Source organism: Bosea sp. 124 (assembly GCF_003046175.1).
Taxonomy (GTDB): Bacteria; Pseudomonadota; Alphaproteobacteria; order Rhizobiales; family Beijerinckiaceae; genus Allobosea.
Map to the genome: position 1 here is coordinate 1375880 of NZ_PZZM01000001.1, position 455714 is coordinate 1831593.

Here is a 455714-nt window from a genome sequence, read left to right on the forward strand (position 1 = left end):
GCAAGGTCGTCGACGGTGCCTTCACGGCGGCCGTGCCAGCGCTCGACTGGAAGTTCAACGAGGTCACGCCCTATGCGCTGATGCTGAACCTGACGCTGGCGCACCAGATCGTGGCGGTGAACCAGGCGGCGCTCGACAAGCTGCCGGCCGATCTCAAGCAGCTCCTGCAGGCCAAGTCGCAGGAATGGGCCGGCCGCTACCGCACGGAGCTGATCCAGGCCGACAAGGATGCGCGCAAGACCCTGGCCGAGAAGGGCGTGAAGCTGCGCGAGGTCACCGCGGCGGAAAACACCCAGCTCCAGCAGACGGTCAAGCCGATCTGGCAGGAATGGACCGACAAGAACGGCGCGCCGGCCAAGGCGATGCTCGACGTCGCCGTGGCTGCCTGCAACTGAGGGGAGCGCTGCCTCGGCGGCGAGCAACGGTCATGCTGACCCGGTTTTTCGACCAGCTTGACCGCTGGCTCATCGCCGTGGCCGCGATCATTCTGATCGGGCTCGGCACCCTGATGAATCTCGAAGTCGGGGCGCGCACGCTGCTGTCGCGCTCGACCCAGGTATCCGACGAATTCTCCGGATACGGGCTTTGCGCGATCACCATGCTCTGCCTGGTTCCCGCGATGCGGCGCGAGCGCTTCCTGCGCGTCGACGGCATCGTCGAACGGTTGAGTCTGCCGCTCCAGCGCGCCGCCGAAACCTTTGGTGCGCTGATCGGGCTCGCGGTCAGCGCGGTGCTGTGCTGGGCGACCGGGAAACTGGCCTGGACGAGCTTTCAGTTCGACTCGCGCTCGATCGAGATGTCGCAAACGCCGCTCGCCTGGCCCCAGGCCTTGATGCCGCTCGGCTTCGCGCTGCTGGCGCTGGCCTTCGCCGAAACCGCCTGGCGCAAGTTGCGCGGCACAGCGGCCAGCCGCGCCGAGGAGCGGTCATGAACTGGACTGATCTGCTGCTGATCTACCTGGCTCTGCTCGGGGGCTGCCTCGTCGGCGGCGCCAGCATCGGCGCGGCAATGGGCTTCGTCGGCATCGTCGGCGTCTCGCTGGCGTCAGGCACCATGCTCTGGCCGAGCTTCGGCGACATCATCTGGAACACTGCGACGAATTTCACGCTGGTCTCGATCCCGCTCTTCATTCTGATGGGCGAACTCATCCTTCAGGGCGGCATCGCGACGCGCTTCTACACCGGCATCGCGCCGCTGTTTCGGCGCATTCCAGGCGGGCTTGCCCAGACCAACATCTTCGGCTGCGCGATTTTCTCGGCGATCGCCGGCTCGTCGGTGGCGACGGCGCTGACAGTCGGCACGGTGGCCGTCGGCGAAATGCGCGCGCGCGGCTACGATGATCGGCTCACGCTCGGCACTCTGACGGCCGGCGGCTGCCTCGGCATCCTGATCCCGCCCAGCATTCCGCTGATCGTCTACGGCTCGATCACACAGGCCTCGATCGTCGACCTGTTCATGGCCGGCGTCGTACCCGGCATCCTGCTGGCACTGATCTTCTCGGTCTATGTCGCGATCCGCGTGACCCTGTCGCCGCAACTGATGCCGAGCCGGGAAGTCGTGGCGGCCGAGGTGGCGGGCCAGCCGATCCGCGATGTGCTGCCGGTGGTGCTGCTGATCTCGGCCGTCATCGGGGGCATGTATTTCGGCATCGTCACTCCGACCGAGGCCTCGGCTTTCGGCTGCCTAATCGCGCTCGTCATGTCGCTGCTCTATCGCGAACTCAGCGCGGCCCGCTTCCGCAAGGCCGTGGTCAACGCGCTCCTGACCAGTGCCGTCGTGATGTTCATCACGCTCAACGCGCAACTGCTCAATTTCGCCATCGTATCGTCCGGCGTGGGGCGCGGTCTCGCCGGCTGGCTGGCTGCGCTGGACGTCCCGGCCTTCGCATTCTTCTGCATTCTGCTGCTGATCTATCTCGTGGTCGGCATGTTCATCGACGGCCTCTCCATCGTGCTGCTGACGGTGCCGCTGCTCTACCCGGCGCTGCCCGCGCTCGGATACGATATCGTCTGGTTCGGCATCATTCTGGTTGTGTTCATCGAACTCGGCGCCCTGACGCCACCGATGGGGCTGAATCTGTTTGCGGTGCAGTCGATCGTGCCGGACCGCAAGCTCTCGGATGTGGCCTGGGCGTCGTTGCCCTATTGCTTCCTGATCATCGGTTTCGCCTTCCTGCTCTATTTCTTTCCCGGCATAGCCTTGTGGCTGCCGCAGACGCTGAAGTGAGATGATATGTTCGCCCCGCCAGCCATTGTGACGACACGGCTCATCGCCAGACTGCCCGACCAGTTCCGCAAGCCTGCGGCAACCTCGGAATGGCACCAGAGCCAGCCGGGCAATCTCTGGGGCCATTCGCTGCTCGAAGGTCCCGTTCTGGACGGCACAGGCGGGTTGTACTGCGTCGATATTCCATGGGGCCGCGTCTTCCACGTCGCGGCCGGTGGCGAGTTCAGCCTTGTCGCGGAATACGATGGCGAGCCCAACGGCATGAAGCTTCTGCCGACCGGCGAATTGCTCATCGCGGACTACAAGAACGGGCTGGTGCGTCTCGACCCAAAGACGGGCGAGATCATTCCCCACCTCAGTCGGGTCAGGTTGGAACGGCTGAAGGCGCTCAACGATCTGACCATCTCCCGCAAGGGCGAGGTCTTCTTTACCGACCAGGGTTTGACCGGCCTGCACGATCCGACCGGGCGCGTCTTCCGCCAGCGGGCGGATGGCCATGTCGACTGCCTGATCGACAACGGGCCAAGCCCAAACGGCCTGGTGCTCTCGCCGGATGAGAGCGTGCTCTATGTCGCGATGACGCGCGCGAACGCCGTCTGGCGTGTGCCCCTGATGGCCGACGGTACCGTCGCGAAAGTCGGGGTCTACGTCCAGCTCTCCGGTGGAGGCGGCCCCGATGGCCTCGCGATCGACAGCAAGGGCCGGCTCGCCATCGCGCATATCGGGCTGGGTGTCGTCTGGCTCATGAGCGCGCGCGGCGAACCGCTCTATCGCATCGAGTCCTGCGTCGGGACCCATACGACCAACATGGTCTTCTCGGCGGACGAGAAGCAGCTCTTCATCACCGAATCCGAGACAGGCTCGATCCTCGTGGCGGATATTCCTGACTGAGCGATGCTCGGGCCGCATTGCTATAGGCGCGGGTGTCGGGTGGGATCCCGGTCGGAGCGCTGCGTGGCAAGGACCTGCTTCCCTCATTTGTCTCCGGCGACTGGAACGCGAGCTGCGGGTTGAACCGAACTTGCGCCAGAATGCTCATCTCGATGGAATTCCATCTCTGATCCTGCCGGAATCGGCCAGCGCCTGGAGCTTCTGGAACGAGGTGCACTTTGCGGAATCCGTACTCATCGAGGCCGACGGCGGGGACGCCCTCGTGTCCGCCGTCAGCGCTCGCGAGACCATTTAGGGGTTTTCGGGAAGGGAGGATTTCTGGATCATCGCAGCCATTCAGGAGCGCAGATGAGACAGAAATCCGGGCCGGAGAAAGCACCGGCAGAGCAGGTCGTGAAGGATATCCGGCGAGCGACGCGCCGGCAGTTCTCGGCCGAAGAGAAGATCCGCATCGTGCTGGAAGGCGTACGCGGCGAGGAGAGCATCGCCGAGCTGTGCCGGCGCGAGGGGATCGCCTCGTCGATGTATTACGGCTGGTCGAAGGAGTTCCTCGACGCCGGCAAGCGCCGTCTCGCCGGTGACACGGCCCGCTCGGCGACGTCGGACGAGGTGAAGGAACTGCGTCGCGAGGCGCAGGCACTGAAGGAGGCCGTGGCCGATCTGACCCTGGAAAACCGCCTGCTCAAAAAAAGCATGCTGGCGGATGGGGAAGACGACACATGAGATACCCCGCATCCGAGAAGGCCGAGACCATTCGCCTGGTCGAGGCCTCGCATCTGCCGGCGCGACGCACGCTGGACAAGCTTGGCATTCCCCGCGCCACGTTCTATCGCTGGTACGATCGCTATCTCACCGGTGGGATCGAGGCGCTCGCCGATCATCGCTCTCGGCCCGACCGTGTCTGGAACCGGATTCCTGACCCAATCCGGGCCGAGATCGTCGAACTGGCGCTACGCGAGACGGAACTCAGCCCGCGCGAGCTGGCAGTGCGCTTCACCGACGAGAAGAGGTACTTCGTCTCGGAGGCGTCGGTGTATCGGCTGCTGAAGGCGCGTGATCTGCTCACCAGCCCGGCTTACATCGTCATCAAGGCGGCTTCCGAGTTCAAGGACAAGACGACGGCGCCGAACCAACTCTGGCAGACCGACTTCACCTATCTGAAGATCACCGGATGGGGCTGGTACTATCTCTCGACCGTACTGGACGACTTCTCCCGCTTCATCGTCGCCTGGAAGCTCTGCGCCACGATGCGGGCAGACGACGCCACCGCCACGCTTGATCTCGCGCTGGCCGCATCGGGGCTCGACCAGATCACGGTCGCCCACCGGCCGAGGCTGTTGAACGACAACGGCTCGTCCTACATCTCGGCCGACCTCGCCGCCTGGCTCGACGGCAAGGGCATGCAGCACATTCGCGGCGCGCCCTACCATCCCCAGACGCAGGGCAAGATCGAGCGCTGGCACCAGACCCTGAAGAACCGCATCCTGCTGGAAAACTACTATCTGCCCGGCGACCTCGAACGGCAGGTCGCCGCCTTCATCGAGCACTACAATCACGGCCGCTATCACGAAAGCATCGAGAATCTCACCCCGGCCGACGTCTACTTCGGCCGCGACCAGGCCATCCTCCTCGAACGCGAAAGGATCAAACGCCAGACCCTGCAGCAGCGCCGCTTGCAGCACCACGCCAAGGCCGCCTAACCTCAAACCAAGATGAGCCAGAACCTCCGTTCCTGAGAAACCCAAACGGTCTCAAACCATCTGACGACGAACAGTCTGCCAGAGGGCATCAATCGCATCCGAAACAGGCATTGAGTAATCGGGATCAAGATCCCTCGCCTCTTCGAGCTTCTCAGTCATTTTCAAGCGCAATAGGTTGGCGGGTGTGAAATGAAACAGGTCGAATCCCAAGAGAGCTGGCTCGGTTTGTCTGAACATTTTGCGGGCTGTTGCTAAGTGGATTTCGGCCTTGGTCATGCTGCCACCGGGATTGTCTGCAGCGCGTTGAAGTAGGCTTGGTCGGGCGTCTGCCGTCCCAGACTCTGGTGAGGCCTCCTGCCGTTGTAAAAGGCGAGATATCGTCCGATCGAGGCGCGCGCGTCGGACACGCTGGTGTAGGCGCGCAGGTAGACCTCCTCGTATTTGACGGATTTCCAGATGCGCTCGACGAAGACGTTGTCGCGCCAGGCACCCTTGCCATCCATGCTGATCTGAATGCCCGCGCCGATCAGCAGGCCGGTGAACTCACGGCTGGTGAACTGCGAGCCCTGGTCCGTATTGAAGATATCCGGCTTGCCGAAGCGGGCCATCGCCTCCTCGACGGCCTCGATGCAGAAGGCGACGTCCATCGTGATCGAGAGCCGCCAGGCCAGAACCTTGCGGCTGAACCAGTCTACGACGGCCGTCAGATAGACGAAGCCCCGCGCCATTGGGATGTAGGTGAGGTCCATCGTCCAGACCTGATTGGGACGCGTCACCGGCAGCTTGCGCAGCAGGTAGGGGAAGATCTTGTGCCCCGGCGCCGGCTTCGAGGTGTTCGGCCGGCGGTAAAGCGCCTCGATCCCCATGCGCTTCATCAGCGTCGCGACGTGAAGACGTCCAGCCTAATGACCATCGGCCCCGAGAAGCCCCTGCAGCATGCGGCTGCCGGCGAAGGGATATTCCAGATGCAGCGCGTCGATCGCACGCATCAACGCCAGGTCGGCGGCAGGAACCGCGCGGGGCAGATAATAGACGCTGCCCCGGCTGATCCCGAGCACCTTCGCCTGCCGGTTGAGCGGCAGATCGTGCAAGCGGTCGATCATCGCTTTGCGCTCAGAAGGCCGGCCTTCGCCCAAGCGCGCCGGACAAAAAATCATTCTCCAGCGCCAGCTCCCCGATCTTCGCATGCAGCGTCTTCACGTCGATCACGGGCGTGGTGGCTTCCGACTTCCCATCGGACCCGAAGACGCCGGCAGCCCCGTCAAGAAGTTGGCTGCGCCACTGCGTAATCTGGTTCGGGTGGACGTCGAACTTGTGCAGGGCGGTGACAAAACCATCCAATGAAGCGCCGTCGTTTGTGCTGGCGCGGGCGGCGTAAAAGCCATCCATTTGGATAGGCTGATCCCTTTTGGGGTTGGCGGGGATGTTCGCGGTGGAGGTCTACGCGGCGGTTCGGCAGTTCGTGTTCAATCAGGGGAAGAGCCGCCGGGAGGCGGCGCGTGTTTTTGGTCTGAGCCGCGAGACGATTGCGAAGATGTGCCGGTTCTCGCTGCCGCCGGGGTACACGCGAACGAAGCCTGCCGGGAAGCCGAAGTTGGGTCCGTTGCTGCCGGTGATCGACGCAATCCTGGAGGCTGACCGGAGCGCGCCGGTGAAGCAGCGCCATACGGCCAAGCGGATCTTCGAGCGCCTGCGCGACGAGCATGGTTTCGCTGGCGGCTACACGGTGGTGAAGGATTACGTGCGGATCGGCCGGGCGCGTGGGCGCGAGACCTTCGTGCCGCTGGCGCATCCGCCGGGACACGCCCAGGTGGATTTCGGCGAGGCGATCGCGGTGATTGGCGGGGTTCGGCAGAAGATCCATTTCTTCTGCATGGACCTGCCGCAGTCGGACGCCTGCTTCGTGAAGGCCTATCCCCGCGAGACGACGGAAGCGTTCCTGGACGGCCATGTCTCGGCCTTCGGCTTCTTCGAAGGGGTGCCGCTGTCGATCCTGTACGACAACACGCGCATCGCGGTGGCGAAGATCTGCGGCGACGGCAAGCGCGAGCGAACCCGCGCCTTCACCGAGCTGGTCAGCCATTATCTGTTCCGGGATCGCTTCGGCCGTCCAGGCAAGGGCAACGACAAGGGCAAGGTCGAGGGCCTGGTGAAGTACGCCCGCTCCAACTTCATGACGCCGATCCCGGTGGTGGCAAGCTTTGAGGCGCTGAACGCCAGGCTGGCTGAGCGTTGCCGTCTCCGGCAGGGGGAACGAGCCGGGCGGCATGCCGGGACGATCGGAGAACGGCTTGTCGCCGATCTGGCGGCGTTGCGCGACCTGCCGGCCGTGCCGCTGGAGCCGTGCGAGAAGCGCAGCGCGCGGGTCTCCTCGACCGCATTGGTGCGCTACCGCTCAAACGATTACTCCGTGCCCACAGCTTACGGCTTTCAGGATGTCGTGGTGAAGGGCTTCGTCGATGCGGTCGTGATCCTGTGCGGTGGCGCCGAGATTGCCCGTCACCCGCGCTGCTATGGCGAAGGCGTGTTCGTCTCCAACCCACTGCATTATCTCGCCCTGATCGAGACCAAGCCCAATGCGCTCGACCAGGCGGCGGCGCTCCAGGGCTGGGATCTGCCCGAGGCCTTCCAGCACCTGCGCCATCTGCTGGAGGCGCGCATGGGCAACCGTGGCAAGCGCGAGTTCATCCAGGTGCTGCGGCTGATGGAGGCGATGCCGCGAGATATGGTGACCTTCGCGGTGACCGAGGCGATCCGCCTCGGTGCCATCGGCTTCGACGCGGTCAAGCTGATCGCGCTGGCGCGGATCGAGCGCAGGCCCGCCCGTCTCGACCTGTCGGCCTATCCCCATCTGCCGAGGACGACGGTCAGGACAACCGCGGCCGCCGACTATGCCGTGCTCCTGCCGGAGGAAGCGGCATGACCAGTAACACCAGCGACGCGATGCCGGCGGGAACGACCAGCGGCACGCCGCAGGTCCTGCTGGCGCATCATCTCAAGCAGCTGAAGCTGCCGACGGTGCTGCGCGAGTACGACAAGGTCGCCCGCGAATGCGCGCGCGATGGCGTCGATCATCCGCGCTATCTGCTGCGCCTGATCGAGCTCGAACTGATCGACCGCGAGCGCCGCACGGTCGAGCGGCGCATCCGGGCGGCGCGCTTCCCGGCGGTGAAGAGCTTCGACACCTTCGACTTCGCCGCCATCCCCGACCTCAACAAGATGCTCGTCCTGGAGCTGGCACGCTGCGGTTATCTCCTGCGCCGGGAGAACATCATCGCGCTCGGCAATAGCGGCACCGGCAAGACCCATGTCGCGCTCGCACTTGGCCTGGCGGCTTGCCAGAAAGGCTTCTCCGTCACGTTCACGACGGCGGCTTCTCTGGTCAACCAGTTGCTGGAGGCCCGCGACGAGCGCCGCCTGCTCAAGCTTCAGCGCGATCTGCAGGCGGTCAAGCTGCTCATCGTCGACGAACTTGGCTACGTGCCGTTGTCGCCGACCGGAGCCGAGCTCTTGTTCGAGACCTTCTCGCAACGCTACGAGCGCGGCTCGACCATCGTCACCTCGAACCTGCCCTTCGAGGACTGGACCTCGGTCCTGGGATCGGAGCGTCTCACCGGCGCACTGCTCGACCGGCTCACCCACCACGTCAGCATCCTGGCCATGAACGGCGACAGCTACCGGCTCAAACAATCCGCCGGCCGACGCCGCGCTATCGCCGCGGCGGAGCAAAACCAGGCCACCGTCGAGCACATCGATCCAAACACCGGCGAGATCACCGAAAGCTGATCAGAAACGAACGCGACGATAAGCCAAGGGCCCCGATCGGGGCCCTTGGCTTATCGTCCTCCGGCGCCATCGCTGGCCTGGTTTTGCTCCGCCACGCTGGCCTGGAAACCGACCGCCGTTGACACTACAAGATCCAACGTCAACCCGCCGGCATAGCCGGCCTCGGCCAGCAGTCGTTTGGCGGCCGCCGGATCATAGGCGATCTGCGAAACGTCCTGGCTGCAGCCGAATTGCGTGCGAAAGCACGGCGCCTTCACCAGGCTCGACCCCTCGCCAATGATGTGCTTGACGATCGTTTCGCGGTCGATGGCATGTGCGATCGCCCGCCGCACCCTGATATCCTTGACCGGATTGTTGCCAGCCATGTCACGCATGTTGAACGACAGGAAGCTGATGCGCATCGTCTCGTCGGCGCGCACGGTCAGCCGGCGCAATGCCTTCAGCCGGACAGCCTGATCGGGCGGCACATACCAGATCCAGTCCAATCCACCGCTGAGCAGCTCCGCCATCTGGGTGGATGGATCCGGGATCGTGCGGTAGCGAATTTTCTGGATGGCGGGTTGCCCTTTCGGGCCGCCGCCAAAGTAGCCGTCGAAGCGCTCGACGTCGATCGATGCGCCCGGTGCAAAGGCGGTCAATCGGTAAGGTCCTGTGCCGACAAGGCGACCATTGCCCCCGGCGACCCCACCTGCACCATAGAAATCCTTTGGCAAGATCGCCAGCAGGCTGGCGAAGTATTCCAGCGCCGGCGGGAATGGCGCTTTGAGATGCACGATAAACGAATATGGACCGGTCTTCTCGGCGCTCTTGATCCAGTTAACGTTGCTCTGGACGTTTATCTTGTTGTCTGGATTGGAAATATAATTGAACGTATAGACCGCGTCGTCGGCGGTAAGTCCGATTCCGTCATGGAATTTCACATCGTCTCGCAGTACGAATTCGATCGTGACATTGTCCTTCCATTGCCACGACTTGGCAAGGAGCGGCACGTAGTCGGCGCTTTCGGGATCGCGATAGACGAGCGTGTCCCAGACAAGCTGACCGTTGAGGATGATCGCCTCCCGGTGCGCGTTGTAATAAGGGTCGACCGCGGTGATCGACTGAATACTGGCGCAGCGCAGCATGTTTTGGCTCTTCTGCGCCCATGCAGGGGCAGCCATCATGGTTGCGCCCATCGCCGCTAACCCCAGGAATTCCCTCTTCAACATTGCGGTCGTCCCTTCTCTGCCTTGAAGCGCTATCCGTGACGTTCAATTTGATCTTGTCGCGCCGGGAACCGACGCGCTTGCGCCAGTCTCCGATGCCAGAGCCGAGTCTTTCGCCGTTCCGACGCCATCGCCCTGTCGTGAATTCCGCAGCAATGCAGTGCCCAATCCTGGCCTGTCTCAAGCTCACCCTTGCCTCCCCGATGGCTCCAGCCCCTAGCCTCAAGGGGTCGACGCAGCCGGCGGGACGTGCAAGAGCAGTCGCTGTCAACACAGTCTCGATCACTCGCCGCTTGAGATTGATGCAGGGAGCGAGACGCTGACAATATCCCCAAGGGGCTATGGAATCGGTGCTTGGTGACGCCGGCGGGCACACCTACGCATGTGCGTTTTCGCAAGGCTTCAGGACGGAAGGCAGGTGGCATGACGCATGGTTCCCGGCCCGATGGCCTGCCTGACATGGAGCGCCTGGCGACATGGCATGAGGATGCAGCCGACATCATGGCTCACCTCGATTCCCCCGAACTTACCGGAGTCCTCGATAGCGCGCTGCAACGCCTGGTCCCTTTCGATCTCAGCGTCATCTTCGCCTATCCTGCCGAAGCCCGTCCTCTCTATCTGTTCAACGGTTTTCGCAGCCACAACCCTGGCGATGCGCTCGACAACTATCTGAACGGTGCATATCTACTTGATCCATTCTACACCGCCTGTGCCGACAGAATCCGGCCAGATCTCTATCGGATGCGGGATTTGGCACCCGACGAGTTCTTTACCAGCGACTACGTTGACAGCTGGGAAGTGCACCCATGCATCTCGATGCAATCGGGTTCGCTCGCCGAGGAAATTGGCTATCTTCTTGAATTGCCAGGCGGATTAATGGCGATTTACTCACTCATGAGGAGCAATGGCCGCTCGCCTTTCTCGGACGCCGAACTTGCGCGACTGCGGCTGGTCCAGCCTATCGTCCGTCAAGCTTTGCGTCATCATTGGCGCCAGTTGCAGACACCGGCAACCAGCCGGTCCGCCCCCGCTCCCGCTCCCCAGGAGCCAGACGGCGATGTCATGGAGCGGGCATTCCGGCGCTTTGGCAGCGACGTCTTGTCTCTGCGTGAACGCATGGTCGCCCAATTAATCTTGCGTGGCCATTCAGCCGGGTCGATCGCGTCAAAATTAGATATAACAGAAGGGACCGTCAAGAACCACCGCAAGAGTATTTATGCAAAACTCTCGATATCGAGTCAACAGGAATTATTTTCAATGTTTATATCTATAATAATAGGATATAAGTAGAATAATATTACGTACATATACGTATTTTATTAATATTTATCTAAATATCTTGTTTATTTATGAATATAAATATTGCATTAATTTTACATCGAACAGACTCGATCTACAGATAATCGCGAACATAATATCAAGCTCAAAGCTATCTCATTGCCGAGTCCGCGCAGAGACCGGCCGCAAAATGATGGCAGGGCGGCCGATCCTCTGCCCCCCTCGCAACCCGTCAAACCGGGCGATTGCGCCGCGTTGCTTGGACTTCCAAGCTCTCGCCTTAGCCGGGTTTCCCGCACGTTTGGGCCTCGGCGACCGCCAGCCAGAATGCACGAGCGCAGCACGTGGGCCTCTCCAACGAGTCAATCCAAAAATTAAATCGCGATTTCAATGCAGTACGTGTTCGCAGTTTTGTCCTGAATGGCGCGCCAATTTCTCAATAAAACAATAAGTTGAACGTGTCTGGCCGATACCCTGACGCGACAATGCGGTGTTGGTTCGCTTCATCTTGGCCGCGTCAATCGCTGCCAAGACTTGTGGCCTCTTCCGTAGTTGCGCACCCTGTTCATTCGCAGTGTGACCGCGGCATCCCGCGCGCAATTCCGCCTTGGCCGCGTTCAGATCAACGAGATATTCGCTGACAAAGCCATGCTGTTTCGGCGTGAGCATTGAATGATGTGGCCATTTTTACGCGAAACCGAATTTCGCGAAGTCACGGCCGCAATGGTTGCTGGCCCCACCACATCGGAAAATGGACGCACGCAGACATTCAGAGCTTTGCTCTACCTGCCATGGCCCGGCAGATGACGCAGAGACGCGGAAGCGCTTGCTAGGACCGCTTAATCAACCCCTGTGCTACCTCAGCGTTCGCGTGAGATAGTTCTAGTCAAATATCAATTTCGGTGCTGATATCAGCAAACAGACAGGAAATTAAATCCATGAAAAGACTGAGTTTGATTTTTTTGATATGGACACTCGCGGCAGATACCGGGCTCGCTTCTACAGTTTGCAACACTAGCGGCGTCGGGGCCGAGCGTTCGAAATTCAGTCTGCCAAACTGTGAAGGTTCTCTCGAAACTCAGGAAGCTATAGACTGCGTAAATCGCATGGCTACGGAGGTAACAAAACAACGCCAGCGAGCGGCGAGAGCATTGGTTCAGGCGGAATGCCTCTGCAAAGCGCTCAATGAGGCTGCAGGAGGCCTCGGCCGTTATGATCGGGTCAACGGAAGGTGTTCTGTCGAGAAATAGGCGCGAGCATGGGGCTGATGACGCCAGCAGGAGAATTGCGCCATCCGGTTCGTGCAGACGACCTGCTTGGACATGGACGACGACAAGCGCCTCCTTATCGCGCTGATCAGCGACACCGGGCTACGGCTGGCCGAAGCTCTGGAACTGGCGAAGACAGACATGACGCTGCTCGCGACCGTTCCACACATCGACTTGAAGCCGCGTCCATGGCGGTTGCTCAAGACTGCTTCGAGCACTCGGACCGTGCCGCTGGCCGGAGCGTCCTTGTTGGGAGCACAGCGCCTTGACCCATTCGTCGTCTTGCTCGTCATAGCCCCATCCTCTCAGCAGCTGGAGCTGCCGACAAAACCGGAGCGGTTCAAGGCCGAACCTCGCCGGTCGGATACGCCACGTCCAGACATTCCGCTCGGCTCCGAAAGCGGAGGCCGCGCTGCCGTGACGAACACAATTCGCCCGTCATCTACGAAACGGGCAGATGCGCAAACTATGGCGTGTTCATGCGGAGCATTTGCCCGTGCGCGTCTTGCGCGCTTTATTTCGGGCGCCCTAGGATCGGTCGGCTGACATCGCGGCGACGCTGGGGCACCCCGCGACCATTCCATCTGCTCGAACGGAAGGTCTCAAGGCATGAAGCGTCGTACATTTCTGGGCGTTGCGGCTGGCGCCGCCGCATCCGCGATCGCCAGGCCCAGCCTCGCGCAGCCCGCAAAGGTCCTGAAATTCGTTCCCGAGGCGGATGTCGCGATCGTCGATCCGGTCTGGACGACGGCGACGGTGACCCGCAATCATGGCTATCTCGTCTTCGATACGCTCTACGGACAAAACGCCGACTATGGCTTCGAGCCGCAGATGGTGGCCGGCCATACCATTGAGGATGACAGCAAGACCTGGCGGCTGACGCTGCGCGAGGGCCTGCGTTTCCACGATGGCGAGCCGGTGCGGGCGCAGGATGTCGTGCCGAGCATTCGTCGCTTTTCCGCCCGCGATGCCTTCGGCCGCGCGCTGATGGATGCGACGGACGAATTGTCGGCCGAATCCGACCGTGTCGTGAAATTCCGCCTGAAGCGGCCCTTCCCGCTGCTGCCGGCGGCGCTCGGCAAGACCGGAACCTCGATGCCCTGCATCATGCCGGAACGTCTGGCTGTCACCGATCCCAACAAGCAGGTGACGGAGATGGTCGGCTCGGGTCCGTTCCGCTTCAAGACCGACGAGCGGGTGCCCGGCGCATTGACGGTCTATGAGAAGTTCGCGGGCTATGTTCCGCGGCCGGATGGCTCCGCGACCTTTACCGCCGGCCCCAAGAACGTTTTCTTCGACCGTATCGAATGGCGCATCATGCCCGACCCTTCGACGGCGGCCAACGCGCTCAGTGCCGGCGAGGTCGACTGGTGGCAGAGCCCGACACCGGATCTGCAGGGTATCCTGAAGGCCAAGGCGGGACTGAAGGTCGAAGGGCTCGATCCCGCCGGCGGCATCGGCTGCCTTCGCTTCAACAGCCTCCACCCCCCCTTCGACAATCCCGCGATCCGGCGTGCTCTGCTCGGCGCCATCGACCAGATCGAGTTCATGACTGCGGTCGCCGGCGACGAACGCTCGCTGTGGAAAGACCATGTCGGCGTGTTCAGCCCGGACACACCGCTGGCGACGATGGCCGGAACCGAGGTTCTGGTCGGCAAGCGCGATTTCGCGGCGGTGAAGCGAGAGCTCGCGGCAGCCGGCTACAAGGGCGAGCGCATCGTGCTGCTCGATCCGACCGATTACCCCTCGACGCATGCGCTGGCGATGGTCGCGGCGGATGCGCTGCAGAAATGCGGGATGAACGTGGATCTCGTCTCGACCGACTGGGGCACCGTCGTCCAGCGTCGCGCGAGCAAGCAGCCCAACGACAAGGGCGGCTGGAACATCTTCTTCACCTATCTGAACGGCACCAACAATTTCGATCCCGCAAGCCAGCTCGGTATCCGCGGCAATGGCGATCAGGCCTGGTTCGGCTGGCCGAAATCGCCGCGCCTGGAAGAGCTGCGCCTCGACTGGTTCTCGGCCAAGGACATCGCCGCGCAGAAGGCGATCTGTGCCGAAATCCAGAAGCAGTTCTTCGTCGACGTGCCCTATATCCCGCTCGGTGCCTATTACGAGAAGACGGCCTATCGCGGCTTGACCGGCATGCGCATCGGCTTCTCGCAGTTCTACGATGTGAAGCGAGCGTAATGAGCCAGACGATCCGTATCGCCGTCCTTCAGTTCGCTCATGAGACGGTGACCTTCCTGCCCAACGACACCACGCGGCGGGACTTCATCTATCCGGGTTCGCCTGCCAGCGGCGAGGCCCTGCTCGCGACCGACCCGAAGGGCTATATGGGCGGCTTCGTTCAGGTCGCGCGCGAATATGACGATGTCGAGTTGATCGGCATCACCTCTCCGCTTTGGCCGCTCACCGGCACGGGGTCCGGCTGGATCACGCAGGATGCCTACGAGCACTTCCTCGGCATCATGATCGCGGAACTGAGGGCGCAGCCAAGGCTCGACGGCGTCTATCTGGCGCTTCACGGCGCGCTGGCGGTGCGCGGCGTGCCGCGCCCCGAGGCCGACATCGCGCGGCGCGTCCGCGAGATCGTGGGCAGCAACGTCTTCATCTCGTCGACCTTCGATCCGCATGGCAACGAGGACGAGGCCTTTCTCCAGCAGGCCGACATGGCCTTCTGCGTCAAGTACTTCCCCCATTACGACATGCACCTGCAGGGCGAGCGCGCGGCGCGCATGCTGGTCAGGGCGATCCGCGGCAGCTTTCGGCCCGTGCATCGGACGCTGCGGATTCCGATCATCGCTCCGACGGTCGTGATGTGGACCGGCGCCTCGCCCTGGTCCGACCTGATCCAGCGCGCACTGATCTGGGAGGCGCGCGAGCCGGATGTCTTCGTCAATGTCTTCTTTGGCTTTCCCTGGTCGGACGTTCCCGATGCCGGGATGGGATTGCAGGTCCTGACCCATGACGACCCGGAACTGGCCGAGCGCGTGATCCGCGACATGGCCGAGTGGATCTGGCGGCGGCGCGAGGCGCTCCTCAACACCGTCAGGATCCACCCGATGCAGCAGGGCGTCGCGCTGGCACGTGAGGCGGTGGAGGCCGGCGCGTCGCCGGTCCTGCTCGCCGACTACAGCGATCGCTCGGGCTACGCCACCTGGCTGCTGCAGGAGATCGTCGCGCAGAAGCTCGAACGCACCCTGATCGCCACCATCGCCTCGCCCGACGCCATCCGTGCCGTGTCGGCGGCCGGGGCGCGGCCGGGCGATGCGTTCGACGCTGAGGTCGGCGGGCTGTTCGATGAATCGGCCGGGGAGGCCGTGCGCATCGTCGGCACGATCCGCGATATCGGTGCGGCCACGACCGCACGCGGCCAAGGCAACGAGTGGATTTGCGTCAACTTCGGCAGCGGCAATGTGCTGGTGCTCAGCCCCTATCTGGTCCAGATCATCGAGCCATCGGAACTCTGGCAGCTCGGCCTCAAGCCCGAGGAGTTCGACGTGATCGCGATCAAGTCTCGCGCCCATTTCCGCCGAGGCTTCGACGACAGTGGCTTTGCGCCGACGATCCTCCTGGTCGAGCCGCCGCAGCCGTTCATGGGCACGGTGCATCTCGAAGCGCTGCCCTACGCCAATCTCACGCTGACGGACTACTATCCGTACGGCAGCCCGCGCTTTCAGCCGGAGACGAGCGGACATCTCTGAGCGTCATCTCGGAGTCCATGCCGGATCGATGACCGCCGGCGGGCACGGACGTCCTGGACGCTCCGCGCCGGACGCCGGCCCTGGCTGACCACCGACAGACGAATAAGCCGGCGGATTCTCGAACCCGCCCGCATGGCAAGGCTTGGCGCATCGTCGTCACACTGCCCGCCGTCAGCACAGCCGGTTCAATTTCGACGAATCCGGACGCAAGTCCCTGAACCCATCTTCCGCCGTAGGTCACCGGCACCGGCGCGCTTGACATCAGTGTAACGTTTTAGTGTAAGGTTTCACTAGCCGCATCAAAGACGGTCGCTGATAAAATTCGGGAAGGAACGTCCATGATCATTTCACGCCGCGCCCTGTTGGGTGGCGCCGTCGGCGGCGTCGCCACGGCTATCGCCAGCCCCTCGATCCTGCGGGCCCAGGCCCCCGTCGCCTTTCGCGTCTCGTCGTCGATGCCGGCCGACAGGAACGCGGCCCATTTTGTCTGGTTCGAACGCTTCCAGGCGCTGGTGAAGGAGCGTGTCGGCGACAAGGTGAAGCTCGACTATTTCGCCAACAGCCAGCTCGGCCGCGAGGCCGATGTGGTGCAGCAGGTCGTGCTCGGCTCGACCGACATCATGATCACCGGCTCGTCGATCTGGGCGACCTCGGTGGCCGAATGGGGCATGCTCGATCTCGGCTATGTCTTCGACAGCCAGGACCATGCCGTGAAGGCGATCGATGCCGGGCTCGGCGATGCGCTGGGCAAATTGCTGCTCGAGCGTCGCGGCGCCGAGGTGCTGGGCTGGGGTTTCCATTTCGGCGCCCGCAACGTCTACACCAAGGCCAATGTGAAGAGCCTGGCAGATCTGAAGGGCGTCAAGCTGCGGGTGCTGCCGGCGCCGGCCTTCATCGAAACCTTCAAGATCATGGGCGCCGTGCCGGTGCCGATCCCGTTCAACGAGCTTTACACCGCGCTGCAGACCGGCGTAGTCGACGGCTTCGAGCATGACGCCGCCAGCGTCATCGCCAACCGGCTCTACGAAGTCACCAAGCATTGCTACCAGACCGACCATCTGTTCAGCCCGATGGTCGCCGTGATCGGCAAGCGCGGCATGAGCAAGGTCCCCGCCGAGGTCAAGGCCGCCTTCCTCGCCTGCGCGCAGGAGGCGACGACGTTCCAACGCGCCGAGGCCGCGTCGAGGGGCGCCGGCGCGATCCAGGAATTGAAGGGGCTGGGCATCTCCTTCACGCCGATGCCGAAGGAAGAGCGGGCCGCCATCCTGCAGCCGATGTCGGAGAAGCTCTATGCCGACTTCGCCAAGCAGTATCCGCCGACCAAGGCGCTGTTCGACATGGTCGCCAAGGCACGCGGCTGAGGTCTGACACTGCACTCGGGCAGCCGGCCGCCGCGCGCGGCGCCGGCTGCAGGCCCTCCTGCTCGCGGTCACAATCAATGCATGCTTCAAATGCGGGCGTCGCGCCCATGCTCTACCCCGGCTTCGGCTCGACCGGCCGGACCTTGCGCGGAATGCTCCACATCATGGAGGCGCTTGCCGCCTTCGCGCTGGCTGTCAACGTGCTCGTGGTCTTCGTCTCGGTGATCTTCCGCTATGCGCTGCACGAGCCGCTGGAATGGGCCGAGGAGATCGCGCGCGCCATCATGGTGCTGCTGGTCTTCTTCGGTGCCGGCACGGTGCTCGGCCGGGGGCGGCATGCCGGCGTCGACGTCGTGCGCGGGCTGCTGCCCGTGCATTGGCGGCCGGCTCTGGTGCAGATGTGCTGCTGGGTCATCGTCACTGTGGCGCTGGCCTTGTGCTTCACCTCGGTCGGCCTGACGATCGAGACCAGTGACCAGACCACGCCACTGGGCCTGCCGCAGGCGATCTATCTCTGGCCCGTGGTCGCGGGCAGCCTGTTCATCGCGATCTTCGGCGTCGCGAATGCCTTGGAGGGGCCGCCCCGCCTGGTCTGGGGCACGCTTGCTGCGGGGCTCGCCATCGTCGCGGCGGTCTATGCCTGGAACCATCTGCTGATGCCGGGGCTGGCGTTGACGCCGCTCTGGCTCCTGATGCTGTCCTTCGTCGGCAGCGTCGTGATCGGCGTGCCGATCGCCTTTGCACTGGCCTTCGCGGCACTGATCTACTTCCTCAACGATCCCTCGCTGCCGCTGGTGATCTATGCCCAGCAGATGGCGTCGGGCGCCGACCATTTCGTGCTGCTCGCGATCCCGTTCTTCGTCGTCGCGGGGCTGGCGATGGAGGCCAATGGCATGTCCGTGCGGCTGATCGAACTGCTGCTGCGCATGATGGGGCGGCTGAAGGGCGGCCTCAACCTGATCAGCATCGTCGCGACCGCGCTGTTTTCCGGCATCTCCGGCTCGAAACTCGCCGATATCGCAGCGGTCAGCGGGATCATCATGCCGGCCGTGCGCAAGACCAAGCAGGACCCCAACGAGGCAGCGGGGCTGCTCGCCTGCACGGCGGTGATGTCCGAAACCATCCCGCCCTGCGTCAACATGATCATCTTCGCCTTCGTCGCGAACATATCCGTCGGGGGGCTGTTCATGGCCGGCCTCGTCCCGGCCGGCGTGCTGGCGCTCTGCCTCGCGGCCGTGGCGATCTGGTTCGGCAACAGGATCGACCCCTCGGATGTGACCAGCGGGCGGACCCTGGCGCAGCTCATCGGCGGTTCGCTGATCGCGCTCGTGATGGTCTTCATGATCGGACGCGGCGTGACCTCCGGCGTCGCGACCTCGACCGAGATCTCGGCCTTCGCCGTGGTCTATGCGATCGTCATCGGCGGGCTCGCCTTCCGCGAATTGACGCTGCGCTCCGTCGTCGCGCTGTTCGTGCAGTCGGCCTCGATGGCGGGCGGCATCCTGTTCATCGTCGCCGCCGCCTCGAACTTCGCCTTTGCCCTGACCATCGAGCAGATTCCCGCCGCGCTGTCGCATTCGCTGGTCGCGTTCGGGCAGGCCTATGGCAGCGTGATGTTCATCGCGCTGGCGGCCGTATTGATGGTGTTCTTCGGCGCCGTGCTCGAAGGCGCGCCGGCGCTGATCATCTTCGGGCCGCTGCTGACGCCGATCGCCCTGCAGCTCGGGGTCAACCCGCTGCATTTCGGCACGATCATGGTGATCGCAATGGGGCTCGGCCTGTTCGCGCCGCCAGTCGGGCTCGGCCTCTTTGCGACCTGCGCCATGACAGGTACCAGGATGGAAGATGTCGCGCGCCCGATGGCGAAATATCTGGCGGTGCTGGTGCTTGGCCTTATCCTGCTGATCCTGTTCCCGTCGCTATCGCTGTGGCTGCCGACGCGCCTCGGCCTGAATTGAGTTCAAGAGAGATCGTGTCGACCATCATCGACGTCGCAAGGCTGGCCGGAGTTTCGATCACGACCGTGTCGAACGTGCTGAACGGGCGCGCCGACCGGATGAAGAAAGATACCCTGTCGCGCGTCGAGCGGGCCATGGCGGAGCTCGGCTTCCAGCCCAACCGCGCGGCACGCCAGCTCAAGACGGGGCAGGCCGAACTCTTCGGCCTGCTCGTGCCCTCGCTGGCCAATCCGAGCTACGGCATGCTGGCGCGCGAGATCGAGGCCGCGGCGCGCGCGACCTATGGCTATCGCGTCATCGTCGCCAACACCTATCGCGACCCGGAGCAGGAGCGTGCCTTCCTCGACGATCTCTGGTCGCATGGCGCGAGGGGTGCGATCGTGGTCTCCTCGCTGGCCGATGAACGCCATTTCGAGGAGCCGATCGCGCGCGGCATGGTCGTGGTCAGCTATGACAGCCATGCCAAGCGCGGCGCGCTGCCGATCCTCGACTATGTCTCGGTCGACAACGCCGCCGCCGCCGATCTTGCCACCGAGCACCTGATCGCGCTCGGGCATCGTACCATCGCCTTCGTCACGCCCTCCGGCTGGACCTTCAGCCGCGCCGCCAAGCGTCAGGGCTTTCTCGACGCCGCCGCAAAGCACGGCGTCGAGACCGTCATCATCGAAGGCGCGACGGCCTCGATCTATTCCGACGCGGAGATGGCCGAGCTTGGTCAGGCGCTGGCTGGCGAGATCATCCAGCATCCGGCCAAGCCGACGGCCGCAGTCACGATCAACGACATGATGGCGATCGGGTTGATCGCGGGGTTGCGCGAGGCCGGTCTCGCCGCGCCTGACGACATGTCGGTCGTCGGCTTCGACGCCCTGACGCTGGGCGCCTATATCGCACCGGCCCTTACCACGATTCGCACCCCGCTGACCGCCATGGCCCAGACGATGGTGAACCGCATCGTCACTCGGCTCGAAGTGCCCGGCACGCCGCTGGGCGAATTCCGCTTCGCCCCCGAACTTCTCATCCGCGGTTCGACATCCGCAGCCCCTCGCGACCACGGCGCCGCGCAAGCGCGGGTACAGCAGCAGATATGACGATGCGCGTATTCCTGACGCACACTCCGCATATGCGCGCGAACTATTACGGCGAGGCGGCGCTCGCGGGCCTGCGCGAATTGGCCGAGGTCCGGCTCTACCAGAGCGAGACGCCGCTCGACACCGCCGCCCTGATCGCGCAGGCCAAAGGCTGCGACATCATCATCTCCGACCGCCAGACAGCCGGTGAGGCGGCGCTGTTCGAGGCGTTGCCGGATCTCGTCGCCTTCCTGCGCTGCGCGATGGACATCCGCTCCGTCGATGTGCCTGCGGCGAGCCGTGCCGGCGTTCTCGTCACCCGCGCGACAGCGGGCTTCGTCGACGCCGTCGCCGAACTCGCCGTCGGCTTCATGGTCGACCTGTCGCGCGGGGTTGGTCGTGCTGCCGCGTCCTACCGGGCAGGCGTGTCGCCCGCGATCGAGATGGGCGTGCAATTATCGACAGCGACCGTCGGCATCATCGGTTTCGGCGCAATCGGCCGGCGTGTCGGGATCGTTTCCGCTGCGCTGGGTATGCGCGTACTCGCCAGCGATCCCGCACCGATCGCGCAGCCGGGCGTCGAGCAGGTCGGCATGACCGAGCTGCTGGGCCACTCCGATTTCGTGATCTGCCTCGCACCGGCCACGCCCGTCACCGAAAACCTGATGAACGCGCAGACTTTTGCCGCGATGCGCAAAGGCAGCTTCTTCATCAACCTGGCCCGCGGCGAACTTGTCGACGAGGCGAGCCTGATTGCGGCGCTCGACAGCGGCCATCTGCGCGGCGCAGCGCTCGATGTCGGCCGAGCGCCGGACCAGATGCCGTCACCCCTGCTGGCCGGGAGACCCGACGTGATCGCGACGCCGCATATCGGCGGGCTGACGCCGCAGGCGACCCAGCATCAGGCCTTCGACACGGTCGAGCAGGTCGCGGCGCTGGTGCAGGGCCGTCTCCCGCCCGGCACCGTCAACGCGGACCATGGCGCAAGGTTCGAGCGCCTGCTGAAGAGGGCTTCATGATGCATAGTCTCGTGCCGCGCGGCGCCTGCGACTGCCATGTCCACATCTTCGATCCCGCTCACCCCTTGCCGGGCCGCCCGCCTCGGGAGACGCCTGATGCCACTCTGGCGGCGTATCGCGCTGTCCAGCACGCGACCGGGCTCGAGCGTGTCATCCTTGTCCAGGCCAACGGCTATGGCAGCGATAATCGCTGCATGCTGGAGGCGCTCGCCGCGCTCGGGAAAAGCACGGCGCGAGGCGTCGCGGTGGTGGCGCCCGATGCGCCGCGCGAGCTCCTCGTCGAACTCGACGCGCAAGGCGTCTGCGGCATTCGCTTCCATCTGCTGCCCGGCGGCCTGCTCGGCCGGGAGGCATTGCCGCGATTGTCGCGGCTCGCTGCCGATCTGGGCTGGCATGTCCAGGTCCAATGCGACGGCCGTTTGCTGGCGGAGCATGCGGAACTGCTGGCCGGGCTGCCCTGCCCCATCGTGATCGACCATATCGGCAAATTTCTGGAGCCGGTGCCGGTCTCGCATACGGGTTTCGTCAGCCTGCTCAGTCTGCTGGAGCGCGGCGATGTCTGGGTGAAATTGTCGGCGCCCTACGAAGTTTCCCGCTCGGGTCCGCCCGATTATGCCGATGTCAGCGTCCTGGCGCGCGCTTTAGCCGATGCCGCTCCCGAGCGCATGGTCTGGGCGAGCAACTGGCCTCACCCATGGTTCGCTTCGCCGCCAAGCGAAGCCGCACTGATCGCGTTGCTGGCGGCATGGGTGCCCGACGAGAGCCGCCGGCGGGCGATCCTCGTCGACAATCCGGCCCGTCTTTACGGCTTTGACGCGGGCTGAGCACAGCACATGTTCGCGATGATGAAGCGGCGCGCAGCTTGACCCGTCCAATCCGGCGGCGATCGAGCACCTGATGGCCGCATCGAACGACTGCACTGCTTTGGGCAGTCACAATGCGAGTGCGGGGAACCACATCAGGAGAATGACCGCGAGAAGATAGACCAAGACGAACGGCATGGGTTCATCCTCCCGGGCACAGCCGTGGTTTGGCGGCGCGGCTGTCGTCGTGGACAGGCGGCCGTCAGGGCAGGTTTTCCCGCAGCACGATCTCCGTTCGCGGTCGCTCGACCCCTTGCGATGCGGGTCGGCCAGCGCGCAGATTGGCGAAGATCGAGACGCAATCCATCATCGCGGCCTGGGGGTTCTGGGTGATCACCGCATCCATCGCGCCCTCGACCAGCAGGCTGCGCGTATCGGGCGTCAGGCCATGGCCGACGAAGACGACGTCGTGCTGGCGCCCGGCCTCCTTCAGCGCCCGCGCGATGCCTTCCGGACCGCCGCCGATATTATAGATGCCGGCGAGGTCGGGATGCTGCGCCAGCAGCGTCTTGGTCTGGCGGTAGTTCCGCGCTTCCTCGTCATGACCTTCGCGCAGGCCCACCACCTGGATCGCCGGAAACAGGTCCTCGAACAGATGCAGGAAACCCATCTCGCGCTCTTCATGGGCGCGGTAGCTCAGGCTGCCGGCGATCATCGCGACCTTGGCGGGCTTCGGACCGATGAACCGCGCCAGCAGATAGCCGGCCGTACGCCCCGCCGAACGATTGTCGAGCCCGACATAGGCGACGCGTTTCGTGTTCGCGATGTCGGAGATCAGGGTCACCGCCGGCACGCCCCGCTCGGCAAGCCAGTCCACGGCCTCGCGCACCGTTGGATGTTCCAGCGCCATGAAGGCGATGCCGTCGATATCCCGCCCGGCCTTCTTGAGGTGCTGCGCGAGGAGCTCCGGCTTGAAGCTTTCGATGGTGTCGACCCGCGCCCGCATGTTGAACGAGGCGAGCTGCGCCTGCGAGCCGCCGATCAACCGCCCCAGCATGCCGAGAAAGCGGTTTCCGCCCGCCGGCAGCAGGAAGGCCAGACGCAGGGGCCGAAGCGCGCTTGCAGGCTGCGTGTCGTCGATCACATAGCCGATCTCGCTGGCCGCCTTCAGCACGCGCTGGACCGTGACCGCGCGCACACCGGGCCGCCCGTTCAGCACGCGGTCCACGGTTGCGGTTGAGACGCCGGCGCGCTCGGCGACATCGTCGATCCGTGTCGAGCGGCGGCGGGCGGGGCGGCTCTCAGGCTTGTCCAGCATCAATCGAAAACCATCAATAAATGAGTTTGACGCCCATCATGCCTGCTTCCTATCGTCAAGGGAAGAACACCACAATCAATCAGATCGCATAGCGATCCAGGGAGGTAGAGATGACCGTTCTAACCCGCCGCACGGTGCTGCGCACCCTTGCCGCCACGCCTGCCATTTCGCTGATCGGCATGCCGCATATCGCCCGCGCGGCCGAGTTCGAGCTGAAATACGGCAACAACCTGCCACTCAGCCACCCGCTCAACGTGCGCGCCCAGGAGGCGGCCGAGCGCGTCGCCAAGGAAAGCAACGGCCGGGTCGAGATCAAGATCTTCCCGAACAACCAGCTCGGCGGCGACACCGACATGCTGAGCCAGGTCCGCAATGGCGGCATCACCTTCTTCACCCCCTCGGCGCTGGTCATCGCGACGCTGGTGCCGGTCGCCGCGATCAACGCCGTGGGCTTTGCCTTCGCCGATTACGATCAGGTCTGGAAGGCGATGGACGGCAAGCTCGGCGCCCATGTCCGCGAGGCGATCTCCAAGGTGAACCTCTTCGCCTTCGAAAAGATGTGGGACAACGGCTTCCGCCAGATGACGACCTCGGGCAAGCCGATCGAGCAGGCCAAGGACATGGCCGGCCTCAAGATCCGCGTGCCGGTCAGCCCGCTCTCGATCTCGATGTTCAAGGCGCTCGACGCCGCCCCGGCCAGCCTGCAGTTCTCGGAAGTCTATTCCGCGCTGCAGACCCGGGTCGTCGACGCGCAGGAGAATCCGCTGCCGATCATCCAGGTCGCCAAGCTGTTCGAGGTGCAGAAGAACTGCGCCATCTCGAACCACATCTGGGACGGCTTCTGGTTCATCGCCAACGGCCGCGCCTGGCGCGGCCTGCCGGCCGACATCCAGAAGATCGTCGGCGACGCCATCAACGACGCCGGCGTCAAGCAGCGCGGCGACATCAAGGCGCTGAACGAGACCGTCCAGGCCGACCTGCAGTCCAAGGGGCTCGCCTTCAACAAGACCAACCCCGAGACCTTCCGCGCCAAGCTCCGCGACGCCGGTTTCTACAAGGAGTGGCAGGAGCGTTTTGGCGCCGAGGCCTGGGGCCTGCTCGAAGGGGCGGTCGGCAAGCTCGCCTGAGCGGCCTTTCGAGCCTACACGGCGCAAAGACCCATCACGAGAAAGCGCCGTAGCCATGGACGCCCACACCGCGACACTGGATGCCACCCCGCCGGTTCCGACAACCGGGATCGGCCGGATGGCGAACCGTCTCGACCACGTCGTCGGCACCGGCGTCGAGGCCATTGCGGCGGCGCTCGTGCTCGTCGAAATCTGCATCCTCGCGGCGGGCGTCACCGCTCGCTACGTCTTCCACGCCCCGCTGGTCTGGTCGGACGAACTGGCCTCGATCCTGTTCCTCTGGCTCTCGATGCTGGGGGCGGTCGTCGCGCTCCGGCGTGGCGAGCACATGCGCATGACCGGCCTCGTCAGCCGCGTCTCGCCGGCCACGCGCGCCCTGCTGGAGGCGCTGGCGATCACCGCCGCCATCGCCTTCCTGCTGCTCATCCTGCCGCACGCCTTCGAATATGCCGAGGAAGAGAGCTTCATCGTCACCCCGGCGCTCGAGATCACCAATGCCTGGCGCGCGGCGGCGATTCCCGTCGGCATGGGACTGATGCTGCTGGCCGCGAGCTTCCGGCTGCTGCGCTTCGGCTCGCTCAAGCCCGTCCTGCTCGCCATCGGCATCACAGCGGCGCTCGTCCTGCTGTTCTGGCTCGCAGGCCCCGCGCTCAAGCCGCTCGGCAAGCTCAACCTGATCGTCTTCTTCGTCGGCGTCGTCGCACTCAACGTCTTCTCCGGGGTGCCGATCGCGTTTTCCTTCGCGCTCGCGACCTTCGGCTATCTCGCCTGCACGACGACGACGCCGATGATCGTGATGGTCGGCCGGCTCGACGAGGGCATGAGCCATCTCATCCTGCTCGCCGTGCCGCTGTTCATCTTCCTCGGCGCGCTGATCGAGATGACCGGCATGGCCAAGGCGATGATCCAGTTCCTCGCCTCGCTGCTCGGCCATGTCCGCGGCGGCCTGTCCTATGTGCTGGTCGGCGCGATGTATCTGGTCTCGGGCATTTCCGGCTCGAAGATCGCCGACATGGCCGCCATCGCCCCGGTGCTGTTTCCCGAGATGAAGAAGCGCGGCGCCAAGCCGGGCGATCTCGTCGCCCTGCTTGCGGCCACCGGCGCGCAGACCGAAACGATCCCTCCCTCGATCGTGCTGATCACCATCGGCTCGGTCACGGGCGTCTCGATCGCGGCGCTGTTCACCGGCGGCATGGTGCCGGCACTCGTGCTCGGCATCGCGCTCTGCTTCGTCATCTGGTGGCGCAATCGCGGCGAAGATCTTGGCCATGTCATCAGGCAGTCCTGGCGCGATATCGGCAAGCTCAGCCTGATCGCGCTGCCGGCCATCGCCCTGCCCTTCGTCATCCGGGCCGCCGTCGTCGAGGGTATCGCCACGGCGACCGAGGTCTCGACCATCGGCATCGCCTATTCCGTGCTGGCGGGCCTCTTGCTCTACCGTCAGTTCGACTGGCGCCGCCTGCCTCGGATGCTGGCCGACACCGCCTCGCTGACCGGCGCGATCATCTTCATCGTCGGCTGCGCCACGGCCATGGCCTGGGGCCTGACGCAATCGGGCTTCTCGCAGGATCTCGCCCGCGCCATGGCGGCCGTGCCCGGCGGCACCTGGGGCTTCCTGGCGATCTCGATCGTCGCCTTCGTCATCCTCGGCAGCGTGCTCGAAGGCATCCCGGCCATCGTTCTGTTCGGCCCGCTGCTGTTCCCGATCGCCAAGCAGATCGGCGTGCACGAGGTCCACTACGCCATGGTCGTGGTCTTCGCGATGGGCATTGGCCTCTTCGCTCCGCCCTTCGGCGTCGGCTATTACGGCGCCTGCGCGATCAGCAAGGTCAATCCCGACGAGGGCCTGAAATACATCGGCGGCTACATGCTGGCGCTGTTCCTGGGGCTGCTCGTCGTCGCCGCCGTGCCGTGGTTCTCCACCGGCTTCCTGAAATTCTGACCTCCCAGCAACCGACCATCACAAGGGTATTCCCATGAGCCGCTTCTTCGGCCAGATCCGCCAGGCGGGCTATGTCGTCCCCGACATCGAGGCGGCGATGGATTACTGGAGCCGCGTGCTCGGCGTCGGGCCGTTCTTCTACAATCCGAGGGTCCCGATCAAAAACTACCGCTACAGGGGCGAAGCCTACGAGCCGCATAATTCGGTGGCGCTGGCCAATTCGGGCCCGCTCCAGATCGAGCTGATCCAGTGCCGCAACGCGGTGCCGTCGATGTACAAGGACTTCACCGACGCCGGCCATAGCGGCCTGCAGCACGTCGCCTACTGGACCTCGGACTATGACGCCGATCTCGAGCGGCTGACGAAGCAGGGCTTCAAGGCGGTGATGTCGGGCGAGGTCGGCGAGCGCGGCCGCTTCGTCTATTTCGATACGCATTATCATCCCGGCACCGTGATCGAGCTGTCCGAGGTCGCCGGCCCCAAGGGCGAGATGTTCCGCCTGATCCGCGAGGCGTCCGAGACCTGGGACGGCAGCGACCCGGTGCGACCCTTCCCGGATCTCAGCAAGCTGTGATCTTGTTCTAGGCGCGTCATGGTCGGGCTTGGCCCGACCATTTTTGACATCAGCGCCTTACGGTCATGAGATTCTCGGGACGAGCCCGGGAATGACGCCGCACACGCGGCCAGGACGAAGACAGATGACCCCAGACCGCTTCGAGGCCACCTATCTGATCGAGACCCCGCTCGCTCCGGCGAAGGTGGCGGAGGTCATGGCGGGCGAACAATCGAGCGGCACCTTCACCCGCGTCGCGGGCGAGACCGACGAGTTGCGCAGCCGCACACGCGCGGTCGTGACCGCCGTCGAAGAACTGGAGGCCGTTGCCGCGCCCAGCCTGCCCAATGCTTGGCTGGCGAAGAAGGGCGTCTCCGGTCCATGGCGCCGGGCCCGCATCGCCATCTCCTTCCCCGTCGACAATGTCGGCGCCAACCTCGCGACGCTGGCCTCGATCGTCGCCGGCAACCTTTACGATCTCGGCGAGGTCACGGGCCTGCGACTGGACACGATCACCCTGCCCGCTGCATTCCGCAGCCGGTTCCAGATGCCGCGCCAGGGCATCGCCGGAACGCGCGCGCTGACCGGCGTGACGGAAGGCCCGATGGTCGGCTCGATCATCAAGCCCAATGTCGGCCTGAGCCCGCAGGAAACAGCAGCACTGGTCACCACGCTCTGCGAAGCTGGGCTCGACTTCATCAAGGATGACGAGATTTCCGCCGATCCGGTGCACGCGCCGCTCGCGCAGCGCGTGCCGGCCGTGATGGCGGCGGTGCGGCGTCATCAGGATCGCACCGGCAAGGCAGTGATGATCGCCTTCAACATCACCGACGAGACCGATGCCATGAAGCGTCACGCCGATCTGGTGGCGCGCGAAGGCGGGACCTGCGTGATGGCGAGCCTGAACTGGTGCGGCTTTTCCGCCGTCGAGACGCTGCGGCGCTCGACCGATCTCGCCTTGCACGGCCACCGCAACGGATTCGGGGCGCTTTCGCGCCATCCGATGCTCGGCATTTCCTTCCAAGCCTATCAGACCCTCTGGCGCCTTGCCGGCGTCGACCACATGCATGTGCACGGCTTGCAGGGGAAGTTCGCGCAGGAGGACGCGGAGGTCGTCTCTTCGGCCAAGGATTGCGTCACGCCGCTGAGCCAAGGCCTCGTCGAGGAAGGCATCGACGACCGGGTTCTGCCGGCCTTCTCGTCCGGCCAATGGGCCGGCACCGCCCAGCCGACCTGGGACGCCATTGGACATGCGGACCTGCTGTTCATGGCCGGCGGCGGCATCCTCGCCCATCCCGGCGGCCCGGCCGCCGGTGTCGCCAGCATCCGCCAGGCCTGGGCGGCCGTCGCCGCCGGCCAATCGCTGACGAATGCAGCAACGACGCATCTTGAACTGCGCCAGGCGCTCGATTTCTTCGGCAAGGTCGCGGGATGACCCCGGCCATGGCGGCGACCAGCCCCTTCTATGGCTGGTATGGCGACGACTTCACCGGCGCGACCGATACCCTCGCCTCGCTGGCGGAGCGTGACATCCCGGCGCTGCTCTTCCTGCGCATCCCGACGCCAGAGCAACTTGCGGCCGCCGGCCCGCTCGACGCGATCGGGATCGCTGGCGCGACCCGCTCGATGGCGCCGGACGCCATGACGAGGGAACTGGCCGTCATCGGTCGCTTCTTCGCCGAGACCGGCGTCGACATCCTCCACTACAAATGCTGTTCGACCTTCGACAGCGCACCGCATGTCGGCAGCATCGGCGCGGCCCTGCAGGCACTGCGTCCGGATTTCCCGAATCCGTTCCTGCCTATCGTCGGTGGGCAGCCCAATCTCGGGCGCTACTGCCTGTTCGGCCATCTCTTCGCTGCGGCCGGCAGCGGCGGCCCGGTCCACCGCATCGACCGCCATCCCACCATGAGCGTCCATCCGGTGACGCCGATGGCCGAGTCCGATCTGCGCCGGCATCTGGCCGCTCAGGGACTGGAGCGCATCGATCTGGTCGATTACCGCAGCTATGAAGGCGCGGAGACGCAAGATGCTCTCGCTGCCCGTCTCGAATCCGATCCGGGCGTGGTTCTTCTCGATGTGGCGCGAACCGACGACCTCGCCGTCATCGGCCGATTGATGCGGCGGCAGATGGAGAATGGCGCCATGCTCGCCATCGGCCCGAGCAGCGTGGCCCAGGCGCTGGCGACGTCATGGCCGGTCGCACACCGAGCGCCCGCCATCCCGGCACCGGCCACGCCGCGTCGCGGCCCGGTCCTCGCCCTCGTCGGCAGCCTCTCGCCCGTGACGCGGGCGCAGGTCGAGGCGTCATCGGGCTATGAGCGCATCGGCATCGACACGGCGAGCCTCCTCTCCGAGCCGGCCTATGGCGTCGCGCTCGAACAGGATGCCAACATCAGGCTCGCGGCGGGCCGGCACGTCATGCTCGTCACCGACCGGCCCTCGCAGGCACCGGGCAATGCCGAGAACGTCGCGCTGGCGACCGGCCGGCTGCTGCGCGGCATCATGGGCGCAGCTCCGGTCCGGCGCCTCGTGGTCGCGGGTGGAGACACTTCGAGCCTCGCGGTCAGGTCACTCGATATCTGGGGGCTGTCCTATCGCGCTGCGCTGGGTCCCGGTGCCCCGCTCTGCCGCGCGCATAGCGACGACCCGCGCCTCGACGGGCTCGATCTCGTCCTGAAGGGCGGGCAGATGGGCCCGATTGGCTTCTTCGACGCGGTTTCTGACAGTCCCTGACGCGTGACGGCGAGCCCGTCAGCACCGCGCCGGATGCGGGCAGCGGGCCGTTGCCCCAAGAGCGGACAGGCTCAAAGGGGCTGGCGCGAGGCCGTCACCTTGCCCGCCTGCATCACCAGACGGACATCGCGCAGTGCGGCGAGGTCGGCGAGCGGGTCGGCGCTGACCACGAGCACATCCGCCGCCAGGCCGGGCTTCAGGGTGCCGGTCTCGTCCGCGAGGCCGATGACCCTGGCTGCATAGCCGGTGGCGGCAACCAGCGCCTCCATCGTGCTCATGCCACCTTCATGCATCATCGCGATCTCGAGCGGCAGGTCGTCGATGCGGGTGAAGCGCCAGCCGGCATCGGTGCCGGCGACGAAGCTGACACCCGCCGCGCGAAGCTTGCGGAACTGGGCCATGTTGTCGGCCGCCATCTTCTCCCAGCGAGCGAGGAAGGCCTGGTCTGCCGGCGTCAGCACGGTGCGGGCGCGCATCTCGCGCAGCACCGCCCCGCCGACAGCCAGCGTCGAGGTGACGGGGATGCCGGATTTCGCCAGCCGCTCGGCCACGGCAGGGTCGTAGACCTGGTTGCCCTTGCGGTCAGCGATGAACCCGGCATGCTCGATCTGGTCGAAGCCGGCGGCAATGACGTCGTCGATCGACTGGGCGCAGAGGCAGTGCGCGGTGGCGAGCCGGTCGAAGCGATGCGCCTCGTCGGCCAGAGCATGCAGCTCGCCCGGCGTGAAGGACGGCTTCCAGGACTGGGTGCCGACCGTGCCGCCGCCGCTTGCCATCACCTTGATGAAGTCCGCGCCGAGCTTGACCATCTCGCGGACCTTGCGCCGGACTCCGTCCTCCCCGTCGGCCTCGCCGCCGAAATACCAGGTGTGACCGCCGGTAACGGTGATCGGCTGGCCGCAGGCGAGCACGCGCGCACCTTCGCCATGGCCGAGCTGGAGCGCGCGGCGCAGGTCGATCGCTGTGCGTTCATGGGCGCCGACATCGCGCACCGTGGTGATGCCCGCCGCCAGCGCCTTGCCGACCGCAAAGGTCGAGGTCGCCATCAGCACGCCCGGCGTCTCGCGCATCGCCTCTTCGAGGAGCGTGCCGTCGCCGGGCAGGTTGAGATGGACATGGGTGTCGATCAGCCCGGGCAGGATCGTCGCGCCGGGGCAGTCATGGATCTCGGCGTCTGCAAATTCGGCAGGCACCGTGCCGGACAGGATGGCTTCGACCTTGCCGCCGGCGATGACCAGGATCGGGTCCTTGACCGGGGCTGCGCCCGTTCCATCGATCAGTCGGGCGGCTTTGATCAGCGTCTTCACGGCATGGCTCCCGCAGCATCGTATCGAATCTGGAAGGAAATCCGGAGGGAAGCGGAGCCGCCCGGGCGGCTCCGCCGGGTCGTCAGTCGGCGAGCGAGGCCGCGCCGAGATATTCGAAGCCGCCACCGGAATAGGTCACGCCGGTCAGCTTCTTCGAGGTCATCACGAGATCGATGTTCTGGCGGATCGGCAGCATGACCGCCTCATCCATCAGGAGCTTCTGGATCTCGTGATAGATCGGCAGACGCTTGGCCGCGTCGGTCTCCTCGCGGCCCTGCTTGAAGAGCGCGTCGAGCTTCGGGTTCGAATAGTGGCTCCAGTTGAAGTACTGGCCCGCGGTGAACCAGCCCGAGAGCGCGTCGGCATCGACACCGATGTACTGCAGCGGTGTCAGCGACATGTCGCCATTGATGTTGGCGGCAAGCCAGGCCGGCGAGGCGAGCTGCTGGACATTCACCTCCATGCCGATCTTCTGGAGGTAGTTCTGCATCGCCTGGGCGAGCAGCGGATAGGAGGTCGAGGTCGAGATCGCGGTGATCGTCAGGGTGAGGCGCTTGCCGTCCTTCTCCCAGAAGCCGTCTTTCTTGGTCCAGCCGCCGTCCTTGAGCGTCGCCTCGGCCTTGGCCGGATCATAGGGGTACATCGCCTCGAGCGACTTGTCGTAGGCCGTCATCGACGGCTGCAGCGGCGTCAGGCTGGGCGGAATCGCGCCGGCCTCGGCCAGTTGCACCACGCCCTTCTTGTCGACGGCGTACTGGATCGCGCGACGCACGGCGATGTCGTCGGTCGGGAATTTCTTGGCGTTGACCGGCGCGAAGATGCCGAGCCCGGTGATCGGCACGGGAAGCGCGGTGAAGCGATCCATCTTCTGCATCGCGTTCCAGTGCACGCCCGGAGTCTGCTGCATCATCTGCGACTGGCCGCTCTGGAACTGGCTGACCCGAGCCTGCGCATTCGGGACGATCTGGAACTTGATCTCGGCAATGTTCGGCGGGCCCTTATGGCCGACGGATGCCGGGTTCCAGGCATAAGCCTCGTTGCGCTTGACCACGAGGCTCTGGTTCGGCTCGTAGCTGACGAAGGCATAAGGGCCGGTGCCGGTCGGATGCAGGCCGAGATCCTTGCCGTATTCGGCGATGGCCTTGGGCGACTGGATGCCGAGATAAGGCACCCCGAGCTGGGTCAGCAGCGGCGCGTAAGGCGTCGCGCATTTGAGATCGACCGTGTACTTGCCCGTCGCCACGGCCTCCTTGCAGGGGCCGAGCAGCGCGATCGAGACCTTGGCCGGGGTCTCCTTGTCGGTGATGTACTTGACGTTGGCGACGACGGCCTCGGCATCGAAATCGGTGCCGTCGTGGAACTTCACATCATCGCGCAGGACGAAGCTGTAGGTCTTGCCGTCCGGAGCGACGCTCCAGGACTTCGCCAGAAGGGGCTCGACCTTGAAGTCCGGCGTCAGCCAGACCAGCGTGTCGAAGATGTTGACCAGCAGCGGGCCCTGGTTGCGCGCGCCGGTTGTGGCGGGGTTGAGCGTGTCGATCGGCTCGGCCCAGCCGACCGTCAGCTTGGCCTGCTTGTTGGGCGCCTGCGCCTGTGCGCCCGCGATCGCGAGGGCCGAGAGGGCCGTCGCTGCCAGCAATCCACGAAAGGTTACGTTCATCGCCTTGTCCCTCTGTTCTGAGCGGCTTCAGCCGCGGTTGAGTGTCGGATCGAGCTCGTCCCGCAAGCCATCGCCGACCAGATTCACGCCGACGACGAAGAGGGAGAGGAAGAGGCCCGGGAACACGGTGATCCACCAGGCGAGCGTGATGTAGTTCTGGCCGTCGTTCAGGATCGCGCCGAGTTCCGGCGTCGGCGGCTGCACGCCGAGCCCGATGAAGCCGAGTGCCGTGATCCAGAGCGCGGCGATGCCGAGCCAGGTCGTGGTCAGGACGATGATGCCGGACATCACATTCGGCAGGATGTAACGCAGGATGATCCGCGCCTGCGAGGCGCCGGCGCAGCGGGCTGCCTCGACATAAGGCAGGTTGCGCACCTCGACGGTCGCGCCTTCCACCAGCCGTGCGAAGACCGGCACCAGGATCGCGGCGATGGCGAAGACGCCGTTGACGAGACCGGGGCCGAGGATCGCGGTGACGGTGAGCGCCAGCAGGATGCCGGGGAAGGCGAGCAGCAGGTCGATCAGGCGCATGATGCCGAAGCCGAGAGCGCCGCCGAAATAGCCGGCGACCAGCCCGACGGCCGTGCCGACGACCGCGCCGAGCACGACCACGGACAGGCTGGCCAATATCGTGGTGCGCGCGCCGATCAGGACGCGGGCCAGCAGGTCCCGCCCGAAGGCGTCCGTGCCCATGAGATGCGTGGCGGTCGGCGGCGAGAAGGTCGCCATCGGATCCTGCGCGATCGGATCGACCGGCATGACAAGTGGCAGGACGAAGGCGAGCAGCGCCAGTACGAGGCAAATGACAAGGCCGAGCGAGAGGCTGCGATGGCGGAGCGCGCGCAGCAGGGCGCGACGGCGCGACCACTGCCGCGACGCGACGACGGCAGGGTCGGGCTCGACTGCGAAGACAGCCGGAAGGGGGGCGTTCGCCGTCATCGTGCGATCCGGGGGTCGAGCACGGGGTAGAGGATGTCGACGATGAAGTTCGACAGCGCATAGATCAGCGCGATCATCATGATCAGCGCCTGCACCGTCATGTAGTCCTTGGCGAGGATCGCCTGGATCAGCAGGCGCCCGATGCCCGGCCGCGAGAACACCGTCTCGACGATGACCGAGCCGGAGAGGAGCTGGCCAATCTGGAGGCCGGCGATGGTCAGGATCGGCAGCAGCGCGTTGCGCATGACATGCCAGGCGAAGAGCCTGACCTCAGGCACGCCCTTGGCGCGCGCGGTGACGACATGCTGCTGCGTCAGGGCGGCGATGACACTCGAACGGATGAAGCGGGCATTGAAGCCCATCGTGCCCAGCGCCAGCGTGACGGCCGGCAGGACGAGACCCTTCAGCCCGGTTCCACCGACGACGTCGAAGATCGGCCAGGTCACCGCGAATGCAAGGATCAGGAGCAGGCCGAGCCAGAAGCTCGGGATCGACATGCAGATCAGCGCGAAGCCCATCCCGAGCGTGTCGGCCGCCCGGTTGCGGCGGAGCGCCGCGACGATGCCGATGGCCGAGCCGAGGACCAGCGAGATCGCCAGCGCCGCCAGTGTCAACTGGGCGGTGGCGGGAAAGCTCGACGCGATCAGCGAGCTGACCGGCTGCTGGTTGGCATAGGAATAGCCGAAGTCGCCGCGCAGCACATGGCCGATCCAGACGAAATACTGCTCATGCAGCGGCCGCATCAGGCCGAGCTGCTCGCGCAGCCGCGCGATCATCTCCTTGTCGCCCGCCCCGGTGCCGAGCATTGCGATGACCGGATCGCCGGGGATCAGGCGGATGATCAGAAAGGCGACGACGGTGATGCCGAAGGTCAGGGCTATGATCGCGACCAGGCGCTTGAGGACATAGCCGCCCATGGTCAGGCCACCCCGGACGCGCGGCGGGAGGCCGCCGCGACACAGGTCAAGCTTGAGGCTGCGATCTCGAAGTGTACCATAGCGCTATAACAGTCTCACGCGTTGCGGCCAGCGTCAATCGGTTCCATACGGGACGACTTCCCAGCCTGGACGGATGGCGAGCATCGCATGGGCAGGTTGGGGCGATAGGACGGTCTTTTCGAGGACGCATGGCATGGACTTCACGATCGACAGGGCCCTGCCCGTCCCGATCCGGCGGCAGCTCAAGGGCCTGATCGAGTACGCCGTGGCCTGCGGCGACCTTGCCCCCGGAGAGGCCCTGCCCTCGGTGCGCGATCTCGCGCTGGCGCTCGGCGTGGCGCCGATGACCGTGAGCCAGGTCTATGCCGACCTGAAAGGTCTCGGGCTGATCGAGACCCGCGCCGGCTCCGGCACCTTCGTCGCGGAAAACAGCGCCGATCACGCGCGCTCGCAACAGGATTTTTCCGCCCTTCACGACCGGATCGACGCTCTGATCGACGAAGGCTTGTCGCTTGGCCTGCGCACCTCGGACCTGGCTTCGCTGATCCATGCGCGCCTGGCATCGCGGGCTCGGCATGGTCGCCGGAAGAGCGTCGCCATCGTGGGGCTGTTCCAGCGTACCACCGCCCGCTACGCCCGCCTGATCGCGGAGCAGATCGGGCGGGGGGCCACCGTCGAACCGGCAACGATCGACGCCATCCAGCGCGACGCTGCCGTCAGGGCCAGGATCGCTTCAGCGGACCTCGTCGTGACCTTCGTGAACCGGCAGCGCGAGGTTGCAAGTCTGCTGCCAGGGGCCCGGGTGACCTCGATCCGCTTCGTTCCGGCGGAGGAGACGCGGCATGCGCTCGGGGCGGTCGAACCGGGAGCCCGGCTGCTGCTGGTCGCTCGCGTGCCGGAGTTCCTGCCGATCATGAAGGCAGGCGTCGCGCGTTTCGCGGCCCATGCGGGCCCGCTCCACTCCACGGCGGGGAATCCGCGCGAAATCGCCGATCTCGCGGCGGAGTCCGATGCGGTGGTCTACGCGTCGGGCACAGAAGACAGCCTCATCGACATTCCCCCGACGCTGCCGATGATCGAATACACCCATATCCCCGATCCCGCCGATATCCAGCGCAGGATTGCGCCCCTGCTCAAGAAGGGAAGCTAGAACCGGCCTTCGCTGGATCGGATCAGGCCCTGAAGCGTCCGGTTGCAGGCCCATGCCGCTGGTCGTCGCCCGGAGATCAGCCAAGCCCCAGCATCCGGCGCGCCAAGGGCGGATCGCCCCCACCGGCGAAATCGTCGAAGGCGTGATCGGCGACGCGGCGCGAGGAACATGCTCCAGGGCACGGCAGCGGCAGAGGTAAATTCTAAAAAGCGATTGGCATAGCTGAATATTGTTCTCTTTACTTCATGATGCCCGGTTTTAGGTTGTACTCAGGGGCCAAGCCCCATCAAGTAGTCGGCTCAGACCGACGTTTACTGGGGATCGAAACGCCATGATCGTGAATCGCCGGACGCTGCTGGCTGGTGCCGCGGCATCGCTTACCCTTCCCGCACCCGCCGTTTGGGCCCAAACCAAACCGATCACTTTTGCGATCCAATATGGCCTCCCATACCTGAATTTTATCGTTGCGGAGCGCCTCGGCCTGTTCACCAAGGCGGCCGAAAAAGCCGGCGTACGCGACCCCAAGATCAACATCGTGCGCCTGAGCGGGCCCACCGCGATCTCCGAAGGCCTGATCAGCGGCAATGTGCAGATCGGCGCGCTCGGCACGCTGGGCCTGCTGATCGCCCATGAGAAGACACGGCGCGCCTATGATCTCGGCGGCCTCAGCGCCTACTGGAAGGGCGTCTATACGCTCTATGCCAACGATCCCGCGATCAAGTCGCTCAAGGACATCCGGCCCACAGACAAGATCGCGACGCCGGGGCCGACAAGCTCGCAGGCGATGATCCTGCGCCGCGCGGCCGAACAGATCTTCGGACCGGGCCAGGCCCTTCGTTTCGACAAGCAGATCGTCTCCCTGCCCCATCCCGACGCGGTCGCCGCGCTCACGACCGGCAACATCGTGCAAGTCTACTTCGCGCTGTCGCCCTTCTCCGAGTATCTCGCACGGCAGCCGAACGTGCATGTGATCGGCACGACGACCGAGTACAACCCGCCCAACATGACCAACGGCGTGGTCGGCGTGCTCAGGAAGTTCGTCGAGGAGAACAAGGAGCTCTCCGCTGCGGTGGTCGCGGCGCTCGACGAGGCCGGACGCTTCATCCAGAGCGAGATCAAGGAAACCGCCAAGATCTACACGGCGGCAGAGCCGAGCAAGCTCTCGGACGAGGAGATGATCAAGGTCATCGAGAACAACCGCCTCCAATACACGACCGAGCCGAACGGCATCATCGATACCGCCAACTTCATGGTCAAGCTGGGCCAACTGAAGGCCGCGCCGGCCCGCTGGCAGGATGTGTTCTTCCCGCCCGTGAACCAGGGCGCCGGCAGCTAGCGCCATGGCTCTGGCAATGGCGCGCGAGGTGATGGACGCGGAGCTGCAACAGGTCGTCACCCCCCTGCTGAGCGTCCGTGACGTCACGCTGCAGTATCAGACGCGGCGGCAGATCGTCACGGCGACCTACCGGGTCTCCTTCGACGTCAGGCGGCACGATCGTTTCGTGCTGCTCGGACCATCGGGTTGCGGAAAGTCGACGCTGCTCAAGGGCATCGGCGGGTTCATTACTCCGGTCGAGGGCGAGATCAACCTCGGCAGCCGGCAGATCACCGGCCCCGGCGCCGATCGGATGATGGTTTTCCAGGAGTTCGACCAGCTCCTGCCCTGGCAGACCGTGCTCGGCAACGTCATGTTCCCGATGCGCAAGACCGGTCGTTTCCCGCGCTCGGAATGGAAGGACCGTGCGATGCGCGCGGTCGAGAAGGTTGGGCTCGCGAAGTTCGCCGACAGCCATCCCCATACCCTGTCGGGCGGCATGAAGCAGCGCGTCGCCATCGCACGCGCGCTCGCCATGGAGCCGGACATCCTGCTGATGGACGAGCCCTTCGCGGCACTCGACGCGCTGACCCGCCGGCGCATGCAAGACGAGCTGCTCGAGCTCTGGAACGACATCCGCTTCACTCTCGTCTTCGTGACGCACTCGATCCAGGAAGCGATCATCATCGGCAGCCGGATCGTGGTGATGACCCCCCATCCCGGCCAGATCCGCGCCGAACTCGATGCCACGCCGTTCAAGCAGGAGAATGCCGGCAGCGAGGACTTCATGGCGTTCAACCGCAAGATCAACGGCATGCTCTTCGGCGAGGAGAAGATCGCACATGGGTAGTCAGATCGATGGCTGACGCGATGCACCCCACGCGAGCCCGCACCCGCTTCACCGAATTGCCGGGGCGCCCGAGCATCGAGCACAAGACGCTCGACGCCGCCTCCATCGGCGAAATCGTGCGCGATGTCGGGCTCTGGCAACGCGCCCTGGCGCATACGCCGCTGCGCCGCGGGCTGGTGCTGATCGCGCTCGGCATCCTATGGGAAGTCTACGCCCGCTTTGCCGACAATCCGCTGATGTTTCCCTCGCTCAGCGAGACGCTCACGGCCTGGGCCACCGACATGTCGAGCGGCGTCCTGCTCTCGGCCGTCGGAAATTCAGTGCGCGTGCTGCTGATCGGCTACGGCACAGCCGTGCTGCTAGCCGCCGTGCTGACCACGCTTGCGATCTCGACACGGATCGGGACGGACCTGCTGGCGACTCTGACGGCGATGTTCAACCCATTGCCGGCGATCGCGATCCTGCCGCTGGCGCTGCTGTGGTTCGGCCTCGGGATCGAGAGCCTGATCTTCGTGATCGTCCATTCGGTGCTGTGGGCGGTCTCGCTCAACGCCTTCACGGGCTTCCTCTCGGTGAGCCAGACGCAGCGCATGGTCGGCCGCAATTACGGGCTGGGCGGCGTGCGCATGGTGATCGCGATCCTGATACCGGCGGCGTTTCCCTCGATTCTCGCCGGGCTGAAGATCGGCTGGGCCTTCGCGTGGCGCACGCTGATCGCGGCCGAACTCGTCTTCGGCGTATCCGGCAGCTCGGCCGGTCTCGGCTGGTACATCTTCCAGAACCGCAACGCGCTGGAAACCGCGCATGTCTTCGCCGGCCTCTTCACGGTGATCGTTATCGGACTGATCGTCGAGGGGGTGGTTTTCCGGAGCATTGAGGCGGCCACGATCCGGCGCTGGGGCATGCAGGCCTAGGCGATGACGGAGCTTCCCGCCAAATCCCGCCAAGAGTCAGAAAGGACCGATATTTTGGACAGGCGAACCTTCCTCGGCGGCATGACCACCGCATGCGCGGTGCTGAGCCACGGGCTCGCGCAGGCGCAGGACTATCCCGCTCGCCCGGTCACCATCCTCGTTCCGTTCGCAGCGGGCGGCGGCCAGGACATCTTCATGCGCCTGATCTCCCAGGGCGTCAGCGACGCGCTCAAGCAGCCGCTCGTCATCGATAACCGCGTCGGCGGGGCCGGCAACATCGCGGCAGGCGCCGTCGCGCGCGCCGCGCCGGACGGATACACCCTCCTGCTGGGCACCGCCGCAACCCACGGCATGAACCAGGCGCTCTACAAGACGCTCAATTTCGACGCGCAGACGAGTTTCGAACCCGTCGCCATGCTGGCGGAGGTGCCTCTCGTCCTCGTCGTCAACCGCGATGTTCCCGCCAAGGCGGTCGCCGAGCTCGTCGCCTATCTCAAAGCCAATCCAGGCAAGATCAACTACGGCTCCTCCGGCGTCGGCGGGCCGCTGCATCTCGCCGGCGAGCTGTTCAAGACGGCGGCCGGGGTCGAGGCCGTGCATGTGCCGTTCCGCGGGTCGGCGCCGGCGATTACGGAGCTGCTCGCCGGACGCCTGACCTTCATGTTTGATACCTTCGCTGCCACCGAACCCTATATCCCGGACGGCAGCCTGCGGCGCCTGGCGGTCGCGTCCGGAACGCGCGCCTCCAACGCGCCGGACCTGCCGACCATGGCCGAGGCCGGCACTCCGGTGGAGGCCTATTCCTGGAGCGGCGTCTTTGCGCCGGCAGCAACCCCGAAGCCGATCGTCGAGCAACTTCGCAAGGCCTTCAGCGACGCCGTGGCGAATCCGGCGCTGAGGTCGCGCCTGTTCGAGATCGGCTTCCTGCCCACGCCCGGCAATCCCGACAGCCTGCGCGCACGGGTCGGCACCGAACTCGTCAAATGGAAGCACGCGGCCGAGACGGCCGGGCTCAAGCCCCAGTAGCGCGAGAGCCAGGCCTCCCCCGAGGACTGCTCTTCAAACGCAATGCGAAAATCCGGACCAGCATCGGCCGGACCATGATGCCCAGGAGATAGCGATGTCGTCATCCCATCCAGCGCTCGATCCCGAGCTCGTCCCGTTCGAACACCACCAGGTCTCGACGCTGTCGGACGCGATGTTCGCGCTCGGCCTCAAGGACACCGCACTCGGGCCGACCGTGCGCCTGCTCGTCGGCAAGCGCATTCTAGGCCGGGCGCGGACGATCGGTCGTGTGCCCCTGCCCTCGAATGGCGGCCAGCAGGAGATCAAGCCCGAGTTCTCGCTGGCGATCCAGGAGGTAATCGACGGTTGCGGGCCGGGCTCAATCATGGTGATCGCGACCCAGGGCATCGCCACGCATGCGAACTGGGGCGGCAACATGGCGACGCGGGCGAAAGCCGTCGGGGCGCTCGGACTCATCACCGACGGTGCGATCCGCGACCTCGAGGAGATGGAGCCGCTGGGCATGACGATCTTCGCCCAGGGTACCTCCCCGCGCGCCGGTCATTTCCGCTTCGCCACCGCGATCAGCAACGAGCCGGTGATCTGCGCGGGTGTGCTGATCCGCCCCGGCGACATCATCGTCGGCGACGCGGACGGCGTCATCGTCATCGATCCGGCCCAGGCCAGCGCGATCGCGGCAAAGGCCGGCGAACTCGTCAAGATCGAGGAGGAAATGCAGGCCTTCATGCGCACGGGCGCCCAGCTTCAGGAAGCTGTGCGCCGGTACAAGGTGCGCTGAAAATGACCCTTCAGCGCGCGCGGGGCGGGGACGGCGCGGGCTCATCCTGCCGGCGCCAGCGGGGAAGCCCGAAGTCGCAGGCTTCGCGCGCCAGTTCGGCGATCCGGCGGCTGACGGCATCATTGCGATGAACGGCAAGATACGCGAGCGGTGGCAGAACGAGGTTGGTCCGGACCGGCCTCAGATAGCCCTCCTCCTGATAGGAGGAGAAATAGGCCGTCGGCAGGTAGGTGATGCCGAGCCCGGCGCTGGCCATCTCCGCAAGGGCGATCATGCTGTTGCAGGTGATGGTGTTAGCCGGCTTGATTCCGATCGCGGCCAGCGCCTGCAGCAAGTTGAGGTGCAGCAAGGAGCCCTCGGCATAGGTGAGCAGCGGCAGTTCCATCAGGCGCTCGATCGACACGATCTCTCGCGACGATCTGATCAGCGCGGGATTGCACATCCACTCCGACTCCAGGAAGTCGAGCTGAACCGTCGGGAAGGCGTTGTCGCTCTTCGGAGCGGGGCAGATCACCATGTCGAGGCGATGGGTGACCATCTGCTGGCGCAGATTGATCGTGAGGTCGATCTTCGGCTCGAGGATGATGTCCGGGTAGAGGTGCTTGATCTCGGCGATCAGCGCCGGCAGCCAGGTCAGCGCAACCATCTCCGTCACGCCGAAACGGAAGCGGCCGGCGTAGGAAACGTCGCTGCCGACGCGGCGCACCACGTTCTGCTGCAGATCGAGCATCTGGACGAAATCGTCGATCAGCTCCCGCCCCTTGATGGTAAGCTGGGTCGTCTTGTTGCTCCGGTCGAAGATCTCGATCGACAGATACTTCTCGAGCTCGGCGATCCGCTTGGAGACCGTCGACTGGGTCGTGTTGAGCCGCTTCGCCGCAGCGTGGAAGCTGCCCAGCTTGCTGATCCAGTAGGCGGCTTCGATCTGCTTGAAGGTCAACATGGCCAGTCCCTTTTTACCCCGCGCCGGTCGAATAGAAAAAGCAATCGATCAAGTCAATTTCGTTTGCGTTTTCGAGCGCGCTTCGTGGGCCACATGGCTTCGTTTTATCGATTTATGAGCCAGATTACAGAGCCAAGGACCAAGAATCCGCAAGCGCTTTCATCATGCAAATTTGCGATCGATAATCCTGAATTAAATTCCCTTTATGACATGCAACCGGCATGTCATAGACCGGTCCACCCAATCAAGGCGTTCCTGGCGGCATGACATCCACGATCGAGACGGAACTCGCCGCCTATGAGGGGCGGCTCCTGGGGACGATCCCCGTCGATCGCATCCACGCGATCGCGTTCGAGCGGCCCTCGGCGGATCTGGTGGCGCGCTTCCGGAGTCTGCCCGACCTGACCTCCGCAATCGCCGACATTCTCGATGAATACGGCGTCGATTCGGCGATCCCGACAACGGCTCTGCCGCCGATCGCGGCCGGTCAGCGCATGGTCGGCCCTGCCGTCACCGTCAAGCATGGCGCGGCCAGGCTGACGAGCGGCTACAATATCGCGAACAAGACCTCCCCCCGCCTCGGTGCGCTGGATGCCGTGACGCTGTCGCAGCCCGGGGACGTCATGGTGATCGACGGCAGTGCGTGCCCTGCCGCCTCGAACATCGGTGGCATCATGGCGACCGCTGTGGCCGCGAACGGTTTTGCCGGCGTCGTCGTCGACGGCTGCGTCCGCGACACCGACACCATGCGCCGCATGGGCCTTCCGGTGTGGGCCCGCGGCGCGACGCCGCGCACCGGCAAGCACCGCTTCGAACTGCTTGCCTTCAACGGCGTCGTCGAGATCGCCGGCGTCCAGATCCGTCCCGGCGACCTGATGCTCGGCGATTCAGACGGCGTCATCGTCGTGCCGCTCGCGATCGCCGCCGATGTCCTGGCGCGGGCGGAAGAGGTTGCGGCGAAGGAGAAATCGCTGATCGACGCGCTCAGCACCGGCGCCTCGGCCGCAGAGACGGCCGCCATCGTGGCGCCAGAGAAATGGTGAGCGCGGCAGGCTCCGGTTACCGGCTCGGCTTCGTCGGCTTCGGCGAGGCGGCCTTCTCGATCGCGAGCGGGCTGCGCGAGGCGGGCCTCGACGGCATGGCGGCCTTCGATGTGGCAGCAGACCGCGAGCCTTTCCGGACGCGCATACACCAGCGCGCGAACGAGGCCGGGGTCACGCTTCTCGATGGACCCGAGGGCCTCGCCAGGGCCGAGACGGTGTTCGTGCTAGTGCAGCCCTCGGCTGCGATGGCGGTGGCGCGAAGCTGCGCAGCCCATGTCGGGCCGGAAGCGCTCTATGTCGATCTGACCTCGCTTGGGCCGACCGACAAAGCGGCCGTCGGCGCGCATGTGACCGCTGCCGGCCGCCGCTTCGTCGATGCCGCCATCCTCGGCTCGGCACCGGCCTCGCGCCACCGCGTGCCGATCGTCGCGGCCGGGCCGCAGGCGGAGGAATTCGCCCGCCGCTTTGCTCCCTACGGCATGGATATCTCGCCGGTCGGCGAGCGCTTCGGCGCTGCCGCCGGGATCAAGATCGTCCGCAGCGTGCTCGCGAAGGGGCTCGAGGCTCTCTATGTCGAAGCGCTGATCGCCGCCCGGCGCATGGGTGTCGAAACCGAAGTCCTGCAGAGCTTCTGCGCCTTTCTCGATGCCCGTCCCGCGCTCGACACCGCCGCGATGCTGGTTCGCTCGCATGTCCCCCATGCCGGCCGCCGTGCCGACGAGATGCGCATGTCGCGCGCTGCCGTCATCGAGGCGGGGCTCGACCCGCTGATGACCGACGCCATCGTCCGGCTGATGGAGCGGACGGCCGCTACCGGTGTCGTCGAGAGCAGCGGCGGGAACCAGCCGCCGACCCTCGACGCCGCGCTCGACATTCTCGACGCGGCCCTCGTTTCCGCGACCAAGCCTTCCGTTTCCTGACGCCACTGCGAGAGCCACTCATGTCCACATCCGCTCCCCTCCCTCGCCGCGTCTCCCAGGAGACCTGCCAGGCGTTGCTCGCCTATGGCTCCGCCACCGTTTTCGAGGCTCAGGGGCGCCGCGGCGCCTTCGCCTCGGGGATCAAGCCGGTCGACGACGCCATGACGATCGCCGGAACCGCCTTCACCTGCGAGTGCCCGCCGAACGACAACCTCACCCTGCACGCCGCCCTCAAGATGGCGCAGCCTGGCGACGTGCTCGTCTGCGATGCGCATGGCTGCACCGAGCAAGGCATGTTCGGCGACGTGATGGGGAGTTGCGCCGTGGGCGCCAAGCTCGCCGGCCTCGTCACCGACGGCGGCGTGCGCGACTCGGCCACGATCTGCGAGGTCGGCTTTCCGGTCTTCGCCGGCGGCATCTGCATCAAGGGCACGATCAAGGAGACGCTCGGCACGCTCAGCCAGCCGATCGTGCTTGGCGGCGTGCTGGTCCGGCCGGGCGACGTGATCATCGGCGATGGCGACGGACTGGTGGTGGTGCCGTTCGAGACGGTCGATGCCGTGCTCGTGGCCTGCAAGGCGCGGGCCGACAAGGAAGCCGCGATGAAGCAGCGCTTCGCCTCGGGCGAGACGCCCTGGGATGTCTACGCCCTTGGTGACCTGGTGACGCGCAAGGGGCTCTCCTCCCCGGTCTGACCGCCCCTCAGAGCCGCCGTCCGGCGCTGCCGGCGGCGATAGATCCGAAACGAATGAAGGACTGGACATGAGCGGGGCCATCATCCTGCGGCAGCACGGCGGACCGGAGGTGCTCGAATGGGTCGCACTCGACCCCGGCCGGCCCGGCGAAGGCCAGGTTCTGCTTCGCCATACCGCGATCGGTCTGAACTTCATCGACATCTATGTGCGCACGGGTCTCTACAAGATGGGCACGATGCCCTGCTCGCCGGGCATGGAAGCGGCCGGTGTGGTCGAGGCAGTCGGGCCGGGCGTCACCGGCCTGGGCGTCGGCGACAGGGTGGCCTATGTCACCGGAGCGCCGGGCGCCTATGTCGAGCGCCGGGTGATGAGCGCGGCCGCGCTGGTGAAATTACCCGACGACATCTCGGAGGACCAGGCTGCCGCTCTGATGCTCAAGGGCATGACGGCCGAGATGCTCCTGTTCCGGATGACGCAGGCCAAAGCGGGCGATGCCGTTCTGATCCACGCTGTCGCCGGCGGGGTCGGTCTTCTGCTCGCCGCCTGGGCGAAGTCGCTCGGCTGCCAGGTGATAGGCGCAGCGTCGAGCGACGAGAAGGCGGCCAAGGCACGTGCCGCCGGCGCCGACCATGTCATCGTCACCAGCCGGGAAGATGTCGCGACCCGCGTGCAGGAGCTGACTGGCGGCCGCGGCTGCCGCTGTGTCTATGACGGCGTCGGCAAGGACACGTTCGAGACCTCGCTCGCAGCAGTCGCGGAATTCGGCCATGTCGTCAGCTACGGCAATGCATCGGGGCCGGTCCCGCCATTCGCCATCGCCGGACTTGCGCCGAAATGCGCGACGCTGTCACGGCCCTCGATCTTTCCCTTCATCAAGGACCGGGCGCGGCTCGACGCTATGTCCGGCAATCTTTTCCAGGCGATGCGGCAAGGCGTGATCAAGGCGGAGATCGACCAGGTCTTCGCCCTGAAGGACGCCGCCGCCGCCCAGTCGGCACTCGAAAGCCGGCAGACCACCGGTCAGACGATCCTGCGACCCTGATACCCAATACGGAGCTGGCGATGAAGATCGCGCGTATCGAAACCTTCTTCTTCCATCCAGGCAGCGGCAAGAACCTGCTGTTCTGCCGCATCGAGACCGATGACGGGCTCTATGGCTGGGGCGAATCCTATGTCGGCGTCAAGAAGGAGAAGGTCGTCGACGACTATATCCGTGCCATGGCGCCCTACTTGATCGGGCGCAGCCCGCATAATATCCGCCATGCCGCGCAGGTGATGTTCGACGACTTCGCCATCCGGCGTTCCTCGGTCGACTTCTTCTGCGCCTGGAGCGCGATCGAACTGGCGATGTGGGACATCGTCGGCAAGAAGGCCGGGCTGCCTCTCTACAACCTGCTCGGCGGCGCCTCGCGCGAAAAGGTCCGCGTCTACGCCAATGGCTGGTGGTACGGCGTGACCAATATCGAAACGACGGTGGAGCGGGCGCTCCAGGTCAAGGAGATGGGCTACACCGCGCTGAAATGGGACCCGTTCCCCGGGCCGTGGCGCACCTTCATCACCCGCGAGGAAGAAGATTACGCGGTCGCCAACGTCAAGGCGATGCGCGAGGCGCTCGGCCCCGACATGGACCTGCTGATCGACGCCCATCGCCGCGTCGCTCCGCATCACTCCATCCGGGTCGCAAAGCGGCTCGAGGAGTACGGCATCTTCTGCTATGAGGAGCCCTGCCTCTCCGACAATCTCGACCTCGTCGCGGAAGTCCGCCGCTCGATTTCAACACCCGTCGTCACCGGCGAAACCCTCTACACCAAGGAGGATTTCGCACGGGTCTTCGAGAAGCGCGCGGCCGATATCCTCAATCCGGACATTTGCGCCGTCGGCGGCCTCCAGCAGATGCTCGACATCGCGGCGATGGCGCAGCCGCATGCGATCGCAATCAGCCCGCACAACTACAACAGCACCATCGTCGGGCTGGCTGCGACGGTGCATCTCTCGGCGATCATCCCGAACTTTCTCATCGCCGAGTGCTTCATCAACCTGACCGAGGCCTGCGACGAGATCGGCTCGCCCGGCCTGACCGTGAAGGACGGCTGGGTCGACCTGCCGACAGCCCCCGGGCTGGGGGTCGACATCGATGTCGAGCGCCTGCGCAAGCGACCCTACAAGGATTTCCCGCACAAGGACATGCGCCAGTACTGGGAAGAATTCCCGCGCAAGAACTACGTCTGGGGCACCGCCAACGTCACCCGATGAACCTTCTCTTACCGGACAATGACCATGACAAATCTCAGCTATCTTGAAGATTACGCCTCCGTGGCTTCCGCCACCGCCCATGAGGCCATGGAGCGCCGCGGTGCGCTCGATTCCGCCATCAAGCCCGTCCGGCGCGGCATGAGGGTGCTGGGACCGGCCTTCACCTGCGTCTGCCCGCCGGGCGACAACCTGACCTTGCACGCCGCGCTGAAGATGGCGAAGGCGGGCGACGTCATCGTCTGCGCCTCGGCAGGCTTCACCGAGCAGGGCCTGTTCGGCGACGTGATGGCGAGCTGCGCCAAGGGCAAGCAGATCGCCGGCCTGGTGGTGGACGGCGGCGTGCGCGACGGCGCGACCATCGCCGAGATCGGCTTTCCGGTCTTCGCGCGCGCGCTCTCGATCAAGGGCTCGGTCAAGGAAACGCTGGGCGCGCTGAACAAGCCGATCGTTGCCGGCGGGATGCTCGTGGAACCGGGCGATCTCGTCATCGGCGACGACGACGGCGTCGTGATCGTGCCGCAGGCGGAGATCGCGGCCATCGCCGTGGCATCCAAGACGCGCGAGGAGAAGGAGGCCCGTTTCCGCCGCGAACTGCTGCAGGGCAAGACCACCTGGGACATGCTCAACCTGAGCGAGCTGCTCCGCAAGAAGGGCATCCAGCTCGACATCTGACGCGGCCCAGCGCCGCCCGACCTTGCCGCGACTGCACCGGAGACAAGCCATGAGCCGACTGAAGCCGATCGAATACGCCGATGCCTCGGCGGCCGTCCGCGCGGTCTATGACGACATCAAGACCTCGCGGAACCTCAAGGACGTGAACAATTTCTGGAAATACCTGGCGCATGATCCGGCCACGTTGCGCCGGACCTGGGAGAGCGTGAAGGAGGTGATGGCTCCGGGCGCGCTCGACCCGCTGGTCAAGGAAATGATCTATGTCGCGGTCAGCACGACCAATAGCTGCGCCTATTGCATCGCCAGCCATACCGCCGCCGCCCGCAACGCCGGAATGACGGACGCGATGTTCGGCGAGGTCATGGCGGTGGTCGGCATGGCCAACGAGACCAATCGCCTCGTCAACGGCTACCGTGTGCCGATCGACGCGTCACTCGAGTGAACGGCTTCGCGCGAGTGAAGGCATTTTCGACCGCCGTCCCCGTCGCGCGAGCGCCCGGGGCGGCAATGCCGGCGGATGGATTGCGATCATGAGCTATGGCGACACCGCGACCGTCGTCCAGGATCTCCGCGCGCATTTCGGCGAGCGGATCTCGACGGCGGAAGCGATCCGCCGGCATCATGGCGAGGATCTCTCCTATCTGCCGACGATGCTTCCGGATGCCGTCGTCTTCGTGGAATCGACCGCAGAGGTGCAGCGCGTCGTCGCTGCCTGCGCCAAGGCGCGGGTGCCGATCGTGCCCTACGGCGTCGGCAGCTCGATGGAAGGGCAAATCCTCGCCGCTGCCGGTGGCGTCAGCCTCGACATGTCGCGGATGACCCGGATCGTCGCCGTGCACGAGAGCGATTTCGACGTGGTGGTCGAGCCCGGCGTGACGCGCAAGAGCCTCAACGAACATCTGCGGCATACCGGCCTGACCTTCCCGGTCGACCCCGGCGCCGACGCCTCGATCGGCGGCATGGCATCGACGCGCGCCAGCGGAACCAATGCGGTGCGCTACGGGACGATGCGCGAGAACGTGCTGGCGCTGGAAGTGGTGCTCGCCAATGGCGAGATCCTGCGCACCGGCAGCCGCGCGCGCAAATCCTCGATGGGCTACGACCTCACCAAGCTCTTCGTCGGCGCCGAGGGTACGCTGGGCGTGCTGACCGAAATCACCCTCCGGCTCCACCCGGTGCCGGCGGCCATTTCCGCAGCGGTCTGCCCGTTCGACAGCCTCAACGGCGCCGTCGATACCTGCATCGCCACGATCCAGAGTGGCGTGCCGATCGCCCGGATCGAATTCCTCGACGACATCGCGATCCAGGCCTCGAACAGCTATTCGAAGATGAACCTCGTCGTCGCGCCGACCCTGTTCCTGGAGTTCCACGGCACGGAAGCCGGCATCCGCGAGCAGGCCGAGATCGTCGAGGCCATCGCGGCGGAAAACGGCGGGCGCGGCTTCCAGTGGGCGACGCAGCGCGAGGAGCGCGAGCGCCTGTGGAAGGCGCGCCACGACTCGAACCCGGCGACGCGCGCGATGCGTCCAGGCGCAGCCATGTTCGTGACCGATGCCTGCGTCCCGATCTCGGCGCTGGCGGACAATATGGCCGCGGCGCGCGCCGATGCCGACGCCTCGTTCCTGAAATTCAAGATCAACGGCCATGTCGGGGACGGGAACTTCCACGTCGCCTATCTCGTGATGCCCGATGCGCAGGACGAGATTGCCGAAGCGAAACGCCTGGCCGAGAATGTCGTGATGCGGGCTCTGGAATCGGGTGGAACCGCGAGCGGGGAACATGGCGTCGGGCTGGGCAAACTCAAATACATGCGCCGCGAACATGGCTATGGTGTCGAGGTCATGCGCAGCTTGAAACAGGCGCTCGACCCCCACGCCATTATGAACCCGGGCAAACTCGGCATGAGCGCCGAGGCTGCCTGACGGAAACGAGACCATCATGCTGATCACGCCCGAGCAGCCGACCGTCACCACGCATTGGGGCGTCTATCGCGCCCGGATGAAGGATGGATCGGCGGTCGCGCTCGAGCCCTATGAGCACGATCCCGACCCCTCTCCACTGGGCGGCGCGATGATCGGCGCGCTCGACGATGGCTGCCGGATTAGGCGACCTTCGGTCCGGGCCTCCTTTCTTGCAAAGGGCGCGGCGGCCGGCGGCGCCGGGCGGGGCGGTGAAGCCTTTGTCGAGATCGACTGGCCGCAGGCGCTCGACCTTGTCGCGCGCGAGGTCGCACGCGTTCGCTCGACCCATGGCAATGGCGCGATCTTCGGTGGCTCCTATGGCTGGTCGAGCGCCGGCCGCTTCCACCATGCGCAGAGCCAGGTTCATCGCTTCCTGAACACTGTCGGCGGCTATGTTCGTTCGATCTCCAATTACAGCTTCGCCGCCGCCGACGCGATCCTGCCGCATGTGCTCGGCGACAAGCGGGGCCTGGACGCCGGGCACACCACCTGGCGCATGCTCGCCGGCCATGCCGAGCTGATCGTCATGTTCGGCGGGACGCCGCATAAGAACGCCCAGGTCGGCTCGGGCGGCATCAGCCGCCATCTGCTGCGCGAGGGCATGACCGCCTGTCGGGACAAGGGGGCCTCCTTCGTCTGCATCAGCCCGATCCGCGACGATGCCATGGCGGAACTCGAGGCGCGCTGGATCGCGCCGCGCCCCAACTCGGACGTCGCGCTGATGCTGGCCCTGGCGCATACCATGATCGCGGAAGGCCTGCAGGACAGTAAATTCCTGGCGCGGTACACGACGGGCTTCGAGCGATTTGCCGGCTATGTAACCGGCGCTACCGACGGCTTGCCGAAGACGGCCGAATGGGCGGAGGCCATCTCGGGCATCCCCGCACAGACGATCCGCTCGCTGGCGCGCGAGATGGCGAAGCGACGCACGATGATCATGATGTCATGGTCGCTGCAGCGGGCGGAGCATGGCGAGCAGCCTTACTGGATGGCGATCGCTCTGGCGGCGATGATCGGCCAGATCGGCCTGCCCGGAGGCGGCTTCGGGTTCGGCTATGCTTCGGCCAACGGTGTCGGCAATGCCGTCTATCCGTTGTCCTGGCCAACCCTGCCGCAAGGCAGCAACGCCATCGCCGACTCGATCCCGGTCGCACGGATCGCGGACGCGCTGCTGCATCCAGGCGCGCCCTACGACTTCAACGGCGAGACGCGGCGCTACCCCGACATCAAGCTGGTCTACTGGGCCGGCGGCAATCCGTTCCACCACCATCAGGACATCAACCGGCTGATCGGGGCCTGGCGACGGCCCGAGACCGTGATCGTCCACGAATCCTGGTGGAACGCCACGGCGCGGCATGCCGACATCGTCCTGCCCGCCAGCACCGCCATGGAGCGCAACGACATCGCAAGCTCGGCGCGCGACCGCATGATCGCGGCCTGCCATCCGATCAGCGCGCCGATCGGCGAGTCACGCAGCGACTACGACATCTTCGCCGACCTCGCCGACCGGCTGGGCAAGCGCGAAATCTTCACCGAAGGCCGCGACGAGGAGGGCTGGATCCGCCATTTCTACACGGTCGCGCGCCAGCGCGTTGCCGAGTACGGCATGGAACTGCCGGATTTCGAGAGCTTCTGGAAAGCCGGCATCGTCACGCTGCCGGAACCGCCGGAGCAGCAGCCGCTCCTCGCCGACTTCATCGCCGATCCGCAGGCCCACCCGCTGAAGACGCCGTCCGGCCGGATCGAGCTCTTCTCGCAGACGATCGCCGATTTCGGCTATGATGACTGCCCCGGCCATCCGAGCTGGCTTGAGCCGCGAGAATGGCTCGGGGCGCCGCTCGCCAACCGCTTTCCGCTGCATCTGATTTCCAACCAGCCGGCAAGCAAGCTGCACAGCCAGTACGATAATGGCGCGCTGTCCCGCTCGACCAAGATCGAGGGTCGCGAGCCGCTGCGCATCCATCCTGACGACGCCCGGGCGCGAGGCCTGCGCGACGGCGACATCGTCCGGGTGTTCAACACGCGCGGCGCCTGCCTCGCCGGAGTGATCGTGTCGGATGCGATGATGTGCGGCGTGGTGCAGATGGCCACGGGCGCCTGGTACGACCCGCTGGAGCCGGGCCTCGTCGGCTCGCTCGACAAGCACGGCAATCCCAATGTGCTGACTCAGGACCGAGGCTCGTCGCGGCTCGGCCAGGCGACGATTGCGCATTCCTGCCTCGTCGAGGTCGCCAAATACGACGCAGAACTGCCGCCGATCACCTGCTACGCGCAACCGCCACTGCTGCCGACCCCTGTGAAGCCAGGCGTCATCGCCAAGACCGGCCTCGAATGAACCGCTGACGGGCTCTGGAGAGCCGGCTCGGGAAAACACGGCAGCTCGGATACGCATATGCGTCCGAGGCATCCGGCCCGGAGCTAGATCGCGCGCGTTGATCGGCCAAGGCCTGCCGGACGCGGCCGTCAACGCAGACCGGCCAGGACGCTCGCCAGCAACGCGACGCCGCGCCGCAAGGTATCGCTGTCGAGCGCGGCGTAGCCGAGGATGAAGCCTGCCGTCTCTGGCTTGGGAGCCTCCGGATCATAGAGCGGCGACACGGGGTGGAGACCGAGCCCGGCCGACCGTGCCGCCTCGACGATCTCGATCTCGCGGTCCGCCGCGACGCCGTTGATCCAGACGACGACATGCAGGCCGGTGTCGGCTCCCTCGACGGACACGGACGCACCGCACCGCGCCGACAGGGCCTGAAGCAACACCCCGCGGCGCTCCGCGTTCTTCCGGCGAATGCTACGGACGTGGCGCTCATAGGCGCCGCTGGCCAGCAGATCGGCCAGCGCCTCCTGCTCCAGCAGCGGCGCATGCCGATCCGTGACGCGCTTCGCCTCGGCGAACACCCGGGCGAGGCCAGCGGGCAGGACGAGATAGCCCAGCCGCAGCGTCGGCGACAGCGTCTTCGAGACCGTACCGACATAGATCACGGATTGCGGGCCAAGCGTCTGCAAGGGTGGGATCGGGGCAATGTCGTGCCGATACTCGCCATCATAATCGTCCTCGACGACATGGGCCCCGGAGGCCACCGCCCAGGCCAGAAGCGCGCGCCGCCGCGTGGCGGAAAGGACGCCGCCGAGCGGAAACTGGTGGGACGGCGTGACGTAGACGAGGCGGCCCGGGGGCATGGCGTCGGTGCACAGACCGTCGGCGTCGACGGGAATGGGCACAGCCCTCCCACCGGCCGCGACGAAAGCGTGCCGCGCCAGCGTGTATCCCGGGTTCTCCATCAGGAACGGATCGCCGGGATCGAGCAGCAGCCGCGCGCAGAGGTCGAGCCCCTGCTGGGAGCCGTTGACGATGACGATGTCCTCCGGCGAGCACAGGATGCCACGTGCCCGCCAGAGATAGCCCTGCAGGGCCGCGCGGAGGTCGAGAGCCCCTTGCGGATCGCCATAGCGCAGCCGCTCCCTTCGGCTGAGCGTGACCCTGGTCAGGGCGCGCCGCCAGGGCTGAACAGGAAAGTCGGCGCCGGCGAGGTCGCCATAGCGTAAGTCGGCGACCTTGAACGAGCGTAACGGCGCCGGTGGCGGCAGATCGAGCAGACGCCGCGCGAAACCGGAGAGCCGATGGACCGCTGCGACCGGCGCCGGCGTCGATGTTCCCCTAACCGACAGACCATGCGCCACGACCGGACGGGCCCCGGCCCGCGTGACCAGATAGCCCTCGGCGATGAGCTGGCCATAAGCGGCTGTGACGGTCGTGCGGGACGCGCCCCATTCCGCCGCGAAGGCACGGGTCGATGGCAGGCGATCCCCCGGCTGATAGGCGCCGCTGTGGATCTGCTCCTTGATCGCCGCGATAATCCGGCGTCCGACGCCTTCCAACTGGACCACATCAATCTCGTAAAACTGGCTATTCCCTGCAAGCCAGATTGCCGGCATTGATCCCGCAAACGCAAGGAGATCCGCGATGTACACGCCGCCCGCCTTCCGCGACGACGACAGGGACAGCGTCCTGGCGACGATCCGTGCAGCGCGTCTCGCCCATTTCGTCACGACCACTCAAGACGGCGTGCTGGCCACGCCGCTACCGCTCTACATCGACGCGAACGAGGGCGAGCATGGCGTGCTTTACGGCCATCTCGCCAAGGCCAACCCGCAATGGCGGACGCCCGCCATTGCGGACGGGCTGGCGATCTTCATGGGGCCGGACGCCTATATCACGCCGTCCTGGTACCAGACCAAGCAGGAGACCGGGAAGGTCGTGCCAACCTGGAACTATGTCGCGGTGCATGCCTATGGCCCGGTCGAGTTCTTCGACGACGCCGCCCGGCTGCTGGAGGCAGTGGCGCGGCTGACCGGCATCCATGAGGGCGAGCGCGCAGCGCCCTGGGCGGTGTCCGATGCGCCTGCCGATTTCATTCAGGCCCAGCTTCGCGGCATCGTCGGGCTGCGCATGCCGATCAAGCGGCTGGAGGGCAAGCGCAAGATGAGCCAGAACCGGCCCGCCGGCGACCGCGCCAATGTCGCCGCCGGCCTCGCTGGGAGTTCGCGGCCGACGGAGCGGGATGCCGCGTCACTCATCCCGATCGACTGATCCACTCGTCGGTATCCATTCCCTTCCCCGGTCAGGTCCCATGCCCGATTTCGCCCAGCTCGCCTTGTATATCGCCGCGGCCCTCCTCCTCGCGGTCACGCCCGGCCCCGGCATCTTCTACGTCGCGGCCCGCACGCTTGCCGGCGGTCGCGGCGAGGGCATCGCCTCCAGCTTCGGCACCGGGCTGGGCGGCATGGTCCATGTCCTTGCCGGCAGCCTCGGCGTCTCCGCAATCGTGCTGGCGAGCGCGGAGCTCTTCACCGCGCTCAAGCTGGTCGGGGCCGCCTATCTGGTCTGGCTCGGGTTCCGCACCTTGCAGGCGGCCCGGCGCGATGCGGCGAACACCTTGAGCGACGGCATGGTCGAGCCACCCATCGGACCCCGGAAGGCGTTTCGCGAAGGCGGCGTCGTCGAGGCGCTGAACCCGAAGACCGCGGCCTTCTTCCTTGCCTTCATTCCCCAGTTCGTCGACCCCACGGGCAGCGTGGCGTTGCAGTTCGTGGTGCTTGGCTTCATCTCCGTCCTGCTCAACACCCTGGCCGATGTCGTGGTCGCCATCGCGGCGAGCAGCATCCGCGATGGTGCGTCCGCCCGCCCCGGCCTCGTCAAGCGCCTGCGCGAGGCCTCGGGCGGCGCGATGATCGCGCTGGGCGTCGGCCTGGCCCTGGCAAAGCGGCCCGGCGCCTAAGCGCGAAGACCGCCCGCACGCCCCCACCCGTGTTACTGCGAGCCCAAGCCGTTTGCGCGACTTCCATCGTCTATGAGACTTCCATCGTCTGTGAGACTTGCGGCGAGGCGTCGATCACATGATCGTTCGCTCTCACTCGTGAAGGATTCGCCCTCACGAGGGGTTCGCGGTTGCGGGCCGGCGTCGCGGCGCCGGCAGGAGGCGCCGGAGACGAGATGAGACCGCACGCCGCTCTCGACGCCATCCCCGTCCCGATCCGCCGGGCCGCCTGTGCCTTTCACGAGGCCGGCCACATTCTCGTCGGCTGGCATCACAGGCGATACATCACGCATGCCTGGCTGCGGCCACCTTACGGCTTCAGCGGCGAGACCTGTTTTGTGCCCTATCACAGGGGGTTCGCGACAGAACGGAAGGACGATCTCGCCCGCGCCGAGGTGGAGGTCACGATCCTCTCTGCCGGATATTGCGGGGAGATGATCTACTGGAACGAAGGCGAAGGCCTGAAATGGTATCCGGGCGAGATCAACTCCCATGATGACGACCTGCAGCAGATGCTGCCCTATATCCGCTTCCTGCGCCCGCAGGACGAAGCAGCTTTTCGCCAGCGCTGCGCCCGGGCCGCGACTGCGATCCTGTACGATTCCCGCATGATCGCGGCACAGAAGGCCATCGCCGGGGTGCTGTGCGAAAGACGGCGCATCGAGCCCGACGACGTCGACGACATCATCGGGCGCGGGAGCGCGGGCTGAAGGCCGACCGCGCGGACGCGATGCGGCGCTGGTTCACGCTCACGGCAAGCCCGTATCCAGCTCGCCCGAAAAGGCTCTAGAACGGATGCGAATCGACAGGACCGAGGAACACGACATGACCAGGAAAGTGGCGATCGTCACGGCCGGCGGCAGCGGCATGGGAGCGGCGACGGCGCGCCGCCTCGCGAAGGACGGCTACGAGGTCGCGATCCTGTCCTCCTCGGGCAAGGGCGAGGCGCTGGCGAAGGAACTCGGCGGCATCGGCTTGACCGGCTCGAATCTGTCGCAGGACGACGTCATGCGCCTGGTCGAGCTGACGGTCGCGCGCTGGGGCCGCGTCGATGCGCTTGTCAACAGCGCCGGTCATGGGCCGAGGGCGCCGATCCTCGACATCACCGACGAGGACTGGCATCGCGGCCTCGACGTCTATTTCCTGAGCGCCGTGCGCGCGATCCGGCTGGTGACGCCGATCATGCAGGCGCAGAAATCAGGCGCGATCGTCAACATCTCGACCGCCTGGGCCTTCGAGCCTGATGCAATGTTTCCAACCTCGGCGATGGCACGGGCGGGGCTCGCGGCCTTCACCAAGATCTTCGTCGACAAATATGCGCCCGACAACATCCGGATGAACAATGTCCAGCCGGGCTGGATCGACAGCCTGCCGGCGACCGACGAACGGCGCCAGCGCGTGCCGATGCAGCGCTACGGCACCAGCGACGAGATCGCCGGCACGATCGCCTTCCTGCTCTCGCCCGACGCCGGCTACATCACCGGGCAGAACATCCGCGTCGATGGCGGCATCACGCGCTCGATCTGAGCGGACGATTCCTCGCCAGCGGCCATGACAGGCCGTTGGCATGGCTTTGGCTTGTCACGAGCGGAGCAGAACCGGAGCGCAGGCCTTGGCGACGATCTCTCGACGTTACTCGCATGTGGTCTTCGGCGTCATCCAGGCCGGCCTGACCTCCGCCATCGCATCGGGCGTGGCCGTCATGTCCGGCCCGGAATCGAATGCCTCGCTGCTGCGCTGGGCCTCGTCATGGCTGCTGTCCTGGGGACTGATGCTGCCTGTCGTCATCTTCGCGGCTCCGTTCATCCGGCGCGCGGTTGTAGCCATGACCGGCGAATGAGCGGCCGCTCTGCCCAGCGTCCCGACAGCGCGCGGCACGCTCAGCCCGGCTTGCGGGCCGAGACGATGAAGCGGTCCTGACTCGCCCGCTCGAGCCGCTGGTAGAGCGGCATGAAGCGGCCCTGGGCCCGGTGGATGGCGCCGAGATCGCGATCGATCACCACGTCGACGAAGCCGGCTTCGGTCAGCAGCCGCGCGATCTCCTCCGGCCGGCAGCCTTGCGAGAAATAGACGCGCGAGACGATCTCCTCATGGGCGGCGGCATAGGCGGGCGCAGGCTTCGGCGTCGACAGGCGCCTGACGAGCTTCGCCAGAAGGCGCAGCGCCCGGCCGTTGCCGGGGCGCGGATTGGTCATGTCGACATCGACGATGCCGACGCGGCCGCCGGGCTTCAGCACCCGGTGCCACTCGCGAAAGGCGGCCGGCGGATCGGGCAGCGTCCAGACCAGATGGCGCGTCGCCACGACATCGTAGCTGCCCGCCTCCTCCAGCGTGTCCTCGGCATCGCCGGCATAGAGCCTGATCGGCTTGCCCGCCGTCTTGGCGCGGGCGCGGGCGAGCATCGCCTCCGAGAGATCGAGCCCGGTGACACCATAGCCGAGTTCGGCCAGCAGGAGCGAGATCACGCCGGTGCCGCTGGCGAGATCGAGGGCCTTTGCACCGGGAGCCGCGGCGCCGAGATGGCGGGCGAACAGCGCCAGCCAGCCCTGCCGCTCCTCGGGAGAGAAGATTTCGTGCCCGGGCTGGGTGTCGAAGGTTTCCGAGCGCATCGACCAGAAGTCGCGGATCTCGTCCTTGAGGCTGAGATTGTGGTGCAGGGCTGTCATGGCTGGGGAACACCTTGGCCGGGCGGCTTCTGGTTGGGGTGAGGCGGAGTCGAGAACCACGGAATCCGAACGGAAAGCAAGAGGCGCCACGCATCAACGGACGCCACGAAGGCAAGATGATGGCGAGGCATGTCCTTGTTTTTGTTTACAATAATTCCAGAACATAAACCTTGACCACCCACGGGGCCGGACCTACGAGCCAGCGACTTCGTCCGGAGGTCCATCATGCAGTTCCTGCGCGCCATCCTCGGCACGGCCATGCTCGCGGCGTCGCTCCTTGCAGCGTCGCTCCCCGCTTTTGCCGAAAAAGTCTCGGTCACCGATGTGCTCGGCCGCAATGTCGAGGTCGAGGCACCGGTCCAGCGCGTCATCCTCGGAGAAGGCCGGCAGATGTATTTTGTCGCCGCGCTCGACAAGGACGATCCCTTCAAACGCGTCGTCGGCTGGCGCGACGATCTGCCCAAGGCCGACCCCGACAGCTACAAGCAATATCTCGCCCGCTATCCGCAGATCGCCAAGCTGCCGAGCTTCGGCGGCATGAAGGAAGGCGCCTTCGACATCGAGCAGGCGATCGCGCTGAAGCCTGACGTGCTCTTTCTCAATGTCGAGGCGAAGGTCGCCAGCGACGAGGCGAGCCTGGTCGAGAAGCTCGCAAGCGTCGGCATCCCGGTCGTCTATGTCGATTTCCGTGAGAAGCCGTTCCAGAATACCGAGCCGTCGATGCGGCTGATCGGCAAGCTCTTCGGCAAGGAGAAGCTCGCCGAGGACTTCATCACCTTCCGCGCCAACGAGATCGCCCGCGTCACCGACCGGCTCGCCAAGGTCCCGAATCTGAAGCGCCCGCTCGTCATGCTGGAGCGCGCCGGCGGCTATTCCGACGATTGCTGCATGTCCTTCGGCAACGAGAATTTCGGCAAGATGGTCGAGATCGCCGGCGGCAAGAACTTCGCGTCGGACCTGATCCCCGGCACCTTCGGCACGGTCAATCCCGAAGCCATCGTCGCCGCCAATCCCGATGTCGTCATCATCACCGGCGGCAACTGGGGTGCCTATGTCCCCGGCGGTGCCTGGGTCGGGCTCGGGCCCGGAACCGACATGGTCGAAGCGCGCCGCAAGCTGACCGGGCTCGCCGCGCGGCCAGCCTTCAGCCAGACGCAGGCCGTCAGGAACGGCCGCGTCCATGCGATCTGGCATCAGTTCTACAACAGCCCCTATCAGTTCGTGGCGATCCAGGAGATCGCGAAATGGCTGCATCCGGAGCTGTTTGCCGATCTCGACGCCGACGCCACGCTGAAGACGCTGCATGAGCGGTTCCTGCCACTGCCCTACGAGCCCGGCTATTGGGTCACGGTCGCGCGCAAGTGACTCAGCAAGAGCATGTGAGCCGGCAATGACCGCCACGGCGACCCGCGAGGCACTGCCAGGCCGTCTGGCCTATCGCTCGCTGACACTGCGGCGGCGGCTGATTCTGCTCGGCATGTTCGGCCTGCTGCTCGCCAGCCTCGTCGTCGACATGATGCTGGGGCCGGCGCGCTACGATGTCGGCCAGGTGCTGCGGACACTGCTGAATCCGTCGGAGGCGCCGGCCGCGCTGCGCGTCGTGATCTGGGACATCCGCCTGCCCATCGCGCTGATGGCGGTCGTCACCGGCGCCTCGCTCGCGGTCGCGGGCGCGCAGATGCAGACGATCCTGAACAACCCGCTGGCCAGCCCGTTCACGCTCGGCATCTCGGCGGCGGCGAGCTTCGGGGCGGCGCTGGCGCTGGTCTTCGGCGTCGGTCTCCTGCCGGTCGCCGCCGACTATATCGTCCCGATCAACGCCTTCATCATGGCGATGGGCGCGGCCATGCTGATCCATCTGCTCAGCCAGTCGCGCGGCGTCACCACCGAGACGGTGATCCTGCTCGGCATCGCGTTGGTCTTCACCTTCAACGCGCTGCTGGCGCTGCTGCAGTTCTTCGCTTCCGAACAGGCGCTGGGCGCCGTGGTATTCTGGACGATGGGCTCGCTGACCAAGGCAAGCTGGCAGAAGCTCGCGATCACCACCGCCGTGCTCGCCTTCACCCTGCCCTTCTTCCTGCGCCGGGCCTGGGCGCTGACGACGCTGCGGCTGGGCGACGACAAGGCGGCGAGCTTCGGCATCAACGTCAGGAAGCTGCGGCTCGAGATCATGCTGCTGGTCAGCCTGCTCGCGGCCGTGCCGGTCTCCTTCGTCGGCACGATCGGCTTCATCGGCCTCGTCGGCCCGCATATCGCGCGCATGGTCATCGGCGAGGACCAGCGCTTCTTCGTGCCGGCCTCGGCGCTGGCGGGCGCCGCGATCCTCTCGGCCTCCTCGGTGGTCTCGAAGTCGCTGATCCCCGGCCTGATCTTCCCGATCAGCATCGTCACCGCGCTGATCGGCGTGCCCTTCTTCTTCAGCCTGATCATGACGAGCCGGAAGCGCTCATGGTGAAGCTCGGCTTGGCCGGCGTCGGCGTCGCCTATGGCCGGCGACGCGTGCTTGAAGACGTCAATGCCGCAGAGCTTCGCGGCGGCGAGGTCGTGGCCGTGATCGGCGCGAATGCAGCCGGCAAGTCGAGCCTGTTTCGCCGCATCGCGGGGCTCGCCTCCGGCGACGGCCAGATCACCATGACCGGGGAGAGCCGGATCGCCGGCCGGGCCACACCGCGCTGCTGCTACCTGCCGCAGGACACGGCGGTGAATGCCGTGCTGACCGTCTATGAATCGATCCTGCTCGCGCTCAAGCAGGGCGGTTCCTGGTCGGTCAGCGACGACGAACTCCACCGTATCGACCTCGTCCTGCGCGATCTCGAAATCGAGGATCTCGCTTTCCGAGGTCTCGGCGAACTCTCGGGCGGACAGCGGCAGCTCGTCTCGATCGCGCAGACGCTGGCCCGCGAGCCCGACATCCTGCTGCTCGACGAGCCGACCAGCGCGCTCGACCTGCACCGCCAATTCGAGGTGCTCTCGCTCGTCCGCCGGCTGGCGCGCGAGCGCGGCATGCTGGTGCTGATCTCGATCCACGACCTCAACCAGGCGCTGCGCTTCGCCGACCGGGTGATGGTGCTGGCGCATGCGCGCCTCGTCGCGCTCGGCGATCCGCGCCTGATCGTGACGCCCGCCCTGCTCGACGAGGTCTATGGCGTCCGCGCCCGCGTCGAGACGCTGGCGGGTGGAGAGCCTTTCGTCCTCGTCGAAGGATCGAGCCGGCAGATCGTCTGAGCGGCGGTTCAGGCGGCGAGGCTGCGCATTTCCTTGATCAGGTCGGACTTGCCCTCGAAGCCGATACCGGCCAAGTCCGGCATGACGATATGGCCGGCTTCGACCCTGACGCCGTCGGGGAAGCCGCCATAGGGCTGGAACAGGTCGGGATAGGATTCGTTGCCGCCGAGCCCGAGCCCTGCCGCAATGTTCAGCGACATCTGGTGGCCGCCATGCGGGATGCAGCGGCGCCAGGACCAGCCGTTTTCCTTCAGCATTTCCAGCGTCCGGAGATACTCGACGAGGCCATAGCTCAGCGCGCAATCGAATTGCAGCCAGTCGCGGTCCGGGCGCATGCCGCCATAGCGGATCAGATTTCGGGCATCCTGCATCGAGAACAGGTTCTCGCCGGTCGCCATCGGGCCGGGATAATGCTCGGCAAGCCTCGCCTGGAGGTCGTAGTCGAGTGGATCGCCCGCCTCCTCGTACCAGAACAGATCATATTGCCGCAGCGCCTTGGCGTAGGCGATCGCGGTCTCCAGATCGAAGCGGCCATTGGCGTCGACCGCGAGCTGGCAGCCGGCCGGCAGCAGCTTCAGCACCGTCTCGATGCGCTTGCAGTCGTCTGTGAGCGGGGCGCCACCGATCTTCATCTTCACGACCGTGTAGCCGCGATCGAGATAGCCCTGCATCTCGGCGGCCAGCCCTTCGAGCCCCTTGCCGGGATAGTAGTAGCCGCCGGCGGCGTAGACGAAGACCTTCGGATCGGCCGTGACGCCAGCGCGCTCCGCCAGCAGGCGGAAGAGCGGCTTGCCGGCGATCTTGGCGACGGCGTCCCAGACCGCCATGTCGATGGTGCCCATGGCGACGGAGCGCTCGCCGTGGCCGCCCGGCTTCTCATTGGTGAACATCGCGGCCCAGACCTTGGCCGGGTCGATATTGCCGCCCTGCGCATCGAGCAGGCTCTCGGGCGCGGCCTGGAGCACGCGCGGGGCAAAACGCTCGCGGATCAGCCCGCCCTGGCCGTAGCGACCGTTCGAGTTGAAGCCGTAGCCGATCACCGGCTTGCCGTCGCGGATCACGTCCGTGACGACCGCGACGAGACTGAGCGTCATCTTCGAGAAATCGATGAAGGCGTTGGCGATGGGCGAGGCGATCGGGGCGGTGCGCTCCCTGATGTCGACGATACGCATGAGTCGAATGATGTCCTGTGGGTCGGGCTTCTTGTCGCGCCGGATCATAGAAAAATCGGCCGCCTTGTCAGCCATCTCTGGACTGGTCTTTTTTCACGCTAGCCATTCCGATATGAGATGGTTGAGCGGCCCCCTCGGGAGAATCCATGCGCAGCTTCGATCCGGTCTCGCTGCGGCTCTTCATCGCCGTCTGCGAGGAGCGCAACATCGCCGCCGCCGCGAGACGCGAGGCGATCGTGCCCTCGGCCGTCAGCAAGCGCATCAGCCAGATGGAAGACGAGGCCGGCGTCGCCCTGCTGGAGCGCGGCCGGCGCGGCGTCGCCCTGACGCCGGCCGGCGAAACGCTCTGCCGCTATGCGCGCGACATGCTGCACCTACTCGACCGGATGCGGGCGGAACTCGGCGCCTTCGCCGAGGGCGTGCAGGGGCATGTGCGCGTCTTCGGCAGCAAATCCGCGGTGGCGCAGTTCCTGCCGCAGGATATCGGCGTCTTCGCGCAGCGCTATCGCGAGGTGCGCGTCAGTCTCGAGGAGCGCGAGATCTGGGAGGTCGTGCGCGGCGTCGAGGAGGGCCGTGCCGATATCGGCGTCTGCTGGGATGCAGTCGATCTGCGCGGCCTCGACGCCCTGCCCTACCATCGCGATCGTCTCGCCGTGATCGTGCATCCGGACCATCCCCTGGCAGGGCTCGATCAGCTCGCCTTCGAGGACACGCTGGATTACGAGCATGTCGATATCGTCGGCCGCAGCATCATGACGACGACGCAGCGCAATGCGGCCGCAACCGCGGGCAAGCCGTTGCGGCATCGCATCCAGGTCTCGACCGTCGATGCCGCCTGCCGCATCGTTGCAGCCCAGCTCGCCCTGGCGATCGTGCCGCGCGAGGAGGCCGGCGCGATCCAGGAGGCCCTCGGCCTCAGGATCGTTCCGCTCCGCAACGGCTGGGCGAAACGTCAATTCGTCATCGCCACGCGAAGCGCCGGGCTGAGCCTGCCGGCGCAACTGCTCGTGCAGAGCCTGCGTGACTCAGCTCTGGCGGTGCCGGACGGCGCGCCCGTGCCCTAGCCGGTGAGCTCGACGCCGCGCTGTGCCGCCGCCCCGGCCGAGGCATAGGCTTGAAGCGTGTCGAAGAGCTTCTGCGGGATGGTGATGCCCTGTGCCGCCATGCGCTGACGGGCCGAAGTCCGCCGGCTGCCCGGCAGGCGCGCGCCCTCCTGGCCAGTGATCGCACCGAAAAGCCGTTCCAGCCGCTCAGTCGAGCCATCGCCGGCGAGCGCGCCGGTGTCGATCGCGATGAAGAACTGGCCGGTGCGGGGCGAGCCGCCGAGATTGTCGGCGAAGGAGGAGGCGTCGATCGAGAGATTGGCGCCGGTGAGCCAGGCCGCGAAGATCTCGACGATCAGCGCGAGTCCGGCGCCCTTGTAGCCGCCCGCCGGGACCATGGTGCCGCCTGCCAGCGCAGCTTTGGGGTCGGTCGTCGGCTCGCCGTCCCGGTCGAGCGCCCAGCCGAGCGGGATCGGCTCGCCGCGCTGCTGGTGGACGACGATCTCGCTCTTGGCGACGACGCTCGACGACTGGTCGAGCACGAGCGGATCGAGGCCTGCGCGCGGCACGGCGAGCGCGATCGGGTTCGTGCCGAAGACGGGCTTCGTGCCGCCCATCGGCGCGATCGAGGCCGGGGCGTTGACGAAGGCCAGCGCAAGGAGGCCGTGCTGCGCGATGCGCTCGACATGATAGCCAACGACGCCGCAATTGTACGAGTTGCTGACCGCGAGCGCGGCGATGCCCTGCGCCTTTGCCGCCTCGCACAAAGCCGGCAAACCAAAATCGATGGCCGGGTGGGCGAAGCCACCTTTGGCATCGACGCGGACGAGGCCCGGCCTCGGGCTGTCGAGCACCGGGCGCGCCTTGCCGTCGATCTTGCCGACCCGCGCATGCTCGCAATAGGTCGGCAGGCGGGCGAGGCCATGACTGTGGATGCCGTCCGCCTCGGCGGCGACGACGGAGGCCGTGATCGCGCCCTCGTTGCGCGGATCGACGCCGCAGGCGAGCAGGGCCCGGCGCGTCAGTTCCTCGACCTCGGCGAGGCTGAGCCGGACGCCGCCGGCTGGCTGATGGTCGCTCATGCCGCCACTCCCGTTTGCGCCGATGCGCCGTAAAGCGAGACCGCCTTTTCGGGGCTGACCATGCCGTCGGCGAGATCCTTGGCAACGCGCTGCGGGTCGCGCTTCAGCGGATCGCCGAAGCCGCCGCCGCCCGAGGTCTCGATGGTGACGACATCGCCGCACTTCAGCGGGATGCCGGAGATCTTCGAGCGCAGCGGCGTCCGCGAGCCGTCGGGATGGGTGATCGTCATGCTGCTCAGCGAGCCGGGCTGGCCGCCCTGGACGCCGTGCGGCGGAAAGCGGAAGCGCTCGAAATGGGCGCCGAGCTTGCCCGCATCCGCCTCCAGCCGCCATTCGCGGACGAGACCGAGACCGCCGCGGAACTCACCCGCGCCGCCCGAATCCGGGATCAGCCCATAGCGTGTGAAGGTGACGGGGTATTTCGCCTCGACCATCTCGATCGGAGCGTTGGTGTTGTTGTGCAGGCCGCAGGATAGCGCGCTGGCGCCATCGCCGCCGGCATGGCCGCCCCAACCGCCGACCTCGATGTCGAAATAGACCTGGCGCTTGCCTTGCCGGCCGACGGTCTGGAGGGCGTAGACATAGGAAATGGCGTAGTAGGCCGCCGGGATGCGCTGCGGCGCGATCTGGGCGAGGGCTCCGAAGACCGCGATCGCGATGCGATGGTTGATGACCATGCGGCCGGCGACAGGAGCCGGAAAGACGGCATCGACGACGCTGCCCTCGGGAAGGGTGACGCTGACCGGCCTGTAGCAGCCGGAATTCGCCGGGATGTCACCGCCGAGTGCGGCGAGCAGCGCGTAGTAGACGGCCGAGCAGGTCATCGCGCGGGTGTTGTTGATCGGCCCGCTGACCTGGGGGCTGGAGCCCGCGAAATCGAGCGCGATGCCGTCGCCCGTCTTGACGATCCTGACCGCCAGCCGGATCGGCTCGTCGGATTGGCCGTCATCGTCGACGAGCTCGACGAAGGAGGCCTCGCCGTCCGGCAACGCGGCAAGCCCGGCGCGCATCATCGCCTCGGAGCCGTCGAGGATTGCCGCCATGGCAGCGGCCAGCGAATCCGCGCCATATTTGCGGGCCATGCGCGCGACGGCGCGCTCGCCGATGCCGAGCGCCGCGATCTGCGCGTTGAGGTCGCCGCGCGTCTCGTCGGGCTGGCGGACATTGTGCAGCAGCATTTCGAAGACGCCGCGATTGAGGACGCCCCTGTCGACGAGGCGCAGCGGCGGGATGCGGATGCCTTCTTGGAAGACCTCGGTCGCAGCCGCATAGTAGCTGCCGGCCGCCGCGCCGCCGACATCGACATGGTGGCAGAGCGTGCCGACGATGCCGACGCGCTTGCCGTCCACGAAGACCGGCCGGAAGGTCTGGATATCCGACAGGTGTTGGCCGCCGGAATAGGGATCGTTGGTGACGATCACGTCGCCATCGTTCCACTCCTGCAGCGGGATGAAGCGGTCGAGGATGGTGCGCAGGCAATCCGACATCGAGTTGAGATGGACCGGGATGCGCGCCGACTGGGCGATGTTGTTGCCAGCGGCGTCGAAGACGGCGGTCGAGAAGTCCAGGATCTCGCGCACCACCGTGGAACGGCTGGTGCGCCAGATCGTGATGCTCATCTCCTCGGACGCGGCGACGAGCGCATTGCGGATGACTTCGAGGCGGATCGGGTCGATGCCCGTCTGAAGATCGGTCATGGCTGATGGCCTCAATGGCTGGCGCTGCGGTCGGCGATCAGGGCACCCGACGCATGGGTCAGGACCGTCCAGCCGGCGGGGAGATAGATCGAGGTGTAGGGCTCCTCGACGATGGCGGGGCCGGCGAGCGGATCCGTACGGCTGATCGCGTCGCGGTCCCGGACGGGCGTTGCGACCGCCCCATGCCGGCCATGGACCGGCCGGTCGCGGCGGGCGGTGCCGGGGCCGGCGTCAATGCCTTGCGCCGGGACCGGCTTGGCCAGCCCGCCGACGGCCTTGAGCCGGAGCGCCACGATCTCGACGGGAACGTCCGGCTCGTCATAGGAGAAGCGCTGGCGGTGCAGGGCGTGGAAGGCGGCCGTGGCCCTGGCGACGCCGCCGGCCGAGAAATCCGTCCCGTCGAGCGCGACGCGCAGGTCGAAGGCCTGCCCCGCATAGCGCAGATCGACCGCCCATTCGACGCGCCGCGCCGCCTCCGGCACGCCGTCCTCGTCGAGCAGCGTCCAGGCTTCCGCGACGAGCCGTTCGGCCGTCTCGGCAAGGCCTGGAGCGAGATCGGCGAAGAGGCCGATCTGGGTCGCGCCGAGGTCATGGGCGATGTCGGACCAGAGGATGCCCCAGGCCGAGAGCGTCGAGGCGTGGGCCGGAAAGATCACGCGGCGGATGCCGAGTTCCTCGGCGACCTCGCAGGCATGGACGCCGCCCGCGCCGCCGAACGACAGCAGCGCGAAATCCTCGGGGTCCATGCCCTTCTCGAAGAGCGAGAGCCGCGTCGCGGTCGCCAGCGCGGAATTCGCCACATCGATGACGCCCGCCGCGACCTGATCGACCGTGAGCCCGAGCCGGTCGGCGATCTCACGGGCTGCCCTGTGCGCGGCGTCACGGTCGAGCGGCATGGCCCCGCCCATGAAGCTCGCCCCGTCGAGACGGCCGAGCAGGAGGTTCGCGTCGGTGACGGTCAACTTCGCGCCGCCCTTGCCGTAGCAGGCCGGTCCGGGATCGGCACCCGCCGAGTGCGGGCCGATGCGCAGGCGCCCGCCCTCGTCGACCCAGGCGATCGAGCCGCCGCCGGCACCGATCGTCCGCATCTCGACCATCGGCAGGCGCACGGGCAGGCCGTCGACCTCGCCCTCATTGACCATCGAGACCTCGCCGTCATGGACGACGGAGACATCGAAGGAGGTACCGCCCATGTCGACGGCGACGAGATTGGGCTCGGCTAGTTCGGCCGAGAGCCGCCGGGCCGCAGCAGCGCCGCCGCTCGGCCCCGACAGCAGCAGGCGCGCCGGCTCGCGCCCGGCCTTGGCGAGGCCGGAGACGCCGCCATTCGACTGCACCAGATAGACCTGCGCCTCGGGCAGTTCCTCCTTGAGGCGACCGGCGAGCCGGTCGGTGTAGCGCTGCACGATCGGCACCAGCATGGCGTTGAGCGCCGTCGTCGACATGCGCTCATATTCGCGAATCTCGGGCGAAATGTCGGAGGCGAGTGTGATCGCGACACCCGGCAGCAGATCGGCGAGGATCGCGCCGATGCGGCGCTCATGAGCCGGGTTGGCATAGGCGTGGAGCAGGCAGACGGCGACCGACTTCACGCCGGCCCTGGCTAACTCGGCCGCGACCTTGCGCACGCCGTCCTCGTCCAGCGGCACGGTGATCTCGCCTGCGGCATTGATCCGTTCGCGCACGCCGAAGCAGAAACGCCGCGCCACCAGCGGCTCGGGCTGGGCGAGTGTGATGGCATAGACATCGGTGCGGCCATGCCGGCCGATCTGCATCACATCCTCGAAACCGGCCGTGGTGACGACCGCGCCGAGCGGCAGCTTGCGCTCAAGCACGGCATTGGTCGCGATGGTGGTGCCATGCAGCAGGTACTGCACCGCAGCCATGGGGAAGCCGAAGCGCTCCGACGCCTGCCTGATGCCGGTCAAAAGCCCGATCGACGGATCGGCCGGCGTGCTCGGCGTCTTGATCTGGTGGATCGCGCCGGAGGCCGCATCGAGAATCTCGATGTCGGTGAAGGTGCCGCCGATATCGACGGCGATGCGGATGTCCTGATCCATCAGGCAATACTCCAGGGTTCCTGCTCGCGAGCGGCGAGCGGGTCGGGACGATCGAAAGTCTGCGGTCTCGGGTCGGCTAGATCGGCTTCAGTGTCACGGGCTGGAACCACGCCGTCATCCTGGGCGAAGCGAAGCTTCGTTCCGGGATCCATCGTAGAGCGCTGGTGCCCTCCGATGAATCCCGGGCCTGCGTCGCTGCGCGGCCGGTCCAGAATGACGCGTTGGTTCCGAGGAAAGTCTTCATGGGCATCATTTCACGAAGGTCCTGGCGAGGCCCGATGTCCGGTCCACCACGAGCACGACGAGAAGGGTGAGCACGACGAGCAGCACGGAGAGCGCCGCCACCAGCGGGTCCGCCTGCTGCTCGACATGGTGATACATTGCGACCGGCAGCGTCTGGATGCGCGGGCCGGTCATGAAGAGCGAGAGCACGACCTCGTCGAAGGAGACCAGGAAGCACAGGGCCGTCGTGCCGATCAGCCCGGATTTCATCATCGGCAGGGTGATGCGACGAAAGACCGTGAAGGGCGAGGCGCCCAGCGTCGCAGCGGCCTCCTCGACCGGGATCGGCAGGGTCGCCAGCGCGGTCGCCAGTATCCGCAGCGCATAGGGCAGCGTCACCACGAGATGCGCCGCGACGAGGCCCGGGAAGGTCGCAAGCAGGCCATAGCGGGCGAAGACGATCAGGATAGCGAGGCCAAGCACGATCGTCGGCAACAGCAGCGGCGCGGTGAAGAGGCTCGACAAGGCCTCGGCGCCGCGCGGCTTCAGCCGGACCAGCGCATAGGCGGCCGGCAGCGCGATCACCAGGCTCAGGGCCGTGACGACGCAGGCGAGCAGCAGGCTGGTCCAGAAGGCGGACGTCATCTTGCCGTCGGCGAAGATCGCCGGATACCATTTCAGGCTCCAGCTCGTCGGCGGGAACATCATGTAACTGTCGCCCGAGAACGAGATCGGCACGACGACGATCAGCGGCGCCAGCAAAAAGGCGAACATCGCCAGCGCGACGAGCTTAAGGGTGAGCGAGACGGGACGTTCATCCATGATCTGCATCCATGACGGCCCCCCTCACATGATCGCGCGCAGCGCGCGGGTGTAGAGCACCAGCGCGGCGCCGAAGATCACGAGCACGAGGATCGACAGCGTCGCGGCCAGCGGCCAGTTCAGCGTGACGATCGCCTGGTCGTAGATTTCGGTAGCGAGCAGGAAGACGCGGCCGCCGCCGAGCAGCTTCGGCGTGATGAAGGACGAGACCGCGAGCACGAAGCAGAGCAGGCAGCCGAGCGCGATGCCGGGCAAGGTCAGCGGCAGGATGATGCGGCGGAACACCGTCAGGGGCGGCGCGCCCAGCGTCGATGCGGCCTCCTCGATCTGGCGGTCGAGCCGCCCGAAGCCGGCGAGCAGCGCCAGGATCATATAGGGCATCAGGATCTCGGTCAGGCCGATGACGACGCCGGTCTCGTTGAACATCAACCGCATCCGCTCCAGGCCAAGCGCCGCCAGCGCATTGTTGACCAGGCCGTTCTCGGACAGGATCGCGATCCAGCCATAGGTCCGCACCACCGCCGAGGTCAGCAGCGGCGAGATCACCAGCACGAGCAGGATCGTCTTCCAGGTGCCGCTGGAGCGGTGGAGATAGAGCGCGATCGGATAAGAGCAGACCAGCGTCAGCAGTGTGATGCCGAGGCTGACCGTGACGCTGTTGAAGATGAGCTCGGCATAGAAGCTGTCGGCCACGACCTTGGCCCAGGTCGCGAGCGAGAAGGCCTCGCGCATCGCACCCGTCGGCTCGACCTCGTAGAACGACATCCGCGCGAGATTGAGAACCGGCACAAGGAAGCCGAAGGCATTGACCAGCGCGATCGGCGCGATCAGCGCGACGACGAGCGCAAGCCTGCGATTGCGGACCTCCGCCACCGACGCGGGCGCGGCCATGGCAGCTACCGCGCTCACGCCGCAGCCCCATAGACGAAGATGTCCTGCGGGCGCCAGGCGAGGGCGACCATCGTTCCCGGCGCCAATACGGTCTCGCCGCCGCGCGTCGCGAGTTCGACCGAGACCGTCTGGCCTGCAACGTCGACGTCGTATTGCAGGATGTCGCCGGCGAAGATCGCTCGCATAACGGTGCCAGTGACGCCCTCTCCGCCGACGGAAGGCGCCAGCGTCACGCGATGCGGCCTGACCATCACCTCGACCGGGCCGGAAAGCCCGGCGGGCGCGGCGATCCGCAGCCCCGCGAATTCGGCGACGCCGTCCTTCGCGACCGCCTTGAGACGGTTGGTGCGGCCGACGAAACTCGCGACGAAAGGCGTCCTTGGCCGCTCGTAGAGATCGACCGGCGTGCCGATCTGCTCGAGCCGGCCCTGGTTCATCACCACGACCTTGTCGCACATGGTGAGCGCCTCGCTTTGATCATGCGTCACGAAGATCGCGGTGATGCCGAGGCGCTGCTGGATGTCGCGGATCTCGTTGCGCATCTCGTCGCGCAGCTTGGCATCGAGATTGGAGAGCGGCTCGTCGAAAAGCAGGATCGAGGGCCGGATCACCAGCGCGCGCGCCAATGCGACGCGCTGCTGCTGGCCGCCCGAGAGCTGGGCCGGCCGATGCTCCTCCTTGCCGGAGAGATGCACCAGCGCGATCGCCTCCCTGACGCGTTTGGCGATCTCGTCCTTGGGAACCTTCCGCATCTCAAGGCCGAAGGCGACGTTCTTCGCCACGCTCATATGGGGAAAGAGCGCGTAGCTCTGGAAGACCAGCCCCATGTCGCGGCGATGCGTCTGGACGGCGGTGAGGTCCTGCCCGCCGACGACGATCTGGCCGGCGGTCGCCGGCACGAGGCCGGCGATCATCCGCAGCGAGGTCGTCTTGCCGCAGCCCGAAGGTCCAAGAAACGCGACGAGCTCGCCCCTGGGAACCTCGAGGTCGAGGTTGTCGACCGCCGTGAACCCGGCATAGCGCTTGGTCAGCCCCCGGAGGGAGAGAAAGCCCTGGCCTTGTGCCATGCTGGGATCGGTCATGACGCTTGTGTCCTTCCGGCTCAACGGCTCAGCGGGATCACCTTGCGGCGCCACTGCTCCATGATCGGCTCGCGGACCTTGGCGAGCGCGATCCAGTCGATCGGGATGACCTTGTCCATCGACTTGACGGCGGTGCGGGCGATCGCCGCGTCCGAGATCTGCGCCTTGGCGTTGGTCGGGGCGTAGAACATGCTCTCGGTGAAGGCCTTCTGGGCCTCGGGGCTCAGGGCGTAGTCGATGAACCTGGCGCCGGCATCCTTGCCCGGGCCGTTAGCGACGTAGTTGATCGTGTTGATCTGGAAGGCCGAGCCCTCCGTCGGCAGCACGGCCTGGAGCTTGCCGTTCGAGGTGTCGGTGTTGACCTGGGCGCGGGCGTTCCAGCCGGCGCCGACCGTCGCCTGACCGGAAATGATGGTGACGTAGACCTCGGGCTTGGGCTCCCAGGTCTGGACGTTGGGGGCGATCTCGCCCAGCGCCGCGATGCCCTTGTCGACGCTCTTGAGATAATCGGTGCCGCCGCGGGCCCTGTCCATGATCAGGACGAGCGAGAGGCCCTGGATGTCGGGCATGCCGGGGATCGCGACCTTGCCTTTGAATTCCGGCTTGGCGAGATCCATCCAGCTCTTGGGAGCCTCCTTCACCGCATCGGTGTTGTAGAGCATGACGAGGTTGTCAAAGGTCACCGCGACGCCGTCGACATCGGGGATGCGGGCGTTCGGATAGAGATCGGCGACGTTCTTCGAGACCTTGTCGTCGATCTTGTTGAGCAGCTTCTCGTCGGTTGCGGCCTTGGAGACAGAGACGTCCATGATCACGACATCGGCCTGCGGCGCGGCCTTCTGGGCGCGCAGATTGCCGAGCATCTGGGCCGAGTTCGGCATCGGGAAATATTCGACCTTGATGCCGGGATTGGCTTTCATGAAGGGCTCGACCACGGCCTTGGTGTAGCGCTCCTGGAACAGGCCGGAATAGGCCATGACCGTGACCGTCTGCTGCTGGGCGAGAGCGCCTTCTGCGGACAGGCCGCTGGCCAGTGCGACGGCAATGGCGAGCTTGGTGGATGTCTGCATGTTCAATCCCCTCTGTTGTTGCGCGGGCGGTGATCCGTCCGTCGTCAGGCCTAGTCGCGATTCCGTCACGTACGAGTCGATGGCGTCACTCAGGATCTGGCGAGCTTGGCCTCGACCAGCGCGGTTGCGCCGGAGATGTCGGGCAGTTTCTCGCCCTTGCGCAGGCGCTCGAGCAGGACGATCTCGCGCTCCTGCATCTCGATGGCGCGGCGCGCATAGGCTTCGGCAGTGGCAGCCTTCAGCACCACCACGCCGCTCTCGTCGCACAGCACCGCGTCACCGGGTTCGATCGTCTGGCCGCCGACACTGACGGGCACGTTGATCGCACCTTCCGTGCCAAGGATCTTGGTCGTGATCGGCGAGGGGCCGCGGCACCACATCGGCATGTCGGTCTTGACGATCTCGGAGAAGTCGGTGGCCGGGCCGTCGATGACGCCAGCGGCGACGCCGGCATTCTTCATCGCATGGGTGACGACGCCGCCCCAGCAGGCGTGCTTGGTGTCGCCGCAGCGGTCGATCACCACGACATCGCCGGGGCGGACCAGCTTGGTCAGGTAATGCAGCGCAGTCGAATCCGCGTGCGGGATGCGGATCGTCACCGCCGTGCCGGCGATGCGCTTGGTGGGCAGAACCGCCCTGATCTCACGGTCGACGAAGCCCGAATGCAGGACATGGCCGATGGTCGCCACCTCGCATTGCTGCAGCAGGGAGACCAGTTCGCCGGAGATCTGCGCCGGCATGGGATTGACGATGAACATGGGGGTGCTTTCCGCTCAGGCAATGACGTGGTGGTTGGCGACCGGCACGGCCGCGCGGACCTTCGCCGTGTAGTCGAAATCGAGCCGGCCACTGGTCGTGCCGACGCCGTCCGAAGCCTGCGCGGTGACATGGCCCCAGGGGTTGATCACCATCGAATGGCCGTAGCAGGCGTTCTTGCCCTGGGCATGGGCTCCGGTCTGGCCGGTGGCGAGAAACCATGTCTGGGTCTCGCAGGCGCGCGCCCTCGCCAGCAGTTCCCAATGGTCCTTGCCGGTCATCAGGGTGAAGGCGGCGGGCAGGACAATAACGTCGGCGCCGGCATCGCGCAGCTTGCGGAACAGCTCGGGGAAGCGGATGTCGTAGCAGATCGCGCAGCCGACGGTCGCCTCGCCGACCTGGTAGGTGACGACCTCCTGCCCACGCGAAACCATGTTGGACTCGCGGTAGCTGACGCCGCCGGGCGCATCGACGTCGAAGAGATGGATCTTGCGGTAATGCGCGATCTGCCGGCCGTCGGGACCGAAGACGATGGTCGCATTGAAGTAGTCGTCGCCATCGCGCTCGGCGACGCTGCCGGCATGAATGGTGACGCCGTGCTTTTCCGCCAGCCCCGACATCAGGCGATAGCTCTCGCCGTTCGGAAAGGTCTCGGCGCTCTCGCGCATCGCGGCCGCGCTGCCGTCGAGGAAGGCGTAGTATTCAGGCAGGACGATGAGATCGGGCCGGTCCTCGGCGACGACCTTCTCGACCATGGCGCGCGCCGTCTTCAGGTTCGCGGACTTGTCGTCCTGCGAATTCATCTGGATGAGCGAGACCTTCACCGGCGTTCTCCCTGCTGACTGCCTCGCAGGAGATCAAACCAGGGCCAGCCCGGCAAACGCGAAATTCTTGTTCGCTCCGACAAGAATTGCTTATGACAGCGCCGTGACCAGCCCCTGCCTCTTGTGAGGGCAGTCAGTCGGAGCGGGCCGGCAGGCTCAGGACGCCGCGATTTCAGCCGCCATGTCGGCGATCAGGGCCGGCAGGGCATTTCCGGGGTTGTCGTTGAAGACGGCGTGGAAATGCAGCGCCGGCAGCGTTGCCTCGACATCGAGCACGTGCAGCTCGCCGGTATCGAGGAATTCCTGCACCACCGCCCGCGGCAGGGTTGCCACGCCGACGCCATCGCGGATCAGCCGCGTAATGGTGGCAAGCGAGTTCGAGTTGAACACCCGCACCGTCTCGATGTCGATGCCCGAGAGTTCGATCGCCCGCAGCACCGAATGATGCGGCTGCGAGCCCTTCGAATAGGCGAAGATCGGATAGTCGGTGAGATCGGCGATGGCGAGCCGGCCGGGTTTCAACGGCAGCTTCGGCGACGCGATCCAGAGACAGTCGAAGACGCAGAGTTCGATGTTGCGGATATGCGGTGCCACGACCGGCCCCATGATCAAGCCGAGATCGATCTGGCCATCCTGGACCTGCCGGGCGAGGTTGAGGCTGGTGTCAACGTTCAGATCGATCGCGACGTTGGGATAGGTCTCCTTCACCCGCTCGATCAGGCGCGGCAGCCAGGCGTAGACGACGGAATCGACGGTGCCGATCATCACCGTCCCGCGCATCTGGCCGGCATCGCTGATCGAGCGCTCGAACTCCGCCACCATGCGCATGATCGCCTCCGCCTGCGGCAGAGCGCGCTGGCCATGCGGCGTCAGGCCGACATTGCGCAGGTCGCGCTCGAACAGGCGCACGCCAAGCTCGCGCTCCAGCGTCGCGATGCGGTTCGAGACCGCGGCCTGCGTGGTGCAGAGCTTCTCCGCCGCGACCGAGAAATTCCGCAGCCGCGCGACCCAGACGAAGGTTTCGAGGAATTTGAGGTTCAATGTGGCCGCAAGCTTCGCTGGATGCGCTTCTGGCGCGGGATGTGCCGACCCTACCCCCGTTTCGCCTGCCGCGTGAAGCCGTTACGATACTCGGCCTCCGCGACAGCGCCGGCCCCGGCTAGCGGCACCTCGCGGAACGGCGGAGCCCCCTTGCCGGCCTCCGCGATCCGGACAATATAGCCCGGCGTATGGCAGCAGCGGCGGAGCTTTCTGGAATGGCGCAGGACGAGCCCGTCGCGCGCTGGATCGACCCGCTCGATCCCGCTGCCGGTCCGCGCTACCTCCAGATCGCGGACCGCATCACCGCAGCCGTCGCGACCGGCGCGCTGCGGCCCGGCGACCGGCTGCCGCCGCAGCGCAGGCTGGCCGAGTTGCTCGATGTCGACCTGACCACGGTGACCCGCGCCTATGCGGAGGCGCGCCAGCGCAACTTGCTCGACGCCGTGACCGGGCGCGGCTCCTTCATCGCGGCGCGGCCGGAAGCCTTGGGACCACCGGTCGATCTCAGCATGAACATCCCGCCGGCGCCGAAGGGGGTGCGGCTCGCCGAGCTGATGCAGCGGGGCATCGCCGAGGTGCTGGCGCGCTCCAGCGCCGATCTGCTGATGACCTATCATGTCGGCGCGGGCTCGCTGGCCGACCGGGCGGCAGGCTGTGCCTGGCTCGAACCGATGCTCGGGCGGATCGAGCCGCAGCGGGTGGTCGTCGCACCCGGCGCACAGCCGGCGCTCGTCGCGCTCCTGACCGTGCTGGCGCGCCCGGGCGAGACGCTGCTGTGCGAGCCGCTGACCTATCCGGGGCTGCTGGCGGCGGCCCGGCTGCGGGGATTGAGGCCGGCGCCTGTCCCGAGCGACGATGAGGGCTTGCGGCCCGACGCGCTGGAGACCACCATTCACGCGTATGGCGCGAAGCTGCTCTGCCTGACCCCGACGATCCAGAATCCGACGGCCATCACCATGCCGGAGCGGCGCCGGCGCGAGATCGTCGCGCTCGCACGGGCGCATGACCTCACCCTGATCGAGGACGACCCCTACAGCCTGCTCGCGGGCGACGCGCCGCCGGCCATCGCCACATTCGCGCCAGAGCGGACCTATCATGTCGCGACGCTGTCGAAGGCGCTGACGCCGGGCCTGCGGACCGCTTTCGTCGTGGTTCCCGACGGCACGGCGCCCGATGCACTGGCACGCGCCCTGCGCGCGATCACGCTGATGCCGGCGCCGCTGATGACGGCGCTGGCGACGCACTGGATCAGGGTTGGCGCGGCAGGCGATCTGCTCGACGGCGTGCGCAGGGAGGCTGCCGCGCGGCAGGCGCTGGCGCGCGCGATCCTGCCGCTCTCGGGCCGGAGCCATCCGAACGGGCTGCATATCTGGCAGCCGCTGCCGGCGCATTGGGACCGCCACCGCCTGATCGAGGCCGCGCGTCGCGAGGGGCTGGGGGTGACGCCGTCCGATGCGTTCAGCGTCGAGGGACGAGCGCCGGATGCCGTGCGCATCTCGCTCGGCGGCGTGCCCGACAGGGCGCGTCTCGGCGAGGCGCTCGCAACGCTGGCCGCGATCATCGGCCATGAACGCGTGGCGGATCACTCGGTGGTGTGAGGGCAGGCCCGGCGGGCCGCGCCTCCGCTCAGCCTTCCGGCTTTTCCCGGGCGATCGGCTTGGCCAGACGCCCCTCCTCTGCCTTGTGGAAGAACTGCGCGGCGACGAGCCAGCCCTTCAGCGGCTGGAGCGGCGGGATGCAGGTCAGCAGGATCAGCGGCAGCGTCGTGACGAAATGCACCCAGGTCGGCGGCTGATAGGCGAGTTCGAGCCAAAGCGGAAAGGCGGCGGCCGGCACGCAGACGAACATCATCACGAAGAAGGCCGGGCCGTCCGCCGGATCGGCGAAGGAATAGTCGAGCCCGCAGACCTCGCAGGACGGACGCAGCTTCAGGAAACCCTGGAACAGATGGCCCTTGCCGCAGCGCGGGCAGCGGCCGCGCAGACCCGTCTGCAGCGGCGACAGAGGCGGCCATTGCTCGCCGGACATGACGGTCTCCCGAAAGCGCGCCGCGTCATCGGCGCGGTCTTCACATGGGAGCAGATGAAGACAATGTCAATATTGTATGCATGCGACATAGAAGCCACCAGACGCGCCTGGAAGCAACAGCCCCATGCTGAGGCGCCGCGCGATCGCGATCAAATATGGATCGCATGCCCGAGCGCCTTGAGCGCCGCCTCCTGGAAACCCTCGCCTTGTGTCGGATGGGCGTGGATCGTGCCGGCGATATCCTCCAGCGTTGCACCCATCTCGATGGCGAGCCCGAAGGCGGTCGAGAGTTCGGAGACGCCCGAGCCCACCGCCTGGATGCCGAGGACGAGCTGCGTCTGCGCCTGGGCGACGATGCGGACGAAGCCCTGCTCGCCGTCGCGCGTCATCGCCCGGCCATTGGCCGCGAAGGGAAACTGGCCGATCCTGACATCGAGTCCGGCGCGCTTCGCTTCGTCCGGCGACAGGCCGGCCGAGACGATCTCGGGATCGGTGAAGCAGATCGCCGGGATGCAGCGCTTGTCCCAGGCACGCGAGAGGCCCGCCGCGATCTCGGCGACCATCTCGCCCTGCGCCATGGCGCGATGGGCCAGCATCGGCTCGCCTGTGACGTCGCCGATGGCATGGATGCCGCGCATCGAGGTCTCGCACTGGTCGCCGATGCGGATAAAGCGGCCATCCATGTCGAGCACCAGTTCGTCGAGACCGAGACCAGCGGTAGCCGGCGCCCGGCCAACGGTGACGAGGATTTTGTCGGCAGCGATGCGGCGCTCCTGGCCGTCCGCTGTCTCGACCAGCAAGGCGTCGCCCTTCGGCGCTGCGCCCCGCGCCTTGGCGCCAAGCAGGACTTCGATGCCGAGCAAAGTCAGCCGCTTCGCGACCGGCCCGGTCATATCGGCATCATAGAGCGGCAGGATGCGACCTTGAGCCTCGACGATCGTGACCTGGCTGCCGAGCTTGGCGAAGGCAATGCCGAGTTCCAGCCCGATATAACCGCCGCCGACGACGGCTAGGCGCCTGGGCACCTCGGCCAGCGCCAGCGCCTCCGTCGAGGAGATCACCGGGCCACCGAAGGGCAGAAAGGGCAATTCGACCGGGATCGAGCCGGTCGCGATGACGATCCTCTCGGCGCGGATCACCTTCGGGCCGGTCTCGGTCTCGACCACCACCGTCTTGCCGTCGCGGAAGCGAGCGCGGCCATGGACGATCTTGACCTTGGCCTTGCGCAGAAGCGCCGCGACGCCGTTGTTGAGGCGCGCGACGATGCCGTCCTTCCAGGCGACGGCCTTGCCGAAATCGAGCGCCGGTGCGCCCGCCGTCAGTCCAAAGGGCGTCTTGCCAGCGGCGGCATGGGCCACCTTCTCGAACTCCTCGGCGACGTGGATCATCGCCTTGGAGGGGATGCAGCCGACATTCAGGCAGGTGCCGCCGAGCTTGCCACTCTCGACGATGACGGTGTCGAGGCCGAGCTGGCCGGCCCGGATGGCGCAGACATAGCCGCCGGGACCGGCGCCGATGACGAGCAGCTTGCAGATGATCTCGGTCATGACTGAACTCCGCCCCAAACGGGGAAGGCTTTCCTTTTGAAACGCGCCATCGTCCCGGGCGACCGGAGGGAGACCCAGGACCCATTCCGGAACGGCTCAGGAATGGATCCCGGATCTCCGCTTCGCTGCGTCCGAGATGACCCGGTAAAGGTGATGAGGACAGACACCATCGCCTCAGACATCGATGAACAGCGTGGCCGGGTTCTCAAGCAACTCCTTGAGCCGCTGCACGAAGACGGCCGCGTCCCAACCGTCGACGACGCGATGGTCGAAGCTGGAGGACAGGTTCATCATCTTACGCGGGACGAAGGTGGTACCGTCCCAGACCGGACGCACCATCATCTTGTTGACGCCGACGATGGCGACCTCGGGATGGTTGATGACCGGCGTCGTTGCAATGCCGCCCATCGCGCCAAGCGAGGTGATGGTGATGGTCGAGCCGGTGAGTTCGTCGCGGGTCGCGGTGCCGTCGCGGGCGCGATCGGCAATGCGGTTGAGTTCAACGGCGCAGCCCCAGATGTCACGCGCCTCGGCATGTTTGACCACCGGCACCATCAGCCCGCCCGGCGTCTGCGTCGCGATACCGAGATGAATGCCGGCATGCTGGCGCACGATGCCGGCCTCGTCGTCATAGAGCGCGTTCAGGTTGGGCTGCTCGGCCAGCGCCTTGACCATGGCGCGCATCAGGAACGGCAGCAGCGTCAGCTTCGGCCGCTCGGGCGTCGGCTTCCGGTTCAACGTCGCGCGCAAATCCTCGAGCGGGTTGACATTCACCTCCTCGACGATGGTGATGTGCGGGATACGCGCTTTCGACAGCGCCATCTTCTCGGCGATCTTGCGCCTGAGACCGACGATCTTGACCTCGGTGACACCGCTCTTCTCGGCAAGGCCGGGCGTGTGGCCCGGCTCCGGGCCGCGAAGCAGGAAGGCGTCGATGTCCTCGTGCAGGATGCGGCTCGCGGGCCCCGTGCCCGTGACCTGGCGCAGATCGATGCCGGCTTCGCGCGCCTTGAGACGCACCGCCGGCGAGGCCAGCGGCTTGTCGCCAGGCGCACGGCGCGGGGCAGCCGGTGCCTGAGGCGCCGCCGTCGCGATCGCCCGCGTGGGCTTAGGGACTGTCATGGCGCGGGGCGGCTCGGGGGAAGCCGCGGCCTTGGCCGATTCCGGCACGGCGGATTTCGGCGTCTCGGATTTCGACTCGGCCTGCTCTGGCTCCGGCTCGGCCGTATCAGCCGGCGGTTCTTCGGCTCCGGCCTCGCCGGCGATCTTGAGCTTCACGATCGCCGAACCGATCGCAACCGTGTCGCCAACCTCGGCGCCGATCCAGGTGACCTCGCCGTCGACGGGCGCCGGAATCTCGACCGTCGCCTTGTCGGTCATCACGGCGGCAAGCAGGTCATCCTCGCGGATGATGTCGCCGACCTTGACGTGCCACTCGACCAGTTCGGCCTCGGCGATGCCTTCGCCGACATCGGGAAGCTTGATGATGCGCTCGGCCATCAGCGGCTCTCCATGATCTCGGCAAGCGCCTGGCCGACGCGGGCCGGGCCGGGGAAATAGGCCCACTCCTGGGCATGGGGATAAGGCGTATCCCAGCCTGCGACACGCCGGACCGGCGCCTCGAGATGATAGAAGCAGGTCTCCTGAACGAGCGCGGCCAGCTCGGCGCCAAAACCCGACGTCAGCGTCGCCTCGTGCAGCACCATGCAGCGCCCGGTCTTGGCGACGGAGGCGGTGATCGTGTCGAGGTCGAGCGGAACGAGGCTGCGCAGATCGATCACTTCGGCGTCAATGCCGGTCTCCTGCGCCACGGCCTCGGCGACATGCACCATGGTGCCATAGGTGACGATGGTGCAGGCCGAACCCTCGCGTCGGATCGCGGCCTTGCCGAGCGGCAGCGCGAAATGGCCATCGGGCACCTCGCCGAGCTCATGCTTCGACCAGGGCGTCACCGGCCGGTCGTGATGGCCGTCGAAGGGACCATTATAGAGGCGCTTGGGCTCCAGGAAGATCACAGGGTCCGGATCCTCGATCGCGGCGATCAGCAGCCCCTTGGCGTCGTAGGGGTTGGAGGGCACCACGGTCTTCAGCCCCGAGACGTGGGTGAAGAGGGCCTCGGGGCTCTGGCTGTGGGTCTGGCCGCCGAAGATGCCGCCGCCGGTCGGCATGCGGATCACGATCGGGCAGGTGAAGTCGCCATTCGAGCGATAGCGCAGCCGGGCGGCCTCGGAGACGATCTGGTCATAGGCCGGATACATGTAGTCGGCGAACTGGATCTCGATGCAGGGCCGCAGGCCATAGGCAGCCATGCCGATCGCCGTGCCGACGATGCCGGCCTCGCTGATCGGTGCGTCGAAACAGCGGTTGACGCCGTATTTCTGCTGCAGCCCATGGGTGCAGCGGAAGACGCCGCCGAAAAAGCCCACATCCTCGCCATAGACCACGACATTCTCGTCGCGCCCCATCGAGACGTCCATGGCGGAGCGGATCGCCTCGATCATCGTCATGCGTGGCATGGTCAGCGGCCTCCGAAAAAGAGAGGGGCGGACCACATCGTCATGGTCGGGCTTGTCCCGACCATCCACGTCTTCCTCTGGCGAGGGCCGTGTTCAAGACATGGGTGCTCGCCACAAGGGCGAGCATGACGGCGGAGGTTCATGTGCCAGGAAGCCATGCGTCTCACACCCCCAATTGCTGGCGCTGGCGGCGCAGATGCGGCGGCAGCTCGGCATAGACGCCCTCGAACATGTCGCGCGCCGAGGGCTTGCCGCCGGAATGCAGCGTGCCAAAGCTCTCGGCCTCCTTCTGGGCGGCAATCACCGTCTCCAGGATCTCGGCCTCGGCCTGCTTGTGGCGCTCCTCGCTCCAGGCGCCGACCGCGATCAGGTGCTCCTTCAGCCGCATCAGCGGGTCGCCCAGCGGCCAGCCATCCGATTCATGCTTGGGCCGATAGGCGGAGGGGTCGTCCGAAGTGGAATGGGCGCCGGCGCGGTAGGTGACGTATTCGACCAGCGTGGGACCCAGATTGCGGCGCGCCCGCTCGATCGCCCATTGCGCCACCGCATAGGTCGCGAGGTAATCGTTGCCGTCGACCCGCAGCGCCGGGATGCCGAAGCCGAGTCCCCTCGCCGCGAAGGTGCCCGAGCCGCCGCGCGCGATGCCCTGGAAGGTCGAGATCGCCCATTGGTTGTTGACGACGTTGAGGACGACGGGGGCCTTGTAGGTCGAGGCGAAGACGAGCGCAGCGTGGAAATCCGATTCCGCCGTCGAGCCGTCGCCGACCCAGGCTGCCGCTATCTTCGTGTCGCCCTTGATCGCCGAAGCCATAGCCCAGCCGACCGCCTGCACGAACTGCGTCGCCAGATTGCCGGAGATCGAGAAGAAGCCATGCTGCTTCGACGAATACATCACCGGCAATTGCCGGCCTTTCAGCGGGTCGCGCTCGTTGGAATAGATCTGGCACATCATGTCGACGAGCGGATACTCGTCGGCGATCAGCAGCCCGGCCTGGCGATAGGTCGGGAAGTTCATGTCGCCGGGCGCGAGCGCGATGCGGAAGGCGCAGCTCACCGCCTCCTCGCCGGTGTGCTGCATGTAAAACGAGGTCTTACCCTGGCGCTGGGCCATCTGCATGCGGGCGTCGAAGGTGCGCAGCGTCATCATGTGGCGCAGGCCGCGGATCAGGTCTTCCTTGGAGAGGTCCGGCACCCAGGGGCCAACCGCTTCGCCCTCGCGGTTGAGGACGCGGATGATCGAATAGGCGAGATCCCTGATCTCCTTGGGATCGACGTCGACGGGCGGACGCTCGACCGTACCAGCCTTCGGGATCACGACATGGGAGAAGTCGGGCTTCTCGCCCGGCCGGCTCGCCGGCTGCGGCACATGAAAGCGAAGGGGAGTGTCAGACGTCATGGCCGCGCTCCAGTCTTCCTACAGGCATCGCCCTGGCTCCCCAGCATTCCGCCGTCCGCCCCGGACAGCAAGCCGTATCGTCGTCACGGGGCCCGGTTCCGCGCCATGCCGAGCGGCAGGGCCGGCCCGTCCCTCTTGCCGTCAGGCTAGCCCGACCCTGAAAAAGAGTTCTCTCGAAATTGGTTGCGGAAGGAACCGACAACGGAAATAATTTCTGCCCCATGACAATTTAACAGGATGATTTGCCGTGATATCGCGAAGCAGACGAGGAGACGAGCCCGATCAGACCGATCTGCGGATTCTCTCCGCCCTGCAGGAAGACGGCCGGCTGACCACCAATGCGCTGGCGGAGAAGGTCGGGCTGTCACCCTCGCCGTGCTGGACGCGGGTGAAGCGGCTGGAGGAAAGCGGCGCGATCGAAAAATATGTCGCCGTGCTCGACCAGAAGGTGCTCGGCTTCAACAATGTCGTCTTCGTCGAGATCACCCTCGACAAGCATGACGACAAGATCCTCGACCATTTCGGCGAGGCGCTGACGCGCATCCCCGAGGTGGTCGAGGCCTATCTGGTCACCGGCGAATACGACTATCTCGTCAAGGTCGTGGTCAGCGGCACCGACCATTACGAGCGCTTCCTGCGCGAGATGCTCTACCGCATCCCCGGCATCCGCCAGACCCGCACGACCTTCGGCCTCAGGACGCTGAAACGGGCGATCTCGATCGACCCGCTGAAGATGCCGAAGCCTTGAGGGTTTTGTCGCAGTGACGAAGCGCGCCGTCGTCCCGGGCGTAGCGTAGCGAAGACCCGGGACCCATTCCGGAACCTCTATCGGAAAGCCTCCGGCATGGCTCCCGTATCAGCGCCGCTGACGCGGCTTGTCCGGGACGACCGGTCCCTTTGATTGCTCAGTCGAGCAACGCGGCCTCGCCAGCCAGCACAAAACCATCGTCCTGCGCCGCCATCGCGACAGCCGCCTCGAGCTCCGGCCCGGCCGAGGCGTGGATGATGAAGAGCGCCTCGCCTGCCGTCACGTCGTCGCCAACGCGGCGCAGCAGGTCGATGCCGGCGCCCTTGTCGAAGGGCGCCCCGGCGCGTCGCGCGATACCGGCGATGCACCAGCCGTCGATCTCGCCGATGCGGCCGGGCCGAAGCGCCTTCACCGTATGGGTCAGAGCGGCCGGCTTCGGCACGATCTCCCGCCGCCCCTGCGCGGCGACGATTGCGTCCAACGCCATGCGCGCCGCGCCCGAATCCAGGAGTTCGGCAGCGCGCGCCCGGCCGCGTTCTGGCGTCGCGACGGCGGGGTCCCAGGACAGGATGCGCCCGGCAAAGGCAAGCGCCTTCTCACGCAGGTCGGCGGGGGCCTCAGGCTGGCCTTCCAGCACCCAGAGCACGTCGCGGACCTCGAGCGCCGGGCCGATGCCGCGCCCGATCGGACCGGCGCCGCAGGTCGCGACGGCCTCGACATGCAGGCCGACCGAGCTCCCGACCGTCTCGAACAGGCGGCCCAACTCTTCGGCTTCGGCCTGGCTGCGCAGCTTCGCCCGCCGGCCGTAGGGCAGATCGACGGCGACATGGGTCGAGCCCGCCGTCAGCTTCTTCGAGATGATCGAAGCCACCGACCAGCGATTGGAATCGATGCCCAGCGGGCGCGTGATCGCGTTCATCACATCGTCCACGGCGGAGTGGTTGAGACGCCCGTTCCAGGCGATGCAAGCGCGGGCCTCTGCAACCGTGCGGCGGACATCGTCGACCGTGAGATCGACCTTCGCCAGAACCTCCATCGCATCGGCAGTGCCGGCGGCCGAGGTGATCGCACGCGACGAGGTCTTGGGCATGGCGAGGCCATGGGCCGCGACGATCGGCGCCACGATCAGCGTGATCCGGCTGCCGGGAATGCCGCCCATCGAATGCTTGTCGACGACGATCGGCTCGTTCCAGCGCAGGGGCGTCGAGAAGGAAGCGCGGACGCTGGCCAACGCGCCAACCTCGGCATCGCTCAGCGAACGCGTGGCGGCAACGAGAAACGCCGAGATTTCGCCTTCGGGGTAGCGCCCCTCGACGATGTCGCGCAGCAGCATGGCGTATTCGGACGCGCCGAGCTCATGGCCTTGAATCTTGGCGCGAAGCGCATCGCGGCTGTGCTGCGGCGGGGTGCGCGTCAGCGTGATCTCGCTGTTTTCCGGCAGGCCGAGTTGCGCGAAGGCCTCGCGCGACAGGCCGATCTCGTCCGGCGCCAGCAGCCAGCCCGGCTCGACGACATTGACGCGGGCGCGGATGCTGCGGCGCTGCCCGCTCGCATCGGCCTGTCCGGCCACGTCGACCTTGCCCGGCCCGTCGAAGTCCTCGACGCCGAGCATGCTGTCGCGCGGCAGATAGGCGATGTTGTCGCGCCAGGCGTCGATCGACACGGGCTTCAGCGCGAGCCGGCGCGTGGCGGCGTCGATCGCAGCGAGGAAATGCTCGATGCCCTCCTCGATCGCGCCGTTGTTCTCGACGACCAGCGTCTCGATCCCGGCCGGCAGTTGCGGCGGCCGGCGCGCCAACCTTGCCGCGATGTCGTCCGCCGTCTCGCGACCGCGCGAGGCCAGCCGGGCGGCAAGGATTTCGGGCGAGGCGGTCACGTTGATGATGATCAGGCGCGGGACCGCGCCGGCCAGCGTCTCCAGCACGCCGCGCGAGCCATTGGCGACGATGTGCCGGCCCGCCACCAGTTCATCGCGCAGCGAGGCCCGCAGGCCGTAATGCAGGCCATGGGCGTTCCAGGAGACGAGCAGCCCGCCGGAGGCGGCGAGCGCTGCGAAACCCTGATCGTCGATCGCCTCGTGATCCTCGCCACCGGCATCGGCCGGCCTGGTGATCAGGCGCCGGGCAAAGCCGAAGCGACCGCCATCGGCCAGCGCCTTGCGGGCGCCGTCCATCAGCGTGTCCTTGCCGGCGCCGCTCGGGCCGACGACGACGAAGAGGATGCCTGGCCGCATGGTTCCGGTGTTGCCTCAGGCCTCGTCGAGCCCGATGTCGACGGCGGGCGCCGACTGGGTGATCTTGCTGGTCGAGATATAGTCGACGCCGGTCTCGGCGATGGCGCGGATGGTCTCGTAGCGAATACCGCCCGAGGCCTCGACCTTGGCGCGGCCCGCGACATAGGCCACCGCCTCCTTCATCTCCGGCACCGGCATGTTGTCGAGCATGATGACGTCGGCGCCGGCCGCGACCGCATCGCGGACCTGCTCCATCCGGTCGCATTCGACCTCGATTTTGGTCAGCACCGGCAGCCTTTTGCGGGCGCGCTCGACTGCCTGGGCGATGCCGCCGCAGACCGCGATGTGGTTGTCCTTGATCATCACGCCGTTATCGAGGCCGAGGCGGTGGTTGAGGCCGCCACCGCAGGCGACCGCATGCTTCTCCAGCATGCGCAGGCCGGGCGTGGTCTTGCGGGTGTCGATCAGACGCGCCGAGGTGCCCTTGATAATGTCGACATAGCGCGCCGTCTCGGTCGCGATGCCGGACAGGCGCTGCACGATGTTCAGTGCCGTGCGCTCGGCGGTCAGAATGCCCTGCGCCGGCCCCTCGACCAGGATCAGGGTCGCGCCCTTCTCGACGCGGTCGCCATCGGCAGCCTCGACCTTGACCGACAGCGCCGGCTCGTAGCGCCGGAACACGGCGGCGGCGACATCGATCCCCGCCAGCACCATCGGCTCGCGGGCATTCATCCGGAAGCAGCCCGTCTCGGTCGGCTCGATCATGAGCTGGACGGTCAGGTCGCAGGAGCCGATGTCCTCCCTCAGCCAGAGGTCGATCAGCCGCTCGGTCGCGAAACGATCATACATGCTTCAGCCCCTGACACGCGCTCCCGCAGCCTTGGCGCGGGCTTCGCCAGGGAGAGCGAATAGCATGGACGGCCCGATTTGATTACCGTTTGTGTACCAACGATGCGGAGAGCGCTGCAGACTGTCAAGCAAGGAATAGATCAGGGGGCCGCCGTTTTCGGGCTGACAGTGCAACCATGCCTAAATCCGGGCCAAACCCATGGTTGCAGCGCTTATTTCGCAAGCAATTGCTGCACTGCAAGCGGTCAGATTGAGCGAAGACCAGCATTGACAAGCCATATGCATACCAACAAACTTCGCCTCGTGCTGCGCAGGGCTTTGCCTGACAAACAAGACATGCACGCGACGAAGCGGCTTGAAGCCGCCGGGGATAGACAGCTACGGCAGATCGTCGGGCGCAGGTTGCGACCGACGAAGTATGGGTTTGCGGCCCGTCATGCGGGCCATCTCTCGACACAGGCCTGGGAGGGCAATCATGAAGAGACTGGCTATCGCGTCCATCGTGGCGGCATCGCTCGGACTCTGCGCAGGCCTCAGCCTGGCGCAGACCGCTCCGACCAAGAAGATCACCCTGACCGGCGGCTCGGTCGGCGGCGCCTGGAGCGCCATCGGCAATGCGATCGGCGAGACGATCCGGCGTGAATCGCCCGGCGCCGCCTTCGGCTACGAGCCCGGCCGCGAGGCCGCCAATATCCAGCTCGTCTCGACCGGCAAGGTCGAACTCGGCATCGCCCATGCCCAGCTCATCAAGCGGGCGCAGGCGGGCGAAGATCCGTTCAAGGCGCCCGTCACCAACCTCAAGGCCATCGCGCTGATCGATCCGCAGGCCGCGGTGCAGATCCTCGTCCGCGAGGATTCCGGCATCGACAGCTTCGAGAGCATCCTGGCCGCCAAGAAGCCGGTGCGCATCGCGCTCAACCAGCGTGGCACGCTGATGGCGGTGACCGGCGAGGAGGTCTTCAAGGTCTATGGCATCACCGCCAAGGACATCGAGGGCTGGGGCGGGCGCATCCAACATGTCGACTACAATGCCGGCCTGGAGATGATGAAGAACGGCCAGGTCGACATCATCATCAACATGCTCGCCTTTCCCTCCGGCCAGATCAACAGCGCGACCCGCGAGATGAAGGTCAAGATGCTGGGCATCAGCCCGGAGGCGACCGCCAAGCTCGGCGCCCAGCTCGGCACCGCGGCGATCACGGTTCCAGCCGGCACCTATCCGTTCCAGCCGCAGGCGATCCCAACCGTCACCGGCAGCGTCGTGCTATTCGCGGCCAGCGAGATGAAGAACGAGGATGCGGCGGCGATCGTCGAGGGGATGCTGAAGAACTTCGACTATCTCAAGCAGGCCCATGCCACGATGGCGCGCCTCGAGCCCGTCAACCTCACCCAGACCGCGCCGCTAGCGCTCCATCCGGGCGCGGAGATGGCCTATCGGAAGGCCGGCCTGATCAAGTGAAAGGTGCCGTGCGGAGCTGATCGATGCCGATTTCGCGAGGTGCCCCGATGCCGCTCCTGCTGAAGCTCCTCGCGCCGGGACAGTCGCGCCGGCTCGACGCCCCCGAGCAGTGGACCGTCCACATCGTCGGCGTCGCGGCCGGCCTGCTGCTACTGGCGATGTCCTTCGGCTGGTATGTCAACCGCGAGATCGCGCTGTTCCTCTTCCTCGGAGCAGTCCTGTCGCTGGCCTTCCTGACCACGACCGCCAATCCGCTGCGACAGACCGGCCGCTCCTGGCCGGCCTGGGGTTTGGTCGCACTGTCGGTCGCCTCCTGCGGCTATTTCATCGCGATGCATCCGGTGCACGAGTTGCGCCTGCCGATGATCGACGAGCTCTCGACCCTCGACATCGCCGCCTCGATGGTCCTGATCGCGCTGGTGATGGAAGCGACGCGACGCTGCATCGGGATGATCCTCGTCGTCCTCGTCTCGACGTTCCTCGCTTATGCGATCTTCGGCAACAGGCTGACGGGCTCCTTCGCCCATCGCGGTTTCAGCACGCAGGAGATCGTCGACCATCTCGTCTTTTCGACCAACGGCCTGTTCGGCCCGGCGCTGGAGGTGGCGGCCTTCCTCGTCGTCGTCTTCGTCATCTTCGGCGCGCTGCTGGACCGGATCGGCGGCGCCGACTTCTTCTATGACGTCGCCAACAGCCTCGTCGGCAAGCAGGTCGGCGGGGCGAGCAAGGTCGCGGTCGTCTCGTCGGGCCTCTACGGCTCGATCTCGGGATCGCCGACGGCCGACGTCGTCACCACCGGCTCCTTCAGCATCCCGCTGATGATCCGGACCGGCGTCAGCCGCACCTATGCCGGCGCCATCGAATCCGCGGCATCGACGGGCGGTGCGCTGCTGCCGCCGGTGATGGGCTCGGCGGCCTTCCTGATGACCGACTTCACCGGCATTCCCTATGCGACGATCGCCCTGTCGGCGCTGGTGCCTGCCCTGCTCTACTACCAGTCGGTCTTCCTTGCCGCGCATTTCCGGGCGCATCGGGATGGCCTCCAGCCGATGTCGCATGGCGAGGCTCCCTCGATCCTGACCGTGCTGCGGCGCGACTGGCTGTATCTGGTTCCGATCGGCCTTCTGGTCTGGGGCGTGCTCAGTCTCAACCGGCCGTCCTTCGCCGGTGCCATCGCCTGCGCCGCGCTGCTGCCCGTCGCCCTGCTGCGGCAGAAGAACCCGGTTCAGCTCGTCAAGACGCTGTTCTTCGGTCTCAGCGACGGCATGCGCGGCATGATCGGCGTCGGTGTCGCCTGCGCCATCGCCGGGCTCGTCGTCGGCACGCTCTCGATGACCGACCTCACCGGCAAGATCAGCTCGGGCCTGTTCCACATGGCCGGCGGCAGCCCGATCCTGACGATCATCGTGGCTGCCTTCGTCATCATCGTGCTCGGCATGGGCATGCCGACGCCGGCGGTCTATGCGCTCTCGGCCGTGCTGGCGGCCCCGGCGCTGATCGCGCTCGGCATCGCGGTGCTGCCGGCGCATCTCTTCATCGTCTATATCGCCTCGATGTCGGCGATCACGCCGCCGGTCGCCGTTGCGGCCTTCGCGGCGGCCTCGATCGCCAAGGCCAATCCGGTGATGATCGCGCTCGTCGCCTGCCGGATCGCGATGGTCGCCTTCATCCTGCCCTTCGTCTTCATGTACCAGCCCGCGCTGCTCATGATCGGTTCGCTCTGGCAGATCATCGCGGCCGTCGGAGCGGTGGCGCTCGGGGTGCTGGCGCTCAATGCCGCGTTCGAGGGCTACTACATCGTCATGCTCGACCTGACGAAGCGCGCCCTGCTCTTTGCAGCCGGCATCGGCCTGTTCCTGCCGTTCCAGAATTCACAGATCGCGGGAGCCGTCCTGCTGGCTGCGGTGACGGCATGGCTCTGGACCGGCCGCCGGGCCGCGCAGACGGCGCCCCGAATCGCGTAGAGTCGGCGCGCTCAGTTCCCGAGATCGCGGGCGACGCGGAAGCCTGCAACCTGATCGCGGATGCCGGGATCGCTGACGATCCGGGCATCGAGCGTGCGCATCGCCGGCGGATCGGCCCAGGAACCGCCCCTGAGGATGCGGCCCTCGACCTCGTTGCAGACAGGTGGCGGAAAGGGTTGACCGGGAACCGACGGATCGGGCGGACAGGTATCCACCCACTCCCAAAGATTGCCGCTGAGATCGGAGATGCCCCAGGCGGTCGCGGCGAAGCTGCCGGCCGGTGCGGTGTTGCGGAAGCCGTCCCGGCAGGGTGCGACCGTCCAGCCCGGATTGCCCTGCTTCGCGCTCTCGTCGGCGCCGTTGCCGATGGCGCAGAGCCGCGCGGGATCGGCCATCTCCTTCGCCGAACCGGCCGCGACATGGTGCCATTCCGGGTCCGAGAGCAAACGGTAGCGCTGGCCGCTGCGCTTCGACAGCCAGGCGAGATAGGCCCTGGCGTCGCCATGACTGACGCAGGCGACGGGGTCGCTTTCCGTCTGAGGGTAGCCCGGATCCTGCCAGGACAGGGTCGGATCGAGCTTCCAGACCGGCGCGCGGACGTGGCAACCGATCTCGACGACATGGCCCGACTGCGCGACGAAGGCCCGATACTGCGCCCGCGTAACCTCGAAACGGCCAACGGCGAAGGGTTGCGGCAGGCTGGCCTCGACGATCCGCGGCGTGGCGCCGGTCGAGAGCTGGATGCGGACATCGCCCTCGGGCACGAGGACGAGTTCCGGGCAGTCGGCGCAGTCGCGGAAGGTCTCGCCCGAGCCCGGCTTGAGCCAGAGCCGCGTGCTGCCGGCGGCGAGATCGACATAGCCCAGAGCCGTCAGCCGCGCCGCGATCCTGGCCTTGTCCACCCCGGCGGCCATGAGTTCGAGCAGCGCCGCGCGGTTGGTGGTGGCGGCGATGCGCTCGGCCAGTTCGACGGCCGGATCCTTCGGCGGAGCCAGCGGGATCAGCTTCAGCGTGGGAGCTACAGCACCTGCCTGGGGCGGCTTCGGCTGGGCCAGGGAGTGGGACGCCGTCATCAGCAGGGCGATTCCGGCCGCGATGGCCGGGAATGCGGTTAGCAGCAGGGGCGATTTCGGCTGCCGGTTTGCTCCCGACAGGCAGCGACGCAGCCGGCCCGGAGCAATGCGAGACCAGGTCATGCGCAGGGCGCCGTCTTGAATTCGACGCGGCGATCGACCGCCGTGCTGGCGTCGTCGCGCGGCAGCCCGACCAGCGCCTCGCGATAGCCGACACCGGAAGGGCGCAAGCGTTGGGAGATGCCCGGCGCCTGCCCGGCCATCAGCGAGGCGATGCGCTCGGCACGGTCGCGGGAGAGCCGGTCGTTCAGATCCTCCGGGCCGGTGCGGCTGGCATGGCCGACGACCTCGAGGCAGACACCGGCCCTGGTGGCGCGCGATGCGATCTCGCGCAACCAGGCGGGATAGCTCGCCGACAGCTTGCGATCGGCGTTGAAGGCCGTCGAGTTCGGCTCGAACAGGAACTTCACGCCGAGCTGGCCGAGCGAGAAGCCGCGTTCGACCATCTGGCCAAAGGTCTGGTCGGCCTCGCCGGTCTCGCCCAGCGCGGTATAGGACAGATAGAGCCCGTTCAGGACGCGGAGCTGGTCGCCGCCTGGTTGATCCTTGGCCTCGCGGTAAAGATCGCGCGCCTTGCGGTGATCGCCAGCCTCATAGGCAGCAGTCGCCTCGCGGATGCGGGCGGCGGCCCCGAGCTGATCGAGATAGGCCGGTGCTACGGGCGTGCCCGGCTGCGACTTCTGGCAGGCCTCGATATAGGCCTTCGTCGCAGCGTCCATGCCCCAGACCGGGCTGTCGGAATAGGAAGCGGCCGGAGCGATGTCGACATTGCCGATGAGGGCGCGCGAGACGCTGCGGGCATAGACGGTCCTGGCCTCGCGCTCGACCAAAGCGAAGCAGATCCAGAAGGCATCCTTCTCAGCCCCCGGCTGGCCGGCATTGTTGATCGTGTTGAAGGTGCCGATGAAGACGAAGCGCGCCCTGGCGACGTTCTCTGGCGTGAAGGCCAGGACCTTCACATGCGGATAGCGCTCGGCGACGAGTTCGGCGATGCGCCTGTCGAAACCGCGTGTCGCGGCCGACTGGATGCCGGTGACGCCGTCGATCAGCGGATCGATCACGATGGTGACGTCGCCGGCGCCGACTGGCACCTTTGCAAAGAGGTCGGTCGCAGCCTTCATGAAGGCCTGTTCGAGCGGCACCAGCGCCGGCGCCATGACCGCCGCGGCGGGCTGGGCGATCGCGGCAGGCGCGCTGCCGACGGCAGCGAGAGCCAGCATGACGGTGGTGGTCAGCACGCGCAGTGTCACGCGGCGGCGGCAAACACCGTCACGGCCGGGCCCGGCATCCCGATGCTGACGAACGAGGATTGAAGCCTGGACCATAACGTCATCTCCCTTTGAGCGATCCGTGCACCGGGCCAACCGGAGCAGCGCGTGCCGTAAGAATGTACGAAAATGGCTAACCTGCCTGTCCCGCAGGGAACAGCCGCATCACGCGGCCTCCAGCGCGGTGAAAACCTCGACCTCGCCCAGGCCACGCAGTTCGACGCGAGCGAGTGGGCGAACGCGCTGCGGCCCACACCGCTCCGCCGCCACCGGCCCGATGCAGATCGAGGAGTCGAGCTCCTTGTTGAGCGCTTCGAGCCTCGCCGCCATATTCACCGCATCGCCATGGGCGGTGTAGTCGAGCTTCGCGCCGACACCGACATCGCCGACGATGGCAATGCCGGCCTCGATGCCCTGGCGGGTGCGACCGAGCCTGACCGTCGCGGCGAGGCCACGGGCACGATAATCTTCCGTCCAGGCCAGGATCGCGACTGCGCAGGCGACGGCACGCTGCGGGTGGTCAGCGAGGTCGAGCGGCGCGTTGAAGAAGGCGTGCACCGCGTCGCCAACGAGCTTGTCGACCATGCCGCCATGCTCGCCGACGATGCGCGTCACGCCCTCGAAATAGCCGTCCAGCACGCTGACCAGTTGCTCGGGACCAATGTCGCGCGTCATCTGGGTGAAACCCTCGATGTCGGTGAACAGGGCGGTGATCTCGCGTCTCTCGCCGGAGAGCCTGAGGCTGGCAGGGTTGGCGATGATGCGCTCGACCACCCCCGGCGCAAGGTGCTGCTCGAAGCGACGGCGCAGACGCGCCTCGCGCAGACGTGTTTCCGAGAAGCCCGCCAGCGAGGTCGCGAGGAAGGCGGCCGCGCCCGAGGCCGCCGGCGTCAGCGGATCGAGCAGCAGGTCCGCCGCGGCGAGCCCGAGGGCGCCGAGGATGAGGCAGAGCAGAAGCGTCGCTAGCACGGGTGCGGCCGATGCCGGCCGCAGATGGCGTCCGACCGCGGTTGCGGTCAGGACCACCAGGAGCGCAGCCGCGATCTCCCAGGCCCAGCCCTGGACGGGCCGGCCCGGCATCACACCGGCCGCAATCTGGCGGACGGCATCGGCCTGAAGCAGCGACGACGCGGTAAGCGGATCGCGCGCGCTCGCCCGCAACGCGCCGAGTTCGGGCGCGAAACCGCCGATAAAGACGATCGCTCCGGCAAGCGGCGCGAGATCGGCGCCGCCATTCAAGATATCGGAGGCGCGCAGCGTCGAGACGGCTGCCGTGCCGGGCACCAGACGCAGCAGACCGTCCGATGGCAACGGGCGCGACAGCGGTCCGAGACTGAAACGGGCCGGATCGGCCGAGAGCAGGTAGCCCGAGGCGCCGACGGCGAGGCGCAGCGCCTCGAGCGCCAGGCCGGGGCGGATGCCGTCGCCGACCGCGACGAAGAGCGGGACGCGGCGGACCATGCCGTCCTCGTCGCCCGGAAGGGACAAGGTGCCGGCGCCTGCAGCCTCGGAGGCCAGCACGGCCGGCGGTCCGGTCGCGCCGTTCTCGCGCCAGAGGGAGCCGAACCGCACGCCTTCACGCATCAGGACCGGAATCTCGGCGACCTCGTCGCGCCCACGCGGATCGAGGACCCAGCCGAGCGCGACGGAGCCCGCAGCGACGGCCTCGGCCAACGCCTTGTCGCCATCGACGAGCGTCTGCGCCAACACACGGAACTCGGCGCGACCCGTCTGTGCGGCGAGCTGGCGGGCGAGTGCGGCCGGGGAGCGCGTATCCTCCCCCGCCAGCAGCATGTCGAGCGCGACGGCCGCCGGTTTGGCGGCATTCACCGTGGCAATCAGGCGGGCGAGCGTCTCGCGCGGCCACGGCCAGGGGCCGATGGCTTCGAGGCTGGCGGTGTCGATGGCGACGATGGCGAGCCTGGTGTCGGGCGCGGCTCCGCGCCAGCCGGCGACACCGCGCAGCATTGCGTCGAAGACGCGTTCGCGCAGTGTCTCGCGCCAGGCCGCCGGCGCGGCGAGCGACAGCACCAACACGCAGAAACCGGCGAGCAGGCCGGCAAGCACGGGCCGCGACAGCCACCGCCATCGTTCAGACATCGCCGATTCCGGCGCATTTCGCCAAGGCATCGGGATCGCAGAAGATGCGGTCGGAGGTGCGGCGGATAGCGCCGGCCTGTTCGAGCGCGCCGAGCGCCGCATTGACCTTGGGGCGGCTGGCGCCAAGCAGTTGCGCCAGCTCGCCCTGGGAGAACGCCATGTCGAGCGGCAGGCGTTTGCCGGGCGACGGCCGGCGCCCACCCAGCCCGACGAGCAGGAAGCGCGCCAGCCTGACCTCTATCGAATAGAGCGCGATGCCTTCGAGCTGGTCGGTGGTCTGGCGCAAGCGCCGGCAGAGGAAGGCGATGATGCCTGCGGACATCTCGGGATAGCGGCCGGCAAGCTGATCGAGCTGTGCCCGTCTCAGCCCATAGGCAACGACAGCCGTCAGTGCGACAGCATCGGCGCTGCGTTCGCCGCCATCGAGCACCGCGATCTCGCCAAGGAGCTCGCCCCGGACGGCATGGCGGACGCTCAGTTCGCGGCCATCCTCCGTCGTCACCGCCAGCCTGACGCGGCCCTCCCCGACGAGAATGAGCTGGTCGCCGCGGTCCCCGCGAGAGAACAGCATCTGGCCCTGCTCGAAGCGCTGCTCGCGGAATTCCCCGGCACAGGCCGACAGAGCCTCGGGCGCGAGCCGCGCGAAGAACGCGGCCTCGCCCAGCATCGCGGCGATGGCGGCATGGTCCATCGAGGCCCCTCCGGCTTGCATCAGGAGCGCTTCGTCACTCGACCTGCGCCAGCGCCGCGCGAATGCGCGCCTCGCCCCAGGCGCGGGCCGGCGTCGGCATGGCGCCCCGCCGTGCGATATCGGTGCCCTCGCCCGCCGCGAGCACGACCTCGCGGCCGGCGGCACGCACGGCGACCTCGCCGCGCAAGACCAGCACGCCGAAGACGCCATTGCTCGGCCCGGCGAAGAAACGCGTGCCCCGCACCGCGATCAGACCATATGAGGAGCGAACGCGAATCCGGCCGGCCTCGCTGCCGGGCGCCTTATCGACCAGTAGCGCGCCGGCACCGAGCGTGATGGTGCCGCCGGCATCGACGATGAAACGATCGATCGTGATCCGTGCCTTTTCGCCGAGGCGAAGCTCGGTCGCGCGGCCGAGCCGGAAACCGGCCCGGGCGCCGTCGCCGGTCTCGACCCGGTCCCCGACGAAGACCGGGCCCTCGGCGGCAAGCATGCGCCGCGCCTCCCTGAGCTCCGCGACTGCGTCGCCGCGCACATCCGTCACCAGACCCGCCGGAATCTGCCCAGCCGCCGGGGCCTGTGCACCCGCCGAGGCCTGTGCGAAGGCCGCGGCGGGCAGGCCAGCCACGCCGAACAGCGACGCCGCCCCGAGCAGGCGGCGCCGGTCGATGGCCCAGCTCTCATCGCAACTCATTCATGCCTCCGCTGCCCCATCTTTTCCGTGGCCTCCGCTTCGGCGCACATCCCGGTGGCTCGTACCGTAGGGTCAATTCATGCCCGCATGAAGGGGGCACGCGATCTGTCACAGCGGAAACAGCGTCGGATCGCCGACCGGCCGCCATTGGCCGCGCTTCTCCTGGCGGACGTCATCGCCCTGCGCCGCTTGCGTCTCGCCCCCGCCATTGCGGGCATGGCGGCGACGCGCCGCCTGCGTCATCCTTCGCCATTCCAGCCGGCATGCCCGACGGGACCGACAAAGAGCGCCGCATGCGCCGTACAGGGAGGGATTTCATGACCCAGGACGAAAGCGACCTTCCCGGTCCCATCGACTTCACGGTTCCGACCGCTGACGGCGCGACCCTGCAAGCCTTCGCCGAAGGCCAGGGGCGGGTTCTGCTGCTGGTCAGCGGTCTCGGCGGCACGGCCGCGTTCTGGACCAGCATCTCGGCGACGCTGGCCCGCTCCTTTCGCGTCATCCGCTTCGACCAGCGCGGCATCGCGGCGAGCACGCGCGGCAAGGCCGCCTGCAGCATCGACGAGCTGGCACGGGACTGCCTTGCCCTGCTCGATCAGGCCGGGGTCGAACGCGCGATGGTGCTGGGTCATTCGACCGGAGGCTGCATCGCCCAGGCGCTGGCGCGACAGGCTCCAGAGCGCATCGACGGGCTGATCCTGAGCGGGGGCTGGCTGAAACCGAGCCGCTACATGGCCGGATATTTCGGGGCGCGCCGTGCCATCCTCGAAAGCAATCCCGAAGCCTATGCCGCCAGTTCGGTGCTCTGCGCCTATCCGCCGGCCTGGATCGAGGCGAACTGGCATGTCTTCGAGGCGGCGCTGGCCGCGGCGCCGGCCACCGCGCAGGCGCAGGCCGCGATGCGCGAGCGCATCGACGCGCTGCTGTCCTTCGACGGCTCCGCCGAGGCCGCAGCGCTCGCCATGCCGATCCTCGTGCTCGGCGCGCGCGACGACATGGTGGTTCCGGCTTTCCTGCAGGAGGAGCTCGCGGCCGCCCTTCCCGGTTGCAGCAAGACCATGCTCGACACCGGCGGCCATCTCTTCCCGGTCTCGCGACCGGACGCCTTCACCGCCACCGTCGCCGACTGGATCGGCCGTCTCGGCTGATCGTGCGGGCGAGGCCGCCCGCGTCGAATTGGCTCATAGGCGCCGCGCTGCGTTGCATTATTCCAGTTCAAGGACCTGATGCCATGCCACCGGGTCCGGTCCCCGAACTGGACCAATGCCGCAGCAAGGATATCCCATGCACGCCATCGCCCGCATCGCGCTTTTCGTTGCCCTCGCCGCCCCGGCCCTCGCCACCCCGCTGCCCGCCTTCGCACAGGACATCGCCGCGGGCGAGCGCTCCTGGAACAAGTGCCGCGCCTGCCACCAGATCGGCGAGACGGCGAAGAACCTCGTCGGCCCCCAGTTGAACGGGCTGATCGGGCGCCATTCCGGAGCGGTGGAGGGCTACAGCTATTCCGCGGCCAACAAGAACTCGGGCATCACCTGGGATGAGGCCGTCTTCGCCGAGTACATCAAGGATCCCAAGGCGAAGATTCCAGGCACCAAGATGATCTTTCCGGGAATCAAGAACGAGCAGGAAATCAAGGACCTGACCGCCTTCCTCAAGCAGTACGACAAGGACGGCAAGAAGCTGTAACCGGCGCCGCACCTCACCCGCTGCCCACAGCCTATCCGAGGCATAGATACAGCCTATTGGACCGCGCGCGGCCTTCCTTCCTATCGTCGCCCTGGCATAGCTCTCCCGCCTCGGCCGAGGCGGGAGACGACCAGAGGCCGAATGGCCCGGATTTTGCCGGACAGAATGGCGCGCTTCGCAGGACAGCAATGGCTGTGCGGCGGCGCCGGGCTGTGATCTATTCGAGCCGGACGGTGCCTGAGGGGGCCCGCCGATGATGCGACTGTTCCAGGTTAACGGGAGAACCACGATGACTTCAGCGATCCGCCGACAGCTTGCCCTCAAGGCGACCTTGGCCCTGACGACGGCGCTCGCCTTGGCACCGCTGACCGCGCTGGCGCAGACGCCGAAGTCCGGCGGCACGGTGCATGTCGTCGTCCAGCCCGAGCCACCGATGCTGATGCAGGGCCTCAACCAGAACGGCCCGACCAACATGGTCGCGGGCAACATCTACGAGTCGCTGCTGCGCTATGACGAGAAGCTGACGCCGATCCCCTCGCTCGCCAAGAGCTGGGAGATCTCGGCGGATTCCAAAGTCTATACGTTCAAGCTCCAGGAAGGCGTGACCTGGCATGACGGCAAGCCGTTCAGCGCCGACGACGTGGTGTTCTCGCTCGACAAGTTCCTGCGCGAGGTTCACCCGCGCTGGCGCCCGGTCGCCAACGGCCAGATCGAGAAGATCGAGAAGGTCGACGACCTGACCGTGAAGATCACGCTGAAGCAGCCCTTCGGTCCGCTGCTGCTGGCGATGGAAGCCGCCGGCGCGCCGATGATCCCGAAGCACATCTATGACGGCACCGACTACCGCGCCAATCCGGCCAACAACACCCCGATCGGCACCGGCCCGTTCAAGCTCAAGGAGTGGAAGAAGGGTTCCTACATCCACCTCGTGAAGAACGAGAGCTACTGGCAGAAGGGCAAGCCCCATCTCGACGAGGTCTACTGGCAGATCATTCCCGACGCCGCTGCCCGCGCCGTCGCCTACGAAACCGGCAAGATCGACGTGCTGACCGGCGGCTCGGTCGATGTCTACGACGTCGCCCGGCTCTCGAAGCTGCCCAACACCTGCGTCACCACCAAGGGCTGGGAGATGTTCGCTCCGCATGCCTGGCTGACGCCGAACATCGCCCGCGGCGGGCCGCTCGCCAACAAGCAGTTCCGCCAGGGCATGATGTATGCGATCGACCGCGAATTCGGGAAGGACGTGGTCTGGGGCGGCCTCGGCAAGCTGCCGACCGGGCCGATCTCGTCCAAGACGAAGTTTTACTCCGCCGACGTGCCGAAATACGGCTACGACGTCGCCAAGGCGAAAGAACTGGTCAAGGCCTCGGGCTACAAGGGCGAGCCGATCAAGCTTCTGGCGCTGCCTTATGGCGAAGTCTGGAGCCGCTGGGCCGAGGCCATCAAGCAGAACCTGACCGATGCCGGCATCAACGTCTCGATCGAGACCACCGATGTGCCGGGCTGGACGCAGAAGGCCAGCAACGGCGACTTCGACATGACCTTCAACTATCTCTACCAGCTCGGCGACCCGGCGACGGGCGTGGCGCGCAACTACGTCTCGACCAACATCATCAAGGGCAACCCGTTCGGCAACCAGGGCGCCTATATCAACCCCGAGGTCGACAAGCTCTTCGCCGATGCCGCGATCGCGCCGACCAACGAGGCCCGGCAGGAGCTCTACACCAAGGTGCAGAAGATCATGGCGGAAGAGGTGCCGGTGCTCTGGCAGCTCGAGATGGATTTCCCGACGATCTATCGCTGCAACGTCAAGAACCTCGTCACGACCGCGATCGGCGTGAATGACGGGTTCAGGGATGCGTGGAAGGACTGATCAGCGAGAACACGTCATGCTCGGGCGAAGCGAAGCGCAGACCCGAGCATCTCTCCCAGGAGATTCCCGGCTCTCCGCTTCGCTCTAACCGGGAATGACGGGCTGCACCGAATGAACCTCCTGCATTTCCTCTCCGGCCGGCTGGTGAAGGGCATTCTCGTGCTCTTCGCCATCGCCGTGCTGAACTTCTTCCTGATCCGTGCTGCGCCGGGCGATCCGGCGCAGGTGCTCGCCGGCGAGGCCGGGGCGGCGGATGCGCAGCTGCTTGAACAGCTGCGGGCGCGTTTCGGGCTCGACCAGCCGCTCACGACGCAGCTCTGGATCTACATCAAGGGCTACATGACCTTCGATCTCGGTTTCAGCTACCGGCAACAGCAGCCGGTGCTGACGCTGGTGCTCGACCGGCTGCCGGCGACTCTGCTGCTGACCGGGGCCGCCTTCGTCATCTCGCTCGGGCTCGGCGTGATCATGGGCGCGCTCGCGGCGCGCCGCGCCGGGCGCTGGTCCGACAGCCTGATCACCACGCTGTCACTGGTCTTCTACGCGACGCCGCTGTTCTGGATCGCGCTGATGAGCCAGATCGTGTTCTCGCTGAAATTCGGGCTCGTTCCGAATGTCGGCTACGAGACCATCGGGGCGAACTACACCGGGCTGGCCCGGGCGCTCGACATCGGCCACCACCTGATCCTGCCGGCGATGACGCTGGGCCTGTTCTTCACAGCCCTGTACGCCCGGATGATGCGCGCCTCGATGCTCGAGGTCGCAGGCGCCGATTTCGTCAAGACGGCGCGTGCCAAGGGTCTGTCTCCGGGAATCGTCTCGCGGCGGCATGTGGCGCGGAACGCGATCCTGCCCGTGGTGACGTTGGCCGGTTTGCAAGCCGGCCAGCTCGTCGGCGGCGCGGTACTGACCGAGACGGTCTTCGCCTGGCCCGGCATCGGCCGGCTGATGTTCGATGCGTTGGTGCAGCGCGATTATTCGGTGCTGCTCGGCGTGTTCTTCATGTCCTCGGCCATGGTCGTCGGCTTCAACATCATCACCGATCTGGTCTATCGGATCGCCGATCCGCGCATCGAGGCGACGTCGTGAGTTTCCCGGCATGAACTTCCTCAAGCGCTTCTGCCGCAATCGCGGCGCCGTGCTCGGCCTCGTCATCCTGCTGGCGGTCGTGGCCTTCGCGCTGCTGGCGCCGACGCTCTATCCGCAATCGCCGTGGCGGCCGGTGGCGCGGCCCTTCCTGGCGCCCTTCACCATGGAGCGCTTCCCGCTCGGCACCGATACGCTTGGCCGCAATCTGGCGGCCGGCCTCGTCCATGGCGCGCGGGTCTCGCTGATGATCGGGGTGGTCTCCACGCTGGTAGCGCTCTTGATCGGTGTGCCGCTCGGTGCCGCGGCCGGCTATGCGGGCGGCTTCGTCGATGACGCGCTGATGCGCTTCACCGAATTCTTCCAGACGATTCCTTCCTTCGCGCTGGCGATCGTGATGGTCGCGATCCTGCAGCCGGCGCTGGGCTCGATCGTGCTCGCCATCGGCGTGGTGTCGTGGCCGCCCGTGGCGCGGCTGGTGCGCGGCGAGGTGCTCTCGCTGAAGACGCGCGAATATGTCCAGGCAGCGATCACCATCGGGCAATCGACGCCGCGCATCATCTTCAGCCAGGTGCTGCCCAACACGATCGCGCCGATCATCGTGATGGGCTCGCTGATGATCGGCTCGGCGATCCTGCTCGAATCCTCGCTGTCCTTCCTCGGGCTTGGCGACCCGAACCTGATGAGCTGGGGCTATATGGTGGGCGCCGGGCGTACGCGCCTGCTCGACGCCTGGTGGATCAGCTTCTTCCCGGGGCTGGCGATCTTCCTGACCGTGCTTGCCCTCAACCTCGCGGGCGAAGGCCTGAACGACGCGCTCAATCCGCGCCTGGCGAGGGGCCGCGAATGAGCCAAATCTCGCCTCAAGTCGCGCCTCCGGCCTCGCCCGTCCTCTCGATCGAGACGCTGACGCTCGCCCTGCCCGCGCTCGCGGACCGGGCCCATGCAGTGGAAAACATCACGCTCGCCATCGCGCCCGGCGAAACACTCTGCGTCGTCGGCGAATCCGGCTCGGGCAAGTCGATGATCGCCCATGCCGTGATGGGCCTGCTGCCGAAGGCGGTGAAGCCGGTCGGAGGGGCGATCCGGCTCGCCGGGCGCGACCTGCTCGGGCTCTACGAGGCGGCGATGCAGGATGTGCGCGGCCGCGAGGTCGGCATGATCTTCCAGGAGCCGATGACCTCGCTCAACCCGGTCATGCGGGTGGCAGACCAGATCGTCGAGACCTTCGAGGCGCATGGGCTGTTCGGCCGCTCGGAACGCTACAGGCGGGCCGTCGATCTGCTGGCCGAGGTCGGATTGCCCGATCCACCGCGCCTGGCACGCGCCTATCCGCATGAACTCTCCGGCGGCCAGCGCCAGCGCGTGATGATCGCGATGGCGCTCGCGCTCGAACCGAAGCTGCTGATCGCCGACGAGCCGACGACAGCGCTCGACGTGACGACGCAGGCGCAGATCCTCAAGCTCATCGACAATCTCCGCCACAAGCACGGCACCGCCGTGCTGTTCATCACCCATGACATGGGCGTCGTCGCCGAGATCGCGGACCGTATCGCCGTGCTCGAAAAGGGCGTCCTGGTCGAGGAAGGCACGGCCGACCAAGTGCTGGGCGCACCCCGCCACGCCTATACGCAGAAGCTGCTCGCCGCCGTACCCTCGCTGATCCCGCCGAAGCGGCCGCCGCTGCCGGCGACAGCGCCTGTTCTCAGCGTCGAGAAGCTCGGCAAGGTCTATCGCAAGCGCGCCTTCTTCGGTGCGACGCGCGAGGTCAGGGCGGCGGACGAGATCTCGTTCTCGCTGGTCAGGGGGGAGACGCTCGGCCTCGTCGGCGAATCCGGCTCCGGCAAGTCGACGGTCGGGCGCTGCTGCCTGCGGCTGATCGAGCCCGATACCGGGCGGATCACGCTGAGCAGCGAGAGTGCCGGCGACCTCGTCCTCAGCGACCTGAAGCCGTCGGCGCTGCGCGAGCAGCGCAAGCGTATCCAGATGGTGTTCCAGGACCCGTTCGCTTCGCTCAATCCGCGCCAGACGGTTGGCCGGATCATCTCGGACGGGCCGGTGGCGCATGGCACCTCGCGCAAGGACGCACTGGCGAAGGCGCGCGAACTGCTCGAACTGGTCGGCCTGTCAGCCAATGCGATCGACCGTTACCCGCACGAGTTTTCGGGCGGGCAGCGCCAGCGCATCGGCATCGCGCGGGCGCTTGCGCTCGAACCCGACGTGCTGGTCGCGGACGAGGCGGTCTCGGCGCTCGACGTCTCGGTACAGGCGCAGATCCTGACGCTGATCAAGGAGATCCAGCAAAGGCTCGGCCTCGCCATCCTGTTCGTGACGCATGATTTGCGCGTCGCGGCCCAGATCTGCGACCGCATCGCGGTGATGCAGCGCGGCCGGATCGTCGAGACGGGACCGACGGCGGCGCTCTTCGCCAACCCGCAGCACGCCTATACGCAAGCCTTGCTGGCGGCTGTCCCGGGCGGCGGCCGGTTCGGGCATTGATGGCGGTTTTCCCAGCCGTTCGTCATGGTCGGGCTTGTCCCGGCCATCCACGTCTTCCTTCATCCGCGTCGCAAGGCGTGGATGCTCGGCACAAGGCCGAGCATGACGGCATCGCATCCGGAGACTGAGTCCATGCCCCTCGACCCCGCCCTTCGCGACAAGATCCTCGCCTCCGTCGAGGCCGGGTTCGCCGAGCAGACCGCCTTCACGCAGGAGCTGATCCGCTTCCCGTCGCTGCGGGGCGAGGAGCATGCCTGCCAGGACTTCGTCTTCCGGGCGCTGAAGGACCGCGGCTTCACCATGGACCGCTTCAAGATGGACGAGGCCGCGATCAAGGCCCATCCTGGCGGCGCGCCCTTCTCCGAGTTCCATTCCGACGCGCCGATCGTGGTCGGCATCCATCATCCGCGCGCGGAGACCGGCCGCTCTCTGATCCTGCAGGCGCATGTCGACGTGGTTCCGACGGGCCCGGCCGATCAGTGGACGCATGCGCCCTTCGACCCCGTCATCAAGGGCGACTGGCTGTATGGCCGCGGCAGCGCCGACATGAAAGCGGGCGCCGCCGCCAATGTGTATTGCCTCGACGCCCTCAAGCGCATCGGCCTGCAGCCGGCCGCGACGCTCTATCTGGAATCGGTGGTCGAAGAGGAGTCGACCGGCAATGGCGCGCTGATGACCCATTTGCGCGGCTACCGCGCCGGGGCCGCGCTGATCCCGGAGCCCGAATACGAGATGCTGGCGCGGGCCAATGCCGGCGTGATCTGGTTCCGGTTCGAGGTGCGCGGCGTGCCGGTGCATGTCCGCGAGATGGGTGCCGGCGCGAACGCGATCGACGCCGCCTATCGGGTGATCGCGGCGTTGCGCAAGCTCGAAGAGGAGTTCAACGCCGAGAAGGCCGGCCGCGAGCATTTCGAGGACCAGGCCCATCCCATCAACCTCAATATCGGCAAGATCGAGGGGGGCGACTGGGCCTCCTCCGTGCCGTGCTGGTGCAAGGTCGATTGTCGCGTGGGGCTTTATCCGGGCGTGCCCGCGCAGGAGATCGCGCGCCGAATCGAGGATTGCATCCGGGCGGCGTCGCGCAGCGATGCCTTCCTCGCCAACAACCCGCCCAAGGTCACCTTCAACGGCTTCTGGGCCGAGGGCTACGTGCTGCAGCCGGGCAGCGAAGCGGAAGCCGTGCTCGGCCGCGCGCATCAGGCGGCGCTCGGCAACCCGCTCAAATCCTTCATGACTGCGGCCTATCTCGATGCCCGCGTGCATGCGCTCTACGACAAGATCCCGGCGCTCTGCTACGGCCCGATGGGTGAGAACATCCATGCATTCGACGAGCGCGTCAGCCTGGCCTCGGTGAAGAAGATCACCGGGGCGATGGCGCTGTTCGTCGCCGAGTGGTGCGGCGTGGAAAGCCTGTCCGGCTGAAGGCGGCGCGGCGGCCGTCCACCGCGCTCGCCATTTCATCGGCAGCAGCCCTTAATTGCGACACCGTGTTGTGTGGAATGCTCTTTCCATATCGTCGTATCGGCGCAATATTTGAATCGCTGGAAGGTCGAGCGAATCGGCCTAGGCGGCAGCCGCTGGAGGCAAGGGCACCACCCATTGATGAAGAAGACGAAGCGCGCCCCCGGCGAGATTCGGGCACAGATCGCGGCTATGCCGATCCGGCGCCTGGCGGACGGCTTGACGGAAATCCTGCTCGTGACGTCGCGCACGACACAGCGCTGGATCGTGCCCAAAGGCTGGCCGATCAAGGGATTGACGGCGCCAGAGGCAGCGGCGCGCGAAGCCTTCGAGGAAGCTGGCGTCGTCGGCCGGATCGTATCCGAGCCGGCCGGCCGCTACACCTACTGGAAGCGGATGTCGGACCATTTCACCCTGTGCGAGGTGACGCTCTATCTGCTGGAGGTCGAACGCCAGCTCTCGACCTGGGCGGAGCAGGGCCAGCGCCGCAGCCAATGGTTCAAGCTCGAGGATGCGGCAGACCTCGTCGACGAGCCCGAACTCGCGACCGCGATCCGCAGCTTACCGGTCGCCCTCGCCGTCTGAGGGCACAGCGCTTGGCTCAGTGGCCCGTCTGCGGCGTGGGCAGGAGCATTTCGCGTTCCTGACGCGCTCTCGCCTCCTTGGTCTCCATCAGCCGACTCTCGCGCAAGGCATTGGCGCTTTCGAGAATCGGATAGCCGATCGAGGCGATATGGCCGTGGATGCGCTTGAGATCGCGGATGATGTCGAGATGGATCGCGCTGGTCTCGATCGATTCCGGCCGGCCGCTACGCAGCCGCTGGAAATGGCTTTCGGTGGCGCGCCGCTCGGCATCACGCATCGTTGCCTTCTCGGCGAAGAGCTGGCGTGCCAGCGCTAGGTCCCGCGTCGCGAAAACGTTGAGCGCCAGGACGAGTCCCGACGAGACGCGCTGGTGGAACTCGCGGATCTCCGCCAGGCCCTCGGGCGAGAAGGCATAGCGCTTGCGGATCTTCTTCTCGGCGAGTTCGCGCAGGTTCTTGTCGATGATGTCGCCGATATGCTCGAGATTGGTGATCAGCGTGATGATCTCGAGCAGGCGGCGGCCTTCCTCGTCGCTCAGTTCGTTGCGCGAAACGCGGACGAGATAGAGCTTGATCGATTCATGGATCGTGTCGACGCCGTCATCCGCCTCGGCGATGACGCGCGAGAGCTTCAGCTCGTCTTTCTCCAGCAGCGTCATCGTGTCCCGCAGCATTCCCTCGACGCGATCTCCGAGATGCAGCGCCTCGCGCATGGCGCAGGCGAGCGCCTCGGTCGGGCTGTCGAGGATGTTGGGGTCGAGATAACGCGGCGTGACCTCAGTCCCGGCCGACTCCTTGCCGGGCATAAGCCGCGCGACGAGCGTCGAGACGGGCGTGACGAAGGGCAGAAAGAGCAGCGCGCCGGCGAAGTTCAGCGCGACATGGAATTCGATCGCCAGGCGCGCATCGACGGAGGGCAGCGCGAGCATCCAGCCCGACAGCGGGCCGACGAAGGGCAGCACCACAAGCGCGAGGACGACCCGCGTCACGAGATTGCCGACGGCGGCGCGGCGCTGGGCGGCGGGCGCGCCGATCTGGTCGAGCACTGGGATCAGGGCATTGCCGAGATTGGCGCCGATCACCAGCGTCAGCGCGGTCGCGGGCGGAAACAGCCCGGAGGCGGCGAAGGTCGCGATCAACAGAATGACCGCGATGCTGGAATGGGTCAGCCAGGTCGCGGCGATCGCGACGAGCGCCGCCAGCAAGGGTTCGCTCGCCAGCGCCCCAAGCAGGGTCCGGAAGGTCGGCGACTGGGCGAGCGGGGCGGCCGCAGCGTTGAGTTCGATCAGGGAGAGCAGGATCAGGCCGATGCCGACGAGGACGCGGCCGATATTGCGGGCGCGGTCCATCGCCTCGTGGCCGAGATAGAGCGCGACGCCGAGCGCCATGCAGACGCCCCAGAGCCAGCCCAGATCCATCGAGATGACGAAAGCCGCCAGAGCCGTGCCGAAATTGGCGCCGAGCAGCACGGCCAGCGCCATCGCCGGCGCGATCAGGTTGCGACCGGCGAAGGAGGAGACCAGCAGCGTCGTCGCAGTCGAGCTCTGCAGCACCATCGTCACCGCGGCGCCGCTGCCGAACGCGGCAAAGCGGTTCTGGGTGAAGGTCTGCAGCGCCTGGCGCAGCGAGGAGCCGAAGGCGCGCATCGCCCCCGTCCGCACCAGCCTGACCGACCAGATCAGCAGCGCGACGCCGCCGGCCAGGTGAATCAGGATCGTGGTCGCGCTGTCGCTCGTCGTCATCGCCGCTGCATCTCTCTCCGTCTCACCAGGCCAAGCTAACGCCGAATCGTCGCTTTTTCATTAGCCAACTTATTACTCATGCGCGCAAAACATGCTGATTTTGCGGCAGGACGGTCGGTTTTTACGCAGATCCAGCACGTCGCCGGGTCAGGCCGGCGGAATCAGCGTCACACCCGAGCCGGCAAAGGTCAGCCGCACGGGCGTGCCCGGCTCAAGCATGGCGTGATGGCCGTACTGGACGACGAAAAGCTCGCCGACCGGGGTCTCGACCATGATATCGAGGTGATTGCCGAGATAGGCGCATTTGGCGACCGTCCCCGGCAGCGAAGGCGAGCCGGTCTCGCCCGACAGCAGCAGGCTTTCCGGGCGGATCGCGACCTTGGCTGGGCCGGGGCCGAGCCCCCGCGCCGGCAGGGAGACGGTGGCGGGCCCGACCGCGACCTCGGCCCGGCCGTCGGCCACGGCCTTGACGGTGACGTCGATCAGGTTGGCGTCGCCGATGAAATCGGCGACGAAGGCATTGGCGGGCTCCTCATAGAGCGCGCGCGGGGCGCCTTGCTGGGCGATCTTAGCATTCGACATGACGATGATCTTGTCGGAGACGGCGAGCGCCTCCTCCTGGTCATGGGTGACATAGGCGACGGTCAGGTTGAGGTTCTGCTGCAGTTCGCGGATTTCCTCGCGGACCCGGCGGCGCAGCTTGGCGTCCAGATTGGAGAGCGGCTCGTCGAAGAGCAGGACCTGCGGCTCCAGCACGAGCGCACGCGCCACGGCGACGCGCTGTTGCTGGCCGCCGGAGAGCTCGGACGGGTAGCGGTTCTCGAAGCCCTTCAGGCCGACCAGCGCGAGCTTGTCCAGCGCCATCTCGCGGGACTTCTCCTTGCCCAGGCCCTTCACCGTCGGGCCATAGGCGGCATTCTCCAGCACGCTCATATGCGGGAACAGCGCATAGGACTGGAACACCATGCTGACGTCGCGATCGGCGGCCGAGAGCTTCGTCACGTCCTGTCCGCCGATCAGGATCTGTCCGTCGCTGGCGATCTCGAGGCCGGCGATCATGCGCAAGGTCGTCGTCTTGCCGCAGCCGGAGGGGCCGAGCAGCGTCACCAGCTTGCCCGCCTCGACGGTGAAGCTGACATTGTCGACCGCCGTGACGGCGCCGTAGCGCATGGAGACGTTACGGAATTCGACGGATGCGGGCCCGGCCTTCGTCAACTTGCTGCTCCCTGGCTGATGGGGTCGGACACCGAACTGGAGAGCGCCACGGCTTTGCCCCGGCCGGCCTGGCGCCGGCCAAGCTTGCGCTCGCCGACACCGAGCTGGATCAGGCCGATGCCAAACGCCATGAAGACGATGAGGACGGAGGAATAGGCGATGGCGAGGCCGAACTCGCCCGCCTCGACGCGCCCGACGATATAGGCCGTGGCGAGGTTGTATTCGGCCGAGACCAAGAAGATCACGGCGCTGACCGCCGTCATCGAGCGGACGAAGGAGTAGACCAGCGCCGAAACCAGCGCCGGCCGCAGCAGCGGCAGCACCACCCGCCAGAGCGTCGTGAAGCTGCGCGCCCGCAGCGTGGTCGAGGCCTCGTCCAGGCTCTTGTCGATCTGCGACAGGCCGGCGATGCCCGAGCGCACGCCGACCGGCATGTTGCGGAAGACGAAGGCGATGATCAGGATCAGGCCCGTGCCGGTGATCTCGATCGGCGGGACGTTGAAGGCGAGGATATAGGCGACGCCAAGCACCGTGCCGGGAATGGCGAAGGAGAGCATCGTCGCGAATTCGAGCATGCCGCGCCCGGCGAATTTCTGCCGCGTCAGCAGATAGGCAGTAAGCAAGCCGATCACCGCCGTCAGCGGCGCAGAGATCGCCGCGACCTTGATCGTGGTGAAGAAGGAATTCCAGGCCGAGCCCTGGAAATAGATGCCATTGCTGAAATCGATCGCGAAGCCCGTCGCGTAGTGCTCCAGCGTCGGGGTGTGATTGCGGCCCATCGATTTGACGAAGCCGCCGACCAGAATGACGAGATAGATCACGAAGGTCAGCGCGACCCAGGGCACGATCGCCGCCGCAGCCAGCCAGGTGATGCGGCGCGGCAGCGGCGTCGGCAGGCCGGAATCGCCCTTGCCGGTGACGGTCGTGTAGGATTTTCCGCCAAGCCAGCGCTGCTGCACCCAGAAGGCGCCGAGCGTGAAGGCGAGCAGGATGATGGCGAGCACCGCCGCCTGGCCCTGATTGTAGGCGGCGCCGACCACCGCGAAGAAGATCTTGGTCGAGAGCACCTCGAAATTGCCACCGAGCACCAGCGGATTGCCGAAATCGGCCATGCTCTCGACAAAGCCGAGCAGGAAGGCATTGGCGATGCCGGGCTTGAGCAGCGGCCAGGTCACGGTGCGGAAGGTCTGCCAGCGCTTAGCGCCGAGCGTCTGCGAGGCCTCCTCGAGGCTCGGGCTGATGCCCTGTACGACGCCGATCAGCACGAGGAAGGCGATCGGCGCGAAGGCCAGCACCTGCGCCAGCAGCACGCCGGGCAGGCCATAGAGCCAGCGCGAACGCGGCACGTCGAACCATTCGTAGAGGAAGGTCGAGATCACGCCGGCGCGGCCGAAAAGCAGGATCAGCGCCAGGCCGATGACGAAGGGCGGGGTGATGATCGGCAGCACCGTCAGCGCCCGCATGACGCGCTTGCCAGGCATGCCAGTGCGCAGGATCAGCAAGGCGCAGGCGAGGCCGAGCAGCGTCGTGATGACGCCGCAGAGCACGGCGAGGACCAGCGTGTTCCAGGCCACGCCGCAATTGACGTTGGCGCTGAGGCAGCCCAGCCCCCAGATCGAGGAATCGAAGAAGCGGGCGACGAAGGCGGACGGTGCGAAGGCGCCGCTCTGGTCGACCAATGCGCTCTTCAGGATCGTCGAGACGGGATAGAAGATGAACAGCCCGATCAGCAGGATGACGATGCCGATCGAGGAGGTGGTGAACACATCGCCCCGGCAGATTCCGCGATAGGCGAGGCCGTGGCAGAGCAGGAGCAGCAGCGAAACCACGACGAGAAAGGCACCGCCGCCCATGCCGCGCTGGACCGCGCCGCCGCCGCCGAGCAACGCTGCGAGCCAGGGGATGCCTTGGCCCTCGAGCGCGATGGCGAAGCCCTGGGCGAAAAGCAGCGCGAGGCCGGCCGCCCCCGCCCAGATCAGCACCCGCGCCGTCTTCGCCGCATCGCGGCTGGCGACAAACGCCGTCGCCGCCAGCAATGCCGCGCCGATGGACAAAAGCCAGGGCGCCTGCCCGGACAGGCCCAGCGCCAGCGCGCTGCCGGCCTTGCCGAAGGGATAGCCGACGGCCCAGTCCAGGCGCGTCAGGCTCATGCCCTCGACGAAGTACCAGGGCAGCACGGCATAGCCGAGCCAGCCAAGCAGCAGCACGAGCTTCGTGGCGGCGCGCATCGTTGCGTTTCCCTGGCCTGAGCTGCGGCTTACTTCGGCAGCGCCTTCACTTCCTTGTCCCATTTGGCGAGCAGGCGGGTGCGCTCGGCCGAGGAGCCGTATTTCACGAAGTCGTAGTTGATGAGCTTCATCTCGCTCATCTTGGGCGACTGCGGCGGCACGGAGGAGCTCTTGTTCGACGGCACCTGATAGGACTTGGCCGGGGCGGCGAGCGCCTGGGCGGCCGGGGTCAGGGCCCAATCGTAGAACTTCTTGGCGTTGTCGAGATTGCGCGCGCCCTTGACGATCGACATCGAGCCGATCTCGTAGCCCGTGCCCTCGCAGGGCGCGACCGGCTTGATCGGGTCGCCCTGCACGGCGAAGACGACCGCGTCATGGATGAAGACGATGCCGACCGCGGTTTCACCGAGGCTTGCGGCCTTGGCGGGCGCGGCGCCCGACTTGGTGTACTGGCTGACGTTCTTGTGCAGAGCCTTGAGATATTCGAAGCCCTTGTCCTCACCCATCAGCTGGATGACGGTGGCGAGCAGGTTGTAGGACGTGCCGGAAGAATTCGGGTCGGCGACCTGAACGTCGTCCTTGAGCTTGGCGTTGAGCAGGTCGGCCCAGCATTTCGGCTCGGGGATACCCTTCGACTTGATCTGCTCGGTATTGAAGCCGAAGCCGAGCGCGCCGGCATAGATGCCGATCGAGCGCTGCTTGGCGGCGTTCCACTGGTTCAGCGCCCAGTCATGCAGGTCCTTGTTGACGGGCGAGGTGTACTCTTGGGTGAGCCCCTCCTCTGCCGCCTGGAGATGCGGATCGCCGGTGCCACCCCACCAGATGTCGCCGCGCGGGTTGGAGGACTCGGCCTTGAGCTGGGCATAGATTTCGCCAGCGGATTTCCGCGTCATCGCGACCTTGATGCCGGTCTCCTTCTCGAAGGCCCCGGACATCGCCCGGCACCACTCCTCCTGGACGCCGCAATACATCACCAGCGAACCCTGGGCGCTGGCGGGGGCCGTGGAGAAGGCGGTGGCGGCGGCAGCCGCTACGGCGAAGAGGCTCGCCTTGAGCCTGGAACTGGTGTGCATCGTAACCTCCCTGATGAGAACGTTCGTTCTTCTGTGATTGCTATGAAACTGAGACGACTTTCGCCGAAAGATCAACGCATATCGCGCTGGCTAACGATGCCGGTGATCGTCGCGAGATCCTTCGCCAGCCCCGGCGTGCAGCACAGCACGGGATTGCCTTTCGCAATGCCTTCGCCGGCAAAGAAATCATTGACCGCCGCACCCGCTTCCCGGGCGATGACGAGGCCCGCCGCAACGTCCCAGGCGTTGATATGGAGCTCGGCATAGGCTTCGCTGCGGCCGATGGCGACGTGGCAGATGCCGAGCGCCCCGGAGCCCGAGCGCTTCATCGAGGCGCCGGCGGTGTAGCCGCGCTCGATCACCGCGAGATAATTGGCCGCCGGGACCCGGGTCGACCAGCCCAGCTCGACATAGGCACGGGTGATGTCGGTCGCGCCCGAGACCTTGATCGGCCGGCCGTTCATGGTCGCGCCCTGCCCGCGCCGCGCGCAGTAGACTTCTTCCATAGCCGGCGCGGCGATGATGCCGATCTCGGGCACTCGGTTCACGAGGAAGCCGATCGAGATGCACCAGTTGCGGTCACCGCGCGCGAAATTCGAGGTGCCGTCGATAGGGTCGATGATCCACACCGCGTCCGAGGCCTCTCCCCCGCCCTCCTCGCCGATGATCGCGTCGGAGGGAAACAGCACGGCGAGGCGCTGGCGCAGGAAATCCTCGACCGCGCCGTCGGCAACGGTCAGCCAGTCCTGCGCACCCTTCATGGTGATGCCGAGGCTGTCGCTCCGGTTGAAATAGTCGAGCGCCATGCGGCTGGCCTCGCTGACCAGGCCGAGCACCGCGTAATGGCGCAGTTCGAGTTCCGCGGATGTCATCGCTGCCTGCGTCATGCTCAAGCCTCCGTCAGCGAAACGGCGACCGGCTTGCCGGTCCTGGCCGATTCCGTCGCGGCGTCCGCGAGGATTTGCGCCCTGAGCCCGTCAAGGCCCGACGGTGCCGGCGCCTTGCCGCCCTTGCAGGCGGTGAAGAAGGCGTCGAGTTCGGCACGATAGGCAGCGGCGTAGCGTTCGAGGAAGAAGTTCTGCACGGGATCGGCCCGGAAGCCCTGCCCTGTCGCACTCTCGACCGTGGTCTCGTGGATATTGCCGGCGCGCAGCATGCCCCTGGAGCCGTGAACCTCGATGCGCTGGTCGTAGCCATAGGTGGCGCGGCGGGAATTGGAGATCTGCGCGATCTTGCCCGAGGCCGTCTTCATCAACACGGCGGCGGTGTCGACGTCGCCGGCCTGCCCGATCGCGGGATCGACCAGGGCCGAGCCGAGCGCGAAGACCTCGACCGGCTCCTCGGCGAGGAGGAAGCGGGCCATGTCGAAGTCGTGGATCATCATGTCGCGGAAGAGCCCGCCGGAGCGTTTCACATAGTCGACCGGCGGCGGCGACGGATCGCGCGAGATCACGCTGACGATCTCGATGGCCCCGGCCTCACCGGCGCGCAGCCGGCTTTCGAGCGCCGCGAAATTCGGATCGAAGCGGCGATTGAAGCCGATCATCAGCGGCTTACCGGACTTTTCCACCGTCTCAAGGCAGCGGCGAATGCGGGCCGCGTCGAGATCGACCGGCTTTTCGCAGAAGACGGCCTTGCCGGCCGAAACCGCGGCCTCGATCAGATCGGCATGGGTGTCTGTCGGCGTGCAGATCAGCACGGCATCGATGCTGGTATCCGACAGGATGGCCTCGGGGCTCGTCGCCTTCGCGCCGCTGGCCGCAGCGAGCGAGGCGGCGGCGTCCTGCATCGCATCGGCGACCGCGACGAGTTGCGCATCGGCGCGCGCCACGACGTTCAGCCCATGAATGCGGCCGATCCGCCCCGCCCCCAGCAATCCCACCCGCATTCTCGTCTGTCCCGTCGTCATCTCGTGGATCGTCCTCTGGGCCGCAGTCTCGCAGGCCGTCGTGTCAGTCGTGCGCGCCCAGAATCGTCTGGTCGAAATCGATGTTGGAGCCGGTCATAAGCCCGGATTCGGCCGACGCCAGATAGGCGACGGCGCGCGCGACCTCGCGCGGATCGAGCAGGCGCCCGAAGGGCTGCGAGGCGGCAGCCGCGTCGAGCCAGCCATCCTGGGCGCCATGGCGCTTGCGCATGATCGCATCCTCGCCCGGCGTCGACATCCAGCCGATGTTGAGGCCGTTGACGCGAATCCTGTGCGCCAGCAGGCCATAGGCGGCATTGCGGGTCAGCGTCGCCAGCGCTCCCTTGGAGACACTGTAGGCCGAAAGGAAGGGCTGCCCGCCATGGGCCGACATCGACTGGATATTGACGATGGCGCCGGCTATCCCCTTGCGGCGCATCAGCTCGGCCGCATCCTGGATGAGGAAGAAGGGCGCGCGCAGATTGACCGCCATGATGCGCTCGTAGAGCTCCGGCGTGGTGTCGAAGACGGTGCCACGATCGGTGTCGCCAGCCGCATTGACGAGGATATCAAGGCGGCCGAAGGCGCGCTCGGCCGCAGGCACCACCGTCCTGACGGCGGTAAGATCGGACAGATCGACGGCGTGGAAGCGGGCATCGCAGCCCTCGCCCTTCAGACTCGCGGCAACTGCCTCGCCGCGCTCGCGGCTGCGCCCGGTCAGCAGCAAGCCGGCGACGCCGCGCGCCGCAAGCTCGCGCGCCACGGCCTCTCCGAGCCCCTGGCCCGCGCCGGTGACGATGGCGATCTGGCCGGCAAGAGCCCGGCTGGCGGATGTAGGTTCAGACACCTGACGCGCTTCTCCCAGAGCGTAAACGGCATGTTTCTTTGATTTTTATTCTTTATGGAACAACCATTCCATTTTTCGAGTCAGCAAGTCAAGGCGGACCACGGCCTTCGACGGGGAATGCCCACCGGCCCGGCGGCGGCTCCAAGCTGCTTCAGCGCACGGGTTTCTCGCGTTCGGCGCGGGGAGGATGCCCGAAGCGGCGGCGATAGCCGCGCGAGAAATGGCTGGCGCTGGCAAAGCCGCAGGCAAGCGCGGTCTCCAGCACCGAAAGCGAGGTCTGGCGCAGCAGGTCGCGGGCCCTGTCGAGCCGCAAGCCGAGATAGTGTTCGCCGAGCGAGCGGCCGAGATGGTGACGGAACAGGCGCTCCAGCTGGCGCAGCGAGACATTGGCCGTGCGCGCCAGCTCCTCGCGCGAGATCGGGTTCTCCAGGCTCTGCTCCATGCGGCCGACGACGCGCAGCAGGGGCGCATGGCTGATGCCCAGCCGTTCGCGCAGCGGCATGCGCTGCGGCCCCGCCCCCTCGCGGACGTGGGTCTGCAGGAACCATTCGCTGACCGCGAGGGCGAGTTCGCTGCCGTGCTCGCGGGCGATGACCGCATGCATCATGTCGAGCGGCGCCGTGCCGCCGCTCGAGGTCAGGCGGTCCCGGTCGATCTCGTAGAGCGAGCGCCGCAGGTCGAGATCCGGATAATCCTCCAGGAAAGCCGGCGCATGCTCCCAGTGGATCGTGAAGCGGTAACCGTCGAGCACATTGGCCCGCGCGAGGATATAGGGCCCGCCGGAGACGCCGCCGAGCCTGACCCGGTGCCGCGCCAGATGCCTGAGCCAGGCGAAGGTCTGGGGATGCTGGAAGATCGCCGGATTGCCGCCCGCGCAGACGATGACGTAGTCGAGGCGGGTCTCGGTCCCGACCGCGTGATCGGCGCGGATGCTGACCCCGTTCGAGGCGGTCGCCGGCCCACCGTCGATCGAGACATGGCTCCAGTGATAGAGATCGCGGCCGGAGAGCCGGTTGGCGGCGCGCAGCGGCTCGACCGCGGAGGCATAGGCCAGGAGCGCGAAGTCAGGAATCAGCAGGAAGCCGACATGGGCCGGCCTTCCTTCGCCATCCTTGTCGCCAGCAGGCAAGCTCTTGTCGCGCAAGGTCATGTCCGGCAGCCTATGTCGGCCAATCTGCCGGTGACAAGGCCGTTGACGCTTTCCCGATCCGGAACCGGACCCCCGATGCGCTACTCCGTCTTCTCGCTGCTCGCCCAGACGCTCAAGGGCCACAAGGGCTGGCAGCCGACCTGGCGCGACGCCGCGCCGAAACCCGAATACGACGTGCTGGTGATCGGCGGCGGCGGGCACGGGCTGGCGACCGCCTATTACCTCGCGAGCCGGCACGGCATCCGCAACATCGCGGTGATCGAGAAGGGCCATATCGGCTCGGGCAATGTCGGGCGGAACACCACGATCATTCGCTCGAACTATCTGCTGCCGGGCAATACGCCGTTCTACGAGCTCTCGATGAAGCTCTGGGAGGGGCTGGAGCAGGACCTCAACTACAACGCCATGGTCAGCCAGCGCGGTGTCCTGAATCTCTACCATTCCGACGCGCAGCGCGACGCCTATGCCAGGCGCGGCAACGCCATGCGACTCGCCGGCGTCGATGCCGATCTGCTCGAGCGCGAGCAGGTGCGCGCTATGGTGCCCTTCCTGGACTACGACAATGCGCGCTTCCCGATCCAGGGCGGCCTGCTCCAGAAGCGCGGCGGCACGGCGCGGCACGATGCCGTCGCCTGGGGCTACGCCCATGCCGGCGACCGCAACGGCGTCGACATCGTCCAGAACTGCGAGGTCACGGGCCTGACGCTCGATAACGGCCGGGTCACCGGGGTCGAGACCACGCGCGGGCCGATCCGGGCGAAGAAGGTGGCGCTCGCGGTCGCCGGAAACTCCTCGCGGGTCGCGTCGATGGCGGGGTTGCGGCTGCCGATCGAGACCCATGTGCTGCAGGCCTTCGTCTCGGAAGGCGTGAAGCCCTTGATCGACACCGTCGTCACCTATGGCGCCGGCCATTTCTATGTCAGCCAGTCGGACAAGGGCGGGCTGGTCTTCGGCGGCGATATCGACGGCTACAATTCCTACGCCCAGCGCGGCAACCTGCCGGTGATCGAGGATGTGATGGAATCGGCGATGGCGCTGTGGCCGGGCGTCGGCCGCATCCGCATGCTGCGGCACTGGGGCGGCGTCATGGACATGTCGATGGACGGTTCGCCGATCATCGACCACACGCCGGTGCAGGGCCTCTATCTCAATGCCGGCTGGTGCTATGGCGGCTTCAAGGCGACACCGGCGTCCGGCTTCTGCTTCGCGCATCTGATCGCGAAGGACGAACCGCACCCGGTCGCCGCCGCCTACCGGCTCGACCGCTTCGCGAGCGGCCGTGTGATCGACGAAAAGGGCGCCGGCGCCCAGCCGAACCTGCACTGAGGCGGATGATGCCTACGCTTCCTCTCCCGTCATGGTCGGGCTTGCCCCGGCCATCCACGTCTTCCTTCGGCGAGACCTGTGTTCAAAACGTGGATGCTCGCCACAAGGGCGAGCATGACGTGGTTGGCACACGCTGCTTTCAACGCAGGGGCAACTGAACCATGCGCATCACCTGCCCCCATTGCGGCGCCCGCGACGCCCAGGAATTCAGCTATCTCGGTGACGCCAATCCGAAGCGTCCCGACGGGCTCGACGCAACGGAAGCCGCCATGCACGACTATGTCTACCAGCGCGACAATCCGGCTGGGCGGCATCGCGAGCTCTGGTATCACGGCGCCGGCTGCCACGCCTGGCTGGTGGTGACGCGCGACACGCGCAGCCACGCGATCGAGGCCGTCGAGGTCGCCAGCACCGTCAGGTCAGGAGCGGCGGCATGAGCACGCAACCCTTCCGCACCCCCGCCGGTGGCCTGATCGACCGGACCCAGGCCCAGACCTTCCGTTTCGACGGCAAGCGCTTCGAAGGCTATGCCGGCGACACGCTCGCCTCGGCGCTGCTCGCCAATGGCGTCAGGCTGGTCGGGCGATCGTTCAAATATCACCGCCCGCGCGGTATCCTCTCGGCCGGGCCGGAGGAACCGAATGCGCTGGTCGAACTCAGGGCCGGCGCGAGGCGCGAGCCGAACACCCGCGCGACGGTTGCCGAGCTCTATCATGGCCTCGAAGCGCGCAGCCAGAACCGCTGGCCCTCGCTCGCCTTCGACCTGCTCTCGGTCAATGGGCTGGTCGCGCCGACGCTGGTCGCCGGCTTCTACTACAAGACCTTCATGTGGCCAGCGGCATTCTGGGAAAAGCTCTACGAGCCGCTGATCCGCCGCGCCGCAGGCCTCGGCCGCGCAGCCGGGCATGAGGACCCCGACCATTACGAGAAGGCCTTCGCCTTCTGCGACCTGCTGGTGATCGGCGGCGGCCCGGCCGGGCTGTCGGCTGCGCTCGCGGCGGGCCGGGCTGGCGCCCGCGTCATCCTCTGCGACGAGGATTTCCGCTTCGGCGGCAAGCTGCTGGCCGAAAAACGCGAGATCGATGCGCGTGCCGCCAGCGAATGGATCGCGGATGCGCTGGCCGAGCTTGCCGGCATGCCCGATGTCACGATCATGCCGCGCAGCACGGTCTATGGCGTCTACGACCATGGCATCTACGGCGTGATCGAGCGCGTCGCCGACCATCTGCCGGTGCCGCCACCGCATCAGCCGCGCCAGCGCGCCTGGCGGATCAACGCGAAGCGCGCGATCCTTGCCGCCGGCGCGATCGAGCGGCCGATCGTCTTCGCCGGCAACGATACGCCCGGCGTGATGCTGGCCGGCGCGGCGCGGACCTATCTCAACCGCTATGGCGTCCAGCCCGGGCGCGAGGCCGTGGTGTTCACGACCGGCGACGATGGCTGGGCAACGGCACGCGACCTCGCGGCGGCCGGCGTAACCGTCGCCGCGATCGTCGACCCACGCCCGGGGGTCGATACCGCACTTACCCTGCTCGCAGGCAAGATCGGCGCGCGGGTGCTGACCGGCGTGGTCGCCAGTGCCTCGGGCGGCCGGGCGCTGAGATCCGTCACGGTCCGGGACGCCGCGGGGCGCGAACAGAGCATCGCCTGCGACCTGCTCGCCGTCTCGAACGGCTGGAACCCGACGCTGCACCTGACCTCGCATCAGAACACGCGGCCGGTCTGGGATGCCGGCATCCACGCCTTCGTGCCGGACGCGCTGCCGGCCGGGCTTTTGGTCGCGGGCAGTGCCGCCGGGCGACTGACGCTGCGGCAGGCGCTGGAGGATGGCGCGCGGCTCGGCGCCGAGGCCGCGACGGATTGCGGCTTTGCGCCAAGACCCGCGCCGCAGCCGCCGAAGACAGATCCGGAGGGCGTCGCGCTCTCGCCGGTCTGGCGCGTCAGCGGCGGGAAGGGCAAGGCCTTCGTCGATTTCCAGAACGACGTGACCGATATGGATATCGAACTCGCGGCGCGCGAGGGCTTCAAGCCGGTCGAGCATCTCAAGCGCTACACCACGCTCGGCATGGCGACCGACCAGGGCAAGACCTCGAACCTCAGCGGTCTCGCCATCATGGCCGAGCAGACGGGGAAGACGATCCCGCAGACCGGCACGACGATCTTCCGGCCGCCCTATACGCCGGTCGCGATCGGCGCGCTGGCGGGCCATCATCGCGCCAAGGATTTCCGACCGGTGCGGCTCAGCCCCACGCATGAATGGTCGAAGCAGCAGGGCGCCGTCTTCGTCGAGGCCGGGCAATGGCTACGGGCGCAGTATTATCCCAGGCTCGGCGAGAGCGACTGGCTGACGACAGTCAACCGCGAGGTCCTGGCGGTGCGCGGCGGCGTTGGCGTCTGCGACGTCTCGACGCTCGGCAAGATCGACATCCAAGGGGCCGATGCGGCCGAGTTCCTCGAGCGCGTCTACACCAATCGCTGGAAGGCGCTGCCAGTGGGCAAGGCCCGCTACGGGCTGATGTTGCGCGAGGACGGCTTCGTGATGGACGATGGCAGCACCTCGCGGCTCGGCGAGACGCATTTCATGATGACCACCACCACGGCCAATGCCGGCAAGGTGATGCAGCATCTCGAATTCTGCCACCAGGTGCTCTGGCCCGATCTCGACGTGGCGATGGTCTCGGTCTCCGAGCAGTGGGCGCAGGCCTCGATTGCCGGGCCGAAGGCGCGCGTGGTCCTGCAAGGCGTGGTCGATCCGCAGCATGATCTCTCGAACGACGCCTTTCCCTATCTGGCGGCGCGCACCGTCACGGTCGGCGGCGGCCTTCCGGCACGGCTGTTCCGGATCTCGTTTTCCGGCGAGCTCGCCTATGAGCTCGCCGTCCCGGCCGATCATGGCGACGCCATGATGCGGGCGCTGATGGCGGCCGGGGCAGCGCACGGCATCACCCCTTATGGGACCGAGGCGCTCGGCGTGATGCGGATCGAGAAGGGGCATGTCGCCGGCAACGAACTCAACGGCCAGACCACGGCGCGCGATCTGGGATTAAGCAAGATGGCATCCTCCAAGAAGGACTATGTCGGCCGGCTGATGGCGAAACGCGCGGCGCTGGTGGAGCCGGAGAGGCCGATCTTCGTCGGCTTCCGCCCGGTCAACCGCGGCGAGCGGCTGCGTGCCGGGGCGCATTTCATCGCGATCGGCAAGGCGGCCGTGATGGAGAATGACGAGGGCTACATGACCTCCGTCGCCTATTCGCCGAATCTGAAGCACTGGATGGGGCTCGGCCTGCTAAAGAACGGCTCAGCCCGCATCGGCGAGCGCATCCGCGCCGTCGATCCGGTCCGCAATGGCGATATCGAGGTCGAGATTTGCCATCCGGTCTTCCTCGATCCGGAAGGAGCACGCCTCCATGGCTGACGCCGCGACACCAGCGAACTGGACACCCCGCGGCGCCTGGGCCGGCATCCTGCAGGACGGTCATCTCGGCGTGGCCGGCACGCCCGGCGTGCGGATCGCAGCGCGCGACGGGCTCGGTATCGCCAGCCTGATCGCGCCCGGGACCGGCGCGGCCGCACTGACCGCGGCCGTGAAAGCCCGTTTCGGGCTCGACCTGCCGACGAAGCCGGCGATTTCGCACAGCGCGACGCATGCGGCCGTGTGGGCCGGACCCGGCCAATGGCTGCTGCTGGCCGAAAACCGCGATGGTTTCGATGACGCGCTGCAGGCGGTGGTGGGTCTCGGCGCCGTCGCCGAGCAGAGTTCCGGACGCGCCGTGCTGCGCCTCTCCGGACCGAAAGCGAGAGAGGCGCTGGCCAAGGGCTGCATGCTCGATCTCCACCCGGCCGCCTTCCCGGTCGGCATGGCGGCCTTGACAAGCATCGGCCATATCGGCGTGCATCTCTGGCGGGCCGAGGATGGCCCAGAGGGCGCAGTCTTCGAGATGATGGTGGCACGCAGCATGGCCGGCAGCTTCTGGTCCTGGTTGTCCGGCGCGGTGGCGGAGTTCGGCTGCCAGGTCGTCGCGACCGAGGGTTCGACCGGACGAGGTTGAAAGCGGCGCGGCGCGCGCACGCCTCTCCCTTGCCGTCCGTCTTCCACCCGTTTCAAGCGAAGGGCCGCCCGATCCGGCGGCGTCAGCCATGTCCGACCGCAGCGCCATCCTGACCCTGTCCTGCCCCGATCGTCCGGGGATCGTTGCCGCCGTCTCGACGCTGCTGTTCGAGGCCGGCTGCAACATCCTCGACGCGCAGCAGTTCGACGACATCGAAACCGGCCGCTTCTTCATGCGCGTCGTCTTCGCCCGGCTCGACGACGCCCGGTCGCATGACGCCATCGCGGCCTCGATCGGCGATCTCGCCCAGCGCTTCGGAATGGCCTTCACGCTGCGCGAGCGCGCGACAAAAAAGCGCGTCATGCTGCTGGTCTCGAAATTCGACCACTGCCTGACCGACCTTCTCTATCGCTGGCGCATCGGCGAATTGCCGATGGAGGTGACGGCGATCGTCTCCAACCATGGCCGCGAGCATATCGCCTCGACCGATCTCGGCGACCTGCCGTTCCACCATATTCCGGTGACGCGGCAGACCAAGATGGAGCAGGAGGCGGAAATCTGGCGGCTGGTGCAGGAGACCAAGACCGATCTCGTCGTGCTGGCGCGCTACATGCAAATCCTGTCAGACGGCTTTTCGGCCAAGCTGCTCGGGCGCTGCATCAATATTCATCACTCCTTCCTGCCGGGGTTCAAGGGCGCCAAGCCCTATCACCAGGCCCATGAGCGCGGCGTGAAGCTGATCGGCGCCACGGCGCATTACGTCACGCCCGATCTCGACGAGGGCCCGATCATCGAACAGGACGTCGAGCGCATCTCGCATCGCGACATGCCCGACGATCTCGTGCGCAAGGGCCGCGATATCGAGCGGCGGGTACTGGCGCGCGCCGTGCTGCACCATCTCGAGGATCGCGTTGTCCTCAACGGAAAGAAAACGGTCGTCTTTCCGGATTGACCCGCATAAAATTGCGAACTCTCGACCGTCGAAGACAAATTCATTCATTTGCCCCAGACGCCGGGCCGCCCGCCCTGCGATGGGCGCACATTTGCTCTGCGCTGCACAGTTGACGCTTTCGTTGGCACATGGCTTGCTGAGGGCGACCGAGAGGGAAAACGGCGCAGCAAGCGCCGGACGACCGGCATTGAGCTTATGAGTGGAGACATCCCCATGAAAGACCAGGAACTGGGCCATCTGATCGCCCGCGTGAAGGAAGGCGCCCTGTCGCGGCGCTCCTTCATCAAGAAGGCGGCGGCCATCGGCCTGGCTGCACCATTCGCCAATCAGCTTCTGGCCTTCAACGGCGTCGCGATGGCGCAGAGCAAGTATGAGTACAAGCCGACCAAGGCCGGCGGTGGCGGCCCGCTGAAGGTGCTGCTCTGGCAGGCGCCGACCCTGCTGAACCCGCATTTCGCCAGCGGCACCAAGGACCAGATCGCCTCGCGCATCTTCTTCGAGCCGCTCGCCGGCTGGGACAAGGAAGGCGTGCTCACGCCGTGCCTGGCGGCCGAGATTCCCTCCAAGGCCAATGGCGGTCTCTCCGCCGACGGCAAGGAAGTGATCTGGAAGATCAAGCCGGGCGTCAAATGGCATGACGGCAAGCCCCTCACCGCCGACGACGCCGTCTTCACCTGGGAATACGCCGCCGATCCGGCGACGGCTGCCTACACGACGGGCGCCTACAAGGACATCAAGGTCGAGAAGGTCGACGAACTCACCATCAAGGTGATCTTCCCACAGCCGACGCCGTTCTGGGCCGACGCCTTCGTCGGCGTCACCGGCCAGATCCTGCCGAAGCATCATTTCGGCGAATACAAGGGCGCCAAGTCCCGCGAAGCTCCGGCCAACCTGAAACCGGTGGGAACCGGGCCCTACAAGTTCGTCGACTTCAAGCCGGGCGACATCCTGACCGGCGAGCGCAATGCCGACTATCACATCAAGAACCAGCCCTTCTTCGACACGATCGAGTGCAAGGGCGGCGGTGACGCGGTGTCGGCAGCGCGCGCCGTGTTGCAGACCGGCGAATACGACTATGCCTGGAACCTTCAGGTCGAGGACGAAGTCCTCAAGCGCATGGAGACCGGCGGCCGCGGCAAGATCAGCGCCGTGGTGTCAGGCGACATCGAGTTCATCATCCTCAACACGACCGATCCGTGGACCGAGGTCGATGGCGAGCGCTCGAGCGCCAAGACCAAGCATCCGACGCTGTCGGATCCGAAGGTCCGCGAGGCGATCAACCTGCTGATCGACCGTGACTCGGTGCAGAAGTTCATCTACGGCCGCGGCGGCATCGCGACCGCGAGCTTCGTCAACGAGCCCAAGCAATTCAAGTCGCCGAAGTTGAAATACGAGTTCAACATCGACAAGGCGAACAAGATCCTCGACGACGCCGGCTACAAGAAGGGCGCTGACGGCATCCGCGAGAAGGACGGCAAGAAGCTGAAATACGTCTTCCAGACCTCGATCAATGCCCCGCGCCAGAAGACCCAGGCGATCATCAAGCAGGCCTGCCAGCGCGCCGGCATCGACCTTGAGCTGAAGTCGGTCACCGCCTCGGTGTTCTTCTCCTCGGACGTGGCGAACCCCGACACCTACACCAAGCTCTATGTCGACATGGAGATGTATACGACGACGCAACCGCAGCCCGATCCGGAGCGCTTCCTGAACCAGTTCACGTCCTGGGAGGTCGCCAACAAGGAGAACAAGTGGCTTGGCCGCAACGTCTCGCGCTACACCGACAAGGCCGCCGACGAAGCCTATCAGGCGGCCCAGAAGGAACTCGACCCTGCCAAGCGGGCCGCGCTGCTGATCAAGGTCAACGAGATCTTCTGCGAAGCCAATGTGATCCTGCCGCTGCTGTCGCGGACACGCGTCGCCGCGTCCCTCAACAACATCACGCATGATCACAGCGGCTGGGACGTCGATACCTGGAACATCGCTGGCTGGTATCGCAGCTAAGATCCGGGGGAGCGGGCGGCTCCGCGTGGCCCAGCGCCGCGCGGGGCGGCACCGCTCCCTCTTCGTTTTGACGACGCAAAACCCGCCGCCGTTCCGGTGGCGGTGTTCTGCGGCTTGTGGCGGTTAGAGTCCGCGTTCGAAAGAAGTCTGTTTGATGGGCGCTTACCTGCTGAGGCGACTGCTGATCGCTATTCCGAGTCTGCTCGGTATCAGCCTGATCCTGTTCACCGTGCTCGCCATGGCGCCGGGCGATCCGTTTTCGGAGATGGCGACCAATCCCAACGTCCCGCCGGAGGTCCGCGAGGCGCTGCGTGCCAGCTTCGGCCTGAATGATCCGATCATGGTGCGCTATCTGCGCTGGCTCGCCGCCATGGTGCAGGGTGACTGGGGCTTTTCCTTCGCGAGCCGCATCGATGTCGACAAGCTGATCCTGCAGCGCGTCCCGACGACGCTGTTCGTCGTCGGCTCCTCGCAGATCCTGGCGCTCTGCATCGCCCTGCCGGTCGGCATCTTCGCCGCGACGCGGCCTTATTCCATCTTCGACCAGGTCGCCAACACGCTGGCCTTCGTCGGCTTCTCGCTGCCGACCTTCTTCACCGGCCTGCTGCTGATCCTGATCTTCTCGGTCGGGCTCGACTGGTTCCCCTTCGTCTATCGCTCCGACATCGCGGCGACCGGCTGGCGCTGGTACTGGGAGATGTTCCGCCAGGCGATCATGCCGATCACGGTGCTCGGCCTGTTCCAGGCGGCATCCTACACGCGCTATGTGCGCTCGGCGGTGCTCGACGTCATTCGCCTCGACTACGTCACCACGGCGCGCGCCAAGGGCCTTGGCGAAAAGACCGTGACGCTACGCCACATCACGCGCAACGCGTTGATCCCGGTCGTTACCCTGGTCGCCCTGCAGATGCCGGCGGTGTTCGGCGGTGCCATCGTCACCGAGCAGATTTTCCGGATTCCCGGGATCGGCTCGCTCCTCATCGACGCGATCCTGGCCAACGACACCCCGGTCATCATGGCGGTGACCTTCGTCTTCGCCTGCCTCGTCGTCCTGTTCAATCTCATTGCGGATCTGCTTTATGGCTGGCTCGACCCTCGCATCTCCTTCGGCTGAGCCCGTGACGGGTCCTGCCCAGACGAGCGCTGCGACCTCGCCCGGACGCGAGACGTGGAAGCGTTTCCGCCGGCACAAGCTGGCGATGGCGAGCAGCTTCGTGCTCGCCTTGCTGATCCTCGGCGTCGTCGTCGGGCCCTGGCTCTGGCCGGTCGCGATCAACGACATCGACTTCTCGGCGCAGCTCCAGACCCCGTCCTGGAACCATCCCTTCGGCACCGACGATCTCGGTCAGGACCTGCTGGCGCGGATGATCTATGGCGGGCGGATCTCGCTCGCCGTCGGCCTCGCGGCGATGTTCGTCGCGACCTTCTTCGGCATCGTCATCGGCGCGATCGCCGGTATGTCGCGCGGCTATATCGATAACTTCCTGATGTGGGTGACGGACCTGTTCCTGTCGCTGCCGCAGCTGCCCCTGCTGCTGCTGGTGATCTATTTCTTCCGGGAACAGCTGAAGGCCGCCTTTGGTGTCGAAGGCGGCGTCTTCGTGCTGATCGTCATCGTCATCGGCGGGTTGAAATGGATGCCGGTGGCCAGGCTGGTCAGGGCGCAGTTCTTCTCGCTGCGCGAGAAGGAGTTCGTCGAGGCGGCCAAGGCGTCGGGCGCGACGAAATTCCGCCAGATGGTGCATCACATCCTGCCGAACGCGATCGGCCCCGTGATCGTCGCGGCGACGATCGAGGTCTCCTCGGCCATCATCGCCGAATCGACGCTCTCCTTCCTCGGCCTCGGCTTCCCGCCCGACATCCCGACCTGGGGCCGGCTGCTGTTCGACGCCAAGGACCATCTCGACTCCGCGCCGCACTGGGCCCTCTTCCCGGGCGCCGCGATCTTCCTCACCGTGCTCTCGATCAATTTCATCGGCGACGGACTGCGCGACGCGCTCGATCCGCGCCGTGTGATCTGACGCAAGAAGTCATCTGACCCAAACCCTCGGAAGGCAATCGCATGACCACACCCATCCTGTCCGTCAGCAACCTCACCACCTCCTTCCGGGTCGAGGGGGCGTGGAAGCAGGTCGTCCGCAATGTCTCCTTCGACATCGCGCCGAAGGAGACAGTCGCGGTCGTCGGTGAGTCCGGTTCGGGCAAGAGCGTGACCGCGCTGTCGATCATGCGCCTGACACCGCCCGGCTCGAGCAAGATCGAGGGCTCGATCAAGCTCAACGGGCAGGAGTTGCTGACACTGCCCGAGCCGCAGATGCGCAAGATTCGCGGCAACGACGTCGCGATGATCTTCCAGGAGCCGATGACCTCGCTGAACCCGGTGCTGACCATCGGCTTCCAGATTGCGGAAGCGCTGATCCTGCATCGCAACATGTCGCGTTCGGAGGCCGAGGCCGAGACCGTCCGCCTGCTGGAAAAGGTCCGCATCCCGGCGGCGAAGTCGCGCTTCCACGAATATCCGCACCGCTTCTCGGGCGGCATGCGCCAGCGCGTGATGATCGCGATGGCGCTGGCCTGCAAGCCCAAGCTCCTGATCGCCGACGAGCCGACGACGGCGCTCGACGTGACGATCCAGGCGCAGATCCTGCAGCTTATCAAGCTGCTGCAGGAGGAAGAGGGCATGTCGGTGCTCTTTATCACTCACGACATGGGTGTCGTCGCCGAGATCGCCGACCGCACGGTCGTGATGTATAACGGCCAGGCTGTGGAAACGGGCGCGACGGAGGACATCTTCGCCCGCGCCCAGCACCCCTATACGCGCTCGCTGCTCTCGGCCGTGCCGAAGCTCGGCTCGATGGAAGGCCGCAAGCGGCCGATGCGCTTCCCGGTCGTCGACCGCGCGACGGGCGAGTCCGACGTGCCGACCGAGACGCCCGACACCGTCAAGGCGGCCGAGCGGCCGGTGCTCGAGGTCTCCAACCTGACCACCCGCTTCGAGATCCGCTCGGGCCTGCTCGGCTCGGTGCAGGGCCGCGTCCATGCGGTCGAGAACGTCTCCTTCAGCGTCCAGGCCGGCGAGACGCTGGCGCTGGTCGGCGAATCCGGCTGCGGCAAGTCGACGACCGGCCGCTCGGTGATGCGCCTGATCGAGCCGCTGTCCGGCTCGGTGCTGCTCGACGGCGTCGATGTGCTCAAGCTCAACCAGAACGACCTGCGCGAGCAGCGCAAGCGCATGCAGATGATCTTCCAGGACCCCTTCGCCTCGCTGAACCCGCGCATGAATGTCGGTGCGGCCATCGCCGAGCCGCTGCTGATCAACAAGCTCGCGACGCGCTCCCAGGCGCGCGACCAGATCGCCGAACTGTTGCGCCGCGTCGGCCTGCAGCCCGACATGGCGAGTCGCTTCCCGCACGAGTTCTCGGGCGGCCAGCGCCAGCGCATCTGCATTGCGCGCGCACTCGCCGTCGAGCCCCGGCTGATCGTGGCGGACGAAGCCGTCTCGGCGCTCGACGTCTCGGTCAAGGCGCAGGTCGTCAACCTGATGCTGGAACTGCAGGCCCGCATGGGGCTCGCCTATCTCTTCATCTCGCATGACATGGCGGTGGTGGAGCGCGTCAGCCACCGCGTCGCGGTGATGTATCTCGGCGAAATCGTCGAAATCGGTCCGCGCGAGGCGATCTTCGGCAATCCGCAGCACCCCTACACCAAGCGCCTGCTGGCCGCGGTGCCGATCGCCGATCCGACGCGCCGCCACGAGAAGACCCCGCCCTCCAACGACGAGATCAAGAGCCCGGTGCGCGCACCGGACTTCGTCCCGCCGATCCGCCAGTTCCGCGAGGTCTCGCCTGGCCATGCCGTGATGATCTGGGGCGAGGAGTGGGAGAAGCCGGTGATCGAGGCCGTCGCCGCCTGATCCGTCGACAGCGCATGCCGGCTCTCGTCACGAGGGCCGGCAGGGGCACTTGCAAACGCACCATCACCGCTCGCTTGCGGGTCCCGGATCGACACCGCCAGAGGCGGCTTGTCCGGGACGACAGCGCCTCATGATATCCCCGATGTCGGCCGGGCCGACCGGCTCAGATGGGACGACGTCTCACGGCTTCGGCAGATCCGGCACGCGATAGGCCGTCGTCGACTTGATCCGCTCCATCGCGAAGCGTGAGGTGACGTTCTTGAGCGGGATCGTCTCGATCAGCTTCTTGTAGAACGTGTCATAGGCCGCCATGTCGGCGACGACGACGCGCAGCATGTAGTCGACATCGCCGGCCATGCGGTAGAACTCCATCACCTCCGGCATCGACGAGACCATCTGCGCGAACTTATCGAGCCAGGGCCCGGAATGGTCGGCCGTCTCGATCTGCACGAAGACCGTCAGCCCCAGTCCGATCTTCTCCGGCGCCACCAGCGCGACGCGCTTCAGGATGACGCCCGACTGCTCGAGCTTCTGGATCCGCTTCCAGCACGGCGTCTGCGACAGCCCGACACGATCGGCCAGTTCGGCGATCGAGATATTGGCATCCGCCTGCAGCACCGTAAGGATTTTCCGGTCGATCGCGTCCATTCTCTGACATCCGCCTTGAAGAGAAGATTGATGCTGCTCATGCAGCATTTGAAGAATAATTATCTTTTTAACCGTCGCTACTTGCTTTCAGATAGAAAATCCTTTTCTCAATCTGTCAAGGGCGCCCTCTCCGGCGCCGTCGTGACACAGGATTTGACCGATGGATCGCCGCCAGTTCCTGCTTGCCGGGTCTTCGCTGCTCGCCGCCGCGCCCTTCGCACCGGCCCTGGCCCAGGCGCCCGTTGCCGCCCGCATCGGCTATATTCCGATCATCGGCACGGCTCCGGTCTTCGTCGCGCATGGCGAGGGCTGGCTGAAGGAGGCCGGCATCGCTCCGACCTTCACCGTCTTCGAGTCGGGCCCCAACATGATCCAGGCCTTCGCCTCGGGCACGATCGACTTCTACGTCGCCGGCATCGCGCCGCTGGCGGTGGCGCGCTCGCGCGGCGTCGATGTCCGCGTCGTCGCCGCAACCGCCATCGCCGAGAACGTCTTCGTCGCGGCGCCGGCGCTCGCCAAGTTCTTCACGCCGGGCACAGCACCGGCTGCCGCCTTCAAGGCGCACAAGGCGGCGACGGGCAAGGCCGCGCGGCTGGCGACGCAGCCCGCCGGCTCGGTGCCCAACACCGTGCTGCAATACTGGCTCTGGGAGGTCGCAAAGGCCGACAAGGGCGATATCGAAGTGGTGCCGATGGGCATCGACGCGACCCAGCAGGCCGTGCTCGCGGGAGCCGTCGAGGGCGGCATCGTGCGAGAGCCGGCGCTGACCATCGTCCAGACGCGCAATCCCGGCATCAAGCTGATTGCCGGCGGGCAGGAGCTCTTCCCCGGCCAGCCGGGCACCGTCGTCGCCGGTTCGGGAGCCTTCGTCACCAGGAATCCCGAGGCCGTGCAGAAGCTGGTCAACAGCCTGGTGCGGGCCGCCGACCTGATCGCGAAGAATCCGGACAAGGCCGCGCCCCATGTCGGCGCCGCGCTCGGCAAGGGCATCGTCGACCCCGAGCTGATCCGCAAGGCGCTGGTCTCGCCGGCCTCGACCTTCGAGATCGACCCGCGCAAGATCATCGAGCCGTCCCGCGCGATGCAGGCCTATCAGGTCAAGCTCGGCTCGCTGGAGAAGGAGCTGCCCTTCGACGGCCTGTTCGAGACGCAGTTCTACGAGCGTGCGGCCAAGGCTGCAGGCTGAAATCCGTCGATCTCCGATCCACAGCCCTCATCCTGAGGAGCGGCCCGCAGGGCCGCGTCTCGAAGGATGTTCCAGCTTGGCTCCTCCCGCGCGTCCTGAACCATCCTTCGAGACGCCGCTTTGCGGCTCCTCAGGATGAGGGCTGATTGACTTGACCTTGACCTCGCTCCGGGCTCCTGCCCTCGCCTTTCTCGGCCTCGTCGTCTTCCTGCTGCTGTGGGAGGCGATCCCGTTCTTCGGCATCGTCAACCCGGCTTTCCTGCCCGGACCGAGCGCGCTGCCGCGCGCCTTCGCCGCCGAGGTCAGGTCGGGGGCCTGGCTCTCGGCGATCCTCGGCTCGCTCGGGCATTATTTCACCGGGCTGATCCTCGGCTCGCTCCTCGGCGCGGCGCTCGGCGTCCTCGTCGGCATGTCGCGGACGGCCGAGGAGGCGACGGCCTGGGTCGTGCGCGTGCTGCGGCCGATCCCCGGCCTCGCCTGGGTTCCCTTTGCGATCATCTGGTTCGGCGTGAACCCGTCGGCGGCGGTGTTCATCATCGCCATCGGCGTGTTCTGGATCGTCTTCTTCGCGGCGCAGGGCGCGATCCGCGGCGTCGACCGCGACCTGATCGAGGTGGCGGACGCCTTCGGTTTCCGCTCGCCCTGGCAGCGACTGAGCAAGATCCTGCTGCCGGCGGCGATGCCCGGCATCCTCGTCGGCGTCAGAACGGCACTGGGACAGGCCTGGATGGCGGTGGTGGCGGCCGAGATCTTCGGCGTGGCCGGCGTCGGTCAGCGCATGATGCAGGCTTCCAGCCTGCTCGCGACCGATATCGTGGTGATCTACATGCTGACCATGGCGGGGCTCTACGGCTTCCTCGACACGCTGTTCGTCGCCTTCCAGAAATGGGTGCTGCGATGGAAAGCGTGATCGACATCAGGGGCTTGTCGCTGACCTTCACCCGAGACGGCGAAGCGACGGAGGTTCTGCGCAAGCTGGACCTTTCGGTGGCGCGCGGCGAGTTCCTCGCCATCGTCGGCCCCTCCGGCGTCGGCAAGTCGACGCTGCTGCGCGTCATCGCCGGGCTCGCCAGCCCGAGCGGCGGCGAGGTCACGATCCATGCCGCCGACACGACGCGGCGCCCCGTAGCGCTGGTCTTCCAGGATTCGCGGCTGCTGCCCTGGCGCAAGGTCGCCTCCAATGTCGGCTTCGGCCTCGAGGGCCAGGCGCCGCGTGCCGCCCGGCAGGCGAAAGCGCAGGAGATGCTCGATCTCGTCGGCCTCGCAGCGCAAGCACAGCGCTGGCCGCACCAGCTCTCCGGCGGCCAGCGGCAGCGCGTCTCGCTGGCGCGCGCGCTCGCGGTCGATCCCGAGATCCTGCTGATGGACGAGCCGTTCTCGGCGCTCGACGCGCTGACGCGCGAGAATCTCCAGGACGAGCTGATCCGGGTCTGGCAGCGCACCGGCAAGACCGTGCTGTTCGTCACCCACGATATCGACGAGGCGGCCTATCTCGCCGACCGGGTGGTGATCCTGTCGGGGGCACCGGGTCAGATCATCGCCGAGCATCGCATCACGGCGCCACGCCCGCGCCGGCGCGGCGCGGCGGCCGAGGCCGAGATCGTGCGGGCGGTGAGACTGGGGCTCGGTGCCGATACGGTGAGCGACGGCGCAGCGATCTGAGCGGCGCCGGACGGCCCGTCACGGCCGCCCGGCCGGGACGCCCTCGCGAATCTTCGCGGAGAAATCAGGGTCGTCGAGCGACACGGCCCTGGCCCTCTCGCCGATCCGGGCCCGGCGCACCAGCTCGTCGAGCGGAATGTCGGTCCTGACGGCGCCGATGCGCTGGAGATAGCCCGGCAGGAGACCCGAGAGCAGCACCCGCGGATCGAGCGGCAGCGAGAACTTCCAGGCCGGCGCGACCGAGCCGACCAGCGTGTAGACCACGGTGGTGCAGTTGGTCGTGAGCGTGTTGTACCAGCGCGGCCGGGCCGCCAGCTCGTTGACGTCGGCGACATAGGCGAGCAGCACGTCGCGCGCCTGGGCCGGCGTCGCCGCGATCCGGAAAAGCCGCACATCCTCCTTGCGCGCATGGCTGCGCAGGCCGACGAGGTCGCGCTCGGGTGCGGCGACATAGGCCATCTCGTAGCTGCGAAAGAAGCCCGCGAGCGCCGACCATTCCTCGCCCTGCTCGCGGCGTACCTCGATCGAGAAGGTCAAAGGCGGCTGATCGGCGAAGGGGAAGCTGACGAGCAGATGGGCGATGGCCTCGCCCGACCAGTAGGAGAGGAAGAGGTCTATGCCCTCGATCTTCGTCAGATCGTAGCGCCGCGTCTCCCAGCGCTCGTCATAGTCGCTCTCGGTGCGCCAGTTGAAATTGCGCAGGTTCGAGACGGTCAACATCTCGCCCTCGCGGGCGATCGAGGGCAGGCGGGCGAGTTCGGGAATCCATGCGCGCTGGTGCGAGGGCATCAGGCCACTCCACCAGCCAAGCAAACCGATGAAGACCACGGCGAAGGAGAGGGGCAGTCGCGCCGCGCCGGTCCACAGCCCGATCACGCCGGCGAGCCCGGCGACGCCGAAGCCGACCGCGGCGACCTGCGCCGTCATGCCAGTCAGGCGAAACAGCAGCAGGCCGGAGCCCCAGGCCGTCGCGCCGAGGAGGACGAGCGTGGCGACAAAACGGAAGGCGAAGATCAGGATTGCCACGCTGTCAGCATCCTGTCGTTCGAAGAGTTGGCGCGGGGAACCCTCTCCGGAAGGGAGAGAGCAAGGTGAGGGGCCGAAGGTCTGAGTTCCAGCCGTGACCTTATCGGTGCCTTGGGCCGGAGGCGAGACCCAATTGGTCGAACGGCCGACACCTCTCCCCTGCCCCCTCACAAGAGAGGGGTTGCCCGCGCCTCGATCTGAAGACGCCGAAAGCCGATCACGCCGCCAGCGAATTGACCGGCGCCGCCGCCTTCACCGCATCATCGACATGGTCCTCGAAGCGCTTGAAGTTCTTGGCGAACATGCCGACCAGGTTCTTGGCGGTCTCGGCGAAGGCCGCCTTGTCCTGCCAGGTCTTGACCGGATAGAGGATGTGCGGCTCGACGCCTGGCACCGAGGTCGGCACCGCAAAGCCGAAATAGGGGTCGCGGCGGAAATCGGCGCGGTTGAGCGAACCGTCGAGGGCGGCCGTCAGCAGGCGGCGCGTGACGCGGATCGGCATGCGCCGGCCGGTGCCATACTGGCCGCCGGTCCAGCCGGTGTTCACCAGCCAGCAATCGACATGGTGTTTGGCGATGAAATCACGCAGCAGGTTGGCGTATTCAGACGGATGCCGCGGCAGGAAGGGCGAGCCGAAGCAGGTCGAGAATTCGGGCTCGACGCCGACGAGGCCGCGCTCGGTGCCGGCGACCTTCGCGGTGTAACCCGAGAGGAAGTGATACATCGCCTCGGCCGGGGTCAACTTGGCGATCGGCGGCATCACGCCGAAGGCGTCGGCCGTCAGCATCACGATGTTCTTGGGGGTGCCGGCGCGGCCGGTGCGCGAGGCGTTGGGGATGAAATCGAGCGGATAGGCCGAGCGCGTGTTCTCGGTCTTGCTGCCGTCGTCGAAATCGACCTCGCGCGAGATCGGATCCATCACGATGTTCTCGAGCACCGTGCCGAAGCGCAACGAGGCGGCATGAATCTGCGGCTCGGCCTCAGCCGAGAGCTTGATCGTCTTGGCGTAGCAGCCGCCCTCGAAATTGAAGATGCCGTCCTTCGACCAGCCATGCTCGTCGTCGCCGATCAGGGTGCGGTCGGGATCGGCCGAGAGTGTGGTCTTGCCGGTGCCGGAGAGGCCGAAGAAGATCGCGGAATCGTCGCGCGAGCCGACATTGGCCGAGCAGTGCATCGGCACGACGCCCTTCGTCGGCAGGACGAAGTTGAGATAGGTGAAGACGGACTTCTTCATCTCGCCGGCATAGGCAGAGCCGCCGATCAGCACGATCTTGCGGGTGAAGTCGATCGCGATCACGGTCTCGCTGCGGCAGCCATGGCGGGCCGGATCGGCCTTGAAGCTCGGCAGGTCGACGATCGTCATCTCGGGCGCATAGCCGGCGATCTCCTCGACGGCCGGGCGGATCAGCAGGTTGCGGATGAAGAGGGAATGCCAGGCCATCTCGGTGTAGACGCGCGCCTTGACGCGATGAGCCGGATCGGCGCCGCCATAGAGGTCCTGCGCGAAAAGGTCCTTGCCCTCGGCATGAGCGATGAAATCGGCCAGCAGCGTCTCGAACTGCGCCGGCGTCATCGCGTTGTTGTTTTCCCACCAGACCGAGGTCTCGGTCAGCGCATCGCGGACAGTGAACTTGTCCTTGGGCGAACGGCCGGTGTGGGTGCCGGTGTCGGCCGTGATCGCGCCGCCCCGCGAGAGTTGAGATTCGCCGCGCCCCAACGATTCCTCGTAGAGCCGCGCCGCCTCAAGGTTCCAATAGACGGTCTTCAGATTGCGAAAGCCGAACGTCTCCGCCCCGTGGGCGGCGTTGAACTGACCGATGGTTTTCACAGGAACCTCCCGAGGCGGTGTGGGATGTCGCAACCGCCTGATCTGCAAGATGCGCGCGAGCCGGGGCCGCGCGGATGAACCAAGTATCGTCGATAACCGTCCCTTAAGGCCATGATGGCGCCGGCTCAAGGCATCGGGAAGACCCCGGCACGAACAATCTCGCCTAAATCGATTGAATCGAATCAACTTGGTAAATCAGTGGGCTAGCCCGTCTTGCGTGCCGCGGCCGCGAGTTCGACCAGAATGCTCCGGAGTTCGCCTGGCGTTGCGACGGGCGCGGGGAAGGGCAGTCGCAGCGCCTGGTCGCCCCTGGCGAGGTCGGCGCCGTCGGGGTCGAGCCCGGTCAGGCGCCAGGCGCCGTCGACCGCCCCCAGCAGCGCCGTGGCATAGTGCCTGACGGCATCGGCATGGTCCTCGTTCATATGGGCGACCGCGCCCTCCTCCATCCCGGCGAGAGCGCTTGCGGCGACAGTGTCGCTGAGCAGATCGGAGGGCGTCAGCTCATAGGCGCGACCGAAGCCGCCATTCAGGCTCGCCGCCTCGAGATCCAGCGCGAAAAAACAGAAATCGCCGAAGTCGGCATAGAGCGCGGCCTTGGGCTGGCGCGCCAGGAAGCGGCGGCGGATGCGGGCGCCGGCCTCGCTCGCGCGCTCGATCTGGCGGGCGCGCAGCTTGAGCGTGATCCGCGCATGGGCCAGCGGATCGCCCTTGCCGCCCGGCGCCAGCAGGAGCGAGCAGCGCGGATCGGCCTTCAGGTTGCCGGTATGCGACGACAGTGCCGAAACGAGGATCAGCGGGGTCCCGTCGATATCGGTGGCAAGGCTGACCAGACTGGCCGAAGGATGGCCGTCCGGCCCCAGGGTCGCGAGCGAGCCGAAGCGGGCGCCGCGCAGGAGTTGTTTGCCCAGCGCACGCGCCTGATCGTCGGTCGGCCGGATCGGATCCGTGCGCCGGTCTGCCGGGGGCGGCGTCTGCATTGGGGGGGTCGTCATGGAACCTGCGGCCTCTTCGGGTCTTTCTGTGACGGGGACATAGGCAAACCGCCATGGCGCAGCTAGATTGCGGCCACGGTTTGGCCTCTCTCTCGCGAGAGTGACCCAGTTATTGCAACGCGGCCAAGAGACAAAGAGCTGATGCCAACCATTGCGCTGGTCGATGACGACCGCAACATCCTCACCTCGGTTTCCATTGCGCTCGAAGCCGAGGGCTATCGCATCATGACCTATACCGACGGCGCCTCGGCGCTGGACGGGCTGAAGCAGAATCCGCCGGACCTCGCGATCTTCGACATCAAGATGCCGCGCATGGACGGCATGGAGCTGCTGCGGCGGCTGCGCCAGAAGTCGGACCTGCCGGTGATCTTCCTGACCTCGAAGGACGAGGAAATCGACGAGCTCTTCGGCCTGAAGATGGGCGCCGACGATTTCATCCGGAAGCCGTTCTCGCAGCGCCTGCTGGTCGAGCGCGTCAAGGCGATCCTGCGCCGCGCCGGCGCCAAGGACCCCGCCGCCGCCCCGCGCAGCGAGGACGCCAAGGCCCTGGAGCGCGGGCTGCTCCGCATGGACCCCGAGCGCCACACCTGCACCTGGAAGGGCGAGCCGGTGACGCTGACCGTCACCGAGTTCCTGATCCTGCAATCGCTGGCACAGCGGCCGGGCGTGGTGAAGAGCCGCAACGCCCTGATGGACGCGGCCTATGACGACGAGGTCTATGTCGACGACCGCACCATCGACAGCCACATCAAGCGCCTGCGCAAGAAGTTCAACCAGGTCGATGTCGATTTCGACATGATCGAGACCTTGTACGGCGTCGGCTACCGGTTCAAGGAAGGCTGACGCAGTCGTCTCTTCGCAGCCCTCATCCTGAGGCGCCGCGGAACGCGGCGTCTCGAAAGATGCTCCAGCGATGTCCGTAGCCTCCTGAAGCATCCTTCGAGACGCGGGCTGAAGCCCGCTCCTCAGGATGAGGCTGCGGGAAAGCTAACGAGGCAGGCGTTCCAGGCTGATGGCAACGATCGACGACGAGCGCGGGACGGAGGTCCGCAGGAGAGAGAGCGGGCCGACGCTGCGCCAGCGTCTCCGCGCCCTCACCCGCCGCACCCTGCGCGCGATCTCGTCACGTGCAGCGTCGAGCCTGACGCGGCGCATCGTCGTCCTCAACCTCGGCGGCCTCGTCGCATTGCTGGTCGGCTTCCTCTATCTCAACCAGTTCCGCGAGGGGCTGATCGAGTCCCGCGTGCAGAGCCTGCTGACGCAGGGCGAGATCATCGCGGGCGCGATCGCTGCGTCCGCGACCGTCGAGACCGATGCGATCACCATCGACCCGGACAAGCTGCTCCAGCTCCAGGCGGGCGAGAGCGCCGGGATCGCCGAGGATCCGCTCGATTTCTCGATCAATCCGGAAAAGGTCGCGCCGCTGCTGCGCCGGCTGGTGACACCGACCAAGACGCGGGCCCGCATCTACGACCGCGACGGGCTGCTGACGCTGGATTCGCGCAGCCTGTATTCGCGCGGCGATGTGCTGAGGCTCGACCTGCCGCGCGTCGGGGAGCCGGACGAGGCGCCGCTGCTCGAGCGCACCTGGAACCTGCTGCGCAACCGGCTCGGGCGGGCCGACATGCCCACCTATGACGATTTCGAGAACGCCAACGGCAAGTCCTATCCCGAGGTGGCGCGCGCGCTGAACGGGATGCCGGCCAGCGTCGTGCGGGTCAACACACGCGGCCAGACCATCGTCTCGGTGGCCGTGCCCGTGCAGCGTTTCCGGGCCGTGAAAGGCGCGCTGCTGCTCTCGACGCAAGGCGGCGACATCGACACCGTCATCGCGTCGGAGCGCTATGCGATCCTCCAGGTCTTCGCGATCTCGGCGGTGGTGATGATCCTGCTCTCGGTGCTGCTCGCCGGCACCATCGCCGAGCCGATCCGCAAGCTCGCCGACGCCGCCCAGCGCGTGCGCAGGGGCGTGAAATCGCGCGAGCAGATCCCGGATTTTGCCAGCCGGCATGACGAGATCGGGCATCTCTCCGGCTCGTTGCGCGAAATGACCAAGGCACTCTACAGCCGCATCGAGGCGATCGAGAGCTTCGCCGCCGACGTCGCCCATGAGCTGAAGAACCCGCTGACCTCGCTGCGCAGCGCGGTCGAGACCCTGCCGCGGGCAAAGTCCGACGAGTCGCGCGGGCGCCTGCTTGCCGTGATCCAGCACGATGTGCGCCGGCTCGACCGGCTGATCTCCGACATCTCCGACGCCTCGCGGCTCGACGCCGAACTCGCCCGCAACGATTCCGCGCCGGTCGATCTGGCGCAGGTGCTGGAAGCCGTGGTCTCCGTGCAGAACGAGACCCGCCGCGAGGGCCAGCCGCGGATCGAACTCATCACCGAGCGGCGCAGCCAGCGGCCCGGCGGGCGCGACGGCTTCCTGGTGATCGGCCATGATTCCCGGCTCGGACAGGTCCTGGTCAACCTGATCGACAATGCCCGCTCCTTCTCGGCGCCCGACAAGCCGGTCCGCGTCACGCTGTCGCGCGTGGCCAATGATGTGCTGATCACCGTCGAGGATGACGGGCCGGGCATCGAACCGCATGCGCTGGAGCGGGTCTTCGAGCGCTTCTACACCGACCGGCCGAATGAGGGCTTCGGCCAGAATTCGGGGCTCGGCCTGTCGATCTCGCGCCAGATCATCGAGGCGCATCGCGGCACGATCCGTGCGGAAAATCGCCTCGGTCCGCCGGGGCCCGATGGCGAACAGCCGCGACTGGGCGCGCGCTTCATCGTCTGCCTGCCGGCCGCGACGCCGGTGGCCTGAGCGCAGATCATGAGCGACAGTGCCATTCATGCGACGACCGTCGCGATCGGCGAAGCCGGTGTGCTGATCCGGGGCGCTTCAGGCGCCGGAAAGTCGGTTCTGGCGCTGGCGCTGATCGCCGAGGCGCGACGGGCCGGACAGTTCGCGCGGCTCGTCGCCGACGATCGCACCGCGCTCGGCGCACGTGGCGGGCGGCTGCTGGCGCGGCCCGTGCCGCCGCTGGAGGGGCTGATCGAGCGCCGCGGGCTCGGCCTGACGCCGGAACCCTATCTGCACGCCGTGGTCGTGCGGCTGATCGTCGATCTCAGCGGGACGGAGCCCGAGCGCATGCCGGAACCCGAGAACCTGGTCGAACGGCTCGCCGGAATCGACCTGCCGCGCCTGACGGTGATGGGGCGAGCGGGCGACGAAAGGCTCGTCCTGGCCGCGCTGACGCTGTTTATGGACGCGAATTAATCTTACATTTTAACAAGTTTCTGTCGAGCCGGCTTGCCTATCCTTCGCACCTGCCGCATAAACCGCGACCTTGTCCGGGCGCTTTCAGGCGCTCTCCGGTGCCATAGTGAATGATCGGACTGGTCCTCGTGACGCATGGGCATCTGGCCACGGAATTCCGTGCCGCGCTCGAACACGTCGTCGGCCCTCAGCAGAATCTCGCCACCATCGCCATCGCCCCCGATGACGACATGGAAGGCCGTCGCCGTGACATCATCGCGGCGGTCGAGCAGGTCGAGACCGGCAAGGGCGTCATCGTCCTGACCGACATGTTCGGCGGGACGCCCTCCAATCTCGCCATTTCGGTGATGGAGCCCGGCCGCATCGACGTCGTCGCCGGCATCAACCTGCCGATGCTGATCAAGCTCGCCAGCGTGCGCGAGGAAAAGACCCTCGACGAGGCGGTGACCAGCGCGCAGGATGCCGGGCGCAAATACATCACCGTCGCCAGCCGCGTGCTGGCCGGCAAGTGAATGCGGACGCGTTGAGCGCAGGCGGCGGGGCGGTGGGCTTCCAGATGGGCGAGAGCGAGGACGACTGCGACTGCCCCGAGGTCGAGATTCCGGCCGGCGCGCTTTATGGCGAGTTCCAGATCGTCAACAAGAAGGGCCTGCACGCCCGCGCCACAGCGAAATTCGTGCAATGCGCCTCGGGCTTCGACGCCGACGTGACCGTCACCCGCTGCGGCGAGACGGTCGGGGCGACCTCGATCATGGGCATCCTGACGCTCGGCGCCGGCATCGGCTCGACGATCACCGTCGTCGCCAAGGGCCGCGAAGCGAAGGACGCACTGCAGGCACTGCAGACGCTGGTGGCGGATCGGTTTGGCGAGGGCGAGTAGCCCCTACTCCACGCCCGCGACCCCCGACAGCACATTCGCCAGCACCCGCGTCGCCTGCATGAAATCGGCGATCTCCATGGCCTCGTCCGGGTTGTGGCTGCCCTTGTCATTGCGCACGAAGATCATCGCGGCGGGGATACCGGCATCGGCGAAGTCCTGCGCGTCATGACCGCCGCCGCTGGCCATGGTCAGGACCGGGATGCCGAGACCTTCCGCCCCGGCCTGCAGCGCCGAGACCAGTTCGGGCGCCATCAGCGACGGCATCGAGCGGTCGAAAGGGTCGAGGGTGAAGACAACGCCGCGCTGCGCCTCGATCCTGCGGGCCTGATCCCGCAGGAAGGCTTCCATTCCGTCCAGCGTTGCGCGGCTTTGGCTGCGGATGTCGAGCGCAAAATCGACCTGGCCCGGCACCTTGGTCAGGGAATGCCGGTCGGCCTCGGTCGCGAATTTGCCGACCGTGACGACCAGATCTTCGCCGCCGGCGCGGCGGCGAGCCCACTCGCCGTCGAGCGCCATGACGAGGTCGGCCATCGCGAAAACGGCATCCTGACGATATTCGTGCGGCACGGCGCCGGAGTGCGACCAGGCACCGAGCGCGCGGGCATTGCGGGCGCGATAGGCGCCGCGGATGCCGGTGACGATACCGACGGGAATCGCGCGGTGCTCCAGGATCGGCCCCTGCTCGATATGAAGTTCGACATAGCCTGCGTAATCGGCGGGACTCAGGATCGGCGGACCGGCCTCGATGCGGGCCGGGTCGAAGCCGGCCTCGCTCATCATCGCACGCAAGGGTCGGCCGGTCGCGACGTGGATGGCGCTGTCGAGTTCACCCTCCCAAAGCAGGCCGAGGGCGGCGCGGCTACCGAGATGACCGCCATGGCACCCGACGAACCAGGTGCTGCTCTCCTCGGCCCGAAAGGCCATCAGGACGATGTCGCGCTCGGGGCGGATGCCGGCGTCGATCATCGCCGCAATGACAGTGAGCCCGGCGATGACGCCGGCAGCACCATCGAAATTGCCGCCGATATGCACCGAGTCGAGATGCGATCCGACGATCCAGGCCGGCAGGTCTGGGCGGCCACCGGCGAAGCGGGCCGCGAGATTGCCCGCCGCATCGACGGACACGGCAAGGCCGAGATCCCGGGCGAGCGCGGCGATCCTGTCATGGGCGCGTTGTTCGCCCGCCATATAGGAGGTGCGCGTCACGCCGCGCCCGTCGGCGCTGTCTGCGCGCAGGGTCTCGAAGACGGAAGCGGCGAAGGCCTCGCGGGCGATGACGGCCACGTCGAGCGCCGGAGAGGGCCGGAAGGCAGCGGCAGAATGTGGCAAGGGAGATCTCCGGAGCGGACATGCCGCGACGAAGGCCGTGGCTCTCTTCCTCTGCCATCGGGCAAGATCGCGGCCAAGGGGCCGCGCCCGCCCGCATCGCTCGCGGCGAGAGCGGACATAAAGACATCTTTATATCTTTGATTGCACTTCGGCGCCGGCGCTGCTAAAGACCCGCCCGTCATTCAAGACCGACCCTTTGCCAGAACGAGCAGTGGAGCAGCCCCCGTGTCGAAATCCGATTACGTCGTCAAGGACATCAGCCTCGCGGATTACGGCCGCAAGGAAATCAACATGGCCCAGGACGAGATGCCGGGCCTGATGGCGATCCGCGCCGAGCACAAGGGCAAGTTCCCGCTCAAGGGCGCTCGCGTCGCCGGCTGCCTGCACATGACCATCCAGACCGCCGTGCTGATCGAGACGCTGACTGAGCTGGGCGCCGATGTGCGCTGGTCGTCGTGCAACATCTTCTCGACCCAGGACCATGCCGCCGCCGCGATCGCCGCGACCGGCGTGCCGGTCTTCGCCATCAAGGGCGAGACGCTGGAAGAGTATTGGGAGTACGTCCTGCGCACCGCGACCTGGGGCGATGGCGGCACGCCCAACATGATCCTCGACGATGGCGGCGACCTGACCATGCTGATCATCCTCGGCGCCGAGGCGGAAGCCGGCAAGGCCGAATTCCTCGACAAGCCGGGCAATGAGGAGGAGACGATCTTCTTCAAGCTGATCAAGCGCGAGCTCAAGGCCAATCCGGGCTGGTTCACCAAGACGCGCGCCGCGATCAAAGGCGTCTCGGAAGAGACCACCACCGGCGTGCATCGCCTCTACGAGCTGGCCAAGGCCGGTCGGATGCCGTTCCCGGCGATCAACGTCAACGACTCCGTCACCAAGTCGAAGTTCGACAACCTCTATGGCTGCCGTGAATCGCTGGTCGATGCCATCCGCCGCGGCACCGACGTCATGATGTCGGGCAAGGTCGCCTGCGTCGCCGGCTATGGCGACGTCGGCAAGGGCTCGGCCGCCTCGTTGCGCCAGGCCGGCTGCCGCGTCATGGTCACCGAAATCGACCCGATCTGCGCGCTGCAGGCGGCGATGGAGGGCTATGAGGTCGTCACCATGGAGGACGCCGCTCCCCGTGCGGACATCTTCGTGACCGCCACCGGCAACCTCGACGTCATCACCGTCGACCACATGCGCGCGATGAAGCACCGCGCCATCGTCTGCAATATCGGCCACTTCGATTCGGAGATTCAGGTCGCCGGCCTGAAGAACTTCAAGTGGGACAACGTCAAGCCGCAGGTCGACGAGGTCGAGTTCCCCGACGGCAAGCGCATCATCCTGCTCTCGGAAGGCCGACTGGTGAACCTCGGCAACGCCACCGGCCACCCGTCCTTCGTGATGTCCTGCTCGTTCTCGAACCAGACGCTGGCCCAGGTCGAACTCTGGAACCACCACGCCAAGTACGAGAACAAGGTCTACACCCTGCCCAAGCATCTCGACGAAAAGGTCGCGGCGCTTCACCTCGCCAAGGTCGGCGCCAAGCTGACCGTGCTCAACGATGCGCAGGCCAAGTATCTCGGCCTAGCCGCAACCGGCCCGTTCAAGCCCGAGCTGTACCGCTACTGACATCCGCGCCCACCGGATTTCGGAAAGGCCCGGCGTTCGCGCCGGGCCTTTTTCTTTGCCGGGACGCTGAGTCTTTTGAGCACCAGCCCCTACTAATAGAGCAACGACGCATGGCAACCGCTATCTCTTGATCGCAAAGGGCGTGGACCGGGGGCGGCGAAAAATCCGCCAAATTTACCAGCGATTAAGCACTTCCTGCCGGACTCGGCGGATGATTAGAGTGAAGCTGATTCGGCCCTCGGCGCCTTGCGCGAACCGGATCGACACACAGTGATCGGTGTCGTGGCAAGCGTGCGTCGGGTGCCCCCAGGGCGGCGTCCCAAGGCGGTGCCGTGCCATTCGACGCCCGGCCCAGAGTGCACGGGAACACCCGGCGGCCCTATGCCGCCCTCGAGGAAGACGGACGCGGGATGAGACGGTCGAGCCGACAGGAACGGGGCAGCGATGGCTGGCGCCGGCACGCGCTTCTCCCGGGGCTCGTGGCCAGCCAGGTTCCCTCCGTGGCGCTGGCACAGGGCGAGCTGCTCACCAGGCTGCGCCCCGAGCTGCTCGGCACCAGCGCGCTGTCCCTGATCTTCGCGGGCCTCACCGTCTTCGCCGCCACGACCTCGCTGGTCTATGTCCGCGAGCGGGCGCGCTGGCAGCGCCGCGAAACCGCGCTCGCGCGCGAACTCGAGGCCGCACGCGGGCAGCAGGACCGGCTGTCCGCGCTGCTCGCGGCCGATCCCCAGGTCGTCGTCAGCTGGAACGGCCGCAATGCCGAGCCGGTCTTCGAGGGCGACAGCGGGTTCCTCGGCGCGCCCGGCGCGACGCTGGCCCTGGCCTACGGCGCCTGGGCTCCGCCGGTCGAAGCCAAGAAGCTGGAGCTGGCGACCGACGCATTGAAGGAGCGGGGCGAGGCTTTCGGCTTCACCCTGCGCAGCAAGACCGGGCCGTTCATCGATGTCGAGGGCCGGCCCGTCGCCGGCCAGGCTGTGATCCGGTTTCGCGAGGTCACCGGCGAGCGGGCCCAGGTGCTGGCGCTGCGCGGCGAGCTGGAGCGGGTCAGCGGCGACCACAAGGCGCTGGCCGGCCTGCTCGCTGGCCTGCCGCAGCCGGCCTGGACGCGCAATCCCGAGGGCCGCCTGAGCTGGTGCAACGCCGCCTATGCCCGCGCGGTCGAGGCCGCCGACGGCAGCGAGGCGGTCAAGAACGGGCTCGAACTGCTGGACCGCAGCGAGCGCGAGGGCGCAGCCCGGGCGCGGCGCGAAGGACAGCCCTTCTCGGCGCGTGCACCGGCCGTGGTCGCCGGGCAGCGGCGTACGCTGGATATCCTCGAATTGCCGACGCCGACCGGCTTTGCCGGCATCGCCACCGATATGAGCGAACTGGAAGCGGTGCGGGCCGATCTGCAGCGCCAAATGGACGCTCATGTCCGCACGCTCGACCGGCTCAAGACGGCCGTCGCCGTCTTCGACGCCTCGCAGCGGCTGGTCTATCACAATTCCGGATTCGAGACGCTGTGGTCGCTCGATCCCAGCTTCCTCGACGGTCATCCGAGCGATGGCGAAATCCTCGACCGGCTGCGCTCGGAACGGCGCCTGCCCGAGCTCGGCGACTACCGGAGCTGGAAGGCCGGCGTCCAGGCTGCCTATACCTCGACGCGCGCCAATGAGGACTGGTGGTATCTGCCGGACGGGCGGACCATCCATGTGGTGGCGAGCCCCAATCCGCAGGGCGGCGTGACCTATCTGTTCGACGACGTGACCGAGCGGTTCACGCTGGAGTCGCGTTTCAACGCCCTGTCGCGGACCCAGCGCGAAACGCTCGACTCACTGCGCGAAGGCGTCGCCGTGTTCGGTTCGGATGGGCGGCTCAAGCTCTCCAACCCGGCCTTCGCCCAGTCCTGGAAGATCGAGGCCGATCTCGCCAGCGCAGCCCCGCATATCGACGAGGTGGTGCGGCTGTGCCGCCCGCTCTTCCCGCAGGACGAGATCTGGAGCGAGCTGCACAGCGTCGTCACCGGCGTTCGCGACGCGCGCGAGGACTATGGCTGCCGGATGGAGCGGCGCGACGGCACGGTGCTCGACTGCGCAGCCGCGCCGCTGCCGGATGGGGCGACGCTGATCAGCTTTGCCGATGTGACGGCGAGCGTGAATGTCGAACGCGCCCTGACCGAGAAGAACGACGCGCTGGAAAAGGTCTCGCGGCTGCGCGAGGACTTCGTCCACCACGTCTCCTACGAGCTGCGCTCGCCGCTGACCAACATCATCGGCTTCGCCCAGCTCCTTGGCACCGAGGCGATCGGCGCCCTGAACGAGAAGCAACGCGATTACACCTCGCACATCGTGCGCTCGTCCGGCGCCCTGCTCGCCATCATCAACGACATCCTCGACCTCGCCACGATCGACAACGGCGCGCTCACGCTGGAGCTGGAGGAGGTCGACGTGGCCGAGACCATCGCCCAGGCGGCGGCAGGACTGCATGACCGGCTGACCGGCAGCAAGCTCGATCTCAAGGTCGAGATCGCGGCGCAGACCGGCCTGCTGCGCGCCGACGGCAAGCGGCTGCGCCAGGTGCTGTTCAACCTGATCTCGAACGCGATCGGCTTCTCCTCGCCAGGCCAGACGATCACCGTCAGCGCCGCGCGCGATGGCGGCGATATCCGCATCACCGTCGCCGACCAGGGGCGCGGCATCCCGGCCGAGGTCAAGGAGAAGGTGTTCGACCGCTTCGAGAGCCATTCGCTCGGCTCCAGTCATCGTGGCGTGGGGTTGGGCCTGTCGATCGTGCGCTCGATCGTGGAGCTGCATGGCGGGCGCGTCGAACTCGATTCGGCGCCCGGGCGCGGCACCCGCGTGACGGCGGTGTTCCCGTCCGAAGGCGTGTCGATGTCGGACGCGGCGGAATGACCGAGGACGCCCGCAGGTCCGGCACGCATCGGCTGGTGCTGGCGGACGAGGCGGCGACGCTGCGCCTCGCCGCCGATCTCGCCGCGATCCTCAAGCCTGGCGACATCGTCGCTCTGTCGGGCCATCTCGGAGCCGGCAAGTCGATGCTGGCGCGCGCGATCCTGCGCGAACTCGCCGACGATCCGGTACTGGAGGCGCCGAGCCCGACTTTCACCCTCGTTCAGAGCTACGAGACGCCGCGCGGCGGCGTCCTCCATGCCGATCTCTACCGCGTGCGCTCACCCGACGAGCTCGACGATATCGGCCTTGTCGAGGATCTCGACCGGCTGATCGTACTGGTCGAGTGGCCGGACCGGGCCGGGACGCGCCTGCCGGGCGGACGCAGGCTCGACATCGTGCTCGACGTCGATCCGCAGAATCCAGAGACCGGGCGCATCGCCGATCTGTCGGGAGGCGTGCTCTGGCGCCAGCGGCTTGCAATCGCCATCGCGACGCGCCGGCTGATCGACGAGGCCGGCTGGGGCGAGGCGAGGCGCGACTACATGCAGGGCGATGCCTCGAGCCGCGCCTATGAGCGGCTGACGCGTGCCGACGGTCTCAGCGCCGTGCTGATGATCTCACCGCCACGGCCGGACGGTCCGGCCATCCGGCTCGGCAAGCCCTATAGCGCCATCGCGCATCTGGCTGAGACCGTCGATGCCTTCGTCGCCATGGATCGCGGCCTGCACTCGCTCGGCTATTCGGCGCCCGAAATCTATGCGCAGGACCTGTCGACCGGGCTGCTTCTTATCGAGGATCTCGGCAGCGAGGGCGTGATCGATAACGATGGCCCGATCCCGGAGCGCTACGAGGCGGCGGCGCGGTTGCTCGCCGACCTGCACCGCCATGCGCTGCCGACGATCCTGCCGGTCACCGAAGGGCGCGACCATGTCGTGCCGGATTACGACCGCGGCGCGCTGGCGATCGAGACCGAGTTGATCCTCGAATGGTATGCGCCCCATATCGCCGGCGTGACCCTGCCGGCGGTGACGCAAGCCGAATTCACGCGCATCTGGAACCGGCTTTTCGATGAAATCCTCGAAGCGCCTGGCACCTGGACATTGCGCGATTTCCACTCGCCCAACCTGATCTGGCTGCCCGCCCGCCAGGGCCATGCCACGCTCGGGCTGATCGACTTCCAGGACGCGGTGATCGGCCATCCGGCCTATGATCTCGCCTCGCTCGGGCAGGATGCGCGCATCGATGTACCGGCGGCGCTGGAGCTGCGGCTGCTCGCCGCCTACGGCAAGGCGCGGCGCGGCGACGACCCGGGCTTCGACCTCGCCGGCTTCGCCCGCGCCTATGCGATCCTCGGCACGCAGCGCAACACCAAGATCGCCGGCATCTTCGCCAGGCTCGACAAGCGCGACGGCAAGCCGGCCTATCTCAAGCATCTGCCGCGCATCGAAGCCTATCTGCGCCGCAACCTGGAGCACCCCGCGCTCGAAGAGCTGAAGGGCTGGTATCAGGCGCATCTGCCGAAGCTGTTCGAGGTCGGGTGAGTCTTCCGGCTTCGCCGTCACATCCTCCACCGTCATCCCGGACAAGCGGCGAAGCCGCGCCGATCAGGGATCCATTCCGGAGCGCTTGCCGGTGAGGTTCCGGCATGGGTCCCGGGTCTCCCTGCGGTCGCCCGGGACGACCGGCGCAGATGTCTGATAGGTTTGCCCAACCGAGGGAGATTCGCGTGACGCAGGCCAGCCCGACACCGATCCGCCGCGCCATGGTCCTGGCGGCCGGTCTCGGACAGCGCATGCGCCCGATCACCGATACGCTGCCGAAGCCGCTGGTCGCGATCGGCGGCAAGCCGATGCTCGACCATGCGCTCGACCGCCTCGCCGAGGCGGGCGTCGAGGAGGCGGTGGTCAATGTCCACCACCTCGCCGCGCAGATCGAGGCGCATCTGGCCTCGCGCGAACAGCCGCGCGTGACGATCTCCGACGAGCGGGCGCAGCTTCTGGAAACCGGAGGCGGCGTGAAGAAAGCGCTGCCGCTGCTGGGCAGCGAGCCATTCTTCCACGTCAATTCGGATTCGCTCTGGAGCGAGACGCAGCGCTCCAACATGAGCGCGATGGCGCAGGCCTGGGACGCCGACGGGATGGACATGCTGCTGCTGCTGGCCCGGCGCGAGGGCAGCGTCGGCTTCGACGGGCGCGGCGATTTTTTCCTCGGCGATGACGGGCTGCTGACGCGGCGCGGCACGGCAGCCAGCGCACCTTATGTCTATGCCGGCGTCGCCATCATGAAGCCCGAACTGTTTGCGGACACGCCCGGGGGCCCGTTCTCACTCAACCTGCTGTTCGACCGGGCAATCGCGGCCGGCCGCCTGCATGGCCTCGTCCTCGATGGCCAGTGGCTGCATGTCGGCACACCAGAGGCGATCGCGCCGGCAGAGGCAGCCTTTGCCGCCGTGACGGGGGTCCATGCCTGAGCTGAACCTCTTCAACATCCCGCCCGGCGCCCCGTTCCTGGAGGTGCTGGCGCAGGCGATGCTGGAGGGGCGCTTCGGCACCATCCACGACCCCGCCGACCCGTCGGCGATGGCGCGGGTCACGCTCTATCTGCCGACACGGAGAGCCGCGCGCGCCTTCGCCGCCTGCCTGTCGGAGAAGCTCGGCGGCAAGCCGCTGCTGCTGCCGCGCATCATGCCACTCGGCGATGTCGACGAGGCGGAGACGACGCTGATCGGCGCGGGTGCCTGGGCGCAGGAGCGTCTCGGACCGATCGACCCGCTGGCACGGCGCATGATCCTGACGCGGCTGGTCGATGCCTGGGGGCGAAGCGCCAATCGCAGTCATCTCAGGCTCGACCCATCCGAGCCCGCATTGGTGCCCGCGACGCTGGCGGAGGCTTATGGGCTCGCCGGCGACCTTGCCGCACTGCTCGACCAGATGCAGACCGAAGGCGTCGCCGTCGAAAGGCTGGGACGGCTCGACGCCACGCGCTTCGACCGGATCTGGCAGCTCAATGCGAGCTTCCTTGCCATCCTCGGTGAAGCCTGGCCGGCGATCCTGGCGGAGCGCGGCACCTGCGACCCGGCCGATTTCCGCAACCGCACGCTCAGTGCCGAACGCGAGCGGCTGCTGACGGGCGGTTCCCAGAGCCCGATCATCGCCGCCGGTTCGACCGGGACCGTGCCGGCCACGGCGCGGCTGCTGGCGGCCATCGCGCGCCTGCCGAACGGCGCCGTGGTGCTGCCCGGCCTCGATCTCGCCCTGCCCGAAGCGGCCTGGGACGCCATTGCCGACGAGCCCGCGCCGTCGCATCCGCAGGCGGCGCTGCACCATCTGATGGCAGAACTGCACGCGACCCGCGACGATGTCCGGGGACTGGCCGAACCGGATGCGGCCCGTACCGCCCGCTCGCGGCTGCTGCGCGAAGCGCTTTTGCCGGCCTCGGTCACCCAGAGCTGGGCCGATCTGCGCCAGCGCCTCGATGCCGACGAGGCCGGACTCGGCTTCCAGGGGTTGCGGCTGGTCGAGGCGGCCGACGAACGCCAGGAGGCCTTGGCCGTCGCCGTGGCGCTACGCGAGACGCTGGAAGAGCCCGGCCGTCAGGCAGCGCTGATCACGCCCGATCGCGGACTCGCCGAGCGCGTCACGGTCGAGCTGCGGCGCTGGGGCATCGAGGTCGACGATTCCGCCGGGTTGCCGCTGGCGCGCTGGCCAGCCGGCTCGCTGCTGCGGCTGATCCTCGAAGCCGCGCTGGCCGAGATGACGCCGGCTGCGCTCGTGCCGCTGCTGGCGCATCCGCTCTGCCGGCTCGGGCTGGCGCGCGGGCAGGTCGAGCACGGTGCCTCGGCGCTGGAGATCGGGCTGTGGCGCGGCGAGGCTGTCGGCCGGGGGCTGGCGGGGCTGCACGACAATCTCGGAAATTGGGCCAAACTGCACAATGCCCGGCATGCGCCAGGCCCGCGACGCCGGCTTGACGAGACCGACGAAGCGGCGGCGACCGCCGTGCTGAATGCTATCGGCGAAGCGCTTTCGCCGCTGCTGGAGGCACTTTTCCTGGAAGAACCTTCGCTCGCCCGGGTGACGCAGGCTGCAAGGGCCGCGCTCGATGCGGTCAGCCGCGACGAGGACGGCCATGCCCGTGCCTTCACCGGGCATGACGGCGAAACGCTGGCCGGCCTGTTCGACGATCTCGGCGCGGCCGAGCCCGAGATGCCGGCAGGCGGCCGCGCGCCGGATTTCATCGCCATCCTCGACGGCCTGCTCGCCGAGCGGGTCGTCCGCCGGACGGGCGGCGGCCATCCGCGCGTCAAGATCTGGGGCCTGCTCGAAGCCCGCCTGCTCGAGGCCGACCATGTCGTGCTCGGCGGGCTGAACGAGACGGTCTGGCCACCCGAGACGAAGACGGATTCCTTCCTCAACCGGCCGATGCGGACCGAACTCGGGCTTTCGCCACCGGAACGGCGCATCGGCCAGACCGCGCATGACTTCGTGCAGGCGCTGGGCGCCGAACGCGTGACGCTGACGCGCGCCCGCAAGGCCGGCGAGGCCGAGACCATCGCCTCGCGCTTCTGGCAGCGGCTGAAGGCGGTGACGCCTGCGCCGGTCTGGGCGGAGGCCCTCGCCCGAGGCACGCGGCTGACCGGGTTTGCGTCCGCGCTCTCGGTGCCGGCCGCGACCTTCCCGGTTTCGCGGCCCGCGCCGAAGCCGGCACGCGCGCTGCAGCCGCTTTCGCTCAGCGTCACCGATGTCGAGACGCTCTACCGCGACCCCTACCAGATCCATGCCCGCAAGATTCTGAAGCTCGACGTGCTTGCCCCGCTGATCGAGGATCCCACCGCGCAGGATCGCGGCAATCTGCTGCACGACATCGTTGCCCAGTTCGCCGAGACCTATCCCGATCAGCTGCCGGCCGATGCGCTTGGCCGGCTGATCGAGATCGGCGCATTGAAGTTCCGGCAATTCGACGATGCGCCGGAGGTTCGGGCCTTCTGGTGGCCACGCTTCCTGATCACGGCCGGGCATTTCATCGCCTGGGAAGGGCGACGCCGCGGCGACCTCGCGCGGATCGGCGTCGAACTCGGCACCGGCACAACCTTCACGCTCGCCGATGGTGCACAGTTCCGGCTCAGTGGCCGGGCCGACCGGATCGAGCTGACCCGCGAGCCGGCCTTGCGCATCATCGACTTCAAGACCGGGGCGCCGCCGAGCAAGGCGCAGGTCGAGAAGGGTTTTGCGCCGCAACTGACGCTGGAAGCAGAGCTCGCGGCGCGGGCGGGCTTTCCGCCGCTGGCCGGCCCGACCCCAGTCGAGGCACTGCTCTATCTCAAGCTCCACCATGACCCGAAGGGCTGGGCGAAGGACAAGCCGCTGGATTTCGGCGATGAAACGCTGACGGATGTCGCCGCCCGCCATCTGGACAGGCTGCTCGCGCATCTCGATGCGCTGCGCAGCGGGCGCGAGGCCTATCTCTCGCGCCGCGCGCCGGACTACATCAAATATGCCTCCGCTTACGACCATCTCGCGCGGGTCAAGGAATGGTCGGCCGCCTCCGAGAGCGACGAGGGGGGCGAGGCATGAAACCGGGCTGGATCGTCCCGCCGCTGACCGACCAGAACCAGGCCCTGGCCGCTCATCCGCGCCTCAGCGCCTGGGTCTCCGCCAATGCCGGCTCCGGCAAGACCCATGTTCTGGTCAACCGCGTGCTGCGGCTGCTGCTCGATGGCGTCGCGCCCGGCCGGCTGCTCTGCATCACCTATACCAAGGCCGCCGCCGCCAATATGGCGAACCGGGTCTTCGCGGCCCTCAGCTCCTGGGCGACCCTGCCCGAGGCCGATCTCGTCGCCACGCTGACGAAGCTGACCGGGGAGGCGCCGTCGCTTCTGCAACGCGCGGCGGCACGGCGGCTGTTCGCGCAGGCGCTGGAGACGCCGGGAGGCCTCAAGATCGAGACCATCCACGCCTTCTGCACGCGCGTGCTGCAATCGGCGCCGTTCGAGGCCAATGTGCCGCCGCGCTTCGAGGTGGCGGACGATCTCGCCCAGGCCGAGATGCTGCGGCAGGCGCGACGCGACCTGCTGACGAGGGTGGCGGCCGATCCGCAGGGCGCCGAGGCGCGGGCGCTCGACCTGCTCGCCCGCCAGGCGGCGCAGGACACCTTCGACGCCATGATGCAGGAGGCGCTGCGCCAGCGCGCGCTGTTCAACGACGCGGACGGACGCGCCCGCGATGCCGGCGAGATGCTGGGCGGGATCGCGGCCGTGCTGGGGATCGTTCCAGAGCTCTCTGCTGCGACCGTGAAGGCCGATTTCCGCAGCGCGCTCGCGCGGATCGCGGGATTGGGGGCGCTGATCGAGGCGCTCGCCGCCGGCAGCCAGACCCGGCAGACTTTCGCCGCGACGCTGCGTTCCCTGCTCGCGGGCGTCGACGACGGCGACCCGGTCGTCTTTTGCCGGCGCGGCTTCATCACCGATGCCGGGACGATCAACGTCAATATCCGCGGCAAGGGCAAGTCGGAGTTCGAGCCCGCTTTGCTGGCGGTGCTCGACGAGCTCGCTGCACTTCTGCTCGCAGCCACGGACCAGCTCAACGCCATCGCGATCCGCGACCGCAGTCACGCGCTGGCGCTCCTGGTGACGCGCATGCTCGCCTCCTATCAGCGCCAGAAGAGCGAGCGCTCGCTGCTCGACTACGACGATCTGATCGCGAAGACACGCTCGCTGCTGACGCGGGTCGAGGCGGCTTGGGTGCTCTACAAGCTCGATGCCGGCATCGACCACATCCTGCTCGACGAGGCACAGGATACCAGCGAGGCGCAATGGGCGATCCTGCGCAAGCTCGCCGAGGAGTTCAGTGCGGGCGCGGGCGGGCGCGACGAGAGCCCGAAGCCGCGCACCGTCTTCGTCGTCGGCGACGAGAAGCAGTCGATCTACGGCTTCCAGGGTGCGGCGCCGGCAGCCTTCAACGAACAGAGGCGGCAGCTCGGGCGGCGCATCACGGAAGCCGAGCAGCGCTTCGCGTCGATCAGCCTCAACACCTCCTTCCGCTCGGCGCCCGACATCATGCAGGCGGTCGATGCGGTCTTTGCCTTGCCCGAGCATGCGCGCGGGCTCGTCTTCGACGGCTCGGAGCGACCGGAGACCCATGACACGGTGCGCCGCGCCGCCGCCGGCTGCGTCGACCTCTGGCCGCTCTGTGCCAACGACACGGCCGAACCGCCCGATGCCTGGACGACGCCGGTCGACGCTCCGGAGCGGCGCAGCGGCACCGCCAAGCTGGCGCAGCGCATCGCGGCGACGCTCGGGGAGTGGAGGCGCCGGGGGAGCGACGATCTCGGCAACCGCTTCGCGCCGGGCGACGTCATGATCCTGCTGCGCCAGCGCGGCGCCCTGTTCGAGAACATCGTCAAGGCGCTCAAGGATGCCGGCGTGCCAGTGACGGGCCGCGACCGGCTGACGCTGGCCGAACATCCTGCGGTGGAGGACCTCGTCGTGCTCGGGCGGACCCTGCTCCTGCCGGAGGACGACCTGACGCTGGCGACGGCGCTGAAGACGCCGCTGATCGGGCTCGACGACGACGACCTGTTGCGGCTCGCGCCCGGACGGAGAGGCTCGCTGCGTTTGGCGCTACGGGAGGCCGGAGCGACGGAGCCGCGCTATGGCGCGGTCGAAGAGCGGCTCACTGAACTCGCCGCCGAGGCCGGACGCTGCGGGCCCTTCCGCTTCTTCGCCGGACTGCTTGGACCGGGCGGCGGGCGCAATCTCGCTTTGGCCCGGCTCGGCGCCGAAGCAGGAGACGCGCTCGACGCCTTCCTCTCCGCCGCACTCAACCATGAACGCCGCTACGGACCCTCGCTCGCCGGCTTCCTGCAGCATGTCAGCGAGGCCGCGACCGATGTGAAGCGCGACCTGTCGGCGAGTGCCGGCGAGGTGCGCGTCATGACCGTGCACGGCGCCAAGGGGCTGGAGGCGAAGACCGTGATCCTTGCCGATCTGGCGCCGGCGCCCGGTGCCAAGCGTCTGCCCAAGATCCTGGCGATCGCGCCGCCGCGCCGGCAGGCCGTCCCGATCTGGCCGCCCGGCAGCGCCGAGGATGCCAGCGCCACGGCGGCGGCCAAGGCGCAGGTCATCGGCCAGATGGTCGAGGAGCATCACCGGCTGCTTTATGTCGCGATGACGCGAGCCGAGGACCGGCTGATCGTCTGCGGGGCGCAAGCCAAGGGCGAAGCGCCGGAGGGGAGCTGGTACGCCATGATCGAGGCGGGCCTCGGCGCCTCTGCGACCGGGCTTGCCGAGATCGGCGCGGGCGAGAGCGCGGTCCGGCGTTTCATGACCTCGCCGCCGCAGCCGCAGGAAACGCCCCCGGACGCGGATGCCCATCCGACCGAAGCCGTGCCCCGCTGGCTGCGGGAGCCTCCGCCGCGCGAAACCGAGCCGGCGCCGCCGCTGAAGCCCTCCAGCGCTCTCGCGGCAGCCGATGCGCCCGACCGGCCGGTGGACGGGCCGTTTCTGGCGGAGGCCGCCGCGGCCGGGCGCTTCGCCCATCTGCTGCTACAGATGCTGCCGGAGATCGCACCGGACCAGCGCGAGCCGGTGGCCCGGGCGCTCGGCCTGGCACGGGCCGGCGCGGTCACGCCTGCCCGGCGCGAGGCCATCATCGCCGACGCGCTCGCGCTGCTGGCCGATCCGGCGCTTGCCGGGCTCTTCGGACGGGGTTCGCTGGCGGAGGTGCCGATCACCGGCATGGTCAGGTTGAGCCAGGACGAAAGGCGCCCCGTTTCGGGCCAGATCGACCGGCTCGCGATCTCGGCCGCCGAGGTCGTCATCGCCGATTTCAAGACCGCTGCGCGGCCCCCTCGGGACGAAAGCGCCATTCCCGAGACGACGCTGGCCCAGCTCGCGGTCTATCGCGCCCTGATCGGGCAAATCTATCCGGGCCGGCGGGTGCGGGCACTGCTCGTCTATACGGCGACACTGACGCGTCTGGAGCCCGATCCGGCCCGGCTCGATGCGGTGCTCGCCCGCCTCGGTGGCTGACCGAGGCTCACCAACATGTGCCGGGGACAGACCCGACTCCGCATTCCGCGCGCCTTGACCCGGACCCTGGGCGTTCATAGCTTGCGCGACGAAGGCGGCGCTGCCGCCACACATGCATGAAAGGCGACACGCCATGGCGACGAGCAAGGTGACCGATGCGAGCTTCGAGGCCGATGTCCTCAACTCAGCTGAGCCGGTCGTGGTCGATTTCTGGGCCGAATGGTGCGGCCCCTGCCGCATGATCGGACCGGCGCTCGAGGAGATTGCCGGCGAGATGAACGGCAAGGTCAAGATCGTGAAGATGAATGTCGACGAGAACCAGGCGATTCCGGCCCAGTTCGGCATCCGCTCGATCCCGACCCTGATGCTGTTCAAGGACGGCAAGCTGGCCTCGCAGAAGGTCGGCGCTGCGCCCAAGAGTGACCTGTCGCGCTGGATCGCCGGCTCCGTCTGAGATCACGCACCCGATAAAAGAAAGGCCCGCCATCCCCTCGGATGGCGGGCCTTTCTCGTTGTTGCAGCCGTCAGACGGCGGAAGCGCAGGCGCCTTTGACTCAGGCGCGCTTGCGGTTGTCGATGCTGAAGGCGCCGGCGCCCGCAAAGACGAGATAGAGGAAGATGAAGCAGTAAAGGATTGCCGCATCGCCACCATTCAGCAGCGGATAAAGGCTGCGCGGCGCATGGAACATCCAATAGGCATAGGCCATTTCGCCGGCGAGGATGAAGGCAACCGGACGGGTGAAGACACCGAGCAGGATCGCAAGGCCGCCGAAGGCCTCAAGGACCGCGCCGAACCAGAACAGGCTGAACATCGGCGGCAGGCCACTGGCCGGCGCGGCCGGGAAGCCGAACAGCTTCTGCGTGCCATGGGCGATGAAGATCAACGCCGCGACGATACGCAGGATACCCAGCGCGTAGGGAGAATAGCGATCGAGGAAGTTGAAAGTCGGCATCAGGTCTCTCTTTTCGGTGGAATTGCAGGGCAAGGTCTTCATTCGGCCCGCAGGCCGGGATGTCACGGCGTTTCCCGTCACCATGGGCCTTCGCGGCATCGGCTTTCCAAGCCTGATGACGGATTGTCGCAGGCTTCGCAACACGAACAGGCGGCAGAGCGCATCTTGCAGGATTGCAACATCTTCACGTTGCCGCGACCGAATCCTCCGCAACGGGCCCGCCAGGCTTAACCACCCCTTAAAAGCGCCATGTTTCACTCCTGTCTGGAGCCTTGGCCGCGTGTTCCGGAACATGGTGGCAATCGGCGCGACGGGGCAGGATGAACGACCGGACGAGACGGGCTGAGCGGCGCGAGCCCTCCTTCGAACCAGGACGAGGCGAAAGCCGCGACGATTTCGACATGCGCCTCTCCGACGAAGACCGTCCCGCCCGCGGCCAGCGCGCTCCGCAGCGCCCGGAACCGCGCAACCAGCCCCGGCGCGACAAGCGCAGCGGTGGTGGCGGCGGCGGTCGACGGCGCGGTCGCAAGGGCCGCTCCTTCCTCGGCGGGCTGTTCTACTGGACGCTCGTGCTCGGCCTGTGGTGCGCGATCGGGCTCGGCGGGCTCGTCGCCTATCATGCCGCGCAACTGCCGCCGATCAACCAGCTCACCGTGCCGAAACGGCCGCCGAACATCGCGATTCTCGCCGCCGACGGCTCGCTTTTGGCCAATCGCGGCGAGACGGGAGGGCGCACCATCACCATCGGCGAGGTGCCGCCCTACCTGCCCAAGGCCTTCGTCGCGATCGAGGACCGCCGCTTCTACGACCATTTCGGCATCGACCCGGTCGGTCTGGCGCGCGCCATGGTCAACAACCTGCGCCGCAGCGGTGGCGTCCAGGGTGGCTCGACGCTGACCCAGCAGCTCGCCAAGAACCTGTTCCTGACGCAGGAGCGCACCGCCGCACGCAAGATCCAGGAGGCGATCCTGGCGCTCTGGCTGGAGCGGACCTATTCCAAGGACCAGATCCTCGAGCTTTATCTCAACCGGGTCTATTTCGGCTCCGGCGCCTATGGCGTCGAGGCGGCGGCCCAGCGCTACTTCAACAAATCGGCGCGCTCGGTCACGATCGCCGAGGCGGCGATGCTGGCCGGTCTCGTGCAAGCGCCCTCGCGCCTCGCACCGAACCGCAACCCGGAAGCGGCCGAGAAGCGCGCGCAGCTCGTGATCGCGGCGATGGCCGATCAGGGGCTGATCTCGCAGGCTTCAGCCAAGACGGCGCTGGTCGCCCCGGCCGAGGCGGCCGAGCGCATCGGAGCCGGCTCGGTGAACTATGCAGCCGACTATGTGATGGATGTGCTCGACGACTTCATCGGCGCGGTCGAGGGCGACGTCACCGTGCTGACCACGATCGACCCCAAGCTGCAGTCCTCGGCCGAGACGATCCTGGTCGAGGCGCTGAACGCGCAGGGCGCCAAGCAGGGCGTCGGACAGGGCGCGGTGGTCTCGATGGCGCCTGATGGCGCTCTGCGCGCGCTGATCGGCGGGCGCGACTACACCAAGAGCCAGTTCAACCGCGCGACCGCGGCAAAGCGCCAGCCGGGCTCATCCTTCAAGCCCTTCATCTACCTCGCCGCGCTGGAGCACGGGCTGACGCCGGACACGATCCGCGAGGATTCGCCGGTCACCATCAAGGGCTGGACCCCGGAGAACAACAGCCGGACCTATCGCGGCCCGGTGACGCTGCAGACCGCCTTCGCCCATTCGCTCAACACCATCGCGGTGAAGCTGAACCAGGAGGTGACGCCGCGCGAGGCGGTGCGCACGGCGCAGCGGCTCGGCATCTCCTCGGCGTTGCAGGCCAACCCCTCGCTCGCGCTCGGCACCTCCGAGGTGACGCCGGTCGAATTGACCACGGCCTATGCGACCTTCGCCAATGGCGGGCAGGCGGTGCTGCCCTATGTCATCCGCGAGGTGAAGTCGCTCTCCGGCAAGGTGATCTATGCGCGCAAGGGCACCGGCTTCGGCCCCGTGGTGCAACCGCAGACTCTGGCGATGATCAACTCCATGTTCCACGAGGTCATGGTCAGCGGCACTGGCAACAAGGCGAACATCGCGGGCTGGGAGGTCGGCGGCAAATCCGGCACGACGCAGGATTTCCGCGACGCGTGGTTCGTCGGCTTCACCGCCCGGCTGGTGACGGCCGTCTGGCTCGGAAACGACGACAACAGCGCGATGAAACGGGTCTTCGGCAGTGGCCTGCCGGCCGATATCTGGGCGAAATACATGCGCGCGGCCCATGCCGGCATGCAACCGGCCGCACTGCCGGGCGGGCTCTGGCACGGCACGCCGAAGTCGATCTTCGACGGCGGCGCGCCGGTCGCCGGCACAAGATCGCCCAACACCCAGACCGCCGACGGCGACCGGGCCTGGATTCCGCCGGCGCCGCAGGAAAAGAACTTCCTGGAACGGCTGTTCGGCGGCTAGAGCCTCGGCCCGAAAAGTGGAATGCGGTTTACGGGAAAAGTCGATCCCGTAGGCGCCAGCTTCAGGCCTTCGCCGCCCGCACCGCCGCGCTCACCTTGAACAGCACGAGCGCCGCGACACCGATCGCCGACATCACCAATGGCAATGGCAGCGCCCCGTTCTTCAGGGCATGGCCGACGAGCAGGCCGACGCAGGCCGAGAACAGCATCTGGCAGAGCCCGGTGAAGGACGAGGCGGCGCCGGCACGGTCCGGAAAGGGCATCATCGCCGAGGCCTGGGACTGCGGCATGGTCAGGCCGACGCCGCAGGCATAGAGCGCCATCGGCACGACGACGCCGAAGGGGCCGGCGAAGCCGGTGAGCACACAGAGCAGCATGATCAGACCCCCGCCGGCCAGGCAGCGCACGCCGAGTCCGATGACGCCGTCCATGCCGCGTCGTGTGACGAGACGCTGGGCGATGACCGTGCCGAGGATGAAGCCGAGCACCATGAAGCCGAAGGCCAGACCGTACTCGACCGGCGTCATGCCATGGATGCCGATCAGCACGAAGGACGAGCCGGAGATGAAGGCGAAGAGCCCGCCATAGGCCAGCGCCGTCAGCCCGACATAGACGCGGAAGGCACGGTTCTCGAGCAGCGTGCCGAAGCCGCGGATGATCGTCAGCAGAGAGAGCGGCTCGCGCGAGCGGGTCCGGACCGTCTCGGGCAGAAGGAGCACGACCACCGCCACCAGCGCCGCGGCAAAGGCCAGCGACGCCACGAAGGTCGAGCGCCAGCCGAAGGCCTGCTGAAGCACTCCGCCCAGCACCGGCGCGACCGCCGGCACCAGCCCCATGATCATGCCCATGCGAGCGAGTTCGCGCCCGGCGCGCGGCCCCTCGTAGAGATCACGCACCATGGCGCGACCGAGCACGATCGGCCCCGAGGCGCCCAGCGCCTGCACGGCGCGGGCGGCGGTCAGTGCGCCGATCGAGGGCGCGAAGGCGCAGGCCAGCGTCGCCACGATGAAGATGCCGAGCCCGACCAGCAGTACCGGCCGGCGGCCGAGCCGGTCCGAGAGCGGGCCCCACAGGATCTGGCCGGCAGCGAAGCCGAACAGGAAGGCTGACAGGGTCGCCTGCGCGCCGGCGACATCCGTCTGCATCACCCTGACGATGTCCGGCAGCGACGGCAGGTAGAAATCGGTCGAGAGCGGGCCGAGCGCCGTCAGCATGGCGAGGACGGCGGTCATCGCCAGCGTATCGGGGCGGAGCTTCATGGACAGGCGGCCTTGCGTGAACGGCTGGCGGCTGTCTAGGCCCGAGCCGTCGGGCTGTCGAGGCCGCGGCTCAACCGTAGGCGTGCAAGCTCGCGCCATGGCGCTTGAGCCAGGCCTCGGCCTCCTCCGTGCGCGGGCAGAGCCTGTGGGTCAGCGCCCAGAAGCGATGCGAATGGTTCATCTCCTTGAGATGGGCGACCTCATGGGCGGCGAGATAGTCCAGCACCAGCGGCGGAGCCAGGATCAGCCGCCAGGAGAAGTTGAGGTGTCCCTGCGATGAGCAGGAACCCCAGCGGCTGGTGGTGTCGCGGATCGTGATCTTGCGGGCGGGCATGCCGAGCGCGGCCGTGTGCCGGCGCACCGCCTCCTCGAGATCCTCCAGCGCGGCACGGCGCAGGAAATCCTTGATCCGGCGCGCGACATGGGCACTCTCGCCGGCGACCGCGAGGATCGGCGCGCCGTCCTGATCCTGCGTGGCATGGGTCAGGCCGCGCGCCTTCGACCAGTGCACGATGCGGTGCGGCTTGCCCCGGAACGGCACCGTTTCGCCGGCCTCGAACGGCACCGAAAGCGGGCGCTTCGCCACGCGCGCGGCGATCCAGCCGCCATGGTTCTCGGCGAAAAGCCGGCCTGCGCTGAAATCGGCGCGCTCCGGCAGGGTCAGGGTGATCTCGCCCGTGGCCTGCGAGACACGCAGCGTCATCCGGCGCGCGCTCGCCCGCCGCTTGACCGCCACGGGGTAGAGCATGCCGCCATGGGGCACCTCGATCCGCTCGGGATCGGGCTTGCGCTTGAACAGGGAGAGCCGCATCGGCGGCGATTGTGCGGGATTCGCGGCCGATGCGGAAGAGCCTTGTCGCCGGCCTGCGTCGGGTTCAGCCAATCCGGGCCTGCAGCGTCGCCGCGTCGAGGTTCGCCAGCGCATCGACGAGATGCATCGCGAAGCTGCCCGGGCCATTGCTGCGCTCGGCCGCGATCTCGCCAGCGATGCCATAGGCCGTCAGCGCCGCTCCCGCTGCCAGCAGCGGATTGTCCTCGACGGCGCAGCAGGCGGCGACGAGTGCGCTGGAGGCGCAACCCAGTCCGGTGACCTTCGCCATCAGCGCATGGCCATGACCGATCTCCAGCGACCCGCCCGGCGCCTCGATCCGGTCGATCGCGCCGGTGGTGACGCGGGTCGCGCCGGGAGCCGCGGCGAGCAGCGGTGCCAGCGCCTGCATCTCGGTGATGTTGCCGCGCACGACGATGCCGGGCAGGCGCAGGGCTTCCTCGGCCAGCCTCAGGCGCAGCGGCGAGAGTTCGACGAAGACGGGGTCGAGCACCAGCGGCTTGGCCTGCGCGCGCGCAACCTCCAGCAGCTTCGGCACGGCGCGCTCGCCCTCCAGGTTGATCGTGCCGAGATTGATCAGGATTGCGCCGGCGCCGGCCGCGACGGCTGCGACCTCGTCGGGATGGCTCGCCATCGAGGGAACGGCCCCGAAGGCGAGCAGCATATTGGCGGTGACGTTCTGCGCCACCGTGTTGGTGAGGCAGTGGATGCGCGGGCGGCGCTCTGCCACCCGCGCGAGGATCGACGCCACCATGGCGGCGTCGAGCTGGTCATTCATAATGCTCATTGCGCGGCAGGTAGATAGAGGCTGCCGCCCTTGTCGAGGAATTCCTGCGACTTGGCCGCCATGCCTTCGGATGCCATCGCTTCGAGACTGGCGCGCTCGTTGTCGCTCATCGCCAATACCTCGGCCCGCAGATCCTGCGTGATCTTCATCGAGCAGAATTTCGGCCCGCACATCGAGCAGAAATGCGCGACCTTATGGGCGTCCTTCGGGAGGGTTTCGTCGTGGTAGCTGCGCGCCGTGTCGGGGTCGAGCGCCAGGTTGAACTGGTCCTCCCAACGGAAATCGAAGCGCGCGCGGGAGACCGCGTCGTCCCTGATCTTCGCCGCCGGATGGCCCTTGGCGAGGTCGGCGGCATGCGCCGCGATGCGGTAGGTGATGACGCCGGTCTTGACGTCGTCGCGGTTCGGCAGGCCGAGATGCTCCTTCGGCGTGACGTAGCAGAGCATGGCGCAGCCATACCAGCCGATCATCGCCGCCCCGATGCCGGAGGTGATGTGGTCGTAGCCCGGCGCGATGTCGGTCGTCAGCGGTCCGAGCGTGTAGAACGGCGCCTCGCCGCATTCGCGGAGCTGCTTGTCCATGTTCTCCTTGATCTTGTGCATCGGCACATGGCCGGGGCCCTCGATCATGACCTGGCAGCCTTTTTCCCAGGCGATGGTGGTGAGCTCCCCCAAGGTCTCCAGCTCGGCGAACTGGGCGCGATCATTGGCATCGGCGATCGAGCCCGGACGCAGACCGTCGCCGAGCGAGAACGAGACGTCGTATTTCCGCATGATCTCGCAGATCTCGTCGAAGCGCTCGTAGAGGAAGCTCTCCTTGTGATGAGCCAGGCACCAGCGCGCCATGATCGAGCCGCCGCGCGAGACGATGCCGGTCACGCGCGAAGCGGTGAGCGGAACGTAAGGCAGCCTGACGCCGGCATGGATGGTGAAATAGTCGACGCCCTGCTCGGCCTGTTCGATCAGCGTGTCCTTGAACACCTCCCAGTCGAGCTTCACAGGATCGCCACCGACCTTTTCCAGCGCCTGATAGATCGGCACGGTGCCGATCGGCACCGGCGAGTTGCGCAGAATCCAGGAGCGGATGTTGTGGATGTTGCGGCCGGTCGAGAGGTCCATGACGGTGTCGGCGCCCCAGCGGATCGCCCAGACCAGCTTCTCGACCTCTTCGGCCGCGCCCGATGTCACGGCCGAATTGCCGATATTGGCGTTGATCTTGACCAGGAAGTTGCGGCCGATCGCCATCGGCTCCAGCTCGGGATGGTTGATGTTGGCCGGGATGATGGCCCGCCCGCGCGCGATCTCCGAGCGGACGAATTCGGGTGTCACGAAGTCCGGCACGCTGGCACCGAAGCTCTCGCCGTCGGCATGGCGCTCGCGGGCACCCTCCAGCATCGCGGCGCGACCAAGGTTCTCGCGATGCGCGACATAGATCATCTCGGGCGTGACGATGCCGGCCCTGGCGAATTCGTACTGCGTCGCCATCTGGCCATTGCGCGCGGTCAGCACCGGGCGCTCAGCCGGGCATGCCGGGACCATCTGGTCCGGCGAGATGTTGCCGTTGTCGGCCGCCGTCACCGCGCGGCCCGGCACGGTCTCGAAGCCTCGACGGCTGAGCCAGTCGCGCCTGATCTGGGGCAGGCCGGCATTCAGGTCGACCGCCGCATCCGTCTCGGTGAAGGGACCCGAGGGATCGTAGATGCGCACGGCCGGTTCGGTGTCGGTGGTGAGCTGCACCTCGCGAAACGGCACCTGGATCGAGGCGTCCTCGGGTGTCGGCACGTAGATTTTGCGCGAGCCGATGATTGGCCCGGTGGTAACGCCGGTCGGCGCGCCGAACTTGCGGGCGGCTTCGGCACTGCGTTTCGGTGGGGTGATATGGGTGTTCATGGGGATCTCCGCCTTGGTCAAAGGGTCAGGAGATCCGGCGTCGAAGCGGTTCAAGCGCTGTGATGCGGGCATGGTTGTGACCATGCCGCGTTCCAGTCCCTCCGCCGGTATGACCCGGATCAGGTTCGATGGGTTCGGCCTTGCGGCCATCTCAGCTCTTGCGAGCACCCCTCGGAACGATCGCGAGGTTAGGCGGGCGGACGGATTCGCGCAACCGTCTCAGGCGCTGATATCGACGGACTGTCCCTGCCCGGCCGGGAGGGTGGCCTGCATCTGGTCAACACCCTGCTGAAGCAAGGTGACGACGGCCTGGTCCGATGCAGCCTGCTGGCGCAGCATTTCCGTCTGCAGGGCCTGCTGCGTGGAGCTGGCCTGCATCGCTGCGAAGCTTTGCGCGATGGCAAGGGAATCACTCATGGATATGCGCCTCCTGCCCCAGCCATAGACGCCGAAGCTTGAGCGATGGTGAATCAAGACCGGCAAAACCTGCCTTGCCCAAGCCTGCCTTGTCCCTGCGTCTGCCGGAGCCGCAGATCAGGGCGCGATGATCGAACGCACCGGGCGCGGCATGGGCAGATCGCGATCCGCGCGCGGCGCGACCTGGGCCTGCTGGCGGTGACCGGAGCGCCCGGGATCGGCCGCGCGTTCCCGCGCGACGATGTCGGCATCGACCACCGACGGCTGCGGCGCCAGCGGGACGCCCGGGGCCCGCTGACGGGCACCCGGCTGCGACGACGCCTCCGGCTGGGCCGGCTGCGCCATGACTGAAGGGACGAAAACCGCGACCATCAGAAGGCCGCCGATCAGAGTGATCCGAGCGCGCATCGCAATGCTCCCTGTGCCCCCGCCCCTGGCCCTGGCCCTGAAGGAGCCTGTTTTACGCCAAACGGCGAGCATGGCGTTCGGGTTCCCACATGCGCATCAAAAAGGCCGCCTTCCGGCGGCCTTTTTCCGATGTCTTCGGGATTCTCCGCGATCAGCCGCCCTGCCCTGCCAGCAGCGGCGTGATGCGACGGAGCGTGACGCGGCGGTTCTGACGCTCCGCCTCCTGCGTCGCGACCTTGAGATACTGCTCGCCATAGCCCTGCGTCGTCAGGTTCTCCGGCGGCACGCCGAAATCCTTGGTCAGAATCTCGGCGACCGACTGGGCCCGGCGGTCAGACAGCGACAGGTTGTCGATGTCGGGGCCGACGGCGTCGGTGTGGCCCTCGACGAGGAAGACCTCGTTAGGCGAGCGCTGCAGCGCCTTGCGGATCGACTCCGCGATCACCGAGAGCCGCTGGGCCTGACCGGGCGCCACATCCCAGGAGGCGGTCTCGAAGGTCACCGTGTCGATGTCGACGCTGCGCATCCGCGCCCGCAGATCCGGCGAATAACGCACCTCGTCCAGCGTGTAGCGACGCGGGATCGGCGCCACCGGCGGCGCGATGATCGTCTCGTAGATCAGGTTTTCATCGGCCTGATCGGCATCGACGATGTAGCGCTCGCGCGGGATGCGCAGCGCCGGCCGCTCCAGCACGACGATCTCGTCGGAGAAGCGCTCGCGCGGCCGGTCGCGACGGGTGTTGTCGATGATGACGATCTCGCGCCCGTCACGGTCGAGCCTGGTGCGCCGGATCAGGCGGCCGTCCTCGTCGGTGACGGTGACGATCCGCGTGCCGTCGGCGCGCTCGAAGACGGTGCGGTTCTCGTCGCCGCGCCGCTCGGTGCGCCCCTCAAGGCCGAGATCGCGGAAGCGCTGCGTCTCGTCGCGCCGGATGATCGTGCGGTCATCGTCGCGGATGATGGTCCGGCCGGGCTCGCGGATGATGGTGACATCGCCCTCGCGACGCTCTTCGCGGCGACCACGCACATCCTCGAGGCGACCGGCCCCCTGCGTCGCCATGATGCCGCCGATGACACCGGCACCGAGCCCGATCGCAGCGGCGCCGCCGAGCCCGATGCCGCTGCGACGGCCCTGACGCTGATCAGGAGCCGGAATTTGGCCAGGTGCGGGCGGCTGGCCAGGCGCCGCGCCAGCAGGCAGCGGCGGGGCCGCCTGCGTTTGTCCGGGACGCTGCTGACCGTCACGCTGCGGGGGCGGTGCGCCGGGTGTCCGGCCGGCCGGCGGAGCCACGGGCGCGGCCTGCGGAACCGGGGCGGACGGAACCGCGGGTTGAGCCGGCGCGACGGGGACCGCCTGAGAAGGCGCCGACGGCGCGGGGGCCGATTGCGTCTGGGGTGCGGTACGGGGCGCAGCAGGAGCGCCCGGTTGCGCCGGCACCGGCTGCGGAACCGTTGTCGGCGCCGCGGGGGCCGACGGAGCGGGGGCGGGCGTCGGCGCACGCTGGGCCGGCGCCGGAGCCGGCGGTGCCGGACGCACAGGTTCGGCGCCCGGCGGACGCGGCGGCATCGGACGGACGGCCGGTTCGCCCGTCGCGGGCGGCATGGGGACCGGGCGGGCCGCGGGCTGGCCGGGTGCCGGAGCGGCCGGGGCTGCGGGTGGCGCCGCGCGCGGCATCGGCGGTTCGCGCCGGGGCTCGGGCGCCGCGGGAGGCGCAGCCTGTGCCGGCGCGGGAGGGCGCGGGGCTATCGGGGGAGCCGCAGAGGGAGCCGACGGCGCGGCCGGGCGCTGAAGCGCGGGCGGCGGACTGGCTGGCGACGGGGCCGTGGGGGCGGCGGCGCCGGGCGCGACAGGCGCTCCGGGGGCGCGCGGCACGCCAGGCGCGCGCTCGCGGCGCGGCTGGCCGGGCTCGTCGGCGGCGGGGGCCGGTGGTGCCTGAGCGAGTTCGAAGGAAGGGGGGAGCGCGGTCGCGGGAGCGGCGAAGCCGCCCTGCGACAGGACCACGGCGGGGAGGATGGTACCGACCAGAAGCCAGTTCTTGGTACGCGTCATGAGATCCGTTTTCCAGTTCAACTGTGGATGAGAACACGCCCGATGCGGTGAACCCGTCCTGAACCAAAAACGGCGGAAATCGGGCTCGGTTCCTCGCCTGATGCCATTTTCCGGGCCGCGCGCGGTCCCGCCCGGCGGCGCGAGGGACCGTCCCCAAGCGGTTTTGCGGCTGTCCCGCACGGAACAGTCAGGCGGTTCGCGGAGCCGTAAATCCTCGTTTCGACCGCGACGCCTCATTCCGGGGCGCGGGTCGTTCGAGGACCACGATCATGTATGCGTTCAGACAAGACGATTGCACGGGCTGCACCGGGCCGGCGCGGCAACAGTGCGAAGTCCGGCCCGCTACCGAGACCCTGTCCACCACGCTGCCGGCCGCGACAACCGACGCTTCAACGCTGCCCGGCGATCAGCTTCACGTCGAGGTCAACCGGCCTTTCGTCGCCGATAGCGGCGAGCCGGCACGCCCGGGCTGGATCGCCCGCCTCAAGGCCGGCTTCAGCGCATTCCGCGAGAGATCGATGCAGCGCCGGCGCAACCGCCAGATCGCGCTCGAGCTGTCGCGGCTCGACGACCGCACGCTCCGGGACATCGGCATCAGCCGGCCGGAGATCGAAGCCGCCATTGCTTACGCCCGGCGCAACGGGCGCTGAGGCGGCTCGCCGCTGCAGGCTTTCCAGACATTCACAAGGTATCCAGAACATGTTGTCCCAAGACCATCACGGCAATGCGCTTTCCGGCGCGAGCCACAGCTCCGCCGAGGCCTTCGCGCAGGCGGTTTCCCAGTTCGCGATCTTCTCGGGCGATCCGGTCGGCGCGGCCGAGACCCTGATGCGCGACGAGCCCGGCTTCGTCATGGCGCATGCGCTCCAGGCCTGGCTCTATCTGCTCGGCACCGAGCCGGCCGGCATTCCGGTCGCGCGACAGACGATCGAGCGCGCCCTGACGCTGCCGGCAACGGCGCGCGAGCGCGGCCATCTCGCGGCTCTCGCCCATCTCTGCGAAGGGCGTTGGCACGAGGCCTCGCGCGTCATCGAGGATGTCGCGATCGAGAACCCGCGCGACCTGCTCGCCCTGATCGCCGGCCACCAGCTCGACTTCTTCACCGGCCATGCGCGGCTGCTGAAGAACCGCATCGCGCGGGCGCTGCCGGCCTGGTCGCCCGACATGGCCTCGCACCACGCCATGCTCGGCATGCACGCCTTCGGGCTGGAGGAGAACGGCGAATACGCGCTGGCCGAGAGCCAGGGCCGTGCCGCGCTCGCAGCCGCACCGGCCGATGGCTGGGCCCGCCATGCCGTCGCGCATGTGCTGGAGATGCAGGGGCGTCACGACGAGGGCATCGCCTTCATGCGCAACGACATGGCGAGCTGGACGGAAGGCAGCTTCCTCGCCGTCCACAACTGGTGGCATCTGGCGCTGTATCATCTCGAACTCGGCCAGATCGACGAGGTTCTGGCGCTGGTCGACGGACCGATCTGCGGCGGCCTGCCGGTGCAGATGCTCGAGCTGATCGACGCCTCGGCCATGCTCTGGCGGCTGCATCTGCGCGGCATCGATGTCGGCGAGCGCTGGAACCGGCTGGCGGAACACTACCAGGCACGCTGGACGGCGGGGCTCTACGCCTTCAACGACCTGCATGCGCTGATGGCGTTCATCGGCGCCGGTCGGGGCGACCTGATCGAGGCCGTGCTGGCGCAGCAGCCGATCGCGATGCTGTCCGCCAGCGACAATGCCGGCTTCAGCCAGGATGTCGGCTATCCCCTGATGAAGGCGTTCGCTGCCTTCGGCGAAGGCCGCTATGCCGAGGCGGTCAAGCTGATCCGGCCGGTGCGGCACATCGCGGCGCGCTTCGGCGGCAGCAACGCCCAGCGCGACGTGATCGAGCTGACGCTGATCGAGGCCGCGCTGCGCGCCGGGGACGAACCGCTGTCGCGCGCGCTCGCCGGGGAACGTCTGGCCGCCAAGCATGAAAGCCCGCTGGCGCGGCTTTTCGCGAAGCGTGCGGGGCTGACCCTCGCGTAAGCGGCGCAGGCGGCTTAAGCCGTCCCGATCAGCTTATACGCGCCGTCATCCCGGACGCAGCGAAGCGGAGATCCGTGATCCATCGCAGGGAACTGCGCTCTGCGATGGATCACGGGTCAAGCCCGGGATGACGGCGTGGTTTCGAGCCAGAACAACCGGCCTCAGATTCCGGACTGCTCCTTCACGAAACCGGCGATCTCGGCATGGCTGGCGAACCAGACATCCGGCATCTCCTTGATATGCGCGATCAGCTTTTCGAGGATCCAGATGCGCGAGCGGTAGGTGATGACATGCGGGTGCATGGTCAAAAGGAACAACCCGCCCTCCTCATAGGCACGGTCGAATTCACGCCTGAAGATGTCGAACACGGCTTCGGGCGCGGTATAGGGCCGCAGCGCCTGGAAGCGGTTCATGTTGAAATAGACCGCATCGTCGCGAATCCATTCGACCGGCAGCTCGACCATGCCGGTCGGCTCGCCCTTCTCGACAATCTCGTAGGGATCGTCATCGGCGAAGAGGGAGGAGTCATAGAGCAGCCCGAGCTCGCGCTCGATGGCGAGGGTCACCTCCGAAAAGTCCCAGGAAGGCGTGCGCATGCCGACCGGCCGAACGCCGGTGATCTTTTCGAGCGTATCGGCAGAGCGCAGATGCAGTTCGCGCTCGGCATCGGGCGGAACCGCCGTGTTGACCTCGTGAATCCAGCCATGGAGGCCAATCTCGTGACCTTCCGCGATGACGCGACGCTGCTCGTCTGGATAGAGCAGCGCGGTCACGGCCGGGACGAAGAAGGTCGCCTGGATGTCCTCCTTCTTCATCAGGTCGAGGATGCGCGGCATGCCGACGCGGTTGCCGTACTGGCCCCATGACAGCCTGCCAACCGACTTGCCGCCGTCGCGCAACTCGTTGGTCTCATGGTCGACGTCGAAGGAGAGCGCCACCGCACAGCGCGCGCCGTTCTTCCATTTCGCCGGCTTCAAGTTGCGGCCGGCGCGAACGCGATCGACCTTGGCGCGCCAGGTCTCTTCCGGCCACTGCCAGGGGAGGAGTTCGGGTTCGGTCATGGTCGTCTCCTTGATTGAGCTCGTCATGCTCGGGCTCCACCCGAGCATTTGTGGCAGGAGATTCTCGGGTCTGCGCTTCGCTTCGCCCGAGAATGACGCAGCGCTACGACGCAGCCACCGGCAGCACCGGCACCGCTGCCAGCAGCCGCTTGGTGTAGGCGTCGCGGGGGTTGTCGTAGACCTCGCCGGCAAGTCCGCTCTCGACGATGCGGCCGCGATGCATGATCGCGACGCGGTCGCAAAGATGGCGCACCACCGAGAGGTCGTGGGAGATGAAGAGCAGCGTCAGGCCAAGCTCCTGCCGCAGACGGATCAGCAGGTTGATGATCTGGGCCTGGATCGAGACGTCGAGCGAGGCGACCGGCTCGTCGCAGACCACGACATCGGGCTGCATGGCGAGCGCGCGGGCAATCGCGACGCGCTGGCGCTGGCCACCGGAGAACTGGTGCGGGTAGCGCCCGGCGAAGGCCGGATCGAGCCCGACCGCAGCAAGCCATTGCGCGACGTAGCCGCCTGCCTCGGCGCGGCTGACGAGGCCATGGGCGAGCGGGCCTTCGGCGATGCTGTCGCCGATGCGCATGCGCGGGTTGAGCGACGCGAAGGGGTCCTGGAAGATCGTCTGGATGCGCGTGGTGATCTTTCGGGGGCGATCGTCCTCGCTCATGACGCGTTCGCCATCGAGCAGGACCTTACCGCTGTCGGGCGCGTAGATGCCGGCGACCATGCGACCGAGCGTCGACTTGCCGCTGCCGGATTCGCCGACCAGCCCAAGCGCCTCGCCGCGCGACAGGGACAAGCTGACCGCATCGACCGCCTGCACCAGCGGCGACGGCCGGGCCAGCCCAAGTTTCTGAGCCAGCAGATGCAGCACGCCCGACTTGCGCTGGAAGCGCTTGCCGACGCCATCGATAACGACATAGGGCGTGTCGGCGCTGCGCCGGCCCGATTCCGCCTGACGCGGCAGGCGCGGCGGCGGCGCGGCATCGGTGCCAGCGCCGCGCGCCAGCAAGGCGCCGGGTTTCGCCCGCGAGGGCAACGCATCGAGCAGTCCCTGGGTGTAGGGATGCTGCGGCTTCGTCAGCACGTCGAGCACCGGGCCGGCCTCGACGATCTTGCCGTAGCGCATGACGCAGACATGATCGGCAATCGAGGCGACGGTGGCGAGGTCGTGGCTGATCCAGATCAGGGCCGTGCCGAGTTCGGCCACGAGTTCCTTCATCTCGGCCAGGATCTCGGCCTGGATTGAGACGTCGAGGGCCGTGGTTGGCTCGTCGCAGATGATCAGCTTGGGCCGGTGCAGCAGCGCGATGGCGATGGCGACGCGCTGGCGCATGCCGCCGGAAAACTGGTGCGGGTAGAAATCGATCTTGGTCTCGGGCTCGGGGATGCGGACCTGTGCCAGCGCCGCGATCGCCCGCTGCCGCCGCTCGGCGCTCGTGACACTCTCATGAGCTTCCAGCGCCAGGCCGATCTGCGCGCCGATGGTCAGCATCGGGTTCAGCGTCATCATCGGGTCCTGGAAGACCATCGAGATGCTTTTGCCCCGAATGGCACGCAGCTCGGCCGGCGGCAGGCCAACGAGTTCGCGGCCTTCCAGCTTCACAGTGCCGGATTCGATCCGGCCGGGCGGGTCGATCAAGCCGATGATCGAAAAGCCGGTGATGCTCTTGCCCGAGCCGGATTCGCCGACGAGACCCATGACCTCGCCGCGCTTGAGGCTGAAGGAGACGCCGTCAACCGCCTTCACCACGCCGGCACGGGCATGGAAATGCGTCGCGAGGTCGGTGACTTCAAGGAGGGGGGCGTCGGTCATGATCGGTCGCCCCCGCCGTCATGCCCGGCCTTGTCCCGAGCATCCACGTCTTGACCACCGCCCTCGCCGAAGGAAGGCGTGGATGGCCGGGACAAGCCCGACCATGACGGGAAGGGTCCGCGCCCGGCGCTCATCGCTTCAGCCTCGGATTGACCTGATCGCGGATGCGGTCGCCGACGAGGTTGATCGCGACGATCAGCATAATCAGCGCAAGGCCGGGATAGATCGAGATCCAGTAGCGGCCCGAGAGCATGTACTGGAAGCCGTTGGCGATCAGCATGCCGAGCGAGGGCTCCGTGACGGGTAGCCCGACGCCGAGGAAGGACAGGGTCGCCTCGAGCGCAATGGCGCTCGCCACCTGCACCGTCGCGACCACGATCAGCGGCGGCAGGCAGTTCGGGAAGATGTGCTTCAGAACCACGCGCCAGGCCGGCAGCGGCGTCGAAAGCACGGCCTCGACATAGTCCTTGCCGCGCTCGGCCGAGGCCGCGCCATGGGCTGTGCGGGCGAAATAGGCGTATTGGGCGGCTGCCAGCGCGGCGATCAACTGGACCTTGCCCTGACCGAGCAAGGCCGAGAGCACGAGCGCGAGCAGGATCGCCGGAAAGGCAAGCTGAAGATCGATGACGCGCATGATGAAGGCTTCCCAGCGACCGCCGATATAGGCCGCGCCGACCCCGAGCGTCACGCCGACGATGAAGGCGAGCGAACCGGCGATCAGCCCCATCTGGAGCGAGATGCGCAAGCCGTAGAGGATCGCCGAGAACAGGTCCCGCCCCTGCGCGTCGGTGCCGAGGATATGGGTGTAACCGGCCGTGCCGACATAACCCGGCGGGCGGCGGGCATCCATCAGGACGAGGTTGGCAAGATCATAGGGGTTCTGCGGCGCGACCAGCGGCGCGAAGATGGCGACGCCGAGCATCAGCACGACGACGGCGAGCGCAGCGACCGCGACTTTGCTTTCGCGGAATTCGGCCCAGAAGCGCGCGGCGGGCGAAATTTCTCTGACGGAGGATGGCTGGCTCATCGCGAGCCCGCCCGGCGCAAGCGTGGATCGAGCCCGACATAGGCGAGATCGACGAGGAAATTGATCGTGATGAAGACGAAGGAGACCAGCATCAGATAGGCCACCATCACCGGCCGGTCGAGCGAGGTGATCGAGTCGATGATCAGCTTGCCGATGCCAGGCCAGGAGAAGATCGTCTCGGTGACGACGGCGAAGGCGAGCGTCGAGGCGAATTCGAGCCCGAAGACCGTGACGAGCGGGATCGCGATCAGCCGCAGCACATGCCGGCGCAGCACCGTCCACTCGGAGAGGCCGGCGGCGCGGGCAAATTTCACAGTGTCCGACAGCATCGCCTCCCGGGTGCCGGCCCGTGCTAGCCGCGTCATCAAGGCCAGCTTGAAGAAGGCGAGGTTCGCCGCCGGCAGCAGCAGGTGGCTGAGGCCGTTGGCGGTGAGAAAGCTCCATTCGACGCCGAAGATCGCGACCGTCGCGCCACGCCCGCCGGCCGGCAGCCATTGCAGCTCGACGGCGAAGGCGATGATCAGCACGAGGCCGATCCAGAAGGTCGGCACCGAGAAGCCGAGGATTGAGATCGTCATGATCGCCTTGGCGGCAAGGCCGTCCGGCCGGTAGCCGGCATAGATGCCGGCGGGGATGCCGATCAGCGCCGCGCCGCAGACCGCAGCCAGCGTCAGCTCCAGCGTCGCCGGCAGCCGCGACAGGATCAGGTCCAGCACCGGCATGCCGAAAACGAAGGAACGGCCGAAATCGCCGTGAAGGATACGGCCGAGAAAGGTGAAATACTGGCGCCAGAGCGGCTGGTCGAGCCCGTAGCGCGCGATCGTATCGAGCCGGATGTCCTGGCTGACATCCGGGCCGATCAGCACGTCGATCGGGTTGCCGATGGCGTAGACGCCGACAAAGACCAGCGCCGACATGACCAGCATGACGACGAGCGCCTGCCCCAGCCTGCCGAGGATGTGGCCTAGCATCGCGGCCGCCCCGGCACCCTCACGGCCAGTTCTCCGTCATCGCGGCGCGCGTTTCCTCGACGCCGACCTGCCAGAGGCTGAGCATCTCGTTGTCGGAGCGCTCGTAACGGCCGTGAAAATTGCCGTCGCCGAGGATTTCGCGCCGTTTGGCCGGAGGCGAGGCCTGGTAAAGCGGCGCGTTGAAGGGCGGTTTGGCCGCGTCGGGCATCGTGATGCCCTCCAGCCGCGTCCAGGGGAAATTCTCCATCCAGGAGGCATGGGAGGCCGCCGGATCGACCGCCTGAACTGCCGCCTGGAAGCCGGGCCCGGCCCACCAATTGTGCAGCCGAACGCTGGCATCGCTGCGCCTGCCCATCCATTCGGTCGCGAGTGTCATGACCGGCGAATTGCCACCATGACCGTTGACCAGCACGATGCGGCGGAAGCCCGAGCGATAGAACGCCTCGAGCATATCCTCCATCACGGCGACGTAGGTGCTCATGCGGAGCGAGATCGTGCCGGGATAAGCCGCGAAGCTCGGCGTCATGCCATAGGCCAGCACCGGAAAGACCGGCAAGCCGAGCGGCCCGGCCGCATCGTTCGCGACCTTCTCGGCCAGGATCGCATCGGTCGCGAGGCTGAGATAGGCGTGCTGCTCGACGCAGCCCAGCGGCAGGACGCAGCGGTCGTCGCGCTTCGCCTGCGCCTCGATCTGCATCCAGTTCATCTCGGCGACGCGCACGGCCTGATCCTTGCTTGAAATAATTCGGCTTTCGGGACGGACGGCATCACGGGCTCCGCCTCGCCGATGCGGCGCCCGCTCAATCGCGGCGCCATCGGCAGAAACGGTTTGCGGGACCGCCAAGGCTCCATCATCCTCAACCCCTGCATCCTTGACTCTGGCCTTGGACAGCGTCAAGTTCCATTTGGAACTAAATGATGAGCAGGGAGGGCTTGGGCATGCGGCGCGCGCCGACCGCCCTTTCGAAGGTCGACCGCAAGCGCGAGCTCGCGCTGCGCGACCTCGACCCGCTGACCGTCACCAAGCTGTGGGATAATCCCTGCTGGTTGTCCTTCCGGCTGAATTTCATCGCCTTCCGGTTCAACGACCCGGTCTATCGCTGGATCGAGACGCGCTATGGGCTGGTCCGCCCCGAATTCGTCGCGCTCTATGCCGTCGGCCTGAAAGACGGGGTCGCCGCGAAGAACATCGTCGCCTCGTCCGGGCTGCCGAAGAACACGCTCAGCCGCTCGATCCAGAGGCTGCTGCAGCGGCGGCTGCTGCGGCGCGAGACCGACCGCGACGATCTGCGCAGCTTCGTCTTGTACCTGACGGCGCCCGGCCGCGCGATCTTCGAGGAAACCATGCCGCTGATGGTGCAGCAGCAGACGGCTCTGCTGTCGGCCCTCAGCGACGCCGAACAGCGCCAGCTCTGCGAACTGATGGACAAGCTGGTCATCGCATCTCCGACCTGGCCGACCGATCTCGAAAAAGAGGGAACTGCATCATGACAACCACCCGGATCGCCCGCATCGCCAGCCTGGCCCTGCTGCTGGGAGCCTCCGTCTCGACGGCGGCGCTCGCCCAGAACCTGACCATCGGCGTGCGCGCCGGGCCGGATTCGATCGACCCGCATTTCACCGCGACCGGCACCCATGCCGAGGCGCTGAAGCATGTCTTCGACACGCTGACCTGGTCGGGCGACAAGCTGCAGATCGAGCCGCGCCTCGCCACGAGCTGGAAGGCGATCGCCCCCGATGTCTGGGAGTTCAAGCTGCGCTCCGGCGTCAAGTTCCATGACGGCTCGGACTTCACCGCCGAGGACGTCAAGTTCTCGATCGAGCGCATCCCGGTCGTCTCCGGCCCCAACCCGACGACGATCTATGTCCGCCGCGTCAAGGAGGTGAAGATCGTCGATCCGCTGACGGTCCATATCGTCACCGACGGCCCGGCTCCGAACCTGCCGAACGACTTCATCCGCCTGTTCATCGTCTCGGCCAAGGCCGCCGCCGGCCTGACCAAGGACAATGCCAACGAGACCTTCAATTCGGGCAAGGCCGCGATCGGCACCGGCCCCTACAAGTTCGTCTCCTGGACGCCGAAGGACCAGCTCGTGCTCGACCGCTTCGACGGCTATTGGGGCCCCAAGGAGCCCTGGGCCAAGGTCGTCCGCAAGGAACTGCCGAACGACGCCGCCCGCGTCGCGCAGCTCAAGGCCGGCCAGGTCGACATCATCGTGCGCGCGCCGTCCTCCGACGTCGCGACGCTGAAGCGCGACCCGAAGCTGACGGTCGCGACGATCGACACTGTCTACGTCTTCAACATGGAGATCGACATGCGGGACAAGTCCCCGCAGGTCAGCGCCAAGGACGGCTCTCCCTTGGCCAAGAACCCGCTGCAGGACCCGAAGGTGCGCGAGGCGATCGACCTCGCCATCGACCGCCCCGCGCTGGTCGAGATCGCGATGGAAGGCCTCGGCGCGCCAGTCAACCAGCTCGTTACCTCGAGCATCGCCGGCTTCAACACGAGCCTGCCGCCGCTCAAGGTCGATATCGCCCGGGCCAAGAAGCTGCTCGAGGAGGCCGGCTACCCCAACGGCTTCAAGACGACCTTCTCCTTCACCAATGACCGCCTGCCCGGCGACCGCCAGGTCGGCACCTCCGTCGCACAGATGCTGGCGCGGATCGGCCTCGACGTGACCGCCAACGCCCAGACTGCAGCCGTATTCTTCCCGGCCCGCACCCGTGCCGAATATTCGCTCGCGATGTCGGGCTGGGGCACGCTGACGGGCGAGGCCAACTACACGCTGTCCTCGGTTGTCCACTCCAACGATCCAGCCAAGAAGCTCGGCGCCTTCAACGTGCTCGGCTACAAGAACGCCGAACTCGACAAGCTGATCGAGGACGCGGCGATCGAACTCGACGAAACCAAGCGCAACAAATTCCTCTCCGACGCCAACGCGATCGTCGCCAAGGATCGCCCGCGCCTGCCGATCGTCGCAGTCGGCTCGGCCTGGGCGATGCAGAAGGACAAGGTCACGATCGCGCCGCGCGTCGACGAGGATACGCTGGCAATGGACATCAAGCCCGCGAAGAAGTGAGGCGACCTAGCCTTCTTCCTTCTCTCCTCGGGGGAGAAGGTGGCAGCGCGAAGCGCTGACGGATGAGGGACGTCTTGCGCCGTCCCGCTTCCTTCCCTCATCCGTCTGCTCCGCAGACACCTTCTCCCCCGAGGGGAGAAGGGACAACGCCAAGGCTCTACCGATGACCATCGCTCTCGCCATCCATGGTGGCTGCGGCACATTGCCCAAATCCGAGATGACCGAGGCCGAATGGGCCGGAGCCCGGGCCGATCTCGCCGCTTCGCTCCGTGCGGGCTGGGCGATCCTCGCCAAGGGCGGGGCGGCCGTCGATGCGGTCGAGGCCGCGGTGCGGGTGATGGAGGATTCAGCCCATTTCAACGCCGGCCATGGCGCCGCCTTCAATGCCGAGGGCGAGCACGAACTCGACGCCTCGATCATGGACGGCGCGACCCTGGCGGCCGGCGCTCTCGCCGGCGTCAAGCGCATCCGCAATCCCGTGAGCGCCGCCAAGGCCCTGATGCTGCGCGGCGATCCGCTGCTGCTGGCGGGCCCGGCCGGCGACACCTTCGCCGCCCATGAAGGGCTCGACATCGTCGAGAATTCGTATTTCTCGACGGAGCGTCGGCGAGCGAACCTGTCTGCGATGAAGATCCGGGAACTGGTCGGCACCGCCTCTCAGGCAAGCGAGGCGGAAAAGCACGGCACGGTGGGTGCGGTCGCCCTCGATGCGCAGGGCCATCTCGCAGCCGCGACCTCGACCGGCGGCTACACCAACAAGCCGGTCGGGCGCGTCGGCGATTCCCCGATCATCGGCGCCGGCACCTATGCCCGCGACGGGCGCTGCGCCGTGTCCGGCACCGGCAAGGGCGAGTACTTCATCCGCTACTGCGTCGGCCACGAACTGGCATCGCTCATCGCCTATAAGGGCCTCGCACTGGCCGAGGCGAGCTGCACGGTTCTGGGCGAGCTCACCGCCCACAAGATCGGCGCCGGACTGGTCGCGATCGATGCCGACGGCACCATCGTCGCGCCCTACAACACCGATGGCATGTATCGCGGCTGGGTGACGCCGGACGGGCTCATCCATGTCGCGACTCATGGCGAGATCGAGATCGCGGGGCAGGCATGATGCGGCGCAGCTATTGGCGCAAGCTTTCTCCCTCCCCCCGTTTGCGGTGGGGAGGGCCGGGGTGGGGGGCCGCAAAGACAGAGCTACACCTTGCATCGTCTCGCCAAGCGGGACTGCCCCCCATCCCTGACCCTTCCCTACCGCAAGCGGGGGGAAGGGAACCCGTCGACGCTTCCGGAGCCAATCCATGACCGACGAACCCATCCTGATCTGGGGCGCCGGCGCGATCGGCGGTACGCTCGGCGCCTATTGGGCGCGGGCGGGCATCCCCGTGCTGCTCGTCGACATCGTGCCCGAGCATGTCGCGGCCTGCCGCACGACCGGCCTTGCGATCACCGGGCCGATCGAGAACTTCAGGCAAATCATTCCGGCAGTGACGCCAGACGAACTGACCGGGACCTACAACTGCATCGTGCTGGCGGTGAAGGCCGGCGCGACCGACGCCGCGACGGCGGCTCTCGCGCCCCATCTCGCCCCCGACGGATTCGTGCTCTCGGCCCAGAACGGTCTCAACGAGATCGCCATCGCCGCGCAGATCGGCGCGGAACGGACGATGGGCAGCTTCGTCAATTTCGGCGCCGACTGGCATGGGCCGGGCGAAATCCTCTACGGCAATGCCGGGGCCGTCGTCGTCGGCGAGATCGACGGCCAGATCACCCCGCGCGCGATCGCGATGCACAAGCTGCTGCTCACCTTCGAGCCGGCCTCGATCCTGACGACCAATATCTGGGGCTATCTCTGGGGCAAGCTTTCCTATGGCGCGATGCTGTTTGGCACTGCGCTGACGGGCGATTCGATGTCGGCCAATTTCGCCGATCCGGAGCGGCTCGTGGTCTGGCTGGCGCTCGGGCAGGAGGTCGCGGCCGTGGCGGCAGCGCGCGGCGTCTCGACACTGGGTTTCGGCGAGTTCGACCCGATGGTGTTCGCGCCGGACCAGCCGGAATATCCGCAGATCGAGACCATCGCCTGGCTTGCCGACTACACCTCGAAGACCGCCAAGACGCATTCCGGCATCTGGCGCGACCTCGCCGTGCGCAAGCGCAAGACCGAGGTCGATCAGCAGATCGGCATCATCGCCGCGCTAGGCCGCGAGGCGGGCGTCCCGACACCCGCGATCGAGACGCTGGTCACCCTGATCCACGACATCGAGGACGGCCGGCGGCCACAATCCTTCGACACCCTGAAAGTGCTGATCGACCGATGCAGATCCGTTTTGACAACCGCGTAGCCCTCGTCACCGGCGCGGCGCAGGGCATCGGCCGCGCCATTGCGACCGCCCTGGTCGAGGCCGGTGCCACCGTCCATCTCGCCGATATCGACGCGGACGGCGTCGCGGCGACCGCTGTCGAGATCGGGGCGACCCCTCATGTCGTCGATCTCGGCTCGGCCGAGGCCGCATCCACGCTGATCGACACGATCGTCGCGCAGAGCGGCGCGCTGGAGCTTCTCGTCCATGCGGCCGGCGGCGTGCGCGGGCAGGTCGGGCGGCCGATCGAGGCGATCTCGGAGGCCGACTGGCGCGTGATTTTCGCCGCCAATGTCGATGCCGCCTTCTTCCTGGCGCAGGCGGCCGCACCGGCGATGAAACGCACGGGGCATGGCCGGATCGTCACGATCTCGTCGGGCGCCGGCCTGCGCCCCAGCCTGACCGGCATTCAGGCCTATTCGTCGGCGAAACACGCACTGGTCGGGCTGACCAAACAGCTCGCCTGGGAGTTCGGGCCGCATGGCATCACCGTGAATTCGGTGGCGCCCGGCTTCGTGCGCTCCAACCCCGCGACGGAACGGCAGTGGGAGAGCTACGGCCCGGACGGCCAGAAGCGGCTCGTCGAGAGCATCCACACCCGCAGGCTCGGCACACCAGCCGACATCGCAACCGCTGCACTGTTCTTCCTCAGCGAGCAGGCCGGCTGGATCACCGGGCAGGTGCTGTCGGTGGATGGCGGACGGTCCTAGTCGCGTCCATCAATCTGGAATGCGATCGAGATCGGCGAGCCAGGCGGTAGCCGATGCATCGCTCGGCGCGCGCCAGTCGCCGCGCGGCGAGAGCGAGCCGCCGGACGAGACCTTCGGGCCGTTGGGCACGGCCGAGCGCTTGAACTGGCTCGTCTCGAAGAAGCGCCGGACGAAGACGCGCAGCCATTTCTTGATCGTGGCCAGATCGTAGGCGACCTGCTTGGCAGCTTCCATATGCGGTGGCCAGTCGCCGCGCGCCGCATCCACCCAGGCATGCCGGGAGAGGAAGGCCACCTTGCTCGGCTTGAAGCCATAGCGCGTGACGTAGAACAGGTTGAAGTCCTGCAGCGCATAGGGGCCGACGAAATCCTCGGTCTTCTGGCTTGGCCCCTCGCCATCCCCCGGCACCAGCTCGGGCGAGATTTCGGTCGCCAGGATGTCCTCCATCGCCGCCGAGGCGTCCGGCCCGAAGCGGTCCGACTGCGCGACCCAGCGGATCAGGTGCTGGATCAGCGTCTTCGAGACCGAGCCGTTGACGTTGTAATGGGACATGTGGTCGCCGACGCCATAGGTGCACCAGCCGAGCGCCAGCTCCGAGAGGTCGCCCGTGCCGAGGACGAGACCGTTATGCCGGTTGGCGAGACGGAACAGCAGCGAGGTGCGCGCACCGGCCTGCACGTTCTCGAAGGTGATGTCGTAGACCGGCTTCCCCTCGGCAAAGGGGTGGCCGATGTCGACGAGCATCTGCCGGCAGGCCGGCGTCATGTCGATCTCGGCCGCCGTGACGCCCAGCGCCCGCATCAGCCGCCAGGCATTGGTCTTGGTTCCGGCGCTGGTGGCGAAGGCCGGCAATGTGTAGGCGAGGATGTTCTCGCGGGGCAGGCCGAGCGCATCGACCGTATCGGCCGCGACCAGCAAGGCTTGCGTCGAATCGAGCCCGCCCGAAACGCCGATGACGATCTTGTCGACGCGAGTGCTCTCCAGGCGCTTGCGCAGGCCGTGCGACTGGATGTTGTAGGCCTCGAAGCACAGCTCGTTCAGCCTTGCATCGTCGCTCGGCACGAAGGGGAAACGCTCGACCTCGCGCATCAGGCCGAGATCGTTGTCGCGATCAGGCTCGAGCGCGAAGGAAATCCGGCGGAAATCGAGCCTGTCGCGCAAGGCATCGGCATTGTCGCCGAAGGTGTTCATGCGGATCCGGTCGAGTGCCAGCCGCTCCAGATCGATATCGGCGAGGATGAGTTGCGGCTCTGGCGCAAAGCGCTCGGCCTCCGCCAGCAAGGCACCGTTCTCGTAGATCATCGCCTGCCCGTCCCAGGCGAGATCGGTGGTCGATTCCCCCGTTCCGGCCGCCGAATAGGCATAGGCCGCGATGCAGCGGCCGGAATGGGCCTTGCACAGCGTATGGCGCCAGTCCGATTTGCCGATGGTGACGTTGCTGGCGGAGAGGTTCAGCAGGACCGTCGCGCCGGCCAGCGCCGCAAACGAACTCGGCGGCACCGGCATCCAGACGTCCTCGCAGATCTCCATATGGATGGTGAGATCGGGAACGTCGGAAGCAGTCAGCAGGATGTCGGTGCCGAAGGGTACGTCCTGCCCGCAGAGGCTGATCGACGCGATGCCGGCGCGCTCGCCGGAGGCGAACTGGCGTCGCTCGTAGAACTCGCGGTAATTCGGCAGATAGGTCTTGGGGACGACGGCCAGGATGCGGCCGCGATGGATCGCAACGGCGCAATTGAACAGCCGTCCCTCGATGCGCACCGGCGCACCGACCACGGCGACGGCGCGCAGGCTGCGGCTCTCCTCGACCAGCACCCCAAGCGCAGCCAGCACGGCATCGAGCAGAGCGCCCTGCAGCAGCAGGTCGTCGATCGCATAGGCCGAGAGGCCGAGTTCGGGAAACAGCACGATCGAGGCACCGCCTTCGTCCGCACGGCGCAGCAGCGGGATCGTCTCCGCAACGTTGAAGGCGGGATCGGCCACCTTGAGCCGTGGCGCGGCGCACGCCAGGCGAACGAAGCCGTGAGTATGGATGTTGGAGAAGGTCATCGCCGATCCGTATCGTCACGCACAAAGCGCGGCCCAGCGCTTATCGCGCGGAAAACGCAGGGCGGGCAAGGATTGAGCTCGGCCGACCTGGCCCGGCCCAACCGCCGGCCACCACCTCTGCCTCGTCTTGCTCTGCCTTAGTCCGCCCTGGCTTGCTCTGCCTGGCTTGCTCTGCCCGCGCCTGCCTCGTCAGCGCTCAGCGGAAGCAGCCCAGATGTTCACTCCGCCCTCGCCGGCGTGCTTGTCGATGAACTCCAGCTCCTCGACGCTGAAATCGGGCCGCTTCAGCGCGGCGACGCAGTCCTCGACCTGCTCGGGCCGGCTCGCCCCGATCAGCGCCGTGGTGACCCGGCCACCACGCAGGACCCAGGCAATCGCCATCTGGGCGAGGCTCTGGCCGCGTCCGGCCGCGATCTCGTTGAGGGCAGCGATGCGGCGGAGATTATCGTCGGAGAGGAAGCCGTCGCGGAAGGAGGGCGCCTTGCGAGCCGCGCGGCTGCCGTCCGGGACGCCACCGAGATATTTCGAGGTCAGCATGCCCTGGGCCAGCGGCGAGAACACGATCGAGCCGATGCCTTCCTGATCGAGCGTATCGAGCAGGCCATCCTCCTCGATCCAGCGGTTGATCATCGAATAGCTCGGCTGATGGATCAGGCAGGGCGTGCCGAGGCTGCGCAGGATCGCCGCCGCCTCGCGGGTGCGCTTCGAATTGTAGGAGGACAGCCCGACATAGAGCGCCTTGCCCTGACGAACGGCGGAATCGAGCGCGCCCATCGTCTCTTCCAGCGGCGTGCCGGGGTCGAAGCGGTGTGAATAGAAGATGTCGACATAGTCGAGCTTCATCCGCTTCAGGCTCTGGTCCAGGCTGGAGAGCAGATATTTGCGGCTGCCCCATTCGCCATAAGGACCCGGCCACATCCGGTAGCCGGCCTTGGTCGAGATCACCAGTTCGTCGCGATGCGCCGCGAAATCCTGGCGCAAAATCGTCCCGAACGCCGTCTCGGCCGAACCGGGCGGCGGGCCGTAATTGTTTGCCAGATCGAAATGGGTGATGCCGAGGTCGAAGGCAGTCCGGCAGATGCGGCGACCGACATCGGGAGCGGTCGTCTCGCCGAAATTATGCCAGAGGCCGAGCGAGACGGCCGGAAGCTTGAGCCCGCTGCGGCCGCAGCGGTTATAGGTCATCTGGTCGTATCTGGTTTCGCTGGCCATCGGCTCGTTCCGCTCCCTCGGATCATTGTCCGTGGGCGATCCTAGCCTGCAGCCATGCCCGCCGCACCCGTCATCGCGCGATGCCCGCATCGCGAAAGCGCGCTTGCGTGACTGACGCAACCGTGCCGATCAGACGCAGCGCGTGCCGGCAGCATCTCGGCCTGCTGCGGAGCGCCCATGCCGCCCGCCGGGAGGGCGAGGGCCGGCGTTTCGATCTCGATTTTCGAGTGGCTCTCAAACCCGCTCATTCGACGACGGCGATGCCGCGAAGACAGGACTCCCAGGACGCCGGCGCAGGTATTCTTCAGCGCGCGATGGTTCGCGCCGCCTGCAATTTATCCATCGCTTCCGATACGCACATCTGCTGCTTGATGCGATCCAGACCAACGCGATCGGGGGTCACGATAAGACAATTCCCCCGAGCGTCCCTGAGACACCATTCGGAACCGAGGCGTTCGATTATAATATTTTTGGACATTTTGAAAATTTCCTTCGATCTTATGAAGGATAAACTTTGGCCGATCTCAAATGTTCCGCTCCGCAATACAATGATTCCGGGATCGGATATTATCGCTGTATCGCAGCACCCAATTTGTGAAGCTCAACGCGCAAGTCGATCGGTTCGACGAAATGCACGGCCTTCATGCCGACACCGCGCGCCGCCTCGATATTCTTGGCGCTGTCGTCGACGAAGATGCAGTCGGCCGCCGCCAGGCCGTAGCGCCGCAGCAGGATATGGTAGATTTCCGGATCGGGCTTGATGACGCCTTCATGGGCCGAGACGACGACCCCGTCGAAGCTCTGCAGGAAGGGGAAGCGGATCAGGCATTCGGCCCATTTCTCGCGCGAGAAATTGGTGATGGCGTAGACCTGCTCGCCGCGCGCCTTGAGTTCGGCCAGCACCGCGACGCTGTCCTCAATGATGCCGGGCACCGCCTCGTGCCAACGCTCGTCATAGGCCCTGATCTGGCTTTCCCATTCCGGGTGGCTGGCGACGAGCAGGGCGACCCCTTCTTCCCAGCTTCGGCCGCGATCCTGTTCGATGTTCCAAGCCGCCGTGCAGACGTTCTGCATGAACCAGGCGCGCTTCTCGTCGTCGGGGATCATCTCGCGATACACCCGCTGCGGGTCCCAGCGGATCAGGACATTGCCGACATCGAAGACGACGGTGGGCGGCGTGGCAGGCATGGCTCGTTTCCATCGGCTGAAGGACAGCGGGGCGGCAGGCGCTCACGGCCTTGTGTGTGAGCCCGCGAGACAGAGGCGCGAACTCTCGCGTATCCGGTTGGGGGAATGCAATGATGGAGATCGGCATGCGCCAGTGGTTGAGGAGCCCGTGGTGGCCTTGGCTGGACCGGCAGGGGCGCGTCTCGGGCCTGCGCGCGGCCGCCTTCGGGCTCGTCCTGGTGCCGGCGCTGATGCTCGCCGCCGAGGCCTGGCTGGGGCAGCTCGGCTCGAAGCCCTGGACGCAGGCCGTGCACGACACCGGCACCTGGGCCGTGCGGCTGCTGCTGGTCACGCTCGCCGTCTCGCCGCTGCGGCGCATCCTCGACTGGGGCAAGCTCCTTGGAATCCGGCGGATGCTCGGCCTCTCGGTGCTTGCCTATGCCACCGGACATCTGGTGCTCTACTGCATCGATCTCGCCTTCGACTGGGGGCTGATCCTCTCCGAGGTCGTCAAGCGCTTCTATCTGATCGTCGGCATCACGGCGCTGGCGGGGCTCGTCGCGCTCGGCATGACCTCGACCGACGGCATGATCCGCCGCATGGGCGCGAAGAACTGGCAGCGCCTGCACAACCTCGTCTATCCGATCACGATGCTCGCCCTGCTGCATTTCGCCCTGCAGTCGAAGATCGATGTCACCCAGCCCGTGCTGATGAGCGGGCTCTTCGCATTGCTGATGGCCTATCGCGGGCTCGACCGCTTCAGGATCGCCCCGACGACGCCGGTTCTGGCCGCCACCGCGCTGGCGACGGGGCTCGCCACGGCGCTCTGCGAGACGGCCTGGTATGCCTTCGCGACCGGCGCCTCGGCCTGGCTGGTGTTCCAGGCCAATGCCGACATCGTGGTCTATCAGGACGTCGCATCGCTGCGCCCGGGTCACTGGGTCGCGCTCGTCGGGCTAGGCGTCGCGCTCGGCCGGGCGCTTCGCCGGCCGAAGCCACGACAGGGGCGCCGGATGCAGAGCAGCGCCACGGCGAGCGCCACGCCCTGACACCGACCGGCCCGCGCGGCTATCGCGGTCGGCATGCCTGAGCGCAGGCTCCCTGTATTCGACCCGAATACAACATTCGGGCCGAAGCGATATCGCCTTGTTTTTGCACTGGCTTTCTCGGAAATCAGGTTTCCCCTTTTCCGACCGATGCTCTAACCCTATGGCATGCCTGACGATCCGAATGCCCAGCCGACCGCCGACGTAGCCCAGGCCGAGCTCGCCTCGGAAGGCGTCGCGGCCGCTTCGGATCGCAATTCTCCCTTTGTGCCGCTGCGCCAACCGATTTTCCGTGCCGTCTGGTTCGCCAGCCTGGCCTCGAATTTCGGCGGCCTCGTCCAGATGGTCGGCGCCTCCTGGATGATGACCTCGATCGCAGATTCGCCGGACATGGTCGCGCTGGTCCAGGCGTCGACGACGCTGCCGGTGATGCTATTTTCGCTGGCCGCCGGGGCGATCTCTGACAATTACGACCGGCGGCGCATCATGCTGACGGCGCAGGGCTTCATGCTGGTCGTCTCGATCCTGCTCGCGGTCTCGGCCGGGCTCGACGTGATGACGCCCTGGCTGCTGCTCGCCTTCACCTTCCTGATCGGCTGCGGCACGGCACTGAACAATCCGGCCTGGCAGTCCTCCGTCGGCGACATGGTGCCGCGCCGGGACGTGCCGGCGGCTGTGACGCTGAACAGCGTCGCCTTCAACATCGCCCGCAGCGTCGGACCGGCCATCGGCGGCGCGATCGTCGCGGCGGCGGGCGCGGTCGCCGCCTTCGTCATCAACGCCTTCAGCTATATCGCGCTGATCACGGTGCTGGCACGCTGGCAGCCGCCACGTGTCGAGCGCCTGCTGCCGCGCGAGACTCTGCTGATCGCGATGAGTGCCGGAGTGCGCTATGTCGCGATGTCGCCCAATATCCGCAGCGTCATCCTGCGCTCCTTCGCCTTCGGCTTCGGCGGCATCGTCGCGCTGGCGCTCCTGCCCCTGATCGCGCGCGATCTGGTCAAGGGCGGACCGCTGGTCTTCGGCGTCCTGCTCGGCGCGTTCGGGGCGGGTGCGGTCGTCGGCGCCTTCATGAGCGCGAGGCTGCGCCGGATGCTGACGACCGAGGCGCTGGTGCGCGCGACCTTCGCGGCCTATGCGACCTCGGCCGCGCTCATGGGTGCCAGCACGACGATGTGGCTGACCATGCCGGCTCTCGCGGTCGCCGGAGCCTGCTGGGTGCTGACGCTCTCGACCTTCAACGCGACCGTGCAGCTCTCGGCCCCGCGCTGGGTCGTCGGCCGGGCCCTCGCGATCTACCAGATGGCGGCGTTCGGTGGCATGGCGTCGGGGAGCTGGGCCTGGGGGCAGGCGACGCTGCATTGGGGCGCCGAGCAAGCCCTCATGATCTCCGCCTTCGCCCTGCTGGCGGGCGCGGCGCTTGGGCTGCGCTACGAATTGCCGCCGCTGGAGGCGCTCAACCTCGATCCGCTCAGCCGCTGGCGCGAGCCCAAGGTCGCGGTCGACATCGAGCCACGCAGCGGGCCGGTGATCGTCACGATCGAATGGCTGATCCGCGAGGAGGACGTCGTCGAGTTCCTCAAGGCCATGGCGGAACGCCGGCGTATCCGCCGCCGCGACGGCGCCCGCCACTGGACCCTGCTGCGCGACCTGACCGACCCGGAACTCTGGGTGGAGCGCTATGACAGCCCCACCTGGGTCGAATATGTCCGGCAGGCGCAGCGCGTGACCCAGGCCGACGCCGAAATCAGCGACCGGGTGCGCGCGCTTCACAAAGGCCCGAACCCGCCGGTCGTCCACCGCATGATCGAACGCGAGACCGCGACCCTGCCGCGCGGCCTGCCGATGCAGCACCCGCACCCGCCGGAGCCGACGGGGCACAACGGCTGAGCCGGTCCCTAAGCCGGAGGCAGCAGGTCGTCTGGCAGACGGTCGGGCTCATAGGAGCCCGGCCTGGTTCAGAACGCGGCCTTGAGAAAGCCCGCGGCGAGCAATCCGCCCGCGAAGAGCGGCCATTCCTCCAGCCTCAGCCGTAGATCCACAGCCCCGCCAGGCCGAACAGCCCGACCACGATCCGCCACCAGGCGAAAACGGCAAAGCCGCGCTTCGAGACGAAATCGAGGAAGCTGCGGACCACGATCAGCGCCGAGAAGAAGGCGGCGACGAAGCCGATGGCGACCAGCGTCACGTCGTCGAAGGTCAGGGTCTTGTAGCTCTTGAGCAGATCGTAAGCGAAGGCACCCGCCATGGTCGGCATGGCGAGGAAGAACGAGAATTCGGCCGCGGCGCGTTTGCTAGCCCCCAGCAGCATGGCGCCCACAATGGTCGAGCCGGAACGCGACACGCCCGGAATCATCGCCAGGCACTGGAACAGGCCGATCTTGAAATACATCGGCAGCGGGAAGGTCGTGGCGTCCTGGTGCTTCTCCTCGAGTTCGAGATCATCGATCACGAGCAGGACGAGTCCGCCCGCGATCAGCGCGCAGCAGACGATGAAGGGGTTGAACAGCACGCCCTTGATGAAGCCGTGCAGCAGCGCGCCGATCAGCGCCGCCGGCAGGAAGGCCACCAGCACGCCGATGACGAAGCGCCGCGCCGCCGGATCGCTCGGCACGCGCCGCGCGATGTCGAGCAGGCGGCGGAAATAGACCAGCGTGATCGCCAGGATCGCTCCGAGCTGGACCAGGATCTCGAAGGACTTGCCGTTCGATTCAAAGCCGAGGAAATGCCCGAGCAGCAGCAGATGCCCCGTCGAGGATACCGGCAGGAACTCGGTCAGACCCTCGACGATGCCGAGGACGAGCGCTTCGACGAAATTTTCCATGGACGGCAGTTCCTCGTGAGGCCCGGGGCGTCGGCGCCGCATCCCTTAAGCCGCGCCCATCGATAACCCCAGCCCTTTGCAAATTGGTTACCAAAATCCCAACCGGATCGCGCGGAATCCCGCGCAATTCCGTGAGGCGGGTTGTGACGCCTCACGGGCAGCCTTATAGCGGGCGCCCAGCGCATATCGGGATGCGTTTCATCCTGTGGCCCCGCTTCGGCCGCACCTGCCTGCTTCATGAGTGCCATGGCGACCCTTCATCACTATCCGCTGTGCCCGCATTCGCGCTTCATCCGTCTCGTGCTCGGCGAATATGGGCTGGAGGCAGCGCTGGTCGAGGAGCGCGTCTGGGAGCGCAGGCGCGAGTTCCTCGAACTCAACCCGGCCGGCACGACCCCTGTCTTTCGCGAGGAGAACGGGCTCGCCGTCCCGGGCGCAGGGCCGATCGCCGAATATCTCGACGAGACGCGGGGGCTCGCTTTGGCCGAGCGACGCCTCCTGCCCGAGGGGCCGGGAGAGCGCGTCGAGGTCCGACGACTGCTCGACTGGTTCGGCCTGAAATTCAACGAGGAGATCACCTCCCCGCTCGTGCTGGAGAAGGTGATGAAGCGCTTCATGGGGCGCGACGAGGGCGGCGGTCCGCCGGAGATGAGCGCAATCCGTGCCGCGCGCGCCAATGTGCGCTATCATCTGCGCTACATCGCCTGGCTGACCGCCAAGCGGAACTGGCTGGCAGGCCCGGAACTGAGTTATGCCGATCTCGCCGCGGCGGCGCATCTCTCCTGCGTCGACTATCTCGGCGACGTGCCTTGGGAAGAGGACGAGGCGGCGCGCGCATGGTATGCGAGGATCAAGTCGAGGCCGAGCTTCCGGCCGCTGCTGAGCGACCGGGTGCCGGGCATGGCGCCGAGCGCCCATTACGACAACCTGGATTTTTGAAGACCGCTCGCCTTCCAAAGACCGAGCAGCTGAAGCGCGCCGTCGTTGCGCGCGCCCGTGCCGAGGGGTTTTCCGTCGCGCGCATCGCCTCCGTCGAGGCTATTCCCGAAGCGCCTGCCCGACTCGCCGCCTGGCTCGCCGAGGGCCATCATGGCGAGATGGGCTGGATGGAGGAGCGCACCGCCGAGCGCGCTACGCCGCGTCAGCTCTGGGGCGAAGCGAAGTCGGTCGTGATGCTCGGCATGAGTTACGCGCCCGACGGCGATCCGCTGGCGATCCTCGGCCAGCCCGACAAGGCGGCGATCTCGCTCTATGCCCGCAGGCGCGACTATCACGACGTCATCAAGGGCAAGCTGAAGAGCGTGGCCGGGCTGCTCGCAGCGCAGGGCGGCGTCGATGTGAAGGTCTTCGTCGACACCGCCCCGGTCATGGAAAAACCGCTGGCGCAGGCGGCCGGGCTCGGCTGGCAGGGCAAGCACACCGTTCTCGTCTCGCGCGAGCACGGCTCCTGGCTCTTCCTCGGCGCGATCTACACGACGGCCGAACTGCCGGCGGACGCGCCGGAGAGCGACCATTGCGGCTCGTGCCGGCGCTGCCTCGACATCTGTCCGACGGATGCCTTCCCGGCCCCCTACCAGCTCGATTCCCGGCGCTGCATCGCCTATCTCACGATCGAGCATCCGGGTCATATCGACGAAAGCCTGCGCGCCGGCATCGGCAACCGCGTCTTCGGCTGCGACGACTGCCTGGCCGTCTGCCCCTGGAACAAGTTCGCGGCAGCGGCGCAGGAAACGCGCCTGTCCCTGCGCGATGGGCTCGATGCGCTGCCGCTGGCCGAGCTCGCCCGGCTCGACGACCCCGCCTTCCGCGCGCTCTTCGCCGGCACGCCGGTCAAGCGCACGGGGCGCGACCGTTTCGTCCGCAACGTGTTGATCGCGATCGGCAACAGCAAACGGCCCGAACTGGCCGACAGCGCCGCCGCCCTCGTCGCCGACGCCTCGCCGCTGGTGCGCGCGATGGCCGCCTGGGCTTTGACCCGGCTCGCGCCGACACGAGCCCTCACGCTCGCTCCGGGCGCGCTGACCGTCGAGAACGACGCGGACGTCCGCCGCGAATGGCGGGCGCCCATGCCCGAACCGGAATCCGCCTCATGAAGCTCCTCGTCCTCGGCGTCGGTTATTCAGCCGGCTTTTTCGCCCGCGCCGCGCTCGCCCGGGGCTGGGAGGTCACGGGCACGGTGCGCTCGGCCGAGAAGGCCTCGCGCCTGAGCCGCGAGGGCATCCGCACGCTGGTCTTCGACGGCTTTGCGGTGTCCTCCTTCCTCGCGGCGGCGATCACCGAGGCGGAGGCCGTGCTGGTTTCGGTGCAGCCAGGCGAGGCCGGCGACCCGGTGCTCGGCCGCCTCGCGAAGGACCTAGCGACCGCGCCCGCGCTACGCTGGATCGGTTATCTCTCGACCATCGGCGTCTATGGCGACCATGGCGGCGCCTGGATCGACGAGACCACCGCGCCGCGCCCGAGCTTTCGCTCGCAGGTCAGGCTGGCGATCGAGCAGGACTGGCTGGCCCTGGGAGAGCGCAGCGGCAAGGCGGTGCAGATCTTCCGTCTGTCGGGCATCTATGGGCCGGGACGCAATCCGCTGGTCAAGCTCCGGCAGGGCAAGGCGACGCGGCTGGTCAAGCCCGGCCAGGTCTTCAACCGGATCCATGTCGACGACATCGCCGGCGTATTGATGGCCTCGCTGCAGCGGCCGCGCCATGGAGCGATCTACAACGTCACCGACGATGAGCCGGCACCGCCGCAGGATGTGGTGAGCTTCGCCGCCGATCTTGCAGGCATGGCGCCGCCACCCGAGACGCCGTTCGACCCCGCCAAGCTGTCGCCGATGGCGGCGAGCTTCTATGGCGAGAACAAGCGCGTGTCCAACGCAGTGGTGAAGCGCGAACTCGGCTACGCGTTCCGCTATCCGAGTTATCGCGAGGCCATGCCCGTGCTGCTGGCGGACGGGGATTGATGAAGCCGCCGGGCGGCATTCACGCCGCGTAGCGCTGCCCTTCATCGCCATAATAGGCGACGTAACGCTGGTCGATGGCGGCGACCGGGAGGATCACCAGAACGTCGGTGGTGCCGAACTGTCGATCGACCACCGCGCCGGTTCCGAAGCGGGCGCCGAGCCGGAGATAGCCCTTGAGCAGAGGCGGCATCTGCTTCAGCGCAAGCTTGGCGTCGATCATCTCCGCCGGCAAACGATCCATCGTAACGCGACGCTCCCGCCGCGCCTCGGCGCCCCATTCGCCGGCCGAGCGGGCATGGTGATGCAGGAAGCTCAGCGGCAAGGCGAGCGCATCGGGATCGGTGCCGTCGAAGCTGGCGCAGCCGAACATGGCGTCGATGCGGTGATGACGGATATAGGCCCAGATGCCGTGCCAGAGCAGCTCGACCGTCTTCTTGCTGCGATAAGGCTCAAGCACGCAGGAGCGACCGAGTTCGAGGAAGCGGCTGCCGGGATGGCGTTCGATCATCGGCGCAAGGTCGAACTCGCCTTGGGTGTAGAACCCGCCGAGCCGCGTCGCCGCGCCCTGGCGCATCAGCCGGTAGGTGCCGACGATCCTGGACTTCACGCCACCGAAACGCCCGCGCGCGGCATGGTCGATGACGAGCAGATGGTCGCAGGCAGCGTCGAAACGGTCGGCATCGCGGCGGAACATGCGCGACACCACGTCAGGCCTCGCCGACATTTCCTGATAGAAGACGCGGTAGCGCAAGCGCTGCGCGCGCCAGATCTCGCGCGGTCCCCGTGCCAGCCTGACCTCGAGCGAGCCGCTGCGGCCAAGCGTTCCGGCCAGAGGATCGGTCGCGCCCGACGGGCGGCCGAAGCGGCGGATGGTGTCGCCCGTGATCAACCTGAGCGGCGACAGCCGCGAGAACAGAAGGCTCCCCGCTGGCCGATGCCGAGCCGGCTCAACCGGAGATCCGTGGAGGTCAGGTGCCATGGCTCGTCTTGTCCCCCAGCCGGTCTTCTCTGGCAATCGGGAACGTGTGCGCGCAGCATTTTACAGGATCGCGACAAAACTGCGTCGGAGCGGTGACGGAGCGTTCAGGCGGAAAGCGCCCGGCAAGGCGACACGGTCAAGCCAACGCTGCAGCGCGGCACGGTCGAGAGGCTTAGCCAGGCAATCATTCATGCCCGCGGCCAGCGCGGCGGCCCTGTCGCCTTCTGCGACATTGGCACTGACCGCGACGAGCGGCAGCGGAACCTGGTCGGGGCCGACCCTGTCCCTTTCCATCGTCCTGACCGCGCGCGCGACCGCAAGGCCATCGAGCTCCGGCATGCGGATGTCGAGCAGGACAAGGTCGAAGGAGGGGCCGGCTCCGTTCAGCCCGGCCTCGATCGCAGCCAGCGCCTCGCGGCCATCGCGGGCCCAGACCGGAGCGCAGTTGAAGCGCTCAAGGGTGCGCGTCGCGAGCAGGGCGTTGATCTCGTTGTCCTCCGCCACCAGTACGCTGAGCCGTTGGCGCGACGCACGTTGGGGATGGACGCTCGACGCCTCGACGACCGGAGCCACGGGCGCGGGGCGGGGCGACAGCCGCTCATAAAGCGAGCGGGCGCGCACCGGCTTGACGAGGAACCCGGTGAAGCCGGCCTCACGCGGGGAGCCGAATTGCCGGCGCTCCAGCGGCGACAGCATGATCAGGCAATCGACAAGGCCGGCAGCGCGGATTTCTCCGGCAAGGGCGATGGCCGCGTCGCGGCCGATCGCCTGGTCGACCAGGGCGGCATCATAGGATACGCCGCCGCGCAGCCGCGCCATGGCCTCTTCGGCATCCGCAGCGAGCGTGGCGATGCCACCGGCCGCCGCGATCGTCTCGCGCAGGAAGCCCGGCCCGAAGGGCGCATCCGAGACGACCAGCACATGCTTGCTGCACCAGTCCGGCAAGGCAGGGACGGCAGCTTCCACAGCAACGGGCAGTGGCAGGCTGACGCGGAAGAGCGAGCCTCCGCCCTGCCGGGCCTCAACCCCGACCGAGCCGCCCATCAGGACGGCGAGGCGACGCACGATGGCGAGGCCGAGCCCGGTGCCTTCATGGCGGCGCGCGGCAGAATTGTCGGCCTGCTCGAACTCCTCGAAGATCGCCTGGCGGCGGTCCTCGGGAATGCCCGGCCCGGTATCGGCGACCTCGATCGCGATCAGGCCGGCGTCACGGCCGATGCGGATGCCGACGCCGCCATCGTCCGTGAACTTGATCGCGTTGCCGACCAGATTGAGCAGGATCTGACGGAGCCTGTCGCGGTCGCCGACCAGATGCGTCGGCAGGCCGGGCGCGAGATGGGCGGCGAGTTCGATGCCCTTGGCCTGGGCACGCGGGGCCATCAGTTCAGAAACCGTTTCGACGAGCAGTCCGAGGTCGAAGCGCTCGTTGGCGAGTTCGAGCTTGCCCGCCTCGACCTTGGCGAAATCGAGGATGTCGTCGACGAGGCCGAGAAGGGCCTCGCCCGAGGTCCGCAAGGCACGGACATAGGTCGCCTGCTCCGGATCGAGCCCGGTGTCGCCGAGGAGATCGGCCATGCCGAGGATACCATTGAGCGGCGTGCGGAACTCGTGGCTGACGGTGGCGAGGAAACGCGACTTCGCCTCGTTGGCGCCTTCGGCGCGCGCACGGGCCTCGACCAGCTCCTGCTCGCCGGCGATGCGGGCGGTGATGTCGCGGCCGACGCGCTGCAGCACCGTCCGGCCGAGCGTGACGGGCACCACGGTCTCGACCCAGGAAATCCAGCGCTCGCCTTCTGGCGTGGCAAGGCATTCGTCGAAGACGCGGGCGCCGCCATCGAGCGCCAAGGCGGGACGGCAGGCCACGAGGCGCGGCTGGGCGAGCGAGCCGACGATCTCCGCCTCGCCGAGCCCGAGCAGCGCGGCATAGGCGCCGTTGGCGTAGACGATGCGGGCGCCGTCGCGCCGCACGATGAGATCGCCCTGCGCCTCGATCAGGCTGCGGTAGTGTTCCTCGCTGTCGGCCAGCGCCCAGAGCCGGTCATTCAGCGTCTCGACATCGCCGGCCAGTTCGGCCGCCTGCCGGACGATGCGGTCGCGCTGGCGCAGCAGCGTCAGCGCCGCGATGCCCGCAAACAGCGCGAGCACCACAACCGAAACCGCAGCCCAGGGCGACGAGAGAGGATCCATGAAGCCACTCTAACAGCGGCCTGTTGAAGAAAGGTTGGTCGAAACGGCGAATGCGCCGGATCGCTTGGGGTGGTTCGTTAACCAGCCGGCGCGTCGGCCGGCACGACTTCAGGCGGCCTGCGCCATCTGGTCACCGCGCAAACGGTAGGACAGCGCCTCCGCCAGATGGATGCGGCCAACCTTCGGCTCGCCGTCGAGATCGGCCAGCGTGCGCGCCACCTTGAGCACGCGGTGATAGGCGCGCGCGGTCAGGCGCATGGCATCGGCCGCGTCGCGCAGGAGGGACAGGCCGGCATTGTCCGGCCGCGCAATCTCGTCGAGCACCGGCGCCGGGCAGGCGGCGTTGGTCGCGATAGTGGGCAGGCCCAAAGCCTCGAAGCGCGCGATCTGGAGGCGCCGCGCTGCGGCGACGCGGGCTGCGACCTCCGCCGAGCCCTCGCTCGCCGCCGGCAGGATCAGATCCGATGCCGTCACGGCGGGGACGTCGATGGTGATGTCGATGCGATCCAGCATCGGGCCGGAAATACGGCCCTGATACTGCGCCATGCAGCGCTCGTTCTGCTGGCGGCGGCAGGCGAAGCCGGGTTCGGTCGCCTTGCCGCAGCGGCACGGATTCATCGCCGCGACGAGCTGGAAGCGGGCCGGATAGACGGCACGGTGATTGGCGCGCGAGATCAGCACGTCGCCGGTTTCCATCGGCTGGCGCAGCGCATCGAGCGCCTGGGCCTGGAACTCGGGCAGTTCGTCGAGGAAGAGCACGCCGTGATGGGCGAGCGAGACCTCGCCGGGCCTGGCCTGCAGGCCGCCGCCGACGAGCGCAGCCATCGAGGCCGAATGATGCGGGGCGCGAAAGGGCCGCCTGTCGGTCAGCGCGCCCTCGGCAAGCTGGCCTGCGACAGACAGCACCATCGAGACCTCGAGCAGTTCGCGGGGGCTGAGCGGCGGCAGGATCGACGGCAGACGGCTCGCCAGCATCGATTTTCCGGCGCCCGGCGGCCCGCTCATCAGGAGGTTGTGCCCGCCGGCCGCCGCGATCTCGAGCACCCGCTTGGCGCTCTCCTGACCCTTGATATCGGCGAGATCGGGCAAAGGCCCCGACTGGCGCGTCACTGCCGGCTCCGGCCGTGCCATCACCTGCGTGCCCTTGAAATGATTGGCGAGCTGGATCAGCGAGCGGGGCGCGAGGATGTCGATGTCGGCTGCGGCCCAGGCAGCCTCAGGCCCGGAGGCGTGCGGGCAGATCAGCCCCTGCCCCCGGCCATAGGCCGCAATCGCCGCCGGCAGCACGCCCGCGACGGCAGTGATCGAGCCGTCGAGCGCAAGCTCCCCCAGCACGGTGTAGCCCGCCAGCGCATCGGCCGGGATCGCGCCGATCGCCGCCATGACGGCGAGCGCGATCGGCAGGTCGTAATGGCTGCCTTCCTTGGGCAGGTCAGCCGGCGCGAGGTTCACCGTGATGCGCTTGGCCGGCAGGGCGAGACCAGAGGCGATCAGCGCGGCACGCACCCGCTCCTTGCTCTCGCCCACCGCCTTGTCGGGCAAACCGACCAGGATGAAGGCGACACCGCCCGGCGTGACCTGGACTTGAACATCGACGGCGCGCGCCTCGATCCCCTCGAACGCCACCGTCGCGACCCGTGTCACCATTGCCCGCTGCCCCATGCCCCGGCGAAACCTAGACGAGCACGGGCGATCTGGCAAGAACATAGCATGAACTCGATACGAGCTTGCGTGCCACCTGGGCGCGGAGCTTCAGTCGCGCACTACAAGGGAAACGCACACAAATCAAATATATAAATTCATTCTCATTTGCTTCAAACGATCTCGATCTTGCGTTTTACAGTCACTTCCTTCAATTCAAGGCAAAACAACTTGTCATGAGAGCAGCTTCGTATTAGACGATTTCCATCTTGATTCAGCGATGTCAGCAAGTGCCGAGAATAATATTCTCTGCACTACCGCTAACTCATTGCCGTGAAAGGAGTCCGGCGACCTTTCTTTCTTGCAAGAGCGTCGATGCCATGGGCCCCGGGGGGCAAATCTCTCACATCAGCGGCGCGTCACGCGCCCACACGACAGGAGATTTCCATGCCTGACACTAAAAACTTGCCTGACACCGACACGTTGCCGCCCGTCACCAAGGCAGGCACGAGCCTACCCGTCACTTTGCTCAAGGCGGCAACGGCCAAAGCCAATGCCGTCAAGGTGACGCCGGGCCACGGCGTCGCCGGCCGCCACGCCACACGCGAGGTGCTCGATGCGCTCTCGGGGCACAAGGACCCCGGCATGTTCGGCCGGATGTTCCCGAAGCTCCCACCGCTCCAGGTTTCGGATGCCAAGCTCGATGCACTGGCCGTAGCGATGCTCGACGCCGACCCTGCCGACAAGGCCAAAGACAACCCCAATATTCCGGCTGGCTTCACCTATCTCGGACAATTCGTCGACCATGACATCACGCTCGATCTGACCTCGCTCGGCGACAAGCAGAAGGACCCGCTCGGCGTCGAGAATTTTCGGACGCCGAGCCTCGATCTCGATGCTCTCTACGGGCTGGGACCGGACGGCTCGCCGCATCTTTATCAGCGCAGCGGCCCGAATTTCTCAAAGCACGGGCCGAAATTCGTCATCGGCAAGAACATCACCGTCGGATTCGGCGGCATCACCGGCGATTTTGCGAACGACCTGCCGCGCTCGCCCGAAGGGATGGCGCTGATTGGCGACCATCGCAACGACGAGAACCTGCTGGTGGCGCAGACCCATCTCGCCTTCCTGAAATTCCACAACAAGGTTTGCGATATCCTCGCCGGAGGGGCCAATCCGCCGGCGGATCTCTTCGCCGAGGCGCGCCGGCTGGTGACCTGGCACTACCAATGGATCGTGCTGCATGACTTCGTCGAGCGCCTGACCGAGCCCGGCATCGTCGCGAAGATACTGCATGACGGGCGCAAGTTCTACCGTTTCAAGCGCACGCCCTATATGCCGGTCGAGTTCTCCGCCGCCGCCTATCGGCTCGGCCACAGTATGGTCCGGCAGCGTTACAGCCATAACCGCGTCTTTACGGACATCGGCTTCGACCTGCTCTTCGGCTTCACTGGCCTGTCCGGCCAGATCATCGGCGATTTGATGCCGAACCCGCCGCCTGGCGGTCCCTTGCCGGTCGCGAAGCTGCCGAGCAACTGGATCATCGACTGGCGGCGCTTCTACGATCTGGGCACGGCGGCGGGCACGCCGAATTTCACCTTCAACCCGACGCGTCGGCTCGATCCGCTGCTGGTCAAGGAACTGCACAATCTGCCGGGCGGCGGCGGCAATCTCGCCTTCCGCAACCTGAAGCGGGGCGTCATGCTCGGCCTGCCCTCAGGGCAGGACGTCGCGGCCCATCTCAGGATCAAGAACCCGCTGACCGCGGCCGAGATCGCGACCGGGCCGGACGGGCTGGCCGCCAAGCAGCAGGGCCTCGATAGAGCAACCCCGCTCTGGTACTATATTTTGAAGGAGGCGCAGGTTCGCAAAAACGGCGAACGGCTTGGCCCCGTCGGTGCGACGATCATCTCCGAGGTCTTCGTCGGTCTCGTTCATGGCGACCCGCAATCCTATATCTGGCGCGAGAAGGACTGGAAGCCGACCTTGCCATCGACCAAAGCCGGAACCTTCACTATGGTCGATCTGCTGAAGCTGGTCGACGACATCGACCCGATCGGCTGATCCTCTGCCCGGAAAGGGCGGCCTGGCCGCCCTTTCTCCCGATTACATTCAAGCGGTGGCAGAGGCTGCCTTTCGCGCCATGATCTGCCGCAGCAGGACTGGCGAGGCGATCACCAGGCCAACCAGCACGCTGGTCGGCGTCGCCAGAATCATTGGCAGCGCGGCCAGCGCGATCACCAGCCGCTCCCACATCGCCAGCGGCGCCAGGAACCAGCCGGCAAATGCCGCCGAGAGGAAGGTGATGCTGGCGATGCAGGAGGCTGTCGAGCCGACCAGTTCCGTCCAGGAGAAGCCCGGCGCCATGATCAGCATCGAGGGCGAGAACACGAAGACGAAGGGCACCAGAACCTTGCCGAGCGCCAGCCGGAAGGCGGTGTTTCCCGTCTTGAACGGATCGGCGCCGGCCATGCTCGCCCCGGCATAGGCCGCGATCGCGACCGGCGGGGTGATGTCGGCGAGCACCCCGTAATAGAACACGAAGAAGTGCGCCACGAGCGGGTTGACCCCGAGCATGCCGAGCGCCGGCGCCGCCACCGTGACCATGATGATGTAGTTCGCCGTAGTCGGCACGCCGCAGCCGAGCAGGATGCAGACCACGCCCGTCAGCAGGAGCGTGAAGAACAGCGTCGCGCTCTTCAGCTCGAAGGGGAAGAACGGGATCAGGTCGGACACGCCCCTCGCCCACTGGTCGGCGAGCGAGGTGACGATCCAGGAGATCTTGAAGCCGACGCCGGTCAGCGTCACCACGCCGACGATGATGCCGACGGTCGCCGCCGCAGCCCCGACGCCGATGGCGTATTTCGCCCCGAGAATGAAGGCGTCGATCATGTCGTCGACACGCTTGCGCCCTTCAGCAGAGCGCATCAGCACCCCATGGGCCATGACGGCGAAGGCACTCAGCGTGAAGGCGAGGTTGACGCCCGGCACACGCAGGAACTCGCTCGGCGCGGCGATGCCGATCGCCAGCGCGAAGGCCAGCGCAGAGGCGGCACGATATTGCGCAAGGCCGACCAGCATGCAGCCGGTGATGCCCCAGAAGGCGGCGAGATACGGCGTATAGCCGGTGAACAGCACGAGGATCAGCGCAAACAGCGGGGCGATCGTCGGCCAGTCGCGGGCGAAGACCTCGCGCAGCGTCGGCGCGTCGGCATCGGACATGCCTCCCATGCCGGTCCGCTTCGCCTCGAAATGGACCTGCATCAGCACGCCGAAGAAATGCATGAAGGCCGGGATGATCGCGGCGATGATGATGGTCGCGTAGGGCAGGTTGAGGAACTCGACCATCAGGAAGGCGGCCGCGCCCATGATCGGCGGGGTGATCTGGCCGCCCGTCGCGGCGGTCGACTCGACCGCGGCCGCGAAATGGCGCCGGTAGCCGAGCCGGATCATCATCGGGATCGTCAGCGAGCCGACCGTCACAGTGTTGGCGACGGACGAGCCCGAGATCATGCCGAACAGGGCCGAGCCGAAGATCGAGACCTTGGCCGGGCCGCCGGCATAGCGCCCGGCGACCGCCGCTGCGACACCGAGGAAGAGTCGGCCGAGCCCGATGCGGGTCGCGAGCACGCCGAACAGCACGAAATGAAAGACATAGGTCGCGACGACGCCGAGCGCGACGCCGTAGACGCCCTGGCTGGTGAGATAGAGATGGTTGATCAGGTTCGACCAGGTCGAGCCCGGATGCAGGAAAATGCCCGGAAACCAGTTGCCGAAGATGGCATAGACCATCGCGAAGATGGCGATCAGCGGCAGGCCCCAGCCGATGGCGCGCCGCGTCGCCTCGATCATCAGGATGATGGTGATCGAGCCCATCACCACGTCGAGCGTCGAGGGATTGCCGACCCGGAAGACCATGTCCTCGAAGATCCAGGGGACATAGAGGCTGGAGACCGCCACCGCGACGGCGAAGATCCAGTCGTAGAGCGGCACCCCGCCAGGCCGCAGCAGCGTCGAGGGATGAACCGTGCGCGCCTCGCTCTTGCGGGCCGAGAAGACCAGGAAAATCAGGCCGAGCACGAAGGCGAGATGGACGCCGCGATGCGTCGTCTCGCGCAGCAGGCCGAAGCCGGCGGTGTAGTAATGGAAGGCCGAGAGCGCGAGCAGCAGGCCACCGACGATCAGCGCCGTGCCATGCGGCACCTTGCGGAACTGCATCTCGGGATCGAGTTCTTCCTCGAGCTTCGCGAGTTCGGCGGCGGAGGGCGTGGCGGTCATGACGGGGGCTCCGGGGCCGGGCGCGAACCGTGCGAAGTACGGAATCAGCCCAAAATCAAGCGCACCGTCATCCTGGCCGCAGCGAAGCGGAGCGCCGGGATCCATCGTAGGGCGCGATCTACGATGGATCCCGGGTCGACCTACGGTCGCCCAGGATGACGGTGGAGGTTTGCGTATGGTCTCAAGGCAGGCGTGAGATGCCCGGGCAAGCCCGGGCATGACGCTGTCGCCTTACTTCAGCAGGCCGGCTTCCTTGTAGAAGCGCTCGGCGCCGGGGTGGAGCGGCACGCCGAGCAGGCCCGATAGCGCGGTCGCCTTCTGGATCGCCTTGCCCTTGGCATGGCCGGAATCGAGCGCCGCGCGAGCCTTGTCGCTCCAGAGCGCCTTGGTGACCGCATAGACCGTGTCGGCCGAGACCTTGGACGACGTCACCCAATGGGCGCCGACGGCGACGGTCTTGACCGCGCCGACATCCTTGTAGGTGCCGGCCGGAATCTCGTCCACCGCGAAGAAGGGGAAGTCCTTGGCCAGCTTCTCGGCGGGAGCGCCGGTGATCGGCAGAATGTCGATGCCGGAGCCGGTCGAGGCCAGTTCCGAGATCGCAGCCGCCGGGAAGCCGCCGGTGAAGAAGAAGGCATCGACCGAGCCGTCCTTCATCTTCTCGGCAGCCTGGTTGGGCTTGAGATATTCGGCCGTGATGTCCTTCTCGCCGACACCGAAGGCAGCAAGGATCGCCTTGGCGTTGAGCAGCGTGCCGGAACCGGGCTCATCGAGCGAAACCTTCTTGCCCTTGAGGTCGGCAACGCTCTTCACGTTCGACGCCTTGCGCACGACGAGATGGACGCTTTCGGGATAGAGATTGGCGATCGAGCGCAGTTCCTCGACCTTCGGCTTGCCCTCGAAGACGCCCGTACCGGAATAGGCCCAATAGGCCACGTCAGCCTGGACGAAACCGGATTCGGCGGCGCCGCCGACGATCGCGTTGACATTGGCGACCGAGCCGTTGCTGGCGACGGCGGTCGAGACCAGTTGCGGCGGTGCCGAGATCGCGTTCGCGATCAGGCCACCGATCGGATAATAAGTGCCAGCCGTGCCGCCCGTCCCGATGCGGAAGAAGGCGGGTGCCTGCGCGAAGGCGAGGCCGGCAGCGAGCGCCGCAGCGCCGAGCGCGAGGCCGGCAGCGGCGAGTTTCAGTCGAAAATGCAAGGACATCGGCGTCAGTCTCCCATGAAGGGAGCTACTGTCTTGAGCTTTCCTGCGACGATCAACCGAAAAATTGTGCCGCGCCTCCGCGATCCCGCATGCTCCACAGCTCCCGCTGTCATACGAAAGGCCCCGCCGTGGAACCGGCGGGGCCTCGTTTCAGATGCGCCAGACCATGGCTTCAGGCCGCGACGCCGGTTCCGATCGGGCAGCTCACGCCGGTGCCGCCGAGTCCGCAATAGCCCGCCGGGTTTCTGGCGAGATATTGCTGGTGGTAGTCCTCGGCGAAGTAGAAGTCCGGCGCATCGAGGATCTCGGTCGTGATCGGGCCATAGCCGCGCTGCTGCAGCGCCTGCTGGTATTCGGCCTTGGAGCGCTCGGCAACGGCGCGCTGGGCTTCGTCCTGGACATAGATGCCTGAGCGGTACTGCGTGCCGACATCGTTGCCCTGGCGCATGCCCTGCGTAGGGTCGTGGTTCTCCCAGAAGGCCTTGAGCAGCATCTCATAAGGCAGCAGGGCAGGGTCGAAGACGACCTTCACGACCTCGTTGTGGCCGGTCTGGCCGGAGCAGACCTCTTCATAGGTCGGGTTCGGCGTGAAGCCGCCAGTGTAGCCGACAGCGGTGATCCAGATACCCTCTCCCATCTGCCAGAACTTGCGCTCCGCGCCCCAGAAGCAGCCGAGCCCGAAGATCGCCGTCTGCAGGCCCTCGGGATAGGGGCCGGCGAGCGACCGCTTGTTGAGAAAATGCCGCTCGGCGGTCGGGATCGGGTTCGCCCGGCCGGACAGGGCCTCGGCGGCCTCGGGCAGGGCGGTCTTCTTGCGCAGGAAGAACATGTCGGACTCCGTTGCTGGTTTCGATCGCGGATATAGGCATTCCTCGCCCGTTTTGACAGGTATGAGCCGGCCTGCCGCGCTTCACCGTCTCGTGACGATGCCGATCTTCGGTTCCGGCGGCGCGCCCAGCCTGAGCAACAGGAAGCCGAGCAGAAACGCGATCAGCGCCGCTGGCGCCAGCATGAGAGAGAGTATCACCGGGTCCCACAGCAGCGGATGGATGCCGCGTTCGATCATCGGCTGGAGCCCCTTGATGCGTTCGCCGACCAATGTCGAGAGCGCCAGCTCCAGCGGCGTGTACTGCAGGGCGGAATTGGCGATCGAGCGCGCGCCATCGATGACGAGCGAGACGAATCCGGCCGCGACGAGCAGATAGCCGAGCAGCCGCAGCAGGAACCGCACCATCCGTTCTCCTTCATCGACCCTTCGGCCTCGCCCCGATGTGCCCATTCGGCTGTGGCTTTGCAACCGCGCCCACAGCCGATTTCGCGCGATCTGACGAAGCGCACCAGATCGCCCTTGAAAGAAGCCGGCTCGGCGGTCATAAGCAGCGCGCCGGACAGGTGGCCGAGTGGTTGAAGGCGCACGCCTGGAAAGTGTGTATACGGGAAACCGTATCGAGGGTTCGAATCCCTCCCTGTCCGCCATTTCTATTCAAATAAGCGATTGATTTCTATGTGTTTTTCATGATGCCATGGATTTGGCACCCCAACGGCCTCGTCTGATTGATCATCGGCGGTCGAGTTGCGCCAATAGCAGAGGTTGGTCTGCCTCCCGAAAGCGGACATCTGTCGGTCGGCGGCTATGCGGCATCTCTGATCACGTTAGAGCTTTCATGACGATGGACCGGGCGCACTAGCGCCAGCATTGTGAGCCGCTAGACGTCAGCAACGATCACGTGTCCGATGACACTCGAAAGAGCCGTCAGCGCTGGCAAGGCTTTCGCCTTGTCGTCCGTCACGAGAGCCGAAACCCGATCGAGCTCACAGAAGCGAACACGACTGGTCACGCCGATCTTCGAATGATCGGCGATGAGCACGACGCTGGCCGAATTGACCACCATTGCTCGCGCAATCTCCGCGGTGTGTTCAAAGAAATTGGTGGCAGCACCGTTGATATCGACGCCAAAGGGTGAGAGCAGGGCCAGGTCCGCCTTGAACCGATAGATGTCATTGATGGTCGATGCACCGCCAGTCTCCGGGGGTTCATGGACGATCTCCCCGCCGAGCAGAAACACTCGGCTCCCTGTCCTTTGCTGCGTCGATGCCATCGTCGTCGCGACCTGCAGGGAGTTCGTCAGGATCCTCAAATCGGGCACGGCCTTCAATTCCTCGGCCAAGGCCGCCGTGGTTGTCCCGCCGTCCAGAAACAGGCACTGGCCGCTCTTGATCAGGGACATCGCAGCAAGAGCGATCGCACGCTTCTCCTTCAGGCGGACGGTGGAGCGGGCCCCGTAAGACGCGTCCTGCTCGGCAGACACGCTGACCGCCCCGCCATGGACCCGCCGCAGGAGACCGCCCTGCTCCATCGCAAGCAGATCCCGGCGGATCGACTCGTTCGAAACGCCGAATTCGTGAACAAGCCTGTCGACCGAAACGCTGCCGAACGTTTCGACCAGCTCACGGATACGCTGCTTTCTCTCGCCCCGCCACATGCGCCGCGCCCTCCCCCGAACCGTTTAACTGCACCACATGCGATAGCGGTTCAATTGCCATGCTCGCATAAACGGTCATTAATCCACATTGCCACAAATACACACAAGTGCTAAGCCGGCTTTATCGAGCTCGTGAGGAGGGTCGGATGCGTACCGACGAGGATCAAGCGGAATGGCTGGATTTCGCCCTCCAAATGGCCGCGGAAAGCGGCGCCATTCTCCGAGAGGCAGAAGCCGTTCGCCCGGACCTCGAGGTCAAGCCTGACAAAAGCTTCGTCACCGCGCTCGACGCACGCATCGAGCGCCGGCTCCGTGGAATGATCGCGGATCGCTTTCCCGCGCATGGCGTCATCGGCGAAGAGGAAGTCCCTTCCGATATCGATGCGGATCTCGTCTGGGTGCTTGACCCTATCGACGGCACCGCCGCCTTCATCGCCGGCATGCCGGTGTACGGGACGCTGATCGCGCTGATGCGCGAGGGCGAGCCGATCCTCGGCATCATCGATCATCCCATCACCGGCGAGCGCTGGCTCGGCATCAAGGGACGCCAGACACTCTACAATGGCGAACCCTGCCGCACGCGGTCCTGCGGCGGCCTCGGCGAGGCCATCATGTCGGCGAGCAATCCGGATTTCTTCGACGACGAGGAGCAGCCGGCGCTCGGCGCCATGCGCGACGCCACGGCCTGGCGCATCTGGGGCGGCGCCTGCATGAGCTATGGCCGCATCGCATCGGGTCGCATCGACGTGGCGCTCGATACGCGTCTCAAACTGTGGGATTTCGCGCCCTTCCGTCCGATCATCGAAGGCGCCGGCGGCGTCATCACCGACTGGCAGGGCGCGCCGATCACCCAGGCGACCGGCCAGCGCATCCTGGTCGCAGGCGATCCGGCACGGCATCGCGAAGCATTGGCCCTGGTCGAAAGCGTCATGAAAAGCTGACCGCATTCCGCTCCGAGACGGCGACGATACGCCGGGGCTCCATCACCGAGGGGGTGTCATGGGTATCACGATCAAGGATCTGGCCGTCGCCTATGGCGGCACCCGCGTGATCGACGGACTAGCTCTGACGATCGAGCCTGGCTCGTTCTTCACGCTTCTGGGGCCGAGCGGCTGCGGCAAGACGACCTTGCTGCGCACCATCGCCGGCTTCGTGCCGGCCGAGCGCGGGCATCTGCGTTTCGGCAATACGGAGGTGACGCATCTGCCGCCGCACCGGCGCGACATCGGCATGGTCTTTCAGGACTATGCGCTGTTTCCCGACAAGACGGTCTTCGACAACGTCGCTTACGGATTGCGCGCCCGCAAGCAGCCCGACAGCGTGGTCAGAAGCAAGGTCGGCGCGGCGCTGGAGCGGGTCGGGCTCGGCCATCTCGGCGCCCGCCACCCGGCCGCCCTCTCCGGTGGCCAGCGCCAGCGCGTCGCCCTGGCGCGCGCCCTCGTCATCCAGCCGCAGGTGCTGCTGATGGACGAGCCTCTCTCCAATCTCGATGCGAAGCTGCGCGTCCAGGTTCGCGAAACCATCGTCGAACTCCAGCGCGAGGCGAAGATCACGACCGTCTTCGTCACTCATGATCGCGAGGAGGCGCTCGCCATGTCGGATCGCATCGGCGTGATGAACAAGGGGCGGCTGGAGCAGGTCGGTTCGCCGGCGGCGATCTATCGCGAGCCGGCAACCGGCTATGTCGCCGATTTCGTCGGCGGCGCCAATCTGGTCGAGGTCGAAACCGGCGCAAGGCAGGCCGGCGAGATCGGGCCGATCGGCTTCGACGGCGTCGCGATCGCGGCCCGGACGCCGGCTGCGCTCGGGCCTGGCCGCGCCATTCTCGTCGCGCGGCCGGAAGATATCGCCATCGCGGAACCGGAGGCGCAAGGCGCGCTCCCCGCGACCATCGCGCACCGGCAGTATCTCGGCGGCAAGACAAGCTATAAGCTCACCCTGGCCAGCGGCCGCGTGCTTGCGGTCGACCTGCAGAGCGGCGCGCATGACCGTTTCGAGCCGGGCGCCAGCGTCGGGCTGGTCTTCGATCCGGCCAAAACCCTGGTCCTGGCGTCATGAGCGCACAACTCCGCTCGGTCTGGTTCTGGTTCTCGGCGGCGGCGCTGGTGATGCTCGCCGTCTTCCTGCTCTATCCGCTGTTCAACGTGCTGACCGGCAGCTTCGGCGGCGCCAGCGGCCGCTCCGGCTGGATGGTCCTCGCAGGCGACCCGAAATACGCGGCCGCCATCACCAACACGATCATGCTCGGCCTCGCCGTGACGCTGACGACAACGCTGATCGGTGTGCCGCTGGCCTATTTCACCGCGCGTTTCGAATTCCCCGGCAAGGGTATCGTCGCGGTACTCCCGCTCGTCACCCTCGTCATTCCGGAGGTGATCGCCGCCCAGACCTGGCTGATGATGCTCGGCAATAACGGCTTCATCACCCGCTGGCTTGGCGCGCGCGGGATCGACATCCCGAGCTTCTACGGTTGGCCCGGCCTGATCACGGTGATGACCTTCACCTACTACACCTACGTCTACATCGGCACGCTGGCGGCGATCCGCGGTTTCGACGTGCAACTCGAGGAGGCGGCGCAAAGCCTCGGCACCTCGCCTTCCCGCTCGCGTCTGAACGTCATGCTGCCGGTGGTTCTGCCCGCGGTGCTGGCCAGCGCCCTTCTCGTCTTCACCCTCGTCGTCGGCAATTTCGCGACCGCGACCATCCTCGGCAGCCGCGTGCCCCTGCTCTCGGTTCTGACCTACCAGGCGGCCGTCGCCGAAGGCGGCTCCGATCCGGTGATGCAGTCGACGCTCGCCTCCGTCTCGATCGCGCTCGTCATGATCGTGCTGTTCGTCCAGCGCTGGATCGTCTCGCGCGGCCGCCACGAGGTCACGCAAGGGCGCGGCGCGCGCGCGCAGAAGTTGCGTGGCGTTCCCGGCCTCGTCACCGGACTGCTCGCGGGACTTCTGGTCATCGTCTCGCTGCTGCCGCTCGGTTCGATCGTCATCGGCGCCTTCACGGTCTCGCGCGGCCCGGTCATGCGTTGGGGCGAATGGACGACCGTCCATATCGAGCGGCTCTTCCGCATAGCGCCCGACCCGGTGCTGAACACCCTGGCCTACTCGGCGGTGGCAACCGTGATCGGCATCACCTTCAGCGCGATCGTCAGCTACCTGATCGTCAAGAAGCGCAACATTCTGACGCCCGCGCTCGACTATCTGACGGCGCTGCCGCTGGCGCTGTCGGGCACCATCATCGGCATCGGCCTGCTGATGTCCTTCAACACCGGTTTCCTGCCCCTGACGGGCACGGCAAGCATCATCGTGCTGGCCTATATCGTGCGCCGGCTGCCTTTCGGCATTCGCAACGCCTCCTCGACGCTCTACAACATCCCGAACTCGATCGAGGAGGCCTCGATCAGCCTCGGCGTCCCGCCGGTCGCGACCTTCTTCAAGGTCGTGCTGCCGCTGATGGTGCCGGCGATCGCCGCCGCCGCCGTGCTCACCTGGACAACCACCGTGGCCGAGCTTTCGGCCTCGATCATCGTCTATTCCGGCGGTCGCGAGACCATGCCGATCCAGATCTACAAGCTGATCGACTCGAATCTGATGGCACCCGCCTCGGCCTATGGGCTGGTGCTGGTCGCGGTGATCCTGATCCCGATCATCGTCGCGACCCGCATCTTCAAGGTCGATCTGTTCTCGTCGAAAAGCTGAGCCCACGCATCACCAACCGGCTGCGCGGCATCTCACGCGGCGCAACGAGAAACAGGGGAAGACGATGAAAGGACCGACCATGACCAAGACGATCGACCGTCGCACGCTGCTTGCCGGACTTGCGGGCCTTGCCGCAGTGCCTGCCACCGGCCCTGCATTGGCACAGGGCGCATCGGGCAATGTAGTGCTCTACACCTCCAACAACGCCCAGTCCGTCGACGCGATCCTCGGCGTCGCAAAGGACAAGCTGCCGAACCTCAAGATCAGCACGATCACCGGTGGCTCCGGACAGTTGCTGCGACGTCTCGAAGCAGAGGCCGCCAAGCCGCAGGGCGATCTGTTCTGGAGTTCCAGCGCCAACACGCTCGGCGCCTTCACCCAGCTTTTCGAGCCCTATGCCTCGCCGGAGGCCGCCAGCATTCCGGCAGCCCTGCGACACCCGCAGAACCTCTGGACGGCGTCCAACGTCCACCTCGTCGTGGCGATGATCAACAAGAACCAGCTCGGCGGCGCGGAGGCGCCCAAGACCTGGAAAGATTTGCTCGCCCCCGCCTTCAAGGGCAAGATCATCATCGCCGACCCGGCCAACAGCTCGACCGCCTATACGATCCTCTGGGGCATCGACAAGCTGCTGGGCCCCGACGCTCTGAAGACCCTGGCCAGCAACCTGACCGTCTCCAGCGCGGCCTCAACGGTGCTGCGCAGCGTCGCGCAGGGGGAATATGCGGTCGGGCTGACGTTCGAATCCAACGCCTATGCCTATGTCGCCGGCGGCCAGCGCGAGATTTCTCTGCTCTATCCCGCGGAGGGCACCTTCTCGACGCCCGAATTCCAGGTGCTGGTGAAGGGTGCCCCCGCCGGCGCGACGGCCAAGGCGGCCTATGACCTGCTGCTCTCCAAGGAGGTCCAGATCGCACTGCTCGAGAATGCCTTCCGCCGCCCGAGCCGCTCGGACATCGACGTCTCCAAGCATGCCGACTTGCCGGCAATCGGCAGCGTCAAGGTCTTCGACATCGACGAGACCGAGGCCGCCGCCAAGCGCGACGAGTTCCTGAAGCGCTGGCAGTCCTACGCCGGCGCCGCGAAGTAAGCATGTAAACAGGCGTGTGCCGGCCGTCAGGCCGGGCACACGTTTCCGAACAGCCCATTGCTAGATCACGCGCGACCTGATGGTCGTGGTAACGATCTCCGTGATGACGACGACCACGAAGATCACGAGCAGCACCAACCCGACCTGATCCCAGTAGAGATTGTCCATCGAGGCCTGAAGCGCGACACCGAGCCCGCCCGCGCCGACTAGACCGAGCACGGCGCTTTCACGAACGTTGATGTCCCAGCGGAACAGGCTGACGGCGAGGAAGGCCGGCTTGACCTGCGGCCAGAAGCCTTTCAGCAGGATGGCACGGCGCGACGCACCGGCGGCGCGAAGCGCCTCGATCGGACCGGCTTTCGCCTCCTCGATCGCCTCGGACAGGAACTTGCCGGTGAACCCGATCGAGTGCACGGCAACCGCCATGACGCCGGCCAGCGCGCCCGGCCCAAACACGGCCACGAAAAGCAGCGCCCAGACCAGCGTATGGATCGAACGGGTCGCCACAAGGATGAAGCGACCGAGTGCATTGGCCCAGGGCGACGGCGAGACGTTGCGGGCGCAGAGCAGCGCCACCGGCGTCGCCAGCCCGATGGCGAGGATCGTGCCCAGTGTCGCGGTGTGCAGCGTTTCGACCAATGCCTCGCCGACGGTCTTGCCGAAATAGCTCCAGTCGATCGGCCACATCCGCTGAAACAGGTCGGCGGTCTGCTGCGGGGCATCGTAGAGGAATTCAGGGATGACCTCGATGGTCTGCAGGGACCAGCCGAGCGCCAGCGCCGCAAGCCCCCAGAAAGCAAGGCGCAAGCCGCGCTCCATCGGCGTGAACCGGCGCCAGAGCCTGCCGGCGGGCTTCTCGACCACCACGCCTGATGGCGCCTCGTCCTGATAGATTCGGCGCATGAAGGCGGAGAGCACCTCGCCTGCCATCACCGTCACGATGATCGCGATGATGATCGTCAGGACGAAGTCGTAGTCGAAGCGCTGGAAGGCGGTGAACAGCGTCGCCCCGATACCGCCGCCGCCGACCAGACCGACCAGCGCCGAATTCCGGAGGTTGGAATCGAGCTGGTAGGCGGCAAAGCCGATGAAGCGCGGCAGCACCTGCGGGACGACGCCCATCGTGACGACCGAGAGAAAGGGTGAGCCGGCGGCACGCAGCGCCTCGATCGGCTTCATCGACATCTCTTCGATCGCCTCGGCGATCAGCTTGGCGATGAAACCCAGCGTCGCGACCACCAGCGCCATCACGCCGGCGAGCGCACCGAAACCGACCGCTTTCACGAACAGGATCGCGACGATGACCGGGTGAAAGGTGCGGCACAGAGCGATCACGCCGCGCGCCGCGATCGTGACCGGCAGCGGCATCAGGTTGCGCGCGGCAAACAGTCCCAGCGGCAGCGCCAGCAGCACGCCCGCGCCTGTCGCAATGATGGCGATCTGCAGCGATTCCAGCATGCCGGAGAGCAGCAACTGCATCTTGTCGGCCGCGACATTGGGCGGAAACATCCGGCCCAGGAATTTGGCGCCGTTGTCGAGCCCCTGGACGAAGCGTTCCCAGCGGATGTCGAGAATCCGCGCGGCATAGCCGACATAGATCAGGAACAGCGCCGCGCCGATGCGCAGCGGCCAGTTCGGCGGAAAAGCCCGGGCGCGCAGGCTTCCGGCGACGATGGGAAGAGCGCTCATTCCATCCAGCCTTCGCCGCCATAGATCTCGGCGAGATGGCTGTCCTGCAGGCCGCCGGGCGGCCCGTCATACACCACGAGCCCCTTCGACATGCCGATGATGCGCAGCGCGTAGCGCCTTGCCAGCGCGACATTGTGGATGTTGACCAGCACGGGGATGTCGCGGTCGCGCCCGACCTTGGCGAGCAGCTCCATGATCTCGACCGAGGTCTTGGGATCGAGCGAGGAGGTCGGCTCGTCGGCGAGTACGAGGTCGGGGTCCTGCATCACGGCGCGTGCGATGCCGACGCGCTGGCGCTGGCCGCCGGAAAGCTGGTCGGCGCGACGGGTCGCGAACTCGGTCAGGCCCACCGAATCGAGCAGGGAGAAGGCGCGCGCGATGTCGGCCTCGGGAAAGCGACGCGTCCAGGCGCGCCAGACCGGGACATAGCCGAGCCGGCCGCAGAGCACGTTCTCGATCACGGTGAGCCGCTCGACCAGATTGTATTCCTGGAAGACCATGCCCAGCCGGCGGCGCGCCTGCCGTAGCGCCTCGCCCTGGAGTTTCGCGAGATCAGTGCCGCCGAGCACGATCGAACCCGACGTCGGATCGACCAGACGGTTGATGCAGCGGATCAGCGTCGATTTGCCGGTGCCGGACGGACCGATGATGGCTACGATGCCTGGCTCCGAGACGGTCAGGGATATGTCGCGCAGCACCGGCTGTCCTGGCCGGTATTCCTTGACGAGATTGCGAATGACGAGCGCCCGGCCCTGGCCGGACGCCGCAGGCAGGGCGCTCATGATCGATAAACCTCGTATGGTCGGTGCGTCTTGTCGTCAGGGCGCCTTGGCAGGTGCCGCCTTCTTCTTGGCGAGTTCGTCCGCCTCCCGCTTGGCCTCGGTGTCATAGGCCGACTTGTTGTAGGGCGTTCCGGATTTCTCGGCGACATCGCGCACCACCGCCCAGTCCTTCTGGTAGGTGATCGGCAGGAAGCGATCGTCTCCGTTGAACTCCTTGGTCATCTCGGGCGTGAAGCGGAAGGAGAAGAAGCAGTCGGTCAGCTTCTTGGCGAGCTCGGGCTTGAGGTCGTGGGCGTAGGCAAAGGACGAGGTCGGGAAGATCGCGCTGCGATAGATCTCGCGCACATCCTCCTTCTTGATGGTGCCGCGCACGATCATGCGCTCATAGACGTCGCCGGCGACTGCGCCCATGTCGTAGTCGCCTGAGACGACGCCAAGGATCGACTTGTCGTGCCCGCCCGACATCAACGGCTTGTAGTCGGTATCGGCGGTCAGGCCGTGTTCAGGGAACAGCACGCGCGGCGCGAGATTGCCCGAGTTCGACGAGGGCGAGGTATGGGCGACCTTCTTGCCCTTGAGATCGGCGAGCTTCTGATAGGGGCTCGAAGCCTTGACCACGGCAACGAGGTTGTAGCCTCGCACGCCATCGGCCGAGCCCTTGGCAGCGAATGGCACCGCACCGGCGAGATTGACGGCGAAGCCGGTCGGCCCGGTCGAGAATCCGGCGAAATGCAGGCGGCCGGAGCGCATCGCCTCGATCTCGGCCGAGTTCGACTGGACCGGATAATAGACGATCCGCTTGCCCGTGCATGTCGCGAGGTGGTCGGTCAGCGGCTTGAAGATATTGGCGTAGACGGCAGGGTCCTCGACCGGGGTATAGGCCCAGACCAGCGCCGACGGGTCCTTCCACTTCTTCGGATCCGCGGGCGCGTCGGCAACCAGGTCCTTGTTGCCGTCGCAATACATCGTGTCCAGCTGCCCCGAATGCGGACAGGCGTCCTGTGCGACCGCGGGACCGGCCCAGCCGGCAGACAGGCCGACCAGCAACGACGCCGTCGCAGCAAGTGAGTGCAGTTTCAGGCTCATCGAACGCTTCTCCCTGAGTGCCGCTTAGCCGGCTTGCTTATGGTATGCGACACATAACTGTCATATTCTACCCGGGGCGACCCCACCGTTCTAAGACTTAAGTGGTACGCGCCAGAGCGCGCGGCGCGCCGCATCGCGACCTCAGGGACATCTCCGCCGATCCATGCCCGCACTGCCAACGCCCGGCCATCGCCGCACCGCCACAACCTTCATCGACGGGCTCTCGGCCGTGGCTGAGCGGTATCGGGGCTTCCTCGTCGACCAGTGGGGCGTGCTGCATGACGGCGTGCGACCGTACCCGGACGCGCTGGAATGCCTGATCGGGCTGCGGGAGTGCGGCAAGCCCGTGATCATCCTGTCGAACTCCGGGCGCAGTGGCGCGGCGAACGAACGCATTCTCGCGAGCCTGGGCTTCCCGCGCGATCTCTACGAGTGCGTGGTGTCCGCCGGCGACGATGCCCGCGAGGCGATTGCCGCGGCTGAAGAACCATTTTATCGCGATCTCGGCCGGCGCTGCCTGTTGCTGGCGCGGGAGAGCGATCGCGATCTCGGCGACGGCCTCGGGCTCGATCTGGTCGATCGGCCCCGCGACGCCGATTTCCTGCTGCTGATGAGTATGGAACCGCCGCATCAGTCGCTGACGGGATGGCTGCCCCTGCTGGAGGCGTCGCTTGCCGCCGGACTGCCGATGATCTGCGGCAACCCGGATGTGCAGCGGACACGCGGCGACGGCACGCTGCAGAAAGCGCCCGGTTTCGTCGCGAAAGCCTATGCCGGCATGGGCGGCGTGGTGCGCTATCATGGCAAGCCGGAGCCGCGCATCTACCAATCATGCCTTTCCAGGCTCGGGTTGGCTCCATCGGAGGTCCTGTGCATCGGAGATTCGCTCGCGCATGACGTCGCCGGGAGCCAGGGCGTCGGCCTGCAAAGCGCCTTCATCGCGGGCGGAATCCATCAGCACGATCTGGCGTGGCAGACCACGGACAAGGTCGATCCGCATTCCTGCCTCGCCCTTTTCGACCGCCATCAGATGCATCCGGAGTTCGCGCTCGGGCATCTGCGCTGGTAGCCCGGGCACAGCTGCCCGCTACCATGGTGCAATGCACCGATAGTGCGGGGTGACAGCGCACCGCCGAATATGACAAATTCGTGACATACGTGGCCGATCAGTCCGCCATGCGATGCACGTCCGACCTCGATGTCGGGCGGCCAATCAACTCGGGAGAACATCATGACGATATGCAGGCTCGCTCTGGCGTTGGGCTTTGCCCTGACGACATCGATGGTTCAGGCGCAGGCGCCCACGGGCAAGGTCACGGTGGTGACCTCGTTCTCGAAGGATGTGACGGATCCGATCAAGAAGGCTTTCGAAAAGGCCACGCCGGGTGTCACCCTCGAAGTCCAGAACCGCAACACCAATGCCGGCGTGAAGTATCTCGACGAGACCCGGGCGAATAACCAGGTCGACCTGTTCTGGGCGTCCGCGCCAGACGCCTTCGAGGTACTGAAGGGCAAGACGCTACTCAGCGCCTACAAGCCCAAAGCCACAGGTATCCCCGACAAGATCGGCTCCTATCCGATCAACGATCCGCAGGGTTTCTATACAGGCTTCGCCGCCTCGGGCTACGGCATCATGTGGAATGAGCGCTATGCCAAGGCGAAGAAGCTGCCCGAGCCCAAGGACTGGCAGGACCTCGCCGGCCCGGCCTTTTACGACCATGTCTCGATCGCGTCGCCGGCCCGCTCCGGCACGACGCATCTGACGGTCGAAACCATCCTCCAGGGCGAGGGCTGGGAGAAGGGCTGGGCCACCATCAAGGCGATGGCGGGCAACTTCAACGCGATCACGGACCGCTCCTTCGGCGTTCCAGAGGCGGTCAATTCCGGCCAGGTCGGCGTCGGCATCGTGATCGATTTCTTCGCCTTCTCGGCGCAGGCCTCCGGCTTCCCGGTGAAGTTCGTCTATCCGACGGTGACAACGGTCGTGCCGGCCAATGTCGGCATCGTCTCCAACCCGCCCAACAAGGCCGCCGCCGAAGCCTTCGTCGAATTCCTGCTTTCGCCCGCCGGTCAGGAGGTGCTCCTGGAGCCCGGCATCCGCCGCCTGCCCGTCAACCCGGCTGTCTATGCCAAGGCCGGGCCTGACTATCCGAACCCCTTCACCGATCCGCGCTTCCAGAAGATGATCGGCTTCGATGTCGACAAGTCGGAGGCCCGCACAGCCGTCGTCGATACGCTGTTCGACCAGTTGATCTCCTTCCAGCTCGATGCGCTGAAGGGCGTGACCAAGACGCTGCACGAGGTCGATGCGGCGCTGGCGAAGAAGCCCAACCCACAGGCCAAGGCGCTGGCTGACGAGGCGCGCGGCCTGATTGCCGCCATGCCCGTGACGGAGGCGCAAGCCGCGAGCCCCGAACTGCGCGCCGCCTTCACCGGCGGCAAGGAGAAGGGCGCGCGGCAGGCGGAGGTCGAGGCGCAATGGGCGAGCCTCGCCCGCGACAACTACGGCAAGGCGAAGGCCAAGGCGGAAGAGGCGCTGAAGGCGGCCAAGTAGCGCCCTTCGACCGCCGTCGTCATTCTCGGGCGGCGCTCTGCGCCGACCCGGGAATCCCCTGCCGGAACAGACTCCGCACAGGAGCACGGATTGTCCGGAGATGCCCGGGTCGAGCCCGGGCATGACGCGCTTTGCAAAGGCCATTGATGACCGCTATTCCCGCTGCCACCCTGCCACGCGCCCGCCGCCTCTCCGCCACGCCCGGCCAGATCGCGCTGGCGTTGGCGATTGCGGCCTTCCTGCTGCTGTTCCTGGGGTTGCCCGTGGCGACGGTGCTCTATGTCGCCTTCACCGAAAAGGGCACCGGCAGCTTCACACTCGTGAATTTCTATGATTTCGTCCGCACCGAGCTGTTCATGCGCTCCCTGTGGAACTCGTTCTACGTTTCGGCGATGTCGGTGGTCTGGGCCTCGGTCTTCGCGCTGCCCTTGGCCTATCTTACCACCCGCTTCGTCTTTCGGGGCGCAGCCCTGGTCCAGACGCTCGGCTTCCTGCCGCTGATCATGCCGCCTTTCGTCGGCGCCGTGGCGATGCAGCTCTTCTTTGGCCGCAATGGCTCGATCAACCTGCTTCTCGATGACTGGTTCGGCTTCAAGATCGGCTTCATGGAGGGTTTGAACGGCGTCATCTTCGTCCAGTCCGTCCACTATTTCCCCTTCATCCTGATCAATCTCTCGGCGGCGCTGCGCAACATCGACCGGGCGATGGAGGAGGCCGCGCAGAACCTCGGCTCCTCGGGCTTCCGCCTGTTCCGGCGCATCGTCTTTCCGCTCGCCTTGCCAGGCTACCTCGCCGGCGCCTCGCTCGTCTTCGTCAAGGTCTTCGATGATCTGGCGACGCCACTCCTGCTCAACGTCAAGGACATGCTGGCGCCGCAGGCCTATCTGCGCATCACCTCGATCGGCATTGCCGACCCGATGGGCTACGTCATCTCCGTCGTGCTGATCGCCGCCTCGGTCGCCGCCATGTGGCTCTCGGCGCTGGCGCTGAAGGGCCGTGACTACGCCACGACGCAGCGCGGCGGAGGCGGCCTCGCCCGGCGGAAGATGACGCGCTGGGAGGCCGTGTTCGGCTATGGCGTCGTCATCCTGATCCTGGCGCTCGTGCTGGCGCCGCATCTGGGCCTGCTGCTGCTCTCCTTCGCCACGATCTGGTCGTTCTCGCCCCTCCCCGACGGTTTCACTACGGCGCATTATGCCCGCGTCTTCGGCGAGAGCTCGCTCTACATCAAGAACACGCTGATCTACGCCACGCTGGCCGGCGGCATCGACATCGTACTCGGCGTCGCCATCGCCTATCTCGTGCTACGCACCAAACTGATCGGCCGCGAATGGCTCGATTGGGCGGCCTCCGCCGCGCTCGCCATTCCCGGCGTCGTGCTCGGCATTGGCTATCTCAGGACGTTCTACGGCGTCACGCTGCCCGACGGCACACCGCTCGCCTCGCTTTGGCTCACCATCGTACTGGCTCTCGCCATACGCCGTCTGCCCTATGCATTGCGCGCCTGCTACGCCGCGCTCCAGCAGATCTCGGTTTCGCTGGAGGAGGCTGCCGAAAACCTCGGCGCCACCAAGAGCCGGACCGTCCGGCGCGTCGTCGTGCCGCTGATGGCGGGCGGCATTCTCGCCGGCTTCGTCACGAGCTTCTCGACTGCCGCGGTCGAACTCTCCGCGACGCTGATGCTGGTCCAGTCGAACTCCGACGCCCCGCTCGCCTATGGGCTCTACGTCTTCATGCAGTCGGCTGCGGGACGCGGGCCAGGCGCGGCGCTCGGCGTCGTCGCCGTCCTGCTGGTCGCGCTCTGCACCTTCCTCTCGCATGTCATCGTCGAACGCAGCCAGAAGGCCAAGGGCATGGGGCACTGAACCGGCATGGGACACTGACTGAACATGAACATGACCGCTTCCCTCGCGACGCCGGCCGTCTCCGTCGACATCGAAGGCGTCAACCTGTCCTATGGCGACAACCACGTCCTCAAGACCGTCGATCTCGCGATCCGACCGGGCGAATTCTTCGCCTTCCTCGGCCCGTCGGGCTGCGGCAAGACCACGCTGCTGCGCCTGATCGCCGGCTTCAACCAGGCTGATAGCGGCCGGGTCCTGATCGGCGGCAAGGACATCTCGGCGCTGCCGCCCTGGAAGCGCGATGTCGGCATGGTCTTCCAATCCTATGCGCTCTGGCCGCACATGACCGTCGCGCGCAATGTCGCCTTCGGTCTCGAGGAGCGTGGTGTTGCGCGCGCCGAGGTCAACCGGCGGGTTGCGCTCGCGCTCGATCTCGTCGGCCTCGGCCATCTCGCCGAGCGGCGCCCGTCGCAACTCTCCGGCGGCCAGCAGCAGCGCGTCGCGGTTGCCCGCACCGTCGCAGTCGAACCCAAGGTGCTGCTGCTCGACGAGCCGCTGTCAAATCTCGATGCCAAGATGCGCGTGCAGGTCCGCCGCGAGCTGCGTGATCTGCAGCAGCGCCTCGGCCTGACCACGATCTTCGTGACGCACGACCAGGAGGAGGCCAACACGATCTGCGACCGTATCGCCGTGATGAACGACGGCGTCATTCAGCAGGTCGGCACGCCGATCGAGCTCTATGAGCGGCCGGCCAATCTGTTCGTCGCGAACTTTCTCGGCGCAGCCAACATCCTGAGCGGGCAGATCGGGGGCAGCGGTGGAGATCGCCATTTTGAGATCGACGGCGGGATGAAGATCCCCATCGCGGATACCGACACCATTCCGGAACGCGCCAAGCTGGTCTTCCGCCCGCAGCATGCCCGGCTATCTCCCGTCGGCGCGCCGGAGCAAGGCATGTTTGCACTGGCCTGCGACATCGTAGGCCGCGAATTTCTCGGTTCGAGCATTCGCTATTTCGCCAGGGTCGGCACAACCGAAGTGGCCGTGGACGTACCGTTCCACTCGAGCCGCGATCTTCTCGAGCCCGGCGCCGCCGCCATGTTGAACCTCGATGGCGGCTCCGTGCTCTGGCTGCCATATTAGCGGGAAGGTTTTAGTGATACCGCGGAGCGGACGTTTGAATAGCCCCTAGCTTCGTGGACGCCTTCTTCCCTAATTTTGAGGCAAGGAGGCGACGATGGCGACTGGCAGTTTCAGTGAGGATTTCAAGCGCGATGCGGTGGCGCAGATCACCGAGCGGGGTTACCCGGTCGCGGAGGTTTCGCAGCGGCTTGGGGTGAGCCCTCACTCGCTTTATGCGTGGAAGAAGAAGTTCGCGAAGCCTGCGGGCTCGAGCGATGCGGATCAGGCTGGAGAGATCCGGCGGCTGAAGAAGGAGCTGGCGCGCGTCACCGAGGAGCGCGACATCCTAAAAAAAGCCACCGCGTATTTCGCCAGGGATGCAAAGTGAGATACGCGTTCGTCGCCGAGCATCGTCCGTTGTTTTCGATCCGGGCGATGTGTCGCTGCCTGCGCATCCAAGCCAGCGGCTTCTATGCCTGGCTCAAGGCTCCGTTGAGCCCACGGGCGCGAGAGGATGCGCGTCAGACCGAACTCCTGCGGAAGGCGTGGACAGACAGCGGCAAGGTCTACGGCTATCGCAAGCTGCATGATGATCTTCTGGATCAGGGCGAGACCAGTTGCCCGAACCGGATCGCTCGCCTTTCAAGGCTTTGCCGGCATCAAGGCCCAGATCGGCTACAAGCGCCGGCCCGGCAGCTACAGCGGCAAACCGTCTGTCGTGGTCGATAATACGCTGGCCCGGCAGTTCGATGTCGCGGCGCAGGACAAGGCGTGGGTGACCGACATCACCTATATCCGGACCATGGAGGGCTTTGCCTATCTGGCCGTCGTGATCGACCTGTTTTCACGGCGCGTCATCGGCTGGTCGCTGCAGAGCCGCCAGACGACAGACGTCGTGCTGCAGGCGTTGCTCATGGCAGTTTGGCGACGGAAGCCACAGGCGAAGGTCTTGATTCATTCCGACCAGGGCTCGCAGTTCACCAGCATGGAGTGGGCCGCGTTCCTGCGGCACCACAATCTTGAGCACTCGATGAGCCGGCGTGGAAACTGCCGCGACAATGCGGTGGCAGAGAGCTTCTTCAATCTGCTCAAACGCGAGCGGATACGCCGAAGAACCTACAGAATCCGCGATGAAGCGCGCCAGGATGTGTTCGAATACATCGAGATGTTCTACAACTCAAAGCGCAAGCACGTCCGAAACGGGATGCTGTCGCCCGTCGAGTTCGAAAGGCAGCAGAAAAACTGAGCCGAGGGCGTCTACAAAACTCGGGGCTATTCATCGAGACCTGGATCAAGATCAACATGGCGCCACTCTATGGTTGGGGGCAGAAGGCGAGCGCCTGAGAGGCCTCGCGCCTCATGGCCACTGGCGCTCGGCCTGGAACCCCGTTCCAGCATGGTCCGACGCCAGGGCTCGTCCGCCAGCAGCATCTCGGCGATCGATCCAACACGATCGGAGATGGCGGAAGCCGAATCCACGAGAAATCTTCACCGTCGTTGTCCATCTCCGATCTGGAGGCTGCCGCTAGTGGCGCCGATTTCCAGCAGGACGACCTCGCAGACCTGATCGAGCGCTGTCGGGCAACGCTCGACGCCATGCGGCACGACGATGAACTCCCCTTCGCCGATGACCTCGTCGCGGTCACGGAACTTCATCAGCAGCCGACCCTTGTGAACGAAGAAGACCTCGTCCTCGCCGAGGTTGAAATGCCAGCCGGCCTCGCCCTCGAATTTCGCGAGCTTGATCTGCAGATTGTTGACGGATGCGGCGAGCCGAGGCGGCCAGGTGTCGGAGAACCGCCCGAAGGCGCTCTCCAGGTTCTCCTTGCGGAACGGCGAGATGTGCCTGTTCAGCAGCGCGACGTCACGGATGATCGTCTTGAGCTGGCTTGGCACATCCCTGCCATCGGCCGGATAATTTCCATCGAGCGCAGCCGTACCAATGGTGAAACCAGCCGCCCCCGCGTCCTTCAAGGCTGCGATGCGGCCCGGCGTGTCGATCGATCCGGCCACATAGACGGGCTTCGAGACAGCGGAGCAGACCGCCTCGATCAGCGCCGGGACGTTCTCGTGCGAGCGATAGGCCAGCAGGTCCAGGCCGTGCACGCCGTCGCGTGCGGCCAATGTCTCCGCGCTGGCGACGATCTCGTCGATGCTGCCCTCCAGAACGCTCGGATGACCGGAGATCGTGCCCGGGAAGGGGCAGTACTGGATCATCGTGCCGGCAATGATCGGCAGCACGTCATCGACCCTCGTCCCGCCGAGCAGAATGTCGATGCCGATCTCGACCGCAGCTTTCGCAGATGCGATCTCGCTGTCGCGATCGAGAGAGACGACCTCCAGATAGGAGGTTGCACCGCCCGCCTTGATCGCCGCGTCGAGCGCTTTCAGCTTGTCCAGCGGCAGGCCAATGTCCTTGAAGCCGATATGCCGAACTCCCAGAGCCAGAGCGGTCCGAAGTTGCTCCATCGCATCGCCGACCGTCCGGTCGTTGCGGGTGAGCATGAAGATGAAGCGAAGACCCATCAGGACACCTGTTCCATTCGTTCGACCGGTCTGCGCGGCGACGAACCGCCATGCGCAGGCCGCTATGCTGGCTCCGTCAGCGGGTTTCGCAACCGCTGGGCGCTGGGCGGGCCTGCAGTCGGCGCTCTTTCAGCGGATCGATCAGCCGCCCTATCAAGGAGATCATGATTTCCCTCTCCTGTTTCGCGGCGGCCGGTGCTCGATGAACTCTCGCGTTTCCCGTGACAGCGATACCATGGCCTCGGTTGGGATCGGTCAACCCGTGCCGCGCCAAGAGGACGCGATCCTCGTGCAGGGGCAGGGGCACTACACAGACGATCTGAGCGTCGAGCGGCAGCTCTTCGCGGCCTTCGTCCGCAGCCCCCATGCGCATGGACATCTGCGTGCCGTCGATGCGGCCGAGGCCCGGGCGATGAAGGGGGTCGTCGCGATCTACACAGCGGCGGATCTGGACGGCCAGGGATACAGCGCGATCCTGACACCCATCGATGTGCCGGGCCGCAATGGCGCATCGATGAGAAAGCCCCAGCGGGCAGCGCTGGCAGCCGACAAGGTCCGCTTCGTCGGCGACCCTGTCGCGATGGTGGTCGCCCGCACCGCCGATCAGGCGCGCAACGCCGCGGAGGCGGTCAGGCTCGATATCGATGTCCTGCCTGCCGTCACCGATGCCGAGCAGGCGCTCGGGGCCGACGCCCCGCAAATCTATGACGACGTCGCCGGCAATCTGATCGTCGATTTCCAGTTCGGCGACAGCGAGAAGGTCGCCGGGGCTTTCGCCGAAGCCGCGCATATCGCGAGACTTCGGATCGTCAACAACCGCGTCATCGTCAACCCGATCGAGCCGCGCACGGCGATTGCGAGCTTCGATGGCAAGTCGAAGCGCTACACGCTGCACGCGCCGAGCCAAGGCGCCTTCGGCATGCGCAACAATCTGGCGGCGGCCATGGGCGTGAAGCCTGCTGCGATGCGACTGGTCACCGGCCATGTCGGCGGCTCGTTCGGCATGAAGGCCTCCGTGTTTCCCGAGTACATCGTTCTCCTCCATGCGGCTCGCATGTTGAAGCGCCCGGTCAAATGGACCGATCAACGATCCGAGAGCTTCGTCTCGGACCACCATGGGCGCGACATGGTCTTCGAGGCCGAGCTGGCCCTGGACGCTCGCGGTCGTTTCCTCGCCACGCGATTCAAGGGCATCGCGAATATGGGCGCCTACGTCACTCCCGTCGGGGCGGTGATGCCGACGATGAATGTGGGGAAGAATTCGGTCGGCATGTACCGGACGCCGCTCGTCGAGATCCAGACGCGGTGCGCGGTGACGAATACGCCGCCGATCGGCGCCTATCGCGGCGCGGGTCGCCCGGAAGGCAATTATTTCATGGAGCGACTGATCGATACGGCGGCCCGCAACATGGGCATCGACAGCGCGAGCCTGAGGCGGCGCAACCTGATCCCGCCCGCGAAGTTGCCTTGGGCGACACCGATGGGGACGGTCTACGACAGTGGTGATTTCCCGGCTCTGTTTGAACGAGCCCTCGCGGCGTCGGACTGGATGGGATATGCTGGACGACTGAAGACGAGCCGGAAGGCGGGCTTGCTGCGCGGGCGCGGTATCGGCTGCTATCTCGAGGTGACAGCGCCTCCGACAAATGAAATGGGCGGGATCCATTTCGAGCCGGACGGGAGCGTGAACATCGTCACCGGCACGCTCGACTACGGGCAGGGACATTGGACGCCGTTCGCCCAGCTCCTCACCAGCCAGCTCGGCGTTCCCTTCGAACGAATCAAGCTCGTACAGGGCGACAGCGATCGCCTGATCGCCGGCGGAGGCACGGGCGGCTCGAAATCGCTGATGGCGAGCGGCTCGGCGATCATCGAGGCGAGCGAACTGGTCATCGAGAAGGGCAAGCTGCTCGCCGGTCACTTCCTCGAGGCCGATGTCGCCGACATCGGGTTTGCTGCCGGCCGGTTCACCGTCATCGGAACCGACCGCTCGATCGAGATCATGCAGATGGCGGCAAGGCTGCATGGCGGCGCCGCGGTCGCGCCGGACCTGCCCCAGTCGCTCGACGTCGACCATGTCTTCAAGGCAGCCCCCTCGGCCTATCCCAATGGCTGTCACGTCGCCGAGGTCGAGATCGATCCGGAGACGGGACATGTCGAGGTCGTGCGCTATGTCATGGTCAACGACTTCGGAACCGTCGTGAACCCGATGATCGTCGAAGGGCAGCTCCATGGCGGCGTCGTTCAAGGCATCGGCCAGGCGCTGTTCGAGAGGACGGTGTATGACGACAGCGGCCAGCCCATGACGGGGTCCTATATGGACTACGCCTTGCCTCGGGCGGCGGATGTCCCCTTCTTCTCATTCGTGAGCCAGGGCGTGCCGACCCTGAACAATCGTGTGGGTGCCAAAGGTTGCGGCGAAGCGGGTTGTGCCGGCTCTCTGCCTTCGGTCATGAACGCAGTCGTCGATGCTCTGGCGCCGTATGGCATCAATCATCTGGACATGCCGGCGACGCCTCAGGCGGTCTGGCGGGCGGTTCGGTCCGGACGGAGCGGAGCCGTCACCGGCGAGCCGCTGGTGGCGCTTTCCTGACCGGGCGATCGCCTGCTCGACGGCGTTATGATCGAAGATCTGTCGGCAGGACGGCGCCGATCCAGGCACCGCAACCTGTCTTTGTTTTTCGTCACGCTTCGCGAGTTCGCAGCACGCGAACGAGAATGTCCGGTTGCGGGCGCCGCGCCAGAGTCCGCATCGACAACATCTGAATTGAACGCTACGTCATCAAGAGGGCGTGGTTGGGAATAGCGATGCGTGGGGCGGGGATAAGCTTAGCTGGCACGCTCATCGTGTTGTTCGCCCGCTTCCTGACCGCCGTCCGCGGACGCTGGGACGGGGTTGCGCCGGTCGACGAGCAGCGGATCTACTACGCCAATCACGCCAGCCACGGCGATTTCGTCCTGATCTGGACGGTGCTGCCGCGTCGCACGCGATTTGCGACCCGGCCGGTCGCAGGGAGTGACTACTGGCTGAAAAGCCGCCTCCGGCGCTTCATCGGCTGCGATGTCTTCAACGCCGTCCTGATCGATCGCGAACGCGCCAGCCGGGCAAACGATCCGATCGGCCAGATGACGGACGCGCTGGATGCCGGCTCGTCGCTCATCGTCTTCCCCGAAGGTACGCGCAACACGACCGAGGCACCGCTGCTGCCGTTCAAGAGCGGACTGTTCCATCTCGCGCGGGCGCGCCCGGACATCGCGCTCGTGCCGGTCTGGATCGACAATCTCAATCGCGTCATGCCGAAGGGCGAGTTCGTGCCGATCCCGCTGATCTGCACCGTCACCTTCGGCGCCGCGGTGCGGATCTCCGACGCGGAAGCGAAGCGGGACTTCCTGGCCCGGGCGGAAGCAGCGCTGCTCGGGCTGTCGCCGAAGGCGAGTTCGTCATGACGATGCCCCATCCCGATCTGGTGGCCGTGCTGGCCGGCCTGCTCGTCGTTCTGATCCTGGCTTCGGCGATCGGCTACGGGCTGCAGCGCAGATTGTCGCCCGACGGCTCGAATGCCGTGGTCGAGAACCTGAACGACCGCATCCGCGCCTGGTGGGTCATGGTCGTGCTGATGGGGCTGGCGCTGCTCGGCGGCAAGACCGGCGTGACGCTGCTCTTCGCCTTCTGCTCCTTCGCGGCCTTGCGCGAATTCATCACGCTGACCGACACGCGGCGCGCCGACCATTGGGCGCTGGCCGCCGGCTTCTTCGTCGTCCTGCCGCTGCAGTATTACCTGATCTGGATCGACTGGTACGGTCTCTACTCGATCTTCATCCCGGTCTACGGCTTCCTGCTGCTGCCGATCATCGCAGCGCTGCGCGGCGACACCGACCGCTATCTCGTGCGCATCGCCGAGGTGCAGTGGGCTTTGATGATCTGCGTCTTCTGCACCTCGCATGTGCCGGCGCTGCTCACCCTGGACATTCCCGGCTTTCAGGGGCGCAACGTGCTCCTGATCGCCTTCCTCGTCATCGTCGTGCAGATCAGCGATGTCCTGCAATATGTCTGGGGCAAGTTTCTGGGCCGCACCAAGATCGCGCCCCGGCTCTCGCCCTCCAAGACGGTCGAGGGTTTCGTCGGCGGCGCGCTCAGTGCCACGGCCATCGGCGCCGCATTGTCCTGGATGACGCCGTTCACGCCGCTCCAGGCCGCCTTCCTGTCGCTGGTCATCGTCCTGATGGGTTTCTTCGGCGGGCTCGTGATGTCGGCGATCAAACGCGACCGCGGCGTCAAGGATTGGGGACACCTCATCGCGGGCCATGGCGGCTTCATCGATCGGCTCGATTCCGTGGTCTTCTCCGCCCCGATCTTCTTCCACCTGGTCCGCTACGGCTGGTCAGCCACATGAGCCTCCGGCTTGAGCGCCTGATGGCAAGCAGCGTCGTGCATGTCGCCTTCGCCTTCCTCGCCATGGGGAGCTGGGCGGCTTTCGCCAACCGCACCCATCCGATGCCGGCACCGCTCCAGGCCGGGTTGATCCAGGGCGCGCTCTCCGCGACCATCACCCTGCTCCTGAAACGCGGCATCGAGGCGCTGGCCAGACGCTTCTCCGGCTTGACGGCCCTGCTGGTGCCGCCGCTCATCGCCGGGCTCGTCTCTGCCGGGTTGCTCACGGCCATCCACACCATCGGCGGCACGCCCGAGATCTTCAGGACGATCGCCGTCCCGTGGACCGTCGCGACCAGCTATGCGGCGCTCTACAATCTTTCGCTCTGGCGGAGCAGAAAGGCCTGAAACGTGGCGCAGGACGACAATCGACGCCCGCTGGCGAGCCGCGATTCCGGCTGGGCCCGCGCCATCGCGCGCCGTCTGAGCGCGGCCGACATCACGCCGAACCAGATATCAATGGCGAGCATGGCGATGGCGGCCATTGCCGGCGCCGCCTTCTGGCTCGCCGGGAGCGCTCATTCCGGATCGCGCGCCGCCCTGCTCCTGGCCGCGGCGCTGTTCTGCCAGTTCAGGCTGCTCTGCAACCTGTTCGACGGCATGGTGGCGATCGAGGGTGGCAAGCAAGCGCCCGACGGGCCATTCTGGAACGAGTTCCCCGACCGCATCGCTGACATCCTCATTCTCGTCGGCGCCGGCTATGGAGCCAACGCGCCGGCCTTGGGCTGGGCCGCAGCCGCCTTTGCCGTGCTCACCGCCTACACGCGCGAGCTTGGCCGCGCCTGCGGGCTGCCGGCCGACTTCTCCGGCCCGATGGCCAAGCAGCACCGCATGGCGACGATCACCGCCGCAGCGCTGCTGTCCCTGCTGGAGCCGCTCTGGCGCGGCCAGGGCGAGACCCTTGTTGTCGCTCTTTGGATCATCGCGGCAGGGGCCGCCGCGACCGCTCTCAGGCGGGCAGCCAATGCCGTGCGCGGATTGCGTGAGCGCTGAATGCCGTCACGTTTCCGCCGGGGCGGTGGCCTGCGGGAATACTCGGAGACATACCCATAGTCGGGTTTCCCTGCGTCGCAGAGTTCTGATTCATTGGTCTCAGCCCTTGGAGGTTGAGATGGCTTGCTTCAGCCGCTCCCGGATCTCCACCTCGTTGGATCGCCGCGATGCATAGCGGTAGGTCTTCGGATCAAGCTCTTCTTAATCTCCGTCTCCTTCCGACGGAGGCCAATTCAAACCAACGGCGCTCAGGGGGCAACGTCAACCACCTCGCGCCGACGCACCGCCGGCCTCAAACGACGCGCCTTGGCTCGGCAGGCCGCATCCGCTCACGCAAAGCCTTTCTCGACATCCGGTGATCGTCCTAAGGTCTGCCGGTGCGAAGCGGCGCCGGATTCGGGGCTGGCTCCAGGGGAAGGCTGCATGACGACGATCGATCTCAATGCCGATCTCGCCGAGGGTTTCGGCGCCTATCGCTGCGGCGACGACGAGGCGATGCTCTCGATCGTCACCTCGGCGAATGTCGCCTGCGGCCTGCATGCCGGCGATCCGGAGATCATGGCCCATGCCTTCTCGGTCGCGCGCGAGCGTAGCGTCGCGGTCGGTGCCCATCCGGGCTTCCCCGATCTCTGGGGCTTCGGCCGCAGGCGGATTCCGTTCTCGACCGGCGAGATCGAGCGCCTCGTCGCCTATCAGCTCGGCGCGGCGATGGCGCTGGCGGCCTATGCCGGCCACCGCATCTCCTACGTCAAACCACATGGCGCACTCGGCAACATCGCCTGCGAGGAACGCCCCGTCGCGGATGCGATCGCGCGCGCCGTCAAGGCGGTCGATCCAGGCCTGTCGCTGCTGGCGACGGCGCTGACCGCGCAGGTCGCGGCCGGCGAGGCGGCGGGGCTGCGGGTTTATCAGGAGATCTTCGCCGATCGCGGCTATACGGAGGAAGGCCTGCTCGTCGCGCGCAACCTGCCAGGCGCGATGATCACCGACCCGCAGGAGGCGGCGGACCGCGTCGTCGCCATGGTCTCCGAAGGCGCCATCATCACGTTGTCGGGACGGCGCCTGCCGACGCCGATCCGCTCGATCTGCGTGCATGGCGATTCGAGCCACGCCGTGGCCACAGCCCGGCTGGTGCGGACGGCGCTGGAGAGCGCCGGCGTGACGCTCGCCGCCTTCGAATGAGCCGCGATCAGGGCGCTCGCCCGCTTTTCCTCGATGCCGGCGAGGCGGCGCTGGTCGTCGAGTTCGGCCGGAGCGTCGATCCCGCGATCAGCGACCGCGTGCTGGCGCTCGATGCCGCACTGGCTGCGGCGCCGCCGGAGGGCTTGCGCGAACTGGTGCCGACCTATCGCTCGCTGATGATCCATTACGACCCGCTCCGGCTCGACAGGGCGAGGCTGGTCGCGCTGGTCGAGGAACGCCTGGCAGAACCCGCGACGCCCGGCCGGACGGCGGCGCTGTGGATGCTGCCGTGCTGCTACGAGGCGCCTCATGGCGAGGACCTCGCCGAGTTGGCCGGGCTGATGGGTCTCGCCGCCTCCGAGGCCGCAGCCATCCATGCCGCCGCGAGCTACCGGGTCTACATGTACGGCTTCTCACCCGGCTTCACCTATCTCGGCGGTCTGCCCGAGGCGATCGCGATCTCGCGCCGGACCCGGCCACGCCCGCCGCATGAGAGCAAGGCCGTGCTGGTCGGCGGCGGCTTGAGCGCGATCGCGAGCTTTTCCATGCCCACGGGCTGGTATGTCGTCGGTCGCACGCCGGAGCGGCTCTATGCACCCGAGCGGGCGAACGCCTTCCTGTTCGAGCCCGGCGACAGCCTGCGCTTCGAGCCGATCGACGCAACGACCTTTGCGATGCTCGATGCGCGTGCGGAGGCCGGCGAGATCGTGGCCCGCAGGCAGGCGCCATGACGGCGGCTTTGCGTCTGCTCTCGGCCGGCCCTGGCGTCACCGTTCAGGATGGCGGCCGGCACGGCTTCCTGCGCTACGGCGTCACCGGCGCCGGCCCGATGGACCCGTTCGCCCATGCCATCGCCAATCGCGCGCTCGGCAATCGCGCCGACGCCGCCGCGATCGAAGTTTCGCTCGGGGGGCTGGAACTCACCGTCGAAGGCGCGCCCGTGACCATCGCCGTCGCAGGCGGCGATTTTCAGATCGTGCTGGACGGCCAGGCGCTGCCACCGGCGGTCGTCGCACGGCTGGAACCGGGGGCGCGCCTGAAGCTGCGGGCGGGGCCTGCCGGTGTCTGGTGCTATCTCGCCGTGGCGGGCGGCCTCGCGCTGCCGCAGGTGCTGGGGTCCGGCGCGACGCATGCGCGCACCGGCATGGGCGGGCTCGAAGGACGCATGCTGCAGGCGGGCGACCGGCTGCCGGTCGGCATGGCAACGACAGGCGACACTCCGGCCGGCGTCATCGTCGCGCCGCCGCTCGAGCGGCCCGCCGGGACGATCCGCGTCCTGCTCGGCCCGCAGGACGATTATTTCGCCGCGGACCAGATCACCGCGTTCCTGGCGGGACCCTGGACGGTCTCGGCGCGCGGCGACCGCATGGCCTGTTTCCTCGAAGGCGAGCGCCTCAGCCACAAGCTGGGCTTCAACATCCCCTCCGACGGCGTCGCGATGGGCGCGATCCAGGTGCCCGGCGAAGGCCAACCGATCGTGCTGATGGCCGACCGGCAGTCGACCGGCGGCTATCCCAAGATCGCGACGGTCATCGGTGCCGATCTCGGGCGCCTCGCCCAGGCGCGGCCCGGGACACAGCTGGCGTTCCGGGCTGTCTCGCATGCGCAAGCCGTACAGGCCCGGGCGGAGGAGCACGCCTTCCTCACCTCGCCGATCGCCATCGAACCGCTGACGCGCAGCCTGTTCAGTTCGGAATTCCTGCTCGGCCTCAATCTGGTCGATGGCTGGGTCGATGCGCGCAGGCGGAGCTGATCGCGCGACGCCGTCTCAGACCATCTCCTCGACGAAGGTCGCGACGAAGCGGACCAGCTCGCTCTGGCGGGCGGTGCCCGTCTTGGCGAAGAGGCGCTGCAGATGCGTGCGCGCCGTGGTGCGGGCGATGCCGAGCTTCTTGGCCGCGACGACCGTATCGAGCCCCTTCACGATCAGGCCGAGCATGCGGGCTTCCGTCGGCGTCAGACCGCAGGCCTCCGCGACCTCATCGACATTGCGGTCGATCATGCGCTCGGGATCGTCGATCGTCAGCACGAAGAGATCCATGCCGGCCCCGCCGAGATGAACCGCGTCGACCGCGACCTGGCGGCCGCAGCGCATCGACACCGGCAGGCGCAGCTCTTCCGGCGCGGAGCCCGCGCAGCGGCGCTTGAGCCAGGTCTGGAGCCGCGCCGCGAAGAGTTTGTCGGCGCAAACGAAGCGGCCTCCCGCGCCGAGGCCTTCGTGTGCCAGGGCAGCAGCGCCCTGGTTGCTGAAATGGACGTGGAGATCCGCGTCGATGATGAACAGCGGCTTGGCACCGCGCCCGGCCTCCTCCGCCTCAACCGGGCGGGGCGGAAGGGGGGCGAAGCCCGTCGAAGGGGCGAGGGGGAAGATCATGGTCATGCGAGGAGTTTCCCGGAGCTCGAGCATCTTCGCTGTGCCTCACGTAACAGTGCGCCGGACCCGGCCGTGACAGGCTGAAGAGTCGGCCGTCTCCCTTTGGTCGCGCCACGACCGCGAACGGTTCAACGGCAGCGTAGGCGATGATTGGCGGGGAAGCCTCGGCCCTCGTGGGCTCAGATGCGCAGCGACAGCTTGTAGGTGTAGGCATCGCCGCGAAACAGGCCCTCGACATATTCGAGCATGTCGCTGTCGCGGCCAAAGCTGCGGCGCTTGATCAGCAGGCAGGGCAAGGGCTCGGCGAAGCCGAAGATGGCGCATTCGTCCGGGGTGGGCGCCGCCGCCTCGATGGTCTGCTCGCAGCGCTCCAGCGGGGTTCCGAGCCGCGCCAGCTCGGCATAGACGGACCGGCTCAGGTCGGCGTGCTCGAGTTCGGGCGCGCGTTCGAGATTGTACCAGGCGACCTCGCGCGACATCGGCGTGCCGTCGCCGCTGCGCACGCGGACGAGCTTGAGAAAGCGGGCATGGGAGGAGCGGCCGAAGATCGAGGCGATCGAGCGGTCGGACACCACCACCCGCTCAAGGATGCGCGAGGTCGGAACGCGGCCGAGGTCCCGCATCTCCTCCGTGAAGCCCTTGAGCCGGTCCATGCCCGAATGGAGGCGCGAGCCCGGCCCCTGCACAATCGACCCCAGCCGCCCCTGGGCGCTGAGCAATTTGCGCTCGCGCAGGGCGTTGTAGGCGCGCTGCACCGTGGCGCGGCTGATCTGCAGCCGTTCGGCGAGCTGGCGCTCGGCCGGCAGCGTGGTACCCGGAGGCAACGTCCCGTCGCCGATCAGCCGCGTCAGCTGATCTTCAAGCTGCTGGTATAGGGGCTTGGCGGTGTCGTCGCGCAGCTCCAGCAGGTCCTGGAACGGCGGCTTCGACGGGACGTTCGATAAGGGCGTCGGTGGGTGCATGAATGTGCGCAGTGGCGATGACTATGCCGGAAACATGTGAGGGATCGAACGCAATGGCCGACGAATCGATTTTCGTCCTAGGTAGCTTCGTGGTGTCGTGTTCGGCAAAGGTCTCGCGCTTCCCCCGCCCCGGAGAGTCGCTCGCCGCCGATATTGTGACAATCGAGCCCGGAGGCAAGGGATTGAACCTCGCTGTAGCGGCAAGACGCCTCGGCGCCGGGGTCGACGGGCTGCTCGCCGTCGGCGACGACATCGCTTCCGCCTTCGCGGCACCGGCGCTGGCGAAGGCCAGCCTGCCTGCGACAATGCTGATCCGGCTGCCCGGCAAGACCGGAAGCGGCGTCGGCTTCACCGATGCGCAGGGCGAAACCTGCCTGGCCGTCGATGCCGGCGTCAATCGCGCGCTCTCGGCCGGCCATGTCCGCGAGGCGGCCGCGCGGATCGCCGCCGCGGCGATGGTGATGGCGCAGTTCGAGATCGCCGACGAGCCGATCCGCGCGGCCTTCGCCCTGGCGCGGCAGGCCGGCGTCCCGACCCTGCTCAACCCCTCGCCGTTCCGCGCTATCCCGGCGGAGATGCTGGCGGACACCCATGTGCTGGTGCTGAACCAGACCGAGGCCGAGGCGCTTGCGGCCGAGATCCTGCCCGGCGCAAGTGCGCCTGCCGAGCCCGGCCGTTTCGTCGCGGAACTCGGGCCGGCGCTGCTGGCGCTGGGGCCAGAGCTCGTCGTGCTGACGCTGGGAGCGGCCGGCGCCGTCGCGGTGACTGCCGAAGGCGCCATCGGGCAAGCGGCGCTGCAGGTCGAGGCCGTCGATTCGCTGGGTGCCGGCGACGCCTTCGCCGCGACGCTCGGCGTTGCGCTGTCGCGGGGACTCGCGACCGCCGATGCGCTGCGCCAGGCGGCAGCCGCCGGCGCGATCGCGACCCGGCGGGCCGGGGTTTTCGAGGCGCTGGGGACCCAAGCCGATATCGACCAGTTGCTCGGAATGCAGCCCTGAAATTCGCTTCTTTTTATGGATTGCTTTTGGACTTTCCGGAAGCAGTCCATATTGCTACCTTCACCGTCGCGAGCGTGCCGTGGCAGGCTCCACGAAGGTGAGGAACGGTCATGTCGGGTCCAAGCGTCGAAGCGGTCATGTCCACCGTCGACAGCCTTCTCGCCGGGGCGTTCGACGCCGAGCAGATGCCGTCGGCGGTCGAGCAGTTGCGCCAGCTCTTCAATGGCTCGAAAGCGTGCCTCGCCCGTGTCGGACCCGGCATGTCGGCCGCCGATGCGGTCAGTACGAACAGCGACGAGGCCATGCAGCGCCGCTGCTACGAGGACCTCGCCGAGGATTTCATCAGGCTGGGCGAGACCCTGCGCAGCGTCCCGGTCGGCGCGGTCTATCGCGACAGCGAATTGTTCGGCGAAGAGGTGCTCCGGTCCAGCCGGGCCTGGCGCGAATGGATGGCGCCGCAGGACATGTATGGCGGGATCGCCTGCCGCCTCGCCGAGACCAGCGCCTCCTACTGGTTCTTCGACGTGCAACGCGGACAACGCCAGGAACCCTTCGGCGCGGACGACACCGCCCTGCTCGCGCGGTTCTCGCCGCTGCTGCGGAAAGTCGCGGAGCTCAGCCGGCAGGTCGGGCACCTGAAGTTGCAGCGGGACGAGGCGCGTGGCGCGCTCGACGCCCTGGCGATGGCAATCGTCATCGTCGATCGAGACCTGCAGGTCTCCTATGCGAATGAAGGCGCAGACGAGATCCTGTCCGACCCCGACAGCGCCGTCGGACTCCGTCAGGGCCGCCTGTTCGCGCGCCAGCCCGCCGACCAGCGCCAGTTGAAGCGCCTCGTCGAAGCCGCGCTGCGGAGCGTTGTCGACCCTCTGGAGGAGCACCGCAGCAGCATGATCATCCAGGGGGCCGGCGACGATGCCCCTGCCCTTTCGGCCTGCGTGCTGCCTGCCGCCGCTGCTCAGGCCGGCACGCCTCCGTCGGCGAAAGCGATGATCGCGCTGCGTCCACTCGGCATGGCGACCGATCTCGTGGCCAGCAGCCGGCAGCTCTTCAACCTGACCGAAAGCGAGGCGCGCTTCGCCTCGGCGCTCGCGAGCGGGCTGTCGCTGACGCAGGCTGCGGAGGCTCAGGGCGTGCGCATCTCGACCGCGCGGACGCATCTCGCCCGCATCTTCCAGAAGACCCAGACACGGCAGCAAAGCCAGCTCGTCTCGCTGCTGCGCGGCGCCGTCCTGCCGCTGCGCCCGCGCGTCTAGAGACCGGGCGGCCAGCGCAGACCGGCAAACTCCGCGGGTCGGCTCTGGCGAGCCGTCGCAAGCGCTTGCGATTTTGGCCGCGCCTTGACAGGCAGCCATTGATCTTCTCCCCCAAGCCGATCGTTCACAGCCTAGCGCCGTTGCTGCCGGTGCTTCGTCATCCAAATGACGGAGAGCGGTCCTCCCGCCGGTGGGGCGCAGGAGTTGGCTGGCGAGCCCGCATGCGCTGCGTGGCGCACGCCCGTGCGTCGGGCTCCGGCGCAGGCCGGCGGCGTTTCAGCTAGCCTGCGGCTCGATACGAACGGGCCGCCCTAAGGCCGCATCGAGGGAGCATCCCATGGATCTGAAACTGAGCGGACGCCGCGTCCTGATTACCGGCGGCTCGAAGGGCATCGGCGAGGCCTGCGCCCGCGTCTTCCTGGCGGAAGGCTGCTCGATTGTCCTCATCGCCCGCGACGCCGCGCGGCTCTCCGCCACGGCAGCGGCGCTCGGCGAGGGCAACCGCGTCATGACTCACGCCGCCGATCTTTCGGCCGACAGCGAGCGCGAGCGCCTCGCCGCCGCCTTCCCCGACATCGACATCCTGGTCAACAATGCCGGGGCCATTCCCGCCGGCGGGCTGCTCGACCTGTCGATGGAGACCTGGGATCAGGCCTGGGCACTCAAGGTGATGGGCTATATCCACCTGACCAAGCTCTATCTGGCCGGCATGAAGGAGCGCGGCAGCGGCGTCATCGTCAACATCATCGGCGGGGCCGGGCGCAGCCCGCGCTACGACTATGTCTGCGGTGGAACCGGCAATGCGGCGCTGATGGCGTTCACGGGCGCGGTCGGCGGCAGGTCGGTGGAATGGGGCGTGCGCGTCTTCGGGGTCAACCCGGCGCAGACGCGGACGGACCGCATCATCTCGCTCAGCAAGACGCGGGCGAAGATCAAGTTCGGCGACGAGGCACGCTGGGAGGAGATGCTGACCGGCCTGCCGCTGAACCGGCTGATCGAACCCGACGAGATCGCCAATGCCGCGGCCTTCCTGGCCTCGCCGGCCTGCGGCTATGTCAGCGGCACGGTGCTCGATGTCGACGGCGGCGGGGCGTTCCGGGGATAGGCGGCGCAGGCCGAGCCCGACCCGGACGCCGGCTCAGGCGTTGGCTGCCATCCAGTCGGCGATCGCGGGCCAGGTTTCGGCATGGGCGCGGCGCCCGGCGAGAATCGCCAGATGCTGCAGCCCGATCCCGATTTCGGCCGGGTGCTCGATGATTCTCGTGTTCCCCGTCGCCATCCTCGCAAAGAAGGGCTCCACCGCCGCGCGCGGGCCGATCTCGTCTGCGGGATTGACGACGGCCAGCATCGGGATGCGGAGATCGTCGGGTCCGAGCGTCCTGCCCGCGACGGTGAGCGTGCCGCGGCGGAAGCGGTCCTCGCGATAGAGCCATTCGACGATCTGGTGGACGAGCCGACCCGGAAGCGGCACCTCCTCCAGCCCCCAGCGCACGACGCGGATATGGGTGTTCAGCGCGGCGGGATCGGCGAGGCTGAAGGCTGCGTCCATCAATCGGGGCCAGACGAAGGTCTCGGGCGCCAGAAGCGCGCAGGACTGCGAGAGCAGCGAGCCCGCCACCGTATCGTCCTCCGGGATGTCGCCATCCTGGGCGACGACGAGGTCGCGGAAATGGCTAGAGCGCGGCTCGAAGCTGATCGGCGCACCGAGCAGAACCAGGCCGCGGGCGAGAACGGGCTGCAGCGCGCAGGCGATGGCGGCGAGCGTACCGCCGAGCGAATGGCCCAGGACGAAGGGCGGAAGGCCTGAATGGCGTGCCGCAATGGCGTTGCCGGCCGCGACGAGCGCTCCCGCGTAGTCATCGATGCCGGCATGGCCGTCGCCTTCCTCAGGCGGGAGCCATTCCATGAGATGGACGCCGAACTGGCGTTCGAGGCAGAAGCGGACCGCGCTGACGCCGGGAGCGAGATCCCAGATAAAAGATCGCTTGATCGGCGCCGGAACCAGCAGGACCGAGGCGCCGGTCTGCGGCCCTGGATAATGCCGCAGCCGCCAGTGCGGGCCGGAAGCGATCACCTCATACGGGCATTCCTGCGCGCCGAAGCCGAGGAGATCGAGCGTGCCGGTCTGCAGGCTGCGCAGCCCGTCCATCGCCACTCGCTGCGCCAGGCGCAGGTCTGGAAAGAGGCCGAATGCCGGGGCCTTTGGGCGCTCCATCGTCAGCACGTCCCGTAGCGCCGCCGCAACCGGGCCGGCGGCGCCGCAGCATGATGGCAGCCTTGCACGCGAGAGGACTTGATTCAGATCAGTTCCCGGCGCGCACCAGGGCCGGCGACCGCAGGACTGGCGAGATCAGGCCGGGCTCGCGGCGACATCGGGCGGCGCGAGCTTGTCCGCGAAGATCGTCCGGCCGCGCTCGCCTTCGAAATACGCCTTCACCCAGGGATGCTCGCAGGAGAGCAGGTCTTGAAGCGTCCCGATCGCCACGATCTTGCCGCCGGCGATCGCCGCGATCCTGTCGCAGGCCGCATGGAGGGTGCTGAGGTCATGCGTGATCATCATCACGGTGAGGTTGAGGCTCGCCTTCAGCGTCACGATGAGCTGGTCGAAGGCGTCGGCGGAGATCGGATCGAGGCCCGAGGTCGGCTCGTCCAGGAACAGGATATCCGGGTCCAGCGCGAGCGCGCGCGCCAGGGCGGCGCGTTTCGTCATGCCGCCGGACAGCTCGGCCGGATATTTATCGGCCGCGTCCGGTGGCAGCCCGACCATGTCGAGCTTCAACGCCGCCATCTCGGCGAGGAGGGCCGGCGACAGCGAGAGGCATTCGCGCATCGGAACCTGGACATTCTCGGCGAGCGTCAGCGAGGAGAAGAGTGCGCCTTGCTGGAACATCACGCCGCAGCGCTGCTCGATCTGGCGTCTCTCGTCGTCCGAGACGCGGTCCAGATCCTGTCCAAAGAGCGAGATTTCGCCGCTGCGCTTGGGGAGGAGGCCGAGGATGGTGCGCGTCAGAACCGATTTTCCGGAGCCGGAAGCTCCGATGATGCCGAGGATCTCCCCGCGCATCACATCGAGGTCGAGATGGTCGAGAACGGTCTTGTCGCCGAAGGCGACGTCGAGGCCACGCACGCTGATGACGGCATCCCCGGTCGCAGGCGCGGTCTCGGCCATCCGATCGGCTCCCGCGCCTGCCTTCATGCCGGAGGCAGGCGGGAGGAGCCCGGCTCGGCGGAGGTGAAATCGGACGGCATGATCACGGTGCCCGACATCGGCTCGATCCATGCGAGCTGGTCGGATATCGACGTCACACCATCGACGTTCTCCACGACGACATGAGCGGCCTGGCGCTCGCGTTCGTCGAAGATCGCGCCGCTCAGCTCGACCGCGCCGTGGTCGACATGGACATGGATCATCCGGCCGCCCCAGCTCTGCCTTGCAAGTTCTCTGACGATGTCCGCGCGGATGCGTTCATCGTCCGCGACCGCGGCATCGGCCGCCGGCAGCGCATCGGCCATGGCACGCAGCAGGTCGGAGCGCGCGACGATCCCGACCAACTTGCCGTTCTCGACGACCGGCAGGCGCTTGATGCGGCGTCGGCTCATCGTCTCGACGACATTGTCGAGCGTCGCGTCCCGGCGCGTCGTGACGATATCGGTCGCCATAACCTCCTCGACCCTGCGGCCATGGGCATGCACATATTCGTCGGCGGCCTTGCCGGGCCCAACGAGGAATTCCAGCCACCAGGATCGCTTCCGCTCGGTGCCGAGTTCACCGCGCCGCAGAAAATCGCCCTCGCTGACCATGCCGACGAGCGTGCCGTCGCTGCGCACCACCGGCAGGCCGCTGATGCGATGGCCCAGCATCAGGCGGGCGGCGGCGCTGATCGAGGCCGAGGGTTCGACACTGATCACAGGGGTGGTCATGATGGATTCGACGAACATGGCGGCATTCTCCCGCGCCGACCCGGCGCGCGGGGTCCGCGAGCCATCGGCGTCTTCGATCTCGTTAAATTGCCACGCAGACGGTGACCGCGATTTGATCGGCGTCAAGTCAGCCGAGCGATCGCGCGTCCGCGGCGCAGGGCCTCAATGCGCCATCAGGATCGGCAGGTCCGAACTCTGGAGCAGATCATAGGTCGCCCCGCCCAGGACCCATTCGCGCAGCCTCGTATGGCCATAGGCGCCCGCGACGATCACGTCGGCGGAGATGCGGTGAGCCTCGGCGAGGAGCATCATGGCCGGCGCGTCGCTGTCGGGCAGCAGGCCGACCGTCGCCCGGATGCCGTGCCGATCCAGATGGGCGGCGATATCGGCCAGCACTTCGGCTCCGCCGAGCCGGCCCTTGCCGGATTCGCGGACCGTCGCGAGATGGACCTGTTTCGCCGCCCCGAGCAGCGGCAGCGCCTCGGCGACGGCGCGCGCAGCCTCCCGGGTATCGACCCAGCCGACCAGAATCGTGCGCAGGTCCTGGCGCGGCTTGACTCCTCGCGGCACGAGATAAAGCCCGTGACCACCGTCGAACAGCACCCTTTCGACCAGAGGAGCCCAGCGCTCCAGCTCGGCCGCGCCATAGGGGCAAGAGCCAACGAACAGGTCGGCCCAGCGGGCCTCGGTCGCGGCCTCCCCTTCGAGCAACGCCGGGAAATTCTCCAATCGGCGGATCTCGCCGGTGACGCCAAGGCGTGCGAAGCGCTGCGTCAACCTCGCCTGGACCTGATCGCCTTCCCTGCGAACCGCATCCGAGATATCGCCGACGGCGGCGCCGCCGAACTCACCGGCATAGAGCCCGATATCGGGAAGAATATTGGTGTGGAGGCCGGTCAGACGAGCCTCGAACCGGACCGCGATCGCCTCGGCATGGGCGATCCGGATCTCATCCTCGGCGGTGCCGTCGAGATGCACCAGCACGTCCTTGTAACCGCGCGCCATCGCCAGCCCGGCGGCCGCTGACGCAACTGCAACATGATCCATGATGGTCTCTCCGTTCGACCGCGGCTCAACGCCGCGAGGCGGCCGTTCCGCCTCGCTTCCGCCGCGAAACCCGGACGGGCATGACCCCGTCGCGCATATCCGGGCGCGGCTCATCACAGCCCCGAAACGGCTGTGCGACATTGATGCGGATCAACCGGGAAAAGCTGCCGCGCCGGATCGGCCACGGCCGACGTCGGCAGCGTCTCCCTCGCCGGCAGAACCGGCGGGGCGTCGTCGACGTATATGAGCTTGCAGCCTGTGGAAGGCCGTCACGTGGAGGTCGTCATGCGCTTTGTCGCCGGTTACGTCGCTTTTCTCCTCGCCTTCGGTCTCTGCGATGCGATCTGGCTGAGCACCATGGCGTCGCGGCTCTACCGGCCGGCGCTCGGAGACATGCTGCTCGACGAGATTCGCTATCTTCCCGCCGTGCTCTTCTATTTCGGCTTTTCGCTGGGCGTGGTGCATTTCGCGCTGATGCCGGCGCTGCGCGAGGGCTCCGGAGGCAGCGCTCTCCTCAATGGCGCGCTGGTCGGCCTCCTCGCATACGCCACCTATGACCTGACCAATTACGCGACGCTGCGGGCCTGGACGCTGACCATCACCTTGGCGGACATGGCCTATGGCGCGATCGTCGTCGGCCTCTGCAGCTGGGTCGCTTATGCGGCGGTACGCCAGATGGAAGGTTGGGGCTGGATTTGACAGGCAGCTCGCAGCGGCGAGCCGGTTTCGGCGCTAGCTCGGCTTCAGGCGATAGTGGCTGACACCCCAGACGGCACCGTTCGCATGGCCGAACAGACCGCTGGTCGCCAGGAAGAACAATCGCCAGCGCCGACGCCAAATCGTTGCATCCCGGCCGTAGACCGCCTGTAGGATCGGATCGATCACCGGGAGGTTGCGATCGAAATTGGCCAGCCAATCATCGGCGGTGCGCCGATAATGCTCGCCGCTCCAGCGCCACTCCTCTTCGACCGTGAAGAGATCGGGAAACTGATGGGCGAGCGTCGCGCTCGGCATCAGACCGCCGGTGAAGAAATGCTGCGCGATCCAGTCGGCCCTGTCGGCGACATCGAAACGATAGCACCCGCTGGCATGAGCGAAGACGTGGATGAAGAGTCTGCCGTCGGGCTTGAGCCAGCCACGCACGCGCTCGAGCAGCGCCGGCCAGTTCGCCATGTGCTCGAACATCTCGACGGAGACGATCCGGTCGAAGCGGTCCGGGATGGCGAAATCGTTCATATCGGCGGTGACGACCTGCAGGTTGCGGAGGCCGCGCGCCCTCGCCTGCGCTTCGATGTAATCGCGCTGCGATGCCGAATTCGAGACCGAGACGATACGTGACAAAGGCAGGTTCTCGGCCATCCACAAAGAAAGCGAGCCCCAGCCGCAGCCGAGTTCGAGGATGCTCTGCCCGTCGACGAGGCCGGCATGCTCGGCGGTCAGAGCGAGCGCCGTCTCTTCGGCGGTGGCGAGATCGTCTTCGGGGCTGCGATAGTAGCAGCAGGAATACTTGCGGCGCGGGCCGAGCACCTGCCCGAAAAAGCTCTCGGGCACCTCGTAATGCTGCGCATTCGCGGCGTCGGTGTGCTGGGCGATCGGAAAACGCACCATCTCGCGGGCAAAGCTGGCGGCATCGCCGGGCCCGGAGGCGAGCGCGCGGTCGGTCCGGGCGACGAGAGAGGCGATCACCGCGCGGCTGACGAGATCGGGAACCGGCAGCGCCTCGCCCCAGCTGGAAAGCTTCTGCATGACGGTCACGGCATCACCCCCTCGGTGGCAGCGGGACCAGCGCGCTGGTCCTCTCCTGATAAGCGCGATAGGCCGCGCCGTGCTTGGCGAGCATATGCTCCTCCAGTGGCGGAATGCCGGAAATGCGGGCGAGCAGCAGCGTGATGCACACCGGCGCCAGCAGGGCCAGCCAGCCCCAGGGATAGGCGGCGGCCGGCGCGATCACCGCATAGGCGCACCAGAGCAGGCACTCGAAGAAATAATTGGGATGGCGCGACCAGGCCCAGAGACCGCGATCACAGACGCCGCCCCGGCCCGACCGGACGAAGGCGCGCAACTGGCCGTCGGCAATGGCGCCCCCGGTGAGACCGACGGCGAAAACGAGGCCGCCCGCGGCATCCCGCCAACCCGGAACGGGCGACGGGCTGTGAGCGGCGAGCAGGATGCCGAGCGCGAGCGGGATGCTCGCCAGGGCCTGCATCTGGAGCAGGCGCGCCATCCGCGTATCGGCCTGCGCTCCCCAATCCCGTCTCAGCCTTGCATAGCGCGGATCGGCGACGATACGGCGCGTGCGACCGGCGATGTGCAGGCCGAGCCGCAGCGCCCAGCCCAACGCCAGAGCCGCCACGAACAGCCGGCGCTCGAAAGGGGCATCGCCGAAAGGCAGGAGCGCGCCGAGCATCCCGGTCGTGCCCAGGCCGAAGCTCCAGACCACGTCGATCCATCCGGAATTCCCGGTCCGGCGTTCGATCCGCGTCGCCAACGCCATGGCCGCCGCCATCATGACGGCGGCAAAGACGAGCGCCGCGGCAAACGAAACCGCGCTCACAGCCGCACCAGCGGTTGCAGCAGCCGCCCGAGCCAGCCCTGAAACAACACATGGCCGGTCACGGCGGCGATGCAGATGCAGCCCTCGACGGCGTCGACGCGGGGCGTGTGAACATGCTCGGCATCGGCCTCGTCGAAGTCGCCGGCGGCATAGCGACCATATTCATGCTCATAAGCGCCCGAGAGGATCGTCGTCCATTCGAGGCCGCTGTGCTTGTGATGCGGCAGGGCGACGCCCGGCCCGGCGCGCAAGAGGAAAACACGCGCCTCGGCACCGGGCACCTCGACGCGCCGCATCGCGATCCGGATACCGATCGGTCGCCACGGCCCGAGCGCATAGGGCCGCAGCACCCGCGGCAACCCCGCTTCGGGCGCCGCCGCGGCCGGGAGAGGTTCGCCGATGCCATGGGTCAGCACGTCGCCCGCCAGCAGATCGCTGGCCCGGACCTGCATCGCGACAGGGGCACTCGCATCGAGCAAGGCTCCCTGCACCGACTGGAGGTCGCGCAGGCGCCGCCTGCTTTCGGCATCGACCTCGAGATGCGTAGCGACGACGAGCGCGAGACCTTCGTCCAGTTGGCCTGTGGCGAAGGCGGCGAGCGCTTCGTCCGAGGGGCGATGCGCGACACTCATCGCAGATCCTCCAGTTTACCGCGCAGATGCGACATCGCCAGCCGCAGGCGGGACTTGACGGTGCCGAGGGGAATGGCGAGGCGCCGGGCCACATCCTGGTGGCTGAGGCCTTCGAGAAAGGCCAACTCGACAACGCGATACTGATCCGGCGAGAGTTCGGTCATCGCGGCCCTTATGCGCACATCGCGCTCGGCGCCCGAAACGGCAGCATCGGGCTGCTCCGGCCCATCCTCGTCGAGAATCTCGTAGACTTGCGACAGCCGGGAGCGAGTCTCGCGCCGGGCGATATCGATGCGCAGGTTGCGCGCTATGGTCGCGATCCAGGTCCCCGCGCTGGCCTTGGCGGGGTCGAACATCGCCGCCTTGCGCCAGACCGCCAGCAGGGTCTCCTGCGCGACCTCCTCCGCCAGTTCCGCGGAGGTTCCAGCCTTCATCAGCAGACCCTTCACGCGCGGCGCGAAATGGTCGAACAGCCTGGCGAAGGCCTCGCGATCGGCCGAGCGCGCAATCGCAACGATCAGGGCGTTGTGGTCGAACAAGGGGACGAACGGGCCTCTCTGCACCGCCATTCTCGTGTGGCGCATCTCATCGACTGTCAGGGCGAGCGCGGCAACCATAGTCCATTTACGGCGGGCGCAGCGTCGCGGATCACCCGGTGCGGATCACTCGGCGGCCTTCCAGTTCACATCGCGGCAGAGCAGTCCGCCCAGCAGGCAGCCCCGCGTGGTCAACGCCCCCTCCGTTGCCCGGATCGTCATCGAATAACGCCAGTCGCGCTTCGCATCCCATGCTGTGCCGGAGAAACTGCCGTCGGCTTCGCGTGATAGTGTCATGACCAGCTTGTCGCCGACCGCCTCGCCCTTGCTGGCGTCGCCGATCCAGAGATTTGTCGCGCAGACCTTGTCGCCGCAGGGCGCTATCCGCACCCGCGCATTGCCGTCGTCGCGCAGCCAGACACCGTCGAGTTCGGCGGCGTCGGCGGTCGATGCCGTGATCGCACCGGCGACGACCAGGATGTTTCGAAAGCTCGTCATCGCAACTCCCTTCGAATACCCCCGACCCTCTTACGTTTCGGGCGGCGTTTCGGTTTCAGACGGACGGCGGGTTCCGTTCTCGAGAATGTTGGCGAACAGCAATCCGATCAGGGCGGTCAGGGTCGCGGCGCTGATGAAGTTCAGGCGCTGCAGCGCCTCGTATTCGCCGGCGGCGTAGAGATGGCCGTCAACACCCGGCAGCGCTGCCGGGCCAAGGTAGACGGCGCCCGCGATCGCAGCGAAGCCCAGGCCCACCGCCCGCTCGCTCCGCCGGAACAGCAGAAGGGCGAGGACCAGGCAGGGAAACAGAAAGACGTCGACGCCGGAGACGCCTCCCAGCGCGGCGCGGCAAAGCGCGGTGTTGCCGATGCCGGCGAACAGCAGCGTCGCCCGGCCGAGCAGGGTGCTGCGGCGCATAAGTGCCGGCACAGCCAGGAAGAGCGGCGTCGACAGGAAGCTCACATAGCTCGGCCAGATCGTAGGCGAGACCGTCCAGTAGATGTAAAGCGGATAGAAGGGCTGGTTCGAGGCGACGACCAGCGCGACGGCATTGGCGAGCGCAGCGCGCGGATCGGGATGTGCCGCATAGTCGCGCAATGCTGCGACGATTCGCCTGAAACCGCCTGCGGGCATGATCGAGTTCTCCGGACCCTGGCCTCATGCAGATACGTCGGCCGGGTCGATCCGGTTCGCCGATGCGGATCATTGGCGCTGCCGGCACCCGGCAAATCCAGAGCGCGCCCCCCGGCGTATACCGCTGGTCACAAGCGGAGACGCAGCATGCGCGAGCGCCAGAAACGACGGATGAGGACTGCCGTGATCGGAGGCGGGATCTCGGGCCTCTCGGCTGCCTGGCTGCTCGGCCAGGCGCATGACGTCGTGCTGTTCGAGGCGGCGCCGCGACTGGGCGGGCATGCCAATACCGTAGTCATGCGCGATCCAGAGGGCCACGAGACCCCCGTCGATACCGGCTTCATCGTCTACAACGAGGCGACCTATCCGAATTTCGTCGCTCTGCTGCAGCATCTCGGCGTGGCGACACAACCAACGGAAATGTCCTTCGCGGTCTCGCTCGACGGCGGCCGTCTCGAGTATAGCGGGACCGGCCTGAGCGGGCTCTTCGCGCAGCCGCGCAACCTTCTCAGCCCGCGCTTCTGGTCCATGCTGCAGGGCATTCGCCGCTTCTATCGGGAGGGGACAGAGGATTCGCAGGCAACGCCGATGAGCGCGCTCTCCCTCGGCGACTACCTCGCGGCCGGGCGCTATGGCACAGCATTCCGCGACGACCACCTCCTGCCCATGGCCGCCGCGATCTGGTCGGCGCCCTGCGCCGAGATCCTGTCCTATCCCGCCGCAGCCTTCCTGCGTTTCCATCACAATCACGGCCTGCTGCGACTGACGGACCGGCCAGTCTGGCGCACGGTTTCGGGCGCGAGCGCGGTCTATGTCGCGAAGCTGCGCGAGGCCTTCATCGGCGAGATACGGACCGGTACGCCGGTGCGCCAAGTCCGGCGACAGCCGAACGATGTGACGCTGATCGGCGAGGGCTGGAGCGAGCGCTTCGACGAGGTCGTCTTCGCCTGTCACGCCGATCAGGCGCTGGCCCTGCTCGGCGATCCGAGCGCGTCCGAGACGGCCCTGCTCGGCGCCTTCCGCTACAGCCGCAACCGCGCGGTGCTGCATGGCGACGCCGCCCTCATGCCGAAGCGGCGCCGGGCCTGGGCGAGCTGGAACCATCTCGGCGATCGCAGCCGGCCCGACGAGGCCTGCGCCGTCACCTACTGGATGAACCGGCTGCAGGCTCTGCCGACGGCGCGCCCGCTGTTCCTGACGCTGAACCCGCCGGCCGCATTGCGCGGCGACGCCATCCTGCATGAGGAAACCTACGAGCACCCGCTGTTCGACGCCGCCGCGCTCGGCGCGCAGGCACGGCTCTGGTCGCTGCAGGGCGTTCGCCGGAGCTGGTTCTGCGGGGCCCATTTCGGGGCAGGCTTCCATGAAGATGGCCTCCAGGCCGGCCTCGCCGTCGCTGAAGCCCTGGGCGGCGTCCGCCGGCCCTGGGACGTGGCCGATGAATCGGGGCGCATCCCGCTCGTCGCTGGGCGGGAGCAGGCGGCGTGATCCCGCGATCCACGCTCTATGTCGGCCGTGTCCGGCATCACCGCTTCCGGCCGAAGCGTCATGCCCTGTCCTACCGGGTGTTCTGGATGCTGCTCGATCTCGACGACATCGAGGGACTGGCGGCGCGGCTTCGCTTCTTCTCGCGCAACCGCTTCAACCTCTATTCCTTCAGGGATGCCGACTATGGCGACCGCAGCGGACGACCGCTGCGAGAGCAGGTCGAGGAGACGCTGGCCGGCGCCGGAATCTCCTGCGCCGGCGGGTCGGTCCGGCTGCTGACGATGCCGCGCATCCTGGGCTACGGCTTCAATCCGATCAGCACCTATTTCTGCTACCAGCCCGACGGCAACCTCTGCGCGACGATCTATGAGGTGCACAACACCTTCGGCGAGGTCCACAGCTATGTCGCGCCCGCAGGCTCGGCCGCAACTCCCTTGCGCCAGGAGGCCCGGAAGGCCTTTCACGTCTCGCCCTTCATGGGGCTTTCGATGCGCTACACCTTCCAGGTCGTGCCGCCGGGCGAGCGCGTCTCGGTCGCCATCGACGGCCATGACGCCGAGGGGCGCCTGATCGCCACGACGCTGTCCGGACAGCGGCGCGATCTCGGCGACGGCCAGCTCCTGCGCCTGCTCGCCAGCCATCCGCTGCTGACCCTGAAGGTGACCGCCGCGATCCACTGGCACGCGTTGCGCCTGCTGGCGAAGCGCATTCCCTGGTGGGCGCATCCGGCGCCTCCGGACGCGCCGGTCAGCCTCGGCACCGCACTGCCCCGCGATGCGAGCGGGCCGGCGCAATCATGAGCGGGGAACCACCGACATGCCGTCGCGCCGGTGAGCTCCAAGCCAGACAAGCGGCAACTGCGACCGTACGATGATCTGACGCCAGCCAGCCGCCGATCCGACCATGGGCGGCCAAGGGCAACGGCCCGGTGACCGGGCACGCACCGCCCGCGTCACAGCTCCCACACCGCCATGCGCGCATTGGCACGGACGCCGCCGAGATGGCGCCGCAGCGCGTTCTTGGCGTTCTCGGCGTTGCGGTCGAACAGGGCGGCGACAATGACCTCGTGCTCGCGGTGATAGACTGCCCATTTTTCGAGCGAGAAGCTGCCCTCCTTGAGGCGCAGCCAGCTGCGGCTCTCGCGCGCCTCGCTCAAACGCCGGCCGAGCTCGCTGAAGAGGCGGTTCCCGGTCGCGTCGAACAGGGCCTGGTGAAAAGCCCGGTCCGCCGCCTCGGCCTCCTGCCACCGGCTCGCCACCCCGCCCTGCGCGACGATCGCGGCCAGCTCCTCCAGCCTTGCATCCGTCGCCGTCAGCACGACGAGTTCGACCAGCGAAGGTTCCGTCACCAGGCGAAACTCCATGAGCTCCGCCGGGGTCAGTTCCGCCGGTGCCAGCTCGGCCGATGCCGGCCGCACGGCGTCGCTGCCATCGGCAACATAGGTGCCGCGGCCGACCTGCCGGATGATCCGGCCGTCGCGCTCCAGCGTGTCCAGCACCGCACGCACCGTCGAACGCGACAGACCGCTGGTTTCCGCGAGGCTGCGCTCGTTCGGCAAGCGCTGGCCCACACGGAGATCGCCGCTGTCCAGCGCCGCGAGGCAGCGCTGCAGGAGCTCGTCGCGCGAGGAGGCGCGGCCCGCCTGCCAATCCTTTACCGCCTGATCCATGGAGATCACCTCATTGGTACGGAGACATACCAATCATACCATTCAATGCAATGCAAGCCGGCATAAGCTGGCTATCATTTCCTCTTTACAGTCGAAAAATCGGTAACTAGGTTCGTTTGGTATGAATTGGTTCAACCAATGTGCCGCACCGGGTCGACCGGGCGGCCAGCATCGAGGAGTGCAGCCATGAGTTCGACCCGCATCCGGACGACCCGCCTGCTCCACGGCGCCAGCCGCCGCGACCTCCTCAAGCTCTCGGCCGCCGCGATCGCGACCGTTGCGGCGCCATCGGTCCTGCGCGCGCAGGCTGGCGAGATCGTCTTCGCGAGCTGGGGCGGCTCCTGGGAAGCAGCGATGCGGGAAGCCTGGTTCAAGCCCTTCACCCAGAAGACCGGCATCGGCGTCCGCACCGTCTCGGGCAACGCCTATGGTCGCATCCAGGCGATGGTCGAGGCCGGCAAGACCGAATGGGACGTCGTCGAGGTGCTGCCCGATTTCCAGTGGATCGGCGCCGAGAAGAAGCTGCTCGAGCCGATCGACTTCAACCTGGTCGACAAGACGCCGATCATGGCGGGCGCCGACCTGGTGACGCCCTATTCGGTGCCGCAGGTGCTGTTCTCGCGGCTGATCGCCTACAACAAGAAGCTCTCGCCCGCCCCGAAGAGCTTCGCCGACATCTTCGACACCAAAAAATTCCCCGGCAAGCGCGCCTTCTATTCGAAGGCGAACGGCGCCTTCCTCGAAGCCGCGCTGCTCGCCGACGGCGTCGCCCCGTCGGCGCTCTACCCGCTCGACATCGAACGGGCGCTGAAGAAGCTCTCGACGATCCGCGACGACATCCTGTTCTACGAGACCAATGCCCAGGCCGAGCAGTTCGTCACCGACGGGCAGGCCGTGATCGGGCTGATTCCGGACGGCCGCGCCCTCAGCGCCCAGAAGAACGGCGCGCCGATCGAGATCGCCTATGATCTGAGCTTCCTGACTTGGTCGGCGATGGTGGTGCCGAAGGGCGCGCCGCGCGCCAAGCAGGCGATGGAGTTCCTCGCCTATACGCTGACGCCGGACGCGCAGGCCGCGATCGCCAAGGCCTACACCTATGGCCCGGTCGTGCCCAAGGCCTTCGACATGATCCCGGCCGAGCGCGCCGCCATCCTCTCGGGTGGACCACAGATGAAGAACGCCGTGATCATGGGCGAGAAGTGGTGGGGGGCCAATCTCGCCGCCGCAACCGAGAAGGTGAACGCCTGGAAGCTCTCCTGAGCAGGCCCGGCTGACGGAAGCGGCCATGCCCGCCAGATTGCGCAGCGCCGGCCCGGCGATCCTGATTCTGCCGGGCTTCCTGCTCGTCGCGGGCCTGTTCGTCTGGCCGGTCGCGCAGCTCGTCGCGACCAGTTTCGGCGACAAGGCCGGGGCTCTGGTGCATTACAGCAAGATCTTCACTGAGACGACCTATCTGCGGGTCGTCTCGCGGACGCTGCTGCTCAGCGCCCAGACCGCGCTGCTCTGCGTGCTGCTCGGCTATCCGCTGGCCTATCAGCTCAACCGCGCCGGACGGATCGGCAAGGCGCTGATCCTGGTCTGCATCCTGATCCCGTTCTGGACCAATCTGCTGGTCAGGACCTATGGCTGGATCATCCTGCTGAACCCGCAAGGCGTCATCAACGGCCTGCTGCGGCAGGTCGGCCTGATCGAGGGCTCGCTGCCGCTGGTCTACAACAGCACGGGCGTGCTGGTCGGCATGACGCAGATCATGCTGCCCTACATGGTGCTGCCGCTCGCTGCCGTGATGAGCCGGCTCGACCCGGCGGTGATGCGGGCGGCCCGATCGCTCGGCGCCTCGCCCCTGGCCGCTTTCCTGAAGGTGTATGTGCCCCTCACCCTGCCGGGCGTGCTCGGGGGCTCGCTGCTCGTGTTCATGCTCAGCCTCGGCTTCTTCGTGGTGCCGGCGATCCTCGGCGGCCCGCGCGACCTGCTGCTGGCGCAGTTGATCGAATTCAACATCAACCAGACCCTGAACTGGCCCTTCGCCGCCGCGCTCTCAACCGTGCTGCTGGTCGCCACGGTGACGCTCTACTGGATCGGCGACCGCTTCTTCGGCCTCGGCCGGCTCTGGGGCGCGCGATGACCAGAGGCCTCGGCAACGGCATCCTCTCGGCCATCGCGGGCCTGCTCTGCCTGTTCCTGATCATGCCCACGCTGATCGTGGCGCCGATCTCGTTCACGCAGACCGATTTCATCACCTTCCCGCCGCGCGGCTTCTCGACGCGCTGGTACGAGGCCTTCTTCGAGCGGCCGGAATGGTACGGCTCGCTGGTCACGAGCACGATCGTGGCAATCGCGACGACCCTGCTTGCGACGCTGCTCGGCAGCATGATCGCGCTCGGGCTTGTGCGCCTCTCGCGCCGGGCCAACCGGCTGGTCAGCTTCTTCTTCCTGCTGCCGATGATCGTGCCGACGATCATCACGGCCGCCGCGCTCTATTCGCCCTTCGCGAAACTGGGGCTGGTCGCGACAGTGCCCGGCCTCGTCCTCGCCCACACCATCCTCGCCTTGCCCTTCGTCGTCATCAACGTCTCGGCGGTGGCCCAGTCGATGGACTGGCGCATGGTCAATGCGGCGCGCAGCCTTGGCGCCTCGCCGCTCACCGCATTCCGGCGCGTCACCCTGCCGGTGCTGGCGCCGGGGATCGCGGCCGGCGCCATCTTCGCCTTCCTGACCAGCTTCGATGAGGTCGTCGTCGCACTGTTCGTCAGCGGGTCGGGCGCGACGACACTGCCGGTGCAGATGTGGAGTGGCATCCGCTTCGAGATCAGCCCGATCGTCGCGGCCGCCTCCTGCCTGCTGCTCCTGGTCTCGTGCCTGCTGCTCGCCCTGTTCTGGTTTCTCAAGCGGAAGTGACGTCATGACTGCAGCGATCCCGAAGCCGATCGTTCCCGCCGCGGAATTCGGCCAGCGCCGCCAGCGCGCCGTCGCGGCCGCGAAGGCGCGCAAGCTCGACAGCCTGCTCGTCTGCTCGCGCGGCGGCGGCACGCTCGACCGCTATGCCGACGTGCTCTACCTGACGAATTTCTACACCCACTTTCCCTTCATCCCGGACTTCGAGGGCAACTGGTCGGCGCGGGCCCACACCTTCCTGGTGCTGCCGGTGGATGCCACGCCCGAACTCGTCATCGACGTGCCCGACGACGGCCGCATCCGCCTCGATGACGGCTGCGTCACCTATTCGGATTTCGTACTGGACGATGCGGTCAAGGCCCTGACGAGAGCGGGTCTCGGCAAGGCCCGAATCGGGCTCGTCGGCGGCGATGTCCTGACCTTCACCATGCTGAACAAGCTGCGCGCCGCCCTGCCCGACCTCGTGATCGAGCCTGCCGACGACGTGCTGATGACCCTGCGCTCGATCAAGTCTCCGGCCGAGATCGCCATGCTGCGCCGCGCCTCGGCCATTGGCTCGCGGATGATCGAGGCGATGATGGCGGCGGCCGTCACCGGCGCCTCGCATGGCGATGTCGTCGCGGCCGGGCTGAACTATCTCGTTCCGGCCGGCGGCATGCTCTACAACTCCTTCATGGCCTCGGGGCGCGGAGGCGATCCTTCGCGCTTCGCCAAGAGCAATTTCCCGACCTGGGGCTCGGACAAAAGACTGGCCGATGGCGACTGGATCCGCCTCGGCATTTCCGGTGCCGTCGACGGCTATGTCTTCGACCTCGCGCGCTCCAAGGCCGTCGGCCCCGTCACCAACCGGCAGGTCGAGCTGTTCGAATCCGCGATCGCCAGCATCGAGGCGACGCTGGCCGCGATCCGCCCCGGCGCGACCGCGGGAGATCTCGGCGCCGCGGGCCTCGACAAGCAGCAATCCATGGGCTTCGCGGTGGATGGCGTGTTTTCCGCCATGGGCCACGGCATCGGCCTCGGCTGGGACGATCCCTGGCTGGCGCGCGGCGTCGCGACGCCGATCGTGCCCGACATGGTGCTTTCGATCGAACGGACCATCACCCAGGACGGCTATCTCGGCGATTACGAGGAATCCGTGCTCATCACGCCGGACGGCTACGAGCGCCTGACAGACGCGACGGCGCGGTTCTGGTGAGCGGCAGGACCCCATCATGACCGGCGCAGCCGTCCAGATCAGCCAGCTCAGCAAGCGCTACACCGATTTCGTCGCGGTCGACGACGTCTCGCTGGATGTCGCACCGGGCGAATTCGTCACCCTGCTCGGGCTCAGCGGCTCGGGCAAGACCACGACCTTGATGGCGGTGGCGGGCTTCGTCGAGCTCGATGCCGGGCGGATCGCGATCGACGGCCGCGACATCGTCGATCTGCCTCCGGAGAAGCGCGATCTCGGCGTGGTCTTCCAGAACTACGCGCTCTTTCCGCATCTCAACGTCTTCGAGAACATCGCTTTCCCGCTGCGCATGCGCAAATGGAGCGAGGCGGCGATCGCAAAGGCCGTCGGCCGCGTGCTGGAGATCGTCTCGCTCGGCAGCTTCGCGAGCCGCAAGATCGCCGCGCTCTCGGGGGGCCAGCAGCAGCGCGTGGCGCTGGCGCGGGCGCTCGTCTTCGAGCCGCCGGTGCTGCTGATGGACGAGCCGCTCGGCGCGCTCGACCGCAGCCTGCGCGACCAGCTCCAGACCGAAATCAAGCGCATCCAGCGTGATCTCGGCGTCACCGTGATCTATGTCACCCATGACCAGGAGGAGGCGCTGGCGCTCTCCGACCGGATCGCCGTGATGGCCGAGGGCAAGATCTGCCAGCTCGCCACGCCCGACGAGATCTATGAGCGGCCGGCCTCGGCCTTCGTCGCCGGCTTCGTCGGCGAATCGAACTTCATCGAAGTCGAATTGCGCGGGCAGGACGGGCAGGTCGTCCGGGTCTCGCCGAAGGGGATGCCGGACGCGCTTTACGCGGCCACGGCGGCGGCGCCGACCACGCAAGGCGCAGCCCTGATGGCGATCCGCCCGGAGGCGCTGCAGCTCGATGCTGCGGAGGTCGCCGGCCCGGGCAACGCGCTCGCCGGCCGCGTCGCCCTGCGGGAATTCATGGGTGCGACCGTTCGCCTGACCATCGACACCGCGCTCGGCCCCCTGACCGTCCGCGACGGGCGCGTCAGCGAGGCTGCGCGCTTCCGGGCAGGTGACACCGTCCGGCTGTCCTGGAACGAGCGGGACGCGCTGCTCTTTCCACCACGTTGACCTCCCCCGTGGCGGCTTCGCCGCGCCGACCATGCCTCAAGGACAAGCCCGCGCCATGCCGACGATCATCGATTTCAAGGATGCGAATGCCGAGCCGCGCGAGGGCGCGCCGGAGCCTGAGCGCGTCCTCCATGGCGACCCGCGCTGGCGCAGCTGGCTCTATCTTTCGGAGAACGGCATGACGAGCGGCCGCTGGGAATCCACGCCGGGCTGCTGGACCATCGCCTATGACAAATGGGAGTTCATGACGATCCTCGAGGGCCGCGGCGTGGTGCGGAGCGAGGACGGCTCCGCGACCGAACTCGTTCCGGGCGCGACGCTCGTCATCAATCCCGGCTTCAAGGGAACATGGGAGGTGCTGGAGACCATGACCAAGCACTTCTTCGTGCGCCTGCGCTGACCATGATGCGCAAGCCTGCCGTCCTGCCCCAGCCTGAGACCCTGTGGTCGGCGACCGCTTCGGCGCCGCCGGTACACAGCGAACCGCTGCAGGGTGAACGCACGGTCGAGATCGCCATCATCGGCGGTGGCTTCACGGGGCTGTCGGCGGCGCTGCACGCCGCCGAAGCCGGCGCCTCGGTCGCGGTGCTGGAAGCCGGACCGATCGGCTACGGCGCCAGCGGCCGCAATGGCGGGCAGGTCAATCCCGGCGTCAAGCTAGACGAAGCCGGGCTCGTCGCACGCTTCGGCGAAGCCGGCCGCGGGCTCTACCGAATGGGGCAGGAAGCGCCTGATTTCCTGGCCGGACTGGTCGAGCGCAAGGGCCTTCGCTGCAGCTTCGCCCGCCCAGGCCTCCTGCGCCTCGCCCATCATCCCGCCGCGCTCGCGGTCGTCCGGGAGGCTTCCGCCGGACTGCGCAAGACGGGCGTCGCGGCCGAGGATCTGAGCGTGGACGATGTCGCGCAGCGCGTCGGCACGCGGCGCTATCTCGGCGGCCTCTACGATCCGCGCGGCGCCAGCGTCCATCCGCTCGACCTTGCCCGCGAACTGGCCCGCGTCGCGCGCGAGGCGGGCGCCGCGCTGTTTCCCGGCTCGCCCGCGCTGTCGCTCGGCCGGGAGGCGGGGCTGTGGCGCATCGCGACCCCGGAGGGGGGGCTCCTTGCTCGCAAGGTTCTGGTCGCCACGAATGCCTATACGGATACGCTCGTGCCGGGGCTGGCGCAGAGCCTCTTGCCGGTGAACAGCTTCCAGATCGCGACGGCCCCGCTCGGCCCTGAGCATGACGGCATCCTGCCCGGCGGCGAGACCGTCTATGACAGCCGCCGGCTGGTGCTCTATTTCCGCAGGAGCCCCGATAACCGGCTGATGCTGGGCGGGCGGGCTTCGTTCCGGTCGTCACGCGAAACATCGGCCGGCGTCGCCGACTATTCCGTGCTGGAAAAGGTGCTGCACGACATCTTTCCGGCTCTGCGGCAGGTGCCGATCCAGCATCGCTGGACCGGCCTTGTCGGCATCACCTTCGACTATCTGCCGCACTATCACGCGCTCGGCAACGACCTGCACGTCATGGTCGGCTACAATGGCCGCGGTGTCGCACTGGCCAACCGCAGCGGCGCCTGGCTCGGCCGCAAGCTCGCGGGCAAACCGGAGATGCTCGACCTCCCAAGCTCGCCGGTGACGCCCTTCCCCTTCCATTTCGCCCGCAGCGCCGTGCTCGATCTCGGCATGAGATGGAACCGGCTGCTCGACCTGGTGGGGCGCTGACCGGCGATGAGGTCATCGCCGCAGGCAGGCAGGCCGGAGCGGCAGCGCCTAGCCGCCGCTCGCCATCGGTCTCAGAAGCGGTAGAGCACACCCGCCACGGCATTGAACTGATTTTCCGAGCCCTCCCGTTTGACGATGGGGGATTTGGCGGCATCGCCGAGCAGCCGGGCGTAGCCGACACGGGCGTTGATCCCCCAGTTCGGAGAGAACAGGTACCGGGCGTTCAGGCCGATCTCGGCCTTCGTAATCCCCGCCGAGGCAGTATAGACGGGCAATCCGGTCGCAGCGGCACCGACCGGCCCGATGCCGAAATAGGCGTTCGAATAGTTCTTGTCGGCGAAGGTCGCCTTGGCGTCGACCGACATGAAGAAGGGCCTGGCGGTCTGGATACCGTAGCTCGTCTGCAGGCTGGCGGTGTAGCCCTCATGGCCCTCGGAGGCCTTGGCGAACTCCACGCCGAAGGAGAGCTGATCGTTGTGGATCAGAACCTGCTTCAGGTTCAGTTTCGCGAAGCCGCCGAACTCGATCGCGCTGTCCACCTTGGGGAGAAGCTTGATCCGGCGATTCTTCACATCGTCATCGCGCCCGCCATCATATCCCACGAGCGGGCCGGCCTCGAACATGCCTCCGGGAATCACGTTGATCTTTGCCCGTGGGCCGACGACTTCGATGTAGTAGTCGCCATACGCCAGACGACCGAGCGGCACAGGCACGAATTTGTAGTCCTTTGAACCCGGAAACTCCGGCAGCATCGCGCCACCGACCGCAATGTACCCGCTCCAGGGGGAGCGGGGCGCAGGCGGCTCTGGTTGCGGCTGTCGCGCAGCGGACCTGGACACGTCAGCCGCCAGCGCGGCGGCCGGCGCGGCAATGGTCGCCAGAAAAATGGCAAGTCCCGGAAGGCGCATTCGGTATCTCCGTCAACGAGAGGCACGTGCCTCGCCCCGCGCTGATCGGCCGCCAACCTTACGGGCCGCTTACCGTGACCATCGTGCCGCCACAGGCTGTCTGAAAGGTTGCTGTAAGCTGGCTGTGCCAGATGCGGCGCTGGCCGGACAGTGGGGTATCGGACATGCGTGTTCTGTTCGCGGAAGATGACGAGGCCGTCGGGCGGGCGACCGCCGCGTCCCTGACGGCGGCCGGTTTCGTCGTCGATCTCGTCGAAAGCCGCGGCGACGCATTGCACGCTCTGAAATCGCATCGCTACGACGCGGCCATCTTCGACATCATGCTGGTGGACGGCAGCGGGCTCGATGTGCTCGCCGAAGGGCGGCGGATCGGCTTCGACCTTCCGATTCTTCTCCTGACGGCCCTCAGCTCCGTCGACGATCGCGTCAGCGGCCTCAATGCCGGAGCCGACGACTATCTGGTGAAGCCCTTCGCGGTCGACGAGTTGATCGCACGGCTGCGGGCCCTGCAGCGTCGGCTAAGTACAACTTTGTCGATGGCGCTGACGGTCGAGAACACGAGCTTCGATCCGCTCTCCCGCATGATGTCGGTCAATGGCGGCAACGTCTCGCTCTCGCGCGCCGAGGGCATCATCGTCGAGCGTTTCATGCGCAGCTTCGGGCGCGTCGTCACGAAGGAACAGCTGGCGGAGAGCATCTACTCCTTCAACGAAGAGTATACCGAGAACGCGGTCGAGGTGCATGTCCACCGCGTCCGGCGCAAGCTGGAGAGCAGTGGCGCAAGCCCGTCGATCAAGACCGTCCGTGGGCTGGGCTACATCATGGTCGCGGACAAGACGTCATAGGTGACGAGATTTTGAAATCGCTCAGCTTTCGCATCGTCGTTGCTACCTCGATCGTCTTCATAACGGCCCTGACCTGCACCTTCTTGGTCCTTGTTCAGGAAGCCAAATACGGGCTCTTCCGCGTCCAGCGGAACAGCCTCACGGTCCAGGTCGACACGCTGGCGGAACATGTCCGCCTCGTGGACGGCAAGCCGACGCTCGAACTCGGCAACCTCGCCGAAGGGGCCGGCAAGACGGTTTCCTACGCGCTGCTCAATTCGACGGGACATGTCATCCAGTCTTACGGTCAGGGCGGGGTCGACGTTTCGCCGGCCACTCTGAAGCGCTACGACACGGATGATCCGTTCGGCTTCTCCATCGAGAGATGGCTTGATCCGAACCGCGGCGATCCCGTCATGCTGATCCTGCCCGACACCCGCGGTGTGCAACGGATCGTCGTGACGGTCCCTGCGCCCGGCGGTCTGCTGGTGCAGGCCTCTATGCCTCTGCTCGACAGCAATATCGCGATCGCGGACGTGCTCTACACCTTTACCGAAGGAACGGTCGTTGCGGTGTTCCTGCCGCTGCTTCTGGCCATGATCGCGATTCCGATCATCGTCAGACTCACCCTGAGACCGATCCGCCGCGTCTCTGGCCAGGCAGCCGAGATCGAGGCTTCGACGCTCAATCGCCGTTTTTCCCTCGAACGCGTACCGTCCGAGATGCGCCGTCTGGTCCTGACCTTCAACGATCTCCTCGCCCGGCTCGACGCGGCGTGGCGCCTCCAGCGCGAGTTCACCGCCAACGCCGCGCATGAATTGCGGACGCCGATCGCCGCGCTGAGGGCCGAGGTCGAGGCCATCGTTCCCGCGCAGGCCCGTTCGATCCTCTCCATTCATTTCGACAAGGTCGCCCGCCTGCTGGCGCAATTGCTCGCGCTGGCCGAAGCCGACAGCAGGCTGATCGACGCGGCGGGCCGCTTCGATCCGATGGCGCTGGCGCGCGAGGTGGTCGCAGACATGGCGCCGGCCGCCATCGCCTCCGGACGGGAGATCGCGCTCGAACGCGGCAGCGGCAAGCCTGCTTCCGTACATGGCGATGTCGGGCTGGCGGAAATCGCCCTGCGCAATCTGATCGACAATGCCGTGCGCCATTCCAGGGCTGGAAGCGCGATACGCGTCATCGTCGACGAGACCCGCATCTCGGTCGCCAATACCGGCAGCTCCATTCCGGAGGCGCTGCAGGCGACGATGTTCGAGCGGTTCTGGAAGCAGGATCGCCGCAGCAGTGGCAGCGGTCTCGGCCTCTCGATCGTCGACACCATCATGAAGCGCCTCGGCGGCGCCGTCGCTGTCGCCTCCGGCGAGGGGGCGGTGACATTCACGCTGGCATTCCGCCCCGGCGACGGAGCCTGACCGACGGCGCCGTCAGATCGCGGATCGATCGACGAGCCTCGCCATCTGGAGAAAAAGCCCGCCGGCGGAGGTCTGCAGGGCGGCCTTGAACGGCTGTGTCGGCAGGCAAGCAGCAAGACCGGCAGCGGCCCGCGACGCCGCAGCGGCGCTGATCCATGCCGGATCATGCGCAGCAAGCCGGGCGGCGTCATAGGCCGCGGCCCAGGCGGAGGCCCAGCAATCGTCCGACGCCTTGATCCAGCCCGCCTCACCGACGCCGAGCGCTTCCGCATTGGCCTCGTGACTGACCCTGGCCAGCACCGTCCTCATGTCGAAAGCCTGGGCGAGTTCGGTAATCGGGGGCAAGGCGTAAAGCAGGCGGGCCTGCTCCCGCAGGCCTGCGAGATTCAACCAGACCGGCGTGTAGGTTCGCACCAGCCGATCGGCCGCCATGAGCGCTCGTTTCCGCTCGACAGGAGGGGTGGCGCGCGTGTGGAGGGTCCTTGCCACCAGCGGGACGAGGATGAAACGCTCGTCTTGGGGCAGGCCCTCGTTCCAGGCTCGCATGAAGACGCCGATCACCGGGCAGACGCGGTTCGTCCGATCAGACCACGGCTCGGCCCCGACCCGTGAGAATGCCGCTGCTCCGCGCAGGGAGACGACGGCTGCACCAACATCGCCGGTCCTCGCCTTGTCGCGCCACAGAGACCGTCTCGGTCCTGACGTTTGATCCCTCTCGAGCATGCGAATCATCTCCCATCCGACTGGATGACGTCGTCTGGGCGGCGTAGCTTTCGCTTTGCTGACAAGCTGCGGCATCCGGCGCGCCTTGCGCTCGCGGAGGTGGGTCGCAAGGCCTTGGGGGGCTGCGATCGCGCGCGACCCGTCATGGGGACCGTCAGGAACGAAGGGCAGGCGCAGACGCTGTCTTCCGGAGAGGATGGCGGCTTCGAGGCCCCGTCATCGCGATCCGGTTACGCGCGCGGCGCTACGCGACCGGCCGGCATTTTCGCGTCTCCGGGGTAGAACGACGAAACGCCCGGAGCGTAAACTCTCGGGCGTCCTCACCTCCCGAGAAAGCCTTGCCTTCGCCTTCGCAAACAGCGGCCTACTCCGGCTCCTCGCATCACGAAACGAGATTTTTCCCGGTCACGCCTGCTGAACTGGAGGTCGGCGCCTGGTCTCGCCCGGCATACCAGAATGCGTAGCCGAGCCACCCAAAGGCGAGAATTCCAACCAGGGAGAGAACATCGATCATGTTTTAGAACTCGCGTTGATCTTCACGAGCTATTGCCTGCCGGTGCTAAAATTCCGCCATTTGCATGTATCAAATTCTATGGATCTGCGTTTCCGACAAAACTGGCGCCCAACCGCGATCGACAGCCCAAAATGGCGACTGGCCTGCCTGCCAACTCCGGAACCCGGCAAGCTCCGCTCCCATGTGACCTCTCCATTCGGAATGACCGCTTCCGCCGGTCCTGCGCCATGGCCTCAGTATCTGTTCCGCTGCGTGATATCGCGGATCGCGCTCAATCCGGAGAGCGCCTGCGGCGACGCATTGACCCGGTACAGCGCCGTAAACACCTTGCTGGCGTCATCGTAGCGGCCGAGATTGAAGTAGGACCAGCCGCGCATCAACATCAGATCGGAGGTTTCGGGTGCATGCCGCGCACGCTCCGACAGCGTCACGAGCGCCCCGGTGAAGTCCTTCGCGTCGTATTGGGCAAAGAACCTCTCGGACAGCAGCAGGGCGGAGAGTTCGCCGCGCCGCGCAGGAGGCAGGTTCGTGCCGGCCGCCGCGGCGCTGGCCTCCGCTGTCAGCCCCTGCTGAAGTTTTGCATAGGTTTTGCCTGCCGCGGCGTCGGCCACGACCTGTGCGCTGCCGCTGCGCATGGCCGCATCGAAGGCCTCGGCCGCAGCGGCCGGGCGCTTCAGATTGAGCAGACACCAGCCACGCTGCAGGGCGGCAGCGCCGGACATGCCGTTGCCGCAGCCGCCGGACGGGCGGGCCTGCGCGCCGCGGCGACGTTGCGCGGGCGCGGCATCGACATCCTCCTGAACGAATTGTCTAACCGTATCGGCACGGGCCGTGCGGCTTGGCACCAGATCGGCAGGCCTGTGGGCCGGCGGAAGCGCCGTGGCTTCCGCGGCCCTGTCTTGTCGACCCAGGTCTTGGCGGCCCAGGTCTTGTCGACCCAAGTCTTGCGGGGCCAGATCTGGCCGAGGCGCCTCCTGCCTGTTCGTCGCAAGGTTGCGTCGCGGATCGAGAAGGGTCGCAATCCGCTCGGAGCGGCGCCCCCATTCCGTCATGAGCGCACGCAGGCCAGCCTGGTCTCGCAGGCGCTGTCGCGTCAAAGCCAATCCATAGGCGGCGGGCTCATAGGCACGATCCCAGTTGCGGGCGGTCTCGAACCAGGTGGCGGCTGGCGAAATCTGGCCGGAGTTGTAGGCATACCAGCCAAGGCCTGCGGCGCCAGGCGCGTAGCGATCCGTGCCGACGGTCTTCGCGATCCGATCGAGGACCGCACGGTCGAGCCGGGGGGGCGGCTCCTGGGTGGTCAGGGTCATCGCGACATCGAGATAGGCCTTGCGGTTGGCAGCACCGGCCTCGAGCCATTGCGCACCCAGCGCCTCGGCCTCCTGGTATTTCCGGTTGGCTCCGAGCGCGAGAACGGCGCCTTCGGCTGCCTTGGCTCCGCCATTGCGCGACAGCGCCGTCTTGAACCAGGTCTCAGCCTTGACCGGATCGTTGCGGCGCAGCGCATGAAAGCCAAGCAGAATGGCATCGTCGGGCGTCGTCGCGGCATTTGCGAGCATTTCCACACGCCGAAGATCGTCCGGTGACACGACGAGCGTGGAATCCTCTGCTGCCCGTCCGATCCGCCGCCGGGCAATTTCGTCGCGGATGCTCGAGAACTCGGTCTGCCTCTCCTGCGCCAGCAATTGTTCCGTCAGCGGGTCGGACAGCGTGGCGAGGGCCTTCTGCATGGTGCCGACCCGCTCGGCCGGCGTGTTGCAGTTGCCGAGGACATAGGCATAGGCGTCCCGGGCGCGCTCGGGCTTGCCGGTATTCACGAACGCCTCGGCTACGCGCCAAAGCGCATCGACATTCGCGCAGGTCAGCAACGCCGGCGTCTCGGTGCCGAGTCTGATGACCTGCTCCCACTGCCTCGCATTCGAAGCGTTCACCAGTCGCTGCGCTGCCTCGGCGGCATCGAGCCGGGCGACGAGATCATCCGGTGCTCGCCAGGCCGTATCCACCGTGCTGCGCTGTGCGATGGCAGCCCGTGCCTCGGCGATCTTGCCCTCCGAGAAAAGCTTCCACATCCGCTCCAGCTCGGCGTCTCCGGTCGGAAACGGGGACGTCAGATCAGCGGGTGGCTTCCATTCCGGATAGAGCGCCCGCAGCCGGGCGAGTTCGGCCTCCAGGCGGCGCGTGTCGCCCTGAGCCGCAAAATAACGCAGCGCGCTTTCGTCGACCGCGGGTGGGCGCTGCGGCTGCTGGCCGGCCTGGGCCGATGGAAGCGGCGCAACCGGGGTCGCAGTCGACGGGGCCTGGACGATCTCCGTCGTGGCAGGCGGCGCATCGGGAGTGGAGCTTCCTGCCGCCATTGCGGACTGGATCGTCGACGGGGCGCCCAGCGAAAGATCGGCCTTCTGACTGTTGCGACCGACGGCGTAAAAGGCGGCGCTCGAGGCGGCGATCGCCAGAACAAAATGCTTCACATGCATTGCGGATACCTCTCCCGGAGCATCGAGAGGGACAGGAGATGCAGCGTCGAGGGATAATAGGCCGTCGGTTGGAACGTCCTCAGATCGGCCGGGATCGCCGTCTTGTCCACGACGCAGGCCATGGCTGCGGCGAGAATGCGGTAGCCGGGGTCAGGCAGCGGCTCGACAGGCTTGCCGGTCCTGACATCGATCACCGCCGTGCCGCCAGCCCATGCCTGCCGGAACGGCTCGATGCGTGCCTTGTCGGCCAGTCCCGCACGCATCAGGTAAAGCGGGATGCGGATCGCGTTGTAGCCGAATTGAGCGGGAAACCCTTCCGCCGGTTTGGGCGGGCCCCTTACCGATACCCACTCCGGCGGCAGCATTTTCGCCTTTGCGAGAGTGTCGAGCAGCCGCAGGCCGCTCGCGTGCACCTGCATCCAGTTCTGGTCACCGGTGAGCTGGACCAAGGCAGGAAATACCTCGAAGACCCAATAGGAAGGGTTGACCACCGGACCGTCCGGCCTGTCCTTCTCCGCGAAGCCGGCCGCGCCGGGCATCAGCCATGTCTCGCTGCCGCGCCTGAGCAACGCGACCTTCGCCAGCGACCGGGCAATCTGGCGCGCCGCCGTCGTATAGGCAGGCATGTTCCAGCGCGTGCCCGCACAACCGAGCGCTTCCGCGATCAGAAGATCGCCGTCGCTGGCGTTGTTGATGTCGGTGACGTGGGGGCTGGCCTTTGGGTCCCAACGCCAGGCCGCCAGCCCGTCGTCGCGGATCAGCAGCTCCGTTCGCGTGAAGCCAAAAATCCGCGCGAAGCTGCTGCGGTCGCCGGCCAGACAGGCCAGCAACAGGCCATAGCCCTGGCTCTCGCTGTGGCTGATCCCGCCATTGGCATCGTCGATGACCCGTCCTTCAGGCGTGACGAATTTCTGCCGGTAGAGTTCCCAGGCGCCATCGGGAAATGCGGCCTGGGCGCCGGATGTCAGCATCATCATGGCCGCAGCAAAGGTGGCAAGCAACCTCGTCACGATCGCCTCCCCAGCCGTCCAAGCATCAGCGACGTGCCGATCCCGAGGGCGATACAGGCAGCCAGAAGTGCCAAGGCATAGACGCCAATATTGCTCGACATCCAGTTGGCGAGGACGAGACGCATATTCGCCAGGCTGAAGGGGCGCGTCATCACGAAGGAGGTGCTGTCGGCGGAGAGGACATGGGTCTCCTCGGCGCCGCGGAAGGCCGTGATCTTGCCGGCCATGCTCGCCCAGTTGCCCGGCGAGACGATGCGGGCGACGCTGCTTTCGAGCGTTTCCTCGCGCCGGGCGATGAAGGCCGTCCAGACCTGCCGTGTCTCCGGATCGGCGGCCTGCGCCGCGATCAGGTCGGTTCCCTCGGCCGGCTCATAGAGGGAGCGAGCCCGCGATGGTGCTCGCAACTGGGCGAAGGACAGATCGAAGGTCCGTTGGAGCCAGCCGTCGAACGCGACGAAATAGCGTGCGAGCGGGCCACCGAGCGATGTCCGCCAGCGGTCACGGATCTCGTTTGTGGAGGGTGCGACGCCGCCCGAATCCTCCGGCGTCGTCTGTCGGCCCTGAAAGCGATTCAGAACGGCATCGAACACGGCGCCACCTTCGGCATCGGGCGTGACCACCACCGCGTCGGCGCGCAGCGGCCAGGTGGTGCGGATGCTGTCGGCCACGCCCACGCGCGGCAGAATTCCGCTCGGCAGCTGGCCGACGGCGCCCACGATCAGGACAGGCCGATCTCCCACGGCCGCCGCGTTCGCCAGCGTGTCGACCGCGAGGGGGCGGCTGGCGCGCTGGGCCAGCCGCCCCAGAAGCGTCGCCGCAGCGCCGAAATTGGCGGTGTCGAGCCGCCCCATGATCAGCGCCACGCGTGGAGCCACCGAATACGGAAATCCCGTGCCGGCTGTCGCGGCAAGGTTCGGTTTGACGCCGATCTTCGCGAAATCCGGAATCGAGAGGGACGTCGTGTCGAAAAGCGCAAAGCGATTCCTGCCCGGCAAGGTGGCGCCCGGTCCGCAAGTGAGATCGGTCTTCGCGAGCGTGACGGCTTCCAGCCAGACCTCGTTGATGCCCGGCCGGAAATGGCGCAACGGCACGGTGATCGGGAACTGCTGGAAAAGGCCGCCGGTCGTGGTGTTGAGTGGCACCGTCGCGGCGACGTTCCCGTTGACGAAGATTTCGATGTGGCTGACGCCGGGAAGAACGTCTTTGGAATAGGCGCCGTCAAGGTAAAGCGTCGCCTCGCCATAGGCGTTGGCGTAGAAGTCCCCGGGCAGAGCGATGACGGAGCGCACGCGCATGCGCCGGCCAGTCGATTCCTGCGTGGAAACGCCGAGGTCGGCGAAGCGCAGGACCTGGCTGTTCGAGATGAAGGGCGCATCCGGCATGTGCCAGCTGGCCGTGTCCATCCGTGTCCGGTTCATGTTGGTCGGGCGGGACACCGGCTCGGTCAGGATCTTGGCGACGATCGCCTCGATCTCGGGCCACCCCTGGCCGGTGACGAGGAGCGTGGCGGGGCCCAGCTTCTGGCTGGCAACGAAGCCCAGGAAGCTACGCGTGGCGGCCTCCTCGGGAACCGCTCCGAGCACCTCGCCCAGTTCGTTCGCCGTTCCGATGACGACTGTCAGCGAACCGGGGCGCGAGCGCTCGGGCGCCCGCTCCGAGACACGCATCACGGCCTGGGCATAACGCCCGCGCACGGCTACGGCCTGGGCGACCGCCAGGATGGTATTGCCGGCGATCGCGCGTGACGCGCTGGGCGCGACAATGTTGATCGTCGTCTGACCGCTCTCGTCGCCGCCCACCGCCGGCAGATCGTCGATGGTCAGAGGACGGAACTGGCGGACATCGCTGCCGCGGAAGCTCAGCTTCGTGCCGGCGCCGTCGATGCGCGTCCAGAGTTCATAGGTGGAAGCCACGGTGCAGTCGGTCCGATGACGGTGCACTGCCTCGAACCGGATCGTATTCTGACCCGGTCGCAAGAGGCCCTTGCGGATGGCCACCGACAACCGTGCCAGGCGGTCGGAGGAGGCGATCGGCTGCTCGATGACGCGCTCGCCATTGACCCTGACGGTCAATCGCGAGGCTTCCGGCATCACGACGAGGGCGTTCTGGAACGCCACCTCGAGGTTCAGCTCGGCGCCGGCTTCGTCCTGCGTCAGGTGGAAAGCCCAACTGCGCGAGTCACTCTCGCCCTCGAGCGTAACGCGGGCTGCCGGCAGCAAGGGCTTGTAGGCGAAGGCGGCCTGCCCGGCCGTGGCCGCGGGGCGCGGCGGTTGGGCCACAGGAGGAGGAGCCGGCTCGGCCGGAACGGGTCTTGCCGCCGGTTGCTGCTCGGGCGGCACGATCTGAAAGGGGGCAGGACCAGGCGGCACCGACTGCGCGCGAACGCCCTGGGTGAACCCAAAGCCGCACAGGAACGGAACGGCCAAGACGGCCAGCAGGGGCAGCGGAACCCGCCTCATTTCGGCGCCTCCGCTTTCACGGTGGGCGAGCGCTGCAAACGATAGAGGCCAAAGAAATACGACAGGCCGCGGCTTGTCTGGAAAAGCGCGATGCGCAGGAAACGCACGGTTCCGTAGATCACGCCCATATTCTGGCGCCGGGCCTTCTGAAAGAGCGACCACCTCTCTGCGTCGGAAAAGGCAAGATCGGCGATCATGCGGCTGTGCAGAGGTTCGCTGGCGAGGTAGCGGCAGCCCAGCAGTACCCCCTTCTCGTCGGGCGTGAGGCGCATCACGCGGACCGGCAGTGTGCCGCGTGGCATATCGATCGTGGTTTCGAAAGAGATCTGCGCCTCGCTGCCAACAGGCAGCTTGTCCAGCGTCGACGAGATGATGCGCAGCGCGATGCCATCGACCGAGGCATTCTCCGTCACGATCGGCGCCGTCTCTCCGTTGAACGTGATCTCCCCCCGACGCCTGACCGCGAAGCGCCTGGCGGCACGCCCCTCCGGTCGCTCCGAAACGACGCCGAGCGCGCAACCCGCCATCAACAGGTTGAGGAAGTTCCAGAGGCCCACCACCAGCGTCGTGTCGGCATTGTAGGGCTCGGTGATGGTGCGCCAATACGTGGCGACGACGCCCAGCGCCAGCACGGCGAAGATGATGAAGAAGGGCTTGCCCAGTTCCGAGACGTGGCGCGTTTCCAGCGACTCGTTCTTCGCGGTGACCTTGAAGGTCGGCTTGCTCGGATTGAGCATGACCGAGATCACGGCGGGCAGCAGATAGACGGACTGGATGAATTCGTAGAGCTCCGAGATCCATGGCCAGCGATAGCGACCATAGAGGTAGTTCTGCATCATCAGGTTCACGACCATATAGCTCAGAATATAGGCGAAGAACTCGCCGCCCGATGCCGTGAAGATCTGCAACCCGAAAAAGAGATAGAACAGTGGCGAGACCAAAAAGATCAGCCGCGCGAAGGGGAACAGCCAGAACAGCGCCGAGGAGCAGTAGCAGAGCCGTTGCGGCAGCGAGAGCCCGCTTTTGAACAATGGCCGGTGATAGATCAGGATCTGCATCATTCCCTGGGCCCAGCGCGAACGCTGCCCGATGAAGCTCGCGAAGGTCGCCGGCTGCAGCCCGGCGATCAGCGGCTTGTCGACATAGACGCTGTGCCAGCCCGTGGCGTGCAGCGTGATCGCCGTCTCGGCATCCTCCGTGATGCTGCGTCCCTGGAAGCCGTTGGTCGTCTCGAGCGCGGTGCGGCGGAGCACGGCGGCCGAACCGCAGAAGAACGAGGCATCCCATTTGTCGAGGCCGCGCTGGATGATGCCGTAGAACATCTCATTCTCCGACGGCATGTCCTTGAAGGTCCTGAGATTTCGCTCCAGCGGATCCGGGTTGATGAAGAAGTGCGGCGTCTGCACCAGGAAGAGCTTCGGATCCAGCCCGAAATAGCCGACCGTTTCGGTGAGGAAGGACCGGGCGGGTGCGTGATCGGCATCGAAGACCACGATCAGCTCGCCCTGCGAATGAGCGATCCCGTTATTGAGATTGCCGGCCTTGGCGCTGAGATTGCGTTCGCGCGTCAGGTAGGTGACGCCGAGGCCCGCACAGAGAGCCTGGAGGGTGGCGCGGCGTTCCCTGGCGGCGCTGGCTGCGACGAAGTTGTCCGCGTTGCATTTCTCGTCGGTGCCGCCATCGTCGAGCAGAAAGACCTTCAGTCGATCCGCCGGATAATCCATCGCGAGCGCCGCCGAGAGCGTCGTCGCCAGCAGCTCGGGGTCTTCATTGTAGGTCGGCACGAAGACGTCGACCGTCGGCGCGGTCTGCGGATCGATGGGCGGCGTCTTGCGCCGCGGCAAGGGCATCGCCACCACGAACAGGCTGAGGAACAGCATGCCGATGTTGTAGAGTTCGGCCAGATAGAGGGTCATCGCAGGGATGAAGTCCTCGATCTGGTTCACCGCCGGCAACGTGCTGGTGGTACGCCAATAGATGTAACGCAGCACGATGGCGGTCCCGAGCCCCAACGCAATCAGCCGCCAGACACCGCGAGGGCGCAGGAATTTCAGCACGATCATGGCACTGACCACGATCGCGCCCGCGATCAGATGAGCCTGCAAGCTGATCGGCAGGGTGATCATCAGGACGACCACGGCGGCGATCACGGCCCAGACGATGACGTAGCTTGCTGTTCGCATCGGGCTTCGTGCCATCATGCTCGGGGTCAGGTGCCTAAGTTCAGAGTGCTTGTATTGAGAACGCTTCGGTTCCGAGTGCCTGGGTTCCGAGTGCCTGGGTTCAGGGGGCGGGTGGCGGCGGGACGATCGGATATCCTTCCAGGGGTCGGTCCGGGATGGGCTCCACGGCTTCGCTACGAACAGGCCGCGGCCGATGGCTGCGCGCAGCTCGCGGGCCTGCGGCCTGCTTCTGTCCCTCGGCCGTATCGGGCCAGGCAGTTTGGGCCACGGGATAGATCGGCACGCCGGCTTCGCCGAGCCCCGCCTGCGGCTGCGGCTGCGGCGCATCGCCGATCGGATTCCAGCCGGACCGCCTGAGCGAGCCGTTGATCGAATAGCCATAGGCCAATCGCAGCAGGCTCGCTTCCGAGGCGCCGGGCTCGCAGACACGCAGCCGGACGGAGATCAGGCCCGATTTGGGGCGGAAGACGCTGTCGCCGCTCGCGATCCGTTGCCAGGTGTAGAGGCAGCCATCGCCCGCCGCGCCGCGGCCGAAGGCATAGCCGAAGGGGCCATAGCGATTCTGGACGTAGATGGCGGCTGGCGCCATGGCGACGCCCGGCAGCCGTTCCTCCATCTCGCGCGCGATGGCGAAATCCTCGATGCTGGGATTCGGCAGGAGCCTGCCTTCGACGCCGGTGTCGTCTGGAACATCGGCCGCCGTCAGGAAGGCGACGTCGATCCCGTTCTCGCCCGGCGTGCGACCGCGCGTCGTCAGGCTGATGGCCTGGGAAATGGCGTTGTCGTAGTTGCGCTGCGTGACGCTCACCACCGGGGGAGCGCCTGGAGGCAGGATCACCAAAGCGCGGCTCGGCTCGACGGCGGTGGCGCGTGTCGCGAACGACAGTTCATCATCCGTCAGCCTCTGCCCGCCGCAGCCCGCAACCGCCACGCCCAGCCAGGTGACCGTCGCAACAATCGCCAGGCTCCGCCGCGTTCCGTTGCGAGCAGATGCGAGAGCTGGGGGGCAGGATGGGCTCATCCGCATGAGGGCCAGCGGGGGGGAAACGTCATCATGCATTGACCCTTGATTAACAAAGGTTAACGCGGCCCTACCGCGCATTACCTCAATGAGATCAGGTCCCCCAACCGAATCAGCGAGGTCACTACAGACCATTCGCGCGTCCGGACCAACCCTTGATCACGCAGGCGGACCCGACACCGGCTCGCGCCGAGATGGCCGCCCGGTTCCCAAACCGCCGCATGGTCGGCAGTGGTCGCAGCGTCGCGTAGTGATGGAAAAAGTACGGTTGGTAAGCCGGGTATGGATGTCACACATGAGCGGCGCGCCATCGTCAAGCTGTCGACCAAGACCCGCGTCCGAAGCGGAAAGGGAGGTTCTTATCCGGAACGGGCCCTTCGCATTCGGGCCGCACTGGCGTTTCGGGACCGAAAATCGCCTCGACGCGGCCGTCGTTGCCGCTTTACGCAGACTTTACGGACCCGCCCTGCATTCGAGATGGCGGCGTTACGGGCAGCGCCCCTAGCTACGATCGGACACGCGATCGGAGCTCTCCATGACCCTCGACATCCTGTTCCTGCTCGGCGGCCTCGGGCTTTTCGGGCTCGCCGGCCTCGCCGTCGCTGCCGCTGACCGGCTGTGAGGCGAATCATGCCCCTCGACATCATCCTCGGGCTGACGGCCGTGCTCGTTCTGCTCGTCTATCTCCTCAAGGCGCTGCTGCGCCCCGAATCCTTCTGAGAGGTCGCACCGATGACCCTCGATATGATCCAGTTCCTCCTCTTCGCTGCGCTGCTCTTGCTCGCGGCCTGGCCGCTCGGCCACTACATGGCGCGCGTCTTCACCGGTGAGGCCCGCTTCCTGGCGCCCATCGAGAACGCGATCCTCGCGCTGGCCGGCCAAAGCCAGCCCCAGTCCCAGCGCTGGCAGGCCTATGCTTTTTCGCTGCTGGCCTTCAATTCGGCCGGCTTCGTCCTGCTCTTCCTGATGCTGCGCTTCCAGAACTGGCTGCCGCTGAATCCGCAGGGCTTTGACGGGCTGTCGGCGCATCTCGCCTTCAACACCGCGATCTCCTTCGTCACCAATACCAACTGGCAGTCTTATGGCGGCGAGACGACGCTCTCGAATCTCAGCCAGATGCTCGGGCTGACGACGCAGAACTTCGTTTCCGCGGCGAGCGGCGCGGCTGTCGCTGCCGCCGTGGCGCGGGGCTTCGCGGCAAAGCAGACGCGGGTGCTCGGCAACTTCTGGGTCGATCTGACCCGGGTGACGCTCTACATCCTGCTGCCGGCCGCGCTCCTGCTGGCGCTCATGCTGGTCGGGCTCGGCCTGCCGCAGACGCTGCAAGGCTCCTTCGACGCGACGACGCTGGAAGGCGCGAAGCAGAGCATCGCACTCGGCCCGGTCGCGAGCCAGATCGCGATCAAGCAGCTCGGCACCAATGGCGGCGGCTTCTTCAACGTCAATTCGGCGCATCCCTTCGAGAACCCGACCGCGCTCTCGAACCTGCTGACGACGATCTCGATCCTGCTGATCCCGGTCGCTTTCTGCCTCACCTATGGCCGGCTCGTCGGCGACCGCCGGCAGGGCCGCGCCCTGTTCGCGGCCATGGCGGTGCTGTTCCTCGTCGGCTTCGCGGCGATCTATAGCGCGGAGCGCCTCGGCAATCCGCTCCATGCCGGGCTGGTCGATGCAACTGCGGGCAATATGGAGGGCAAGGAGGTCCGCTTCGGCATCCTCGCCTCGACGCTCTGGGCGGCCGCGACGACGGCGGCTTCCAACGGCTCGGTCAACGCCATGCTCGATTCCTTCACGCCGCTCGGCGGGCTCGTCGCGATGCTCAACATCCAGCTTGGCGAGGTCATCTATGGCGGCGTCGGCGTCGGGCTCACCGGCATGCTGCTCTTCGTCATCATCACCGTCTTCCTGGCGGGGCTGATGGTCGGTCGGACGCCGGAATATCTCGGCAAGAAGATCGAGGCGCGGGAGATCAAGCTCGCGGCGCTGACCCTGCTGGTGATGCCGCTCGGAATCCTGGCGCTGGCCTCGCTCGCCATCGCGACAGGGCAGGCGCAATCCTCGGTGCAGGACGCCGGGCCGCACGGGCTGTCCGAGCTGCTCTATGCCTACAGCTCGGCGACCGGCAACAACGGCTCGGCCTTCGCCGGCTTCACCGCCAACACGCCCTGGCACAATGCCTTCCTCGGCGTCGCGATGATGCTCGGTCGCTTCGGCTACATCGTCCCGATCCTCGCCATCGCCGGAAGCCTCGCGGCCAAGCGTCCTGCAGCCGAGACGGCCGGCACCTTCCCGACGCATGGGCCGCTCTTCGTCACGCTTCTGGTGGCGACGATCCTGATCGTCGGCGCCCTCACCTTCCTTCCCATCCTCGCCCTCGGCCCGATCGCAGAACACGTGTCGATCCTGGCCGGGCAGAGCTTCTGAGACAGTTGGAAAGTCATCGCATGAGCAAGCATGCTCCCGCCGAGATGGGCCTTTTCTCGCCCGTCATCATCCGCCCTGCGATCCTGCAGGCCTTCCGCAAGCTCGATCCGCGCAGCCTCGCCCGCAATCCGGTGATCTTCTCGACCGCGCTGGTCTCTGTGCTGGCGAGCGCGCTCGTCATCCGCGAGGGGCTGACCGGGGGGCCGGTCTTCTGGATCGGTCTGCAGATCGCGATCTGGCTCTGGTTCACCGTCCTTTTCGCCAATTTCGCGGAGGCCGTTGCCGAAGGGCGCGGCAAGGCGCGGGCCGATGCCTTCCGCTCGACGCGCTCCTCGGCGCTGGCCAAGGTGCTGATCAACCCCGCCGACCGCGTCGTCTACGGCACCAAGGAGGTCGAGCTGGTCGAGCCCGGCGAGGTCATCCTCGTCGAGGCCGGCGACACGGTCCCGACCGATGGCGAGATCATCGAGGGCGTGGCCTCGGTGGACGAAAGCGCCATCACCGGCGAATCCGCGCCGGTGATCCGCGAATCCGGCGGCGACCGCTCCTCCGTCACGGGCGGCACGCGGCTGGTCTCGGACTGGCTGGTGGTCCGCGTCACGGCGCGGCAGGGCGAGACCTTCCTCGACCGGATGATCGCACTGGTCGAGGGCGCCAAGCGCCAGAAGACACCCAACGAGATCGCGCTCGACATCCTGCTGGCGGCGCTGACGCTGGTCTTTCTCTTCGTCGTCGCGACATTGCCCTTCTTCGCCTCCTGGTCCGGCACGACGCTGCCCGTGATCTATCTTGCGGCGCTGTTCGTGACGCTGATCCCGACCACGATCGGCGGCCTGCTCTCGGCCATCGGCATCGCCGGCATGGACCGGCTGGTGAAGGCGAACGTCATCGCCAAATCCGGCCGCGCGGTCGAGGCTGCCGGCGATATCGACGTCCTCCTGCTCGACAAGACGGGCACGATCACCTTCGGCAATCGCATGGCCCATGCCTTCGAGCCGGCACCGAATGTCAGCGAGCGCGATCTGGCGGAGGCGGCCTTCCTCGCCTCGCTCGCCGACGAGACGCCGGAAGGCAAGTCGATCGTCGATCTCGCCGCGAAGCGTTTCGGCTTCGATGCCGCCGCCGGCCAAGGTGCGACCTTCGTGCCCTTCACCGCGCAGACGCGGATGTCCGGCGCCGACCTGCCCGGCGGCATCGCGCTGCGCAAGGGTGCCTCCGACACGATGGCGAAACTCACCGGCGGCACGCTCGCGGCCGGCGTCGAGCAGGCCGTGCGCAAGATCGCCTCCTCGGGCGGCACGCCGCTGGTCGTTGCGCGCGACCATGCCGTGCTCGGCGTCATCCACCTCAAGGATGTGGTGAAGCCCGCGATCCGCGAGCGCTTCGCCGAATTGCGGCGCATGGGCATCCGCACGGTGATGATCACCGGCGACAATCCGCTGACGGCCGCCGCCATTGCAGCCGAGGCCGGTGTCGACGATTTCCTGGCCGAGGCGACGCCGGAGCGGAAGCTCGCCCTGATCCGGGAGGAGCAGGCGCAGGGGCGGCTCGTCGCGATGTGCGGCGACGGCTCGAACGACGCACCTGCCCTCGCCCAGGCCGATGTCGGCGTCGCGATGAATTCCGGCACGCCAGCCGCCAAGGAGGCCGGCAACCTGATCGACCTCGACAGCGACCCGACGAAGCTGATCGAGATCGTCATGGTCGGGAAGCAGCTTCTCATTTCGCGCGGCGCACTGACCACCTTCTCGATCGCCAACGACGTGGCGAAGTACTTCGCCATCCTGCCGGCGCTGTTCATCGCGGCCTATCCGGGGCTGGCCGTCCTCGATGTCATGGGGCTGGGAACGCCGGAATCGGCGATCCTGTCGGCGATCATCTTCAATGCGCTGGTCATCGTCGCGCTGATCCCGATCGCGCTGAAGGGCGTGCGCTATGCGCCGGCTTCGGCCTCCAAGCTGCTCGGCCGCAACCTGCTGATCTATGGGTTAGGGGGGCTCATCGTCCCCTTCATCGGCATCAAGGCGATCGACCTGATCGTCGACCTGCTGCATCTCGCCTGAAGGAGACTTGATCATGACCTCCTATCTTCGCCCCTCCCTCGTCCTTCTCGGCGTCTTCAGCCTGCTGACGGGAGCGGCCTATCCGCTCGCCGTCACCGGCGTCGCCCAGGCAGTGTTTCCGTCGCAGGCGAACGGCTCGGCCATCCTCAAGGATGGGACCGTGATCGGCTCGGCCCTGATCGGCCAGTCCTTCGCCTCCGAGCGCTACTTCCACGGCCGGCCCTCGGCCACGACGGCCGCCGATCCGCAGGATGCGACCAAATCCGTCGAGAGCCCCTACAACGCCACGAACTCGACCGGCTCGAATCTCGGGCCGAGCTCGGCCGCGCTGAAGCAGGCGATCTCCGAACGGGTCGCCGCGCTGGGCGGCGGCGCCCAGCCTGCCGATCTGGTGACCGCGTCCGGCTCCGGTCTCGACCCGCATATCTCGCCTGACGCGGCTCTGCTCCAGGTCGCGCGCGTCGCCAAGGCGCGCGGGTTGCAGGAGGAGCGGGTCAGGCAGCTTGTGCTCGAACAGGCCGAACCGCGCCTGCTTGGCGTTCTCGGCGAGCCCCGCGTCAATGTCCTGGCGCTCAACCTCGCGCTCGACAGGCTCGGGCGCTGATGCTCTGGTCCGCAGATCAGATGGAGTCGGCGCATGGCTTTGGCGAAAGACCGGTTCCCACTTTTTCGCGCCATGCTCTAGCCGATGCCGAGCGCGCCTGACGAGAGACCGACACCTGAATCCTTCCTCGCCGAGGCCCGCGGCGAGGAAGGCGGCGGGGTCGGTCGCCTCAAGATCTTCCTCGGCGCCTCGCCCGGTGTCGGCAAGACCTTCGCCATGATCGAGGAGGCCCGCGTGCGGCAGCGCGCGGGCCTCGACGTCGTGGTGGCGCTGGTCGAGACCCATGGCCGGACCGAGACGGCCGCCCTGCTCGAGACGCTGGAGCAACTGCCGCGCCGCCCGGTCGCCTATCGCGGCCAGATGCTGAGCGAGCTCGACCTCGACGCGCTGCTCGCGCGCAAGCCCGCCATCGCTTTGATCGACGAACTCGCGCACAGCAACGCGCCGGGCTCGCGCCATCCCAAGCGCTGGCAGGATGTCGTCGAGGTGCTCGACGCCGGCATCGACGTCGTCACCACGCTGAACATCCAGCATGTCGAGAGCCTGAACGATGTGGTCGCGCGCATCACTGGCGTGCGCGTGCAGGAAACGGTGCCGGACCACATCCTGCAGCGGGCCGACGAGATCGAGCTGATCGACCTGCCCCCCGAGGAGCTGATCAAGCGACTGAAGGACGGCAAGGTCTATGTGTCGCAGCAGATCGGCCAGGCGCTGGAGAACTTCTTCGGCAAGGGCAAGCTGACGGCGCTGCGCGAGCTCGCGCTACGCACGGCGGCGAGCCGGGTCGATGCCGAGATGCTGGCCTGGATGCAGGCCAACGCCGTCAAAGGCCCCTGGCCCGCCGAAGAGCGCCTGCTCGTCTGCATCAACGAGGCGCCGGTCGCGCGCAGCCTGGTGCGGGCCGGCAAGCGCATGGCCGAGCGGTCTCGGCTGCCCTGGATCGTCGTGACCGTGACGACGCCCCGGCACGAGGCGATGCCGGCCGAGACGCGGGCGGTCACGGTCGAGGCGCTGCGGCTGGCGGAGACGCTCGGGGCCGAAACCGTCGTGCTGCGCGCGGAATGCGATGTCGCGGGCGAGGTGCTGCGCTATGCCCGCCAGCGTAATGTCTCGCGCATCGTGATCGGCCGGCCGCGCTCGCACCGCTCCTGGTGGCAGAGACTGGCCGGGGCCTTCCGCGAGCCGGTCGCCGACCGCCTGCTCGACGACGCGACCGATTTCGAGATCACGGTGGTGACGCCGCATTCCCGGATCGAGCGACGCAAGGCCTCGTCGGCACCTGTCATGCGGTTCGCATGGCAAGGCTACGCCATGGCCTTCTCCGCCATCGCCGTAGCGACGCTTCTCGCACTGCCGATCTCGATCTGGGACGCCGTTCCCGGTGGCGCGATCTCGGCCCTCTATCTGATCGCGGTGCTGATGGTGGGCGCCCGCTGGGGTCTCGGGCCGTCGCTCGCCGCCGGCGCTCTGGGCTCGGTCGCATACAATTTCTTCTACACGCCACCGTTCTACTCCCTCCACATCAGTCGTTCGGAGGACGTGGTCTCGATCGCCATCTACTTGCTGGGCGCGCTGTTCACCGGCACTCTGGCCGGGCGTCTCAAGGCGCAGGTCGAGGCGATGCGCGCGGCGCAGCGGCGCACCGAGACCCTCTACGACTTCGCCCGCAAGATCGCTTCCGCCACGCAGACCGACGACGTGCTCTGGGCGGCGGCCTTCCACATCGCTGCGACGCTGGACTGCCATTCGCTCATCCTGATGCCCGATGCGGGCGGAACCCTGCAGCAGGTGCAGGGGCATCCGACGATCGAGGATCTCGATGCCCGCGCCGAGGGAGCCGTGCGCTGGGCCTTCGAGAAGAACGAACCGGCGGGAGCCGGCACCGCGACGTTGCCGATGAGCGAATGGCTGTTCGTGCCCTTGGCGACCGCCGGCGCGACGCTCGGCGTCATCGGCGTGCGCTTCCGCGACCGGCAGCGCGGACTCGACCCCGAAACGCGGCGGCTGCTGATCGCGGTCGAGGATCAGGTCGCGGTTGCGGTCGAGCGCACGCGCCTCGCTCAGGAGCTCGCCAATGCGCGGGTCTCCGCCGAGGGCGAGAAGCTGCGCGGCGCGCTGCTCAACTCGGTCAGTCACGATCTGCGCACCCCGCTCGTCACCGTGATCGGGGCGGTCTCCAGTCTGGCGGAAACCGACGGGACGCTCAGCCCGGCCGACCGGCGCGAGCTGACGGCGACCGCCCTCGACGAGGCGCGCCGCCTCGACCGCTATGTCCAGAACCTGCTCGACATGACGCGGCTCGGGCATGGCGCGCTGGCGCCAAAGCGGGCGGCTGTCGATCTGCGCGAGATTCTCGGCGTCGTTCGCAACGACCTGAAGCGCGTGCTGACCAGGCACAGCCTCGCGATCGAGACACCGCGCGACCTGCCGGCGCTGCTTGTCGATCCGGTTCTGATCGGCCAGGCCATCGCCAATGTCGTCGAGAACGCCGCGAAATATGCGCCTGCGGGAAGCGCCATCCGCATCACGGCGAAACGCGATGGGGCGATGGCCGCAATCGCCGTGATCGACGAGGGGCCAGGCATTCCCGAGGATGAGCGCGAGCGCGTCTTCGACCTTTTCCACCGCGTCGCCGACGGCGATCTGCGGCCTGCGGGCACGGGGCTCGGGCTCTCCATCGTGAAGGGGCTGGTCGAGGCGCATGACGGGACGGTCGCGGCCATGGCCGGCCCGGATGGACGCGGGACGGCCATCGTGATCAGGCTGCCTTTCGCGCCCTCCAGCAGCGATGATCCGGAATGACCGACAGCAAGCCCGCGCGCATCCTCGTGATCGACGACGAGGCGCCGATCCGGCGCTTCCTCGCGATCGTGCTCGGCGCCGGCGGATTCGAGATGCTGGAGGCCGATCGCGGCCGGCTTGGCGTCGAACGCGCCGCGACCATGGCGCCCGATGCCGTGCTGCTCGATCTCGGCCTGCCCGACATGGACGGCAAGGCTGTGATCGAGGCGATCCGCGAATGGTCGAGCCTGCCGATCCTGGTGCTCTCCGTGCGCGATGCCGAGACCGAGAAGATCGCGGCGCTCGATGCCGGCGCCGACGATTACGTCACGAAGCCGTTCTCGACCGGCGAACTGCTCGCCCGGCTGCGGGCGTTGCTGCGCAGCCGACGCGACCGCGCGACCGAGCCCGCCGCGATCCGCATCGGCGGACTCGAGATCGACCTGGCGAGCCGCGGCGTCGCCGTCGATGGCGTCCAGGTGAAACTGACCCGCAAGGAGTTCGACGTCGTCGCGCTGCTGGCGCGCAATGCCGGCAAGCTCGTCGGACACCGGCAGTTGCTGACGACGATCTGGGGGCCCGCCCACGCCGCCGACACGCATTACCTGCGCATCGCCGTCGGGCATGTCCGCGAGAAGATCGGCGACGATGCCGCCGATCCGCGCTTCATCATCACCGAACCAGGCGTCGGCTACCGGCTGGTCGACGCCGAGGCCGGCGACAGCTAACGGATCGTCACGATCGAGGCCGGCGCACGGCCCGGCCCCGCATGGTGCCGAGGACCGCTCAATCCGGCCAAATACAGCCCGACGTGGCCTCGTAGCCTGAGAGCTCTTCGCGCACGACGCTCAGAAAGCCGTCGATCAGCGGATTCTCACGCTGGTGGGTCGAGAACATCGCATGGCCATGGAACATCACCTCCGGCTTGAAGGGCACGAAGGCGATGCCGCTGCGCCGATAGTCGTCGGCGGCGATGGGATTGACGATGCCAACGCCAAGGCCCTGCTCGACCAGTGCGCAGATCGCGGCGCTGAACGGCGTCTCCAGTGCGAGCTGGCGCCTGACGCCGGCATTCTCGAAGACGCGGTCGACGCGGGCCCGCGCCCCGTCCTCAAGAGACAGCGAGATGAAGGCCTCGCCCTCAAGGTCCTTTGGCCTGATGCAGTCGCGCTTCGCAAGGCGGTGTCCCGGCGGCAGGGCACAGACGCCAGCGATGGCATAGAGCGGACGATGCTCGACCATCGGGATGTCGATGAGGTTCGCGACGAAGCCGATGTCGCAATAGGATGACGACATCCAGCGCGTCACCGTGCCGTCGTGGCCCATCTGCAGGGAGATGATGGCGTTCGGGAAGCGCTCCCTGAACCGGCGGATGCAGCGCGGGACGAAGCCCAGCGCCATCACCGGCATCGCCGCGACCCTCAGCCGGCCCGTACCGAAGGCGCGGATGTCGCGCGCTGCGTGGGACAGGTTGTCCAACCCGATGAAGCTGCGCTCGACCTCGCGGTAGAACGACAGGCCTTCGGGCGTCGGCCGCAGACGCCCCGCGCTGCGCTCGAACAGTTTCAGATCGATCTCGCCTTCGAGCTCCGCGATGAGGCGGCTGATGCTGGGCTGCGAGGTTCGCAACTCCTGCGCGGCGGCGGTCATGGAGCCGCGCAGCATGATGCTCCGGAACGCTTCGACCTGTCTCAGATTCACGGCGGCCTCATATCACTGGTGAATAGGGGTGCCAAAAACTGACATTTGACCAGATAGACGCCGGCTACAATACTTTTGTCTATGTCCGCTGGTCCCGCCATCGCCGTGACGCCCCGCCTGACAGGCATGGTCTGTCTGCGCTGCGAAGCCGACTGGCCGGTGGCGGAGCATGAGGCGGGATGTCCGCGCTGCGCGGCGCAGGGGCACGCATCCAATCTGCGGCTCGTCTATGCCCCTGGATCTGAACCCGTCGCGCTGCCCTATCCGGGGGCACTGTCGCTGGGCGAGGGCTGCACGCCTCTGGTCGAGGTGCCCGAACTCGCGGCATTCCTCGGCGTCGGGCGTGTTTCGCTCAAGCTCGAATGGTGCAATCCGAGCGGCTCGCACAAGGACCGGATGAGCGCCCAACTCATGGCGCGGGCGCTGGATCGCGGTGCGACGCGGATCGTGGCGGCGTCGAGCGGCAATGGCGGGCTGTCTGTAGCCGCCTATGCTGCGCGCGCCGGCATCCCCGCCGAGATCGCGACGAGCGACGCTCTGCCCGCGAGTTATCGCCGGGCGATCGAGGCCCATGGCGCAACCCTCGTCGGCTTCTCCGACAGCATGGCGCGCTGGCACCATCTGGCGCGGCGCGTGGTGGATGACAGTGCTTTCGCGGCGACGAATTATCGCCTGCCGGCGGTCGGCACGAACCCCTTCGGCATAGAAGGCTACAAGATGGTCGCGGCCGAGATCGCGGCGGTCGCGCTGCCGGACCTCGTGGTTGCGCCCAGTTCGCGCGGCGATCTGCTGTCGGGGCTGCATCTCGGCTTCGCTGAACTGGGACGCGGCATGCCCCGGCTGGTGGCGGCAGAACCATTCCCGCGGCTGGCGCGCGTTCTGGCCGGGGCCGATTATCGCGAGACCTTCGCGGGCGATACGGCGCAGTTCTCCATCGCCGGCAGCACGGTGACCTGGCAAGCCGTGAAGGCCCTGCGCGAGAGCGGCGGGCTGGCCGTGCCGGTCGACGATGAGGCGGCCACGCTGGCTCGGGCGAAGCTTGCCGGCCTCGGCTTCCATGTCGAGCTTTCGGCCGCCTCGGCGCTGGCGGCGCTCGGGAGGCTTGCGGAGGATGGCCGGCTCGCCGGACGCCATGCGGTGCTCGTGCTGACGGGCTCCGGCTTCAGGGACATCACCAACGGGGTGCTGGCAGACAGCCCTCCGCAGCGAGATCGCCGCCCCGCAAGGGCGAGCGCGCAGCCGGCGCAGACCGGCGCTTCACCCGGACCAACCATCCAACAGAGGGACAACGGATGACCCATCTTTTTGCCACGCGCCTCGGCGCTCTTACCGCGCTCGCCGCCACGGCGCTTGCGGCCACCCTGTCAGGCGCACAGGCACAGGGCCTGCCGCCGCTGCCGGAGGCGATCAAAGCGGCCGGCCTGCTCAGGGCCGGCGTGCGCTGCGACCAGCCGCCCTATGGCTACAAGGACGAGACCGGCAAGTTCGCCGGTGTCGAGACCGATATGGCGATCCAGATCGCCACCTGGGCCTTCGGTTCGGCCGACAAGATCGAGCTGACCTGCGTCACCGCCGAGAACCGCATCCCGCAGCTCAACGGCAAGAAGGTCGATCTCCTGATCGCCACGCTGGGGGTGACGCCGGAGCGTGCCCGCGTCGTCGATTTCTCCAAGCCCTATCGCTGGGGCGGGTCGGACATGCTCGTCGCCAAGGACAGCCCGATCAAGAAGCTCGACGACGTCGCCGGCAAGATCGTGATCATGCTGAAGGGCTCGACGCAGGCGAAATGGTTCGAGGACACCATGCCGAAGGTTGACAATCTGCGACTCAACACCGCCTCCGACGCACTGCAGTCGCTGAAGCAGGGCCGCGGCGACGCCTACACCCATGACGCCGCCACGCTGATCGTGATCGCGGCGAAGGACCCGTCGCTGCGCCTGGTCGGAGAGCCCTTCGCCGTCTCCGACGCCGCGGTCGGCGTGCGCAAGAACGAGGCGGCATGGCTCGCCTATGTCGATGCCGCGCTCGACCGCATGAAGACCGAGGGCCTCTACGCGAAATGGGTCGAGAAGTGGATTCCGGCCGATATCCGGCCATTCTACACCGACGCCTTCACCAAGCCGAAGCCGACGGCGCGCTGAGCCGCGCCGATTGTTCGGAGGTGGGCTGCCACCTCCGGTTCCTCCATCGCGACAGCGGGGTTGGCTGCGACCATGGAATTCGATCTCGCCTATTTGGCCGCACAGGGGCCGGCCCTGATGCGCGGCCTGTGGCTGACCATCCAGGTCAGCGTGCTGTCGATCGTCCTGTCCGTCGTGGTCGGACTGTGCGGCGCGGCGGTCCGGGTGCTGCAGGTGCCCGTGCTCGACAAGATCGTCGTTGCTTACGTCGAGTTCATCCGCAACACGCCGCTGCTCGCGCAGCTCTTCTTCATCTTCTACGGCCTGCCGGGGCTCGGCCTGAAGCTCTCGCTGTTCTGGTCGGGTGTGCTGTCCCTGACGCTCTGGGCCGGGGCCTACCAGATCGAGAACATTCGCGGCGGGCTGGAGACGGTCGGCAAGGGGCTGCGCGAGGCGGCGTTTTCGCTCGGCCTCTCGCCCTGGCGCTTCTTCCGGCTGGTCGCCGCGCCGATGGCGATCCGCGTCGGGCTGCCCTCGATGCTCAACACCTCGATCTCGCTTCTGAAGAACTCCTCCTATCTCCAGGCGATCGGGCTGGCCGAGCTGACCTATGTCGCGATCGACCGGATCTCGATGGATTTCCGCACCATCGAGATGTTCGCGGCGATCTGCGTGATCTACCTCGCGCTCGTCCTCGTGCTCTCCTTCTTCGCCAGCCGGCTCGAATACCGGCTCAACACCCCGTTCCGGGTCTGAGGCAGGGCGATGGAACTCCTGATCAAGAACCTGCCCTTCATCCTGCAGGGCATCACCATGACGCTCTCGCTGGCGCTGGCGACGCTGTTCTTCTCGACGATCATCGCCTTCGTGCTCGGCACGCTGGCGACGCTGCGCTTCCGCTGGCTGCGCGTCGCGGTGAAGGTCTATGTCGAGCTGTTCCGCGACATCCCGCTGATCGTGAACATCTTCTTCGTGTTCTTCGTCGCGCCGCTCTTCGGGGTGGAGCTGTCGCCCTTCGCTGCGGTGACCGTAGGCCTCTCGCTCTGGGGCAGCGCCAATGGCACCGAGATCGTGCGGGCCGGCTTCGGTTCCGTTCCCAAGCATCAATGGCAGAGCGCGGCCGCGCTCGGGCTGAAGCCTTACGAGGTCTACCTCTTCGTCACCGGGCCGCAGGCGCTGCGCTCGATCCTGCCGCCCTTCGTCGGCCTGCTCACGCTGCTCGTGCAGGCGACATCGCTCGGCGCGCTCGTCGGCGTCACCGAGTTCTTCAAAGTCGGCCAGATCATCGTCGAACGCACCACGATGATGGAGGGCTGGAATCCGGCCTTCACCGTCTATGGCGCGGTGCTGCTGATCTACTTCGTGATCTGTTCGACGCTGACCTGGTTTGGCCGCTGGCTCGAAAGACGGCTGAAAGCCGATCGCAGCCGGGTGGCGCCGGGAACGCACCCCGTCGAACAGCCAGCCACGCAGCTTCCCTGAGCCCCTTTTCGCTTTCCGCTATCCAGAGGACGTCGTCATGGAATCCAAAGTCAGCCGTCGCCTGACCGAAAAGGTCGCCCAAGAGGTTTGCGACCATATCTACGCGCCGCGGCTTGCGCGGGATTTCCGCAATGTCTTCAGCTATATGAGCGATCTCAATCAGGCGCATGTGCTGATGCTGGCGCGCTGTGGCCTGATTTCCCCGCAGGCGGCCAAGTCGCTCGCCGGGGGCCTGCTGCGGATGGAAGAAGAGGGACCGGAGGTCGTCGAGCTCGATCCGCAGCGCGAGGACGCCTACTTCAATTACGAAGCCCACCTGATCAAGCTGATCGGCACCGATGCGGGCGGACGCATGCATATCGCCCGCAGCCGCAACGACCTGACGGCGGCGCTCGACCGGCTGCGCGCGCGGGATCTGCTGCTCGACGCCAGCCAGGCGCTGCTTCAGGTCGAGGAGCATGCGCTCGACGGCGCCTTCCGATTCCGCGACGCGGTGATGCCGGGCTACACCCATCTCCAGCCGGCCCAGCCGGTGACCTATGGCTTTTATCTCGCCGGCGTGGCGCAGTCCTTCGAGCGCGATCATGGCCGGCTCGTCGACGCCTGGGCGCGCACCAATATCAGCCCGCTCGGCGCCGGTGCGCTGGCGGGTACGACCTTCGCCATCGACCGTGAGGCCGTGGCCGCCTCGCTCGGCTTCGAAGGGCTGGTCGAGAACACGCTCGATGCGGTTGCGACCCGCGATTTCGGCCTGGAGATCCTGGCGGGTCTGTCGCAGATCGCGCTCGGCTGGAGCCGTGTCGCGCAGGATTATCATGTGCTGGTCTCGCATGAGTTCCAGACGGTCGAATTCCCCGACCGCGTGACCGGCACCTCCAGCATCATGCCGCAGAAGAAGAACCCGGTCGTTCTCGAACATCTCAAAGGCAAGGCGGGACATCTGCTCGGGCTCTATGTCTCCTCGGCGACGGCCGTGAAGGGCACGCATTTCACCAACACGATCGACGGCAATCGCGAGGCGATGCGCGGTGTCTGGGAAGCGGGCGAGGAGACCCTGCGCTGCCTCTCGCTGTTCGACCTGATCATCTCCACCGGCCGGCCCAACGCCCCCTTGATGAAGCGGCGGGTGACAGAGGACTTCGCCTCGGCGACCGACCTCGCCGATGTGATGGTTCGCGATGCCGACCTGTCCTTCCGTGAGGCTCATCACGTCGTTGGCGGCGTGGTGCGCGCGGCCATGGACAAAGGGCTCGCAGCCGACGGCATCACCACCGAAATGGTCGACGACGCCGCACGCGAGCAGCTCGGCCGTCCGCTCGGGCTCGATCCCGAGGTCGTGCGCCGCAGCCTAGACCCCGTGGCGAGCGTGGCCGCGCGAACATTGCCGGGCGGACCGGCTCCGGAGGCGGTCGCCCGCTCGGTCGAGACGGCGCAGGTCCGGCTTGAGGCCAACCGGGCCGCGCTCGCGGCAAAGCGGGGCCGCCTGCAGGCGGCACGCGAGACGCTGAAGCACGATTTGCGCGAGCTGGCCGCATGAGCCCGCAGCCGCTGATCAGCCTGCGCGGCATCGGCAAGCGCTTCGGCGCCCATCAGGCGCTGCACGGGATCGACCTCGATATCGAGCCCGGCAGCGTCGTGGTGCTGATCGGCCCGAGCGGCTCGGGCAAGAGCACGCTGATCCGCTGCATCAACGGCCTCGTCCGACCGGACGACGGCACGCTGCGCATCGACGGAAACCCGGTCGACATCCACCATGAGAGTGCCTGGCAGCGGATGCGGACCGAGGTCGGCATGGTCTTCCAGGACTATTCGCTGTTCCCCCATCTCAGCGTCCTGCGCAACATGACGATCACGCCGGAGCGGCGCCGCGGCATCCCGCGCGCCCGGGCGGAGGAGGAGGCACGCGTGCTGCTGGCGCGCGTCGGCCTTGCCCACAAGGCGCAGGACTATCCCTCCGCCTTGTCCGGCGGGCAGCAGCAGCGCGTCGCGATCGTGCGGGCGCTCGCCATGCGGCCGAAGGCGATCCTGTTCGACGAGCCGACCTCGGCGCTCGATCCCGAAACGATCGGCAGCGTGCTCGACGTGATGAAGGATCTCGCCCGCGAGGGCACGACCATGGTCGTCGTCACGCATGAGATGGGCTTCGCACGCGAGGTCGCCGACCGCGTCGTGTTCATGGCCGAGGGGCGGATCGTCGAGGAGGGGCCGCCCGGTGCCTTCTTCGACAATCCCCGCCACGAACGCACCCGCGCCTTCCTGTCCAATATCAGATCCTTCGGAGAGGCTACCCATGGCTGAGCCGGCCGGCGTCCTGGCGCCGAACTTCACCACCGATCCCTATTGGTGGGACGCCGCCCCGCCCGAGACCGCGCGCGATCCGCTGCCCGAAGAGACGGATGTGCTGGTCGTCGGCTCCGGCTATTGCGGCCTCTCGGCGGCGGCCGAACTCGCACGCAACGGCGTCGACGTCACGGTCGTCGATGCCGAGGAGCTCGGCGCCGGCGCCTCGACGCGTTCGGGCGGCATGGTCTCCAGCGGCCAGAAGCTTGTCATCGGCGGCGCGATCAAGGGCGTCGATGCCGCGCGCATGGAGCGGCTGCTGGAGGATTCGCTCTCGTCCTACGAGCATCTCCGGACGCTGATCCACGAGAAGGACCTCGATGCCGATCTCGGCGTCTTCGGACGCTATTTCGGCGCGCATGTGCCGCGTCATTACGACCGGCTGCGCCGCCATGGCGAATTGCTGGCGAAGCACACCGGCGTCACCGTGCACGAGATTCCGAAGTCGCGGCAGCATGAGGTGACCAGGACGGATTTCTACCATGGCGGCATCGTCATCGACGATTATGGCGGCCTCCATCCGGCGAAGTACCACCGCGCCTTGCGCCGCCTTGCACAGGCCAACGGCGCGAAGCTCCGCTCGCATGCGCCGGTCATCACGGTCGGCCCCCTCGCGAACGGCTTCCACGCGGTCGAGACCGGCCGCGGCCTGGTGCGCGCGCGCCATGTCTTCTTCGGCACCAATGGCTACAGCGACAAGGCGAGCGGCTTCCTGCACAAGCGGATCGTCGGCGTGCGCAGCTACCAGATCGCGACCGAACCGCTGCCGCCCGCGCTGATGGCCGAGATCAACCCCGGCCGGCGCATGATCACCGATTCCAAGCGCGAGCTGATCTATTCGCGTCCCTCCCCGGACGGGACGCGCATCCTGTTCGGCAGCCGGCCCGGCATGTTCGACCTGCCGGAGCGCGAGGCGGCGCCGCGGCTTCACGCCATGATGCTGAAGGTCTGGCCGCAGCTCGCCGGCTACAAGGTCAGCCATTGCTGGAGCGGCAAGGTTGGCATGAGCGCCGACAAGATCGCCCATATGGGCAAGCGCGACGGCATCGACTTCGCCGTCGGTTGCAACGGCAACGGTGTCGCGCTGATGACCTATCTCGGGCATCAATCGGCGCTGAAGCTGCTCGGCCAGCAGAACCAGCCGAGCGCCTTCGACGACCCGTCCTTCGCGGCGATTCCGGTGCCTCTCTATGACGGGCGGCCGTGGTTCCTGCCGATCGTCAGCGGCTGGTATCACCTGCAGGACGCGATCGACCGCCGTCTGGCGCGGCTGTGAGGAGGACGGCGTGAAGGTTGCGATGATCTCCGGCGCGAGCCGCGGCATCGGCCGCGCCATCGCCGCCGAGCTCGGCCGGCAGGGCTTCGCGCTCAGCCTGGGAATCCGTGACGCCGGACTGGTGCCGCCGGACGGCTTCGCTCCGGCCGGGCTGGCGAGCTTCGGCTACGAGGCCGGCGAACCCGGCAACGAAGCGGTCTGGGTCGAAGCCACGCTCGCGCGCTTCGACCGTATCGACGTTCTGGTCAATGCCGCCGGCATCCTGCGCAACGTCTCGCTCGAAAGCGGAGACCCGGCCGATCTCGACGCCCTGCTCGCGATCAACGTCAAGGCGCCCTTCCGCCTGATAAAGGCGGTGCTGCCGCATCTCAAGGCGAGCGGCGAAGGGCGGGTGGTCAACATCGCCTCGCTCTCCGGCAAGCGCGTCCGCAACGCCAATGCCGGCTACCAGATCAGCAAGTTCGCCATGGTCGCGCTGTCGCACGCCGTGCGGCAGGCCGCCTTCGACGCAGGCGTGCGGTCGCTCGCGCTCTGTCCGAGCTATGTCGCGACCGACATGACGGCAGAGGCAGCGCTACCGGCCGCGCAGATGACGCAGCCGGAGGATCTGGCCCGGCTCGTCGGCCTGATCGTCCAGTTGCCGAACACGGCCTCGATCTCCGAGCTGGTCGTGAATTGCAGCTATGAGATCATGTTCTGAGCCGGCAATTCTTCTCTGGCATCGCCGCTGGCGCGCCGCCGCATTGCTTCGGGCGCTTCGCGGGTCCCGATGGCCATCGGCATGACCGAGGCAGCGTGAACGATCAGAAGCCGCGAAAAAGAGCCCGCAGCAGCTTCTCGACGAAGGCGGCCTTGCAGCGATCCGGGTTGAAGACGGCCGTCAATGTCGCCCCCTTCGCGGTGATGTCGGCGAAGGGGGCCGCCAGCCGGCCCTGCTCGATGAGATCGGCGAGGACGAGCGGCGGGCCGATGATGCAGCCCTGTCCCGCCATGGCCGCCTGCGCCGCGATGTAGAAATGCGGCGCCGGGCGGATCGCCCCCGGCCTCCCGATACCCGCGGCCTCGATCCAGCTTTCGAGTTCGCCGCCGCGGGTGTCGGCGACGAAGACGGTCTCGGCCTCGAGGCCGGCGGGGCCGGTTCGGCGAAGCGCCTCGGCACGGTCCGGCCGGGCGAGCAGGGTTAATCGCTCGACGCCGATCTCGCGATGCTCCCAGCCTTCCGGCTTCCAGGCGTTGCGCAGGATGCCGATGTCGAACTGCGCGTGCTGCCAGTCATCCGTGGTGTGGAGTGCCGAAACGCGGATGGCGCGCCCACCCGCCGCGACTTCGGCATCGACCAGCCGCGGCATGATCCAGTGAACCGAGAGCGTCGCATTGGCGGCCAGTGTCAGGACGCGCCGCTGCCCCTTCCGCGACGCGGCCTCCCAGCCGCCGCGGATGGTCTGGAGGCCCGACCCGACCGCCTGGGCGAGTGCCATGGCGAGCGCCGTCGGGCGCAGGCGGTGCCCTTTCTCGAAGAGGGGCTCGTCGAGCGCGTCCTGCAACTGGCCGAGCTGCTTGCTGACGGCGCCGGGTGTCACACAGAGTTCATCAGCCGCTGCGACGATATTGCCAGTGCGCACGACGGCTTCGAAGGTCGCAAGCGCGCGCAGCGAAGGTATATGAGACATTCAATGTGACCTCACCTCAAATTCGATCGACCATAATTCGCTTTCATGTCGACGTAAATAAGTAGATATCACCTTGGCGAAGGTAATAGCTGAGGTATTTTGTGTCTGATACATCGATTTATATCAATGGCCGCAGATATTATCTGCCACTCAACCCTAAAATTGTCATCTGCTATGATGGAATGGATCCGTCATATCTCGCAGATGCTGTGATAAGGGGCATTTCACCGCGCCTGTCCGTCATGGCGGAACACGGCTTTTATGCCAGCGCGCATTCCGCCATGCCGAGCTTCACCAATCCGAACAACGTCTCGATCGTCTGCGGCGCGCCGCCCAGCGTCCACGGCGTCTCCGGGAATTACTGGTATGACCGCGATACGGGCCAGGAGGTCATGATGACCGATGCCGGCCCGCTGCGCGCGCCGACGATCCTCGCCGGGCTGGCCGGGGCCGGCGTCAAGGTCGCGGCCGTCACGGCCAAGGACAAGCTGCGCAAGGCGCTGGCCGTCGGGCTCGCCGGCGAAGGCCTGACGGGCATCGCCTTCTCGGCCGAGAAGGCGGCCGGCGCCACGCAGGCGGAACATGGCATCTCCGGCGACGAGGCCCAGGCCGGCCACCCCGTTCCCGACCAGTATTCTCCGGAGCTTTCGCTGTTCGTGCTCGATGCGGGGCTTCGGCTGCTCCGAAGCGGCCGGGCCGAGGTGCTCTACCTGTCGCTCTCCGATTTCGTCCAGCATGCCCATGCTCCGGGCGCACCCGAATCCGACGCCTTCATCCGGGCCGTGGATGCACGCGTCGGCGCGCTGCTCGACGCCGGCGCGACGGTCGGCATCGTCGCCGACCATGGCATGACCGATCTTTCGCTCGCCGACGGCAGGCCGAACATCCTCTATCTCGGGGACCGGCTGGATGCGCGCTTCGGCGCCGGCGCGACACGGGTGATCTGCCCGATCACCGACCCTTTCGTGCGCCATCACGGCGCGCTCGGCGGCTTCGTGCGTGTCCACATCCTGGGCGATCTCGACCGCGACGCGGTCCGCGCTTTCCTGGGCCGCCTGCCCGGCGTCGAGCTCGCCCTCCTGCGCGAGGAGATGTGCCGCCGGTTCGACCAGCCGATGGAGCGGGAGGGCGACATCGCCGTGATCGCCGGCAAGGGCGTCGCGCTCGGCACACATGACGGCGCGCATGCCCTCGGCGATCTCGCCGGCGCGCGGCTGCGCTCGCATGGCAGCCTCGCCGAACGGGACGTGCCCTTCCTCGTCTCGGAGCCGCTTGACGCCGCCTACCAGCGCAAGGCCGCGACGCAACAGCTCCACAACTACGACATCTTCGATTTCGTGCTGAACGGCACGCGCCGGGAGGGCATCGCGCCATGACGAAGCAGCGCCGTGCGGTCGCCCTCGTCCTCGACGGGTTGCGACGCGATTTCGTGACGCCGGATCTGATGCCCCGGCTTTCGGCGTTTCGCCAGCGAGCGAGCTGGGGAGCGGAACACCGTTCGGTCTTTCCCTCCGTCACCCGCGTCGTCTCGTCGAGCGTGGCGACGGGTTGCCGGCCCGCCCGGCACGGGCTCGCCGGCAACACGATCGCGCTTTCGGTGGATGGCGCGCTCGCACTCTTCGACGCCGGCAAGCCGGAGTTCATCGCCGACAAGCAGCGCCTGACCGGCCAGGTGCTCGCCATGCCGACGCTGGCCGAACGCCTCGCGCCACATGGCGGCGTCGTGGTCTTCAACAACGTCTCGCCAGGGGCGGCCTATCTGCATGACCCGCTCGGCCACGGCCATGTCTATCACCGGGCCGGCAGTTTCGGCCCCGGCCGGGCGCCGATCACGGGCGAGCGCGCGCTGGCGATCGAGGGCGACCTCGACGGCGACGCCACGCTCATCGCCCGATTCACGGCCGAGCTTATCGACGAAGGCGGCCCGGCGCTGGCGCTGGCCTGGCTCGGACATCCCGACACGACCCAGCACGACTGCCCGCTCGGTTCGCCCCGGCACCATGACGCTTTGCGCCGCGCCGACAGCCATGCCGGTGCCGTCATCGACGCGGTCGATGCGGCGCGCGGGCGCGGCGAGGACATCCTGCTGCTGATCGCCTCCGATCACGGCCACCAGACCGTGACAGGGGTCGTCGACATCGCGGGCGAGCTCATCGCGGCAGGGCTCAAGGCTTCGCCCGTCTCCACCGATGTCGTGGTTGCACCGAACGGCACCGCGGCCCTGATCTATATCGATCCGGAGCAGGCGGAGCTTGCCGCGCGGGTCGGTGCCTTCCTCGCCGGCCGCCCCTGGGTCGGCCGCCTGATCGCGCCGGAGGCATTCGCGGAATTCGGCGTTCCGGCCGGCGGGGATCTCGCCTTCGCCGTGGCGATGGCCGCCGATGACGAGGCCGTCAACGACCACGGCGTGCCCGGCCTCAGCCTGGCGGCCAAGCCTGCCGGCGGCAAGCCCGACCGCCTCGGCTGCGGCCAGCATGGCGGGCTCGGCCGCTACGAGCAGTCGCCCGTCCTGATGCTCGAAGGCTCCGGCTTCGAGGCCGGGGCGACGTTCGCCGCCGCGACGTCGGCCATCGATCTGGCGCCGACGCTCCTCGCCTTTCTCGGACACGCGGCGGACGGCCTGGACGGCCGGCCGCTCCAGCTTCGCCCCTGACCTCCACGAGCCGATCGGACCCGCAAGCCATGACCCCTTCTTCCCCTGTACGCGGCCTTGACCGCCGCCATGTCCTCGCCGGAGCCGCGAGCCTTGCCGGCGCGCTGGCCGTCCTGCCCGTCGAGGCCTTCGGCCAGGCCGCCCGCAAGGGCGTCCTGAAATACGCCACGCTCGGCCTCGACACCTCGGACCCGCATCGCCACACCGGCAGCATCGCCTTGCAGCAATGCTATGTCGAAACGCTGACCTCGATCGCCGCCGACGGCTCCGTCGAACCCTTCCTCGCCGAGAGCTTCGAGATGTCGCCGGACGGGCTGACCTATCGCTTTAGGCTCAGGCCAAACGTCAGGTTCCACAATGGCGAGGTGATGAGCGCGGCCGACGTCGCCGCTAATTTCGAGCGCGTGAAGACCAAGGTGAAGGGCGGCTGGCTCGTCTCGGCGATGAAGCGCGTCGTCAAGCTCGAGACGCCCGACGCAACCACGCTCGCCGTCACCCTGCAGGAGCCCTATTCGCCCTTCCTCAACCTGCTCTCGGAACTCTGGATCCTGTCGCCGAAATCGGAGGGCTGGGAGGAGACGATCAAGACGCCGCTCGGCACCGGGCCGTTCACCTTCGGCACCTGGCAGCCCAAGGTGAAGCTCCTCGCGCCGGCCTTCGCGGGCTACTGGAAGAGCGGCGCGCCGCATCTGGAAGCGGTCGAGTTCGATCTGCGCGACGGCATCGACAAGAGCCTCGCGCTGCGTGCGGGCGACGTCCATATCATCAGCGCGGAACGGGAAGCCGCCGAAGGCCTCGAGAAGGCCGGTGTCGCCACCATCTCGGGCCTGAAGGACTCGACCTGGTATTTCGTCGCTTTCAACAACCGGAAGCCGCGCAAGCCGTTCGACGATTTGCGCGTGCGCCGAGCCCTGGCACTGGCCGTGGACAAGGCCGCCTTCATGAACTTCGTCGGCGGCGCAAAAGGCATCGTCACCAACCAGATCGTGGCGCCCGGCAATCTCTATTTCGACCAGGCGACACATGACGCCGACGCCTTCCGCAAGCCGGATCTCGACCAGGCCCGGAAACTGCTCGCTGAAGCGGGCGTGAAGCCGGCCGAGCACGTGATCGAGTTCGTCTCCTGGCAGGAGCCCTATGCGCAGGTCGTCGTGCAGATGGTGCGCAAGCTCGGCTTCAAGGTGAACCACGTCGCGCTCGACGATATCGGCGCCCAGAAGCGCCTCGGCCAATACGACTGGGACATGAACGCGATGGCGTCGGGCCCGCGCTCCGACATCTTCCTGCGCTATGTCCGGCTGATGAGCGACGGCCCCAATCCCGTCCTCTGGGGCGGCATCCAGGACCCCGATCTCGACAAGCTGATCGACGAGGCCGTCAAGGAGCCCGACGCGGCCGACCGCAAGGCGACCTATCTCAAGGCCTCGAAGCGCGTCATCGAGAAGGGCTATTTCCACGTGCTCGGACACGCACCGAGCCTGATCGCCATCCGCAAGGGCGTGAAGGGCTACGACCCCGGCTTCACCTGGGCCTGCCACTGGGCGAGCGGCGGCGTCGCCCACACCACGATCGACGCCTGACCGGACGAAGGCGGGGTGGCGCCATGGCGGTGCAGGCTTCAGCAGGGGAATCGGGCCGTGGCCGGGCGCCCTCCCGACGCCGCCATCGGCCGGTCGGCCTCGTGCTCGCCTGCACCGTCGTGCTGCTGGTCGCCGCCGCCAGCCTGGCCGCGCCCTGGCTGACCGGGAACTCGCCGCTCGACCAGGACCTGCTCCAGATCAACAAGGGGCCGAGCGCGGATTTCCCGCTCGGCACCGACCATCTCGGCCGGGATGTCTTCGCGCGGCTGCTCTACGGCGCCCGTTCGACGCTCGGCATCTCGGTGACCGGCACGGCGATCGCCTTCGCGATCGGCGCCGGGCTCGGCCTGCTGGCGCTGAGCTTCGGGCGCTGGCCGGCAGCCATTCTGTTCTCGGCGATCGACCTCGTGCGCGCGCTTCCCGGCACGCTGCTCGCCCTGCTGCTGATCGTCGGCCTCGGCAGCGGCGCCGGCCCGCTGATCCTGGCGCTCGGCATCTCGTTTGCGCCGCTCGTCGCCTATGTGACGCGCGCGACCTATCTGCGCGAGCAGGCGCGCGACTATGTCCAGGCGGCGTCGAGCTTCTGCGGCGGCAGGCTGCACATCCTGCGGCGCCACATCCTGCCCAATATCGCCGGCGCTCTCGTGACCCAGGCGGCGATCATCCTGCCGCGCTGCATCGTCACGGAATCGGTGCTGAGCTTTCTCGGCGTCGGCTCCTCGCCGGACGCGCCGACCTGGGGCCGCATGATCGCGGATTCGAGCCGCTTCGTCGAACGCGCGCCGCACGCGATCCTGGTGCCGCTGCTGGCGCTCGTCCTGCTGACGCTCAGCCTGTCGGCCATCGGCAACCATCTGCGGCGCCATCTCGACCCTGTTCGCGGCGAGGCCGACGGCCCTGCCGCGGAGGACGAGCCGGAGCCCGTCGCGCCGTCCCGCGCACCGCTCGCGATCACCTAGGAGGAAGCCGTCATGGCACGCGCCATCGCCGTTCTGGCCAGCCTGTTGCGGGGCCTCGCGCAGGCCGCCTTCATCGTGATGCTGACCTTCTTTCTCTGTCGCGTCATGCCGGGCGACGTCGTCGACGTGCTCGGTCTCGAAGGCGGCCTTACGGCGGAGCAACAGGCCGAGATGCGCCACGGCCTCGGGCTTGACCGGCCCTTGCCGTTGCAGTTCGCCAACTGGGTCGGCCAGGCGCTGAGCGGCGATTTCGGCCGTTCGATCCGCTTCGACCGCCCCGTCGGGGAGATGCTCGGAACGGCCTTGCCGGTCACCGCGCGGCTTACCGCGCTGAGCTTCTGCTTCGGCGTGGCACTGGCCTTGCTGCTCGCGGTCGCCGCCACGGCGCGGCCCTCGCGCTGGCTCGATGCCGTCATCGATGCCGTCAACACCTGGTCGATCGCCGTTCCGACCTTCTGTGCGGGGGTCGCGGCGATCCTGGTCTTCTCGATCTGGCTGGGCTGGCTGCCGGTCATCGGCGGGCTTCTCGTGCCCGTGCTCGTGATCGGCCTCGACAACGCCGGGCAGATCGTCAAATCGCTGCGCGAGGAGCTGCGCGAAGCGGTGATGCTGCCGCATGTCCGCACGGCTCGCGCAAAAGGCCTGTCGCCCTGGCGCATCGCCTTCGCCCATGTGCTGCCGGCCGCGATGCCAGTCATGCTCGCCTTGTCGGGACTCGTGCTGGGAGGGCTGGTCGCAGGCTCGCTGACGATGGAGGTGCTGTTCGCGCTGCCCGGCCTCGGCAGCCTGACGCTCAACGCCATCCATGGCCGCGACTATCCGATCATCCTCGCCGCCGTCACCCTGATCGCCGTTGCGCTCGTCGCCATCAACACGGTCGTCGACATGCTACACCGCCTGATCGATCCGAGGCTTGCCTGATGCGCCCGATCCTCGACGTCGCCGATCTCGACATCACCATCGCCGGGCGCTGCGTGGTGCGCGATCTCTCCTTCGCGATCGCGCCCGGCGAAACCATGGCGCTGATCGGGGAATCGGGCTCCGGCAAATCGATGACCGCGGCCGCGATCATGGGGCTGCTGCCACCCGGCGCGCGGATCGGCACGCAGGCGCGCCTGCGCCTCGACGGCGAACTGCTGAAGCCCGAGGACGAGGCGGCGATGCGCCGCCTGCGTGGCCGCGCCATGAGCATGGTCTTCCAGGACCCGATGAGCTGCCTCAACCCCTTCATGCCGGTCTCCGGACAGATCGACGAGGCGCTGCAAAGACTCGGTACGGGCGCCGGCCGGGAGCGCCGCGCGCGCCTGCTCGAACTGCTAGCCATGGTCGAGCTGCCCGATCCCGCCGCCATCGCGCGGCGCTACCCGCATGAACTGTCCGGCGGCCAGCAGCAGCGCGTCATGCTCGCCATGGCGCTGGCGGCCGAGCCGCAACTGCTGATCGCCGACGAGCCGACGAGCGCGCTCGATGCGACGGTCCAGGCCGAGATCCTGGCGCTTCTGAAAAACCTCCAGCGCAAGCTCGGCAACGCGCTGCTGTTCATCACGCATGACCTGGCGGCTGCGGCCGAGCTCGCCCACCGCATCGTCGTGATGCAGGCCGGACGGGCGGTCGAACGCGGCCCGGTCCCGGTCATCCTCGGCGCGCCACGCGAGGATTATACGCGCAAGCTCGTCTCGACGCGGCGGATGCTCGCCGCGCCGCCACAAACGCAGCCCGCGCCCCGCGTCGGCGAGCCCGCCCTGCGGATCGAGGGGCTCGTCCATGACTATCCCGCCAGGAGCCTCTTCGGCCGTGCGTTCCGGTCGCTCGACGGGGTCTCCCTGACGATCGCGCCAGGCGAGACGCTCGGCATCCTCGGCGAATCCGGCTCGGGTAAATCGACGCTGGCGCGGATCGCCATCGGTCTTGCCCGCCCGAGCGCCGGCGAGGTGACGCTCTTCGGGACGCCGATCGCGCGGCTGGCGCGGCTCGACCGCGCCCTGCGACGCCGCTGCCAGATCATCTTCCAGAACCCCTATGGCGCACTCAATCCCCGGCTCACGATCGAGTCCGCCATGCGCGAGCCGCTGGAGCTGCTCGGCCTGTCTGGCCCCGGCGACCGAGACCGGATCGCAGCGGCACTGGGCGATGTGCGGCTCGGGCCGGAGCATCTCGCGCGCTACCCGCACCAGCTATCCGGCGGCCAGCGTCAGCGCGTCTGCATCGCCCGAGCCTTGCTGTCGGAACCGGAGCTGCTGATCTGCGACGAGATCGTGTCGGCGCTCGACGCCACGGTGCAGATGCAGGTCATCGCCATGCTGAAAGCGCTCCAGGCCAGGCGCGGATTTGCGATGATGTTCGTCGGCCACGATATCGAGATCGTGCGCTGGATGTCGGACCGCATCGCCGTGATGCATCGCGGCCAGATCGTCGAGCAGGGACCGGCGGGATTGCTCGTCGAGGCGCCGCAGGAGCCCTATACGCAAAGGCTGATCGCCGCGATGCCACGGGCGCATACGATGACAGGCGAAGCTGACGAAGGTGGCGGCACGCCGCATCGCGATCTCGCCGAGCCGGCCCTCGGATAGCGCCTGCCGGGGCCGACCCGGCTCGGCTCCGCATCAGGCCGCGTGAGCCGTCAGGCCGTCCTGCCGGACGGGCGGCACATCGGGACGCGTGCTGCCGATCGATACGGCAGCACGCAACCAGTGGGCGGTCAGCGCGGCTGGCTGTTGATCATGATCGCGGGCAGGGCCGAGTCGGACAGCTCCCACTTCTCGAAGATCTTGCCGTAGGTGCCATCCTTGACCAGTTCCTGCAGCGCGTCGGCGACCGCGTCGCGGAAAGCGCTGTCGGTCTTGCGGAAGGCCGCGCCGTAATAGACCACGGTCATGGGCTTGCCGATGACCTTGTAGATGCCGCCTTCCTGCTTGCTGGTGAAGGGGATCGTCTCGCCGCCCTGCACGGCCGCGTCGACGCGGCCCTGCTTGAGCTGCAGACGCGCATCGGGCGAGCTTTCCGTGCCGACGACCTCGATCGGCCCCTTGCCGGCCTTGACGCAATTCTCGTCGCTCCAGTCCTTGACCTGGCCGGGATAGGTGGTCGAACGGACGGTGGCGATCTTCTTGCCGCAGAGCTCGACCGGATCTTTCAGGGCGCTGCTGGTCAGCGTGTAGAACATCGCGCCGGCGCGCATGTAGTTGACGAAGTCCATGGTCTCGCGGCGCGCCGGTGTGTCGGTCATGCCCGAGAGGATGAAGTCCGTGCGGCCGGTGGTCAGGGCCGGAGTGAGCTGGGCGAAGAGACCGTCCGTGCGCTCGACCTTGAGGCCGAGTTTCGCCGCCAGCGCGTCGACCAGATCGATGTCGAGCCCCTTGAAGGTGTTGGTTTCGGGGTCCTTGTACTCCATCGGCGGATAGGTCGCGTTGATCGAGAGCTTCAGAACGCCCGCATCCTTGATCGCCTTCGGAATCTCGCCCGCACCGGCAGCGGCGGGCAGCAAGGCGAGGCCGAGAAAGGCGGCGCGGCAAACGAACTGTTTCAGCATGGAACTCTCCAGCGTTGGATTATCGGGACATGGTCTGCATCGAGGCGTAGGCCCGCTCGCGATCCGGCGGCGACGGTTGCAAGACTCCAGCCAGGGCCTAGGCCGCGACCGCATCGGCGCAGCGCTGGTCGAAAAGCCGCCTGGCCGTACGCGGTGTCACGAACTGGCCGCCCTGTTCGGCGATATAGGTGAGGATGCCGGTCAGGCGGTCTTCGAACTCGGGCTGCCCCATGGTGTAGGTGTGGCAGACCATCGAGACGATCTGCGGCTCGGCGGCGGTGCTGGCGCGCAGCGCGACCGCATCCCAGACGCGCCGCATCGCCGGCAGGTTCGAGAACTCGTTGATGATGTAGTTCTCGCCGACGACGCGCGGACGCGCGGTGCCGGGAGCAACCCCATCCCAGGCCCAGGGAATCTCGAACAGCGCACCGGCTTCGCCCGGCGCCGCCAGACGGGCCGGCTCCTGCGCCGACATGTAATAGGCGCTGAGCGGCGCGCCCTGCCAGGCGGCGGCCTTGTCCGGCCAGACGATGCCGGGCGCGCACGACAGCTCGATGCCGATGCCGGCCTCCTTCACCACCGCGCCGATGGCCGAGGTGAAGCCATGATAGCCACCGCGATAGGCGGCAAAGGGAAGGCCGAGCCTGCGCATCGCCGCCGCCTTCTCGAGGATCAGCGGCCGCATGTGGTCGATATCGAAATAACTGCAGGAGCCGGGCTCTTTGCCGGGCGGTGGCCCGTAGAGATCCTCTTCCGCATGCAACACCAGATCGGCTCCGTCGCCGTCCAGCTCGCGCCAGAAATCGGTGAAAGGCGGCTCGAAGAAACGATCGCGGCAGACCGGCCCGGTCAGCACCGTCCAGGCGGCTGCGCCACCGGCATGCTCGGCCAGGATCGCGCGCATCCGGCCGTATTTCGCCAGCAGCGAGGCGTCATCCTGGTAGACCGAGACGGGATCGGGATCGCTGTCGACATTAATGACGAGATAAACGCGTTCAGCCATCGCTACGGTCCAACCCTGTCCTCAGCGTGTGTACGACGCAGCGGTTGCGCGGCGGAGGGCGAAGTCGCCCGCCCGGCTCGCTCCCGGTACGCAGCGCGACATCGTCGCCCCGCGCTGTCTCGGAGGGAGCATGGCGCTGACGTGACAACTAAGCAAGTAACTTGACAAGGCATTACATGGCTTGAATTTGTGCAACCGACTAAAAGGTCGGCGGGGTGTTGACCCACAGGATCCGGGCCAGCTCATCGCCTGGGTTGGCATAGCCATGCGGCTCCTCAGACGGGAACGAGAAGGAGTCGCCCGTGAAGAGGCGGCAGGTCTGATCGCCCACCGTCAGATCGAGCATGCCTTCCAGCACATAGCCCATCTCCTCGCCGACATGGGAAATCAGCCCGTGGCTGCCGCCACCGGCGACGACCTGGTGGATATTGACCTGAAGCAGCGAGTTGCGGGTCTGCGGGATGAGCCGCTCCAGCACGACGCCGTCGGCATTCTGGCGCAACCTCGTATTGATCGTCGGTCTTTCGCCGGCCCGCATGACGAAAAGAGGCCCGTTGCCCTCAGTCTCGTTGCTGAACATCGCGGCGACATTGATGCCGAGGAACGCCACCAGTCGATGCAGCACGGCGAGCGACGGCTGAACCTTGTCGTTCTCCAGCTTCGAGATGAAGCTTTCCGACACGCCGATACCGGCGGCGACATCCTTCAGGCTCATGCCCTTCATCAGCCGGGCGTGGCGCAGCCTGCCGCCGATCTTGATCTCAGCACCGGCCTCGGCCGTCGCTACCTTATCGTCGTTCGCCATCGCAATCCCGGCTCCAAGCATCGCATCACTTGCCGCGACTTTCCTATTTGTCAATGAACTTGACAAATAGGAAGTGCGACGCAACAGTCCCGAGCATCGGTTGGGGGTGGTCGGGTGGTAAGCAAGGGCCGTTCCAGCGCCGGGGATGACCCGGCGAGGGCTGTGGCTTCCACGACCCGCCCGGCGCGACCGTCCCTGCCGGCCGAAAGGTGCGTTCCACGATGATCGAGAATCCGATCCCCTGGCCGGACGGCAAGCGTTGCGCCGTCTCCTTCAGCTTCGATGTGGACGCGGAATCGCTGCTCCATCTCAATTTCCGCGAGACAGCGCCGACCCGGGTCGCGATGTCCTCGATGCTGCGCTACGACGTGAATGTCGCGGTGCCGCGCCTGATCGAGATCTTCCGGCGCTACGACATGCGCCAGACCTTCTTCGTTCCCGGCTGGTGCGCCGAGACCTACCCCGCAATGGTGGAGAAGATCATCGCGGCCGGGCACGAGATCGGCCATCACGGCTATCTCCACAAGCGCCCTAACCAGCAAAGCCGCGACGAGGAGGCCCAGAGCATGGGCCTCGGCATCGAGGCGCTGGTGAAGCGAACAGGCAAGCGGCCGGTCGGCTTCCGCGCGCCGGCTTTCGCCTTCTCGCAGAACACGCTCGAACTGCTTCAGGCCGAAGGCTTCGCCTATGACGCCTCGCTGATGGGCGGCGACGTGCCTTACCTCATCGGCAACGAAAAGGGCGACCTGGTCGAGCTGCCGTCCGACTACGTGCTCGACGACTGGATGCAATATGTCTGTCTGGGCGACTTCAATTACATGCTGCCTATCGCCTCGCCGCAGCGGGCGATGGAGGTCTTCCGCGCCGAATTCGATGCGGCATGGCGGCATGGCGCGCTGTGGGTCACCGTCTGGCATCCCTTCGTCTCGGCCAAACTGTCGCGCGCCGACGCCATGGTCGAGCTGATCGATTACATGCAGGAGAAGGGCGGCGTCTGGTTCGCACCGCTCGACGAGATCGCCGCCCATGTTCGCAAGGTCGTGGCGAGCGGCGCCTGGACACCGCGCCGCGACACGCTGCCCTACTGGCCGGAGCCACGCCCGGCCGACGCCCCGGTATGAGCACGATGCCGCGCCGGCTCAGCGTCAGCCACTACATGCCGGAAGACCACGGCAGCCATGCGGACTTCATCGCGCCCTGGGCGAAGGCCGTCGAAACGGCTTCGCAGGGCCGGCTGTCGTTGACCGTCCATACTGGCGCCAGCGCCTTCGGCAAGCTGGAAAGCCAGTACGCCCAGGTCGTCGCGGGCGCTGTCGATGTCGCGCATTCACCGGCAGGGCTGCCCGAGGGCCGGTTTCCGCTGACGACGCTGATGAACCTGCCCTTCATGGCCGCCTCGTCGGCGCAAGGCACGCAGATGCTCAGTGCTTTGCTGGAGCCGCATCTGGCGCCTGAATACGAAGGCCTCAAGGTGCTGGCACTGCATGCCGATTCCGGCGGCGTGCTGCATACGCGCGACGCGCCTGTCACCCGGCTGGAAGACGTGGAGGGCCTGCGCCTGCGCTGCCCGGCGGGACCGATGGAAGCGGCTTTGCGCCTGCTCGGGGCCGAGCCCGTGCCACTGACGCCGCCCTATATCCGCGCCGCCGCGGAGGAGGGCCGCATCGACGGCGCCGTAATGGCCTGGGACGTGCTGGCCTATACCGGCACCGCTCCGATCTTCCGCCACCATACCGACACCAAGCTCTATGTCTCGCCGCTCTATTTCGTCATGAACGGTGAGAGCTGGGACGGCCTCGATCCACAGGCCCAGGCCGCGATCGAGCGCTGTTCCGGCGCAGCGCTCGCCGGCCGCTTCCCGCAATGGTGGGACGCCTGGGAGGCGCCGGGCCGGGCGCTTGGCCTCGCCGAGGGGCAGTCCATGGGCGCGCTCACGACGGCTGAACTCGAACGCTGGCGCAAGGCCGCCGCCCCTGCCGCCGAGGCGCATGTCGAATCCCTCGTCGCCGCCGGCCATGCCGGTGCGCGGTCGACCTATGAGGCGGCGCTCGCCCTGCGCGACCGCCATTCCACGCAACAGGAGTCCTGACGATGCCCCATTATCCCGGCTGGGATGCGACCTTCCGCGGCAAGGTCTGGCGCACCACGCATTTCCCGCGCATCAAGGAAGACATGCCGACCTTTCTCGGCGTGCCGCATGCCGTGACGAAGAAGGACCTCGAAGGCGCCGACGTCGTCATCATCGGCGCGCCCTTCGTCGCCGGCTTCGGCCGGCAATACAGCGGCGTCGACAAGGACGAGTGGATCGTCGCGACCAAGCATGTGCGCCAGCAGTCGATCCGCTATCGCTCCGGCTATATCCAGGATTTCGATCTCGACGTTTTTGAGCACCTGAAGGTCGTCGACTATGGCGACGCCAACATCCCGCCCGAGACCAGCTATGAGGGCACGGTCGAGAAGATCCTGGAGGCGCAGGAAGCCACGATCGCCAAGGTGCAGGATGCGCTCGATATCGGCGCCATTCCGATCGTCATCGGCCAGAACTCGCCCTGCGGCTCCTATGCGGTCGGCAAGCCGGTCGCGGACAGGGCCAAGGGTCCGGTCGGGATGGTCAGCCTCGACACACACTGGGACGCCTGGCCGTATGACTGGGCGACGATGAGCCCGCATATCGCCGGCTCGACCAACTGGAAGGACAAGCTCTACCGCGACTGCCCTAACATGAGCATCCCGCATCTCGTCGAGATCGGCGAGCGCGGCATGCTCGAGGACCCGGCAACGATCCGGCGCTATGTCAGCCAGGGCGCCAATTTCATGCCGATGTGGAAGATCCGCACGGAACTCGGCATCGAAGGCTGTGTCAGAAACCTCGACCAGGCCTTCGCCGGCAGCGATGCGGTCTACTGCCATTTCGACATGGATGTGATGGGCGGCGCCGGCCCCTCGGACGGTGACATGCTCGGCGAACTCGCCGAACCGATCGGCATGACCGATTACGAGGCGATCCGGCTCGGCCATGAATGCGGCAAGCGCGGCGCAGACGCGCTCTCCTTCATCTGCATTCCGCCCGGATCGGCCGTGACCTACCGGGTCATCGTCTATGTGATGATGTATTTCATGGCGGGGCTGGCGATGCGGAAGATCGGCAAGGGCGCGTGAACGGGCGGCGGCCCGGCTGGCAGGATTATTGCTGCCCGGAACCTTCCGGAGGTGCACCATGCAACCCAGTCTTTCGGCACCGTCGCCGCTGTCCGTCACATCGTTCCTCCTCGCAGGGCTCCCGGCTTTCGTCGGGGACCTGCTGACCACCGCTCATGGCGCCGTCGCCCGGTTACGATTCGTCGATGCAGGCGGGGACGGCGGCGAAGGGCCGTCCTCGGCAGCCTTCGAGCGACGCCAGGCGATGCTTTCCGCCATGCGCTGCTGGTGAGAATGCGCGGAGCGGCATCGGCAAGGAAGGACGCAGTGGCCCGAGCGCCATGCGCACAGGAACATGATGAACAGCGATCCTGAAAACCTCGTCATCGTCCAGCGGCGCCATTACGGCCGGCTGGTCGGCGCCGCCATCGTGCTGGTCGGGCTGGCCGCCATCGTCCATGCCTTCGTCGTCGGCCAGATCGAATGGAGCTATGTCGGCCGCTTCCTGACCGTCCGGGCGATCATGGAGGGTCTCGCCAACACGATCGTCATGTCGATCCTGGCGATGCTGCTGGGACTCGTGCTCGGCGTCGTCTTCGCGATCATGCGGCTGTCGGCGAACCCTGTGCTGTCGACCACGGCGCTCGGCTACATCTGGTTCTTCCGCGCGATCCCGGTGCTGCTACAGCTCCTGCTCTGGTACAATCTCGCGCTGGTCTTCCCGACGATCGGCATCCCCGGCATCGCGAGCTGGAAGACCGTCGACGTGATGACCCCCTTCGTCGCGGCGCTGCTGGGCCTGGGCATCCAGCAGGGCGCCTTCACGGCGGAGGTCGTCCGGGCCGGCCTGCTCTCGGTCGATCAGGGCCAGTACGAGGCGGCCCAGACGCTGGGCATGACACGCCTGCAACTGCTGCGCCGGATCATCATGCCGCAGGCGATGCGCGTGATCGTGCCGCCAGTCGGCAACGAGTTCATCGGCATGGTGAAGCTCACCTCTCTCGCCAGCGTGGTGCAATTCGCCGAGGTGCTGCACAGCGCCCAGAGCATCTACTACGCCAATTCGCGGGTCATCGAACTGCTGCTCGTCGCGGCCTTCTGGTATCTGATCGTCGTCACGATCCTCAGCCTGCTGCAGGGACGGGTGGAAGCCTATTATGAGCGCGGCGTCGCCCGCTCGCCCGGCCGTTGAGGAGACGCGCGATGGAAACGACTCTCGCCCCCGTCAAAGCCCTCGACGCCGACCACCTCGCGCCCGGCGCGCCGCTCGTCCTTGCCCGCAAGGTCCAGAAGCAGTTCGGCGACCTCAAGGTGCTCAAAGGCATCGATCTCGCGGTGAACCGGGGCGAGGTGCTCTGCATCATCGGCCCGTCGGGCTCCGGCAAGAGCACCTTCCTGCGCTGCATCAACCAGCTCGAACGCATCGACGGCGGCGCTCTCTTCGTCTCGGGCGAGCGCGTCGGCTTTCACCAGGCCGGCAACAAACTCTACGAACTCGACGACAAGGCCATCGCCCGCCAGCGCCGCTCGATCGGCATGGTGTTCCAGCGCTTCAACCTGTTCCCTCATCTCACCGCGACCCAGAATATCATCGAGGGCCCAGTCCAGGTTCTCAGGCAGCCGGTGGCGCAGGCGCGCGAGCGAGCCCATGCGCTGCTCGAACGCGTCGGCCTCGCAGACAAGCGCGACGCCTACCCGTCGCAGCTTTCGGGCGGCCAGCAGCAGCGCGTCGCCATCGCACGCTCTCTCGCGATGCAACCCGAACTCCTTCTGTTCGACGAGCCGACCTCGGCGCTGGATCCCGAACTCGTGGCGGAGGTTCTGCTCGTGATGCGCGATCTCGCCCTGACCGGGATGACGATGATCGTCGTGACGCATGAACTCGGCTTCGCCCGCGACGTCGCGCATCGCGTGGCCTTCATGGATCAGGGCCAGATCGTGGAGATCGGCCCGCCGCAGTCCCTCCTCACCGATCCGAAGGAAGCGCGAACCCGCTCGTTCATCAATGCCGTCCGGCATTGACGCCGGACCCCGGCAGCACCGCAGTGTCTTTTCCCAGCGATAAAAGCCGACGCAGGAGCTAGTTCGGCCGATCGGGCCAGCGCAGCCGGCTGGCGCGCTGCAGATGGCGGCGCATCTGGGCGGCCGCGACCTCCAGATCGCCGGCCTCGATCGAATCGAGGATCTGCAGATGCTCGCGGCAGTTCACCTCGACACGCTCGAAGCCGAACACCCAATCATAATTGGAGAGCCGCCGAAGCTGGTTCTGCCGACGGATCGCCGCGTGGATGAAGCGGTTGCCGGATGCCGCCGCCAATCCCTCATGGAAGGCCGCGTTCATCTCGAAGAAGCTGATCGCGGAGGTCTCGCGCCAGGGCTGCGCCAGCGTCGCCCGATGGCGCTCGCGCATCTCCGCGAGCCACCCCCGGTCGAGTCCGAAGCCCGGCTCGAGGAAGGCCATCGGCTCGATCAGCAGCCGAAAGCGATAGCGTTCCTCATGCACGCGCGGATCACGCGGCTCCTGCAGGAAGCGCCAGCCATAGCCCGGCCTGCGCTCGACCATGTCGAGATCGGCGAGGCGCGCCAGCAGCCGCTTCGCCTCGGGCCGGCCGAGCCCGTAGCGCCGCATGATTTCCTGCTCGGAGAACGCATCCTCCAGCTCGCCGGCCTCGTGCTCATGGGCGAGCCGGATCAGGGCGAGTTCCACCTCATCCGGCGGACTTGCGCCCGCATCCGGCAGGCCGGGAGCGCTGATCAGCTCGAGCCCGCGATGCGGGTTGCGGCGCACCAGCCCGCGCGCCTGGAGCCAGGCGAAGGCGGCGCGCACCGGCGTCCTGGAGACGTCGAGCCGGCGCGCGATGACGCTTTCGTTGAGGCGGGCACCGGCGATCAGCCCGTCCTCGCGCGCCAGATCGAGGATGCGCTCGGCGAGGTCCTGCTGGAGACGGGAAGGCTGAGACATGACCGCTCTTGATTGTCTTAGTTGCAGATGAAATACATTAATAGCCGACCGCTGGCCATGGGCCGGGAGAAACGACGATGATCCAGCCCTGCCCCTTCGTGGATGTCTCTGGAACGCCCTATGAGCGGGGACGGCAGCATGGTGCGGCGGTGCCCGCGCGCGTCAAGCGCTCGATCGAACTCTATGGCGGACAGCTCGACGAACTCGGCTACGGCGCTGCGGCCAAGACGGCGCTGATCGGGGAATTCGCTCGCGAGATCGAGGCTTTCGGCGCTCATTACGTCGAGGAGATGGCCGGCATCGCCGAGGGCGCCGGCGTGTCGCTCGAAGACATCATCATGATCAATGCCCGCACCGAGGTCATCGCCAAGGCGCGGCTGGTCAAGAACAGGCCGGTCGAGGCGACCGAAGAGCTCGACGATGGCTGCACCGGGGCAATCATCCTGCCCGAGCGCAGCGCCAACGGCACGCTGATCCACGGCCAGAACTGGGACTGGAAGGCCGAATGCGCCGAGACCGCGATCGTGATGCGGGTGCGGCGCGACGACGGGCCGGACTTTCTCACCTTCGTAGAGGCCGGCGGGCTCGCCCGCTGCGGCATGAATGCGGCCGGCATCTGCATCACCGCCAACTACCTCGAATCCGAGCGCGACTTCACACAACCCGGCGTGCCGCTCGCCCTGATCCGACGCAAGGTTCTGGAGCAGGAGCATCTCGCCTTCGCGATCAAGGCTGTGGCGACGACGCCGAAGGCCTGCTCCAACAACATGATGCTGTCGACCGTGAAAGGCTTCGGCATCGACTTCGAATGCGCACCGGACGAGGCCTTCCCGCTCTACCCGAGCGAGGGGCTGATCGTGCACGCCAACCACTGGGTCGGGCAGGTCGCGCTGACCAAGCTGCGCGACACCGGCACGCCACGCGTGCCCGACAGCTTCTACCGCGACTGGCGGGTGCGGAAGCTGCTGGACGAGGCCGGCGGCAAACTCACGGTCGACGATCTGAAAGCGGCCTTCTTCGACGATTTCCTCACGCCCCATTCGGTCTGCCGCCCGCCGCGCCCGAACGACACCGGCAACCTGTCGGCGACGGTCGCGATGGTGATCATGCAGCCGGCGGAAGGGATCATGGAGGTCTGCCCGCTGCCGGCGCTGAACCGGAGCTTCACCCGCTACAGCCTGACGGCGGGACCGCTGACTCTTGCGGAGGCCGCCGAATAGACCACCGAACCGCCGCAGCATGCCGTTACGACAATAGGGGGAACAGGCCGATGCTTCGACAGATCAGGACCACCACCATCATCGCCGGCGTTGCCTTCGCCGGGCTGGCGCTCGCGGGACTGGCCGCCACCGCCCAGGCCGCAACGGCACTGCGCGTGCAACTGCCCGCCGACATCCGCTCGATCGACCCCGGCGTCAACCGCGACCACAACACCGACGGCGTCGTGCTTCACATGGTCGAGGGGCTCGTCGCCTATGGCGAGGATGCGGCACCGAAACCGCTGCTCGCGGAGAAGGTGGCGATCTCCGAGGACGGCAAGACCTATAGCTTCACGCTGCGCCAGGGCGTCAAATTCCACAACGGCGCCGAGATGACTGCAGCCGATGTGGTCTGGAGCTGGAACCGCTACATGACGCCGAAGACGGACTGGCGCTGCTTGTCGGAGTTCGACGGACGTGGATTGGTCAAGGTCGAGAGCGTCACGGCGCAGGATCCGCGCACCGTCGTCTTCCAGCTCGACAAGCCGAGCGCGCTGTTCCTCACATCGCTCGCCCGCACCGACTGCGCCATGACCGGCATCCTGCACAAGGATTCGGTCAAGGCGGACGGATCGTTCGACAAGCCGATCGGCACCGGCCCGTTCAAACTCGCCGAATGGAAACGCGGCGAGTTCATCAGGCTGGAGCGCTTTGCCGACTACGCAGCGCTGCAGGGCAAGATCGACGGGCTGGGCGGCGCCAAGCGCCCGCTCGTCGACGAAGTCCGTTTCGTCGTCATCCCCGACAGCGCCACCGCCAAGGCTGCGCTGGTCAGCGGCGACATCGATGTCGTGCCCGACGTCGCCAATGCCGATGTCGCGGAGCTCAAAAGCGAACCCAAGGTCAAGCTCTCGGTGGTCTCGCATATGGGCCTGGTCGGCCTGATCATCCAGACGCGCGACCCGGTGATGGCCAACGTCAAGCTGCGCCGCGCCATCGCCACCGCGATCGACAAAAAGGAGCTGGTCGACGCCGTCACCGACGGGCTCGGCAAGCCCAACGGTTCGATCGTGCCGACGCTCTCGGCCTATCACAGCAAGGCGCAGGAGCAGGATGTCACCTATGACGTCGCCGCCGCGAAGAAGCTGATCGCCGAGTCCGGCTACAAGGGCGAGAAGATCGTGATGATGGCCAACAAGCGCTATCCGCAGAGCTTCAATGCGGCTGTGGTGGCGCAGCAGATGCTGCAATCGGCCGGCCTGAACGTCGAGATCGAGGTCCTTGAATGGGCGACGCAGCTCGACCGCTACAACAAGGGCAGCTACCAGATCCAGGCCTTCCCCTATTCCGGCCGGATGGATCCATCCTTGTCCTTCGAGTCGATGACCGGCCCCAAGGACAAGCAGCCGCGCAAGCTCTGGGACAACCCGGAGATCCAGGCACTGCTCGATAAGTCGATGATCGTTGCCGACAAGGGCGAGCGCCAGGCGATCTTCGACGAGTTGCACAAGCGCTTCCTCGCCGACATGCCGATGGCGATGCTCTACAACGGCATCGCCGGCGGCGCGGTCGGCAAGCATGTCAGCGGCTATGTCTCGTCGCTGACCTCGCTGCCCCGGCTCTGGGAGGTTTCGCTGGCGCCCTGACCGCGTGCTTCAGCCCATATCCTTGTCGATATGGCGGGTGATCAGGGCCGCGAGTTCCGCCGCATCGCGCCGCCTCAACGCCTCGACCATGGCGTGATGATCGCGCGCACTGGCGAGCAGCGCTTCGTGCGAGGCCCAGACCGTGACGGATGAGCCACGTGAACGGTCGCGCAGCGCCCAGATCGTTTCGTCCAGAACCGGATTGCCGCAGGAGGCATAGATCAGATGGTGGAAGGCGCTGTTGATCTCGCTCTGGTCGTTGCGGGTGCCGGTGGCAGCCGCCTCGCTGAAGGCCATGGCGAGCTCGGCGAGACGGGCGATCTCCGCCTCGCCGATATGGGCGACGACGCCCGCCATGGCGCCGGCCTCGATGATGATGCGCGTGTCGCGAATGGCGCGATAGGTCGCCAGATCGATCTCGGCGACGCGGTAGCCGCGATTGGGGACATGCTCGATCGTCTTGCGGATGGCGAGTTCCTCGAGCGCACCACGCACGTCGAAGCGCGTCGCCTGAAACTTCTCCTCGAGATCGATCTGCCGGAGCCATTCGCCGGGGCGGTACATGCGCAGCCGGATCGCCTGGGCGATCTCGCTCGCCAGGGCACGCTTGGCGATGACGGGCTTGGCAACTGCAGGTTTCGCGGGCGCGGGTTTTGCGGCGGCAGGCTCGGCAAGAGCAGGCTTGATTTTCGGCTGCATGACAGCGTTCTAGCCCATCGCGACGGGGGATGCACAAGCCTGTTGCACGACATCCTTCATCGTGCAACAAAATTGGCGCCAATTATTCAGCCAGATCGAGAGACATGGCCATGACCAAAGCCGACGCGACATCTGCCGCAGGCGCCGCCGCTGCCGGCCAGGACGCGGCGGCGATCGCGCGGGCGCTCTACGATCTAGGCCCGACGCCCGTGATCGCCTGCAAGGCCGATCCACGTTTCAGCTACTGCCTCTATGTGCCGCCCACTCTCGGCCAGACGACGCAGCCGCCGGAACTGATCGTCGCGATGCACGGCACGGGCAGAGGCTTCACCGGCTATCGCGACGCCTTCCAGGAGTTCGGCCGCTGGAATAACTGCATCGTGCTGGCGCCGCTCTTCCCGATCGGCGTTCTCGGCGACGACAACCGCGACGGCTTCAAATACATGCGCGAGGGCGCGATCCGCTACGATCACATCCTGCTCGCCATGGTGGCCGAGATCGAGGCGCGCTACGGCGTCAGCTTCCCGCGCTTCGGCCTGTTCGGCTATTCGGGCGGCGGGCATTTCGCCCATCGCTTCCTGATGCTGCAGCCGCAGAGGCTCTGGGCCTGCTCGATCGGCGCACCGGGCTCGGTGACGCTGCTCGATCCAACCCGCGATTGGTGGGTCGGTACGCGCAACATGGCCGAGCTGTTCGGCGCGGCGCCCGATATCGCGGCGATGAAGACGGTCGCCGTCCAGATGATCGTCGGTGCCGCCGATCTCGAGACCTGGGAGATCACCCACAAGCCGGGCGGCCGCAACTGGATGCCCGACGCCAACCACGCCGGCGCGACCCGGCCCGAGCGCCTCAGCTCCTTGCGCAAATCCTTCGCGGACGCCGGCATCGCGGCACGCTTCGATCTCGTGCCCAACATGGCCCATGACGGCCTGCGTGCGGTCCCGAAGGTCGAGGATTTCTTCGCCGACCATCTCGCCAGGCTTCGCGCCGGCACGGCCAAGGCGGCCTGAAGACCGCCGACGCCACGCGCCAACGACAACAGGGGATCCACGCATGAACCGGCTTCTCGCCTCCGCCTGCCTCTTGTCCGCCGGCCTCGTGCCGCTGCTGGCCAGCCCGACGCTCGCCCAATCGCTCACCGTCGCGGTGCAAGCCGACGTCCGCAGCATCAATCCGGGCGTCAACCGCGACGACGGCACCGACGATTTCGTCCTGCAAATGGTCGAGGGTCTCGTCGGTTATGACGATGGCGGAACGCCGCAACCTCTGCTCGCGGAGAAGATCGACCTTTCGGCCGACGGCAAGACCTACAGCTTCACCCTGCGCAAGGGCGTGAAGTTCCACAACGGCGCCGAGCTGACCTCGGCCGACGTGCTGTGGAGCTGGAACCGCTACATGGACCCCAAGACCGAGTGGCGCTGCGCCTCGGATTTCGACGGCCGCTCCGGCCTCAAGGTCGAGGGCGTCGAGACGCCTGACGCGCAGACCGTCGTGATGAAACTCGACAAGCCGAACGCCCTCTTCCTCGACAGCATGGCTCGCACCGACTGCGCGATGACCGCGATCCTGCACAAGGATTCGGTCAAGGCCGACGGTGCCTTCGACAAGCCGATCGGCACCGGCCCCTACAAGTTCGGCGAGTGGAAGCGCGGCGAATACTTCACCATGACCGCCTACGAGGGCTACGCCTCACCGAAGACCGACGGCAAGGCTGACGGCTATGTCGGTTCCAAACGCCCGCTGCTCAAGGACGTGAAGTTCCTCGTCGTCAAGGATCCGGCCACGGTGAAGGCCGGGTTGATCTCGGGCGCGCTCGATCTGAGCGAGATTCTGCCGAGCGATGTCGCCGAGATCCGCAAGCTGCCCAAGCTCGAGGTCGTCACCGCCGCCACCGCGGTGCGCCAGGTCCTGCTGATCCAGACCCGCGACGCCGTGATGGGCAATCAGAAATTGCGCCAGGCGATCGCGGCCGCGCTCGATATGGACGAGGTGGTCGCTACGGCCTCCGATAATCTCGGCCAGTCCAACACGTCGCCGATCTATTCCGGCTCGTCCTATTTCGGCGCGGTCGAAAAACAGGGCCATAAATACGATCCCACCCGAGCCAAGAAGCTGCTCACTGAGGCAGGCTACAAGGGCGAGAAGATCGTCATCCTCGCCAACAAGCGCCCGCGCGTGCCGAGCTTCCCGGCCGCCGTCGTCGTCCAGGCCATGCTGCAGGCCGCCGGCATCAATGCCGAGATCGAAGTGCTCGACTGGGCGACCCAGCTCGACCGCTACAACAAGGGCAACTACCAGATGCAGTCCTTCTCCTTCTCGGCGCGCTTCGACCCGGCTTTGGCCTTCGAGCAGTTTGCCGGCCCGAAGGACAAGCAGCCGCGCAAGGTCTGGGATAGCCCGCAGGCGCAGGAGAAGATCGACCGGCTGATGTCCCTCCCCGATCGCGCCGAGCGGCAGAAGCTCGTCGACGAGCTGCACAAGGCCGTCATCGACGAGGTGCCGCTGATCTTCATGTTCAACGGCGTCGATGCCATCGCCCACAGCAAGCGCATTACCGGCTTCAAGCCCTGGCAGTCGAAGCTGCGGATGTGGGAAGTCACTGCCGCGAAGTGACGCAAACTCCGCTCCGCTGACTCCAAGCTATTGTTTTGACGCATTTTCCTCACGCGAACCGGTATCCACTTCGCTCGAAAATGCTCTAGAGCCCGAAGGCCGCCAATGCTGCGCTTCGCCCTGACCCGGGTCGCCATGGCCCTGCCGACGCTGCTGATCGTGGCAGTGTCGGTGTTCGTGCTGATCCGGCTGATCCCGGGCGATCCGGCATCCCTGCTGCTGGGCGACCTCGCGACGCCGGCCTCGATCGCCGATCTCAGGGCAAAGCTCGGCCTCGACCAGAGCCTGTTCGTTCAGTTCGGCATCTGGTTCGGCAATCTGCTCAGGGGCGATCTCGGCATCTCGATCAATACTCAGGAGCCGATCCTGCCGCTGATCCTGTCACGTTTCTGGATCAGCGCGCAGATCGTGCTGGTCGCGGTTCTCTTCGCCAGCCTGGTCGCGGTGCCGGCCGGCGTGATCGCCGCCTGGAAGCAGGATTCGGGTCTCGATCTCGGGCTCGTCGCCATCGCGACGCTTTTGCTCTCGATACCGACCTTCTGGCTCGGCCTGCTGCTGCTGCTGTTCTTCGGGCTGAAACTCGGCTGGCTGCCGGTCGTCGGCTATGTCGCGATCGGCGACGATCCCTGGCGCGGCGTGCTCTATCTGGTCATGCCGATCCTGACGCTGTTCCTGCACGAGATCGGCGTGCTGCTGCGGATGGCGCGGGCCTCGACGCTGGAGGTGATGCGGCTCGACTACATCACCCATGCCCGCGCCAAGGGGCTGTCGGAGATGGCCGTGCTCTGGCGCCACGCCTTCAAGAACGCGTTCGGGCCGACCTGGACGCTGATCGGCCTCGTGCTCGGCAACCTGCTCGGCGGCATCGCTGTCGTCGAAACCGTCTTCACCATCCCGGGTCTCGGCCGCCTGCTGGTCGATGCGATCTTCGCGCGCGACTATCCGGTGATCCAGGGCTGCATGCTGTTCGTCGCCTTCACCTATGTGCTGGTGAACCTCGTCATCGACCTCTGCTATCCGATCTTCGACCCGAGGGTGATGGCCGAATGAAGCTCCCCCCTCTCAACGCCCTGATCGGCGGCACGCTGATCGGCACGCTCGCGGTTACCGCCGCCATCGGCGCGGTGTGGACGCCCTATGATCCCCTGCGCCTGTCCTTCCGCTACAAGCTCGCGCCGCCATCCTCGCTGTACTGGCTCGGCACCGACGAATTCGGCCGCGACGTGCTCTCGCGGTTGATGGCCGGCGCCGCGACCTCGGTCTGGATCAGCATCCTGACCGTGACGCTCGCCGTCATCCTCGGCACCACGATCGGCCTGTTCTCCGGCTATATGCGCGGCTGGATCGACCGTGTCGTGATGGCCTTCAACGATGCGCTGCTGGCCTTCCCCGGCATCCTGCTGGCGCTCGGCCTGCTCGCCGTGGTCGGCGCCAACAAATACGGCATCATCCTGGCGCTCGGCATCGCCTATACGCCGTCCGTCGCGCGCATCGTGCGCGGCACGGTCCTGTCGCTGCGCGAGAAGGAGTTCATCGCCGCCTCGCGCGTGATGGGCAACTCCGAGGCCTTCACCATGGCCCGCCACGTCCTGCCCAACTGCATCGCGCCGCTGACCGTGCTGGCGACCTCGATGTTCGGCTATGTGCTGCTGGCGGAGAGCTCGCTCTCCTTCCTCGGGCTGGGCGTACCGCCACCGGCCCCGACCTGGGGCAACATGCTGGCGGGTTCGCGCGCCTATATCGGCCAGGCGATGTGGCTCGGCATCTTCCCGGGCCTGTGCATCTCGCTGACCCTGCTCGGCATCAATCTGCTCGGCGACGCGGTGCGCGACCGGCTCGACCCGCGCATGCGAGGCGCCCGATGAGCGCGCCCCTGCTCGAAGTCGAGAACCTCACCCTCGCGATCAGATCCTCGGGCCGCGAGGTCGTGAAGAGTGTCGGCTTCTCGATCTCGCGCGGCGAGATCGTCGGCATCGTCGGCGAATCCGGCTCCGGCAAGACGCTGGCGGCCCGCGCCGTCATGGGCTTCGTGCCACCGGCCGTGACGCTCGCCGCGGGCTCGATCCGCTTCGACGGCGAAGAGATCACCACCATGGCGCAAAAGCGCCTGCGGGCAGTGCGCGGCTCCAGGGTCGGCATGGTCTTCCAGGAGCCGATGACCTCGCTCAACCCGTCGATGACGATCGGACGGCAGCTCGAGGAAGGGCTCGCGCTCCACCGCAAGCTCGATGCCGCCGGCCGCCGCGCGCTGATCCTCGACATGCTCAGGCGTGTCGGCCTGTCCGACCCCGAGGGCGCGCTCGACGCCTTCCCGCATCAGTTCTCCGGCGGCATGCGCCAGCGCATCATGCTGGCCTCGGTGATGCTGCTCAAGCCCGCGCTGCTGCTCGCCGACGAGCCGACGACCGCGCTCGACGCGGTCGTACAGCGCGACGTGATGGAGCTGATGGTCGGCCTGACGCAGGAGAACGGCACCGCCGTGCTGCTGATCTCGCATGATCTCGGCATGGTCGCGCGCTATTGCAGCCGCATCGTCGTGATGTGCCAGGGCGAGGTCGTCGAGCAGGGACCGTCGCAGGACATCCTGGCGCGGCCGCAGCACCCCTATACCCGCAAGCTGCTCGCGGCGATGCCGCAGCGCGGGCCGGCGCGCGAGCTGCCTGCCGCCAAGACGCCTATCGTGGCAGTGCGCGCTCTCGTGGTCGACTATCCCGGCCGGCAGCGCTTCCTGCGCAAGAGCGCGCCGAAGCGCGCCCTGCACGGCATCTCGCTCGACGTGCAGCCGGGCGAGGTCGTCGCGGTCGTCGGCGGCTCGGGTTCGGGCAAGACCACGCTCGGCCAGTCGATCGCCGGGCTGGTCAAGGCGAGCGGCGGCGCGATCCTGTTCGACGGCAAGCCTATCGCCCGCAGCGAGGCCGCTTACTGGAACTACCGGCTGAACTGCCAGATGGTGTTCCAGGATCCTTATTCCTCGCTCGACCCGCGCATGACCGTGCGCCAGCTCGTGGCCGAGCCGCTGCGTCTCGTGCCGGGGATGGCGGCGCCGGACAAGCAGGCCCGCGTCGACGAGGTGCTGGCCGAGGTCGGTCTCGCCGACGGCTTCGGCGGGCGCTATCCGCACGAGCTTTCCGGCGGGCAGCGCCAGCGCATCGCCATCGCGCGCGCCGTGGTGCGGCGCCCGAGCTTCGTCATCGCCGACGAGCCGGTCTCGGCGCTCGACGTCACGGTACGGGCGCAGGTGCTCGAACTGTTCGCGGAGCTGCAGCGCAAGCATGGCTTCTCCTGCCTGTTCATCAGCCATGACCTCGGCGTGGTCGAGCAGGTTGCCGACCGCGTCGTCGTCATGAACGAGGGCCGCATCGTCGAGGAAGGCTCGCGCGACCAGATCTTCGACGCACCGCGCCACCCTTATACGCGCAAGCTGCTCTCGGCCGTGCCGGGGCTCGAGAGCATGCCGGACGGCGGGGTCAGGCTGTTCTGGCGGCTGGGGGACGGGGCGTGAGCGGCAGTAAAGGCCTCGACGTCATGCTCGGCCTTGTGCAGAGCACCCACGTCTTGAACATCGCCCTCGCCAAAGGAAGACGCGGATGGTCGGGACAAGCCCGACCATGACGGAGAGGGCGGCGCATATGATGAGACCTCGCGCATGAAGAACGGAATGATCGTCTGCCCACAGCCGGAGGCGGCCGAGGCCGGGGCGGCCGTGCTGGAGCGTGGCGGCAATGCGGTCGATGCCGCGATCGCCTGCGCCTTCGTGCAAGGTGTGGTCGATCCGCTGATGAGCGGCATCGGCGGCTTCGGCTCGATGCAGCTCTACATGCCGGGCAAGGGCGTCCACCAGATCGTCGAGTTCTATGCCAAGGCCTCACTCTCGGCGACGCCCGAGATGTGGCTCGACAAGCTGCTCGGCCAGTCGCGCGACGGCTTCGCCTTCCTGCTGGAGGGCGGCATCAGCGAGTTCGGCCATCTCGCCGTCTGCACGCCGGGCAGCGTCAAGGGCTATGACTACGCGCTGGCACATTACGGCACGATGGACTGGGCCGACATCATCGCGCCCGCGATCCGGCAGGCGCGGGAGGGGGTACTGGTGCGTCCGCACATGCACTGGTTCTGGTCGCAGGACCAGAGCGGCTCGGGCCAGGCCAACACCCCCGACAAGCTGCGCTACAGCGAGACGGGCAAGCGGCTGTATTTCCGCCCCGATGGCAGCCTGAAGCGGCCGGGCGACATCGTCGCCAATCCCGACATGGCGACCACGCTGGAGCGGCTGGCGAAGGGCGGCGCCGGCCTGTTCTACACGGGCGAGCTCGCCGAGGAGATCGCCGCCGATTTCGCCGCGCATGGCGGGCTGATCTCGCGCGAGGATCTGGCCGCCTACGAACTCTCGGTCGCCGAGCCGGTCTGGGGCTCCTATCGGGGCCATCGCATCTCGACCAGCCCGCCGCCGGCGAGCGGGATGCTGATGCTGCAGATCCTCAACATGCTGGAGAGTTTCGAGATCGGTGCGCTGACGCATGGCTCTGTCGAGCATGTCCGGCTGCTGGCCGAGGCGATGAAGCGCATGACCATCGACAAGGACGCTCATATGGGCGACCCGGCCTATGTCGACGTGCCGGTCGAGCAGCTGCTTTCGAAGGAGCACGCTGCGGCACAGGCCGAGAGCATCCGGCGCGGCGAGCGCGCCGATGTGAAGCGGCTGGAGCGCTCCTCGTCACGCGAGACGACCCATGTCTCGGTCGTCGACCGGCATGGCAATGCGGTGGCGCTCACCCATACGCTCGGCTCGCCCTCGGGCGCGATCACCGACGGGCTCGGCTTCATCTACAACGGCACGATGAGCCGTTTCGATCCGCGCCCCGGCCGGGCCGGCTCGATCGCGCCCGGCAAGCGACGCTCCTCCTCGGCCGCGCCGACCATCGTCTTCAAGGGCGAAAAGCCCTTCATCGTGATGGGCGCGCCGGGCGGCAGCTATATCGCGCCGGCGATGGCGCAGGGCGTGATGAACGTGATCGATTTCGGCATGGGCATGCTGGAGGCGGTGGCGGCCCCGCGCATCGTGGCGGTGTCGAACACGATCGACATCTCCAACCGCATCCGCCGCAGCGTCAGCGAGGAGCTGGCCGCGCTGGGCTACGAGGTGAAGCGCTCGGCCCAGAGCTATCCCTTCGCGGCGCTGCACGGCATCCGGGTCGATGACGGGCTGTGCTCGGGCGGAGCCGACCCGCAGCGCGACGGCATGGCCCTGTCGGTGCCGGCCTGACAGGCTCAGGCCTCAGTTCTGGATGGTGATCCCGGCCTTGTCGATGATGCTCTTGAACTTGGCGATCTCGGTCTGCGCCTTCGCCTTCGCCTGCTCTCCGGTGGAGGGCGTCGTCGCCGCGCCGAGTTCCTCGAAGCGGGCGACGACAGCCGGGTCCTTGAGAACGGTCTGCATCTCAGCGATGAGCCTGTCGCAGATTTCCTTCGGCGTGCCTTTGGGCGCTAGGAATCCGTTCCAGGAGCTGATGTCGAAGCCGGGCAAGGTCTCGGCGAGAGCGGGAATCTCGGGCGCGATCCTGGCCCGCTCCGTCGAGGTCACCGCGAGCCCGCGCAGCGTGCCCGCCTTGTAGTGCGGATAAGGCGAAGTGAAGTTGTCGAAGGAGACCTTGACGTTGCCGGCGATCAGATCCTGCACCAGCGCGCCCGAGGAACGATAAGTGACGTGCTGCATCTTCACGCCGGCGAGCTGCATGAACAGCTCCCCGGAAAGGTGGATCGAGGTGCCGATGCCCGACGAGCCAAAATTCTCCTTGCCCGGATTGGCCTTCAGATAGGCGATAAATTCGGCGACGTTCTGGGCCGGAATCGACGGGTGCACGCACAGGAAATTCGGCTGGGACGAGGCCAGCGAGAGAAACTCGAAATCCTCGAACGGCTTGAAAGGCAGCTTCTCCTTGTAGAGGTTGGGGTTGATCCCGTGCGTCGAGGGCGTCGTCATGCCGATCGTGTAACCGTCGGGCGCGGCATGGGAGAGCGCGGCAACCCCGGTGTTGCCGCCGGCCCCGGCACGGTTCTCGATGATGAAGGCTTTCCCGACGCGCTGGGTCAGCTTCTCGCAGATGATGCGGCCGACGAGATCGGTGGTGCCCCCGGCACCGAACGGAATGATGACGGTGACGGGCTTTGCCGGATAGGCCTGGCCGAAGCCCTTGCCCGACATCAAAGGCGCGGCGAGCGCGCCGCCGGCAAGACTGAGCGCGGCGCGGCGCGTGATCGATCGGCTCATCATTCCCTCCCAGGAGCATCCCCGCGGCTTTTGCCGTCTGCTCGCCAGAATAGGCCCGCGCCCGATCCCGGCAAGCCCTCTCGTGGCATCCCGCGATCCGACAGGCACTGCGATCACAGCGCGAGGATCGTCCTGGTCATGGTGTCTCCGGCGATCGCGGCCCGAAATCCCAACGTCGGTGGCCGAGGAACCGAAATGGACGTGGCCCGCGCCGCCGGAGAGGCGTAGATACGCAGCGCCCTGCCGCGCCCGCCTTCCGGCAAAGCTCGCCGGCAGCGGCCGCTCGCCACCTGCCCGTGACCTGCTTGTTCGATCGATGGACCTCTTCGCGATGCCGACCAGCCTCCCCTCGACCGCCGGCACCACCGGAACCAGCACCGATTTCGATCTCGTCGTGGTCGGCGCCTCCTATGCGGGCGTCGGCGTCGTCGCCGCCGCGCGGGAAGCCGGCTTTTCCGGGCGCATCGCGCTGGTCGGCGACGAGACCGAGCTGCCCTATCAGCGGCCACCGCTGTCGAAGGGCTTCCTGCTCGGCAAGGCCGGCGCGAACCTGCCGCTCAAAGCGGCCTCCTTCTACGCGGAAGCCGGGGTCGAATTCGTCGCGGGGCGGCGCGCCGTTGCGCTCGACCGGCAGGCGCAGCGGCTCAGGCTCGACAACGGGACCACGCTCGGCTTCAGGCAACTGGCTCTGACCACCGGCGCGCGTGCCGCGGCGCTGCGCTGTCCTGGCGCGGAACTCGACGGTGTCGTCTCGCTGCGCTCGCTCGGGGATGCCCATGTGCTGAGCGAACGGCTCGGCGCGGCAGGCTCCGTCGTGATCATCGGCGGTGGCTTCATCGGGCTTGAGGTCGCCTCCGCGGCCATCGCGCTCGGCAAACAGGTGACAGTCGTGGAAGCCGGCCCGCGCCTGATCGGCCATGCCGTGGCGCCGGAGATCTCCGCCTATATGCACAGCCTCCATGCCGGCCACGGCGTTACGATCCGGCTCGCGACGAAGGTCGAGCGGATCGAGGGCGACGGCGGCAAGGTTACCGCCGTCCTCTGCACCGACGGCTCGCGCCTGCCCTGCGATCTGGTGCTCGCGGCCGTGGGCGCCGTGCCCAATACGGAGCTCGCGGCTGCGGCGGGGCTGACGGTTGAAGACGGCATCGTCGTCGACGAGCTCTGCCGCACCTCCGACCCGGCGATCTTCGCTGCCGGTGACTGCACCAGCCATCCCAATCTCGTCGCGGGGCGCCGGCTTCGGCTCAGCTCGGTCCAGAACGCGCATGACCAGGGCCGCGCCGCAGGCAGCACCATCGCAGGCCGGCCCGAGCCCTACAAAGCCGTGCCTTGGTTCTGGTCCGACCAGTACGACGTCAAGCTGCAGATGGTCGGCCTCGGCGTCGCCGGCGGCCCTGCCATCCTGCGTGGCTCGACGTCAGAGGGGCGCTTCTCGCTGTTCCGCTACGATGGCGACCGGCTCGCCGCGATCGAGAGCATCAACCGGCCGGCCGACCATATGATAGGCCGCCGCCTGCTGGCTGCGGGCCGCTGGCCGACGCCGGAGCAAGCTGCCGATCCGGAGTTCGACCTGCGCTCGCTGGCCTGAGACCGGCAGGCACCCGGCCTTGCCTGCCCCGGATCGGCCTTGCCTGCCCTGAAAATGCCACTTGCCACGCCCCGCGAATGAGAGTGCGATGGCCGGGGGCTCAGACCAGCCTTGCGATGGAGAAGACCATGCTGAGGAACGCCATTCTTGCATCCGCATCCCTCTTCGCGCTGGCGATGTTGCCGGTGACGCCAGCCGCCGCGCTGACGATGAAGGAATGCAGCACCAAATATCAGGACGCCAAGAAGGCCAACACGCTCAAGGGCCAGAAGTGGAACGATTTCCGCAAGGCCCAGTGCGGTGACGACGATGCCGACGACAATGAGGCAGCGGCGGCCGTGACCGAGCCGGCAAAGCCTGCCGTGACGCCCGCCAGTGCGCCAGCCGCTACCCCGGCCAAGCCTGTCGTGGCCGGCAAGGCCAAGGCGGCGGTCTTCCCGAAGGCCGTTGCGGCGAAGTATTCGGACCTGTCCGCCGGCAAGGCCCGACTCAAGACCTGCGCCGACCAGTACAACGCCAACAAGACCGTGAACGCCAATGGCGAGCTGAAATGGATCGAGAAGGGCGGCGGCTACTGGAGCCAGTGCAACACCAAGCTGAAGAGCTGATCGCTCCATCGCACGGAAGCGGCCCGTCATCCCGGGCTTGACCCGGGATGACGGGGATTTTGAACAAAGACGCTCAGCCCGCCAGCGAGGCGCGCGCCTGCCGGTATTCCGCCAGCAGCCTCGCGCCGAGTTCGGCCACGCTCGGGACGTCCTCGATCGACCCGACGCCCTGCCCGGCCGACCAGATCGTCTTCCAGACCTTGGCCTCGTTGCCGAGGTCGAGCTTGCCATGGGACGTCAGATTCTCCGGGTCGAGCCCGGCGGCCTCGATGCTTTCGCGCATGAAATTGGCGTTCACGCCGCTGATCGCTGGGGTGTAGAGGATGTCGGCAGCACGCGTGCGCAGCAACATCTCCTTATAGGCGGGATCGGCCATGCTCTCGACCGTGGCGATGAAGCGGGTGCCGAGATAGGCGAGATCGGCCCCCATCATCTGCGCCGCGGCGATCTGGGCACCGTTCGAAATCGCGCCCGCCAACACGATCGTGCCTTTGAAGAATCGCCTGATCTCGGCGACCAGCGCGAAGGGGCTCATCAGGCCGGCATGGCCGCCCGCCCCGGCCGCAACCGCGATGACGCCGTCCACGCCAGCCTCGGCCGCCTTTTGCGCATGGCGCAGGCTGATGACGTCGTGAAAGACGACGCCGCCATAGCCATGCACCGCCTTGACCAGATCGGGCACCGCGCCAAGCGAGGTGATGACCAGCGGCACCTTGTGCTGCGCCGTGATCGCCAGATCCTGCTCGAGCCGCGGATTGGAACGGTGAACGATCAGGTTGACCCCGAAGGGCGCGGCCTCGGGACTGTCGGCCAGGCGCCCCCCGATCTCGTCGAGCCAGCCGGCATAGCCTTCGCTGCTGCGCTGGTTCAGGGCCGGAAAGGTGCCGAGGATGCCGGCTTTGCAGGTCTCGACGACGAGATCGGGGCCCGAGACCAGAAACATCGGCGAGGCGATGGCGGGCAGGCGCAGGCGCCCGGCGAGCGAAGCAGGTAGCGGCACGGTCGGTCTCCCCAGCATCGGATTCTGATCGTCAGATTTCGATCATGGATGTTCTTGGTCGAGCATCGCTCGTATCAGCGCGCGCGCCCGTGTGGAACCCGCCGCAGGGCCGGGACGCGCCCGACGCGCTTGCCAAACGCCAACGGCTGGGCGAGTTCGGAAGGACCGATCCGGCCCGAAGCCGACCGACCTCTGGAGACAGCGACGTGAGCACCCAAAACCAACGTGATTTCGAGCAGCCCGGCCGCTCGGTGGTGATGGGCCGGCGCGGAATGGCCGCGACCTCCCACCCCGCCGCCACGCTGGCGGCGATCAACATCCTGCAGGCCGGCGGCAACGCGATCGACGCCGCGGTCGCGGCCTGTGCCGTGCAATGCGTCGTCGAGCCGGGCTCGACCGGCATCGGCGGCGACTGCTTCGTGCTGCTGGCGGCGGGCGGCAGCGACAAGGTCATCGCCTATGACGGCTCCGGCCGCGCGCCGGCCGCCGCGACCCTCGACTGGTATCTCGAACACGGCTTCACCGAAATCCCGCGCCAGTCGCCGCATGCCGTGACCGTGCCGGGCTCGGTCGAGGCCTGGGCGACGCTGGTCAAGGACCATGGCCGCCTGCCGCTTGCAAAGCTTCTGGAACCGGCCATCGCGCTCGCCCGCGACGGCTATGCCGTTTCGCCGCGCGTCGCGGCCGACTGGGCCGGACAGGCGGCCCTGCTGGCGAAGGACCCGCATGCCGCCCGCGTCTTCCTGCCGGGTGCACGGGCTCCACTTGCCGGCGAAGTGCATCACCAGCCGGAGCTCGCGGCGACGCTGCAGGCGATCGCCACGCGCGGTCCTTCCGCCTTCTACGAGGGCGAGATCGCCCAGGACATGGTGGACCGCCTGCGCGAACTCGGTGGGCTGCATACGCTGGAGGATTTCCGCGCGGCGAAGGGCGGCTATGTCACGCCGATCAGCACGCGCTTCCGCGGCCACGAGGTGCATGAATGCCCGCCGGCCGGCCAGGGCGTGATCGCGCTGATGATCCTCAACATCCTGTCGGGCTTCGAGCCGGGGAGCGACCCACTCTCCGCCGACCGGTTGCATGTCGAGATCGAGGCGTCGCGGCTGGCCTATTCCGTGCGCGACGCGGTGCTGGCCGATCCGAGCCAGAGCGAGGTCCCGCTGGACTGGCTTTTGTCGGAGGAACTCGCAGCCGAACTGCGCAGCAAGATCGATCTCAAGCAGGCGATCGCGGAGCTGCCCTCCTTCACCGCCTCGGCGGTCGAGCATGCCGACACCGTCTATATCAGTGTCGTCGACGGCGACGGCATGGCGGTCAGCTTCATCAACTCGGTGTTCAACCCCTATGGCGCCGCGCTGGTCGCACCGAAGAGCGGCGTGCTGCTGCAGAACCGCGGCCAGGGCTTCATGCTCAAGGCCGGCCACCCCAATGCGATCGCGCCGCGCAAGCGCCCGCTGCACACCATCATCCCCGGCATGATGACGCGCGACGGCAAGGTCCGCCTCTCCTTCGGCGTGATGGGCGGGCACTATCAGGCGATGGGCCACGCCCATCTGGTCAGCAAGCTGATCGATTACGGGCTCGACCTGCAGACCGCGATCTCGCTGCCGCGCGTCTTCCCGCGCCCCGGGCAGACCGCGATCGAGGCGGAAAGGACGCTGCCGCCGGCCGTGCGCGCCGAGCTGGAGCGGCGCGGCTTCGTCTTTACGGCACCCGGAGCCGCGATCGGCGGCGGACAGGCGATCGCGATCGACCATGAGACCGGCGTGCTGCTGGCCGGCTCCGACCACCGCAAGGATGGCTGCGCACTCGGCTGGTAGAACCAGATGGCGCCGGCTGCGGCCGGCGCCTTTGGCTCAGTCGTCCATCTTCAGCGCGGCAATGAACGCTTCCTGCGGGATCTCGACCCGGCCGAACTGCCGCATCTTCTTCTTGCCTTCCTTCTGCTTGTCCAGGAGCTTGCGCTTGCGCGAGGCGTCGCCGCCATAGCACTTAGCGGTCACGTCCTTGCGCAGCGCCCGAATGGTCTCGCGGGCGATGATCTTGCCGCCGATCGCCGCTTGCACCGGGATCTGGAACATGTGCGGCGGGATCAGGTCCTTGAGCTTCTCGCACATGGCACGGCCGCGGGCATCGGCGCGAGAGCGGTGGACCAGCATGGACAAGGCATCGACCGGCTCGGCGTTGACCAGGATCGACATGCGCACGAGGTCGCCCTCGCGATAATCGGTGATGGCGTAGTCGAAGGAAGCGTAGCCCTTGGAGATCGATTTCAGCCGATCGTAGAAATCGAACACCACCTCGTTCAGCGGCAGGTCGTAGACCACCTTGGCGCGCGATCCGACATAGGACAGGTCGGTCTGGACGCCGCGACGGTCCTGACAGAGCTTCAACACCGAGCCGAGATATTCGTCGGGGGTGAAGATCGTCGCCTTGATCCACGGCTCCTCGATCGTCTCAATCTTCATGACGTCGGGCATGTCGGCCGGGTTGTGCAATTCCAGCACCGTGCCGTCGCGCAGATTGAGGTGATAGACGACCGAGGGTGCGGTCGAGATCAGGTTGAGGTTGAACTCGCGTTCCAGCCGCTCCTGGATGATCTCCAGATGCAGCAGCCCGAGGAAGCCGCAGCGGAAGCCGAAGCCGAGCGCAGCCGACGTCTCCATCTCATAGGAGAAGCTGGCATCGTTCAGGCGAAGCCGGCTCATTGCGGCGCGCAGCACTTCGAAATCGGCGGCATCGACCGGGAAGATGCCGCAGAACACCACCGGCTGGACCGGCTTGAAGCCCGGCAAAGCCTGCGGCGTCTGGCGCTTCTCGTCGGTGATGGTGTCGCCCACCGCCGTATCGGCGACCTCCTTGATCGAGGCCGTGAAGAACCCGACCTCGCCCGGCCCCAGTTCCTTGACCTCGGTCATCTTCGGCTTGAACACGCCGACGCGGTCGACGCCATAGGCGGCGTTGGCCCGCATCATGCGGATGGTCATGCCCTTCTTCAGCGTGCCGTCGATGACGCGCACGAGAACGACGACGCCGAGATAGGCGTCATACCAGCTATCGACGAGCAGGCACTTCAGCGGGGCCTCGAGGTCTCCTTTCGGCGCCGGCAGCTTCTGGACGATCGCCTCGAGCACGCCCTCGATGTTGATGCCGGTCTTGGCCGAGATCGGCACGGCCTCCGAAGCGTCGAGGCCGATCACGTCCTCGATCTGCTGCTTGATGCGCTCGGGCTCGGCTGCGGGCAGATCGATCTTGTTGAGGACGGTGACGATCTCGTGGCCGGCATCGAGCGCCTGGTAGACGTTCGCCAAGGTCTGCGCCTCGACGCCCTGCGAGGCGTCGACGACCAGAAGCGAGCCTTCGCAAGCCGCCAGCGAACGCGAGACCTCATAGGCGAAGTCGACATGGCCGGGCGTGTCCATCAGGTTCAGGATGTAATCCTTACCGTCCTGGGCGCGGTAATCGAGCCGGACGGTCTGGGCCTTGATGGTGATGCCGCGCTCCTTCTCGATATCCATCGAGTCGAGCATCTGCTCGCTCATGTCGCGCGCCGCCACCGTGCCGGTGGTCTGGATCAGCCGGTCGGCCAGCGTCGACTTGCCGTGGTCGATATGCGCCACGATCGAGAAATTGCGGATGTTGTCGAAGGTCTTCGTGCTCATGGCGCGGGAATAGCAGCGATGCCGCATTGCGCCAAGCGTTTGCGCAGGCACCGCGTCATTGCGGGCGCAATGAAACAATCCAGATGCGGCGGCGCTCGACACGCTGCTGGATCGCGCCGTCGCTCCACCCCCTCGCAAGGGCGGCAAAGCCCAAATCATCGCTTGCTTTTCCAATATCATGGAATAAATCTCATTTTATGGATATGGATGCCGATATTGACCTCGACCGCCGGCTGGGCACCCGGCTGAAGGCCACGCGCCAGGGCCTCGGCTGGACGCTCGACACGCTGGCCGAGCGCACCGGGGTCAGCCGCGCGATGATCTCGCGGGTCGAGCGCGGCGAATCGAGCCCAACGGCAGCGCTGCTCGACCGACTCTGCGCCGGACTCGGCATCGTGCTGTCTGCCCTCTTTCGCGAGGACCACGGCGCCGGCCCGCTCGCGCGCCGCGACCAGCAGCCGGTCTGGACCGATCCGGCCAGCGGCTACCGGCGCCGCACCGTCTCGCCGGCCGGCACCGGCTCGCAGCTCGAGATCGTCGAAGTCGAGATGCCGGCCGGCGCGCGCGTCCTGCTGGATGCCCCACGCAGCGGCTTCCGGCTCGACCAGCAGCTCTGGCTGCTGGAAGGCGAGCTCGTGATCGCGGTTGGCGAGCGCGAGCATCGGCTTATCGCCGGCGACTGCCTCGCCATGCTGCTGGACGGGCCGATCAGCTTTTGCAACCCCGGCGCCGGGACGGCACGCTATGCGGTCGTGCTTACCGCGGCCGACCACTGGAACGGACGACGGACATGACGCCAGCCGACGCGGTCACGATCAGCCAACTCGATGCGGAGGCGGCGCAGACGGCGATCCCGGCGCTGACCGACATCCTCGCCGATGCCGTCGAGGGCGGCGCTTCGGTCGGCTTCATGGCAGGCGCGGCGATGGCGGATTATGAACGCTTCTGGCAGGGCGTCGCCACCGAGGTCGCGGCCGGGCGCACCATCCTCTTCGTCGCCACGCTTGGCGGGCGTATCGTCGGCACGACGCAGCTCCAGCTCATCGGCAAGCCAAACCAGCCGCATCGCGCCGAGATCGCGAAAATGCTGGTGCATTCGGGCGCGCGCCGCCGCGGCATCGCCGAGCGGCTCCTGGGTGCCGCCGAGGCCGAGGCGAAGCGGCGCGGCCGCGACCTGCTGGTGCTCGACACCGACGGGGCGAGTGCCGCGCACGCGCTCTACAGCAAGCTGGGCTGGATCGAGGTCGGTACCATTCCACGCTACGCCCTGATGCCGGACGGGCGCGACTGCGACGCGACCTTCTTCTACAAGAGCCTGCTTCTACAAGAGCCTGGCCCGAGAGCCGTTCAGGCTTCCGACGCCGCCTGGCGGAAATAGGGCTCGACGTCGCCCTTTAGCTTCACCGTCATCGGATTGCCGAATCGGTCCTTGGCATTGCCGGCGGTCAGACGTACCCAGCCCTCGCTGACGCAGTATTCCTCGACATTGGTCTTGTCGACGCCCTTGAACCGCACGCCGATGTCCCGCGCGAGCAGTTCCTCGTTGTAGAACGGGCTGTTCGGATTGGACGAGAGGCGATCGGGGAGCGTGTCAGTCATCGGAAAAAGCCTTGCGTGCGGATTTCGGGCGGCGGCCAGGCCGCGTTGGCGGCAGAGGTAGCGCGATCCGGCAGCGATGCCAAATCCGCAGGGATCAGCGGCCGCCGGCCTGCTCGATCAGGGCCGCCACCGCGCTCTGGCCTCTCTGGCGGGCATGGGCCAGCGGCGTCACGCCATCCTTGTCCGCGAGACCGGGACTGGCACCGGCGTCGAGCACCAGCTTCGCAACCTGCTGATGGCGCGGGCCGCCATCGCCGAGGATCACGATCTCCAGAAGGCAGGTCCAGCCGAGATCATTGACGTGATCGACATCGATGCCGCTGGTCAGAAGCAGTTTCACGGCCTCGACATGGGCGCGCTCGCAGGCCGGGATCAGGGCGTTGCCGCCATAGCGATTGCGGATCGTCAGATCGGGCTTGCGTGGCAGCATCGCGGTGATGATCTCGGCTCGTCCCGATGCCCCCGCCAGGAGCCAGGGCGTGTCGCGATTGGCCGCCTGCGTGTTCGGGCTCGCGCCGGCATCGAGCAGCGTGCGGGCGACGGCGACATGATTTCCGGCGACGGCCAACAGAAGGGCGGAGCGTCCCTGCGAATCCTGTGTTTCGAGAGCGGCCCCTGCCGCAACGAGACGGGTCACCTCGGCGGCTCGCCCGGCGGCGGCGGCATCGATCAGGCTGGAACTTGAATCAGCAGCGCTCGTCATCAGCATCAAACCCAATACGCCTGCGAGCATGGCGCCCGACCTGCTCACCAGCCACCATCCAGCAACCGCCCGACCACCTTCGCCGTGTAATCCACCATCGGCACGATCCGGGCATAGTTCAGCCGCGTCGGGCCGATGATGCCGACGACGCCGACGATGCGCTGCTCCGCATCGCGGAAGGGCGCGGCCACCATCGAGGAGCCCGACATCGAGAACAGCTTGTTCTCCGAGCCGATGAAGATGCGAACGCCGTCGCCGGCCTCGGCGCGCGACAACAGGTCGATGACGTCGGTCTGGGTCTCCAGGTCGCCGAAGAGCAGGCGGATGCGCTCGAGATCCTCCTGTGCCTTCAGGTCTTCCAGCAGATTGGCCTGGCCGCGCACGATCAGATGGCGGTCGGAACTCGGCCCCGACGAGGTGGCGATGCCGCTCTCCACCAGTCGCGCCGTCAGCGCATCGAGTTCGCTCTCCATCTGGGTGCGATACTCCGCGATCTCGCGGCGCAGCTCGCCCAGCGTCTTGCCCATGATCCGGGCATTGAGGAAATTCGCAGCCTCGGTCAGCGCCGAGGCCGGCAGGCCAGTCGGCAGGGCAAGCAACCGATTCTCGACCGTGCCGTCATCGGCGACCAGCACGACGAGCGCCCGCGTCGGGTCGAGCCGGACGAATTCGATGTGCTTGAGCCGCGCATTCGCCTTGGTGGTGACGACGACACCGGCGCCGCGCGAGAGGCCAGACAGCAGCGCCGAGGCCTCGGTCAGCGTGCCATCGAGCGTGCGGCCGGTTGCGGCCGCCTTCATCTGCGCCTCGATGCGCGTGCGCTCGTCGGAGGTCAGATTGCCGACTTCCATCATCGCATCGACGAAGAAGCGCAGGCCTCTTTCGGTTGGAAGGCGCCCAGCCGAGGTGTGCGGGGCGTAGATCAGCCCGGCCAGCTCGAGATCGGTCATGACGTTGCGCACCGTCGCCGGCGACAGCGCCATGGGCAGCAGGCGGGCGATGTTGCGCGAGCCGACGGGTTCACCCGTCATCATGTAGCCGTCGACGATCTGGCGGAAAATCTCGCGCGAACGCTGGTCCGTCTCGATCAACCCGCTCGGGGATTCGGGACGCGGCGTATGGGCGCTCATTTCGGACGAAAAAGCAGGTTCGACATCGGGTTATTGTCCGCTTTGCCCCGCGCGGGATCAAGCGAAAACGGCGCTCGGCCGGCTCAACCTTGCCCCGTCCCGGCCAACCGCCTACAAGCCGCCAACCCAGAACAATCAGGATCTTCCCATGCGACCCTCCAAACGCGCCGCAGACGAAATGCGCAAGGTGACGCTCGAACGCGGCGTCGTGCGCTATGCGGAAGGCTCCTGCATGGTGACCTTCGGCGAAACCCGGGTGCTCTGCGCCGCGACTGTCGAGGAAAAGGGCCCGCCCTGGCTGCGCGGCACCGGCAAGGGCTGGGTTACCGCCGAATACGCGATGCTGCCGCGCGCCACGCATGAGCGCAACCGCCGCGAGGTCACCTCGGGCAAGCCGTCCGGCCGCACGCAGGAGATCCAGCGCCTAGTCGGACGGTCGCTTCGCGCCGTCGTCGACCTGACCGCGATCGGCGAGCGCCAGATCGTCGTCGACTGCGACGTGCTGCAGGCCGATGGCGGCACCCGCACGGCCTCTATCACGGGTGCCTGGGTGGCGCTGCACGACGCTCTGAAATGGATGGAGGGCCGCTCCATGCTCAAGGGATCGAACCCGCTGAAGGACCATGTCGCTGCGATCTCCTGCGGCATCGTCGCCGGCAATCCGGTGCTCGACCTCGATTATATCGAGGATTCCGGCGCGCAGACCGATGCGAATTTCGTCATCACCGGCTCGGGCGGCCTCGTCGAGGTGCAGGGCACGGCCGAGGGAGCGCCCTTCTCCGAGGAGGAACTGATGGCGCTGCTCAAGCTCGCCAAGGGCGGAGTGGGCAAACTCGTCACATTGCAGAAGGCGGCGGTGGCCTGAGATGAGCGGGCACCGCCTCCTCACCGGCAAGGTCGTTCTCGCGACCCACAACAAGGGCAAGCTCGTCGAGATGCGCGAGCTGATGGCCCCTTACGGGATCGAGCTGGTCTCGGCCGGCGAACTCGGCCTGCCCGAGCCGGACGAGACCGGCTACATGTTCTCCGAGAACGCCGCGATCAAGGCCGTGGCGGCGACTGAGGCCAGCGGCCTGCCGGCGCTGTCGGACGATTCCGGCCTCTGCATCGATGCGCTCGACGGGTCGCCCGGCCTGTTCTCGGCCAACTGGGCCGGGCCCGGCAAGGATTTCAAACCGGCGATGGCGCGGGTCCTCGCTGAAATGGCCAAGCGTGACGCGACCTCCCCCGAGCAGCGGCGGGCACATTTCGTCTCGGCGCTGGTGATTGCCTGGCCGGACGGACATCAGGAGCTGTTCGAGGGCAGAGTCCACGGGCGGATCGTCGATCAGCCGCGTGGCACGGGCGGCTTCGGCTACAACCCGATCTTCCAGCCGGACGGCCATGACCAGACCTTCGCGGAGATGAGCACGACCATCAAGAGCGGTGCGGCCGAGGCCCTGTCGCACCGGGCGCGGGCCTTCACGCTGCTGGCCGCCGCCTGCCTGCGGAAGCCGCATTGAGCGGCGCGGCCGCCCTCGCCGAAGGCGCCATCCTGCATCCGACCTCGGATGCGGGCTTCGCGGTCTATGTGCATTGGCCCTTCTGCCTGGCCAAATGCCCCTATTGCGACTTCAACAGCCATGTCCGACTGCAGCCGCCCGACCAGGCACGCTATGTCGCGGCCTTCCGGCGCGAGCTCAGCCATCGCGCGCAGCTCGCGCCCGGCCGTACGGTATCCTCGATCTTCTTCGGCGGCGGCACGCCCTCGCTGATGGAGGGGCGGACGGTCGGCGCGATCCTCGATGCGATCGGCGAGTTCTGGGCTATCGATCCAAACTGCGAGGTCTCGCTGGAGGCCAATCCGACCAGCGTCGAGGCCGGGCGTTTCGCTGATTTTCGCGCTGCCGGCGTCAACCGCGTGTCGCTCGGTGTGCAGGCGCTGAACGACGCCGATCTCAAGGCGCTGGGGCGGATGCACTCGGCACAAGAGGCGCTGGACGCCGTCGCGATCGCGCGGAAATATTTCGAGCGCTACTCCTTCGACCTGATCTATGCCCGTTCGGTCGGGCAGACGCCTTCGCTGTGGCGGGCCGAACTCGAGCTGGCGATCAGCCACGCGGCCGAGCATCTCTCGCTCTACCAGCTCACCATCGAGCCCGACACGATGTTCGAGCGGCTGTTCAAGGCGGGCAAGCTCGCGATCCCCGATTACGAGGCGGGTGCGGTGCTCTACGAGATTACACAGGAGATCACGGCCAAGCACGGCCTGCCGGTCTACGAGATCTCGAACCATGCCAGGCCCGGCGCCGAATGCCGCCACAACCTGGTCTATTGGCGCTATGGCGAATATGCCGGCGTCGGTCCCGGCGCGCATGGCCGTCTCGTCACGGCGGAGGGACGGATGGCGCATTCGACCGAAAAGCGGCCCGAGACCTGGCTCGATCGGGTCGAGGCGGAAGGCCATGCGCTGGTCGAGGACGAGAGGCTCAATGCCGAGGCGCAGGGCGACGAATACCTGCTGATGGGTCTTCGCCTGGTCGAGGGGATCGATCCGGCCGTGTTCAAGGCCCTGTCCGGACGGGCGCTCAGCGAACCCCGCGTCGCGAGCCTGATCCTGGACAGGCTGCTGACCCGCAAGCCCGGCGGCAAACTCGCCTGCACGCCCGACGGCGCGCTGGTACTGGATGCGGTCGTGGCGGATCTCGCGGCCTGAGGCGCAGCGTCATGCTCGAGCTTGACCCGAGCATCTCGTGAGAGTGCCTTATTCAGCGCGAGATTCTCGGGTCTGCGCTCCGCTCCGCCCGAGAATGACGGCTGCGGTCACTGCGTGCGCGGGCCCAAATCCCGCGGCGCGGCATTGACCGTGACGATCTGGCCGTTGCGCAGTTCGAGCACGGCGAGGCCGCGGTCGATCTGGCCATCGGGACGGAAGCGGAAGACGCCGTCGGCGCCGGCGAAGCCCGACGCATTGGTCAGGACCTGCTCCGAGAAGCGCTGCGAGCCTTGCGTGCGGGCCAGCGCCGCCGACAGCGAGACGGCGTCGTAGGCGAGTGTCGCCGTGCGCGTCGGCGCGCTGTTGAAGCGCGCCTGATAGCGACCGGCGAAGGCGTTGAAGCCGGCGGTGTCGGGCGAGGCAAACCAGCCGCCCTGGATCGCCGGCACACGCGCGACATTGGCGTCGTTCCAGACGCCGGTGCCGAGCGGCTTGACCTTGGTCGGATCATAACCCGCCTGCTGCAGCGCGGCGCCAAGCGCCGGCATCGCATCGGCGGCAGCGGGCACGAAGAGCGCGTCGGCCTGCTGGAGGGCCGGCGTCAGCCGCGTCGCGGCGGCGCGCATCGAATTCTGGTCCGGGGAGAAGCGCTCGATTACGACGACGCGGCCACCGCGCGCGGCCACCGCCTGCTGGAAGGCGGCCTCGACGACCTTGCCATAAGCGGTGTCCGGGACCATCGCGGCGAAGGATTTGCGGCCCTGCTGCGAGGCATAGGCGATGACGCGGTTGACGTCGTTCTCCGGCGGGAAGGACAAAAGATAGACACCGCGCCCGGCGACATTTGTGTCGCTGGAGAAGGCGATGACCGGGCGGTTCGCGCCGCGCGCCACCTGCCCTGCTGCCTGGACGGAGGGCGCGAAGAGCGGGCCGATGATCAGTTCGGCGCCCTCGCGCAGGGCTTCCTGCGCTGCCGCCTGCGCGCCCTCGGGCGTGCCGCGATCATCCTTGACCAGCAGAGTCAGGTCGGCATTGGGGAATTCCGCCAAGGCCATCTCGGCGGCGTTGCGGAGCGAATTGCCGACGACGGCGCCCTGGCCTTCGGCGGTCAGCGGCAGGATCAGCCCGACCTTGACCTTTCCGGTGCCGATGGTCTGCCCGGTGCTCTGGCCCGGCTGCGCTTGAGTCGAGGCGCTGTCGAAACCCGGCAAGCCACCGGGACCGCCGCTGCAGGCCGCGAGCGCCAGGCAAGCGAGCGCAACCAGCGAAGGTGCGCTTCGCCGAAGAACCGGTTCCAGGAGCCGATGACGCAACACGGGCGATCTCCAGATCTTGTGCCGGAAAGGCGAGCCGCCCATCCGGCGGTGCAGTTCCCCGACCGTGGGACTCTCCTGCCAGTGCGGCAGGGTATTTTCAAGTTGTTAACTCTGTGTTGCGCTCGCCAGAACAGCCGACAGGCCGATGGCGCGGGCGGAGCGCTTGTGGCAGGTTCGCGCCGATGTCGACAGCCTCCACGCCTGCGCCGCGCGCACCGAGCTACACCGCCTTCGGGATCAAGGCCGAGGCCGAGCCGCTATCGCCCGGCCTCCACATCGTCGCGACTCCGATCGGCAACCTCCGCGACATCTCGTTTCGGGCGCTGGCGACGCTGGCGGCGGCCGATGCCGTGCTCGCCGAGGACACCCGCACCTCGAAGACGCTGTTGGCGCATTACGGCATCTCGACGCCGCTCTACCCCTATCACGAGCACAATGCCGAGCAGATGCGACCGAAGATTCTCGGCAAGCTGCGCGAGGGCGGCAAGCTCGCGCTGATCTCGGATGCCGGCACGCCGCTGGTCTCCGACCCCGGCTACAAGCTCGTTGCCGAACTCGTCGCCGAGGGACTGCCGGTCACGGGCATTCCCGGCCCCTCCGCCGTTCTGGCAGCCCTTGTGCTGGCGGGGCTGCCGACCGACCGCTTCTTTTTCGAGGGCTTCCTGCCGCCGAAAGCCGCGGCGCGGCGCGGGCGGCTGACCGAACTCGCCGCCATCCCGGGCACGCTCGTGTTCTTCGAATCGCCGCGCCGCCTGGCCGAGATGCTGTCGGACGCGGCTGCCGTGCTGGGCGAGCGCCCCGGCGCCGTCGCGCGTGAGCTGACCAAATTCTACGAGAACGTGCAGCGCGGCCCGCTCTCGGCGCTCGCCGCGCATTACGAGGGCGAGGAAGAGGCACGCGGCGAGATCGTCGTCATCATCGGCCCGCCCGGCGCCGAGGAACTGACACCGGCCGGCGACGTCATCGAGGAACGCCTGCGCGCTGCGCTGGCTCAGGTCTCGCTGAAGGAGGCGGTCGCGCAGGTCGCGGCCGAAACCGGCCAACCGCGCCGCAAGGTCTATGCGCGCGCGCTCGAACTGACGCGCGAGACGCCCTGACCATGGAGCGTCGGAGCGGAGGGGTCCGCAGCCGGCGCGCCAGACGCTCCGGCATCACGGGCCGGCGCTCGGAATGGTTCGCGATCCTCTGGCTGGCGGCCAAGGGCTACCGCCTGCTCGCCCGGCGCTTCGGCGGCAAGGGCGGCGAGATCGACCTGATCGTGAAGCGGGGGCGGACGGTCGCCTTCGTCGAGGTGAAGCAGCGCGGTACGCTCGACGACGCCCTGATCGCGATCACGGCGGAGAAGCGCCGGCTGATCGAAGCCCGCATCCGGCAATGGCTGGGGCAGAATCCGTGGGCGATGGACCATCATCTGCGGGCGGACGCCGTCTTCCTCGCGCCCCGGCGCTGGCCGCGCCATGTGCCGGCCGTGTTCCCGCTTGTCTTGTGACGCACGGCACGCCACTTGCCGATCACCGGCGCAGCATCCGATAAGGACGCGCCATCGACGTCGTTCGTCCCCTCGGAGCGGAAGCCATGACTCTCACCGTCGCCATCCAGATGGACCCGATCGAGCGCCTCCGGGTTGCGGGTGATACCGGCTTCGCGCTGATGCTGGAGGCGCAGGCGCGCGGGCACACGCTGTTCACCTACACGCCCGACAAGCTCTCGATGCGCGAGGGCAAGGTCACGGCGCCGATCCGCCCGGTCACCGTGCGTGACGTCGAGGGCGATCACTTCAGCGCCGGCGCCGAGGAGCGGACCGATCTCTCGACGCTCGACGTCGTGCTGCTGCGGCAGGACCCGCCCTTCGACATGGCCTATGTCTCGACCACGCATATGCTCGAGCGCATCCACCCCAAGACGCTGGTGGTCAACGACCCGTTCCATGTCCGCAACGCGCCCGAGAAGATCTTCGTCACGCATTTTCCCGAGCTGATGCCGCCGACGCTGATCACGCGCGACAAGGCAGAGATCGAGGCCTTCCGCGACGAATTCGGCGAGATCGTGATGAAGCCGCTCTACGGCCATGGCGGTGCGACAGTGTTCAAGACGAGCAAGACCGATCCGAATTTCGGATCGCTCTACGACCTCTTCGCCAATCTCTTTCGCGAGCCCTGGGTGGTGCAGGCCTATATCAAGGAGATCTCCGAGGGCGACAAGCGCATCATCCTGATCGACGGCAAGGCGGCGGGCGCGGTCAACCGTGTGCCGGCGGTCGGCGATCTGCGCGCCAACATGGTGCGCGGCGGCGCGGCAAGGCCGACCGACCTGTCGAAGCAGGAACTCGCGATCTGCGAGGCGATCGGGCCTGCGCTGCGCGAGCGCGGGCTGCTGCTCGTCGGCATCGACGTGATCCATGGCAAGCTGACCGAGATCAACGTGACGGCGCCGACCGGCGTGCGCGCGATCAAGAAGCTCGGCGGCCCGGATCTGGCGGCCCAGCTCTGGGACGTCATCGAGGGTAAGGTCGGCAAAGGGAAATAGGCAGCAGGCCGTATCGCTGTCGCGTTGGCGACAGCCTATTGCCGACTGGCTATTGCCTTGCCATTCAACGCATTCTCCTCGTCCCAGCCGTAGCGGAGCGTCTCGAAGCGCATCGTCAGCGCATCGACCAGCAGCAGCCTGCCGACCAGCGGTTCGCCGAAGCCGGTCACCGCGCGGATCACCTCCAGCGCCATCAGCGAGCCCATGACCCCGGGCAGGGCGCCGAGAATCCCGGCTTCGGCGCAGGTCGGGACCGTGCCAGCCGGGGGCACATCGGGAAACAGGCAGCGCCAAGTCGGGTTCGGGCGGCCGTCGGGGGCGGTCTCATGGGCACGGATCGTCGTCAGCGAGCCGTCGAAACGCCCGAGCGCGGCCATGACCACAGGCTTGCGCTCGTGGAAGCAGGCATCTGAGACGGCATAGCGCGTGGCGAAACTGTCCGAGCCCTCGGCCACGACATCGTAGAAGGCGATCAGCGCGCGGGCGTTGTGGGGGTCGATCCGGGTGACGTGCTCCTCGACCACGACATGCGGGTTGAGGCGCTTGACGAAGGCGGCGGCCGCCACGGCCTTGTGCGCGCCGATATCGTCCGTGCCGTAAATCGTCTGGCGCTGCAGGTTCGAGAGCGAGACGACGTCGTCGTCGACGATGCCGATATGGCCGACGCCAGCAGCGGCGAGATACTGGATCAGCGGCGCGCCGAGTCCGCCGGCACCGACCACGAGCACCCGCGCTCGCTTGAGCTTCTGCTGGCCGGGACCGCCGATCTCCGGCAGCACCAGATGGCGCGCATAACGTTCGATCTCGTCGTCGTTCAGGCTCATCGGCGAAGGGTTAAGCCGATCCGGCGCCGGGAGCAATCATGGCGAGCGCGTCGCAGGGAATCGTTCGCCGCCAGCTCCGGGCGCCGGCTCCTGGCACCGGCTTGGCCGCGCCGCAAAGCCATGCCATCGTGTCCGTCGAGCAGGGCTGGTCAACAGCCTGTCGTCGAACAGGGGATTGTTCCATGCGTTTGAAATCGCTCGCGCTGGCGCTGGCCGGTGTCGCCCTCTCGACCGTCGCGGCGATGGCTCAGACGGCGATCAAGCCGGCGATCGTCTATGACAAGGGCGGCAAGTTCGACAAATCCTTCAACGAGGGCGTCTTCGCCGGGGCCGAGCGGTTCAAGGCCGAGACCGGCGTCGAGTTCCGCGATTTCGAGCCGACCAACGAGGCGCAGATCGAACAGGCCCTGCGCCGCTTCGCGCGCGACGGGCATTCGCCGATCATCGCCGTCGGCTTCTCGCAGGCGACACCGCTGCAGAAGGTGGCGGCCGAGTTCCCGGCCCTGCAGTTCACCATCATCGACATGGTGGTCGACCTGCCGAACGTGCAGTCGGTCGTGTTCAAGGAGCATGAGGGCTCCTATCTGGTCGGACTGCTGGCCGGCATGGCCTCGAAGACCAACAAGGTCGGCTTCGTCGGTGGCATGGACATCCCGCTCATCCGCAAATTCGCCTGCGGCTACGTCCAGGGCGTGAAGGCGGCGAAGAAGGACGCCGAGATCTTCCAGAACATGACCGGCTCGACGCCGGCCGCCTGGAACGATCCGGTCAAGGGCGGCGAACTCGCCAAGTCGCAGATCGATCGCGGCGCCGACGTGATCTACCACGCCGCCGGCGGCACCGGCATCGGCGTGCTGCGCGCAGCGGCGGATGCCGGCAAGCTTGGCATCGGCGTCGATTCCAACCAGAACGGCCTGCAGCCCGGCAAGGTGCTGACCTCGATGCTGAAGCGCGTCGACGTCGCCGCCTATGCCTCGTTCAAGGCGGCGCGCGACGGTGCCTGGAAGCCCGGCATCTCGGTGCTCGGCCTGAAGGAGGACGGCGTCGGCTGGGCGCTCGACGACGCCAACAAGACGCTGGTCACGCCCGAGATGAAGGCCGCCGCCGACAAGGCCCGCGCCGACATCATCAGCGGCGCGGTCAAGGTCCACGACTACATGTCGGATTCGAAGTGCACGATCTGAGATGCGGTAGAACGCCGTCATTCCCGGGCGACGCGCGGCGCGAGCCAGAGAATCCCCTGCAGGAGATGCCCGGGTCGAGCCCGGGCATGACGGCCCTCGTGGCCCCCTCCCGATGAAGGTCACCATTCTCGGCTCTGGCGACGCTTTCGGGACGGGGGGGCGTTTCAACACCTGCCTGCATGTCGAGGCCGGGCCTGAGCGCATGCTGCTGGATTGCGGCGGTTCGAGCATGGTGGCGCTGAACCGGGCCGAGGTCGAGCGCAACGGGCTGTCCACGCTGCTCTTCACGCATTTCCATGGCGACCATTTCGGCGGGCTGCCGGCCTTCCTGCTCGATGCCCAGTTCGTCTCGCGACGGAAGGAGCCGCTGACCATCGCGGGGCCTGCCGGCATCGAACACCGGACGCTGCACGCGCTCGAGGCGGAGTTTCCCGGCTCGTCGAGCAATCCGTGGCGCTTCCCGGTCACTTACGTCGAGGTCACGCCGGAGCAGCCCGTGAGGCTCGGCGGGATCGACGTCAGCGCCTTCCCGATGGTGCATGACGAGCGCGCCGGCCCTTGCCAGGGCTACCGGCTCGGCTTCGACGGCAAGGTCTTCGCCTTCTCCGGCGACACGGCCTGGACCGAGGCGCTGATCCCGCTCACAGCGGGGGCCGATGTCCTGCTGGTCGAGTGCTACGCCTACGACATCGCGCTCGCCAACCATCTCGACTACGGGACGCTGGCGGCACACCGGGCCGAACTCGGCGCGGCACGGATCGTGCTGACCCATATGGGCATGAACATGCTGGCCCATCGCGATCCCCTGCCCGAGGAACGGGCCCATGACGGCATGACGATCGAGCTATGACGGCGCCCCCTGCCCCCGCGATTGAACTATCGGGCGTCTCGAAGCGCTTCGGCCCGGTCCAGGCCAACCGCGATGTCTCCCTGTCGGTCGCGGCCGGGTCGATCCATGGCATCGTCGGCGAGAACGGAGCCGGCAAATCGACGCTGATGTCGATCCTCTACGGCTTCTATGAAGCCGATGCCGGAGCGATCCGGATCGGCGGTGCGGAGCGACGCATCCGCACCCCGGCCGATGCGATCGGCTTCGGGATCGGTATGGTCCACCAGCATTTCATGCTGGTCGAGACGCTGAGCGTCGTCGAGAACGTCCTGCTCGGTGCCGAGGGCGGCGCCCTGCTCAGGAACGGGCTGGACCGGGCCCGCGCCGAGCTGGCGCGGCTGGCCGGCGAGTACGGCCTCGTCATCGATCCGGATGCCATCGTCGGGGAGCTTTCGGTCGGCCTGCAGCAGCGCGTCGAGATCCTGAAGGCGCTCTATCGCGGGGCGCAGATCCTGATCCTCGACGAGCCGACAGCCGTGCTGACTCCACCCGAGGCCGACCAGCTCTTTTCCTTGCTCCGAGCCCTCAGGGCGCAGGGCAAGACCGTCATCCTGATCACGCACAAGCTGCGCGAGATCATGGAGGTCACCGACCGGGTCTCGGTGATGCGGCGCGGCGAGATGGTGGCGCATCTGACAACCGCCGAGACCTCGCCGCCGGAACTTGCCGAGGCGATGGTCGGCCGGCGCGTACTGCTGCGTGTCGAGAAGGAGCCACGGCCGCGCGGAGCCAAGGTTCTGGAAGCGATCGGGCTGGATCTCGTCGATGCACGTGGGGTCGCGCTTCTGAGCAAGATCGACCTGACACTTCATGCCGGTGAGATCGTCGGGATCGCGGGTGTTGCCGGCAACGGCCAGAGCGAGCTGCTGGAGGTCCTGGCCGGCTTGGTCACGCCCTCGCGCGGCGCCATCAGGCTGGACGGACAGCCTCTTGCCGGTGCCGATCGCAATCCTGCCGGCCTGCGCAAGCGCGGCGTGATGCATATCCCCGAGGATCGCCAGCGGACCGGGCTCGTCACCGCCTTCCCTGCGGCCGAGAACTCCATTCTCGGCTATCAGGACGATCCCGCTCTCGGACCCGGCCCCTTCCTTTCCCCCCGCACGATCGCCGCCCGTGCCCGCGAGAGCTTCGCGGCTTACGATGTGCGCCCGCCGGACCCCACTCTCAAGACCGCGAAATTCTCCGGCGGCAACCAACAGAAGATCGTCCTCGCCCGCGAGATCGAACGAGCGCCGCGGGTGTTGCTCGTCGGCCAGCCGACGCGCGGCGTCGATATCGGCGCGATCGAGTTCATCCACCGCCGGCTGATCGCGCTGCGGGATGCCGGCGTCGCGATCCTGCTCGTCTCGGTCGAGCTGGAGGAGGTGATGGCGCTGTCCGACCGCATCCTCGCCATGTGCGGCGGGCGGATCACCGGCGAGCGCATGGCGGAGACCGCCGACGAACGCGATCTCGGGCTGCTGATGGCCGGCGTAACGGGAGAGGCAGCGTGAGCGCCGCCCCGATCGAACTCCCGCGCTGGGCCGATACCGCGCTCGTGCCGCTGGTCTCGGTTTCGGCGGCGCTCGCCGTCGCCGGACTCGTCGTGCTCGGCATCGGCGAGAGCCCGCTGGAGGCGACCGCGCTGCTGCTGCGGGGCGCCTTGGGCTCGGCCGAGGGGCTAAGCTTCACGCTTTATTACACGACGAATTTCATTTTCACCGGGCTCGCCGTCGCGGTCGCCTTCCATGCCGGGCTGTTCAACATCGGCGGCGAGGGGCAGGCGACGATCGCCGGCATCTTTGCCGCGCTCGCCTGCCTCTGGCTGGCGCCGCTGCCGGGCATCCTGCTCGTGCCGCTGGCGGTGCTGGCCGCGGCAGCAGGCGGCGCGCTCTACGGGTTCGTTCCGGGCTGGCTGCAGGCGACGCGCGGCAGCCATGTCGTCATCACCACGATCATGTTCAACTTCCTGGCGGCGACGCTGAGCGTCTATCTGCTGGTCGAAATCATCGGCAAGCCGGGCTCGATGGCGCCGGAGACGCCGGAATTCGCCTCCCATGCGATCCTCACACCGATGCACAAGCTGCTCGCGCCACTGGGCGTGAACCTGCCGGCAACGCCGCTCAACAGCGCCTTCCTGCTGGCGCTCGCCGCGCTCATCGCGGTCTGGGCGCTGATCTTCCGCTCGCGGCTGGGCTACGCGATCCGCACGGTCGGCGCCAATCCGCGGGCGGCCGCCTATGCCGGAATCTCGCCTTCGCGCATCACCATGGTGGCGATGGCGATCTCGGGCGCGCTTGCGGGCGGGCTCGCGGTCAACGAGGTGATGGGCGTTCAGCACCGGCTGCTGCTCGATTTCACCGCCGGCTACGGCTTTGTCGGCATCGCGGTGGCGCTGATGGGGCGTGGCCACCCGGTCGGCGTGGGGCTCGCCGCGCTGCTCTTCGGCGTGCTCTATCAGGGCGGGGCGGAGCTCTCCTTCGACAAGCCGAGCATCACCCGCGACATGGTCGTGGTCATCGGCGGCGTCATCATCCTGTTTGCCGGGGCCCTCGACGGGATGTTCCGGCGGGCGGTGGCGAGCGGCCTGCGGCTCAGGCGGGCAGGCTGACGATGGAGTGGGTTCAGACCATCGCCGTCATCATGGATTCCGCCATCCGGCTGTCGGTGCCGCTCCTCTGCGCCGCGATGGCGGGGCTGTGGTCGGAGCGGGCCGGCGTGGTCGATATCGGGCTCGAGGGCAAGATGCTGATCGCCGCCTTCGCCTCGGCGGTGATCGCTGCGCAGAGCGGTTCGGCCTGGGCGGGGCTTGGGGCCGGGATCATCGCGTCGGTCGCGCTCGCGCTGGTTCACGGCTTCGCGGCGATCACCTGGCGGGGCAACCAGATCGTCTCCGGCGTCGCCGTCAACATGCTGGCGGCCGGACTGACCGTGATCCTCGGCAATGCCTGGTTCGGGCAGGGCGGGCGGACGCCGACGCTGGAGGGCGCGGCCCGTTTCGGCGACATCACGCTGCCCTTCGCCGCCACGCTACGGGCACATGTCCCGGTGCTCGGCCTGATCTATGACGAGGTCGTCTCGGGCCATTCGATGCCGGTCTATCTCGCTTTGCTCGCCGTCGTGCTGACGGCGCTCGTGCTCAAGCGGACACGCTTTGGCCTGCGCCTGCGTGCGGTCGGCGAGAACCCGGCCGCGGTCGACACCGCCGGCATCTCGGTGGCGGGGCTACGCTACAGCGCCGTGATCATCTGCGGCGTCCTCTGCGGGCTGGGCGGCACCTATCTCGCTGTCTCGCAATCGGCCGGTTTCCTGCCGCACATGACCGCCGGCAAGGGCTTCATCGCGCTCGCCGCCGTGATCTTCGCCAACTGGCGGCCTTGGCCGGCGCTCTGGGCCTGCCTGCTCTTCGGAGGGCTCGACGCGGTCGCGATACGGCTGCAGGGTGTGGCGCTGCCGGGCATCGGACAGGTCCCGGTGCAGGCGATCCAGGCCCTGCCCTATCTGATGACGGTGATCCTGCTCGCCGGCTTCATCGGCAAGTCGACGCCGCCCAGGGCCTCGGGCCTGCCTTATGTGAAGGAGCGCTGAGCGCCATGAATCCGGGCGAGACCGCCGCGAGCGCAGCGACGATCGATTTCGAGGCGCTGTTTGCGGCGGCCATGCGGGTGCAGCCGCGTGCCTATGCACCCTATTCGCGTTTCAGGGTCGGCGCCGCGATCCTGGCCGACGACGGCATCGTCTATCCCGGCTGCAATGTCGAGAACGCCGCCTACCCGTCCGGCAGCTGCGCCGAACAGAGCGCGATCTCGGCGATGATCGCCGGTGGGGCGACCCGCATCGCCGCGATCCTGGTCGTCGGCGACGGCGACGTGCTGGTGACGCCCTGCGGCGCCTGCCGCCAGCGCATCCGCGAATTCGCGCCGCCGGCGACCCCCGTGGCGATCGCCGGGCCCCGCGGCATCCGGCAAATGTTTTCGCTGGCGGAGCTGTTGCCAGCCTCCTTCGGACCGGACAATTTGCGCCGGTGATTTGCCGCCGTACCTTTCCCCAAGTGAGATCTGTCATCCTGGGCGACCGAAGTGGGACCCGGGACGACCGCGCGTTTGGATTCAACCGCGCCCTGGACTGTTGTTTCTCATGACCGACGCCGCATTTGCCACCGCCGCGCAAGTTCTCGCTCAGCACGGAGCGACGAGCCCGATCGATTGCGCCATCGTGCTCGGCACGGGGCTCGGCGGTCTCGTCGACCAGCTCGACGATGCGATCCGCATCCCCTACGCCGCCATCCCCGGCTTCCCGACAGGCGCGGTCTCGGGCCATGCGCGACAGGTCTGCATCGGCAAGCTGGAAGGCCGGACGGTGCTGATCTTCCAGGGCCGGGCCCATTATTACGAGGGCGGAGATGCGGCCGTGATGCGGGTGCCGCTCGGCATGCTGTCGGCGCTCGGTTCGCCGCCGCTGATCCTGACCAATGCAGCCGGCTCGCTGAAACCGGAGATGCCGCCGGGCAGCATGGCCGTGATCGCCGACCACATCAATTTCAACGGGCCCAATCCGCTCGTCGGTGATGGCGGCGACGGCCGCTTCGTTCCGATGGTCGGCGCCTATGACCCAAAGCTGCGCGCCGCGCTGAAGGCGGCTGCCTCAGCGGAAAGACTGTCGCTCGGCGAAGGCGTCTATATGTGGTTTTCAGGGCCGAGCTTCGAGACGCCGGCTGAAATCCGGATGGCGCAGGTGATGGGGGCCGATCTCGTCGGCATGTCGACCGTGCCCGAGGTCATCCTGGCGCGGCGCCACGGCATCCGCGTCGCCGGCCTCTCGGTCGTCACCAATATGGGCGCCGGGCTCCATGGCGGGGCGCCGCATCACGGCGAGACCAAGGATGTCGCGAGCGCCGCCGCCGCCGACCTGGCGCGGCTGCTGCGCGCCTTCCTGAGGGGGCTGTGATGCCGACCACCGACGCCCAACGGGCGGCCCGCGCACTCGCGCTGCTCGATCTGACCGACCTTTCCGACACCGCCGACGAGGCCGGGCTTGCGGCGCTCTGCGCCAGGGCCGTCTCGACACCCGGCCCGGTGGCGGCGATCTGCATCTGGCCGCGCTCCGTCGCCAAGGCGCGGGCGATCCTGGGCAGCGGGCCGGTGAAAATCGCGACTGTGGTGAATTTCCCGGAAGGAACGGCGTCCGTCGCGGCGGTCGTTGCCGATGCCCGCACCGCGCTCGCAGCCGGTGCCGACGAAATCGACCTCGTGCTGCCGTGGCGCACTTTCCTGCTCGGCGAGAGCGAAGCCGCAGCCACGATGGTCACGCGGGTCAAGGAGAGCTGCGGGCCGAAAACGCTCAAGGTCATCCTCGAAACCGGCGAGTATCCCGATCTCGACCACGTCCGGGACGCATCGAAACTCGCCATCGCGGCAGGGGCCGACTTCATCAAGACCTCGACCGGCAAGACCCCGCATTCAGCCAGCTTGCCGGCAGCGCGGACAATGCTCGAGGTGATCGCGGCTGTGGGGCGGCAGGTCGGGCTGAAACCCTCGGGCGGCATCCGGACGCTCGACGATGCGGCAGGCTATCTCGGGCTCGCCGACGAGATCATGGGGCCGGGCTGGGCCGGGCCAGAGAGCTTCCGCTTCGGCGCGAGCGGCTTGCATCAGGTGCTGGTCGACGTCATCGCGGGCGGCAGCGCGGGACAGGCGAGCGGACCCTATTGAGATGAAGCTGACGCAGGAAATCATCGCCGCCAAGCGCGACGGCGGCGAATTGCCCGATGCGGAGATCCGCCAGATCGTCGCCGGCATCGCCGATGGCTCGGTCAGCGAGGGGCAGGCCGCAGCCTTCGCCATGGCGATCTTCTTCCGCGACATGACCGTGAGGGAGCGCGTCGCGCTGACCCTCGCCATGCGCGATTCCGGCACGGTTCTGAACTGGGACGACCTGCCGGGGCCGGCGCTGGACAAGCACTCGACCGGCGGCGTCGGAGACACGGTCAGCCTGCCGCTGGCGGCGGCGGTCGCGGCCTGCGGCGGCTATGTGCCGATGATCTCGGGGCGCGGCCTTGGCCATACGGGCGGCACGCTCGACAAGCTCGACGCAGTGCCGGGCTATGTCACCCAGCCGGACAACGACCTGTTCCGCAAGGTGGTGAGGGCCGAGGGTTGCGCCATCATCGGCCAGACGGCCAATCTCGCGCCGGCCGACAAGCGGCTTTATTCCATCCGCGACGTCACGGCGACGGTCGAGACGATCCCGTTGCTGACCTCCTCGATCCTGTCGAAAAAGCTCGCGGCCGGGCTGCACGGACTGGTTATGGACGTGAAATACGGTTCGGGCGCCTTCCTGCCGGAGTACCGCAAGGGGCTGGCGCTCGCCGATGCGCTGGTCGGCGTCGCCAATGGTGCCGGCCTGCCGACGACGGCGTTGATGACCGACATGGACGAACCCCTGGCCAGCGCCGCCGGCAATGCACTCGAGGTCGCCTATGCACTCGACCACCTCACCGGCAAGCGGCGCGAGCCGCGCTTTCATGAGGTCACCGTCGCGCTCGCCGCGGAAATGCTGCTGCTCGGCAAGCTCGCAACAGGCATCGATGAGGCCAGGGCGAAGATCGAGGCGGCCTTCGCCAGCGGCGCGGCGGCCGAGCGCTTTGCGAAGATGATCGCGGCGCTGGGCGGCCCCGCCGATCTGCTGGAACGGCCGGAGAAGCATCTCGCCATCGCTCCGATCGCCAAGCCCGTCTTTCCGGCTTCGCCCGGCATCGTGCAGGCGATCGACACACGCGGCGTCGGCCTTGCGGTCGTGGCGCTCGGCGGCGGGCGCACGCGCCCGCAGGACCCGATCGACGATGCCGTCGGCATCGTCGCACTGGCGGGCGTCGGCGACGCCGTCGGACCCGATCGCCCGCTCGGCATCGTCCATGCCCGCGGCGAGGCCGGCTTCGCCATGGCCGAGAGGCGCTTGCGCGATGCCTATCGCCTGGGAGAGGGTGCGCCGGAACGCGGCCTATTGATCGCCGAACGCATCACGGAGAGTTCGCACGCATGAGTTTGCTTCTGGCGATGACCGGCTGGCATGTCGAGGATTGGCGCGCGCGCTTCAAGGCGCTGCTGCCGGAGATGCCGATCGTGACGCTCGGCGAGCCATTCGACCGGCGCTCGGTGCATTATGTCGCGAGCTGGAAGCATCCGGAGGGCAGCCTCGCCGGGTTGCCGAACCTGGCGGCGATCTTCTCGCTCGGCGCCGGCGTCGACCATCTCTTCGCCGATACCCGCCTGCCTGACGTGCCGATCGCACGCGTGGTCGACCCCGACCTGACGACGCGGATGAGCGAATATATCGTGCTGCACTGCCTGATCTATCTGCGCCAGCAGCGCCGCTACGATCGCCAGCAGGCCGGAAAGAGCTGGGACGACGACCGCAACCAGCCCGCGGCACGATCCGTCCGTGTCGGCATCATGGGACTCGGCGAACTCGGCCAGGATGCCGCGCGCAAGCTCAAGGTCATGGGCTTCGATGTCGCCGGCTGGAGTCGTTCGCCGAAGACCATCGAGGGTCTGGCAACCTTTTACGCCTCCGACGGCATGGCGGCCTTCCTCGCCCGCACCGACATCCTCGTCAGCCTGCTGCCGCTGACGCCGGAGACGCGGGGCACGATCAACGCCACGCTGCTCGCGGGGCTTACGCAGAACGGGCGGCTCGGCGGGCCGTTCCTGATCAATGCCGGACGCGGCGGGCTTCAGATCGAGGCCGACATCCTGGCCGCGCTCGACGCCGGCACGTTGAAGGGGGCGACGCTCGATGTGTTCGAGACCGAGCCCCTGCTGGCGGAGTCGCGGCTGTGGACCCATCCGGCCGTGACCGTGACACCGCACAACGCGGCGATGTCGGAGCCGGAAGCGATCGCGACGCTGATCGCGGCCCAGATTCGGCGGCTCGAGGCCGGCGAACCGCTGGAGCATGGCGTGGACCCGGCGCGGGGCTATTGACCGGAACGCTCCTCAGAGCGTGATGTTTCTCGGAACCACCGCCGTCATCCCGGGCTCGCCCCGGGATTCATCGGAGCGCTTCGGAGCCTTACGATGGATCCCGGATCGACGCGGCTTCGCCGCTTGTCCGGAATGACGGTCTGTTCCCATGACAAATCAACACGTTCTATTTCTCCAGCGAGGCCTTGAAGGCCTCGCCGTGATCGGAGTGCCAGCGTGACAGCGGCGGACGATTCTCGATGATGTCGCCCATCGCCCAGGCCATGCGCTTCTCGTCGAGTTCGCGGGTCGTCTCCCCATCCGGGCAGAGGATGTAGAAATCGCCGGCGGCGAGGCGTTCCAACATGAAATCGACGGTCTGCTCCGGCGTCCAGGCGCCGACCGGCTTCTCGGTACGGCCCCGCGCCGTCAGCCCGGTGAAGACGAAGCCGGGGATCAGCAGATGAGCGGAGAGCTGGTGGCCTTCGCGCCCGCGCAATTCGTGCTGGAGCGCCTCGGTGAAGACCTTCACCCCGGCCTTGGAGATGTTGTAGGCGGGGTTTCCGGGCGGGGTGGTGATGCCCTGCTTCGAGCCGGTGTTGATGATCAGGCCGGGCTGGCCACCCTCCAGCATCGCCGGCGCGAAGACCTGGGAACCATTGACCACGCCCCAGAGATTGACGGCGAGAACGCGCTGCCAGTCCTCCAGCGGTCCGAAGATCGTGCCGCCGGGCTGGATGCCGGCATTGTTCATCAGGACATGGACCGCGCCGAAGCGTGCGATCACCTCGTCGCGCAGCGCCTCAACGGCAGCGCGATCGGCGACATCGACCGCCCGCTCCAACACCGCGCCGGCGGACCCTGTCAGTTCGGCTGCCGCTGCCGCGAGCACGGCCTCGTTGCGATCGACGAGGACGACGCTCATGCCACGCGCGGCGAAAACGCGAGCGGCCGCCAGCCCGATGCCGGAGGCGCCGCCGGTGACGACCGCGACATGTCCGGGAGCCAGCGCAGGAAGGAATGCCATCGGTTGTGACCTCGTTGCTGTTCGGGAATGCCGACTTTGATGACACGCGATGCCGGCACGATCGTGACGGCCTTGGCCGCTTTCGACACCCGGCCCAGTCGGGATTCCGCCATGGCCCGTGGCCTGCGCCGCATCGTCATCCGACTGTTACCTGCCCGTCTTCGTTGTGAAATCCGGCACCGCCAATCGAGCGGGGTGATGATCCCCTTCAGCCCGGAGTCTTCCATGCGCCTCTCCCTGATCGCGGCCCTGCTGCTGTCCTCCACGGTCCTCGCCGGCGCGCAGGAGGCGCAGAAGGCGTTTCCCGCCAAGCTCCTCGGCCACGCCCTGCTGCCTGCCAACACCATGGTGCCGGCTCCGGCCGACGCGCCTGCCGACCTCAGGATCTCCGGCAAGTTCATCACGCCCGGCCAGCGCGTTGAGGCTGTCGGGAGCGTCATGGGTCTCTCGGGAGGTCGTCCGACCGGGCTCTCGACGCCGTTCCAAGGCCAGCCGGTGCAGGGCTTCTCCGGCATCCGCTCGCTCGGCAATGGCGAGTTCCTGGTGCTGACCGACAACGGCTTCGGCGCCAAGGCGAACTCGCCCGATGCGATGCTCTATTTCCACCGCCTCAAGGCCGATTTCGCGTCGGGCAAGATCGAGCGCAGCGCCACCACCTTCCTGCGCGATCCCGACAAGAAGGTTCCCTTCCGCATCGCCAACGAGGGCACCGAGACGCGCTGCCTGACCGGCTCGGATTTCGATCCGGAATCGATCCAGCCGATCGGCGGCAAATACTGGATCGGCGAGGAATTCGGGCCCTATCTCATCCGCGTCGATGCGACCGGCAAGGTCGAGGCCGTGTTCGAGACGCTCGTCGATGGCAAGCCCGCCCGCTCGCCGGACCATTACGCCGTGACGACTCCGGGCGCTCCGAACCTGCCCGTCGCGTTCAACGTCCGTCGCTCGAAGGGCTATGAGGGCATGGCGCAGTCGCCGGATGGCCGCTTCCTCTACCCGCTGCTGGAAGGCCCGCTCTGGAACGCCGAGACCAAGGGCAATGAGGAGATCGACGGCAAGGAAGTGCTGCGCATCCTCGAATTCGACGTGGCCGCCGAGAAGTGGACCGGCCGCTCCTGGTTCTTCCCGCTCGAGGTCAAGGGCAACGCCATCGGCGATTTCAACATGATCGACGCGACCACCGCGCTGATCATCGAGCGGGACAATGGCGAAGGCACGGCCGACAAGGCCTGCGCCGCCGGCCAGAAGGGCCCGGACTGCTTCCACGACCTCGCCAAGTTCAAGCGCATCGTCAAGATCGAGATGACCGACGCCAATGTCGGCAAGCTTGTGCGCAAGATCGGCTATGTCGACCTGATGACCATCGCCGATCCAGACGGCAAGGCGAAGCAGGGCGCGATCGACGGCGTGCTGCCCTTCCCCTTCTTCACCATCGAGAATGTCGACGTGGTCGACCGCGCCAACGGCATCATCGTCGTCGGCAACGACAACAACCTGCCGTTCTCCTCCTCGCGCGACCCGAAGAAGGCCGACGACAACGAGCTGGTGCTGCTGTCGGTGAAGGAACTGCTCGACGCGAAGTGAGGAGTCGAGCGGTTCCGAGGCCCTGAAACCGCAAAGTCGGCCGCATCCGTCATGCTCGCCACAAGGGCGAGCATGACGAGCCGCCCCGCGCCGTCACACCACCCGCTTGTCGGCCGAATCGCAGAGATCGTTCTGGATGCAGCGGCCGCATTCGGGCCTGAGCGCCTTGCAGGTGTAGCGGCCATGCAGGATCAGCCAATGATGCGCGTGCCGGCCGAATTCGGCCGGCACGGCTTTCTCCAGCCCGAGTTCGACCTGAAGCACGTTCCTGCCCGGAGCAATGCGCAGGCGGTTGGCGACACGGAAGACATGGGTGTCGACCGCATGGGTGATCTCGCCGAAGGCGATGTTCAGCACGACGTTCGCTGTCTTGCGACCGACGCCGGGCAGGCTTTCGAGATCGGCCCGCGTCGTCGGCACCTCACCTCCGAACGTCTCGATCAGCCTGGCGCAGAGCGCGACGACGTTCTTCGCCTTGGTCCGGAAGAGGCCGATCGTCCGGACATGCTCGCGCACGGCGTCCTCGCCCAGCGCCAGCATCTTCTGCGGCGTGTCGGCGATGGCGAAGAGCTTGCGCGTCGCCTTGTTGACGCCGGCATCGGTCGCCTGCGCCGAGAGCACCACCGCGACCAGCAAGGTGAAGGCGTTGACGTGTTCGAGTTCGCCCTTCGGTTCGGGATTGGCGGCACGGAAGCGCTCGAAGATCTCGCGGACGCCGGCTGCGCTGCGGGCGCGCGGCTTCGTGATCTTCGCCGCCGCCGGGGCGCGGGGCCTGGGCCTGTTCTCTCGCGTCATCGGGGCGTTATAGTGCGACCATGAACCTCGGCAAGCGCGATTCAGGAGCGCCTGATGACGACGCCTCGGCAGCCGCCGAGCGCCCCGTCTTCGACGCCACGATCACGCCGCACCGCTCGCTCGGCACGAACGGCTTCCGCCTCGTGATGACTTTGGTCTGCCTCGCCAGCATCGTCTCCTCGATTCCCTTCGTCATGCTCGGCGCCTGGCCTGTCGCCGGCTTCTTCGGCCTCGACGTGGTCGCGTTGTTCATCGCCTTCCATCTGAATTTCCGCCATGCGCGCGCCTTCGAACGCATCGTCGTGACGCCGCTGGAGGTGCTGCTGCGCAAGGTCTCGCATCATGGCCGCGAGGCCGTCTGGCGCTCCAATCCGGCCTGGACGAAGCTCGAGCGCAAGGACGACGAGGACTATGGGCTGCTCGGGCTGAATCTGGTTTCGCGTGGGCGCAGCGTGACGGTCGCGGGGGCGTTGTCGCCGGGCGAACGCGAGGGCTTCGCCGAGGCGCTGGGAGCGGCGCTGGCGAGCGCGAGGCGCGGGACTGATTTCGGCGCGAAGTGATCGCCGCTCAGCGAGAGCGGGCAAGCCAGATGGTGTGGCCGCCGCAATCGGGATCCTCGGCCCTGTGCGCGACGACCTCGAAACCGTGCCCGGCCAGCAGCGCACGATACTCGGATGGGGCGAGGCTGGCGTGATAGAGCGCCTCGCCACTGAAGGAACCAATGGCCTCGCCATGTGAAGGGCCGCTGGTGAACATCAGCGCGGCCCTGTCGCCGGCATGCGCGCGGAAGGCCGGAAACATCCGTCGCTGATCGTCCGCCGTCAGGTGAAAGAAGCTGTCCCAGGCGATCAATCCGCCGTACCGACGGCCCAGTGACAGGCTGCGCATGTCGGCGACATGCCAGTCTCGTTCCGGAAAGCGCTGCCGGCACAGGCCGATGAGCGAGGGCGAGGAATCGACCCCGGTGAGGGCGAAGCAACGTTCGATGAAATAGCGGCCGATCGGCTCCCCCGAGCCGCAGCCCATATCGAGGATCGATGGCGCTGGCGGCAGCGCTTCGATAAAGCGCCGGAGCCAGGGCGCCTCGAACAGCGATTTGCCACGCGCCTTATCGAAGGCGCGTGCATGGCGCTCGTAGAGACCGATAATCTGTTCGGCGTGGGATGGCATCGACCTGCCTCGAAACAATCAGGCGGAGGCTTCATGTGCCCGACCTGGCCCGGGCTTGCCAGCTTTCGGGTGGGGGGGGGCGGGGGCGGCGGCTTTGGCGCGACGCGATAGGCGAAGGTCAGATACTCTTCGGCTGAAGCCGCTCGAACACGGCTTCCACCCGAAATCCCGTTCCGGTCATCACGAGATAAAGCCGGGACTCCAGGCGAACGAGCCGAAGTCGAAAGAACTTTCCAGAGTGGGGGCTGGTACCGGCCGGTCTCCAACGCCCACCGCCGGACGCGGTCGAGTGTCATCGGCCTGATCGATCCGGACATTGGCCGACCAGCCATTATTGGCCGTAACGGCGAATGCCGTATCCGCTTGTCCGATCTCGATCTGGCAGGTGTGGCATTCACCGGCATTCGACCGAATTTGCCGCCAGACACCGTTCATCCCGCCGTCTTGAGCGTGGCCGGGGCTGTGCAGATGCAATGCGATGGCAATCGAGCCAAGCAAGATGGCCGGACGCTTCATGCAGTCGGGTCTCCCATGACGCCGACCGCAAAATGACACGCGCTCGCGGTGGAGCCAATGTCCCAGGGATGACGGCGTTAACGAGCCTCATCGTTCATGACGACGACGTCCTGAAACTCTCCAGCTTTCGGGTGGAGTCGGGGCCTCGACACCCCTAGTTTCGCCTCATGATCGATGATGCGAAGGTGACAGCGATGACCGCACATATCCAGAAGCTCGGCGTGATGACGCCGACCCGCTTTTCGAACGCCGTGCTCGCGCGGGCGACGGAGGCGATGCCGTCCGAGGCCGATTTTCCGTCGACCGCACCGGGCTCCGACTACGATACCGTGCGGCGCATCCTCGCCTATATCACCGAGCACTGGCGTAACCAGCCGACGATCGAGGCGATCGCGGAGGCGGCAGGCGCGACGCCGACCGATGTCCACCACCTGTTCCGGCGCTGGTGCGGGCTGACGCCCAAGGCCTTCCTGCAGGCGATCACGCTCGACCATGCCAAGGGGTTGCTCGGCGCCTCCGCCAGCGTGCTCGACACCGCACTCGAGGTCGGGCTCTCGGGACCGGGTCGGCTGCACGATCTCTTCGTGACGCATGAGGCGATGTCGCCGGGCGAGTGGAAAACCGGCGGCGAGGGCCTCGCGCTCGCTTACGGCTTCCACACCTCCCCTTTCGGCGAGGCGCTGATCGTCGCGACGGATCGCGGGCTTGCCGGGCTCGGCTGGGTGTCCGACGGGCTCGACGGCGGCAAGGTCGTCGGCGGCCGGGCGGAGGCTCTGGCCGACATGATGCGGCGCTGGCCCCATGCCGACTACCGCTTCGACCCGCAGGCGACCGCGCCCTATGCCGCCCGCATCTTCGACCCCTCCGCCTGGTCGGCCCAGACGCCGCTGCGCGTCGTGCTGATCGGCACAGATTTCGAGGTCAGGGTATGGGAGACGCTGCTGCGGATTCCGGTCGGGCGCGCCACCACCTATGGCGACGTCGCCTGCCATATCGGCAAGCCCACGGCTTCGCGGGCCGTTGGCATGGCGGTGGGCAAGAACCCGATCTCCTTCGTGGTGCCCTGCCACCGCGTCATCGGGAAATCCGGTGCGCTGACCGGCTATCACTGGGGCCTGACGCGCAAGCGTGCCATCCTCGGCTGGGAGGCCGGCCAGACGGCAGGCTGAACCGCCGGATCAATCCCTCAGATACATGTCCCAGCAGGGCGAAAGCGCGATCAACCTGCGACCTGCCAGGGCCTCCGCGAAATGCTGGCGGATGGCCTCGCGGGACGTCGTCGGCGGGCATTTCGGGGCGAGGATCGCGTCGGTTCTGGCCAGTTCCGCCAGGGTGTCCGGTTCCAAGGCCGGCGTGCTGCGGCCGGGGTCCATGCCGATCGGGACATGGCGCGGCGGCGTCCGATCGAGCAGGCGGTTGAACGGATCGACGAAGTCCAGCGTCAGGAAGCCGTTGAGCCTGCGGCCATTGGCGGCCTCCCAGGCGCGGATGGCGGCGACGCCCTGCCGGACCTCGAGCAGCCAGGCCGCCTGATAGTCGATTTCGGAATAGAGGATGTAGGAAGGCGGCAGGTCGCGTTTCATCAGATCGCGATAGCTTGCCTGATGCGCGGCGTAGTGCTCCAGCATCCCGGCGGCGCGCGCGGCCATGTCGGCCTTCACGCTGACGCGGCCGAGCGGACCGAGTTCGGGCGCATCGAGCGCGACATGGCCGGCCGCGCCCAGCACGGCACGAACGCTGCGCTCGACGAAAATCACCGCGCTCGGCAGGGCCGTGGCCAGCGCGAGGACCAGGACGAGCGGCTTCAGCGCATCCTGCCGTTCGCGCCAGTCGAGCAGAATCAGCAGCAGGACCGGCCAGAGACCGATATATTCGAGCGAGCCGGTGTTCTGCGTCTCGAAGAAGGTCAGCGCGACCAGCGCGGCGGCGAGCCAGCCGAGATTGGAGGCGGCGAAACTGCGCAGCCCTTCCAGCGACGGCGCGATGCCCCCGCGCCAGGCGGATACCACCAGCGCGCCGATGAGCAGCAGGCAGGGACCGACGACGTTGAACTTGACCGAGGCGACGGTGAGGAAGCGCGGCAGCAGCGCGCCGGTGTTGAGGGCGAGCAGCGCCAGGATGTCGGCGATATAGGCCCGCACCAGCCCGGTCGCGAGATCGAGTACCCCGAGCGCGCCCAGCACCAGCGCCGCAGCGATGGTGGCGTCGCGCAGCCGCAGTCGCCCGGCTATCACGGCATAGCCGACCAGCATGGCGCCGGTGACGGCGCCGGTGATCTTGACCAGGAACAGCGCCAGCATCAGCGCCGCGACCAGCCCGATCGTCAGCCGCCGGGCCTGAACGAAGAGCAACGTCGCGATCAGCAAGTAGAGCAGCAAGGCGACATGACGGTTGTAGTGCCCGTAGCCGTCGAAGCCCGGCATCGGGTAGAGCCCATGCAGGTTGATCGGCAATGAGGCGAAAAGCAGGAAGGGCAGCAGCAGCGCCAGCGCCATCCGGCGCGAAAGCGTGGCGACATCGGCGCAGAGCAGGGCTGCGACCGGCAGCAGCACCGGCAACAGCGCCCAGTTGGCGAGCAACATCGGCTGGGCGCGCGGGAACAGCGCATCGAGCAGGGCTGCGCCGTAATAGCCGAGCGGGCCCACCGGAGCGAAGAAATCGAGGCTCGGGATTTGCCCCATGCGGATGCGCTGGATCGCATCGAGATAGACCGCGGTGTCCCAGGCATTCGGACCGAGCGGCAGGCGCAGCGGCAGGCAGAGAGCCGCGGCGGCCGCGAGTGCGAAAACCACGATCCACAGGGCCGGCGTCCCGGCGAGACGGGCCAGACTGGCGGACCGCCGCTGCGGCGAAGCCAGCGGCGCACCGAGATTTCCGACCGACATGCCGCGCCTTCCGAATCCTTCGAGCAGGCACCGAACTTGCCGGACAAACCTTACCCGGAGCCTGCCGCGATCGTCGAAAGACCGAGATTTCGCCCGACCGCCCAGGCAAATCGTCGAAACTGGTTTCCGGACCGGTTAACTTCGCGCGATCTCGGCGAAACGCTCCGGCAGCACGAAGCCATGGCCCAGCGGATCGTCCGCCTCGATGACGAAGGTGCCCTCGCCGGCAAAATGGCTCGAGCCACCGACGGCGACGGTGACCGCGCCGGGCGCCGGGCCCTCGACACCGCCCAGCACGCAGCCGGTGAAGGTCCCGCCGGTGATGCTACGGACATGCCGTGTCCGTCCCGCCGAAACGAGGCCCTTGGCATGATCCAGCGCCATCCGCGCGGTGACGCCCGAGCCGGTCGGCGAACGGTCGATCTGGCGCTCGGCGAAGATGCAGAGATTGAAGCTGGTCTCGCCCGGGCCGGCCTCGTCGGTGACGATTGTGCCATAGAGGAAACCGAGATCGGGCTCGGTCGGATGGGTGACGGCAAACGTCGCGCGTACCCTGTCGGTGAGAGCCGCCGCCGCATCGGTCAACGCCGCGACCGGGCTCTCGAACAGATCGAGCCCGAAACGGGACGCCGGCAGGATGCAGTAGAATGCGCCGCCATAGGCGATATCGGTGGTGAGAGCCCCGAAACCCGGGACCTCGACGACGAGATCGCGGGCCAAGACGAAGGCCGGCACGCTCTCGAAAACGACGCTCTCGACCTTGCCGTCGCGAACCGCGCATTCCAGCCGCAGCAGGCCGCAGGGGGCCTCGATGGCAAAGCGGGTCACGGGCTCGACCGCGGGCACCAGCCCGTGCTCGATCGCATAGCGGCCGAGCGCGATCGTCGCGTGGCCGCACATGGTCGAATAGCCTTCGTTATGTGTGAACAGCACGCCGAAGGCCGCGTCGCGATGAGAGGCTGCGACCGGGATGACGCCATACATGCCGGCATGGCCGCGCGGCTCCAGCATCATCGCCCGGCGGAGATGATCGTGGTTCTCGCGCGCATCGCGGCGCTTTTCGAGAATCGTCGCGCCCTTCAGCTCCGGATAGCCGCCGGTGACGATGCGCACCGGCTCGCCGCAGGTGTGATAGTCGAGATAGCTCAGGCGCATCGTCGCGGTCCCGGTGTCAAATGGCGGTTCGGCGCGGCGGATCGCAGCCGGGTCTGGTGCAGGTATCCGCCGCAACGGCACAGGCGAAGGCCAGCGCGGCCTGGAGATCGTCACGCAACGCGTCGGTGAAGCCCCGCCCGAGCCGACCGCGGGCTGCCAGCACCGCGAGAAAGCCGCCGATGAAGGTATCGCCCGCACCGACCGTGTCGACCACCGTGACCGGCGGCGCGGCAGCGGCGAGCGCCTCTTTCGGGCCGTAGCAGATGGCTCCGTCGGGTCCTTGCGTGACGAGGACGAGACGGGCGCCGAGCGCGTGCCAGCGCTGCGCGGTCGTCTCCGCGGATTCGCCCGGATACAGCCAGGCGAGGTCGTCGAGGCTCGCCTTGACGATGTCGGCCTGAGCGATGCGCGCCTCGATCAGGGCCAGCGCCCGGCCGCGCTCCGGCAGGACGGAGGCGCGGATGTTGACGTCGTAGCTCATCGTCGCCCCCGCCGCGCGGGCGCTCGCGGCCAGCGCCGCCACGGCCTCGGCCGAGGCACCGACGGTGGCGCCGAAGGACGCGGCGTGAAGATGGGCGGCGCCGGGTGGCATGTGGCGCGGCGTGCCCTCCGGCTCGGCATGGGCCGTGCCGTCGAGATACAGGGCGAATTCCGGGACACCGCCGGGGCCGAGCGGCGCGACGATGGCGACCGCGCTCGGCAGGCGGCTGTCATGGATCTGCGCCGCGCCGATGCCCTCTCGCCGCAGCGCATCGCGGAAGCGGCGGCCGAGAGCGTCGGTGGAGAGCGCCCCGGCATAGGCCGGCCGCGCGCCGAAGCGGGCGAGCGCCAGCGCCGCGTTGAAGCCGGAGCCGCCCAGCACCGCCTCGTAGAGCCGCCCCTCGGCGTCGCGCGGGATGAAATCGCCGATCGCCTCGCCGACGACGAGGATGTCGGCTGCGCTCACAGCAGCCCGCGCTTGGCCAGGCTGCGCATCAAATGCGAGGTGCCGAAGGTCCAGGGCTCGCATTCGTCGGTGCGGCGCATGCGGTTGACCAGCGCGCCGAGCTCGGGCGCGGCGATGGTGACGACGTCACCGTATTTGTGGGTGAAGCCGCCGCCGGGCGTGTCGCGGTCCTTGATCGGCGCGAACATGGTGCCGAGATAGAGCGCCGCGCCGTCGGGATACTGGTGATGCGGGCCGATCATCTGCGCTGCAAGATCGGCGGGATCGCGGCTGATCTTGGCGATCGAGGACGAGCCTTCGAGCGTGAAGCCGTCCTCGCCCTCGACCGTCAGCGTGACCGTGGTGTTGCGGACATGGTCGAGCGTGAAGCCGGCATCGAACAGGCGGATGAAGGGGCCGACGGCGGCGGCCGCATTGTTGTCCTTGGCCTTGCCGAGCAGCAGGGCGGAGCGTCCCTCGACATCGCGCAGATTGACGTCGTTGCCAAGCGTGGCGCCGACGATACGCCCGTCCGACGCCACGACCAGCACGATCTCGGGCTCGGGATTGTTCCAGGTCGAGGCCGGGTGCAGGCCGGCATCGAAGCCCGTGCCGACCGAGGACATCGGCGGCGCCTTGGTGAAGATCTCAGCGTCGGGCCCGATGCCGACCTCGAGATACTGGCTCCAGGCGCCCTGCTTGATCAGCACCTCCTTGAGATGCATCGCCTCGGGCGAACCGGGCTTCAGCTTCGAGAGATCGTCGCCGATGAGCTTGCCGATCTCGGCGCGGATCGCCACGGCCGCCGCCGGATTGCCGCGTGCCTTCTCCTCGATGACGCGCTCCAGCATCGAGACCGCGAAGGTGACGCCGGCCGCCTTCACGACCTGAAGATCGAGCGGCGAGAGCAGCCAGGGCCTGCCAGCATCGCGACCGTCAACCGGGGTGTTCGCCAGAATCTCCGCAAGCGTCCCGATCGGCTCGCCCGGCGCCGCCCGCAGCGCCGCGGCCGGGTCCTTCGCCTCGCAGAGGTCGCGGCTGGTGGCAAAGGCGCGGCTGATGTCGATGAGCAGGCCGTCGCGCAAGGTCACGACCGCCGGGCCACCGACATCGGGGCGCCAGACGCGGCCGAGCAAGGTGGCAGCGGCAGCATCATTCGGCAGGGTCTGATCTGGCGTCAGCAAGAGGTTTGGCATGGCGGGGATCCGTCGAGGGCGCAATGGCCGGGGAGAACAGCGCCTTCCGGGCAAATGTGCAAGGGCCTCCGCACAGGGATGCGCCGATCAGGCGCTTGCGCCTGTCATGATTTTGTCATTGAAACGTCGCCCGCCCTTCATGCTAGCTTGCGCACCAACAAGAACAGCCGCCCAAAGCGAACCGAGGGCGGAAGGGAGATAATGATGACAGTGAAATCTCGCATCCTGATGTCCGTCGCCGCTTTCGCGCTCGCCGGTGCCGCGCCTGCGGCAGCCCAGACCGAAATCCAATGGTGGCATGCGCTGACCGGCGCCAACAACGATGTCGTCGTGAAACTGGCCGAGGATTTCAACGCCTCGCAAAAGGACTACAAGATCGTTCCGGCCTATAAGGGCTCCTATCCGGACACACTGAACGCCGGCATCGCCGCCTTCCGCGCTGGCACCGCCCCTCACATCCTGCAGGTCTTCGAGGTCGGCACCGGCACGATGATGTCCGCCAAGGGCGCCGTGAAACCCGTCCACGAGATGATGAAGGAAGCCGGCGAAGCATTCGATCCGAAGGCCTATCTGCCGGCGATCACCGGCTACTACTCGACGGCCAAGGGCGAGATGCTCTCGATGCCGTTCAACTCCTCCTCGATGGTGATGTGGTATAATAAGGACGCCTTCAAGAAGGCCGGCCTGAACCCCGACGCCCCGCCGAAGACCTGGCCCGAAGTGTTCGAAGCCGGCAAGAAATTGAAGGCGGCCGGCTTCGAGAAGTGCGGCTTCACCAATGCCTGGGCGCCCTGGGCCAACATCGAGCAGTTCGGCGCCTGGCACAACATTCCGCTGTCGACCAAGGTCAACGGCATGGACGGCTTCGACGCCGTGCTCAACTTCAACCAGAGCCCGCTCTTCCTGAAGCATTGGACCAATCTGGCCGAGCTGCAGAAGGCCGGCGTCTACGATTACTCCGGCCGCACCAACACCGGTGAAGGCCGCTTCACCTCGGGCGAATGCCCGATCATGCTGACCTCCTCGGGCTTCTTCGGCAACGTCAAGGCCAACGCCAAGTTCGACTGGGCCAATGCCGCGATGCCTTACTACCCCGAAGCCGCCGGCGCGCCGCAGAACTCGATCATCGGCGGCGCCTCGCTGTGGGTGATGGGTGGCAAGAAGGCCGACGAATACAAGGGCGTCGCCAAGTTCTTCACCTTCCTCTCCGATGTCGACCGGCAGGTGAAGCTGCACACCGAGTCGGGCTATCTGCCGATCACCAAGGCGGCCTATGAGAAGGTCAAGGCGTCGGGCTTCTACAAGGACAAGCCCTATCTCGAGACCCCGATCCTGGAGCTCAACAACAAGGAGCCGACGGACAACTCGAAGGGCCTGCGCTATGGCAGCCTCGTCCAGATCCGCGACATCTGGTCGGAGGAAATGGAAGCGGCGCTGAACGGCCAGAAGACCCCGAAGGCAGCGCTCGATGCCGCCGTCGAGCGCGGCAACCAGATGCTGCGCCAGTTCGAGCGCAGCGCGTCGCGCTGAGCTTCTTCGTCATTCCGGGGCGGCCCGAAGGGCCGAACCCGGAACCCACGACGGGGCAGGCCACCCGGACTGCTCCGTTGACATCTCTCACCCGGTCGTGGGTTCCGGGTTCTTCGCTTCGCGAAGCCCCGGAATGACATGAGTAGCGCTTGATGCAGAAGAACGCCTTCTTCAATGGATTGACGATTCCGCTGATGCTGCTCCTGCCGCAGCTCGCGATCACGGTCGTGTTCTTCTACTGGCCGGCCACCCAGGCCGTGTGGCAGAGCTTTCTCCTGCAAGACGCTTTCGGAACATCGACCGAATTCGTCTGGTTCGAGAACTACCAGCTTCTGTTCAGCGACCCTGGCTATCTTCGCGCCTTTATCAATACGGCGATCTTCTCGAGCTTCGTCTGCGTGCTCTCGCTCTCGCTGGCACTGCTTTTCGCGGTCATGGCGGACCGCCAGATCCGTGGCGCCGAGATCTACAAGACGCTGCTGATCTGGCCCTATGCGGTGGCGCCCGCCGTCGCAGGCGTGCTCTGGCTGTTCATGTTCGATCCTTCGCTGGGCATGCTGGCGCGCGGACTGTCGAATCTCGGCATCGCCTGGAATCCCCGCCTCAACGGCAATGACGCGATGCTGCTCGTCATCCTCGCCGCGACCTGGAAGCAGATCAGCTACAATTTCCTGTTCTTCCTCGCCGGCCTCCAGTCGATCCCCAAGAGCGTGATCGAGGCCGCCGTGATCGACGGCGCGCGGCCGATGCGGCGCTTCTGGACGATCGTCTTCCCGCTGCTCTCGCCGACGACCTTCTTTCTGCTCGTCGTCAACATCGTCTACGTCTTCTTCGACACCTTCGGCATCATCGACACCGTCACCGGCGGCGGCCCATCGGGCGCGACCGAGACACTGGTCTACAAGGTCTTCGCGGACGGCAAGGGCGGCTCGAACCTCGGCGGCTCGGCGGCCCAATCGGTCGTGCTGCTGGTCATGGTGATCGCGATGACCGCCGTGCAGTTCAAGTTCATCGAGCGCAGGGTCAGCTACTGATGGTCGAGGACCGGCGTCTCGGCGATCTGATCGCCTATATCATCCTGACGATCGGCGTGCTGATCGTCGCCTTCCCGGTCTGGCTGACCTTCGTCGCCTCGACCTGGGATGCAGCCACCATCATCAACGGCAAGCTGCCGCTCTATCCGGGACCGTATTTCCTGGAAAACTACAACCGCATCCTGTTCATCGGCACCTCGGGCACGACGCGCGAGCCGGTGCTCGGCATGATGCTGAACTCGTTCATCATGGCGATGGCCATCGCGCTGGGCAAGATCTTCATCTCGGTGCTCTCGGCCTATGCGGTGGTCTATTACCGCTTCCCGTTCCGGATGGCAGCGTTCTGGATCATCTTCGTCACGCTGATGCTGCCCGTGGAAGTCCGCATCTTCCCGACCTTCAAGGTCGTCTCCGATCTGCGCATGCTCGACACCTATCAGGGGCTGGCCGTGCCGCTAATCGCCTCCGCGACGGGCACGCTGCTGTTCCGGCAGTTCTTCATGACGATACCCGACGAATTGCTGGAAGCCTCGAAGATCGACGGCGCTGGCCCGTTCAGGTTCTTCAAGGACACGCTGATCCCGCTCTCGATCACGACGATCGCGGCGCTGTTCGTGATCCAGTTCATCTATGGCTGGAACCAGTATCTCTGGCCGCTGCTGGTGACGACCAAGGACTCGATGCAGACCATCGTCATCGCGATCAAGAAGATGATCGTCACCTCCGACGCCCTCACCGAATGGCAGCTCGCCATGGCCACCGCGATGCTCGCGATGCTGCCGCCCGTGCTCGTCGTCATCCTGATGCAGAGGCTCTTCGTGAAGGGCCTGGTCGAAACCGAGAAATAAGCCGCCGATGGCCCAGGTCACTCTCACCAACGTCAAGAAAATCTACCCCGGCGGCGTCGAGGCCGTGAAGGGCATTTCCTTCGACATTCCCGATGGCGGCTTCTGCGTGCTCGTCGGCCCCTCCGGCTGCGGCAAGTCCACGCTGCTGCGCATGGTCGCGGGCCTCGAGACGATCTCGGCCGGCGAGGTCTCGATCGGATCGCGCGTGGTCAACGACATCGGCCCCGCCGATCGCGACATCGCCATGGTGTTCCAGAACTACGCGCTCTATCCGCATTTCAGCGTCTATGACAACATGGCCTATGGCCTGCGCAATCTCGGCACGCCGAAGGACGAGATCGACACCCGCGTCCGGGAAGCGGCGCGCATCCTCGCCATCGAGGGGCTGCTGGAGCGCCGGCCGCGCCAGCTCTCGGGCGGGCAGCGCCAGCGCGTCGCGATGGGCCGCGCGATCGTGCGCAAGCCGCAAGTCTTCCTGTTCGACGAGCCGCTCTCAAATCTCGACGCCAAGCTGCGCGTGCAGATGCGCGTCGAGATCAAGAAGCTGCAGCGCGCGCTCGGCGTCACCGCGATCTACGTCACCCATGACCAGGTCGAGGCGATGACGCTGTCCGACAAGCTCGTGGTGATGAATGGCGGCCAGGTCGAGCAGATCGGCCTGCCCTCCGAGGTCTACAAGAAGCCGGCGAGCAAGTTCGTCGCGACCTTCATCGGCTCGCCTCCGATGAACATCCTTCCCGGCACGATCGACGGACCCGGCATCGTGGCGCTGGGCGACGCCATCCTCGAGGCGCGCGACCTGCGCGAGGATCTGCCGGCGCAGACACCGGTCGAGGTGGGCTTAAGGCCGGAGGATGTCGAGATCGCCTCCGAGGGGCAGGCGGGCTCGCTGCCCTTCGATGTCGAGTTCATCGAGGAACTGGGCGCGACGCAGCTGTTCCACGGCCAGCTCTCGGGCCTGCCCTTCGTGATGCAGGCGGCGACCGATGTCGTCGCGGCGCAGGCGGGCAGGATCTGGATCACGGTCGACCCCGACCGCGTGCATGTCTTCGACAGCACGACAGGTGTGCGGCTCGGGCGGGCTTGAGTTCGCAGGGCTAGCGCGGGAACCCCGCTCCTGTTAGGAGAGGGGTAAGGGGTGACGTGTCGGCCCCTGGACAGCAGTGTCCAAACCTCACAGTTTCGCGGCGGGCAGCTCACAGCCGGCCATTAAATGGCCGGCCCCTCGCCCTGCCCTCTCCCTATGGGAGAGGGTTCCCCGCGCCTTTTCCTGATAGCCCTGAGCCTCAGCTCACCGGCGCGTATTTCACCGCACAACCATAGGACTTCGTCGCGGCTTCGGAGACCGGCTTGCCGGCCTTGAGCTCGGCCATCGCCTGCCGGACATAGCTCTTGGCGCCGGTCAGGCTGGCCGCGCTGGACGACGGCTTATCGTCGATCGCGCCCATATAGGCGAGCTTGCCCTTGGGATCGACGATGTACATGTGCGGCGTCGTGGTCGCGCCATAGGCCCGCGCCATCTTGCTGTTGGGGTCGAGCAGGATGCCGGCGGGCGCGGCGTCACGCTTGGTGGTCAGTTCCCTGGCCTCGGGACCCTGAACGTAGCCCTGCTCGCCGACGGGCGAAGAGATCACCGAAAGCCAGACGACGCCCTCCTTCGCCATGTCCTTCTGCAGGGTCTGCATGGTCGCGCTGTTGTAGTGCTTCCGGACATAGGGGCAGTCGTGGTTGGTCCATTCGAGGATCACCGTCTTGCCCGCGAATTCCGAGAGCTTGCGAGGCTTGCCCTCGGCATCGAGGGCCTCGAAGGCCGGTGCGGGCGCGCCGACCTTGGCCGTGGCCTGCGCCAGAGCCGATCCGGCGGCGAGCGAGAGGCCTGCAATGGCGAGGCCGGCGATGAAAGTCTGGCGGGTCAGGTGGGCTTTCACGTCTGTCTCCTGTCTTCGGGGTGAACGAAAGCGTCTCAGCGGGCGGCGGTCTTCATCTCCTTGCCGGCGGCACGCCTGGCGGCGGTGACGATCATGTCCGGCGTCAGCAGTTGCGGCAGGATTTCGGGCTGAGTGCCCTTGCTGCCGGGATAGAACAGATAGAGCGGCACGCCGGCACGACCCTGCTCGGCCAGCGCGAAGGCGATCTGGCTGTTGCGGTTGGTCCAGTCGGCCTTGAGGTAGACGACCTTCAGCTCCGCGAAGGCGTCCTTGACCTCCTGACGCGACAGCGCGACGCGCTCATTGGCCAGACAGGTGATGCACCAGGCGGCGGTGAAGTTGACGAAGACCGGGCGCCCTTCCGCCTGCAGCGCCGTGACACGCTCGGGCGTCCAGGCCTGGATGTCACCGGCACGCGCCTGGGTCGTCGCCTCCGGAACCGCGTTCTGGACGACGAACCAGCCGGCCGCGAAGGCGATGAGGACGGCGAAGCCTGAAGAGAGGACCCGGCCGAGACCCGCGCCGCGCGTCACGCCGACCAGCCAGACGATGAAGCCAGCCGCCAGCACGGCGACGAGCGCGGCCAGCACGCCGCCCGGCCCAGCCTGCACCGAGGCAACCCAGATCAGCCAGATCGCGGTCGCAAACATCGGAAAGGCGAAGGCCTGCTTCAGGATCAGCATCCAGCGGCCCGGCTTCGGCAGCAGCCGCAGCAGGCCGGGCGCGAAGGACAATGCCACGACCGGCAGCGCGAAGCCGAGCGCGAGCGCCATGAAGACGGCCAATCCGAGCACCGGGGGCTGCGTCACCGCGTAGCCGACGGCAGCGCCCATGAAGGGGGCCGTGCAGGGCGTCGCCACGACGACGGCCAATGCCCCGGTCATGAAGGCACCCAGCCGCCCGCCCCGGCTCGCGAGACCGTGGCCGACGCCGACGGCAGAGGTGCCGATCTCGAAGGCGCCGAGCAGGTTGAGGCCGATCAGCGTCATCACCACCGCAAGCGCGATGACCAGCGGCGGCGACTGCAACTGGAAGCCCCAGCCGACGCTGGAGCCGAGCGCGCCCAGGATGATGACCATGCCGGCCAGCACCATGAAGGTGACGACCACGCCGGCAAGAAAGAGCAGGCCCTGCTCACGAACTTCCGTCCGGCTTGCCCGCGCCAACTGGGCAAAGCCGAGCGCCTTGATGAAGAGGACCGGCAGCACGCAGGGCATCAGGTTGAGGATCAGCCCGCCGGTGAAGGCAAAGAGCAGTGCCGCCCACAGCGTCAGGTCCGCCCCTTCGACCGGCAGCGGAATCCGCACGACCGCCGGGCGCGTCGCGGCGGTCGCATCCGCGGCCGTGCCCGCCAGTGCGGGATCGACCTCCGCCACGAGGGTGAGCGCACGCGCGACCCCACCCTCGGCAAAGGTCAGGACGCCTGCGACTTCGGTACCCTCGATCTTGAACGCGCTGGAGCGGGCGAGGCGCAACACCGTGCCGACCGATGCGGGTGCCGCATCCTGCTTCGCGGCATGGTCGATCAGCGTGTCGGAGTGCGGGAAGAAACGTAGATCGGTCGCTGCGCCCGAAAGCCCTGGCAGTGTCAGCGCGAGCCCCTCGCCCTCGGCGGCGAGGCGGCCCTTCGAGCCGGCCTGGGCAGGAAGGGCCGCGCGGGCGGCCTCGATGCGCGACTGCGCCGCCTCGTCGACGAGGCCCGATGATGCGACGGGCAAGTCGAGCTGGAAGGCGCCTTCCTCCGGAATGCAGATCTTCTCGCAGACCAGCCAGGTCGCATTGGCCTTGAGCGTCAGGCGTTCGCCCGGTTTGACATTCTGCGGCACGGCGATCTCGACGGGCAGAAGCAGCGTGCCTTCAAAACCGAAATTGACCAGCGGCTCGACGGGGATAGCCTTGGGCGCCGGCCACTGGATCTCGCCGGCCGCGCCCTGCGACAGCGTCCAGTCGATGCGGGTCGGCTCACCAGAATCGCCCGGATTTCGCCAGTAGGTGTGCCAGCCCGGGGCGATCTTCTGGACCAAAGCGACGTGGAAACGCTCGCCGGGGGCGACTGCATCGCGGCTGGAGAGAAGCGTCGCGGTGACACGGGGCGTCGAGACAGCAGCCGATTCCGCAGCCATGGCCAGACCGGGCGCTAGCAGCGCGAGGGCCAGCACCACCTGTCGCCAGCAATGTCTGGTGGAAGTGGAAGCCATGATCTCCGTCATCATTCGCTCGACACGCATCATCCTCTCGACACGAGCCGATCAGTGCCTCACCGCGGCCCATGACGCCAATGACAAGGCAGTGAGGAGGACCCACGATATGGGCGCGGATATCGGCCATAGTCAGGCAGGGCCAACCCGGACGCAATCATCGTAGCGGCGTTTTCGTCTGCTTCGCGAGTCGCGCTGCGAATTTGACGAGCGGCTCTGCAAGGCCGGCCTGCCGCCCTATTGCGGCGTCAGCGACAACGGCCCTGCCGTCGGCTTCGGCGCAGCCGGGCGCGGACGGGGCCTGGCGGCGGGCTTCGCCGGCTCGCTGGCGAGGCCGAGCCTGGCCCGGATCGAGGCGGCGCGGGCCTCGGTCAGACGCGCGCCGCAGAAGCCGAACTGGCCCTCGCGCTGGAAAGCACGGCAGACTAGTTCGCGCTCGGCGGAGAACCCCGCCTGCTCGCGCGCGATCGCCCGTTGATCGACGGCGTCCGCCTTGGCGGTGAGGGTGCGATAGCCCTCGCGCACCGCCCGCTCGGCGACACCGCGGGCGGCCTCTATCTCCTTGGCGTAGGGCCCGAGCGTGCGCGCGTCTGGCCCCCACAGGCCGCGCGGGTCGATCCGGCAGGCGGCCGCCTCGACAACGCAGGGCTGGGCCGGCTCGACCACGAGGAAGGCTCCGTCGAGCACATCGAAAACGATCGGGCAGATCGGCGCCTCGAGCTTGTAGCGCGGCACGCCGGCCGGGCGGCCGAGCGAGGTCACCGGCAATGGCGCCTCGCCGAAGGAGACGGCGCAGGGCTCGACGAGGTTGCTCGCCTGGAAGCCGTCGACGGTGAGCTTCAGCCCGAAGCCGGTCGCGGTCTTCTCGAAGACAGCCTCGCCCGGGCCACCATTGTGTCGGAGCACGCGCCCGATGATCGCCTCCTCGCCCGCGACCTTGATCGCCGGCATCGAGGGCGCGCGCGGCGCGGCCGGCCCGCTCGACGAAGCCGGAGCCGCCTGTTGCGTGCCTGGCGCATTGAAGGGCTGCGCTCCCGGCAGTTGCAGCGGCTGCGCAAGCACGGCCTGCGACCAGCCGGCGAGAGCCAGCAGCGCGAGACGGAGGGCAAGATGCGTCTGTCGGGTCACGAAGCGGCCAGTTTGGAACTGCAACAACCACTTCTGCATGAAATGTCGCGACCGCGCGCGCAAGGGCACATCCGCAACACCTCCGCTCAATGAGCCGCGACGACGGCCGGGCATCAACCGTGACGGGAGAAACCTGCCGTTCCGCGGGTTCTTAATCGGCTCGCCTGTCTTGCAAGGGCGGGAACACCCTCCCTATATACGCCGCCAAGGGGCGGTTTCACGACCGTCAAACGTGGAATGCCGGTTTCGTTCGCCGCAACAGGTGGGGGCGATCCGGTCCATGGGCCGGCAGGTGGCGCCAAGCGCCACAGGCCGGCGATCTGCTCAATCGAAAGGGATCCCATCCATGGGTAAGGTAATCGGTATCGACCTCGGCACGACCAACTCCTGCGTCGCGGTCATGGAAGGCTCTACACCCAAAGTCATCGAGAACTCGGAAGGCGCGCGCACCACGCCGTCCATCGTCGCCATCACCGACGATGGCGAACGTCTTGTCGGCCAGCCAGCCAAGCGCCAGGCCGTCACCAACCCCGAGCGCACCTTCTTCGCGATCAAGCGCCTGATCGGCCGGACCTTCGAGGATCCGATGACGAAGAAGGACATGCATCTCGTCCCCTACAAGATCAAGAAGGCCTCGACCGGCGATGCCTGGGTCGAGGCCGACGGCACCGACTATTCGCCGTCGCAGATTTCGGCCTTCACGCTGACCAAGATGAAGGAGACGGCCGAAGCCTATCTCGGCTCTGCCGTCACGCAGGCGGTCATCACGGTCCCGGCCTATTTCAACGACGCCCAGCGCCAGGCGACCAAAGATGCAGGCCGCATCGCCGGTCTCGAGGTCCTGCGCATCATCAACGAGCCGACGGCGGCGGCACTCGCCTATGGCCTCGACAAGAAGCAGGCCGGCACGATCGCCGTCTATGACCTCGGCGGCGGCACCTTCGACGTCTCGATCCTCGAGATCGGCGACGGCGTCTTCGAGGTGAAGTCGACCAATGGCGACACCTTCCTCGGTGGCGAGGACTTCGACATGCGCCTAGTCGAGTACCTCGCGGACGAGTTCAAGCGCGAGCAGGGCATCGACCTCAAGAAGGACAAGCTTGCGCTCCAGCGCCTGAAGGAAGCGGCCGAGAAGGCCAAGATCGAGCTCTCCACCACGGCCCAGACCGAAATCAATCTGCCCTACATCACGGCGGATGCCTCCGGTCCCAAGCACTTGGCCATCAAGCTCTCGCGCGCCAAGTTCGAGAGCCTGGTCGACGATCTCGTCCAACGCACCGTCGAGCCCTGCAAGAAGGCGCTCAAGGATGCCGGCCTGTCGGCGGGTCAGATCGACGAAGTGGTCTTGGTCGGCGGCATGACCCGCATGCCGAAGGTCCAGGAGGTCGTGAAGCAGTTCTTCGGCAAGGAGCCGCACAAGGGCGTCAATCCGGACGAGGTCGTCGCCATCGGCGCCGCGATCCAGGCCGGCGTGCTGCAAGGCGACGTCAAGGACGTGCTGCTGCTCGACGTGACCCCGCTCTCGCTCGGCATCGAGACGCTGGGTGGCGTGTTCACCCGTCTGATCGACCGCAACACCACAATCCCGACCAAGAAGAGCCAGGTCTTCTCCACCGCCGAGGACAACCAGCAGGCGGTGACGATCCGGGTCTTCCAGGGCGAGCGCGAGATGGCGGCCGACAACAAGATGCTCGGCCAGTTCGACCTGATGGGCATTCCGCCGTCCCCGCGCGGCATGCCGCAGATCGAGGTGACCTTCGACATCGACGCCAACGGCATCGTCTCGGTGACGGCGAAGGACAAGGCCACCAACAAGGAGCAGCAGATCCGGATTCAGGCGTCCGGCGGGCTCTCCGAGGCCGACATCCAGAAGATGGTCAAGGATGCCGAGGCCAATGCGAGCGAGGACAAGAAGCGCCGCGAGCTGGTCGAGGCGAAGAACCAGGGCGAAAGTCTCGTCCATTCGACCGAGAAGTCGCTGAAGGACTATGGCGACAAGGTCTCGGCCGCCGACAAGACGGCGATCGAGACCGCTCTCGACGCGCTCAAGGCAGCGCTGGCCGAGGACAATGCCGAGACCATCAGCTCGCGCACCACGGATGTGATGCAGGCCTCGATGAAGCTGGGCGAGGCCATGTATGCGGCCAGCCAGGCCGAAGGCGCGACCGATGAGGGTGCACCTGACGCGGACGCCAAGAAGGAGGACGACGTCATCGACGCCGACTTCAAGGATGTCAGCGACGACAAGGGCGACAAGAAGAAGAGCGCCTGATCGCTCTCCTTCCATCCACGACGACGTCATGGCCGGGCTTGACCCGGCCATCGCGTTCAAGGAATGCGTCGTGACGAAACATTCTCGTTCTCCCGCATGCGATGGCCGGGGCAGGTCCGGCCATGATGCGACGGGGAACGAAGGGGCCGCTGTTTGATGTCCAAGCGCGACTATTATGAAATCCTCGGCGTCTCGAAGACCGCCAGCGATGCGGAGCTGAAAAGCGCTTTCCGCAAGCTCGCCATGGGCTGCCATCCCGACCGGCATCCCGGCGACACCGCGGCCGAGGCCAAGTTCAAGGAGTTGAACGAGGCCTATCAGGTGCTCTCGGACGGCCAGAAGCGCGGCGCCTATGACCGCTATGGCCACCAGGCCTTCGAGAACGGCGGCGGTGCCGGCGGCAATCCCGACTTTTCCGACTTCATGTCGGACATCTTCGATTCCTTCTTCGGCGATGCCCGTCGCGGCGGGCCGCGCAGTGCGAACGGCCGCGAGCGCGGAGCCGATCTGCGCTACAATCTCGAAATCGGCCTAGAGGATGCCTTCGCCGGCAAGAACGCTTCGATCCGGGTGCCGACCTCGATCGCCTGCGAGGTCTGTTCCGGCACCGGCGCCAAGCCGGGCTCCAAGTCGCGGCAATGCCCGACCTGCGGCGGCCACGGCAAGGTGCGCGCCAATCAGGGCTTCTTCTCGGTGGAGCGGACCTGCCCGACCTGCTCGGGCCGTGGCGAAATCATCGACGACCCGTGCAAGAACTGCCAGGGGGCCGGCCGCGTCACGCGCGAGCGCACGCTCTCGGTCAACATCCCGGCCGGCGTCGAGGATGGCACGCGCATCCGGCTTGCCGGCGAGGGCGAGGCCGGCCTGCGCGGCGGTCCGGCGGGCGACCTCTACATTTTCCTCTCGATCAGGCCGCACGCGATCTTCCAGCGCGACGGTGCCGATCTGTTCTGCCGCGTGCCGCTCGGCCTGACCTCAGCCGCGCTCGGCGGCGAGATCGAGGTGCCGACGCTGACCGGCGAGCAGGCGCGGGTGAAGGTTCCCGAGGGCACGCAGACCGGCAAGCAGTTCCGACTCAAGGGCAAGGGCATGAGCGTGCTGCGCTCCCGCGAGGTCGGCGATCTCTACATTCAGGTCGTGGTCGAGACGCCGCAGAAGCTGACGCCGCGCCAGCGCGAATTACTGCAGGAGTTCGAGCGCGAAAGCTCGGGCGCGACGCATCCCGAGGCCGCCGGCTTCTTCGGCCGGGTGAAGGACTTCCTCGGCGGCATCGGCGGCGCGGCCTGAACGCACAAAAAAACGGGCCGCCTCGCGGCGACCCGTTCTTGGTCAGGCTCTGATCGAAATCAGGCCTTGTCGACCACCTTCTTGATGGCATCCTTGCCCTTGCCCAGAGCCTGCTGGGCCTCGCCCTTGCGCTCCTGAGCGAAGCCCTCGGCCTCGAGCTCGGGCTTGTTCATCGCCTTGCCGGCGGCCTGCTTGACGTTGCCGGCGGCCTCGTTGGCCAGGCCCTTGACCTTGTCCATGGTGCTACCCATCGTCTTGATCCTTCTCGTGAATTTCTGACTGGTGAAGTTCTCGCCGCCCTTGCGGCTTGCGAGGATGAAACCGATGGCGGCACGGAAGGTTCCAAAGAAATTCGGGCCTCGCGGGTCACCGCTCGGCCGGCGCCGCCACAGCCTCGGCCATCGCATGCAGCGCCCGGGCCGTAGCGGAATCGGCGGGGAAGAAAGTCTCCAGCGCCAGCTCGGACAAGGTGATGTCGACGGGCGTGCCGAAGACCGTTGTCGTCGAGATGAAGGACAGCGTGGCGTCCCCGACCCGCAGCCGCAGCGGCACCACGATGGCGGGTTCTTCTTCCGGATCGGACGCATGGCCCTTACGACCGGGCCTGGCGGCGACGGGGTAGGATGAAAGCTCGGCCAGCAGATCCGCAAGGATCGGGTCGGCAGTCGCCCTGACCTGCTGGCGCAGGCGCGCCAGAAGATGCGAGCGCCACTCCTCCAGATTGGCGATCGCCGGCGCGAGCCCATCGGGATGCAGCGACAACCGGAGCACGTTCACCGGCGGACGCAGCCGATCCGGATCAGCCGCGAGGCTCAGCAGCGGCGCGACGGCGGCATTGGCAGCGAGCAGCGTCCAGTGCCGGTCGACGGCCAGCGCCGGAAAGGGCTCATGCCCCTTCAGGACAAGGTCGATCGCCGATTTGGCTGCCTGAAGGCCGGGATCCTCCAGAGCGCGTTCGAGATAGACCGGCGCGTAGCCGCCGGCGAGGAGCAGCGCGTTGCGCTCGCGCAGGGGCACGCCGAGATGCTCGGCCAGCAGCAGCACCATGTCGCGGCTCGGCTGCGAGCGGCCGCTCTCGACGAAGGAGAGATGCTTCTGCGAGATCTCCGCTTCGAGCGCGAGGTCGAGCTGGCTGAGTCGGCGCAACTGCCGCCAGTCACGGATGAGGTGGCCGACGCTGGGTTGATGATGCCTGTTCATGGGGACAAACCTAGCCGGCGGGGGAACCCGTTCCAATTACCTCCCGCTTAATCGACCAGCCGGCACGATCCCGTCAGCATGGCCTCCATCGACCACGGGGCGTCCAATAGGCCGCCTTCAGCCAAGGAGACCGCCATGTCCATCATCCAGTCCTCGCGCTTCCTGCGCAACGCCTTCGCCCTGGATGCCGCCGCCTGTGCCGGCACCGGCCTGCTGCTCGCGACCACCGCGGGACCGCTTTCCGGCTGGCTCGGCTTCCCCATCGGCTTCCTGCGCAGCGCCGGGCTCGTCCTGTTGCCCTGCGCCGCCATGCTTGCCTGGTTGGCCAGCCGCGAAACGCTGCCCCGCCTTGCCGTCCTTGCCGTGATCGGCGTCAACCTGCTCTGGATCGCCGACAGCATCGCGATCCTGCTGGCAGGATGGTTCGCCCCGACTGGGCTCGGCATGGCCTTCGTGCTCGTACAGGCTGCGGCAGTCGCCGTCGTGACCGAGCTTGAAGTCATCGGGCTGAAGCGGTCGATTGCGACCGGCCTGCCGCAGGCGCAGGATCACCACGCGGCTCGATGACGCTTCGTCACGCAACTGTCATGCAGCGCACATAGCCGGGAGGCCGATTCCAATCCATGCTCCGGCAAAAGGACGATCCCGATGCGCCAGCCCCTGGTTCTCGCCGCCTTCACGTCCCTGCTGCTGACCGGCACCGCGCTCGCCGAGCCGATGTTCAACCGCATCGCGACCTTCTCCGTCCCGCTCAATCTGCCGGCCGACCGGGACGCCTCCAAGAAGACCGTCGCGGAGATCATCGCGGCGAATGAGGAGGGCACCTTGCTCGCCTATACCGATGCCGAGCAGAAGGCGCTGGGCATCATCGACATCACGACGCCGGCGACGCCGAAAGCGGCCGGCTTCGTGCCACTGGGCGGCGAATCCACCTCGGTCACGATCCTTGGCGACAAGGCCTTCGTGGCTGTCGTCACCTCCGGCGACAACTTCAAGGAGCCGGCCGGCCACCTCGCCACCGTCGACCTCAAGACCAAGGCTGTAGTGGCGACCTGCGATCTCGGTGGCCAGCCCGATTCGGTGACACTGACCAAGGACAAGAGCAAGATCGTCATCGCGATCGAGAACGAGCGCGACGAGAAGCTGAACAAGGGCGCGCTGCCGCAGCTCCCGGCCGGCAACGTCACGCTGATCGGCATCAAGGATGGCGCCATCGACTGCGCCTCGCGCCAGGTCATCGACGTGACCGGCATCGCGGCGGTCGAGCCGACCGATCCCGAGCCGGAATTCGTCGACGTCAACCAGGATGGCCTCGCCGTGGTGACGCTGCAGGAAAACAACCACCTCGTCGTCATCGACACGAAGACGGGCCAGGTCATCGCGCATTTCTCCGCCGGCACGGTCGATCTCAAGACCATCGACAAGACCCGCGACGGCCAGATCAAGGCCACCGAGGAGCTCAAGGGCGTGGCACGCGAGCCCGATGCCGTGCGCTGGCTCGACAATGACCGCTTCGTCACCGCCAATGAGGGCGATTGGAAGGGCGGCTCGCGCGGCTTCACGATCTTCCGCAAGGACGGCACGATCGAGTTCGATTCCGCCTCGACCGTCGACCATATCGCGATGCGCCACGGCCACTACCCGGAACGTCGTTCGGCTGCCAAAGGCAGCGAGCCCGAGGGTATCGAGGTCGGCACCTATGGCAGCGACAGGCTGATCTTCGTCGGGCTGGAGCGCGCCTCGATGGTGCTGGTCTACAAGGACGAAGGCGCGGGCAAAGCGCCGCGCAATCTGCAGGCCCTGCCCGGTGGCATCGGCCCAGAGGGGCTGCTGGCGATCCCGCAGCGCAATCTCTTCGTTTCGGCCTCCGAAACCGATGTCGGAGACAAGGGCGGGGCGCGCTCCGCCGTGACGATCTACCAGCGCAGCGAGGCGCCTGCCGCCTATCCGACCATCGTCTCGAACGATGTCGATGGCGTGCCGCTCGGCTGGGGCGCGCTGTCGGGGCTCGCGGCGCATGGCTCGACGCCGGGCCGCCTCTTCGCGATCACAGACAACGCCTATCAACCCTCGCGCATCCTCGAAATCGACGCGACGCAGACGCCTGCCAGGATCACCGGCGCCATCGCGGTGACAAAGGACGGCAAGGACGCCTCCTATGATCTGGAGGGCATCGCGACACGGCCGGGCGGCGGCTTCTGGCTGGCGTCCGAAGGCAATCCCGAGGCCAAGGACAAGCCGACGCGCAACATCCTGCTGCGCGTGACGGCGGCGGGCGCCGTTGAGGAGGAAATCCATCTTCCCGAGGCGCTCGAGGCCCAGGCCACGCGTTTCGGCTTCGAGGGTGTGGCCGTCACCGGCGAAGGTGCCGACGAGACCGTCTGGCTCGCAGTGCAGCGCGAATGGACGGACGACCCGAAGGGCAAGACCAAGATCCTGAGCTACAAGCCCGCGACCAAGGCCTGGGGTGTGTTGCATTACCCGCCGAGTGCACCCGCGAGCGGCGCGTGGATCGGCCTGTCGGAACTGGTCTTCCTCGGCAATGACCGTTTTGCAGTCATCGAGCGCGACAACCTCTTCGGCGCCAAGGCCGTCAAGACGCTGGCGACCTTCTCGGTCAAGGGGCTGGTCCCCGCCGCCATCGGTTCGGCGACGATCCCGACGGTGGAGAAGACCATGCTGCGCGACCTGACGCCCGATCTGATGAAGACCGGCGGCTATGGCATCGAGAAGGTCGAGGGCATGGCACTCGACAAGGCCGGCAACGTCTTCGTCGTCACCGACAATGACGGCGTCGACGACAATTCCGGCGAGACGCAGTTCCTGGCGCTCGGCAAGATCGCGAACTGACCGATCGCCTCAAATAAAAAACCCCGGATGCTCGTCGCATCCGGGGCAGTCGCCTGACCGCGAGCGGACCAGGTGGGGAGGAACGGATTACCAGCCGGCCAGCACGTTGCCCTTGAAGCGCTCGGCGACGAAGGCCTTGATCTCCGGCGTGTGGTAGGTTTCGACCAGCGTCTTGACCCAGGGCTTGTCCTTGTCGGCCGCGCGCACGGCGATGACGTTGACATAGGGGCCCTTGGGGTCCTCGCGCAGGATCGCCGAGGTCGGCTCGATCTTGGCGTCGACGGCGTAGTTGGTGTTGATCGCCGCGGCGGCGACATCGGCCAGCGTGCGCGGGGTCTGGGCGGCCTCGACCTCGACGATCTTGAGCTTCTTGGGATTGGCGACGATGTCGATCGGGCCCGGCTTGAAGCCGACGCCATCCTTCAGCTTGATGACGCCCTTGTCCTGCAACAGCAGCAGCGCGCGCCCGCCATTGGTCGGATCATTCATGATCGCGACCGACGATCCGTCCGGCACCTCGGCCCAGCTCTTGTACTTCGACGAGTAGATGCCGAGCGGGAAGTTCACGGTCAGGCCGACACTGACGAGCTTGAAGCCGCGATCCTTCACCTGATTGTCGAGATAGGGCTGGTTCTGGAAGGAGTTCGCCTCCAGTTCGCCGGCGTCGAGCGCCTGGTTCGGCACGACATAGTCTGAGAACTCGATGATCTTGAGGTCGATGCCCTTGGCAGCCAGCAGCGGCTTCACCTTCTCCAGGATCTCGGCATGGGGACCGGGCGAGACGCCGATGCGGACGACCTGCGGGGCCTGGGCAAGAGCGGGGACCGCGAGGGTCAAGACGAGTGCAGCCGAGGCTGCAAGCGCGGTGCGGCGGGTGATGGTCGTCATGGGGTGATTCCTTCGTCTTTGTTGATGACTTGCGGGGGATGATGTCCCCCCTTCAGCCCTCATCCCGAGGAGCCGCGAAGCGGCGTCTCGAAGGATGCTCCAGGAGGCTCCAGCGCGTGCTGGGCCATCCTTCGAGACGCGCTTCTGCGAAGCGCTCCTCAGTATGAGGGCGGAAAGGGTGAGAGGAGCGTCGGGTTCAGGCGTGGCGCAGGCGCTTGTTGAGCCGGCGGGCGAGGCGGTCGCCGATGGTCTGGACGGTCTGAACGAGGACGATCAGGACGGCGACGACGGCGGCCATGACCTCGGGCATGAAACGCTGGTAGCCGTAGCGGATGCCGAGATCGCCAAGCCCACCGCCGCCGACCGCGCCTACCATGGCCGAGAAACCGATCAGGCTGACGATAGCCAGCGTCAGGCCGAGAGCGATGGCGGGCAGCGCCTCCGGCACCAGCACCTTGCGGACGATCTGAAGCGGCGTCGCGCCCATCGAACGAGCGGCCTCGACCAACCCCTGATCGACCTCGCGAACGGCGCCCTCGATCAGCCGCGCGATGAAGGGGGCGGCAGCGACGGTGAGCGGGACGATTGCGGCGTTGGTGCCGATCGATGTGCCGGCGATCAACCGGGTGAACGGGATGATCGCGACGACGAGGATGATGAAGGGCGTCGAGCGCGTGGCGTTGACCAGCGTTCCGAGCACGGCATTGGTGACCGGCGCCGCAAAGAGTTCGCCGCGCTTGCTCGTCGCGAGGAAGACGCCGAGCGGCAGGCCGAGGACCGTGCCGAGTCCGGCGGCAACCGCCACCATCTGCAGCGTGTCGAGCGTGGCCTGGAGGATCAGGGCTGCGATCTGGGGCGAGATGATCTCAGGAAACATGGCCGATGACCTCCGCCTTGAGTTCGAGGCTGTTGAGCGCGCCGAGAACGGCGGCGAGTTCCGGCTCGCGCGTCGGCACCGAGACGAGCAGGCTGCCGAAGGGCCGGCCGGCAATGGCGTCGATGCGGCCGGCAAGGATGTTGACGTCGACGCCGATGGTCGAGCTCAGCCGGCTGATGACGGGCGCCGTCGCGTTCTCTCCGGTAAAGGTGATGCGCAGCACGGTGTCGTCGCCAGGGCGCGCTTCCGCCCGGATGCGCCCGGCGAGATAGGCCGGCAGTTCGACGCCGGTGACCGCCTCGACGAAGCGCGCCGTGGTCGGATGCTGCGGGCGCGTCAGCACCGAGAAGACATCGCCTTCCTCGACGATGGCACCATCCTCGATCACCGCGACGCGGTCACAGATTTCCTTGATGACGGGGATCTCATGGGTGATCAGCAGGATGGTGATGCCGAGGTCGCGGTTGACCTGCTTCAGCAGGGTCAGGATCGACTTCGTCGTCTCGGGATCGAGCGCCGAGGTCGCCTCGTCGCAGAGCAACACCTTCGGGTCGGTCGCGAGCGCCCGGGCGATGCCGACGCGCTGCTTCTGGCCGCCCGAGAGCTCGGCAGGATAGCGTCCGCGCTTGTCGGCGAGCCCGACCAGGTCGAGCAGGCGCGCGACCCGTTCCTCGATCTCAGGCTTCGGCGTCCCCGCGATCTCGAGCGGCAGGGCGACATTGTCGAAGACCGTGCGCGAGGAGAGCAGGTTGAAATGCTGGAAGATCATGCCGGTGGCGCGGCGACGGGTCCGCCAGCCGGCTTCCGACAGGCCGGTGACATCCTCGCCATCGATCAGGAGGCGGCCGGACGTGGCCCGCTCCAGCCCGTTGACGAGACGGATCAGGGTGGATTTGCCGGCGCCGGAGCGGCCGATGACGCCGACGACGGCGCCCTTCGGCACATCGAGGTCGATGCCCGACAGCGCCGTAACGGCACCCTGCGCGCCACGGCCGGGATAGGTCTTTCCGACCTGCTCGAAACGAATGATCGGCGGGATGGGGTCCGGCAGCGGGCCGGCGCCGGTGCGGAAGGTATCGGGCTTTACGGGGGCGTTCATCATCACCTCAGAACAGCGCGTGGCAGGACCAATGGGCAAGGCCCAGTTGCTCATGCGTCACGTCATGAATGGATGTCCGGCGCGCCTCGTCGGCCCCGGCCTCATCCTGCGCGAACGCAGGATCGGCAGGCTCGGACGTTTTGGCCGGGGCCGCGACAGCGAACCCCTCCGCCAGGCGATGCCAGAAATACGACAGGAAATTCATGGCCAGTCCTTACGAGGCCAGCCGCGCCGTGCCGCCGCGACGGGGTGCCGCAAGCTGCCGGGCCGCGAGTTCGGCTGCGCCGGGCGTCGCGAAGCGGTGGCCTTCGAGCGCATGGAACGTGGACGAGGCGGCAATGAAGGTAAAATAGCGCTCGTCGCCGCGCCGGCTCACGAGCCCGGCCTGGGTCTCGCCGATCTCGATGACATAGGCCTGCTGGCCCGGCCGGGGCCGGCCGGCATCGTACTGGAATGGGGTCATGGCTGTGCTCCCGCCGCTGCTGCGGCGCATGTGGACATCTGAGGGGCTGGTCTGCGACGCCGCGCGGAGGCGGCTCTCAGGCTCGGATCAGAATCGACAACAACAGCCGTTGCACAGGGGAAGCAGGTGCGTCTGACGCGGGATCGCATCGATCATGTTCGTCTCCTGTCGAATGGAGCCCACGACCGCGTCGTGGCGCTTTAGCGTTTGGTGACGCGGCGCAAGCTGCTCGCTCAAATCCCCGCGGCCTTTCGGCAAAACCGATCGACAGGAGCCAATCTGGCGCGTGCCGTCCTGTTTGTCAACTCGATCGTTCTTTTAAAAAAACACCGTGAGATGGACCGGCATGCCCGAGGCATGGGCCGGAACAGAAGATTCTTCTCCGCCGCGCCTCCACGCGCCCGCGACGCCGCGCCAGCTTGACGCTGGCGTCGCCGCCGGGTCATTTGCCCTCATGACGGCCGAAACGCCCCTGCTGCTGCGACGCCTGCGCTGCTCCCTGCTGGGAGCCTGGCTGGCGGTTGCCTATGCGCTGGCGGTGCTGGCCTCCGGGCTGGCACCCTCGTCCGCCTCAGCCCATGTTCTGGACGGCACGGTGCTGTGCTCTGGCCTGACACTGCCGGGGCCGGAAGCGCCCGAACCGGCTGGCGAGCCGTCTCACTGCAAGGGCTGCCTGCTCAATCCGGTGATGGCCTGCCCGGCCCAGACCGGCCAGGTTGGCGTCGCCCGGGCTTCGGCTGTCACGGCGGCCCGGATCGTTGCCGCCATCGTTGTCGCGCCATCGCCGATCCTGGGCCTGCCACCCTCGCGCGCGCCGCCGGCAGCCTAGGCTCTACGGCTCCCCATCTCCCTTTTTCCGGCGCGGTTCTGCGCGGCATCAGCCGTGGCGCGCGCCCGCCATCCGTTCAGGCGCGTCGGCGCCAATCCGATCAGGACATCCCATGACCAAATCCATTCTCGCCGCCATCGCGATTTCCCTGTCAGTGGGCGGGGCGGCGTTTGCCCATGACTACAAGGCCGGCACGCTCAGGATCGACCATCCCTGGACCCGTGCCACCCCCGGCGGCGCCAAGGTCGGCGGCGGCTACCTTGCCATCGAGAACGCCGGACCGGTGGCCGACCGGCTGGTCTCGGTCTCGGCGCCGTCGATCGCCGGCCGTTCCGAGATCCACGAGATGGCAACGACCAACGGCGTGATGACGATGCGCCCGCTCGACGGTGGCGTCGCCATCCCGCCCGGCGACAAGATCGAGTTCAAGCCGGGCGGCTACCACATCATGTTCATGGAACTGAAGCAGGCGCTGAAGCAAGACGAGCGCATCAAAGGCACCCTGACCTTCGAGAAGGCCGGAACCGTCGAGGTCGAGTTCAAGGTCGAGGCCGTCGGCGCCCGCGGCAGCACCGATCAGGGCGCGCATAAGGGGCATTGAGGAACTGGGCATATTCGTCATGGCCGGGCTCGTCCCGGCCATGACGTCTTCCTTCGTTGAGGTCGTGTTCAAGACGTGGATGCTCGCCACAAGGGCGAGCATGACGGGTGAGACCTTCAGATGTCCGCGCGCGGATCGATCTTCGCGACGCGGCCCAGCAGGTAATCGACCTCGGCCCTGGCCGCAGCGCTGATCGCCGAGCCCGGCTTGCGCTGGGCGTCGCTCTTGAGAATGCCGCGCTTCATCAGCGTGTATTTGCGCACGGCAAGGCCGACGCCCTGCTGCTGCTCGTAGCGCATCAGCGGCAGATGCGCGTCGAAGATGTCATGCGCCTCGTCGCGCTGGCCGGCCTTCTGCAGCCTGACGACGTCGATCAGCAGCTCGGGGAAGGCATAGCCGGTCATTGCGCCGTCGGCGCCGCGCTCCATCTCGAAATCGAGGAAAAGCCCGCCATTGCCGGTCAAGATCGAGATCGCCCGCAGCGAGCCGTCCGCCTGGAACTTGCGCAGCGTCGAGATCTTCTCCAGCCCCGGCCAGTCCTCGTGCTTGAGCATGACGCAGGACGGGTTGTCGGTGACGATCTTGCGGATCACCGCCGGGGTCATGATGACCGAGAGCGTCAGCGGATAATCCTGGATGACGAAGGGGATATCGGTCCCGATCGCCTCGACCGCCTGGGCGTAATAGCCGGTGATCTGGTCGTCGGTGCGCAGGGACGGCGGCGGCGCGATCATCACGGCCGCAGCGCCCAGCTCCATCGACTGGCGCGCCAGAGTGCGCATGGCGGCGAAGCCCGGAGCGGAGACGCCAACGATCACCGGCTTGCCCGGCATGCCGGCGACGGCGCGCTTGACGATGCCGAGCGATTCCTCCGTCTCCAGCTTGGGCGCCTCGCCCATGATGCCGAGCACGGTCGTGCCGTCCGACCCGATCTCGTCATAGAAGGAAAACAGCTTCTCGGTGGAGGTCCAGTCGAGCGTGCCGTCCGGGTTGAACGGCGTCGGCGCGATCGGGAAGACGCCGCTGGCGTCGGGAGTGAGCTTCATGGTGGTGACTTTCTGCGACTTGAGATGGCGGATAGGCCGATCAGACGATGCGGGTGCGGACGCTGCCGACGCCGGCGATCTCCCCTTCAAGCACATCGCCGCTGACCACGGCGGCAACGCCCTCGGGCGTGCCGGTGAAGATCAGGTCGCCAGGGGCGAGCTCGACCAGCCCCGAGAGATAGGCGATCGTCTCCGGCACGTTCCAGATCTGCTTGGCGAGGTCGGAGCTCTGGCGCGGCACGCCGTTGACGACGAGTTCGATCTTGCCGGCTGCCGGATGACCGACATGGCTGGCGGGCGCAATCTCGCCGACCGGGCCCGAGAAGTCGAAGCCCTTGGCCATGTCCCAGGGCTTGCCGCCCTTCTTGGCGGCGGCCTGGAGATCGCGGCGGGTCATATCGAGACCGGCGGCATAGCCATAGACGTGGCTGAGCGCATCCGCTTCGGCGATGTCCTTGCCACCGGTGCCGATCGCCACGACCAGTTCCATCTCGTGATGGAGGTCCCTGGTCTTCGTCGGATAAGGCATGTCGGCGCCGTTGATCAGCAGCGCATCGGCGGGCTTGGTGAAGAAGAACGGCTCCTCGCGATCGGGGTCCCCGCCCATTTCGCGCGTGTGCTCGGCATAGTTGCGGCCGACGCAGAAAACGCGGCGCACCGGGAAGAGCCCGCCGCCAGCCACCGGGACGGCCGTCACGGCCGGCGGGTCGATCACATAATTCGTCATGGCGGAGGCTCTCCTGCAGCGTTTTTTCGCCGTTGTTCATGCGTGAGGGAAAGCCGGTGAGCAAGGCCCCAGTTCGCCAGCGGCGTTGCTTCGGCGGCATGCCACAGCAGGGGCGAAATGGTCGTTGTGCGGCGCGTCATTGCAACCGGGGCGAATTGCCCCATAGAGTAGGGCTGGGCCGGCATGTGCCGGCCTGAACTGAGACTGAAGGAACAGCACGTGAGCACGGGTACCGTGAAGTGGTTCAACGAGACCAAGGGCTACGGATTCATCACGCCTGACCAGGGCGGCAGCGATGTCTTCGTGCATATCAGCGCGGTCGAGCGCTCGGGCATGCGCGGCCTGAACGAAGGTCAGAAGATCAGCTACGATCTCGAGGCCGATCGCAAAACCGGCAAGTCCTCGGCGGTCAATCTCAAGACGGCCTGATCCAACACCCAGACGGGAGGCCGATCGGCGGCGTCGCTTCCCGAGCCAATGCGAATCTCTATCGATCTATCCGGACTGAAGACGATTCCCGGCATGCCCGTCGCCCAGATGGCGGCGGTCGAGGGCCCAAGAGCGCACCGGCTCACAACCGAGCTTCCACGCTCCAGGCCGGCTCGAACGACCTGCACTCGAACGACCTGCCCTCGCTGGCGTTCTCTCGCTAGCTTCGCCCGGCAGCCGGGCGGAACAGCCGTCCCTTCTCCGTCACCAGCACGATCGCCAGCGCGACCAGCCCGCACAGCGCGAAGCCGAGCGTGATCGGAACGACCGTGCCGTCGAAATGCTGCCCGATATAGAAGCCGAGCAGTGCCCCGCCGACCGTCGTGACGAAGCCCTGCACCGAAGAGGCCGTGCCGGCGACATGGCCGAGCGGGTCCATCGCCATGGCGCCAAAATTCGGGGCGACCAGCCCGAAGCAGAACATCGCGCCGGCCTGGAAGGCTGCGAAGCTCCAGAGCGATTCATGTCCCGACAGCGCCAGCAGCGCATGGGTGCCGGTCAGGGCGATGTAGGCCAGCAGCGCGCCATGCGAGACGCGGCGCATGCCGAGCCGGACAACGATCCGCGAATTAAGCAGCGAGGCCGCGGCCATGCCCATCGCGATCAAGGCGAAGATGGTGGTGAACCATTCCGGCGCCTTGAAGACGTCGACGAAGACCTGCTGGGCCGAATTGATGAAGCCGAAGAGCCCACCGAGTACGAAAGCCATCGCCAGCATGTAACCGACGGCGAGCCGCGTCGTCAGCGTGGTGCGGAAGGCGGCGACGACGGTCGCGACCTCGATCGGCTTGCGGTCCTCGGGATGCTGCGTCTCGGGCAGGCTCAGCATCACCCAGAGCATCACCAGCGCGCCGAAGATCGTCAGCACGCCGAAGATCCAGCGCCAGGGCGCGACGAGCAGGATTGCCTGGCCGATGGAGGGAGCCAGGATCGGCACCGCCAGGAAGACGATCATCGCCAGCGACATGACACGGGCCATGTCGCGGCCGGAATAGCAGTCGCGCACGATCGAGACGACGAGCACGCGGGTCGCCGCGGCACCGACGCCCTGGACGACGCGGGCCGCCATCAGCGCTTCGAAGGAGCCGGCAAAAGCTGCGGCGATGCTGGCTCCGACATAGACGACGAGGCCGAACAAGAGGACGGGCCTGCGGCCGAAACGGTCGGACAGCGTGCCATAGACGATCTGTGCGGAGCCGAAGCCGAGCAGATAGGCCGTGATGATCCATTGCCGCTCGTTGGAGCCCGCGATGCCGAGCGCCTCGGCCATCTGCGGCAGCGCCGGCAACATCGAATCGATCGCGAGCGCATTCGCCGCCATCAGCGCGGCCATCAGCGCCACGAAGGTACGGAAGCTCATGCCGTGGCGGGGCCCGGCGGCGGGGGAAGCGTCGGTCATGGCAGCCTGTCTACGGGCGCAATCCGCCGATGGCGGATGCAGATGAACGTAAGCCCCTGATTTGTCGCTCTAAGCCGTTGCGAAAAGCATGACAACCCGGCCTGAGCGGGGCGCGCCATGCGCTCCGTGGGCAGCGCCGCCGCGCAAGCCCCACACCAGCCTCGCGCCCGATCGTCATGGATTGCCGGCTTCGTCTGGCGCCGGCCGGACGACCTGCTATCGTCGCGCGCGGGAACGGGGCGGGGACCGATGGTCGAAACAGGCGCGATGCGACAGGTCGTCATGACGCAAGGCGTGATGACGATCGAGGGCGTCACAGGACGGTTCGCTCAGGGCCTCGGCAGGCATCTGCGCCTGAGTGCGACCGGGTTGCGCCTGGTCCGCGGCTTCGCCCGCCGCGACGGGCGGCTCGACGACGACACCCGCATCCTCGGGCGCGCCTCGCTCATCGGCGACAGCCTCAACCGGGCCGGCGCCAGCGGCGAGGCCAGCGAGATCGCCCTGACGATCCGCCCCCTCGCCACTGGCGAAGACGGACGCATCCTGCTGCTGCTCGGCTTTCGCGAGGGCGAGGACGAGGCCGCCGGCTTCTTCGCGGAGGTCTTCGCGGCCTCCGGCGTGTTCGAGGCCTTGAGGACCGACGTGCTGTCGGGCGCGGCGCAGGTGCTGTCGCTCTCGGCCACGACCAGCCTCTGGGTGCGGGAAAACGAGCGCGACGCCGTGCCCGGCATGCCCGTCGCCTGGCATCTCGGCCTGGAGGCGGACGGGCGCCGGAGCGCGCCGGCCCGTGGCCTGATCGAGACGCTGGATTGGCACGGCACCGCTGCGCCGGTCACGCCGGCTCCCGCCCATGACGAGGAGCCGTTCGAGGCGAGCGCCGACCTGCTGGCCCGCATCAACTGGAGCCTCAAGCAGGTCGTGCTGGTGCTCGTGTTCCTGCTGATCGTGGTCGCGCTGAAATAGCCGCCTCGATCGGAAAATCAGCGCTCATGGCGCCTGATGCGCCGGACCATCTCGTTCAGCGCCAGCAGCACCAGCGCCAGGATGAACGGCAGGATGTAGTAGACGATCCGGAAGATCAGCAGCGCGCCGAGCACATGCTCGAAGGGCAGGCGGCTCAGCGCGACCAGCATCGTCGCCTCGAAGACACCTAGCCCGCCCGGCGCATGGCTGGCGATACCGACGAGGCAGGCGAAGACATAGACGGCGAGGAAGCTCGGATAGTCGATGCCGTGTCCGCCCGGCAGCAGCACGAACAGCACCGCCGCCGCGGCACAGACCTCGGTCGCGCCGAGGAACATCTGGCCGAGCGTGATGGCGAGCCCGGGCAAGGGCAGGTTCCAGCCGCGCACGCGGATGGTGCGCTCGCCGCTGGCGATCCAGCTCAGATAGACAAGCGTACCGAGCCCGACCGCCGCGCCGACCAGTTGCACCACGAGCGGCGAGGTGCGCGCCAGCGTGGCAACGGACCCTGTCGCGTAGAACAGGCTGACGCAGAGGATCGCGCCCAGCCCCAGCCAGAAGGTCAGGCCGGCGATGACCGTCAGGCTCGCGACCTCGGAGGCGCGCACGCCCTTGGGCGAATAGATCCAGTAGCGCACGGTGCCGCCGGTCACGATCGGGAAGCCGAGCGTGAAGGAGACGGAATAGCTGGTGAAGGAGGCAAGCGCCGTCGTGCGGTAGGGTATCGACAGCCCGAGCCGCTTCAGCGCCAGCGCATCATAGCCGGTGAGCAGCAGATAGCTCAGGGCGGTGAAGCCGCCGGCCAGGCCGAGTTGCCGCAGGCTGGCATTGGCGAAGGCGCCGGCGAGTTCGCCCGGCTCGATCTCCTGGACGATGTACCAGAGCACCACCAGCGAGGCGCCGAAGATCACGATGCTGGCGAGCGGCCCGAGCCACCACCAGCGGCTGCGCCTGCGCGGAGGCATTCCTGGCTCTAGCTGGCCGAACGACATACGCACTCTTGGTCGGTTTCGCGCAGGAGGCGGTGGCCAGCGGCGCCGATTGCGGGCGGCAGGCCAGGACGGCCCCGGCCGCAGACATAGCGCCTCGGCGGCAATGCACAAGGCAAGACGGCGCGGCGAATGCGCGCCATGAGCAAGGCGCAGTGCGCGATCAGCCGGTTTTTCTGAACACCCGCAGCGTCTTGAAGCTGGCGACTTCGTCGACCTGCGCGGTTTTGGCCCAATCGGCGATGATCGGCTCGGCCGTCGCATAGGCGAAGGACCCGGTGTAGAACAGCAGATAGCCGCCGACATCGGTTTGCGCCGTGAAGAGGTCGATCACCTCGCGGTCGGTCAGCGCGCCATAGGCGTCGTTCGCCTCGGTCCTGAATTCGCAGGCATGGAACAGCGTGACGATGTCGAAGCGGGGCAGGAGCTTCGCATTGCTGGTGTAGATGTCGCCGAAATAGGCGCTGTAGGTCTTGGTGATCGTCGGATTGCCAGTCGCGAGCTTGACGAAGGCATCGTATTCCTTCGGCGAGGCGGTGATGCCGAGCACGGTGCAGTCGAGTTCAGGCTCGGCGCATCGGATGCCGACATAATGGTGGCCGCCGGTGCCGAAATGGTAGATGCGCTTGCCGGTCAGGCCCTCTTCCTCCAGCCATTCGACGAAATGGACGTCGCACGGGCATTGCTCGACGCGCAGGCCCCAGTAGACGTCCCAGATGTTCATCGTCGCGGCGGTCATGGCTTTCGGCTCCCTGAAAAGATGATGGTCATTCGGCGGGCCCGGCCTGCGCCGGCAGCGCCGCCGCCATGCCGGGCTGGTCCGGCCCGACATGGCGTGAGGCCATGCGCACGACGCCGCCGGCGCGTTTCAGCAACAGCCGGTGCGTCGCAGCCTCGGCGAAGCCCGCGCCCTGCCCGAAGGCGATGATGATCGCATCCGGCCGCGCCGCACGCAGCTCGGTCAGGAGTTCGAGGGCGGCATCGGTATCGAAGGCGCTGGTCGCCTCGTCGAGCAGCACGACATCGGGCCGTTCGAGTTCGGCGCGGGCCAAGGCGAGGCGCTGGCGGTCGCCGGTCGCCAGTTCCTTGTCCCAGTCCCGGCTCTCGTCGAGCGGGGGCGCGAGGCCCGACAGGCCATAGCGGCGAAGCGCGCTCTCCAATTGCGCCTCCGGCACCGCCTTGCCCGTTTCGAGGATCGCGCGCAGGCTCCCCTCCGACAGATGCAGCTTCTGCGGCACCGCCGTCACGAAGGCACCGGGCGGCAGCATGATCGTGCCACGGCCCCAAGGCCAGAGCCCCGCCACCGCCTGCACCAGCGCGGCCTTGCCGAGGCCAAGCTCGCCGGAGACATGCAGCGTCGCGCCCGGCGGCAGGGAGCAGGAAATATCGGCGGCCAGCGTGCGCCCGTCGCGGTCGATCAGCGTCACCCCGTCGAGATGCAGCAGGCCGTCATGGCTTTGCTGGATCGCCAGATGCTCGCCCGGCGGCTCGCCATCGACGCGCTCCAGCGCATCGGCGAGTTCGTTGACGCGCCGCGCTGCCGCCAGCCATTCGGCAATGCGCATGAAATTGTCGAGCACCCAGTTGAAGGCGTTCTGCACGGCGACGAAAGCCGCCGCGACCTGGACCACGCCACCGAGCGACATCTCGCCGGAGAGATATTTCGGCGCCGCCAGCAGCAGCGGCACCACCGGCACCAGCGCGCCGCTGCCATTGGTGATCCAGGTCAGGCGGCCGCGCTGGCGGATCATCGCAAGCCAGCGCCCGACCAGGCCGTCATAGGTCCGCGCCACGGCGCGGCGCTCGCCCGCCTCGGTACGGGAGAGCGCGATCGTCTCGCCATGGTCGCGGATGCGCATGAGCGAGAAGCGCAACCTCGCTTCGCCCTCGTTGCGGGCGGCGATCAGGCTCGGCAGGCGGCGCCCCACGAAGGTCACGAGCAGCGAGACCAGCACGGCATAGACGATCGCCGCCAGCACGAGATAGGCCGGGATGACGATGACGGCGCCGCCCGACCGCAGCGTCAGCGCGCCGCCGATCTCCCAGAGAATCTCGATGAAGGTGATGATGGTGATAACCGCCGAGAGCAGGCCGATGGCGAAGTCGACGACGGGCTCGGTCGCCCAGCGGACATCGTCGGCGATGCGGTATTCGGGATTGGCCGGCTCGTAGCCCGAGAGACTGAGCCGGAAGAAGCGACGCTCGCCCACCCAGCTATCGGCGAGCTTTGCCGTCACCCATTGGCGCCAGTGCACCTGGAAGGTCTCGCGCGAGACCAGGATGACCACGCCGAGCCCGGCCGCGACCAGAACCAGCACCGGGAAGACCGCCATGGCGATCAGTGCGCTCTCGCTGTCCTTCTTCTCCAGCGCGTCGAAGAACCAGCCGTTCCAGCGGTTGATGGTGACGTTGGCAAAGACGGAGAGAATGATCGCGGCCGCCAGCAGCAGGGACCAGAACCAGGCACGCCGCGCGCTCGCTGCCTTCCAGAAGCCGCCGGTGAGACGCGCGAATCGAAGCGCGACCTGCCGATCGCTCGGCGCAGCCATGATCACGCCCGGCGTCTCGCTGCGCGCCTGCACGATGTTCGATCATCCCCCGCGGCCGGTTGTCCGGCACTCCGGGCAGGCTGACTCGCGCTGAATGAACTCGAAATGAACGGGAACAGCAGCCGCTTCGCCAGCGTTCAGCCACACATCGGGAAGGAAGGAGATCGACCATGCCACGCGGCGACAAGTCGGCCTATACCGACAAGCAGAAGCGCAAGGCCGGGCATATCGAGGAGAGCTACGAGGAGCGCGGCGTCGCGAAGGAGGAGGCCGAAAGGCGTGCCTGGGCGACCGTCAACAAGGAAAGCGGCGGCGGCAACAAGAGCGGCTCGGGCCGCGGCCAGCCGGATACCAAGGTCTCGTCGAAGCGCGGCGGTGCGATCGGCGGCAAGGCCTCCGCCTCCCGCCCCGCGGCCGAGCGCTCGGCCGCGGCGAAGAAGGCCGCCGAGACGCGAAAGAAGGCCTCATAAGCAGGGCCTGCCGCGATTCCCGCCGGTTTGGCCGAGAATCGCGAAGATGGGATGGTCGGGGCGAGCCCGACCATGAGGCTGAGATCGCGCCTCGCTTACCCGCCGATGTTGAAGGCTGCCAGCGCCGCCATGTTGACGATGTCGGAGTCCTTGGCGCCAAGCGGGACGATCTGGACCGGCTTGTCGAGACCGACGATCAGCGGGCCGATCACGGTCGATCCGCCGAGCTCCTGCAGCATCTTCGTCGAGATCGAGGCCGAGTGGAACGCAGGCATGACCAGCACGTTCGCGGGGCCGGTCAGCCGGCAGAACGGATACTGGCTCAGCAGATCGCGATTGAGTGCGACATCGGCGGCCATCTCGCCGTCATACTCGAAATCGACCCGCTGGGAGTCGAGCAACTTGACCGCCTCGCGCACCTTCTCCGAGCGCTCCCCGGCCGGATGGCCGAAGGTGGAGAAAGCCAGCATCGCGACCTTGGGCTCATAGCCGAGGCGCCGTGCCACGCCGGCCGCCTCGATCGCGATCTCGGACAATTCCTGCGCCGTCGGCATCTCGGTGATCGCCGTGTCGGCGACGAGCACGGTGCGCTCGCGCGAGAGCACGATCGAGACGCCGATGACGCGGTGGCCAGGCTTCTCGTCGATGACGCGGCGGACCTCCTCCAACGCGATCGAGTAGTTGCGGGTAACGCCGGTGACGAGGGCGTCGGCATCGCCGAGCGCGACCATGGCGGCGGCGAAATGGTTGCGGTCCTGGTTGATCAGGCGCTGGCAGTCGCGGAAGAGATAACCCTGCCGCTGCAGGCGCTCGTAGAGATACTGGGCGTAGGCCGAATTGCGCTTCGACAGCCGCGCATTCTGGACCGAGATGCCCTTGGCCTCGAGATCGAGGCCAAGGAAGGTCGCGGTCTCATAGACGCGCTCCTCGCGGCCGACCAGAATGGCGTGGCCGAGGCCCTGATTGACGAAGGACACCGCCGCGCGGATGACCTGCTCTTCCTCGCCTTCGGCGAAGACCACACGCTTGGGATAGCGCCTGACGCGCTCGAAAATGCGATTGAGCGTGCCGGCGACAGGGTCGCGCCGCGCCGAGAGCTGCGCCTTGTAGGCCGGGATATCGACGATCGGCTTGCCGGCGACGCCGGTCTCCATGGCGGCCTTGGCGACGGCCACCGGCACGACATGGATCAGCCGCGGGTCGAAGGGGACCGGGATGATGTAGTCCTTGCCGTAGCGCGGGCGCGAGCCCTGATAGGCGGCAGCGACCTCGTCGGGCACGTCCTCGCGGGCGAGCGAGGCCAGCGCCTCGGCCGCGGCGATTTTCATCTCCATGTTGATGGTCTTGGCGCGGACGTCGAGCGCGCCCCGGAAGATGAAAGGGAAGCCGAGGACGTTGTTGACCTGGTTCGGATAGTCCGAGCGACCCGTCGCCATGATGGCGTCGTCACGCACGGCGTGGACCTCCTCCGGCGTGATCTCCGGATCGGGGTTGGCCATCGCGAAGATGATCGGGTTCGGTGCCATCGACGCAACCATCTCGGGCGTGACCGCGCCCTTCTGCGACAGGCCGAAGAACGCATCGGCGCCGTCCATCGCCTGCGCCAGCGTGCGCCGGTCGGTGATGGCGGCGTGGGCCGATTTCCACTGGTTCATGCCCTCGGTGCGGCCCTGGTAGATCACGCCCTTGGTGTCGCAGAGAATGACGTTGTCGGGCTTGAAGCCCATCGCCTTGAGCAGCTCGGTGCAGGCGATCGAGGCCGCGCCGGCGCCGTTGATGACGAGGCGGGTCGTCTTGACGTCGCGGCCGGTGAGATCGAGCGCATTGATCAGGCCCGCGGCGGCGATGATCGCCGTACCATGCTGGTCGTCATGAAAGACGGGGATATCCATCAGCTCGCGCAGGCGCTGCTCGATGATGAAACACTCCGGCGCCTTGATATCCTCGAGATTGATGCCGCCGAAGGACGGACCGAGATAGCGCACGGCGTCGATGAACTTGTCGGCATCCTCCGTATCGACTTCGAGATCGATCGAATCGACGTCGGCGAAGCGCTTGAACAGAACCGCCTTGCCTTCCATCACCGGCTTCGAGGCGAGCGCGCCGAGATTGCCGAGGCCGAGGATCGCCGTGCCGTTGGTGATGACCGCGACGAGATTGGCGCGCGCGGTGTAGTCATAGGCCTTGCTCGGATCGTCCGCGATCGCCAGCACCGGCACCGCGACGCCGGGCGAATAGGCGAGCGAGAGATCGCGCTGTGTCGCCATGGGCACCGTCGCGACGATCTCGAGCTTGCCCGGGCGCCCCTCCGAGTGAAACAGCAATGCTTCCTGGTCGGTGAAGGTCGGGCGCGTGCGCTTGATCGGCTGGTCGGTCATGGGATTGTTCTTTTTTGTGAGCGTTTCCTGGAGGAGGCGGACCATAGGCAAGCGCCTGCGCGCCCACAAGGCGCGCTGGCGAGGAACGCTTATGCCGCTGGGTTACAGATCGCCGCTGCCGCCGGAGCCGCGGGCCTGCCCCAGGCCCCGCTTGGTCAGAGACGCCGGCGGACGCTGCCGACGAAATCGCCGACATAGCGATCGAGCGCGCTGGTCTGCTCGTCGACCGTGCGGGCCGCCTCGACGACGAGACGCGCCGCGTCGCCCGTGACCCGGGCCTCGTCGCCGACGGAACCGACATTGCTCGTGACGGCGACCGCGCTGCCGGCGACGGCCTGTGCATCGGTCGCGATGGTGGTGACGATGTCGGCCTGCCGGTTCACGACGCGCGCGAGGACACCCGAGGTCTGCTCGATGTCGCTCATCGTCCTGTCCATGAAGGCGACGGCACCCGAGGCGGTCGCGGCGGCGCCGCGGATCTCCTGCAGGGTCGCGGCGATGTCGCGCGTGGCCTTCTGGGTCTGCTCGGCCAGATTCTTGACCTCGCCGGCGACGACCGCGAAACCGCGCCCCGCCGCGCCTGCGCGCGCGGCCTCGATCGTCGCGTTGAGCGCGAGCAGGTTCGTGCGCGCCGCGATGTCCTCGATCAGATCCAGGACGGCACTCGCCTTGTCGGCGGCCGTGTTCAGCCCCGCGACATCGCGTTGCGTCTGCCGGACATAGCTCGCTGCGTCATGGGCCGCCTGATCGGCATGTTCCGTCTGGCGCATCAGTTCGCGGATCGACGCCTCGATCTCCTCGGCTGCTACCGCGACGCTGCCGATGCGGTTCGAGGCGCTTTCCGCCTCGCGCCTGACGGCGACGGCCCGCTGCGTCGTGTTGTCGGCGCTCTGTGCCATCGCACTGGCGGCCTCGTACATGCTGCGGACCGAGCGGCTCACGTCCTGAAGCGCCTTGCCGACGGTCACCTCGAGCTGTCCCGCGAGCTCGTCGAGCTGGCTTCGACGCGCCTCCTCGATTTCGGCGCGGCGCGTCTCGATGGTTCTCTCATCGGTGACATCGAACAGGATGCCGTCCCAGACGCGCGTGCCGTCGGGCAAGCGACGCATCGTCGCCTCGCTGCGCATGGCCACGATCGAGCCGTCCTTGCCATGGTAGCGGAGATGGAGGCGCCAGTTGTCCTTCTCCTCGAACCCCGCTCTGCAAGCCTGCTCGAAACGGGCCCGATCCTCCGGAATCATCTTGTCGATCCAGACGCGGGCGTCCCGCTCGACATCCTCCTGCTTGACGCCCAGCAATTCACCGAGCCGGAACGAGGCAAAGCGGTAGCTCACCGTGCCATCCGGACGCAGAATGCGCTGGTAGAGCGTGCCGGGTACGCGCTGTGCCAGGGTCTTGAAGCGATAGCCGGTTTCGCGCCGCTCGGCATCGACCACGATCAGCAGCGACGCGAGTATCGTGCCGACGATGTTGATGACGAGAACCGGGGGGAAAGCCTGGGTCAGAACCTCCCACATCAGCTCGCGGTTCGGCAGCAGCAGGATGGGCGGCAGCAGCACCACGCCGCTCGCCAGAGCCAGCCAGGCCACGTCGCCGCGGGAGGGCGGGCGCTTACTGGCCTGGATGCGCCAGCGCATGGCGAGCCCAGCGAGCGCACTGAGGCCGATACCGGCGATGCCCATGGCCATGCCGTTGCCGCCCTCGGCATAGCGGTACAGGGAGAGCGCTCCGGCGACGAGCCCGCTCGAGAGCGGCCCGCCGAAGGCGCCCGCCAGCAGCGCGGCGATGTTGCGGGAGCTGACGACCACGCCGGGCTGCTGCACGAAGGGATGAGCCATGCTGAGCAGCCCGGCGCCGCCGAGCAGCGCGCCGATGACGATCTGGCGCAGGATCGGATATCGCTCGAGGACCGGCGTGACGGCCGTGACGGCGAGCGCTGCCAGCAGAATGAACGACAGGCTCTCGATCAGGGTAACGATCAACGATTTCGATCCGCGCCGGTTAACGATCCGCCAACCATGCCCCCGATTGCTGAATGCCTTCCTAACGCGGGAAGCATTCGCGGGCACGAAACACTCCGATTCGACTCGATATCGCCTTTGGCCGGGTGCGGGGGGCGCTTGGTGCAGGGGCGCTCGATGCAGGGGCGCTCGCGCATCGCATCGGCTGTCGCCGAAGGCCGCGCGCTCCTTCCAGAGCCGCGACCGTCAGAGGCGACGGCGCACGCCGCCGACGAATTCCCCGACATAGCGATCGAGTGCGGCGGTCTGCTCGTCGACCTTGCGGGCGACATCGAGGACGCGCTGGGCGGCGCCGCCGGTGACGGAGGCCTCGGCGCCGACCGAGCCGACGCTGGCCGTGACGGCGCTGGTGCTGCCGGCGACGGCCTGGGCGTCGGCCGTGATCGTCGAGGCGATGTCGGCCTGCCGGCTGACGACATCGGCGATGGCGCCGGAGGTCCGCTCGATCGTGGTCATGGTGCCTTCGATATGGGCGACGGCTTCCGAAGCCGCGGCAGCAGCGCCTCGGATGTCCTGCAGCGTCGCCGCGATGTCACGGGTCGCCTTCTGGGTCTGTTCGGCCAGGTTCTTGACCTCGCCGGCCACGACGGCGAAGCCACGTCCGGCCGCACCGGCACGGGCGGCCTCGATCGTCGCGTTCAGCGCCAGGAGATTGGTACGCGACGCGATATCCTCAATGAAATCGAGCACCGAGCTGACCTTGTCGGCGGCTTCGCCGAGGCCTGCGACGTCGCTGCGGGTGGAGCGGACATAGCTCGCGGCATCCCGCACCGTCTGGTCGGCATGAGCCGTCTGACGCGTCAGTTCGCGGATCGAGGCCTCGATCTCCTCGGCCGCGACCGCGACGCTGCCGACGCGGCGCGAGGCGACATCCGCCTGACGGGTGACCTCGCCGGCCCGCAACGCTGTATTGTTGGCGCTGCCGGCCATCTCGTTGGCGGCTTCATGCATGCTGCGGACCGACGACGCGACCTCCTGCAGCGCCTTGCCGACCGTCACCTCCAACTGCGTGGCGAGGCTTTCGAGCGCCGCCTTGCGCTCATCCTCGAATTCGCGCCGGCGCTGCTCGAGCGTGCGCTCCGCCGTGACATCGATCATGATGCCGTCCCAGCAGATCGAGCCGTCCGCCAGACGGCGCGCCGCAGCGTCGGTCCTGAGCCAGACCATGGAGCCGTCATCGCGGCGATGCCGCCCCTCGAAGCGCCACGGCTTCAAGGTCCTCTCGGCCGCGGCCTGGGCATTCGCCCTGGCCAGGAAATCGCGGTCCTCCGGCACCATCCAGCGCAGCCAGCTGGTCGGATCGCGCTCGACCTCCGCGCGTGTGACATCGAGAAATTCCTCGATCTTGGAATTGGCCAGCTTGTGCTGGATCGTGCCGTCCGGCCGCAGGATCTTCTGATAGAGGACGCCGGGCATGTTGGCCGTGCAGGCCTCGAGACGCAGCAGAGCCTCGACGCGCTCCTGGTCGCTCTTGATGATGTACCCGATCAGGAAGGCGCCGAGCACGTTGATCATGGTCACGCCCGGGCCCGACAATGCCAGGATCAAGCCCCAGGCGCGCGGGAACGGCACCAGGCCCAAGATCATCGCCACTGGCATCCAGGCCGCGACGAGGCTGAGGCCGAACAGCCCCTGCAGCGACGCCGTACGCCCAGCCCGTCGCAGCCAGATGGCATAGGCCGCCCCGATCGCCGAACAGAGCAGGATGACGCCGACGCCAGCCGGCGCCCCCGTACCACCGATGTGAAGGCGCAGGGCAGACAGTGCGACCGCCGAGACAAAAGCGGCGATCGGACCGCCGAGCGGCCCAGACAGGACGGCGGCGATATTGCGGAAATCGAGCTGGATGCCGGGCTGAATGGCGATCGGATCCAGCATGCTCGCGCACCCGCCCGCCGCGAAGATCAGCCCGATGACGACCTGCCGCAGCCTGAGATGCTCGCCGAGACGCTGCGTCGCCAACGGCACCAGTACCGTAGCGACGATGAGGTAGCCAAGACCTCTGGTCAGTTCCAGTAGCATAGGGGCGTGCCCGGTACGGCTGAGGACGACATCCCTTCATGATGTATGTCGGTTGTGGCTAACGAATGCTGAACTCGCCCTGTTGCAGGGACACCGGAGCCCACGTCCACATCAAAAAGTCGCCGGAAGCGCGCCGGCCGGCCTGCGCGGTTCCCAAGCGGGGGCCGAATCGCTAGCGTTCGCGCACCATGCACAGCGCTCGCCAGTCTCTTCACGAACGGGTCGACCCGCCCGCCGCTCCCCCGGCCGTTGCCCGGGAGGAGACCAGCCGCGTCACGCCGATGATGGCGCAATATGTCGAGATCAAAGCAGCCAATCCCGACTGCCTGCTGTTCTACCGGATGGGCGACTTCTACGAGCTGTTCTTCAGCGATGCCGAGATCGCCTCGCGTACGCTCGGGATCGTGCTGACCAAGCGCGGCAAGCACCAGGGTGACGACATCCCGATGTGCGGCGTGCCGGTAGAGCGCGCCGACGACTATCTGCAGAGGCTGATCGCGGCGGGGCACCGCGTTGCGGTCTGCGAGCAGACCGAGGATCCGGCCGAAGCCAGGAAGCGCGGGCCGAAATCCGTAGTCAAACGGGATGTGGTGCGCCTCGTCACGCCAGGCACCATCACCGAGGAGCGCCTGCTCGAGCCGGGCCGGGCGAGCCTGCTCGTCGCGGTGGCGCGGCGCAAGCTCGGCGATACCAGCGCGCTTTACGGCATCGCGGCGATCGACATCTCGACCGGGCGCTTCAGCGTGATGGAGGCGCCGCAGGAGCGGCTCGCGATCGAATTCGCCCGCCTCGAACCGCGCGAGATCGTTTGCCCGGACGCCATTCACGACGATCCGGAGCTGAAGGAATTCTGGCGCGAGATCGGCGTGCCGGTGACGCCGCTGGCGCGGGAGGGGCTCGACGCGGCCTCGGCCGAGCGCCGGCTGAAGGACTTCTTCGGCGTCGCGACGCTCGACGCCTTCGGCAGCTTCAGCCGGGCCGAGGTCGCGGCAGCCGGCGCGGCGCTGGCCTATGTCGAGCGGACACAATTCGGCGCGCGTCCGCCGCTCTCGCCGCCTGTGCGCGATGCCGGCTCGGCCACCATGCTGATCGACGCCGCGACGCGCGCCAATCTCGAACTGACCCGGACCCTCTCGGGCGAGCGCAGCGGCAGTCTGCTGGCGGCGATCGACCGCACCGTAACACCGGGCGGGGCGCGCCTGCTCGCCGAGCGCCTGGCCGGGCCACTAACCGACCCCGCCCCGATCGCGGAGCGGCACGACGCGGTCGAGGCACTGGTCTCCGACGGCGCATTGCGCGAGGATCTGCAAGCCGCGCTCGCCAAGGTGCCGGATATCGCCCGGGCGCTGGCACGGCTCTCGCTCGACCGCGGCGGGCCGCGCGATCTCGCGGCGCTGGGCTCGGGGCTGAGTGCAGCTCGTGCCATCGTCGGCATGTTGCTGCACCGGGCGGCGCTCCCGGCCGAACTGTCCAGGGCCTCGCGCGCGTTGTCGGAGATCGACCCTGACCTGCCGGCGCGGCTCGAAGCGACGCTCGCCGACGAACTGCCGCTGAACCGCCGCGACGGACGCTTCGTGCGCGAGGGGCACGATCCGGATCTGGACGAGCTGCGGCTGTTGCAGGTCGATTCTCGCAAGGTAATCGCGCAGCTGCAGGCGCGCTATGCCGCCGATACCGGCTGCCGCACGCTGCGGATCAAGCACAATTCGATGCTGGGTTATTTCGTCGAGGTGCCGCAAGCCATCGGCGAGGATTTCCTCAAGGAGCCCTGGCGGGCGACCTTCGTGCACCGCCAGACCATGTCCGACGCGATGCGGTTCTCATCGGTCGAGCTCGGCGGGCTGGAGGCGAAGATCGCCTCGGCCGCCGACCGCGCACTGAAACTCGAACTGGGGATCTTCGCCGCGCTCAGCGAGAGCGTGCTCGCCCATGCCGAACCGATCAAGCGGGCCGCCGCCGCGCTGGCCGAGATCGACGTCGCGGCAGGGCTCGCCGAGCTGGCGGCGCGGGAGGGCTGGAACCGGCCGCTGATCGACGCCAGCGAAGCCTTCACCATCCGGGCCGGGCGCCACGCCGTCGTCGAGGCGGCGCTGAAGCGCGACGGCAAGCCCTTCGTCGCCAACGAGACGGAATTGTCGCCGCCGGGAGCCGACGCGAAGGGCGGACGCATCTGCCTGATCACCGGCCCGAACATGGCCGGCAAGTCGACCTTCCTGCGCCAGAACGCGCTGATCGCGGTGCTGGCGCAGATGGGTGCCTTCGTGCCGGCAGCGAGCGCCCATATCGGCGTTGTCGACCGGCTGTTCTCGCGCGTCGGCGCCGCCGACGATCTGGCGCGCGGGCGCTCGACCTTCATGGTGGAGATGGTCGAGACCGCCGCGATCCTGAACCAGGCCGGGCCGCGCGCATTGGTCATCCTCGACGAGATCGGGCGCGGCACGGCGACCTTCGACGGGCTCTCGATCGCCTGGGCCGCCATCGAGCATCTGCACGAGGTCAATCGCTGCAGGGGCCTGTTCGCGACGCATTATCACGAACTCACCGCGCTGGCGGACCGGTTGGAGCGCGTCACCAACGCGACCGTGCGCGTCACCGAATGGAACGGCGAGGTGATCTTCCTGCACGAGGTCGTGCCGGGTGCCGCCGACCGCTCCTACGGCATCCAGGTCGCCAAGCTCGCCGGGCTGCCGCCGGCCGTGGTCGAGCGCGCCCGCAGCATTTTGAGCGAACTCGAGAAAACCGAGCGCGAAAAGCCTGTCGCCTCGCTCGTCGACGACCTGCCGCTCTTCGCGGCGCCGCAGCGCCGCGCCGCGCCGGCACCTACCCTGCCGGCCGAGGACCCGTTGCGGCTGGCGCTCGACGGGCTCGACCTCGACGAAATGACGCCGCGCGAGGCGCTGGAAGCGCTCTATCGGTTGAAGGGGCTGGGTAACGTTTAAAGCAGCCTTTCCCAGTCGCTGCGCTGATGAAGAATTCGCAGAACCAGCAGGTCCCGACCTTCCGTCTCGTAAACGACGACATGGCTGCCATGAGGATGAACCCGGACGGGTTTTGAAAGCTCCGTGCGCTCCGGCGCCAACCATGGCTGCGTCGCCAGTAATTCGATACAAGCCTCAAGACTGTCGCCGCAGCGTTCTGCTTGGCGCGTACCAAATTGCAGCGCGCCGCGAACATAGATGTCGTCGAGATCCTGCTCGGCCTGCTCCGTAAGCCTAAGCGCCGTCGGCGCCCAACTCCTTGGCGCGCTTCCGCGCAGATTCGCGAATGTCGACGAATGTGCGCCTGCCTATGCCGCTGGCGCGGCCCTCATCGATGAGTCGCTGGAATTCGGCAATCTTCTCTCGCCGCTCCTGATCCCTTCGGATCAGGTCACGCACATAATCACTGGCGTTGCCGTATCGGCCGGTCTCGGTCTGAGCCTCGACCCAAGCTTTCATCTGATCGGGCAGGGATACGTTCATCGTCGCCATATCAGTCTCCCGTCGCGGCAAGGATAGCACCTTGGCAATCTTTGCCAATGGCCGATCATCCTATGCGGCGAATCGCCGTGATCGCGCCGAAGCTTTTCGCCTGGATGCGGTCGCGGGCGGTGCGCAGCGGCTCGCTCATCACGGTCATCGAATAGGCGGTGGCGTGGAGGAGGGTGTCGGGGTCGGTCAGGATGCCGACATGCCCCTTCCAGAACACCAGGTCCCCGCGACGCAAGCCCTGAAGGCTGTCGTCGAAGGCGACGTCCGCGCCGATGCCGCTCTCCAGCATGTCGGAATCGCGTGGCGAGGCAATGCCGGCGGCGGCGAGTGCGAGCTGGGTCAGGCCCGAACAGTCGAGGCCAAGGCTGGTCTTGCCGCCCCAGAGATAGGGCACGTTCAGGAAGCGCTCGGCGACGCTGACGAAATCGGCCTCGGGCACGGCGAGCGGCGCAACGTGACCGGCGAAGACATAGCCCGACGCGAAGCGGCCGAACTCGGAGAGCACGACGAACTCGCCGGCCTCGCCCGCGACGGCGACACCGGCGCCGAGCGAGAGCGCGGCCAGCGGCGGCAGCTTCATCGAGGGGCCGGGATAGACGAAGGTCCGCAGGGCGCTGACGCGATGTGTCGGCGCGAGTGCGTCGGCCCGCAGGGCATCGTCGGGAAGATAGCCGACATAACCGTCCGAGCGGAGCTGGACCCAGGCCCAGCCCTCGAAGCGCTCATAGACATCGACGCGTTCGCCGCAGAGCGCTTCCGTGTCGAGGGCTGCGTCGGGGCGCGGTTCGCGATGCAGCGGTGCCGATGGCGCGGCGACGCGCATCGGCACGGGATCGGCAAAGGCCCTCGCCTCCACTTGGCCCATCAGGTGGCGCGCGGCGAGATCGGGGCGAGCCGGGGTCAGGCGGCGGTCGAGCGTAGCTGTCATGTCGGAGCCGGATCTAGCGGCGGCGCGCCACCAAGGCGGTGCCGTCCTTGCCTTTGAGGATGAGGGCGCCGTCAGCCCGGATATCGAAGCCAGTGACGCCTTCGAGCTGGCGCAACAGGCTCTGCTCCTGCTGCATGATATCCGGCGGGCAGGCCATCATGGTCGTGGCGGCAGCACCGAACGTCAGGCCTTCGCCAGTCAGCATGAACGAGGACCGAAAGCGGTTGCAGGACGCCTTGCCGACGAGTGCGCCATCGTCGAGGAATTGCAGCGTCGCGCCGGCCTTGGCGATCACCGGCGTGCCGGCGATCTGCGCCACCACCCACTCATTGGTGCCGAGCAGCGTGCGAGGCAGGCCGCCGCAGCCCCGCAGCACGGGGCCGAGCCCGAAGATCGAGACGCGGTCGGGATGCGGCATTCCGCTCATCGTATCGTGGCAGAGGCGCCGCTCGATCGTGATCCGGGAGGGGCGGCCGCCGAGAACCACGTCATAGCGCGTGCGTTGGCCGGTGCGACGTGGCCTCGGCGTCGTGGCCTGGAAACGTTCGCCGGCTGCGATCTCCAGCGTCACGGCCTGCCCCGTGATCGCGAGATGCCAGCCCGGCTCCTGTCCGCGCGCGGAATAGGGCAACGAACCCGGCGAAGCGGCAAGCGCAGCTCCGCTCAAGACGAGAGCGACGATGCCGGCAAGCCGGCCGATACTGTGCTTCCAGAGCATCGTGATTCTCCACCGAGACAATGACCATAGTCGCAACGACCCGGTGCCGTCACGCCGGACCGGCTCAGCCGCCATTCATCTCCCTGGCGCGCTCGACCACGAGATCGGCCAGCCGTTCGACCGCGAGCGCGCCAGCGACAGTGCGCTGGATCACGACGTTGCGGCGGTCGAACTCGTCGCGCTTGCGGGTGACGAGGCCGAGCTTGCCCATGGTGTCGAGTGCACGGGTGATGACCGGCTTGGTAACGCCGAGCTGGGCTGCCAGGCCACGCACCGTGTGCGGCGGCAATTCCAGATAGATCGTCAGCAGGATCGCAGTCTGCCGCGCCGACAGATCGGCCTGCCCGTCCCGCACCAGATCGAGATGCACCTGCCGCCACAGCCTGAGCGCCTGAGACGGCCTGATCTCCAAGGGCATGAGCGCGCGCGGTCCCGATCGTTACGGGTCCGTATCATTATACCGCGGAGGCGAAGGCGCAATCGGCTTCTCGCGGCAGGATTAACCGGCCGGGTAGAACTGCTTCACGAGCGCGTAGGTCAGCCGTGCCGCCTGGCATTCGCCGCCCTCCGGCCGCCCCGGCCTGGCCGAGGGGTTCCAGGCGTAGATGTCGAAATGCGCATAGGCAGCAGCCTTCTCGACGAAGCGGTTCAGGAACAGCGCCGCCGTCACCGAGCCGGCGAAGCTGCCGCCGGAGACGTGGTTGAGATCGGCGATCCGGGAATCGAGCATCCGCTCGTAATTCGGCCAGAGCGGCATGCGCCAGACCGGATCGTTGACAGCCTCGCCCTGCCTCGCGATCTCCGCCGCCAGCCCCTCGTCATGGGTGTAGAAGGGCGGCAGCTCCGGTCCCAGCGCCGTGCGGGCCGCGCCCGTCAGCGTGGCGTAGTCGATCAGCAGCTCCGGTGCCTCCTCATCGGCCAGCGCCAGCGCATCGGCCAGGATCAACCGGCCCTCGGCATCGGTGTTGCCGATCTCGACCGAGAGACCCTTGCGGCTCGCCAGCACGTCGCCGGGACGGAAGGACGAGCCCGAGACCGCATTCTCGACCGCCGGCACGAGCAGGCGCAGGCGCACCGGCAGCTTCGCCAGCATGATCATGCGGGCTGCCGCGATGGCGGCCGCCGCCCCACCCATGTCCTTCTTCATCAGCAGCATGCCAGCCGAAGGCTTGAGGTCGAGCCCGCCGGTGTCGAAGGCCACGCCCTTGCCGACGAGGGTGACCCGCGGATGGGACGGATCACCCCAGACCAGATCGACGAGCCGCGGCGCACGAGGCGACGCGCGGCCGACCGCGTGGATCATCGGGAAGTTGCGGGCGAGCAGCTCGTCGCCGACGATGGCGGTCGCGGTCGCATCGCATTCCGCGGCAAGCGCACGGATCGCAGCCTCGATCGCGGCCGGTCCCATGTCGTTGGCCGGGGTGTTGACCAGATCGCGGGCGAGCGCGACCGAGGTCGCGATCCGGACCAGATCCTCGCCGTCGACGCCATCCGGCAGAACCAGCCGCGCGCTGGCCGGAGCAGGCTTGCGGTAGCGGTCGAAGCGATAGCCCTGGAGCAGCCAGCCGAGCGCCGCGAGTGCGACATCGCCGGTCTCGCCCACCAGTGCATAGTCGCCGGCCGGCAACAAAGCGGCGAGCCTGCCCGGGGCGAAGGGGTCGCGCCGACGTGCATCGGTGCCCTCCACGCCGAGAAGGACGGCGGCGACCGCGCCGGAGGAATCGGGCAGGACGAGGTGCTGGCCCGGCTGCGCGGCGAAGGCCTGCGCCTCGGCGAAACGCCGCCCCTCCGACGCGAGCCCGGCCAGGAGCGCCGGCAGGCCCGCCTTCGTCACGCAATGGACGGGAATCGCGGTGGGCGAGGCTTGAACGATGAGGCTGTGCACGACGGTGGATACCTGGTCGGGAGGAAGCGGCAGGGGGCCGGTTAAGGATGCGTTAGGGTTAACGTTTTATCACCGGGGCAACCAGATCTTCCATCGTGGCAAGGCGATGAGACCCATGTTTTCCAATCATCCGTCGTCCCGCCATCTGCCCTCGCCTGCTCGCTCGCGTGCCCTGTCGCGGCCGGGCCTGGGGCTTGCAGTCTGCCTCGCGGCGCTCGCACTGGCGGGCTGCCAGAGCCGGGGCGGCCTCGGCGACATCACCGGCTCGATCGGCAAGAGCACGACGCAGCCGAAAAGCTCGGCCGACTGGCATGCCGAAAGCGAGCGCTGGGGCAAGCGCTACGAGGCCAACCCGAAGGATCGCGACGCGGCGTTCAACTACGCACGCGCCCTGCGCGCGCTCGACCAGAACGCCCAGACGCTCGCCGTGCTGCAGAGCGCCGTGCTGACCCATTCCAACGACCGCGAGATGCTCGGTGCCTATGGCCGTTCGCTCGCCGACAACGGCCGACTCAAGGAGGCCGACGAGGTGCTCTCGCGGGCGCATTCGCCGGAGCGTCCGGACTGGCGCATCCTGTCCGCGCAGGGCACCGTCGCAGACCAGCTCGGCGAACATGCCCGCGCCCAGCAGATCTACCAAGCAGCCCTCAAGATCGCGCCGGGCGAGTCGACCGTACTTTCCAATCTCGGCCTCTCGCTCGCGCTCTCCCGGCAGTTGCCCGAGGCCGAGCGCGTCCTGCGCGAGGCGACCTCCGCCGGAAACGCCGATCCGCGCGTGCGGCAGAACCTCGTTCTGGTGCTGGGCCTGCAGGGCCGCTTCGCCGAGGCCGAGACGCTGGCCAGGCAGGACCAGAATCCCGCCGAGGCAGCCGCGACGATCGCCTATCTCAAGCGCAGCGTCGCCCAGCCCAATAGCTGGGAGATGCTCAAGACCGGCGGAGCGAAGGGCAAGCCCAAGGCCGCGCCGGCTCAGGCCCGAGGGCCGGAAGCGGCAGCGCCGCAGGGCTGAACGAGGCTCTCGCTTCGATTCCGGACCCTGCCGCAAGCTCGCCCATTCACCGGCGCTCGTGCGAGGCCGTGCGTGTTTAATCCCGACATGCCTGGATCCCAGGAGCCGCCGAAGGCGGCCTTGATGTTCATGGGGCCTTGCCGTGATCGGTCTGGCGCCGGTCATTGCAGGCACCGCGGAGGCCCCTGACAACGCTCGCCTTATCGCGGCTGTTTCCCTGAGACCAAGCTTCGCCCGAATTTTCAGCGAAAAGACAGCCATGACGCGAGGCCCCAAGGAGCGGCCCTGCGGCGAATACCGTCACTCCAGCTTCATCACCTGGATCACCGCCGGCATCATGATGACGACGAACAGCACCGGCAGGAAGAACAGGATCATCGGGACGGTCAGCTTCGGCGGCAGCGCCGCGGCCTTCTTTTCCGCCTCCATCATGCGCTGGTCGCGGCTCTCCTGCGACAGCGTCCGCAAGGCGGTGCCCAGCGGCGTGCCGTACCGTTCCGCCTGGATCAGCGCGGTCGAGACCGATTTGACGCCTTCGAGTCCGGTACGGGTGGCCAGGTTCTCATAGGCCTGGCGGCGTTCGGAGAGGTAGGATAGCTCGGCCGTGCAGAGCGCGAACTCCTCGGCGAGCGGCACCGACTGGCCGCCGATCTCAGTCGAAACCTTGCGGAAGGCGTGCTCGATCGACATGCCGGATTCGACGCAGATCAGCAGAAGGTCGAGCGCGTCCGGAAACGCCAGCTTCATCGAGGCCTGGCGTTTGCCGATCTGGTTGGAGAGGAAGACTTCCGGCGCCTTGATGCCGAGATAGGCGCCACCGACCGCCATTCCGATCCTGACAAGCGTCGACTGGCCGAAATCGTTGACGACGAACACATAAAACAGCGTGAACAGGAAAAGCCCGATCGGCATCACCAGACGGAAGAACAGGAAGGCGACTTCCGCCTGCTGGCCGCGATAGCCGGCCATGGCGAGTTGTTTCTTGGCCGTCTCGGTGCCCAGCCAGTCTCCCAGCTTGAACTGCTCGACGATGCGCCGCATGAACGCCTTCGGCTCCTGGCGCAGCGAGACCCGATCACTCTGTCGATTCAGCCGTTCGCGCTCGCGGGCGCGAATCTTCTCGCGCTCGGTGGCGACATTCTTCATCCGCTTCTGAAGGTTCGAGCCCTCCGTCAACGGAATGGCGATGGTGAGGACCGTCGCGGCGGCGGCGATCGCCACGAACAGCGCCAGCAGGAACTGGCTGTCGACGGCCTTCTCCGCGATCAGGGAAATCATCGGCGGCGCCTCAGATGTTGAAGTTGATCATCTTGCGCATGATCAGGACGCCCACCAGCATCCAGATGGCGCAGCCGACGAGGGCAAACTTGCCGACCTGGGTGATCCAGAGCAGCTCGATGTAGCGCGGGCTCGTCAGGTAGACCATGCCGGCCACGGAGGGCGGCAGGCAGGCGATGATGCCGGCGGAAGCCTTGGCCTCCATCGAGACGGCGTTGATCTTGTCACGCATCTTGCGGCGGTCGCGGATGACCCGCGAGAGGTTGCCGAGCGTTTCCGAAAGGTTGCCGCCAGTCTTCTGCTGGATCGCCAGCACGATGCCGAAGAAGTTCGATTCGGCGCAGGGCATGCGCTCATAGAGCTTGGCGACGGCGTCGGTGAGCGGCAGGCCGAGCGTCTGGCTCTCGATGATGAGGCGGAATTCGGTCTTTACCGGCTCGGCGGCCTCCGAGGCGACGATGCGCAGGCAGTCGTTCAGGGGAAGGCCGGCCTTGATGCCGCGCGTGATGACGTCGATCGCGTTGGGGAATTCGTTGCCGAACCGCTTCAGCCGGCGGTTCCGGCAATGCTGCAGGAACCAGAGCGGCATGCCCAGCGCCCCGACGAACAGGCCGACCACGGCAAGGACCAGGCTGCCACTCAAGGTGAGCAGGAGCAAGCCCGTGCCCACCGAGATGGCCGCACTGACGATATAGTACTTCTTGCGGTCCCAGTTCAGCCCGGCCTGCGAGATGCGCTGCTCGAGGGTGAGCTTGTTGCGCGCGTTCTCGCGATTCTCGATCTCCTTCAGGCTCTGGGCGATCTGCCCGCGCTTGGCCCGGGCCTGCGCCTCGCGGTCGAATGTGCGCGCCGCGACCGGGGTCGCGAACTCCTTGCGGCGCTTCTCGGCACGAGCCTGCCCGCTCAGCATCGGATAGAACAGCGCATAGGTGACGCCGCCCGCAGCCAGCGTCGCCAGCACCACGATGGCGATGAAGCTCAGATCCATGGCCGCGGCTCCGGCCGGTCTGCGCGGTCACGCGGCATCGGTTTCGCCCTGCTCGAGCTCGTCGATCGCGGCGGCGAGCCGCTGCTCCTCGCCGTAATAGCGGGCACGTTCCCAGAAACGCGGGCGGCCGATGCCGGTCGCGCGGTGGCGCCCGATCAGCTTGCCGTGGGCGTCCTCGCCGAGGATATCGTAGTTCACGATGTCCTGGGTGATGATGACATCGCCTTCCATGCCCATCACCTCGGTGATGTGCGTGATCCGGCGGGAGCCGTCGCGCAGACGCTGGGCCTGGATGATGACGTCGATCGAGGAGCAGATCATCTCGCGCAGCGTCTTCGACGGCAGCGAGAAGCCGCCCATCGTGATCATCGATTCGATACGGCTCAGGCACTCACGCGGCGTGTTGGCGTGGAGCGTGCCCATCGAGCCGTCATGGCCGGTGTTCATCGCCTGCAGCAGGTCGAAGGCCTCGGGTCCGCGCACCTCGCCGACGATGATCCGCTCGGGACGCATGCGCAGGCAGTTCTTGACGAGATCGCGCATCGTCACCGCACCCGTGCCCTCGAGATTGGGCGGACGGGTTTCGAGACGCACGACATGCGGCTGCTGGAGCTGGAGCTCGGCCGCGTCCTCGCAGGTGATGATGCGCTCGTCGAGGTCGATGTAGTTCGTCAGGCAGTTGAGCAGCGTGGTCTTGCCCGAGCCGGTACCGCCAGAGATGACGATGTTACAGCGGACCCGGCCGATGATCTTCAGGATCTCGGCGCCGGGCGGCGAGATCGCGCCGAACTTGACGAGCTGATCGAGGGTCAGCTTGTCCTTCTTGAACTTACGGATGGTGAGCGCAGGGCCGTCGATCGCCAGCGGCGGGGCGATGACGTTGACGCGCGAGCCGTCGGCGAGGCGCGCATCGCAGATCGGCGAGCTTTCGTCGACGCGCCGGCCGACCTGGCTGACGATGCGCTGGCAGATGTTCATCAACTGCGCGTTGTCGCGGAAGCGGATGTTCGTCAGCGTGATCTTGCCGCCGGTTTCGATGAAGGTCCGGGTGGCGCCGTTGACCATGATGTCGGCGATGTCGTCACGGGCGAGCAGGGGCTCGAGCGGACCGTAGCCGAGCACGTCGTTGCAGATGTCGTCGAGCAGTTCCTCCTGCTCGGCGATGGAGAGCACGACGTTCTTCAGCGAGATGATCTCGTTGATGATGTCGCGAATTTCCTCGCGTGCCGATTCGCCATCGAGCTTGGCGAGCTGCGACAGGTCGATCGCCTCGATGAGAGCACCGAAGATCATGCTCTTCATCTGGTAGTATTCGTCGGATCGCGGCTGCTCCGTCGGCGCGGCCGGTGGCGGCGCCCGACGGGTTTCGGTCGCGAGCGGCGGAGCCGCCGGCTGGCGAGCCGGGGCGGTCGCTGCGGCGGCAGCCGGCGCCTTCAGGGCCAGGGCCGGTGCGACTGCTGCGCCGGGGGAACGCTTTCCGAACATCTCAACCCTCTTTCGCGCTGGCCGGCGCGGCGGCTTGCCGGCCCGCGCTCACGCGATTCCAAACCCTGATCCCGGCCCGGAGACGCTGCATCGTTCAGGCCTTTCGCCGCAGCTTGGCGACGAGCGGCTCGAACAGGCTGCGCTTGCTGCGCTTGGCTTCGCCACGGCCGGTCAACGCGCTGGCGATCTGGACGAAGGCCTCGGCGATCTTGCCGCCGGGCTGGACCTCCGCGATCATCTGGCCGTTGTTCGCCGCCGTTCCGAAGAGCTGCGCGTCGAAAGGGATCGAGGTCAGAACCTCGACGCCGAGCGCCTTGGCGAATTCGGCCGCGTCGATCTCGGGACGCTTGGGCATGCCGACCTGGTTCAGCACCAGCCTCGCGCCGGAATCATTGGGCCGGTTCGCACGGGCGAGGTCGACCAGGTTCTTGGCGTTCCTGAGCGAGGCGAGTTCCGGGCCTGCGACGACGATGATCTCGTCGGCGCTGATCAGGGCGCGCCGGACCCAGCCGCTCCAGACATGCGGAACGTCGAGGACGACGCAAGGCACCGTCGCGCGCAGGAGATCGAAGAGCTGCTCGAAGGCATCCTCCGGCAGGTCGAGGGTGCGATCGAGCATGGCCGGGGCGGCCAGCAGGGCCAGGTTGTCGCTGCAGCGCGAGAGCAGCCGGTCCAGCATGTTGGCGTCGAGGCGCTCCGGCGCGAAGACAGCCTCGGCGATGCCCTGCGGCGGGTCCTGGTTGAAATCGAGGCCGGCCGTGCCATAGGCGATGTCGAGATCGACGATCACAGTGGAGGCGTCGAGATTGCGGGCGATCGACCAGGCAACATTGTGCGCCACGGTCGAGGAACCGACGCCGCCCTTGGCACCCATCACCGCAATGATGCGGCCGAGATTGCGGGCACCGGGCGAGACATAGAGCTCCGAGAGCGTGCGCAGCACGTCGAGCGTGCCGAGCGGCGCGATCAGATATTCGCTGACGCCGCGACGGATCAGGTCGCGATAGAGCTGGACGTCGTTGACATGGCCGATGACCACGACCTTGGTGCCGGCGTCGCAGCTCTCCGAGAGCTGGTCGAGATATCCGATCAGCGCTGCCGGATCGGAAACGGTCTCCAGCACGATGATGTTGGGCGTCGGCGCGGCGCGGAAAGCCTCGACCGCGGCGGCGGGGCCACCCATCTGGATGCGCGCATGCGCCTTGTCCATGCGCCGGTCGGCAATGGCGGCCTGCATGGTCGCGGCGACGGCCGGCGTCTCGCAGAAGGCCTGCAAGGTGATGCGCGGAAGCGGCGCGACGACATCCTCGGCCGCCGCGTCGCCGGACCGCGTCTCGAAGTCCTGCCCGGCGCTCATCAGCGGCCTCCGACCGTCGAATTGATCTGCGGCGTTTCCTGCCGGTACTGGGTCGAAGGATCCTTGCCGTCGCGGATCTTGGCGATGGCGCCCATCCGCTTGGCGATGTCCGGACGGCCTTCGCTGCGGGAGCGGACGAGATCGATCGGATCGGCCACCTGGGCGGCGAGCGTCGCCTGGCTGGAACAGCCGAAGTTCCAGTAGGGCTCGTTCGTCATGTCTTCCTTCATGCTGGAGACGCCGGTGTCCGACGGCCACTGCCCGCAATCATGCGGCAGGCCGGCCTGCAGCGAGGCGAAGGTCAGGCGGATCGGCGAGGCCAGATTCGCATCGACGACCGGGTATGTCCGGACCGACAGCGCCTGACCGGAGACGCCGCCGCGGGCCAGCGCCGAGCGGATGCCGTTGAGCGTGTCGTGCGCCGCCATCTCGCGCCTCGACCCGGTCGGCACCTGGGCGACAAGGCCGCCCTTGCCCGAGCGGCTGTATTCCCTGGCGAAATCCGCGACATCCTCGGCCTGGCGGGGATCGAGCCCGCCGCCCGACCGCCCGACGAAGACATCGAGCGAGCGCGGCGCGTCGCGCAGCACGATGGGGTGGCGTTCGCGGACGTCGACGGGCGCCAGCGAGCTGGCGAGATCGGCCCTGTGCGTACAGGCGCCGAGCGTCGTCGCCGCGGCGAGGACGATGCCGAGACCGGCGGGCCGGAACCTGATCTTCTGCTGTGATCGAGCCATCATGGTCTCGCCATCCCTTGCGCGTGCAGCCTTGGCATCAGTCGGCGATGAAGCCGACGCGGCCCTTGTAGGCTTGCGGCAGCGGTCCGCCGCTGGTTCCGTAGATCTTGTTCAGGCGACCGAGCAGGATAGCCTGCGCGTCATGGGCATCGACGAAGCCGTCATCGGGCCGCTGGACCTGGTTGGGCTCCATCGGCTTGGCGATGTAGGGGGTCGCGGTGATCATCAGCTCGGTTTCCTCACGCTGGTAGTCGCGCGAGCGGAAGAGCACGCCGATGATCGGCAGGTTCATCAGGCCGGGAAAGCCGTTGAGCGAGGATTTGGAGACGCGCTGGATCAGGCCCGCCGTCGCCAGCGTGCCGCCCGACGGCAGCTCGACCGTGGTGTCCGACTTGCGGACGCGGAAGGCCGGCGCGTTGACGACCTGCTGGCTGCTGTTGCGCGTATCGCTGAGGCGAAGCTGGTTCTCGAAGTCGAGTTCCGTCACCTCGGTGGCGATGCGCATGCTGATCTTGTTGTCGGAGAGCACGATCGGCGTGAAGTTGAGCGCGACGCCGATCGGACGATACTGGATGCCGAGCGTGCAGAGGCCGGTGCCATCGCAGGAATAGCCGCTCGGAACCGGGACTTCGCCGCCGGCCGTGAATTTCGCGCTTTCGCCCGAGATCGCGGTGACCGTCGGTTCGGCGAGGACGCGCGAGAGGCCGGCACGCTCCAGGGCGCGCAGGGTGAAGTTGGTCGAGTTGCCGATGCCGGCCGTGATCGCGGTCGCGGCCAGCGCCTGCGGCTGCAGCGGCAGCGGGTTGTCGATCGTCGGCAGGACCGAGAAATTGCCGAGCTTCCACTCGCCGGTCGAGTTGATGCCGAGCTGCTTGATCGCCTTGCGCGAGACCTCCGAGACCACGACCTTGACCATGACCTGGTCGCGGCCGCGGATCGTCAACGAATTGATGACGGCGCCCTTGCTGGAGGTGAACAGCCCGGCGGAGACACCGACGAAGGCGTTGGCGATGTCCACCGCCTGGGTCGCCTCGGAGGCGTTGGCGACGTTGCCGACGAGAAGAATCGAATTGCCGGCCGGCTTGATCTCGATCTGCGCCCTGGGCAGGGCGGTGCGCAGCGTCTGGCGCAGGACGTTGAGATCCCGTCCGACCTCGATCTCCAGCGCCGTGATCTGGCGACCCTCGGCGTCGATGACGAACATCGAGGTCGAGCCGTCGGCGATGCCGATGATGAAGAGCTTGCGCGCCGAGCGGACGACCGCGTTGGCGACCTTGGGATTGGCGACGAAGACTTCCTTCGCATCGCGCGGCAGCTCAATGATCAGCGAACGGCCGATCGACAGATCGAGCTTGCGGGCGATGGCATGCTCGCTCGTGCCGACGTTCAGGACCGGGGCCGGGGCGCTGGTCTGCGCGACGGCCTGCCCGGTCAGGAACAGGGCAAGGATGGCTGAGAGGACGATACGTTCCCGGCTCACTGGTTCGCACTCCGCATGGTGACGCCGTATTTGACGATCGTCATGGCGCCTTCGGCCGTGGGGCCCGAGGCGATCTGGCCTGCGTCCTTGAGACTGCGCAGGGCCAGCGACAGGGTTCCCATCTTCTGGCCGCGGAACAGCGTCTCGGCCTGGCCGGGCTCGACCTCTAGGGTCGCCGTCTCGCCGACCACGACCTTCTCGCCGTTGCGCTCCTGAACATTCTGACCGATGGCGAGGACCCGCAGATTGCGCAGGATCGTCTCGCTGAGGAAGGCTTCGCCCTCCCCTTCGACCGAAGGGCCCTTCATAGTCACGATCACGTCGACGCGGTCATTGGGCAGGATGAAGCCGCCGGCCGTGTTGGCGCCGCGGCTGTCGGTCGAGATCGCGACGGCGCGCATGCCCGATGGCAGCACTGCCGATAGGAAGCCCGTGCCATCGGTCTTGATCAGCTTTTCGCGCCGGACGGGCTCGGAGGCGAGGATGCCGTAACGGGCGACCTGGCCCGCGAGCTCCTGCTCGGCCTGCGGCGCCTCGTCCTTGCGCACCACGCCGGAGGGAACGCTCGCGAGCGGCCAGTCGAGCCAGCGCAGGTCATTGGCCGAGACGACGTTGCCGACCGGGATGTCGGCGGCAGCGACGAGCACCGGCACCGTCGGTGCCGCCTCGATCCGGGCAGCCGGCGCCGGGGCCTGCGACGGCTTCCTGATCAGCATGGCGGCGCCGATGCCGGCAACCAGCGCGACCAGTAGGATGATGATGCGGGCGGGACTCATTGCGACTGACCCTCAGCCAAACCCAGTTGGCTCTCGTCGAGGATCGTGCGGCTGGAATCGTCAACTTATGGTTAATCGGACGTATCTTTTTTTCGCATTGGCAGCGTCTCGCGGCGGCGATGCGGCCGATGGCGCCTGTGCCCGCAGCTTTCCGATCACAGCCCCATGGCGGCGCGCCAGAGGGCGGTATCGGGCAGCACGAGAAGCGCGGCGAAGGCGAGCGCGATGCCATAAGGCACGCCTTCCTTCGGCGAATGCAGCCGGCGCGCCCAGGACCAGCCGCTCGCGACGCCTGGCAGCGGGCCCGAGCGGAGCTTGAGCAGAACGAGGGTCAGCACGCCACCGCCCAGGGCAGCCCAGATGAGATAGGGCATCAACTGGTCGAAGCCGAACCAGAGCGCCGTGACGGCGGCGAGCTTGGCATCGCCGCCACCGATCCAGCCGGCCGCGAACATGCCGAAGCAGACGGCGAGCACGACCCCGCCTGCAACGAGATGCCAGCCGAGCTGCACCCAACCGAGCCCGAGCGTGGCGGCGCAGATGGCGAAGGTCGCCATCAAGACGAGGCAGAGCCGGTTCGAGATCGTCATCGAGACGAGGTCGCTGGCCGCGGCATAAGCCATGGCGGCCGGGAAGACGAAAAGCAGGGCGATGAGCGGGAGCGACATGGCATGCCTTCGGGCGCGGCGGCGTGTCCGGCGATCCTGACGCAAAGCGCCTCACCAAAACCTTACCGCGAATGGGAACACTCCGGAGAACGGGGAGCTTCACGCAAGAAAAAACGCCCCGGACCAGCCGGGGCGTTTCGTCGTACAGAGCCGCGAGGCGCGCAGGCGCCTTCCCGGTCTTACTGGAGCTTGGTGTTGATGAATTCGAACTTGGCGGAGAGGCTCGAGCCGAGGTTCGTCCACGCCACGATACAAGCGACGGCGACCAGGGCGGCGATCAGGCCGTATTCGATGGCGGTCGCGCCAGACTCATCCTTGACGAAGCGAGCGAAAACGTTGGTCATGTTGAACTCCTTTTGCACCACGGTTTGACGGCTGCCTTCGCTCTGAAGCGGCTTCGGTCAGCGACAAATGGACATTACCGCGCTCCCCTTGCTGATCAGTTAAGCCGATAGAAGAATTGGCTCGATCTCGCAGACATCGTTTCGATGGTTAACGTTGAATTTACATGGCCACATAAAGAAAATAACGCCTCACCACCAATTTAATACAAGTCAATTCTAATATTGATCTCGTACAAATCGACGGTCGACCTATGATTTGATGAGCGCGCGACGCCCTACCAGCGTCCTGCAATCGATATCTGTCTCTGCGTCATCCGCCCCGAGCGGCAATCAAATCCATCGCAGCGGTCGAATTAGGATTTGGTTCATCATTTTGCGCTTTCCTGCCCTTGTCGGAAATCTTGAGGCATCGCCATGTCCACTCTCTCGGCCGCAGCACGGCTTCGCCGACCCGGCTCGCGCTGGACGGAACGAGCGCTTGCCGCAACGGCATGTGGAGCGATCCTGGTCGCGGGACTGATGCCCGCAAGCGCCGCGCCCCAGACGTCCAAGATCGAAAGCGTCATCGTCATGGTCGATCATGCGAAGGTCGTCAGGCTGCCCGAGAAGGCCCAGACCGTGATCATCGGAAACCCCGCCATCGCGGATGTGGCCGTCCAGAAGAACGGCGTCATGGTCGTCACCGGCAAAAGCTTCGGCGTCACCAACCTGATCGCGCTCGATGCCGGCGGCGCGCTGCTGGCGGAATCGCTCGTGCGCGTGGGCGCGGATTCCGATTCGCTCCTGACCGTGCAGCGCGGGCTCGAGCGCGAGAGCTATTCCTGCACGCCGGTCTGCCAGCCCGCGGCCCAGCTCGGCGACGCGCAGAAGTATTTCGGTGAAGTGGGCGCGCAGGCCAATACCCGCAGCGCCTCGGCGCTCGGCGCCACCAAGCGCTGAGGCTCCGGCCACGCCTTCTGACCCACCTCTTCATCAAGAGCATCGCCCGGCCTCCGGACCGCCCCGGGAGGCAGAGCCCACGAGGCTCGTTTTGCGGTGTGGCACCGCCGGATTTAGACTTGAACCGCGAGTTTCGCGGCACCAGGCGCCGGATCGGACAGGGTGAACGATCCGCTAACGCCCGTTCGGCGGGGCCGGGACGGTCCATAACGGATCGGAAATTCTTTCAAGCTATGACTCGGATCGTCATCGGGCCGACGCCGCACCGGCGACAACCGGCTCGACTGCCGGCGGCGCAAATCTGCGAAGCGACAACCGGACGCCAGAGGTCATGACACCTTCTCCGATCGAGACCGAAGCCAGGACGGCCACGGACGCGACGCCTCTGCGTCACAAGCGGTCGCGGCTGCTCACCCGTTTTCGGCGCTCGCAGGACGGTGCCACGGCGGTCGAGTTCGCCTTCATCGCATTTCCGTTTCTCATCCTGCTGGCCGCCATCATCGAGACGGCCCTGATGTTCTGGACGAGCCAGGTTCTCGAAGAGGCCGTTTCACAGGCCTCGCGCCGGCTGCTCACCGGCGAAGCGGCGACCCGCTATACGGGCAATGCCGCCGCCAACACCATCGCCTTCCGCAACGACGTCTGCGCCGCGGCACCCGGGCTGGTCGACTGCTCCAAACTGGTCGTCGACGTCCGGACCTATTCCTCTTTTGCCAACGCCAAGACCGGCGTCGACGGCAGCAACCCGATCAGCGCCGGCGGGCTGAACACGACGGGCTTCGGGTACAACCAGCAGCCCCAGCCCCAGCAGATCGTCGTGGTGCGCGCCGTGCTCGAGTATTCGCTCTACTTCACGCAGTGGAGCGCGAGCCTCGCGAATATCGGCTCCGGCCGGCGCGGTATCGTCGCCTCGACGACCTTCCGGTCCGAGCCTTTCAACGCGCCTGCGACATGAGGTTTCCGATGACGCGCGCATTCTCGCCAAGGCGCAACCGAGCCGCGTTGCGAGCCCTGATCCGGCGGCTGGGCCGCAACCGTCGCGGCGTTGCGGCCGTCGAATTCGCCATGATCCTGCCAGCGATGCTGGCGATCTATTTCGGGATCGTCGAAACCGGCCAAGCGATCATGATCGACCGCAAGGTCACGCAGCTGACACGCTCGCTGGTCGACCTGTCGTCGCAGGTCAGCACGATCCCGACCACCGAGGTGGGCAACATCTTCGATGCCGCCCAGACGGTGATGATGCCCTACACAAGCGTCGCGCCGAAGATGTCGATCCACCACATCGTGATCGACAGCGCCGGCGTCGCCAAGGTCTGCTGGAGCGAGCAGCGCAATTCGACCAAGCTCGCCCGTGGCACGACCGTCGCCCTGCCGGCGGATCTGCGCATGCCCAACACCTCGATCATGATGGCGCAGGCGAGCTACGACTTCACGCCGGTCGTCGGCTGGATCATCAAGGGCGGGGCGATCACGATCGGCGGCTCGCCGATCTACATGCGCCCGCGCCTGGGCAAGGCCGGAGGCTCGGCCAGCATCGAGCAGGTCGAACGCTCCGGCGTGGCGATGTGCCCGGGCTTCGGCTGAGAGAGCACCGGACGAAGCCTGCCGTTCAGATCGTCTGGTTGTAGGCGCCGACTTCCGGGTTGGTGCGCAGCAGGCCGTCGATCGCGGCGAACATCTCGCGCATGCGTGCCTCCGCAATCGGACTCTCGCAGACGACGACGAGCTCCGGCTTGTTCGACGAGGCCCTGACCAGCGCCCAGCTCCCGTCCTGCGTCGTGACGCGCACGCCATTGACCGTCACCACGTCGCGGATCGGCTGGCCGGCGAAGCTTTCGCCCTTTGCCTGCATCGCCTGCACGGCCTTCGTCACCCGGTCAGCGACGTCGTATTTGATCTCGTCGGCGCATTTGGCCGACATGGTCGGCGTGCCCCAAGTCTTCGGCACGGCAGCGTAGAGCTCGGCCATCGACTTCGCCGGATTGCGGTCGAGCATGTCGATGACCGCAATGGCAGTGACGAGGCCGTCGTCATAGCCGCGCCCGATCGGCGCGTTGAAGAAGAAATGGCCCGATTTCTCGAAGCCGGCGAGCGCGTTCAGCTCCTGGACGCGGCGCTTGATGTGGGAATGGCCGGTCTTCCAGTAGTCGGTCTTGATGCCGAGGCGCTGCAGTTCCGGATCGGTATGGAACAGGCCGGTCGACTTCACGTCGACGACGAACTGGGCGCCCGGATGGAGCGCGCCGAGATCGCGCGCCAGCATGACACCGATCTTGTCGGCGAAGATCTCCTCGCCATGGTTGTCGACGACACCGCAGCGGTCGCCGTCGCCATCGAAGCCAAGCGCGATATCGGCGCCATGCTGCTTCACGGCGTCGGCCATGGCATGCAGCATCTTCATGTCTTCGGGATTGGGATTGTAGCGCGGGAAGGTGTGGTCCAGCTCGGCATCCATCGGGACGACCTCGCAGCCCAGCGCCTCGAGAATCTTCGGCGCGAAAGCGCCGGCCGTGCCGTTGCCGCAGGCGGCGATGACCTTGAGCTTGCGCCTGATCTTCGGGCGGCTGGTCAGGTCCTTGAAATAGAGCGCCGGGAAATCCGGGACGAAGACATAGGAGCCACCGCCGACGAGGTCGAAATCAGCCGCCAGGACGATGTCCTTGAGCGCGCTCATCTCGTCGGGGCCGAAGGTGACGGGGCGTTGCGCACCCATCTTCACGCCGGTCCAGCCATTATCGTTATGCGAGGCGGTGACCATGGCGACGCAGGGCACGTCGAGCGCGAACTGGGCGAAATAGGCCATCGGCGACATGGCCAGCCCGATGTCATGGACCTTGCAGCCCGCCGCCATCAGCCCGGTGACAAGCGCCATCTTGATCGAGGAGGAATAGCCACGGAAATCATGGCCGGTGACGATCTCGGGCTTGATGCCCATGCGCCGGATCAGCGTGCCCAGCCCCATGCCGACGGCCTGGACGCCCATCAGGTTGAGCTCCTGGCCGAAGAACCAGCGCGCATCGTATTCGCGGAAGCCGGTCGGCTTCACCATCGGCAACGATTCATAGGCGAAGGTATTGGGGAACAGCTCGGGCAGAGGCTTTGGAAACATCGAGTCATCCGTAGCGGAAATGGAGCCTGGCGGGATGCCAACAATCCGCATAGCCGATCACGGCGACAAGGGAAACGCATCGCTCCGGCCGGGCCACTGCAGCGCGGTGCGCGCAGTCGCCTCGAACAACTCAGCCACGCAGGACCATGCGTCCGGTCTGCACCTCGTAGCCCCTGAGCTTCCCGAGGAAGGACGTGCCGAGCAGACTCATCGACAGCGCGCCCTCGGGCAGGACGACCGCCTCGACATTGCGGACGAGGATGGAGCCGAGCCTGACCTCGCGCAGATTGACGCGGGCGCCCCTGACGGTGCCGTTCGCCGTGCTCAGCGACATCTTGTAGTCGGCCGAGGAGAGCTGGATACCGAGCGCGCGGGCATCGCTGGCCGTCAACGCAACCAGGCTCGCGCCGGTGTCGACGAGCATTTTGATGCGGAAATTGTCGATGGAGGGGTGCACGACATAGTGGCCGCGGTAATCGGCGGCGACGGTCAGTATCGGGGGCTCGGCCGGCTTGAAGGGCACCGCCTTGCCGTCGGCGGGGCGAGCGCCGGGGGACGGGTTGCCGACCGTGACGGAGGCGACGCTCGGCGCCTCGTCCATGCCGGCCCAGCCGGCGAGCTTCGAGCCGTAGCCGAGCGCGCTCACTGACGCGATCGCCGCGACACCGAGCGCCCAGATGATCGGCCTTTGAGCCATTGCGACCCTGTCTCCACCATTGACCTTGCGGAAACGATGCCGGCCCAGTCCCTGCGGAAGGGTGAAGAGAGGTGCTCGGATTGGGCGGTTTCCCCGTACCGTTCCGGACCAGGCGCGAACAGGCTTAACACCGGCTTGCGGCCATCACCGAAAGGGCCATCGCCCGAGAGGCTGCAGGCTTTTGATCTCGCATCGGCTTTTTTGAAAGCCACACTCCCCTTCTCGGGCCGATGCTCTCGCTAGAGGAATGACTGCCCGACCAGTGCCTCGATCGCCTCGCGACGCGGCACGCTCGGCTGCGCACCGGCGACCGTGCAGGCGAGGGAGCCGGCCGCGAGACCGCGCTGCAATGCTCCGGAGAAGCCGTAGCCGGCCGACAGCGCAGCCGCGAAGGCCCCGGTGAAGCTGTCCCCGGCCGCAACCGTGTCCACCACCGCGACGACGGGCGCCGCGAGGCGGCGGCGGATTCCGCCATGCCAGCCGACCGCGCCTTCGGCACCGAGCGTGACGATGCAGGCGATGCCGCGCCCGGCATCGCAGCGCCGGGCGATCTCGTCCGGCTCGCGCTCCGGCCAGCCGAGGGACTGCGCCAGCACCAGCGCCTCGTGCTCGTTGACGACGAGCACGTCGAGGCAGGCGAGCAAATCCTCGTCCGGCGGCCCTGCGGGAGCCAGGTTAAGGATGACACGGCCGCCGGCGCGCTTCATCCGCCGCGCCCCCGCGAGGCATTCCGCTTCCGGCACCTCCCGCTGCAGCAGCAGAACGTCGCCTTCGCCGAGCGGCAGGCCAGCCAGCGCCTCGGCCCGGGCCAGGGCATTGGCACCCGCCGCGACGACGATCTGGTTCGATCCGGCCGCATCGACGGCGATGAAGGCGGCTCCGGTCGGCGCCTCGGCCTGCGCGACATGGGAGAGGTCGACGCCGTCTGCCTCGAGCAGCGACAGGGCAATGCCCGCAAAGGCGTCGAGGCCGACCGCGCCGAGGAGCACGACCTCCGCCCCGGCCCGGCGGGCCGCGAGCGCCTGGTTCGCGCCCTTGCCGCCGGGGTGGAGGACATAGCCCGGCCCCATCACCGTTTCGCCGGCTCCCGGCAGGCGCTCGACCTGCGTCACCAGATCGACATTGAGCGAGCCGAAGACGACGATCACTCCGGAACCCGCTCCGCGAGACGGCGGACGCCGGCGACGAAGGCCGCCTCGGGCGTCGTCGGCTTCGCATCGATCCCGGCGGAGGCCAGCGCGGCACCGTAGCTTTGTGCGAGGACACCGTCGGCGACGAGATGCACCGTGTCGCTCCGGCCGAGAAGCGCCTGTGCGCCTGCGATCTCATGGCCGACCAGCAGCGCCGAGAGATAGGGGCCGACAGCCCCGCCCGGCATGCGCCCGGCGAGAACCTCCGAGCGGGATGCGAAGGCGGTGTTGAGCAATCCGCCCGGGCGGGCGGCGGCGGCGAGGCCGTCAGCCGCACCGCGAGCAGCGTCGTCGCCCGCAGGCTCCTCGGCGAGACGCGACAGAATGGAATGCTGCCGCAGCAGGCCATAGATCTCGCCTGTCATGAAACTGGCGAAGCGGGTGATCCGGCCACCCTCGACCAGCGCCCATTTCGAATGGGTTCCGGGCAGGCAGGCGATGCCGTCCGAAAGACCAAGGCCGACGATCAGCGTCTCCTCGCCGCGCATGACGTCGAAGGCGCCTTCGTCGCAGGAAAGGCCAGGCAGGATGGTCGCCGGCGAACCGTCGGCGAGCGTCACCTTCATGCCAGCCGCGGCGATCTCGTCGGGAGACGCCGGGCAGCGGACGTAATGGGCCTCGATCCAGCCATTGCGGCTGCCGACCATGCCGGCGAGCACGATGCCCGCATCCGGGGCGGCCTTGCGCAGATCGCCGGCGATCGCCTCGAAGGCCGCCGGAAAACCACCGGCGGGGACGGACTGGATGCCCTGATCGGCGCTCCGGCGCTGCAGAACCTCGCCCGTTGCGGAGATCAGGAAAGCGCGGGCGCGCGTCGTGCCCCAGTCAAGCGCGATCAGGGGTCTGGGCATGGGCTGAGCTCCGGCGGTCGACAAACACGCCCCGTCAGTCCCGGGCGCAGCGCAGGGCGGAGAATCCCTTGCGGAAGCTGCCCGGGTCAAGCCCGGGCGCGACGATCTTGCGTTCACGCCTCGAAGAAGACGGTCTCACCCTCGCCCTGCAGGCGGATATCGAAGCGGAAGACGGTGTCGCCGACGCGCTGGGCGATCAGCGTCGCGCGCCGGTCGGCCGGGACCAGCATCAAGACCGGATCGCCGGCATTGCCGGGCTCGTCGGAGAGGTAGATCCGCGTCGCCAGCCTGACCAGGATGCCGCGGGCGAAGACCGAGACGGAGAGATGCGGCGCCTGCAGGCGTCCGTCCGGCCCCTGCACTGCGCCGGGTCGAACAGTCTCGAAATGGAAAGCGCCCTCGGCCGTCGTCTCGGCGCGGCCGAAGCCGGTGAAGCCCGCATTGCCGGCGGCGTGGAAACGGCCCTGCGCGTCGGCCTGCCAGATCTCGATCATCGCGTCGCCGACGGGGGCGCCGTCGCCGTCATAGACCACGCCCTCGATGCGGATGCGCTCCCCGGCCACGCCCTCGGCGGCGATCTGTTCGGTCGCGAGCTCGGGACCGCCATAGGCGCGCGGCGTCAGCGCATAGGCGAAGAAGGGGCCGATGGTTTGCGAGGGCGTGATGCCGAGGTCGGCCCCGCTCGCCTGCGGCGCTTGCTGCTCAGTGGTCATGCGGCTCCTCCACCGGCGTCGCGCTGCGACCGCGCAGGACGATGTCGAACCGATAGCCCAGCGCCCATTCCGGTTCGGTCGTCGCGAGGTCGAAGCGCGAGATCAGTCGCTCGCGCGCGTTGGCATCCGTGATCGACTGGAAGATCGGGTCGTATTTGAACAGCGGATCGCCCGGAAAATACATCTGCGTGATCACGCGGGACAGGAAGCTCGGCCCGAACAGCGAGAAATGGATATGAGCCGGGCGCCAGGCATTGTGGTGGTTGCGCCAGGGATAGGCGCCGGGCTTGATCGTGACGAAGCGATAGCGACCCTGCTCATCGGTCAAGGCCCGGCCTGCCCCGGTGAAGTTCGGATCGAGCGGGGCCGGATGCTGGTCGCGGACATGGACATAACGGCCACCGGCATTGGCCTGCCAGATCTCGATCAGGGTATGCGGCACCGGCCGGCCGTCCTCGTCCAGGACGCGGCCCGAAACGATGATGCGCTCGCCCAGCGGCTCGCCCTGATGCTGGCGGGTCAGGTCCGAATCGCCCGCCGCCAAGGCGGCATGGCCGAAGACCGGCCCGGTCGTCTCCGACAGCGTATGCGGCAGCAGGATCAGGGGCTTGGAGGGCGCGCGCTTCAGCGTCGACCCATAGTCGGGCGACGCATTGAGCGGGTGGGATTTCAGGCTGCCGGGCGGATAGATCAGACTCATGCCGCCACCCCATGAGCTTGCCTGGTGCGGGCATGGAGTTCGCGCAGAACGGAGAGTTCCTGTTCCGTGGCGGCCGGGGTCTCAGCGACAGCGGCCGCGAAACGCAGCGGCCAGGCGCAAGCCGCCTGCGCCTGCTCGCGCGTCACGCCCGGATGCAGCGAGACCACCGTGAGCTCCGCCGTCTCGGGATCCGGCTCCAGCACGCAGAGATCGGTGATGACCTTGGTCGGCCCCTTCGTCGTCAGGCCGAGCGCGGCGCGGTCGCCCTTGGCGGCGCCATGGCCGAAGGAGGTGATGAAGGGCAGCTTCTCGACGAAGGCGCGCGTGCCCATAGCCATGGTGATGAAGATCTGCCCGCAATTGCCGGCGATCTCGGGCGCGCCGCCGCCGCCCGGCAGGCGCACCTTCGGCGCATCGTAAGGGCCGACGACGGTGGTGTTGAGGTTGGCGAAGCGGTCGATCTGGGCGCCGCCCAGGAAGCCGATGGTGATGCGCCCGCCCTGCAGCCAGTAGCGGAACATCTCCGGCACCGCGACAGTGGTCAGCGCCGTGTCGCAGAGTTCGCCGTCGCCGATCGAGAGCGGCAGGACGGTCGGGCGGGTCGAGAGTGTGCCGGATTCGTAGATCAGCGTGATCTTCGGCGCATGGGTCAGCCGCGCCAGGTTGCAGGCCGCCGAGGGCGCGCCGATGCCGACGAAGCAGACATCCGCGTTCGTCAGCAGGCGGGCCGCCGCGATGGTCATCATTTCGGACGGGGTCGCAGTCATCACGCCGCCTCCCTCGCTGAGAGCGCATGTCGCGCGAAGGCATCAGGGCCCTTTTCGAGCACGTTTTCCTTGATCCAGGACAAGAAGCTCTCGCGCTCGCGGGCGATCTTGTCCCAGGCGATGTAGAAGTCGTTGGCGCGCTTGTAGTAGCCATGTGCGTAGGACGGATGGGCCCCGCCAGGGACATGGGCGATGGCCGTGACCACCCAGGACGGCAGGATCACGGCATTGGCGTTGCGCGGGCCGAAATCGTCGACGATCTCCTCGACCGTGACGAGCGAGCGCTTCGCCGCCAGCACCGCCTCCTTCTGCACGCCGACGATGCCCTCGAGCAGGACATTGCCCTCGCGATCGGCCTTGAGCGCGTGGATGACGGCGGCGTCGGGGCGGATCGCCGGGACGGTCGCCAGCACCTCGCCGGTATAGGGGCAGGTCACGGAGCGGATCTGCGGATTGACCTTGGGCAGGTCGACGCCCTTGTAGCCGCGGAACACCGCGAAAGGCAGGTTGGCCGCGCCGGCTTCGTAGGCGTTGGCCATGCCGGCATGGCTGTGCTCCTCGAGTTCCAGCCGGTGCGGCCAGCCATTCTCGATCGCATCGCGAAGCCGGTGCAGCGAGCCGACGCCGGGATTGCCACCCCAGGCGAAGACCAGCTTCTCAGCGCAGCCGGTACCGATCAACTGGTCGTAGATCAGGTCCGGCGTCATCCGGATCAGCGTCAGGCGCCGCCGGCCCTGCCGGATCGTCTCGTGACCCGCCGCATGCGGAATCAGATGGGTGAAGCCTTCCATGGCGACGGAACAGCCATCGCTCACGACCGCCTCGATCCCCTCGGCGAGGGAGACGAATTCAGCCACCTTGACATCTCCTCGATATGTGCGTTTATCGCACACTATTCTGATAATCGAACTTTAGGTGGCAAGAGGCGGGCGGTCAAGGATGGCTGGCGAGGCACCCGACCGCGACCACATGGCCGCCCTCGAAAAGGGGCTGGCGGTGATCGAGTGCTTCGACGCCGCCCATGACAGGCTCACCATCGCCGATGTCGCCCGCGCGACCGAGCTCTCCCGCGCAGCCGCCCGGCGCTGCCTGCTGACCCTGACCAGGATCGGCTATGCCGAATTCGACGGAAAGTTCTTCCGGCTGACGCCGCGCGTGCTGCGGCTCGGCCATGCCTGGCTGGCCTCGACCGCGCTGCCGCAACTGGTGCAGCCCTTTCTGGAGCGCCTCTCCGAGGAAACCCACGAATCCTCCTCGGCCTCGCTGCTCGACGGGCATGAGATCGTCTATATCGCGCGCTCGGCGCAAAGGCGGATCATGTCGGTCGGCCTCTCCGTCGGCACGCGGCTGCCGGCCTTCTGCACCTCGATGGGCCGCGTGCTGCTGGCCTTTCGCGATCCCGCCGACGCACAGGCGCGCATCCTCGCCGGCAAGCCGCGCGCCCTGACGCAGCACACGGTGACCGATCCGGCGCGATTGGCCGAGATCCTCGCCGGCGTGCGCGCGCAGGGCCACTGCATCGTCGATCAGGAACTCGAACTGGGGCTGATCTCGCTCGCCGTGCCGCTGTTCAATGCACGCGGCGAGGTCATTGCGGCGTTCAACATCTCCGGCCAGGTCCAGCGCGCCTCGGCCGAAGAGATGGCGGAGCGCTTCCTGCCGCGGATGCGCAGCCTGCAGGCCATGCTCCGCCCGCTGATCACCTGAAGGACAAGGCCGTGATGCTCCACCTCCAAGCCGGACCGCTGCGTGCCCGCATCTATCCCGAGGCGGGCGGCATCATCGCCGCGCTGGAATGGCGCGGGCCGGACGGGCGTCGGCACAAGCTGCTGCATGCGCCGGACGGCGCCGTGCCCTCGACGGCAGCGCCCAGCATGATGGGAAGCTGGGCGATGGCGCCCTTCGCCAACCGTGCCTTCGACGGCGTCATTGATGACGGCGTGACGCACTTCCAGGTCCCGGACAACAACCCGCGCGGAGGCGGCAACATCCACGGCTTCGGGTGGCAGTCTGCCTGGGACATACTCGGTCAGACCGAAAGTCATACCGTGCTGGAACACCGCCGCAGCGCGGGTCCGGACCCCTATCGCTACCGGGTCCGCCAGGAGATCGGCCTCGACGAGGGCGGTCTGACTATCGCGCTTTCGATCACCAACGAGGCGGACCAGACCCTGCCCTTCGGCATCGGCCACCATCCCTGGTTTCCCTGCGCCGCCGACACGCGGCTCGGCATGGCGGCGGGCGGTGCGCTGATCCTCGGCGACGCCTTCCGCGCGACGGGGTCCGAGCCGCTGGCCGGAGGCGGTCCCTATGCTGGCAAGCCGGTCTTCGCCACCGGACGCGAAACGGCCTGGAGCTTCCTCGGCTGGGATGGCACGGCGCGGATCGAGACGCCCTCAACCGGGCTCGCGATCACGCTGACGGCGAGCGAGAGCCTGCGCTGCCCTGTCGTCTGGGCTCCGGCGGGGGCCGAATTCCTCTGCGTCGAGCCCCAGAGCCACGCCATCGGGTCGCCGAGCGAGAAGGCCGCACGGGAGGCCGCGCCGCTCACGCGCCTCGAACCGGGCGAGATGCTGGAAGGCTGGCTCCGGATCGCGCCGGAGGCGATCTGAGCGTCAGCGCCAGCGCGGGCCAGTCTCGTGATAGCGCTGCACGTTGTAGGGCTGGTAGCCATAGGCTCCGGCCGGCAAGGCGGGACGCAGCAGGATCTGCTCGCGGGCCGTATCCCAGTTCGGAGCCTTGCGCTGTTGGGCCACGGTCGCGCCCTGCTTGGCCTTGAGCTTGGCGACCTTGAGCTTGGCGCCACCCGACGCCTTGGCGAACTGCGAGAGATTGTCGGGAGCCGCGCCGTTCAGCGCGATGCGGGTCTGGCCAGCACCGTGCTTCTTGACCAGCGCGAAGAGCTTGGCGGCGTTGGCCGGGTGCAGCCGGATGCAGCCATGCGAGGCCGGCCGGCCGAGTGCGCCGACGGCCGTCGTGCCGTGGATGGCATAGCCGCCGCGGAAGAAGACGGCATTGGGCATCGCACCGCCATATTTCCGCGAATACCAGTTCTTCTCCAGCCGTGTCGGGCGATAGACGCCGTTGGGCGTGCGATAGCCCTTCCGGCCGGACGAAATCGCCCAGTTGTAGCTCTCGCCCTCGGTGGTCGTGACCTGAATGCGCTGGGCTAAGATGTCGACCCGGACATCGACGCCGGCCTGGGCCGAGGCGACGCCTGCGAGAGACAGGACAAGGGCGGCCAGCAGGCCGAACATGCGACGCATCACACCCACTCCGAAAGACGCAACTGTTGAACGCTGTGGCCTTGTCGGGTTTGCAGGATCGACCTTGCAGAATCGAGCTTGCAGCCGCCGCCATTCGTCTCAGGAAGCGCCCGCGGGGCCGTGCTTGTAAAGCGCAAAGCCGAAATGTGGTTTCCGACCCGCCCGCGACGCCGCCGCGCCCTGCCGCAGCCATGCTTTGCCGCTGGCCCCGCGCCAGTGTAGCAGGGCTAACCGTCTTCCTCCCGCCACCGTGCCCCCATGCTCGACACGCTTCTGCCGGCCGGCGTCGCGCCGGCCATCGCCCTGCTGCTGATCGCGGTCAGCTTCATGACCTCGGCCTTCACCGCCGCCTTCGGCATCGGCGGCGGGGTGGCGATGCTCGGCGCACTGGCCGGGACGGTGCCGCCCGCAGTCATCATCGCCGTGCATGGGCTGGTGCAGGTCGGCTCCAATGTCGGGCGCACCTTCGTGCAGCGGGCGCACGCCGTCTGGCCGCTGGTCGCGCGCTTCACCGCGGGCTCCATCGTCGGCGTGCTGATCGGCGCTTTCCTCGTCGTCGAACTGCCGGAGCGCATCCTCCTCGGCCTGCTCGGTCTCTTCATCCTGGTGATGGCCTGGCTGCCGAAGCCGCGCATTCCGGGCCTGTCATCGACCGGGCTGATCATCGGCGGCGGTCTTTCGACGATCATCACGATGTTCGTCGGCGCGACCGGCCCTTTCGTGCAGGCACTTCTGCTGCCGCTCGGGCTGGATAAGCGCCAGCTCATCGCAACCCATGCCGCCTGCACGACGATCCAGCACCTGCTCAAGGTCTTCGCCTTCGGGGCGCTCGGCTTTGCCTTCGCCGACTGGCTGCCGCTGATCGCAGCGATGATCGTCTCGGGCTTCGCCGGGACGATGCTCGGAACGAAGCTCCTGGAAAGCCTGCCGGAACGCTGGTTCCTCGCCGCGATCAAGACGATCCTGACGATCGTCGGGATCGACCTGCTACGGCGTGCCGCGGGGTACTGAGGCTCGCGGCAGCGTCAGATCAACTTCACCTTGCCGGTGGCGAGTTCGTAGATGCCGCCGACGACAGTGAGCTTCTTATCGGCAATGCGCTGGGCGAGGATCGGCGCGGCGTTCTTCAGCCGCTCGACATTGAGGCGCACGTTCGCCTCCGTGGCCGCTTCCAGCACGTTCGCCGCGCCGGCCTTCTGGGCCTCGAGAACGGCAGGCTTGATCGCGTTGACCAGCGAGGGCAGGTGGCCGGGAAGCTGCGTGCCGTTCTTGACCACGTCGATGGTCGAAGCGATGGCGCCGCAACTGGTGTGACCGAGCACGAGGATCAGCGGCGACTGCAGCACGGCGGCGCCGAATTCGAGGCTGGCGAGCCCATCCTCATTGACGAAGTTGCCGGCCAGCCGGACCACGAAGAGATCACCGGCGCTCTGGTCGAAGGCGAGTTCCGGCGCGAGGCGCGAATCGGCGCAGCTGACGATCGAGGCGAAAGGATGCTGCGAGCGGGCGCGAGCGGCACGCCCGGCGGAGAAATCGCGCTCATTGGGCTTGTTCGCAGCATAGCGGGCATTGCCCGCCATCAACCGCTTCAGCGCCGCCTCACCGCTCAGCGGCGTCGGCGTGGTGGTGACGCCCTGCGCCATGGCCGGCCCGGCCAGTCCGCCCGCAAGAGCGAGCCCGGCGCCGACCCCGAGGAAGGAGCGGCGGGACGGCGAGGCGTTCGAGGCGCAGCGTTCGCACATGGCGGCTATCCTTCGCGAGAGCGGCCACCCTCGGCATTGCCCGATGGTGGTATAAGCGTTGCCATGGTTGCACAGTCCAAACTCTGCAGCCATCTCGCTCGGGCGACGGGGCTTGCGTCTGGTTCGACCGCTTCGACTGCGGCGGGCTCGTCCTGCTGCAGGCCCATTGTGCGAGCGCGTCCGACGACGATGACGGGCCGAACGGGTTCATGCTCGGCGGTCAGGAGATCATGCCGCGTCTCGCATTCGCATCTCCGCACCATCGTCAACGGCCGGGGAACTGAGGAACTGGTCTTGCACGATCGCGCCGGCAGCGGAATCGCGCTCGCGCCGGGTTTCCTCGCCGAGAGCGACGCCTGCTTCAGGATGTTCTGGAGCTGGATCGCCGAGACCTGCCAGGCAAAGGTGACGGGACGGGCAAAATCCGGCATAGGCTGGCGGCATCCGCCTCGAAAGCCGGCCGCGCCATGCTCAAGACCCGCATCATCCCCTGCCTCGACGTCAAGGACGGCCGCGTCGTCAAGGGCGTGAAATTCCTCGACCTCGTCGATGCGGGCGATCCCGTCGAGGCCGCCAAGGCCTATGACGCCGCCGGTGCCGACGAACTCTGCTTCCTCGACATCACCGCGAGCCATGAGGACCGCGGCATCCTGTTCGATGTCGTGACCCGCACGGCCGAGGCGTGCTTCATGCCGCTGACGGTCGGCGGCGGCGTGCGCAAGGTCGAGGATATCCGCGCGCTGCTGCTGGCGGGCGCCGACAAGGTCTCGATCAACACCGCCGCCGTCACCAACCGGCAGTTCGTCAGGCAGGCGGCGGAGAAGTTCGGCGACCAGTGCATCGTCGTCGCCATCGACGCCAAGCAGGTGACGCCGGGGCGCTGGGAGATCTTCACCCATGGCGGGCGCAATCCGACGGGGCTGGACGCCATCGCCTTCGCGCGCGAGGTCGTTTCGCTGGGCGCAGGCGAGCTACTGGTCACCTCGATGGACCGCGACGGCACCAAGGTCGGCTACGATCTCGGCCTGACGGCGGCGATCGCGCATGCGGTCACGGTCCCGGTCATCGCATCGGGCGGCGTCGGCGATCTCGACGATCTCGTGAATGGCGTGACGCAAGGCCATGCCTCGGCCGTGCTCGCGGCCTCGATCTTCCATTTCGGCACCTACACCATCGGCCAGGCCAAGGCGCATATGGCGGCTGCCGGGCTGGCGATGCGGCTGGATTGACGCGATGACCGCCTTTACGCTTTCCGATCTCGAAGCCCGCATCGCGGAGCGCGCCGCCGCCCCGCCCGATGAATCCTGGACGGCGAAGCTGCTCGCCGCCGGCCCCGAACGTGCCGCCAAGAAGTTCGGCGAGGAGGCGGTCGAGGCCGTTATCGCCGCTGTGAAGGGCGATCGGGACGAGCTGATCGCCGAGAGTGCGGACGTGCTCTATCATCTCTTGGTTGTACTCAAGGCCCGCGATGTTGCATTGCAGGACGTCTTGAGCCAGCTTGAAGCCCGCACGGTACGCTCCGGTCTGGCGGAGAAAGCCGCGCGGCCCCGTTGAGAAGCCGAGGCTAGTCCTGCGTTGAACCTCGAAGCCTGGAATGCGGGTCGCCTCATGGACCAGCGTGTGATGCCCGCTCCGGCCCTCCCCGAACTGGATTCGCCCTATCGCAGTTTCACCCGCGACGAGTGGGCGCATCTGCGCGCCGATACGCCGCTGACGCTGTCGGTCGACGACCTGACCAAGCTGCAATCGATCAACGACCCGATCTCGCTCGACGAGATCGTGGCGATCTACCTGCCGCTGTCGCGCCTGCTCTCGCTCTATGTCGCCGCCACGCAGGGGCTGTTCAAGGCGACGCAGCGCTTCCTGCTGGCCGAGGCCGAGGTCAAGGTTCCCTATATCATCGGCGTGGCCGGCTCGGTCGCGGTCGGCAAGTCGACCACGGCGCGCGTGCTCAAGGCGTTGCTGTCGCGCTGGCCGAACACGCCCAAGGTCGAGCTCGTCACCACCGACGGCTTCCTTCTGCCGAATGCCGAGCTGGAGCGGCGCGGGCTGATGCAGCGCAAGGGCTTCCCCGAGAGCTATGACGGCTCGGCGATCCTGCGCTTCCTCTCCGATATCAAGGCCGGCAAGCCGCAGGTGAAGGCGCCGGTCTATTCCCACCTCGTCTACGACGTGATGCCGGGCGAGACGGTCACGGTCGAACGGCCCGACATCCTGATCCTCGAGGGTCTGAACGTCCTGCAGCCGAGCCGCATGCCGAGGGATGGCACGGTGATCCCCTTCGTCTCGGATTATTTCGACTTCTCGGTCTATCTCGATGCCGACGAGAACGATCTGCACCGCTGGTACGTCAACCGCTTCATGACGCTGCGCCAGACGGCCTTCCGCGATCCGCGCTCCTTCTTCCGGAAATATGCCGAGATCGGCGAGGACGAGGCGCTATCGATCGCCGAAAGCCTCTGGACCGGCATCAACCTGCCGAATCTTCAGGAAAACATCCTGCCGACCCGCCAGCGTGCCAGCCTGATCCTGACCAAGGGCGCGAGCCACCGCATCCAGCAGGTCGCGCTGCGCCGGCTCTGAGGAGAGCCGCTCATCGAACCGCCGCGGATCGCCCCCAGATGAGCAGCCCGTAATGGAGGCGTTCTGGTCGCTCGCCGGAATGGCGGGCGCGGCCTTTGTTGCCGCGACGCTGCTTCCGGCCCAGTCGGAGGCCGTCTTTCTCGGCCTGCTCGCCGCACGCACGGTCGATCCGCCGACGCTGTTCCTGGTCGCCAGCCTCGCCAACACGGCGGGCTCGGTGGTGAACTGGTGGCTGGGACGGCTCATCGCCCGACATGGCATCGACAAACTGCCACGGCGGCTGCGGCCCGATCCCCGCCGGCTGGCGCAGGCACAGGGCTGGTTCGCGCGCTTCGGCTGGCCCTCGCTGCTCTTCGCCTGGCTGCCCATCGGGGGCGACCCGCTGACCTTCGTCGCGGGCACGCTGAACTACCCGCTCGGCCGTTTCATTCTGCTCGTGTTCATCGGCAAGGCGGCACGCTACGTGGCTGTCTGGGCGGGCTGGGCGGCGATGGCCTGATTCGCAGCGTTTGCGTTTGCGAAAGAGCGCGGCACGGGCTACCAGCTAGCGCCCTTTTTATGGAGATTTTGATCATGAGCATTCAGCGCATCGCCATCGGTCCGCGCATGTCCAAGGCCGTCGTTCACGGCAACACCGTCTATCTGGCCGGCCAGGTCGCGGACAAGGCGGCCGGCAAGAGTGTCGCCGAGCAGACCGCCGACATCCTCGGCATCATCGACGGCCTTCTGGCCGAGGCCGGCAGCGACAAGAGCAAGCTTCTGATGGTCAATATCTGGCTCTCCGACATGTCGACCTTCGCCGAGATGAACGGCGTCTGGGACAAGTGGGTCGTCGCTGGCCAGACCCCGGGCCGTGCGACCGTCGAGGCCAAGCTGGCCGGGCCGCAGTTCACGGTCGAGATCGCGGTCATCGCCGCGAAGTGATCTAGGCCGGGAAGTTCCTGGCCGCAAAAGGAACCCCGGCCCGATCCTGGCCGCGTCGCAACGGCAGCCATGCCGGGAGACGCTCGGGATCGGTCGCCGGGGCGGAAGGTCATGGGAGAAAGGAGATGGCATCGTGACGACGCAGGATGACATGTCCACCGTGATCGCGCGCATCGCGGAGCGGCACGACGTGCCGCTCGGGGTGCTGCTGGCCATCGTCGCGAGCCTCGTCAAAGGCGGCACCAGGCCGAACCGGGCGAAGCTCGAACAGCAACTGACGCGCAAGGCCAAGGAGGTCCTGGCCCTGCGCCGCCGCCTGCAGCGGCCAGCGGACGATGCCGGCGTCGCCGAGCGGCGCGCGACGGCTGCCCGCGCGCTCGAAGCCGGCCAGTTCGGCGAGATCGACCGGGCGCTGGCCCAGCTCGAACTGCAGTTCTTCGGCGGCATGACCGATCTCGCCGCGATGCCGCAGGACCGGCGCCTCGCCGCGGGCGAGACCCGCGCCGATCGTGGCGCCACCACCATGCTCGAACTCACCCCCAAGGCGTATCGGGAGGCGGCCCAGCGCTATGCCGAGGCGACCGCGATCATCGGCACCGCCAATCTCGCACGCAGCCGCGAACTGTCGCTGGTCCAAGGCAATGCGCTCGCCCGGATCGGCGAGGATTTTGCCGATCCGGCGGGCTTCGAGGCAGCGATCGCGCATTACCGCAGCCTGCTTGCCGGGCTCGACAATTTCGAGGACACCGTCGCCTGGGCCGCCGTGCAGGAGCGGCTGGGCATGGCGTTGGCCGGCCTCGCCGCGCTGACCGGCAATGAATCCCTGCTCGACCAGGCCACATCCTGCTATCTGACCGCGCTGGAGGATCTCCGGCGCGAGCAGGCGCCGGCTCTCTGGCGCGCGCTGAAGGTTCGCCTCGCCCGAATCGCCGTCACGCTCGGCGAATCGCGCGAGGACGAGGCGCTGCTGGAGGAGGCGATCACCGCGCTGGCCACCGCGCTGGCCGTCTGGGAGCGCAAGAGCGACGAGGCGCGCTGGCTCGAGGCCGAGCACATGATCTCGCGCGCCCGCGCCGCTCTCGGCCGGCGCCGGAACGACCTCGCCCTGCTCGAGCGCGCCTTCAACGGCTTCAACCGGGTCACCCAGACGGTCGACAGGGCCCGCGAGCCGTTGCGCTGGGCCGAGTTGCAGGACCAGATGGGCGGCGTGCTCGCCGCCATGGGCGAGCGCTACGCCGAACCCGTCGTGCTGGAGGAGGCGATCGCCGCCTTCGGCTCGGCGCTCGAGGAGCGCCGTCGCGAGACGAGCCCGCAGCTCTGGGCGGCGAGTTCGGCCAATCAGGGGCTGGCCTCGATGAAGCTCGCCGCGCGTCTCAAGGATCCGACGCTGGCGCAGCGGGCCTTCATGCAGATCGCCGCCGCCGTCGAGGCGATGCGCGAGGCGGGCCACAGCGCCAACGCCGCCGAGTTGCAGAAGAAGCTGGTCATCGCCGGCGGCCTGGCCGAGGCGATGGGCAAGGCCTGAGCCGGTTCAGGCCGCCGAACTGGTCTTGCGCCGGCCGGCCAGCCGCTCCAGCGCGGCGTCGAGCGTGGCGTCGCGCTTGGCGAAGCAGAAGCGCACCACCGTCCTGACCGCACCCTGGTCATAGAAGGCGCTGACCGGGATCGCGGCGACGCCGCTCTCCATCACCAGACGCTTGCAGAAATCGATATCGTCGGTCTCGCCGAGCGGGGCGATGTCGACATTCAGGAAATAGGTGCCGACGCTGGGCAGCACGCTGAAGCCAAGACCCGCGAGGCCATCGGCGAAACGGTCGCGCGAGCGCTGGAAATCGGCCCGCATCCCTTCGAAATAGGCGTCCTCCTTGCCGAGACCGTAGGCCACGGCGGTCTGCAGGTTCGGCGGGGTGGTGAAGGTGATGTACTGATGCGCCTTCGCCAGCACCTTCATCAGCGCAGGCGCCGCCATCACCAGCCCTACCTTCCACCCGGTCAGCGAGAAAATCTTGCCCGCCGAGGAGATCTTGACCGTGCGCTCCCGCATGTCGGGGCGCCCCAGCACCGGGACATGCTTGCGGCCGTCGAAGACGACATGCTCCCAGACCTCGTCGCAGATCGCCACCGCATCATGGCGGACGCAGAAATCCGCGAGCAGGTCGAGATCGGCCTGGCTGAAGATCGTCGCGGTCGGGTTCAGCGGATTGTTGAACAGCACGACCTTCGTCCTGGGCGAGAAGGCCCTGGCCAGGGCTTCCTCGGTCAGGCCGAAGGCAGGCGGCGTCAGCGTCACGAATTTCGGGATGCCGCCGGCGCGGCGGACCAGCGGGACATAGGCATCGTACATCGGCTCGAACAGCACGACTTCGTCCCCGGGCGAGACCAGCGCCATCAGCGCACCGGCGATCGCCTCTGTGGCGCCCGAGGTCACCATGATCTCGCTGTCGGGATCGAGGTCGAGCCCCTGCCAGCGCTTGTAATGAGCGGCGGTGGCCTGGCGCAGCTCGGGCAGGCCCATCATCGGGGGATACTGGTTCCAGCCGTTCACGACCGCGTCCGCAGCCTTCTGGCGCACATCGAGCGGACCCGGATCGTCTGGAAAGCCCTGGCCGAGATTGACGGCGCCGGTCTCGCGCGCAAGCTGCGACATCACCTCGAAGACACTGGTCGGAAGGGCAGAGAAAATCGGATTCATCGCGGTCGGTCGCCTGCGGGCCAAAGGACTCGCCGGGCCTTTAGCATGAGGCCGGCCGGGACGCACGCAGCCCGTCGGTGGGGCAGGTCGGGGCCGAACAAATACGGAGTGATGATTATTGACATTCATCAGAGGTCAGTATCTATTGCTGCAAGCCGGTTCACGACGAGCGCCCGCTGCGACTTCGCCCCTTTGGCGTAGTGGGATTTGGCGTGAACCGGTGACCCTCCTTTCATTTGCAGGGCTGAAGTGCGCGGGACCGGCGCGACGCGCGGTTGCTCCTCGCCGGGTCGCCGCCTAAGCAGGCGCATGGGCATCTCCCGCACTCCCGCCGTCATGATCCTCGGCACCGGCTCCAATGTCGGCAAGTCACTGATCGTCGCAGGGCTCTGCCGGCTCTTCGCCGATCGCGGTCTGAAGGTCAGGCCGTTCAAGCCGCAGAACATGTCGAACAATGCGGCCGCCACCGCAGCCGGCGAGATCGGCCGGGCGCAGGCGCTGCAGGCGCGCGCCGCCCGAATCCCGCCGCATGTCGACATGAACCCGGTGTTGCTCAAGCCCGAAAGCGAAGCCGGCAGCCAGATCATCCTGCAGGGCCGCGTTGCCGGGCATCTCGCCTCGGGCGACTTCGCGCGGCGCGGCGACTTCCTGCCGAAGGTGCTGGAGAGTTTCGAGCGCCTCTCGGCAGATGCCGATCTCGTTGTCGTCGAGGGCGCCGGCTCGCCGGCCGAGACCAATCTGCGCGCCCGCGACATCGCCAATCTCGGCTTCGCCCGCGCCGCCGGCGTGCCTGCGATCCTGGTCGGCGACATCGACCGCGGCGGCGTCATCGCCAGCCTCGTCGGCACCCATGCGGTGCTGGACGAAGCCGACCGGGCGATGATCCGCGCTTTCGCGGTCAATCGCTTCCGGGGCGAGATCGCGCTGTTTAACGACGGCGTCGAGACCATCCGCGAGGCAACCGGCTGGTCCTGTCTCGGCGTCGTGCCCTGGTTTGCCGCAGCGTCGCGCCTGCCGGCGGAGGACGGACTCGATCTGCGCCAGCTCACCGCAAGGCCCGGCGCGGGGCTCAGGATCGCCGTGCCGATCCTCCCCGGCATGGCGAATTTCGACGATCTCGACCCGCTGAAGCTCGAACCGGCGGTCGATCTCGTCATGGTCGCCCCCGGACAGGCGCTGCCGGGCGATGCCGATCTCGTCATCCTGCCGGGCTCGAAGACAACGCTCAGGGATCTCGCGGCTTTGCGGGCGCAGGGCTGGGACATCGACATCCTCGCCCATCGCCGGCGCGGTGGGCATATCGTCGGTCTCTGCGGCGGCTACCAGATGCTCGGCCGCATGGTGCGCGATCCGCTCGGCCTGGAAGGCCCGGCCGGAGAGGCTCCCGGCCTCGGCCTTCTCGACGTCGAGACGGTGCTGGAGGGTGCCAAGACCGTGCGCGAGGTCGATTTCGTCCATGCTCCCAGCGCATCGACGGGCCGCGCCTACGAAATCCATCTCGGCCGGACCGACGGGGCCGACACCGCCCGCGCGCCGTTCAGGGTGGGCGACCGGGCGGAAGGGGCGACGAGCCCAGACGGGCGCGTCGTCGGCAGCTATCTGCACGGCGTCTTCTCTTCTGACCCGGTACGCGCGGCCTGTCTCGCAGCGTTTTCGGGCAGCAGCGTTTCCTCGATGCTCGCCTATGAGGATGATGTCGAGGCGACGCTCGACGGCCTCGCCGCCCATCTCGCGCGCCATCTCGACATCGAGGCCATTCTCGCTCTGGCCCATGCGCGCGAAGCGCAGGGGTGACAAGCGTGCTGCATGCGGAACACCGCCGTCGCAGGGCGCGTTTCGTCCGCGGCAGGGATTGCGGCCCGTGGCCTGCGGCGTTTTCGGCCCGTTGGCTTAATCCAGATCAATGCATGACGGCACGTGTCAGGAGATCATCATGAAAGACGTTATTCTCCATGATGTTGACGAATGACGAAATTCGTCATACCGATCAATTCCCACCGCCAGCCGCCGACCAAACGAAACAGGCAGAAGCCGTGAGTCTTCCCGAGCGCGACACGAGGCAAAGTATCGTCGATACCGCCGAACGCTTCTTCCGCGACATCGGCTACCAGAAGACGACTGTCGCCGACATCGCCAAGTCGCTGCGCATGAGCCCGGCCAACGTCTATCGCTTCTTCGATTCCAAGAAGTCAATCAACGAGGCTGTTCTGGCGCGCTTCAAGGGCGAGCTCGAGGAATCGCTGTCGCTGATCATCGCCGAAGCGCGCCCGGCCGGCAGCCGGCTGCGCGAGATGCTGCTGACCGCCCACCGGATCAATCAGGCCCGCTTCGCCGACCAGCAGCGCATGCAGGAGATGGTCTGCGCGGCGATGGAGGAGAGCTGGGACGCGATCCTCGGCCATATCGAGCGCTTCGATACGCTGCTCGGCCGCGTCGTCGCCGAAGGCGTCGCCAATGGCGAGTTCCGAGCGCTCGATCCGATAGCCGCCACGCAGTGCATCCGGACGGCGATGATCCGTTTCCAGCACCCCCTGCTGATGGCGCAATGCGAGCGCATTCCCGGCCCGTCGGCCGAGGAGATGATCGACTTCATCATGGCCGCGCTCGAACAGCCGAAGGCCGACGCCTGACCGGCGCTGCGAACCTTCCGCCGCCCGGCCGCGTTGACAAGGCGTCGACGGAGCAGGATACCCCGCCTGTCATGGCCAGTCTCCCCAAGCAGAGCTTCAAGAAGCTCGCCGTCATCCTCCACGATCTCGTGGTCACGGCGCTGGCGATCTGGCTCGTCTTCGTCGTCCGCTTCGAGGGCTGGCAGCTCGACGAGCATCTGCGCTACCTGCCGCGGTTCCTGCCGTTCTTCGTCGCCTATGCCGGGCTGGTGTACTGGTTCTTCTCGCTCTACCGCTCGAAATGGCGCTTCGCGTCGCTGCCGGACCTGTCGAACATCGTCAAGGCGACCTCGATCCTGACGCTGACGCTGCTGGTGGTCGACTACATTCTCGTCGCCCCGAATTTCTACGGCGCCTTCTATTTCGGCAAGATCTCTATCGCGCTCTACTGGCTGGTGCAGGTGTCGCTGCTCGGCGGCCCGCGGCTCGCCTATCGCTACTTCAAATTCTCCCGCACCCGCCGGAACGCGGCACGTGAGGCCTCCCTGCCGGCGTTGCTGCTCGGGCGCGGCTTCGAAGTCGAGATGGTGATCCGCGCCATGGAGGCCGGCACGATGCGAAAGCTGCGGCCGGCCGGGATCCTGTCGCCGCGTGCCGACGATCTCGGCCAGTCGATCCGGGGCGTGCCCGTGCTCGGCCTGCTTTCGGAGATCGAGCAGATCGCAGGCGACGCCGCCGAGCGCGGCGAGGGCTTCCGCCGCATCGTCGCGACACCGAGCGCGCTCGTGCCGGAGGCGGAACCCGACAAATGGCTCGCCCGCACCCGCAAGCTGTCGCTGCCAATCTCGCGCATCGAGACGCTCGGCGAAGGCGTGCGCGATTCCGAACTGGCACCGCTGGAGATCGAGGACCTGCTGGTACGCTCGACCGTCAGGATCGACCGCAACCGGCTCGGCACCTTCTTGAAGGGCAAGCGCGTCATCGTCACCGGCGGTGGCGGCTCGATCGGCTCGGAGATCTGCCTGCGCTGTGCCGCTTTCGGCGCCGCCGAACTCCTGATCGTCGAGAGTTCGGAGCCGGCGCTGTTCCAGGTGACGGAGCAGCTCATCGCCCAGGCGCATGACACGATCGTCTCCGGCGCGCTGGCGGATGTCCGCGACCGGGCCAGGATCACACCGCTGTTCACGGCATTCGCGCCCGACATCGTCATCCATGCCGCGGCGCTGAAGCATGTGCCCTATCTCGAGGCGGACTGGAGCGAGGGCGTCAAGACCAACATCTTCGGCTCGGTCAACGTCACCGATGCGGCGATCGCCGCCAATGCGAAGATCTTCGTGCTGATCTCGACCGACAAGGCAATCGAGCCCGTCTCGATGCTGGGCGCGACCAAGCGTTTCGCCGAGATGTACGCACAGTCGCGTGATGCCGAATTCGTCGCGGCCGCCGCGGGCATGAGGCTGGTCGCCGTGCGCTTCGGCAATGTGCTGGGCTCGGTCGGCTCTGTGGTGCCGAAATTCAAGGCGCAGATCGCGCGCGGTGGGCCCTTGACCGTCACCAGCCCGGACATGATCCGTTATTTCATGACGATCCGGGAAGCCTGCGACCTCGTCTTGACGGCGGCGTCGCATGCCCGCTCGGACGGTCCCGAAGCCGAGCGCGCCGCCGTCTACGTCCTCAAGATGGGCCAGCCGGTCAAGATCATGGATCTGGCCGAGCGGATGATCCGCCTCGCCGGCTTCGAGCCCGGCGAGGATATCGAGATCGCCGTCACCGGGGTGCGGCCGGGCGAACGCCTCAACGAGATCCTGTTCGCCCGCGACGAGCCGATGGCGGAGACGGGCCTCGACGGCGTCATGGCGGCCAAGCCCGTCTTTGCCAACCGGACGCGGCTGCAGGCCTGGCTGGTGCGGCTGGAGGCGGCGCTGAAGGCGGATGATCGCGTTGCCGCCGATGCGGTGCTCGACGAGGCGATCCCGGATTTCAGCCAGCGCCAGAAGACGCCGCCAAGCGCTCAAGAGCCGTCCGCGTCCCGGCCGGCGGCCGCCAGCCTGCCCTGAGCAGGCCTTCCGGCAGTGCCACGAGGCTGCCACTCAGCTTAACGAAGGCATCCTCGCGTCCGGCGAGACGCGCCGCCAGCCGCATGAGACCGGGAGGCACGGCGATCAGTCCCGGTCGGCGCCCCAGGCCGGCCCGCAATGCCGTCAGGATGCCGGCCACACTGATCGGCTCGGGATCGGCGAGCGTGAAGACGCGCCGCGCCGGGCATCTCGGCGTCAGCGCGAAGAGCACGGCGTCGGCAAGGTTCTCGACGGCGAGCAGCGAGCGCGGCGCGGTCAGCGCACCGAGCGGCAGCGGCACAGGCAACCGCGCCAGCCGCAGCAGCGCCGCCATATTGGCCTTCACGCCGGGTCCGTAAACCAGGACGGGGCGCAGCGCGACCCAGTCCAGATCGAGCCTGGCGAGGCCCTGTTCGGCTGCGAGCTTCGAGCGGCCATAGGCGTCGTCAGGCGCGGCAGCGTCGTCCTCGCGCAGCGGAGAGCCGTCAAAGGCGCCGCTCTGCGCCTTGATCGAGGAGACATAGACGAAACGGGTGACGCCGGCGCGGTAGGCCGCCTGCGCCAGATCGAGCGTGGCCTGCGTGTTGATGCGCCGGTACAGCGCCTCGTCGAGACCAGGACCCGCATGAGCGAGGCCGGCAAGGTGCACGACATGCGCCACGCCATCGACCGCCGCGCTCCAGTCGATGGGAGAGGCGAGGTCACCGGTCACGACGGCTTCGGTGTCGGCCGGAGCCGGCCCCGGGTCCCGCTGCGTCACACGCACGCGGTAGCCCGCCGTCTTCAGCGCGGCGACGACATGGGGGCCGATGAAACCGCCGGCACCTGTGACGAGGACGCGCTCACCACTCATGGAGCGGGTGCCCGCCTTGAGAAGCGCACCAGCAGCAGCACCGTCAGCAGCAGCGCGAGGGTGAGACAGGCGAGCTGAACCGCCATCGCCGGCAGCATGATGCTGATTGTCGCCAATCCGATCAAAACGAGATTGAGTAGCGCGATCTGCGTGACGACGGTCAGGACTCCATGCCCGTTCGTCGTTGCCTGCTGGTAGACATGAGAGCGATGCGCCTCCCAGATTCGCTCGCGGCGCGCCAGCCGGCGCAACAGCGTGATCGTGGCGTCGGCGACATGATAGAGCGGCAGGATCAGCGCCGCCGCAAGTGCGCCCGTCCCCGCCAGACGGTAGAGCAGATAAGCCGTGACGAGCCCGATCGGCAGCGAGCCGACATCTCCGAGGAAGAGCCGCGCGGTCGGCTTGTTGAAGGGTGCGAAGCCGAGCAGGCCACCGCAGAGGGCTGCCGCCAGCAGCGCCGTCCCCGGGTCGACCAGCCCGGCGCTTCCGGCCAGCGCCAGGGCACCGGCCAGCGGCACGAAGCCCGCGACGGTGATCCAGTCGATTCCGTCCATGAAATTGGTCAGATTGACGAACCAGATTCCGGCGAGCAGCGCGAGGCAGCGCTCCACGGCCAGCGGCATCGCCTCCGGAAACAGCCGGACATCGGGCGCCGCATAGACGATCACCACGGCGACACAGAGCGCCTGCAGGCCGAACCTCAGCCCCGCCGAGAGCGGCCTGATATCGTCCCAGGCGCCCACTACGGCCAGCGCGACGGCCGCCACGACGACGAAGGCGAGGCTGTCGGCGCCGGAGGGCAGCGGCAGGACCTGCAGGCCCAGCCACAGCGCGACGAAGGCGCCGGCCAGCACGGCGATGCCGCCGCCCTGAGGCGTCGGCACGCGATGGCTCGAGCGCGCGTTCGGCCGGGCCAGCGCGTAGCGGACCAGCAGCGGCCGCAACAGCACGCAAAGCAACGCCGAGATGGCCGCCGCGAGGGGCAGGATCAGAAGGGGGGCGAGACGTTCCAAAACGGGATCACCATGGCGGCATCGCGCCTTCCCTAGAGCATGGCGCCGGAAAGCGGGAGCCCGTTTTCATCCCTCGGCCCCGACCCTGACGACCCATTCTGTTGGAAATGGCGCCTCGAAGGCGCAGGGCCGACGTTGCAAATGCCGCGATCCGCGCTTGCCTTGCCTGGCACAAAGAGGGAACATGACGCTATGTCCCTCGTCGATTCCGTGTTCAATCCGCCATCCGCGCGCCCGGATATCACCCGCGCCGTCTGCCGCGGCGCGGCGCGGCACCTGCGCGAGCGCGGCTATGCCATCGTCAAGGAAATGACATTCGCCAATGGCCGGCGCGGCGACATCGTGGCGCTGTCGCCCTCGGGTGAATTGCTGGTGATCGAGGTCAAATCGGGCCTCCAGGACTACCGCGTCGACGGCAAATGGCCGGACTACCGCGATTACTGCGACGGCTTCCTCTTCGCCGTCGCGCCCGAATTTCCGCACGAGATCCTGCCTGACGACGTCGGCCTGATCGTCGCCGACGCCTATGGCGGCGCGCTGATCCGCGAGGCGCCGCGACACGCCCTCGCTCCGGCACGGCGCAAGGCGCTGACGATCGCCTTCGCCAAGCTGGCAGCGGGCCGGCTCGCGCTGGCCGAGGACCCGGGTTTCTAGAGACCGTTTGATACGGCCTTGGGCGGTGCCGTCAGATCGACCGTCTCGACAAGGAAGTCGATGAATGCGCGCACGCGGGCGGGCAGCCTGCCGCCATGGCCGACATAGACGGCGTGGATCGCCTCGACATCGCCTGGATTGAAGGCCTCCAGCACGCGCACGAGCCGGCCTGTCGCAATGTCGTTCCCGACATGGAACAGAGACAGCCGCGCCAACCCCTGTCCGTTGAGCGCGAGCACGCGGGCGCTTTCGCCGTCGCCGACCGCGACGCGGCCATGGGCCGGCACCGACATGCGCCGGCCATCGTCGCGGAACGACCATTCATCCGAGTGGCGCTGGAAATTGAAGGTGATCAGGTCGTGTCCGGCAAGATCGTCCCAGTGCCGGGGGGCGGGTTTCCGCGCGAGATAATCCGGCGAAGCCACGATCGCCATCGCGGCCTCGCCAAGCTTGCGCGCGACAAGCTGAGACGGGCGCAGCGGCCCGACGCGGATCGCGATCTCGGCACGCTCGTCCATCAGGTCGATGACCTGGTCGGTGATGGTGATGTCGAGATGGACATCCGGATGGCGCGCCGTGAAGCGCGGCACCAGCGGCAGCAGATAGTGCATGCCGAAGGGCACATTCGAATTGACCCGCAGCTTGCCGCGCGGAAGCTGGCAGGCGGCGACGGCGCGCTCGGCCTCGTCGAGGTCGTTCAGCACGCGCAGCGCATGCTGGTGGAAGGTCGCGCCCTCCTCGGTGAGCTGGAGCTTGCGGGTGGACCGGATCATCAGCCGGACGCCGAGCCTCGCCTCCAGCCGCGCCATCAGCTTGCTGATCGCGGACGGCGTCATGCGGAGCGCGCGCGCCGCCGGCGAGAAGCCGCCGAGTTCGACGATCCGCGCGAAGACCTCCATCTCGCCGGAGCGGTTGACCTCTGGCCGCGGCATGATGACTTCACCTCACAATTGAATGTCCTGCCAGCAATCTAATTCACAGGCTCGGCATGCGCCATCTTGCGGGCTGGTTTTGTCCCGGAGCCCGTCATGCCCGTCGCCCTCTATGCTCTCACCGTCGGTGCCTTCGGCATCGGCGTCACCGAATTCGTCATCATGGGCCTGCTGTTGCAGGTCTCGGCCGATCTCGGCATCAGCATCCCCGTCGCCGGCCTGCTGATGTCGGGTTATGCGCTCGGCGTCTTCGTCGGCGCACCGATCCTGACGATCGCGACCCGCTCGCTGCCGCGCAAGACGACGTTGCTGGTGCTGATGGCGATCTTCACGCTCGGCAACCTCGCCGCCGCGCTCAGCCCCAGCTTCGGCTGGCTGATGGCAGCGCGCATTGTCACGGCGCTGGCGCATGGCACCTTCTTCGGCGTCGGCTCCGTCGTGGCGACAGGCCTCGTCGCACCCGACCGCAAGGCGTCGGCCATCGCGCTGATGTTCACTGGGCTGACGCTCGCGACCCTGCTCGGCGTGCCCTTCGGCTCCTGGCTCGGCCTGGCCTATGGCTGGCGCGCGACCTTCTGGGCGGTCACAGGCATCGGCCTGCTCGCTCTCGCCATCCTCGCGATCTTCGTCCCGGCGGCGCGCGAGCGTGTCGTGCCCAGCCCGCTTTCGGAGGAGTTCCAGGTTCTCGCGCGGCCGCAGGTGCTGCTCGGGCTCGCCATGACGGTGCTCGGCTTTGGCGGCATCTTCGCGGTGTTCACCTATATCCAGCCGCTTCTGGTCGAGCTGGCCGGCTTCAGCGAGGCTGCGGTCTCGCCGATCCTGCTGGTCTTCGGTGCCGGGCTTGTCGTCGGCAACCTGCTCGGCGGGCGCTGGGCCGACCGCAGCCTGTCGCCGGCACTGATCGGCACGCTGGTGCTCCTGACGGCGGCCCTGCTCGGGGCGGGCTTCGCCTTCCACGACAGGATCGGTGCGGTGATTGCCGCCTTCGGGCTCGGCGCCGCGGCCTTCGCCACGGTCGCGCCGCTGCAGATGTGGGTGCTGCAGCAGGCCGGCGGCGCCGGCCAGGGCCTGGCGTCGAGCCTCAACATCGCCGCCTTCAACCTCGGCAACGCTTTTGGGGCCTGGCTTGGCGGCGTCGTGATCTCGCATGGGCCGGGCCTTGCCGGCATCGCGCCGATCGCGGCGCTGGTGCCGCTGGCCGCTCTTGGCCTGGCCTGGATCGCGCTCACGCTCGACCGGCGGACGACCCGCGCGCTCGCCGCCTGATCCCTCCACCGCTCGACAGGAGAACGACATGGGTCATCAGAACGACATGGACTATCGGCAGCTCGGTGCATCGGGGCTGAAAGTGCCCGCGCTCAGCTTCGGCTGCGGCACCTTCGGCGGAAAGGGGCCCCTGTTCGGCGCCTGGGGCGATACGGATGTCGCTCAGGCGAAGCGGCTGGTCGACATCTGCCTCGAGGCCGGCCTCACCTTGTTCGACACGGCCGACGTCTATTCGGACGGCGCCTCGGAGGAGATCCTCGGCGAGGCACTGGCGGGGCGGCGCAACACAGCGCTGATCTCGACCAAGCTCGGCCTGCCGATGGGCGAGGGCCCGTTGCAGGCCGGAACCTCGCGGCTGCGACTGATCGAGGGCGTCGAGGCCGCGCTGAAGCGGCTGCGGAGCGACCATATCGACCTGCTCCAGCTCCACGCCTTCGATGCCGGAACGCCGGTCGACGAGGTTCTGAAGGCGCTGGACGACCTCGTGAGCTCAGGCAAGCTGCGCTATGTCGGCGCCTCGAACTTCTCCGGCTGGCAGATGATGAAGTCGCTGGCTGCCTCGGAACGCCATGGCTGGCCACGCTATGTCGCGCATCAGGTCTATTATTCGCTGGTCGGCCGCGACTACGAATGGGAGCTGATGCCGCTCGGCCTCGACCAGAAGGTCGAGGCCGTGGTCTGGAGCCCGCTCGGCTGGGGACGGCTCACCGGCAAGATCCGCCGCGGCGCGGCGATGCCCGACAAGAGCCGCCTGCGCGACACCGCAGCCTTCGGGCCGCCGGTCGATGAGGACAGGCTCTATGCGATCGTCGATGTGCTCGACGAACTCGCGGTCGAGACCGGCCGCAGCGTACCGCAGATCGCGCTGAACTGGCTCCTGGCACGACCGACCGTGTCGAGCGTCATAATCGGCGCGCGCAACGAGGAGCAGTTACGCCAGAATCTCGGCGCCGTCGGCTGGAGCCTGACCACGGAGCAGATCGCGCGGCTCGAAGCGGCCAGTGCCGTGACGCCGGCCTATCCGCATTACCCCTATTGGCGCGAGGGCGGCTTCCGGCGGATCAACCCGCCGCCGGTGTGATCAGCGCGGCGCACGCTTCGCCAGAATGCGCTGGAGCGTGCGCCGGTGCATGCCGAGCCGCCGCGCCGTCTCTGACACATTGCGGTTGCAGAGTTCGTAGACGCGCTGGATGTGCTCCCAGCGCACCCGGTCGGCCGACATCGGGTTCTCGGGCGGCAGGGGGCGGGAATCCCGGGCGGCCGCGAGCGCGGCATGGATTTCGTCGGCATCGGCCGGCTTGGCGAGGAAATCGAAGGCGCCGAGCTTCACGGCGCTGACCGCGGTGGCGATGTTGCCGTAGCCGGTCAGGACAATGCCGCGCGCATCGGGGCGGCGTTCCTTCAATCTCGCGATGACGTCGAGGCCATTGCCGTCGCCGAGGCGCAGGTCGATCACGGCGAAGGCCGGAGCCTCCTCGTCGACCGCCGCAAGGCCAGCGCTGACGCTGTCGGCGATGCGAACGGAATAGCCCCGCCCCTCCATCGCGCGGGCGAGGCGGGTCAGGAAGGGCCTGTCGTCGTCGACCAGCAGCAGCGACATGTCCGCGGCCGGAATGGCCGGGGCCGTTTCGCTCAGCGTATCCTGCATCATCTTCTCCTCCGGCCGGGCCTGACCCGGCCGAATTGTAGCGCGGCTGCCGCCGCGGCGCATCCATCCATCAGCTAACCCCATGTGGGATCGGCAGTTCCCGGTTTGTAGCCCCGGACTGGGGCAGATCGGCCTCGAACGCCTCGCGCAGCCAGGTCATCCTCACGCTGGCCCCGCTGGCGGGCGCCGGCCGATTTGAAAACTCGATCGCCGCTCCACCCCGCTCGAGCAGGGTCTTGGCGATGAAAAGCCCGAGGCCGAGCCCGCCCCCCGCACGGCTCTCATTGGCGCCATGGGTGAGATAGGGATCGCCCGCCCGCAACAGCACGTCCGGCGGGAAACCCGGCCCGTCATCGGCAATGGTCAGCTTGACATAGGTAGCGTTCCATTCGGCCGTGATCGTCACGGTCGAGCGTGCGAAATCGACGGCATTGTCGACGATATTGCCCAGCCCGTAGATCATGCCGGGATTACGCCGGCAAACCGGCTCGGGCTTCTCGCCCGTCATCACGATTTCGAAAGGAACGCCGAAAGGACGCTGCGGCCCCGCCGCCTCCTCGATCAGCAGGCGCAGGGAGAGCTGGTCGAGCGGCCCGGCATCGTCGTCCTGCAGCGAGGCGAGCTTGCCGAGAATGCCCCGGCAGCGCTCGACCTGCTCGCGCAGCAGGGCGATGTCCTCGGCCATCTCGCCCTCGGCCGGGGCGAGCCGCGACAATTCGCGGGCGACGAGCGCGATGGTGGCGAGCGGCGTGCCGAGTTCATGGGCGGCCGCGGCGGCGAGCCCGTCCAACTGCGACAGGTGCTGTTCGCGCGCCAGGACGAGCTCGGTGGCGGCGAGGGCGTCCGACAGGTCGCGCGCCTCCTTGGCGACGCGCCAGGCATAGATGCCGGTGAAGCCCAGTCCGAGCACCAGCGCCACCCAGCTCCCCAACTGGTAGTAGGGCGGCAGGACCGGCCGGTCAGGCCCGGCCCAGGGCAGCGGCAGATAGACGACGCTGACCAGCGTCGCCAGCGCGATCGCGAGCCCGCCGAGCACCAGTGTCCGCCGCGGCGGCAGGGCCGTCGCCGAGATCATCACCGGGGCGAGCAACAGGATCGAGAACGGGTTCTGCAGACCGCCCGTGAGATAGAGCAGCGCCGCGAGCTGGATGATGTCGAAGGCCAGCAGCGCCGTCGCCGCCCCCGCATGCAGCCTGTGGCTCAGCGGAAAGCGGATACGCAAGGCGATGTTCAGCCAGGACGAGACCGCGATCGCGGTGAAGCACCAGCCGAAGGGCAACTGGAAACCGAGCCCGAAATGCACGCCGGCGACGGCCAGGCTCTGGCCGGCGATGGCGAGCCAGCGCAGCCGGACCAGAGTGTCGAGCCGGAGATGCCGGCTGGCACGACCGAGCGTCGGGGTCGAGACATCCGGGAAGGTCATCGGCGATCCCGGGTTATCACGACGCGGCCCGCATCGATGGCGCGGCAAGCGTCATGCGAGGCACTCCGGCGGGGCAATCATCTGTGGCAAATCGGCATTGGAGTGATTTCTTAGCCTTTTGCGGGATTGAATGAGAACAATTTAGGCATACGGTGCGTTGCTGCTGCGGCGCATCATCGAATGGTGCGCCGCCGGAAGGATCACAATCGCATGAACGGGGCCGCCATGTCGTTCGCCTACCATGCCTATGAAACGGTTCACATGATGCTCAGCCCCGCCAGGGGCATGTCCGATGCGATGCATCTGGCCTTCAGGAACCCGGCCAACCCGCTGAGCTATACACCGATGGGTCGCACCATCGCCGCCTCCTGCGAATTGTTCGAGCGCACCACGCGGCGCTACGGCAAGCCCGCCTTCGACCTGCCGCAGACGACGATCAACGGCGTCAAGGTTGCCGTCGAGGAGCGTGTCGTCTGGGAGCGCCCGTTCTGCCGGATGGTCTATTTCGACCGCAAGATCGAGGGCCGCCGCAAGCCGCAGCCCAAGGTTCTGCTGGTCGCGCCGATGTCGGGGCACTACGCGACGCTGCTGCGCGGCACCGTCGAGGCCTTTCTGCCCGGCCATGAAGTCTACATCACCGACTGGACCGATGCGCGCCTGGTGCCGCTCTCGGCCGGCGGTTTCGATCTCGACGACTATATCGACTACGTCATCGCGATGCTGCAGATGCTCGGCCCCGACACCCATGTCATGGCGGTCTGCCAGCCGGCAGTGCCGGTGCTCGCCGCCGCCGCGCGGATGGAGGCCGAGAACGACCCCTGCGCACCACGCTCGATGACGCTGATGGGCGGGCCGATCGACACGAGGCGCTCGCCGACCGAGGTCAACAAGCTCGCGATGGATCGCGGCATCGACTGGTTCCGCAACAATTGCATCACGAAGGTGCCGTTCCCGCATCAGGGCTTCTTCCGCCAGGTCTATCCGGGCTTCCTGCAGCTCTCGGGCTTCATGGCAATGAACCTCGACCGGCATGTCACCGCCCATTACGACATGTTCAAGCACCTGATCCGGGGCGACGGCGATTCCGCCGAAAAGCATCGCGACTTCTACGACGAGTACCTCGCGGTGATGGACCTGACCGCCGAGTTCTATCTCCAGACGGTCGAGACCGTCTTCGTCGAGCACGCCCTGCCGAAGGGCACGATGATGCATCGCGACAAGCCGGTCGACTGCAGCGCCATCCGCCGCATCGCTCTGATGACGGTCGAGGGCGAGAAGGACGACATTTCCGGCGTCGGCCAGACGCAGGCGGCCCATGACCTCTGCCCCAACATCCCCGACGACAAGCGGGCGCACTACCTGCAGTTGGGCGTCGGCCATTACGGCGTCTTCAACGGCTCGCGCTTCCGCTCCGAGATCGCACCGCGCATCTCGGATTTCATGGTCAGCCTGGACATGGAAGCGGCGAAGGCCCGCCGAGAGGCCGGCGCCAGCGAAGCCCGCAAGGGGCTGAAGATCGCAAGCTGAGAGGCGGTAGCCGAACCCGCCATCTTTCCTCAGAAAAGCGGCGCCATCCCGGGACGACCTGCGGTCGCCCATGGTGATGCCGCGTTTCAGCGCAACTCCCCGCAGCCTACCGGAAGAAGATCACGGTCTGCAGCAGGAAGAGCGGGATCAGGATCGCGCCCGACCAGAGCATGTAGCCGAAGAAGCTCGGCATCTTGACCTTCCGGTCCTTGGCGATGGCGTAGACCATGAAGTTCGGCGCGTTACCGATATAGGTGTTGGCGCCCATGAACACCGCACCGGCCGAGATGGCAGCCAGCGTCAACGCGCCCGTCGTCATCAGCTTCTGCGGATCGCCGCCCGCCAGCTCGAAGAAGACGAGATAGGTCGGGGCGTTGTCGAGGAACGACGACAGAATGCCGGTCAGCCAGAAATAGGCGACCGTGTTGTGGCCGCCGTCGGGATTGGTGACGAGGCCGACGAGGCCTGAGAAAGCGCCGTCCCGCCCGGCCTGCAACATCGCCAGCACGGGAATGATGCAGACGAAAATCCCGGCGAAGAGCTTGGCGACTTCGAGGATGGGGCCCCAGGTGAACTCGTTGCCGGCCCGCACGGGCTTCGGCGTCAGCTTGAGCGAAAGCCCGGCCAGCGCGAGCAGAAGAACATCGCGCACGACGTTCTGCAGCTCGACATGGGAGCCAGCGATGTCGAAGACGATGCCGGGCTTCCAGCTCGCGGACATCAGGATCGCCGCGATGACCCCGCCGAGCAGGGCGAAGTTGACCTTGCCATAGAGCTTGATGTCGCGGTCGGGCGTCGGGTCCTTCAGCGAGGGCATGCCCTCTTCCCTGCGGTAGAACCAGGTGTCGAGCGCGAAGAACAGCGCCAGCAGGATCGCGACGGCGAGGCCAGTCTCGGGCAGCAGATGCGTCGTCGTCCAGAAGAAGTTCACCCCGCGCAGGAAGCCGAGGAAGAGCGGCGGGTCGCCCAGCGGTGTCAGCGAGCCACCGATATTCGAGACCAGGAAGATGAAGAACACGACGACGTGGACATTGTGGCGCCGGTTGTCGTTGGCGCGCAGCACCGGGCGAATCATGATGATCGAAGCGCCGGTCGTGCCGACGAAGCTCGCCATCAGCGTGCCGATCGCCAGCAGGGCCGTGTTGGTCGCGGGCGTGCCGTGCAAGTTACCCATGATCAGGATGCCGCCGGCGATCGTGAAGAGCGCGAAGAGCAGGATGATGAAGGGGATGTATTCGAGCAGCGCGGTATGCGCGAGCGCGCCCAGCGCCGGCTCGAAGCCGCGCAGAACGACCAGCGGGACCAGCACGAGCGCCGACCAGAAGGCAGCGAACTTGCCGTAGTTCAACTCCCAGAAATGCGGGAACAGGATCGGCCCGAGCGCGATCGAGAGGAGCATGCCGGCAAAGGGCAAGGCCCAGAGGCCGCCCATCGAGGCACCGCCGATATCCCCGGCGGCGAGGGCCGCGCTCGACGTCAGACACAAAGCCACCACCGCGGCTACGCGCGACAGACCGGTCCTCAAAGCCATTCCCCGTCCCATTCTTCGCGTGGTTGTCGTGACTGTGCAGCGAGGCACGGTTATACGATGGCCATGAGGCCCGCAACCGCGCGACCCGCTGCGGTTGCCCGGTCGCGCGCCTGCCCAGCATTGTGCCGTCATTCATTCTGCGAGAATAATCTTCTCCGCACGGCGCCCCGCCGCTGCTGATTCGGACACCGTGCATGTGCCGTTTCCTCGCCTATTCCGGTGTGCCGGTCTTCCTCGAAGACCTGGTCGCGGCACCGTGCCATTCGCTGATCCACCAGTCGCTGCACGCGGCGGAGGCCAAGACGGGGACGAATGGCGACGGCTTTGGCGTCGGCTGGTATGGCGACCGGCAAGAGCCCGGCCAGTATCGCGAGGTCCGGCCAGCCTGGTCGGACGAAAACCTGCTCTCGATCGCCCGTCAGGTTCGCTCGCATCTGTTCTTCGCCCATGTCCGGGCCGCCACCGGCACGGCAACGACGCGGGCGAACTGTCACCCCTTCGCCCATGGCCGCCATCTCTTCATGCATAATGGCCAGATTGGCGGCTATGGCCTGATCCGGCGCCGGCTCGAGGCCCTGATCCCCGATTCGCTCTATGCGGCGCGGGTCGGCACAACCGATTCGGAGGCCTTGTTCCTACTCACGCTCGCCCGCATCGAGAGCGGGATGGCGCCGGGCATGGCGCTCGCGGCAGCGCTGGGCGATGCGCTGTCCCTGATGCAGCAAGCGGGCACAGGCGAGCCGCTGCGCTGCGCCGCCGCGCTCGCCGACGGCGACGCCATCCATGCCGTGCGCTGGTCCTCCGACGCGCGCCCGCCGAGCCTGTATCTCTGCCGTCGCAGCGACAGCGTCGTCGTCGCCTCGGAACCGATCGACGCCGCACGCGATTGCTGGCAGGCCCTGCCCTGCAACACGCTGGTCAGCATCCGGGCCGGCACGGTCGCGCAGACGCCGTTCGAGGTCGGGCTCGAGCAGGCCGCCTGACGACGCGTTATCGTCGCCACGCCCGTGACGAAGCCTGCCGGGGGGCGAAGCCTGCCGGGGCTGCCTGGTCGCATGCGGCGGGATCATCCGATTGGAGGACGCTGATTTGTCCGGCGCGGTGTTGAACCTCCCGGCGGCCTGCCGCGACAACTGAAGGGTCGCGGCCTCGCGGCCCGAACTTCGCCGCCCCGGTCTTCACACCTCCCAAAGGCTACCGGGGCGGCGATACTTCTTCTCGCTGCGGCAAGCCCGCCCGGCGGTGCATGCGGGTGATTCGCTCCCCCGCGCCGATGCCCAGGACAGCAGACGACAGTGCGATTCGCGCCGCATCGGAGTTCCGGGGCGCGCCATCGATTCAGGCCCGGGACGCTTTTGGGAGAAGGAGATCGTTCTTGGAAGGGAGGAGATGGTGGAGCCAGGCGGAATCGAACCGCCGACCTCTTGAATGCCATTCAAGCGCTCTCCCAACTGAGCTATGGCCCCACTCTCAGCCGGCTGACATGGGGGTCAGCCGGGTCATCTGGTCTCCGTGCCGCTCACCGCGAAGGTGAGGAAGAACCCGGAACCCGGTCGCCGCATCGGCGGCGCAGCGCTCTATAGGCGGGAGCGGCGGAAGACTCAAGCACCGATTGTCGCCGGATCGTCATTCTCTTGGGAGCCGCCCTGCGGACGCTCTCAGACGTCCTCGTCACCCTCGATATCGCCATCGATCAGGTCGGCGACGTCGTCGTCGCCTTCCTCGTCCTCCTCCAGGAAGGTGTCGTCATCGGGTGCGACATCGTCTTCGACCTCGATGTCGTCCTCGCTGGTGACGACCGCGTCCTTCTCCGCCGTCTCGGCATCGGCCTCGTCGAGCGAGACGAGCTCGACCGCGCTGTCGGCGGTCTCGGCCTCATCCTCGTCCTCATCGGGCTTGGCCGCGGCGGCTGCCGCTGCCGCTGCCGCCTTGGCCTGCGGCTCGAACATCGAGCGCGGAAAGGACTGTCCCGTGTAAGGCGAGACGATCGGGTCCTTGTTCAGGTCATAAAACTTGCGGCCCGTGGTCGGGCAAACGCGCTTCGTTCCAAGTTCCGGTTTCGCCACTGCGTCGGACCTTCAATCATTCATGTTCTGAAAAGCAGGCGCGTCCGTTAGTCGGGGCAGGCGGCCCTGTCAAATGCTCATTTCATGGCGACGCACCAGACGGCGAGGGCCGGGCGCGGTTTCGGGCGCCCCGCCGCATGAGCTTGCGCGACCACGCCGGACGTGACGCATGGCCGAGGAGCGTGCTAGGGCACGGCCTTCCCGATCGTCCAGCCGGCAGAAATCCAGTGGCCCACGCGCTAACTCCCGTCCCCGTCACCGCGCGCCGTTCCGGCCCGCTTCGCGGCAGCGTCCGCGTCCCCGGCGACAAGTCAATCTCGCACCGGGCCATGATCTTCGGGCTGCTCGCCATCGGCGAAACGAAGGTCAGCGGCCTGCTGGAGGGCGAGGATGTGATGCGTACGGCCGATGCGGCCCGGGCGCTGGGGGCGATCGTGCACCATGACGGGCCGGGCGAATGGCGGGTGCGGGGCGTCGGCGTCGGCGGCCTGCGCGAGCCTGCGGGCGTGCTCGATTTCGGCAATGCCGGCACCGGCTCGCGACTGATGATGGGCGTCTGCGGTGCGCATCCGATCACCACGACCTTCGATGGCGACGCCTCGCTGCGCAAGCGCCCGATGCGGCGCATCCTCGATCCGCTCGAGCAGATGGGGACGGTGATCGTCTCGCAGGAGGAAGGCGGGCGCGTGCCCTTGACCCTGCGCGGGCCGAAGGAGGCGCTGCCGATCACCTACCGCACGCCGGTCGCCTCGGCGCAGATCAAGTCGGCCGTGCTGCTCGCCGGGCTGGCAGCTCCCGGCGAGACCACCGTGATCGAGACTGAGGCGACACGCGACCATACCGAGAAGATGCTGGTCCATTTCGGCGCCGATGTCACAGTGACGCCCGAGGGCGCGCATGGCCGGCGGATCGTGCTGAAGGGCCAGCCCGAATTGCAGGCCGCGCCGATCGTGGTTCCGGCCGACCCGTCCTCGGCCGCCTTCCCGCTGGTCGCCGCGCTGATCGTGCCTGGCTCCGACATCCTGCTCGAAAGCGTGATGACCAACCCCCTGCGCAGCGGGCTCCTGACGACGCTGCGCGAGATGGGCGCGGACATCACGGTCGAGAGCGAGGCCAATGAAGGCGGCGAGGCGGTGGCGACGCTCAGGGTGCGCGCCTCGGCGCTGAAGGGCGTCGTCGTGCCGCCCGAACGTGCGCCCTCGATGATCGACGAGTATCCGGTGCTGGCGGTCGCAGCCTCCTTTGCGACGGGGACAACACGCATGCGGGGCTTGCAGGAACTGCGCGTCAAGGAATCGGATCGTCTGGCTGCCGTCGAGGCCGGGCTGAAGGCAGCCGGCGTCACCTGCGCGATCGAGGGCGACGACCTGGTCGTCGAGGGCAGTGGCGGCAAGGTCGCGGGCGGCGGCACCGCCGCGACGCATCTCGACCACCGCATCGCGATGAGCTTCCTCGTCATGGGACTGGCGACCGAGCAGCCGATGCAGGTGGATGACGGCGCCATGATCGCGACGAGCTTCCCCAGCTTCATCCCGCTGATGAACCGGCTCGGAGGCGAGATCGGATGAGCGGCATGCCAGCAGGGCTCGTCATCGCGGTGGATGGCCCCGCCGCATCGGGCAAGGGCACGCTGGCGCGGCGGCTCTCGGCACATTATCGGCTGCCCTATCTCGACACCGGCCTGCTCTACCGCATGGTCGCCCGCGCCATGCTCGATGCCGGCCACGACATCCGCGATGCGGCGGCGGCAGGCAGGCTGGTCTCGACCTTCGACGAGGATGCCTTTGCCGAGGACAGCCTGCGCGGCCGCGAGATCGGCGAGGCGGCTTCCGTCGTCGCGGCCATGCCGGCCGTGCGCAGCGGGCTGGTCGAGCGCCAGCGCCGCTTCGCCGCGCAGGCGGGGGGCGCCGTCCTCGACGGGCGCGACATCGGCACGGTGATCTGCCCGCAGGCCCAAGCCAAGCTCTTCGTTACCGCGACGCCCGAGGTGCGCGCGGCCCGACGCCACAGGGAACTGGCCGGGCGCGGCGAGACTGCCACTTTCGAAGGCATCCTGGCCGATATCCGCCGCCGCGACGCGCGCGACTCCGGCCGCAGCGACGCCCCTCTCCGGGCGGCCGAGGATTCCGTGATCCTCGATACCTCGGCTCTGACCGTCGAGGAAGCCGTCGCTGCCGCGATCGACATCGTCGAGCTGCGCCGGGCGGCATGGGCACCGGCCGCGCGAGCATCGTCGCCGCGATAATCGGCGGCACTGCCCAGCTTTCGCCCTTGGAACGAATCGAAAGCAGGCGCACACTTACCTTGCGACATGATGACGGAGGTGGCGATGCGGCGTTGGCTGTACGGTCTCTTGAGTCTGGCGGCAGCGGGTCTATGGACCGGCGCCGCCTCCAACGCCCAGCAGGCGGCAGGCCCGCCCGAGGAGGTCGACGTCGCGCTCGTGCTCGCGGTCGATGTGTCCTATTCGATGGATCTCGACGAGCTCGCCCTGCAGCGCAACGGCTATATCGAGGCCTTCCGCTCGCGACAGCTCCACGAGGCGATCGCCAAGGGCGCGATCGGCAAGATCGCCGTGACCTATTTCGAATGGGCCGGCGGCCATTTCCAGCACATCGTCAAGCCCTGGACGATCATCGATACGCCGCACTCCGCCATCGCCTTCGCGGAGGAACTGGGCGAGGCGCAGACGCGTCGCGGCCGCCGCACTTCGATCTCCGCCGCGATCGACCTCGCCGTCCAGTTGCTGGAACAGGCCAATGTCACGCCGCTGCGCAAGGTGATCGACGTCTCCGGCGACGGTGCCAACAATGACGGCCGCCCGGTGACCGTCGCGCGCGACGAGGCCGGCGCGAAGGGCATCTCCATCAACGGGCTGCCTGTGATGCTGAAGCAGGCGAGTTATTTCGACCTCGACAATCTCGACGTCTATTATCAGGATTGCGTCGTCACCGGCATCGGCGCCTTCGTGATCCCGATCCGCGAACGGCACCAGTTCGTCGATGCGACACGGACCAAGCTGGTCCGCGAGATCGCCGAGATGCCGCGCGACGGCGAGGCGACGGTCCAGAAGGCCCAGGCCAGCGGCGGCAACAATGCGACCTGCCTCGCCGGCGAGCGGCAATGGCGCGACCGGATGGGGAATTGAGGGGCCAAGCCCGCGCGACTCACGTCCCGCGGTATCTCAGGTCCTGCGGTATTCTAGGTCCCGCGGGGCTTGGCCCGCGTCGTCGGCGGCGCGGCGGCAGGATCGTCCGGCCAGGGATGGCGGGGGTAGCGGCCCTTCATCTCGGATTTCACCGCGGCCCATGAGCCGCGCCAGAAGCCCGGCAGGTCGCGGGTGATCTGGATCGGCCGGTGCCCGGGCGAGAGCAGTTCCAGCACCAGCGGCACCCGCCCGCCGGCGAGCGTCGGATGCTTCGAGAGCCCGAACAGTTCCTGCACCCGGACCGAGATCGTCGGGCCCGCTTCGGCGGCATAGTCTACCGCGAGGCTGGAGCCTGTCGGTGCGGTGAAATGGGTCGGCGCCTCGGCATCGAGGCGCCGCTTCATGTCCCAGGGCAGCAATTCGCCGAGCGCCGCATCGAGGTCGCCCGGCTCGATCGCGGCCAGCGCAGCACGCCCGAGAATGTGCGGCGCGAGCCAAAGCGCGGGCGCGGTTGCAAGGCCGCCATCCGACAGGTCCGGCCAGCCCTGCTCGGACTTGGCCCGCTGCAGGAAGCTGACGCGCTCGCGCAGTTGCCGCTGCGCCCGGGTCCAGGGCAGAAGTCCGATATCGAGAGCGCCGATACCCTCGGCCAAGATCTCGGCATTCGCGATCGAGCCCTCGGCCGGCAACGGCCGCTCCGACAGGGCAAGCGCGCCGTAGCGCCGCACCGCCCGGGTGCGCAGGGCGCGGGCGGTGCGGTCGAAGACCGTCTCGCTGCGCTCCTCGATCGCGAACGGCGCCAAGCCGTTGGCGACGAGCCGGGCGATATCGCCTTCAGCGAGCGCCGCCGCCGACAGGATGCGGGACTGCTGGGCGGCGCCGGTCATCTCGGCGACCACGATATAGGGTTCGCGCGCCAGCCGCTGCGTCGGCTCGAGCGTGGCCCCGCGGCCATTGGCGAGCAGGTATTGTCCCGAGCCGGGGCTGCGCGCTTTGGCGACACGGTCGGGATAGGCGAAGGCGAGCAGCACGCCGGGCGACAGCGTCTCCGCTCCCTTCTGCCGGCCTGCGGCGCGCTCGGCGGCGCGAGCCCAGCCCTCGGCCAGACGGCGCATATCGGCGGCGCGGCCACCCCGTTCCCGCTCGACGCGCTCCAGCCGTTCGGAGAGGTCGAGCGCATCGCCCCCAAGCCCGCGTTCGACCAGCAGAGCGGCCAGCATCGCAGCCGGCCCCGCCTCACCGAAACGCGCGGCGGCAACGACCATGCGGGCGAGACGTGGCGGCAGCGGCAGAAGCTGGAGCGTGCGCCCCTCCGGGGTGATCCGGCCATCGGCATCGAGCGCACCGATGCTCGCCAGAAGGCTGCGCGCCTCCTTCAGCGCCGGGGCGGGTGGCGGATCGAGGAAGGCGAGGCCCGTCGGATCGGACACGCCCCAGGCCGCGCAGTCGAGCAGCAGCGGAGCGAGATCGGCGGAGAGGATTTCCGGCCGCGCGAAGGCCTCGAGCGCGCCATTGCCGGCCTCCTCCCAGAGCCGATAGCAGATGCCGGGCTCGGTGCGGCCGGCACGGCCCCGACGCTGGTCACATGCCGCGCGGCTGGCGCGGCGCGTCTCCAGCCGGGTGACGCCGAGATCGGGCTCGTAGACCGGCACACGGGCGAGCCCCGAATCTATCACCACGCGCACGCCTTCAATGGTCAGCGAGGTTTCGGCGATGGCCGTCGCCAGCACGACCTTGCGGCGGCCAGGCGGCGCGGGCAGCACGGCGCGGTCCTGCTCGGCCTGGTCGAGAGCGCCGTAAAGGGGCGCGATCTCCACGCTTACGTCCCGGATGCGCTCGCGCAACCGCTCCTCGACCCGCCTGATCTCGCCCTGTCCCGGCAGGAAGACGAGTTGCGATCCGGCCTGCTCGTTCAGCGCCAGCAGCACGGCATCCGCAACCTGGTCCTCGATGCGCTTCAGCGGTTCGCGGCCGAGATAGCGCGTCTCGACAGGATAGGCCCGGCCCTGGCTCTCGACCACCGCCGCCTCGCCGAGCAGGCGCGCGACGCGGGCACCGTCAAGCGTCGCCGACATCACCAGAATGCGCAGGTCCTCGCGCAGGCCGGACTGTGCGTCGAGCGCCAGCGCCAGGCCGAAATCGGCGTCGAGCGAGCGCTCGTGGAACTCGTCGAACAGCACGGCGGCAACGCCTTCCAGCCCCGGATCGTCGAGGATCATCCGGGCGAAGACGCCCTCGGTCACGACCTCGATCCGCGTCTTCGGCCCGATCTTCGAACCGAGGCGGACGCGCAGGCCGACGGTCTCGCCGACACGCTCGCCCAGCGTCTGCGCCATCCGGTTCGCCGCCCCGCGCGCCGCCAACCGGCGCGGCTCCAGCACGATCAGCTTGCCGCCCTTCGTCCAGGGTTCGTCAAGCAGGGCCAGCGGCACGCGCGTGGTCTTGCCGGCGCCAGGCGGGGCGACGAGCACGGCATTGCTGCGCGCCCGGAGCGCGGCCGCGAGATCGCCGAGGACGGCGTCGATCGGGAGCGGGACGTCGAAGGCGCGCATCGCTAGAGCATGATGCCGAAACGTGGGAACCGGCATTCGGGCGACATCATGCTCTCACTCTCCGACCGCGTCGCGGATGTGGCGCAGCCAGCGCTCCCGCGCAACCCTCTCGCCAGCCCGCGCCCGTCATGCTAACCGCTCAGGCCATGACCGATCTCAAGACAGCCACCGGCCAGGCTCGTATCCAGGCCCGCTTCCAGGCTTGCGCGACCGAGGGCCGCGCCGCGCTCGTGACCTTCATCACGGCGGGCGACCCCGATTTCGGAACCGCCAGCGCGATCCTCGACGCGCTGCCCGGTGCCGGCGCCGACCTCATCGAACTCGGCGTGCCCTTCACCGATCCGATGGCCGACGGCATCCCGGTCCAGCTCGCCGGCCAGCGCGCGCTCAAGGGCGGCCAGACACTGAAGAAGACGCTGGCCATGGTCCAGGGCTTCCGTGCCGCCGGTCACGACACGCCGATCGTGCTGATGGGCTACTACAACCCGATCTACGCCTACGGCGTCGAACCTTTCCTGCGGGATGCGCGCGCGGCCGGTGTCGACGGCCTGATCGTCGTCGACCTGCCACCGGAGGAGGACAGCGAGCTCTGCCTGCCGGCGCTGGCCGCCGGGCTGAGCTTCATCCGCCTCGCCACGCCGACCACCGACGACAAGCGCCTGCCCAAGGTGCTGCAGAACACCTCCGGCTTCGTCTATTATGTCTCGATGACCGGCGTCACCGGCGGCGCGATCGCGAACTACGACGCGGTCGGCGAGGCCGTGGCGCGGATCAAGCGCCACACCAATCTCCCGGTCGCGGTCGGCTTCGGCGTCAAGACGGCACAGGACGCAGCCACCATCGCCAAGGGCGCTGACGGCGTCGTCGTGGGATCGGCCCTGGTCGACCGCGTACGGCTCTCACTGGACGCCGACGGCAAGGCCACGGAAAAGACGGTTTCGGCTGTCACCTCGCTCGTCGCAGAGCTCGCCGCGGGCATCCGCTCGGCCGCGAAGGTGGCGGCCTGAGGCCAAGCCCTCTCCCGCCATCGCGCCAGAATCGTCAGGGACCGATCCATGAACTGGATTTCCGAAGTCGTCCGGCCGCGCATCAAAACGCTGTTCAAGCGCGAGAGCCCGGAGAATCTCTGGATCAAATGCCCCGATTCCGGGCAGATGGTCTTTCACAAGGATGTCGAGGCCAATGGCTTCGTCATTCCCGGCTCCGACCACCATATGCGCGTCACCGCGCAGGACCGGCTGCGCCTGACCTTCGACGAGGGCAAGTGGCTCGACGTGCCGCTGCCCGAGGTCGCGACCGATCCGCTGAAGTTCCGCGACGAGAAGCGCTATATCGACCGGCTGAAGGACGCCCGCACCAAGACCGGCGCCACAGACGCCTTCAAGGTCGGCTATGGCCGGGTCAAAGGCTTCGCCCTCACCATCGCGGTGCAGGATTTCCACTTCATGGGCGGCTCGCTCGGCATGGCGGCCGGCGAGGCCTTCATCAAGGGCGCCAGGACCGCGCTTGAGAAAAAGACGCCCTATGTCGTCTTCGCGGCCTCGGGCGGCGCGCGCATGCAGGAGGGCATCCTGTCGCTGATGCAGCTCCCGCGCACGACCGTCGCCATCCGGATGCTGCGCAAGGCCGGCCTGCCCTATATCGTCGTGCTGACCAACCCGACGACCGGCGGCGTCACCGCCTCCTATGCCATGCTGGGCGACATCCAGATCGCCGAGCCCGGTGCGCTGATCGGCTTCGCCGGGCCGCGCGTGATCGAGCAGACCATCCGCGAGAAGTTGCCGGAAGGCTTCCAGCGGGCCGAATACCTCAAGGATCACGGCATGGTCGACATGGTGGTGCACCGGCACGACCTGCCCGAGACGCTGGCGCGGCTCGGCCGGCTCCTGACGAAGCAGCCGGCTCCGGCCAGCGAGCCCGCGCCCGCCTCGCCGCCGCAAGCCATCACCGAAGCCGTCTGACGCGACTGTCGGGATCATGGGTTCGTCCGACACGGTCCTGGCGCGTCTCCTGGCGCTGCATCCCAAGCTGATCGACCTCTCGCTCGGCCGCATCCTGACCCTGCTGGAGCGGCTCGGCGATCCGCAGAAGCGTCTGCCGCCGGTGATCCATGTCGCCGGCACCAATGGCAAGGGTTCGACGATCGCCTTCATGCGGGCGATCCTCGAAGCGGCCGGCCTCTCCGTCCATGTCTACACCTCGCCGCATCTCGTGCGCTTCCATGAGCGCATCCGGCTGGGCGCGCCGGGCGGGGGCCGCTTCGTCGACGAGACCGTGCTGGTCGAGGCGCTGGAGCGCTGCGAGCGGGCCAATGCCGGCGACCAGATCACGTTCTTCGAGATCACCACGGCGGTGGCCTTCCTGCTCTTCGCCGAGCACAAGGCCGATGTCGTGCTGCTCGAGGTCGGCCTCGGCGGGCGCTTCGACGCGACCAACATCATCGCGCACCCGGCCTGCACGGTGGTGACGCCGGTCTCGCTCGACCATTCCGAATATCTCGGCGACAGCGTCACCAAGATCGCGGGCGAAAAGGCCGGCATCTTCAAGCGCGGCGCGCCGGCGGTGATCGCTCCGCAGGAACCGGAGCCGACAGCGGTTCTGGAAGCGGCGGCGGAGCGTGTCGGTGCAGCGAAGATCCTGATCGGGGCCCAGGATTTCACCGTCCACGAGGCCGGCGGGCGGCTGGTCTATGAGGATGGCGACGGGCTGCTCGATCTGCCGCTGCCGCGCCTTGCCGGGCGCCATCAGCATGTCAATGCCGGCACCGCGATCGCTGCTTTGCGCGCCGCAGGCTATGGCGGTCTGCCGGCGCGCGTCTTCGAGCAGGGCATGCGCGATGCGGACTGGCCGGCGCGGCTGCAAAGGCTGGCGCGCGGCAGGCTCGCCGATCTCGTGCCGGGACGGGCCGAGCTCTGGCTCGACGGCGGGCACAACCCCGATGGCGGCCGCGTGCTGGCCCAGGCGATGGCCGATCTCGCCGACCGCAACCCGGCGCCGCTGGTAATGATCGCAGGCATGCTCTCGACCAAGGACGCGAAGGCGACGCTCAGCCATTTCAAGGGGCTGGCGCAGATGCTCTTCGCCGTGCCGATCCAGAACCAGCTCGTCGCCCGCCCGGCCGAGGAGGTCGCGGAACAGGCGCGCGCGGCCGGCATCGCGGCCGAAGTCGCCGGCTCGGTCGAGCAGGCCTTGCGCGAAATCGCGACGCGCGACTGGTCCGCGCCACCGCGCATCCTGATCTGCGGCTCGCTCTATCTCGCCGGCGAGGTGCTTCAAGCCAACGGCACGCTGCCGGCGTGACCGAGTTGCAATAGGGGCTCCTGATGGTGACGCATGCATTCGGACATGCCGGCCGGGAGATCCCCGCCATAGGCCAGGGCACGTGGTATATCGAGCAGGGCGAGCGACGCGAGGCGATCGCGGCCCTGCGGCGCGGGCTCGATCTCGGCCTTTGCCATATCGACACGGCCGAGATGTATGGCGACGGCCGCTCGGAAGCGATCATCGGCGAGGCCATCGCCGACCGGCGCAACGATGCCTTCCTGGTCTCGAAGGTGTTGCCGCATAATGCGTCGAAAAGCGGGACGCGCGCCGCCTGCGAGCGCTCGCTGCGTCATCTCAAGACCGACCGGCTCGACTGCTACCTGCTGCACTGGCGCGGACCGCATCCCCTGGCCGAGACGTTCGCCGCCTTCGAGGCGCTGAAGGCCGAGGGCAAGATTCTGTCCTGGGGCGTCAGCAATTTCGACGAGGACGATCTCGACGAAGCGCTGGCCGCCGCCGGGCCCGGCGCGATCGCCTGCAACCAGGTGCTCTACCATCTGCGCGAGCGCGCAATCGAGCATGCCGTCATTCCCTGGTGCGAGCGCCATGGCGTCGCCGTCACCGCCTACAGCCCGTTCGGGCATGATGATTTCCCGGCATCGGGCAGCGCCGGCGGGCGGGTCCTGGCCGAGATCGCGGCCGCGCATGGCGCCACCGCCCGACAGGTCGCGCTCGCCTTCCTGACACGCCGGCCAAGCGTCTTCGCGATACCCAAGGCAGGCAAGGTTCCCCATGTCGAGGACAATGCAGGTGCGCTGCGGTTCGTTCTGACGGAAGGCGACCTCGCTCGCATCGAGACGGCCTTCCCGCGCGGACGCAAGCCGCACGCGCTGCCGATGCTTTAGGCAGGGCGGGTCTCGGGGCATTCGCTGGCACGGCCCGTGCTTCGGCGCAGGCTTCCGTCGCCTGGAGTCCGCCCGTGCATCGCCGCCAGTTCCTCAAGTCCTCCGCCGCAGCCTCGGCCCTGATCGCGGCGCCAAGCCTCGCGCTCGGCCAGGGCAACAACGTGCTGCGTTTCGTGCCCTATGCCGATGTCGCGATCATCGATCCGATCTGGACGACGGCCTATGCGACGCGGACCCATGCGCTGCTCGTCTTCGACACACTGTTCGGCCTCGACGAGAACCTCCAGCCGCAGCCGCAGATGGTCGAGGGCCATGTCGTCGAGGATGACGGCAAGCGCTGGACGATGACGCTGCGGCCCGGCCTCGTCTTCCATGACGGGACCAAGGTGCTGGCGCGCGACTGTGTCGCGAGCCTCAAGCGCTGGGGTGTGCGCGACGCCTTCGGCCAGGCGGTGATGGCGGCGACCGACGAGATCACCGCGCCTGACGACCGCACCATCGTCTTCCGGCTGAAACGGCCCTTCCCCCTGCTGGCGCATGCGCTGGCGCGGCCGAGCTCGCTGATCCCGGTGATCATGCCGGAGCGGCTGGCGATGACCGATCCGTTCAAGCAGGTGCCCGAAGCGATCGGCAGCGGCCCGTTCAGCTATGTCTTGGGCGAGCGCGTTCCCGGAGCCAGGCACATCTATGCCCGCCATGCTGCCTACGTCCCGCGCGAGGGCACGCCGAGCTTCACGGCGGGCGCCCGTACGGCGCATTTCGACCGGGTCGAGTTCCAGGTGATCCCGGATGCCGCGACCGCGGCGGCGGCCCTGCAATCGGGCGCTGTCGACTGGGTCGAGCAGCCGCTGATAGACCTTTTGCCGGTCCTGAAGGCCAATCGCGACATCGTCGTCGAGATCAAGGACCCGTTCGGCTGGTGCGGCCAGGTCCGCCTCAACCACACGCAGCCGCCCTTCGACAACCCGGCGATCCGCCGCGTCATCCTGAAGGGGTTGAACCAGTCGGAATGCATGCAGGCCGTCGCCGGTGCGGATAATTCGCTCTGGAAGGACCGGACCGGCTTCTTCGGCGCCGTCTCCAACATGGCGACGGAGGCAGGCCTCGAAGCGATCGGCTCGTCCACCGACTATGCCGCGCTCAGGAAGGAACTGATCGAGGCCGGCTACAAGGGCGAGCGCGTCGTGTTCCTGTCGGGGCAGGATGTCGCCCGCATCAGCGCCGTCTGCGAGGTCGCGGCCGAGATGATGCGAAAGATCGGCATGAACGTCGATTTCGTGCCGGCCGACTGGGGCACCGTGATCCAGCGCATCGCCAAGCGCGGCCCGGTCGAGGAGGGCGGCTGGAGCTGCTACGTCACCTACTGGTCCGGCCTCGACCTGGCGACGCCCGCGACCAACACGCCGCTGCGCGCCAATGGCGCCAAGGGCGCGACGGGCTGGCCCGATAGCCCCGCGATCGAGGCGCTGCGCGACAAATGGCTGACGGCGGCCGATCTCGGCGAGCAGAAGACGATCGCGCGCGATCTCCAGCTCCAGGCGCTGAAGGACGTGCCCTTCGTCCCGGCCGGGCAGTATTTCCAGCCGGTCGCCTACCGAAAGAACCTGACCGGGATGCTCAAGGGCGTGCCGGTCTTCACCAATATCCGCAAGGTCTGAGGCGGGATGGGGTGCGGCGGTGGGCCGGCTCAGGCGGCGCGCGACAGACGCTCCAGCGCGGCGCCCGGATCGATGCGCCCGTCATAGAGGGCGCGGCCGGTGATGGCGCCTTCGAGGATCGCGGCATCGGGCGCCATCAGGCGCTCGATGTCGGCCATCGAGGCGAGGCCTCCCGAGGCGATGACGGGAATGGTCAGCGCCTTGGCGAGCGCGATCGTGCCGTCCCAGTTGATGCCCTGCAGCATGCCGTCGCGGGCGATGTCGGTGTAGACGATCGCGGCCACGCCGGCATCCTCGAAGCGCCGGCCGAGATCGTCGGCGGCCAGCGCCGAGGTCTCGGCCCAGCCCTCGACAGCAACGAAACCGTCGCGTGCGTCGATGCCGACGGCGACCTGCCCGGGAAAGGCCTTGGCCGCCTCGCGCACGAAGGCGGGATCGCGCACCGCCGCCGTGCCGATGATGACGCGGCGGATGCCCTTGGACAGCCAGCCCTCGACCGTCTTCATGTCGCGGATGCCACCGCCGAGCTGCACCGGAAACGCGACCCGCTTCAGGATGCCCTCGACGGCCGCCGCGTTCATCGGCTTGCCGGCAAAGGCGCCGTCGAGATCGACGACATGCAGCCACTGGAAACCCTGGTGCTCGAAATCGGCCGCCTGCGCTGCGGGGTCGTCGTTGAAGACCGTCGCCTGGTCCATGTCGCCCTGCTTGAGGCGCACGCACTGGCCGTTCTTGAGATCGATGGCGGGGAAGAGGATCACGGTTTCCACCCGAGGAAGTTGGCGATCAGCTTCAACCCGAGCTTCTGGCTTTTCTCGGGGTGGAATTGCGTACCGGCGATGTTGTCGCGCCCGACCATCGCCGTGACGGGTCCGCCATGGTCGGTGACGGCAACCACGTCACCCGGGTTCGCGGCCGCCAGCGAATAGGAATGGACAAAGTAGGCGTGCAGGCCGTCCGGCCCGGTCTCGATGCCGTCGAGCAAGGCGTGGTCGTTCTGTTTTTGCAGGGTGTTCCAGCCCATATGCGGGATCTTGAGCCCCTCGCCTTCGGGCACGATCAACGTGACATCGCCGGGAATCCAGCCAAGACCCTGCGTCACGGTGTATTCGAGCCCGCGCGAGGCCAGGAGCTGCATGCCGACGCAGATGCCGAGAAAGGGCCGGCCCTTGGCCCGGACGACCTCCTCCAGCACCTCGACCATACCCGGCACGGCATCGAGGCCACGCCGACAATCGGCGAAGGCGCCGACGCCGGGCAGTACGATCCGGTCGGCAGCGCGAACCTCGTCTGGGTCGCTGGTGACGCGGATCGTCGAGGCGATCCCGGATTCGGCTGCGGCGCGCTCGAAGGCCTTGGCCGCGGAGTGCAGATTGCCCGAGCCGTAGTCGATGATGACGACCGACTGGCTCATCGCCCCCGCGCCTCGGGAAAGAGCCCGATGATCGGAACCGGCCCGGCCGGCTGCGGACGGGCGGCAGGCGGCACCGGCAGGCGCGGCGGCGCGGCCTCGCCGGCCAGTGCGCGCTCGAAATAGCGGCGCTCCGCCTCGGGCAGGTCTCGGGCCTCGACGACATCCGCCAGGCGCCAGCCCTGGCGCGCGAGCTTGCGGGCGACGAGGTTCGGCCCCTCCAGCCCAAGGAACAGGGCGATCGCCCAATGCGAGATCAGCAAGGCGCCGCGGGTCAAGCCGAACTGGCTGCTCGCATAGAACAGCGCGCCCCAGAGCAGGGCATAGACCAGCGTCGCCAGCCAGAGCCGCTTGCCGAGCAGCCAGAGCCCGCCGAGGAAGAAAGCCGGCCAAGCGAAGGTCTCGGGCAGAAGCCGGGCCTGCTCGATCTCGTCACGCGCGCCGCCGGAACCGGGCGGCGGGATCATCACCGTATAGAATGCCATGATCCGATCCCTTCAGAGTGCGCCCTTGGTCGAGGGCACGCGGCCGCCCTCGCGCGGATCGACCTCGAGGGCCTGCCGCAGCGCGCGTGCCAGCCCCTTGAAACAGCTCTCGGCGATATGATGGGCATTGTCGCCATAGAGCGTCTCGACATGGAGCGTGATGCCGGCATTCATGGCGAAGGCCTGGAAGAACTCGCGCACCAGCTCGGTGTCGAAGGTGCCAATCTTTTGCGCCTCGAAGCGTGTGCGGAAGACCAGGAACGGCCGGCCGGACACATCGACGGCGACGCGCGTCAGCGTCTCGTCCATCGGCAGATGGACATCGGCATAGCGGCGGATGCCCTTCTTGTCGCCGAGCGCGGCCTTGAGCGCCTCGCCAAGCGCAATGCCGGTGTCCTCTACCGAGTGGTGGTCGTCGATCTGCGTGTCGCCCTTCACTTTGACGGTGAGGTCGATCAGCGAATGGCGGGCGAAGAGGTCGAGCATATGGTCGAAGAAGCCGACGCCCGACGAAATCTCGGCCTTGCCGGTACCGTCGAGCATGAGGGAGACCGCGATGTCGGTCTCGTTGGTGCGGCGCTTCACTTCGCCCGAACGCATGTTGGCCTCTGTTTCCTTGCGAAAAACCGGCCTCGCTTTAGCAGGCAGCGGCGGCGAAGGCCATGGCTCGCGACCGCGTTGAGAACCGCGCCGTCATGCTCGCCCTCGTGGCGAGCATCCACGTCTCGAACGCAGGTCCCGACCAGCGAAGACGTGGATGGTCGGGACAAGCCCGACCATGACGGAGGAGGTCGCCCTGCCGAAGAGTGACCCTCAGACCGCAGCCAAGGCCTGCGCCAGGTCGGCGACGAGGTCGTCGGCGTGTTCGAGGCCGATCGAGAGCCGGATCAACCCCTCGCCGATGCCCATGCTGGCGCGGATCTCCGGGCTGAAGCGCTGATGCGTCGTCGTCGCGGGATGGACGATCAGGCTCTTGGCATCGCCGAGATTGTTGGAGATGCGGATCAGCTTCAACCCGTTCAGGAAGCGGAAGGCGCCGGCCTTGCCGCCGGCGACCTCGAAGGCGATCAGCGTCGAGGGGCCGGTCATCTGGCGGGCGATGATCTCCGCCTGCGGATGGGATTTCAGGCCGGGGAAGATCACCTTGGGAAGCTGCGGCTGGGCCGTGAGCCAGTCGGCGACGATCGCAGCGTTCTCGGCCTGCTTGCGCACGCGCAGCGGCAGGGTCTCCAGCGCCTTCAGCATGACCCAGGCGTTGAAGGGCGAGATCGCCGGGCCGGTCTGGCGCAGGAAGGTCTGCACATGCGTCTCGATGAAATGCTGCGAGCCCAGGATCAGCCCGCCAAGACAGCGGCCCTGCCCGTCGATGTGCTTGGTCGCGGAGTAGACGACGCAATCGGCGCCCAGTTCGAGCGGACGCTGGAAGAGCGGCGTGGCGAAGACGTTGTCGACCACGAGCGTCGCACCGACCTCCTTGGCCAGCGCGGCGACGGCAGCGATATCGATGACCTCCAGCGTCGGGTTGGACGGGCTTTCGAGGAAGAACACCTTGGTCTGCGGCGTCACGGCCCGGCGCCAGGCATCAATGTCGGTGCCGTCGACCAGTGTCGAGGTCACGCCGTAGCGCGGCAGATGCTCCTCGACGACATAGCGGCAGGAGCCGAACAGGGCCTGCGCGGCGACGACGTGGTCGCCCTCGCGCACCTGCCCCATGACAGCGGCGGTGACGGCGGCCATGCCGGTCGCGGTGGCGCGGCAGGCCTCGGCACCCTCGAAGGCGGCCATGCGGGCCTCCAGCATGGCGACGGTCGGGTTCGAGAAGCGGGCATACTGGAAGCCCGGATCCTTGTTCAGGAAGCGTGCCTCGGCCTGCTCGGCGCTGTCATAGACATGGCCCTGCGTCAGGAAGAGCGCCTC

At 67.2% G+C, this 455714-nt stretch carries 405 protein-coding genes, 2 tRNA genes, 4 pseudogenes and 1 riboswitch (2 of these 412 running past the window's edge); of the genes and pseudogenes, 229 read left to right on the forward strand and 182 right to left on the reverse strand.

Translation table 11 applies throughout. The annotated features are described in order from the left end of the window. The 5 genes from dctP (C8D03_RS06515) to C8D03_RS06535 form a co-directional block, all read left to right on the forward strand. Window positions 1-395 carry the final stretch of a TRAP transporter substrate-binding protein DctP gene (gene dctP, locus C8D03_RS06515; RefSeq protein WP_108045537.1) on the forward strand. Its footprint begins 595 nt before the window's first position, so 395 of the gene's 990 nt are visible here — the last part of the coding sequence; the start codon falls outside the window, past its left edge; it ends in the stop codon at window positions 393-395. Window positions 396-427: 32 nt separating this feature from the next. Beyond that, on the forward strand, window positions 428-931 hold the full coding sequence (locus C8D03_RS06520; RefSeq protein WP_181300728.1) for a TRAP transporter small permease: 504 nt from the start codon (window positions 428-430) through the stop codon (window positions 929-931). Next, a complete protein-coding gene (locus C8D03_RS06525; protein WP_108045539.1) occupies window positions 928-2226 on the forward strand; it encodes a TRAP transporter large permease in 1299 nt (432 codons plus the stop codon). Before C8D03_RS06520 ends, C8D03_RS06525 begins: the two co-directional genes overlap by 4 nt. 6 nt (window positions 2227-2232) lie before the next feature. Beyond that, window positions 2233-3117, forward strand: a complete 885-nt coding sequence (locus tag C8D03_RS06530) for an SMP-30/gluconolactonase/LRE family protein (protein WP_108045540.1) — start codon at window positions 2233-2235, stop codon at window positions 3115-3117. Between the two features lie 348 nt (window positions 3118-3465). Then, a protein-coding gene (locus C8D03_RS06535; protein ID WP_108045541.1) for an IS3 family transposase occupies window positions 3466-4817 on the forward strand; the annotation gives its coding sequence in 2 pieces (ribosomal slippage) (window positions 3466-3802 and window positions 3802-4817; 1353 coding nt in all). Window positions 4818-4868: 51 nt separating this feature from the next. On the opposite strand, the gene C8D03_RS06540 is transcribed toward C8D03_RS06535, so the two are convergent. Both C8D03_RS06540 and C8D03_RS06545 read right to left on the reverse strand, forming a co-directional pair. Beyond that, window positions 4869-5093, reverse strand: coding sequence for a hypothetical protein (locus C8D03_RS06540; RefSeq protein ID WP_108045542.1), 225 nt, complete (start codon window positions 5091-5093; stop codon window positions 4869-4871). Then, a pseudogene (locus C8D03_RS06545) lies at window positions 5090-6131 on the reverse strand (IS3 family transposase); the annotation flags it as partial. The pseudogene C8D03_RS06545 and the gene C8D03_RS06540, both read right to left, overlap by 4 nt. Before the next feature lie 109 nt (window positions 6132-6240). On the opposite strand from C8D03_RS06545, the gene istA reads away from it, so the two are divergent. Next, the gene (istA, locus tag C8D03_RS06550; protein WP_108045076.1) at window positions 6241-7740 is read left to right on the forward strand and encodes an IS21 family transposase; all 1500 of its coding nucleotides are present in this window, start codon (window positions 6241-6243) and stop codon (window positions 7738-7740) included. A 20-nt stretch (window positions 7741-7760) separates the two neighbouring features. Then, window positions 7761-8603: an IS21-like element helper ATPase IstB gene (gene istB, locus C8D03_RS06555; protein WP_108045077.1), complete on the forward strand. Its 843-nt coding sequence runs from the start codon at window positions 7761-7763 to the stop codon at window positions 8601-8603. 50 nt (window positions 8604-8653) lie between these two features. Here istB and C8D03_RS06560 read toward each other — a convergent pair whose 3' ends face one another. Next, a complete protein-coding gene (locus C8D03_RS06560; RefSeq protein ID WP_108045543.1) occupies window positions 8654-9811 on the reverse strand; it encodes an ABC transporter substrate-binding protein in 1158 nt (385 codons plus the stop codon). Window positions 9812-10231: 420 nt separating this feature from the next. Between C8D03_RS06560 and C8D03_RS06565 the strand changes: the two genes are divergently transcribed. Further along, on the forward strand, window positions 10232-11098 hold the full coding sequence (locus C8D03_RS06565) for a helix-turn-helix transcriptional regulator (RefSeq protein WP_248308374.1): 867 nt from the start codon (window positions 10232-10234) through the stop codon (window positions 11096-11098). Window positions 11099-11473: 375 nt separating this feature from the next. Here C8D03_RS06565 and C8D03_RS06570 read toward each other — a convergent pair whose 3' ends face one another. Then, window positions 11474-11755 carry a terminase small subunit gene (locus tag C8D03_RS06570; RefSeq protein WP_108045544.1) on the reverse strand — a complete coding sequence of 94 codons (282 nt, stop codon included), beginning with the start codon at window positions 11753-11755 and terminating at the stop codon, window positions 11474-11476. A gap of 653 nt (window positions 11756-12408) precedes the next feature. On the opposite strand from C8D03_RS06570, the gene C8D03_RS26060 reads away from it, so the two are divergent. The 8 genes from C8D03_RS26060 (at window position 12409) to C8D03_RS06605 (ending at window position 22290) form a co-directional block, all read left to right on the forward strand. Further along, on the forward strand, window positions 12409-12900 hold the full coding sequence (locus tag C8D03_RS26060) for a site-specific integrase (RefSeq protein WP_146170105.1): 492 nt from the start codon (window positions 12409-12411) through the stop codon (window positions 12898-12900). A gap of 63 nt (window positions 12901-12963) precedes the next feature. Continuing rightward, window positions 12964-14544: an ABC transporter substrate-binding protein gene (locus tag C8D03_RS06575; RefSeq protein WP_108045545.1), complete on the forward strand. Its 1581-nt coding sequence runs from the start codon at window positions 12964-12966 to the stop codon at window positions 14542-14544. Next, complete coding sequence (locus tag C8D03_RS06580) at window positions 14544-16061, forward strand: M81 family metallopeptidase (protein WP_248308375.1); 1518 nt, start codon at window positions 14544-14546, stop codon at window positions 16059-16061. The genes C8D03_RS06575 and C8D03_RS06580 overlap by 1 nt, the downstream gene beginning before the upstream one ends. A gap of 338 nt (window positions 16062-16399) precedes the next feature. Further along, window positions 16400-17422, forward strand: a complete 1023-nt coding sequence (locus C8D03_RS06585) for a TRAP transporter substrate-binding protein (protein ID WP_108045546.1) — start codon at window positions 16400-16402, stop codon at window positions 17420-17422. Window positions 17423-17529: 107 nt separating this feature from the next. Beyond that, the gene (locus C8D03_RS06590) at window positions 17530-19380 is read left to right on the forward strand and encodes a TRAP transporter large permease (RefSeq protein WP_210203898.1); all 1851 of its coding nucleotides are present in this window, start codon (window positions 17530-17532) and stop codon (window positions 19378-19380) included. Between the two features lie 14 nt (window positions 19381-19394). After that, entirely contained in the window at window positions 19395-20468 is a 1074-nt protein-coding gene (locus C8D03_RS06595; protein ID WP_108045548.1) for a LacI family DNA-binding transcriptional regulator, read from the forward strand. Then, window positions 20465-21466 (forward strand): NAD(P)-dependent oxidoreductase, encoded by a 1002-nt coding sequence (locus tag C8D03_RS06600; protein WP_248308376.1) that lies wholly within the window; start codon window positions 20465-20467, stop codon window positions 21464-21466. The genes C8D03_RS06595 and C8D03_RS06600 overlap by 4 nt, the downstream gene beginning before the upstream one ends. After that, on the forward strand, window positions 21463-22290 hold the full coding sequence (locus C8D03_RS06605) for an amidohydrolase family protein (protein ID WP_108045550.1): 828 nt from the start codon (window positions 21463-21465) through the stop codon (window positions 22288-22290). The genes C8D03_RS06600 and C8D03_RS06605 overlap by 4 nt, the downstream gene beginning before the upstream one ends. Window positions 22291-22531: 241 nt before the next feature. Here C8D03_RS06605 and C8D03_RS06610 read toward each other — a convergent pair whose 3' ends face one another. Next, window positions 22532-23587: a LacI family DNA-binding transcriptional regulator gene (locus C8D03_RS06610; RefSeq protein WP_108045551.1), complete on the reverse strand. Its 1056-nt coding sequence runs from the start codon at window positions 23585-23587 to the stop codon at window positions 22532-22534. A 110-nt stretch (window positions 23588-23697) separates the two neighbouring features. Between C8D03_RS06610 and C8D03_RS06615 the strand changes: the two genes are divergently transcribed. The 5 genes from C8D03_RS06615 to C8D03_RS06635 all read left to right on the forward strand — a co-directional run bounded on the left by C8D03_RS06615 (window position 23698) and on the right by C8D03_RS06635 (window position 29945). Further along, the gene (locus tag C8D03_RS06615; RefSeq protein WP_108045552.1) at window positions 23698-24714 is read left to right on the forward strand and encodes a TRAP transporter substrate-binding protein; all 1017 of its coding nucleotides are present in this window, start codon (window positions 23698-23700) and stop codon (window positions 24712-24714) included. 118 nt (window positions 24715-24832) lie between these two features. Next, a complete protein-coding gene (locus tag C8D03_RS06620; RefSeq protein WP_248308652.1) occupies window positions 24833-26656 on the forward strand; it encodes a TRAP transporter large permease in 1824 nt (607 codons plus the stop codon). Between the two features lie 34 nt (window positions 26657-26690). Beyond that, window positions 26691-27230, forward strand: coding sequence for a VOC family protein (locus tag C8D03_RS06625; protein ID WP_108045554.1), 540 nt, complete (start codon window positions 26691-26693; stop codon window positions 27228-27230). Between the two features lie 124 nt (window positions 27231-27354). Continuing rightward, the gene (locus C8D03_RS06630) at window positions 27355-28644 is read left to right on the forward strand and encodes a ribulose-bisphosphate carboxylase large subunit family protein (protein ID WP_108045555.1); all 1290 of its coding nucleotides are present in this window, start codon (window positions 27355-27357) and stop codon (window positions 28642-28644) included. A gap of 8 nt (window positions 28645-28652) precedes the next feature. Beyond that, window positions 28653-29945, forward strand: a complete 1293-nt coding sequence (locus C8D03_RS06635) for a four-carbon acid sugar kinase family protein (RefSeq protein WP_108045556.1) — start codon at window positions 28653-28655, stop codon at window positions 29943-29945. A 71-nt stretch (window positions 29946-30016) separates the two neighbouring features. Here the strand turns inward: C8D03_RS06635 and C8D03_RS06640 are convergent, their stop codons facing one another. From C8D03_RS06640 to C8D03_RS06655, 4 genes are all read right to left on the reverse strand, one after another. Further along, window positions 30017-31252, reverse strand: coding sequence for an amidohydrolase family protein (locus C8D03_RS06640; protein ID WP_181300730.1), 1236 nt, complete (start codon window positions 31250-31252; stop codon window positions 30017-30019). A gap of 82 nt (window positions 31253-31334) precedes the next feature. After that, window positions 31335-32912, reverse strand: coding sequence for an ABC transporter substrate-binding protein (locus C8D03_RS06645; RefSeq protein WP_108045558.1), 1578 nt, complete (start codon window positions 32910-32912; stop codon window positions 31335-31337). 27 nt (window positions 32913-32939) lie between these two features. Next, on the reverse strand, window positions 32940-33851 hold the full coding sequence (locus C8D03_RS06650; protein ID WP_108045559.1) for an ABC transporter permease: 912 nt from the start codon (window positions 33849-33851) through the stop codon (window positions 32940-32942). Continuing rightward, entirely contained in the window at window positions 33848-34768 is a 921-nt protein-coding gene (locus C8D03_RS06655; protein WP_108045560.1) for an ABC transporter permease, read from the reverse strand. The genes C8D03_RS06650 and C8D03_RS06655 overlap by 4 nt, the downstream gene beginning before the upstream one ends. Before the next feature lie 214 nt (window positions 34769-34982). Here C8D03_RS06655 and C8D03_RS06660 point away from each other — a divergent pair, with 214 nt between their 5' ends. The 6 genes from C8D03_RS06660 to C8D03_RS06685 all read left to right on the forward strand — a co-directional run bounded on the left by C8D03_RS06660 (window position 34983) and on the right by C8D03_RS06685 (window position 40822). After that, entirely contained in the window at window positions 34983-35939 is a 957-nt protein-coding gene (locus C8D03_RS06660; RefSeq protein ID WP_181300732.1) for a GntR family transcriptional regulator, read from the forward strand. Between the two features lie 331 nt (window positions 35940-36270). Further along, window positions 36271-37275 carry an ABC transporter substrate-binding protein gene (locus tag C8D03_RS06665; RefSeq protein ID WP_108045562.1) on the forward strand — a complete coding sequence of 335 codons (1005 nt, stop codon included), beginning with the start codon at window positions 36271-36273 and terminating at the stop codon, window positions 37273-37275. Between the two features lie 4 nt (window positions 37276-37279). Continuing rightward, window positions 37280-38104, forward strand: coding sequence for an ABC transporter ATP-binding protein (locus tag C8D03_RS06670; RefSeq protein ID WP_248308377.1), 825 nt, complete (start codon window positions 37280-37282; stop codon window positions 38102-38104). Between the two features lie 20 nt (window positions 38105-38124). Continuing rightward, window positions 38125-39018, forward strand: coding sequence for an ABC transporter permease (locus C8D03_RS06675; protein ID WP_108045563.1), 894 nt, complete (start codon window positions 38125-38127; stop codon window positions 39016-39018). A gap of 54 nt (window positions 39019-39072) precedes the next feature. Then, window positions 39073-40044 (forward strand): Bug family tripartite tricarboxylate transporter substrate binding protein, encoded by a 972-nt coding sequence (locus C8D03_RS06680; protein WP_181300734.1) that lies wholly within the window; start codon window positions 39073-39075, stop codon window positions 40042-40044. Window positions 40045-40138: 94 nt separating this feature from the next. Beyond that, complete coding sequence (locus tag C8D03_RS06685; protein WP_108045565.1) at window positions 40139-40822, forward strand: RraA family protein; 684 nt, start codon at window positions 40139-40141, stop codon at window positions 40820-40822. A 10-nt stretch (window positions 40823-40832) separates the two neighbouring features. On the opposite strand, the gene C8D03_RS06690 is transcribed toward C8D03_RS06685, so the two are convergent. Beyond that, window positions 40833-41765, reverse strand: coding sequence for a LysR family transcriptional regulator (locus tag C8D03_RS06690; protein ID WP_108045566.1), 933 nt, complete (start codon window positions 41763-41765; stop codon window positions 40833-40835). 263 nt (window positions 41766-42028) lie between these two features. Between C8D03_RS06690 and C8D03_RS06695 the strand changes: the two genes are divergently transcribed. The 9 genes from C8D03_RS06695 to C8D03_RS06735 all read left to right on the forward strand — a co-directional run bounded on the left by C8D03_RS06695 (window position 42029) and on the right by C8D03_RS06735 (window position 51644). Continuing rightward, entirely contained in the window at window positions 42029-42808 is a 780-nt protein-coding gene (locus tag C8D03_RS06695; RefSeq protein ID WP_108045567.1) for an RraA family protein, read from the forward strand. After that, the gene (locus C8D03_RS06700; RefSeq protein ID WP_108045568.1) at window positions 42802-43728 is read left to right on the forward strand and encodes an NAD(P)-dependent oxidoreductase; all 927 of its coding nucleotides are present in this window, start codon (window positions 42802-42804) and stop codon (window positions 43726-43728) included. The genes C8D03_RS06695 and C8D03_RS06700 overlap by 7 nt, the downstream gene beginning before the upstream one ends. Before the next feature lie 20 nt (window positions 43729-43748). Then, on the forward strand, window positions 43749-44423 hold the full coding sequence (locus C8D03_RS06705; protein ID WP_108045569.1) for a 4-carboxy-4-hydroxy-2-oxoadipate aldolase/oxaloacetate decarboxylase: 675 nt from the start codon (window positions 43749-43751) through the stop codon (window positions 44421-44423). A 67-nt stretch (window positions 44424-44490) separates the two neighbouring features. Then, window positions 44491-45465, forward strand: coding sequence for a quinone oxidoreductase family protein (locus tag C8D03_RS06710; RefSeq protein WP_108045570.1), 975 nt, complete (start codon window positions 44491-44493; stop codon window positions 45463-45465). Window positions 45466-45485: 20 nt separating this feature from the next. After that, complete coding sequence (locus C8D03_RS06715; protein ID WP_108045571.1) at window positions 45486-46676, forward strand: mandelate racemase/muconate lactonizing enzyme family protein; 1191 nt, start codon at window positions 45486-45488, stop codon at window positions 46674-46676. 24 nt (window positions 46677-46700) lie between these two features. Beyond that, window positions 46701-47348 carry a 4-carboxy-4-hydroxy-2-oxoadipate aldolase/oxaloacetate decarboxylase gene (locus C8D03_RS06720; protein ID WP_210203900.1) on the forward strand — a complete coding sequence of 216 codons (648 nt, stop codon included), beginning with the start codon at window positions 46701-46703 and terminating at the stop codon, window positions 47346-47348. Window positions 47349-47397: 49 nt separating this feature from the next. Beyond that, window positions 47398-47790, forward strand: a complete 393-nt coding sequence (locus C8D03_RS06725) for a carboxymuconolactone decarboxylase family protein (RefSeq protein WP_108045573.1) — start codon at window positions 47398-47400, stop codon at window positions 47788-47790. 88 nt (window positions 47791-47878) lie between these two features. Next, complete coding sequence (locus C8D03_RS06730; protein WP_108045574.1) at window positions 47879-49270, forward strand: FAD-binding oxidoreductase; 1392 nt, start codon at window positions 47879-47881, stop codon at window positions 49268-49270. 16 nt (window positions 49271-49286) lie between these two features. After that, entirely contained in the window at window positions 49287-51644 is a 2358-nt protein-coding gene (locus tag C8D03_RS06735; protein ID WP_108045575.1) for a molybdopterin guanine dinucleotide-containing S/N-oxide reductase, read from the forward strand. Window positions 51645-51772: 128 nt separating this feature from the next. Here C8D03_RS06735 and pdxR read toward each other — a convergent pair whose 3' ends face one another. Next, window positions 51773-53194 (reverse strand): MocR-like pyridoxine biosynthesis transcription factor PdxR, encoded by a 1422-nt coding sequence (gene pdxR / locus C8D03_RS06740; RefSeq protein WP_348981692.1) that lies wholly within the window; start codon window positions 53192-53194, stop codon window positions 51773-51775. 76 nt (window positions 53195-53270) lie between these two features. Here pdxR and C8D03_RS06745 point away from each other — a divergent pair, with 76 nt between their 5' ends. The 5 genes from C8D03_RS06745 to C8D03_RS06765 all read left to right on the forward strand — a co-directional run bounded on the left by C8D03_RS06745 (window position 53271) and on the right by C8D03_RS06765 (window position 56464). Continuing rightward, window positions 53271-53897, forward strand: a complete 627-nt coding sequence (locus tag C8D03_RS06745; RefSeq protein ID WP_108045577.1) for an FMN-binding negative transcriptional regulator — start codon at window positions 53271-53273, stop codon at window positions 53895-53897. 40 nt (window positions 53898-53937) lie between these two features. Further along, complete coding sequence (locus C8D03_RS06750) at window positions 53938-54585, forward strand: LysE family translocator (RefSeq protein ID WP_108045578.1); 648 nt, start codon at window positions 53938-53940, stop codon at window positions 54583-54585. Window positions 54586-54800: 215 nt separating this feature from the next. Beyond that, window positions 54801-55334 (forward strand): hypothetical protein, encoded by a 534-nt coding sequence (locus tag C8D03_RS06755; RefSeq protein ID WP_146170106.1) that lies wholly within the window; start codon window positions 54801-54803, stop codon window positions 55332-55334. Window positions 55335-55449: 115 nt separating this feature from the next. Beyond that, entirely contained in the window at window positions 55450-56151 is a 702-nt protein-coding gene (locus C8D03_RS06760) for an SDR family oxidoreductase (RefSeq protein WP_108045580.1), read from the forward strand. A gap of 85 nt (window positions 56152-56236) precedes the next feature. Then, the gene (locus C8D03_RS06765; RefSeq protein WP_181300736.1) at window positions 56237-56464 is read left to right on the forward strand and encodes a DUF2798 domain-containing protein; all 228 of its coding nucleotides are present in this window, start codon (window positions 56237-56239) and stop codon (window positions 56462-56464) included. Between the two features lie 40 nt (window positions 56465-56504). Here the strand turns inward: C8D03_RS06765 and C8D03_RS06770 are convergent, their stop codons facing one another. Next, entirely contained in the window at window positions 56505-57290 is a 786-nt protein-coding gene (locus C8D03_RS06770) for a class I SAM-dependent methyltransferase (protein WP_108045582.1), read from the reverse strand. Between the two features lie 225 nt (window positions 57291-57515). Here C8D03_RS06770 and C8D03_RS06775 point away from each other — a divergent pair, with 225 nt between their 5' ends. From C8D03_RS06775 to C8D03_RS06785, 3 genes are read left to right on the forward strand one after another with little or no spacing between them, the layout of a single operon-like run. Continuing rightward, window positions 57516-58655, forward strand: coding sequence for an ABC transporter substrate-binding protein (locus C8D03_RS06775; RefSeq protein WP_108045583.1), 1140 nt, complete (start codon window positions 57516-57518; stop codon window positions 58653-58655). Between the two features lie 25 nt (window positions 58656-58680). Then, window positions 58681-59745, forward strand: a complete 1065-nt coding sequence (locus tag C8D03_RS06780) for a FecCD family ABC transporter permease (protein ID WP_108045584.1) — start codon at window positions 58681-58683, stop codon at window positions 59743-59745. After that, on the forward strand, window positions 59739-60515 hold the full coding sequence (locus C8D03_RS06785; protein ID WP_108045585.1) for an ABC transporter ATP-binding protein: 777 nt from the start codon (window positions 59739-59741) through the stop codon (window positions 60513-60515). Before C8D03_RS06780 ends, C8D03_RS06785 begins: the two co-directional genes overlap by 7 nt. Window positions 60516-60523: 8 nt before the next feature. Here C8D03_RS06785 and C8D03_RS06790 read toward each other — a convergent pair whose 3' ends face one another. Further along, window positions 60524-61687, reverse strand: a complete 1164-nt coding sequence (locus C8D03_RS06790) for a mandelate racemase/muconate lactonizing enzyme family protein (protein WP_108051293.1) — start codon at window positions 61685-61687, stop codon at window positions 60524-60526. A 146-nt stretch (window positions 61688-61833) separates the two neighbouring features. Here C8D03_RS06790 and C8D03_RS06795 point away from each other — a divergent pair, with 146 nt between their 5' ends. Next, window positions 61834-62751, forward strand: a complete 918-nt coding sequence (locus C8D03_RS06795) for a LysR substrate-binding domain-containing protein (RefSeq protein ID WP_108045586.1) — start codon at window positions 61834-61836, stop codon at window positions 62749-62751. Here C8D03_RS06795 and C8D03_RS06800 read toward each other — a convergent pair. The 10 genes from C8D03_RS06800 to C8D03_RS06845 form a co-directional block, all read right to left on the reverse strand. Continuing rightward, on the reverse strand, window positions 62748-63812 hold the full coding sequence (locus tag C8D03_RS06800) for an Ldh family oxidoreductase (protein ID WP_108045587.1): 1065 nt from the start codon (window positions 63810-63812) through the stop codon (window positions 62748-62750). The genes C8D03_RS06795 and C8D03_RS06800 overlap by 4 nt on opposite strands. Beyond that, window positions 63809-65509 (reverse strand): hydantoinase B/oxoprolinase family protein, encoded by a 1701-nt coding sequence (locus tag C8D03_RS06805; protein ID WP_108045588.1) that lies wholly within the window; start codon window positions 65507-65509, stop codon window positions 63809-63811. The genes C8D03_RS06800 and C8D03_RS06805 overlap by 4 nt, the downstream gene beginning before the upstream one ends. A gap of 11 nt (window positions 65510-65520) precedes the next feature. After that, window positions 65521-67569 carry a hydantoinase/oxoprolinase family protein gene (locus tag C8D03_RS06810; protein ID WP_108045589.1) on the reverse strand — a complete coding sequence of 683 codons (2049 nt, stop codon included), beginning with the start codon at window positions 67567-67569 and terminating at the stop codon, window positions 65521-65523. A 249-nt stretch (window positions 67570-67818) separates the two neighbouring features. Beyond that, window positions 67819-68613 (reverse strand): ABC transporter permease, encoded by a 795-nt coding sequence (locus C8D03_RS06815; protein WP_108051295.1) that lies wholly within the window; start codon window positions 68611-68613, stop codon window positions 67819-67821. Between the two features lie 24 nt (window positions 68614-68637). After that, a complete protein-coding gene (locus tag C8D03_RS06820; RefSeq protein WP_465246428.1) occupies window positions 68638-69522 on the reverse strand; it encodes an ABC transporter permease in 885 nt (294 codons plus the stop codon). Then, a complete protein-coding gene (locus C8D03_RS06825) occupies window positions 69519-70586 on the reverse strand; it encodes an ABC transporter ATP-binding protein (RefSeq protein WP_248308378.1) in 1068 nt (355 codons plus the stop codon). The genes C8D03_RS06820 and C8D03_RS06825 overlap by 4 nt, the downstream gene beginning before the upstream one ends. 20 nt (window positions 70587-70606) lie before the next feature. Further along, window positions 70607-71656, reverse strand: a complete 1050-nt coding sequence (locus C8D03_RS06830) for an ABC transporter substrate-binding protein (RefSeq protein WP_108045591.1) — start codon at window positions 71654-71656, stop codon at window positions 70607-70609. 89 nt (window positions 71657-71745) lie between these two features. Continuing rightward, entirely contained in the window at window positions 71746-72414 is a 669-nt protein-coding gene (locus tag C8D03_RS06835) for an RraA family protein (RefSeq protein ID WP_108045592.1), read from the reverse strand. A gap of 15 nt (window positions 72415-72429) precedes the next feature. Next, window positions 72430-73236: a carbon-nitrogen hydrolase family protein gene (locus C8D03_RS06840; protein ID WP_108045593.1), complete on the reverse strand. Its 807-nt coding sequence runs from the start codon at window positions 73234-73236 to the stop codon at window positions 72430-72432. A gap of 156 nt (window positions 73237-73392) precedes the next feature. Continuing rightward, entirely contained in the window at window positions 73393-74277 is an 885-nt protein-coding gene (locus tag C8D03_RS06845) for a LysR family transcriptional regulator (RefSeq protein WP_108045594.1), read from the reverse strand. A gap of 215 nt (window positions 74278-74492) precedes the next feature. On the opposite strand from C8D03_RS06845, the gene C8D03_RS06850 reads away from it, so the two are divergent. Continuing rightward, window positions 74493-75875, forward strand: coding sequence for an aminotransferase-like domain-containing protein (locus C8D03_RS06850; protein ID WP_108045595.1), 1383 nt, complete (start codon window positions 74493-74495; stop codon window positions 75873-75875). A gap of 28 nt (window positions 75876-75903) precedes the next feature. Here the strand turns inward: C8D03_RS06850 and C8D03_RS06855 are convergent, their stop codons facing one another. The 5 genes from C8D03_RS06855 to C8D03_RS06875 all read right to left on the reverse strand — a co-directional run bounded on the left by C8D03_RS06855 (window position 75904) and on the right by C8D03_RS06875 (window position 81764). Beyond that, complete coding sequence (locus C8D03_RS06855; protein WP_108045596.1) at window positions 75904-76305, reverse strand: DUF983 domain-containing protein; 402 nt, start codon at window positions 76303-76305, stop codon at window positions 75904-75906. 149 nt (window positions 76306-76454) lie between these two features. Continuing rightward, window positions 76455-77852, reverse strand: a complete 1398-nt coding sequence (lpdA, locus tag C8D03_RS06860; RefSeq protein WP_108045597.1) for a dihydrolipoyl dehydrogenase — start codon at window positions 77850-77852, stop codon at window positions 76455-76457. A gap of 174 nt (window positions 77853-78026) precedes the next feature. Continuing rightward, a complete protein-coding gene (locus C8D03_RS06865; RefSeq protein ID WP_108045598.1) occupies window positions 78027-79352 on the reverse strand; it encodes a dihydrolipoamide acetyltransferase family protein in 1326 nt (441 codons plus the stop codon). Beyond that, window positions 79352-80368 (reverse strand): alpha-ketoacid dehydrogenase subunit beta, encoded by a 1017-nt coding sequence (locus C8D03_RS06870; protein WP_108045599.1) that lies wholly within the window; start codon window positions 80366-80368, stop codon window positions 79352-79354. The genes C8D03_RS06865 and C8D03_RS06870 overlap by 1 nt, the downstream gene beginning before the upstream one ends. Before the next feature lie 163 nt (window positions 80369-80531). Further along, window positions 80532-81764, reverse strand: coding sequence for a 3-methyl-2-oxobutanoate dehydrogenase (2-methylpropanoyl-transferring) subunit alpha (locus tag C8D03_RS06875; RefSeq protein ID WP_108045600.1), 1233 nt, complete (start codon window positions 81762-81764; stop codon window positions 80532-80534). Window positions 81765-82011: 247 nt separating this feature from the next. Between C8D03_RS06875 and C8D03_RS06880 the strand changes: the two genes are divergently transcribed. Further along, window positions 82012-82512, forward strand: a complete 501-nt coding sequence (locus tag C8D03_RS06880; RefSeq protein ID WP_108045601.1) for an Lrp/AsnC family transcriptional regulator — start codon at window positions 82012-82014, stop codon at window positions 82510-82512. A 157-nt stretch (window positions 82513-82669) separates the two neighbouring features. Here C8D03_RS06880 and C8D03_RS06885 read toward each other — a convergent pair whose 3' ends face one another. From C8D03_RS06885 to nadC, 3 genes and pseudogenes are all read right to left on the reverse strand, one after another. Next, complete coding sequence (locus C8D03_RS06885) at window positions 82670-84232, reverse strand: thymidine phosphorylase family protein (protein ID WP_282568612.1); 1563 nt, start codon at window positions 84230-84232, stop codon at window positions 82670-82672. Continuing rightward, a pseudogene (gene phnN / locus C8D03_RS26745) lies at window positions 84206-84745 on the reverse strand (phosphonate metabolism protein/1,5-bisphosphokinase (PRPP-forming) PhnN); the annotation flags it as partial. The pseudogene phnN and the gene C8D03_RS06885, both read right to left, overlap by 27 nt. A gap of 15 nt (window positions 84746-84760) precedes the next feature. After that, window positions 84761-85594, reverse strand: a complete 834-nt coding sequence (nadC, locus tag C8D03_RS06890; RefSeq protein WP_108045603.1) for a carboxylating nicotinate-nucleotide diphosphorylase — start codon at window positions 85592-85594, stop codon at window positions 84761-84763. 475 nt (window positions 85595-86069) lie between these two features. On the opposite strand from nadC, the gene C8D03_RS06895 reads away from it, so the two are divergent. Further along, window positions 86070-87053 carry a TAXI family TRAP transporter solute-binding subunit gene (locus C8D03_RS06895; protein ID WP_181300738.1) on the forward strand — a complete coding sequence of 328 codons (984 nt, stop codon included), beginning with the start codon at window positions 86070-86072 and terminating at the stop codon, window positions 87051-87053. Window positions 87054-87076: 23 nt separating this feature from the next. Then, complete coding sequence (locus C8D03_RS06900) at window positions 87077-89017, forward strand: TRAP transporter permease (RefSeq protein WP_108045605.1); 1941 nt, start codon at window positions 87077-87079, stop codon at window positions 89015-89017. Window positions 89018-89028: 11 nt separating this feature from the next. Here C8D03_RS06900 and C8D03_RS06905 read toward each other — a convergent pair whose 3' ends face one another. From C8D03_RS06905 to C8D03_RS26945, 6 genes are all read right to left on the reverse strand, one after another. Then, window positions 89029-90213: a formylglycine-generating enzyme family protein gene (locus tag C8D03_RS06905; protein WP_108045606.1), complete on the reverse strand. Its 1185-nt coding sequence runs from the start codon at window positions 90211-90213 to the stop codon at window positions 89029-89031. Then, window positions 90210-91475: an OmpA family protein gene (locus C8D03_RS06910; RefSeq protein WP_146170107.1), complete on the reverse strand. Its 1266-nt coding sequence runs from the start codon at window positions 91473-91475 to the stop codon at window positions 90210-90212. Before C8D03_RS06910 ends, C8D03_RS06905 begins: the two co-directional genes overlap by 4 nt. Before the next feature lie 108 nt (window positions 91476-91583). After that, on the reverse strand, window positions 91584-93518 hold the full coding sequence (locus tag C8D03_RS06915) for a CHASE2 domain-containing protein (RefSeq protein ID WP_181300740.1): 1935 nt from the start codon (window positions 93516-93518) through the stop codon (window positions 91584-91586). Continuing rightward, complete coding sequence (locus C8D03_RS06920) at window positions 93511-94209, reverse strand: Crp/Fnr family transcriptional regulator (protein WP_181300742.1); 699 nt, start codon at window positions 94207-94209, stop codon at window positions 93511-93513. The genes C8D03_RS06915 and C8D03_RS06920 overlap by 8 nt, the downstream gene beginning before the upstream one ends. Before the next feature lie 34 nt (window positions 94210-94243). After that, window positions 94244-94903, reverse strand: a complete 660-nt coding sequence (locus tag C8D03_RS06925) for a FecR family protein (protein WP_108045610.1) — start codon at window positions 94901-94903, stop codon at window positions 94244-94246. Between the two features lie 108 nt (window positions 94904-95011). Then, window positions 95012-95146, reverse strand: a complete 135-nt coding sequence (locus tag C8D03_RS26945; protein ID WP_282568580.1) for a hypothetical protein — start codon at window positions 95144-95146, stop codon at window positions 95012-95014. A 74-nt stretch (window positions 95147-95220) separates the two neighbouring features. Here C8D03_RS26945 and C8D03_RS06930 point away from each other — a divergent pair, with 74 nt between their 5' ends. The 8 genes from C8D03_RS06930 (at window position 95221) to C8D03_RS06965 (ending at window position 104093) form a co-directional block, all read left to right on the forward strand. Continuing rightward, complete coding sequence (locus C8D03_RS06930; protein WP_108045611.1) at window positions 95221-96051, forward strand: alpha/beta fold hydrolase; 831 nt, start codon at window positions 95221-95223, stop codon at window positions 96049-96051. A 136-nt stretch (window positions 96052-96187) separates the two neighbouring features. Beyond that, window positions 96188-96589: a c-type cytochrome gene (locus C8D03_RS06935; protein ID WP_108051299.1), complete on the forward strand. Its 402-nt coding sequence runs from the start codon at window positions 96188-96190 to the stop codon at window positions 96587-96589. Between the two features lie 289 nt (window positions 96590-96878). Continuing rightward, window positions 96879-98462, forward strand: a complete 1584-nt coding sequence (locus C8D03_RS06940) for an ABC transporter substrate-binding protein (RefSeq protein ID WP_108045612.1) — start codon at window positions 96879-96881, stop codon at window positions 98460-98462. Between the two features lie 111 nt (window positions 98463-98573). After that, window positions 98574-99551, forward strand: coding sequence for an ABC transporter permease (locus C8D03_RS06945; protein ID WP_108045613.1), 978 nt, complete (start codon window positions 98574-98576; stop codon window positions 99549-99551). Window positions 99552-99561: 10 nt separating this feature from the next. Continuing rightward, a complete protein-coding gene (locus C8D03_RS06950; protein ID WP_108045614.1) occupies window positions 99562-100398 on the forward strand; it encodes an ABC transporter permease in 837 nt (278 codons plus the stop codon). After that, window positions 100395-102047, forward strand: coding sequence for an ABC transporter ATP-binding protein (locus C8D03_RS06955; protein ID WP_108045615.1), 1653 nt, complete (start codon window positions 100395-100397; stop codon window positions 102045-102047). The genes C8D03_RS06950 and C8D03_RS06955 overlap by 4 nt, the downstream gene beginning before the upstream one ends. Before the next feature lie 132 nt (window positions 102048-102179). Beyond that, window positions 102180-103469 (forward strand): ArgE/DapE family deacylase, encoded by a 1290-nt coding sequence (locus tag C8D03_RS06960; protein ID WP_108051301.1) that lies wholly within the window; start codon window positions 102180-102182, stop codon window positions 103467-103469. A gap of 180 nt (window positions 103470-103649) precedes the next feature. Beyond that, entirely contained in the window at window positions 103650-104093 is a 444-nt protein-coding gene (locus tag C8D03_RS06965; protein ID WP_108045616.1) for an NUDIX hydrolase, read from the forward strand. Window positions 104094-104109: 16 nt separating this feature from the next. Here the strand turns inward: C8D03_RS06965 and C8D03_RS06970 are convergent, their stop codons facing one another. The 8 genes from C8D03_RS06970 to C8D03_RS07005 form a co-directional block, all read right to left on the reverse strand. Beyond that, window positions 104110-105834 (reverse strand): Na/Pi cotransporter family protein, encoded by a 1725-nt coding sequence (locus tag C8D03_RS06970; RefSeq protein WP_108045617.1) that lies wholly within the window; start codon window positions 105832-105834, stop codon window positions 104110-104112. Between the two features lie 147 nt (window positions 105835-105981). Continuing rightward, the gene (locus tag C8D03_RS06975; protein WP_348981693.1) at window positions 105982-107049 is read right to left on the reverse strand and encodes an ABC transporter ATP-binding protein; all 1068 of its coding nucleotides are present in this window, start codon (window positions 107047-107049) and stop codon (window positions 105982-105984) included. Further along, window positions 107046-109277, reverse strand: a complete 2232-nt coding sequence (locus C8D03_RS06980; protein WP_108045618.1) for an ABC transporter permease — start codon at window positions 109275-109277, stop codon at window positions 107046-107048. Before C8D03_RS06980 ends, C8D03_RS06975 begins: the two co-directional genes overlap by 4 nt. Before the next feature lie 29 nt (window positions 109278-109306). After that, the gene (locus tag C8D03_RS06985; protein WP_181300744.1) at window positions 109307-110350 is read right to left on the reverse strand and encodes an ABC transporter substrate-binding protein; all 1044 of its coding nucleotides are present in this window, start codon (window positions 110348-110350) and stop codon (window positions 109307-109309) included. A 71-nt stretch (window positions 110351-110421) separates the two neighbouring features. Continuing rightward, the gene (locus tag C8D03_RS06990; RefSeq protein ID WP_108045619.1) at window positions 110422-111237 is read right to left on the reverse strand and encodes an inositol monophosphatase family protein; all 816 of its coding nucleotides are present in this window, start codon (window positions 111235-111237) and stop codon (window positions 110422-110424) included. Window positions 111238-111239: 2 nt separating this feature from the next. After that, the gene (gene iolG / locus C8D03_RS06995) at window positions 111240-112259 is read right to left on the reverse strand and encodes an inositol 2-dehydrogenase (RefSeq protein ID WP_248308379.1); all 1020 of its coding nucleotides are present in this window, start codon (window positions 112257-112259) and stop codon (window positions 111240-111242) included. 43 nt (window positions 112260-112302) lie between these two features. Then, window positions 112303-113103, reverse strand: a complete 801-nt coding sequence (locus C8D03_RS07000) for an SDR family oxidoreductase (protein ID WP_108045621.1) — start codon at window positions 113101-113103, stop codon at window positions 112303-112305. A gap of 151 nt (window positions 113104-113254) precedes the next feature. Then, window positions 113255-114253, reverse strand: a complete 999-nt coding sequence (locus C8D03_RS07005) for a GlxA family transcriptional regulator (RefSeq protein ID WP_108045622.1) — start codon at window positions 114251-114253, stop codon at window positions 113255-113257. A gap of 75 nt (window positions 114254-114328) precedes the next feature. Between C8D03_RS07005 and C8D03_RS07010 the strand changes: the two genes are divergently transcribed. From C8D03_RS07010 to C8D03_RS07050, 9 genes are all read left to right on the forward strand, one after another. After that, window positions 114329-115579, forward strand: a complete 1251-nt coding sequence (locus C8D03_RS07010; RefSeq protein WP_108045623.1) for a sarcosine oxidase subunit beta family protein — start codon at window positions 114329-114331, stop codon at window positions 115577-115579. A gap of 161 nt (window positions 115580-115740) precedes the next feature. Continuing rightward, window positions 115741-116016, forward strand: a complete 276-nt coding sequence (locus C8D03_RS07015) for a sarcosine oxidase subunit delta (RefSeq protein WP_108045624.1) — start codon at window positions 115741-115743, stop codon at window positions 116014-116016. Next, on the forward strand, window positions 116013-118994 hold the full coding sequence (locus C8D03_RS07020; RefSeq protein WP_108045625.1) for a sarcosine oxidase subunit alpha family protein: 2982 nt from the start codon (window positions 116013-116015) through the stop codon (window positions 118992-118994). Before C8D03_RS07015 ends, C8D03_RS07020 begins: the two co-directional genes overlap by 4 nt. Beyond that, on the forward strand, window positions 118987-119628 hold the full coding sequence (locus C8D03_RS07025) for a sarcosine oxidase subunit gamma (protein WP_181300746.1): 642 nt from the start codon (window positions 118987-118989) through the stop codon (window positions 119626-119628). The genes C8D03_RS07020 and C8D03_RS07025 overlap by 8 nt, the downstream gene beginning before the upstream one ends. 88 nt (window positions 119629-119716) lie before the next feature. Beyond that, the gene (gene purU / locus C8D03_RS07030) at window positions 119717-120580 is read left to right on the forward strand and encodes a formyltetrahydrofolate deformylase (RefSeq protein ID WP_108045627.1); all 864 of its coding nucleotides are present in this window, start codon (window positions 119717-119719) and stop codon (window positions 120578-120580) included. A 213-nt stretch (window positions 120581-120793) separates the two neighbouring features. Continuing rightward, window positions 120794-122581 carry a peptide ABC transporter substrate-binding protein gene (locus C8D03_RS07035; RefSeq protein WP_108045628.1) on the forward strand — a complete coding sequence of 596 codons (1788 nt, stop codon included), beginning with the start codon at window positions 120794-120796 and terminating at the stop codon, window positions 122579-122581. Window positions 122582-122735: 154 nt separating this feature from the next. Next, window positions 122736-123695, forward strand: coding sequence for an ABC transporter permease (locus tag C8D03_RS07040; protein ID WP_108045629.1), 960 nt, complete (start codon window positions 122736-122738; stop codon window positions 123693-123695). Continuing rightward, window positions 123661-124602 (forward strand): ABC transporter permease, encoded by a 942-nt coding sequence (locus C8D03_RS07045; RefSeq protein ID WP_108045630.1) that lies wholly within the window; start codon window positions 123661-123663, stop codon window positions 124600-124602. Before C8D03_RS07040 ends, C8D03_RS07045 begins: the two co-directional genes overlap by 35 nt. Before the next feature lie 41 nt (window positions 124603-124643). Then, entirely contained in the window at window positions 124644-126494 is a 1851-nt protein-coding gene (locus C8D03_RS07050; RefSeq protein ID WP_108045631.1) for an ABC transporter ATP-binding protein, read from the forward strand. A 180-nt stretch (window positions 126495-126674) separates the two neighbouring features. On the opposite strand, the gene C8D03_RS07055 is transcribed toward C8D03_RS07050, so the two are convergent. Then, window positions 126675-127190 carry an Lrp/AsnC family transcriptional regulator gene (locus C8D03_RS07055; RefSeq protein WP_108045632.1) on the reverse strand — a complete coding sequence of 172 codons (516 nt, stop codon included), beginning with the start codon at window positions 127188-127190 and terminating at the stop codon, window positions 126675-126677. A 112-nt stretch (window positions 127191-127302) separates the two neighbouring features. On the opposite strand from C8D03_RS07055, the gene C8D03_RS07060 reads away from it, so the two are divergent. From C8D03_RS07060 to C8D03_RS07070, 3 genes are all read left to right on the forward strand, one after another. Further along, window positions 127303-128328: an ABC transporter substrate-binding protein gene (locus tag C8D03_RS07060; RefSeq protein ID WP_108045633.1), complete on the forward strand. Its 1026-nt coding sequence runs from the start codon at window positions 127303-127305 to the stop codon at window positions 128326-128328. A 157-nt stretch (window positions 128329-128485) separates the two neighbouring features. Then, window positions 128486-129238 (forward strand): ABC transporter permease, encoded by a 753-nt coding sequence (locus C8D03_RS07065; RefSeq protein WP_108051307.1) that lies wholly within the window; start codon window positions 128486-128488, stop codon window positions 129236-129238. After that, window positions 129226-129990, forward strand: a complete 765-nt coding sequence (locus C8D03_RS07070) for an ABC transporter ATP-binding protein (RefSeq protein WP_181300750.1) — start codon at window positions 129226-129228, stop codon at window positions 129988-129990. Before C8D03_RS07065 ends, C8D03_RS07070 begins: the two co-directional genes overlap by 13 nt. A gap of 18 nt (window positions 129991-130008) precedes the next feature. Here C8D03_RS07070 and C8D03_RS07075 read toward each other — a convergent pair whose 3' ends face one another. From C8D03_RS07075 to C8D03_RS07085, 3 genes are all read right to left on the reverse strand, one after another. Continuing rightward, the gene (locus C8D03_RS07075; protein ID WP_108045635.1) at window positions 130009-131016 is read right to left on the reverse strand and encodes an Lnb N-terminal periplasmic domain-containing protein; all 1008 of its coding nucleotides are present in this window, start codon (window positions 131014-131016) and stop codon (window positions 130009-130011) included. Window positions 131017-131233: 217 nt separating this feature from the next. Next, window positions 131234-132844 carry a phosphoenolpyruvate carboxykinase gene (locus C8D03_RS07080; RefSeq protein WP_108045636.1) on the reverse strand — a complete coding sequence of 537 codons (1611 nt, stop codon included), beginning with the start codon at window positions 132842-132844 and terminating at the stop codon, window positions 131234-131236. 203 nt (window positions 132845-133047) lie between these two features. Next, window positions 133048-133836, reverse strand: a complete 789-nt coding sequence (locus C8D03_RS07085) for a HugZ family pyridoxamine 5'-phosphate oxidase (protein WP_248308380.1) — start codon at window positions 133834-133836, stop codon at window positions 133048-133050. Between the two features lie 141 nt (window positions 133837-133977). Between C8D03_RS07085 and C8D03_RS07090 the strand changes: the two genes are divergently transcribed. The 5 genes from C8D03_RS07090 (at window position 133978) to C8D03_RS07110 (ending at window position 137984) form a co-directional block, all read left to right on the forward strand. Next, the gene (locus C8D03_RS07090; RefSeq protein WP_108045638.1) at window positions 133978-134679 is read left to right on the forward strand and encodes a response regulator transcription factor; all 702 of its coding nucleotides are present in this window, start codon (window positions 133978-133980) and stop codon (window positions 134677-134679) included. A gap of 169 nt (window positions 134680-134848) precedes the next feature. Then, window positions 134849-136648, forward strand: coding sequence for a sensor histidine kinase (locus C8D03_RS07095; protein WP_108045639.1), 1800 nt, complete (start codon window positions 134849-134851; stop codon window positions 136646-136648). A 9-nt stretch (window positions 136649-136657) separates the two neighbouring features. Then, complete coding sequence (locus tag C8D03_RS07100; RefSeq protein WP_248308381.1) at window positions 136658-137104, forward strand: HPr kinase/phosphorylase; 447 nt, start codon at window positions 136658-136660, stop codon at window positions 137102-137104. A 110-nt stretch (window positions 137105-137214) separates the two neighbouring features. After that, window positions 137215-137616: a PTS sugar transporter subunit IIA gene (locus tag C8D03_RS07105; protein ID WP_108045641.1), complete on the forward strand. Its 402-nt coding sequence runs from the start codon at window positions 137215-137217 to the stop codon at window positions 137614-137616. A gap of 44 nt (window positions 137617-137660) precedes the next feature. Then, window positions 137661-137984 (forward strand): HPr family phosphocarrier protein, encoded by a 324-nt coding sequence (locus tag C8D03_RS07110; RefSeq protein WP_108045642.1) that lies wholly within the window; start codon window positions 137661-137663, stop codon window positions 137982-137984. A 3-nt stretch (window positions 137985-137987) separates the two neighbouring features. Here the strand turns inward: C8D03_RS07110 and C8D03_RS07115 are convergent, their stop codons facing one another. After that, a complete protein-coding gene (locus C8D03_RS07115) occupies window positions 137988-139313 on the reverse strand; it encodes a hydantoinase/carbamoylase family amidase (protein ID WP_210203901.1) in 1326 nt (441 codons plus the stop codon). Window positions 139314-139538: 225 nt separating this feature from the next. Between C8D03_RS07115 and ahcY the strand changes: the two genes are divergently transcribed. The 7 genes from ahcY (at window position 139539) to trxA (ending at window position 153309) form a co-directional block, all read left to right on the forward strand. Then, complete coding sequence (ahcY, locus tag C8D03_RS07120; RefSeq protein ID WP_108045643.1) at window positions 139539-140939, forward strand: adenosylhomocysteinase; 1401 nt, start codon at window positions 139539-139541, stop codon at window positions 140937-140939. Between the two features lie 410 nt (window positions 140940-141349). Continuing rightward, on the forward strand, window positions 141350-143830 hold the full coding sequence (locus C8D03_RS07125) for a sensor histidine kinase (protein WP_108051311.1): 2481 nt from the start codon (window positions 141350-141352) through the stop codon (window positions 143828-143830). Continuing rightward, window positions 143827-145371 carry a tRNA (adenosine(37)-N6)-threonylcarbamoyltransferase complex ATPase subunit type 1 TsaE gene (gene tsaE, locus C8D03_RS07130; protein ID WP_108045644.1) on the forward strand — a complete coding sequence of 515 codons (1545 nt, stop codon included), beginning with the start codon at window positions 143827-143829 and terminating at the stop codon, window positions 145369-145371. The genes C8D03_RS07125 and tsaE overlap by 4 nt, the downstream gene beginning before the upstream one ends. A 149-nt stretch (window positions 145372-145520) precedes the next feature. Next, window positions 145521-146300 carry a nucleotidyltransferase family protein gene (locus C8D03_RS07135; protein ID WP_108045645.1) on the forward strand — a complete coding sequence of 260 codons (780 nt, stop codon included), beginning with the start codon at window positions 145521-145523 and terminating at the stop codon, window positions 146298-146300. Then, window positions 146293-149400 (forward strand): double-strand break repair protein AddB, encoded by a 3108-nt coding sequence (gene addB, locus C8D03_RS07140; protein ID WP_108045646.1) that lies wholly within the window; start codon window positions 146293-146295, stop codon window positions 149398-149400. The genes C8D03_RS07135 and addB overlap by 8 nt, the downstream gene beginning before the upstream one ends. Next, window positions 149397-152855 (forward strand): double-strand break repair helicase AddA, encoded by a 3459-nt coding sequence (gene addA / locus C8D03_RS07145; protein ID WP_181300753.1) that lies wholly within the window; start codon window positions 149397-149399, stop codon window positions 152853-152855. The genes addB and addA overlap by 4 nt, the downstream gene beginning before the upstream one ends. Window positions 152856-152988: 133 nt before the next feature. Next, window positions 152989-153309 (forward strand): thioredoxin, encoded by a 321-nt coding sequence (gene trxA / locus C8D03_RS07150; RefSeq protein ID WP_108045648.1) that lies wholly within the window; start codon window positions 152989-152991, stop codon window positions 153307-153309. Between the two features lie 100 nt (window positions 153310-153409). Here the strand turns inward: trxA and C8D03_RS07155 are convergent, their stop codons facing one another. After that, window positions 153410-153808: a DoxX family protein gene (locus C8D03_RS07155; protein ID WP_108051313.1), complete on the reverse strand. Its 399-nt coding sequence runs from the start codon at window positions 153806-153808 to the stop codon at window positions 153410-153412. A gap of 320 nt (window positions 153809-154128) precedes the next feature. Between C8D03_RS07155 and C8D03_RS07160 the strand changes: the two genes are divergently transcribed. Next, entirely contained in the window at window positions 154129-156276 is a 2148-nt protein-coding gene (locus C8D03_RS07160) for a PBP1A family penicillin-binding protein (protein ID WP_108045649.1), read from the forward strand. A gap of 61 nt (window positions 156277-156337) precedes the next feature. Here the strand turns inward: C8D03_RS07160 and C8D03_RS07165 are convergent, their stop codons facing one another. From C8D03_RS07165 to C8D03_RS26750, 7 genes are all read right to left on the reverse strand, one after another. After that, entirely contained in the window at window positions 156338-157534 is a 1197-nt protein-coding gene (locus C8D03_RS07165) for a multidrug effflux MFS transporter (protein ID WP_108045650.1), read from the reverse strand. A gap of 70 nt (window positions 157535-157604) precedes the next feature. Then, window positions 157605-158345: a M48 family metallopeptidase gene (locus C8D03_RS07170; RefSeq protein WP_108045651.1), complete on the reverse strand. Its 741-nt coding sequence runs from the start codon at window positions 158343-158345 to the stop codon at window positions 157605-157607. A 64-nt stretch (window positions 158346-158409) separates the two neighbouring features. Then, entirely contained in the window at window positions 158410-159141 is a 732-nt protein-coding gene (locus tag C8D03_RS07175) for a hydroxyethylthiazole kinase (RefSeq protein WP_108045652.1), read from the reverse strand. Window positions 159142-159146: 5 nt separating this feature from the next. Further along, on the reverse strand, window positions 159147-161039 hold the full coding sequence (thiC, locus tag C8D03_RS07180) for a phosphomethylpyrimidine synthase ThiC (RefSeq protein ID WP_108051315.1): 1893 nt from the start codon (window positions 161037-161039) through the stop codon (window positions 159147-159149). Between the two features lie 78 nt (window positions 161040-161117). Further along, window positions 161118-161221, reverse strand: a riboswitch (TPP riboswitch). A 37-nt stretch (window positions 161222-161258) separates the two neighbouring features. After that, window positions 161259-161456, reverse strand: a complete 198-nt coding sequence (locus C8D03_RS07185) for a hypothetical protein (RefSeq protein ID WP_108045653.1) — start codon at window positions 161454-161456, stop codon at window positions 161259-161261. A gap of 117 nt (window positions 161457-161573) precedes the next feature. After that, window positions 161574-161864, reverse strand: a complete 291-nt coding sequence (locus C8D03_RS07190; RefSeq protein ID WP_108045654.1) for a hypothetical protein — start codon at window positions 161862-161864, stop codon at window positions 161574-161576. A gap of 151 nt (window positions 161865-162015) precedes the next feature. After that, the gene (locus C8D03_RS26750) at window positions 162016-163155 is read right to left on the reverse strand and encodes an OmpA family protein (protein WP_248308383.1); all 1140 of its coding nucleotides are present in this window, start codon (window positions 163153-163155) and stop codon (window positions 162016-162018) included. A 1028-nt stretch (window positions 163156-164183) separates the two neighbouring features. Here C8D03_RS26750 and C8D03_RS26755 point away from each other — a divergent pair. Then, window positions 164184-164564 (forward strand): DUF1127 domain-containing protein, encoded by a 381-nt coding sequence (locus tag C8D03_RS26755; protein WP_248308384.1) that lies wholly within the window; start codon window positions 164184-164186, stop codon window positions 164562-164564. Window positions 164565-164613: 49 nt separating this feature from the next. Then, window positions 164614-165936, forward strand: a complete 1323-nt coding sequence (locus C8D03_RS07205) for a tetratricopeptide repeat protein (RefSeq protein WP_108045656.1) — start codon at window positions 164614-164616, stop codon at window positions 165934-165936. A 161-nt stretch (window positions 165937-166097) separates the two neighbouring features. Here the strand turns inward: C8D03_RS07205 and C8D03_RS07210 are convergent, their stop codons facing one another. The 5 genes from C8D03_RS07210 to C8D03_RS07230 form a co-directional block, all read right to left on the reverse strand. After that, complete coding sequence (locus C8D03_RS07210) at window positions 166098-167024, reverse strand: polysaccharide deacetylase family protein (protein WP_248308385.1); 927 nt, start codon at window positions 167022-167024, stop codon at window positions 166098-166100. Between the two features lie 76 nt (window positions 167025-167100). After that, window positions 167101-168810 (reverse strand): dipeptide ABC transporter ATP-binding protein, encoded by a 1710-nt coding sequence (locus C8D03_RS07215; RefSeq protein WP_108045657.1) that lies wholly within the window; start codon window positions 168808-168810, stop codon window positions 167101-167103. 130 nt (window positions 168811-168940) lie between these two features. Continuing rightward, window positions 168941-169837 (reverse strand): ABC transporter permease, encoded by an 897-nt coding sequence (locus tag C8D03_RS07220; RefSeq protein WP_108045658.1) that lies wholly within the window; start codon window positions 169835-169837, stop codon window positions 168941-168943. Further along, on the reverse strand, window positions 169834-170808 hold the full coding sequence (locus C8D03_RS07225) for an ABC transporter permease (protein WP_108045659.1): 975 nt from the start codon (window positions 170806-170808) through the stop codon (window positions 169834-169836). Before C8D03_RS07225 ends, C8D03_RS07220 begins: the two co-directional genes overlap by 4 nt. Before the next feature lie 19 nt (window positions 170809-170827). Continuing rightward, window positions 170828-171529: a creatininase family protein gene (locus tag C8D03_RS07230; RefSeq protein WP_108045660.1), complete on the reverse strand. Its 702-nt coding sequence runs from the start codon at window positions 171527-171529 to the stop codon at window positions 170828-170830. A 218-nt stretch (window positions 171530-171747) separates the two neighbouring features. Between C8D03_RS07230 and C8D03_RS07235 the strand changes: the two genes are divergently transcribed. From C8D03_RS07235 to C8D03_RS07255, 5 genes are all read left to right on the forward strand, one after another. Continuing rightward, window positions 171748-172299, forward strand: coding sequence for a MarR family winged helix-turn-helix transcriptional regulator (locus tag C8D03_RS07235; protein ID WP_181300755.1), 552 nt, complete (start codon window positions 171748-171750; stop codon window positions 172297-172299). Further along, window positions 172296-173888: an ABC transporter substrate-binding protein gene (locus tag C8D03_RS07240; RefSeq protein WP_108045662.1), complete on the forward strand. Its 1593-nt coding sequence runs from the start codon at window positions 172296-172298 to the stop codon at window positions 173886-173888. Before C8D03_RS07235 ends, C8D03_RS07240 begins: the two co-directional genes overlap by 4 nt. Window positions 173889-174051: 163 nt before the next feature. Next, entirely contained in the window at window positions 174052-174999 is a 948-nt protein-coding gene (locus C8D03_RS07245) for an isoaspartyl peptidase/L-asparaginase family protein (protein ID WP_108045663.1), read from the forward strand. A 187-nt stretch (window positions 175000-175186) separates the two neighbouring features. Then, window positions 175187-176227 (forward strand): ketopantoate reductase family protein, encoded by a 1041-nt coding sequence (locus C8D03_RS07250; RefSeq protein WP_108045664.1) that lies wholly within the window; start codon window positions 175187-175189, stop codon window positions 176225-176227. Then, the gene (locus tag C8D03_RS07255) at window positions 176200-176955 is read left to right on the forward strand and encodes an SDR family NAD(P)-dependent oxidoreductase (protein ID WP_108045665.1); all 756 of its coding nucleotides are present in this window, start codon (window positions 176200-176202) and stop codon (window positions 176953-176955) included. Before C8D03_RS07250 ends, C8D03_RS07255 begins: the two co-directional genes overlap by 28 nt. A 9-nt stretch (window positions 176956-176964) precedes the next feature. Here C8D03_RS07255 and C8D03_RS07260 read toward each other — a convergent pair whose 3' ends face one another. The 3 genes from C8D03_RS07260 to C8D03_RS07275 all read right to left on the reverse strand — a co-directional run bounded on the left by C8D03_RS07260 (window position 176965) and on the right by C8D03_RS07275 (window position 181404). Next, window positions 176965-179004: an NAD(+) synthase gene (locus C8D03_RS07260; protein ID WP_108045666.1), complete on the reverse strand. Its 2040-nt coding sequence runs from the start codon at window positions 179002-179004 to the stop codon at window positions 176965-176967. Window positions 179005-179193: 189 nt separating this feature from the next. Continuing rightward, entirely contained in the window at window positions 179194-180216 is a 1023-nt protein-coding gene (gene mgrA / locus C8D03_RS07265) for an L-glyceraldehyde 3-phosphate reductase (protein WP_108045667.1), read from the reverse strand. A gap of 567 nt (window positions 180217-180783) precedes the next feature. Beyond that, a complete protein-coding gene (locus C8D03_RS07275; protein ID WP_108045669.1) occupies window positions 180784-181404 on the reverse strand; it encodes an HAD family hydrolase in 621 nt (206 codons plus the stop codon). A 125-nt stretch (window positions 181405-181529) separates the two neighbouring features. On the opposite strand from C8D03_RS07275, the gene C8D03_RS07280 reads away from it, so the two are divergent. Both C8D03_RS07280 and C8D03_RS07285 read left to right on the forward strand, forming a co-directional pair. Further along, a complete protein-coding gene (locus tag C8D03_RS07280) occupies window positions 181530-182432 on the forward strand; it encodes a protein-methionine-sulfoxide reductase heme-binding subunit MsrQ (RefSeq protein ID WP_210203902.1) in 903 nt (300 codons plus the stop codon). A gap of 165 nt (window positions 182433-182597) precedes the next feature. Beyond that, the gene (locus C8D03_RS07285) at window positions 182598-184319 is read left to right on the forward strand and encodes an MFS transporter (protein ID WP_108045671.1); all 1722 of its coding nucleotides are present in this window, start codon (window positions 182598-182600) and stop codon (window positions 184317-184319) included. 136 nt (window positions 184320-184455) lie between these two features. On the opposite strand, the gene C8D03_RS07290 is transcribed toward C8D03_RS07285, so the two are convergent. Continuing rightward, on the reverse strand, window positions 184456-185253 hold the full coding sequence (locus C8D03_RS07290) for an undecaprenyl-diphosphate phosphatase (RefSeq protein ID WP_108045672.1): 798 nt from the start codon (window positions 185251-185253) through the stop codon (window positions 184456-184458). A 246-nt stretch (window positions 185254-185499) separates the two neighbouring features. On the opposite strand from C8D03_RS07290, the gene C8D03_RS07295 reads away from it, so the two are divergent. Genes C8D03_RS07295 through C8D03_RS07305 form a run of 3 tightly spaced genes read left to right on the forward strand, consistent with a single transcriptional unit; the run spans window position 185500 to window position 188206 of the window. Continuing rightward, on the forward strand, window positions 185500-186192 hold the full coding sequence (locus C8D03_RS07295) for a glutathione S-transferase family protein (RefSeq protein WP_108051321.1): 693 nt from the start codon (window positions 185500-185502) through the stop codon (window positions 186190-186192). Beyond that, window positions 186189-187346, forward strand: a complete 1158-nt coding sequence (gene queG, locus C8D03_RS07300) for a tRNA epoxyqueuosine(34) reductase QueG (protein ID WP_248308386.1) — start codon at window positions 186189-186191, stop codon at window positions 187344-187346. The genes C8D03_RS07295 and queG overlap by 4 nt, the downstream gene beginning before the upstream one ends. After that, window positions 187343-188206: an SDR family oxidoreductase gene (locus C8D03_RS07305; protein WP_108045674.1), complete on the forward strand. Its 864-nt coding sequence runs from the start codon at window positions 187343-187345 to the stop codon at window positions 188204-188206. Before queG ends, C8D03_RS07305 begins: the two co-directional genes overlap by 4 nt. 19 nt (window positions 188207-188225) lie before the next feature. Here the strand turns inward: C8D03_RS07305 and olsB are convergent, their stop codons facing one another. The 3 genes from olsB to C8D03_RS07320 form a co-directional block, all read right to left on the reverse strand. Further along, window positions 188226-189095 (reverse strand): l-ornithine N(alpha)-acyltransferase, encoded by an 870-nt coding sequence (olsB, locus tag C8D03_RS07310; RefSeq protein ID WP_465246429.1) that lies wholly within the window; start codon window positions 189093-189095, stop codon window positions 188226-188228. A 150-nt stretch (window positions 189096-189245) separates the two neighbouring features. Beyond that, window positions 189246-191372, reverse strand: a complete 2127-nt coding sequence (locus C8D03_RS07315; RefSeq protein WP_108045676.1) for an ATP-binding protein — start codon at window positions 191370-191372, stop codon at window positions 189246-189248. A 108-nt stretch (window positions 191373-191480) separates the two neighbouring features. Then, window positions 191481-193019 (reverse strand): YifB family Mg chelatase-like AAA ATPase, encoded by a 1539-nt coding sequence (locus C8D03_RS07320; protein ID WP_108045677.1) that lies wholly within the window; start codon window positions 193017-193019, stop codon window positions 191481-191483. 441 nt (window positions 193020-193460) lie between these two features. Between C8D03_RS07320 and C8D03_RS07325 the strand changes: the two genes are divergently transcribed. Next, entirely contained in the window at window positions 193461-195077 is a 1617-nt protein-coding gene (locus C8D03_RS07325) for a peroxidase family protein (RefSeq protein WP_108045678.1), read from the forward strand. Window positions 195078-195125: 48 nt separating this feature from the next. On the opposite strand, the gene C8D03_RS07330 is transcribed toward C8D03_RS07325, so the two are convergent. From C8D03_RS07330 to C8D03_RS07345, 4 genes are all read right to left on the reverse strand, one after another. Next, on the reverse strand, window positions 195126-197291 hold the full coding sequence (locus C8D03_RS07330; protein WP_108051323.1) for a TRAP transporter permease: 2166 nt from the start codon (window positions 197289-197291) through the stop codon (window positions 195126-195128). A gap of 231 nt (window positions 197292-197522) precedes the next feature. After that, window positions 197523-198503, reverse strand: a complete 981-nt coding sequence (locus C8D03_RS07335) for a TAXI family TRAP transporter solute-binding subunit (RefSeq protein WP_108045679.1) — start codon at window positions 198501-198503, stop codon at window positions 197523-197525. Between the two features lie 172 nt (window positions 198504-198675). Further along, window positions 198676-199332: a peptide-methionine (S)-S-oxide reductase MsrA gene (gene msrA, locus C8D03_RS07340; RefSeq protein ID WP_108045680.1), complete on the reverse strand. Its 657-nt coding sequence runs from the start codon at window positions 199330-199332 to the stop codon at window positions 198676-198678. 81 nt (window positions 199333-199413) lie between these two features. Continuing rightward, on the reverse strand, window positions 199414-199737 hold the full coding sequence (locus C8D03_RS07345) for a PetM family of cytochrome b6f complex subunit 7 (protein ID WP_108045681.1): 324 nt from the start codon (window positions 199735-199737) through the stop codon (window positions 199414-199416). A 152-nt stretch (window positions 199738-199889) separates the two neighbouring features. Between C8D03_RS07345 and C8D03_RS07350 the strand changes: the two genes are divergently transcribed. Continuing rightward, window positions 199890-199979, forward strand: a tRNA-Ser gene (locus C8D03_RS07350). A gap of 230 nt (window positions 199980-200209) precedes the next feature. Here C8D03_RS07350 and C8D03_RS07355 read toward each other — a convergent pair. After that, a complete protein-coding gene (locus tag C8D03_RS07355) occupies window positions 200210-200986 on the reverse strand; it encodes a DeoR/GlpR family DNA-binding transcription regulator (RefSeq protein ID WP_108045682.1) in 777 nt (258 codons plus the stop codon). 146 nt (window positions 200987-201132) lie between these two features. Between C8D03_RS07355 and C8D03_RS07360 the strand changes: the two genes are divergently transcribed. The 4 genes from C8D03_RS07360 to C8D03_RS07375 all read left to right on the forward strand — a co-directional run bounded on the left by C8D03_RS07360 (window position 201133) and on the right by C8D03_RS07375 (window position 205774). Further along, complete coding sequence (locus C8D03_RS07360) at window positions 201133-201927, forward strand: inositol monophosphatase family protein (RefSeq protein WP_108045683.1); 795 nt, start codon at window positions 201133-201135, stop codon at window positions 201925-201927. Window positions 201928-201985: 58 nt separating this feature from the next. Beyond that, window positions 201986-203044, forward strand: a complete 1059-nt coding sequence (locus tag C8D03_RS07365) for an ABC transporter ATP-binding protein (RefSeq protein ID WP_108045684.1) — start codon at window positions 201986-201988, stop codon at window positions 203042-203044. Then, entirely contained in the window at window positions 203041-204684 is a 1644-nt protein-coding gene (locus tag C8D03_RS07370; RefSeq protein ID WP_108045685.1) for an ABC transporter permease, read from the forward strand. The genes C8D03_RS07365 and C8D03_RS07370 overlap by 4 nt, the downstream gene beginning before the upstream one ends. A gap of 79 nt (window positions 204685-204763) precedes the next feature. Next, window positions 204764-205774, forward strand: a complete 1011-nt coding sequence (locus C8D03_RS07375; protein ID WP_108051325.1) for an extracellular solute-binding protein — start codon at window positions 204764-204766, stop codon at window positions 205772-205774. A gap of 60 nt (window positions 205775-205834) precedes the next feature. Here the strand turns inward: C8D03_RS07375 and phnE are convergent, their stop codons facing one another. Genes phnE through phnD form a run of 3 tightly spaced genes read right to left on the reverse strand, consistent with a single transcriptional unit; the run spans window position 205835 to window position 209331 of the window. After that, window positions 205835-207463: a phosphonate ABC transporter, permease protein PhnE gene (phnE, locus tag C8D03_RS27035; RefSeq protein WP_348981694.1), complete on the reverse strand. Its 1629-nt coding sequence runs from the start codon at window positions 207461-207463 to the stop codon at window positions 205835-205837. Further along, window positions 207460-208245, reverse strand: coding sequence for a phosphonate ABC transporter ATP-binding protein (gene phnC / locus C8D03_RS07385; RefSeq protein WP_108045686.1), 786 nt, complete (start codon window positions 208243-208245; stop codon window positions 207460-207462). Before phnC ends, phnE begins: the two co-directional genes overlap by 4 nt. Window positions 208246-208281: 36 nt before the next feature. Then, window positions 208282-209331: a phosphate/phosphite/phosphonate ABC transporter substrate-binding protein gene (phnD, locus tag C8D03_RS07390; protein ID WP_108045687.1), complete on the reverse strand. Its 1050-nt coding sequence runs from the start codon at window positions 209329-209331 to the stop codon at window positions 208282-208284. A 163-nt stretch (window positions 209332-209494) separates the two neighbouring features. Between phnD and C8D03_RS07395 the strand changes: the two genes are divergently transcribed. The 6 genes and pseudogenes from C8D03_RS07395 to C8D03_RS07420 form a co-directional block, all read left to right on the forward strand. Next, complete coding sequence (locus C8D03_RS07395) at window positions 209495-210400, forward strand: TIGR01459 family HAD-type hydrolase (protein WP_108045688.1); 906 nt, start codon at window positions 209495-209497, stop codon at window positions 210398-210400. Window positions 210401-210562: 162 nt separating this feature from the next. After that, complete coding sequence (locus tag C8D03_RS07400) at window positions 210563-211885, forward strand: ABC transporter substrate-binding protein (protein ID WP_108045689.1); 1323 nt, start codon at window positions 210563-210565, stop codon at window positions 211883-211885. Between the two features lie 146 nt (window positions 211886-212031). Beyond that, window positions 212032-213750, forward strand: a complete 1719-nt coding sequence (locus C8D03_RS07405) for an ABC transporter permease (RefSeq protein ID WP_108045690.1) — start codon at window positions 212032-212034, stop codon at window positions 213748-213750. A gap of 24 nt (window positions 213751-213774) precedes the next feature. Further along, the gene (locus C8D03_RS07410; RefSeq protein WP_108045691.1) at window positions 213775-214872 is read left to right on the forward strand and encodes an ABC transporter ATP-binding protein; all 1098 of its coding nucleotides are present in this window, start codon (window positions 213775-213777) and stop codon (window positions 214870-214872) included. Window positions 214873-214966: 94 nt separating this feature from the next. Next, a pseudogene (locus tag C8D03_RS07415) lies at window positions 214967-216097 on the forward strand (IS3 family transposase). 26 nt (window positions 216098-216123) lie between these two features. Next, window positions 216124-216227, forward strand: a pseudogene (locus C8D03_RS07420) (IS630 family transposase); the annotation flags it as partial. Window positions 216228-216339: 112 nt separating this feature from the next. Here C8D03_RS07420 and C8D03_RS27040 read toward each other — a convergent pair. After that, window positions 216340-217377 (reverse strand): cupin domain-containing protein, encoded by a 1038-nt coding sequence (locus tag C8D03_RS27040; RefSeq protein ID WP_108045692.1) that lies wholly within the window; start codon window positions 217375-217377, stop codon window positions 216340-216342. Between the two features lie 202 nt (window positions 217378-217579). Between C8D03_RS27040 and C8D03_RS07430 the strand changes: the two genes are divergently transcribed. From C8D03_RS07430 to C8D03_RS07465, 8 genes are all read left to right on the forward strand, one after another. Next, complete coding sequence (locus C8D03_RS07430) at window positions 217580-219970, forward strand: xanthine dehydrogenase family protein molybdopterin-binding subunit (RefSeq protein ID WP_108051329.1); 2391 nt, start codon at window positions 217580-217582, stop codon at window positions 219968-219970. Window positions 219971-220185: 215 nt separating this feature from the next. Further along, window positions 220186-220824: a lysophospholipid acyltransferase family protein gene (locus C8D03_RS07435; RefSeq protein ID WP_108045693.1), complete on the forward strand. Its 639-nt coding sequence runs from the start codon at window positions 220186-220188 to the stop codon at window positions 220822-220824. Further along, on the forward strand, window positions 220821-221771 hold the full coding sequence (locus tag C8D03_RS07440; RefSeq protein ID WP_108045694.1) for a phosphatidate cytidylyltransferase: 951 nt from the start codon (window positions 220821-220823) through the stop codon (window positions 221769-221771). Before C8D03_RS07435 ends, C8D03_RS07440 begins: the two co-directional genes overlap by 4 nt. Beyond that, window positions 221768-222157, forward strand: a complete 390-nt coding sequence (locus C8D03_RS07445; RefSeq protein WP_108045695.1) for a hypothetical protein — start codon at window positions 221768-221770, stop codon at window positions 222155-222157. Before C8D03_RS07440 ends, C8D03_RS07445 begins: the two co-directional genes overlap by 4 nt. Before the next feature lie 3 nt (window positions 222158-222160). After that, window positions 222161-222802, forward strand: a complete 642-nt coding sequence (locus C8D03_RS07450; RefSeq protein ID WP_108045696.1) for a CDP-alcohol phosphatidyltransferase family protein — start codon at window positions 222161-222163, stop codon at window positions 222800-222802. 423 nt (window positions 222803-223225) lie between these two features. Next, the gene (locus C8D03_RS07455; protein WP_108045697.1) at window positions 223226-223984 is read left to right on the forward strand and encodes a LamB/YcsF family protein; all 759 of its coding nucleotides are present in this window, start codon (window positions 223226-223228) and stop codon (window positions 223982-223984) included. Next, a complete protein-coding gene (locus C8D03_RS07460; protein ID WP_108045698.1) occupies window positions 223981-224715 on the forward strand; it encodes a 5-oxoprolinase subunit B family protein in 735 nt (244 codons plus the stop codon). The genes C8D03_RS07455 and C8D03_RS07460 overlap by 4 nt, the downstream gene beginning before the upstream one ends. After that, entirely contained in the window at window positions 224712-225737 is a 1026-nt protein-coding gene (locus tag C8D03_RS07465; protein WP_108045699.1) for a 5-oxoprolinase subunit C family protein, read from the forward strand. The genes C8D03_RS07460 and C8D03_RS07465 overlap by 4 nt, the downstream gene beginning before the upstream one ends. Window positions 225738-225752: 15 nt before the next feature. On the opposite strand, the gene C8D03_RS07470 is transcribed toward C8D03_RS07465, so the two are convergent. Both C8D03_RS07470 and C8D03_RS07475 read right to left on the reverse strand, forming a co-directional pair. Then, on the reverse strand, window positions 225753-226364 hold the full coding sequence (locus tag C8D03_RS07470) for a helix-turn-helix transcriptional regulator (protein WP_181300757.1): 612 nt from the start codon (window positions 226362-226364) through the stop codon (window positions 225753-225755). Window positions 226365-226537: 173 nt separating this feature from the next. Further along, window positions 226538-227320 carry a GntR family transcriptional regulator gene (locus tag C8D03_RS07475; protein ID WP_108045701.1) on the reverse strand — a complete coding sequence of 261 codons (783 nt, stop codon included), beginning with the start codon at window positions 227318-227320 and terminating at the stop codon, window positions 226538-226540. 53 nt (window positions 227321-227373) lie between these two features. Between C8D03_RS07475 and C8D03_RS07480 the strand changes: the two genes are divergently transcribed. From C8D03_RS07480 to C8D03_RS07490, 3 genes are all read left to right on the forward strand, one after another. Then, window positions 227374-228318, forward strand: coding sequence for a PfkB family carbohydrate kinase (locus tag C8D03_RS07480; protein ID WP_108045702.1), 945 nt, complete (start codon window positions 227374-227376; stop codon window positions 228316-228318). Window positions 228319-228455: 137 nt separating this feature from the next. Next, window positions 228456-229574, forward strand: a complete 1119-nt coding sequence (locus C8D03_RS07485; RefSeq protein WP_108045703.1) for a helix-turn-helix transcriptional regulator — start codon at window positions 228456-228458, stop codon at window positions 229572-229574. A gap of 337 nt (window positions 229575-229911) precedes the next feature. Beyond that, window positions 229912-230679, forward strand: coding sequence for a short-chain dehydrogenase/reductase (locus C8D03_RS07490; RefSeq protein WP_108045704.1), 768 nt, complete (start codon window positions 229912-229914; stop codon window positions 230677-230679). 33 nt (window positions 230680-230712) lie between these two features. Here the strand turns inward: C8D03_RS07490 and C8D03_RS07495 are convergent, their stop codons facing one another. The 4 genes from C8D03_RS07495 to C8D03_RS07510 all read right to left on the reverse strand — a co-directional run bounded on the left by C8D03_RS07495 (window position 230713) and on the right by C8D03_RS07510 (window position 234542). Continuing rightward, window positions 230713-231789 (reverse strand): serine aminopeptidase domain-containing protein, encoded by a 1077-nt coding sequence (locus C8D03_RS07495; protein ID WP_181300759.1) that lies wholly within the window; start codon window positions 231787-231789, stop codon window positions 230713-230715. Window positions 231790-231924: 135 nt separating this feature from the next. Continuing rightward, on the reverse strand, window positions 231925-232743 hold the full coding sequence (locus tag C8D03_RS07500; RefSeq protein WP_108045706.1) for an ABC transporter ATP-binding protein: 819 nt from the start codon (window positions 232741-232743) through the stop codon (window positions 231925-231927). Window positions 232744-232766: 23 nt separating this feature from the next. Continuing rightward, complete coding sequence (locus C8D03_RS07505) at window positions 232767-233513, reverse strand: CBS domain-containing protein (protein WP_108051331.1); 747 nt, start codon at window positions 233511-233513, stop codon at window positions 232767-232769. 144 nt (window positions 233514-233657) lie between these two features. Continuing rightward, window positions 233658-234542 (reverse strand): universal stress protein, encoded by an 885-nt coding sequence (locus C8D03_RS07510; protein WP_248308387.1) that lies wholly within the window; start codon window positions 234540-234542, stop codon window positions 233658-233660. Window positions 234543-234827: 285 nt separating this feature from the next. Between C8D03_RS07510 and C8D03_RS07515 the strand changes: the two genes are divergently transcribed. Further along, window positions 234828-235241: a DUF2177 family protein gene (locus C8D03_RS07515; RefSeq protein WP_108051333.1), complete on the forward strand. Its 414-nt coding sequence runs from the start codon at window positions 234828-234830 to the stop codon at window positions 235239-235241. Window positions 235242-235274: 33 nt separating this feature from the next. Here the strand turns inward: C8D03_RS07515 and C8D03_RS07520 are convergent, their stop codons facing one another. The 6 genes from C8D03_RS07520 to C8D03_RS07545 all read right to left on the reverse strand — a co-directional run bounded on the left by C8D03_RS07520 (window position 235275) and on the right by C8D03_RS07545 (window position 239395). Beyond that, window positions 235275-236297 (reverse strand): SAM-dependent methyltransferase, encoded by a 1023-nt coding sequence (locus C8D03_RS07520; RefSeq protein ID WP_465246430.1) that lies wholly within the window; start codon window positions 236295-236297, stop codon window positions 235275-235277. Between the two features lie 4 nt (window positions 236298-236301). Next, window positions 236302-237096, reverse strand: a complete 795-nt coding sequence (locus C8D03_RS07525; protein ID WP_248308388.1) for a DUF1295 domain-containing protein — start codon at window positions 237094-237096, stop codon at window positions 236302-236304. Next, the gene (locus C8D03_RS07530) at window positions 237093-237728 is read right to left on the reverse strand and encodes a ChrR family anti-sigma-E factor (RefSeq protein WP_108045709.1); all 636 of its coding nucleotides are present in this window, start codon (window positions 237726-237728) and stop codon (window positions 237093-237095) included. Before C8D03_RS07530 ends, C8D03_RS07525 begins: the two co-directional genes overlap by 4 nt. Then, on the reverse strand, window positions 237725-238291 hold the full coding sequence (locus C8D03_RS07535) for a sigma-70 family RNA polymerase sigma factor (RefSeq protein WP_248308389.1): 567 nt from the start codon (window positions 238289-238291) through the stop codon (window positions 237725-237727). Before C8D03_RS07535 ends, C8D03_RS07530 begins: the two co-directional genes overlap by 4 nt. A 99-nt stretch (window positions 238292-238390) precedes the next feature. Further along, window positions 238391-238762 carry a DUF2147 domain-containing protein gene (locus C8D03_RS07540; protein WP_108045710.1) on the reverse strand — a complete coding sequence of 124 codons (372 nt, stop codon included), beginning with the start codon at window positions 238760-238762 and terminating at the stop codon, window positions 238391-238393. A 30-nt stretch (window positions 238763-238792) separates the two neighbouring features. Continuing rightward, on the reverse strand, window positions 238793-239395 hold the full coding sequence (locus tag C8D03_RS07545) for a hypothetical protein (protein WP_108045711.1): 603 nt from the start codon (window positions 239393-239395) through the stop codon (window positions 238793-238795). A gap of 147 nt (window positions 239396-239542) precedes the next feature. Between C8D03_RS07545 and C8D03_RS07550 the strand changes: the two genes are divergently transcribed. Both C8D03_RS07550 and C8D03_RS07555 read left to right on the forward strand, forming a co-directional pair. Continuing rightward, complete coding sequence (locus C8D03_RS07550) at window positions 239543-240883, forward strand: NAD(P)/FAD-dependent oxidoreductase (RefSeq protein ID WP_108045712.1); 1341 nt, start codon at window positions 239543-239545, stop codon at window positions 240881-240883. Next, the gene (locus C8D03_RS07555; protein WP_108045713.1) at window positions 240880-241683 is read left to right on the forward strand and encodes a DUF1365 domain-containing protein; all 804 of its coding nucleotides are present in this window, start codon (window positions 240880-240882) and stop codon (window positions 241681-241683) included. Before C8D03_RS07550 ends, C8D03_RS07555 begins: the two co-directional genes overlap by 4 nt. Before the next feature lie 152 nt (window positions 241684-241835). Here C8D03_RS07555 and C8D03_RS07560 read toward each other — a convergent pair whose 3' ends face one another. Then, a complete protein-coding gene (locus C8D03_RS07560; RefSeq protein WP_108045714.1) occupies window positions 241836-242552 on the reverse strand; it encodes a FadR/GntR family transcriptional regulator in 717 nt (238 codons plus the stop codon). A 186-nt stretch (window positions 242553-242738) separates the two neighbouring features. Between C8D03_RS07560 and C8D03_RS07565 the strand changes: the two genes are divergently transcribed. Genes C8D03_RS07565 through C8D03_RS07595 form a run of 7 tightly spaced genes read left to right on the forward strand, consistent with a single transcriptional unit; the run spans window position 242739 to window position 249448 of the window. Further along, entirely contained in the window at window positions 242739-243812 is a 1074-nt protein-coding gene (locus C8D03_RS07565) for an ABC transporter substrate-binding protein (RefSeq protein ID WP_181300763.1), read from the forward strand. Between the two features lie 25 nt (window positions 243813-243837). After that, entirely contained in the window at window positions 243838-244677 is an 840-nt protein-coding gene (locus C8D03_RS07570; protein ID WP_108045716.1) for an ABC transporter permease, read from the forward strand. Continuing rightward, complete coding sequence (locus C8D03_RS07575) at window positions 244674-245450, forward strand: ABC transporter permease (RefSeq protein ID WP_108045717.1); 777 nt, start codon at window positions 244674-244676, stop codon at window positions 245448-245450. The genes C8D03_RS07570 and C8D03_RS07575 overlap by 4 nt, the downstream gene beginning before the upstream one ends. A gap of 4 nt (window positions 245451-245454) precedes the next feature. Beyond that, on the forward strand, window positions 245455-246642 hold the full coding sequence (locus C8D03_RS07580; RefSeq protein ID WP_108045718.1) for a M24 family metallopeptidase: 1188 nt from the start codon (window positions 245455-245457) through the stop codon (window positions 246640-246642). A 16-nt stretch (window positions 246643-246658) separates the two neighbouring features. Continuing rightward, window positions 246659-247744, forward strand: a complete 1086-nt coding sequence (locus tag C8D03_RS07585; protein WP_108045719.1) for an ABC transporter ATP-binding protein — start codon at window positions 246659-246661, stop codon at window positions 247742-247744. A 55-nt stretch (window positions 247745-247799) separates the two neighbouring features. Further along, a complete protein-coding gene (locus C8D03_RS07590) occupies window positions 247800-248144 on the forward strand; it encodes a cupin domain-containing protein (protein ID WP_108045720.1) in 345 nt (114 codons plus the stop codon). Between the two features lie 2 nt (window positions 248145-248146). Beyond that, the gene (locus C8D03_RS07595; RefSeq protein WP_181300765.1) at window positions 248147-249448 is read left to right on the forward strand and encodes an NAD(P)/FAD-dependent oxidoreductase; all 1302 of its coding nucleotides are present in this window, start codon (window positions 248147-248149) and stop codon (window positions 249446-249448) included. A 71-nt stretch (window positions 249449-249519) separates the two neighbouring features. On the opposite strand, the gene C8D03_RS07600 is transcribed toward C8D03_RS07595, so the two are convergent. Then, complete coding sequence (locus C8D03_RS07600) at window positions 249520-250356, reverse strand: MipA/OmpV family protein (RefSeq protein ID WP_108045722.1); 837 nt, start codon at window positions 250354-250356, stop codon at window positions 249520-249522. Window positions 250357-250520: 164 nt separating this feature from the next. On the opposite strand from C8D03_RS07600, the gene C8D03_RS07605 reads away from it, so the two are divergent. Both C8D03_RS07605 and C8D03_RS07610 read left to right on the forward strand, forming a co-directional pair. Beyond that, window positions 250521-251201, forward strand: coding sequence for a response regulator transcription factor (locus tag C8D03_RS07605; protein WP_181300769.1), 681 nt, complete (start codon window positions 250521-250523; stop codon window positions 251199-251201). 11 nt (window positions 251202-251212) lie between these two features. Further along, window positions 251213-252595: an ATP-binding protein gene (locus C8D03_RS07610; RefSeq protein WP_108045724.1), complete on the forward strand. Its 1383-nt coding sequence runs from the start codon at window positions 251213-251215 to the stop codon at window positions 252593-252595. Window positions 252596-252607: 12 nt separating this feature from the next. On the opposite strand, the gene C8D03_RS07615 is transcribed toward C8D03_RS07610, so the two are convergent. The 7 genes from C8D03_RS07615 to bcsN all read right to left on the reverse strand — a co-directional run bounded on the left by C8D03_RS07615 (window position 252608) and on the right by bcsN (window position 263114). Then, window positions 252608-253027, reverse strand: coding sequence for a hypothetical protein (locus C8D03_RS07615; protein WP_146170108.1), 420 nt, complete (start codon window positions 253025-253027; stop codon window positions 252608-252610). 673 nt (window positions 253028-253700) lie between these two features. Continuing rightward, a complete protein-coding gene (locus C8D03_RS26950; RefSeq protein ID WP_282568584.1) occupies window positions 253701-253832 on the reverse strand; it encodes a hypothetical protein in 132 nt (43 codons plus the stop codon). A 233-nt stretch (window positions 253833-254065) separates the two neighbouring features. After that, the gene (locus C8D03_RS07620; RefSeq protein WP_108045726.1) at window positions 254066-256306 is read right to left on the reverse strand and encodes a tetratricopeptide repeat protein; all 2241 of its coding nucleotides are present in this window, start codon (window positions 256304-256306) and stop codon (window positions 254066-254068) included. Next, a complete protein-coding gene (locus tag C8D03_RS07625) occupies window positions 256297-257283 on the reverse strand; it encodes a glycosyl hydrolase family 8 (RefSeq protein ID WP_108045727.1) in 987 nt (328 codons plus the stop codon). The genes C8D03_RS07620 and C8D03_RS07625 overlap by 10 nt, the downstream gene beginning before the upstream one ends. 29 nt (window positions 257284-257312) lie before the next feature. Beyond that, window positions 257313-259595, reverse strand: coding sequence for a cellulose biosynthesis cyclic di-GMP-binding regulatory protein BcsB (locus C8D03_RS07630; protein ID WP_181300771.1), 2283 nt, complete (start codon window positions 259593-259595; stop codon window positions 257313-257315). A 176-nt stretch (window positions 259596-259771) separates the two neighbouring features. Further along, window positions 259772-261958 carry a UDP-forming cellulose synthase catalytic subunit gene (gene bcsA, locus C8D03_RS07635; protein ID WP_108045729.1) on the reverse strand — a complete coding sequence of 729 codons (2187 nt, stop codon included), beginning with the start codon at window positions 261956-261958 and terminating at the stop codon, window positions 259772-259774. Between the two features lie 100 nt (window positions 261959-262058). Further along, window positions 262059-263114, reverse strand: coding sequence for a cellulose biosynthesis protein BcsN (gene bcsN / locus C8D03_RS07640; RefSeq protein ID WP_108045730.1), 1056 nt, complete (start codon window positions 263112-263114; stop codon window positions 262059-262061). Window positions 263115-263609: 495 nt separating this feature from the next. On the opposite strand from bcsN, the gene C8D03_RS07645 reads away from it, so the two are divergent. The 6 genes from C8D03_RS07645 to C8D03_RS07670 all read left to right on the forward strand — a co-directional run bounded on the left by C8D03_RS07645 (window position 263610) and on the right by C8D03_RS07670 (window position 271579). Then, window positions 263610-263699: a potassium-transporting ATPase subunit F gene (locus C8D03_RS07645; protein ID WP_108045731.1), complete on the forward strand. Its 90-nt coding sequence runs from the start codon at window positions 263610-263612 to the stop codon at window positions 263697-263699. Window positions 263700-263711: 12 nt separating this feature from the next. Beyond that, window positions 263712-265403: a potassium-transporting ATPase subunit KdpA gene (gene kdpA, locus C8D03_RS07650; protein ID WP_108045732.1), complete on the forward strand. Its 1692-nt coding sequence runs from the start codon at window positions 263712-263714 to the stop codon at window positions 265401-265403. Between the two features lie 20 nt (window positions 265404-265423). After that, the gene (gene kdpB, locus C8D03_RS07655; protein WP_108045733.1) at window positions 265424-267466 is read left to right on the forward strand and encodes a potassium-transporting ATPase subunit KdpB; all 2043 of its coding nucleotides are present in this window, start codon (window positions 265424-265426) and stop codon (window positions 267464-267466) included. Window positions 267467-267479: 13 nt separating this feature from the next. After that, complete coding sequence (gene kdpC / locus C8D03_RS07660; protein WP_108051339.1) at window positions 267480-268070, forward strand: potassium-transporting ATPase subunit KdpC; 591 nt, start codon at window positions 267480-267482, stop codon at window positions 268068-268070. 84 nt (window positions 268071-268154) lie between these two features. After that, window positions 268155-270872, forward strand: a complete 2718-nt coding sequence (locus C8D03_RS07665) for a sensor histidine kinase (protein WP_108045734.1) — start codon at window positions 268155-268157, stop codon at window positions 270870-270872. Then, window positions 270869-271579, forward strand: coding sequence for a response regulator (locus tag C8D03_RS07670; RefSeq protein WP_108045735.1), 711 nt, complete (start codon window positions 270869-270871; stop codon window positions 271577-271579). Before C8D03_RS07665 ends, C8D03_RS07670 begins: the two co-directional genes overlap by 4 nt. A gap of 58 nt (window positions 271580-271637) precedes the next feature. Here the strand turns inward: C8D03_RS07670 and C8D03_RS07675 are convergent, their stop codons facing one another. Beyond that, window positions 271638-272552, reverse strand: coding sequence for a LysR substrate-binding domain-containing protein (locus C8D03_RS07675; protein ID WP_108045736.1), 915 nt, complete (start codon window positions 272550-272552; stop codon window positions 271638-271640). 81 nt (window positions 272553-272633) lie between these two features. Here C8D03_RS07675 and C8D03_RS07680 point away from each other — a divergent pair, with 81 nt between their 5' ends. The 8 genes from C8D03_RS07680 (at window position 272634) to C8D03_RS07715 (ending at window position 280470) form a co-directional block, all read left to right on the forward strand. Continuing rightward, window positions 272634-273848 (forward strand): pyridoxal-phosphate dependent enzyme, encoded by a 1215-nt coding sequence (locus tag C8D03_RS07680; RefSeq protein WP_181300776.1) that lies wholly within the window; start codon window positions 272634-272636, stop codon window positions 273846-273848. Continuing rightward, window positions 273845-274693 (forward strand): transporter substrate-binding domain-containing protein, encoded by an 849-nt coding sequence (locus tag C8D03_RS07685; protein ID WP_108045737.1) that lies wholly within the window; start codon window positions 273845-273847, stop codon window positions 274691-274693. The genes C8D03_RS07680 and C8D03_RS07685 overlap by 4 nt, the downstream gene beginning before the upstream one ends. A gap of 72 nt (window positions 274694-274765) precedes the next feature. Continuing rightward, entirely contained in the window at window positions 274766-275428 is a 663-nt protein-coding gene (locus C8D03_RS07690; RefSeq protein ID WP_108045738.1) for an amino acid ABC transporter permease, read from the forward strand. 9 nt (window positions 275429-275437) lie between these two features. After that, a complete protein-coding gene (locus C8D03_RS07695) occupies window positions 275438-276154 on the forward strand; it encodes an amino acid ABC transporter permease (RefSeq protein ID WP_108045739.1) in 717 nt (238 codons plus the stop codon). Window positions 276155-276191: 37 nt separating this feature from the next. Continuing rightward, a complete protein-coding gene (argH, locus tag C8D03_RS07700) occupies window positions 276192-277691 on the forward strand; it encodes an argininosuccinate lyase (RefSeq protein ID WP_108045740.1) in 1500 nt (499 codons plus the stop codon). Next, window positions 277688-278452, forward strand: a complete 765-nt coding sequence (locus C8D03_RS07705) for an amino acid ABC transporter ATP-binding protein (protein WP_108045741.1) — start codon at window positions 277688-277690, stop codon at window positions 278450-278452. Before argH ends, C8D03_RS07705 begins: the two co-directional genes overlap by 4 nt. Further along, complete coding sequence (locus C8D03_RS07710) at window positions 278445-279770, forward strand: NAD(P)/FAD-dependent oxidoreductase (protein WP_108045742.1); 1326 nt, start codon at window positions 278445-278447, stop codon at window positions 279768-279770. The genes C8D03_RS07705 and C8D03_RS07710 overlap by 8 nt, the downstream gene beginning before the upstream one ends. A 10-nt stretch (window positions 279771-279780) precedes the next feature. Then, window positions 279781-280470 (forward strand): SDR family NAD(P)-dependent oxidoreductase, encoded by a 690-nt coding sequence (locus tag C8D03_RS07715; protein ID WP_248308392.1) that lies wholly within the window; start codon window positions 279781-279783, stop codon window positions 280468-280470. Window positions 280471-280573: 103 nt separating this feature from the next. Here C8D03_RS07715 and C8D03_RS07720 read toward each other — a convergent pair whose 3' ends face one another. Further along, window positions 280574-281440, reverse strand: a complete 867-nt coding sequence (locus tag C8D03_RS07720; protein ID WP_108045743.1) for a LysR family transcriptional regulator — start codon at window positions 281438-281440, stop codon at window positions 280574-280576. Between the two features lie 101 nt (window positions 281441-281541). Here C8D03_RS07720 and phnA point away from each other — a divergent pair, with 101 nt between their 5' ends. From phnA to nikE, 6 genes are read left to right on the forward strand one after another with little or no spacing between them, the layout of a single operon-like run. Beyond that, entirely contained in the window at window positions 281542-282816 is a 1275-nt protein-coding gene (gene phnA, locus C8D03_RS07725) for a phosphonoacetate hydrolase (RefSeq protein ID WP_181300778.1), read from the forward strand. Then, window positions 282813-284093 carry an alkaline phosphatase family protein gene (locus C8D03_RS07730; RefSeq protein WP_108045745.1) on the forward strand — a complete coding sequence of 427 codons (1281 nt, stop codon included), beginning with the start codon at window positions 282813-282815 and terminating at the stop codon, window positions 284091-284093. The genes phnA and C8D03_RS07730 overlap by 4 nt, the downstream gene beginning before the upstream one ends. 29 nt (window positions 284094-284122) lie before the next feature. Beyond that, a complete protein-coding gene (locus C8D03_RS07735; RefSeq protein WP_108045746.1) occupies window positions 284123-285673 on the forward strand; it encodes an ABC transporter substrate-binding protein in 1551 nt (516 codons plus the stop codon). Window positions 285674-285696: 23 nt separating this feature from the next. Then, a complete protein-coding gene (locus tag C8D03_RS07740; protein ID WP_108045747.1) occupies window positions 285697-286632 on the forward strand; it encodes an ABC transporter permease in 936 nt (311 codons plus the stop codon). A 12-nt stretch (window positions 286633-286644) separates the two neighbouring features. Then, complete coding sequence (locus tag C8D03_RS07745) at window positions 286645-287553, forward strand: ABC transporter permease (protein ID WP_108045748.1); 909 nt, start codon at window positions 286645-286647, stop codon at window positions 287551-287553. Continuing rightward, entirely contained in the window at window positions 287553-289202 is a 1650-nt protein-coding gene (gene nikE, locus C8D03_RS07750; protein WP_210203906.1) for a nickel ABC transporter ATP-binding protein NikE, read from the forward strand. Before C8D03_RS07745 ends, nikE begins: the two co-directional genes overlap by 1 nt. Before the next feature lie 128 nt (window positions 289203-289330). On the opposite strand, the gene C8D03_RS07755 is transcribed toward nikE, so the two are convergent. The 3 genes from C8D03_RS07755 to C8D03_RS07765 all read right to left on the reverse strand — a co-directional run bounded on the left by C8D03_RS07755 (window position 289331) and on the right by C8D03_RS07765 (window position 292053). After that, a complete protein-coding gene (locus tag C8D03_RS07755; protein ID WP_181300780.1) occupies window positions 289331-290161 on the reverse strand; it encodes an ABC transporter substrate-binding protein in 831 nt (276 codons plus the stop codon). A 97-nt stretch (window positions 290162-290258) separates the two neighbouring features. After that, window positions 290259-291164, reverse strand: a complete 906-nt coding sequence (locus C8D03_RS07760) for a hypothetical protein (protein WP_108045751.1) — start codon at window positions 291162-291164, stop codon at window positions 290259-290261. A gap of 199 nt (window positions 291165-291363) precedes the next feature. Next, window positions 291364-292053 (reverse strand): cupin domain-containing protein, encoded by a 690-nt coding sequence (locus tag C8D03_RS07765; protein ID WP_248308393.1) that lies wholly within the window; start codon window positions 292051-292053, stop codon window positions 291364-291366. Between the two features lie 137 nt (window positions 292054-292190). Between C8D03_RS07765 and C8D03_RS07770 the strand changes: the two genes are divergently transcribed. The 5 genes from C8D03_RS07770 (at window position 292191) to C8D03_RS07790 (ending at window position 297129) form a co-directional block, all read left to right on the forward strand. Next, on the forward strand, window positions 292191-293090 hold the full coding sequence (locus C8D03_RS07770; protein WP_108045753.1) for a polysaccharide deacetylase family protein: 900 nt from the start codon (window positions 292191-292193) through the stop codon (window positions 293088-293090). Then, window positions 293087-294058 (forward strand): TRAP transporter substrate-binding protein DctP, encoded by a 972-nt coding sequence (gene dctP / locus C8D03_RS07775; protein WP_108045754.1) that lies wholly within the window; start codon window positions 293087-293089, stop codon window positions 294056-294058. The genes C8D03_RS07770 and dctP (C8D03_RS07775) overlap by 4 nt, the downstream gene beginning before the upstream one ends. A gap of 2 nt (window positions 294059-294060) precedes the next feature. Beyond that, window positions 294061-295128: an arginase family protein gene (locus C8D03_RS07780; protein ID WP_108045755.1), complete on the forward strand. Its 1068-nt coding sequence runs from the start codon at window positions 294061-294063 to the stop codon at window positions 295126-295128. Between the two features lie 337 nt (window positions 295129-295465). Continuing rightward, entirely contained in the window at window positions 295466-296299 is an 834-nt protein-coding gene (locus C8D03_RS07785) for an amino acid ABC transporter permease (protein WP_248308394.1), read from the forward strand. 11 nt (window positions 296300-296310) lie between these two features. Further along, window positions 296311-297129: an amino acid ABC transporter ATP-binding protein gene (locus C8D03_RS07790; protein ID WP_108045757.1), complete on the forward strand. Its 819-nt coding sequence runs from the start codon at window positions 296311-296313 to the stop codon at window positions 297127-297129. 58 nt (window positions 297130-297187) lie between these two features. On the opposite strand, the gene C8D03_RS07795 is transcribed toward C8D03_RS07790, so the two are convergent. Further along, window positions 297188-298069 (reverse strand): GntR family transcriptional regulator, encoded by an 882-nt coding sequence (locus tag C8D03_RS07795; RefSeq protein WP_108045758.1) that lies wholly within the window; start codon window positions 298067-298069, stop codon window positions 297188-297190. Window positions 298070-298146: 77 nt separating this feature from the next. Between C8D03_RS07795 and C8D03_RS07800 the strand changes: the two genes are divergently transcribed. Together C8D03_RS07800 and C8D03_RS07805 are read left to right on the forward strand one after the other, a co-directional pair. Beyond that, window positions 298147-299289, forward strand: coding sequence for a C45 family autoproteolytic acyltransferase/hydolase (locus C8D03_RS07800; protein ID WP_108045759.1), 1143 nt, complete (start codon window positions 298147-298149; stop codon window positions 299287-299289). A gap of 50 nt (window positions 299290-299339) precedes the next feature. Beyond that, on the forward strand, window positions 299340-300914 hold the full coding sequence (locus C8D03_RS07805) for an ABC transporter substrate-binding protein (protein ID WP_108045760.1): 1575 nt from the start codon (window positions 299340-299342) through the stop codon (window positions 300912-300914). 9 nt (window positions 300915-300923) lie between these two features. On the opposite strand, the gene C8D03_RS07810 is transcribed toward C8D03_RS07805, so the two are convergent. Then, window positions 300924-301613, reverse strand: coding sequence for a GntR family transcriptional regulator (locus C8D03_RS07810; RefSeq protein ID WP_108045761.1), 690 nt, complete (start codon window positions 301611-301613; stop codon window positions 300924-300926). A gap of 110 nt (window positions 301614-301723) precedes the next feature. Between C8D03_RS07810 and C8D03_RS07815 the strand changes: the two genes are divergently transcribed. The 6 genes from C8D03_RS07815 (at window position 301724) to ggt (C8D03_RS07840) (ending at window position 309486) form a co-directional block, all read left to right on the forward strand. Then, window positions 301724-302623, forward strand: coding sequence for an alpha/beta hydrolase family protein (locus tag C8D03_RS07815; protein WP_108051346.1), 900 nt, complete (start codon window positions 301724-301726; stop codon window positions 302621-302623). Between the two features lie 43 nt (window positions 302624-302666). Further along, window positions 302667-304226 carry an ABC transporter substrate-binding protein gene (locus C8D03_RS07820; protein ID WP_108045762.1) on the forward strand — a complete coding sequence of 520 codons (1560 nt, stop codon included), beginning with the start codon at window positions 302667-302669 and terminating at the stop codon, window positions 304224-304226. Window positions 304227-304331: 105 nt separating this feature from the next. Continuing rightward, on the forward strand, window positions 304332-305276 hold the full coding sequence (locus C8D03_RS07825) for an ABC transporter permease (RefSeq protein WP_108045763.1): 945 nt from the start codon (window positions 304332-304334) through the stop codon (window positions 305274-305276). Beyond that, window positions 305273-306091, forward strand: coding sequence for an ABC transporter permease (locus C8D03_RS07830; RefSeq protein WP_108045764.1), 819 nt, complete (start codon window positions 305273-305275; stop codon window positions 306089-306091). Before C8D03_RS07825 ends, C8D03_RS07830 begins: the two co-directional genes overlap by 4 nt. Then, entirely contained in the window at window positions 306088-307728 is a 1641-nt protein-coding gene (locus tag C8D03_RS07835; RefSeq protein WP_108045765.1) for an ABC transporter ATP-binding protein, read from the forward strand. The genes C8D03_RS07830 and C8D03_RS07835 overlap by 4 nt, the downstream gene beginning before the upstream one ends. A 144-nt stretch (window positions 307729-307872) precedes the next feature. Next, on the forward strand, window positions 307873-309486 hold the full coding sequence (ggt, locus tag C8D03_RS07840) for a gamma-glutamyltransferase (protein WP_108045766.1): 1614 nt from the start codon (window positions 307873-307875) through the stop codon (window positions 309484-309486). 12 nt (window positions 309487-309498) lie between these two features. Here the strand turns inward: ggt (C8D03_RS07840) and C8D03_RS07845 are convergent, their stop codons facing one another. Further along, window positions 309499-310491 carry a Bug family tripartite tricarboxylate transporter substrate binding protein gene (locus C8D03_RS07845; protein ID WP_181300782.1) on the reverse strand — a complete coding sequence of 331 codons (993 nt, stop codon included), beginning with the start codon at window positions 310489-310491 and terminating at the stop codon, window positions 309499-309501. A 331-nt stretch (window positions 310492-310822) separates the two neighbouring features. Between C8D03_RS07845 and C8D03_RS07850 the strand changes: the two genes are divergently transcribed. Further along, window positions 310823-312082, forward strand: a complete 1260-nt coding sequence (locus C8D03_RS07850) for an NAD(P)/FAD-dependent oxidoreductase (protein WP_108051348.1) — start codon at window positions 310823-310825, stop codon at window positions 312080-312082. Window positions 312083-312210: 128 nt separating this feature from the next. Beyond that, on the forward strand, window positions 312211-312690 hold the full coding sequence (locus C8D03_RS07855; protein WP_108051350.1) for a hypothetical protein: 480 nt from the start codon (window positions 312211-312213) through the stop codon (window positions 312688-312690). A gap of 73 nt (window positions 312691-312763) precedes the next feature. Here C8D03_RS07855 and C8D03_RS07860 read toward each other — a convergent pair whose 3' ends face one another. Continuing rightward, entirely contained in the window at window positions 312764-313690 is a 927-nt protein-coding gene (locus C8D03_RS07860) for an NAD(P)H-dependent flavin oxidoreductase (RefSeq protein ID WP_108051353.1), read from the reverse strand. Between the two features lie 257 nt (window positions 313691-313947). On the opposite strand from C8D03_RS07860, the gene ggt (C8D03_RS07865) reads away from it, so the two are divergent. Further along, complete coding sequence (gene ggt, locus C8D03_RS07865; RefSeq protein WP_108045768.1) at window positions 313948-315510, forward strand: gamma-glutamyltransferase; 1563 nt, start codon at window positions 313948-313950, stop codon at window positions 315508-315510. A 36-nt stretch (window positions 315511-315546) separates the two neighbouring features. Here ggt (C8D03_RS07865) and lepA read toward each other — a convergent pair whose 3' ends face one another. Beyond that, window positions 315547-317352 (reverse strand): translation elongation factor 4, encoded by a 1806-nt coding sequence (gene lepA / locus C8D03_RS07870; RefSeq protein ID WP_108051354.1) that lies wholly within the window; start codon window positions 317350-317352, stop codon window positions 315547-315549. Window positions 317353-317555: 203 nt separating this feature from the next. On the opposite strand from lepA, the gene C8D03_RS07875 reads away from it, so the two are divergent. Together C8D03_RS07875 and C8D03_RS07880 are read left to right on the forward strand one after the other, a co-directional pair. After that, window positions 317556-318146, forward strand: a complete 591-nt coding sequence (locus C8D03_RS07875) for a helix-turn-helix domain-containing protein (protein ID WP_181301297.1) — start codon at window positions 317556-317558, stop codon at window positions 318144-318146. Beyond that, window positions 318143-318730 (forward strand): GNAT family N-acetyltransferase, encoded by a 588-nt coding sequence (locus C8D03_RS07880; protein WP_108045770.1) that lies wholly within the window; start codon window positions 318143-318145, stop codon window positions 318728-318730. The genes C8D03_RS07875 and C8D03_RS07880 overlap by 4 nt, the downstream gene beginning before the upstream one ends. Here C8D03_RS07880 and C8D03_RS07885 read toward each other — a convergent pair. From C8D03_RS07885 to hrcA, 3 genes are all read right to left on the reverse strand, one after another. Then, window positions 318700-318951 carry a DUF3297 family protein gene (locus C8D03_RS07885; protein WP_108045771.1) on the reverse strand — a complete coding sequence of 84 codons (252 nt, stop codon included), beginning with the start codon at window positions 318949-318951 and terminating at the stop codon, window positions 318700-318702. The two genes, C8D03_RS07880 and C8D03_RS07885, sit on opposite strands and share 31 nt — an antisense overlap. Before the next feature lie 94 nt (window positions 318952-319045). Next, complete coding sequence (locus C8D03_RS07890) at window positions 319046-319654, reverse strand: ankyrin repeat domain-containing protein (protein WP_181300784.1); 609 nt, start codon at window positions 319652-319654, stop codon at window positions 319046-319048. A gap of 44 nt (window positions 319655-319698) precedes the next feature. After that, window positions 319699-320745, reverse strand: coding sequence for a heat-inducible transcriptional repressor HrcA (gene hrcA, locus C8D03_RS07895; protein ID WP_282568585.1), 1047 nt, complete (start codon window positions 320743-320745; stop codon window positions 319699-319701). Between the two features lie 187 nt (window positions 320746-320932). On the opposite strand from hrcA, the gene rph reads away from it, so the two are divergent. The 3 genes from rph to hemW are packed head-to-tail and all read left to right on the forward strand — an operon-like array spanning window position 320933 to window position 323479. After that, window positions 320933-321649 carry a ribonuclease PH gene (rph, locus tag C8D03_RS07900; RefSeq protein WP_108045774.1) on the forward strand — a complete coding sequence of 239 codons (717 nt, stop codon included), beginning with the start codon at window positions 320933-320935 and terminating at the stop codon, window positions 321647-321649. A 1-nt stretch (window position 321650) separates the two neighbouring features. Next, the gene (rdgB, locus tag C8D03_RS07905) at window positions 321651-322286 is read left to right on the forward strand and encodes an RdgB/HAM1 family non-canonical purine NTP pyrophosphatase (RefSeq protein WP_108045775.1); all 636 of its coding nucleotides are present in this window, start codon (window positions 321651-321653) and stop codon (window positions 322284-322286) included. Further along, on the forward strand, window positions 322283-323479 hold the full coding sequence (gene hemW / locus C8D03_RS07910; RefSeq protein WP_248308395.1) for a radical SAM family heme chaperone HemW: 1197 nt from the start codon (window positions 322283-322285) through the stop codon (window positions 323477-323479). Before rdgB ends, hemW begins: the two co-directional genes overlap by 4 nt. 107 nt (window positions 323480-323586) lie before the next feature. On the opposite strand, the gene C8D03_RS07915 is transcribed toward hemW, so the two are convergent. Continuing rightward, window positions 323587-324690 carry a penicillin-binding protein activator gene (locus C8D03_RS07915; RefSeq protein WP_248308396.1) on the reverse strand — a complete coding sequence of 368 codons (1104 nt, stop codon included), beginning with the start codon at window positions 324688-324690 and terminating at the stop codon, window positions 323587-323589. 287 nt (window positions 324691-324977) lie between these two features. On the opposite strand from C8D03_RS07915, the gene rsmI reads away from it, so the two are divergent. From rsmI to gshB, 3 genes are all read left to right on the forward strand, one after another. Continuing rightward, entirely contained in the window at window positions 324978-325892 is a 915-nt protein-coding gene (gene rsmI, locus C8D03_RS07920; protein ID WP_108045777.1) for a 16S rRNA (cytidine(1402)-2'-O)-methyltransferase, read from the forward strand. A gap of 2 nt (window positions 325893-325894) precedes the next feature. Further along, the gene (locus C8D03_RS07925; RefSeq protein WP_108045778.1) at window positions 325895-326284 is read left to right on the forward strand and encodes a YraN family protein; all 390 of its coding nucleotides are present in this window, start codon (window positions 325895-325897) and stop codon (window positions 326282-326284) included. An 86-nt stretch (window positions 326285-326370) separates the two neighbouring features. Then, on the forward strand, window positions 326371-327321 hold the full coding sequence (gene gshB / locus C8D03_RS07930) for a glutathione synthase (RefSeq protein WP_108045779.1): 951 nt from the start codon (window positions 326371-326373) through the stop codon (window positions 327319-327321). 35 nt (window positions 327322-327356) lie between these two features. On the opposite strand, the gene C8D03_RS07935 is transcribed toward gshB, so the two are convergent. Beyond that, a complete protein-coding gene (locus C8D03_RS07935; RefSeq protein WP_108045780.1) occupies window positions 327357-328145 on the reverse strand; it encodes a HesA/MoeB/ThiF family protein in 789 nt (262 codons plus the stop codon). Between the two features lie 188 nt (window positions 328146-328333). On the opposite strand from C8D03_RS07935, the gene C8D03_RS07940 reads away from it, so the two are divergent. From C8D03_RS07940 to C8D03_RS07985, 10 genes are all read left to right on the forward strand, one after another. Then, a complete protein-coding gene (locus tag C8D03_RS07940) occupies window positions 328334-329329 on the forward strand; it encodes a BMP family lipoprotein (RefSeq protein ID WP_465246466.1) in 996 nt (331 codons plus the stop codon). A gap of 112 nt (window positions 329330-329441) precedes the next feature. Continuing rightward, window positions 329442-330179 (forward strand): MBL fold metallo-hydrolase, encoded by a 738-nt coding sequence (locus C8D03_RS07945; protein WP_108045782.1) that lies wholly within the window; start codon window positions 329442-329444, stop codon window positions 330177-330179. Then, a complete protein-coding gene (locus C8D03_RS07950) occupies window positions 330176-331711 on the forward strand; it encodes an ABC transporter ATP-binding protein (protein WP_108045783.1) in 1536 nt (511 codons plus the stop codon). Before C8D03_RS07945 ends, C8D03_RS07950 begins: the two co-directional genes overlap by 4 nt. Next, window positions 331708-332808 carry an ABC transporter permease gene (locus C8D03_RS07955; protein WP_108045784.1) on the forward strand — a complete coding sequence of 367 codons (1101 nt, stop codon included), beginning with the start codon at window positions 331708-331710 and terminating at the stop codon, window positions 332806-332808. The genes C8D03_RS07950 and C8D03_RS07955 overlap by 4 nt, the downstream gene beginning before the upstream one ends. 2 nt (window positions 332809-332810) lie before the next feature. Then, window positions 332811-333785: an ABC transporter permease gene (locus tag C8D03_RS07960; protein ID WP_108045785.1), complete on the forward strand. Its 975-nt coding sequence runs from the start codon at window positions 332811-332813 to the stop codon at window positions 333783-333785. 5 nt (window positions 333786-333790) lie between these two features. Then, on the forward strand, window positions 333791-334225 hold the full coding sequence (locus C8D03_RS07965) for a cytidine deaminase (protein ID WP_108045786.1): 435 nt from the start codon (window positions 333791-333793) through the stop codon (window positions 334223-334225). Window positions 334226-334334: 109 nt separating this feature from the next. Further along, window positions 334335-335144, forward strand: coding sequence for a purine-nucleoside phosphorylase (locus C8D03_RS07970; RefSeq protein WP_108045787.1), 810 nt, complete (start codon window positions 334335-334337; stop codon window positions 335142-335144). Further along, on the forward strand, window positions 335144-335908 hold the full coding sequence (gene deoC, locus C8D03_RS07975; protein ID WP_108045788.1) for a deoxyribose-phosphate aldolase: 765 nt from the start codon (window positions 335144-335146) through the stop codon (window positions 335906-335908). The genes C8D03_RS07970 and deoC overlap by 1 nt, the downstream gene beginning before the upstream one ends. Window position 335909: 1 nt before the next feature. Next, window positions 335910-337238, forward strand: coding sequence for a thymidine phosphorylase (gene deoA / locus C8D03_RS07980; RefSeq protein ID WP_108045789.1), 1329 nt, complete (start codon window positions 335910-335912; stop codon window positions 337236-337238). Then, entirely contained in the window at window positions 337235-338179 is a 945-nt protein-coding gene (locus C8D03_RS07985) for a 2-hydroxyacid dehydrogenase (protein ID WP_108045790.1), read from the forward strand. Before deoA ends, C8D03_RS07985 begins: the two co-directional genes overlap by 4 nt. 166 nt (window positions 338180-338345) lie before the next feature. Here the strand turns inward: C8D03_RS07985 and C8D03_RS07990 are convergent, their stop codons facing one another. After that, entirely contained in the window at window positions 338346-339185 is an 840-nt protein-coding gene (locus C8D03_RS07990; protein WP_108045791.1) for an SDR family NAD(P)-dependent oxidoreductase, read from the reverse strand. Between the two features lie 225 nt (window positions 339186-339410). Here C8D03_RS07990 and C8D03_RS07995 point away from each other — a divergent pair, with 225 nt between their 5' ends. Beyond that, complete coding sequence (locus tag C8D03_RS07995) at window positions 339411-340769, forward strand: esterase-like activity of phytase family protein (protein ID WP_108045792.1); 1359 nt, start codon at window positions 339411-339413, stop codon at window positions 340767-340769. 93 nt (window positions 340770-340862) lie between these two features. Here C8D03_RS07995 and nth read toward each other — a convergent pair whose 3' ends face one another. Next, window positions 340863-341564 (reverse strand): endonuclease III, encoded by a 702-nt coding sequence (gene nth / locus C8D03_RS08000; RefSeq protein WP_108045793.1) that lies wholly within the window; start codon window positions 341562-341564, stop codon window positions 340863-340865. 20 nt (window positions 341565-341584) lie between these two features. Here nth and C8D03_RS08005 point away from each other — a divergent pair, with 20 nt between their 5' ends. Then, window positions 341585-342124 (forward strand): DUF2244 domain-containing protein, encoded by a 540-nt coding sequence (locus C8D03_RS08005; protein WP_108045794.1) that lies wholly within the window; start codon window positions 341585-341587, stop codon window positions 342122-342124. A 7-nt stretch (window positions 342125-342131) separates the two neighbouring features. On the opposite strand, the gene C8D03_RS08010 is transcribed toward C8D03_RS08005, so the two are convergent. Then, window positions 342132-342734, reverse strand: a complete 603-nt coding sequence (locus C8D03_RS08010; protein ID WP_108045795.1) for a class I SAM-dependent DNA methyltransferase — start codon at window positions 342732-342734, stop codon at window positions 342132-342134. A gap of 180 nt (window positions 342735-342914) precedes the next feature. Further along, complete coding sequence (locus C8D03_RS26065; RefSeq protein ID WP_146170109.1) at window positions 342915-343250, reverse strand: hypothetical protein; 336 nt, start codon at window positions 343248-343250, stop codon at window positions 342915-342917. Window positions 343251-343525: 275 nt separating this feature from the next. Here C8D03_RS26065 and C8D03_RS08015 point away from each other — a divergent pair, with 275 nt between their 5' ends. Beyond that, complete coding sequence (locus C8D03_RS08015) at window positions 343526-344419, forward strand: methylated-DNA--[protein]-cysteine S-methyltransferase (protein WP_248308661.1); 894 nt, start codon at window positions 343526-343528, stop codon at window positions 344417-344419. A gap of 9 nt (window positions 344420-344428) precedes the next feature. Here C8D03_RS08015 and C8D03_RS08020 read toward each other — a convergent pair whose 3' ends face one another. From C8D03_RS08020 to C8D03_RS08035, 4 genes are all read right to left on the reverse strand, one after another. After that, window positions 344429-346135: a hypothetical protein gene (locus C8D03_RS08020; protein ID WP_108045796.1), complete on the reverse strand. Its 1707-nt coding sequence runs from the start codon at window positions 346133-346135 to the stop codon at window positions 344429-344431. Window positions 346136-346270: 135 nt separating this feature from the next. After that, on the reverse strand, window positions 346271-347290 hold the full coding sequence (locus C8D03_RS08025) for a proline racemase family protein (RefSeq protein ID WP_108045797.1): 1020 nt from the start codon (window positions 347288-347290) through the stop codon (window positions 346271-346273). A gap of 16 nt (window positions 347291-347306) precedes the next feature. Then, window positions 347307-348236, reverse strand: a complete 930-nt coding sequence (locus C8D03_RS08030) for a PfkB family carbohydrate kinase (RefSeq protein WP_181300786.1) — start codon at window positions 348234-348236, stop codon at window positions 347307-347309. Further along, on the reverse strand, window positions 348233-349411 hold the full coding sequence (locus C8D03_RS08035) for a fumarylacetoacetate hydrolase family protein (protein WP_108045799.1): 1179 nt from the start codon (window positions 349409-349411) through the stop codon (window positions 348233-348235). Before C8D03_RS08035 ends, C8D03_RS08030 begins: the two co-directional genes overlap by 4 nt. 204 nt (window positions 349412-349615) lie before the next feature. Here C8D03_RS08035 and ugpB point away from each other — a divergent pair, with 204 nt between their 5' ends. From ugpB to C8D03_RS08055, 4 genes are all read left to right on the forward strand, one after another. Beyond that, on the forward strand, window positions 349616-350941 hold the full coding sequence (gene ugpB / locus C8D03_RS08040) for a sn-glycerol-3-phosphate ABC transporter substrate-binding protein UgpB (RefSeq protein ID WP_108045800.1): 1326 nt from the start codon (window positions 349616-349618) through the stop codon (window positions 350939-350941). A gap of 152 nt (window positions 350942-351093) precedes the next feature. Beyond that, a complete protein-coding gene (ugpA, locus tag C8D03_RS08045) occupies window positions 351094-351975 on the forward strand; it encodes a sn-glycerol-3-phosphate ABC transporter permease UgpA (RefSeq protein WP_108045801.1) in 882 nt (293 codons plus the stop codon). Beyond that, window positions 351975-352823, forward strand: coding sequence for a sn-glycerol-3-phosphate ABC transporter permease UgpE (gene ugpE / locus C8D03_RS08050; protein WP_108045802.1), 849 nt, complete (start codon window positions 351975-351977; stop codon window positions 352821-352823). The genes ugpA and ugpE overlap by 1 nt, the downstream gene beginning before the upstream one ends. A 7-nt stretch (window positions 352824-352830) precedes the next feature. Beyond that, window positions 352831-353910 carry a sn-glycerol-3-phosphate import ATP-binding protein UgpC gene (locus tag C8D03_RS08055; protein WP_108045803.1) on the forward strand — a complete coding sequence of 360 codons (1080 nt, stop codon included), beginning with the start codon at window positions 352831-352833 and terminating at the stop codon, window positions 353908-353910. Between the two features lie 199 nt (window positions 353911-354109). Here C8D03_RS08055 and C8D03_RS08060 read toward each other — a convergent pair whose 3' ends face one another. The 3 genes from C8D03_RS08060 to C8D03_RS08070 form a co-directional block, all read right to left on the reverse strand. Further along, complete coding sequence (locus C8D03_RS08060; protein WP_248308397.1) at window positions 354110-354751, reverse strand: thioredoxin family protein; 642 nt, start codon at window positions 354749-354751, stop codon at window positions 354110-354112. Between the two features lie 35 nt (window positions 354752-354786). Further along, window positions 354787-356949: a protein-disulfide reductase DsbD family protein gene (locus C8D03_RS08065; RefSeq protein ID WP_210203907.1), complete on the reverse strand. Its 2163-nt coding sequence runs from the start codon at window positions 356947-356949 to the stop codon at window positions 354787-354789. A 237-nt stretch (window positions 356950-357186) separates the two neighbouring features. Then, window positions 357187-358101 (reverse strand): DUF1311 domain-containing protein, encoded by a 915-nt coding sequence (locus C8D03_RS08070; RefSeq protein ID WP_146170110.1) that lies wholly within the window; start codon window positions 358099-358101, stop codon window positions 357187-357189. A 322-nt stretch (window positions 358102-358423) separates the two neighbouring features. On the opposite strand from C8D03_RS08070, the gene dnaK reads away from it, so the two are divergent. Beyond that, entirely contained in the window at window positions 358424-360349 is a 1926-nt protein-coding gene (gene dnaK / locus C8D03_RS08075) for a molecular chaperone DnaK (RefSeq protein WP_108045805.1), read from the forward strand. A gap of 156 nt (window positions 360350-360505) precedes the next feature. After that, the gene (dnaJ, locus tag C8D03_RS08080; RefSeq protein ID WP_108045806.1) at window positions 360506-361636 is read left to right on the forward strand and encodes a molecular chaperone DnaJ; all 1131 of its coding nucleotides are present in this window, start codon (window positions 360506-360508) and stop codon (window positions 361634-361636) included. A 59-nt stretch (window positions 361637-361695) separates the two neighbouring features. On the opposite strand, the gene C8D03_RS08085 is transcribed toward dnaJ, so the two are convergent. Together C8D03_RS08085 and C8D03_RS08090 are read right to left on the reverse strand one after the other, a co-directional pair. After that, complete coding sequence (locus C8D03_RS08085) at window positions 361696-361887, reverse strand: CsbD family protein (RefSeq protein WP_108051364.1); 192 nt, start codon at window positions 361885-361887, stop codon at window positions 361696-361698. Between the two features lie 115 nt (window positions 361888-362002). Then, entirely contained in the window at window positions 362003-362836 is an 834-nt protein-coding gene (locus C8D03_RS08090) for a helix-turn-helix domain-containing protein (RefSeq protein ID WP_108045807.1), read from the reverse strand. Window positions 362837-362971: 135 nt separating this feature from the next. Here C8D03_RS08090 and C8D03_RS08095 point away from each other — a divergent pair, with 135 nt between their 5' ends. Continuing rightward, window positions 362972-363403, forward strand: coding sequence for a hypothetical protein (locus C8D03_RS08095; RefSeq protein ID WP_108045808.1), 432 nt, complete (start codon window positions 362972-362974; stop codon window positions 363401-363403). A gap of 81 nt (window positions 363404-363484) precedes the next feature. Then, on the forward strand, window positions 363485-365686 hold the full coding sequence (locus tag C8D03_RS08100; RefSeq protein ID WP_108045809.1) for an esterase-like activity of phytase family protein: 2202 nt from the start codon (window positions 363485-363487) through the stop codon (window positions 365684-365686). Window positions 365687-365773: 87 nt separating this feature from the next. Here C8D03_RS08100 and C8D03_RS08105 read toward each other — a convergent pair whose 3' ends face one another. From C8D03_RS08105 to C8D03_RS08125, 5 genes are all read right to left on the reverse strand, one after another. Then, window positions 365774-366574, reverse strand: a complete 801-nt coding sequence (locus C8D03_RS08105) for a MetQ/NlpA family ABC transporter substrate-binding protein (RefSeq protein WP_108045810.1) — start codon at window positions 366572-366574, stop codon at window positions 365774-365776. Window positions 366575-366770: 196 nt separating this feature from the next. Beyond that, window positions 366771-367451 (reverse strand): methionine ABC transporter permease, encoded by a 681-nt coding sequence (locus tag C8D03_RS08110; RefSeq protein ID WP_465246431.1) that lies wholly within the window; start codon window positions 367449-367451, stop codon window positions 366771-366773. Further along, window positions 367441-368550 (reverse strand): methionine ABC transporter ATP-binding protein, encoded by a 1110-nt coding sequence (locus tag C8D03_RS08115; RefSeq protein ID WP_108051368.1) that lies wholly within the window; start codon window positions 368548-368550, stop codon window positions 367441-367443. The genes C8D03_RS08110 and C8D03_RS08115 overlap by 11 nt, the downstream gene beginning before the upstream one ends. Window positions 368551-368557: 7 nt before the next feature. Further along, the gene (locus C8D03_RS08120; protein ID WP_108045811.1) at window positions 368558-368755 is read right to left on the reverse strand and encodes a hypothetical protein; all 198 of its coding nucleotides are present in this window, start codon (window positions 368753-368755) and stop codon (window positions 368558-368560) included. Between the two features lie 9 nt (window positions 368756-368764). Next, window positions 368765-369013, reverse strand: coding sequence for a hypothetical protein (locus C8D03_RS08125; RefSeq protein WP_108045812.1), 249 nt, complete (start codon window positions 369011-369013; stop codon window positions 368765-368767). 454 nt (window positions 369014-369467) lie between these two features. Between C8D03_RS08125 and C8D03_RS08130 the strand changes: the two genes are divergently transcribed. After that, complete coding sequence (locus tag C8D03_RS08130; RefSeq protein ID WP_108045813.1) at window positions 369468-369842, forward strand: hypothetical protein; 375 nt, start codon at window positions 369468-369470, stop codon at window positions 369840-369842. Between the two features lie 112 nt (window positions 369843-369954). Next, window positions 369955-370443 (forward strand): copper chaperone PCu(A)C, encoded by a 489-nt coding sequence (locus tag C8D03_RS08135; RefSeq protein WP_108045814.1) that lies wholly within the window; start codon window positions 369955-369957, stop codon window positions 370441-370443. Window positions 370444-370559: 116 nt separating this feature from the next. Here C8D03_RS08135 and C8D03_RS08140 read toward each other — a convergent pair whose 3' ends face one another. Both C8D03_RS08140 and C8D03_RS08145 read right to left on the reverse strand, forming a co-directional pair. Continuing rightward, a complete protein-coding gene (locus tag C8D03_RS08140) occupies window positions 370560-371489 on the reverse strand; it encodes a dihydrodipicolinate synthase family protein (RefSeq protein WP_108045815.1) in 930 nt (309 codons plus the stop codon). 40 nt (window positions 371490-371529) lie between these two features. Next, the gene (locus tag C8D03_RS08145) at window positions 371530-372216 is read right to left on the reverse strand and encodes a fumarylacetoacetate hydrolase family protein (protein ID WP_108045816.1); all 687 of its coding nucleotides are present in this window, start codon (window positions 372214-372216) and stop codon (window positions 371530-371532) included. A 219-nt stretch (window positions 372217-372435) separates the two neighbouring features. Between C8D03_RS08145 and C8D03_RS08150 the strand changes: the two genes are divergently transcribed. Continuing rightward, window positions 372436-372645, forward strand: a complete 210-nt coding sequence (locus C8D03_RS08150; RefSeq protein WP_054210450.1) for a cold-shock protein — start codon at window positions 372436-372438, stop codon at window positions 372643-372645. A 220-nt stretch (window positions 372646-372865) separates the two neighbouring features. On the opposite strand, the gene C8D03_RS08155 is transcribed toward C8D03_RS08150, so the two are convergent. Then, window positions 372866-374104, reverse strand: a complete 1239-nt coding sequence (locus C8D03_RS08155; protein WP_248308398.1) for a multidrug effflux MFS transporter — start codon at window positions 374102-374104, stop codon at window positions 372866-372868. Window positions 374105-374353: 249 nt separating this feature from the next. Here C8D03_RS08155 and C8D03_RS08160 point away from each other — a divergent pair, with 249 nt between their 5' ends. Continuing rightward, window positions 374354-375067, forward strand: a complete 714-nt coding sequence (locus C8D03_RS08160; protein WP_108045817.1) for a hypothetical protein — start codon at window positions 374354-374356, stop codon at window positions 375065-375067. A 17-nt stretch (window positions 375068-375084) separates the two neighbouring features. On the opposite strand, the gene C8D03_RS08165 is transcribed toward C8D03_RS08160, so the two are convergent. The 3 genes from C8D03_RS08165 to C8D03_RS08175 form a co-directional block, all read right to left on the reverse strand. Beyond that, window positions 375085-376032: a lysylphosphatidylglycerol synthase domain-containing protein gene (locus C8D03_RS08165; RefSeq protein WP_181300788.1), complete on the reverse strand. Its 948-nt coding sequence runs from the start codon at window positions 376030-376032 to the stop codon at window positions 375085-375087. A 187-nt stretch (window positions 376033-376219) separates the two neighbouring features. Continuing rightward, window positions 376220-376795, reverse strand: a complete 576-nt coding sequence (locus tag C8D03_RS08170) for a hypothetical protein (protein WP_210203908.1) — start codon at window positions 376793-376795, stop codon at window positions 376220-376222. 28 nt (window positions 376796-376823) lie between these two features. Then, window positions 376824-378638, reverse strand: coding sequence for an ABC transporter ATP-binding protein/permease (locus tag C8D03_RS08175; protein ID WP_108045819.1), 1815 nt, complete (start codon window positions 378636-378638; stop codon window positions 376824-376826). Between the two features lie 137 nt (window positions 378639-378775). Between C8D03_RS08175 and C8D03_RS08180 the strand changes: the two genes are divergently transcribed. Next, the gene (locus C8D03_RS08180) at window positions 378776-379075 is read left to right on the forward strand and encodes a plasmid stabilization protein (RefSeq protein ID WP_108045820.1); all 300 of its coding nucleotides are present in this window, start codon (window positions 378776-378778) and stop codon (window positions 379073-379075) included. Between the two features lie 95 nt (window positions 379076-379170). Here the strand turns inward: C8D03_RS08180 and C8D03_RS08185 are convergent, their stop codons facing one another. The 3 genes from C8D03_RS08185 to C8D03_RS08195 form a co-directional block, all read right to left on the reverse strand. After that, complete coding sequence (locus C8D03_RS08185; RefSeq protein ID WP_181300790.1) at window positions 379171-381453, reverse strand: NADP-dependent malic enzyme; 2283 nt, start codon at window positions 381451-381453, stop codon at window positions 379171-379173. A gap of 155 nt (window positions 381454-381608) precedes the next feature. Beyond that, a complete protein-coding gene (locus C8D03_RS08190) occupies window positions 381609-383435 on the reverse strand; it encodes a methyl-accepting chemotaxis protein (protein ID WP_146170111.1) in 1827 nt (608 codons plus the stop codon). A gap of 225 nt (window positions 383436-383660) precedes the next feature. After that, window positions 383661-385496 carry a methyl-accepting chemotaxis protein gene (locus tag C8D03_RS08195; protein ID WP_108045823.1) on the reverse strand — a complete coding sequence of 612 codons (1836 nt, stop codon included), beginning with the start codon at window positions 385494-385496 and terminating at the stop codon, window positions 383661-383663. Between the two features lie 188 nt (window positions 385497-385684). Here C8D03_RS08195 and mutS point away from each other — a divergent pair, with 188 nt between their 5' ends. After that, window positions 385685-388435 (forward strand): DNA mismatch repair protein MutS, encoded by a 2751-nt coding sequence (gene mutS / locus C8D03_RS08200; protein WP_108045824.1) that lies wholly within the window; start codon window positions 385685-385687, stop codon window positions 388433-388435. On the opposite strand, the gene C8D03_RS27125 is transcribed toward mutS, so the two are convergent. The 6 genes from C8D03_RS27125 to C8D03_RS08230 form a co-directional block, all read right to left on the reverse strand. Beyond that, entirely contained in the window at window positions 388432-388752 is a 321-nt protein-coding gene (locus C8D03_RS27125) for a type II toxin-antitoxin system RelE/ParE family toxin (RefSeq protein ID WP_108045825.1), read from the reverse strand. The two genes, mutS and C8D03_RS27125, sit on opposite strands and share 4 nt — an antisense overlap. After that, the gene (locus tag C8D03_RS08210; protein WP_108051374.1) at window positions 388709-388966 is read right to left on the reverse strand and encodes a type II toxin-antitoxin system ParD family antitoxin; all 258 of its coding nucleotides are present in this window, start codon (window positions 388964-388966) and stop codon (window positions 388709-388711) included. The genes C8D03_RS27125 and C8D03_RS08210 overlap by 44 nt, the downstream gene beginning before the upstream one ends. Window positions 388967-389021: 55 nt before the next feature. Then, window positions 389022-389894, reverse strand: coding sequence for a C40 family peptidase (locus tag C8D03_RS08215; RefSeq protein WP_108045826.1), 873 nt, complete (start codon window positions 389892-389894; stop codon window positions 389022-389024). A gap of 13 nt (window positions 389895-389907) precedes the next feature. Beyond that, a complete protein-coding gene (locus tag C8D03_RS08220; RefSeq protein ID WP_181300792.1) occupies window positions 389908-390612 on the reverse strand; it encodes an META domain-containing protein in 705 nt (234 codons plus the stop codon). 64 nt (window positions 390613-390676) lie between these two features. Further along, window positions 390677-391030, reverse strand: a complete 354-nt coding sequence (locus tag C8D03_RS08225) for a MarR family transcriptional regulator (RefSeq protein ID WP_108045828.1) — start codon at window positions 391028-391030, stop codon at window positions 390677-390679. 81 nt (window positions 391031-391111) lie between these two features. After that, the gene (locus C8D03_RS08230) at window positions 391112-392497 is read right to left on the reverse strand and encodes a leucyl aminopeptidase family protein (RefSeq protein WP_348981695.1); all 1386 of its coding nucleotides are present in this window, start codon (window positions 392495-392497) and stop codon (window positions 391112-391114) included. A gap of 115 nt (window positions 392498-392612) precedes the next feature. On the opposite strand from C8D03_RS08230, the gene C8D03_RS08235 reads away from it, so the two are divergent. Continuing rightward, window positions 392613-393506, forward strand: a complete 894-nt coding sequence (locus C8D03_RS08235) for a tetratricopeptide repeat protein (protein WP_248308399.1) — start codon at window positions 392613-392615, stop codon at window positions 393504-393506. Between the two features lie 300 nt (window positions 393507-393806). Here C8D03_RS08235 and C8D03_RS08240 read toward each other — a convergent pair whose 3' ends face one another. From C8D03_RS08240 to C8D03_RS08280, 9 genes are all read right to left on the reverse strand, one after another. Then, on the reverse strand, window positions 393807-394784 hold the full coding sequence (locus tag C8D03_RS08240) for a type II secretion system F family protein (protein ID WP_108045829.1): 978 nt from the start codon (window positions 394782-394784) through the stop codon (window positions 393807-393809). Between the two features lie 10 nt (window positions 394785-394794). Then, a complete protein-coding gene (locus C8D03_RS08245) occupies window positions 394795-395772 on the reverse strand; it encodes a type II secretion system F family protein (RefSeq protein ID WP_108045830.1) in 978 nt (325 codons plus the stop codon). Between the two features lie 27 nt (window positions 395773-395799). Further along, entirely contained in the window at window positions 395800-397257 is a 1458-nt protein-coding gene (locus tag C8D03_RS08250) for a CpaF family protein (protein ID WP_108045831.1), read from the reverse strand. A gap of 94 nt (window positions 397258-397351) precedes the next feature. After that, entirely contained in the window at window positions 397352-398614 is a 1263-nt protein-coding gene (locus tag C8D03_RS08255) for a CpaE/TadZ family protein (RefSeq protein WP_108045832.1), read from the reverse strand. Then, complete coding sequence (locus C8D03_RS08260) at window positions 398614-399354, reverse strand: CpaD family pilus assembly protein (protein WP_108045833.1); 741 nt, start codon at window positions 399352-399354, stop codon at window positions 398614-398616. Before C8D03_RS08260 ends, C8D03_RS08255 begins: the two co-directional genes overlap by 1 nt. Before the next feature lie 34 nt (window positions 399355-399388). After that, the gene (locus C8D03_RS08265; RefSeq protein ID WP_248308400.1) at window positions 399389-400831 is read right to left on the reverse strand and encodes a type II and III secretion system protein family protein; all 1443 of its coding nucleotides are present in this window, start codon (window positions 400829-400831) and stop codon (window positions 399389-399391) included. Beyond that, window positions 400828-401607, reverse strand: a complete 780-nt coding sequence (gene cpaB / locus C8D03_RS08270) for a Flp pilus assembly protein CpaB (RefSeq protein WP_108045835.1) — start codon at window positions 401605-401607, stop codon at window positions 400828-400830. Before cpaB ends, C8D03_RS08265 begins: the two co-directional genes overlap by 4 nt. Window positions 401608-401762: 155 nt before the next feature. Further along, window positions 401763-402275 carry an A24 family peptidase gene (locus tag C8D03_RS08275; protein WP_108045836.1) on the reverse strand — a complete coding sequence of 171 codons (513 nt, stop codon included), beginning with the start codon at window positions 402273-402275 and terminating at the stop codon, window positions 401763-401765. A 179-nt stretch (window positions 402276-402454) separates the two neighbouring features. After that, a complete protein-coding gene (locus tag C8D03_RS08280) occupies window positions 402455-402619 on the reverse strand; it encodes a Flp family type IVb pilin (protein ID WP_108051380.1) in 165 nt (54 codons plus the stop codon). Between the two features lie 414 nt (window positions 402620-403033). Between C8D03_RS08280 and C8D03_RS08285 the strand changes: the two genes are divergently transcribed. From C8D03_RS08285 to C8D03_RS08295, 3 genes are all read left to right on the forward strand, one after another. Further along, window positions 403034-403558: a pilus assembly protein N-terminal domain-containing protein gene (locus C8D03_RS08285; RefSeq protein WP_465246432.1), complete on the forward strand. Its 525-nt coding sequence runs from the start codon at window positions 403034-403036 to the stop codon at window positions 403556-403558. 331 nt (window positions 403559-403889) lie between these two features. After that, window positions 403890-404513, forward strand: a complete 624-nt coding sequence (locus C8D03_RS08290) for a TadE/TadG family type IV pilus assembly protein (protein WP_108045838.1) — start codon at window positions 403890-403892, stop codon at window positions 404511-404513. A gap of 8 nt (window positions 404514-404521) precedes the next feature. Beyond that, a complete protein-coding gene (locus tag C8D03_RS08295; protein WP_181300794.1) occupies window positions 404522-405145 on the forward strand; it encodes a TadE/TadG family type IV pilus assembly protein in 624 nt (207 codons plus the stop codon). Between the two features lie 25 nt (window positions 405146-405170). Here C8D03_RS08295 and C8D03_RS08300 read toward each other — a convergent pair whose 3' ends face one another. The 8 genes from C8D03_RS08300 to C8D03_RS08335 form a co-directional block, all read right to left on the reverse strand. Beyond that, window positions 405171-406670: a phosphomannomutase/phosphoglucomutase gene (locus C8D03_RS08300; protein WP_108045840.1), complete on the reverse strand. Its 1500-nt coding sequence runs from the start codon at window positions 406668-406670 to the stop codon at window positions 405171-405173. Between the two features lie 130 nt (window positions 406671-406800). After that, entirely contained in the window at window positions 406801-407367 is a 567-nt protein-coding gene (locus C8D03_RS08305; RefSeq protein ID WP_108045841.1) for a retropepsin-like aspartic protease family protein, read from the reverse strand. Between the two features lie 239 nt (window positions 407368-407606). Continuing rightward, a complete protein-coding gene (locus C8D03_RS08310; protein ID WP_210203909.1) occupies window positions 407607-408515 on the reverse strand; it encodes a ribokinase in 909 nt (302 codons plus the stop codon). Next, window positions 408512-409408, reverse strand: coding sequence for a 2-dehydro-3-deoxygalactonokinase (locus C8D03_RS08315; RefSeq protein WP_108045842.1), 897 nt, complete (start codon window positions 409406-409408; stop codon window positions 408512-408514). The genes C8D03_RS08310 and C8D03_RS08315 overlap by 4 nt, the downstream gene beginning before the upstream one ends. A gap of 113 nt (window positions 409409-409521) precedes the next feature. After that, window positions 409522-410121 (reverse strand): protocatechuate 3,4-dioxygenase subunit alpha, encoded by a 600-nt coding sequence (gene pcaG, locus C8D03_RS08320; protein WP_108045843.1) that lies wholly within the window; start codon window positions 410119-410121, stop codon window positions 409522-409524. Then, window positions 410111-410821, reverse strand: coding sequence for a protocatechuate 3,4-dioxygenase subunit beta (gene pcaH, locus C8D03_RS08325; RefSeq protein ID WP_108045844.1), 711 nt, complete (start codon window positions 410819-410821; stop codon window positions 410111-410113). The genes pcaG and pcaH overlap by 11 nt, the downstream gene beginning before the upstream one ends. Further along, window positions 410818-411588: a CoA-transferase subunit beta gene (locus tag C8D03_RS08330; protein ID WP_108045845.1), complete on the reverse strand. Its 771-nt coding sequence runs from the start codon at window positions 411586-411588 to the stop codon at window positions 410818-410820. The genes pcaH and C8D03_RS08330 overlap by 4 nt, the downstream gene beginning before the upstream one ends. After that, the gene (locus tag C8D03_RS08335) at window positions 411588-412445 is read right to left on the reverse strand and encodes a CoA transferase subunit A (protein ID WP_108045846.1); all 858 of its coding nucleotides are present in this window, start codon (window positions 412443-412445) and stop codon (window positions 411588-411590) included. The genes C8D03_RS08330 and C8D03_RS08335 overlap by 1 nt, the downstream gene beginning before the upstream one ends. Window positions 412446-412527: 82 nt before the next feature. Between C8D03_RS08335 and C8D03_RS08340 the strand changes: the two genes are divergently transcribed. Both C8D03_RS08340 and C8D03_RS08345 read left to right on the forward strand, forming a co-directional pair. Beyond that, window positions 412528-413295 carry an IclR family transcriptional regulator gene (locus C8D03_RS08340; RefSeq protein ID WP_108045847.1) on the forward strand — a complete coding sequence of 256 codons (768 nt, stop codon included), beginning with the start codon at window positions 412528-412530 and terminating at the stop codon, window positions 413293-413295. Window positions 413296-413309: 14 nt separating this feature from the next. Continuing rightward, window positions 413310-414200: an aldose epimerase family protein gene (locus tag C8D03_RS08345; protein ID WP_108045848.1), complete on the forward strand. Its 891-nt coding sequence runs from the start codon at window positions 413310-413312 to the stop codon at window positions 414198-414200. A gap of 3 nt (window positions 414201-414203) precedes the next feature. On the opposite strand, the gene C8D03_RS08350 is transcribed toward C8D03_RS08345, so the two are convergent. Then, entirely contained in the window at window positions 414204-414854 is a 651-nt protein-coding gene (locus C8D03_RS08350; protein WP_108045849.1) for a L,D-transpeptidase, read from the reverse strand. 258 nt (window positions 414855-415112) lie between these two features. Here C8D03_RS08350 and C8D03_RS08355 point away from each other — a divergent pair, with 258 nt between their 5' ends. Beyond that, complete coding sequence (locus C8D03_RS08355; RefSeq protein ID WP_108045850.1) at window positions 415113-415865, forward strand: sulfite exporter TauE/SafE family protein; 753 nt, start codon at window positions 415113-415115, stop codon at window positions 415863-415865. A gap of 14 nt (window positions 415866-415879) precedes the next feature. On the opposite strand, the gene C8D03_RS08360 is transcribed toward C8D03_RS08355, so the two are convergent. Then, window positions 415880-416596, reverse strand: a complete 717-nt coding sequence (locus tag C8D03_RS08360) for a carbonic anhydrase (RefSeq protein ID WP_108045851.1) — start codon at window positions 416594-416596, stop codon at window positions 415880-415882. 467 nt (window positions 416597-417063) lie between these two features. Between C8D03_RS08360 and hisF the strand changes: the two genes are divergently transcribed. The 6 genes from hisF (at window position 417064) to C8D03_RS08390 (ending at window position 421628) form a co-directional block, all read left to right on the forward strand. Continuing rightward, window positions 417064-417825 (forward strand): imidazole glycerol phosphate synthase subunit HisF, encoded by a 762-nt coding sequence (gene hisF / locus C8D03_RS08365; protein WP_108045852.1) that lies wholly within the window; start codon window positions 417064-417066, stop codon window positions 417823-417825. Window positions 417826-417829: 4 nt separating this feature from the next. Then, the gene (locus C8D03_RS08370; protein ID WP_108045853.1) at window positions 417830-418150 is read left to right on the forward strand and encodes a phosphoribosyl-ATP diphosphatase; all 321 of its coding nucleotides are present in this window, start codon (window positions 417830-417832) and stop codon (window positions 418148-418150) included. 69 nt (window positions 418151-418219) lie between these two features. Then, a complete protein-coding gene (gene coaA / locus C8D03_RS08375) occupies window positions 418220-419179 on the forward strand; it encodes a type I pantothenate kinase (protein WP_465246433.1) in 960 nt (319 codons plus the stop codon). A gap of 52 nt (window positions 419180-419231) precedes the next feature. Next, complete coding sequence (locus C8D03_RS08380; protein ID WP_108045855.1) at window positions 419232-419678, forward strand: YqaA family protein; 447 nt, start codon at window positions 419232-419234, stop codon at window positions 419676-419678. A gap of 74 nt (window positions 419679-419752) precedes the next feature. Continuing rightward, window positions 419753-420103 carry a RidA family protein gene (locus C8D03_RS08385; RefSeq protein WP_108051384.1) on the forward strand — a complete coding sequence of 117 codons (351 nt, stop codon included), beginning with the start codon at window positions 419753-419755 and terminating at the stop codon, window positions 420101-420103. A 133-nt stretch (window positions 420104-420236) separates the two neighbouring features. After that, a complete protein-coding gene (locus C8D03_RS08390) occupies window positions 420237-421628 on the forward strand; it encodes a hypothetical protein (RefSeq protein WP_146170113.1) in 1392 nt (463 codons plus the stop codon). Between the two features lie 6 nt (window positions 421629-421634). Here the strand turns inward: C8D03_RS08390 and C8D03_RS08395 are convergent, their stop codons facing one another. Next, window positions 421635-422795, reverse strand: a complete 1161-nt coding sequence (locus C8D03_RS08395) for an aminotransferase (protein ID WP_108045857.1) — start codon at window positions 422793-422795, stop codon at window positions 421635-421637. A 309-nt stretch (window positions 422796-423104) separates the two neighbouring features. On the opposite strand from C8D03_RS08395, the gene C8D03_RS08400 reads away from it, so the two are divergent. From C8D03_RS08400 to C8D03_RS08410, 3 genes are all read left to right on the forward strand, one after another. Further along, window positions 423105-424589 (forward strand): cobyric acid synthase, encoded by a 1485-nt coding sequence (locus C8D03_RS08400; RefSeq protein WP_248308401.1) that lies wholly within the window; start codon window positions 423105-423107, stop codon window positions 424587-424589. Window positions 424590-424828: 239 nt separating this feature from the next. After that, complete coding sequence (locus C8D03_RS08405) at window positions 424829-425425, forward strand: TetR/AcrR family transcriptional regulator (RefSeq protein WP_248308402.1); 597 nt, start codon at window positions 424829-424831, stop codon at window positions 425423-425425. Window positions 425426-425496: 71 nt separating this feature from the next. Next, window positions 425497-427461 carry a nucleoside-diphosphate sugar epimerase/dehydratase gene (locus tag C8D03_RS08410; RefSeq protein WP_108045858.1) on the forward strand — a complete coding sequence of 655 codons (1965 nt, stop codon included), beginning with the start codon at window positions 425497-425499 and terminating at the stop codon, window positions 427459-427461. Here the strand turns inward: C8D03_RS08410 and C8D03_RS08415 are convergent. Continuing rightward, entirely contained in the window at window positions 427385-428314 is a 930-nt protein-coding gene (locus tag C8D03_RS08415) for an NAD-dependent epimerase/dehydratase family protein (RefSeq protein WP_108045859.1), read from the reverse strand. The genes C8D03_RS08410 and C8D03_RS08415 overlap by 77 nt on opposite strands. Further along, on the reverse strand, window positions 428311-429327 hold the full coding sequence (locus C8D03_RS08420; protein ID WP_108045860.1) for an MraY family glycosyltransferase: 1017 nt from the start codon (window positions 429325-429327) through the stop codon (window positions 428311-428313). Before C8D03_RS08420 ends, C8D03_RS08415 begins: the two co-directional genes overlap by 4 nt. A 192-nt stretch (window positions 429328-429519) precedes the next feature. Here C8D03_RS08420 and C8D03_RS08425 point away from each other — a divergent pair, with 192 nt between their 5' ends. After that, window positions 429520-429981 carry an MmcB family DNA repair protein gene (locus C8D03_RS08425; protein WP_108045861.1) on the forward strand — a complete coding sequence of 154 codons (462 nt, stop codon included), beginning with the start codon at window positions 429520-429522 and terminating at the stop codon, window positions 429979-429981. On the opposite strand, the gene C8D03_RS08430 is transcribed toward C8D03_RS08425, so the two are convergent. After that, window positions 429978-430913: a LysR family transcriptional regulator gene (locus C8D03_RS08430; protein WP_108045862.1), complete on the reverse strand. Its 936-nt coding sequence runs from the start codon at window positions 430911-430913 to the stop codon at window positions 429978-429980. The genes C8D03_RS08425 and C8D03_RS08430 overlap by 4 nt on opposite strands. Window positions 430914-431009: 96 nt before the next feature. Here C8D03_RS08430 and C8D03_RS08435 point away from each other — a divergent pair, with 96 nt between their 5' ends. Both C8D03_RS08435 and C8D03_RS08440 read left to right on the forward strand, forming a co-directional pair. Continuing rightward, window positions 431010-432179, forward strand: a complete 1170-nt coding sequence (locus tag C8D03_RS08435) for an MFS transporter (RefSeq protein ID WP_108045863.1) — start codon at window positions 431010-431012, stop codon at window positions 432177-432179. 46 nt (window positions 432180-432225) lie between these two features. Beyond that, window positions 432226-433260: an aldo/keto reductase gene (locus C8D03_RS08440; protein WP_108051390.1), complete on the forward strand. Its 1035-nt coding sequence runs from the start codon at window positions 432226-432228 to the stop codon at window positions 433258-433260. Here C8D03_RS08440 and C8D03_RS08445 read toward each other — a convergent pair whose 3' ends face one another. Beyond that, window positions 433261-433827, reverse strand: a complete 567-nt coding sequence (locus C8D03_RS08445) for an ActR/PrrA/RegA family redox response regulator transcription factor (RefSeq protein ID WP_146170293.1) — start codon at window positions 433825-433827, stop codon at window positions 433261-433263. It abuts the gene before it with no gap. Between the two features lie 70 nt (window positions 433828-433897). Beyond that, entirely contained in the window at window positions 433898-435250 is a 1353-nt protein-coding gene (locus C8D03_RS08450; protein ID WP_108045865.1) for an ActS/PrrB/RegB family redox-sensitive histidine kinase, read from the reverse strand. A gap of 225 nt (window positions 435251-435475) precedes the next feature. On the opposite strand from C8D03_RS08450, the gene C8D03_RS08455 reads away from it, so the two are divergent. After that, window positions 435476-436777 (forward strand): polyhydroxyalkanoate depolymerase, encoded by a 1302-nt coding sequence (locus C8D03_RS08455; RefSeq protein WP_108051392.1) that lies wholly within the window; start codon window positions 435476-435478, stop codon window positions 436775-436777. A 106-nt stretch (window positions 436778-436883) separates the two neighbouring features. On the opposite strand, the gene C8D03_RS08460 is transcribed toward C8D03_RS08455, so the two are convergent. Then, window positions 436884-438308 carry a sodium:proton antiporter gene (locus C8D03_RS08460; protein ID WP_181300797.1) on the reverse strand — a complete coding sequence of 475 codons (1425 nt, stop codon included), beginning with the start codon at window positions 438306-438308 and terminating at the stop codon, window positions 436884-436886. A 194-nt stretch (window positions 438309-438502) separates the two neighbouring features. Between C8D03_RS08460 and C8D03_RS08465 the strand changes: the two genes are divergently transcribed. Beyond that, window positions 438503-439291: a class II glutamine amidotransferase gene (locus C8D03_RS08465; protein ID WP_108045866.1), complete on the forward strand. Its 789-nt coding sequence runs from the start codon at window positions 438503-438505 to the stop codon at window positions 439289-439291. A gap of 407 nt (window positions 439292-439698) precedes the next feature. Here the strand turns inward: C8D03_RS08465 and C8D03_RS08470 are convergent. Continuing rightward, a tRNA-Ala gene (locus tag C8D03_RS08470) sits at window positions 439699-439774 on the reverse strand. A gap of 192 nt (window positions 439775-439966) precedes the next feature. Continuing rightward, on the reverse strand, window positions 439967-440374 hold the full coding sequence (locus C8D03_RS08475) for a TIGR02300 family protein (RefSeq protein WP_108045867.1): 408 nt from the start codon (window positions 440372-440374) through the stop codon (window positions 439967-439969). Between the two features lie 227 nt (window positions 440375-440601). Here C8D03_RS08475 and aroA point away from each other — a divergent pair, with 227 nt between their 5' ends. From aroA to C8D03_RS08490, 3 genes are all read left to right on the forward strand, one after another. Continuing rightward, window positions 440602-441942 (forward strand): 3-phosphoshikimate 1-carboxyvinyltransferase, encoded by a 1341-nt coding sequence (gene aroA, locus C8D03_RS08480; RefSeq protein WP_108045868.1) that lies wholly within the window; start codon window positions 440602-440604, stop codon window positions 441940-441942. Beyond that, window positions 441939-442619, forward strand: coding sequence for a (d)CMP kinase (gene cmk / locus C8D03_RS08485; RefSeq protein WP_108045869.1), 681 nt, complete (start codon window positions 441939-441941; stop codon window positions 442617-442619). The genes aroA and cmk overlap by 4 nt, the downstream gene beginning before the upstream one ends. A gap of 84 nt (window positions 442620-442703) precedes the next feature. Beyond that, window positions 442704-443522 (forward strand): DUF1194 domain-containing protein, encoded by an 819-nt coding sequence (locus tag C8D03_RS08490; protein WP_108051394.1) that lies wholly within the window; start codon window positions 442704-442706, stop codon window positions 443520-443522. A gap of 53 nt (window positions 443523-443575) precedes the next feature. Here the strand turns inward: C8D03_RS08490 and hrpB are convergent, their stop codons facing one another. Beyond that, complete coding sequence (gene hrpB, locus C8D03_RS08495) at window positions 443576-446074, reverse strand: ATP-dependent helicase HrpB (RefSeq protein ID WP_108045870.1); 2499 nt, start codon at window positions 446072-446074, stop codon at window positions 443576-443578. A gap of 146 nt (window positions 446075-446220) precedes the next feature. On the opposite strand from hrpB, the gene trpA reads away from it, so the two are divergent. The 5 genes from trpA to C8D03_RS08520 all read left to right on the forward strand — a co-directional run bounded on the left by trpA (window position 446221) and on the right by C8D03_RS08520 (window position 451901). Beyond that, window positions 446221-447081, forward strand: a complete 861-nt coding sequence (gene trpA / locus C8D03_RS08500) for a tryptophan synthase subunit alpha (RefSeq protein WP_108045871.1) — start codon at window positions 446221-446223, stop codon at window positions 447079-447081. Between the two features lie 48 nt (window positions 447082-447129). After that, the gene (gene accD / locus C8D03_RS08505) at window positions 447130-448035 is read left to right on the forward strand and encodes an acetyl-CoA carboxylase, carboxyltransferase subunit beta (RefSeq protein ID WP_108045872.1); all 906 of its coding nucleotides are present in this window, start codon (window positions 447130-447132) and stop codon (window positions 448033-448035) included. Between the two features lie 16 nt (window positions 448036-448051). Then, complete coding sequence (locus tag C8D03_RS08510; RefSeq protein WP_108045873.1) at window positions 448052-449374, forward strand: bifunctional folylpolyglutamate synthase/dihydrofolate synthase; 1323 nt, start codon at window positions 448052-448054, stop codon at window positions 449372-449374. Window positions 449375-449397: 23 nt separating this feature from the next. Beyond that, on the forward strand, window positions 449398-450243 hold the full coding sequence (locus C8D03_RS08515; protein ID WP_108045874.1) for an aldo/keto reductase: 846 nt from the start codon (window positions 449398-449400) through the stop codon (window positions 450241-450243). Window positions 450244-450317: 74 nt separating this feature from the next. Further along, a complete protein-coding gene (locus C8D03_RS08520) occupies window positions 450318-451901 on the forward strand; it encodes an ABC transporter substrate-binding protein (RefSeq protein WP_108045875.1) in 1584 nt (527 codons plus the stop codon). 29 nt (window positions 451902-451930) lie between these two features. Here C8D03_RS08520 and hisA read toward each other — a convergent pair whose 3' ends face one another. The 5 genes from hisA to C8D03_RS08545 all read right to left on the reverse strand — a co-directional run. Further along, entirely contained in the window at window positions 451931-452671 is a 741-nt protein-coding gene (hisA, locus tag C8D03_RS08525; protein WP_181300798.1) for a 1-(5-phosphoribosyl)-5-[(5-phosphoribosylamino)methylideneamino]imidazole-4-carboxamide isomerase, read from the reverse strand. Next, window positions 452659-453315, reverse strand: coding sequence for an imidazole glycerol phosphate synthase subunit HisH (gene hisH, locus C8D03_RS08530; RefSeq protein ID WP_108045876.1), 657 nt, complete (start codon window positions 453313-453315; stop codon window positions 452659-452661). The genes hisA and hisH overlap by 13 nt, the downstream gene beginning before the upstream one ends. Further along, window positions 453312-453797: a DUF2628 domain-containing protein gene (locus tag C8D03_RS08535; protein ID WP_108045877.1), complete on the reverse strand. Its 486-nt coding sequence runs from the start codon at window positions 453795-453797 to the stop codon at window positions 453312-453314. The genes hisH and C8D03_RS08535 overlap by 4 nt, the downstream gene beginning before the upstream one ends. Window positions 453798-453809: 12 nt before the next feature. Then, window positions 453810-454397 (reverse strand): imidazoleglycerol-phosphate dehydratase HisB, encoded by a 588-nt coding sequence (gene hisB, locus C8D03_RS08540; protein WP_108045878.1) that lies wholly within the window; start codon window positions 454395-454397, stop codon window positions 453810-453812. A 213-nt stretch (window positions 454398-454610) separates the two neighbouring features. Next, window positions 454611-455714 carry the 3' portion of an O-succinylhomoserine sulfhydrylase gene (locus tag C8D03_RS08545; RefSeq protein ID WP_108051398.1) on the reverse strand. Its footprint extends 93 nt past the window's final position, so only the last 1104 of its 1197 coding nucleotides appear in the window; the start codon falls outside the window, past its right edge; its stop codon occupies window positions 454611-454613.

Excerpts from the sequence above, each read along its gene's own strand:
- C8D03_RS07325 (WP_108045678.1), top strand. The coding sequence starts at position 193,461 with ATGCCTGACACTAAAAACTTGCCTGACACCGACACGTTGCCGCCCGTC.
- C8D03_RS07745 (WP_108045748.1), top strand. The coding sequence starts at position 286,645 with ATGGCACGCGCCATCGCCGTTCTGGCCAGCCTGTTGCGGGGCCTCGCG.
- C8D03_RS08460 (WP_181300797.1), bottom strand. The coding sequence starts at position 438,308 with ATGGCTTTGAGGACCGGTCTGTCGCGCGTAGCCGCGGTGGTGGCTTTG.
- C8D03_RS07690 (WP_108045738.1), top strand. The coding sequence starts at position 274,766 with ATGGAATTCGATCTCGCCTATTTGGCCGCACAGGGGCCGGCCCTGATG.
- C8D03_RS26945 (WP_282568580.1), bottom strand. The coding sequence starts at position 95,146 with ATGACGCAGGCGGCGCGTCGCCGCCATGCCCGCAATGGCGGGGGCGAG.
- C8D03_RS08415 (WP_108045859.1), bottom strand. The coding sequence starts at position 428,314 with ATGAGTGGTGAGCGCGTCCTCGTCACAGGTGCCGGCGGTTTCATCGGC.
- C8D03_RS08120 (WP_108045811.1), bottom strand. The coding sequence starts at position 368,755 with ATGAATTTCCTGTCGTATTTCTGGCATCGCCTGGCGGAGGGGTTCGCT.
- C8D03_RS07850 (WP_108051348.1), top strand. The coding sequence starts at position 310,823 with ATGCCGACCAGCCTCCCCTCGACCGCCGGCACCACCGGAACCAGCACC.
- C8D03_RS07770 (WP_108045753.1), top strand. The coding sequence starts at position 292,191 with ATGATCGAGAATCCGATCCCCTGGCCGGACGGCAAGCGTTGCGCCGTC.
- C8D03_RS06865 (WP_108045598.1), bottom strand. The coding sequence starts at position 79,352 with ATGGCCGAGCGCATCATCAAGCTTCCCGATGTCGGCGAAGGCATCGCC.
- C8D03_RS06570 (WP_108045544.1), bottom strand. The coding sequence starts at position 11,755 with ATGCTCACGCCGAAACAGCATGGCTTTGTCAGCGAATATCTCGTTGAT.
- C8D03_RS07530 (WP_108045709.1), bottom strand. The coding sequence starts at position 237,728 with ATGAGTGTCGCGCATCGCCCCTCGGACGAAGCGCTCGCCGCCTTCGCC.
- C8D03_RS08290 (WP_108045838.1), top strand. The coding sequence starts at position 403,890 with ATGACACCTTCTCCGATCGAGACCGAAGCCAGGACGGCCACGGACGCG.
- C8D03_RS06695 (WP_108045567.1), top strand. The coding sequence starts at position 42,029 with ATGACATCCACGATCGAGACGGAACTCGCCGCCTATGAGGGGCGGCTC.
- cmk (WP_108045869.1), top strand. The coding sequence starts at position 441,939 with ATGAGCGGCATGCCAGCAGGGCTCGTCATCGCGGTGGATGGCCCCGCC.
- C8D03_RS07785 (WP_248308394.1), top strand. The coding sequence starts at position 295,466 with ATGAACAGCGATCCTGAAAACCTCGTCATCGTCCAGCGGCGCCATTAC.
- C8D03_RS06930 (WP_108045611.1), top strand. The coding sequence starts at position 95,221 with ATGACCCAGGACGAAAGCGACCTTCCCGGTCCCATCGACTTCACGGTT.
- C8D03_RS08535 (WP_108045877.1), bottom strand. The coding sequence starts at position 453,797 with ATGGCATTCTATACGGTGATGATCCCGCCGCCCGGTTCCGGCGGCGCG.
- C8D03_RS07125 (WP_108051311.1), top strand. The coding sequence starts at position 141,350 with ATGAGACGGTCGAGCCGACAGGAACGGGGCAGCGATGGCTGGCGCCGG.
- C8D03_RS06540 (WP_108045542.1), bottom strand. The coding sequence starts at position 5,093 with ATGACCAAGGCCGAAATCCACTTAGCAACAGCCCGCAAAATGTTCAGA.
- bcsN (WP_108045730.1), bottom strand. The coding sequence starts at position 263,114 with ATGGTCTGTAGTGACCTCGCTGATTCGGTTGGGGGACCTGATCTCATT.
- C8D03_RS07960 (WP_108045785.1), top strand. The coding sequence starts at position 332,811 with ATGGAGTGGGTTCAGACCATCGCCGTCATCATGGATTCCGCCATCCGG.
- C8D03_RS07885 (WP_108045771.1), bottom strand. The coding sequence starts at position 318,951 with ATGACTGACACGCTCCCCGATCGCCTCTCGTCCAATCCGAACAGCCCG.
- C8D03_RS06760 (WP_108045580.1), top strand. The coding sequence starts at position 55,450 with ATGACCAGGAAAGTGGCGATCGTCACGGCCGGCGGCAGCGGCATGGGA.
- C8D03_RS08125 (WP_108045812.1), bottom strand. The coding sequence starts at position 369,013 with ATGACCCCATTCCAGTACGATGCCGGCCGGCCCCGGCCGGGCCAGCAG.
- C8D03_RS07935 (WP_108045780.1), bottom strand. The coding sequence starts at position 328,145 with ATGAGCCTGAACGACGACGAGATCGAACGTTATGCGCGCCATCTGGTG.
- C8D03_RS08450 (WP_108045865.1), bottom strand. The coding sequence starts at position 435,250 with ATGACCTTCCCGGATGTCTCGACCCCGACGCTCGGTCGTGCCAGCCGG.
- C8D03_RS08260 (WP_108045833.1), bottom strand. The coding sequence starts at position 399,354 with ATGATGGCTCGATCACAGCAGAAGATCAGGTTCCGGCCCGCCGGTCTC.
- C8D03_RS06675 (WP_108045563.1), top strand. The coding sequence starts at position 38,125 with ATGCACCCCACGCGAGCCCGCACCCGCTTCACCGAATTGCCGGGGCGC.
- C8D03_RS07445 (WP_108045695.1), top strand. The coding sequence starts at position 221,768 with ATGAGCCTCCGGCTTGAGCGCCTGATGGCAAGCAGCGTCGTGCATGTC.
- C8D03_RS08435 (WP_108045863.1), top strand. The coding sequence starts at position 431,010 with ATGCCCGTCGCCCTCTATGCTCTCACCGTCGGTGCCTTCGGCATCGGC.
- hisF (WP_108045852.1), top strand. The coding sequence starts at position 417,064 with ATGCTCAAGACCCGCATCATCCCCTGCCTCGACGTCAAGGACGGCCGC.
- C8D03_RS06705 (WP_108045569.1), top strand. The coding sequence starts at position 43,749 with ATGTCCACATCCGCTCCCCTCCCTCGCCGCGTCTCCCAGGAGACCTGC.
- C8D03_RS07585 (WP_108045719.1), top strand. The coding sequence starts at position 246,659 with ATGACCGGCGCAGCCGTCCAGATCAGCCAGCTCAGCAAGCGCTACACC.
- C8D03_RS07645 (WP_108045731.1), top strand. The coding sequence starts at position 263,610 with ATGCCCCTCGACATCATCCTCGGGCTGACGGCCGTGCTCGTTCTGCTC.
- C8D03_RS08440 (WP_108051390.1), top strand. The coding sequence starts at position 432,226 with ATGGACTATCGGCAGCTCGGTGCATCGGGGCTGAAAGTGCCCGCGCTC.
- C8D03_RS07365 (WP_108045684.1), top strand. The coding sequence starts at position 201,986 with ATGGGTATCACGATCAAGGATCTGGCCGTCGCCTATGGCGGCACCCGC.
- ugpA (WP_108045801.1), top strand. The coding sequence starts at position 351,094 with ATGCAGAAGAACGCCTTCTTCAATGGATTGACGATTCCGCTGATGCTG.
- C8D03_RS06610 (WP_108045551.1), bottom strand. The coding sequence starts at position 23,587 with ATGCTGGACAAGCCTGAGAGCCGCCCCGCCCGCCGCCGCTCGACACGG.
- C8D03_RS07565 (WP_181300763.1), top strand. The coding sequence starts at position 242,739 with ATGAGTTCGACCCGCATCCGGACGACCCGCCTGCTCCACGGCGCCAGC.
- C8D03_RS08185 (WP_181300790.1), bottom strand. The coding sequence starts at position 381,453 with ATGACCGACCAGCCGATCAAGCGCACGCGCCCGACCTTCACCGACCAG.
- hisB (WP_108045878.1), bottom strand. The coding sequence starts at position 454,397 with ATGCGTTCGGGCGAAGTGAAGCGCCGCACCAACGAGACCGACATCGCG.
- C8D03_RS06745 (WP_108045577.1), top strand. The coding sequence starts at position 53,271 with ATGTACACGCCGCCCGCCTTCCGCGACGACGACAGGGACAGCGTCCTG.
- C8D03_RS07035 (WP_108045628.1), top strand. The coding sequence starts at position 120,794 with ATGAAAGACCAGGAACTGGGCCATCTGATCGCCCGCGTGAAGGAAGGC.
- C8D03_RS07480 (WP_108045702.1), top strand. The coding sequence starts at position 227,374 with ATGGCCGACGAATCGATTTTCGTCCTAGGTAGCTTCGTGGTGTCGTGT.
- C8D03_RS07405 (WP_108045690.1), top strand. The coding sequence starts at position 212,032 with ATGACCGCTATTCCCGCTGCCACCCTGCCACGCGCCCGCCGCCTCTCC.
- C8D03_RS07595 (WP_181300765.1), top strand. The coding sequence starts at position 248,147 with ATGATGCGCAAGCCTGCCGTCCTGCCCCAGCCTGAGACCCTGTGGTCG.
- C8D03_RS08465 (WP_108045866.1), top strand. The coding sequence starts at position 438,503 with ATGTGCCGTTTCCTCGCCTATTCCGGTGTGCCGGTCTTCCTCGAAGAC.
- C8D03_RS07720 (WP_108045743.1), bottom strand. The coding sequence starts at position 281,440 with ATGTCTCATATACCTTCGCTGCGCGCGCTTGCGACCTTCGAAGCCGTC.
- C8D03_RS08225 (WP_108045828.1), bottom strand. The coding sequence starts at position 391,030 with ATGCCCTTGGAGATCAGGCCGTCTCAGGCGCTCAGGCTGTGGCGGCAG.
- C8D03_RS06720 (WP_210203900.1), top strand. The coding sequence starts at position 46,701 with ATGACAAATCTCAGCTATCTTGAAGATTACGCCTCCGTGGCTTCCGCC.
- C8D03_RS07410 (WP_108045691.1), top strand. The coding sequence starts at position 213,775 with ATGAACATGACCGCTTCCCTCGCGACGCCGGCCGTCTCCGTCGACATC.
- hisH (WP_108045876.1), bottom strand. The coding sequence starts at position 453,315 with ATGAGCCAGTCGGTCGTCATCATCGACTACGGCTCGGGCAATCTGCAC.
- C8D03_RS06825 (WP_248308378.1), bottom strand. The coding sequence starts at position 70,586 with ATGACCGATCCCAGCATGGCACAAGGCCAGGGCTTTCTCTCCCTCCGG.
- C8D03_RS08220 (WP_181300792.1), bottom strand. The coding sequence starts at position 390,612 with ATGCTCTGGAAGCACAGTATCGGCCGGCTTGCCGGCATCGTCGCTCTC.
- coaA (WP_465246433.1), top strand. The coding sequence starts at position 418,220 with ATGCCCGCTCCGGCCCTCCCCGAACTGGATTCGCCCTATCGCAGTTTC.
- C8D03_RS08245 (WP_108045830.1), bottom strand. The coding sequence starts at position 395,772 with ATGGATCTGAGCTTCATCGCCATCGTGGTGCTGGCGACGCTGGCTGCG.
- C8D03_RS07760 (WP_108045751.1), bottom strand. The coding sequence starts at position 291,164 with ATGGCTGAACGCGTTTATCTCGTCATTAATGTCGACAGCGATCCCGAT.
- C8D03_RS07020 (WP_108045625.1), top strand. The coding sequence starts at position 116,013 with ATGAGCACGCAACCCTTCCGCACCCCCGCCGGTGGCCTGATCGACCGG.
- C8D03_RS07280 (WP_210203902.1), top strand. The coding sequence starts at position 181,530 with ATGCGCCAGTGGTTGAGGAGCCCGTGGTGGCCTTGGCTGGACCGGCAG.
- istA (WP_108045076.1), top strand. The coding sequence starts at position 6,241 with ATGTTCGCGGTGGAGGTCTACGCGGCGGTTCGGCAGTTCGTGTTCAAT.
- C8D03_RS07110 (WP_108045642.1), top strand. The coding sequence starts at position 137,661 with ATGGGCGAGAGCGAGGACGACTGCGACTGCCCCGAGGTCGAGATTCCG.
- C8D03_RS08300 (WP_108045840.1), bottom strand. The coding sequence starts at position 406,670 with ATGTTTCCAAAGCCTCTGCCCGAGCTGTTCCCCAATACCTTCGCCTAT.
- C8D03_RS07010 (WP_108045623.1), top strand. The coding sequence starts at position 114,329 with ATGCGCTACTCCGTCTTCTCGCTGCTCGCCCAGACGCTCAAGGGCCAC.
- C8D03_RS06710 (WP_108045570.1), top strand. The coding sequence starts at position 44,491 with ATGAGCGGGGCCATCATCCTGCGGCAGCACGGCGGACCGGAGGTGCTC.
- C8D03_RS06590 (WP_210203898.1), top strand. The coding sequence starts at position 17,530 with ATGCTCTACCCCGGCTTCGGCTCGACCGGCCGGACCTTGCGCGGAATG.
- C8D03_RS08090 (WP_108045807.1), bottom strand. The coding sequence starts at position 362,836 with ATGAACAGGCATCATCAACCCAGCGTCGGCCACCTCATCCGTGACTGG.
- C8D03_RS07495 (WP_181300759.1), bottom strand. The coding sequence starts at position 231,789 with ATGGAGCGCCCAAAGGCCCCGGCATTCGGCCTCTTTCCAGACCTGCGC.
- C8D03_RS07615 (WP_146170108.1), bottom strand. The coding sequence starts at position 253,027 with ATGGCGGCCGATCGGCTGGTGCGAACCTACACGCCGGTCTGGTTGAAT.
- C8D03_RS06520 (WP_181300728.1), top strand. The coding sequence starts at position 428 with ATGCTGACCCGGTTTTTCGACCAGCTTGACCGCTGGCTCATCGCCGTG.
- C8D03_RS07990 (WP_108045791.1), bottom strand. The coding sequence starts at position 339,185 with ATGGCATTCCTTCCTGCGCTGGCTCCCGGACATGTCGCGGTCGTCACC.
- trpA (WP_108045871.1), top strand. The coding sequence starts at position 446,221 with ATGACCGATCTCAAGACAGCCACCGGCCAGGCTCGTATCCAGGCCCGC.
- C8D03_RS06935 (WP_108051299.1), top strand. The coding sequence starts at position 96,188 with ATGCACGCCATCGCCCGCATCGCGCTTTTCGTTGCCCTCGCCGCCCCG.
- C8D03_RS07330 (WP_108051323.1), bottom strand. The coding sequence starts at position 197,291 with ATGACCGCCACGCCCTCCGCCGCCGAACTCGCGAAGCTCGAGGAAGAA.
- C8D03_RS06800 (WP_108045587.1), bottom strand. The coding sequence starts at position 63,812 with ATGAGCGACCATCAGCCAGCCGGCGGCGTCCGGCTCAGCCTCGCCGAG.
- C8D03_RS06850 (WP_108045595.1), top strand. The coding sequence starts at position 74,493 with ATGGCGCAGGACGAGCCCGTCGCGCGCTGGATCGACCCGCTCGATCCC.
- C8D03_RS07740 (WP_108045747.1), top strand. The coding sequence starts at position 285,697 with ATGGCGGTGCAGGCTTCAGCAGGGGAATCGGGCCGTGGCCGGGCGCCC.
- C8D03_RS08135 (WP_108045814.1), top strand. The coding sequence starts at position 369,955 with ATGACCAAATCCATTCTCGCCGCCATCGCGATTTCCCTGTCAGTGGGC.
- pcaH (WP_108045844.1), bottom strand. The coding sequence starts at position 410,821 with ATGAGTCTGATCTATCCGCCCGGCAGCCTGAAATCCCACCCGCTCAAT.
- C8D03_RS07160 (WP_108045649.1), top strand. The coding sequence starts at position 154,129 with ATGAACGACCGGACGAGACGGGCTGAGCGGCGCGAGCCCTCCTTCGAA.
- C8D03_RS07695 (WP_108045739.1), top strand. The coding sequence starts at position 275,438 with ATGGAACTCCTGATCAAGAACCTGCCCTTCATCCTGCAGGGCATCACC.
- C8D03_RS08130 (WP_108045813.1), top strand. The coding sequence starts at position 369,468 with ATGACGGCCGAAACGCCCCTGCTGCTGCGACGCCTGCGCTGCTCCCTG.
- C8D03_RS07255 (WP_108045665.1), top strand. The coding sequence starts at position 176,200 with ATGCAGATCCGTTTTGACAACCGCGTAGCCCTCGTCACCGGCGCGGCG.
- C8D03_RS07835 (WP_108045765.1), top strand. The coding sequence starts at position 306,088 with ATGAGCGCGCCCCTGCTCGAAGTCGAGAACCTCACCCTCGCGATCAGA.
- C8D03_RS06635 (WP_108045556.1), top strand. The coding sequence starts at position 28,653 with ATGGCGGCGACCAGCCCCTTCTATGGCTGGTATGGCGACGACTTCACC.
- C8D03_RS06755 (WP_146170106.1), top strand. The coding sequence starts at position 54,801 with ATGAGACCGCACGCCGCTCTCGACGCCATCCCCGTCCCGATCCGCCGG.
- ggt (WP_108045768.1), top strand. The coding sequence starts at position 313,948 with ATGGGCCGGCGCGGAATGGCCGCGACCTCCCACCCCGCCGCCACGCTG.
- C8D03_RS07175 (WP_108045652.1), bottom strand. The coding sequence starts at position 159,141 with ATGAATGACCAGCTCGACGCCGCCATGGTGGCGTCGATCCTCGCGCGG.
- ugpE (WP_108045802.1), top strand. The coding sequence starts at position 351,975 with ATGGTCGAGGACCGGCGTCTCGGCGATCTGATCGCCTATATCATCCTG.
- C8D03_RS08255 (WP_108045832.1), bottom strand. The coding sequence starts at position 398,614 with ATGAGCGCCGGGCAGGACTTCGAGACGCGGTCCGGCGACGCGGCGGCC.
- C8D03_RS07155 (WP_108051313.1), bottom strand. The coding sequence starts at position 153,808 with ATGCCGACTTTCAACTTCCTCGATCGCTATTCTCCCTACGCGCTGGGT.
- C8D03_RS06645 (WP_108045558.1), bottom strand. The coding sequence starts at position 32,912 with ATGAACGTAACCTTTCGTGGATTGCTGGCAGCGACGGCCCTCTCGGCC.
- C8D03_RS07815 (WP_108051346.1), top strand. The coding sequence starts at position 301,724 with ATGACCAAAGCCGACGCGACATCTGCCGCAGGCGCCGCCGCTGCCGGC.
- C8D03_RS07245 (WP_108045663.1), top strand. The coding sequence starts at position 174,052 with ATGACCATCGCTCTCGCCATCCATGGTGGCTGCGGCACATTGCCCAAA.
- C8D03_RS08160 (WP_108045817.1), top strand. The coding sequence starts at position 374,354 with ATGGTCGAAACAGGCGCGATGCGACAGGTCGTCATGACGCAAGGCGTG.
- C8D03_RS07100 (WP_248308381.1), top strand. The coding sequence starts at position 136,658 with ATGAGCGACAGTGCCATTCATGCGACGACCGTCGCGATCGGCGAAGCC.
- C8D03_RS07510 (WP_248308387.1), bottom strand. The coding sequence starts at position 234,542 with ATGGATCATGTTGCAGTTGCGTCAGCGGCCGCCGGGCTGGCGATGGCG.
- C8D03_RS07360 (WP_108045683.1), top strand. The coding sequence starts at position 201,133 with ATGCGTACCGACGAGGATCAAGCGGAATGGCTGGATTTCGCCCTCCAA.
- C8D03_RS08455 (WP_108051392.1), top strand. The coding sequence starts at position 435,476 with ATGTCGTTCGCCTACCATGCCTATGAAACGGTTCACATGATGCTCAGC.
- C8D03_RS06735 (WP_108045575.1), top strand. The coding sequence starts at position 49,287 with ATGCTGATCACGCCCGAGCAGCCGACCGTCACCACGCATTGGGGCGTC.
- C8D03_RS07135 (WP_108045645.1), top strand. The coding sequence starts at position 145,521 with ATGTCTGATAGGTTTGCCCAACCGAGGGAGATTCGCGTGACGCAGGCC.
- C8D03_RS06620 (WP_248308652.1), top strand. The coding sequence starts at position 24,833 with ATGGCGAACCGTCTCGACCACGTCGTCGGCACCGGCGTCGAGGCCATT.
- C8D03_RS08385 (WP_108051384.1), top strand. The coding sequence starts at position 419,753 with ATGAGCATTCAGCGCATCGCCATCGGTCCGCGCATGTCCAAGGCCGTC.
- C8D03_RS07545 (WP_108045711.1), bottom strand. The coding sequence starts at position 239,395 with ATGCCCGCAGGCGGTTTCAGGCGAATCGTCGCAGCATTGCGCGACTAT.
- C8D03_RS07560 (WP_108045714.1), bottom strand. The coding sequence starts at position 242,552 with ATGGATCAGGCGGTAAAGGATTGGCAGGCGGGCCGCGCCTCCTCGCGC.
- C8D03_RS06750 (WP_108045578.1), top strand. The coding sequence starts at position 53,938 with ATGCCCGATTTCGCCCAGCTCGCCTTGTATATCGCCGCGGCCCTCCTC.
- C8D03_RS07735 (WP_108045746.1), top strand. The coding sequence starts at position 284,123 with ATGACCCCTTCTTCCCCTGTACGCGGCCTTGACCGCCGCCATGTCCTC.
- C8D03_RS06725 (WP_108045573.1), top strand. The coding sequence starts at position 47,398 with ATGAGCCGACTGAAGCCGATCGAATACGCCGATGCCTCGGCGGCCGTC.
- C8D03_RS06955 (WP_108045615.1), top strand. The coding sequence starts at position 100,395 with ATGAGCCAAATCTCGCCTCAAGTCGCGCCTCCGGCCTCGCCCGTCCTC.
- C8D03_RS08340 (WP_108045847.1), top strand. The coding sequence starts at position 412,528 with ATGGCTGGCGAGGCACCCGACCGCGACCACATGGCCGCCCTCGAAAAG.
- C8D03_RS08305 (WP_108045841.1), bottom strand. The coding sequence starts at position 407,367 with ATGGCTCAAAGGCCGATCATCTGGGCGCTCGGTGTCGCGGCGATCGCG.
- mgrA (WP_108045667.1), bottom strand. The coding sequence starts at position 180,216 with ATGGCCAGCGAAACCAGATACGACCAGATGACCTATAACCGCTGCGGC.
- cpaB (WP_108045835.1), bottom strand. The coding sequence starts at position 401,607 with ATGAGTCCCGCCCGCATCATCATCCTACTGGTCGCGCTGGTTGCCGGC.
- C8D03_RS06600 (WP_248308376.1), top strand. The coding sequence starts at position 20,465 with ATGACGATGCGCGTATTCCTGACGCACACTCCGCATATGCGCGCGAAC.
- bcsA (WP_108045729.1), bottom strand. The coding sequence starts at position 261,958 with ATGCGAACAGCAAGCTACGTCATCGTCTGGGCCGTGATCGCCGCCGTG.
- C8D03_RS07085 (WP_248308380.1), bottom strand. The coding sequence starts at position 133,836 with ATGACGACCCCCCCAATGCAGACGCCGCCCCCGGCAGACCGGCGCACG.
- C8D03_RS08280 (WP_108051380.1), bottom strand. The coding sequence starts at position 402,619 with ATGACCAACGTTTTCGCTCGCTTCGTCAAGGATGAGTCTGGCGCGACC.
- C8D03_RS07730 (WP_108045745.1), top strand. The coding sequence starts at position 282,813 with ATGACGAAGCAGCGCCGTGCGGTCGCCCTCGTCCTCGACGGGTTGCGA.
- C8D03_RS07345 (WP_108045681.1), bottom strand. The coding sequence starts at position 199,737 with ATGGTGCGGTTCCTGCTGCGGCTGCTCGGCTATCTGCTCGTCGCGGCC.
- C8D03_RS07790 (WP_108045757.1), top strand. The coding sequence starts at position 296,311 with ATGGAAACGACTCTCGCCCCCGTCAAAGCCCTCGACGCCGACCACCTC.
- C8D03_RS08010 (WP_108045795.1), bottom strand. The coding sequence starts at position 342,734 with ATGCCATCCCACGCCGAACAGATTATCGGTCTCTACGAGCGCCATGCA.
- phnE (WP_348981694.1), bottom strand. The coding sequence starts at position 207,463 with ATGAGCGCTCTTCCCATCGTCGCCGGAAGCCTGCGCGCCCGGGCTTTT.
- C8D03_RS07985 (WP_108045790.1), top strand. The coding sequence starts at position 337,235 with ATGAGTTTGCTTCTGGCGATGACCGGCTGGCATGTCGAGGATTGGCGC.
- C8D03_RS07995 (WP_108045792.1), top strand. The coding sequence starts at position 339,411 with ATGCGCCTCTCCCTGATCGCGGCCCTGCTGCTGTCCTCCACGGTCCTC.
- C8D03_RS07950 (WP_108045783.1), top strand. The coding sequence starts at position 330,176 with ATGACGGCGCCCCCTGCCCCCGCGATTGAACTATCGGGCGTCTCGAAG.
- C8D03_RS07430 (WP_108051329.1), top strand. The coding sequence starts at position 217,580 with ATGAACTCTCGCGTTTCCCGTGACAGCGATACCATGGCCTCGGTTGGG.
- C8D03_RS07290 (WP_108045672.1), bottom strand. The coding sequence starts at position 185,253 with ATGGAAAATTTCGTCGAAGCGCTCGTCCTCGGCATCGTCGAGGGTCTG.
- C8D03_RS07925 (WP_108045778.1), top strand. The coding sequence starts at position 325,895 with ATGGAGCGTCGGAGCGGAGGGGTCCGCAGCCGGCGCGCCAGACGCTCC.
- C8D03_RS07395 (WP_108045688.1), top strand. The coding sequence starts at position 209,495 with ATGCCCGCACTGCCAACGCCCGGCCATCGCCGCACCGCCACAACCTTC.
- C8D03_RS06805 (WP_108045588.1), bottom strand. The coding sequence starts at position 65,509 with ATGACCGATCTTCAGACGGGCATCGACCCGATCCGCCTCGAAGTCATC.
- C8D03_RS06575 (WP_108045545.1), top strand. The coding sequence starts at position 12,964 with ATGAAGCGTCGTACATTTCTGGGCGTTGCGGCTGGCGCCGCCGCATCC.
- C8D03_RS08180 (WP_108045820.1), top strand. The coding sequence starts at position 378,776 with ATGCCACGCGGCGACAAGTCGGCCTATACCGACAAGCAGAAGCGCAAG.
- C8D03_RS06580 (WP_248308375.1), top strand. The coding sequence starts at position 14,544 with ATGAGCCAGACGATCCGTATCGCCGTCCTTCAGTTCGCTCATGAGACG.
- rsmI (WP_108045777.1), top strand. The coding sequence starts at position 324,978 with ATGTCGACAGCCTCCACGCCTGCGCCGCGCGCACCGAGCTACACCGCC.
- C8D03_RS08360 (WP_108045851.1), bottom strand. The coding sequence starts at position 416,596 with ATGTGCGAACGCTGCGCCTCGAACGCCTCGCCGTCCCGCCGCTCCTTC.
- addA (WP_181300753.1), top strand. The coding sequence starts at position 149,397 with ATGAAACCGGGCTGGATCGTCCCGCCGCTGACCGACCAGAACCAGGCC.
- C8D03_RS26950 (WP_282568584.1), bottom strand. The coding sequence starts at position 253,832 with ATGATCGATGTTCTCTCCCTGGTTGGAATTCTCGCCTTTGGGTGGCTC.
- C8D03_RS27040 (WP_108045692.1), bottom strand. The coding sequence starts at position 217,377 with ATGGGTCTTCGCTTCATCTTCATGCTCACCCGCAACGACCGGACGGTC.
- kdpB (WP_108045733.1), top strand. The coding sequence starts at position 265,424 with ATGAGCAAGCATGCTCCCGCCGAGATGGGCCTTTTCTCGCCCGTCATC.
- C8D03_RS07400 (WP_108045689.1), top strand. The coding sequence starts at position 210,563 with ATGACGATATGCAGGCTCGCTCTGGCGTTGGGCTTTGCCCTGACGACA.
- pcaG (WP_108045843.1), bottom strand. The coding sequence starts at position 410,121 with ATGACCACTGAGCAGCAAGCGCCGCAGGCGAGCGGGGCCGACCTCGGC.
- C8D03_RS08110 (WP_465246431.1), bottom strand. The coding sequence starts at position 367,451 with ATGTTTCCTGAGATCATCTCGCCCCAGATCGCAGCCCTGATCCTCCAG.
- C8D03_RS07435 (WP_108045693.1), top strand. The coding sequence starts at position 220,186 with ATGCGTGGGGCGGGGATAAGCTTAGCTGGCACGCTCATCGTGTTGTTC.
- addB (WP_108045646.1), top strand. The coding sequence starts at position 146,293 with ATGCCTGAGCTGAACCTCTTCAACATCCCGCCCGGCGCCCCGTTCCTG.
- C8D03_RS08020 (WP_108045796.1), bottom strand. The coding sequence starts at position 346,135 with ATGTCGGTCGGAAATCTCGGTGCGCCGCTGGCTTCGCCGCAGCGGCGG.
- C8D03_RS06780 (WP_108045584.1), top strand. The coding sequence starts at position 58,681 with ATGACCGCCACGGCGACCCGCGAGGCACTGCCAGGCCGTCTGGCCTAT.
- C8D03_RS06790 (WP_108051293.1), bottom strand. The coding sequence starts at position 61,687 with ATGCGTATCGTCGACATCAGGGAGCGCACCGCCCCGATCGCCTCGCCC.
- dctP (WP_108045754.1), top strand. The coding sequence starts at position 293,087 with ATGAGCACGATGCCGCGCCGGCTCAGCGTCAGCCACTACATGCCGGAA.
- C8D03_RS08240 (WP_108045829.1), bottom strand. The coding sequence starts at position 394,784 with ATGATTTCCCTGATCGCGGAGAAGGCCGTCGACAGCCAGTTCCTGCTG.
- C8D03_RS06795 (WP_108045586.1), top strand. The coding sequence starts at position 61,834 with ATGCGCAGCTTCGATCCGGTCTCGCTGCGGCTCTTCATCGCCGTCTGC.
- C8D03_RS06905 (WP_108045606.1), bottom strand. The coding sequence starts at position 90,213 with ATGACCTGGTCTCGCATTGCTCCGGGCCGGCTGCGTCGCTGCCTGTCG.
- C8D03_RS07090 (WP_108045638.1), top strand. The coding sequence starts at position 133,978 with ATGCCAACCATTGCGCTGGTCGATGACGACCGCAACATCCTCACCTCG.
- C8D03_RS08140 (WP_108045815.1), bottom strand. The coding sequence starts at position 371,489 with ATGAAGCTCACTCCCGACGCCAGCGGCGTCTTCCCGATCGCGCCGACG.
- C8D03_RS07190 (WP_108045654.1), bottom strand. The coding sequence starts at position 161,864 with ATGCGCGCTCGGATCACTCTGATCGGCGGCCTTCTGATGGTCGCGGTT.
- C8D03_RS08015 (WP_248308661.1), top strand. The coding sequence starts at position 343,526 with ATGCCGTCCGAGGCCGATTTTCCGTCGACCGCACCGGGCTCCGACTAC.
- ggt (WP_108045766.1), top strand. The coding sequence starts at position 307,873 with ATGAAGAACGGAATGATCGTCTGCCCACAGCCGGAGGCGGCCGAGGCC.
- C8D03_RS06655 (WP_108045560.1), bottom strand. The coding sequence starts at position 34,768 with ATGGGCGGCTATGTCCTCAAGCGCCTGGTCGCGATCATAGCCCTGACC.
- C8D03_RS06870 (WP_108045599.1), bottom strand. The coding sequence starts at position 80,368 with ATGCCACGCATGACGATGATCGAGGCGATCCGCTCCGCCATGGACGTC.
- C8D03_RS07355 (WP_108045682.1), bottom strand. The coding sequence starts at position 200,986 with ATGTGGCGGGGCGAGAGAAAGCAGCGTATCCGTGAGCTGGTCGAAACG.
- C8D03_RS07600 (WP_108045722.1), bottom strand. The coding sequence starts at position 250,356 with ATGCGCCTTCCGGGACTTGCCATTTTTCTGGCGACCATTGCCGCGCCG.
- C8D03_RS08105 (WP_108045810.1), bottom strand. The coding sequence starts at position 366,574 with ATGACGACCATCACCCGCCGCACCGCGCTTGCAGCCTCGGCTGCACTC.
- C8D03_RS08315 (WP_108045842.1), bottom strand. The coding sequence starts at position 409,408 with ATGCCCAGACCCCTGATCGCGCTTGACTGGGGCACGACGCGCGCCCGC.
- C8D03_RS07755 (WP_181300780.1), bottom strand. The coding sequence starts at position 290,161 with ATGCTGAAACAGTTCGTTTGCCGCGCCGCCTTTCTCGGCCTCGCCTTG.
- C8D03_RS06700 (WP_108045568.1), top strand. The coding sequence starts at position 42,802 with ATGGTGAGCGCGGCAGGCTCCGGTTACCGGCTCGGCTTCGTCGGCTTC.
- C8D03_RS08025 (WP_108045797.1), bottom strand. The coding sequence starts at position 347,290 with ATGCGCCTGAGCTATCTCGACTATCACACCTGCGGCGAGCCGGTGCGC.
- C8D03_RS08170 (WP_210203908.1), bottom strand. The coding sequence starts at position 376,795 with ATGACCGCCGCGACGATGAACATCTGGGACGTCTACTGGGGCCTGCGC.
- C8D03_RS07005 (WP_108045622.1), bottom strand. The coding sequence starts at position 114,253 with ATGACCTTGCGCGACAAGAGCTTGCCTGCTGGCGACAAGGATGGCGAA.
- C8D03_RS06815 (WP_108051295.1), bottom strand. The coding sequence starts at position 68,613 with ATGGATGAACGTCCCGTCTCGCTCACCCTTAAGCTCGTCGCGCTGGCG.
- nadC (WP_108045603.1), bottom strand. The coding sequence starts at position 85,594 with ATGTATGATCGTTTCGCGACCGAGCGGCTGATCGACCTCTGGCTGAGG.
- C8D03_RS07295 (WP_108051321.1), top strand. The coding sequence starts at position 185,500 with ATGGCGACCCTTCATCACTATCCGCTGTGCCCGCATTCGCGCTTCATC.
- C8D03_RS07970 (WP_108045787.1), top strand. The coding sequence starts at position 334,335 with ATGACCGACGCCGCATTTGCCACCGCCGCGCAAGTTCTCGCTCAGCAC.
- deoC (WP_108045788.1), top strand. The coding sequence starts at position 335,144 with ATGCCGACCACCGACGCCCAACGGGCGGCCCGCGCACTCGCGCTGCTC.
- C8D03_RS06810 (WP_108045589.1), bottom strand. The coding sequence starts at position 67,569 with ATGGATCAGGACATCCGCATCGCCGTCGATATCGGCGGCACCTTCACC.
- C8D03_RS06985 (WP_181300744.1), bottom strand. The coding sequence starts at position 110,350 with ATGCACACCAGTTCCAGGCTCAAGGCGAGCCTCTTCGCCGTAGCGGCT.
- nth (WP_108045793.1), bottom strand. The coding sequence starts at position 341,564 with ATGACGCGAGAGAACAGGCCCAGGCCCCGCGCCCCGGCGGCGGCGAAG.
- C8D03_RS07965 (WP_108045786.1), top strand. The coding sequence starts at position 333,791 with ATGAATCCGGGCGAGACCGCCGCGAGCGCAGCGACGATCGATTTCGAG.
- C8D03_RS08215 (WP_108045826.1), bottom strand. The coding sequence starts at position 389,894 with ATGACAGCTACGCTCGACCGCCGCCTGACCCCGGCTCGCCCCGATCTC.
- rph (WP_108045774.1), top strand. The coding sequence starts at position 320,933 with ATGCGACCCTCCAAACGCGCCGCAGACGAAATGCGCAAGGTGACGCTC.
- kdpA (WP_108045732.1), top strand. The coding sequence starts at position 263,712 with ATGACCCTCGATATGATCCAGTTCCTCCTCTTCGCTGCGCTGCTCTTG.
- C8D03_RS08380 (WP_108045855.1), top strand. The coding sequence starts at position 419,232 with ATGGAGGCGTTCTGGTCGCTCGCCGGAATGGCGGGCGCGGCCTTTGTT.
- mutS (WP_108045824.1), top strand. The coding sequence starts at position 385,685 with ATGCACAGCGCTCGCCAGTCTCTTCACGAACGGGTCGACCCGCCCGCC.
- C8D03_RS07305 (WP_108045674.1), top strand. The coding sequence starts at position 187,343 with ATGAAGCTCCTCGTCCTCGGCGTCGGTTATTCAGCCGGCTTTTTCGCC.
- C8D03_RS07780 (WP_108045755.1), top strand. The coding sequence starts at position 294,061 with ATGCCCCATTATCCCGGCTGGGATGCGACCTTCCGCGGCAAGGTCTGG.
- C8D03_RS07825 (WP_108045763.1), top strand. The coding sequence starts at position 304,332 with ATGCTGCGCTTCGCCCTGACCCGGGTCGCCATGGCCCTGCCGACGCTG.
- C8D03_RS08445 (WP_146170293.1), bottom strand. The coding sequence starts at position 433,827 with ATGCAGGATACGCTGAGCGAAACGGCCCCGGCCATTCCGGCCGCGGAC.
- C8D03_RS07285 (WP_108045671.1), top strand. The coding sequence starts at position 182,598 with ATGCCTGACGATCCGAATGCCCAGCCGACCGCCGACGTAGCCCAGGCC.
- C8D03_RS07710 (WP_108045742.1), top strand. The coding sequence starts at position 278,445 with ATGGCTGAGCCGGCCGGCGTCCTGGCGCCGAACTTCACCACCGATCCC.
- C8D03_RS06830 (WP_108045591.1), bottom strand. The coding sequence starts at position 71,656 with ATGCAGACATCCACCAAGCTCGCCATTGCCGTCGCACTGGCCAGCGGC.
- C8D03_RS07225 (WP_108045659.1), bottom strand. The coding sequence starts at position 170,808 with ATGCTAGGCCACATCCTCGGCAGGCTGGGGCAGGCGCTCGTCGTCATG.
- dnaJ (WP_108045806.1), top strand. The coding sequence starts at position 360,506 with ATGTCCAAGCGCGACTATTATGAAATCCTCGGCGTCTCGAAGACCGCC.
- C8D03_RS07800 (WP_108045759.1), top strand. The coding sequence starts at position 298,147 with ATGATCCAGCCCTGCCCCTTCGTGGATGTCTCTGGAACGCCCTATGAG.
- C8D03_RS06900 (WP_108045605.1), top strand. The coding sequence starts at position 87,077 with ATGCCGATTTCGCGAGGTGCCCCGATGCCGCTCCTGCTGAAGCTCCTC.
- C8D03_RS07670 (WP_108045735.1), top strand. The coding sequence starts at position 270,869 with ATGACCGACAGCAAGCCCGCGCGCATCCTCGTGATCGACGACGAGGCG.
- C8D03_RS06585 (WP_108045546.1), top strand. The coding sequence starts at position 16,400 with ATGATCATTTCACGCCGCGCCCTGTTGGGTGGCGCCGTCGGCGGCGTC.
- C8D03_RS07515 (WP_108051333.1), top strand. The coding sequence starts at position 234,828 with ATGCGCTTTGTCGCCGGTTACGTCGCTTTTCTCCTCGCCTTCGGTCTC.
- C8D03_RS08275 (WP_108045836.1), bottom strand. The coding sequence starts at position 402,275 with ATGTCGCTCCCGCTCATCGCCCTGCTTTTCGTCTTCCCGGCCGCCATG.
- C8D03_RS08330 (WP_108045845.1), bottom strand. The coding sequence starts at position 411,588 with ATGACTGCGACCCCGTCCGAAATGATGACCATCGCGGCGGCCCGCCTG.
- C8D03_RS07315 (WP_108045676.1), bottom strand. The coding sequence starts at position 191,372 with ATGGATCCTCTCTCGTCGCCCTGGGCTGCGGTTTCGGTTGTGGTGCTC.
- C8D03_RS26060 (WP_146170105.1), top strand. The coding sequence starts at position 12,409 with ATGGACGACGACAAGCGCCTCCTTATCGCGCTGATCAGCGACACCGGG.
- C8D03_RS07275 (WP_108045669.1), bottom strand. The coding sequence starts at position 181,404 with ATGCCTGCCACGCCGCCCACCGTCGTCTTCGATGTCGGCAATGTCCTG.
- C8D03_RS07810 (WP_108045761.1), bottom strand. The coding sequence starts at position 301,613 with ATGCAGCCGAAAATCAAGCCTGCTCTTGCCGAGCCTGCCGCCGCAAAA.
- lpdA (WP_108045597.1), bottom strand. The coding sequence starts at position 77,852 with ATGACCGAGATCATCTGCAAGCTGCTCGTCATCGGCGCCGGTCCCGGC.
- C8D03_RS07165 (WP_108045650.1), bottom strand. The coding sequence starts at position 157,534 with ATGAAGCTCCGCCCCGATACGCTGGCGATGACCGCCGTCCTCGCCATG.
- C8D03_RS07095 (WP_108045639.1), top strand. The coding sequence starts at position 134,849 with ATGGCAACGATCGACGACGAGCGCGGGACGGAGGTCCGCAGGAGAGAG.
- C8D03_RS07025 (WP_181300746.1), top strand. The coding sequence starts at position 118,987 with ATGGCTGACGCCGCGACACCAGCGAACTGGACACCCCGCGGCGCCTGG.
- C8D03_RS08370 (WP_108045853.1), top strand. The coding sequence starts at position 417,830 with ATGACCGCCTTTACGCTTTCCGATCTCGAAGCCCGCATCGCGGAGCGC.
- C8D03_RS07455 (WP_108045697.1), top strand. The coding sequence starts at position 223,226 with ATGACGACGATCGATCTCAATGCCGATCTCGCCGAGGGTTTCGGCGCC.
- C8D03_RS08430 (WP_108045862.1), bottom strand. The coding sequence starts at position 430,913 with ATGCCGCGGCCAGAGGTCAACCGCTCCGGCGAGATGGAGGTCTTCGCG.
- C8D03_RS06685 (WP_108045565.1), top strand. The coding sequence starts at position 40,139 with ATGTCGTCATCCCATCCAGCGCTCGATCCCGAGCTCGTCCCGTTCGAA.
- C8D03_RS06770 (WP_108045582.1), bottom strand. The coding sequence starts at position 57,290 with ATGACAGCCCTGCACCACAATCTCAGCCTCAAGGACGAGATCCGCGAC.
- C8D03_RS07575 (WP_108045717.1), top strand. The coding sequence starts at position 244,674 with ATGACCAGAGGCCTCGGCAACGGCATCCTCTCGGCCATCGCGGGCCTG.
- C8D03_RS08145 (WP_108045816.1), bottom strand. The coding sequence starts at position 372,216 with ATGACGAATTATGTGATCGACCCGCCGGCCGTGACGGCCGTCCCGGTG.
- C8D03_RS06665 (WP_108045562.1), top strand. The coding sequence starts at position 36,271 with ATGATCGTGAATCGCCGGACGCTGCTGGCTGGTGCCGCGGCATCGCTT.
- C8D03_RS07375 (WP_108051325.1), top strand. The coding sequence starts at position 204,764 with ATGACCAAGACGATCGACCGTCGCACGCTGCTTGCCGGACTTGCGGGC.
- C8D03_RS07550 (WP_108045712.1), top strand. The coding sequence starts at position 239,543 with ATGCGCGAGCGCCAGAAACGACGGATGAGGACTGCCGTGATCGGAGGC.
- C8D03_RS06965 (WP_108045616.1), top strand. The coding sequence starts at position 103,650 with ATGAAGAAGACGAAGCGCGCCCCCGGCGAGATTCGGGCACAGATCGCG.
- C8D03_RS08355 (WP_108045850.1), top strand. The coding sequence starts at position 415,113 with ATGCTCGACACGCTTCTGCCGGCCGGCGTCGCGCCGGCCATCGCCCTG.
- C8D03_RS07205 (WP_108045656.1), top strand. The coding sequence starts at position 164,614 with ATGTTGTCCCAAGACCATCACGGCAATGCGCTTTCCGGCGCGAGCCAC.
- C8D03_RS08490 (WP_108051394.1), top strand. The coding sequence starts at position 442,704 with ATGCGGCGTTGGCTGTACGGTCTCTTGAGTCTGGCGGCAGCGGGTCTA.
- C8D03_RS07105 (WP_108045641.1), top strand. The coding sequence starts at position 137,215 with ATGATCGGACTGGTCCTCGTGACGCATGGGCATCTGGCCACGGAATTC.
- C8D03_RS26755 (WP_248308384.1), top strand. The coding sequence starts at position 164,184 with ATGTATGCGTTCAGACAAGACGATTGCACGGGCTGCACCGGGCCGGCG.
- C8D03_RS08235 (WP_248308399.1), top strand. The coding sequence starts at position 392,613 with ATGTTTTCCAATCATCCGTCGTCCCGCCATCTGCCCTCGCCTGCTCGC.
- C8D03_RS06920 (WP_181300742.1), bottom strand. The coding sequence starts at position 94,209 with ATGGACCATGCCGCCATCGCCGCGATGCTGGGCGAGGCCGCGTTCTTC.
- dnaK (WP_108045805.1), top strand. The coding sequence starts at position 358,424 with ATGGGTAAGGTAATCGGTATCGACCTCGGCACGACCAACTCCTGCGTC.
- C8D03_RS06630 (WP_108045555.1), top strand. The coding sequence starts at position 27,355 with ATGACCCCAGACCGCTTCGAGGCCACCTATCTGATCGAGACCCCGCTC.
- C8D03_RS07665 (WP_108045734.1), top strand. The coding sequence starts at position 268,155 with ATGCCGAGCGCGCCTGACGAGAGACCGACACCTGAATCCTTCCTCGCC.
- C8D03_RS08165 (WP_181300788.1), bottom strand. The coding sequence starts at position 376,032 with ATGCCTCCGCGCAGGCGCAGCCGCTGGTGGTGGCTCGGGCCGCTCGCC.
- C8D03_RS08410 (WP_108045858.1), top strand. The coding sequence starts at position 425,497 with ATGGCCAGTCTCCCCAAGCAGAGCTTCAAGAAGCTCGCCGTCATCCTC.
- C8D03_RS07890 (WP_181300784.1), bottom strand. The coding sequence starts at position 319,654 with ATGACGAGCGCTGCTGATTCAAGTTCCAGCCTGATCGATGCCGCCGCC.
- C8D03_RS08250 (WP_108045831.1), bottom strand. The coding sequence starts at position 397,257 with ATGTTCGGAAAGCGTTCCCCCGGCGCAGCAGTCGCACCGGCCCTGGCC.
- C8D03_RS06660 (WP_181300732.1), top strand. The coding sequence starts at position 34,983 with ATGGACTTCACGATCGACAGGGCCCTGCCCGTCCCGATCCGGCGGCAG.
- C8D03_RS08515 (WP_108045874.1), top strand. The coding sequence starts at position 449,398 with ATGGTGACGCATGCATTCGGACATGCCGGCCGGGAGATCCCCGCCATA.
- C8D03_RS07485 (WP_108045703.1), top strand. The coding sequence starts at position 228,456 with ATGTCCACCGTCGACAGCCTTCTCGCCGGGGCGTTCGACGCCGAGCAG.
- C8D03_RS06690 (WP_108045566.1), bottom strand. The coding sequence starts at position 41,765 with ATGTTGACCTTCAAGCAGATCGAAGCCGCCTACTGGATCAGCAAGCTG.
- C8D03_RS07335 (WP_108045679.1), bottom strand. The coding sequence starts at position 198,503 with ATGTCCTTGCATTTTCGACTGAAACTCGCCGCTGCCGGCCTCGCGCTC.
- C8D03_RS08065 (WP_210203907.1), bottom strand. The coding sequence starts at position 356,949 with ATGGCTTCCACTTCCACCAGACATTGCTGGCGACAGGTGGTGCTGGCC.
- C8D03_RS06960 (WP_108051301.1), top strand. The coding sequence starts at position 102,180 with ATGCCCCTCGACCCCGCCCTTCGCGACAAGATCCTCGCCTCCGTCGAG.
- C8D03_RS07015 (WP_108045624.1), top strand. The coding sequence starts at position 115,741 with ATGCGCATCACCTGCCCCCATTGCGGCGCCCGCGACGCCCAGGAATTC.
- C8D03_RS07185 (WP_108045653.1), bottom strand. The coding sequence starts at position 161,456 with ATGAGTGATTCCCTTGCCATCGCGCAAAGCTTCGCAGCGATGCAGGCC.
- C8D03_RS07470 (WP_181300757.1), bottom strand. The coding sequence starts at position 226,364 with ATGACCATGATCTTCCCCCTCGCCCCTTCGACGGGCTTCGCCCCCCTT.
- C8D03_RS07830 (WP_108045764.1), top strand. The coding sequence starts at position 305,273 with ATGAAGCTCCCCCCTCTCAACGCCCTGATCGGCGGCACGCTGATCGGC.
- C8D03_RS06670 (WP_248308377.1), top strand. The coding sequence starts at position 37,280 with ATGGCTCTGGCAATGGCGCGCGAGGTGATGGACGCGGAGCTGCAACAG.
- C8D03_RS08095 (WP_108045808.1), top strand. The coding sequence starts at position 362,972 with ATGTCCATCATCCAGTCCTCGCGCTTCCTGCGCAACGCCTTCGCCCTG.
- C8D03_RS08155 (WP_248308398.1), bottom strand. The coding sequence starts at position 374,104 with ATGACCGACGCTTCCCCCGCCGCCGGGCCCCGCCACGGCATGAGCTTC.
- C8D03_RS08115 (WP_108051368.1), bottom strand. The coding sequence starts at position 368,550 with ATGAACGCCCCCGTAAAGCCCGATACCTTCCGCACCGGCGCCGGCCCG.
- nikE (WP_210203906.1), top strand. The coding sequence starts at position 287,553 with ATGCGCCCGATCCTCGACGTCGCCGATCTCGACATCACCATCGCCGGG.
- accD (WP_108045872.1), top strand. The coding sequence starts at position 447,130 with ATGAACTGGATTTCCGAAGTCGTCCGGCCGCGCATCAAAACGCTGTTC.
- C8D03_RS07440 (WP_108045694.1), top strand. The coding sequence starts at position 220,821 with ATGACGATGCCCCATCCCGATCTGGTGGCCGTGCTGGCCGGCCTGCTC.
- C8D03_RS07705 (WP_108045741.1), top strand. The coding sequence starts at position 277,688 with ATGAGCCCGCAGCCGCTGATCAGCCTGCGCGGCATCGGCAAGCGCTTC.
- purU (WP_108045627.1), top strand. The coding sequence starts at position 119,717 with ATGTCCGACCGCAGCGCCATCCTGACCCTGTCCTGCCCCGATCGTCCG.
- C8D03_RS07320 (WP_108045677.1), bottom strand. The coding sequence starts at position 193,019 with ATGGTGACACGGGTCGCGACGGTGGCGTTCGAGGGGATCGAGGCGCGC.
- C8D03_RS08425 (WP_108045861.1), top strand. The coding sequence starts at position 429,520 with ATGTCCCTCGTCGATTCCGTGTTCAATCCGCCATCCGCGCGCCCGGAT.
- C8D03_RS08285 (WP_465246432.1), top strand. The coding sequence starts at position 403,034 with ATGTCCACTCTCTCGGCCGCAGCACGGCTTCGCCGACCCGGCTCGCGC.
- C8D03_RS06970 (WP_108045617.1), bottom strand. The coding sequence starts at position 105,834 with ATGACGACGAGCGACAGCGCGACCACGATCCTGATTCACCTGGCCGGC.
- C8D03_RS06615 (WP_108045552.1), top strand. The coding sequence starts at position 23,698 with ATGACCGTTCTAACCCGCCGCACGGTGCTGCGCACCCTTGCCGCCACG.
- C8D03_RS06565 (WP_248308374.1), top strand. The coding sequence starts at position 10,232 with ATGACGCATGGTTCCCGGCCCGATGGCCTGCCTGACATGGAGCGCCTG.
- C8D03_RS06560 (WP_108045543.1), bottom strand. The coding sequence starts at position 9,811 with ATGTTGAAGAGGGAATTCCTGGGGTTAGCGGCGATGGGCGCAACCATG.
- C8D03_RS08350 (WP_108045849.1), bottom strand. The coding sequence starts at position 414,854 with ATGCGTCGCATGTTCGGCCTGCTGGCCGCCCTTGTCCTGTCTCTCGCA.
- C8D03_RS06990 (WP_108045619.1), bottom strand. The coding sequence starts at position 111,237 with ATGACGCAGGCAGCGATGACATCCGCGGAACTCGAACTGCGCCATTAC.
- C8D03_RS06715 (WP_108045571.1), top strand. The coding sequence starts at position 45,486 with ATGAAGATCGCGCGTATCGAAACCTTCTTCTTCCATCCAGGCAGCGGC.
- msrA (WP_108045680.1), bottom strand. The coding sequence starts at position 199,332 with ATGTTCTTCCTGCGCAAGAAGACCGCCCTGCCCGAGGCCGCCGAGGCC.
- C8D03_RS07875 (WP_181301297.1), top strand. The coding sequence starts at position 317,556 with ATGGATGCCGATATTGACCTCGACCGCCGGCTGGGCACCCGGCTGAAG.
- thiC (WP_108051315.1), bottom strand. The coding sequence starts at position 161,039 with ATGAACACCCATATCACCCCACCGAAACGCAGTGCCGAAGCCGCCCGC.
- C8D03_RS06835 (WP_108045592.1), bottom strand. The coding sequence starts at position 72,414 with ATGTTCATCGTCAATCCCATGCCGGCGCAGATCTCCGGCGAACTGGTC.
- tsaE (WP_108045644.1), top strand. The coding sequence starts at position 143,827 with ATGACCGAGGACGCCCGCAGGTCCGGCACGCATCGGCTGGTGCTGGCG.
- C8D03_RS06875 (WP_108045600.1), bottom strand. The coding sequence starts at position 81,764 with ATGACGTCTGACACTCCCCTTCGCTTTCATGTGCCGCAGCCGGCGAGC.
- C8D03_RS07210 (WP_248308385.1), bottom strand. The coding sequence starts at position 167,024 with ATGACGAGCTCAATCAAGGAGACGACCATGACCGAACCCGAACTCCTC.
- C8D03_RS06950 (WP_108045614.1), top strand. The coding sequence starts at position 99,562 with ATGAACTTCCTCAAGCGCTTCTGCCGCAATCGCGGCGCCGTGCTCGGC.
- C8D03_RS08195 (WP_108045823.1), bottom strand. The coding sequence starts at position 385,496 with ATGCTACTGGAACTGACCAGAGGTCTTGGCTACCTCATCGTCGCTACG.
- C8D03_RS06530 (WP_108045540.1), top strand. The coding sequence starts at position 2,233 with ATGTTCGCCCCGCCAGCCATTGTGACGACACGGCTCATCGCCAGACTG.
- C8D03_RS07805 (WP_108045760.1), top strand. The coding sequence starts at position 299,340 with ATGCTTCGACAGATCAGGACCACCACCATCATCGCCGGCGTTGCCTTC.
- C8D03_RS08395 (WP_108045857.1), bottom strand. The coding sequence starts at position 422,795 with ATGAATCCGATTTTCTCTGCCCTTCCGACCAGTGTCTTCGAGGTGATG.
- C8D03_RS07685 (WP_108045737.1), top strand. The coding sequence starts at position 273,845 with ATGACCCATCTTTTTGCCACGCGCCTCGGCGCTCTTACCGCGCTCGCC.
- C8D03_RS07490 (WP_108045704.1), top strand. The coding sequence starts at position 229,912 with ATGGATCTGAAACTGAGCGGACGCCGCGTCCTGATTACCGGCGGCTCG.
- C8D03_RS07845 (WP_181300782.1), bottom strand. The coding sequence starts at position 310,491 with ATGAGCCGATCGATCACGCGCCGCGCCGCGCTCAGTCTTGCCGGCGGC.
- C8D03_RS06925 (WP_108045610.1), bottom strand. The coding sequence starts at position 94,903 with ATGAGTTGCGATGAGAGCTGGGCCATCGACCGGCGCCGCCTGCTCGGG.
- C8D03_RS07945 (WP_108045782.1), top strand. The coding sequence starts at position 329,442 with ATGAAGGTCACCATTCTCGGCTCTGGCGACGCTTTCGGGACGGGGGGG.
- C8D03_RS08400 (WP_248308401.1), top strand. The coding sequence starts at position 423,105 with ATGGGCATCTCCCGCACTCCCGCCGTCATGATCCTCGGCACCGGCTCC.
- phnC (WP_108045686.1), bottom strand. The coding sequence starts at position 208,245 with ATGAGCGCCCTGCCTGCGGCGTCCGGCCAGGGCCGGGCGCTCGTCATT.
- C8D03_RS07250 (WP_108045664.1), top strand. The coding sequence starts at position 175,187 with ATGACCGACGAACCCATCCTGATCTGGGGCGCCGGCGCGATCGGCGGT.
- C8D03_RS07680 (WP_181300776.1), top strand. The coding sequence starts at position 272,634 with ATGTCCGCTGGTCCCGCCATCGCCGTGACGCCCCGCCTGACAGGCATG.
- C8D03_RS06730 (WP_108045574.1), top strand. The coding sequence starts at position 47,879 with ATGAGCTATGGCGACACCGCGACCGTCGTCCAGGATCTCCGCGCGCAT.
- hrpB (WP_108045870.1), bottom strand. The coding sequence starts at position 446,074 with ATGCGCGCCTTCGACGTCCCGCTCCCGATCGACGCCGTCCTCGGCGAT.
- C8D03_RS07880 (WP_108045770.1), top strand. The coding sequence starts at position 318,143 with ATGACGCCAGCCGACGCGGTCACGATCAGCCAACTCGATGCGGAGGCG.
- C8D03_RS06775 (WP_108045583.1), top strand. The coding sequence starts at position 57,516 with ATGCAGTTCCTGCGCGCCATCCTCGGCACGGCCATGCTCGCGGCGTCG.
- C8D03_RS08345 (WP_108045848.1), top strand. The coding sequence starts at position 413,310 with ATGCTCCACCTCCAAGCCGGACCGCTGCGTGCCCGCATCTATCCCGAG.
- C8D03_RS06625 (WP_108045554.1), top strand. The coding sequence starts at position 26,691 with ATGAGCCGCTTCTTCGGCCAGATCCGCCAGGCGGGCTATGTCGTCCCC.
- C8D03_RS08035 (WP_108045799.1), bottom strand. The coding sequence starts at position 349,411 with ATGCCAAACCTCTTGCTGACGCCAGATCAGACCCTGCCGAATGATGCT.
- gshB (WP_108045779.1), top strand. The coding sequence starts at position 326,371 with ATGACTCTCACCGTCGCCATCCAGATGGACCCGATCGAGCGCCTCCGG.
- C8D03_RS07465 (WP_108045699.1), top strand. The coding sequence starts at position 224,712 with ATGACGGCGGCTTTGCGTCTGCTCTCGGCCGGCCCTGGCGTCACCGTT.
- C8D03_RS26065 (WP_146170109.1), bottom strand. The coding sequence starts at position 343,250 with ATGAAGCGTCCGGCCATCTTGCTTGGCTCGATTGCCATCGCATTGCAT.
- C8D03_RS06525 (WP_108045539.1), top strand. The coding sequence starts at position 928 with ATGAACTGGACTGATCTGCTGCTGATCTACCTGGCTCTGCTCGGGGGC.
- C8D03_RS07060 (WP_108045633.1), top strand. The coding sequence starts at position 127,303 with ATGGATCGCCGCCAGTTCCTGCTTGCCGGGTCTTCGCTGCTCGCCGCC.
- C8D03_RS06980 (WP_108045618.1), bottom strand. The coding sequence starts at position 109,277 with ATGCGCGCCGCCACGAAGCTCGTGCTGCTGCTTGGCTGGCTCGGCTAT.
- C8D03_RS08510 (WP_108045873.1), top strand. The coding sequence starts at position 448,052 with ATGGGTTCGTCCGACACGGTCCTGGCGCGTCTCCTGGCGCTGCATCCC.
- C8D03_RS06945 (WP_108045613.1), top strand. The coding sequence starts at position 98,574 with ATGAACCTCCTGCATTTCCTCTCCGGCCGGCTGGTGAAGGGCATTCTC.
- C8D03_RS07590 (WP_108045720.1), top strand. The coding sequence starts at position 247,800 with ATGCCGACGATCATCGATTTCAAGGATGCGAATGCCGAGCCGCGCGAG.
- C8D03_RS07855 (WP_108051350.1), top strand. The coding sequence starts at position 312,211 with ATGCTGAGGAACGCCATTCTTGCATCCGCATCCCTCTTCGCGCTGGCG.
- C8D03_RS06915 (WP_181300740.1), bottom strand. The coding sequence starts at position 93,518 with ATGTCTGAACGATGGCGGTGGCTGTCGCGGCCCGTGCTTGCCGGCCTG.
- C8D03_RS07055 (WP_108045632.1), bottom strand. The coding sequence starts at position 127,190 with ATGCTGCATGAGCAGCATCAATCTTCTCTTCAAGGCGGATGTCAGAGA.
- ugpB (WP_108045800.1), top strand. The coding sequence starts at position 349,616 with ATGACAGTGAAATCTCGCATCCTGATGTCCGTCGCCGCTTTCGCGCTC.
- iolG (WP_248308379.1), bottom strand. The coding sequence starts at position 112,259 with ATGACGACGGGACAGACGAGAATGCGGGTGGGATTGCTGGGGGCGGGG.
- C8D03_RS06895 (WP_181300738.1), top strand. The coding sequence starts at position 86,070 with ATGAAGAGACTGGCTATCGCGTCCATCGTGGCGGCATCGCTCGGACTC.
- C8D03_RS06855 (WP_108045596.1), bottom strand. The coding sequence starts at position 76,305 with ATGTCCGGCGAGCAATGGCCGCCTCTGTCGCCGCTGCAGACGGGTCTG.
- C8D03_RS07370 (WP_108045685.1), top strand. The coding sequence starts at position 203,041 with ATGAGCGCACAACTCCGCTCGGTCTGGTTCTGGTTCTCGGCGGCGGCG.
- C8D03_RS07050 (WP_108045631.1), top strand. The coding sequence starts at position 124,644 with ATGACCACACCCATCCTGTCCGTCAGCAACCTCACCACCTCCTTCCGG.
- C8D03_RS07570 (WP_108045716.1), top strand. The coding sequence starts at position 243,838 with ATGCCCGCCAGATTGCGCAGCGCCGGCCCGGCGATCCTGATTCTGCCG.
- C8D03_RS07215 (WP_108045657.1), bottom strand. The coding sequence starts at position 168,810 with ATGACCGACGCCCCCCTCCTTGAAGTCACCGACCTCGCGACGCATTTC.
- C8D03_RS07220 (WP_108045658.1), bottom strand. The coding sequence starts at position 169,837 with ATGAGCCAGCCATCCTCCGTCAGAGAAATTTCGCCCGCCGCGCGCTTC.
- phnD (WP_108045687.1), bottom strand. The coding sequence starts at position 209,331 with ATGAGCCTGAAACTGCACTCACTTGCTGCGACGGCGTCGTTGCTGGTC.
- C8D03_RS07500 (WP_108045706.1), bottom strand. The coding sequence starts at position 232,743 with ATGGCCGAGACCGCGCCTGCGACCGGGGATGCCGTCATCAGCGTGCGT.
- C8D03_RS08295 (WP_181300794.1), top strand. The coding sequence starts at position 404,522 with ATGACGCGCGCATTCTCGCCAAGGCGCAACCGAGCCGCGTTGCGAGCC.
- C8D03_RS07260 (WP_108045666.1), bottom strand. The coding sequence starts at position 179,004 with ATGACCTTCTCCAACATCCATACTCACGGCTTCGTTCGCCTGGCGTGC.
- lepA (WP_108051354.1), bottom strand. The coding sequence starts at position 317,352 with ATGAGCACGAAGACCTTCGACAACATCCGCAATTTCTCGATCGTGGCG.
- C8D03_RS06785 (WP_108045585.1), top strand. The coding sequence starts at position 59,739 with ATGGTGAAGCTCGGCTTGGCCGGCGTCGGCGTCGCCTATGGCCGGCGA.
- C8D03_RS08100 (WP_108045809.1), top strand. The coding sequence starts at position 363,485 with ATGCGCCAGCCCCTGGTTCTCGCCGCCTTCACGTCCCTGCTGCTGACC.
- C8D03_RS06650 (WP_108045559.1), bottom strand. The coding sequence starts at position 33,851 with ATGACGGCGAACGCCCCCCTTCCGGCTGTCTTCGCAGTCGAGCCCGAC.
- C8D03_RS07620 (WP_108045726.1), bottom strand. The coding sequence starts at position 256,306 with ATGCATGTGAAGCATTTTGTTCTGGCGATCGCCGCCTCGAGCGCCGCC.
- C8D03_RS07040 (WP_108045629.1), top strand. The coding sequence starts at position 122,736 with ATGGGCGCTTACCTGCTGAGGCGACTGCTGATCGCTATTCCGAGTCTG.
- C8D03_RS07460 (WP_108045698.1), top strand. The coding sequence starts at position 223,981 with ATGAGCCGCGATCAGGGCGCTCGCCCGCTTTTCCTCGATGCCGGCGAG.
- C8D03_RS08055 (WP_108045803.1), top strand. The coding sequence starts at position 352,831 with ATGGCCCAGGTCACTCTCACCAACGTCAAGAAAATCTACCCCGGCGGC.
- trxA (WP_108045648.1), top strand. The coding sequence starts at position 152,989 with ATGGCGACGAGCAAGGTGACCGATGCGAGCTTCGAGGCCGATGTCCTC.
- C8D03_RS07540 (WP_108045710.1), bottom strand. The coding sequence starts at position 238,762 with ATGACGAGCTTTCGAAACATCCTGGTCGTCGCCGGTGCGATCACGGCA.
- C8D03_RS07170 (WP_108045651.1), bottom strand. The coding sequence starts at position 158,345 with ATGCGGCTCTCCCTGTTCAAGCGCAAGCCCGATCCCGAGCGGATCGAG.
- C8D03_RS07795 (WP_108045758.1), bottom strand. The coding sequence starts at position 298,069 with ATGTCTCAGCCTTCCCGTCTCCAGCAGGACCTCGCCGAGCGCATCCTC.
- C8D03_RS07475 (WP_108045701.1), bottom strand. The coding sequence starts at position 227,320 with ATGCACCCACCGACGCCCTTATCGAACGTCCCGTCGAAGCCGCCGTTC.
- C8D03_RS07505 (WP_108051331.1), bottom strand. The coding sequence starts at position 233,513 with ATGTTCGTCGAATCCATCATGACCACCCCTGTGATCAGTGTCGAACCC.
- kdpC (WP_108051339.1), top strand. The coding sequence starts at position 267,480 with ATGACCTCCTATCTTCGCCCCTCCCTCGTCCTTCTCGGCGTCTTCAGC.
- istB (WP_108045077.1), top strand. The coding sequence starts at position 7,761 with ATGCCGGCGGGAACGACCAGCGGCACGCCGCAGGTCCTGCTGGCGCAT.
- C8D03_RS07820 (WP_108045762.1), top strand. The coding sequence starts at position 302,667 with ATGAACCGGCTTCTCGCCTCCGCCTGCCTCTTGTCCGCCGGCCTCGTG.
- rdgB (WP_108045775.1), top strand. The coding sequence starts at position 321,651 with ATGAGCGGGCACCGCCTCCTCACCGGCAAGGTCGTTCTCGCGACCCAC.
- deoA (WP_108045789.1), top strand. The coding sequence starts at position 335,910 with ATGAAGCTGACGCAGGAAATCATCGCCGCCAAGCGCGACGGCGGCGAA.
- C8D03_RS06910 (WP_146170107.1), bottom strand. The coding sequence starts at position 91,475 with ATGGTCCAGGCTTCAATCCTCGTTCGTCAGCATCGGGATGCCGGGCCC.
- C8D03_RS06940 (WP_108045612.1), top strand. The coding sequence starts at position 96,879 with ATGACTTCAGCGATCCGCCGACAGCTTGCCCTCAAGGCGACCTTGGCC.
- C8D03_RS08005 (WP_108045794.1), top strand. The coding sequence starts at position 341,585 with ATGAACCTCGGCAAGCGCGATTCAGGAGCGCCTGATGACGACGCCTCG.
- C8D03_RS07625 (WP_108045727.1), bottom strand. The coding sequence starts at position 257,283 with ATGATGATGCTGACATCCGGCGCCCAGGCCGCATTTCCCGATGGCGCC.
- C8D03_RS08210 (WP_108051374.1), bottom strand. The coding sequence starts at position 388,966 with ATGGCGACGATGAACGTATCCCTGCCCGATCAGATGAAAGCTTGGGTC.
- C8D03_RS08085 (WP_108051364.1), bottom strand. The coding sequence starts at position 361,887 with ATGGGTAGCACCATGGACAAGGTCAAGGGCCTGGCCAACGAGGCCGCC.
- C8D03_RS07605 (WP_181300769.1), top strand. The coding sequence starts at position 250,521 with ATGCGTGTTCTGTTCGCGGAAGATGACGAGGCCGTCGGGCGGGCGACC.
- C8D03_RS06605 (WP_108045550.1), top strand. The coding sequence starts at position 21,463 with ATGATGCATAGTCTCGTGCCGCGCGGCGCCTGCGACTGCCATGTCCAC.
- C8D03_RS07235 (WP_181300755.1), top strand. The coding sequence starts at position 171,748 with ATGCGGCGCGCGCCGACCGCCCTTTCGAAGGTCGACCGCAAGCGCGAG.
- argH (WP_108045740.1), top strand. The coding sequence starts at position 276,192 with ATGGAATCCAAAGTCAGCCGTCGCCTGACCGAAAAGGTCGCCCAAGAG.
- C8D03_RS07240 (WP_108045662.1), top strand. The coding sequence starts at position 172,296 with ATGACAACCACCCGGATCGCCCGCATCGCCAGCCTGGCCCTGCTGCTG.
- C8D03_RS07580 (WP_108045718.1), top strand. The coding sequence starts at position 245,455 with ATGACTGCAGCGATCCCGAAGCCGATCGTTCCCGCCGCGGAATTCGGC.
- C8D03_RS07045 (WP_108045630.1), top strand. The coding sequence starts at position 123,661 with ATGGCTGGCTCGACCCTCGCATCTCCTTCGGCTGAGCCCGTGACGGGT.
- C8D03_RS07070 (WP_181300750.1), top strand. The coding sequence starts at position 129,226 with ATGGAAAGCGTGATCGACATCAGGGGCTTGTCGCTGACCTTCACCCGA.